Below are 461373 nucleotides of genomic sequence, written 5' to 3' on the forward strand. Positions count from 1 at the left end.
CGATTCTTCCAGCTGCCCGGTATTTTCACCCACATGGACAATGGCAACAATCAGCCGTGGAAAAATGCCTTTATGCTTGGCCATAGCTGCTGACAAATTTCGGCCACGCTCGAGCTGTTCGTGAATATCTTTTAATGCGTTTCGTAAACGCTTGTTCTGCGTTGTATCGCCCAGCCCTTCGATAGCACGAAGCATAGGAATACCCGCCTGAGTCAGCGAATACATTTGCCGACAGAATATAATCAACTCATCGAGAGAGACTTTGGGCTGTAAGCCATCAGCAACCTTCGCCTTTAAAGTATCCCAACCCGGCATCGCAGTGCTCGCAGCGACACCTTCTTCAATTGCCACCGGTGTCAGGCCGCGTTTCAATAATGCGTCTGCCGCACTGCGCTCGTCACCAGCTTCCACGGCGCCAGTCTGTAACTGACCTTGTTTGTCGCGGGCGCGGTAACGAAACTGCATCAGATATTGTCCTCAACACTTTCTGCCAGGAATAAAACTTCTTCGACGGTAGTCACACCCTGACGCGCATACTCTAACGCAACAGACGCCATCGACTGATAGCCCGGGTGTCTTTTTGCTGCATGTGCAAAAGCCCGGGTGTCGTTGTCGCGCAGCGCATCCATCATCTCGCCGTTCATTTCCAGAAGTTCAAACACACCGATACGGCCGTGATACCCGGTATGGTTACAGTTCTGACAGCCAATGCCATGTTTAAACTCAAACTCGCTGCTGCCTTCTAATAAATGCTCCAGCCACTGCTGCTCTGCTTCATCCGGCTGATAGTTTTGGGTGCACTTTTCGCACACCCTGCGAACCAAGCGTTGCGCTAGTATTCCGCGCAGTGCCGCAGCGACCAAATAAGAAGGGGCGCCCATATCAATTAAGCGCATAGCACTGGTTATCGCGTCATTGGTGTGCAGTGTCGACAAAACCAAGTGGCCGGTAATAGAGCCTCTCAGCCCTATTTCTACGGTTTCATGGTCACGCATTTCACCCACCATGATAATGTCAGGATCCTGACGCAAAGTGGTTCGTAGCACTCTGGCAAAATCGAGGCCTATCTTATTATTAACCTGAACCTGGGAAATTCGTGGTAAGCGATACTCAACCGGGTCTTCCACAGTAATAACTTTCTTGGCTTCGGTATTCAATTCACTCAGTGCGCCATAAAGCGTTGTGGTCTTACCTGAGCCCGTTGGACCGGTTACCAACAGCATGCCGTGTGGTCGCTTAATAAGGGAGCGAACCCGCTTCAGAATATTTTCGGGCATACCGGTTTGCTCCAGCGACAACAATCCCGCGGACTGATCCAACAAACGCATGACGCATGACTCACCATATTGAGTCGGCATGGTCGACACACGCACATCAATATTGTGCTTGCGAATTTTCATGTTGAAGCGACCGTCCTGAGGCAAACGACGTTCGGAAATATCCAGTCCCGCCATCAGTTTTAACCGCAGCACCAGCGCATTGGCTATATTTGTTTCATCAAGTACGTTTTCCTGCAGCACACCGTCTATACGCTGGCGGATACGCAATTTGTTTTCATCGGGTTCTATATGAATATCCGATGCGCGAACCTGAACAGCGTCTTCAAAAACCGACTGCAGCAACTTGGCAACGGTGGCTTCATCGCCCTCTTCGTCCAGACTCAGTTGACCGAGTTCAAACTCAGAGGTTTCCTCATACTCGTCCTGAAGCTGGCTAGCGAAGGTTTCTATTTCTTTCGTACGGCGGTAGAGGTTATCGAACGCACTTAACAACTCGCCCTCTGGAACCACCGCCAACTCCACTTGTCGCGGCGCCAGTAGTTGGTTTATTGCATCAATAGAGGACAAATCGGCAGGGTCACTCATGCCGACTAACGCTTCGTTGTCGTCCGCTTCAATGACTAATGCCCGATGACGCCGAGCCTGGACTTCCGGCAACAGTTTAAAAACTTCAGGCGGTATTCGCCGCTCGGAGATACTTAACAGGGGTAGCTTGAGTTGCTGTGATAAGAACTCCAGCAGTTGATGCTCAGTAATATAGCCAAGGTCGATAAGCGTCGCGCCAAGCTTACGCCCGGTTTCTCGTTGTTTCTCTAGCGCTGTGTCCAACTCTTTTTCACTGATGATTTGCTCATGAACCAACAAATCACCCAACCGCATTTTGAGGCGAGGACGTTTCATGGCTTACCTGCTGAGTTTGCTTTTGCTGACAAGGCAGCAATTTTTGCTTCAATAAACTGACGAGTAGGCTCGTGCGTGACTCGCTCCAGCGCCTGTTGATAGCTGGTTAAAGCTGCCGCACTTCCTTGATTTTCCTGAGCGACCGCCTTACCCACAAACCAGCGCCCCTCATGAGGTTGCGCCTGAGTCAGTCGCGTATAAGCGGTTTCCGCCACTTCATAGTTACCAGTGTCCTGCGCTAGCAGCGCCACTTTGTGTGAGTATCCGGGCTTTTCTTCCGCGCTGGGCCAGTTTTTAAGCAACACATTTAACGCCGCACCAGGCCTTGCTTCTCGCTCAAGTATACGCGCACTCAATATCCGAAAGTCGGTGTCCGTCCGGTCTCTCTGAAAGCCCACTTCTAATGTCGCTAACGCATCAGTTACTTTGTTGCGACCATATTGCAAGGCGGCCAACTGCTTGCGCACTTGCTTGTTATCAGGGGTGACAGCCAAGGCCTGTCGCCAGTATTCTTCGGCCTGAGTTAAGCGACCCTGTTGCTGAGCCTTTTCCGCTTTTTCAATATTCTGTTGAGCAATTTCTTCTGGTGTCAGATCAACTGATTTTTTTACGAAGACCGAGTCACTCTCTGTCCTCTTTTCCTCTGCTCTTTTCTCTGTTCTTTCTGGTACTTGCTCTGGCTGCTTTTCTGATTGCGCTTCCGCTAATTGTTCAGTTTGCCTGAATTCTGGTTCTTGAGACTCGCTTGGTTTATTGTCTGTGCCTGCTTCTAATTGTCTGACTGTCGCACGCTTATCGGTACTGGCAATTTCAGGCTCATCAAGATTACCATTGAGCTTGCCATCATTAGGCCTGGCTTCAACCCGCGGACTTTCTGTCTGCACCGGTTTCTGTTGAGCCTTCTCAGGCTGCAGTTGTTTCTCCGCTTCATACACCGTCATCGTTTGACTGTCGCTTGCCGGCCAAAGCACAATACCAGCAGAGATACCAACCACTGCCAGACCCAGCACTATCCAAGGAAGTTTCGTGCGAGGCTCTGAGCGCTCTACGGCACTACCGCCTGCTTCGCGGTCAAAAGGCTCTTGACCACGCTTGTCGAGGTCTTTCAGGACTTTATTAATTAAGCTCATAGTCCACCCTCCGTGATTTGCCAATAGCCCATAGCCACTATTAACAAACACATTGCTGCGATACCAATCGTTAAAGGCAGCCAGCGCCCCGACTCCAGCCGAGTATCTTCGGTATCTTTCACCGCGAACCTAAGGTCACGATTCGTCAATTTATGACGCCCTTCGCCGTAGGCAAGCAACATCATTTTATGGCACAGCATATTCACTAACCGTGGTACGCCGCGACTGCACCGATGAATTTGTTTAATTAATTTCCAGTTAAAAATAGGCGTGCCTTTGTAGCCGGCAACCTGCATGCGATGCGCTATATAGTCAGCCGTCTCTTCTGCGTTCATTGCCGTTAACTTGTGAGAAAAGCTGATGCGTTGGCGTAGCTGCCGAAACGCTTTTTGTGATAGCCGCTCGTCAAGCTCTGGTTGACCAAGCAACACAATATGCACCAACTTGCGGCGTTCCGTCTCTAAATTAGAGAGCAGCCGTAACGCTTCAAGACTTTCTTCAGGCAACGCTTGCGCTTCATCGATAAGAATAACGACCGACTGTTCACTTTTGCTAATGTCTAAAAGCCGCTGCTGAAGGGCTCTGGCCAACTGTTGCTGATTGCCGAGTTTCTCGGTGTCAACATCAAGCTCTTGCGCAATCGCCAGTCTGAGTTCGGCCGGATCCAGGTAGGAGTCTGGCACATAGGCCGCTTTGAAAAAGTCGGGCATTTCATTGAGTAAACGCCGACATAATAAGGTTTTTCCGGTACCCACTTCGCCGGTGATTTTGATAAAACCCTCGCCAGTTTTCAGCGCAGTCAACACCACCTCAAACGCCTCGTGATGGCTTTTAAGATCGTAGTAGAACTGCGTGTTCGGCGTTATCGTAAAGGGCAGTTCGCGTAAGCCGTAGTGGTACAGGTACATACTCGCTATTGCTCAATATCCGGGAACCATTCATTCAACAGTTCACGAGAGCGTTTAAGCTCATCGCGCCAGGTATCAACACCAACAACGGTTGGTTTCAATAGAATCACCAACTCTTTTTTCTCCTGACGATTACGACGGTTTGTAAAAAGCTCGCCTAACAGCGGTATATCACCCAGAAGCGGCACTTTACCCACTTCTTCTGAATTAACGGTTTGCATTAGGCCGCCCAGTACAACAATTTCACCATTGCGCGCTTTAACAATAGTGTCTGATTCGCGGATATTGCTGCGCGCCAGCGGCAATACGAGCTCACCATCGGTTAAGGTAATGACTTTTTGTTGCTCTTCTGTTTCAACAACCGATGGATGCACATGAAGGATGACCTCACCGTCGTCGCTAATTTGCGGGGTAACATCTAACGATATACCCGAGAAGAACGGCGTTAAGTCAACGTTTGAGTTGGATACAGCAGCGCCGCTGCCCCCGGCAAGATTCGTCGTAGAGTCGACGTTCGTTACGTAGTATTCATCTTCGCCAATTTTGATAACGGCTTTTTGGTTATTTGAGGCACTAACACGCGGGTTAGACAAAACCTGCACGGTGCCTTGTGTTTGCAACATTTCTATCATGCCGTTAAAGCCATTCGCTTCATCACTGTAGCTAAGGCCAAACAAACCACCGATAGCTGCGGAGGTCGCATTACTTGGCGTAACGCCGTTAAATTCGACATCAAAGCCCGCACTACCCGACGCCAAATCACTCCAGTTAATCCCCTGCTGATAGCCATCATTCAGGGTCACTTCTATGATCCGGGCTTCCAGTATCACCTGACGTTGTAAGCGGCTCTCAAGAGTGTCAATAAAGTCACCAACCGCTCGTAACTTATCTGGTGAAGCTGTAACACTGACAATACCCGCCTGCGGTGACAAAACGACATTGCCGCCACCAATAATGCCTTCTATCACTTCTTTTAGATCGCCCCACAAGTCTGTTTCAGACTGAGTGTTGATGCTGGAGCCGTTGCCTTGAAGCCGTTGGTTGGTTCGATTGAACTGCCCGCTATCATTACCAGTAAATGGCGTTCCTGTTGAGTTATAAGCGCTAGAGTTATTATTGTTTCCCCCAAAGCGATTATTATCACGCTCTTCGCTCACGCCACCGCCGGATATTTCCGTTTGCGACATGCCAAAGCGTTTTAACGACAAATAATCGAGCGAGAATGTTTTAGTGCGCACACCCGCCGGGTAAACCTGAATGGTTCTCCCCTGACGGCGAATCTCAAAACCATAAATATCCTGAACCGCACTCAAGGTTTCATTGAGTGTCACGTCTTTAAGGCTCAGTGAAATAGAGCCCGAAACGTCTGGATGCACTAGCATGTTATATGGCGTATCAGCGGCCAAACCATAGAAGAATTGTTTCGCATCAATGTCTTCCGCCTGCAGCACAAAACGGTCTTCTTCAAGAAGCTCAATACCCTGTTGTTCCTGCGCACTAACGTCTTGACGTAAGTACTCACTAACAGCCGCTGGCATGCCTTCCTGACGCGCCGGCGCCGATGCGTCAGCTTGACTCTCGGGCGTCATGGCTTCTTTTTGGTTATTTGGAGTATACCCCGGTTGATACGCGCATCCCGCTATGGCGACACCCATTGCCAGCAATAGTATTCTCATTGTTCAGCTCCCGACTTCAACTCCGTTAGCGGCTGAAAAACATTCAACGTAATACGCTCACCACTTCGGTTTAAATTCACTTTATTCGGTAATATTTCTGACACCGTAAAACCGGCAATGGTATTGCCCTCTCGCAAAGACGTACCATTAATAACCGCCAGTTTCTTAACGTCAGAATAGATAATTTGTGTCAGCTGAATATCTGCAACTTCAGCTAATGCTAATGACGGCTCCGCATCCACAGGCGGCCGTGTTGGGTCCTTTGTCTGGGCACTTACGCTTGCAACCGACCCTAACAGTAATATCAGAACAACGCCTAACCATTTAACCACTGATAAACTCCTTGTCGGTACTTAGCAAATGCCACTCCAGAGTTATCTGCCCTTGCGGGTAACGTTTAACCTGATAATCAAAGTGAGCCCAAATGACATTTGGGTGCTGGCTTTGCAGCACTCTCACAAACGCCAAAACATCAAAATAGGTACCAGTAAATACAGCTTCTACCGCATGCTCATAAAGTGCAATACTTCCTGTTTCAAAAACTTTACGCGGCTCTTTAGCCGTTAAACTCTGGATTTCTAAAGCGTCCGACGTATTCAGTACGCTGTTCAGAAATGCTCTGCGCTGTGAAACTTCCTGTAAGGTTGCACTATTTTCAACCGACTGCCGCGCATTACTTGCCGACACCTGCAGCTGCTTTATCTCCTGTCTTAGCGGCTCGTTAATGTCCTCATCGAACTCGCCTTTCAGCTCATCCACCGCCGAATTAACCTGCTCGATTTGCTGATTCAAACGTTCATTTTCAGAGCTAAGAGCAGCAGCACTCTCCAGATCCGGCATTATGACGTAGCTCAGCATTGGCAGCACAATCAACAAAACAGCTGCAGCCGCTATCATGACTCGCTGTCGTGCCGGGAGCACGCCAAAGTTTTCTTCTAAATGCTGCCAACGGTTCATTCTTTTGCTGGCTCCTCACGTCTTTCGGTACGCAGTTGAAAAGACTGATAGCCCTCTTCGCTGCGTGACAGTTCAACGACCGCAAAGCGTTTACTGGCTAATAATTCGGACTGGTCAAACTTGTCCATCCACAACACTAGCTTTTCTGTATCGGTTGCGTAACCCTTTAAATATATCTTTTCACCGTCCAGCCCAAAACGTTCTAACCAAACGCCTTGTGGGGTAATGTCCGACAGCTCACTTAATAGCGAAGCAACCGCCGACGACTCAGACGTTTCAAAGTCACTGATACTTTGTCGAAACGTTCGCGCATCCTGAATGTAAGCTTGCAGTTCGGCTTTCTTAGAGACCAGTTCAGGGCTCTGTTTACGGCTATTTAAGCGGTCACGTAAAGACGTCAATTGAGCGTTTACGGAGTTGAGTCGCTCTGTCAGCTCATTATTTGTGTCTTGTGTCTGACGGTGTTGCCAGCCGGAAAAAATTACTAATGCAAAAACCACGACCGCCAAGGCAACCAGTCCTGTCGCTAATTTAGCTAGTGTGAGTCGCTGTTGAACCGGTACCAAGTCACCCCGATATAAATTAACGCTTTGTTTCATACCCGCAACTCCTCGAATACAGCGAGGCCGGGCAAGTCTGTAAAATCACCCTCTATTAACTCTTGCGACCACTGCGGATAACGGTAAACATCGCACTCGACCGCCAGCATTTGCGATACGTTTTTTACAACAACTCCCGGCTTTACATGTTCAATGGCAATATGAATGTGTTTTATGGGTGCTTGCCTTAAATGACTCTCGAAATAGTCGACTGATCGTTGCAGTTCCGTTGCCAGCGGCTCCAATGCTCCCGCCTCTATTTCCTCTTCGGTATAAGCGTCTATGGCAGCAACGCCGCGCAAAAGACGGGTAAACAACAATCCCTTCGATGTGTAAATTTGAGCTAGGTAATGCCCTTCCTGAGTTTGATAAATGACCATTTCCGGATGCGCAGGCGGCTTAATTAGGCTAGGCAAGGTCAGTTCAGAAACAGTAATGGCGACTAATGACAAGTCGCTTTCAGCAAAAAAATCCACCCAAGGTCTCAGCAAGCTCTTGCTAGCAACGACCGCTACAATCTTATCCTGACCGGTTGGTTGTTCTGGAAATTCATAATAATCCGCAACAATATCGCTGGCAGATAATGAGACCAGATCATTTAAGCTGTACTTCAAACTTTCAGCGATTTCTTCCGGATCGACCATCGGTCGATCAACCAGCACAGACTCATAACAGTCAGAACCTAATACCAATGATACCGAGGCGTCTTTTAACGAAAGGCGTTTGTACTTCTTCAGGATATGAACTGCTTTTTCAATAAGGTTGCCGGGACTCGCATCTTCTTGATCGTTCACAATGAGCTCGCACTTCCCTGCGTGACTTTTTGCGACTAATAAACGCACACTTTTTTGCGTGATTTGGAAGCAAACGTGATGAGCATTTTGTTTCTGTTGCGTAAATCCAAACACCCGGCAACACCTTTTAATTATTTTTACAACATCTTATCAGAATCGTTGTAAAGCACATTATAAAATGCACTGCACCTACACAAATATAACTAATGTCATAACCCGTTTTTCTAGGGTCTGCCGCTACTAACGCTCTACTTTCCAATTCAACGTTTCGCCGGCCCAATACGGCACCATAGGTCCATTTGCGGTATCCACCGTTGCCGGCACCTGCCATTGGTCTTTCACTAAAGTCAGTTCACCGGTATTTCTGGGCATACGGTAAAAGTCTGCACCAAAGCCACTCGCGAAATCGGCCAGCTTATCCAGCGCGCCATGCGCATCGAAAAACTCAGCATAGAGTTCAATAGCGGCCGGCGCCGAGTAACAGCCAGCGCATCCACAAGCCGTTTCTTTTTTATCCTGAGTATGTGGTGCAGAGTCGGTTCCCAAAAAGAATTTAGGGTTCCCCGATAAGGCGGCTCGTTGCAGCTCCATTTGGTGAGAACGGCGCTTTAAAATAGGCAGGCAATAATTATGTGGACGAACACCGCCCACCAACAAGTCATTGCGGTTCATCAGCAAATGCTGCGGCGTCATCGTTGCAGCAACATAATCAGAGGACTCTTCAACAAAGGCGACAGCGTCTGCGGTGGTAATATGTTCCAGTACCAAACGCAATTGGGGAAACTTTTCAGTAATAGGCCGTAAATGGCGGTCAATAAAGACTTTTTCACGATCGAAAATATCCACGTCAGCGTCTGTTACTTCGCCGTGTACCAACAGCGGCACCTCATGTTGCTGCATGGCTTCTAACACTGGTGCCAGCGCTTCAACCGACTTAACTCCGGCCGCCGAATTGGTTGTTGCCCCGGACGGATACAGTTTAAAGCCAATGATATGCTCGTTTGCCGCCGCTTCGGCAACCAGTTCGGGTGTGGTTTCAGCGGTAAGGTAAAGCGCCATCATAGGCTGAAACGTTTGCCCTTCCGGCAGCTGCTTTAGTATGCGCTCACGATAAGCCATCGCTGCTTCAACGGTTGTTACCGGCGGAACCAGGTTGGGCATAATAACGGCGCGGTTAAACACCACCGCGGAAGCCGGTACGGTGGTTGCTAACATCGCCTCGTCACGCAGGTGCAAGTGCCAGTCATCGGGAGTTGGAATTGTGAAAGTTTGCATAGTCATACGCCACTGAAAAATGATGCCCTATTGTAGCGTATTATTCTGTCGCTTGTTAGCGCAGCTGCATGGCCTCTTTCCAGTGCTTTCGGCAACAAGACACATAGCGATCATTACCGCCTATGGCTATTTGCTGCCCCATGCGCACGGCATTACCCTGCTCGTCAACTCGTAGCGACATCGTGGCTTTTCGCCCGCAATGACAAATGGTCTTCATCTCCACCAGCTTGTCAGCAACCGCCAATAACACCGCACTGCCCGGAAATGCGCTACCAAAAGCGTCGGTCCGGATGCCATAACACATGACTGGAATGTCGTCGGTATCAGTCAGGGTCGTCAATTGCCAAACTTGTTGCTCGGTTAAAAACTGCGCCTCGTCAATCAAGACGCAGTCAATAGCTTTACGTTTGTGTTCCTGCCGAACAAGCTCGGTTAAGTCGCACTTATGCGTAAAAGACAACGCTTTGCGATCGATACCTAAACGCGAGGCTATTTTTCCGTGCCCTGCGCGGTCATCGACCGCCGGCGTCATCAACAGTACATGTTGACCGCGCTCTTCATAATTATGCGCGACTTGCAGTAACGACGTGCTTTTGCCCGCATTCATGGCGGAGTAGGTGAAATAAAGTGAAGCCATTTCTGTTCTTGTTATTTTTAATACGCTGTCGGAATTGATGCAGAGATTAGCACGATTTTATGCCAAAATGTGACAAAGCAACGTAATTCAGGAGCTCTTCCCATGCACTACTCCCCCGAATTTATTAAAGCCATTCCCAAGGCCGACTTGCACCTGCACTTAGACGGTAGCTTACGTGCCAGCAGCCTTGTCGATATGGCAAAGCGCTCGGGTATTGAACTTCCCAGCTATACTGAAGAAGGCTTGTTCGAAAAGGTATTTAAGTCGCACTACAACAATTTGGGTGAATATCTCAACGGCTTTCAGTACACCTGCGCGGTGCTGCGTGACCTTGAAAACTTAGAGCAAGCCTCTTATGAATTGGCGGTTGATAATCAGGAAGAAGGCGTTAATTACATAGAGGTTCGGTTTGCACCGCAGCTACTGATGGATCCGAGTAAGGGCGTTACCTTCGATACCATTATGCACGTGGTTAATGACGGCTTATCGCGGGCCAAGAAAGAGTACAACAATCGCTCGGACGTCAAAAACGGCGATAAGCCTCCGTTTGACTACGGCATTATCAACTGCGCCATGCGCATGTTCGGCAAAAAGGGATTTTCACCCTATTACACGCAAATATTTCAGTTAATGCGCGACTTTGAACCGATGCAAGTAATTAAGACGGCGGCGATGGATTTAGTGCGCGCCAGCGTTCGCATGCGCGACGAAGAAGGTATGCCCATTGTCGGATTAGATATTGCGGGTCAGGAAATTGGTTACCCCGCCGGAGAATTTAAAGACGTGTACGAATACGCGCACGAAAACTTTTTACTGAAAACCGTGCATGCGGGTGAAGCCTATGGCGCGGAGAGTATTTTTGAAGCTTTAACCAAATGCCATGCAGACCGATTGGGCCACGGGTACTCACTGTTCTCGCCTGAAATGACCGAAGATCCGTCCATCGAGGATCCAAAAGCCTACGGCGAGAGTCTGGCCTCTTACATTGCTGATCGTCGCATTGCAGTGGAGGTGTGTTTAACCAGTAACTTACAAACAAATCCAGCTATTGGTGACATTAAAAATCATAACTTTAAGCACATGCTGGATAATCGTTTAGCCACTATTATTTGTACCGACAACCGTTTGGTGTCTCGCACAACGGTTAGTAACGAATACCAGCTGGCACTGGATAACTTTGATATTTCATTGAAGCGCTTAAAGGACATTGTCGCTTACGGCTTTAAAAAGAACTTTTTCCCAGGCCGTTATGTTGAAAAGCGTGAATACGCCAAGCAGAACTTAGCGTACTTTGACAAAGTGGTTAAAAAGTTCGGCTTAAGTGACTAAGGCTTTAGGAGTTTCTTGAGGTTTTCAGCTTAAGCCCCTGGTGCTTATCGAGCATTTTAAACCCTTCGTTAAGCACCTGTTCTTCAATTTCTTTTGTCGGTATTTCACTAATACAAACCCAGCGATTGCGCCCTTGTGATTTACCGTAATACATCGCTGTATCGGCCAACTGCACTAAGGTTCGCCAGTGTGGTACCTGGTTAATGTCAGCTAAGTACGGACACATAACACCGCCAACGGTACACGTCACTGGAAGCTCTAAGCCGTTCGGCATGATGAATGGGTGCTGCGTCACTGCCAAGTGTATTCGCTGTGCAATGTTATAGAAGTCCTCTTCGTCATCGACTTTTGCAACCACTAGAAATTCTTCACCGCCCCAGCGCACAAGCATGTCCTGCTCTCTGAGCGCGCGCGTCACACGGTTCGCAAACTCTTTTAACACCTCATCGCCAACGTCATGACCATAGGAGTCATTCAACTTCTTGAAATAATCGATGTCAAACAGATAAACCGCCATGCTTTTATTATCTTCTTCGCGGTTTGCCAAATTCACCGCATCAAGCGCTCTTTGAATGCGACGCTCAAAGTACATTCGGTTGTGCAATCCGGTCAGCGAGTCTCTTTGGCTTAACGCTTTAAAACGCTTCGCTTGACGCAACTTCTGACGTATTTGCAGCAAACCAAATACCACAACCAAGATGAAAATAGCGATAATGGCATACATGAGGTTCGACTGGGTCTCGCGTCGTTCGCGCTCGGCTTCCTTTAGAAGCTCTTCTTTTTCAAGTAATTCTTTTTGTAAAGTTGATTCCAGTTGCAAACGGCTCAGCTCCGCATTCGATGCCACCGCGCTACTGCTTTGTTTTAATTGGTCTTGCAGGGTGCTTTTATACAGTTCATAGAAATACGCTTGTCCTTTAGCACGCAGGTCTCCCTGTTCCAGTTCGGACATACGTTTATAAACATCCAGTTTTACTTCTAACTGAGTATCGGGGTGCAGGTTATCACAAGCCGGTATATCGTTTTGATGCTCTAACTGAAGATTCACCAACTGCTGATAACAAGCAAGATAACGTTCTACAACCGGATCCGAACCTTTTAACTGAGACGACTGGTCAAGGTAATTCTCCGCAAGTTCGAATTTTCCTAACTCAACAGCCGCCAAAGCTGAAAAAACAAGAGTGGATTTAGCCTGTTCCGCCTGCTGTAGATTTACTTTTCCAAACCAGTCGAGAGCGGTTTCATAGTCTCGCTCATGTAATGTATTAGCAACACCTAAGTTAAAGTGAGTTAAGTCAATGGCGTACTGTGCCTGCTCTGGCGGTAGCTGGTTGTCATCTCTTAGTTCTTTTGTGCGTTTTAAAACCTCTTTATGTAGCTTCAGGCCTTTTTGTCGATACTCTGCATCACCATACATAATGTAAAGCGTTGCCGTGTTTTGCATCACCATGTTTAAAACAGGCCAGTTAACTCGTTGGTCTTCCCCCAACTCTAACGCCCTTTCAAAGGTCTGGAATGCTTGTCTAATATTACCTTTACTCGATTGAAGCCAGCCCAACTCGGAGAGTGTTTCAACCGCAAACTGAACAGCCCCCTGCTCCATCGCGTTCTCATGTAAATTTAAATAGGCTTCAACTCGTTGCTCGTAATTCAAGTCTTCCGTAGATACGCACAAGTGCCGATAATAAAGGTCGAACCCCTGAGGTGTATGCGACTGACAAATTGCATTAGTTAACTTAGGCTCACCATTGAAATAGTACTGATAGGCGAGCTCTCGTTGCAGTCGGTACTCCTCTGCCGCATTAATATCTTCATTAAGTCGCTCGTTAAGCCAGTTGACTCTTTCAAGGTAGCTGAGAGTGTCGAACTTTGGAGGAAGTGGCGGCAGTTTTTCCAGTTCTTCTATAGAAATGGCATCATCTTCAGCAATGACGATAGTCGTCAATGCGAGTGATATAACGAAGGTAAACAGAAGTTGTATTATCAGTTTCATACTGACAAATTTAGAGTGAAAACAACGCGCTGACAAGTAAAGTCTAACGTCTTAATAACACAAAAGGCCCCTTCAGGAGCCTTTTTAACGAAACGTCTAAGATGACTCTAGAAGGGAATATCGTCGTCAAAATCCGTATCCGGTGAAAACGGTGCTGGTTCAGCAGGCTTCTGCTGAGGCTGTTGGTTCTGTTGAGACGGTTGTGGTGCCGGGCGTTGTTGCTGACCGCCGTACCCGCCTTGTTGTCCGCCACCATAACTTTGGCCTTGCGGAGGCCCGCCCTGTGGGCCACCTTGAGGGCCACCACGAGAATCGAGCATTTGCATTTCATTAATCACAATTTCGGTGGTATAGCGCTCTACATTGTCCTGCCCCGTCCATTTGCGCGTTTGCAAACGTCCTTCGACATACACTTTAGAGCCTTTTTTCAGGTATTCACCCGCAATTTCCGCCAGACGACGATACGCCACACAACGGTGCCACTCGGTTTGCTCTCTTGGCTCACCGGTCTGCTTGTCTTTCCAGGTTTCACTGGTCGCAATAGATAGGTTGGCTATCGCTGTGCTGTTCTGGGTATAACGCACTTCCGGGTCCGCACCCAGGTTACCAATTAGAATTACTTTATTCACACCGCGGCTGGCCATTTTACTCTCCTGTTCTTAATGCGTTCAGCAGTTCATTAACTGCCTTTTCGTCGTACGCTTTTTTATCCACTTTTAAATACGTTGCCTGGTCGTCTTCGACCCAGCGCGCCTCTTTTACACCAGCAACGGTTAGTAACTGCTCACTTAGGCTTACGGCTTTGTCTTTCGTAAGGTTTGGCGTTGATACTGACAAGCTGGTGACACTGTCTGGGTTCTTCATTATGAAGCTGATAACCAACCAACATAGTAGCAAGATCAAACAGAATATCACAATGCCCGATGTCTGATAGTTTTGTAAGACCCAACCACCGGCACTACCGCCAATAAACGCGCCTAAAAACTGACTGGTTGAATAAATACCACTCGCACTGCCTTTACTGCCGGCAGGCGCTATACGTGTTAGTAGCGACGGCAAGCTGGCTTCAATAAAATTAAAGCCAGTGAAGAAAACCACCAACGCCGCGACCAACCAAACGGCTGATTCACCAGCATAAAACACCGCAGCCAATGACAAAATTAAAATAGCGATAGACGCACGCAACCATTGGACTGAACTGTTATTGCGCGAACTTCGAATAATCATTGGCACCATCAATACAACTGACGCCGCCAGTGTTGGCAAATAAAACCAAGCGTGTGTTTGACTCTCAAACCCCGCACTTTGCAGTTGAGTGGGAATAGTCACAAACCAGGCAGTTAAAATGGCATGAAGTACAAAAATACCGATATTCAGGCACCAAAGTTGTTTATGCTTCAGTAGTTTTTTCAATTCCGAAGCGACCGGCAAAGATTCTCGCCGAGCGGATGTTGTGACCACATCAGGCACGCTCATAACAAGCACCAATATACCTAATACGCCGGTAGCAGCGGTAAACCAGAACAATCCCGACAAACCAATTACACCGCCTAATAAAGGTCCAACAACTAACGAAACAGCAAATGCCAAGCCAATGCACATACCAATAATCGCCATAACTTTCGGACGCTGCTCGTCACGCGAGAGGTCGGCTGCTAATGCCAGTATTGCGGCGGCTATCGCACCAACCCCCTGAAGTGCGCGACCGACGCTCACCATTACCAGGCTATCTGCTAATGCTGCGACAATACTCCCCAGCACGAACACAACTAAACCACCAATAATAATAGGTTTTCGGCCAACACGGTCAGACGCCATACCTAACGGAATTTGCAAAATTGCCTGAGTGAGTCCGTAAGCCCCTAACGCGACACCGACCAAAAGCGGTGAATAGTCAGGATAGGCTTGTGCGTAAACCGCCAATACCGGCATGATCAAAAACAGCCCTAACATCCGTATACCAAATACAGACGCCAGTGAGAAAGCGGCTTTTCGTTCAGTCTTATTGAGCGAGTGTTGCGTCATGTTACTGCGTTCGCGCTAGTATCAAAATGAATCATGTGGATATTGTACCAGAAGGCACACACTGTGCGATAATGGCGTTTTGTTGTCGACTTCCTATAAGTTGAATATCAACTGCAAAACAGACGGGAATTATGGAAAACATTGAAGTACGCGGTGCGCGCACGCACAACCTGAAAAATTTCAATCTGACGATACCCCGTGACAAACTCATTGTCATTACCGGCTTATCCGGTTCAGGCAAGTCATCGTTAGCTTTTGATACGCTCTATGCTGAGGGGCAGCGTCGGTACGTTGAGTCATTATCGGCCTACGCTCGCCAGTTCTTGTCACTGATGGAAAAGCCCGACGTTGACAGCATAGAAGGTCTGTCTCCCGCAATTTCAATTGAGCAAAAGTCGACGTCTCACAACCCTCGTTCCACGGTCGGTACCATTACCGAAATTTATGACTACCTGCGCCTAATGTACGCACGTGTTGGTGAGCCCCGCTGCCCAACACATGATGTTGCTTTGGCTGCACAAACCGTATCGCAAATGGTCGACAAAGTGCTTGATGCGCCAGAAGGCGAGAAGCGCATGTTATTGGCACCCATTATTCAAAACCGCAAGGGCGAGCATTTAAAGGTTTTAGAAAAATTAGCGCTGCAGGGATTTATTCGTGCACGTATTGACGGTGAAATTTGTGACTTAAGTGATCCTCCGCCATTAGAACTGCAGAAAAAGCACACCATTGAAGTGGTTGTTGACCGTTTTAAGGTTCGCGAAGGTTTAGAGCAACGCTTAGCCGAGTCTTTTGAAACCGCTTTAGAGTTAAGTGGAGGTACTGCGCTGGTTGCTCCTATGGAAGGCGACGGAGACACCTTAGTGTTCTCAGCAAACTTCGCCTGTCCGCATTGTGGATACAGCATGCAGGAGTTGGAACCCCGCCTGTTCTCATTCAATAACCCAGCGGGGGCATGTACCACTTGCGACGGTTTAGGTGTTGAGCAGTTTTTTGACCCCAAAAAGGTGGTTGTTAACGACGAGATTTCCTTAACCGGTGGTGCTATTCGTGGCTGGGACAAACGTAACTTTTATTACTACCAAATGCTGCAGTCACTGGCTAAGCATTATGGATTTAAGCTGTCTGAGCCATTTAAAGACTTACCGGAAGATATTCGGAATATCATTCTGTTCGGCAGCGGAAAGGAAGAAATAAAATTTACTTATATGAATGACCGCGGCGATAAAGTCGTTCGCGAACATGCTTTCGAAGGTATTATTCCAAACATGCAGCGCCGCTATCGCGAAACCGAATCTCAAGCGGTTCGTGAAGAGCTGTCAAAGTACGTGGCCACGCAACCTTGTAAAAGTTGTCACGGTACTCGCCTGCGCACCGAAGCACGCCACGTATTCATTAACAATGTCACCTTACCGGAAGTTGTCGAACAGTCTATTGGCGACGCCATGGCTTTCTTCCAGCAATTAGACTTGGAAGGTCAGCGTGCTCAGATAGCCGAAAAAATACTGAAAGAAATTAACGACCGCCTGCGCTTTTTGGTGAACGTAGGCCTTAATTACCTGAGCTTGTCACGCAGTGCGGAAACCTTGTCCGGCGGCGAAGCTCAGCGGATTCGCCTGGCCAGCCAAATTGGTGCCGGCTTAGTTGGTGTTATGTACGTTCTCGATGAGCCAAGCATTGGTTTGCACCAGCGTGACAACGAACGGCTATTAAATACCCTCACCCACTTACGTGATCTGGGCAATACCGTTATTGTGGTGGAACACGACGAGGACGCAATCCGTCAGTCCGATCATGTCATTGATATAGGTCCAGGCGCCGGTGTTCATGGTGGTGAGATTATCGCTCAGGGCAACGTCGACGATATTATAGCAAGTAAAGACTCACTAACCGGTGACTACCTGTCAGGACGTAAGTTGATTGATGTGCCTGCTGAGCGACATAAGCCAGATGACCGTCAGTTGGTGATAAAAGGTGCTAGTGGTAATAACCTAAAAGACGTCACCATGACGTTGCCGCTGGGCGTTATGACGTGTGTGACTGGGGTCTCGGGCTCAGGTAAGTCAACACTGGTCAATGACACCTTATTTAAAATTGCGCACCGGGAACTAAATGGTGCGACAGCCGATGTGCCGTCGCCTTATCAAAGCGTCGACGGTTTCCAGTATTTGGATAAGGTTGTTGATATCGACCAAAGCCCGATAGGCCGAACGCCGCGGTCAAACCCGGCAACCTATACCGGTATATTCACCCCCATTCGGGAACTTTTCGCCGGTGTTCCCGAAGCACGAGCGCGTGGCTATAAACCTGGCCGCTTTAGCTTTAACGTGCGCGGTGGCCGCTGTGAAGCATGTCAGGGTGATGGCGTTATTAAAGTTGAAATGCACTTCCTGCCAGATGTCTATGTACCTTGCGATATTTGTAAGGGCAAACGTTACAACCGTGAGACGCTGGAAATTCAGTACAAAGGCAAAAACATCCATGAAGTGCTGGAAATGACGATTGAAGACGCACGTGAGTTCTTCGACCCAATTCCAGCCATTGCACGTAAGCTGCAAACGCTGATGGATGTCGGGTTATCCTACGTTCGCTTAGGCCAATCAGCAACCACGCTCTCAGGCGGCGAGGCACAACGTGTTAAGCTGTCCCGCGAGCTGTCCAAGCGCGACACCGGTAAGACACTGTATATTTTGGACGAGCCAACGACTGGTCTGCATTTCCACGATATAAAACAATTACTGGCCGTGATTCATCGCCTGCGCGATCATGGCAATACCGTTGTTGTTATTGAGCATAACTTAGATGTTATTAAGACAGCCGATTGGATTATTGACCTTGGTCCTGAAGGCGGTTCCGGCGGCGGCGAGATACTCTGCGAGGGTACACCGGAAGCCATTTGTGAGAACAAACAATCGCATACGGCCCGTTTCTTGAAGCCGATGCTAAAATAAAAGGAAGCAGTATGTTATCGGAAGACTTTAAAGTTCGATTTTATGAAACCGACGCGCTAGGTCACGTAAACAACACGGTCATACCCGGATGGATTGAGACTGGCCGACTGCCTATATTCGAATTTTTCGGTGAAATGTCGCCGGAAACTCAAAGCCTAATTGTGGCGCGACTGGAAGTGGATTATTTGTTTCCCATTTACTTTGGCAGCCCAGTTACGGTAAATACTTACGTCACCAGAATGGGTGGTAGCTCATTTGATATTACCACCGAAGTTTGGCAAAAAGACAAACTGTGCGCTAAAGGTAAGTCAGTGTTAGTTTATTTCGATTATCAGAAGGAGTGTTCAGTGAAGCTACCTCAGGATATACGAGAAAGACTCGCAACGATAACGCATCCGGAGCATCCTCTTGACGCGTGATATTGTCAGTGGCGGGCAGCATATACATGCTCCTGACGACTTAACCCGCCTGTTACAGGATATTTACGAGCAGGCGATGACAATAAAAACCGGCAAGGTTGCGGATTATATTCCCGCCCTTGCTGCGGTTGACCCTGAGCAGTGCGCACTGACGTTGGCAACACTTGACGGTGAGACCTTCACCGTTGGCGACACGCAAACCCAATTTTCCATTCAGTCAGTTTCAAAAATTTTCGGTCTTATGCTAGCCATGGAGCGTCTCGGAGACGAATTATGGGACCGTGTCAAAATGGAGCCTTCGGGTCAGGCTTTTAATTCAATTGTTCAGCTTGAATGGGAAAAAGGCATACCTCGTAACCCGATGATTAACGCTGGTGCTATTTTGATCAGCGATGTCCTTGTTAGTCATTACTCGGCAAGTAAAAATGCGGTTCTAAGCTTGGTACGCAGTCTTTGTGGCAATGAAACCGTGTACGCTGACCATGAAGTTCATGAATCAGAGAAAGATCACGGACACCGCAACGCGGCATTAGCCCACTTAATGAAAAGCTTCGGCAACATCGATTCTGACGTTGAAGAGTTGCTCGATCACTACTTCTGGCAGTGCGCGCTTTCTATGTCGTGCGAAAACTTGGCTCGGTCGTTTACGTTTTTGGCAAATGACGGGGTTTGCCCGTTCTCGAAAAAGCAAATTATGTCCAAACGTGATTCACAACGCATTAATGCACTTCTTTCCACCAGTGGTATGTATGACCAAAGCGGCGAGTTCGCGTTTACCGTTGGCGTACCGGCAAAAAGCGGAGTCGGTGGTGGCATTGTTGCTGTAGTACCGGATTTCGGCGTGATTTCTGCCTGGAGCCCTCGTTTAAACGAGTTTGGAAACAGTGCTCGCGGAATGTTTATGGTACGGGAAGTTGCCAATAAACTGGGCTTAAGTGTTTACTAAGTTGCTAGCGAATTGTCGACGGGCGATATAGCTGGAATCGTTCCATATTAAAGCGTCGGAAAAGCCGATCAATTTCGCCCTTACGGCCTAATTCACTCAACATCCGCTGTAAGGTTGATGCTTCAATTTTTTTTGAATGCCCAACCAGTAAGTGAAGTTCGTACTGAAAATCTGTATTCTCGGCCAGCAATAGGTTCTCCACTTTAATTTGCTGAGAACCTTCCAACGCCGCCAATAACTCGTCATTAACCGTGGTTAAGTCAACTCGACCACCTAGAACCATTCGAATATTCGTTATTCTGGAGTCGGCGAGATAAACCGTAAACTCTTGCTTGAGTTCGTCAGATGCTTTCAGTTCTCCGGCAATTAAGTAATGGTAACCTTTAACGCCAGCAAAACGCTTACCTTCATAGCTGTTAAAGAACGATTGTGCTCTACCAGCTTTCTTAGCCGTTACCAACCGCTCTTTTCCACGAACTAATGGAAAGGTTGTTTCAATTTCTACATCGTGATTTCGCCAGCCCCAGCTCGGCGACTCGAAAAATATAACATCACAGCAACCACCAACGCTTAGCGCTTCATAACGCCCTGATGGAGGTATCACCTCGATAATGAATTCATAATTGCTCTGATGCTCATTAAGGCGCCTAACCAGCTCTCGGGTTAAATCCGTTTCCAGAATGTCGGAAAAATAAGGCGGGTAGTCGTAAGCCGCAACATAGATCTTTGTCTGTGCTGCTAAAAAACCACTGTAGAGTAACGCTGCGAAAAGCAGTAAAAAACGACTCAAAAGCCCCACACTTTACTGTTATTGATGAAAATCATGACATTTCATCTTTCACTTTTGAGGCTTGAATGTCAAGAACTGTAAAGACGAGCCGTTCAACAGCCATAAAAAAGCCCGGCATAAAACCGGGCTTTGTATACGATACTTAAACCGTATTAGTCTAGGATCTTAGACACAACGCCTGCACCTACAGTACGACCACCTTCACGGATTGCGAAACGCAAACCTTCGTCCATTGCGATTGGAGCAATCAGCTCTACAACGAATTTCAGGTTGTCACCTGGCATAACCATTTCTACGCCTTCCGGCAATTCTACTGCACCCGTTACGTCAGTCGTACGGAAGTAGAACTGTGGACGATAGCCTTTGAAGAATGGCGTGTGACGGCCACCTTCGTCTTTGCTCAGTACGTAAACTTCCGCTTCGAACTTAGTATGCGGAGTAATTGTACCTGGCTTCGCCAATACCTGACCACGCTCAACTTCGTCACGCTTAGTACCACGCAACAATGCGCCGATGTTCTCACCTGCACGACCTTCGTCAAGCAGCTTACGGAACATTTCAACACCCGTTACGGTCGTCTTTTGCGTGTCTTTCATACCAACGATTTCACACTCGTCGCCTGTGTTGATGATACCGCGCTCTACACGACCGGTAACAACTGTACCACGACCTGAAATCGAGAATACGTCTTCGATTGGCATGATGAATGGCTTATCGATGTCACGCTCTGGCTCTGGGATGTAGTTGTCAAGCGCATCTGCTAGCTCAACAATTTTCTTCGCCCACTCTTCGTCGCCTTCCAGCGCTTTCAGTGCTGAGCCCTGGATAACTGGCAGGTCGTCGCCCGGGAAGTCATACTCTGACAACAACTCACGAACTTCCATTTCTACCAGCTCTAACAGCTCTTCATCGTCAACCATGTCACATTTGTTCATGAATACGACGATGTAAGGAACGCCAACCTGACGTGAAAGCAGGATGTGCTCACGAGTCTGTGGCATTGGACCGTCAGTGGCCGCTACGACCAAAATCGCGCCGTCCATCTGGGCAGCACCGGTGATCATGTTTTTAACATAGTCAGCGTGTCCTGGGCAGTCTACGTGCGCGTAGTGGCGAGTTGGTGTGTCATACTCAACGTGTGACGTTGAAATAGTGATACCACGCTCTTTCTCTTCTGGCGCGTTATCGATGGCTGCGAAGTCTTTCGCCGCACCACCATAAACTTTTGCCAAAACAGTTGTGATAGCAGCAGTTAGTGTAGTTTTACCGTGGTCAACGTGACCAATGGTGCCGACGTTTACGTGCGGCTTCGAACGTTCAAATTTTTCTTTAGACATGATATATCCTCAAATTTAAGTTGAAAGCCCGGTCCTGTGTAAGACCGGACCAGACCTTACTTAACCTTTAGCGTTACGCTCAGCCATCACTTTTTCAGCGATGTTGTTTGGTGCTTCACCATACTTCAGGAACTCCATCGAGTAAGATGCACGACCCTGAGTTTGTGAACGCAAGTCAGTTGCGTAACCGAACATTTCAGACAGTGGAACAACCGCGTTGACAGCTTTCAAGCCACCAGGTGCTTCTTCCATACCTTCGATCAGACCACGGCGACGGTTTAAGTCACCAACCACGTCACCCATAGACTCTTCTGGAGTAATAACTTCCACTTTCATTAGTGGTTCCAAAAGAACTGGGTCCGCCTGCATTGCACCTTTTTTGAAGGCCATGCTACCAGCGATTTTAAACGCCATTTCTGACGAGTCAACGTCGTGGTAAGAGCCATCATACAGAGTTGCTTTAACACCCAATACTGGGTAGCCAGCTAATACACCCTGTTCCATCTGCTCTTGAATACCTTTATCTACAGCTGGGATGTACTCTTTCGGTACCACACCACCAACGATTTCGTTAACGAATTCGTAAGTGATATCTTCACCGTCATCGTCTTCTTCGATGGTCATAGGCTCAAGTTTCAGCCATACGTGACCAAACTGACCACGACCACCCGATTGACGTACGAATTTACCTTCGATTTCAACCGACTTACGAATAGCTTCACGGTATGCAACCTGAGGCTGACCAACGTTACATTCAACTTTGAACTCACGTTTCATACGGTCAACGATGATATCCAAGTGAAGCTCGCCCATACCTGAGATGATGGTTTGGCCAGATTCTTCGTCCGTTTTAACACGGAACGACGGATCTTCTGCTGCCAACTTACCTAAAGCAATACCCATTTTTTCTTGGTCAGCTTTAGTTTTTGGTTCAACAGCAACCGAGATTACCGGCTCTGGGAATTCCATACGCTCAAGAATGATCTTGTTGTTTGGATCACACAGAGTGTCACCAGTAGTCACGTCTTTAAGACCGATAAGTGCAGCAATGTCACCCGCGCGAACTTCTTTAATTTCTTCACGACTGTTTGAGTGCATCTGTACCATACGACCAACACGTTCTTTCTTATTCTTAACAGGGTTGACGACACCGTCACCTTGATTAAGAACACCAGAGTAAACACGAACGAAGGTTAAGGTACCAACGAATGGGTCGGTTGCGATTTTAAACGCCAAAGCTGAGAAAGGTTCATCATCAGATGACTTACGCACACCTTCTGATTCATCATCCAAAATACCAGTGATTGGCTTAACTTCCGTCGGAGACGGTAAGTACTCGATAACCGCGTCAAGTACGGCTTGAACACCTTTGTTTTTGAACGCTGAGCCAGCAGCAACCAAGCAGATTTCGTTCGCCAATGTACGCGCACGAAGACCTTCTTTGATTTCAGCTTCTGTTAACTCACCTTCTTCAAGGTATTTGTTCATCAGCTCTTCGTTAGCTTCAGCCGCAGCTTCAACCAACTCTGCGTGATATTCTTCACACTGATCAACCATGTCAGCAGGGATGTCTTCATAAGTGAAAGACGTACCCATGTCTTCTTCGTTCCAGTTGATGAACTTCATTTTGATCAAGTCAACAACACCACGGAAGTTGTCTTCCGCGCCTACTGGCAATTGCATTGGAACCGCAACTGCGTTCAGGCGTGTTTTCATCTGATCAACAACTGACAAGAAGTCGGCACCTGCACGGTCCATTTTGTTGACGAATACCATACGTGGTACTTCATATTTGTTCGCTTGACGCCAAACAGTTTCTGTTTGAGGCTGAACACCTGAAGACGCACACAATACAACGACAGCACCGTCAAGAACACGCAGAGAACGTTCTACTTCGATTGTGAAGTCAACGTGTCCAGGAGTATCGATGATGTTGACACGATGCTCAGGGAACTGCTTGTCCATGCCCTGCCAGAAACAGGTCGTTGCTGCTGAGGTGATAGTAATACCACGCTCTTGTTCTTGCTCCATCCAGTCCATGGTGGCTGCACCATCGTGCACCTCACCAATTTTGTGAGACAAGCCAGTATAAAACAACACACGCTCAGTTGTGGTTGTCTTACCAGCGTCTACGTGAGCACAGATACCGATATTACGATAGCGCTCAATGGAAGTTTTACGAGCCACAATAAACTCCTTTCTAGGTTAACTGTGAATTTACCAGCGATAGTGAGCAAACGCTTTGTTTGCTTCAGCCATGCGGTGAACGTCTTCACGTTTCTTCACAGCTGACCCTTTGTTTTCTGATGCATCTAGCATTTCAGCTGCCAGACGCTGCGACATTGATTTTTCACCACGGGTGCGCGCTGCATCAACTAACCAGCGCATAGCCAGTGCGTTACGACGTACCGGACGAACTTCAACTGGAACTTGGTAGGTAGAACCACCAACGCGACGAGATTTAACCTCGACGGTAGGACGCACATTTTCTAGTGCATCATCAAAAACTTCCAGATGATCTTTACCTGACTTCTCTGCCAGGATGTCCAGTGCACCGTAGATAATCTTTTCAGCGACTGCTTTTTTGCCGTCAACCATGACGACATTGATAAATTTAGCCAACAACTCTGATCCGAACTTAGGATCCGGCAGGATTTTACGTTGACCTATGACGCGTCTTCTTGGCATCTCAATATTCTCCGATTAATTCAGGGTATTACCCAAAACTTATGAATTACAGTTTGGCCTTACTAACGGAGAACCGTTAAGACTTAGGCCGCTTCGCGCCGTACTTAGAACGGCCTTGTTTACGATCGTTAACACCTGAACAGTCAAGTGCACCACGAACGGTGTGATAACGAACACCAGGTAAGTCTTTTACACGACCGCCACGGATCAGTACGACTGAGTGTTCTTGTAAATTATGTCCCTCACCGCCGATGTACGAAGATACTTCGTAACCGTTGGTTAAACGAACACGGCAAACTTTACGCATTGCAGAGTTCGGTTTCTTAGGGGTTGTGGTGTAAACACGGGTACATACTCCGCGTTTTTGAGGGCACGCTTCAAGAGCCGGAACGTTGCTCTTCACAACGGGCTTTTGACGGCCTTTACGCACCAGCTGATTAACTGTTGCCATTCATTACTCCTAGTTTAGTTGATGTCGCTTTTTAGCGCGCACAATGTGCGTGAAAAATCGCTTTTTTCCGACCATACAAAGCCGGATCCCGAAAATCGGGAGCCGAAATTCTAATGGTCATATTTTCACCTGTCAAGGTTATAAAAAAGAAGCCAGCACTATAATCAGTACTGGCTTCTGTACAAATAGGCTAAAAGCGTATTTGTTTATTCGGCAGAATCGTCTTTTGGCGATTCATTTCCTGCGTTAAGAGCGTCCGCTAACTGTTGTTCAGCTTGCTCTGCAGTCATTGTCGGAGCTTCTTCAACGTCCAATTCTTCTACGCGACGTTGCATACGCTCTTTGTGATACGAGTAACCGGTACCAGCCGGAATTAATCGACCCACAATAACGTTTTCTTTCAAGCCACGCAGGCTGTCTTTGCGTCCACCAACGGCCGCTTCGGTCAGGACACGAGTTGTTTCCTGGAACGATGCAGCAGAGATGAACGATTCTGTCGACAGTGACGCTTTGGTAATACCCAACAGCTGACGTTCGAAGGTTGCCGGCGTTTTGCCTTCCGCTTCCGCTTTTGCGTTCGCTGCCAAGACTTCCGCCATTTCAACCATTTCGCCTTCTAGCAAGTTGGTATCGTTTGCGCGCAGAATTAACGCTTTACGCAGCATCTGACGAACAATCGTTTCAATGTGCTTATCGTTAATTTTAACACCCTGTAAGCGATAAACTTCTTGAACTTCGTTCACGATGTAGTTCGCTACAGCGCTTACGCCACGCAGACGCAGGATATCGTGTGGTGCCTCTGGACCATCAGCAATAACCTCACCTTTCTCAACCTGCTCACCTTCGAACACGTTAAGCTGACGCCATTTCGGAATCATTTCTTCATGCTGATCACCACCGTCGTTAGGTGTGATGATTAAGCGACGCTTACCTTTCGTTTCCTTACCGAACGAGACCGTACCCGTCTTCTCTGCAAGAATCGCAGGTTCTTTCGGGCGACGTGCTTCGAACAAGTCAGCAACACGCGGCAGACCACCGGTAATGTCTCGAGTTTTCGAGCCTTCCTGCGGAATACGCGCCAAGGTATCACCGACTTTTACTTCGGCGTTATCTTCAAGGTTAATGATTGCGTTACCCGGCAAGAAGTATTGCGCAGGGATATCGGTACCGACGATGTTAACATCGTTACCTTTACCATCAACCAGCTTGACCATTGGACGCATATCTTTACCGGCACTGGTACGCTGACCTGTTTCCAGCACAACGATGCTTGAAAGACCGGTTAGCTCGTCGGTTTGACGCGTCATAGTAACGCCGTCAATTAAGTCGACAAACTTGATACGACCTTCCACCTCGGTAATGATTGGGTGCGTATGCGGATCCCAGTTAGCAACGGTTTCGCCGCCTTCAACTGCGTCGCCTTCACCTTTCTTCAAGACCGCACCGTAAGGCACTTTATAACGCTCGCGCTCGCGACCGTATTCGTCAATAAGCGTCAACTCAGTAGAGCGAGAAGTAATTACATGCTCTTTATCGCTGTTTACAACCCATTTAGCGTTGTGCAGTTTGATAGTACCTGAGTTTTTAACCTGTACGCTGTTCTCAGCCGTTGCACGCGACGCCGCACCACCAATGTGGAAGGTACGCATGGTGAGCTGTGTACCCGGCTCACCAATTGACTGTGCTGCGATAACACCAACCGCTTCACCTTGGTTAACCATATGGCCACGAGCCAAGTCACGACCGTAACAGTGCGCACAAACACCAAAGTCCGTGTCACAGGTGATAACCGAGCGAACTTTAACTTCATCGATAGAGTTTTCTTCGAGAATGTCGCAATTCTTCTCGTCAAGCAGCGTATTACGCGGTAACAGCACGTCTTCGCTACCTGGCTTAAGAACGTCGTCACATAGAACACGACCTAAAACACGCTCACGCAATGGCTCTACAACATCACCACCTTCAATCAATGGCTTCATTGTCAGACCGTCGTGTGTACCACAGTCTTCTTCCATGATAACGACGTCCTGAGAAACATCGACCAGACGACGAGTCAGATAACCTGAGTTCGCTGTTTTCAATGCGGTATCGGCAAGACCTTTACGAGCACCGTGCGTCGAGATGAAGTACTGGAGTACGTTCAGACCTTCACGGAAGTTCGCAACGATAGGCGTTTCGATGATTGAGCCATCTGGCTTAGCCATCAGACCACGCATACCGGCCAACTGACGAATCTGCGCGGGGCTACCACGAGCGCCTGAATCAGCCATCATGAAGATAGAGTTAAACGATGCTTGCTCTTCTTCTTTACCGTCTTTATTGGTGACAACTTCTTTCGACAAGTTATCCATCATCGCTTTCGAGACTTTCTCGTTAGCTGTAGACCAAATATCGATAACTTTGTTGTATTTCTCACCAGCGGTTACCAAGCCAGACTCAAACTGTTCCTGAATTTCAGCTACTTCTTCTTCCGCTGCAGCGACAATTTCTTTCTTCGCTTCAGGAATAACCATATCGTTGATACCAACCGATGCGCCTGAAACCATCGCATAATGGAAACCGGTGTACATGATTTGGTCAGCAAAAATAACTGTGTCTTTCAGACCCAGGTTACGATACGCCTGGTTCAGCATACGTGCGATTGGCTTTTTACCCATAGCCTGATCGATAAGCTCAAACGGCAAACCTTCTGGCATAATTAGCGACAACAATGCACGACCTACGGTGGTATCACGCACGGCTGTTTTAGTCGTACGGTTACCATCTTCATCAGCGGTTGTGTCCGTAATACGCACTTTTACGCGTGAATGCAGCTCTACATCACCATTACGGTACGCTTTCTCAGCTTCAGACGGGCTTTTGAAGATCATGCCTTCGCCTTTACCGTTGATCTTCTCTTTGGTCATGTAATAAAGACCCAGTACAACGTCCTGAGAAGGCACGATGATTGGGTCACCACTTGCAGGTGACAGCACGTTGTTGGTTGACATCATCAACGCACGCGCTTCTAGCTGAGCTTCTAAGGTCAGCGGCAAGTGAACAGCCATTTGGTCACCGTCAAAGTCGGCGTTATATGCCGCACAGACCAATGGATGTAACTGAATCGCTTTACCTTCAATCAGTACCGGCTCAAACGCCTGAATACCTAAACGGTGAAGTGTTGGTGCACGGTTAAGCAATACCGGATGCTCCTTGATCACTTCATCCAGAACATCCCAAACTTCAGCGGTTTCGCGCTCAACCATTTTCTTAGCAGCTTTAATGGTTGTAGCTAAACCACGGCGCTCTAATTTACCATAGATAAACGGCTTGAACAGCTCCAGAGCCATCTTCTTAGGAAGACCACACTGGTGTAAGCGAAGTTTAGGACCAACGGTAATAACCGAACGGCCTGAATAGTCAACACGTTTACCCAGCAGGTTCTGACGGAAGCGACCCTGTTTACCTTTGATCATGTCAGCCAAAGACTTCAGAGGGCGTTTGTTGGAGCCAGTAATAGCACGACCACGACGGCCGTTATCTAATAAGGCATCAACCGCTTCCTGAAGCATACGTTTTTCGTTGCGTACAATAATATCCGGAGCAGCCAGGTCTAATAGGCGCTTCAAACGGTTATTACGGTTAATAACGCGGCGGTACAAGTCGTTCAAATCAGACGTAGCAAAACGACCACCATCCAACGGTACTAACGGACGTAAGTCTGGCGGCAGAACAGGCAGTACTTTCAGAATCATCCACTCTGGCTTGTTGCCAGACATTTGGAAGGCTTCTAACAGTTTTAGACGTTTGCTGATTTTCTTACGCTTGGTTTCAGAGTTGGTTTCTGGCAACTCTTCGCGCAAGGTTTGGATTTCAGCGTCAATGTCGACAGCTCGCAGTAAATCAAGTACCGCTTCGGCACCCATTTTCGCATCGAACTCGTCGCCGTGCTCTTCCAATGCGTCCAGGTATTCTTCTTCAGTAAGAATCTGACCTTGTTCTAAAGACGTTAAACCGCCCTCTGTAACAACGTAAGATTCAAAGTAAAGCACCCGCTCAATATCACGCAAGGTCATATCCAGCATTAGGCCAATACGAGATGGCAGTGATTTCAAGAACCAGATATGTGCCACTGGGCTTGCTAGCTCAATGTGACCCATCCGCTCACGACGCACTTTGGTTAAGGTGACTTCAACGCCACACTTCTCACAAATAACACCGCGGTGCTTCAAACGCTTGTACTTACCACACAAACATTCGTAGTCTTTTACTGGACCAAAAATACGAGCACAGAATAACCCGTCACGCTCTGGTTTGAACGTACGATAGTTAATAGTTTCTGGCTTTTTGACTTCACCATACGACCAACTACGGATCATATCTGGCGAAGACAAAGCAATACGAATTCCGTCAAATTCGTCTGCTTGATTCGTCGGCTTTAAAAGCTTCAACAAGTCTTTCACGATTTATCTCCTGTCGGAGTTCAACCTATGGGGAGTGAACATCACTCCCCCAGTAATTCCAGCAACAGACGCTTAGTTCTGTTCCAGCTCGATATTGATGCCTAGAGAGCGAATTTCTTTCAACAATACGTTGAACGACTCTGGCATACCCGCTTCCATTTGCAGGTTGTTGTCGACGATGTTTTTGTACATCTTCGTACGACCGTTTACGTCGTCCGATTTAACCGTCAACATTTCCTGCAAGGTGTATGCAGCACCGTATGCTTCTAATGCCCAGACTTCCATTTCACCGAAGCGCTGACCACCAAACTGTGCTTTACCACCTAATGGCTGCTGAGTTACCAAGCTATAAGAGCCGGTAGAACGAGCGTGCATCTTGTCATCGACTAAGTGGTTCAATTTCAGCATGTACATGTAACCGACGGTTACATCACGCTCAAATTTCTCACCAGTACGACCGTCAAATAGTGGTATCTGACCTGACTCAGGTAAATCCGCCAGTTTCAGAAGCTCTTTAATTTCTTCTTCAACCGCACCGTCGAATACTGGTGTGGCCGTTGGCAGACCGGCTTTCAGGTTACCCGCTAAGCGCATCACTTCGTCATCAGAGAACTCACTGATGTCTACTTTCTGACGGCACTCACCCAGGTCATAAACTTGCTGTAAGAAGTCACGCAGATCTTTCATTGCGCGCTGCTGCTTCAGCATCTTGTCTATCTTGCTACCAATACCGCGAGCCGCCATGCCCAAGTGTGTTTCCAACACCTGACCGATGTTCATCCGCGATGGTACACCCAGAGGGTTCAATACGATATCGACCGGGTTACCTTCATCATCGTGAGGCATATCCTCAACAGGAATGATAGTAGAGATAACACCTTTGTTACCGTGACGACCTGCTAACTTGTCACCCGGCTGAATGCTACGCTTAACCGCCAAGTAAACTTTTACAATCTTCAGTACGCCAGGCGCTAAATCATCACCTTGAGTGATTTTACGGCGCTTGTTTTCGTACTTCGTATCGAAATCATCGCTGATTTGCTGGTATTGCTCTGCGATCTGCTCTAACTGTGCTTGCGCATCTTCAGAACCTAAGTCCTGAGTTAGCCAGTTTTTACGATCAATACTCGCTAGCTTCGCTTCGTCGAAACCATTCGCAAGCAACAAGTTGCGTGCACGGTTATAAATACCTTCTTCAAGAATTTTAAACTCTTCGGTCAGGTCTTTCTTAACCTTCGCCAGTTGCATCTCTTCGATAGCGACTGCGCGTTTATCTTTTTCAACGCCATCGCGAGTAAAGACTTGTACGTCAATAACGGTACCGTTCACACCATTAGGAACGCGTAAAGAACTGTCTTTAACGTCCGACGCCTTCTCACCAAAGATTGCTCTCAAAAGCTTCTCTTCTGGCGTCAGCTGCGTTTCGCCTTTTGGCGTTACTTTACCAACCAGAATGTCGCCGCCTTTAACTTCGGCACCAACGTATACAACACCAGCTTCATCAAGCTTACCAAGCGCTGATTCACCAACGTTTGGAATATCTGAAGTGATTTCTTCAGCACCCAGTTTGGTATCACGAGCAACACAGTTCAGCTCTTGAATGTGGATAGTGGTTAAACGATCTTCTTGCGCAACACGCTCAGAGATAAGGATTGAATCCTCAAAGTTGTAACCATTCCACGGCATGAACGCGACACGTAGGTTTTGACCCAGTGCCAATTCACCTAAGTCTGTCGATGGACCATCTGCCAATACGTCGCCACGGGTTACCGGCTCACCAGGATTAACCGTTGGTTTTTGGTTAATACACGTATTTTGGTTAGAGCGTGTGTACTTAGTTAAGTTGTAAATGTCGATGCCCGCTTCGCCCGGCACCATCTCTTCTTCATTTACTTTAACCACGATACGGCTTGCATCAACATAGTCGACAACACCACCACGTTTAGCGACAACGGTAACGCCCGAGTCAACGGCGATAGTGCGTTCGATACCGGTACCGACTAACGGCTTGTCTGCACGTAACGTTGGTACTGCCTGACGTTGCATGTTTGAACCCATCAATGCACGGTTCGCATCATCGTGTTCAAGGAATGGGATCATGCTTGCTGCAATTGACACGATTTGCTGAGGAGCAACGTCCATATACTGAACTTGCTCTTTGCTCATCAATGTAAATTCGTTTTTGTGACGACAAGGTACTAAGTCTTCGGTTAACTCACCTTTGTCATTAAGCGCTACGTTCGCCTGAGCGATAACATAGTTGCCTTCTTCAATGGCTGACAAGTAGTCAACTTCGTCGGTGACAACACCGTCTTCAATACGACGGTAAGGTGTTTCCAGGAAACCGTACTCGTTCGTTCTGGAGAAACTCGACAGTGAGTTAATCAAACCGATGTTCGGACCTTCAGGGGTTTCGATTGGACACAAACGACCGTAGTGAGTCGGGTGTACGTCTCGAACTTCAAAGCCTGCTCGCTCACGCGTCAAACCACCCGGACCTAACGCAGAAATACGGCGTTTGTGCGTCACTTCTGACAGTGGGTTGTTTTGATCCATGAACTGAGACAACTGACTTGAACCGAAGAACTCTTTCACTGCGGCACTAATAGGCTTCGCATTGATAAGGTCCTGTGGCATGGTATTGTCCAGGTCGCCTAACGACAAACGCTCTTTAACCGCGCGTTCAACACGAACAAGGCCAACACGGAATTGGTTTTCTGCCATCTCGCCAACAGAACGGATACGACGGTTACCCAAGTGGTCAATGTCATCAACTTCATCAAGACCATTTCGGATCTCGATAAGCTTCTTCATAACATCGATAATGTCTTCTTTAGAAAGCGTATTATCTCCACTTAGATCATCTCGACCTAAACGGCGATTAAACTTCATACGACCAACGGTCGACAAGTCATAACGCTCATCGCTAAAGAATAAGTTATCGAATAACGCTTCTGCTGCTTCGCGCGTCGGCGGTTCACCCGGACGCATCATACGATAGATTTCAACCAACGCTTCCAAGCGATTAGTGGTTGAATCCACGCGCAGCGTTTCGCTCATGTATGGACCGTGATCCAGGTCATTCACGAATAACGTTTCAATTTTCTTAATTCCGGCTTCGCTTAATTCCGCAATCAACTCAAGCGTTAATACGTCGTTTGCGTGGCCAATGACTTCGCCTGTTTTCTTATCTGCGTAGTCTTTTGCTAATACTTTTCCGACCATGTATTCAGTCGGCACGTCCATTTCTTTAATGTCGAGTTTTTCTAACTGACGAATATGACGTGCGGTAATACGACGGCCTTTTTCAACCAATACTTCGCCATCGGTACCTTTAATGTCGAACTTGGCAGTTTCACCACGAAGACGCTCCGGCACCAACTCCATCTTGACTTTGGTTTTCAAGATTTCAAAGTAGGTTGTTTCGAAGAACATATCGAGAATTTCTTCAGTGCTGTATTCAAGCGCACGAAGAATAATAGACGCCGGCAACTTACGGCGACGGTCGATACGAACAAACACGTTGTCTTTAGGATCAAACTCAAAGTCTAACCACGAGCCACGGTAAGGGATAACTCGTGCGTTATACAGAACTTTACCTGATGAGTGTGATTTACCTTTATCATGGTCAAAGAAAACACCCGGAGAGCGGTGAAGCTGAGAAACGATTACTCGTTCTGTACCATTGATAACGAAAGTTCCGTTTTCTGTCATTAACGGAATTTCGCCCATGTACACTTCTTGCTCTTTAATGTCTTTAACCGTTCCGGCTGCTGCTTCTTTATCAAACAGTACCAGACGCAGTTTCACACGCAGAGGTGCTGAGTAGGTAATACCACGAATTTGACATTCTTCAACGTCAAATGCCGGCTCACCCATGTGATAACTGACGTACTGCAGTTCCGCATTACCTGAGTAGCTGGCAATAGGAAAAACCGAACGAAAAGCCGCTTCCAAGCCGTTATTGGCGTCTGGATCGACTTCAATAAATTTCTTAAATGAATCAAGCTGCATAGACAGCAAATAAGGCACTTCTAAGACCTGCGGTCGTTTACCAAAGTCCTTACGAATACGTTTTTTCTCAGAGTAGGAGTACGCCATGGGGTTCCTCAGCTAGCTGATTGATGACCCTAACCAACGAGTGGTTCGATGGTTAAGACAGATGAATCTTTTATCTGTCGATCCCGTGTTGTTTTTGCAAAACTTGTATCCCAACCTCGGGCAAAAATGATACAAGCAATACAGCGCAAAAAGGCTGGTGGTTATTTAACCACCAGCCCAAGGCCCTAAAGAGCCATATTTTGTACAAAAGTCGACTTATTTAACTTCAACTTCCGCACCAGCTTCTTCAAGCTGCTTTTTCAGCTCTTCAGCTTCGTCTTTGCTAACACCTTCTTTGACTGCAACTGGTGCAGACTCAACCATAGCTTTAGCTTCTTTCAAGCCAAGGCCAGTTGCGCCGCGAACAGCTTTGATAGCAGCAACTTTGTTGCTACCAGCGCCTTTCAGCATTACGTCAAATTCAGTTTTCTCTTCAGCTGCTGCTTCGCCGCCTGCTGCTGGACCAGCTGCTACTGCAACTGCTGCAGATGCGTCAACGCCGAATTTTTCTTCAGCTGCTTCGATCAGTTCAACCAGTTCCATTACTGGCATTTCAGCGATCGCGTTTAAAATATCGTCTTTAGTCAGAGCCATTACTCTAAACTCCTGGGTTGATAATTACAAAAAATGGTTAAAAAACCAACGTATTATTTAGCGTCTTTAATTGCTGCCAACGTTCTAACGAACTTGCTAGGTACTTCGTTAACTGTTTTAACGAACTTGCTAACAGGTTCTTTGAAGGTGGCGAGCAATTTAGCCAATGCTTCGTCACGAGTCGGAAGTGAAGCAACTGCGTCCAATTTTTCAGGACCCATGATGCCATTACCGATTGACAGAGCCATTACCTGAAGGTTCTTGTTTTCTTTGCCAAAGTCTTTGAACAAGCGAGCTGATGCGCCCGGTGCGTCCATAGAAAAGCCATAAACAAGAGGTCCTTTAAGTACATCGCTCATGTCGTCGAACTGAGTACCTTCAAAAGCGCGTTTTGCAAGAGTATTTCGAACAACTTTCAGAAATACGCCTTGCTCACGTGCTTTTTTACGAAGCTCAGTCATATCGGCAACTTCGATGCCTCGATATTCAGCAACGGTGACGGCTAGCGCATTCGAAGCAACGTCGTTAACTTCCTTAACGATGGCTTTCTTTCCGGCTAAACCAATTGCCACTGATATCACCTCGTTTTCAATTTGGAGCCGAAGCTCCGCGTTACAATTAGGTGGAGTTACCTCCACCGCGTTGTCACGGTGATTCTCTACCCAGAGAGCCTGAGTCGGATATCACCATCTGCGTAGGAAATTAAGTGCCGCTATTCGATATTACTGAAATTCTCGCGGTACACCTACGGTCTTGGACGGGAGCCTTGCTTGTCGCCTTTTGAGCATTACAAACGGCAGCTCCAACCCATAAACCTTAATTAACCAGCGCTGACTGTACCCTGGTCAATACTCACACCAGCGCCCATCGTTGTAGACAAGCTGATGCGCTTAAAGTAAACACCCTTTGCAGAAGAAGGCTTAGCTTTCTTAAGCGCGCCTAATAATGCATCAAGGTTTTCTTTCAATTTCGCGTCATCGAAATCGACACGGCCGATTGTTGCGTGAACAATACCGTTTTTGTCGTTGCGATAACGAACCTGACCCGCTTTAGCATTTTTAACGGCTGTTGCTACGTCAGGAGTTACTGTACCTGTTTTCGGGTTAGGCATCAGGCCACGCGGACCTAAGATTTGACCTAATTGACCAACAACACGCATTGCGTCAGGAGATGCTACGACAACGTCGAAGTTCATCTCGCCTTTCTTAACTTGCTCAGCTAAGTCTTCCATACCAACAATGTCAGCACCTGCTTCTTTCGCTTTGTCTGCATTATCGCCAGAAGTAAATACGGCAACGCGAACGTCACGGCCTGTACCATTTGGTAATACTGTCGCGCCACGAACGTTTTGGTCAGATTTACGAGCATCGATGCCAAGATTTACGGCAACATCAACGCTTTCAGTGAATTTTGCTGTTGCTAATTCTTTCAACAGTGCAATTGCTTCATTCACGTCGTAATCGCGGGCTTCAACTTTCTCTGCGATCATGCGAGCGCGTTTTGTTAATTTAGCCATCGATTAGCCCTCCACGTTCAAGCCCATCGCACGAGCAGAGCCGGCGATAGTGCGTACAGCTGCGTCCATGTCGGCAGCAGTAAGATCGGGTTCTTTAGTTTTTGCAATTTCTTCTAATTGCGCGCGAGTTACAGTACCAACTTTCTTGGTATTCGGCTCGCCAGAACCACTCTTGATACCTGCTGCTTTCTTAAGCAAGAAAGATGCAGGAGGTGTTTTAGTGATGAACGTGAATGAACGATCTTCAAATACTGTAATTTCAACAGGAACAGGCGCGCCTTTTTCCAGGCTGTCTGTTTGCGCGTTGAATGCTTTACAGAATTCCATGATGTTTACACCGTGCTGACCCAATGCTGGACCAACTGGCGGTGACGGGTTAGCTGAACCAGCAGCTACCTGCAATTTGATAATGGCTGATACTTTCTTCGCCATGGTTATTACCTCTGTTGTGGGTTTAACGCCTCGTAACTTTTCAGAGTGAAGTTACTCAATCGGCTCCCCGTTAAAAAAGGACGCGAATTATAAGTTAATTCGCGCCGTTGATCAATGCTAGATTGATGCTTTTTTGATCACGACTTTTCGATTTGGCCGAACTCTAAATCAACCGGTGTCGCGCGACCGAAAATTGAAACCGAAACGGTAACGCGGCTTTTCTCGTAATCGACCTCTTCCACTGTACCGTTAAAGTCAGCAAATGGACCATCGGTAACACGAACCACTTCGCCCGGCTCGAACAATGTTTTGGGTTTCGGTTTGTCTGCTGAGTCTTGTAAACGATCAAGAATAGCATCCGCTTCTTTCTTAGAAATAGGTGTAGGACGGTCGCTCGTACCACCAATAAAGCCAAGTACACGCGGAACGCTCTTAATTAAGTGCCATGAATCTTCGTCCATAACCATTTCAACCAAGACATAGCCTGGAAAAAATTTACGTTCACTTTTACGACGCACGCCGCCACGCATTTCAACGACTTCTTCCTTCGGCACTAAGATTTCGCCGAATTTGTCTTCCATATTATGCAGCTTGATATGTTCTTTCAGAGATTCCGCAACACGAGCTTCGTAACCGGAAAAAGCCTGTACGACGTACCAACGTTTCTTATCGCTCATAGTTTAAATCTCCAGTCCGGTTAAGAAGCCAACGACACGCACAAGTATTCCATCTAAACCCCAGAGGATTAAAGCAACAATTACGGTCGCTACAACCACGATGAGTGTTGTCTGAGTTGCTTCCTGGCGCGAAGGCCAGACGACTTTGCGAACCTCGGTACGACTTTCTTTAGCGAAAGACAAAAACTTTCTACCTTTAATCGTTGTGGAAGCAAAAAAACCTGCTAATGCCACCAATACGACAACACCGATAGCGCGGTAAAGTACTGAGATTTCTTCTGCGTAGTAATGATTTCCGCCGATAGCTACAACTAGCAAGGCGATTGTGATTATCCATTTCAAGCTGTTTAATGAACTGCTCTGCGTCTCGTTATTTGCGCTCATTCTTTAATCCTAATTGCGACCGGTCTTCGCTTTTAACTTAAAATCTGGCAGGGGCGGAGGGATTCGAACCCCCAACCGTCGGTTTTGGAGACCGCTGTTCTGCCAATTGGAACTACGCCCCTAAATAATGTCCTTCACGCTTATCTTACTTGGTGTAGGATTGGACGCGGTATTATACCTAAGACAGCGCTTCGCGCAAGCCATAAAAAAGCCCGGCATAAAGCCGGGCTTTGTATACGATACTTAAACCGTATTAGTCTAGGATCTTAGATACAACGCCTGCACCTACAGTACGACCACCTTCACGGATTGCGAAACGCAAACCTTCGTCCATTGCGATTGGAGCAATCAGCTCTACAACGAATTTCAGGTTGTCGCCTGGCATAACCATTTCTACGCCTTCCGGCAATTCTACTGCACCCGTTACGTCAGTCGTACGGAAGTAGAACTGTGGACGATAGCCTTTGAAGAATGGCGTGTGACGACCACCTTCGTCTTTGCTCAGTACGTAAACTTCCGCTTCGAACTTAGTATGCGGAGTAATTGTACCTGGCTTCGCCAATACCTGACCACGCTCAACTTCGTCACGCTTAGTACCACGCAACAATGCGCCGATGTTCTCACCTGCACGACCTTCGTCAAGCAGCTTACGGAACATTTCAACACCCGTTACGGTTGTCTTTTGCGTGTCTTTCATACCAACGATTTCACACTCGTCGCCTGTGTTGATGATACCGCGCTCTACACGACCGGTAACAACTGTACCACGACCTGAAATCGAGAATACGTCTTCGATCGGCATGATGAATGGCTTATCGATGTCACGCTCTGGCTCTGGGATGTAGTTGTCAAGCGCATCTGCTAGCTCAACAATTTTCTTCGCCCACTCTTCGTCGCCTTCCAGCGCTTTCAGTGCTGAGCCTTGGATAACTGGCAGGTCGTCGCCCGGGAAGTCGTACTCTGACAACAACTCACGAACTTCCATTTCTACCAGCTCTAACAGCTCTTCATCGTCTACCATGTCACATTTGTTCATGAAGACAACGATGTAAGGTACGCCTACCTGACGTGAAAGCAGGATGTGCTCACGTGTTTGCGGCATTGGGCCGTCAGTTGCCGCTACTACCAGAATTGCGCCGTCCATCTGTGCAGCACCGGTGATCATGTTTTTAACATAGTCAGCGTGCCCTGGGCAGTCTACGTGTGCGTAGTGGCGAGTTGGAGTGTCATACTCAACGTGAGAAGTTGAGATAGTGATACCACGCTCTTTCTCTTCTGGCGCGTTATCGATGGCTGCGAAGTCTTTCGCCGCACCACCATAAACTTTTGCCAAAACAGTTGTGATAGCAGCAGTTAGTGTAGTTTTACCGTGGTCAACGTGACCAATGGTGCCGACGTTTACGTGCGGCTTCGAACGTTCAAATTTTTCTTTAGACATTGCAGCCTCTCTAACAAAATTCTTTTGGTGTTTTACCTAAACTTACGTTTGCATACCAAGGTTTCGTTAGAATGGCCTAAAAAGAAATGGTGCTGATAGGCGGATTCGAACCGCCGACCTCACCCTTACCAAGGGTGCGCTCTACCAACTGAGCTATATCAGCACGACTTGAATTTGGAGCGGGTGGCGGGAATCGAACCCGCGTCATCAGCTTGGAAGGCTGAGGTAATAGCCACTATACGACACCCGCAAATTCACAATTTTGTGAGGCCACCTCAAAACCAAGGAAATTGCGTGGTGGAGGGGGCAGGATTCGAACCTGCGAAGGCGGAGCCGTCAGATTTACAGTCTGATCCCTTTGGCCACTCGGGAACCCCTCCCGCATTTTGCAATTTGAATTGGTGCCGGCAGAGAGAGTCGAACTCCCGACCTACTGATTACAAGTCAGTTGCTCTACCAGCTGAGCTATGCCGGCACCCCGGTTAGGTGGAGCGCATTCTATGGTACTAAATTTGATAGTGCAATAGCTTTGCGCAAAAAATTTATAAAAACACAATCAAGTGGTCAGTTTTTAACTCCTTCGAGCAAAAACTGACCGAGAAATTAGGTTATTCGAATGGATGACGCAATACAATCGTTTCGTTACGATCCGGGCCCGTTGAGATGATATCAACGGGCACTCCGGTTAACGCTTCTATTCTTGAGATATACGCTAACGCTTGTGGCGGTAACTGATTATGCTCTGTCAAACCAACCGTACTTTCCTGCCAACCTTCTAACGTCTCATAGACTGGTTCTACGACGTCATAGTCTTCTGCGGCCATTGGCGGATATTCACTGATTGTTCCATCAGCCAGCCTATAACCGGTACAGATTTTCAATTCATCTAAACCATCCAGCACATCCAGTTTGGTTAAACAAAAGCCACTTACTGAGTTAATTTGTACCGCACGGCGCATAGCCACAGCATCTAACCAGCCGGTTCGACGTTTGCGACCGGTTGTTGCTCCAAACTCATGACCTTTAACACCTAAGTGCTGGCCGACTTCGCAGTCGAGCTCGGTTGGAAACGGACCACTGCCAACCCGAGTTGTGTAGGCTTTTACGATACCTAATACATATTCAATATAACGCGGTCCAAAACCTGCTCCGGTTGCAACACCGCCGGCGGTTGTGTTGGATGACGTCACATAAGGGTAAGTACCGTGGTCAATATCAAGCAATGTGCCTTGAGCACCTTCGAACATGACTTTATCGCCATTCTTACGAGCCTGATCCAACATTGCCGGTACATCAGCAACCATTGGTTTCAGTAATTTCGCAAACTCTTTGCACTGTTTTAGTACCTGCTCATAGTCGATAGCATCGGTTTTATAGTATTCAGTTAGCGCAAAGTTGTGATAGTCGACCAACTCTTTCAATTTGCCTTCAAAGCGCTCAGCATTGAACAGATCGCCAACGCGCAGACCACGACGCGCCACTTTGTCTTCATACGCAGGACCAATTCCGCGGCCAGTGGTTCCGATAGCTTCTTTACCACGAGCTTTTTCGCGAGCCTGATCAAGCGCGATATGGAAAGGTAGAATTAACGGGCAAGCTTCGCTCACTCGCAAACGCTCTTTAACAGGAACGCCACGCGCTTCGAGCATATCAATTTCTTCAATCAGTGCTTCTGGTGATAGCACAACACCATTACCAATAACGCACTGAACATTTGAACGCAGAATTCCTGAAGGAATAAGGTGTAAAACCGTTTTCTCGCCGTCAATGACTAATGTATGACCTGCGTTATGACCGCCTTGATAACGAACGACTAAGCTCGCCTTGTCGGTCAACAAATCGACGATTTTACCTTTACCTTCATCACCCCACTGGGTGCCTAAAATAACAACGTTCTGACTCATGATTGCCCCGCGTAAAAAAAAAGCGTGGCGATCTTACCTTGTATCGGGGAGTTTGTACATGAAGGAAAAGTGCCCAATGGAGTCATTGGGCACTGGTTGGACTTTTACTCTTGCTTTTCGCCCATCATATTTTGCAGATAGCGGAAGAAGTCACTGTTTGCATCGAGTACGAGCATGTCGTTACCTTTACCAAACGAGTTGGTGTAGGCTTCCATACTGCGAATGAATGCAAAGAATTCAGCGTCTTTTTCGTATGCTTCAGCATAAATACGAGCGGCTTCTGCATCACCTTCACCACGCAATTCGCGTGATTGGCGTTTAGCATCCGCAAGCATAACGGTCACACGTGCATCAACGTCAGCACGGATAAACTCAGCTTGCTCTTTACCTTCTGAACGATGCTCGGTCGCAACCGCCTGACGCTCAGCGCGCATGCGTTGATAAATAGACTGGCTAACCTCATCAGGCAGGTTAATTTGCATGACGCGAACGTCTAACACTTCAATACCAAGATCTGAAGCACTTTGGGCGCCTTGTAATAAGGCTTCACGCATCAGCTCGTCACGTTCACCAGACACAATATCTGAGATAGTACGGTTACCGAATTCACTACGTAACCCGCTGTTAATACGACGAGTAAGCAAAGCTTCGGCTTGCAAAATATTACCGCCGTTTGTACTTAAGTAGAACGTCGAAAAGTCGTTAATACGCCACATGACGTAGGTATCAACAATTAAGTCTTTTTTCTCACTGGTGACAAAGCGGTCCGGATCACCGTCCAGGGTTTGCAGGCGTGCATCCAGCTTTTTAACTTGCTCAATGAACGGTATTTTAAAGTGCAAGCCTGGTTCAAATACCATTGCTTCGCCGGTTTGAGCGTTTCGTTCAACCTTACCGAATTGAATTAAAATAGCTCGCTCACCCTCTTTCACCACGTAGACGGAGGACAAACCCAGCGCGACCAGGACCACAACAATTATTGCGATTAGGTTTTTCATTAGTTTCGACCTCCGCTACGGTTGCTGTTGCGAGTGTTTTGCGGTTCCGAGTTAAAAGGCATTCCTGCGCCTTGCTCTGGAACTCGCGGAGGCGAGAAGGTTTCAGTATTTCGACCTTGCTTCTCTAATAGCTTTTCAAGCGGCAAGTACATCATGTTATTGCCACCTTCCACATCAACCAAGACTTTTGGTGTCTTCGCATAAATATCCTGAAGCGTGTCTAAATAAATACGCTCACGCGTTACTTCCGGCGCACGTTCATATTGAGGTAGTAACTCGTTAAAGCGAGCGACCTCACCCTGCGCTTCCAGAATGATCTGTTCACGATACGCTTGCGCTTCTTGCAGCATACGGCGAACTTGCCCACGTGCTAACGGTTCAACTTCACGCGCATAGGCTTCAGCTTCGCGAATGTAGCGCTCTTCGTCCTCTTGTGCCGCAATAGCGTCATCAAAAGCATCTTTAACCGCTTCCGGTGGGCGTGCTGGCAACAAGTTAAGGTCGACGATTTGCAAGCCAATAGAATATGGATTCATTGTCGACTCAAGCATATCTAAAGTGTCTGCACGAACTTGCTCACGACCACGAGTCAGCACTTCATCCATTGTCGTGTGACCAACGACGTAACGTAACGCACTGTCAGTCGCTCGCGACAATACACCGTCTGCGTCCTGAACATTGAACAAGTATGCGCGGGGGTCGACAACACGGTACTGAACATCTAATTCGACACGAACAACGTTCTCATCCTGAGTCAGCATGTAACCTTCAGTTTTGTCCGAACGTACATTGTTAACGTCGACATGCTCAACGGTATCGACAAAAACAGGACGCCAATGCAGACCTGACTCAACCATTGTGTGGAACTGACCAAATCGCAGCACAACGCCGCGATCTGCTTCTTTTACGGTGTAAAAGCCTGCAATGAACCAAACAATAATGGCGATAATAGCAATGATGCCAATGCCTTTACTAGGAATGCCTGAACTGCCGCCAGAGCCTCCACCTTTATTGCCGCCAAAGCCGAACTTTGCAAAGAGTTTACGGACTGCTTCATCAAGATCAGGTGGTCCCTGATCTTTGCCGCCCTGATTTTTCCATGGGTCACGGTCGTTGTTGTTACCGCCGTTCCCCGGTTGATTCCAAGCCATGGACTGCTCCAATTTATGGTTTAACTTATATTAATTATGTTTTTGGACAATTAGTTCATCCAAGTTTTTATCAAATCGTTTTTTAAGGCGCTGCCAGTCTACCGATGATAAACGTACATGCAACGCCAGTTGCCCATTTTCGTCAACATCTTCAGAGGTAACACTGTTTAGTTCGTACAATGTACCACGTAATTTGCCCATGGACGGCGGTATTTTTATGGTCGCGTCCATCATTTGAGGCCCCAACAACTGGGTTAATGCCTCTAAAATCAGTTCGACACCAATGCCTTCCTGAGCTGAGACCCAAACCCGTACAGGCTTATCATCTTCATAATCAATACGTGGCTTCGCCCCGTCGACTTGGTCTATTTTATTACAAATAATCAGCTGTGGCACATCTCCGGCGTCAATTTCGTCGAGAACTTCGGTTACCTGATCAATGTTGCTTTGCTGCTGCTCATCAGCGACATCCACAACATGTAACAGCAAATCAGCTTCTTGCGTTTCTTGCAGCGTTGCCTTAAAAGCTGCGACCAAGTCATGCGGTAAATGTCGAATAAAACCGACCGTATCCGCCAGAATCAAGTCGCCAACATCTTCGATAGTGAGCTTACGAAGCGTGGGATCCAACGTCGCAAACAATTGGTCAGCGGCATAAACGCCCGCTTCTGTTAACTGGTTAAACAGTGTTGATTTGCCCGCGTTCGTATAGCCAACCAGTGACACTGTCGGAATTTCCGCCTTTTGTCTCGCGCGGCGTCCTTGCTCGCGTTGCTTCTGAACTTTTTCCAGACGCCGCAAAATATTCTTAATGCGCCCGCGGATTAAGCGTCGGTCAGTTTCTAACTGCGTTTCGCCCGGACCTCGCAAGCCGATACCGCCTTTTTGTCTCTCAAGGTGGGTCCAACCTCGAACCAAGCGCGTTGAAATATGCCGCAACTGCGCCAGCTCAACCTGAAGTTTACCTTCATGAGTGCGTGCACGTTGGGCAAATATATCGAGAATAAGCCCGGTTCTGTCCAGAACGCGGCACTTACAAATTGCTTCAAGGTTACGCTCTTGCGTTGGGGACAACGCATGATTAAAGATGACAATGTTGGCATCGAGCGCTTTCACCTGCTCAGCTATTTCTTCCGCTTTACCACTACCAACAAAGTATTTCGGCGTTGGCGAACCGCGGCTTGTTGTAATGACACCGCGCGTCTCAACACCAGAAGAGTTTGCTAAAAGTTTAAGTTCAGAGAGATCTTCTCGGTTTACTTCAGTGGGAAAGTCCACATGAACCAAAATTGCGTAGTCGCCACCTTCATACCTATCGAACAAGTTGTATCAGACCTCTCTTTTCTTAAAGTTAATCGTCGAACTCAGCCACGCCTTCAGCTGCTTGCTGAGGTAAGTAATTCTGAGGGATTCTGGCCGGGACGACAGTCGAAATAGCGTGCTTATAAACCATTTGGCTAACAGTGTTTTTCAGCAATACGACAAATTGATCAAATGATTCAATTTGACCCTGCAGCTTAATACCATTCACCAAATAAATGGATACCGGAATGCGCTCTCGGCGCAATGCATTTAAAAACGGGTCTTGTAGAGTTTGCCCCTTGGCCATCTTGGATTCCTTTTTTATCGTTATTAATTATCCAATGCGAAACACAAAAAGTGATAACACCGCCAATTTGCTACCACCTGTAAACACACTAGACCAGTAAAGAATTTTTGCAACCAGAAAAACGTTAAAAATTACTCATTTATTCGCTAATCGGATCTGTGGGCGGTTGCGAAAATTTCAATCCTGGCCAGGAAATTTTTGCGCAGGTTGAGCTAAAATGGCCTCGACTTTATCGTTCATATGCGGGTCGTCTGTTTCCAGCCAAGTCACGCCTGGCCAGCCGTTCAGCCACGTTAGCTGACGTTTCGCAAGTTGTCGGGTGGCAATAATGCCGCGCTCTCTCATTTCGTCGTACGTCAACTCACCTTGTAAGTATTGCCACATTTGGCGATAACCGACACTGCGAATTGAGGGCAAGTCTTTATGTAAATCGCCGCGCTCAAACAGCTTTCTGACTTCGTCCTCAAAAGGTTCTGACAGCATTTGATCAAAGCGCTGCTCAATACGCTGATGCAATACGGCACGCTCTTTAGGCGCAATTGCGAACTGGTAAACGGGCTTATCCAATTGACCAAAGCGTTCTTTAGTGAGCTCCGTCAGCGTTTTTCCGCTCACCTCATACACTTCCAGTGCACGCAGGGTTCGCTGAGGATCATTAGGATGAATTCGCTCAGCACTTATCGGATCAATTTCTCTAAGCCTATCGTGCAAAGCAGCAAGCCCGTCGGCTTCCATTCTTTTGGTCAGGGCTTCACGAATGGTAGCGTTGGACTCGGGTAGCTGCGACAAACCTTCGAGCAATGCCTTGAAATACAACATAGTGCCGCCGACCAACAAAGGGACTTTTCCGCGGGCCTGAATATCATCAACTAAACGTAGTGCATCACGCTGAAAGTCTGCGGCTGAGTATGTTTCTGACGGATCGCAGATGTCGATAAGGTGGTGCGGTACTTTAGAACGCTCCTCAGCGGTTGGTTTTGCCGTACCGATATCCATTCCTTGATAAATAAGCGCCGAGTCGACTGAAATAATTTCGCAGTCGAGTTTCTCGCACAGCGCGAGAGACAAAGCTGTCTTTCCTGCGGCTGTTGGTCCGTAAATGGTAATCACCGCATTAGTGGTTTGCATGATATCCCTCTGGTACATCGATAGGCTGGAGGTAGGTAGCAGACGCGTGCAGTTGGTCTTGCCACTGATTTAGCCAATGCTCAGCCTCAGTTGTACTGTATTCATTTTTAGCTACAAAGGCTGTCAGCCACTTTATGACTTGGCCGTCTGAGCTCTCTGACACCTGCTCCAGTAGCTGCTTAAATAACAGTGCAACATTGCCTCTACGGAGCATTTCCGGCATTTGCTCTATGACGATTGTGTCTTTTTGGCGGTAGTACATAACACCCAGTTGGTTCAACTGCTGTTCCGGCCATTGACTTACCGGCGTTTTGAATTCCTTTGCCGATACCGTCACAGGCACTAATAACGGCTGTCCGGACAGCCCTCCCTCAACTTGCTGGGTCAGCCTCGTCTGCGCGCAAACGGAATGTACCTGTTGTATGTTCAGCCAGGCCAATGAGTTGGCGTTTTTTATTAATGCCTGATACCCATTAAACAGTGACAGTAAGCGCCAGCTTTCAGCCGAAGAGCTTGTTTTATGAGGGCTTGCGGAACTCGCTACGAAGGAAGGCGATACAGCCTGACTCGACGCGTTTCCTACCCCACTTTTTACGGCATTAGGCAGCAAGGAACCCATCGCTCTTCGCGGGGCGACAGAATAACGACTGCTTTCGCGCATTGCCGACGTATCGGCCGGCTGGTACTGATGACCGCGCGCACTTTCATAACTGTCGTCGCGAAAAGCAGCTGGTTCTCCCTCGGATGCACTATTCGTTGGCACCTCGGTTAAAGAGCGTAATACACGTTCAACCTGAGTCAGGATGAAATCGTGCACTTGACGTTGGTAATGAAAGCGCACTTCATGTTTAGCCGGATGCACATTCACATCCACTTGTTCGGCTGGCAATTCGAAATAAAGAATATACGTTGGTACCCGTTCAGCAGGCAGGTACTTTTCATAAGCCTGACGTACAGCGTGCGCTAAAAGCTTGTCGCGCATCATACGGCCATTAACGAAGAAGTGCTGCACATCCCCCTGATACCGGCAATGTTCAGGCGCCACCATCCAGCCCTTTAACTTGTAGTCACCTTCCGGACTTTGTAGCTGATACGCCTGCTCAGCAAACTGACCGCCACAAATTTTTGCAACACGCTGCAACTGTTGCTTTTGAGACTCCGCTTTCGGATACCGCCGCAACGTTTTGCCGTTATGAGTCAACTGAAATGCCACATCAAATCGACTTAACGCAATACGTTTTATTACTTCGTCAATGTGGCTAAACTCGGTTTTTTCTGTGCGCAAAAACTTACGCCGGGCGGGGGTGTTAAAAAATAAATCCTGAATATCGACCGTGGTACCATTAGGGTGAGCGGCAGGCTCAACATTAACCTGCATGTCGCGACCTTCTGTCCACGCCTGCCAAGCCTCGCTTTGCTCCGCCGGCTTTGAGGTTAAGCGCAATCGTGATACCGAGCTAATACTGGCCAACGCCTCCCCCCGAAAGCCTAAACTGCCAATGCGCTCTAAGTCTTCTAACGACTGGATCTTGCTGGTCGCATGACGACTCAACGCCAGCGTCAGCTCATCGCGAACAATGCCCCCACCATTATCGCGAATGCGAATACGCTTACTGCCGCCTTTCTCTATGTCTAAAACAAGTTCATCGGCGCCAGCGTCTAACGCATTTTCGACTAATTCTTTCACCACCGATGAAGGACGCTCAACGACCTCACCGGCAGCAATTTGGTTAGCGAGTTCTATGGGTAACTGTTGAATTGGCATTAACGGCTCGGAATTGTCAGTTTTTGCCCAATTTTAAGGACGTTACTTCGTAAGCTATTTTCAGCTTTTATCGCTTTCACTGTCGTGTTGTAGCGCTGAGCCAAAACCGACAACGAATCGCCCGATTTGACCGTGTAAGTAAAGTTGTTTTGATTCGCCAAATAGGTATTGTCTATCGGATTACTGACAAAATACCGACGAATACCGTTGTAAAGCGCGCGCGCCATCTTTTGCTGGTGCGCGTTACTGGTCAGTAGGCGTTCTTCATCCGGGTTAGAAATAAAACCAGTCTCTACCAACAGTGACGGCTTATCCGGTGATTTCAGTACAGCAAGACTCGCAGCCTGAGGTTTGGTTTTATGCATTTCCGTGATGGCTGACATTTCGTCAATAATATGTCGGGCCGCGCTGTAAGCCCCTGCAATAGAGCTGTCCATCGACATATCCAGAAGCGTTTCGGCCAAGTAAGGCTCGTGGCTGTTTTTACTTAAAATGTCTGTCACACCACCGAGTAGCTCGGACTCTTGTTCACGGTTCTCAAGCCAACGACCTATTTCTGAATCAGCCCGGCGCTTAGAAAGCACCCAAACCGATCCACCACGTGGCTGAGGCGTTCTGAAGGCATCCGCATGAATCGATACAAAGAAGTCGGCTTTAGCGTCCCAGGCCTTTTGCGGCCTCTCATTCAAGCCGATATAGTAATCGCCCGTGCGAACCAGGTACGCTTGCATGCCCGGGTCATCATTAATCATTTTTGCCAGCGCCCTTGCTATGCGAATTACCACATTCTTTTCGTAAGTACCTCTAGGACCAATCGAGCCCGGGTCATCACCACCGTGACCGGCATCAATCGCGATAGTCACTTTGCGATCTTTCAGCTCATCAATCGACTTTGCCGGACCACTTCGTTCAACTGACTTACCTGGAAGATCAACGACTAAGCGGTCTTTGTATGAATCGTTCGCAGGAAGCACAAATAGATTAGGTTCTGTTTTCGAATTCAGCTCAATGACTATCCGACTACTGCGGTTACTCTTGGGGCTACTGGTACGCACTTTTCGCACCAATAAAGAATCTTCGCCAAGGTTAGTTAACCCGGCTTTCAACTGGGTATTATTAAAATCTATAACTAACCGATAGGGTTTCTGCTGATTCAGCATGAAATAGGAGTAATCAGGGGTTTCCGATAAATCGAAAACCACACGAGTTTTGTCCGGCGATGGCCACACCCGGACACTTTCAATACTGTTGTCTGCCCACACACTGAACGAGCATAAGGCAACAAGCACAACCCAAAACTTTTTTATCATAATGATGTAACGATATTTTTTCCGGCGTTAGTTAGCGCATTTATAGTTATTTTTCTGCCTTGCTCATAATAGCTTAAGGCAATTTCAATGTCTGCGTCCGGAAGCCAGCCTGCGCCTTTTTCCGGCCATTCAATAAAATTGAGTGTGTCATCGGCAAAGTAGTCACGAATGCCCATATATTCGAGTTCTTCCGGATCGGCCAGCCGGTAAAGGTCGAAATGATGGATGCGCCAACCGCTTAACTGGTATGGCTCTACCAGGGTATAGGTTGGACTCTTTACTGCACCTTCATGACCCATCGCCTGAATAACCCCACGGCAAAATGCTGTTTTACCCGCCCCCAATTCGCCCTCCAGATAAACGACAACGGGCTCTTTTATACTATTTGCAAAGCGTTTCGCCAATGCCAACGTGGCTTCTTCATTCGACAGTGTTTGCTCGAAAACCTCACTCATTTTACGCTATTTTTCCATTCACTAATTGACGTATATAAGGCAACAAGTCCGACGCTAAGGTTCCGCGCTCACCTTCATTACCCGCTAATTCTCCAGCTCTGGCATGCCATACACCGGCGGCAACAACCGCATCCGCTTCAGTCATACCCTGTGCAACCAGGCCGCTTACCAAGCCAGTCAGCAAGTCACCCATACCACCACTGGCCATTGCCGGACTACCAGCATCCAGAATAAACTGCCCGTGGTCATTGGTCACTAACGAGCCCGCACCTTTTAATAAAATTTGCGCTTCGTATGCATCGCGCAAAGTGCTCAATGCTGCAAAGCGGTCAGATTCTACCTTATTTGCATCGGTATTTAATAATCGAGCTGCTTCACCAGGGTGCGGGGTCAGTATGACGCGTTTCCCAAGCTTCATTTTGGATTGCTTAGAGGACAAAATATTCAATCCGTCGGCATCAATAACCAATGTCTTATCGGACTGCTCGCAATAATTCGTCACCCACTCAAACATCTTGTGCGACCATTCACTCTGCCCAAGGCCCGGACCTAAAGCGATGACACTTGCTTGCTCCATTAATGCCTGGAGGTCTTTCTGAGAATTGGCAGCACGTACCATAGCTTCAGGCTGTGCCGAAGCAACAACCGGTTGAACCTCGGAGTGACAAGCAACCGACACTTTGCCTGCACCGCAGCGCAGCGCGGCTTTCATTGCCAGCACAACCGCTCCGGACATACCCGGTTGGCCACCAACAATAAGAGCATGACCGTTATCGCCTTTGTGCTCACAGGGGCGTCGCAGTGGCAGTCGATTCATAACGTGTTCAGCCGCCATTCTGATATAGCCAGCGTTGTTTTGCTTCGCAAACGTCTCCCCAATACTTAGGTCTTCCAGCACCAACTGCCCTACATGATTCTTCGCTTTTCCGGTCAACAGCCCTCGTTTATACGCAACTAAGCACACCGTTTTGTAGGCTCGAACGGCAATTCCGGGCACCGTTCCTGTATCCGCATTCAATCCCGACGGCACATCCACAGCCAGGACTTTTGCAGAAGCGTCATTTAAGTTTTGTACAAGCTCGGCCGCTGTTCCCTCTAAAGCGCGGTTAAGTCCTACACCAAATAGTGCGTCAACAATCAGGTCATAATGCTGGGGGTTGCAGTCATGAACGACTTTTTCCTGGCCACCGTTTTCGCGCCAGGCTAAGCGTGCGCGCTCTGCGTTACTGTTTGTTTTCGAAGAGATACTCTTGTCCGGCGACAGTGCAAACACGTCTACCTGATAGCCGGCTTCACGCGCCAGGCGGGCGATAATATAGCCGTCACCGCCATTATTGCCCTCACCGCAGCATACCGCTATTTTAGCAGGTGCTTTCAGGTCGTTTTGCAGTTGCTTAAACACGGCCGTGCCCGCTGCAGACATCAGCTGCATCATGCTAATTGAGCAGGCTTCAGCGGCCGCCTCTTCGCCTTGTTGCACCTGTTCCACGGTGTACACGCGTTGTGCTAAACTGACGTTATCAATTGCCGTCATAGCTACTCCTGACCATGTCCAATTCCATTAACTACCAGCAACTGGCCAATGATATTAAGCGTTGGGGCGCAGAGCTGGGCTTTCAAAAAGTGGGTATTACTGACTTAGATCTTAGTAAACATGAAGCCACTTTACAGCAGTGGCTGGACAATGGCTATCACGGCGAAATGGACTTTATGGAGCGCCACGGCATGCTGCGGGCGCGTCCGGCAGAGTTACATCCCGGTTCGGTCAGGGCTATTTCTGTGCGTATGAACTACCTACCCGTTGAAGCAGGTTTCGCCAAGACGCTAAAAGACGGCAGCAAAGGGTATATTTCCCGCTATGCATTAGGGCGTGACTACCACAAGCTTATGCGCAAACGCTTAAAACAACTGGGAGACCGAATAAAAGCTGAGTTTTACGGTACCGATTTTCGACCTTTTGTTGACTCTGCGCCTATTATGGAAAGGCCTCTTGCCGAAAAGGCCGGTTTAGGCTGGACGGGAAAACATACCCTCATTTTAGACCGCGACAGCGGTTCCTGGTTTTTCTTAGGCGAGCTGCTTATCAACCTGCCACTGCCCGTTGATGAACCCGTAGAAGAAGGTTGCGGCACCTGTACTGCCTGTATGACCATTTGCCCCACTCAAGCCATTGTCGCGCCTTATGAGTTGGATGCGCGGCGCTGTATTTCTTATTTAACTATTGAGCTACGCGGCGCCATTCCTGAAGAGTTCCGTCCTCTTATTGGTAACCGCATTTATGGCTGTGATGACTGTCAGCTCATTTGTCCCTGGAACCGCTACGCTCAACTCACCGACGAAGACGACTTTAGCCCCAGGCAAGAACTACATTCACCACAGTTACTCGAATTATGGACTTGGACAGAACAGCAGTTTTTGGACAACTTACAAGGCTCGCCTATTCGCCGCATAGGCTATGAGTGTTGGTTGCGAAATTTGGCTGTTGCTTTAGGTAATGCGCCTTCAGACGCTACCATTATAGAAGCACTCGAGAATAAAACCGAAGGCGTTACCGATATGGTGCAAGAGCATATCGACTGGGCGCTGGAGCGCCAGCGAACTGGCGTTGCTGAAGTCACCAAACAGCTGAAACGATTGGTTCGCGCAGTAGAAAAAGGCCTGCCACGAGACGCTTAGTCTGGCTTAAACACGCCAATAACTTGATCAAATTGACGCTCGCTGCCTCCGCCCTGCTCTTTTGGTTCACTAAAGCGATGTTTGCACTGCACACATTCCACTTGCTCTATGTCGTTTTCAATGAACAACATGAGCGTGTCCATGGCCTCGCATTTCGGGCAAACGGCACCAGCGATAAATCGTTTCTTTTGTCTAGCCACGACAACTCCTGTGTTAGAATTGGCTGCAACGTAGTTAATGATAACGCAGAGTGATTTATGATTCGAGCGCAAAGCATCAGCCTCATGCGTGGTGGCGATGTTTTATTTGAAGACAGCGACTTACAAGTATTCCCCGGACACAAAGTTGGCTTAGTCGGTCGCAACGGCTGTGGGAAGTCATCGCTGTTCTCAATGCTGAAAGGCGAACTCCATGCCGATACAGGCGACTTACACGTACCCTCAGAGTGGCGCATCGCCAGCGTGGCACAGGACACACCGGCACTGGAAAAAGCCGCGATTGATTATGTCATGGACGGTGACACCGAATATCGAGCCTTAGAATCACAATTAGCAGACGCAGAAGCCACCAATAACGGCGAGCAAATTGCGCACTGCCACGACAAATTAGCCGCCATTGGCGCTTACGATATACAAGCGCGAACCGCGTCACTGATGGCGGGTCTAGGCTTTACGCAGTCGCAGTTGCAGCAGCCCGTAAAAGCCTTTTCCGGTGGCTGGCGTATGCGACTAAACCTGGCGCAGGCATTGATTGCTCGAGCTGATTTAATGCTGCTTGATGAACCCACTAACCACCTGGACGTTGACGCTATTTTCTGGCTAGAAGGCTGGCTCAAGCAATACGAAGGGACTCTGATTCTTATTTCACACGACCGCGACTTCCTGGATTCTGTGACCACTGACATAGTTCATATTGAGCATAAGAAACTGAACACCTACAAAGGCAATTACTCTCAATTTGAACGTCAGCGTGCCGAGCATCTGGCTCAGCAGCAAAGTGAATTTGAAAAGGCGCAGGTCATGCGCCAACACCTGCAGAAGTACGTTGACCGCTTTCGCTATAAAGCCAGCAAGGCTAAGCAGGCACAAAGCCGCTTGAAAGCCATTGAAAAACTGCCAACGCAAGCTCCGCTGCGTGCGGAAAGTGGCATTGACTTTCACTTTCTGGAGCCGGAAAAGCTGCCGAACCCATTGCTGACACTGCGCGACGCACAAGCGGGTTACGGTGATACCACCATTCTTGAGCACATCAAACTGAACTTGGTGCCGGGTACTCGCCTGGGGCTTCTCGGCCGCAACGGAGCAGGTAAATCGACGTTAATTAAGCTACTAGCTGGTGAGCTTGCGCCGATGTCCGGTGAGCGCATTGCCAACCCCGGCTTGCGGATTGGTTATTTCGCTCAGCATCAGCTGGAAACACTGGATATGTCCGCGTCCGCGCTGTTGCATTTACAGCGCATGGACAGCAACGCCAGCGAGCAAGCACTACGTGACTTTTTAGGTGGCTTTGGATTTTCCGGCGACCATGCTACAAGGCCGGTTGAGCCAATGTCCGGCGGTGAAAAAGCGCGTTTAGCGTTGGCACTCATTATTTATCAGCGACCTAACTTATTGCTGCTTGATGAGCCCACCAACCATTTAGATTTAGGGCTGCGCGACGCTCTGGTTGCGGCCTTGCAAGAGTACGAAGGCGCGTTAATTGTGGTATCGCACGACCGTCACCTATTGCGCACAACAGTCGACGAATTTTGTCTGGTGGCCGATAAAAAAGCGGAAACCTTCGATGGTGATTTAGATGCGTATCATGCCTGGCTACAGGAGCGAGCCGCGAATGACAAACGAGCAGAGCAAACCGCGCCAAGTCGCCAGCGAGATAATCGCAAAGAGCAAAAACGCAAAGAAGCGGAAATGCGCCAAAAGACGAAACCGCTGCGTCAAACTATTGAAAAAGCCGAAAAGCGCATACAGGTTTTAGAAAACGAACTTGCTGAACTGCATGACAAATTGTCTGACAACAGCCTGTATAACGACGATCGAAAAGCAGACTTACAAACATTATTAGACAAGCAAACCGCCGCTCAGAAAGAGCTGAGTGAATTAGAAGAAACCTGGATGGAAGCAGAAGAGTCACTGGCAGAACTGACCGAAGCGCTGCAGTCAGAGAACGACTAAACAGGAGCACTTATGATTATTCCATGGCAAGACGTCGACACAGAAACCTTAAATAACTTGTTGGAGTCGGTGGTACTGCGAGAAGGGACGGATTATGGCTCACAAGAAATGTCGTTTGATACCAAAGTTGAGCAACTCAAAGAGCAGGTGAAAAGCGGTGAAGCCGTTATTGTGTATTCCGAGTTGCATGAAAGTGTCGACGTTGTGCCCAAAGACAGTGTTACCGGAAACGCGGACGACGAGCAATAAACACCTCTTCCCACGGCACACTTTGGTCACCCAATACTAAGAAATTTGGGTTCAGTAAACTGACCGTGCGGTTGTAGGTAATTGGCTCAAAGTTCTCATTCACGATGCGTCCGCCGGCTTCGCCGACAATAACTTGCGAGGCCGCTGTATCCCACTCCCCTGTCGGTCCCAGCCGTAAAAAACAGTCCGCTTTGCCCTCGGCGATAAAGCATGACTTTAAGGAGCAACTGCCCGTTGGCAGTGGCTGAAGGTCACGTTGGGTTTGCATGCGGCTTAACACTGGTTCCCGTGCCTGACGGCGGCTGATGGCAATAATGAGCGGGTCAGACTCTGGATTTTGCAGCTTACGGACTGAAATCTTTTGCCGTTCAACGGCGTCTTCCTTAAACGCCCCCTGACCTTTCTCTGCATAATACAACGCCTCACCGACTGGCCAGAAAATAACGCCCATTTCGGGTTCATTATTCGAAACATAGGCGATATTCACCGCAAAGTCGCCCGATCGCGCAATAAACTCTTGGGTCCCGTCTATGGGGTCGATAAGAAAGTAAGATTGCCACTTGCGGCGTTCATTGTAGTTTTCATGGTCGCTTTCTTCCGACAATACCGGAATGTGCGGGAAGTGCTGCCGCAAGCGATCTTCAATTAATTCACTGGCAACAATGTCAGCCGTAGTAACGGGCGAATCGTCACGCTTTTCAGAAGTTTTGTAGTCGCGGCGTTCGTACATGGTCATGATGACATCGCCGGCCTCTTTGGCAATCGATTTTAATGTTTCAAGCATCGGCAGACTGACCTCGTTTTCTTAGCAACATCAATAATGCCGCGACACTGCGCGCTTCGGTGAAGTCTGGCTGAGTTAACAAATTATCGGCGTCATCCACCGACCAAGTGACCTTTTCCAGAGGCTCAGGCTCATCACCGGGCAAGCTCTCAGGATAGAGATCGGTTGCGACAAAGATATGCATTTTTGCGGAGAAAAACTGTGGTGCCATCGACACTTCTGTTAGAAACTCGAGGTTATGGCTACCGTAGCCAACTTCTTCTTTTAACTCTCTCTGCGCCGCTTCTTCCGGCGTTTCGCCGGGGTCAATCAAGCCTTTCGGGAAACCGAGCTGATAATCGTGTGAGCCCGCCGCATACTCGCGAATAAGCAGCAATGTTTTGTCGTCCAGACAGGGCACAATCATAACGGCGCCGCGACCGCTGCCTTTCATGCGTTCAAACTGACGCTGTTCGCCATTACTGAATTTTAAATCGACCGCTTCAATGCGCAGCAGCCGACTTTGCGCCACCACGCGACGGGATAAAATTTGAGGGACTTGCTTTTTTGTCATACAACCATCCAAGTCATTGTCTCTCTTTACTATAACGACTCTGCGTACAGAAAACAGTCTGAATTTACGGTTTTTAGAATGAGTGCTAGTATTCAAGCCATTGTAGCGAATAAAGAAGTGATCATTATGACAACGCAAAAGCCCGAGACAGAAACCGAATTTGATGTGGTGGTAATTGGTACAGGTCCCGGCGGTGAAGGCGCTGCAATGCAACTTGCCAAAAGTGGTTATAACGTTGCCATTGTTGAACGTCATAAAGCGCTTGGGGGCGGTTGTACGCACTGGGGAACGATTCCATCAAAGGCATTACGGCACTCGGTTAGCCGACTGATTGAATACAACAACAACCCGCTGTTTTCGGGCCCCGGTTGGCAAAGCGGTATGACCTTCAGTCACATTCTGCACTATGCAGAGTCCGTTATTCGCAAGCAGGTAAAACTGCGCAGCTCTTTTTATGACCGCAACGATGTCACTGTCGTACATGGTACGGCGTCATTCTTAGACAAAAACCGTATTCGTGTGACAAAACTCGACGGCTCCGTTGATGACCTGATTACTCAGCACGTCGTGATTGCATCAGGCTCCCGCCCTTACCATCCCGCGGACATTGACTTTGACCACCCGCGCATTTACGACTCCGACAAAGTCTTGTCGCTGTCACACGAGCCAAAAACCATTTTGATTTACGGTGCGGGTGTGATTGGTAGTGAGTACGCCAGTATCTTCCGTGGTATGGGCGTTAAAGTCGACCTGATCAACCAACGCGACCGCTTACTGTCATTTCTGGATGCGGAAATATCGGACGCTCTCAGTTACCACCTACGCAACAGCGGTGTGGTTATTCGCCATAACGAAGAATATGAAAGTATTACCGGCTATGACGACAAAGTGGTACTAAAAACCAAGTCGGGTAAAACCATGGCGGCGGACTGCTTATTATTCGCTAACGGGCGCTCGGGTAATATCGAAGACTTGAGCTGCGACGTTGTCGGGCTGGAGCCAAACTATCGTGGTCAGCTGGAGGTCAATGAAAATTACCAAACCTCAGTCGACAACATTTACGCGGTGGGCGACATTATTGGCTACCCGAGCCTAGCTAGCGCGGCCTATGATCAAGGACGTATTTGCGCTTCATCCATTATTAATGGCGAAAGTGACAAAGCCTTAGTCAGCGATATACCGACCGGCATCTATACCATTCCAGAAATCAGCTCCGTTGGTAAAACGGAAGAAGAATTGACCGAAATGAAGGTGCCTTACGAGGTGGGACGTGCTCAGTTCAAACACTTGGCGCGTGCACAAATTTCCGGCGCAGACGTTGGCTGCTTGAAACTGCTGTTTCACCGTGAAACTCGAGAGCTATTAGGTTTGCACTGCTTTGGCGAGCGGGCATCCGAAATTGTTCACATTGGCCAGGCTATTATGGAGCAGAAAAACGGCGGCAACACCATCGACTATTTTGTGAATACCACATTCAACTACCCAACCATGGCCGAAGCGTATCGAGTCGCCGCCTTGAACGGTATTAATCGTCTTGCTTTGTAGGTTTGGAGACGGCCTGAAGCGGTAGCTCTATTCGCACACACAAGCCGCCTTCCGGGCGGTTTTTTAATGTTATGCAACCGTCGTGACGGTCGACAATACGCTTAATAATTGCCAGTCCCAGCCCGGAGCCTACGCCACCACGAGCTTTATCGCCCTGCATAAAGGGCTGGAACAATTTCGCTTGTTGCTCTTCGGGAATACCGGGACCGTCATCGCTGACGCTGAACCACACACTTTTTTGTTTTTTATCGTAACCGGAGCTGACCAGTACATTTTGCTTACCGTAACGTTCTGCGTTTTCCAGTAAGTTCACAATAACGCGTTTCATGGACAAAGGCCGCAACCAAACTAACGGTAAGTTACCCAACGCCAATTCAAAATGTTTTTCCCAGTTGTCGGGCACGTTGGCAACGGTTTGCTCTATCAGCTCATTGAGTGACTCTCGACTGCTCTTCTCTTGTTGGTCAAGGCGAACATAGTCAATAAACTGATCGATAATGTCATTCATGTCGTCGATGTCTTCAACAATGCCCTGCGCCAGCGTGTCGTCTTCGGGCATCATTTCTGCCGCTAGCCGAATACGCGTCAATGGTGTACGTAAGTCATGTGAAACGCCAGCCATGAGTAAGTTACGGTCGTTTTCCAGCTCGCGAATGCCTTTGGACATGTGGTTAAACGCACGAGTTACCGCCATAACTTCGCTTGCGCCTTTCTCTTCCAACTGCTTAGGAAATTCACCTCGCCCAACTTTTCGCGCTGACTCTTCCAACGCCTTTAACGGACGGTTTAACCAGTTAGCAAACAGCATGCCGCCCAATACACTCGACACGCCAATAAGCAGCAAATACATAATCAGCGGGGAAAATTGTCCTTTTTGCATGCTTTCTAACGGCACCCGTATCCAAAAGTCAGGCGCTTTGGGTGGCTTCACCCAAATAAAAAATTCACTTCCCTGCGACACACGAACAACAGCCTCACCATCTAGCATCGCGCTCATATCGTCAGACAAATAGCCGTAATAAGTAGAGCTAGTCAGGCCATTTTCTCTGGCTTCTGAGTCACTGAATATCTCTATACCTGTTTCTTCCCGGTAGCGCTCGATAAGCTCACGCTCGGTTTCAGGTGAGTGCTGGCGAGGAATAAACATGGTGCGAATATGCTTGGCAATAAGCTCATTAATTTGCTCAATGGAGGGCTTAACCACATAGTTACTCACCATGACGTAAGAAACGACCTGGTTTATCAGCAAAATCAGTGCAAGCAGCGCAACCGTTCTGGCAAACGCTGACTTTGGAAACAGCTTCATTAGCTTTTCAGTTTACCGTCGGGCACAAACACATAGCCGAGTCCCCACACGGTTTGAATATAACGAGGCTTAGTAGGGTCTTCTTCTAACATACGGCGTAAGCGTGACACCTGTACATCGATAGAACGCTCAAGGGCGCTGTAATCACGACCCCGCGCCAAATGCATGAGTTTGTCTCGGGACAATGGCTGGCGGGCATGGGTCACTAAGGCCTTAAGTACCGCAAATTCACCACTGGTTAACGGCATAGGCGTGTCGCCATGGAACATTTCTCGGGTACCAAGATTAAGGCGAAACTCGCCAAATTCTATTTCTTGATCTTCCTGTGACGGAGCGCCAGGCGCCTCTGAGCCTCGACGGCGCAGTACCGCTCTAATACGGGCCAATAGCTCACGCGGGTTAAACGGCTTAGCCAGGTAGTCATCCGCACCAAGCTCCAGACCAATAATACGATCCACTTCGTCGCCTTTGGCGGTCAGCATAATGACGGGAATATTATTACCTTCGTTCCGCAAACGCTTACAAATCGACAGCCCATCTTCACCCGGCAGCATGAGATCAAGCACCATTAAATGGAAGTTTTCACGTGTCAGTAAACGGTCCATCTGCTCAGAGTCCTGCGCCACACGAACCGTAAAGTTTTGCTCCGTTAAATAGCGCTCCAGCAGGCTACGAAGCCTTGCATCGTCATCCACCACCAGAACTTTTAGTGTTTCCTGCATCATAATTTTATTATCTCAAGCTGCCATGCCTGCCCATAAAGATACACCGCTTTACATAACGAGAGAAGCCAGCTTCTGTTAACAAATGTTTCAGTTATCTTTTCGCTATCGATGCCAGTAGCGTTGCATTTCAACGTACAGGAATGATGCTGTCCAGGTAATAAGTACAAGCCCTGTTAAGCTCTCAATACCCGTTAAAAAACGTAACGCTCCTGTTGGCTCAATATCCCCAAAGCCAACCGTACTGAATACCGTAAAAGAAAAATACAGCGAGTCCAAAAAGCTGCCGTCAAAATTGCCGGTTAAATCGCCAAAGCCATCTCGATGATGCATTAGGTAATAAGCGATGGCAAAAATGGCGACTTCAATAGTATGTGCAATAAGCGCCAGGAAGACACCAAACATTATGCGGATTTGCGTGAAAAGTCGTATATGAGTAATTAGCCAACCAATACGGTTTAACGCCTCGTAATGGAACAATACCGCTAAGCCCACAACTATTGAGTTACACAGAAAAGACACCAACATTATGTCGTTTCCTTTGCATTCGTTAAGGAATACAAGGGCTCGGGTCGCGAAAAGTAGTAGCCCTGGAATTGCGAACAGCCAAGCTTTTCAAGTGTTGCTAACTGCTCTTCGGTTTCAATACCTTCGGCAATAACCTCCATCTCAAGGCTTCGCCCCAAGGCTAAAATCGTTTGTACTATAGCCGTGGCGTTGCTGCCTTGTGTGAGCTCCTGCACAAACGACTGATCGATTTTAAGGCGATTCAACGGTAGCTCTTTTAAGTAGCCCAACGATGCATAACCCGTTCCGAAGTCATCCAATGCGAATGTGATGCCAGACTCTTTCAGCTTTTGCATAGTTTTAGCCGTTTGCTCAATATCATCAATAAGTAAACTCTCCGTAATTTCCAACTCAATGGCAGAACCTGAAAGTCCGGCAATTTTCATTTGTTGGTTCATGTCATCAACGAACTTACTGTGCTTAAACTGGCTAGCACTAACGTTAATAGCTACTCGCACCGGTTTTTCAGGGCTCAAGGTTTGCAACGTTGGTGTATCCGCTAGTACTTTTTTTACTACGAGCTTATGCACACTGCGCATTAACCCCTCACTTTCCGCCAGCGGAATAAACTCACCCGGCGATATCCAGCCCAATTCGTCGTCATGCCAGCGCACTAAAGCTTCGTAACCCATGCACGTTATTTGGTTCGAGCCGCTCACGCGTTCGTACTGCGGTTGATAATAGACCTGCAAGGTTTCTTGGGTAATTGCTTTTCTTAACGCAGATAACAATGCCTGCTGGTGAGAAAAACGTCGCTGCAAACCTGCATTAAAGAACTGCAAGTGCGGTCCGTTAGCTTCTTTGGCCTGAGTTAATGCCAAGTCAACGGCTTGTAATATCTCTTTTTCAGAGGCGCCATCTGACAACAACACAACGCCCATACTGACAGACACTTGCTCTTCTTCACCATCCAGCACATAAGGTGCGGACAGCTTATTTAACAAGGTCGTGAGGCGTTCTCTCAGCTCTTCCACCATGACATAACTGCCATTACGAGGCTGCTGTAAAAACACCATAAACTCATCAGAATTCAGGCGGCCCGCGTCATCTTGCTGGCGTAATTCTTGTTCCAAACGCTGACCAAACTGAATCAACAGCTCGTCACCAATTCCATGACCCCGTCTGTCATTCAACTGTTTGAAATGATCGATATCGAGCAGAATTAACGCGCCTTCACTGTGCTCTTTTGCATAACGTTTTAACCCCTGGCGTAGCCTGTCGAGCATAAAGCGTCTGTTGCCAAGCCCCGTAAGCGGATCAAAGTACGCCAAAGAGTCCAGTTCTTCTTTCATTTGCTTGTATTCGGAGACATCAGTGGAAATACCACAAACACCGACCAACTCATCATTGGCGTTGTATAAAGGCACTTTCACCGACCAATAATGGTGTGGCGTTTTATCACCCGGTAGATAATTCACCTCAGCCTGCGCAGAACGCTCACGGGTAGAAAGCACTTTCTTGTCCAATTCGACCAGCTCATCGGCTGTGGTTTTATCAAATAAGTCGTAGTCATCCTTTCCGATAATATCGGCCGCATCCATACCAAACAGATCAACCACTCGCTGGTTTACGTATTCGTAACGTAGTTCAGTGTTTTTAATGAAAATATACGCATCGACGCTACTTAAAATAATATCCAGTCGCTGTTTATTCTCTTTTAACTCAGACGTTTTCTCGCGGACTTTTTTGCGCAATTCGTAATTAAATAACAGACCAATGCATAACCCCAGTGCTAATAACCCGAGTAGCCACCAAACATAGGCCGGAATTTGGATAGGTTGTTGTTGCGAGCTCCAGTTTTTTATAATTTGATAGTATTGAGACTGTTTATCGGCTTTTAGCTGGCGAATATCACGATCAATCGTAGCCAACACCTCGCTTCCGCTACCCTGATGCATAGCAAAGTACAACTTATTAGGCAAAAACATAATGGGCGTCATTTCAATTTTGCGCTTGGCGACTTGTTGATTTCCGAAAAACTGATTTGTCGCTACCGCATCAGCTTCTTGGCTATTAACGGCTTCAAAACCTTCAGTAAAGGAGTTAACCGGCAGTAATTCAGTCGATAACTCAAAACTAGCGATAATATTGCGCAGATGTTCTTGCTGAACAGAGCCTCTCAGCACGGCCACCTTTTTGTTATCCAGGTCGAGAACGTTTGTAATACCCGCTTTTTCACTCGCATAAATTTGTGACCAGCTGAGCAGCGCGTACTCACTATGAAAGGACATCCACTCGTCGCGCGCAGGTGTTTTAGCAACGTCCGGCATGATATCAATATCGCCAGTTTCTAACTGACGCAAGCATTGTTCCCACTCACACTCAACCGGAATAAGCTGCCAACCATGGCGCTCTGCAATGAGCGTTAATAAGTCGCCGTGAATACCGCTCAGCTCGCCATCTTCACCGAACATAATTTTTGGCGGATTGTGGTAGACACCGACTTTCAACGTAGTCTCTTGTGCCATTACCGATGCGCTGACCACCGCAAGCGGTATCAGCAGGTACCGGATATAACGCAAGATGGATAGTCGCAAATAATTAACGGTCACGTTTATGCCCTTTGCTGTCCGCTAAATAGTCATAAAGTCCATAATACAGCAGCGGAACGACCAGAACGGTTAAGAGCGTCGATGCCGCTAGACCAAACATCAACGAAATGGCTAAACCATTGAATATAGGGTCAGACAGAATGAAGTATGCACCTATCATAGCCGATACTGCTGTTAATACTATTGGTTTTAAACGTACAGCGCCGGAAAGTACCACCGCATCTTCCAGTGAGTACCCTTCATCGATAAGTTGGCGAATAAACACCACCAGCAAAATTGAGTTGCGCACAATAATACCGGCCAGAGCAATCATGCCTATCATAGAAGTGGCAGTGAATTCTTTCCCAAGCAACCAATGACCCGGCAATATGCCCACCAGGGTTAAGGGTATTGGTGACATAATAATTAACGGCATCAAATACGAACGGAATTGAGCAACCAGCAATACGAATATCATGAAAATACCCACGCTGTACGCAATTCCCATATCTCGGAAGGTTTCGTAGGTAATTTGCCACTCACCATCCCACTTAATAGCAACAGGTCCGCTTGCGGAAGGTTGATTGATAAAAAACTGCTCCGGTGGGTTGTCCATTTCATCAATTAAGGAAACCAGCTCAAACATGCCGTATATGGGTGAGTCGGTTTCCCCCGCCATATTTGCCTGCACATAAGTCACCGGCTGCAAATCTTTGTGGTAACGGCTGCCCTGCCACTGTTCCGTCTCCAAAGAGGCAAACGACGATATTGGCACCATAGCCCCGTTTTGTGAGCGAACATTAAGCGACAGTATCTGCTGTTTCTGTGCTTTAGCACCTTCATTTAACTGTACCCGTATGGGAACGGCATACTTCGCTGTATCTTTATGTAAGTAGCCTGCTGGCTGCGCATTAATAAGCAGCGTTAATGACTGAGTCACCTGCTGTTGGGAAATACCCAGTTGTGCCGCTCGTTGACGGTCAACCTTCAGGAACCAGCGGTCAACGTTATCCGTTACCGTTGAATCTTTGTCGACAAGCCCTCTAACGTCAGGCATTTTAGCCAAAATGGTTTCAGCTAATTCAATTTGCTGCTCTGCATTCCCGCCATAAATTTCAGCTACTATCGGTGCTAACACTGGCGGCCCCGGCGGCACTTCAACGACTTTTATTGCCGCTCCAAAAGGTTTAGCTATATCGGTCAAAGACGAGCGTATATCACGAGCAATCTCGTGCGAAGCTCGTTCACGTTCCTCTTTATTTTTCAGGTTGACCTGAATGTCACCCTGATTAGGCTGGCTTCGCAGATAATACTGGCGCACCAAACCATTAAAGTTAATGGGAGATGCCGTACCCGCATACGCTTGCCAGCTTTCCACTTCGTCCACGGTGGTTAAATAATTACCTAACGCAACCTGAAGTCGCTGTGTTTCTTCCATGGCGGCATCATCTGGCATATCGACCACAATTTGCAGCTCTGACTTATTATCAAAGGGCAGCATCTTGAGAATGACACCTTTATACACCGGTAACAGCATCACCAAAATTAATAACGCAAAAACACCGGCACCAAACAGAGCTCGTCTTCCCCGGCGTTTGTTTCCTAACAGCGGCCTTAATAATTTCTCGAAAACCGCTTTGAGTTTATCTGACGTACCCGCTGCCGAGTCACTTTCATCATCACTGTCTTTGCCGCGTTCTTTGTTTAATAACCGCAGCGCCAGCCAGGGCGCAACAATAAAGGCCATTAACTGAGAAAACACCATGCCGGCAGATGCATTAATAGGAATTGGGCTCATATAGGGACCCATTAACCCACTGACAAAGGCCATAGGAATTAACGCCGCCATAATGGTCAGCGTTGCCATAATCGTTGGCGACCCCACCTCATCAACGGCTTTGGGAATGGTTTCAGTCAACGCTTTTTTGGAGTTGCGCACTCGCCGGTGAATGTTCTCAGTAATAACAATGCCGTCATCGACTAAAATGCCAATTGAAAAAATGAGCGCGAACAATGAAACCCGGTTTAACGTAAAGCCCCATGCCCAGCTAAATACCAGAGTGAACAGTAAGGTCACCATGACCGCAATGCCGACAATAACCGCCTGGCGCCAGCCCATGCTCAGCAACACCAGCAATATAACTGAAACCGTCGCAGAAATAAGATCAGACACTAACTGGTTAAACTTATCGGTCGCTGTTTTACCGTAGTCGCGCGTGACTGACACTTCGATATCGATAGGAAGCAGCTCGTTCTCTAATTCAGCCAGCCGCTGCCGAACCGCATTGGTTATATCAATGGCATTCTTGCCCGGCTTTTTAGACACCGCCAACGTCACCGCCGGATAGACCTGACGCTCTCCGTCTAAACCGCCCATTAAAACAGACTGTACCGGTTGGCTGCCGCTGTCTTTAACTAAAGCAACATCGGTAAGATAAATGGGACGCCCTTTTGCGGTACCTACCACTAAAGACTTCATATCGTCGACTGACTGCAGGAAGCCACCCGCCTGAAACGGCACCGCTAACCCATTTTGCGTTACCCGCGTTTCCGGAGCCGCAGTATTGGACGCATCTATGGCTTGCTTTATGTCTAACACGGTTAGGCCGTAACCCGAAAGCTTACTGCTATCCACTTCCACATTGATATGCTGACGCGCAGCACCATGCGTTTTAATGTCACGCGTGCCGGGAATCTGTTTTAACGCGATTTCCAACCGATGAGCGAGTGCCGTTAACTGTTCGGCGCTTTTTACCTGATCTTTATCGTAAAGCGTGAGCGTCATTATCGGCACATCGTCGATGCTGCGAGGCTTCACCACTGGCTGCATAACACCCAGGCCAGGAGGAAACCAGTCAACGTTCGATTGCGTCTTGTTGTAAAGCGTAACCAGAGCTTCTTGCCTGGGCACGCCCACCTCAAACTGCACTGTCAGTACCGCCTGGCCGGCGCGCGACACCGAATAAACGTGTTCTACTTTCGGCATTTCGCTGAGAATTTGCTCGCCCGGTATGGCGATAAGCTGCTCAACCTCCTGCATAGAAGCGCCGGGAAAGCCCACCATAATGTCAGCCATGGTGACATCAATTTGAGGCTCTTCTTCTTTCGGGGTAATGAGCACAGCCACAATACCCATAACAATGCCAAGCAGGCATATCAGTGGTGTGAGTTCAGAACGCTGGAAAATATCGGCGATAACGCCGGACGGTCCCAGCTTTTTATCGCTGTTACTCATCGAGCATAGCCTCCGCAGACGCGAGAACTTGCTCGCCTTCGGCTAAGCCGGCCAGTATTTCCACTTGACCGTTTGTGCGTTCACCAACGCGCACCTGCCGCAGCTGAGGCGTATCGCTTTCCCCCAAAACATACACTCCCCGAAATTCGCCTTCTATCAATAAAGCGTTTTTGGGTACAAGCAAGGCATTACGTTCACCAACCGCCACTTTCACTTTTACCAACATACCAGGGAATAAGGCGCCTTCGGGATCGTGTAAGTTCAAACGCAGTCGGAATGTGTGTGACTGCTCACTTGCGTAAGGGTAAAAAGTCATAGAGGCAATCGACAATTCTCGACCGTTATTAGTCACAACGTCAGCGTCACGATTGTTGCGTACATAAGTCGCGTACTGCTGAGGTAATTCAGTGACGACTCTTAGCTGCTCCAGTGAGAGTCCCGACATAAGCGGCTGACCCGGTTGAACTGACTCGCCTAATTCAACAAAGCGTTCAGTAACAATACCGGCGTATGGTGCTCGAACCTCTGTGTAGCTTAACTGCTTTTGAGCTTCTTCCACCGCTGCTTTTGCGTCAGAGACGCCAGCTTTTCTAGTTTCTAGCTGCGTTTCTGCCTCGTCTTTTTCGGCTTCTGAAGCGACATTCTGTTCATACAGCTCGCTAATGCGCTTAAAACGTTTTTGCGCATCGTTCAATGTCGCCTGAGCGCTTTCTAAATTCGCTTCCGCTCTATTAAGTCGCGCTTTTTGTTCTGTGTCATCCAGCCTCACAATGAGCTGGTTAGCAGATACCGCGTCGTCAACATCCACCGGGAGCTCAACAACAGTTCCTGAGGTTTGGGCAGACACAGTACTTTGATTGATAGCTTCAACCACGCCTTCCAGACTTAACGCTTCATTGATTGTCTGTTTTTTTACGGTGAAGGACTCTTGGGCCACAGTCGGAGCCACTAATAGGCCTGCCATTAAAAGCGTCGATAGTGCCGACTTAAAAATTTCCGTTTTCATGACGTTCACCGCAATGTGTAGTTGAGTTTCTACGATAGTAACACTACTTGCATCAAGTGTAATAGAGGCTTCAAATAGGTCAAATTTGTTGATGGAACAGGAAGTTAGGCGAGTTACCAGAAGGCTCAAATTTCGCGGGTACGTTTGTAGTGCAAACGGTACAAAGCTGCCAGCATCAGGCATATAAGACCCGGCACAAGCAGGGCCTGAAACTGTAATTGGGTAAACAAATAGGCGCTCGAAGTTATAGCCACAACTTCTTACCATCAATCCAGCGAATAGAAACGGCATACCAGTAGGCAGAGCCCCAAAATACTAAAAAGATTAGTAGGAAAGGATGGAAATACACACCCACCAAGCCTAAGAAACCGATAATAAAACAGGCTAGCTCCCACCTTAAAACCGCGCTTCGTTTACGAATACCCCACACGCCCATACGAACCCATAGTGGTGCTTCTTTCCAGGATTCTGCATCTTTATCAATCACGTCAATCTCCTCAGTTAACTTTGTAATATCAGTTTCAAACACCGAAGAGAGTGAGTTGATGGTTTCCATGCTCGCCGCATGACCAGCTTCAACACGTTGAATAGTTCTAAGACTTAAGCCAGACAGTGTCGCCAAGTGGTCCTGAGACCATCCTCTTTTTTTACGAAGTGTTTTTATAATCATTATTCTACTCCTCGGTGAGGGGCTAACCTACCGAAATTACGGCACTGTCGGTAACGACAGCAGTGCGTCATAATGACGCCACCACCCTGTTCCGCCCGTCACGCTTGCCTTCATACAGTCTGTTGTCGGCGCGGGTAATGAGTGCATCGAGGTCGTCTTCCGGAGTGGCAACAGCAACGCCTATGGTCACGCTCAGTTGCAGGTCTTTAAATTCATTGTCTAAAGAGAGTGCTTCGACATTGTGCTTTAAGCGCTCGGCCACGACAGTGGCATCAGCAGGGCTTGTATGGGGCAAACCGACAACAAATTCCTCACCACCAAAGCGGCCAATAATGTCGGTTGGGCGAAGTGACTGCTGACATACTGCGGCTATTTTGGTCAGAATGACGTCGCCACGAGTGTGACCCCAAGTGTCATTAATTTTCTTGAAATGATCGACGTCTATCATGAACAAACAAAACGACGCACCTTCCAACCGAGACCGTTGCAGCAGAGCTTCCGCCCGCTTCATAAAGTGACTTCGGCTGTCCACACCGGTTAGCGTGTCACGTTCTGCCACCATACGAAGCTGAGCCTCCAGCGACTTGCGGTGCTTAATTTCCTGATGCAAGTCCCGGTTTTGATCGCGCTCTTCATTCAGTAACGCATATTGCTTTCGCTGCAACCGCTCTAAACGCCGAAGTGACGAGTAGCCGACGATATTGGCCATTGCAATTAACAGACCTATCCGAACAGCGCCTTCTGCACTCACCCCGGCATACATCATCGCGGCTGCCAAAAAGGTAATACTCACAAACGCGCTCGCCAGCGCCGCTACCGTCAATAAATTAGGAATCAGCAAATAGAACGCGATTAAAGCAACTACAATGGCAGTAACCTGAGTGCCAATGCTCTCCGGACGCAGTGGCACAATAAGAATAATACCTATAGCAAAAATCCAAAGCGGCACTGCGTGTAGCCAGGCTTTTTTAGCATAACCACCGGCTTTACCAATAATAAACGCTATTGCTAAACACGAGCTCACCACCGTAATGCGCATGGCCAGCAGCAAGTAATACTCTTGGGTAAGCCCGAGAAGGTTGTAGTCGGTAATGCCGAACATGGCAAAAATAGCAGACGCCAGAATTAACGCCAACCGCGCGTCAGAGCGAACGTTGGGAGCAATAAAATATCGGTAATTTAGCTCTTTTTGCCTATCGCAAAACTGACCCGTTAGCCAATGTATGTCATTTTGTTCTTGTTGTTGTGACAAATGCTTTCCCTGCTAAAGCAGTTTCAATTGAACGAGTAATGGCTAATTTTGACCTTTTTTTCGTCGCTTTGCAGTATTTTTTAACGTTTTACAAACAAAAACATTACCCTTTCAACGCATGAACCGTCTTTTTCGTATCGCTAATATTCTTAGTCAGTTCATCAAGCAACGTTTGGTATTCCGCAGACTGTTGGCCCAACTGGGTGTTTTTTACGGCAGTTTCCAGCGCTTCATCTTCCTGCAAGCACTTATCTAAAATCGCGTTTTTCGCATCGACCGAGAACAACTTTGTCAGTTCACCTTGAATAACCTGCATCAACGTTTTGTCGGGGTCCGGTTTGGCCGGCAACTCACCCAGCTCTTTTACAACATTCTCAAACGGTTTAATAAAAGACGCTCGTTCGTCAGCGATGGCTTCCAATTTATTCGCCAACTCACCGTCTTCCAGCACACTCGCTATTTCGCGGTAGTAGTCCTTGGTCTCAACAATCAGCTTTAGAATTTCGATGCTATCGGCCTGATCATCTGTGCGTAAAATCGGCATATTATTCCTTGCTCTTCGTTGAATTTGGCATATCGCCCACAATAACCTCTATTGCTTTCGGTATCACCTCAAATTCAGCGGGCGTATCGGTTTTGTGTTCACCATCGGCATGAATCTGCTTAGGTTTTGACGTCTTAACACTCATTTTTTTGACTTTCTTACACACCACACGCTCGGCCACCCGCAAGTTACCATTTCTCAAATTAAAACCCAGTAACAGCAACTGCCACCAGCGCTGAGGCTTCAAACAAAATAAGTTCAGTTGTCCGTCTAACAGCGTCGAGTCTTCGTCCACAATATTGCCGCCACCGTAAAAGCGACCATTACCCACCGCCAAGTGAATTGCTCTTAAGCGCTCTTCGTCGCCGTCGGCGGTTATAGTGACCCTGAAGCTTTTATTACGCTTAATAACTCGAATAAAGGCGCCGAGATACGCGAACACTCCAAGGTACTTTTTCATGTCCGAGGTAAGCTTATGCGTGACCTCTACACCCAGCCCAATATGCGCCACATTCACAAAATAGTGGCTGTTCACCTTCGCAAGGTTAATGCGCTCACGCTTGCCGTTCGCAATAACCCGGGCTGCTTGCACAACATCCTGCGGGACGCCTAACGAACGCGCTAAATCATTCGCCGTGCCCATCGGCAAAATCGCCAGGGTCTGATTGTATTTATGGGCTGGCTCTAACGCTGCACTAATGGTCCCGTCGCCACCGGCGACTATAATGACACCGTTTTCCTTGTCATAATTTTCAATGCAGGACACCATATCCGAAGGACTTTCCGTAACACACACGTCTACTTCAACGCCAGCGCTTCTAAATAAGGCAATAGCGTCGTCAAGCTCGTCAGCGTGACCATCACGACTTTTCGGGTTCACCACTAACAGCGCATGCTGCATTGTTCAGTCCGTTTTTAGTAAGTGTTGATTTCACTATAAGGGCTTTGCAGAGGAGCTTCAAAGCACTGACGGAATTTTTACGCTATTGAGGGTGCTGAGGCCGGCTCAATCTAGTGATAAAATAGGTGCTCTGCAGCATAAACGACTGTTAGCGTCGTACTAATAACAAGTACATTGATACTTGCGCGAACACCCCACGGAAAGGAGCCGTAAGAGACTGATAGCGCCTTTGAAGCAATAACCAACAGACCCATTAGGCCGAACCAGGGAGTAAAGAATACAACAAGTTTCCATTTCACAAGAGAAACGGCGACATCATGTACAAAACCACTCACAAGAAAGGTTATAAAAACAGCCAGCCAACCCGGCGCGAATGAGCCCATTGGTCTCATCACATGACGCGATAAATAATAGCCCCATATTGGGTTCCAGTAATGCCAAAAAACAGGAAACGAGCTAGCGCCCAAAGAGCGATGCAGCATATTCCGCATAGAGCCTTTTGCGCCTAACGACACCCCATTCCTTTTCCTAACATAACGCGATAATGACATGGCATTTTGCATAATCCGCTTCCTAAATATCAGCTGCCGAACGAGAAAAAGACACCGACAGCCAGCTCAGCCCAAACATAAATCAAGCCCATTAAGACAACAATGGCTGCAAGCTGGAATTGTTTTTTGGACAGCTTTCGAGCGAGAAGTATTAGTGAAGAGCCAACCACTAACAATAACGCACCCATTATCACGAAATCGGAGAGAGCCCAGTGAACATCATTGCTAAACTGCATGGCAACCAGCGGGATAAATAGAAGACAGCAGGTCGTCAGTAAGACCCAGGCAAAGGCGTTTTTTTGTTGTAATATTTCTCTCATGGCTTTATTCCTTTAGTCGTGGTCCTTACCCAGGTAACGCCTCATAACTCGGCACATTACTCAAATCAACTGACCAGGCGGCGCAGTCAGCAACAAAGATCTTAGCCGTAGGCTTAACTGATATCGGCGTATCAAGGCTACCGGCCGGCACCACAACACAATTAATCGATTCTGCGAATGTAGGAAGCGCAGAGCCGCAAGACTGACAAAAGCTCTTAATATGTAGCGAGCCTGTGTGTTGGTAATGCGTTACGTTCGTTTCGCCTTTAAGCCAAACCAACCGCCCTGCTTTAGCAAACAAATTAGCCGCATGAGCGGAGCCGGTACCTTTTTGGCAGCGGCTACAATGGCATAAATAAAATGCGCCGAAGTCACCACTCACCTCGTAGCCGACACGACCGCAAAGACACGATCCGTAATATTTTTGAGTCATAACATCACCTTAATAAGAGGTTTTCGCGTCATTTTCAGGAATACACGGCGGAAAAATGGATTTACACGACTGCTCGCTGAGGACACATAGTGCGTAATCCCCCTCCGGAAATCGGAATAGATTATTAGTAATGATACCGACACGAAATAATCGTAATTGCACTATCGTCTGCCGCATAAACCAGCCTATTAGTGTCATCAATTCGCCGAGACCAGAATCCTGAAAGGTTCTCTTTTAACGGTTCAGGCTTACCAATACCATCAAATGGCGACCGCTTAGTATCGGCAACTAATCGGTTAATACGTTTAAGGGTCTTTTTATCCTGAGTTTGCCAAAATAAGTAGTCTTTCCAGGCTGCATCCGTCCATGACAGCAACCGATTACTCATCTAACAACTCTCGCTGCTTAGCTTTACCTTCTTTGTATTGAGCAATTGATTTATTCAAGTGCTCAGCATTTGCTGGCGAACGAAGCAAGTGGACGGTTTCCATTAAGCTATTGTAGTAATCCAAAGACATCACCACGGCATCTTCCGAGTCGCGACGGGTAATAACCGTAGTGTCAGCGTCATTAATTACACTGTCTAATACAGCTTTTAAGCCGTTTCTGGCTTCAGTAAAAGAGACGATTCTCATGTGCCACCTCAACATGTTCAACTTATTGAACAAGTATAGATGAAGTTTGCTAGATGTACAATATTCTGTGCAGGTAAGTATTGAGAGATAAGATAAATGGGTCTGGTACTCTGCTACTATTTGTTAGCTGAACCTTTCCATAACAAAGTTACGAAGCTTCTGCCCACGAATTTCTACCGTCTGCTCTTTTGCGACTTTAAAGCCCAATTTCTCATAAAACGGACGCGCTGTAATGCTCACCTCAGAGTAAAACCGGGTAATTCCTTGTAACTCCCCCACTCTTAGCACGTGCTCCATTAAGTGACGCCCGATACCTTGACCCTGATGCTTATGGTGACAAAAGAAATGGTCAATTAATCCATCTTCCTGAAGGTCGGCATAACCAACAGTTTCCCCGTTAATTTCAGCAACAAAAGGAGAGTTAGCATTCATTTTTCGCTGCCATGCTTCAGGAGAGACGTCATCCGGCGCCCATGCTTTGACTTGCGCTTGTGTGTAGTCACGTGAGTTCACATTACGGATGGTGCGATAAAAAATAGCCCATAAATCACGCGCATCTGCTTCGTTATATTTTCTGATTTTTATCATGTTGGTGTTTGCCGTCATTCAACCGATGCAACTTCAAAGCGTTCGCCCCGATAAAAACTCGTATTGGCTAGGTTTAGCATAGGGTAATCCTCTTCAGAATCTCCATACGCAAAAATTTCACTATAAAGGGATAAATCGATGCGCTCTTTTACGCGCTCGATCTTTCTCTCGTTACTGCAATCGCCATTCAGGTAAGCGCCGGTAAATCGACCATTACGCACTTCAAGTTCACTGCAAATTAAATCTACCTCGTGGCGTTTACACCAGATTTTTAAATAAGGAGAGATAGATGCAGACACAATCACCACATGATCACCGTTCTCTTTATGCTCAGCTATTTTCTGCAGCATATCGCTCCGAATCACAGAGGGTAAATATTCGGAAACAAAGCGTTCAGCACTAGCATCAAGTTGTTTTTCGGAAACACCCGTGAAAGCAACTCGTGATATCAAAGGTCGGATTTTAGGAGCTGAAAGAAGCCGCGCTTTGTATAAGGTGATTGCAGGAAAAAGAAGTAAGGCGCCAATAACCAGCCGCACGAATTTGGTCGAGGAAAAGACAAACTTCGTATATGTATCTCGTGTTGTGATTGTTCCGTCAAAATCGAAGAGAGCAAGGTTCATCTTTACCTCAAGGCTTTTAACATTTAAGCTAAGCGGAGCTGTGTCCGAGGGAACGCAAAGCGCGGAGCGAGCTTGAGCGACTTGGTAGCTGTATCACATAAGGTCTGATAAAAACCATTCTCTGTGAAATTTATTCAAATCCTCTATCTGCTTACTTGTGACACCAAGCCAGCCGCCAGACCATTTGCCAAATGCCGGTGTACCATCTAACTCCAGAACGTTCTCAGGCAGAGTACGCAGTGTATACATCGGATTCTGAACCCCATACTCTGTCCCAAGCTTCTTAAAGAAGTCTCCCTCCAGAATGAATTTTGCCGTACCTCTATGCGACAGCAGTACATGATCAAAAGACCGTCTCTCAAGAACCTTTGAAGCCTGCAGTAGATTCCGGGTCACATCAGCGGGACTGTTATTTTCAGAAACGCTTCGCAAATCGAATACAATAACGTTCGGGTTGACGAACCACTGATAGTGAACGCTTACTTCCACCCCTTCGTTTCTAGGATCCTCCGATAGCGATTCGGTGACTGGTCGATATAGGCTAGCGTAGTTCGACAAGGCGATAGCTCCTAGAACGAAACATATTGTTCCAAAACCAATGATTAGTCTGCGACCCATGGCTCCTCCATATTTACAGCTAACTATAAGCTTTGGGGCGGCTGGAGTGTTGCGTAAGCCGTCCCTGCCGCGACAACAACGACTCGTTATGTTTTCTATGCATCGAATTCTTCCCACTCAGTGAATGCTACTAATTCAACCGAGGGTCACTTAATTGATGCTTGACAGTATCCATCATTAATTTTAAATTAGCAGCACATCTTTGCTGATCATTTCTTAAGCATCTTGATCGATATATCCGAGCATACTCTAGCAGTGTCTCAATACCCTCTTTACTATTCATTCCTCTAGGGTGAGAAACTTCTTTATTGGCTCTCGCATATACTACCTCAATAGCTCCCTCTCCATCAGGAATATCAGAGGGGTCTGGATCTGTACTGTAAATTACACTAACTGTGGTAGTTATAAAAAGAACCGAGAAAATATATCCTAAAGCTTTAGGTATTAGTGCTCCAAAACCCAAAAGTAATATTAAACTCGTAAATAGCCAATTAATTTCCCAATACCCCATCAGCCCGTAATAAGCTCCGAAAAATATATTTATTATGGGCAAGAAAACGCTAACTAGAGATGGTACCCAGTTATCCAAATACCCCGGGAAACCTATATAAGATAAAGCTGCATGGCAAAATAAGACTACTGCAACAACGTGTACCAAGAGTCCAACTGGATTAAGATTATCATTGCTATCCCTATTATTTTTATTCACTTTTTTATCCTTTTTTATTTCTCTAATTGATTTAACTGTAAAGAAAATGAACTTTTATAACAACAAAAAAATATAACATATAACTAAAACCTGAAATTCTTACAATAAAACCTTTTGCTCCCGTCCCCATTTCCCTCAACTCCATTTCCTTCGAACAGATAACCCAGTAAAATTCCCTAATCATTCAACGCAGGCACAACGAATCAGCGTATGAAAACCAACTTAATTACTAGACCAGGCTATGAAATGCTGCAGAAGGAACTTGAACACCTTTGGCGTGTTGAACGTCGCGAAACGGTGGAGAAAGTGTCCTGGGCGGCGAGTCTCGGCGACCGGTCTGAGAACGCAGACTATAAATACAATAAACAGAAACTGCGCAAAATTGACGGACGCATTCGCTACTTAACCAAGCGTCTGGAGCAGGTGAAGGTGGTGGACTATTCGCCGCAGCAGGACGGCAAAGTGTTTTTTGGTGCCTGGGTGGAAATTGAGGACAACGACGAGAACGTTCGGGCCTTTCAAATTGTTGGGCCAGATGAAATTTATGATCGCAAAGACGCGGTGTCTATCGACTCGCCCATGGCGCGTGCGTTGCTGAAGAAAGAGGTGGACGACGAGGCCGAGGTTCGTACGCCGCAGGGCACCAAGACCTGGTTTATTAATAAGATAAGTTACCAACAGCCCGCGTAGTCAATTCGTGATAGTATTCGTCCCCATTATTTGTCGTAACGTTTTAAAACCAAGAGATGCACTATGAGCCAGATACCGCAATTACTTGCTAATGAACTGAAGGTCGACGAGCGTCAGATTGCCGCTGTTATCCAGTTGCTGGACGAAGGCTCGACGGTGCCTTTTATTGCCCGTTACCGTAAAGAGGTGACCGGCGGTTTAGACGACACGCAGTTACGCCAGCTGCACCAGCGCCTGAACTACCTGCGCGAGCTGGACGACCGCCGTCAGGTGATACTGAAGTCGATTGACGAGCAAGGCAAGCTGACCGAGGAACTGGCTCAAAGCATTAAAACCGCTGACTCGAAAACCGAGCTGGAAGATTTATACCTGCCTTATAAACCGAAGCGCCGCACTAAAGGCCAAATTGCCATTGAAGCAGGCATTGAGCCACTGGCGGACTTATTGTGGAAAGACCCAACACAAAACCCGGAACAAGCGGCCGCTGACTACGTTGACGCTAACAAAGGCTTTGCGGACGCCAAAGCGGTACTAGACGGCGCCCGCGCTATTTTAATGGAGCGCTTTGCTGAGCAAGCTGAGCTTCTGAAGCACTTGCGATCACACTTGTGGCAGAACGCGCACCTAACCAGCACGGTTGCACCGGGCAAAGAAAAAGAAGGCGCTAAATTCCGCGACTATTTTGAGTTTTCTGAACTGTTTAAGACCATTCCCTCGCACCGCACGTTGGCGTTGCTGCGTGGCCGTAACGAAGGCTTTTTGCAGCTTTCCATGGACGCTGACCCAGGTAGTGAAGACAAAGCCACTGGCTCGCATTGCGAAGTGATGATCGCCGACTTCCTGAACTTCGAGCACCAGGGCCGCGCTGCGGACGACTGGTTGCGTCAGGTCATTCAGTGGACCTGGCGGGTGAAGCTGTCACTGCACATGGAAACCGAACTTATGGCTCGTGTGCGTGAGCGCGCTGAAGAAGCCGCCATTCAGGTATTTGCCAGCAATTTAAAAGACTTACTGATGGCAGCCCCTGCGGGTGCGAAAACCACTATGGGCTTAGATCCGGGTGTTCGTACCGGTGTTAAAGTGGCCGTGGTCGATGAAACCGGTAAAGCCGGTGCGACCAACACGGTGTTCCCGTTCCAGCCGCAAAACCAAATGGACAAAGCCATGCGCACGCTGGCGACCCTGTGCAAGCAGTATAAGGTTGAGCTTATTAGTATTGGTAACGGCACTCACTCGCGCGAGACCGACAAAATGGTCGGTGACATGCTGAAGCAGCACAGCGAAATTAAAGCCACCAAGGTTATCGTGAACGAAGCGGGTGCATCGGTTTACTCGGCGTCGGAATTGGCGGCACAAGAGTTTCCAGATATGGATGTGTCGCTACGTGGCGCGGTGTCTATCGCTCGCCGCTTGCAGGACCCGTTAGCCGAGCTGGTAAAAATAGAGCCGAAGTCTATTGGTGTGGGTCAATATCAGCACGACGTTAGCCAGTCACAACTGGCACAAAGCCTGGATGCCGTGGTTGAGGACTGTGTCAACGCAGTAGGCGTGGATGCCAACATGGCTTCTGCGGCCTTGCTTCAGCGCGTTTCCGGTTTGTCGAAAACGCTAGCGAAAAACATTGTCGATTACCGCGACGCCAACGGTGCCTTTGCTAACCGTAAACAATTACTCGATGTGCCACGCATGGGACCAAAAGCCTTTGAACAGGCAGCGGGCTTCCTACGCATTAGCAACGGCGAACAGCCGCTAGATGCCTCAGCGGTTCACCCGGAAGCTTATTCAGTGGTAGAGCGCATGGCAAAGGCAAATGACTTGCCAGTACAAGAGCTTATTGGCAACCAATCATTAGTTAAAAGCCTGAACGCGGCGGACTATACAGATGAGCGCTTCGGCCTGCCAACGGTAACGGATATTTTGTCAGAGCTTGAAAAGCCAGGCCGTGACCCACGCCCTGAATTCAAAACGGCAGAATTCAAAGAAGGTGTTGAGAAAGTCAGCGATCTGAAACCCGGCATGCAATTAGAAGGTGTGGTGACCAACGTGGCTAACTTTGGTGCCTTTGTGGATGTTGGCGTCCATCAGGACGGTCTGGTTCATATTTCTGCACTGGCAGACAAGTTTGTCAGCGACCCGCGCGAAGTGGTGAAAGCCGGCGATATTGTGAAAGTAAAAGTGCTGGAAGTGGACATAGAGCGTAACCGCATTGGTTTAACCATGCGTTTAAACGATGAAGTCTCTGCAAAACCGGCTGCTAAGTCTAAACCGCAGGGCAGCAGCTCTAATAAAGGCAAGCCTCAGCGTGAGCGTGGTCAGCAAAGCAAGCAGCCGCAAAATGCCGCTATGGGTAATGCCTTAGCCGACGCTTTCGCAAAAGCGAAACAGAAATAAATAGGAGAAAGGATTAAGCAGTAGCGCTGAATGAGTCCACGGATGGACGAACTTTATTGTCGTAGAAAGAAGCCACCATAGCGCCGCGCTCTGGCGCAGATAGGGTTTTCTTGCCTTGCTCAGCCGGTGCTGCAGCATCAGGTGATTCACTTTTCGACGCTTCGCCCTCACCTTCTAAGCTTTTCTTAAAGGGTGCGTTAATGCTGATATCAGGCGCTTGCTCGCCCTCTTCACCTTGCACTTGCTGTTTTGCCAACTCTGCACGAGCTTGCGTGGCTTTATTAGCAGCATCCGCAGCAATGGAGCGGTCGGCAGCAGACGGCTGAGCCGGTGCTAACGCCGCACGACGTACCACCTGCATTTTCTGAATGGTTGCTTGAGGGTCGCCCTGAACAGGGCTGACGTCAATTTGAACCTCACCGCCAACGGCATAAGACTTACCATCGGGACCACGTTCGTATTCGTAAGAAGGTGAACCAGCGTACTGCCCGCCCACAGCCGCATGCGCTTGTTCATGCACACGCACTTCCTGATCACGGCTTTTTAGCTCATCAACTTTTTCGAGCTCTTGCTCGTCCAGTTGTTGACCGTTCGGTTTCTTTTCTTCAGTTGCGTCAGCTTTTTCTTCGCCTTTCGCTTCTTCAGACTCCGCTCCCTTAGCTTCAGCACCTTTAGCTTCACCCTCGGCTGAGTCTTTGCCTTTTTTGGCGACTTTACCGTTAGGAGAATAAGTAGGAGCTGCGCTGTCGGCGCTGTTGTTTTGCTTTTCAGTTGCAGTAGGTTCAGTGACCAGCGCTTTTGCGGCATTGTCCGTCTGCATCGACTCCATAGGAGGAGCCGATGTCACAGGAATAGCCGGTAGCGCTGTGGTGATATTCATGACTAGAACATTCGGCTACTTAAGCACTGGTATCAATAAGAGTGCCCAACATTTCGTCAGCGGTTTCTACTGTACGAGTGTTGGCTTCAAAGTTGGTCTGCCCTTCGTTTAATGAAACCAGCGAGTCAGTTGTACTGGCAGCGTTAACACTTTGCGCAGTTTCAGTCGCGGTTTCGGTAGCTGGCTGACCACCATTTGTATTGGCATTGTCTTGCTGCTGCACGTCGTTACGACCCGCCGCAGAGGCAATTTCCCGGCTTGCTTCAGACACTTGCTGGTTTGCACGTTGCATACCCTGAAGGCCTGAATTCATTGCTGCACCAATTTCCATACCCACCTCACTTGCACAAAAACATAATTGTGCTGACTTCGAAGAATTTACCCTCCAGTATTGATTATATTTTGTTCATTTTCAAGTACTGAAGGGCTAAATTCTATTACGCGTGCTGCTGAATTTGGTTCAATAAGGCTTTCCAGTGACGCTTCTGCTCAGCAAGAGATTCACGCATGTCATCGACCTGCTTTTTCAGCACATCAATGTCATGGTTTAAGTGCTCTTTTATGTCCTGAGCTTTAGAGTCCAGCAGCTTTTTACGTGCTTTGTAGTATTCACGTAATTGCGTACCCAGTTGCTCGTAATGCTCATGCGCTTTTTCGAACAATGACTCTGGTGCGCTCATGGCTTTCTTACGAGCGACTTTTAACTGCATTTGCAGCTTCGCGCGCTCGACCTGATACGGCGAGCTGCGTTTAAGGTTACGCGCTAAACCGAACCAACTACTGGCACGAATAAGCCATTTGGTCGGGTCAAACTGCCACCAGCGAATGCCGTTACGATAGTCACTGGCAAAAATGTGGTGATAGTTATGATAACCCTCGCCGAAGGTCATAAACGCCAGCACGCCATTATCGCGCGCGGTGTTTTTGTCGGTATAAGGCTGCTTGCCCCAAATATGCGCCAGCGAGTTAATAAAGAACGTGGTGTGATGGTTCAGCACCAGGCGCAATACGCCAATAACCAATAAGCCAGCCCAAACATCGCCCAGCATGAAGCCGGCGGCAATTGGCCAACCGAAGTTAACGAACAGCGTCAGCGGCAGGTAATACTTGTGCTGCCACATAACGATAGGATCTTTCTGTAAGTCTTTGACGTTGTCGTAGTCAGAATAACGACTCGCCTGATACTCACGCAGCATCCAGCCAATATGCGAATACCAAAAGCCGCGTTTTGCTGAGTACGGGTCTTTGTCATTGTCATCAACGTGCGTGTGATGCACACGGTGATCAGACGACCAGTGCAAGGCACTGTTTTGCAGCGCTACAGCGCCGCCAATAGCAAATAAAAAGCGCAATACCGGATTGGCGTCGTACGTACGGTGCGCCCACAAACGATGGTAGCCCGCGGTAATGGAAATACCCGCAAAACACGCGGTACCAAACATAACCCACCAAAATTCTGCGCCAATGCCGACGGTGAACGCGTATAAAGGAACACCAATGGCGGCTATAGCGAATGTAATGGAGAACACGAGGGTGTTAAGCCAAATAAGAGGGGGTTTTTCAAAATTCTTTTGCATGTATATAACCTAAAACAATCAAAAAAGTCAGGTGACAAAACAGCGTACACCTGTTCGCTGAATGTACGGGTTTTGCGTTCAAATTACAAGCGGAAAATGTGTAAAGACCTGTGTTACTATTCATTCAGTAACAGCGAAGGATGGCAACAAATATGGCTGGGGTTCGAGCAAAACAGAAAGAAAAGACGCGCCGCGCACTAATAAATGCGGCGATGAATCAGCTCAGTGCTGAGGCGGGCTTTTCCAGCTTAAGCTTGCGTGAAGTGGCGCGTGAGGCAGGCATTGCGCCAACCTCTTTTTACCGGCACTTCCGCGACATGGATGAGTTAGGACTTACTTTGGTTGATGAGTGTGGTTTAGCGCTGCGTCAATTATTGCGCCAGGCACGTCAACGCATAGAAACTGGCGGCTCTATTATCCGGGTATCGGTAGAAACCTTTATGCAGTTTGTAGCGGAAAACACCGCTATATTCAGGCTGCTACTGCAAGAACGCTCAGGTCGTTCGCGCAGCTTTCGGTTAGCGGTTGTGCGTGAAATTGAGCATTTTAAAGCCGAGCTGGAAGAGTATTTAGTGAATGAGCAGTCGTTTACCCGTGAGTTAGCCGAATTACAGTCGGACACCATTGCCAAAATTGTATTCAGTGCCGGTGCTGACTGTTTCGACGTAAACGAAGAAGAGCGCGAACGCATTACAGAAACAACGATAGCGCAAGTGCGTTTAGTCGCGCGTGGCGCCGAAGCAACAAAACGGTTTATGAAATAAAATAAATAGTAGAACAACAACGGAGACAACTATGCTTTTACGTGTAGCAGGGGGTATTGCGTTAGCGGCTTGGGCGGTCGATGCCGACGCCCGCGAAATGACGCTAATGGATACCGTAACAACAGAAGCAGTGCGCATGGCGGACTTGTCGCCAACGGGCGAATTCACGGCAGTTATCCGCTCCATTCCACGTGCGCCTTATGAAGACGATGACGGCTCAGACTACAGTGAGTTAGTACTTATTAACTCAGCGGGCGAGGAAACTTCTTACCTCAGTAAAACTGAAAAGTTCGGCCGAGTCAGTTTTGGTCCACAAGGTGAGTACTTGTACTTCACTGCGAAAGAAGACGGCGACGACTACCAGGAGCTGTACCGCATGCCAGTTAAAGGCGGTGGTGTGCAGTCGGTGTTTGAGTTCGATGGCAATATTGGCAGCTACGACTTAAGCGAAGACGGGACACAGTTAGTGTTCTTGTCATCTGGCCCGAAAGACAGCGACAAAGAGAAGCTGTCGAAAAAGGGCTTTAAAGCCGAAGTGTATGAAGAAGATTTAACCTACACCCAAGTTTATCACGTCGTTTTAGGTCAGGAAGACGCTGAAGCGAAAGCCGTAACGCCGGATGATCAGCAAGTTTATTCTGTGGCATTCCACCCGAACAACGAACAGCTTTTAGTTCGCACGGCACCGACCCCGCTTATTGACGACAACTATATGAGCAGCCAATACCAACTGATTGGGTTAGATGGCGAAGTGGCTTCAACCTTTGAGGCTGAAGGCAAGCTGGGTCGTGCTGAGTTCTCACCGGATGGTCGTTACTTAGCCATGATTCGTGCGGCAGACTATAACGATCCGTCGGCGGGTTCTTTGTTTGTTTACGACACTCGCGAACAAGAGCATCGCAACGTATTACCGAACTACAAAGGCTCGGTAAAAGACTTTACCTGGCGTACCAGTGAAGAGTTGGTTTGGCTTGGACACCAAGGCACAGAGTCAGAAGTTCAGGCGTTAACGCTGAAATTCCTGGAAAGCCGCATTTTGGTTGAGCCTGGTGAAGCCATTGTGACCAGCATTGACGGCGAAGCGGGCAAATCTGAGTTTGTATTAACCGCACACCGCCCTTCTCACCCAAGCGAAGCTTTTAAATACGCCAACGGTGGGTTGGAACGCTTAACAAACTCAAACCCTTGGTTGTCAGAGATTGATATGCCACGTCAGGAAACCATTGCCTATGAAGCGCGCGATGGTTTAGAGCTGGAAGGTATTTTGGTTTACCCACTGGGATACGAAGAAGGTAAAAGCTACCCAACCGTTATGGTCATTCATGGTGGTCCGGAGTCGCATTACAGCAATGGCTGGTTAGATCGCTATGCGTCGCCGGTTAAGCATGCCGCATCTAAAGGCTATGCACTGTTCTTCCCGAACTACCGTGGCAGCACAGGCCGTGGCGTTGAATTCTCGAAGCTTGGTCAAAACGACTACGCGGGTAAAGAGTTCGACGACATTGTTGATGCCAAAGAGCACTTAGTGGCCATGGGCATTGCTGATGAATCTCGCGTGGGTATTACCGGCGGTTCTTACGGTGGTTACGCTTCGGCCTGGGGCGCAACGGCGCAGACTGAGCACTTTGCCGCCAGTGTAATGTTTGTCGGTATTAGCAATAACTTATCAAAATTCGGTACTACCGATATCCCTAAAGAAATGCACGCCGTTCACGCACGTAGCTACCCGTGGGACAAGTGGCAATGGTACTTAGAACGCAGCCCTATTTTCCATGCAGAGAAAGCACGTACGCCAATTCTGATTATGCACGGTAAAGAAGACACGCGCGTGCATCCGTCACAGTCGATGGAGCTGTACCGTTACCTGAAGACTCACGGTAACGTGCCAGTACGCTTGGTGTTCTACCCGGGCGAAGGCCATGGTAACCGTAAAGTGGCTGCACAGTTAGACTACAGCATGCGTTTCATGCGTTGGATGGATACCTTCTTAATGGAGAAATCAGAAGAGAAGCCTCCGTTTGAACTACCACACGCAGAGCAACTGAAGTAAAAAGTTAGGCCTGAGCTTCCTCAGGCCTCTCCCTCCCCAAAAGATTCGCTTCTCTATCATTCTTTTAATTATACTGAAAAGTTACTAAATGTTGACTTTTTAGAAGCTTTGTATAAATTTTAATCGAATTTTAACATTTAAGACTGCAAGATTAATTAAACTAATATTTGTTTCGGAGGGAAAGTGAAAACACTACTTCTATCAACGATCTTTTTAATTTCCGCTCTTTTATCATTTGATGCTTTCCCCGGTAACGATAAAGAAGGGCTTACCGCTGTCGAAGTATCATTTGATATTAATATTAAAGGAGATGAATTCAGTGATTTAAAAGCAATTCCTGTATTGGGTCATCCAATGACATTATACATGACCCATCCCAATAGCATGGAAGATTATAAAATAGAGATTCTAGTCAGTGAACTGACACATCAAGGAAAGCAGATTCCCAAGCTATATCTGAAAGCTTATAAAAAAGAGAAGGATAGTTGGGATAACATCGATTCCATTGAAACGATGCAGGGTTATAACTCAAGCTCTAGCTTTTCAATTGGAAGTGATAGTGATGATGTGCTATCAGGTAAAACGACTATTTCTACTTACGACAAGGAAATTAAGGCGAATAGCATAGAAGAATGCTCATCAACGAATATGCTATCAGCACAATCATGTTGCAGTATTCCCTGTCAGGACGGGAGTCCGAATAAATTGAAATGCTGTGGAGGAGTTGGTTGTTGCGGCTGTGGCATTTGCTGCCAAATTCCCTAAGATAATGGTCTTTATTCTTTAAAAACTTCACATCGTCGTTCTAAATTGAGAGGGTCTGGAACCTTGATAAGGTACCCAGACCTTATTCTCTAACCTTTTATGGCCTGCCAAATTTCCTTCCAGCCCGGTTCTTTCCCGTAATACTGAATACCCATGGCAAATAGCCGCCCAGCAACACTACGCATCCAGTAAACAAAGGCGCCCAGTAGCGCTAAACTCAGCAACCACTCCCATACTGCAACATCTGTTTGCAGTAAACGAGCAGGCATCATTGCGAATGAACTGACCGGAATAATGCTCATCACCGTTGCGATAGTGGAGTCTGGCTCGCCAATTACACTGAAGCTTAAAAACACCGGTAACAGCGGAACTAGCATTACGGTACTGCGGGAGGAGTGATTCGGGTCATCAATGGTTGCCGAAAAGCCAGCCAGCATCGCATTGATTAACACTGTTCCCAGCACCACAAATATAATACTGAGCAGAGTCGCTCCCACGCCCCAGTCCAGACCCGAACCACCGTCTTCTGAAAAAGCGGCAATCACCATACTCACGCCAAGAATCATAAGCCCAATAAAGGTCATTGATTTAATACTGTGCAGCGTAATACCTATAATTTTTCCATCCATCCACTGGGTGGGCGTCACTATCGTCAGTAATTGTTCCGTCACACGTTGCTGCTTTTCGGCAGTAATCGACATCATCATCAATCCAAAGCCGGTGAAAACGCCCACCATGATGACCATCAGTAACATAGTAGCGGAAGCGTCGCTGGCATCGTCTATCGACGCGTCTTCGCTTTCTTCAATAGCGAAGGTTATGTCCGGTTTCTCATCAATAACTGTGCGCTCTTCCGGCGTCAGTTTCAGTTGCTGAATACGAAGAGCCTGCAACTGCTCTTGCAGCTCCCTGCGTAAATCCTGCTGCCAGCTTTGTGACTTTTTCACCCACACCTTAGCGGTTAACTCGGGTGTAATCACAATCAAGGTATCTAAGTCTTCTGGTAGCTGCGTTTGCCACTTTTCCATTTCCATGGTGCCGGCTCTTCGAAGGATTAAGTCTTTTGGTGCTTTGAATTCCCACGCCTGAGGCTTGCCCTCCTGATAGAAAATAGCGCCCTGATATTGGTCGGAAAAAACTTGGGTAATAGCGCCCCAACCAGCACTCACGGCAAAAATCAGCACTAAAAGCGCAACTGAGAACAGCTCCTGCTTCCACTTAAAAAAGCGTTTAAACTCCCACCAGGCAATGGCTTTCAGCTGTTGTAAGTAACTAACTTTCATCACTGCACCTCCCCAGTTTGCTTACGTATTGTGTTCAGGTACAAGTCATGTAACCCTGGCTGGATAGGCGCAAAAGCCTTTATCGACACCTGCTGTGCTAGCTCTGGCCATAACTGCTCAATATCGGTATCCTTATTAAACGTCAGTTCAACCTGCTCGTCGTTTACTTTACGAACCGACTCTACTTGCTCAACTGCTTCCCAGCTTTCCATTGCAAGTTGAGCGTTGGTGGTCACCCGGTAAACCGGCTCGGGTAGCAAGGTATCACGAATTTCCTGAAGGCTTCCCTGCGCAACAGCCCGGCCTTTATTCATTAACAGCATGGTATCGGCTAAACGTTCTACCAATGCCATCTGGTGCGCACTCAGCACTACGGTTTTGCCGCGCTCGCGCAGCTCAGTCAGTACCGTCAGCACATGTTCCTGATTCACCGGATCCAGGCCTGAAAATGGCTCGTCCAGAATCACCAGCTGTGGGTCATGCAGTAAAGTGGCTATAAGCTGCACTTTTTGCTGATTGCCTTTGGACATCTGACGCAACGGCTCGTCTTTACGATCGGTCAGTTCAAACCGTGCTAGCCAGCTGTCAATGTCGCCACGTATGTCGCTCAGCTTCAGTCCGCGCAGACCGGCAATGTAATTAAGGTTATCGAGAATGGAGCGGTCCTGATACAAACCACGGTCTTCGGGTAAGTAAGCAAAGTCGTGGTAAGTCAAATCTATGGTTTGGCCGTTGTTCTCAACCACTATTTCCCCTTCGTCGGGATGTGTCAGGCCAACCAGCATACGAACTAAAGAGGATTTACCAGCACCGTTGGGGCCAAGCAGAGCCTGAATTTTGCCGGGTTGGATATCGAGAGAGATGGAGTCTACCGCCGTTACGGTACGGTAACGCTTAGTGACATTATTAACTGAAAGGCGCATGTTGTTTTTCTGTTAATTTTAAGGATCACCTATCTTAGAAACACAAAGGGCCCGTAACAAGTGTTACGAGCCCTTTAATTTGTTTCAAACTGTGACTTACAGCTTAGGACCAGCTGCCACTAAGGCTTTACCGTTCTCGGTGTCGGTAAACTTCTCGAAGTTAGCGACAAAACGCTCGGCTAAGTCTTTAGCACGAACGTCCCACTCGCCGTCGTCTTCATACGTTTTACGCGGGTCTAAAATGCTGCTGTCTTCAACACCAGCTAACTGAGTTGGCATAGCCAGGTTAAAGTAAGGCAGTTCAACAAACTCAGCGTCTTCAATAGAGCCGTCTAAGATAGAGTCGATGATAGCGCGCGTTGCTTTAATAGAAATACGCTTGCCAGTACCGCTCCAACCCGTGTTAACCAAATAAGCTTCTGCGCCAGCCGCTTCCATACGTTTCACCAGTACTTCCGCATACTGAGTTGGGTGCAGGCTTAAGAATGCTGCGCCAAAACAGCTTGAGAAGGTCGGCGTTGGTTCAGTCACACCGCGTTCAGTACCCGCCAGTTTCGCGGTAAAGCCAGACAGGAAGTGGTACTGCGCCTGCTCTTTGGTCAGCTTAGACACCGGCGGTAATACGCCAAACGCGTCTGCCGTCAGGAAGATTACTTTCTTCGCGTGACCCGCTTTAGACACCGGCTTAACAATGTTATCGATGTGGTAAATAGGGTAAGAAACACGAGTGTTCTCGGTTTTCGAGTTGTCATCAAAGTCGACAACGCCATTTTCATCAACCGCAACGTTTTCTAATAACGCGTCACGACGAATCGCGTTGTAAATATCCGGTTCCGCTTCTTTCGACAGGTTGATGGTTTTCGCATAACAACCGCCTTCAAAGTTGAAGACACCGTCGTCGTCCCAACCGTGCTCGTCGTCACCAATCAGTGCCCGTTTCGGGTCAGTCGACAACGTGGTTTTGCCGGTACCTGACAAGCCAAAGAAAATAGCAACGTCGCCTTCTTTACCTACGTTTGCTGAACAGTGCATTGACGCAATGCCTTTAAGCGGCAGGAAGTAGTTCATCATTGAGAACATACCTTTTTTCATTTCGCCGCCGTACCAGGTACCGCCAATTAACTGGATTTTCTCCGTTAAGTTAAACGCCACAAAGTTTTCAGAGTTCAGCTCTTGTTCTTGCCACTTAGGATTAATGCACTTCGCACCGTTCATGACCACGAAGTCTGGCTCGAACGTTTCCAGCTCTTCTTCGCTTGGGCGAATGAACATGTTTTTCACGAAATGTGCCTGCCATGCCACTTCAGTAATGAAGCGAACCGCTAAGCGTGTATCTTCGTTAGCACCGCAATAGGTGTCGACCACAAACAAGCGTTTGTTCGACAGCTGCTCAGTAACTAAGCCTTTCAGTTCTTTCCAGGTTTCGGTCGACAATGGTTTGTTGTCGTTCTTACCCTGGTCAGCCCACCACACGGTGTCACGCGTCGTGTCGTCGCGAACAATGTATTTGTCTTTTGGTGAACGGCCGGTGAATATTCCGGTATCGACAGCAACCGCTCCTAAATCCGTTACCGTGCCTTTTTCGTAACCCTGCAGGTCATCGCGAGTTTCTTCTTCAAACAGCAGGTCGTAGGACGGGTTGTGGACGATTTCTTCGACATCGGTGATGCCGTAGCGGCTCAGATCCAGATTTGGCATGACGTAAGGCTCCTGAGATTACGGTCTTGTACGTTAACGTTTAGGTCAGCTGCGCTTACTCGAAACGTCCTGTTCAGTAATTGGGCAACTGGCTGAAATTCAGGGCGCGAATAGTAACCCGATTGACTAAAAAAAGATAGGGCAAAATTTTCTCAGTTCGTTAGAATGCCCGCCTGACTTAAGTAGGGGCAGTAAGCTTTTTGGACATTTATGCGTGATTCATTTCATAGCCGCATTGGCTTTATTTTAGCGGCCGCGGGTTCCGCCGTCGGACTCGGCAACATTTGGGGCTTTCCGACGCAAGTCGCCAACCATGGTGGTGGCGCTTTTTTACTCGTGTACCTGTGCGTCATTTTTATTCTGGCTATTCCTGCCCTTTATAGCGAACTGCTCATAGGTCACAGTGCACAAGCTAACCCGGTTAAGTCACTGACTCAGCTTTCCGGAGGAAAGGCTCGTCCTGTCGGCAAGCTAATGGGCTATTTGAACGTACTGGGCTCGTGCTTAATGCTGAGCTTCTATCACGTCGTCGCCGGTTGGATGGTGGTTCACGCACTCGGCTTCTTAGCTAAAGGCGTTGGCTTAGCATCCGTGTCCGAATTCTTACTGAACAGCTCCATGCCGCGCGACTTAATCTTCACGGGACTGTTTTTAACCGCCACTGCGTTAGTCGTCTTCCAGGGCGTGGAAAAAGGCATTGAGCGTTGGTCCAAGCGTTTAATGCCAACATTAGTGATTCTGCTCGTCGGCCTGATTATTTACATGATGACTCTGCCCGGTGCCAGCGTCGGCTTAGAGCGTTATTTAGTGCCAGACTTCACGCAAATAACCAACACCAGCATTCTGGTTGCGGCTATGGGGCAGGCGTTCTTCTCGCTGTCGATTGGTCTGGGCGGCATGATGATTTACGGCTCGTACTTAAAGCCCGGCGCGAACTTGGGCCGTTTGAGCCTGTCAGTTGCGGCACTCGATACGTTCATCGCGTTTTTAGCTGGCTTACTGATTATTCCGGCACTTTACGCAGGTATTCATTTAGGCGTTTCCGTTGGTGAAGGGACCGAGTTGGTCGGCGAAGGACAACTCATATTTGCAGTACTACCAGAGCTTTTCAACAGCATGGGCGTTGCCGGTCCCTTTGTCGCTTTTGCCTTCTTTAGTCTGCTGAGTATTGCCGCACTAACATCGACCATTGCTCAGGCAGAAGTCCCGGTGTCTTACTGCATTGAGGAGCGCAAGTTAAGCCGTCCGGTTGCTACTGCGGCATCGCTGGTTCTGATTGGTGTGTTCTCACTCTTATTAATTTTATTCTTCGAGCCACTGTTTGGTTGGGTTGTCACCGCCGTCACACAGTTCCAGTTACCACTGTCAGGCTTATTCTACTTACTGGTAGTGGGTTGGTTATGGCGCCGCAGCAATCACCTAAAAGCCATTGCTGCGGGCAGTTTCGGGCTGACATTATTGCGCTGGCACATTCGTTACTTATGCCCGGTGCTCATGAGTATCGTATTTTACCACGTCGCGTTAAGTTAGTTATTTCGGGTCAGGTATTACTGACCCGGACGTTTCCCCGCAAACTTTTGCTCTAAGGCCGACGCTACTCGTGCGTCGGTAAAGCCAGATACATCTCCGCCGTGCAGCGCCACTTCCTTCACCAGCGACGACGAAATGAACGAGTTTTCTTCGGCTGGCGTTAGAAAGACGCTTTCTAAATTCGGATCCAGGCGGCGGTTCATGTTGGCCAGCTGGAATTCATACTCAAAGTCGGACACCGCACGCAGCCCTCGAATAAGCACCGTTGCATCGTATTCGTGAGCAAAGTCCACCAACAGACCCGAAAAGCCGACTACGGTGACGTTATCGAGTTTTTCAGTCACCTGCTGAGCCAGTAACACCCGCTCTTCTAAGGTGAATAATGGCTTTTTACTGGGGCTTTCTGCTATACCAACAACCACTTCGTTGAACAGCGCCGCAGCACGTTCAATAAGGTCTGCGTGCCCATTGGTAATAGGGTCAAACGTGCCTGGGTAAATCGCTCGGCGATGCATAAACTCTCCTAAACCGACAAATTCTCGCTCAAATTTCCCTAAAGAGTACACGCAATTGGACACCAAACAAAAGTCTGAAATTGAAATTAAGGATGCGAGTTGGGACTAACATCAGTAAACTAGAGGGTAACGAATTTTTCAAAACATGGAGTCGAACATGAGTTCAGCTTTTTACCAGCAACTTGCCGATCAACTGGCTGAAACCAAAGCCGAAGGGCTATACAAAAAAGAGCGTATCATTACCTCTGATCAAAGTTCTGAAATTACTGTTAATGACCACCGTGTGCTTAACTTCTGCGCCAATAACTACTTAGGTTTGGCGAACCACCCTGACCTTATTGCCGCAGCCAAAAAAGGTCTGGACGAGCATGGTTTTGGTACGGCTTCAGTCCGTTTTATTTGCGGTACTCAGGACATTCACAAAACGCTGGAACAAAAGCTGAGTGACTTTTTAGGCACCGAAGACACCATTTTATATTCGTCGTGCTTTGATGCGAACGGCGGCTTGTTCGAAACGCTAATGGGCCCGGAAGACGCCATTATCAGTGACGAGCTGAACCACGCGAGCATCATTGACGGCATCCGTTTAAGCAAAGCAAAACGCTACCGTTACAAAAACAACAACCTTGAAGACTTAGAAGCACAGCTTAAGCAGGCTGACGCTGACGGCGCCCGTCATAAGCTGATTGCGACCGACGGCGTGTTCTCTATGGACGGTGTTATTGCAGATTTAAAAGGCATTTGTGACCTGGCTGACAAGTACAATGCACTGGTTATGATGGACGACTGCCACGCCACTGGCTTCTTAGGCGAGAATGGTAAAGGTACACACGAATACTGTGACGTACTGGGTCGTGTTGATATTATCACGGGCACCTTAGGCAAAGCATTAGGTGGTGCGTCAGGCGGTTACACCTCTGGTAAAAAAGAAGTCATTGATTGGCTACGTCAGCGTTCACGCCCGTACCTGTTCTCTAACTCGGTAGCACCAGCCATTGTTCAGGCGTCTATTCGCGTGCTGGAAATGCTGGAAAATGGTCATGAACTGCGCGCTCAGCTGTGGGAAAACGCTCAGTATTTCCGCGAGAAGATGACCGCGGCCGGCTTTACCCTGAGCGGTGCTGATCACGCCATTATTCCTGTGATGGTTGGCGACGCACGCTTAGCATCGGAAATGGCAGACAAACTACTGGAAGAAGATATCTACGTGATCGGATTCTCCTTCCCTGTCGTTCCTAAAGGCAAAGCTCGTATCCGCACGCAAATGTCGGCGGCTCATACACGCGAACAATTGGATCGCACCATTGAAGCCTTTACCCGCATTGGTAAAGAGCTGGGTGTGATTTAAGGAGTATTGAAATGAAAGCTTTGGCGAAACTGCATTCCAAACCCGGCATTTGGATGACCGATGTCGAGAAACCGGAATGCGGCTATAACGATATTCTGATTAAGATTAAGAAAACGGCAATTTGCGGTACCGACGTACACATTTACAAATGGGACGACTGGTCACAAAAAACCATTCCAGTACCTATGGTGGTCGGTCACGAATACGTGGGCGAAGTCGCTGCTATGGGCGACGGTGTTCGTGGTTTTGATATTGGTGACCGCGTTTCTGGCGAAGGCCATATTACTTGCGGCCACTGCCGTAACTGCCGTGCCGGTCGTCGTCATTTATGTCGCAACACCTATGGCGTTGGCGTTAACCGCCCGGGTGCGTTTGCTGAGTATTTAGCGTTGCCAGCTGAGAACGCGTTTAAACTGCCGGACGACGTAACCGATGAAATGGCGTCTATTTTTGACCCATTCGGTAATGCCGTACACACAGCACTGGCATTCGACTTAGTCGGTGAAGACGTTTTAATTACTGGCGCCGGCCCTATTGGCATTATGGCGGCAGCGGTTGCTCGTCACGTTGGCGCGCGCCATGTGGTTATTACTGACGTAAACGAATACCGCCTGGACTTGGCTCGTAAAATGGGTGTCACCCGTGCAGTCGATGTCAGCAAAGAAAAACTGTCTGACGTCATGACAGAGTTGGGCATGAAAGAAGGTTTTGACGTTGGTCTGGAAATGTCGGGCGTCCCTTCTGCATTTTCGCAAATGCTGGCGACGATGAACCACGGCGGCAAAATTGCCATGTTAGGCATTCCACCGGAGAATGTCGCCATTGACTGGAACGAGGTTATTTTCAAAGGCTTGGTCATTAAAGGCATTTACGGCCGTGAAATGTTCGAAACCTGGTACAAAATGGCCAGCTTGTTACAGTCGGGTTTAGACATTTCGCCTATCCTGACTCATGAAATGTCAGTCGACGACTTCGAAGAGGGCTTTGAAACTATGATTTCAGGTCAGTCGGGTAAAGTCATTCTGAACTGGGACTAAACGTCTATGAGTTCAAACGAACGCACCTACGAATTGATGGAGCTAAACACCGCGGCAGATCACTGGCAAGCCGGTGACGCGGTGTTTGCCGACATTCGCGACCCACAGTCTTTTGCTATGGGTCACATTCCGGGTGCACAACGCATCGACAACAGTAATTTGGCCGTGTTTTTGGAATCTGTCGACAAAGACGCACCCATCATCGTGGTTTGCTATCACGGCATTAGTAGTCAGGGCGCCGCAGAATATATTGCGGCCCAAGGCTTTAATAATGTCAGTAGTATGAACGGCGGCTTCACCGCCTGGTCCATGTCTTACCCCGAGCACGTTAACAAGGAATAAACCATGCGCCGATTGCTGAGCAGTAAAGACCCGGAATGGATGCGAAAGCTTTACCAATATCTGCGTCAGCACGGCATACCGGTGAGTGTCACGGAAAAAGGCGAGCAGCTGGAACTATGGCTGCACCAAAGCAGCTACGAGGCGCTCGCCAAGGACTTAGTTCAACAATGTAAGGCAAACCCGGAGTTACTGGACCAGGCCCCAACCCAACAGCCGTCATCGGCACAAAGCACCTCTCGCTTTTCTCGTCGCTCCGCGCCTATTTCTTTGTCGTTACTGGCACAAAGCGGCTGGCTAACCCGCATTGTTGCTGCGCTGTCGGTGTTGATTTTCATTGTTTTAAATATGTGGCCGGAAGCAACGCTCGAAACTTTAAAAATTAGCCGGTTCTTTAACGCTCTGCCCTTTGACCAGCCCTGGCGCTTTGTCACCCCGGTCTTTATGCATTTCACACTGCTTCACATTGTGTTCAATATTTTTTGGTGGTGGTACCTGGGCGGTCGTATTGAAAAGACGCTCGGCACGTCTTGGCTGCTGGCACTGTTCTTATTCTCCGGTATTACCGCGAATGTGATTCAGTACCTCATGAATGGTCCAAACTTTGGCGGTATGTCGGGTGTGGTTTATGGTTTGCTTGGCTTCTGTTGGGTGTATAGCTTCCGCCGGGCGACACCGCTGTATCTGCCGCCGGGGCTCATTGTCTTTATGCTGCTTTGGCTGGCACTGGGTTATACCGGTGTGCTTTGGGTCAATGTGGCTAACGAAGCGCATTTAGCCGGACTGCTGTCAGGTTGTTTAGCGGGTTTTGTGGTGCGGGCGCTGAATCCCACACCTAAAATTCGTTACTGATAAATATACTTAGTGAAAATGACTTCTTTAATGACCGGGTTACCGGTTTCCTGAGTCATCAGTTCTTTGGCGCGCTCAAGGCATTTGAGTCGCAGTTGGTCGCGCCCGGTCATGGTGCGCACCTGCCGTTCTGTTGCTGTGCTCAAAATACTGATAAATTCGTTTCTTAACAGCGGCGCATGATGCTCCACCACACTCACATAACTTGGGTCAGGAACCATGACTTCCACAGCCACCCGCACAAAGCCAAGCCGGTAATCATTACCTTCTTTTAAATAATTGGTTGTTATGTCAGGTTCAAAGCCGTAGTACGCAACGTCACTTTGAGCATTTGCGCCGGTACTCAGCAAGCACATTGTTAAAATTAAACCTAACGTCCGAATCAGTTTCATATAGCCACCCAGCTTTCGCTGTTCAATTGTTTCCTCTTTGCTATCATAGCGATAGAGCTTGATAACGCCAATACAAATGACAACAGAGTTATACCCAGCACCAACATTTCCTGTCAGTGAACCGCTTAAATGGCAGGCTCCTGACAAGGTCGAACTCACCCCGACACAGCATGACTGGCTGTGCTTCGAGGGCTCTTTAACTCAGCGTCTGAAAAGTAATTGCAGACATTTTGAGGTTCGTTTATTAGGGCAACAGGAAATGCTACCTCATGACGAAGAGTGCCATCGCTTAAAGCAGAGTCAGCCCGCAGTGGTGCGCGAGGTGCTGCTATACTGTGACAATAAACCCTGGGTATTTGCCCGCAGTATTTTCGCGAAAAGCGCTGAAAACAACGAGCAGTTGCAACTTTCGGAACTGGGTAACCGTTCACTGGGCGACTCGTTATTTCAACGAGACGACTTAACCTCAGGACCGATTGAAATAGCGACTGTGACGGAATCCCATGTTATCGGCAAACTAAACCAGCAGTGGTTTAACCATTCGAAACCCTTATTAGGTCGCCGCCGAATATTTTCGACCGCAGGGGAGCAACTGTTAGTCAGCGAGATATTTTTAACGTCGTCACCCATTTATGAAGGGTCGCTAGAGGTAACAAAGTGATAGCACAAAAACTTCAGGCATTTTGGCAGTTAATGCGGGCTGACCGCCCTATCGGAACTTATTTGTTGGCGTGGCCAACAATATGGGCTTTGCTTATTGCCGGAACCGGTAATCCGCCATTGAAAATTGTGGTGGTATTTCTGCTGGGTACCTTTGTTATGCGTTCCGCCGGCTGCGTAATCAATGACTTTGCTGATCGTAACTTCGACGGTCATGTCAGACGAACTAAACAGCGCCCCATTCCAGCAGGGAAAATATCCGCAACGGAAGCGATTATTGGCTTCTTTATTTTGCTCGCTATCGCTTTTGGGTTAGTGCTTCAGCTCAATACCAATACCGTTATGCTGAGTTTCCTCGCGGCCGGCGTTGCAGCGTTATACCCGTTCTGCAAACGCTGGACGCATTTGCCGCAGGTGGTGTTAGGCGTTGCTTTTAGTTTCGGCATACTCATGGCATTTACGGCGCTTGAATCGAACGAATGGTTTATCGCCGCACTGCTGTTTATTGCCAATATCATCTGGACCGTCGCTTACGACACCGAATACGCTATGGCCGACCGGGAAGACGACTTGAAAATTGGTCTGCAAAGTACGGCTATTTTATTTGGCCGCTTCGACAAGTTGATTATTGCCTTACTGCAGTTGGTGGTCATCGGTTTATTGGCATGGGTGCTTTATATACTTACCGCTGACTGGATAGCCTGGGCAGCGCTTGGCGTAAGTGTCCTATTGTTTATGTATCAGCAGTGGATGATACGCCACCGCGAACCAATGAAATGCTTCCAGGCCTTTTTGCACAACCACTACGTCGGTATGGTTTTCGCTATAGGCCTGGCATTACATTACTGGTACTAAGTTTAAACGAAACGCTATTCACTCGGCTGATTGACGAACTGCTGCACCGATTGCCTGATGGTTTGCAGAACAGGTCCGTCAATCAGCTCGTCGACTTGGTCGCTTAGCGCGCCAACGGGCTCTGCAGCAATTTGTTGACCATCGTCGTCGATCTCAACAAGCCCCTGCTGCTTCAAGCTGGCAATGAGTGTCGCCATGACTTTCTTATCATAAAATTCCGGCGCGTCGATGCCATGAATGGCGCTCAATCGCTCTGCCAGAGTAATGGACTGTTTTTCAAGCTCTGCTCGCATTATTGGTTGTGCCTGTTGTAAAAGTTCTAGCACAATACAGTAACGCTGCAGAGTTTCACTGGCACTGTTCGCCAGCAGACGCAGGCGGTACCATTCGGCGCTTTCGCGCTTTGCAATGACGCAGTCGCTGCCGTCACGGGTGATTAACTGCTGACGAGCCAGCTCTTCACATAGCGCTTCCACCCATAACGGAATATCATCCTTTGAATGGCTCAGGTAAAGCTCTGCTTTCAACATAGGGTAAATAGCTTGCGTTCGCTCAACGATTTCACCAACGGACACACGCTTTTTCGCCATAATAATAGAGGCAACCATGCCTGGCATCACCATCATGTGCAGTATGTTGTTACGATAGTACGTCATGGCTATAGCCGACATACGTTCAAGCGAAATAACTTCGCCCATAGTGTCCGATTCAACTTTAAATTTGTCGGTGCGCAAGGCCTGTTGCCATAACTCTTCCGACGTCTCTTTAGGCACACTGATGTCTTTACTGTACGGCACTTCTTTCAACACGCCCAAATACACATCCAACTGCGCTAAAAGCTCTTCTTTGGTCAAGGCATGGTGTTCGGAGCTGAGTAATGCCAAAGCGGTTAGGTTCACGCTGTTTGCCGCTGCCGAATCATTAATACCCTGCATCACACGTTCGGCCAACCCATTGACCACCGGCGTTAACCAGTTCGGTCTTAATGGCTCCTCGGCGCCCCGGGTCACTGACTTATGCCAGTCCGGCGCGTTGCAATCGAGCGTGTGCTTCAAGTCGATAGGCTGGCCAAAGGTGACAAAGCCCTGACCGAAATTACGTAGCTTGGTAATCGTTTTCAAAATTTGGAAAACCGATTCCTTTTCTTTGTCCTTACCTTTGAGCTCTTTCAGGTAAGTAGCGACTTCCATAATGTGTTCATAGCCCAGGTAAACTGGGACTAGCGATACCGGACGTTGCTGGTCGCGCAGCATTCCTTGCACAGTCATCGCCAGCATGCCAGTTTTCGGTGGCAGTAAGCGGCCTGTTCGTGAGCGTCCACCTTCGCTAAAGTATTCGACGGGGTAACCTTTTTGGAATAGCCAGCACAAGTACTCACGGAATACGGCAGAATAAAGCTTGTTGCCGCGGAAGCTGCGGCGTATAAAGAATGCGCCACCACGGCGGAAGATACCGCCAACCGGGAAGAAATTCAGATTAACACCGGCGGCGATGTGCGGTGGTACCAGGCCTTCTTTATAAATGACATAACTCAGTAGTAAGTAGTCCATGTGACTACGGTGGCACGGCACATAAATAATTTCGTGCCCTTGTTGGGCCAAACGACGTATGCGCTCCCCGCCTTTTACATGGATCCCGTTATAAATGCGATTCCACATCCAGGTCATAAAGCGGTCCAGCAGGCGTACCAGCGTTGAGCTGTAATTTGCGGCAATTTCATCGATGTAAGAAAGTGCTTTCTTGCGAGCCTCTTCTTCACAGATTTTCTTACCTTTCGCTTCGTCTGCCACGGCCTTTTTAAGCGCTGGTGTGTTAATTAACTGCGCCATGAGCTCTTTGCGATGACTCAACTTCGGTCCGGCAACCGCATGGCGCATACGAACAAAGTGAACGCGGGCAACACGCGCCAATTTATGGGCTATGCGCATATCAGCGCCGTAGTCATGCGCCATTTTTCCAAGACTCACACTACGTGATAAACGCAGTAACACATGACGACCTGAGAAGAGTACCAACCAGAATTTACGAAGCGCCCCCGGATTGTCGAGGTCGCCTGTCATGGCTTTACCGGCTGTCGCTTCCTGACCCGCCTGACGTCCCCAGAACACACCGGCAGGTATCAGCTGCAAATCGAGCTTAGTATCGTCTTTATGCAGCTTTAATAATTGATGAAATTCCTTCACGGCCTCTTCAGAAGTTTCATTGGCAAACTCTTCCAGGTACATGACCCGACTGTATTCCTTGCCATTCACTTCAAGTGGCTCGAGCGGATCAGGCAGGCCGCGCTTTTTCGCCGCACGCTGCAATATGGAAAGATCCGCTGAAGATGTCGAGCGCATAACGTAAGCCACCGGCTTTTGTACCGTGCTGTTGTGATCGGTTTCATCGCCGTCCCAAATTTCTTCGAACCGTGTTAGCCAGCGTAATGGATACTTCAACACCGCATAAAAAGGGCTTTTTTTGCTCATACATCGACCTCTGTTTTAAACAGAGCTATAGGATACCAACTTAAAAAATAAAAGTCGTTGATGAAATGACTTGCGAAATGAAAATACCTGTATATACTCACAGTATCACTGTACATAAACACAGGTTCGAATATGCGCCCTTTAACACCGAGACAGTCTGAAATATTAGAGCTGATTAAAGACAACCTGCACGCGACTGGTATGCCACCAACGCGCGCGGAAATCGCGTCGAAGCTTGGCTTTCGTTCTGCCAACGCAGCAGAAGAGCATTTAAAGGCATTGGCGCGTAAAGGTGTTATCGAAATTATGCCGGGCATGTCGCGTGGTATTCGGTTAGTTGGTGACGACTTTGATATCGCTGAAGGGCTGCCACTGATTGGTCAGGTCGCTGCCGGTGAGCCATTGCTGGCTGAAGAGCATGTTGAAGGGCATTACAAAGTCGACGAATCATTATTCCAGCCTGCCGCCAGCTTTTTACTAAAAGTAAACGGCATGAGCATGAGAGACATCGGCATTCTCGACGGCGATCTACTCGCTGTGCATAAAACGGAGCAAGCGAGAAACGGCCAAGTCATTGTTGCTCGGGTAGAAGACGAAGTGACGGTAAAGCGCTTTGAGCGCAAAGGACGCACTGTCTTATTACATCCGGAAAACCCAGATTTCTCCACCATCACCGTAGACTTAGCGTCACAAGTATTCGCTATTGAAGGTCTGGCGGTTGGTGTTATCAGAAACGGAGCTGCATTATGAAGACTCAACAAAACACGAAATTACACCACCCTGGTTTGTGGAAAGCTGCACCTACGGATATTAAATTTGAGCCGGAAGCTCATACGGAATCGACAGAATCGGACGCATTATCACCCGCTGTTCAAAATGCTTTACAACAAAAGCCAAGTGAGTGGGTCACTGTTATCGGTGGGGACAAAAATGTCATTGCTGAACTTATTGAATCAGGCGTTGCGGAGCACCAAATTCGTTGGTTACGCAGCCATTCTGCGGAGCGTTGCGAATGGGCATTAGAGCAAGCATTGCTGGCCGGAAACAGCAGCGTGGTTATTGCCTACCTTGACTCTGTGTCAAGCCGCACCTGGCAGCGCGCCAAAATGGCCAGTAAGTTAAGTCGCACTCAATACTTCCTGTTTGATAAAAACACACTAACATCCCACCTCCACTAAATCCTCGTTAGTGTGTTTCTTCCTTGATAGGCTGCTTCGGCAGCCTTTTTTAACAGATCCGCTCATTTATTAACCATTTGTTTGATTTGATCTGGATCTTTCTTTGTAAATTAGTTAATAAATGTACTACCCGACTATAAAAATATTATAACAACGATAATTATAACAAAGAGTCTGTGGAGAAAGTGATTTCTGGGGAGATGCTGTTCCTTTTTCTGCTTACCTCTTTGTTCTTCGAATTTTGATCGGAATTAGTCTTTCGGTCTCATTGAAGAATAAGAGGAGAAGTCACGTGAAAATGAAGCCTCTGTGGGCACTGTTGGCTATGTTGAGCTTACCTGCGAGCGCGGAAAGCCAACTCAACCTAACCAAAGGTGTTACCGAAGTCAGTAACCGGGTATATGACCTGCACATGACGATATTTTATATCTGTTGTGCCATTGGCGTGGTCGTATTCGGTTTAATGTTCATTTCGATGATTCGCCATCGCAAATCGAAAAACCCTAAACCAGCGAATTTCCATGAGAACGTAAAAGTTGAAATTGCCTGGACCATTATTCCACTCCTCATTCTTGTGGGTATGGCCATTCCGGCAACAACAACACTGATTGCTATGGAAGACACCTCAGAAGCCGATGTCACCATCCAGGTAACAGGTTCTCAGTGGAAGTGGCACTACAAGTATTTCGAGAATGACGTTGAGTTCTTCAGCCGCTTAGCGACACAGCAAGAGCAGATCAATAATAAGTTCACTAAAAGCGAAAACTACCTTCTGGAAGTTGATCGTCCATTGGTTATTCCTACCGACAGAAAAGTTCGTTTCCTAGTGACTTCGGACGACGTTATTCATAGTTGGTGGGTGCCTGACTTTGCCGTTAAAAAAGACGCTAACCCTGGCTTTATTAACGAGACTTGGACCAAAGTCGATGAACCCGGGATTTATCGCGGCCAATGCGCTGAGCTTTGTGGTAAAGATCACGGTTTCATGCCGGTTGTAGTTATTGCAAAAGAACCCGCCGAATACGAAAAATGGATAACCGACATTGAAGCGAAACAAGAAGCCGCTCGCCAGCGAGAACAAGAGCTGCTCTCTATGGAAATGTCGAAAGAAGAGCTCATGGATTTGGGTGAAAAAGTATATAACAGTACCTGTGCAGCTTGTCACCAACCTAACGGTCAAGGTGTCAACGGTGTATTCCCTGCACTCGCGGGAAGTGGCGTTGCCGTTGACCCTGAGGCGAAATCAAAACACATCGACATTGTTGTTAACGGTGTATCCGGAACGGCCATGCAGGCATTCGGACAACAGTTAAGCATGCAAGAGCTCGCTGCGGTTATCACCTACGAGCGTAATGCCTGGGGTAACGAAACCGGCGACCTTATTCAGGCAGCCGACATCAACAAAGTCATGAATCAATAAGGAGACGGTGATGAGCACAGCAGTCGAAGCAACACATCACGACGCACACCACGATCATAAGCCGTCTGGTATTGGTCGCTGGCTATTTACAACCAACCATAAAGACATTGGCTCAATGTACTTACTGTTCAGTTTGACAATGTTCTTTGTGGGCGGCGCAATGGCAATGGTGATTCGCGCCGAATTATTTCAACCGGGTCTGCAACTCGTTGATCCACATTTCTTTAACCAAATGACCACAGTGCATGGATTGGTCATGATTTTTGGCGCCGTTATGCCAGCCTTTACTGGTTTGGCCAACTGGATGGTACCAATGATGATTGGGGCGCCGGATATGGCATTGCCGCGTATGAATAACTGGAGCTTCTGGATACTTCCATTCGCTTTCATGATTCTACTCGGTTCATTGTTCATGGAGGGCGGCGGCCCTGCGTTTGGCTGGACCGCTTATGCACCGTTGTCAACCAGTTATAGTTCAGACTCAACGGCACTTTTCGTTTTCTCAGTACATATTATGGGTATTTCATCCATAATGGGAGCGATTAACGTCATTGTGACTATCATGAACATGCGCGCACCGGGTATGAATTATATGAAAATGCCCCTGTTCGTATGGACTTGGTTTATAACAGCATTTCTACTGATAGCCGTCATGCCGGTATTAGCCGGGGCTGTTACCATGATGCTCACCGATAAGTACTTCGGCACCAGCTTCTTCGACGCGGCAGGTGGTGGCGACCCGGTCATGTATCAGCATATATTCTGGTTTTTCGGGCATCCGGAAGTTTACATCATGATTCTGCCGTCTTTCGGTATTATCTCAGCCATTATTCCGGCATTTACCCGAAAAAGACTATTCGGTTATTCCTCCATGGTCTACGCAACTGCAGCCATTGCCTTACTGTCATTCCTGGTCTGGGCGCACCACATGTTCACCACAGGGATGCCGGTCTTCGCTGAGCTGTTCTTTATGTACTGCACCATGCTCATAGCGGTACCAACCGGGGTTAAAGTCTTTAACTGGGTTGCGACCATGTGGAAAGGCTCGATGACGTTCGAAACGCCTATGCTGTTCGCGTTGGCGTTCGTCATCTTGTTCACTATTGGTGGCTTTTCCGGACTGATGCTGGCTATCACACCGGTCGACTTCCAGTATCACGATACCTACTTTGTGGTCGCTCATTTCCATTATGTACTGGTAACTGGAGCGATCTTCTCCGTGATGGCTGCTGCCTATTACTGGTTACCAAAGTGGACAGGTCATATGTACGACTCAACATTGGCGAAAACCCACTTCTGGACATCGGTCATTTCAGTCAACGTACTGTTCTTCCCTATGCACTTTGCGGGTTTGGCTGGTATGCCTCGCCGTATTCCTGACTACGCAACTCAGTTTGCGGACGTGAACCAAATTACCAGTATCGGTGGTTTTGCGTTCGGTCTGTCACAGCTGATTTTCTTGTGGGTTGTTATCAAATGTGTGAAAGGCGGCGAAAAAGCAGACGCTAAGCCCTGGGAAGGCGCGGAAGGTCTGGAATGGACAGTTCCATCGCCGGCTCCGTATCACACCTTTGAAAAACCACCGAAAGTGGATTAAGGCCTATGTCTGAAGAACGTCCGAATAACAGCATTCTGGTTAAGCGACTGTTACTGACAGTCGCAGGAATGTTTGCGTTTGGGTTTGCCCTGGTGCCGTTGTACGACGTATTCTGTGAAGTAACGGGGTTCAACGGCCGCACCAGTAATGAAGCCGCAACGTACGAAATGGTTGAGGTGGACGAGTCACGAACCATTCGAGTTCAGTTTTTGACGCGCAACGCCAAAGGCATTCCCTGGAAATTTGAGCCTTCAATAAAAGAAGTTCGAATTCACCCGGGAGAAACAAAAGTCGTCAACTTTTTAGCCGCAAACCCAACCGACGCCGATATGATTGCACAGGCGATTCCGTCAGTGGCTCCGGCCGAAGCGTCGCTTTACTTAAATAAAGTCGAATGCTTTTGCTTTAACCAACAACCACTAGCGGCTAACTCCGACACGGAAATGCCCATGCAGTTTTATGTCGACCCGGACATTCCAGACCACATTACAACCTTTACCCTGTCATACACGCTGTACGATATGACAGCCAATACGTCCGCTGAGCAACTGTCTCAGTTATTAAAAACAGAATAAGGAAAGACGTTATGGCAGAACAACAAAGTTATTATGTTCCTGCTTCCAGCCCCTGGCCTATCGTTGGCGCGGTTGGCCTGGGACTTATTGCGTGGGGCGCTGGCCACACCGTTATTGATATGTCAAAAGAACAAGACGGCTACGGCAGCACAGTGCTTATTGCCGGGCTTATTGTTATGGCGGTTATGCTATTTGGCTGGTTCCGCGATCAAATTAACGAATCCATGAAAGGTTTGTACAGCGACCAGTTAGGCGTTTCTTACAAACAAGGCATGAGCTGGTTTATTTTCTCAGAAGTCATGTTCTTCGCCGCCTTCTTTGGCGCATTGTTCTATGCCCGCGTCATTGCAGTTCAATGGTTAGGCGGTGACAGTAATAACGCCATGACCAATGAAGTGCTCTGGCCCGAGTTTGTGGCACATTGGCCATTAGTCAATACGCCGGGCGGCACAGAAACACAGGCAATGGGTTGGTACGGCTTGCCGGCTATCAACACCATTATCCTGTTAGTGAGTTCAGTTACCTGTCACTTTGCCCACACGGGTCTTGAGCAAGGCAAGCGCAAGCAGCTAACCGCAATGCTCGGCGTAACCATTATCCTTGGTATGATATTCCTGTATTTGCAAGGTGCGGAATACATACATGCCTACGAAGAGTTGGGTTTAACACTGGACTCAGGCATTTACGGTAATACCTTCTACATGCTTACCGGCTTCCACGGTTTGCACGTGACGTTAGGTACCGTCATGCTCATTATTATGTTCCTGCGAGTACTGAAGGGGCACTTTACGCCAGACAATCACTTCGCATTCCAGGCCACCAGCTGGTACTGGCATTTTGTTGACGTGGTTTGGTTATGCTTATTTGTAGTGGTTTACGTACTGTAAGAAAAGCGCCCCGTTTAATAGGGGCGTGGATTTAACGGCAAAAAGCCGCCGTAAGCGGCCGCTATTAGGGCAATTAAAATAATAGCGGCTATTCCCACTCGTTTCCCCAGATAATAAGACATTGGTGGCTTGTTGGGATCGTTACGTAGCATCGAAAATAATGCGCGAAACAAATTCACCACCATATACACGAGCAGTAGAACAATAATGACCTTAAAAACGACCAACATACAAATTCCCCTTGTTGCAACAATCATTACTTTGCTGGCAATTGGGGTGTTGGTCAAGCTTGGCTTTTGGCAGCTAGATAGAGCCGAGGAAAAGCAGCAGCTGTTTGACGACTACGAGTCGCAACAAACCAGTGAAGCGAAGCCCTTAAGCTCGATAAAGGACTTAAACGAAGATCAGCACCGGTTTACTTATGTGTCAGTCAGCGGCCAGTTTCAGCCAACACCGGTGTTATTGCTCGACAATAAAATCCTGGACAGCACAGTTGGCTACAATGTGTTGGGCTTTTTTCAACCAGATTCGCCCGAGCTGCCAGTACAGCTGGTTAATTTGGGGTGGTTACCAGCTCCCACGTTTCGCAGCGATATTCCCGAGGTCGAATTGCCTAAAGGCAAGTTAACACTCACCGCCTATGTGTATTTCCCCAGTCAGAACGAGCTCACCCGAAACGCCTTCGAATATGCCACAGATAATGATTCCGTTCGTATTCAGGAGGCGGCGCCTAAAGCGCTTGCTCGGGAGTTCGGTACGACAATCAGTTCTCATTTACTACTGCTTGAAACACCAAAAGATATCGGCTGGCAACGAGATTGGGAACCACAAGTCATGAAACCAGAAAAACATTATGGATATGCGACACAATGGTTCTCTCTTGCGGTCGCATGCTTGGTGATTTTCGTAATTGCTGTTATAAAACTTAACAAACAATCAAAAAAAGAAGAGGAGACCCAATGAGCTCCCCAAATCGCTCAAAAAAGGCCATATTAACTGTATTTCTACTGTTCCTGTTACCGGTCTTAGCCGCCTGGCTTATTTTGTCACAGAACTGGTATGAAGCAGGCACCAACAAAGGCACGTTATTACAGCCGCCGATTACGTTAAGCTCCGAAGTCGATACGCTACCTGAGGGCTGGAAGCTGGGCTATATCCCTCCGGAAAGCTGCGAACAGACCTGTAAAAATGCCCTTTACGTGATGAACCAGGTAGACGTAGCCATTGGCAAAGATACCGACCGTTTAACGCCAGTGACCTTTCACGATAACAACGACCAACTCTCAGATTATGAGCGTGACGCTCCGCAAATAACACCGGTAACGGCGCCAGCAATTATTCGTGAGCTTCAGGACTTACCCGCCAATACACTGTTTATCATCGACCCTATGCACAACGTTATGCTGTATTACCCGACACACAACGACAAAGAGGCGATGATCAAAGAGGGCAAAAACGTGTTAGCCGACCTCAGAAAATTGCTGAAGCTGAGCCGAATTGGATAAGGAACGTTACTGATGAGAACTCTTGTTAAAATTAGCGTTTTTTTTGCCTTTGTGGTTATTGTTCTTGGCGCCTTTACCCGGTTGACCGAAGCGGGGCTTGGCTGCCCCGACTGGCCAGGTTGCTATGGTTTTTTAAAAGTGCCGTCGCAGGAAGAGCATATTATACAGGCCGAACTTCGCTTTCCAGACGCCCCCGTTGAGCAGGATAAAGCCTGGAATGAGATGATCCACCGGTACTTCGCTGGCACACTCGGCCTTCTTATTCTGGTGATTGCGGTTGCTTCCTGGATACGAAGCCGCAAACCAAGTCACTACCCACCACCGGTTAAGTTACCCACGCTGCTGTTGGGGCTGGTTATATTCCAGGCCGCACTCGGCATGTGGACTGTGACTATGAACCTACAGCCGTTGATCGTCATGGGGCATTTACTAGGAGGGTTCTCGGTCATATCGCTGCTTTACCTGCTGTCACTTAGGCTGTCCGACTTCAGGCTGGTGGGAGGCGATCCTGAGCTAAGGCGTTACCGAGGCTTAGCCTTTTTTGCGATGTTAGTCGTTATTGGCCAAATCGCGCTGGGCGGTTGGGTCGCAGCGAACTACGCCGCCGTTGCCTGCACCGAGTTACCGTTTTGCGAAGGCGACTGGGTATCCAACTTAGACTTTGCTGGTGCCTATAGCATTCCGGAAGCCGACACCTACCAGTTTGGTGCTCACGACTATGATGACCGCATGACCATGCATGTTGTTCATCGTATTGGCGCTGTTGTGACCTTCTTAGTTCTGTGTACCTTACTGTTCAAATGCTGGCGTAAGGCCAAATCACAGTTTTTCCGAAATAAGCTATCTGTTATAGGCTTGTTATTAGTTTTGCAAATTGCTCTGGGTATTAGTAACGTAGTCTTTCAATTGCCGCTTTGGAATGCGGTCGCTCACAATGCCGTCGGGGCATTATTGCTGCTGTCTTTGGTCGGGTTGAATTACAACCTGTCCAGAAAAGCGTAAGGAGTCGTAGTTATGCAATCCGTTGCCACAAAACAAATAACAAAAGCGCGCAACGCACATTGGCGAGACTACCTTGAGTTAACCAAACCTCGTGTCGTCGCGTTATTATTGCTCACTGCCGTTGTTGGCATGTGCCTGGCCACTGAGCAGCTTGTTTCGCTGTCGGTATTAGTGCCTGCTTTAACCGGTATTGGTTTGATGTCTGCCGCTGCCGCTGCGGTTAACCACTTAGTCGATCGCCACATAGACGCCAAAATGGCGCGAACGCTTCGCCGTCCACTGCCTCAGGGGAATTTATCGCCCGCTAAAGTCGTTACTTTTGCGACCACTATCGGTGTTATCGGTTTTGTCACCTTGTACGCTTGGGTGAATCCGTTAACCGCCTGGCTGACGTTTGCGTCTATGGTCGGTTACGCCTTTATTTACACCATGTTTCTGAAGCGAGCGACCCCGCAAAACATTGTTATTGGCGGCTTAGCCGGCGCAGCACCACCGCTACTCGGCTGGACCTCGGTTACCAATGAAATATCAGCGTTTCCTATTTTATTGGTCATGATTATTTTCACCTGGACGCCGCCGCACTTCTGGGCACTGGCGGTACATCGCGCAAAAGACTACGCACGTGCCAAAATACCCATGTTACCGGTAACCCATGGTATCGAGTTCACTAAAACCTGTATTTTCCTTTATACCATTTTGCTGGGCGTAGTTTGCCTTATGCCATTCCTTATTGGCATGACCGGTATGATTTATCTGGTGGGTGTTACAGCGCTGAACGCTATATTCCTGGCTTATGCGTGGAAGTTGAAATACGCGCCCAATAAGAAAACAGCCTTTAACATGTTTGCCTTCTCTATTTGGCACCTCATGTTGCTGTTCGTCATATTGCTGGTTGATCACTACGTATAGGGTCCTTTATGAGTCGTTTCATTACCGTTATTGTTGCTGTCATTGCGTTAATTGCCGGCTGGCTGGTGTATAGCAACTTACCGCAGGCGAAACCTGAAGCCCTTATTTACGAACCGCCTCGCGCACTGAAGGCTTTTACCTTAACCAGCACTCATGACGGTGAGGTTTCAAACGACGCATTAAAAGGTCAGTGGACGTTATTATTCACTGGCTACACGTTCTGTCCGGATATTTGCCCCACAACCATGTCGGACTTAAAGCAAGCCCTTCCTGAGCTGCAAAAAGCCACAGAAGCGCCTGTCAAGGTATGGATGATTTCAGTCGATCCTCAGCGTGACAATATAAAGCGGCTGCAAGAATACGTTGGCTATTTTGGCGAAGACTTTGTCGGTGTGCGCGCTGAGCATAAGTCGCTGTTTCCCTTCGTACGTGACTTAGGGCTTATGTACTCCATACCGGAGGAAGGTGAAGAAAATTACCTGGTAAATCACAGCGCCGCCATTATTTTGGTGAATCCCAACGGACACCGAAAGGCCATTTTTAATGCCGACCACAAGCGCGGAGAAATACCGGTGGTCGACATGGAACAGTTAAAGCGCGACTTTGCTATTATTGCTGACTAACGTTTAGATCCTGTTAGTCTGGCCAGCTACCTTGTGCATCAGGGCGAATAAGCGCTATTGAATACCAATAATAACGTGACTCGGATGCACTCGGCGCCGTGCAGTTAACCCGCGAACGGCCTATTGGTAAGTTGGTGGTTATTTCTACGGTAAATCGCGTGTCACTGTGCCACTCCGGCTCTAACACCTGGCCTCCTGAGAAGCAACGTAACTGGTTGGTACGCACATCCTTTAACGCTTCGCCACCCGTTAAAGTCACTTCCAAGGTTGGTTGAAGGTTTTCATAATCCAACAGTGGCTCTTCTGGTTTGTAACTGACCACCGGCATCGCCTTGGAGCGTAATTTCGTTTTTAGGGTGTCTAAGTTGGCGTAAATACCCGATGCCGGGAAGCGAGTAATCGCCGTTTCTTCGCTCCACTTTGACCATGGCCCAGAGTGCTGAGCAAATGCCAGAAAGCCCCAGTCATCGAGCAACGTTCTGAGCTCGTTGTCGTATTCTCCGTATGGGTACGCAAAATACTTTTGCTGCTCTCCTAAATTTTCGTCGATAGCCTCTTGTGCGCTGACGACATCATAATGCATGCGCTCCACCCATTGCTCTTTGGTTTCATCGGGCTCACGGCGAATTAAATGAGCATGGGTCTGACCGTGGTTGGCAATACGAGCTCCTCGAGTTTCAATGTCTTTCAGCTCTTCCCAGCCCATATAGTGACCTTGGTGCTTAGCCATTAAGTCCGGGTTTACAAAGACGGTATACGGCATTTCATATTGCTCTAGCAAGTCAGCCGCGTTTTCATACACATTTTGGTAGCCGTCATCAAACGTAATAACGACCGCTTTTTCAGGTAACTCACCGTTACCCTCAATCGCTTCTTGCGCCTGCTTAATATCAATGACGTTAAAGTTATTGTCTTTTAAGTAGTTCAGGTGCTCTTTAAAGGTGTCAGGATCAATAGAGGTAACCGCCGGCGTACTGTCACTCACGTGGTGGTACTGCAAAACAACCACACTGTCGTTTGCGGCGAGGCTGTCAGAGGAGCAGCCCAGACTTAACACAGCGCAACTGCCCGCCAGTAATTTGTTCAACACCTTCATAGTCACTCCTGATACAGTATAAGTATTTGAATTAATACTTTAAAAAGTCACGAAAAGTTTATGCGAACGTTTTTGGGGTTTCCAACCGTTGATCACAGGCATGTATTTGCCATCGCCCTACCAATGATTGTGTCCAATATCGCCGCGCCGCTTCTCGGCTTGGTTGATACGGCCATCATAGGTCATTTACCCGATGCTATCTACTTATCGGCGGTTGCCGTCGGTGCCATGGTCGTCAGCTTTATTTATTTGCTGGCGGTGTTCCTGCGTATGGCGACCACGGGGTATATCGCGCAGTCTTTCGGAGCTGAAGACTTAAGTGCACAGCGCCAGCACTTTAACAACGGGGTCATTATTGCGGTCATCTTGGGCTTGGCCATTGCCTTTGCCAGCCCCTGGATTAACGACGCTGCGATGTGGGTTGTCGCGCCCTCGGCTGAATTAGAGCCCTACGCACGCGAGTACATTCGTATTCGCTTATGGTCAGCCCCTGCCGCTCTTATGACGTTGGTGGCTTTGGGTGTGCTACTGGGCCGCCAAAATAGCCGCAAAGCCATGTTGCTGGTTATTATCACCAACGCCGTTAACGTGGTGATGGACGTAGTGCTGATTATCGGTCTCGACTTGAATGTAAGAGGTGCGGCCTGGGCATCGCTGATTGCTGAATGGGTCACCGCCATTGTCGGCTTTTACTGGACCGCTCGTGCACTGCAATGGTCACTGCCCCACTTTGCAATAAGCGGGCAGGCGTTACGGCGCTTCCTTGGTGTTAACGGTAATATCTTTGTTCGGAGTTTGGTTTTACAGCTTTGTATGGCCACCATGACTGGCTACGCCACCCGCTATGGCAGCACTCTGGTTGCCGTTAATGCGGTTCTTATGCAGTTTTTAATGCTGATATCTTTGGGATTGGACGGCATTGCCTATGCGGTCGAGGCGCTAGCGGGTGCCGCTAAAGGGCAAAAAAAGCCCGATAAAATCCGCTATTGGTGCAAAATAACCCTGCTTTGGTCATCATTATTTGCCGTAAGCTACACCTTAGTGTTTGCCATTGCCGGTGAGCAAATTGTTCGTCTCATTACAGACATTCCTGAAGTGGTGAATACCGCCATGAACTATCTTCCATGGATAATTCTTATGCCGGTTATCGCTCACTGGAGCTATTGGTTTGACGGGGTGTTTATTGGCTTGTCTATGAGCAAAGGGATGCGCAATACCATGCTGCTGTCCGCTTTAATTGGGTTTCTACCACTGTGGTGGTTAGGATTGCCGCTGGAGAACCACGGTTTGTGGTTGGCTCTCAGCGGCTTTCTGTTAATGCGTGGTATTACCCAGGCTATTTGGTTATGGCGAATTAATTTGCCAGGTCGTCCATAAGTAATAGCTGAGGAGGTAAACCACCACCATCGGCGTCAACTGCCGCTGCAGTGTACAAGCCACCCGCTTCCAGTGTTAATACACCGGTTTGAATAGCAATGTCTGTAGTGCCTGTTGCCGTCACGGTTACAACATAGTCACCTGGCGGTAACGACACATTCCCCGTGCTGACTAAGGCTTCAGCGTCAAACGGAATATCACTGAACTGTGGCTCTGCACCACTGATATCGGTCGTTGGTGTCACGTAGATATCGACGTTGCCCGCATTTGGTGCGGCATGAATCAGCTGCACTTGTGCTTCAGTCGCAACACGACGACGGTTTTCTGCAATCACTTGCAAACCGATAGTCGACAGTTCGCCAACCGCATACACCGAATAGCTCATAGCGTTTTCCACGGCTAAAGCTGCATCATTAATGACAACAGGGTCACCACCAGCAGCCGCAACATCCACAGAATATTCATCGGCTGGCAGATTTAAATAACCCGTTGCGGATAAAAATGGCAAGTCAGCAATTTGAGGTTCTGCCGCGTCATTTAGCGTCACATCAACGTTCGGTGCGTCAGCCACGGCATGTACAACACGTACATCTGCACCAGTATCGGCGTCATAAACAACCAAGGTATCAGTACCGTCAGTGACTTGAAGCGCAACCGGTGAGTCTTCGGTGTTGGCACTGGTATTATTGGTAGCAGCGATGACATAATCACCACCGTCGGCTAACGCTAACGTACCTGAGTCATAAACCGCGGTGCTTTCACCGGCCGCCGTTAAACGAACACGGTAGTCGCCCGCCGGTACATCCAGCTGACCACTGTCTTCACCAAAAGCGAGTGTTAAATCCGCCTCTTCGTCCGCTAATGCTGCATCAGGAGCGGTAAGATAAACATCAACTGTCGGTGCGCCATAAGCGGCATGAACGACATGAATCCGGCTTTCGCCAGCGGCAATTTCAGATACCATTGTTTCAACCACTAGAGGCTCAAGTGACTCATCGCCTAGCTGACCAATAGCGAATACTTCATAACGCATGTCAGCTGCTAACGTCAGCGATGTTGGCGCAATAGCTTCTACGGTTTCACCGTCAGCTAAAATACCTTCAACAGACACATCGTAGTCGCCGGCATCAACTTCCAATACTGCAGAAGAGTCTTGGTACGCCAAGCCTTCAATGAGTGCTGAGCCACCTGCCAAAACATTGACATCCGGGGCATCGGCAGAGGTATGGTGAACTCGCACGTAACTGGATTCAGCTGCGGGCGGAGGTGTGGTAGTATTGTCATCGTTGTCACTGTCAAACCAGTCACAACCGGTGAGAAATAACAGAGGGATTGAGATAATCCCCAACGTTTTGATCCCTTGCATGGTTAATTTCCTCGTTTTGATTAGGGCAAATATCACTACGAGGGACAGACCTGCAAGGAATCACATTTATTTAACACGACATTGTAAAGACACCGAAAAGTTGTCTAACGCTATACCCCTAGTAGTAGGAGTGTTCACCGTGCTCATGTTCGGTAACATCGCGAACACCGGTTATTTCATCCGGGAAGCGTTCTAACAATTCCTTTTCAATGCCGTTCTTCAGTGTGACATCTATCATGCTGCAGCCATTACAACCGCCGCCAAACTGAAGCACCGCAACACCGCTGTCGGTAATTTCTGTCACCATGACCTGACCACCGTGATTGGCCAACTGTGGGTTGATTTCCACCTGAATCACATATTCAACACGGTCAATCAGTGGTGCGTCGTCAGCCACTTTACGTGCTTTCGCGTTAGGCGCTTTCAACGTCAACTGAGAGCCCAATTCCTGTTCTTCAAAGTCAATGGCCGCATCTTCCAGAAATGGCGCACTGCCAGAATCAACGACAGCATCGAAACCATTAAACGGCAAGCGCTCGTCGTCTGGCTCTACTGAGTCAGGCGGGCAATAAGAAACTCCACACTCTGCGTTTGGCATACCCGGGTTCACCACAAATACACGAATATTTGTGCCTTCGGGTTGGTCGGCCAATAGCTTTTGAAAATGTGACTGCGCGGCTTCTGAAATACGTATCATAAACTGATTACCTCACGGCTTATACCTGAGTAAATTACTAGGGTATAGTGTACCTGACATCCCACTCAGTTTCTAGTCACCTTGATTATAAGCAATGGCCCAACCGTCGACGTGTTCAGCGCCTTTTCTGTAAAGCGCATCAGCCGCTGCCATCATGGTCGCCCCGGTTGTTATGACATCATCGATGACCGCAATCGATTGCCCCTTAACGTTAGCGAGCGCCAACTGACTTTTATAACTATTATGCCAACGATCTCGCTGGCTGGTTAAATGTTGCAATGGCTTCGCTCTTACGATCCTCAAGCCATTGGATAAATAAGGAATACTTAGCAAGCTAGCCACCTCCCGGGCAACTAACGCCGTTTGATGAAAACCGCGTTTATGCCAAGACTTTTCCGTCATCGGCATAGCAATAATGCCGTCGGGCAGGGGTTTATTTTGATAGCACAACACAATATGTGCGGCCAGCAACCTTGCAAATACCGAGGCTAACTCCGCTCGATGCTGAAACTTGTAACACTGCATCAGTTGCCGGGTTTGGGGTTCCCAACGTAGACTTGCGAACCAGTATCGACAAGGCCGATCGGTTAACGCGTGACGCAAATCCGCTAAATGCTGACAGCAAGCCGGATACCAACGCGGCAACGCCCATTCGCAATAATTACAGAAGTCGCTGCCACTGGCTCTATTGGTACCACAACTCCAACACTTGCCACCACCAAACTGGTTGGCGATATCTCGTAAAAACGCTAGCATAAGTGCCGTTAACCATTTGCTATTCAAATAGAGGAAGTATAGTGAGCCTATCTATTCAGTGCCACGGGGCAGGAACGCCTTTAGTTGTAATCCATGGCTGGGGAATGAACTCGAATATATGGCAACCTATTATTCCTTCCTTAAGTGAAAAGTACACGGTGTACTGTGTTGATTTGCCCGGTTTTGGTGACTCATCCTGGTCGTTCGAAGCATCGGTGAGTTTAGACGACTTGGTCGACGCATTGGCACCTGCATTACCCGAAAGATTTCATGTTATGGGTTGGTCCTTGGGTGGGCTAGTCGCGACACAGTTTACCCTAAAACATCCAGATAGAGTTCTATCGCTCACCACGGTGGCGTCTTCACCACACTTTGTCGAGTCTGACAGCTGGCCGGGTATAAAGCCTCGTGTGCTTGAGCAATTTCAACAGCAGCTCGACTCCGATTTCCGGAAAACCATAGAGCGTTTTTTAGCAATACAAGCTATGGGAAGCAGCGATGCTAAAGCACAAATAAAATTAGTCAGAGAGCTTATTTTTAGTAAGCCAACCCCCGACCAGAAAGTGCTTAAAGAAACACTGAAGCTGTTACAAGAATGCGACCTTCGCGAGCAATTAGTTAATGTGGAAGTCCCTTTTCTACGGCTTTATGGTCGCCTCGACAGCTTGGTGCCTGAACGCGCGATTACAAAAATTGACGAGCTGGCACCGCAGTCAAAATCAGTGACTTTTAATAAAAGCTCGCATGCGCCATTTTTATCAGAGCCTGACGATTTTTGCCGCGTGCTTTCGGAGTTTTCGCAGAATTAGCGTTGGCAGGTCGTGCAATACACGGTGCTGCGCTGACCCAACCGAATTTCTTTCAGTCGACTACTGCACACCATACACAATTTACCCCCACGACCGTACACCTGAAGCTTTTGCGCAAAGTAGCCCGGCGCGCCGTCTACTTGGGTGAAGTCACGAAGGGTCGTACCGCCCTGCTCTATTGCCTGAGCTAAGGTTTCTTTAATAATAGGAACCAGCTTCTCATAGCGCTGTTTACTGATTTTGCCGGCGGCGCGTTTGGGATTAATGCCGGCTTTGAACAAGGCTTCGTTCGCGTAGATATTACCAACGCCAACCACCACTCGGTTATCCATAATAAAGGTTTTAACCGGCTGTGTGCGTTTACGGGACTGTTCGAACAAATAATCTGCGTGGAACGCATCTGTCAGAGGCTCAGGGCCTAAGTGCTTTAGTAAATCATGAATCTCGGGTTGCTCTTTGGTAAAAAGTAACGCACCAAAACGGCGCGGATCGTTCAAACGCAAACTTTGGCCGTCATCGAATTCAATACTGATGTGATCGTGCTTGTAAAACGGCGTTTCTACTGGCACCACTCGCAACTTGCCCGACATACCTAAATGTAAGATTAACGTACCGGCATGGGTCTCTAACAACAGGTACTTGGCACGCCGCTTAACGCTTAACAACGCTTGTCCTTCAACCTCTTTCACTGTCTCGGGTACCGGCCAGCGCAAACGGCTGTCACGGACATTAACGTGATGTATTTGGTGACCTTCTATGTGTGGCGATATGCCTAACCGACTGACTTCAACTTCTGGTAATTCAGGCATGTATTAACGTCCTAATAACTGACTTACGTGTAAATTCTCAATTTTAAAGTTTTGCTGCTGGTTCGGTAACCTTAAAATAAGATACGGTGACGCATAAAGTTCTACTCGAGCCGTATTGCCGTCATTGAACGACAGTAAAACATCGGTAATTTTATCGGTGGCTTGTTCTTGAACTGGTGTCATTTTTATCGATAACCAGTTAGTGACGACTCCGCTAATTTGCTGGTTAGTTAGCCTGCATTCGTTCGCACATTGCCATTTGCCGTTGTCTCGTTTCAACATCAAATCCGGCATTTCTATGGCTGCCAGAGTACCGTCGTCAGGGATCAGGCCAATTTCGCTGGTAGGCTCCGACACTGTCTCATCGGTTTTTTTCATGGGTGGCGCAACGTACCAAAACACAAACATAATAATAAGAATGACGTAGACCAGAACGTTATTCCAGGAGCGTTTACGCATTGTTACGCCAAACAGTTTGCGTTTTTCGTTAACCTTCATAAAAGAGCACCTAAGTGTGTTATTTTTTGCTTGTTGCTATGTTAAGAATACCCTATATTTCGCGCGACAAAAAATGAATATGGTCATACTACTATGCTGCTACCTACTATCATCGACTCCGTTGCCGACACCGGATACTGCATTGTCGATAATTTCCTGCCACAGCAGCAGTCACAAGCCTTGTATGACTATTCGCAGCAACTGTCCGCACAATATTGGAATATGGCCGGCATAGGTCGCCAGCAGTCACAAACCATTAACACTATGGTTCGTAACGACCGTATTTACTGGTTAACCCCAGAGCAACCTGAACACGCTGATTATTTGGCGATAATGGAAGAGCTGCGTGTTGAGTTTAACCGGTCGCTGTTTATGGGCTTGTTCGATTACGAATGCCACTTGGCACACTACCCTAATGGGGCGTTTTATAAAAAGCATTTAGACGCGTTTAAAGGGCGTAGTAACCGAGTGCTAACCACCGTATTTTATTTAAACCCGCAGTGGCAGGAAGACGATGGCGGACAGCTGGTGATATACGGCGCAAAAGGGGAGGTTCTGGAAACCGTTTTACCCCAACAAGGCCGATTAGTGGTGTTTTTAAGTGATCGCTTTGTACATGAAGTACTGCCATCAAAACGTGACCGATTTAGTGTTACCGGTTGGTTCCGCATTAACGCGAGTGTTTCAGGTATTATTGACCCACCGCGTTAAATAGCACGTAAAAACCAGGCAATAAAAAACCCAGCCGAAGCTGGGTTTTTTGTAAGCGATAAAACCAATTACTTGATTTTAGCTTCTTTGAAAATCACGTGTTTACGAACCACTGGGTCGTACTTTTTGATTTCCATTTTTTCTGGCATGGTGCGTTTATTTTTGTCTGTCGTGTAGAAGTAACCAGTACCCGCAGACGACACCAAACGAATCTTATCGCGCATAATATCTTTTCCTTACACCTTGATACCACGGCCGCGGAGATCCGCTAATACCGAGTCGATACCGTTTTTATCGATGATACGCATACCTTTAGTAGAAATGCGCAGCTTAACCCAACGCTTCTCGCTTTCTACCCAAAAGCGGTGCGATTGAAGGTTCGGCAAAAAGCGACGTTTCGTCGCATTGCGTGCGTGCGAGCGGTTGTTACCGACTACCGGACGCTTACCTGTAACTTGGCATACTTGTGACATGTCTTTACTCCAAAATTGCTGCAAGCTCGCCTGTCGCCCAACGTGACCTTGCCTATAAATCCGAGGGCGCATTTTATACAGCAAACTGCCCTTCTAATCAAGCTAATACGACGGAAATATGATCCTTAACGATCGTTCGGGCGGATTTTACGTGATTTTTCACCAAACTGCCAGTATAAAACTACAACAATCCACGCTCGGCGAATGAAATGGGTGCGCCAGCACCAATAACAAAATGATCGAGTAAAGAAACATCAATTAAGCTCAGGGCTTTTTTCACTCGTTCAGTCACGCGCTGATCCGCTTGGCTTGGCTCTGCCACGCCCGACGGGTGATTGTGCGCTAAGATAACCGCGGCTGCATTGTATTTCATCACCAGTTTAATCACTTCACGCGGGTACACTGGCGCCGCATTGATGGTGCCCTGAAACAGTTCTTCGTAGTGCAACAGCCGGTGCTGGCTGTCAAGCAAGAGCAAGACAAACAACTCCCGACTTTGGTGCCTAAGCTTCGAAATGAGATAGTCCTTAACCATACTTGGCTCAGTAAAGCCGTCCGTGCGTTCCAGTTGCCACTTTAAATACCGCCGCGACAACTCCATAACAACCTGCAATTGATTCACCCGGGCTGGCCCAATACCATCACATTCAAGCAGTTGCTCACGGCTAGCGACTAACAGCGGTCCAATACCATTAAAATGGTGCAGTAACTTGCGGGAAAAGGTCACCACATCCTGCCCTTGTCGGCCACTGCCCAATAATACCGCTAATAACTCCGCATCACTGAGAAACTGCGCCCCCTGTAACTGCAACTTTTCACGCGGACGCTCTGCAACCGGCCACTCCTTGACACTCATTATACTCTCCTTCGTTTGAACTGCGGATAAGTATAACGAGCATCTACCGTGTTTCCGGGTCTCGTGTTATCTTTACACGAGTTAACATTGAGGGGTTCGCATGACACAACTGCAGAACAAAAACATTCTTTTGGGTATTACCGGCGGCATCGCAGCCTATAAAACACCTGACCTGGTGCGCCGGTTGCGTGAACAAGGTGCAGTGGTGCGCTGTGTCATGACCGAAAGTGCCAAAGCCTTTGTAACCCCACTTAGCTTACAGGCTGTGTCTGGTTTTACGGTCAGCGATGACTTGCTTGATCCCACAGCAGAAGCCGCTATGGGCCATATCGAGCTAGCACGATGGGCCGATCTGATTCTTATTGCTCCGGCCACAGCAAATACCCTGGCACGCATTACTCACGGTTTTGCCGATGACTTACTCAGTACGCTGGTTTTAGCCAGCAAAGCGCCTGTTTGCGTTGCGCCGGCAATGAATCAGCAAATGTGGGCGGCCACTGCAGTACAAACGAATGTGTCTACTCTGCGAGAGCGCGGCATTACCTTTATTGGTCCGGAAAGCGGCGAACAAGCCTGTGGCGATATTGGCTATGGCCGCATGACCGACCCCACCGATATTGTTAAGGCATTGCTAGACGATAAGTTGCCGGACAGCGGTTCTACAGCTTCCGGCACCTGGCAGGGTAAAACTTTTGTCATTACAGCGGGTCCGACGCGCGAAGCTATCGATCCCGTGCGGTATATCAGTAACCACAGTTCAGGCAAGATGGGTTATGCGTTAGCTCAGGCAGCGGCTAATGCCGGAGCAAAGGTTGTATTGGTGTCAGGACCCACCCAGCTTGCCACACCGAAAGGCGTACAACGTATTGATGTTGAAACCGCTGAGCAAATGCTGACAGCAGTACAACAACAGCTTACAGACTGTGATGTTTTTATCGGTTGCGCTGCGGTCTCCGACTATCGCGTAGAGCATGTCGCCGAGCACAAAATTAAGAAAGAGCAAAACAGTGAACCGCCCAAACTGTCATTGGTGCAAAACCCTGACATTTTGAAAACGGTGGCACAGTCTGCCAACGGTCCTTTTACCGTGGGCTTTGCCGCGGAAACCCAGAATTTAAAAGAAAATGCCTTAAGCAAATTACAGCGTAAGCAACTGCAAATGATCATCGCCAATGACGTCAGTGAGTCTCATCAGGGGTTCAATAGTGACCAGAACAGTGCGTTGATATTAAGCAAGGAAAGTGAGCAGTCACTTCCGACCATGAGCAAGCATGATATGGCTGTTGCCATTATCGATGCTATTGCAAAGCGCTATTTTGATACATCCAACAGGAGCTAAGTGAACAACTCATGACGCAAGTGGACGTTAAAATTCTCGACGAACGTATCGGTCAGTCTATCCCTCTTCCTAAATATGAAACCAGCGGCTCTGCCGGCATGGATTTGCGTGCTTGTTTAGACGAACCCTTGACCATAGAGCCGGGCGAAACCCAACTCATTGGCACCGGTATCGCCATGTATATTGGTGACCCGGGCTATGCCGCCACCATTCTGCCGCGCTCAGGCCTCGGCCATAAACACGGTTTAGTTTTAGGCAATTTAGTGGGTCTTATCGACTCAGATTATCAAGGCGAACTAAAAGTATCATGCTGGAACCGCAGCAATAAGGCATACACCATTGAGCCGGGCGACCGCATTGCCCAGTTGGTGATTTTGCCAGTGATACAAGCCAGCATGAACATTGTCGACGAATTTGAAGAATCAGACCGTGGCGAAGGTGGTTTCGGTCACTCTGGTCGTTCTTAACTGTCCATACATAAGGAAATAACCACTCATGGCAGAACAAAAACGTAACCGTCGTGAAGAAATACTCCAGGCGTTGGCCGCAATGCTGGAAACCAGCCCGGGTCAGCGCATTACAACCGCAAAGTTAGCCGCCAACCTTGGTGTCTCTGAAGCAGCATTGTACCGCCACTTCCCTTCTAAGGCACGAATGTTTGAAGGCCTTATCGAATTTGTAGAGGACACCCTGCTGACGCGTATTAACCTCATTATGAATGAAGAAAAAAATACGCTGTCTCGTTGCTACATGATTTTGCAGCTATTGCTGACATTTGCTGAGCGTAACCCAGGCATAACCCGCGTTATGACAGGCGACGCACTCATGGGTGAACATGACCGCCTGCGCAGTCGCATGGAAGACTTGTTTAACCGTATTGAAAGCTCAATTAAGCAGGTTCTGCGTGAAAAAGCGATGCGGGAACAACAGAAGTTTATTGTCGATGAGGCCGTTCTGGCAAATATGCTACTAAGCTATGCCGACGGTAAAATCAGTCAGTTTGTTCGCTCTAACTTTAAGCGCTTACCCACGGAACATCTGGCAGCCCAGTGGCAGGTAATGGAACAGCAATTAGCAGGTGCCTAAGCGAACCTTGCTAATGAAGCCTGAAGCGTAGAACGGTTATTCCGTTTTACGCTCCCGGCTCAACAAATCGATAGCGGCTTGTTGCGGCTCTTTACCTTCATAAAGGACCGCGTAAATTTGCTCAGCAATGGGCATTTCCACACCGTTTCGAGACGCCAGTGCGACCACCTCTTTGGTGTTACGATACCCTTCTACGGACTGACCAATGTCTTTTAACGCCTGGTCGACCGATTTGCCTTCACCTAGCGCTAGACCAAAGCGTCGGTTTCGCGACTGGTTGTCGGTACAGGTTAAGATAAGGTCACCCAGCCCTGCCATACCGGTGAAAGTATCGCTTTTAGCTCCTAGCTTCAGACCCAGTCGAGTTAACTCAGCTAAGCCACGAGTAATCAGTGCGGTACGTGCATTCGCGCCAAAGCCTATGCCGTCGGCCATACCTGCGCCAATGGCAATCACGTTTTTCACCACCCCACCTAATTGAACACCAATAAAGTCATTGTTGGTGTAAACACGGAAGGAACGGTCGCAATGCAGCATGTCAGACAGTTCGTCGACAAAAGTTTGGTCGGTCGATGACATGGAAATAGCGGTAGGCAGACCTTTTGCCATTTCAATAGCGAAAGTTGGCCCTGACAACACCGCCAACGGATGCTTGTCGGCCAAAATTTCTTCAGCGACTTCATACAGAAGTCGGCCAGTATCAGGTTCCAGACCCTTGGTTGCCCAGGCAACTCGGGCATTCTCTTTCAGCAACGGCTTCGCTTGCTTTAACATGCTGGAAAATGAATGACTTGGCACGACCACAACCACGTTGTCGACGTCTTTTAGCGCCAACTCTAAGTCATCAGTCACTTGCAGAGATTCAGGAAATGGACAGCCGGGTAAGTAGGCAGCGTTTTCTCTGGCTGACCTCATTAGCGCGACTTTCTCAGAGTCCCTGCCCCACAACATTGTCGGGATGCCTTTTCGCGCAAAACAAATAGCAAGGGCGGTCCCATAAGAGCCCGCCCCTAATATCGTCACCTGTGGTGTTTGCATTATCGCGTTCGCTTAAGCGTCAGCAGTCTGTTGACCCTGAGCTTGCTCCGCTTGCTGCTGCATGTGACGCGCAAAGATAGCGTCAAAGTTAACTGGTGCTAAGTTCAACTGAGGGAAGGTTGCACGATTAACCAAGCTCGCTACACACTCACGTGCGTATGGGAACAAGATGTTCGGACAGAAAGAACCCAGCATATGTGCCAGTTGACCTTCCTGAACTTCTTCACCAATTGAGAAAATACCGGCTTGATGCACTTCACAAAGGAAAGCAACGTCGTCTTCAACTTTATTGGTCGCTGTCAGCGTCAGTACCACTTCGTAAACGCCGTCTTCGATTTTCTCGTGCTTAACGTTTAAATCCAGTTTCAGATCTGGCTTCCACTCTTTGCGGAATACATTTGGAGAATTTGGCGTTTCAAAAGAAATATCTTTTGCATAGATACGCTGGATAGCAAATTGTGCTTGTTGCTGTTGGTTTTCGGCTGCTGCGCCGTTTGCTTGCTGTTCTTCAGCCATGATTTTACTTCCTATTCACTATGAGTTTTCAATTCGTTGTTATTATTTCTGCGAAACCGGCAGTTTGTCATTACGCCAGGCGTTCATGCCACCTTGTAATACCGCCACTTGCTTAAAGCCCTCAGCGGTTAACTGAGATGCGGCTGCTTTTGCCGTCATTCCTGTTGCACAGACTAACACAATGGGGGCGTCTTTGAATTTTTCAATAGACGTTAAGCTTTTTTGCTTAATTTTGTCCATGCTTAAGTGCTTTGAACCGTGAATGTGGCCTTTTTTGAATTCATCCTGGTTACGAATGTCAACAAAAATGCCATCGCCACGGTTAACCCAAACCGTCGCTTCTTGTGGCTGTAGGCTCTTAATGGGTGACATGGCAGAGCGCACATAAGTAATAATTAGCGCAACCAATAACACCACCCACAGGCCACTCATCATGGGGTTTCGGCTAATGAAATCTAACAGTTCTTGCATATAAGCTACCACTACCAGAGGGTTGTCAGAAAAATCTCGCGGGCAAAGAGTATACCTGTACAAATTTCAGTTGCCAGTAAAATCTTGAATGGATGCGGATGCGCCAGAAATAAAGTAGAATAATTCTCAACAATGCATTGCAAAAGCTAAACGAAGAGGCCCTTTATGAGTCGTACGATTAAACCTTTGGTTCTATTGATTCTTGACGGTTGGGGATACCGCGAAGACGCACCGGACAATGCCATTTCAAATGCTCAAACACCCGTGATGGATCGTCTTTGGGAGCAATATCCACATTGCTTAGTCGATGGCTCTGGGGGCGCAGTAGGACTTCCTGACGGACAAATGGGCAATTCAGAAGTCGGTCACGTCAACTTAGGCGCCGGGCGCATTGTTTATCAGGATTTTACGCGCATTAGCCAGGCAATTTCTGATCGCAGTTTCTTTAAAAACCCGGTGCTTTGCGATGCATTGGCAAAAGCGAAAGATGCATCCGGCGCTGTGCATATTATGGGGCTGCTGTCACCAGGTGGCGTACACAGTCACGAAGATCATTTGATTGCAATGGTTGAAATGGCAGTCGAACAAGGTGCTAGCGACGTTTATGTGCATGCATTTTTAGACGGTCGCGACACGCCACCGAAGTCAGCCAAAACAACAATTGAGCGATTTGAGGCCCTATTCGCCCGTTTAGGGAAAGGCCGTTTCGCTACGCTCAGCGGCCGCTTTTACGCAATGGACAGAGACAACCGCTGGGATCGCATAGAAACAGCTTACAAGGCTATTTACCACGGGGTTTCCGGTACAACCAGTCCCAATGCGTTAGATGCGCTGGAAGACGCTTACGAACGCGGCGAAACTGACGAATTCGTAAAGCCTACGGTTATTGCGCAGCCCGCAGCGGTCAAAGACGGCGACGCTATTTTCTTTATGAACTTCCGCGCTGATCGCGCACGCGAAATGACACAAGCCTTTATTAATGAAGATTTTGACGGCTTTGAACGCGGACCGCGTGCAAACACCTCTGACTTCGTCATGCTGACCGAATACGCAGATACTCTGAAGACTTCCTGTGCGTTTCCACCGGAGCAACTCAATAACGTACTCGGCGAATGGTTGGAAAAACATGGCAAAACCCAGCTGCGGATTTCTGAAACCGAGAAATACGCTCACGTGACTTTCTTCTTTAGCGGTGGACGCGAAGAGGAGTTTGAAGGTGAAAAGCGTGTATTAATTCCATCACCGAAGGTTAAAACCTACGACTTGCAGCCGGAGATGAGCTCTGAGCAACTGACCGATGAACTCGTCAATGCCATTGAATCACAAGCCTTTGATGTCATCATTTGTAACTATCCGAATGGTGACATGGTCGGTCACACCGGTAATTTTGATGCCGCAGTTAAAGCCTGTGAGGCCGTTGATCACAGTGTTGGCCGCGTTGTTTCCGCACTAGAGGCGGTTGGTGGTGAATGCTTAATTACCGCTGACCACGGTAATGCAGAGCAAATGAGCGACAATGAGACCGGACAGGCACATACAGCGCACACCAACGAGTTGGTTCCCTTCATTTACGTTGGTCGAAGCGCGCAGGCTCGCGACGGTCGCTTATCAGACGTAGCACCCACCATTTTACATTTAATGGGTATGGAGCAGCCGGAAGAAATGACCGGAAAAACCTTAATGACGCTGAAAAAGTCATGATAAAAGCCTTTGCTTTAATGCTGTCAATCGCCTGGCTGATACTTAACGGTCAGGCGTTTGCGCAGTCTTACAGTGAAGAAGACAAAGCGGCCACTCAGGCTGAAATTGAAGCGCTAAACGCAGAATTAAATAAGCATCTGCAAGCCATTGAGAGTCGTGACGAAGAGCTGTCTGATATTGAAAGTAAGCTGCGACGCTTAGAACTAAAAACCGCCGAAATCGCCAGTGCTATTCAAAAAACCTCAACAGAGCTGCGCCGCATTAATACGGAAATTGACAAGGCACAACAAGAGTTAGAGCGCTTACAGGCGGAACAGAAACAGCAACTTTCTCTGCTTGAAGAACAAATTACTTCAGCCTACATCAATGGTGATCACGATTTTCTTAAGATGCTGCTTAACCAAGGTTCTCCCGCGGAGCTTGAACGGTTACTCACTTACTATCAGTACATGAATGATGCTCGTATTGAAGAAATCGAGCAAATAAAACAGACTCAAAACGATATAGAGCAGCTGAAAGAAGAGCTGACGAGCAAAAAAGCCGATGTCGTTGCACTTCGTGAACGCCAAGCTGAGCAAAAGAAACAGTTAGAAAACCAGCAACGAGCTCAAGAAGAAACTCTCGCAAAACTGCAAGCCGAACAGCGCAGCGATAAAGCTAAAATTAAGCAGTTAGAACAAAGCCGTGAGCAATTAGAGCAAGTATTAACAGCCATCGAAGCCGCATTAGAGCGGCAGGCCGATGTTCGTCTGGTTGGCTTAAAACCCATTAAATCACAATTAAGGTGGCCCAGTGACGGCAACGTTCGTCGTGTATTTGGCCAACGCCGCGAAGGCCCGGTTGACTGGAAAGGCGTGCTTATAGAGGGCAGTAACGGACAAGAGGTTCGCTCTATTGCCGATGGTCGTATTGTTTATGCGGACTGGTTACGCGGCTTTGGGTTAGTTATTGTGGTTGACCACGGCGAAAATTACATGAGCCTGTATGGGCATAATCAAGCATTGCTTAGAACCGTTGGCGAGAAAGTGAAGAAAGACGAAGAAATAGCGCTTATGGGGCAATCGGGCTCTCGCGACAAAGCGTCTCTGTACTTTGAAATTCGTCACCAGGGAAAACCGCAGAACCCGAGTCACTGGATACGCTAATGAGATACCTCCAGGTGATAATAGCTTTGGCGTTTTTTGTCGTCAGTAGCACTCAGGCCGCAAAAATTGCCATTGTGATTGACGACATCGGTAACCACAAAAGTCATCTAGACGCTGCTCTATTGCCCGGTAAGCTCTCTTTCGCGGTGCTACCTTATACACCTTATGCTCGCTCGTTTGCGTTACGGGCACATCACCAAAAGAAGCAAATTTTGCTGCACATGCCGATGGAAGCCGTCGATAATATCTGGTCTGGCCCCGGCGAAATCACGTCGGTTATGAGTGCACAGCAAATAAAACTGCAACTTACTGATGCGCTAGAGTCCATCCCCTACGTCGAAGGTATGAATAACCATATGGGGAGCAAACTAACGCAGTTGCCTATTCCTATGCACGCCGTCATGGAAACTCTGTCCTCTCGACAGCTATTCTTTCTGGATAGCCGAACGACAGAGTTTAGTGTCGCGGAAGATACCGCTAAATCATTGGGCGTTAAGTCCAGTCGCCGACACGTATTTTTAGATAACGAAACAGACGACGCTTACCTAACCCAACAATTCACAACGCTCCTAAAACACGCAAGGAAGCATGGTTCGGCTATCGGCATTGGACACCCTTACCCTGAAACGCTGGCGTTTTTGAAAGAGCATTTACCGGAGCTGGAAGAACAAGGTATCGAGTTGGTTTTTGCGTCTGAGCTCACTGCTGCGTCGAGTCGTTCGATGTCGCCTCTTCCAGTGACGTCAGCAAAATAAGCGCTTCATCGCGGGTGTCTTTGCAAATATCGTAGTCCGCCGTAAAAGCTTCACACACAGCAGGACGCTCTGGCTTACCAAATAGCCGGCACAAGTTATTTTCATCGAGTTGAACACAACGAACCCCGGCCGGTTTACCATTTGGCATGCCGGGGATAGGTGAACTAATGGATGGAGCTATGCAGCAGGCGCCGCAACCAACGCGGCACTGCATTTAGCTCATAGCAACGCGAAGCTTCTTCATAGCGTTCTGCTCAAGTTGGCGAACGCGCTCGGCAGACACTTCATACTTCGCGGCCAGATCGTGTAATGTGGTTTTGTCTTCTGACAACCAGCGTGACTGCACAATGTCCTGGCTGCGTTCGTCAAGCTCACTCATCGCTGTCAGCAGCTTCTGTTGGTTATGAGACTCGTAGTCTTCTGCTTCAATTTCAGCGGCTAAATCTGAGCGCTTATCTTCCAAATACATTGCCGGAGAATAAGTGCTACCTTCCTTAGAGTCATCGTCATCTGAACTTAACTCAAAAGCTTGGTCATGGGCACTCATTCGTGATTCCATTTCCAGTACTTCTTTGGTGCTAACGCCAAGTTCTTCAGCAACCGTTTCAACCTCTTTCTGGCTGAACCAACCCAAACGCTTTTTCATTTTGCGCAGGTTGAAGAATAATTTGCGTTGCGCTTTGGTGGTCGCTACTTTCACGACGCGCCAGTTACGCAAAACGTATTCATGAATTTCTGCTTTGATCCAGTGAACGGCAAAAGAAACCAAACGGACACCAACAGACGGATTGAAGCGCTTAACAGCTTTCATCAAGCCAATGTTGCCTTCCTGAATCAAGTCGGCTTGCGGCAAACCGTACCCAGAATAACTACGGGCAACATGCACAACGAAACGTAAATGAGACATGATGAGCTCACGCGCTGCATCTAAGTCGCCTTCTTCATAAAGTCGAGTTGCTAAGTCTTTCTCTTTTTCAGCGCTTAGCATAGGTATACGGTTGACTGACTGAATATAACCGTCCAGTCCTCCCCCTTGGGGAACCGATAATGCCATGGTGCTTAATTCAGTACTCATTTAACAACCTCTAATAAAAAAACCGACAAAATACCGCTTAATCGTCAGTGTCTAAGACCCTATTCCGCCCTAAAAGTTCCGTTGAGATCATTGGCGATCAGAAGAATTAGTATAACTAAGACTATGGCTTTCGCAACTCTAATTTATTCAGGTTCGATGCTTTGTATGTGACGTCTTACAGCAAGGTACGAGCCTGCCAGCCCAAGGCCAATTGCGATAACCCAGATAGCGATTAATTCACCAAATGTCAGACCATCTAACTGAAACTGACTGTCGTATAAATTTGTGACATTTAATACGGCACTTTCAATCCACCAGATCAATAAAATGGTCACTAGCCAGGCGAAAATTCCACCAATAAACCCGTACCAGGCACCTGTATACAAAAATGGGCGTTGAATGAAGGCATTCGTCGCACCCACCAATTTCATAATGACAATTTCATCGCGTTTCGAGAGTATATTAAGGCGAATGGTATTACCGACAATCAACACCACCGACAAACACAACACTAACGCTAATGCACCTAAGGTGTCTTCAATTAAGTCCAGTATTGCCTGCAAACGGTTTAACCATTCAATATCCAGCTTGGCATGCGCCACTTCACGCTTATTCTGGAACTCAAGCAACAGCGCTTCCGCCTGCTCTACCGTGCGATAATTCTCTGCAGGTATCACCACGAGAACATCGGGTAACGGGTTTTTCGTCAAATAATCAAGCGTTTCGCCAAACCCCGACTGTTCCTTAAACTGTTGCAGTCCTTCATCCTTGGGCACCCAGCGCACAGACTCGACTTTATCCGACAAGCCAGTCTGAGTTTTGAACGTTTCAATTTCTGAAGTTTGCAGGTCCTTTTTCAAAAAAAGTGTAATTTCCGACGCCTGCTGCCAGCTATCTGTAATACTGCTGGTATTTTTCACTAGTACATACAACGACGACGGCAATGTTAAACTTAAGCCCAGCACGGCCATGGTCATTAATGATGCGAACGGGTTGCGCCATAGCTCGCCGAGGCTGGCTACCGCTTGCTGAATATGATGCACCGGCACCATAATGGCACGCCGCCACCAGGGTAAACGCCCGCGACTACTGGCTCCCTTTTCGACGCTTCGATTACGGAACAACAAACTCATAGCTCGTTATCCTCCAAACCGTCGTTGATCATACGGCCATCTTTCAACGTCAGCGTTCTATAACGTAGTCGCGCAATGAGTCCCAGATCGTGTGTGGCAATAAGCACGGCCACGCCAACCTTATTAAATTCCTCAAACAGACGGATAATTTCCATCGACAACTTAGGGTCAAGGTTACCGGTAGGCTCATCGGCAAGTAGTAAGGGGGGTTTCGTGACAATGGCGCGGGCAATTCCCACTCGCTGTTGTTCACCGCCAGACAGCATTTGCGGGTAATGCTTAACCTTGTCCCCCAGACCAACTTTATCCAAGGCCGCCTGCACTCGTTTGCGCGCTTCCTGGACGCTATAGCCTTCAATAATGAGCGGTAAAGCCACATTATCGAACACCGTTTTGTCCATGAGCAACCGGTGATCCTGAAAAATCATGCCTATGTCGCGGCGCACATAAGGCACTTGTGACGGCTTAATGTTTCTTAGGTCATGGCCGTTAATCAGCACGCGTCCCGCAGTCGGGCGCTCCATCAAACTAATGAGCTTCAGCAAGGTACTTTTCCCCGCCCCGGAGTGACCGGTTAAGAACGCCATTTCACCCGGTTTTACGTGGAAATCAACATGGCTTAACGCCTGATGACCTCCCCTGTAGGTTTTACTGACTTGCTCAAAGCGGATCATATTAATTCGCCGTTGTGGTTTCTGATGCCTCTACATTACGGTCAAATAGCGCCGCAATAAAGTCCTTCGCTACAAAGGGGCGCAAATCTTCCAGGCTTTCGCCAACACCAATATAGCGAATTGGAATGGCAAACTGGTCTGCAACCGCAAATATAACACCACCTTTGGCGGTACCATCCAGCTTTGTCATAACAATGCCCGAAACGCCCACTGCTTCAGTAAATAACTTAGCCTGGCTAATAGCATTTTGTCCCGTGCCAGCGTCTAGCGTCAGCATTACTTCGTGTGGCGCGTCCGGATCAAGCTTTTTCATGACTCGAACTAACTTTTTCAACTCTTCCATTAAGTTCGCTTTATTCTGCAAACGGCCTGCCGTATCGGCAATAAGGACGTCCGTGCCACGTGCTTTCGCGGCTTCTAAAGCGTCATATAAAACGGAGGCACTGTCAGCACCGGTATGCTGAGCAATCACCGGTATGTCATTGCGCTCGCCCCAGACTTGCAATTGTTCTACCGCAGCAGCTCTGAACGTATCGCCGGCAGCCAGCATGACGGACTTACCTTCGGCTTTGAATTGTTTTGCTAACTTACCAATAGTAGTGGTTTTACCCACGCCGTTTACACCCGTCATGAGAATGACGTATGGCGAGTCAGATTTAGGAATTTCTAATGGTTTGTCGACGGGTTTTAAAATGTCCGCTAGCTGTTCTTGCAACAACTCGTAAAGTGCTTCAGCGTCTTTTAGTTGCTTACGGTCCGCTTGCTGTGTCAGGTTGTCGATAATTTTCGTTGTGGTTGCGACGCCTAAGTCAGCCATAAGCAACTGGGTTTCGAGCTCTTCGAACAGATCATCATCAATTTTCTTACCGCGGAATACGCCGATAAGACCAGAGCCAATAGAGCCGGATGTTTTACGCAGCCCTTGCGTTAAGCGAGCCCAAAAACCTTTCTTTTGACCTTTTTCCTGAGTTTTTGTTTCGACGGGCTCTGCTTTCGGAGTCTCGGCTTTCTTCGGCTCTTCTGTTGCCGATTCTTCTGGCACGGGTTGTTGAGCATGAGACTCAGCCGTCACTTGTGCGCAATCCTCTGCGGCGCTTGGTAACTCTTCAGGCGCTTTTTCGGGCTCTTTTGCTGGTTCCTTCTCGCACGCTTCCGGCTCGGCCTGCCGTTCACCATCAGGCTGATCCTCAACAACCGTTTCTTCTTCTGGCTTTTCGACTTCAGACTCTTTTTTATCACGCTTCTTTTTAAACAGCGAAAACATCGACATATAGGTTTCCTTGGAACTGACACGCAGGAATCGTTAAACTTATGGCTTTAGTTTACCATGCTGTTTATAAACTGACGACGGTCTGAATAAAGGAACTCATTGTGGCCAGAAAACGTGCGGGAAAGACCCGACCCATTCCAGCAACCGGCGACTACCGCATCATCGGTGGACAATGGCGCGGCAGGCGCTTGCCGATAGCCGACAGCCCCGGGTTACGTCCTACAACTGACCGAGTGCGTGAAACTCTATTTAACTGGCTACAGTGGGACATTGTCGATGCCAACGTGCTGGATTTATTTGCGGGCAGCGGCAGTTTAGGCTTTGAAGCAAGCTCGCGTGGTGCAACCAAGGTCACGCTTGTTGAGTCTGAGAATAAAGTCAGCAAACAACTGAATGACAATGTATCACTGTTAAAAGCTTCCGGTATGGAGGTTGTTACCGCTAGTGCACTCAGCTGGTTAAAGACGCCAACTGGCAGCCGCTATGACATTGTGTTTATTGATCCCCCATTTCGTCAGGGGCTCGCTACGTCAGCTATAGCTTTGCTCGATGAGCATTCATGGTTGGCGCCGGACAGCCAGGTGTATTTGGAAACTGAAAAGGAATACGAACTTAAGCTCCCCCAAGGTTGGCAGCTTTTAAAAGAGAAGGCACACGGCCAAGTGTGTTTTCGTTTACTGACAAAGGATATCAAATGAACGTTATTATTATTGCCGGAAAAATCGTGTTTGCACTTATCTGGCTGGGCCTATTTGCGATTTTAGGTGGTGCAACCGGTGAGTTGAGTAGTCAGTCGATAGGGCTTTTAAGTGTCTTGTTGACGGTTTTGGTCATTATGCACCTGCTGCTTCTGGGCGTATTCGTTGCCACCATGAAGCAGCATTTACCGTGGAAAAAAGGCGACAGTTGGCAAATTCTCGCGTTTGGTATTTTCGCCTGGTTGTCTATTCTTCAGCGTCCAAAGCAAGACCAAGGTTAGACACACCCTCGTCGCTGAGCATCATTTTCAGCTGCTTCACTAACGCGCCGTTTACCACAGGCTGTTGCTCAAGAAAGTTGAGCATGGCCTGCTGAATGGCAATTTCATACTCCATCAGCTCATGGTTATCGACGTGCTCTTTTAAGTTTTCAGTGCCCACGTCCTCAGCGTCATTTAACTCAATAAATTTCGCCACGCTGGCTTGCGATATTTTTGCAACGTCCAGTAAATTGGCGGAGTTATCGTCCAGCAAGCCCTGTAGTAATGTACTTATTGCCGTGCAAGCATCCATAGCGGGGTATACGCCCAACATGTCATGTCCGTGCTCGCTCGGTGTTTGTTCGTCGACCTTTTCCTGCCAACGGGCAAAATTCACTTTGGTTTTTTTAGGATTCACCACCCAGTCCCAGCACGCATTGAGAGAGCCGTGCAGCGATTTGCTGTCACCAAAACCAGTAAGGTGGTGGAAAAAGTCGTAGTTAGGCACCATGCGCTCGCACAAGTAAAGCGCCAGAACAATTTGCTGTTCGCGAGGCAGCTCGCGAATACGTTGAAACGTATTAAGTTGACTCACGTTGAAACTCCGAAAATGCGGTCGCTGAAGCGTTTAGGTTGCGAAGATTTGGCTGTCGTCGTTAAAGGTTTTGAATTCCAACGCATTACCGCAGTAATCGTAGAAGAACATCGTACCCTGCTCGCCAGGTTTGCCTTTAAAGCGAATGTAAGGCTCGATAACGAATTCGATACCCGCCGCTTTAACGCGCTCTGCCAATGCTTCCCAGTCGTCGCGCAATAGTACCACGCCAAAGTGAGGAACGGGAACAGAATGACCGTCAACGCCGCTGTGGTTTTTTAAGCCTGCAACGTCGGGTGCTACGTGAGTGACAAATTGGTGACCGAAGAAGTTCCAGTCTATCCAGTCGTCGCTGCTGCGACCCTGAGAAAGCCCAAGTACATCACCGTAAAACGCTCGGGCATTGTCCAACGAACTAACAGGAATGGCTAAATGAAAAGGTCGTACGTTGGTGGTGTCTGACATACTGCTAACTTGCCTTACCGGTTAGTGACTGAGTTTTGCCGCGCTAAGCTTTTCCGCGTCAGTATCGGGAGATCGGCGCCACATTCTGACACCAATCGACAATACCAGTAGCGCCCAATTTAATGGTGGAATGAAACCGGCAGTAAGCACGGCTAGTAAATTCCACAAAGGCTTCTTCTGGTGTTGGCCCACTAATACGTAAAACAACAATGCGGCTACGAGTCCCTGGAGTACCATTAGGCTCAATAGCATAAGTCTTTCCTTCTCGTTATGTGTGTAACGCTTTTTGCGTTTTTTTCTTTTTATTGCCGACATTTTTTCGGCTGAGATAACTCTACTGAATTATGACGAAAGTGTAAAATTTTGTATAAATTGTTGAATTAAAAGCAAAAAACCGGCTCAGTAGCCGGTTTTATTTATTGGGAATTATATTTTTAATCGTTTATGGCGATTAAAATGCGTTTAGCGCCTTGTCTAAATCGGCTTTCAGATCATCCAGATCTTCAATACCCACCGATACACGTACGAAGTTATCCAGAATGCCTAACTTCTCGCGGTTTTCTTTCGGTACTGACGCATGCGTCATAATAGCCGGGTGCTCAATTAACGATTCGACACCGCCTAAGCTTTCCGCTAATGCGAACACTTCTACCGACTCCAGGAATTTGCGTGCTGCTTCTAAATCACCTTTCAGCAAAATAGAAATCATGCCGCCAAAGCCCTGCATTTGCTTTTTAGCCAACTGGTGCTGAGGGTGGCTTTCAAGCCCCGGGTAAATGACTTTTTCTACTTTCGGGTGCTGTTCAAGCCACTTAGCTAATTCCATTGCCGCTTCGTTGTGGTGACGCATACGCAAAGCCAGCGTTTTCACGCCGCGCAACGCTAGGTAAGAGTCAAACGGACCAGCAACCGCGCCTACTGAGTTTTGCAAAAACAGCATGCGTTCAACTAAGTCGTCATTGTCACCAACCACTGCGATACCACCAACCATATCAGAATGCCCGTTAAGGTATTTGGTGGCCGAGTGCATGACCATATCTGCGCCCATTTCCAGCGGACGCTGGTTAAACGGCGTAGCAAAGGTGTTATCCACCACCACAATAATATCCGGGTTCTTTTTCTTCGCCAGCTTCACAATCGCTTCAATGTCGACCAGTTTCAGCATCGGGTTGCTTGGTGTTTCCACCCAGATCATGCGGGTGTTGTCCTGTATGCTGGCTTCGACTTCACTTAAGTCTGCTAAGTCGACATAAGAGAATTTCAGACCAGCAGAGCGTCCACGGACTTTATCAAATAAGCGGAAGCTACCGCCGTATAGGTCATCCATTGCAACAACATGGTCGCCACTGTCCAGCAGCTCTAAAATAGTTGACGTTGCCGCCATGCCTGACGCGAAAGCCAGACCCTGCTTACCACCTTCTAGTGAGGCAACGGAACGCTCCCAGGCAAAACGCGTTGGGTTGTGTGAACGCGAATATTCAAAACCTTTGTGCTGACCCGGGCTTTCCTGCGCGTAAGTTGAGCTGGTGAAAATTGGCGGCATAACCGCGCCTGTTACCGGCTCAGGAGACTGCCCACCGTGAATGGCGCGCGTCGCGAATTTCATTGTTTTTTCATTTGCCATGATTCAAGTTCCTTAATCTACAACAAGCATTACAGCAGGTTCTGAGAACGCATCCAGTCGTCGTTGAACAGCTTCGACAAGTAACGGTTACCCGTATCACAAGCTAAAGTCACAACGCGCTTTGGTTCGGTTTGTTGTTGGCAATAGCGCAGCGCTGCAGCAATTAAGTAGCCACTTGAAGAGCCCACCATAACGCCTTCTTTTTCCAGTAATTTACGAGCCGTTGTCAGACCTTCTTTGTCCGATATAGCAAATGCGGAATTCGCCAATTTGATGTCACAAATTTTCGGCACAAAGTCCTCACCGATACCTTCTGCCAGCCAGCTGCCTGCTTCCACTTCTTCGTTGCGGTTCACCAGTGGCTCCAGAATAGAGCCTTCCGGATCAGCCAGTACCAGATCGACGTCACTGTTCTGCTCACGCAAATAACGACCAATGCCTGTCAACGTACCACCCGAACCAACACCACAGACAAAGGCATCTAACTTGCCATCCATTTGCTGCCAAATTTCAGGTCCGGTGGTTTTGTAATGCGCATCGACGTTTGCCGGGTTCTCAAACTGGTTCACATAGTAGTAACCGTTTTCTTCCGCCATGCGCGCTGCCATGTCCTGATAATATTCAGGGTGACCTTTTTGCACGTCGGAACGAGTCTGTACAACTTCGGCACCCATCGCCCGTAAGTTATTTACTTTTTCCTGACTCATTTTATCCGGCATAACAATTTTCAGCGGATAACCTTTGCTTGACGCAACTAGCGCTAAGCCTAACCCAGTGTTACCTGCGGTTGCTTCAATAATGGTATCGCCCGGCTTTAACTTGCCTTGTTTTTCCGCTTGCTCAATCATTTCCACAGCAATACGGTCTTTAATAGAGCCGCCCGGATTCTGCAGCTCTAATTTCAAATACAGCTCGCACGGGCCGGTGTCCATATTGGTTACTTTCACCATTGGCGTATTGCCGACCATTTCCAGTACAGTATTAAAAACTTTCATATTGGGTCGCTTTGTTGTCGTGTGTTTGGTTCAATAATGGGGCATTATCCCTTGACTGAGCTCGCTAAACAACCATGAGCTTAGAACCGGATGATAGTTGTTATAACCAATACCCAGATGAGGCTGTTATGCTGGACTTACGCAGTGATACCGTTACCCTTCCAAGCGCCGCTATGCGTGCCACTATAGCCGGCGCAAATGTTGGCGATGATGTTTATGGCGAAGACCCTTCCATTAATGCGCTGGAAAAGCGTGTTGCCGAATTACTGGGTAAAGAAGATGCCCTGCTGTGCAGTTCTGGTACGCAAAGCAACTTGCTGGGTATCATGAGTCATTGCCGAAATGGCGAAGAATACATAGTTGGTCAGGAATATCACACTTATCGTTATGAAGCTGGCGGTGCAGCGGTGTTAGGCAGTGTGGTACCACAAACCATTGAGGTCGAGGTTGATGGTACATTGTCGTTGGAGACCATTAAGCAGCGCATAAAACCAGACGACCCGCACTTTCCTATTACACGCTTGCTGGCATTTGAAAACACCCACGCCGGTCAGCTCATTGATCAGGCTTACTTCGATAAAGCTCGAATTTTGGCGGACCATAACGGTTTGTCGATGCATTTAGACGGGGCGCGTTTACCCAACGCCGCTATTGCCAGCGGTCGCAGTATGACTGAACTTGCTGCATCTTTCGACAGTGTGTCTCTGTGTTGCTCAAAAGGGTTAGGCGCTCCTGTCGGTTCGTTGCTGGCCGGTTCAGAAGAGCTGATTGCGCGTGCCCGTCGTTGGCGCAAAATGGTCGGCGGCGGTATGCGCCAGGCAGGGTTTGTTGCTGTGGCTATTGATTACGCATTAACGCATCAGTTTGAGCGCATTCAGGACGACCATGACAATGCAGAGTGGCTGTTCGAGCAGCTTTCTGAGTTGCTGGCAAACACCGAGGCTAAAGTTCGCTATTCCGGTACAAACATGACCTTTGTTGATTTGTCTGAGTCGATGAATGCAGACGGCTTACGAGAGCTTATGGCGCAACATGACATAAAGCTGCCCGGCGGCCAGAAACTCCGCCTTGTCTGCCACTTAGATGTTAGCCGTAAACAGTTGGAGCGCTTCATTGAATTGTTTAAACAGTGGCTGAACGACGGACGCTGAGGGCTCCTACGGCGCTACAAACTCTGTACTTGGTCTATGAGTCTGTCGAGAGCTCGGTAATTGAGGGCTTCGGCTAAATGCTGCTGTTCTATAGTGTCGCTTTCCGCTAAGTCGGCGATGGTTCGGGCTAGGCGAAGGGTTCGGTGATAGGCCCGGTGTGACAGTTTCATTTTTTCAGCAGCCTTGGCTAAAAAAGTTTCGCTTTGTTCAGACAAAGAGCACGCCTGCTTCAAAGCTTTAGATTTGAGCTCACTGTTTAAACAACCCTGTCGTTTTAATTGGCGCTGCCGGGCTTTCTCGACTAAGGCTTTTGCTTGAACTGTCGTCATTTGGTTACTGCGCTTAACGTCACCATTCAAACGCATGGATTCCGTCTCTCGCGGCACCATGACCTGAATGTCGATACGGTCCAAAAGTGGACCCGACAGCTTATTCAAGTACTTAAGAATTTGGTCGGGTGTCGAGCGGCAATTGGCTAACGAGCCGTCGAACTGACCACAGGGAGAAGGGTTCAATGCACAAACAAGCTGGAAGTTGGCTGGAAACTTGACGCTATGCCCCGCTCGGCTAATAGTAACCTCACCACTTTCAAGTGGCTCGCGCAGACAGTCCAACACGTGCCGACTAAACTCGGGAAGCTCATCTAGGAATACTAAGCCATTATTTCCTAATGATATTTCTCCCGGACGTATTGAATGACCTGATCCAGATCCGCTACCACCTCCAACTAGAGCCGCCGCAGTGCATGTATGATGAGGCGATCTAACTTCACGCTGCGTCAATGCCTCCGTACCATGATAGTCAAAACACACCGATTTCACCGCGGCTATTTCCATCGCCTCCTTCTCAGTCAATGATGGCAATAGCCCACTCAAGCGTTGCGCCAGCATAGTTTTACCCGTACCCGGCGGCCCAACGAACAATAAATGATGCTTGCCCGCAGCGGATAATAACAAAGCGCGTTTTGCCTGCTCTTGCCCGACCACATCAGCTAAATCACCCGCACTAACCGAGTCCTGCTGCCCCCAGTCTATTGGCTTGGATTCTCGAAGCACCTGATGTTCATGTAAATGCTCGTACACACTGACCAAGTCAGCAGCTAACCAACTTTTTTGCTCACGAACTAATCCCGCTTCCTGCTGATTAGCAATTGGCACAAACGCCTGACGCTTTTTCTCACGACAGGCTAACAGTGCTGGAATGAGTCCGTTCACAGCACGCAGTTCACCGGTTAAGGCCAATTCCCCGTAAAATTCCGCCTGCTCTAAAATCGTGTCGGGTATTTGCCCTGATGCAGCCAATATACCCACCGCTATGGCTAGGTCATACCGAGCACCGGTTTTGGGTATATCGGCCGGTGCTAAATTCACCGTAATACGTGTTGCCGGCGGATATTCAAAGCCCGCGTTCATTAAGGCAGTTTTGACCCGATCTCGCGCTTCCTTAACCGTGGTAGCCGGCATACCCACCATAGTAAATCCTGGCATTCCCCTTGCCAGATCAACCTCAACCCGAATTTCCGGTGCATGAATGCCTATCAAGGCCCGGGTATAAACTCGCGCTAATGCCATCTGTCTCTCCGTGACTGAACAACGGCATAACTATATATTGAAAGTAGGTTTCGGTCTGTAAGTTAAACTCATTAATCAGTGAACGATATTTCCGATATTAAATCAGTCACGCTCCTCTTCACATTAAGGAGAAACCTCCAGTCACATGGGCGCATTGACCAAGTAAAATATGCGTGCTAGCCTACATTTAATTAACAATTAGTTGGTAATTATCTATGCGAATTGTATACGCAGGGCTACTTTTTTTATTCTTACAAAGTAGTTTTGCTCATGCCGCCCAACAAGAGTATTTAGAGTGCAATGACTGTGTTACTTCTGGGTATGAAACAAAGGTTACTCAATGGGGAACACAGAATATAGAGCCATTTGAGTCTGGACAGCAGTTTCAAGTCACTGTCATTGATTTGACGAATACTCGAGCGAAATCGTTTATGGTCAGTAAACAGGCTATGAACAGCCCTTCAAAACCAACTCGCTATATTGTGTCAATTTCAGAAACTGCAGTGCCACTAGCTGTTAATAACGGACTATCTTCACTAAAAGCTTCATTGCAAGTTCTAAAAAGTAATGCCGCCGCCACGACGATACCAACTAATGTAATAAAAAATGCTTGGGAGTTTACAAATTGTGCATATTGTAAGAACGTAACACAACAATACTTGCGAAATACCTTAAACAGCTCCTTAACAAGTGCAGTCACGTCAGTATCCGAGCTAGCCCAAGCATTCGACCTTGTAAATACAAATATATTAAATCGTTATCGAGTTAACTTTGAGAATGGTGGCTACGTGCTAATTGAGTTAACTATGAATTCAAACCCTCATGAGGTTTTAATCCATATAGTAGAAGTGGTAGATAAAGACTTAAATACCGTTCCTCTTGATAAGTCAAAATTAGAAGACTTATCCGTTCGTGTGACTGAGCTATCACACGCAGATACTATCAACTCTTTTATCAGCAAGTTTCAACTGCATATTTCCAGGAGAACGGGTGTTGTTAGAATAAGACCTTGTGCAGACTGTGATGAAAAACCAGACGATGACGAATAATCAGGTTTCATTCTTTTCATCACAAAGCAGTTAACGGAAGTTGCAGAGCATAGGCTACTAATTTGAAAAGTCTCCGCAAACTAGGCGATTGATTTACATATCTATCATGCCGTGCTTTAGATGATGTGTTGAAACATCGGTTTTATTGTGACACGGCAATTTGACAAAATAGCCTCTAAAAGGACTGAACGAATGGGTATAAGTGTCTGGCAGCTTTTAATTCTAGCTGTGCTGTTTAGTTTGGTTTTTCTCCCTTTTCTTTTAACCTTATTCTCAAAGAAAGTCAGAGGTGAGATGAAGTTAGGGTGGGCTCTGCTCGTTTTATTTACTTCATGGCTTGGGTATGCAGCATTTTTACTATTGGCTCCATCAGTAAAAGAAGCTCATAATCGTCACATAGAACATTAGAGAATCAAAGGATCACCAAAAACCATGTTCCACCAACTGAACCAACAGTGTCGAAAAGGTCGGTATATAGCACCACTGCTATTACTGGTTTTTATGCTGTGTTGGGGGCAAAACTTTGGTTGGCTGGAAGGCTGCCCTAAGCATCAGAGCGCGCCAGCGGCTGAGCAGCTCGCAGGAAGCCATACGGATTTAGATGCAAAACACGAAAGCGTCAAAGCCGATTGCGACAAAACAGCGCATTTATTGCAGCAGTTCCAGTCCGACATAACTTACGCGGCACTGTCTTTCTTTGTACTTCTAACTTTGGCGCTGAAGGCCGCTGTTAACAAGCAATTAGCGCCCCCGCTATTTTTCTTTTCCTGTAAAAGGCGACCCCACGCCGTATTTTGTTGCTTTCTGGAGTAAGACTTCCAACCGATTTTCATCGTTGGAATACTAACTTCAGGAGTAATGTATGAATAAAATTTTACCGTTATGGCTCGTATCGCTTATTGCTACGCTGCTGCTTTATAGCGCACAAAGCTTAGCGGAAACACCGTCTACTGGCTGGCTCAGTCATGAAGACCATCCGCCGGTATCGGTGAAGCTAGAACTTACCGGCCACTATGAGGCTGAGCGGAATCTACTACCTGCCCTGCTGCATGTTGAGCTGGACGGGGACTGGAAAACCTACTGGCGCTCACCGGGTGAAGGTGGCATACCGCCAACCTTTGACTGGTCTCAGTCAGATAACATTGACCATATTGAATGGCACTGGCCAGTTCCGTCACGCTACAGCATTCAGGGTATTGATACCGTTGGGTATCAGGGGGCGTTGATCTTTCCGTTAATGATACAACTGAGCCCGGATGCCAGGCAGGCGCACATTAGCGGTACGCTGACTATGTCGTCCTGTACCACCGTTTGTGTGTTAACGGACTACCCAATTGACTTGCAAGTTAACCTGGACACCCTGACCGTCGACAGTGATCGTGCCTTTGCCTTTAATCAGGCCATGGGCAAAGTGCCCAGAGAATACGACAGCAATAATGTGAAGCAGGCTATTTGGTCCGACGCCAACCAGCGCGTTCAACTGACCATAGAGCGTGACAACGGCTGGCAAGATCCTCAACTGTTTATGCACAGCAACGACGACGCTCTGGCTGATGCAGAGTTTTCATCACCGGATATTCAGGTGGAAGGAAATACGCTAACGGCAGATATTGAGGTCAGTCACTGGCTTGAGTTGCCGGACTTGAGCGATTCAGAACTTACCGCGACGGTCAGTGACGAGAATTTCGCCGCCGAATATAAGGTCCAGCTAACCGCAGGCACCATTGCTAATAACACACCGCCGCTGTGGGCCATTTTACTTATGGCGTTAGCGGGTGGGCTTATTTTGAACATTATGCCCTGTGTGTTGCCGGTATTAGGCCTGAAAGTTCAAAGCCTGATGCTTTCAGGAGCACAACAACCCCGCGTGGTGCGTCAGCATTTTTTCGCCTCGTCACTGGGCATTATCAGCTCGTTTCTGGTCATTGCTTTAGGGCTTATGGTGCTTCGCTGGTCGGGTAGTTCTGTCGGCTGGGGTATTCAATTTCAGAACCCTTACTTCATTGCTGCATTAGTAGCTACTACCTGGGTATTCGCACTGAACTTAATGGGCGCCTTTGAGTTTAAATTGCCGCCCTCTTTAAGCACCAGTGCTGCAGCTACCGGCGATAACAGCTACAAAGGGCACTTCCTGCAAGGCATGCTGGCCACCTTACTGGCAACACCTTGTACAGCACCTTTCTTGGGGACCGCGGTGGCCTTTGCATTAGCTGCTGAGTCATCGGTTATTCTGCTGATTTTTGCCGCTCTTGGAGTTGGTATGGCGCTGCCCTGGTTACTTATAGCCGTGTTCCCGAAAACCGCCAAGTTACTGCCCAAACCCGGTCGCTGGATGCAATGGGTGAAACCCATTTTCGCCATTATGATGCTGGCAACCTCTGTCTGGCTGACAACCTTGCTGAAAAACTTTATCAGCAACGAGTTATTCCTGGCGCTAACGGTCGGTTTGTCGATTCTGACATTGATTATTATCGGTAAAGTGCATGGCCGCAAGGTGCTGTTTTTATCTATTGGTGGCTTTTTAGTATTAGCTGCCGTTGTCGGTATCACGTTAATTCTTACCGCTGAACGATGGGTCAACAAACTGCCGCAGGATCACCAATGGCAACCGTTAACGCAAGAGCGTGTTAATGAAGCCGTCGCCAATGGAAAAACCGTATTTGTCGATGTGACCGCGGACTGGTGTATCACCTGCCAGGCCAATAAAGTGGGCGTATTACTGCAAGACCCGGTATTCACTGCCTTGGGTCAGGAGCATGTCACCCGCCTACGTGGCGACTGGACCAAAGCCAACGAGAGCATTACCCAATACCTGAAAGCCAACAACACCTTTGGTGTGCCCTTTAACAAAGTTTATGGACCCGGCGCTCCGGACGGCATAAGCCTGCCCGTAGTGCTCAGTAAAGACAAAGTCATGGACGCGCTGGAGGATGCCCGTGAGTAAGAGCAAAGCCAGAACCTCATGGGCAAAACGGCTACGAACCGCAGCGCTTTATATTGTGCTGTTCTCGGCAGTGGCGTTCGTGGTCGATGCCTTTCGCAATAGTGACGTGCCGGAATCTGTTCCGGCCGAGCTTTCGTCATTAACAGACATAAACGGCGAACAATATAACTTACGCGAAATGAGTAAGGACGGCCCGGTCGTTTTGTATTTCTGGGCGACCTGGTGCCCGGTCTGTCCGGCGGTATCGCCTACGGTTGATTACGTTGGCAACCACTACCCGACAATCAGCGTGGCATTACGCTCTGGCGACAATGACAAGCTGACGCGCTATGCGCAGGCTAAAGGGTATGAGTTTCCTATTGTTAACGACAACCTCAACCGCGTCTCAAATGGCTGGCAGGTATCTGCCACGCCAACCATCATCATTATTAAAAACGGTGACATTGTTTCGGCGACAACGGGGGTCACAACGCCTCCCGGTTTGTTTATTCGCCTTTGGTTTCACCAGTTTTTTTGAAGTAACTAATTTTTTAAGTAGGAAAGTTGTATGAATTTTATCTATAAAACATTTTTCATCGTTGCTTTTATCTTTAGCAGCAACGTATTTGCGCAAGATTTAAACCCTCAACAAGAAGAAGATTTGGAAAAAGTCGAACAGTTATTGCGTGACAATCCGGAGCTTATTCCAAACATTCACCGAGGCTTACAGCGCTTTTTAGAACAGCAAAGTGACCAGAAAAACGCCTTTGCTAACCATCAGGAGTGGCTGTATCAGTCTGCTGCACATCCAATTTTAGGTGACAAAGATTCGCCGCATAAAATCATTGTGTTTACCGACTACAACTGTCCGTTTTGCAAAAAGTTAGAGCCCGGCCTGCATAAGCTGGTTGAGGAATACCCGTCTATTCAGATCGTGAACATTTTTGTGCCTTTACGCCAACAGCAGGTTGATGGGCTCAAAACCAACTCAGCACTCTATGGACTGAACCTGTGGCGCAATGACCCGAAGGCGTTCTTTGAAGCTCATAACCTAATGATGAAAAAGTCGGGCATGCATACCGCTGACTCACTGCAAAGTGTAGCGCAAGTCACGGATACAGAGGTCTTTTTATCACCATCCGGCGAAAGCGAGGCGATTATTCGCAAAAATATGTCGGCATTTCGCGACTTAGGCTTTCGCGGCACACCGACCCTTATTATTGGTCAGCAGGTAACACCGGGTTACATCCCTTATGACACGCTGGAAGAAATAGCCGAAACGCAGTTTGACTTAGATTAACCGCTCGTTACCAGTAATTTTCGGACGTCACGTTACCCGGTTTACGCCGGGTATTTTTGGCAAGCCCCAGCTCCGCCAACGCAGCGCGTGACTCTTTTATCATGTCAGGATTACCACAAAGCATCACTTGCGCGCTGGTATCTAAAGGCGTTTCAAGTGCTTCGCTTAGCTGCCCGGAGCTGATCAGTTCAGGAATACGTGCAGATAGAGCCCCGGGAATATTTTCACGGGTAATCACCGGCTGATAGCCCAACTGCCCGGGGTACTCTTGTTGCCACTGCTCTATTTGCCCCTGATAAACCAGGTCTTCTGCAACACGAACGCCATGCACGAGATTAATACGTTTGAATCGTTCCCAAGGCTTTTCGGTTTTCAGCATGGAAATGAACGGACCAATGCCAGTGCCGGTGGAAAGCATCCACAAGCTGTCGCCATCGGGTACTTCGTCCAGTGTGAAAAAACCGCCAGCAGGCTGGGTAATGTCCACGCTGTCTCCCGGCTGCAGCCTAGCGAGCTTGGTGCTGACCTCACCGTCTTCGACTTCGGCTATGACAAAATCCAGTATGGCTTCGCCCGGCGCGCTGGCTAAGGAGTATGCACGCAATAGCTGTTCGCCAGCCACATTCAGGCCTAAACGAACAAACTGCCCGGCTTTGAAATCAAACGGCTCGGCCACAACTCTCAAACTGAAAACGCCAGAACTCCAACGGTAATTCTCGACAACTTTTCCACTAATCCATTGGATCATACGACTAACTTAGTCCTTGTTTTGGTTCTTGGTCGCTTCCAGTTCTTTTTCTAATAGTTCAACGCGCTCGCGCAGGCGTAACAGCATTTGCTGCTGCACGTCTAGCTCTTCGCGGGTGACTAAGTCGAGCTTAGACAGCTGTGACTGCAGGGTTTGTTTGACCCGCTGTTCCATATTTCCTGCCAGTTCTTTAACGCCGGCTGGCATGCTGTCGTTAATTTGGCGAGCAATATTCTCTATTGTTTTGTTGTCCATAAGTCTCTCTTTGTGTAAATCGTTGCTTATTCGTTTAGCTTAGCAGGAGATTCAGGTAAAATCCGAGCTTCTTATCGGCTTTTTCACGAATCAGGAACTCCACAGCGCCCATGCTGAACGATCGCCAGAATCAGGCTGTACATTATACTCAGGGACCTCTATTGGTGCTGGCCGGTGCCGGTAGCGGTAAAACCCGGGTGATCACCGAGAAAATTGCCTACCTTATTCGTCAGCAAATTTACACGGCACGCCAAATTGGTGCGGTGACTTTCACCAATAAAGCCGCCAAAGAGATGAAAGAGCGTATTGCGCAAACCTTGCCAAAAGCGCAGTTGCGCGGTCTAACCGTGTGCACTTTTCATACTCTGGGACTGAATATTATCCGGCGCGAACTCAGCACACTGGGCTTCAAACCCGGTTTTTCGTTGTTTGATGATCAGGACACTTACGCTCTGCTAAACGCCCTTACTGAAGATGTATTTGAGGGCGACAAAGCCCTGATTCAAGCCTGTCAGCATCAAATAGGTCACTGGAAAAACGCCATGCTGTCACCGGAGCAGGCGTTGCAAAAAGCGAATAATGATCAGGAAAACGCTTTTGCGCAAGTGTACCAGCAGTACCAAAATAATCTCAGTGCCTGTAATGCGGTCGACTTTGACGACCTGATTCGTCTACCGACCTTATTGCTGGCAACTAACGAAAACGCCCGCGCGCGTTGGCAGAAAAAGTTTCAGTATTTATTGGTGGATGAATATCAAGACACCAACACCAGCCAGTATCAACTGGTCAAGTTGCTGGTGGGCGAGCGAGCCCGTTTTACCGTAGTGGGCGACGATGATCAGTCCATTTACTCCTGGCGCGGTGCGCAGCCGAAGAACCTCGCATTGTTAAAACAGGACTTTCCGCAACTGGAAGTGGTGAAACTGGAGCAGAATTACCGGTCCCACGGCCGTATTCTGAAAGCAGCCAACATACTCATTGAAAATAACCCACACGTCTTTGAGAAAAAGCTGTTTTCTGAGATGGAATACGGCGAACCGCTGAGTGTTATCTTTGGCCGGAATGAAGAACATGAAGCCGAACGTGTGGTGGCAGAAATAGTAAAGCACCGCTTTTTGCGCAAAACCCCTTACCACCATTTTGCCATTTTATACCGAGGAAACCATCAGTCGCGCTTGTTTGAGAAGGCCCTGATGAACAACCGCATTCCCTACAAAATCACCGGTGGCCAGTCGTTCTTTGCCCGCGCAGAAGTAAAAGATATTATGGCTTACCTGCGCTTACTGGTGAACCCGACAGACGACACCGCGTTCCTGCGTATTATTAACACGCCGCGCCGTGGCATTGGTCCGCAAACTGTGGAGCGCATTGGTCGTTTGTCGCAGGAATTAGGTTGCAGCTTATTTGAAGCCTGCCAGTCACCCTATTTAAAAACGCAGCTCAACACCGGTGTTTTTCAGCATGTGGACGTGTTCCGCAACATGATAGATACCCTGGCCCGTCAGGCTGATCATCAGGAAGATGCCAGCGATGCAGTGCGACAGTTACTCAGCGAAATTGGCTACGAGGACTGGTTGTTTGAACAAAGCCCCAGTGCAAAAGCGGCCGAAATGCGCATTAAGAATGTGTACGAACTGCATCGCTGGGTGTCCGATATGCTAAAAGGTGACGCTGAGCATGAGCCGATGTCACTCGACCAGGTGGTCAGCCGCTTGTCATTGCGCGATATGATGTCCCGTAATGAAGAGGATGAGCAATTCGAGCAAGTACAGTTAATGACCCTGCACGCCTCCAAGGGTCTGGAGTTTCCCCACGTGTTTTTGGTGGGGATGGAAGAGGGATTGCTACCGCACCAAAGCAGTATCGATGAAAACAACATTGAAGAAGAGCGTCGGCTAGCTTATGTGGGCATAACCCGGGCACAGCATAAGTTAGTCTTCACTATGGCGAAAGAGCGCCGACAGTTCGGTGAAAAGCTTGAGCCGCAGCCCAGCCGTTTTCTGCTGGAATTACCGCAGGACGATTTAGAATGGGAACACCGCAAGCAAAAGTCGGATGAAGAGCGGGAAGAGCAACGAAGTCAGGGGCTGGCCATGCTAAAAAATGCGTTGAAGAAATCTTAGGCACAGACAAAGTGACTGCCATCGTCCTTTTTCAGTTCCACTTCATAGTGGGTATCGATAAAACGGCCTTGTCCTACTGCAACCCCCTGAGCTTCAACGTCCTGCTTTTGACCTTCGGTTTCCAGGCCATCCGCATATACTTGAATATCCAGCTCGTTGCACAACGTCACAATATGCTTAAGCATGGCCTGCGCGCGCGAATTGCTGCCCAGACGGGCAATGTAATGATGGTCGAGCTTCAAAATACTGAACGGGAAGTTATACAGGAACTGAAGCGGTCCTGAACCACTACCAAAATTATCTATCGCTAACGTGAAGCCAAATTCAGATAAACGTCTCAGGCTGGCGAGCACTCGGCGACCGTCCTGCACTAATGAGGTTTCATCAAATTCTAAAACCACTTGCTCCGGTTTAACACCATTATCCAGTACGATATTAACCAGCTCGTTCAAATGACTTGTTTTAAGCAAATGGCGCACCGATAAATTCACATGCAACATCACGTTTTTGGGAAGACTTTTCTTTGTTACCCACTGACAGGCAGTTTTTAGCGCATAACGATCAAGTTTCACAATAAGCCCGGTGCGCTCCGCAAGCGGCAACAACTCACTACTGTCGAATGAATAACGCGGGTCTTGCCATTCTATGCGCGCCTCAATGCCTGTTATCTCTCCACTATCAAGCTGCACAATAGGCTGGTAAGTGACACCGAAATCTTTCTCAACTTTTGCGTGCCGCAACGCTGTTTCTTTACGAACGCTGTCTACCAATGATTCGTGCATGCTGTCGTCAAACAAGACGTAACGGCCACGTCCCATGCCCTTCGCCTGATACATGGCGGCATCGGCGTCACGCAGCAGACGTTCAGCTGAGTCGGTTTTTTCAAGACACTCAGCGATACCAATACTGGCGCCGGAATAATGCTCTTGGCCATTTAATTGGAAAGGCTCATTCATTTGTTGAATGATACGTTTGGCCACGTCCTTTGCGTCCTCAATAGAGGTAATAGTATCCAGCAAAATGACAAACTCATCGCCACCTAAGCGAGCAACCATATCGTTATCTCTGACACAGGCGCCAATGCGTTTACTGACCTCTAATAAAAACTCATCGCCGGCAGAGTGACCCAGGGTATCATTAATATTTTTAAAGCGGTCTAAGTCAACAAACAACACCGCAAAGTGATGTTCCGGGTGGCGGCGTTTATGAGCTACGGCTTGCTTTAATCGCTCATTAAATAAGATTCGGTTCGGCAATCCGGTCAAATTGTCATGATGCGCCGCGTGGAACAGGTTCGACTCTGTTTTCTTACGACGTTCAATTTCTGAAACCAGCTCCTCAGTGCGTTCCGCCACTTTCTTTTCAAGAAACTGGTTAACACGCTGTATCTCTTCTGCGGAACGTTTTCGATCAATCGCCACCGCAACGTGCTGAGATACGAAGTTAAGAAGCTCTAAGTCATCACTTTTGTAAAGAAACTCACCGTCATACGTTTGCACGGCGATAACGCCAAACACTTGCCCGTTCATCATCAGCGGACTACCCAGCCACTGCTTCGCGAGCTTCATACCGCCATAGCCAAGCTCAATTTCATTTTTTTTGAGTAACTGTTGCCGTTTACTCGAGTCAATAAAAGCAGGCTCGCGTTTTTTAATAACGTACTCAGTTAAACCTTTACCGATCCGTCTTTTCTCGGCTTTGTTACCGGTTTCGTCGACATGGTAAGGAAAATGAAGAAACTTTTTATCGTCAGACAGTAGCGCAACATAGAAGTTATCGGCGTGAATGAGCTTGCCAATTTGTCGGTGTAGTTGCCGGTAAAACGCGCCCATATCATCTGACGTATTCGTTAATTCAGAGATAGCGAATAATACTGATGTCTGCTGCTCTGCACGCTCTCGAATCGTAATTTCACTCATTAAGCTTTCGTTAACGTGTCGCAGCTCTGCCGTTTGATGCTCAATTTCACTTTGCATCAGGTCGCGCTGCTTCAAACGCTCCAACGCGTTGACAACGTGCTGAGAAACGAACATCAATAAGTCTTCGTCCGCACTGTCGTACCGAACATCTTCGTTATAGCTTTGGACCACCATTATCCCAATAGTCGCATTGCCATGCTTTAAAGGGACACCCAGCCAATCTTGTTGCTCAGCTCCTAGCCCTTCAATTTCGCCTTGTTCTATTAGACGCCGATAGACTTCTGGCGGGCAACGCAGTGGCTGTCCTTTTCGCAAAACGTAGCCAGTAAGGCCTTTACTTAACTGATCGATAGGAACTTGCTCAAAAATTGTGTCTTGGTCTATTTCATCGACAAAATAAACAAAGTCGACAATCTCTTGTTTCGCGTCATATAGGCAAATATAGAAGTTGCGAGCGTACATCAGCTCGCCAATAATTCCATGCAAGGAGCGGTAGAAATTATCCATTTCACGCGCGGAAGCCGCCAGCTCCGAAATACGGAACAGCGCCTTTTGGACCACTTCAGCGGAACGGTACTTTTGGGTCAGCCCCTTGAGTCTATCAACAACCTTTTTCAGGCGTTCATTTTCACTCTCTAGTTGCCGAACTTCCGTCTTGTTTACCTTTCCTTCTGTCATTTTTGCTTACCTGTAAGCACGACACTCCTTGCCAAGCACACTTAATCAACAGATGTTAATTTTTTTAACAGAGAGGTAGTATAGACAGTGGTCAGACGTTTGGAAAGATTTTGCGAAAAAATTTGAATATTCAGAGAAAAAATAATAGGAGATCACGTCAATTGACGTTAAAAAAGGTCGCAACAAGCGACCTTTTATGACATTTACAATAGAATTTTTGACTTAGATATCTTTCGTCATGTAGTCAATTGCGGCCTGAATTTCTTCTTCAGAGCAGTCACTGCAAGTGCCTTTGGGCGGCATCGCATTAAAACCTTCAACTGCATGCTTCAATACAGTATCCATACCCTGAGCCAGACGCTCTTCCCAGTCTGCCGCATTATTAATTTTCGGAGCACCCATAACGCCACTGGTATGGCATGCAGTACAGAACTTATCATAGACCTGCTGACCTGAACGTGGACCGCTGCTTTCTTCCGCCGCGCTGCTCTCACCAGCCACATAATGTTTACCGATAGGTTTAATACGCTCAGCAATCGCTTCGCGAGACATGTCGTCTTGTACTGACGCAGCGCTTACAGACAGCGCAAACAATAAAGACAAAGTACCTAAAACACTTTTTACAAAGAATGAATTCATAACTCTCACTGGTTTCTCCTAAAATGGCTGGTGTTCTTGCACGCCCAGTTAGTGGATGCGATTATAACCACAAATGCGCAAAGGATAAACACTTGGCTGAAATTGCCCGAAAAATTGCTCTTCTGGATCTGGATGCTTTCTTCGCATCGGCGGAAGAATTGCGTAACCCAGCGCTTAAACACCGCCCGTTTGCGGTCGGTGGCGGCGGCGAGCGGGGTGTGGTTGCCACAGCGAATTACCTGGCACGTCAATACGGCGTTCGCAGTGCCATGCCCGGCAGTCAGGCACGAAAACTGTGTCCTCAACTGACCTTCGTCAAACCCGATGGTGCGTATTACCGGGAATTGTCCAATCAAGTGCTCGATGTTCTTTATGAAGTAACACACCGGGTAGAGCCAGCCTCTATTGACGAATTCTATTTAGACCTTACTCACAACGAACTGTACCGGGGCAGTGCAACATTAACCATGAGTGCAGTAAGAGAGCGGATACAGTCATTAGGAATAACCGGATCAGCTGGCATTTCCAACCAGAAAATGGTTGCCAAAATTGCCAGCGAAGAGCGCAAACCCGATGGTCAGTTTGTGGTGCCTCCTGATAAGGTATTCGACTACATAGCCAAACTGAACCTGAAGCAAATACCCGGCGTCGGCCCTAAGAGTCAGCAAGTACTTACTAACTATGGGCTCATGACGGGAAGAGATATTCAGAATATAGAACTGCAACAACTTCAGGAAATACTGGGCGAAAAAGCTGGTTATGTATTGTTTGAGCGCTGCCATGGTCGCGACAAGCGGGAAGTCGTTACTGAGCGTATTCGAAAAAGTGTTGGCGTGGAGCAAACATTAACGTCAGACATGAAATTAGAGTCAACGGCACAAACTTACGTGCAGGAAAATTTACTGCCAAAACTTCGTGAACGCATGAAAGTAAAACACTGGCGTGAACAGCCCATACGAAGCCAAACACTTAAACTGAAATTCTCAGACTTTACTCAAACCACGGTTTCCAGAAGCACTCAGTTTGTGTCGCCCAGTTTGTTCTATGAGTTGCTGAGCGAAGCCTGGCAACGAGGCAAAGGGAAAGGGGTAAGGCTGTTAGGGATCAGTGCTGCATTACCTGATCCCAGTGAACAGCTGCAACTTGAGCTTGAGCTCGATTAGTCGCCTTTTACCGTAATGGTGATTTTCTTAGATACAACCGCTGGGTCGTGTGGTACGTGATTTTTGTCACCCAGGATAAGCTGCAAAGTGTGTTCGCCCGGCTCCAAAGTCACCATGGTTTCTGTTTGACCGCCACCAAAGTGAATCACGTCACCACCCATCGGTTTATTCATCGCCGGCAGTTCGTCTTTATCGATTAATAAGTGGTGATGCCCAGTATGTTTCACATCGACACCCGCTGGCGCAACCCCCATACCGTTCAAGCCAAATTTCACTTTGAAGGTTTTGCCAACCACTTCACCGTCTTGAGGTGAAATAATGTAAGCCTGTGCGTCGGCTGACGCTTCCGTTCTGTCCATTTGAGCGGCTTCAGCCGTTGCCAATACCGGCGTCCCTATCAGCGCAAGTGCGCCAATCATCCAAGCCTTATTCATAACCATAACTCCTTTATTTGATGTCTATCAATTCAGTTTAAACTGTGTCACCAATTCTTCCAAGCGCTCAAAGGCGCGGCTTAATTCTCCACACGCTCGCTGCGTATTGTTCAGGTTGGTGACGCTTTGCTCGTTCATACTACTGATATCCATAATGTCTTTGTCCAGAGTTTGGATCACTGACGTTTGTTGTTCTGTTGCTGATGCAACCGAGTGGTTCACCTCGTCAATTTGCGAAATAATAGCGTCGATTTCGCTCATATGCTCAGCCGACTCCTCCGCGCTCTGGACACAAGCGTCACTAATTTCACGGCTCTCTTCAATCACACTGACTGCTGACTTGGTGCCCTGTCGAACTTTCTCAATCATGTTTTCAACTTCGGCCGCCGAATCAGAGGTGCGCTGGGCTAAGTTACGAACTTCATCGGCGACAACAGCGAAGCCACGACCGGCTTCACCGGCTCGCGCAGCTTCAATCGCCGCGTTAAGCGCCAGCAGGTTTGTCTGCTCGGTAATGCCTTTTATCACTTCAATAATTTGGCCAATGTTTTGCGTGTCTTCGTCTAGCTTGCCTATTGCTTGTCCCGACGCGTCCATTCGTTCAGATAAGTGTTGAATTTGCTGACGGTTATGTTGCAAGGCCTGCTGTGCCGCTGTTGTTTTTTCACTACCCGCGCTCGCTTGTGCCGATGCTTTCGCAGCACTGTCTGCAATTTCAGTCGCACTAGCGCCAAGCTCATTAATTGCCGTTGCCACGGAGTTCGCCTTATTCGCCTGCTCATGACCAATATGCATTGAGTCGTCACTGGCTTTCGTCATACTACTGATATTTTGTTCGACTTGTTTTGCTGCGCTCGTCACTTCTTGTAGTGCATTCTGAATTCGCTCGATAAACTCATTCATACGCTGCGACACAACACCGAACTCATCGTCTGACTCTACCGGCAGCCGCTGCGTTAAATCGCCCTCACCTCGGGCAATATCCGTTACCGCCTCATTCAGACGGCGTAGCGGTTTGAGTAATAACCTCAGCAACCAGCTCATCGACACAACAACAGCGACAATGCCCAGTACTAAGTAAACAACCGCGGTCCAGCCAAACGTCGACACATCGGCATAAGCTTTTGTTCGATCAATGACGACCCCCAAATACCAGTCAACGCCTTGAATGCCTTTAATTTTATGAAAAGAGACCAAGCTATCCTGGCCATCCACTTGGTATTCTTTAAAGCTCGACGAGAACGACACAGAGCTGTCTATGTAGTCATTTAAAGAGGTCTCAATTCGTTTTTCATTCGGATGAACCAAAATATTTCGGCTATCACTGACCAAAAAGGCCTGTCCCATGCCCATGAAATCGATGTCGTTAATAATGGCGGAAATATCATCCAGCATCATGTCGCCACCAGCCACTCCCACCAAGCGACCATTCCGTTCCATAGGCACAACGGCGGTAATCGTCAGCTCATCTGTGGTTACGTCAATATAAGGCGTCGTGTAGGTTGGCTGCCCTTCATCAACCGCCAGCTGATACCAGGGACGGCTGCGGGCGTCATAGTCGTCAGGTAAGTCAATACTGGTATCGTCGAGTAAAAAGGTGCCGTCAATGAGTCCGTAATACACGTTTTTAAAATTACCTGCCGCTTTCGACTGCTGCACGCGTTCCAGCGCGCGCTCGGTTGAGTCAGACGGCTCATAGACGTTGGCAGTCGCCTGCACAATGCTCATACGGTCATTAAACCACTGTGAGATATTGTTCGACACCGAGTCCGACAATGCCTGCATTTGCTGCTGAAGATCACTCCTGGTTTGCGTCGACATTTGCAAAAAATTAGTCAACGTAAAAATACCCAAGACCAACACCAGTATCGCCGATGCAGCGACAATGACTTTTTGAGTGAACTTCAGTTTCTTCAGCATGATTTTTAATCGCTTTTTATTATAAGTTTTGCTTAGCCAACCTGAATATCGGTTTCAGGGAAACGTATGTGTCGCTTACGTGGCGTGGCTAAAAAGTACGCTAGAGTTAATGGCCCGACACGACCGGCAAACATTAAAAACACCAGTATCACCTGGCTTGCTGCCGTTATCTCAGCAGTAATACCTCTTGAGAGCCCGACCGTCGCAGACGCCGATAAAACTTCAAAGGTTATATCTATAAACGGCAGCGGATTCAAAATCATTAGGAGAAATATCCCCAGAAACATCAAAGTCAGAGTGACTAATGTCACCGCCAAAGCCTTCATAACAATTTCTTGTGGTACCGTTCTGTTCAGTAAAGTGACGTATTCGCGACGTCTTAGAAAAGCATACGTAGCCACTAACAGCACAATAAAAGTGCCGAGTTTAATACCACCGGCAGTACTCATCGAGCCGCCACCAATGAGCATCAGCAACAAGGTGAAAACCGCCGTCGCTTCGGTCATCGCACCGGTATCAACGGTATTAAAACCCGCTGAACGAGGCGTTGTTGCCTGGAACCAGGCCGCCATTGCCTGATCCCCAATACTCAAATTGGCAAAGGTGGCCGGGTTATTCATTTCTAACAACCAAATAATAGCCACAGAGAGCACATTAATAATTACCGTCGCGATTAAAATGGCACGGGTATACACCGAAAAGTCATGCCATCGCCGCTTCTCTGCAATATTAGTAATAACTGAAAAGCCCAGACCACCAATGACAAATAAAATGCTGACAATAAGGTTCACTGGAATACTGCTGGCGTAATCGACTAAACCATTGGGCGAGAGCACGAAGCCGGCACTGTTAAAGGCAGAGATGGCGTAAAATATCGCTTCCGATAAGGCGTCCATAAAGCCTTTGTCGCTCCACCACGTTAGCGTTAAACCCACCACGGCAACGGCCTCAACTGTCAATGCCAAAGACACCACTGCTTTAGCCGTACGGCCAATATTGGCAAGACTGGTCTGGTGCATGGCTTCTTTAGCCATCAGCTGATGCTGAAGGCCGACATGTCCCCCAATCGACATAGCGGCCAATACCGCAAAAGTCATGAAGCCCAAACCACCTGCCTGTATCAGCACCGCTAGTACGGTAAGCCCAAACACGCTGTAGGTAGCACCAGTATCAACCACGACCAACCCAGTTACAGTGACTGCCGAGGTCGCGGTAAACAAGCTTTCTAACCAAGTTATCGGCTGTTCGGTGGCGCCGGGAATTTTCAGTAATAACGTGCCCAGCAAGATCAAACAGGCAAAGCCTCCTGATAGAATGACCGGAGGGCTTGCCTTAAACGCCTTACGCTTACGTCTCCCTGGTCTACGATACAGCCAAGCTAAAGAAGGTAGCCACTGTTTCATGAACGTTCTTTCAGTTTTGGTGCTATAGATTTAAGCGCTTTTAAACTGCCAGCCATGACTAACGTTTCGTTACCTTCTAACTCCATTCCCATTGGTGGGTTAGTTGTTACTTCGTCACGCTTTTTCAGCAGAAGAATATGAAAGAATTCAGAGTCCTCGGATGAAATGTCGCTCAAGGTTTTCCCTTTTAAATACTCACCAATATGAATTTCCACACAAAACCAGTTATGCCCAAGCGACATGTATTCATTCACCATGGGGTAATTCAGTGACTGCGCTACACGAATGCCCATTTCCTCTTCCGGATGAATAATGCGGCTCACCCCCAGTTTGGAGAGAATCTGATGGTGTGACTTAGACGTGGCTTTGGCCCAAATTTCTTTTACACCAATGCTTTTCAGGTGCAAAACACACAGCAAACTGGCTTGAAGATCCTCGCCAATGGCCACTAAGACGACTTCACAATTGGCGAGGTCGAGCTCTTGCAGCGCTTTTTCATCGGTCACATCGGCTATGGCTGAATGCGTCAGCACTTCTGCCATGGCTTCAACGGCTTTTTCGTCTGAATCGACACCAATCACGTGATGTCCAAGGTCTAAAAGCTCCATTGAGGTTCGGGCGCCGAAACGCCCCAAACCGATAACACCAAATTCAGCCATGTTTTACTCCTCCTAAGCTATTGTCACGCTCTTATTGCGCTTTCGCTGGTGCCAGGAACAGCGCATTCATTAGCAAGGTGTTCAAGCCATCCATGTAAGCCCGGTAGGTTGGCTCTTGAGTAAAGCTAATCACCATACCTTTTCCGCTGGGTTGCCATATTAGCAACGGCTTATAAGGCAGCTGCTTAGCAATATCATCCCATAAGAAACCGCTTGCCAGCATCGTATCTGCGTCGGCAAACCACGCAATGTTGCGACCATGGTTAATGTCGATAGGGGTCAGCACGTCGTTGCCATTATAAATGCTGACGACCTGCGGTTTTACACCCGCACTTAACCAATGGTCAGTATCGACTTGCGCATTTAACAACGCACCCGGCACCCAGTCTGGATCAGCGCCATGCGGTTTTATTTCCGTTAAAAATTGTTCCCGGCTTTCAATCACTTTGCCGTCAATTTTCAGCTCTTCCACTGGCTTTTCCACACCGTCTTCCGGTACTTTGCGCTCGAGCTTCGTACTAAGAAGACCCGCATCGACAGCCCAAGCTGACGCACCACCTAAGGTCAATAAGACCCCTCCATCTGAAACCCACTGCTTTATTTTCTCGATGGTTCCGTCAGTGAATACGCTGTCATACCCGCCTTCCGGCAAAATCAGTACATCTAAGCCGTCCAAGTCATCCTGAATCAGCTGCATGGTGCGAATAGCGGTCACTGGGTAGCCCATTTGACGTTCAATCACGAAGCGAGTGTGGCCAGCGTTATAGGCACTGACTGGCTCATCCCAGGCAATGGCAATGTTCGGGGCTTCTAACTGACTGACATTGTGCGAACCAAAGTTCGGACCTTCAGTTATCCAGCTGGTATCGACACCTTCCACTGTCGCGCCGGACTCTTCCGCCAATTTTTGCAGAGTTTGTGACAGCTCACTACCGTTATCCGCAACCGTCAGAATAAGAGAACCACTTGGAAACTCGCCCGCTGTTTCATGAATAAAGGCTAACTCGCTTTGGCGTACACTTAAGCCTTCACGTAAGGCAGAAGTTAAAAAGCGCCCCGCGTTCATGTCGCCCCAGCGCACTAAATAAGCTACTTCTGCATCAGGATTAATTACTTTACCCGGGGCAATACGACCTTCTTCAACCATTGCGGTTCGCACGTCAGGCAGGTCGTCGCAACTGTGGCTGTCCACATTAAACATCAGTGGCAACGACCAGCCGGTTACGTCATATATTTGGTCTGGCAGGTTATTCTTGCGACGCTTTTCCTGCTCTTTCAGGAAATCATCTGCCATGTCGACCTGTTCGTCCATTAATGTGCGAATGAGGCGGTGCGAGGGTTGCGCCATATCAACGATATAAGCGCCCGATTGGTAGTCAACGTCGCACACTTCAAAAGCCTGCTCTGCCTGCTGCACTTCGATACCTTGCTCAACCAGTAGCGACGCCAGCTTGCGTGCGCCAGCAGGGTCATCTGTTGCCGGTAAAATCAACGAACGAACGTCGCCGTCTTCACCCGCTTCAACGGCGGACTGACGATAATCCCAGAATTTCTGTAATAACGCTTCACGACGTTCCGACACCGTTTGAATGGTCGAAATAGACGCAATAAAGTGCTGTTGAACGCCGTCTGCATAGGTCAGTACGTCACCGTCTTTGCGGTTAAACAAATGACCGCGGGCGGACGCCATTTCGTACGTCATTGCCACCGAGCCGTAATAAAGCGGCCAACTGGCACCGTAGCCCGGATAAAACGCATCGAAAATTTCGCGAGTGAAATAGTCGAACCCTTTTTTGTCGAACCACTGGCCGTTATTTTTGCCTATCCAGTTCAAGCTTTCGCGCTGAGACTCTGTAATTAACGGGTTATAAGGACGCGCTTCCGGCGTAAAGTAGTAAGTTGAGTCGCCGCCCATTTCATGCAGGTCAACAAACACCAGCGGGTAATACTTCAGCAAAGCCTCAATTTGGCCGCTAATTTCTGGTTGCGTGAGTGCAATCCAGTCACGGTTCATATCGAATAAATAATGGTTTGTGCGCCCGTTTGGCCAGGGCTCATTATGTTCAGCACTACGGCGATCACCCGAATGTTCCAGGCCAACACTCATATAGTAGCGGTCAACAAAACGTGCTCGCCCGTCTGGGTTTTGCAGTGGGTCAATAAAGACCATGGTGTTGTCTAACCAGCGCTGTGTTTGTTCGCGCTGATCATGCAACAAGTGATACGCCGTCATCATCGAGGCTTCCGGCGAGGAAATTTCGTTGCCGTGAACCCCGTAAGACAACCAGATACTACCTGGTAGCTCGTTAATCAGTTTTTCTGCTTGACTGCGACTGGTCTTACGCGGATCCGCCAGTGATTGCATGCCTTGCATAAAGTTGTCAAAGTCGGCAATGTTCTCTTCGCTGGAGATAACCGCATAATACAATTTACGACCTTCCCAACTCTCGCCGTACTCCAACAGCTTCACCTGCTTAGGATAAGCCGCTTTCAGCGCCTCAAAATAGCGACTCATGTCTGCCGGGCTGGTTATCTTGGTACCTATTGGATAACCAAGCACCTGCTCGACCGTTACTTCCGAATCGGCATAGTTGGCTTCAGGTAGCAGTGAGCTTTCTCCAGCCAGTTGCTGGGCATGTGAGGGAAAAACAAACCAAGAAGCGGCGACAAGCGCCGCAATTTTGAGACTGCGCATGGTCATTCCTGTTGCTTTTGCGCGCCGCCGAAACAGCGCTAGGTTTCTTATTATGTCCCCCTAATGTAAAAGCTTGAGCACGGGAAGTGAAGCGCAATTTAGAAATGTATGACCTAATCCACAGTTACTGACACGACCCACAACAAAAGTCTTTACCGTGCTCTGGCGTTGCTGCCTGCTTTTCAACGAAAAGTACGTTGTTTTCCAGATGAATGTGCTCGCGCAAATCGTCCTGTAGCTCTTTTAAGCCCTTGTACAGAGCTGTCCAGGTGCCGCAGGCGCCTTCTGGCAGGGTCAAATTGTTGGTTAGCTCATCAATTTTCGCCAATTCTGTTTCGTGCTGCACGTGCTCTTCTTCCATTACTGAAATAGGGCCACTTGGGTACACACCACGCGACAACATTGGGAAAAGAATTTGCTCTTCTTTCATCATATGGCTCTCCAATTCCTGTAACATAGCGTCCAGGTGCTCGGCTAAGCCGTGTGGTGCGAGTTCATGGTCACCATGTACGTCTTCTACTTTCATTGCCAGCTGCTTAAGCTCTGGTAATTGCTCGCGATGGCGTTGATGAAAACGTAAATAGACGTGCTCGACCAATTCCTGAGCCGTAGCTTGCTGCCATTTTGCTTCGCTGTCCGTCAAACGTTGTTGTAAATCACTCATGCTAAACTCCTTAACTAAATCCGTAACTCCAGGAACCATTCCCGGAAAAAACATGAATTACTGATTAGAATTGCAACAAGTGCGCCAACTTCTACCCCATTGTGATTATTGACTCTCAGAGCACCAACGGTACTATCAACCCTAGCCATTAGGGTAGTTTTTACCGAGACAGTGAATTTAACCATGCTACAAGAAAGTGTTTTAGCCGACTTACTAACAGAGCAGCCAGCGGCTGTACGACTACAAAACCTGGTCAGTACGTTGCGACGCCATTTTAACTGTGGTGCAGTTGCATTGCTGAAGCTGGATAACGAAGTGCTGCAACCCATTGCCGTGCAAGGGCTTGTCCGCGAAGCTTTGGGCCGTCGCTTTGTGTTAGCGCAGCATCCGCGTTTAGCGACACTGCTGTCGTCACGTTCAGCCGTACGCTTCGAACACGACTCTGCCCTACCTGACCCTTACGACGGTTTACTGGCCGACCAACCGGGCGACGCATTACCCGTACATGACTGCATGGGCATTAGTTTGTATTTGGAGAGCAAATGCTGGGGCGTACTGACACTCGACGCATTAGAGCCCGGAACATTCACTGACGACTCCATTATTGAATTACAAAAATTCAGCTTATTTGTAGAAACCGCCATTCGCATTGGCCAGTTAGAGCAGAACGTTCGCGCACTGCGACAAGGGCAAAAACACTCGGTTGAACACAGCAGTACAACCGACGCCAATGAGTCAGAAATTATTGGTGAAAGCAAAGCCATTCATGCGGTATTAAAGGAGCTTCGGGTTGTCGCCGGTGCCGATTTGCCCGTATTGCTATTGGGCGAAACCGGGGTCGGTAAAGAGCTTTTCGCGCGGGAATTGCACCGCTTGTCACAACGCAGCGACAAGCCGCTGATATACGTAAACTGCGCCGCACTTCCTGAGTCGTTGGCGGAAAGTGAATTGTTCGGCCACGTAAAAGGGGCGTTTTCCGGCGCAACCAGTGACCGCTCCGGCCGCTTCGATGCAGCCAATGGCGGTACCCTGTTTTTAGATGAGGTGGGTGAATTACCGCTATCTATACAGGCGAAACTGCTGCGTGTGCTGCAAAACGGTGAAATTCAACGCCTCGGCTCCGACAAATACCGCAAAGTCGATGTACGTATTATTGCTGCGACCAACCGGAACCTGAAGCAGCAAGTCAGTAACGAAACCTTCCGCGCCGACTTGTACCATCGTTTGTCCGTTTACCCTCTGCCAATACCACCTTTGCGTGAACGTGACGACGATGTCTCGATTCTGGCCGGACACTTTTTAGAACTGAACCGAGCGCGTTTAGGCTTACGCGCCATTCGTTTGTCGCCGGAAGCTGAGCTGGCTATTCAACAATACCAGTGGCCGGGTAACGTTCGAGAACTTGAGCATGTCATTAGTCGGGCCGCCATTAAGCTTCTGAGCCATGGCATCGACAAAAACGACATAGCCAGTATTGAGCCCGAAATGCTCGACTTAGATGTACAATTGCCGTCTATGGCTGACTCGGGGACTCAAAGCAATGATGCGAACTTGCCAACGCAAAATTTGTCGATGAAAGAAGCCGTAAACTATACGCAACGCAAAATGATAGAAGCCGCACTTGCGCGTAACGATGACAGCTGGAGTAAAGCCGCCAAAGAGCTGAAGCTGGATTCCAGTAACTTACATAAAATGGCTGCCCGGTTAGGAATGAAGTAATGACCCGAGAGCTTTTAATGAAAATACTGTGGCGATCGCTGGCCGCTTTCTTTGTTTTGCTGGGGCTTATTGGCATTGCGCTACCAGTTATGCCCACCGTACCGTTTCTTATTGCGGCGTTATGGGCCGCGAGTAAAGGCTGGCCAAGGCTGGAAACCTGGCTGGTCAATCATCCAAAGTACGGACCTGATATTCGGGCCTGGCGCGACAACCGAGTGGTAAAGCGCCGTTCTAAAGTCATTGCACTGGTGATGATGGCCGGTGGTTACGTCATTTTATGGCTGTTCGTACCACAAGTGCCCGTTTGGCTGAAAGTAACCGTCGGCGTGGTATTGGTCACCGTGGGTACCTGGTTAGCCAGCCGTCCTGAGTCTGTGCCTTTACCGCCAGAGGAGTCATTATGAATAAGACCCTGTCCACTGAGCAGATGATGCGCTACAACCGTCATATTGCGCTGCCGGCAATGGATATAGATGGTCAGGAAAGTTTACTAAACAGCCATATTCTGATTATTGGCATGGGCGGCCTTGGCTGTGCTGTGGCACCCTATTTGACGGCCGCCGGTATTGGCGAACTGACATTGGTAGATGATGATACTATTGACCGCCACAACCTTCAGCGACAAGTGTTATTTTCAGAGCGCAGTGTCGGTGAACCAAAAGTCGAAGCAGCTAAGCGTCGGCTAGCCGAGCTTAACAACGAAACCGTCATTCATACGGTAAACGCCAAAGTAGATGAGTCTGCGTTGAGTCCGTTGGTAAAAGGCGCGACCCTAGTGGTCGATTGCTGCGACAACCTAGCAACACGCAACGCTGTGAATAAAACCTGTCTGCAACACAAAACGCCTTTAGTATCCGGCTCAGCCATTCGCTTTGAAGGGCAAGTGGCAAGCTTCACTATGCAGAATGACAGCGCGTGTTATGGGTGCTTAAGTCAGTTTTTTGGCGAGCAGCAACTTAGCTGCACCGAAGCCGGGGTGTTGTCGCCGTTGGTAGGTGTCATTGGCACAATGCAAGCCGTAGAAGCCATAAAAATAGCGGCCAACATCGGTCAGCCGCTTTATTCTTCATTATTACTGTTTGACGCATTGCACAGCGACTGGCAGCGGATGAATTTACAAAAGCACCCTAACTGCCCCCACTGCTCTAAAGCTTAGCCCGGGTTACCGTCTGCTCGCGGCGTAGTCAGTACTTTGAAGTAAACGACCACGTAAATGCCGTACGCAATAGCCCAGGCTAACGTGCTCAGCATTAACCACTGACTGGTCAACTCTGGTATAAACCAGATAAGAAAAACACGCGTTACTGCCGCAATAGCCACCAATAGGAATGCACCCCACATTATCGGTTTAGGCTGAAGCGGACGCCCACTATGGCCTAACGATACGCGAGCTATCATGCTTAGAATCATGTTACCCATAGCGCCAGCGGTCAGTGCGTGCATGGCCAGGCTTTGCGTAATTTCAATACCCGCATAGCGCAGCGCAAACAGCGCTAAACCGATTGGAATGAACCAGTACGCAATGTGCAGCGACCACAACAGCGGCACTCGCCAGGTTATCCAAATTTTCCAGCGCGCAACGCGGACAGCTGTTGTGATGGCACAAAAGGCGAACAACACAACCATTACCTGACTCGGCAACAGCGTATGTAGGTTGAAAAAGTGCACCGCAAATATCAGCCATAAGCTGCCCAGCGCCATTTTATCCAGCCAGGGCAATGCCTGAGCTTTCTTTGTCATGGTGCCGTTGGCTGTAAACATTGGCAAAACACGCCCGCCGATAATGGCCATTAGAAGTGTCACCAAAAAAACAGCGTTGTAAGCGCCGAGCACCTGAATATTGTAGTGCCCAAAATGCAAGCCATAGTGCATCAGCAAGTTGCACACTGTTAGTAACAAAAGAATAGGCACAAAAAACAGGTTTCTGGTTTGGTTAACTTTCAGCACCATTTTGCCAAATAAAAATGCAGCAACAGGTAGAACACTGACGTCCACGGCCGCCACAAGCCACCATGGCAGGTTTTCACCAAACAACAATAATAGCCGTGCCGCACTCCATAGCACCGTCAGTACCAGTAACGTATTACCATGCGGTGCACGAAGCCCCGTCCAGTTCTGCACTGCGGTAAGTAAAAAGCCAAGCACGATGGCCACTACAAAACCGAAAATCATCTCATGGCTGTGCCAGAACATAATATTCCCATACACCGGCAAGCTCACTTTCCCCGCCAGCGCAAGTCCCCAAAGCAGAATTGCCAAAGCACTGAATAACGCACCCAATAAGAACAGAGGACGAAATGCTTGTCTGAGTATCGGTGTTATTTGATCTTCTTTTTCTCGGTTTGTGATCTGCATCATAGCCACCCGTACATTTTAAAGATACATTTATAATATATGTTTTAAACTTAAAAAAATAGCGTTTCCCCGCCGAAAATAAGTTAGTACCCCTTAGTTGATTTAGCCGTTTGCTGTATTTAGAAAACTACCCTAAAAGGGGTAATTAACGGCTGATAAACAGCCTTTGTGCCTTGATTTCTTTATGCCCACTTTGGGGTATCTTTAACTGACGCATGTTGTTTGTAGATAATTGATACTAAAGCATTTTATCGAACTTCACAGTAAAGTTTAGGTATCTGACTTAAACGGATCTAACTGGAGGTCTTCGATGAACCAACCCCTGTCAGCAACAGGTGGTCAACGCAACTATGCGCTGGTGTTATCCACACTCGCGTTTACTCTTTGTTTTGCGGTTTGGACCATCTTTTCAATTATCGGTATTCAGATTAAGGAAGACTTTAATCTAACCGATACTCAACTCGGTTTGCTCATGGCAACCCCGGTACTGACCGGCTCTATCAGCCGTATGTTCCTGGGTATATGGACTGACCGTTTAGGCGGTAAGAAAGTCTTTGCCATTTTAATGCTGTTAACCTCAGCATGTGTTTATTTGCTGACCTTTGCGAACAGCTACATTATGTTGCTGATTGCCGCGCTTGGTGTCGGTTTAGCCGGTGGCTCGTTTATCGTAGGTGTCACATACACTGCCGCTTGGTTTAACGACGCCAAAGAGAAGCAAGGTACCGCACTGGGCATTTTCGGCGCCGGTAACGTAGGCTCTGCCGTCACTAACTTTGGCGCACCGTTTTTATTGATTGCACTAGGCTGGCAAGGCACCGCACAAATCTACGCAACCGTACTGGCTATTGCTGGTGTTGCTTTCTTTGTACTCGCCAAAGAAGATCCTCTAAAAAATGATCGCGCAGCTAAGCAACAACAAGGCTTCTGGGAACAGTTATCGCCGTTAAGTGACCTCCGTGTTTGGCGCTTCTCGCTTTACTACTTCTTCGTATTCGGTGCCTTCGTCGCATTGGCTCTTTGGCTACCGCACTATCTTATCGGGGTGTATGAGTTGGACGTAAAAACTGCCGGTATGATTGCCGCGCTTTATACGATTCCAGCCTCTTTGTTCCGTATTTTGGGCGGTTGGATGTCTGACAAGTACGGGGCACGTCGTGTCATGTACTGGACCTTTATTGCCTCTATTATCTGTACTTTTCTGCTGAGCTACCCCAGCACTGAGTACGCAGTTAAAGGTATCGACCAGACTTACAATTTCCAGTTTGAAGTCACTTTAGTCGGTTTTGTGTTCTTAACTTTCGTACTTGGTTTCTTTATGTCACTGGGTAAAGCGGCGGTCTTTAAACACATTCCGGTCTACTATCCGAAAAGTGTCGGCGCTGTTGGTGGTGTGGTTGGTATGATTGGTGGCCTTGGCGGCTTCCTACTGCCATTGACATTCGGTATGCTCAACGACGTTATTGGCGTATGGCAAAGCAGCTTTATGTTGCTGTTCGTTATTGCGACCGTCTCGCTGCTATGGATGAATGCTGCCATTGTTAAGGCGGAACGCGTCGAGTACAAAGAAGACCGTGAAGAAGGCGATCTGCCAGAGCTTTCCACGCCAAATTCGATGGTGCTGGACGACTGGCGTCCGGAAGATGAAAGCTTCTGGAAAGAAAAGGGTAAACGCATTGCCACCCGTAACCTGTGGATCTCTATACCGAATCTATTCTTAGCATTTGCGGTATGGACCATTTGGAGTATTTTGGTGGTTAAAATGCCGGCCTTGGGCTTCCCATACAGTCAAAACGAACTGTTCTGGTTAGCCGCCCTGCCCGCACTTTCCGGTGCGACTCTGCGGATATTCTATAGCTTCATGGTGCCGATATTCGGCGGGCGACGCTGGACAGCGATATCCACAGCGTCCTTACTACTGCCCTGTATCTGGATTGGCTTCGCCGTTCAAGACACCGATACCCCGTACATGATTATGCTGATTTTGGCATTGTTGTGTGGCTTTGGTGGCGGTAACTTCTCGTCCAGTATGTCGAACATCAGCTTTTTCTATCCACAAAAAGAAAAAGGCGGTGCATTAGGCATGAACGCCGGCTTGGGTAACCTGGGTGTATCCGGTATGCAGTTACTGGCGCCATTAGTTATTGCTGCGAGCGTATTCGGTGGTATTGAAGGCGACCCGCTGGTCATTCAGGAGGGCGCCAATGCTGGCCAGGAAATCTGGCTGCAAAACGCAGCTTTCTTATGGGTGCCTTTGATCATTATCGGTTCTGTTGCGGCCTGGTTCGGCATGAACGACATTTCGTCTGCGAAAGCCTCGTTCAGCGATCAAGCGGTTATCTTCAAACGCTTCCACAACTGGATTATGTGTATCTTGTACCTGGGGACTTTCGGTAGCTTTATCGGCTTTGCCGCTGGCTTCCCACTGCTATCCGGTATGCTGTTCCCGCAAGTTGACCCAACCGCTTATGCCTTCTTAGGGCCATTGGTTGGTGCATTAGCCCGACCAGTCGGAGGCATTATTGCCGACAAGCTGGGCGGTGCTCGCGTTACTTTCTGGAACTTCCTACTGATGATTATCGGTGTCGTCGGGGTGATGTACTTCCTGCCAATTGCCGGTACGGAAGGTAATTTCTGGGGCTTCTTCGCCGCCTTTATGGTGTTATTCATTGCCACAGGTATTGGTAACGGCTCAACTTTCCGAATGGTACCGGTTATCTTCCTGAACCAGCGCAAACGTGAGTTAGGTGATACTGACGAGGCCATTAAACAGGGTAATAAAGAGTCCGCAGCCGTTATTGGGTTCATATCTGCATTTGCGGCCTACGGCGGCTTCTTTATTCCGAAGTCCTACGGTACGTCTATTAGCTTAACCGGTGGGGTTTCTGCCGCTTTAGTGAGCTTTATCATCTTTTACGCGGTCTGTGGTGTGATAACGTGGTGGTTCTACTCTCGTAAGAATGCACCTGACCCTTGCTAATTTAAGCAAGGCTCAGGCGGAGACGTTATGAGCCTACTCGATAAAGCAAAAAACCTGTCACCAGCCTACTTTGGGCTGGTGATGGCCACAGGAATCATTGCCATTGCTGCACACCAGCAGCAATGGCCTTTTATTGCAAAAGTCCTATTCATTATTTCCACACTTGGCTGGATTGTTCTAACGTTTCTTTACAGTTATCGAGCCATACGCTTCAGCCAGAACTTTTTCTCAGATTTAGTCAGTCACAACAAAGGGCCGGCGTTTTTCACCGCAGTTGCAGGAACCACCTTGATCGGCAGTCAGTTACTCATTCTTTATGACAATTACTGGCTAGCTTTTAGTGCCTGGATAATCGCATTACTGCTTTGGATTATTCTAACCTATACGGTTTTTACCGCATTGACGATTCGCCGTGATAAACCCTCATTAGATAAAGGTATTAGCGGCGCTTGGTTATTGGCTGTTGTTGCAACGCAGGCGGTGGCGGTACTCAGCGCTTATTTAGCCACACAAACGTCCCAGCCCTGGAAGCTCGAGCTTAACTTTTTGGCGCTATCGATGTGGCTATGGGGTGGGATGCTGTACATCTGGATGATGTCGCTCATTTTTTACCGCTATACATTTTTCCAGTTTGCGCCAAGCGATCTCGCACCGCCGTACTGGATCAACATGGGTGCCATGGCAATTTCTACGTTGGCAGGCTCGCTACTGATAATTAACTCTCCTAAAGCCCCCTTTTTAGAAAGCCTGACCCCCTTCATTAAGGGCTTTACTATTTTCTATTGGGCTACGGGTAGCTGGTGGATACCCATGCTGGTTATTTTGGGTGTGTGGCGACATGTTGTTCGGCGTTTTCCTTTTGCCTATGATCCGCTTTACTGGGGAGCAGTGTTCCCGTTAGGCATGTACTCTGCGTGCACTTACGTGATGTTAGACGCTATGCAGTTTTCATTTTTAGACACTCTGCCAACAGCCTTCTTCTATATTGCTTTATGTGCTTGGACTATTACTTTTATTGGCTTATGCCGAAGCCTGTTACGGCTCCGGCAGAAACAGTAGCTACTTGCTTTTAGGACGGAAAGGTTTAATAACCGCTTCATCACACTCCAAATAAGGGCCTTCCATAAGGTCAATGCAATAAGGCACTGCCGGGAATACCGCGTCTAAGCACTGACGAATAGCTTTCGGCTTACCCGGTAAATTAATAATAAGTGAAGAGCCTCTTAAGCCCGCCGTTTGGCGTGAGAGAATGGCAGTTGGTACATATTTTAAAGACTCTTGTCGCATGAGCTCGCCAAAACCTGGCATCATCCGGTCACAAACCGCTTCAGTGGCTTCTGGCGTCACGTCCCGCTTCGCCGGACCAGTGCCGCCGGTAGTCACCACCAAACAACAGTCTTCTTTGTCGACTAGGTCTTTTATGGTCTGCTCTATAAGCGCTTGCTCGTCTTCAATAACCCGATACACTGGCTGCCACGAAGACGTTAAATAATCATTTAATGTCGCTTCAATAGCCGGACCGGAGATATCCTCATATTGCCCCCGACTGGCGCGGTCGCTGACCGTCACAATTCCAATACGTGCGATGTCGTCTGACATAATTACCCTTTTGTCTCTTAATTCCGTGTATTTATGCGGTCGCTAACCCGGCAAGCTGTAACCAATAGCCATTACTTTCTTTGCTGCCAAGTTTTACCGGCTGTTCACCATCGACATTGTTACGGAAACGCTGAAGCCAGTCAAAAGTGCCTTCTGGTTGTGGGCTAATACGGACAATATCCACTAACCCCTGCATCCTCGGCAGTTGGTTTATCAAGTTATAACGGGTACCCGATTGCGTTTGAATGCCGTTAAGCACAAACACTTGCTGCCCTTCCTGGCTTTTCACTTCACGCCCTTCGGGGTACTTAATGCAGCATAGCTCACACTGATCTTTTGGACGGTTTTCAGAGCGCGCAGTAAAACAGCGACCCGACCAGGCAAGCGGCATATGCCCGAACGAGAACACCTCAACATCAAAGCAGTCACGCACGCTTTCAATGACCTTCTGCTGCAAAATATCCTGCAACCAGTCACGCGACAGCTCAAAAGGTGCCACCCAACGGTTCATGCCCATATCAATTAAACGACGCAGGCTTTGATGATTGTAGATGTTAATGGCTGGCCCGGCAGTGAAGTTCAAGCCTTGCTCCTGTAACAGACCAATAGCGCTGACATCGTTGGCTTCGACCTCAAATTCGCCGTTGTCACAATATTTACCCAGCTCCCGCAACTCAGCCGGGGCTTCCAGCAACGTCATGGTTGACAGGGTTACTTTCTTACCGGCTTCTCGGAGCATGTGTGCAATTTCAAGGTAGTCATCAAGCTTAAGCTCGCGGCGTTTACTACACACGGTTTCACCTAAGTACACATGCTCGACGTCAGAGTCAGCGGCTTCGCGGTAAAAATCCATAACTTGTTTTTTTGGCCAAAAGTAAAGAATCGGCCCTAAAGAAAATTTCATATCATTACTTCCATTTCCGATGATACGCACCGAGCGTGGTTTGGCTGCCCTCTGAAAGCGAGGCAAGAACCGAGTTCCAGTTGTCAGCAACCTCAAAGCCATCGGGGTCGGCCATGACTGCATCAATAGCCTGGCGCCAAACTCGGGTAATTTGTGAGACATAGGCTGGGCTGCGTTGACGACCCTCTATTTTAAGTGAGGCAATGCCCTCTTTGTGCAGCTGCGGTAGTAAGCTTAAAGTGTTCAAACTCGTGGGCTCTTCCAGAACATTGTAGACCTCATCGTCAACGGAGAAGCGTCCTTTACAGAGCGTCGGATAGCCCGCTTTTTCATTTTCATCAAAACGGTCTATCAGCACGCCATTTAACCGCGACTCCAGTTTGTTGTCTTGCTCGTCCCACTCAACAAAGGCAGCTGGCGAGCAGGCACCCGCGGTATTGGGCGACTCGCCGGTCAGATATGAGCTTAGGTAGCAGCGCCCCTCCGCCATAATGCACAGGCTGCCAAAGGCAAAAACTTCCAGCTCAACGTCCGTTGTTCGGGCGAGCGCACGGACTTGCTGCATAGACAGTACACGCGGCAGAACCACTCGTTTCACACCGTATTGCTGATAAAAGCGAATTGCCCCGGCATTGGTCGCCGACGCCTGCACCGATAAGTGCGTTTCTACTTTCGGGTAACGCTCAGCGGCATAAGCCAACACCGCCAGATCGGCAATAATCAGTACGTCCGCGCCCGCCAGAACCGCATCATCGACCGCCTGGCGCCACTTCTCCCAGCTATTGGCATGCGCAAAAGTGTTAATAGCAACATGCAGCTTTTTGCCATGCCGGTGCACATAATCAGCCGCTTCTGACAGCTTCATTTGGTCCAGATTAAGACCCGCAAAGTGTCTTGCGTTCGTCTCATCTTTCAAGCCAACGTAAACCGCATCGGCACCATTTTCGATAGCCGCTTTTAATGCCGGAATACTTCCGGCCGGACAAAGCAATTCCATTTAAACCTCTATTTAATTGTTTTGTGGCGCGCAATTTGTTTATTTATTATAGTGCTGACAATATTTATTTTGTTATTTCATGCGGAGCGAATAATGAATACCAACAAATGGGTAGACGCTATACCTAAAATAATCCAACCAATTAAAAATTTAATTCCTGAGCCTATTATTAATTTCAGCTCAGAAAGAATTTTGAACCAGTTATTTAAAGACGAAATAATAAACGGTGATCTTAGTTTTATCGCTGAAAGAATTATCGAAATTTATGTTAAGGATATTGATTTATCTCTATTTTTAACCCTTGAAAAAGGAAAACTAAAATCGCTTAGAAGCCCTCAATCTCCCGACGTAACACTATCCGCAACCGGCGATGCGCTTATTTTATTGATCTACAGCAAAGTTGATCCTGACACGCTATTCTTCAACCGAAAGTTAATGGTGAAAGGAAATACCGAATTAGGGTTACATTTAAAAAATTTTTTAGACACTATTGAGGTAAATCAAAAGCTTCCAAAGGCCATTTATTTAATGGGAGACCGATTTAGTGATTTTATTTATAAAGAAAAAAGTGAAACAATACCTCTTAATTAATTAAGTTGTTTTGACGAACGTCAAGAGGTAGTTATGAGCACGGTCACTTGGGATAAAGAATTAATCGAAAAATACAATATTAATGGCCCCAGATACACATCGTATCCAACGGCATTAATGTTGTCTGAGCAGTTTTCTCAAGATCGCATCGCCAATGCACTGAAAACGGCCGGAGATGAACTGTGCTTATACCTGCACTTACCCTTTTGCCATAAACTCTGCTATTACTGCGGCTGCAACAAGGTTATTACCCGCCACCAGCATAAAGCGGACAAGTATCTAGACTACCTCGCACAAGAGATGGCGATGTATCAGCCATTAGTTAAAGACAAGAAAATTCGTCAAATTCACTTGGGTGGCGGAACGCCCACCTTTTTGACCGAAGAACAGCTGACACGACTGATGGACTTGGTTCATCAGCACTTTACCTTTGCCGAAAACCCAGAGGTGAGTATTGAGATAGACCCGCGCAGCTGCAGTGATGAGAAACTTCGCCATTTGCGTGAGTTAGGCTTTAACCGTGTTAGTTATGGCGTACAAGATTTTGATAAAAAAGTACAAATTGCCATTAACCGCGTGCAGGATGTCGACCTCATTGCACATCAACTTAAGCTGAGTAAAGAGCTGGGCTTTGACTCTATTAATCTCGACCTAATCTATGGTCTGCCTTATCAGCGTCCGGAAACCTTTAAGAAGTCGATAGAACAAGTCATTGAAATGGATCCCGATCGCATTTCTGTATTCAGCTACGCGCATTTACCACAGCGCTTTGCCGGGCAGAAGAAAATACCGGAAGAGTCCATTCCACAACCGTCAGTCAAGTTGAGCTTGTTGGAGCAAGCCATCACTCAGCTCAACGACGCTGGCTATCAGTTCATTGGCATGGACCACTTTGCGAAAAAAGACGACGGCTTGGCCATTGCCCAACGCGAAGGCCGCTTACAACGTAACTTCCAGGGTTACACCACAGACGGTCAAGACGCATTACTAGGTTTAGGCGTGTCTTCTATTAGCCAGGTTAACGGTGTGCTATGGCAGCATGAAAAAGAGCTGCCGGCTTACTACAATATGATAGATAGCGGACATAAGCCGATTGTCAAAGGCATGGCATTAACCGACGAAGACAAAGTGCGTGCAGCACTTATTTCACAAGTCATCTGCCACTTTGAGCTTGATATAGAAGCCTTTAAAGCCGAGTGGAATATCGATGACTTCTGGGCGCACTTTGCTGAAGCCATACCACTACTGAAGCCATTCATAGAAGACGGCTTAGTTGACGTGTCCGACAAAAAGCTCCGCGTCACAGAATTAGGCCGCCTCTGGGTGCGCAGCATTTGCGCCTGTTTCGACGAATACCTGGACCACGGTCAGAATCGCTACTCTAAAGTGGTTTAGCGGAAAGAGGTAAACCGGTCTTCATACGCTTGGGGAGAGCGTAAGAAAGACGCCGTGAACCCATCCATGGGGGCTTGGGTGGCGCCATCCTTGGCGCCACACACTTTCTTACGCTCTCCCCGGCGCATACTGCGACCGGTTTACCTCTTTTATCCTCGTATGGATGCTTATGAACTAGGAGGTTGTATGAAAGATTGTCGTTGGGAGCCTTCCGAACAGCAGGATCAAATTGCGTCACTTGATGAGCTTAGGCAAAAGTGTCCTGTTGCCCAAAGCGAAATGCTTGGCCATGCGGTATTAACGCATAGCGATGTCTGCTCGGTCATCGAAGATCACGAAACCTTCAGCAATGCAGCTGGCTCCCACTTGTCTGTTCCAAACGGGATGGATCCGCCTGAGCATGGTATTTTCCGAGAGGTAATTGAGCCGTATTTTAGCGCTGACAGCTTACGGGAATTCGAGCCTACTTGTCAGCAAATTGCGCGGGATATTATTGGCAACATCACACCGAATACTTCATTTGATGTTGTTCGTCACGTAGCAAAACCCTTTGCTTTGCACATTCAGTGTGCGTTCCTCGGCTGGCCAAAATCGCTCACAGATACGTTAGGCGAATGGCTTGAAGCAAATCAGCAGGCCATTGTGAATAACGATAGAGCAACGTTAAAGCAAAAGGCAGATGAGTTTGAAGCGCTGATCCATGAACAGCTCTACGTTCGCAGAAAGTCAGACGCAACCAAAGATGACAACACGCTTCGTTTAATACGCGAAGAAGTGACCGTTAATGACGAAACGCGCCGCCTTCACGAAGAGGAAATTGTCAGCATTTTACGCAACTGGACCGCTGGCGAAGTTGGGACCATTGCAGCCGCTATTGGCAGTATTTTCTACTTCTTCGCACAGAACCCCGACATTGCCGACAAACTTCGTAATAACCAGTTAAATGTTGACGACGCCATAGACGAAATACTGCGCATTGATCCACCGCTTATTTCAAACCGCCGCCGCACAGTCAAAGACACCGAAATTAACGGTTGCCCTATAAAACAAGGCGAAAAAGTGACAGTACTTTGGGCCTCGGCCAATCGCGATAAGTCCGTATTTGGCGATCCTGATGCCTTTAACCCCGACCAAAATAAAGCGAACAACCTGCTTTACGGACGAGGCATACACGTATGTCCCGGCGCACCACTGGCCAGAATGGAACTTCGTATATTTGTTCAGGAGCTGCTAGAGCATTTTACTCAGTTTGAATTGATCGATATCCCTATCAGAGCCAACTACCCTTCTGGCGGGTTCAAGAACCTAATAGTTAAAACCTCCTAAGGTTATCTGCGAATTGGTATAGAAGAACACGCTGAAGTATATGGCTCTATCAAAGAGCGGGAAAGGACGTTCACGTGGTTAGAGCTTCCAGCTCAGAGAGTGTGTGGCGCCAAGGATGGCGCCACACAAGCCCCCAGAGATGGGTTTACGGCGTCTCTCTGAGAACAGAAGCTCTGCCCTGAGAGAGCCTTTCCCTTCCCCGCTAGCTAAGGAAGGTGGCTTTGTTTAGCCAGAGGTGTAGCAGGATGCTGGCTGCGTAGCCTATTGCTATTACCGGTGTCCATTTCAAATGAGACATAAAGGTGTAGTAGCCTCTGGCTTGTCCCATCAGGGCAACGCCAGAAGCGGAACCCATCGACAGCAAGCTGCCGCCGGTGCAGCAGGCGAGCGTTATCAGTAGCCAATGCCCGGTGGACATTTCAGGGTCCATTGAAAGCACTGCAAACATAACCGGGATATTATCGATAATAGCAGAGATAACTCCGAGAATGCTGTTGGCGATAGTTGGGTCTAAATTACCATAGAGGGACTGAGACAATAGACCTAAGTAGCCCATGAAGCCTAAGCCACCGACGCACAGCACGATTCCGTAAAAGAACAGCAACGTATCCCATTCTGCGCGCGAAACTCGGCTGAAAACATCAAACGGTACAACACTACCCAATTGTTCGAGACGCTTTTGATCGCCCTCGCGTTCGGCCATGGCTCTTTTCCGTGCGAGTGACCCCGGCAGAGTCATCCGCAGGAAATAACCGAAAAATTGCAAATACCCTAGACCCATCATCATGCCTAGTACCGGCGGCAGGTGCAGCCAAATATGGCAGAACACAGCTGTCGCTACGGTCAACAAAAACAGGAAAGTAATACGCAACGCACCGCGCTTAAGTTCGACCTCGCTGTGCAGTGTTGCTGGGCTTCTGTTCTCAATAAAAAAGCTCATAATAACGGCAGGAATGAGGTAATTCACCAACGCCGGTATGAACAGTCGCAGAAATTCGGTAAATTCAACCTTCCCGGACTGCCACACCATCAGTGTGGTAATGTCACCGAATGGGCTAAACGAGCCGGCAGCATTAACCGCAATAACAATGCTGGAACAGCAGAGCGCAATAAACTTTTTATTACCTTCAGCGACTTTCATCACCACGGCCGACATCAATAGAGCGGTGGTCAAGTTGTCCGCAATAGGCGAGATAAAAAACGCTAAAAGCCCGGTTATCCAAAATAATTTCCGATAAGTGAACCCTTTTTTAAGTAACCAGGAGCTAAGCCCATCGAATAGACGTCGTTCTTCCAGAGCGTTGATGTAGGTCATTGCCACCAGCAGGAACAACATCAGTTCCGCGAACTTCAGCAAATTTTCCCGAAACGCCTCTTCTGCGAGCACTGCATTATCGCCGCTATAAACAAATCCTATCAAGATCCAGATAACGCCCGCCGCAACCAATACCGGTTTTGATTTACGCATGTGGAGCTTTTCTTCTCCCATGACCAGGATATAAGCAAGAATGAAAATGACGATAGCGGCATAACCAACTGTCGAGGAAGTCAAATCGATGCGGTCAGCAAAAGGCTCTGCAGCCATTACTGATACCGAAAACAGCAGCGAAATGACAGTAAACAGTATTCTTTTCATAGCGTTTTTTCAGCGCAGTCCACCTTTAATAAATAAACTGCACCAATTCTCCTTGTTGGCTGGTGTTCGTAGGGGCAGGTGCTTGATTCTTCGGCCAAGAATTTTCGCGCGGAGAATACCACGAAAATTGAATTCGGAGAGCTACTCAAATAGAGAAATAAGAAGCCACTCTGTAAGCATTTTTTGCCACTTCTCGTGACCTCATAGAAGAAGTGGTGAGTAAGGGGAAAACGTTCACTTGGTTAGAGCTTCCAACTCAGAGAGTGTGTGGCGCCAAGGATGGCGCCTCTCAAGCCTTACAGGGAAGTACTTGCAGGCGTCTCTCTGAGTCGGAAGCTTTCACCGCAAAAAAGTCCCTTACCTTCCCCAGCCTATCTATATATGGAAGGTTGCTTCGTTCAGCCACAGGTGCAGCAGTATGCTGGCGATGTAGCCTAGTGCAATGACGGGTGTCCATTTTAGGTGTGAGGCAAAGGTGTAGTAGCCGCGAGCCTGTCCCATTAAGGCAACACCAGCGGCTGAACCAATGGAGAGTAAGCTACCACCGGTACCAGCTGTGAGGGTAATGAGCAGCCACTGGCCGTGTGACATGTCGGGTTCCATCGAAAGCACAGCGAACATCACCGGAATATTATCGATAACCGCTGACACGATACCTAAAATACTGTTTGCCAGGGTGGCGCTCATTCCGCCGTACAATGACTCCGACAACAGGCTCAAATAGCCCATAAAGCCTAAACCACCTACGCACAGCACGATACCGTAGAAGAACAGCAAGGTATCCCACTCGGCTCGGGAGACCCGGCTAAACACGTCAAAAGGCACAACGGATCCCAGCTGCTCTAAACGTTTCTGATCACCGGCGCGCTCAGCCATGGCGCGTTTACGCGCTAACGAGCCTGGTAAGGTCATACGCAGGAAGTAACCGAAAAACTGTAAGTAACCCAGACCCATCATCATGCCCAATACCGGCGGCAGATGCAGCCAAATATGACAAGTAACAGCGGTCGCGACGGTGAGCAAGAATAATGAGGTAATACGCAACGCGCCGCGTTTCAATTCCACTTCTGTATGCAGCGTGCTGGGTTTCTTGTTTTCAATAAAGAAACTCATGACAAGTGCGGGTATTAAGTAGTTTGCGACGGACGGTAAGAACAACCGCAAAAATTCAGTAAACGTCACTTGCCCAGCTTGCCAAACCATCAGTGTGGTAATGTCACCAAAGGGGCTAAAAGCGCCACCGGCGTTGGCTGCAATAACAATACTGACACAGCACAAGGCAACAAATTTTTTGTCGTCTTGCGCCACTTTCATAACGACAGCACACATCAATAAAGCGGTAGTTAAGTTGTCGGCAACGGGTGAAATAAAGAAGGCCAGAATACCCGTTATCCAGAACAACTTGCGGTAACTGAAGCCCTTCTTTAAAAGCCAGGCGCGCAATGCGTCGAACAACCGTCGTTCTTCCATCGCATTGATATAAGTCATTGCCACCAGCAAGAAGAGCATCAATTCAGCAAACTCTAACAAGTTATGTCGAAATGCTGACTCCGCTAAAGCCGCGTGCTCCCCGGTATAGACAACGCCAATGAGAATCCAGATAACACCGGCGGCAACCAGCACTGGTTTGGATTTTCTCATATGGAGCTTTTCTTCACCCATCACCAAAATGTAGGCAAGAGCGAAAATAATCAGGGCAGCGTAGCCAACGGTGGAAGAGGTCAAATCGATACGGTCAGCAGAGGGCTCTGCTGCCAGTACTGATACCGAAAATAACAGGGAAATGACGGTAAGCAGTAATTTTGTCATGGCGCTTATTGAGCGCAAGCTATGCCAAGCTACATAACTTGCACCAACTCTCCTTGTCGGTTAATAGTTAAAAAGTGTTTGATCATGCCAGCTTGGATTTGCTGGACCATCATTTCTAAGGGCTGTGAGGCTTCGTCACTGGAAATAGGATGTCCGCCACGACCATCCATTGCGCTGACAAAAGCAATATCCCAGTCAATATCGGTACGTTTGGATTCTTCCACAAGCACATCGAAGCTCTCAACTTCTTCGGGCAATTTGTCGACACACAATACAGGCTCCAAGTTGCCACCGGCCTGTTGTTCAAACTGTTGTTGCTGAATTTGAGTGGGTTGCTCAGGTAGCTGAGCTTTGGCCAAAACAAACAGTAGCCTTTGTGGCTCAGGTTGTTGTTTTGCCATATTGATAAAGTCTTGATAACTGGTAATTTCCATGGTGTCACCGCGTATTCGTGAAGTGCGAGCGGAGAATACCACAAAACCACTTTTTGAATGCATCAAAAAAGAGGGAGCTTAACTCCCTCTTTGTGGGTAGATGTGTCAACTTAGCTTGCCTTACGCAGCCCTATATTGGCCTGAGCCGCACCGTTAGTGGCCTGGCTCGCTTCGTCGCGATGATAGTGACGCGCAGCGTGCTCTTTACGACGCCCCGCACTGAATGCAGAAACCCGCTTCAGGTAGCCAATAACTCGAGTACCGTAGTCAATATTCTCTGAATGACAGCTGGAGCATTCACTTAACGTGCGCTTGTCGATGTGCTCACACTCGTTGCAAATAGTGATTTTGACGTTAATACAGAAATAATTACAGCCAGTTTTTGCGGCTATGTTCAGCAATGACAAGTAGCCGGTTGCATTCAGCTTTTCATCCATATTCAGGTGCAATGCCGAGCCACCGTCCAAATATTCCACCAACTCCTTACCGTGCATCACAAACTTATCCAAAGCATTAGTTTCGTCGTCCTCAACGACGTAGAAGTACGAATTGTAGCAGTCACGCGATACTTTATAACCGTCCGCTTTGTCCCACTTTGCATTCTTAACCCCTAAGTTTTCCGCCGGCACAAACTCAGTGTTAAACATGTAGCCGTATTCCGCCTTGGCGGCTTTATTGGCGTCATAAATAACTTTCAGGTGACGCTCTACAAAGCTTTTGTACTCAGGATTATTGCTCGCTCTAATGCCTTGCGACTCAGCAGCTTCGACCATGCCGTTAATACCAATGGTCAAGAATTGTTTGTCCAAGCTGATAAAGCCTGCGTCATACACTGTCAGCATACCTGCGTCTTTGTATTCTTCCATCAGCTTACGGTAAGCCACCTGATACTTGTGAATTTTGCTAATTTCTTCTTCCAAGTTCCGGCCGTCTTGCACTAAGCGGTTCATATTAATGGTAATGACATTAATCGATCCGGTCGCAACACCGCCGGCACCCAAGGTGTAAGAGAATGTATTGTCGCTAATTTCTGAGCGCAAACGGCAGCAGGACGCTAGTGAGTCGGCATTGTCTGACAAATACACAAAGAATGAGTTACCGTTGGCTAATTCCGCCGCCATTTTCTTTGCGAAGACCTGATCTTTACAGGCGCCCTCTTCCGTTAACATCGCAACGGTCACAACCGGAAAGGTCAAAATAGATTTTTCACGCTCTTTATTAAACCAGTCTAAAAAGAAGTCCTGTAAAGCGCTCACTGTCTCCCATTTTGGTTTACTGAAGTCTTTTGGGAAGACGAAGTCACCAAACATGCTGTCAAAGTAGTGCTTGTCATACACAGAAATATTCCAGAACACACTTTGGTACCCACGTGCCGCTGCCGGTTGGTTAATCGCATACACAACGTGCTGTAAATGATTTTCGATTTGCTTACGGTGCGTATTTAGGTAGTCATCCCCATAGTCCTTACGTGCGAAATAGTCGAAGTAGGTTAAGAATTCGACGGTAGCTACTGCGCCAGCGTATTGTGAGCTTACGGCAAAAACAAAGTTGACGAATGAGCCACAAAAAGACTCTAAGTGTTTAGGCGCCAGCGACTCGCCACCCAGCTTCGTCAAACCGTCGGTTAAAAACGGGTACATCGTCACTGACACGCAATATGGCTTCAAGCTGGTTTCGTCGTGCACGTAAATTTCATGATCTTCTATTTGACGAACGTATTCTTTCGCTAAGCTGTCGTCGAACAACTCTGCAATTTTGTTACTGACCTGCTTGCGGTTCACTTGCACAAAAAAGTCTTTCATTAACTCAGCCTCTAAGGTCGCAATGTTCTTCTGCGTAACATTTGCGTTGGCATCCATTTTCGAACCGTCTGCGGCATTTTGTGCGTTCAGATAGTCCGCAATGAAGTCTACTTTTTCTGAAACCTGGTCGTCGTTTAAGCGCAACATAATTATTCTCCTGTCAGAAATTTGCAGTTCAGTAGCTGCTTTGTTCTTAAGTCATAAAATTTTTGATTGGTGTGGGGGTTCTCTAAACCACCCTTTTCGGCTATCCATGGCCCGGTTTTTAAGTACGTCAACTGTTCCCTAATACGCAGAGAGACATCCTCGTAGCCTGTATAAAGACAGGTTTCCAACCCTTCTGCGCGAACTCGTTTTAAGTGTTTTATCAGCGCTTCCGGTTGCCATTCGCCACCCAGAAACAACACGCACGTAATGAGGCCTTTGTACATAGCCAGGCGCTCTTGCAAGTAGTCTTCGGTTAACGCTAAACCGCTGCCGACAGGCCAACTGTCCACGCTATGACAACCTTTACACCCGACAGGGCAACCGGTAATGGTGTAAGCTAACGCCACTTCATCCGGCACTTCCTGCCAGACAACCTGTTCAGAGCTGTAATGTAGCTGTTGTGGGTAGCTCGTCATGAAACACCATATATCGGATTAATTTACGCACAAAACACTATATCTTGTGTTTTCTTAGCATAGGTAACATAAAATACTGTGCATTGATCAACCTCAAGAAACACGTTGAATACCTCTAACGGGGTAGAAAATACCTTTTAGGTTATTTTTACCCTAACAGTAAAAAAAACCCTTTCCAGTTAAGTCATAAGAACCCTAAAAATAAAAAAGACCATAAAAATCAAAACATTAAAACTTGGCATTGAAGTTGCTCTAGGCATGGGGACAGTGAGATCAACATCACTATTCATTCTTTTTTGAGGGAGTAACAACCCATGATGTGGTTCAGAGGTATCAAGGAGGTCAACAATGGCCGGGTATCGTAAGCTTTGGTGGACACTAATCGGTGTTCTTGCAATTACTTTTGGTGTTTTAGGGTATTTTGGAACGGAAGTTTACCGGGAGGCACCGCCTATTCCGGACAAGTTCGTGAGTACCAACGGTAACGTCATTGCAACCGAAGAGTCGGTTCTTGACGGACAAACGGCATGGCAGTCTGTGGGCGGCATGCAGTTAGGCTCTATTTGGGGCCATGGTGCGTACCAGGCACCTGACTGGACAGCGGACTGGCTGCACCGTGAGCTGCTGGCCTGGTTAGACATTCGTGCACAAGAAGTGTTCGGTAAGCCGTATGACAAGCTGACCGGTGTTCAACAAAACCAGCTTGAGTATGAACTGAAAGAAGAGTATCGCACCAATACATACGACAAAGGCTCAAACGAAGTTATTTTGAGCGAGCGTCGTATTCAGGCCATTGAGCAAACCGGTGAGTACTACTCCAAACTGTTCAGTGACGACCCTGAGTTGCGTCCTACTCGCGTCAGCTATGCGATGAAAGAAAACACATTACCTTCGGCAGAGCGTCGTGCGCAAATGAATGATTTCTTTTTCTGGACCGCATGGGCGGCTGCTACTGAACGCCCGGGTGCCGATATCACTTATACCAACAACTGGCCACACGAGACACTGATAGACAACGTGCCTAGCGCGGAAAACATCATTTGGTCTATTGTCAGTGTCATTCTTTTAATTGCCGGTATTGGCTTCCTGATTTGGGCGTGGGCATTTTTACGCGACCAAGAAGAAGAGGAACTGATTGCGCCGGAGCACGATCCTATTTCTAAGGTCAAGCTAACTCCTTCGCAAAAAGCACTGGGTAAATATTTGTTCATTGTCGTTGCGTTGTTTAGCTTACAGGTTTTATTGGGTGGCTTAACCGCTCACTATACTGTTGAAGGGCAAGAGTTCTACGGCATCAATATCTCTGAGTGGTTCCCCTACTCACTGACACGTACCTGGCATATTCAGGCCGCTATGTTCTGGATTGCGACCGGGTTCTTAGCCGCAGGTTTATTCCTGGCGCCAATTATTAACGGCGGTAAAGATCCTAAATACCAAAAACTCGGCGTGGACGTGTTGTTCTGGGCGCTGGTTCTGGTTGTTGCGGGTACCTTTATCGGTAACTGGCTGGCGATTGCGCAAATCATGCCAGAACACCTGAACTTCTGGTTAGGCCATCAGGGTTATGAGTACGTCGACTTAGGTCGCCTATGGCAAATTGGTAAGTTCCTGGGCATCGTATTCTGGTTAGTCCTCATGATGCGTTGTGTTGTTGGTGCGTTTAAAGAAAAAGGCGACAAGAACTTACTGGCACTATTCACTGCCTCGGTCGTCGCTATTGGCCTATTCTATGGAGCCGGCTTCTTCTACGGTGAGCGCACTCACATTTCTATCATGGAATACTGGCGCTGGTGGATTGTTCACCTGTGGGTAGAAGGCTTCTTCGAAGTATTTGCCACTGCCTCACTGGCCTTTATTTTCCACAGCATGGGCTTAGTCTCCCGCCGCATGGCAACCGTTGCTGCGCTGGCATCAGCGTCGCTGTTCATGCTTGGTGGTGTACCAGGTACCTTCCACCACTTGTACTTCGCGGGCACAACCACACCGGTTATGGCCGTGGGCGCAACTTTCTCTGCGTTAGAAGTGGTACCGCTGATTGTACTGGGCTATGAAGCGTGGGAAAACTACAGCCTGCAAAAACGTGCTGACTGGATGCAACGCATTAAGTGGCCACTGCTGTGCTTCGTTGCCGTTGCGTTCTGGAACATGTTAGGCGCCGGCGTATTAGGCTTCATGATCAACCCGCCTATTTCGCTGTACTACGTGCAAGGTCTGAACACCACGCCTACTCACGCACACGCGGCTCTATTCGGCGTGTACGGATTCCTGGCACTAGGCTTTGTATTGCTGATACTGCGCTACATTCGTCCTAACCTGCAGTTCGACGAAAAACTGATGAAAATGGCCTTCTGGACCATGAACATTGGCTTAGTACTAATGCTCTTCACCAGCTTGCTGCCAGTCGGTTTCATCCAGTTCTACGCGGCTGCGACTGAAGGTTTATGGTACGCACGCAGTGAAGCCTTCATGCAACAGCCTCTGCTACAGAACCTGCGTTGGTTCCGTACCCTTGGCGACATGGTCTTCATTGTCGGTGCCCTGGGCGTCAGCTGGCAAGTGATAAAAGGCTTAAAGCATAAATCTGCTTAACCCTTAATAAACCAAGCTTCTGCAAACTTGTGGAAGCTTGGTTTTTGTTTTTGGAGGTTCCATGCAGTTAATCGAAAAATTAGGGTATGTCCGCAGTCATCAATGTTCATCGACTCAGTCTCAGTTGCGTCAGCGTATCGCACAACTTGAAGCAGAAAACACCTCGCTGTCAGGACAATTAGAATCGGCTCAGCAAGTCGTTTCGCAACAGCAAACCGAACTCAACGACTATCGTCAACGCCTGACTTTTATTGAGAATTTCACCGAGTCACTAGCGGGTTACCAAAACACCTTTTCACAGCTCAGCGATTTACTACAGAGTGAACGGGAAACCATTCTTACCATTGACCAAAACAACCAGTCGGGTGAGTCCACAATGTCTGCTGTGGTCGGCAACTTGTCGTCCATTGTTAATGATATAGAGTCGACTTCAGAAAGTATCGCCGCGTTAAAGGGGCACACTCAGGAAATTGAGCAAACCAGCGGCGATGTCCGTGGTGTTGCGGAGACCACTAATCTACTGAGTTTGAATGCCAATATCGAAGCTGCGCGAGCCGGTGAACATGGTCGAGGCTTTACCGTGGTCGCTAATGAAGTCAGGGCCCTTTCTCAACGTACAACGGAACTGACCGACCGAATTAACGATAAAGTCGGACAAATTGTACAGGGCGTTGACTCAAGTCATGCTCTGAGTGTTGAAGCCATGCAGACCACGCGTGAAAATATTGAGTCGACAAAGCATTATTTATCGTCTCTCGCCGAAGAAAATACGCACATCAAGCAACTGGGCGGCAGTATCTCTAACAGTGCGTTGTTGGCACAAATTGAGCTGGCCAATATTGAAGAAATGCAACTGCGGATGGACGTCTATCGTGTGTATTTAGGCACCTTAGCCGCTGACAAATGCAATGTTGTTGACTCTGACGAGTGTGGCATTGGTCGCTGGTATTATTCGGAGCTGTTCCGAGAGAGGTTTAAGGCACATAAAAGCTATCAGGCTATTGAAGCGCCTCATGACCGTGTCCATGAATCGGCGCAAGCCGTTGTCGATGCCGTGAAAGCAGAAAATACTCTACTGGCCCGCGAGCAGCTCGAGAAAATGGAACAATACAACCGCGACGTGAGCCATCACATTCGCATTATGTCGGAGAGTTTACTGGAGGATGTATGAGCCGCAAACCCGATACTAAAACCGCGATGTACCAGCTGTTGAACGTCATTCGCGAACACATTCCTTTTGGCTTAAAAGAAGCGGATATGTGTCAGGGTATTTGTCGCGGCTGCTCGAAAAAGATGATGGAAATGTTGGATGCGGAAGTTAGCCAGTGGCAGGCCGACTTAGACAATGACCTTGCTGACCCGACTCTGGCAGACTTAGTTTTCATGGAAAAGCTGGCACGCCGCACTGAGAAGATATTACGACGTAACAGCTTAATGTAACTGGCTTTTAAGTGAGTTGATAAACTTGCTCTGTCACCGGGTTATCTTCGGGCTTCTCGCCATTCAAGATGCCTTCATCAGACTCGAGTTGCTCAATGCTAAAACGCTGACCAAACCCTGATTCCACTTCGCCTTCACTGACCGAAAAAGGAGGGCCTTCGCGGAACCCCGCGGGGTACTGTAAAGTTATTAATAAGCCCTGAGCACGTTCAGGCAATTGCTCGCTTAACTGCTTCACGTAGTGTCTACGCATTTCCGGCGGTAACGCCACCATGGCAGCGCGATCATACCAGGCGTCAACATCGGCTAAATCTTTGCCGGTCAACTCAAAGAAGTCCCCCACCCAAATGACCAGCTCACCCAGTGCGTATTCTTTGAACTTACCCTTTTGCGTCACCGTCGGCGTTAAGTCGTTGTCACTGAAAAACTGCTTTACTGCAAGGTCGCTCAGCTCAATACCAAACACCCGGTAGCAGTTATCTAATAGCCACAGCATGTCGTTTGATTTACCGCACAGCGGCACAAATACTGTCGCACCCGGCTTGGCAACTTTCTTAAAATAGCGCCGCAGCATCTCGTGAGCTTCCGGACGGTGAAAGCCAATTTGCTGATTTTCCCATCGTTCATGCCAAAAGCTGGCTTCCATGGTGACTCCTTACCTTAAAAACGGTTACTACCAATAAAAAAGCACCCACGAAGGGTGCCTTTAAATACGTTAAAAATCCAGCATTACTGGGCCTTACTGTAACAGCGGTGACCCGGTACTGACAAAATCAAAACCTTTAATATCCGCTTCATTTGCCAATGCCTGAATATATTGTGACACCGCTTTACGATGCACTTTTTCTTCCAGATACTCAGCAATTTTGTCGCGAACAGCGTCATAAGGTAACGGTTTGCCGTCGATTTTATGATCCACGCTGACAACGTGAAAGCCATAACGGCTTTCAACCGGATATTTCATCACGCCCAGTTCGGCAGTAAATAACTGGCGCTCAAACTCAGGAACGGTTTGCCCGCGACTCAGTTGCCCTAGGTTACCATCGGTTTCTTTAGACGGGCACGAAGAGTACTGACGCGCTAACTGAGCAAAGTCGTGGCCTTGCTTGAGCTCTTCAATTAACTGCTCTGCCATACGCTTGGCATTAACACGCTCTAAGTCGTCGTCCGGTGCGGCTGCCAACAGGATATGTCGAGCTTCAACAATGGGTGACGTTTTAAAGCGCTCCGGGTTTTGCTCAAAATACTGACGACAGGCTTGTTCGTCGGCTTCGGGACGAGCAACCTCACGATCAATCAGTTTCTCGATAAAATCGTCACTGCCACCGTCAGCTGTGTCATCCAGCACTTCTATACCTAAGTCATTAGCACGCTGTTTAAACAGTTCACCAATGACCAGCGCTTCCGCTGCTTTCGCCATGGCTTCTTCACGCGTTTCTGCCGGATGATACTGCATTTCTTCCAGAATCATTTTTTCCGGAATTTCCGTTTGATTAACTTGAATCATTATTACTTCCTCGAGGGGGCGTTGCCCCCTCTCGTTCAATCACTTAATACGTCGGTTTAGCAAACTTCTTGCGTACAACCTGGTGCTGGCGAGTAATGTACTGTACCGGCACACTGAACATATGCACCAGACGTGTGAATGGGAAGATTAAGAAGATGGTCATTCCCAAGAACACATGCAGCTTAAATACCCACTCTATTTGAGGGTTAGAAATAGCCGCCACCGACTCAACAGGATCTAGCGTAACGATGTTTTGAGCCCAACTCATAAGCATCAGCATAACGCCTGCTTTTTCACCCTCTGCGCCATGAACAACGTGCATCGTAGAATAGTAAATTGAGATAAGCCCCAGTGCTAATTGAGCAAAGAGAATCCAAAGCAATAAAATGTCCATTTTCGAGCTATTGATTCTTACACGCTCAATATTCATGCGTCGGTTAATTAAAATAACTAACCCATACAAGCAAATGAGTCCAAATATGCCGCCCATAACAATAGCAACCCATTGCTTGAACTCATTACTAACACCCAACATATGCCAGACAGGCTTCGGCGTTAATAACCCAACTAAGTGACCGAAGAAAATACCAATAATACCAATGTGGAACGGCAAGCTACCTTTGCGCAGTTGCTTGCTCTCCAGCATTTGGCTGGAACTGGTCTTCCAGGTGTACTGTTCGCGGTCGTAACGAATCCACGTTCCGATAAAAAATACAGCCAGGGCAATATAAGGATATACGCCGAAGGCCAACATATTTATGTAATCCATGATGCTCTCCTTAAATGCCTGAAACTTTTCTTGGCTGTGTCTGAACCGGTTGCGATTGACCTGACTGCATTAAGTCATCCGTGTTAAACGGCACGTACTGATCGCGACGCTGACCTTCCGACGGGCGGCTTTGCGCGCTTGGGCAGCCATTGGTTTGGTCATTGCCAGTGAAAGTCACCGCTTCCTCTTCCCACACTTTGTCCAATTCTCTCGCCGTGTCGTCACGTTTTTCATCGGCGATTTGACGACGCACATCGTCAAGGTCGATATCAATACCCGACACGTGCAGTAGCACTTCAAACAACAGTGAGTAATTACTGCCGCGCTGTTCAAGGCGAGCCGTCAGAAGCGCCAGAATATGCGCCACTTCTTCTAAGCCTAAGCGCGCATTTTCGTCACCCTGGGTCGATAAAAACTCCAAATACAAAGGAATGTAATCGGGCAACTCTTTAACGCCCAGTTCCAAACCGGCTTGCTTGTACTGGTTGTTCAGATCGACCATGGCCTGACCGCGGTCACGCGACTCGCCATGCACGTGTTCGAACAGCAGCAATGACAAGGCTCGACCACGCTCAAACAAGCTGTCGTACTCCGACTGCCAGTCCATTAAGCTCATGTCGCAGCGCGTTTGCAGAAACTCCATTAACGCCGCTTTATCGCCCGCTGCTAATGGTGATTGCTGGACCATGGCTTCCAAGTCTGCCCGAGCTTCAATAAGCTCGGGTTTTGGGTAGTCCAATAATAAAGAAATAACCTGTAAAACTTGCATCTGATTACTCCTTCATGGTCACAGGAATGACCTGGCGAACACTTTGTTTCTTCGCGCCGAACAGGTTCACACCGTTGTTACCATCGCTACAGCCGTTGCCGAAGCTAAAGCCGCAGCCGCCTTTAACGTCATACGCGTTTTCAGCATACGCACGGTGGCTGGTCGGAATCACAAAGCGATCTTCAAAGTCAGCCAGCGCCATGTAGCGATACATTTCTTCAACTTGGTTTTTACTCAAGCCTACTTGCTTCAGTACATTTAAGTCTTCAACACCGTCCACATGCTGCGAGCGCATGTAAGAGCGCATCGCAATCATTCGCTCTAACGCCCGAATAATTGGCTTCTCGTCGCCCGCAGTTAGCAAGTTCGCCAGATAACGCAGCGGAATACGCAGCGACTTCAAGTCCGGAATTTCACCGTCCATGCCGACATGGCCTGCTTCAACTGCACTTTGAATTGGCGACAGCGGTGGTACATACCAAACCATAGGCAGTGTGCGGTACTCGGGGTGCAGTGGCAGTGCCACTTTCCATTGCATCGCCATCATGTAAACCGGTGAGCGCTGTGCGGCTTTAATCCAGTTTTCAGCGATGCCTTCCTTACGCGCCGCTTCCTGAACTTCAGGGTCATGCGGGTCTAAGAAAATACCCAACTGCTCTTCGTACAGGTCTTGCTCGTTTGGCGTGTTTGCAGCTTCTTCAATGCGGTCCGCATCGTAAAGCAGTACACCTAAGTAACGGATACGACCGACGCAGGTTTCTGAACATGTGGTTGGCTGACCCGCTTCAATACGCGGGTAGCAGAACGTACATTTTTCAGATTTGCCGGTCTTCCAGTTGTAGTAAATTTTCTTGTACGGGCAACCCGATACACACATGCGCCAGCCGCGACATTTGTCCTGGTCAATCAGAACAATACCGTCTTCTTCACGCTTATAGATAGCGCCCGAAGGGCACGCCGCCACACACGCCGGGTTCAGACAGTGCTCGCACAAACGTGGTAAATACATCATGAAGGTCTTTTCAAACTGACCGTACATGTCTTTTTGAACCACGTCGTCAAAGTTTTTGTCTTTCTTACGCTTTTCGAATTCCGTACCCAGAATTTCTTCCCAGTTCGGACCCCATTCAACTTTCTGCATCCGCTTACCGGTGATCAGTGAGCGCGGCCGTGCAGTCGGTTGGTGCTTGCTCGGCTTCGCCGTGTGCAAGTGTTGGTAATCGAATTCAAACGGCTCATAGTAATCGTCAATTTCAGGTAAGTCCGGGTTACCAAAAATATTCGCCAAAACGCGGCGTTTACTACCAATTTTTAGCTCCAGATTGCCTTTTTTATTGCGCGACCATCCGCCGTTCCATTTGTCCTGGTTTTCCCATTCTTTCGGGAAACCAATGCCGGGCTTGGTTTCTACGTTGTTAAACCAGGCATATTCGACCCCTTCGCGAGAGGTCCATACGTTTTTGCAGGTGATGGAGCAAGTATGACAGCCGATACACTTGTCCAAATTCAGCACCATGCCAATTTGAGCTCTTACTTTCATCGTGTTGTCCTCACTCCGAATTATTCAGTATCCAGGAAGTCGACTTTGTCCATCTTGCGGACCACCACGAATTCATCGCGGTTACAGCCTACTGTCCCGTAGTAGTTAAAGCCGTACGCCTGTTGTGCATAACCACCAATCATATGGGTTGGCTTCATGACCACACGCGTTACTGAGTTGTGGATACCACCGCGGGTACCGGTCAGCTCAGAGCCCGGCATATTCAAAATACGCTCCTGGGCGTGATACATCATGCTCATACCCTCTGGTACGCGCTGCGAAACCACCGCACGAGCACAGATTGAACCGTTAACGTTAAAGATTTCCATCCAATCGTTATCTTCAATACCGGCCGCTTTCGCGTCGATTTCACTTATCCAGACGATCGGGCCACCGCGTGACAAGGTCTGCATAATCAGGTTGTCGGAGTAAGTACTGTGGATACCCCACTTCTGGTGCGGTGTAATCCAGTTCAGTACAATTTCTTTATTGCCGTTCTGGCGCTTGTTCAGCACCGGGGCAACCGTTTTCAGGTTAATCGGTGGCTTATACGCACAAAGGCTCTCACCAAAGTCCAGCATCCATTCATGGTCCTGATAGAACTGCTGACGACCGGTAATGGTGCGCCATGGAATCAGCTCATGAACGTTGGTGTAACCAGCGTTGTAAGACACGTGCTCATCTTCCAGACCTGACCAGGTCGGTGACGAAATGATCTTGCGTGGCTGTGCAACGATATCGCGGAAGCGGATTTTCTCTTCTTCCTTCGGCTTCGCCAGGTGTGTGTGATCACGCCCTGTCAGCTCACCCAGTGCCGCCCAGGCTTTAACAGCAACATGACCATTAGTTTCAGGCGCCAGCGACAAAATCGTTTCGCAGGCATCTATCGCCGATTCAATCTTCGGACGACCTTGGTTGGCACCTTCTTCCACATGTCTGCGGTTCAACTTGCCAAGGAATTCCACTTCTTCTTTGGTGTCCCAGCTAATGCCTTTACCACCGTTGCCCAGTTTCTCCATCAATGGACCGAGCGAGGTAAAGCGGTGATAGGTGTTCGGATAATCACGCTCAACCACCGTAATGTTCGGCATGGTTTTACCCGGAATGGCTTCACATTCGCCTTTCCACCACGCTTTACCACCGTATGGCTGTGCTAATTCACCCGGCGAGTCGTGCTGTAACGGTACCGTTACCACATCTTGTTCAACGCCCAGATGACCTTGACTCATTTTCGAGAAGTTCTTCGCGATGCCTTTAAAGATGTCCCAGTCAGACTGAGCTTCCCAAACCGGGTCGACCGCGGCTGTTAATGGGTGAATAAACGGATGCATATCCGAGGTATTCATGTCGTCTTTTTCGTACCAGGTCGCTGTTGGCAGAACAATGTCTGAATACAGACAGGTAGTCGACATACGGAAATCGAGTGTGGTTAACAGGTCGATTTTACCTTCCGGCGCTTCGTCTACCCATTCCACGTCTTCCGGTTTCTTACCACCGAACTCGCCTAAGTCTTTACCTAATAGACCATGCTTGGTGCCGAGTAAGTGCTTGAGCATGTACTCATGACCTTTACCGGACGAACCCAACAGGTTTGAACGCCAGATAAATAAGTTACGCGGGAAGTTTTTCGGATCATCCGGTTGCTGACAGGCAAACTTCAGGTCGCCTTTTTTCAGTTGATCAACCACATAATCTTTTACATCCATACCAGCTTCTTCCGCCGCTTTAACCAAGCCCAGCGGGTTAGTACTGAGTTGTGGCGCAGACGGCAACCAACCCATACGCTCAGCGCGGGTGTTGTAGTCCAGAATCGTGCTGTTCCACTTGTCTTTGTTGGCAAGCGGCGACACCACTTCGCTCATGTCGAGCTTCTCATAACGCCATTGGCTCGAGTGGTTGTAGAAGAACGAAGTACCGTTCATGTGGCGAGGTGGACGCTGCCAGTCCAGACCAAATGCCAGCGGTTGCCAGCCGGTTTGTGGACGCAGTTTTTCCTGACCCACGTAATGAGCCCAGCCGCCGCCAGACTGACCGATACAGCCACACATCATCAGCATGTTGATCATGCCGCGATAGCTCATGTCCATGTGGTACCAGTGGTTGATACCGGCACCCACGATAACCATGGAGCGACCTTTCGTTTTGTCCGCATTGCGACCAAACTCGGTTGCCACGCGAATAACGTCTTCAGGTTTAACGCCAGTAATTTGCTCTTGCCATGCCGGCGTGTAAGGCACATCGTCGCTGTAGTCTTTGGCACGATTTTCGTCACCAATGCCATTGTCGACACCGTACTGCGCCAGCATTAAGTCGAAGACGGTCGCAACGTAAGCGGTCTCACCGTTCGCCAGCTCAACCTTTTTGGCCGGAATTTTGCGAACCTGAACTTCGTCGTGGTTGGTATGTTGGAAATATTCATACTCGTGCGGTGCATTACCGAAGTATGGGAAGCCCACTTCCACAATGTCATCGTGGTTGTCTTTTAATGACAATTGCAGGCCAACGTCGCCTTTCTTATCTTTCTGCTCCAGGTTCCACTTGCCTTTTTCACCCCAGCGATAACCGATAGCACCGTTCGGGCTGGTTAAACGCTGATCGTCACTGTTAATAGCAATGGTTTTCCAGTCTGGGTTATTGTCTTCGCCCAGATTGTCGACCAAGTCAGCAGCGCGCAGGAAACGGCCCTGATTCAAGACTTTTTCGCCCGGCTCCAACATAACCAGCATTGGCATGTCGGTGTAGCGCGTCACATAGTCGTGGAAATACTGGCTTTGCTTGTTCACGTAGAATTCTTTCAGAATGACGTGCCCAAAGGCCATGGCCAGTGCTGAGTCGGTACCCTGACGAGGGGCTAACCAGGTATCACCAAACTTTGAAGCTTCGGAATAGTCCGACGTAATAACACAGGTTTTCGTACCTTTGTAACGCACTTCGGTAAAGAAGTGAGCGTCCGGTGTACGCGTTTGCGGTACGTTAGAACCCCAGGCAATAATGTAGTTGGAGTTGTACCAGTCCGCTGACTCCGGCACGTCGGTTTGCTCGCCCCACACTTGAGGTGAAGACGGCGGTAAGTCACAGTACCAGTCGTAGAAACTTAAGCAGTTACCACCAATAAGAGACAGATAACGTGCGCCGGCAGCGTATGACACCATCGACATAGCAGGAATTGGCGAAAAGCCAGTTATGCGGTCAGGACCGTATTCTTTTGCCGTGTACACGTTAGATGCAGCGATAATTTCGTTCACTTCCTGCCAGCTGGCACGAATAAAGCCGCCCATACCACGTGCTTGCTTGTAGCTTTTCGCTTTGGCCGGATCAGTAACGATTGACTCCCAGGCTTTGACCGGGTCTTTATGCTTTTCTTTCGCTTCGCGCCATAACGACATCAACTGCTGCCGCACTTTTGGATACTTTAAGCGGTTGGCGCTGTAGATGTACCACGAATAGCTCGCACCACGAGGACAGCCGCGAGGCTCATGGTTTGGTAGGTCAGGACGTGTACGCGGATAGTCGGTTTGCTGGGTTTCCCAGGTAACCAAACCGTCTTTGACATAAATTTTCCAGCTGCACGAACCGGTACAGTTTACCCCGTGGGTAGAACGTACCACTTTGTCATGCTGCCAACGTTGCCGATAACCTTGCTCCCAAGCGCGGTCTTCGTCGGTGGTGACACCGTGACCGTCGGCAAATGGTTCTTTGTGCGTTTTAAAAAAACGCAGTTTTTCGAGTAGACGACTCATAATTCAGACTCCCAGTCCACGCCTAACATTAATAATCACGTAGGCTGAAGTTTGCGCCATCTTTCCTTGACTTGCCACCCACCGAACCGAGCTAACCTATTGATTAAAAACAAAAACTACCACTAAGGTGGTATATGCATTTAAACTGCACCTATTGATTTACAAGACTTTTTTTAAATCTACTTGAGAATGGTTATCACCTACCCTACAAAGTGGTAAAAAAGAGGTAGCCCAAAGTTACCAATCGTTGTTTCTCTACCCACTGTTGCTATATCATTGTCCTGTATTTTTAAAAACGGAACGCTGGTTATTTATGCTGCGTAATGCCTCAATCATTAATGTCTTTCGAATATCCCTCGCGATTATTGTGATTGTCGCCAGCGCATCCTCTTTATCAGCTTTCTGGTTGTTGGAAAAATCCGAGCAGGACGCCGAGCTTATTAACGTTGCAGGCTCCATGCGCATGCACGCCTACAAGTTCGCGACCGAACTTTCTAATGATCAACCGGCACAAGCCCAGGCTACTGTCGAAAAAATTGAAGGCCTGTGGGAAAAGCCACTTCTGAATCGCCATTTCGCTAAAGCCAGCACAGACCTCGAAAATTACGCCCTGCAGGTAAAACAGGAATGGCAAGGTATTGCTCGAGACGCGCAAGAGCGAGGCTATTCACAACTTTCTGACAGTGATTCACAGCGAATTAGTATTTATGTCGACCAGCTTGATGAACTCGTGGGTATGTTGCAGGAGCATTCCGAACACAGAATGGAAAGTGTCCGCAGTGCATTGGCGCTGGCCTCCTTTATTATTGTGGCAGTGTTTTTCTTCTTGCTGACCGTATTAAAACGCAAAATCGACGAACCGCTAACGCACTTATTGTCAGTGTCTAAGCGCTTAGGTCGCGGTGACTTTACCGCCAAGTCCAAGCTTAATAACAACGACGAAATTGGCCAGCTGGCACGCACACTGAATAAAATGTCAGAAACCGTCAGCTACTTTTACGGCGGACTGGAGCGCCGCGTCGAGCAGCAAACCGAAGAGCTGTCGCGTAAAAACAAAGTGCTGTCGTTCTTGTACGACACTGCGCGCTCTATTATTGAACACAGTTACGACTACAACAATTACCAGGAAGTTATCGAGAAACTTTACGAAGTGGGCGAAGTTGAGGACATTGAGCTGTGCCTGCTGACCGAAGAAGGTAATCGCCCGTTCCTGCAGTTGCAGCCACGCCCAAATTCTCATGAGCCCTGTGAAGCCGGCGACTGCGCTACCTGCATAAAAGCCGGCCCGGGTGCGTCGGTTATTGAAGACAAAATGGTCTATCGCTTTGTGTTAAAACGCGAAGACCAAAACTACGGCGTATTAATAGTACGCTGTGACCCAACAGAACCACTAGCGACCTGGCAGCAACAGCTTATGAGCTCAACCGCCGACCAACTGGCCTTGTCGCAAAGTCTTAAGTCTGAAGAAGAGCAAGTGCGCCGCCTGGCACTGATGCACGAACGTACGGTTATTGCGCGTGAGCTCCATGACTCGCTAGCGCAGGCATTGTCGTACTTAAAAATTCAGGTAACACGGCTGCATAAAGCCGTCGATAAGGACGACCGTGACACCATTGACGATGTGAGCAATGAACTGCGCGAAGGCCTGAATGCCGCCTACCGCCAGTTGCGCGAACTGCTGACCACCTTCCGCCTGAAAGTCGATGGCTCTGGATTGTACAACGCGCTGCAAACCACAGTGAAACAGTTCTCAGAACAAAGCGACATGGCCATTAATTTGGACTATCGCCTGAACAATATTCCACTAGCGCCGCACGAAGAAATTCATCTACTACAGATTATTCGCGAAGCCAGTCAAAACGCCATCAACCATAGCGAAGGCACCGAAGTCAGCATTACGCTGTCACAGCCAAGCGGACAAGATGTTGAGCTGCACATTCGTGACAACGGCATTGGCCTGCCTGAAAACGCCGAAAAAATTAACCACTACGGTCTGGCAATTATGCAAGAGCGCAGCCGTAACCTCGGCGGCGACATTCGTCTGCAACGACTCGAAAGCGGTGGCACCGAAGTCTTCTTTACCTTTACTCCGGATTATTTGTTGCAGTAGGATGCGCCCACAATAAACCCAAGGCTTTCGTAACCCAAGAATGCGTCCTAGACTGATGGTACAAGTCATTAGTTTAAGACGCATTTATGGGACAAGTTTCAGGCATCCGTTTTGCGCTGACAGGCGCCACTCTTATTGCCATAAGCTTTGGGCTGGCGCGTTTCGCCTTTGGTTTGTTTGTCCCGCAAATACGTGCTGACCTAGAAATTAGCGCTAACACAATTGGTGTTATCGCCGCACTCCCCCTTATCAGTTTTGTTGTTATCAGTTTAGTGGCTCCGTTAGTCACCAAGTATTTTGGTGCACGTAATACGACCGTGTTATCTGCTTTATGCGGTGTTTTTGGTCTGGCGTTAGTGAGTCAGGCAACCGGTTCCATAAGTCTCGGTTTAGGCGTATTCGCTTGTGGTATATGCACGGGCTTAATGATGCCGGCGTTAACTTCCGCTATGCAGGCATTGGTCGACCGCTCTATTCATGGCCGTGTCAGCTCCGTAATGAATGCGGGTACAAGCGTTGGTGTCGCGCTCTCTGTTCCGGCTGTCTTGTTTTTAGTGGGGGCATGGCGCTACGCCTATTTGTCCTTCACGGTAGTCGCAATTATTGGTGTTCTGCTTGCTTGGTTTTTAATTCCGTCGGTTTCCAGACTTACTCCCTCTAATGCCGCACCACCACCTAAGATTAAAGCTCGACAATGGTGGCGCTTATTAAAGTTGTCCCTATTTGCCTTCGCCATGGGTTTTATTGCATCTGCTTATTGGACGTTTGGGCCGGATTTAGTCACCAATTTGGGCTCACTGTCGTCCCAACAAAGCGGTTGGTTATGGTTAGCCTTAGGTATTGCGGGCTTAGGCGGCGCTGTTATCAGTGACCTGGCAGACAGAAATAACCCACCGATAACCCACGCGCTCATGCTGATGATGCTCACAACCAGCTTAACCCTGCTGGCCGCCAGCCCAAGCCAGATCTATCTTGCCGTGTTTTCAGCATTGATTTTCGGTTTGGCCTACATGAGCCTAACCGGGTTGTATCTGATGACAGGCATTCGTTTATTGCCAGGCCGCCTTTCAATGGGGCCCGTTTTACCCTTTGTAGCTTGCGCCCTAGGCCAGGCTGCAGGATCGCCTATTATTGGTTTACTCGTTGGTGAATTTGGCTATGCCGAAAGCTTTTCTATTTTTGCCGCAGTGGGCGTTTTTATTGCACTCATATCGCCATTCTATCCCGGCCATACTGAACATGAGGGTGAAGTGCCTGAAGAAGAAACTGGTCTCCAGGCAGCGTATGATAATCAGCTGCAGGATGAAGAAGGCGAGCCTTTAGAAAGTTCGAGTATCGAACATTGAAGAATAAATACGCTAGTACACACAAAACATCACTTATTAAGTAATGTTTTGTGTACCTGTAAGAGTTGCTGCTCATATTTACGTGACCTCTAGCTTACGTTCTGAAAATGAGAGAATTACCATTGGAGTAAGCTCCTATAAACTAAATTTCTCGCAGTATTTATGCACAATAAGCGAATTATCGCTCGACACAATAAGCGAATAATGGTACAACACAATAAGCGAATAAAAGACACGCACGATAAGCGAGTAGAACACCATGGCAACACCTTCTGATAAACTGGCTGATGCCTTAGAAGCACTTCATGATCTTCAGATGAATGGCTCAGTTGCCATACGCTCTGCTGATCTCTCGCGCACTCACCGAGAACGTCTCGTTCAAAATGGCTTCCTTGAAGAAGTCATCAAGGGCTGGTATGTGCCAGCACGCCCAGATGAAACACGCGGGGAGAGTACGGCGTGGTATGCCTCCTTTTGGCAATTTTGTGCAGCCTACCTTAACCACTTAAAGGGCGACGAATGGTGCTTATCACCTGAGCAATCTATCGCGCTTCATACTGAAAATATGACTGTGCCCAAACAGTTACTGGTTCGAGCGACCAAAGCACGGAACAATGTAACAGAATTGCCTCACGGCACATCACTATTAGATATTCGCGCTGCGCTTCCCGAACCCACTCAGGTGACGAGCAAAAACGGTCTGCGCATATATAGCCTTCCGGCTGCTTTGATTGCCTGTAGCAGACAGAGCTTTACTCAAAACCCAACAGATATGCGCGCGGGACTATCTATGATTAGTGATGCATCTGAAGTTTTGGAGCAATTGCTAGAAGGTGGCCATAGCTCTATTGCTGGCCGTTTAGCAGGTGCATTCAGAAATATTGGCCGCACCCAAATTGCTGACGATATTATGGGCACAATGCGCGCGGCTGGGTATAATTTGCGCGAAACAGACCCGTTTGAACAACAATCCAGCCTAAGCTTCTCACAGCGTGAGCAATCTCCATACGTAAATCGTATACGGCTTATGTGGCAGCATATGCGGGAAACTGTGATAGCGCACTTTCCCGCTTCCCCGACGCAAACAGTCGATAAAAACGCCTACATGCAGCATGTTGAAGATGTGTATGTAACGGACGCCTATCATTCGCTTTCTATTGAGGGCTATCGCGTCACGCCTGAGTTGATCACCCGCGTTCGTACGGGAGATTGGAATCCAGAACAAAACGCCGATGATAAAGAGCGGCTAAATACTTTGGCCGCCAGAGGTTATTGGCAGGCATACCAAGCCGTGCGCAATAGTATAGCTCGAATACTCGATGGGCATAATGCAGGAGAAGTCGTCGATAACGATCATCGCATATGGTATCGCGAAATGTTTGCGCCGGGAGTGACGGCTGGTCTTCATAAACCTGCCGATCTTGCTGGTTATCGGAATGCGCCCGTTTTTATCCGTCGTTCAATGCACACGCCGCCAAGCCGAGAGGCTGTGCGTGATGCTATGCCAGCGTTTTTTGAGTTGCTGAAAGCCGAGGAAAATGCCGCTGTGCGTGTTGTGCTAGGGCATTTTATATTTGTCTATATTCATCCTTATATGGATGGTAACGGCCGCACAGGTCGTTTTTTGATGAATGCCATGCTTGCCAGTGGCGGCTACCCTTGGACGATTGTGCCACTGAAACAACGCAATGATTATATGTTTGCACTTGAAGAGGCGAGCACAAACCAAAACATAGAGCCTTTCACGAAATTCTTGGGGGCACTTGTTCAAGCCTCACTGGATGGTAAAGCAGAGCCTTCAATTCCGAATGATTAACGAATAATCAAGATATACCGCGTCTGATATTAGTAGATACGTAGCTGCCGCACGCGAGTTGACGTTCCGATGGCAGCTATTGGCACTAAGCCGACATAATCAAGCTCCCCTACGGATTATAAAACTGCGCATGTTTACGCAGGTACATCCAGCCATTGAGTATGACGCCTGCTAAGTAGAAGACAACAAAGTCGACAAACACCATGTCGAGTGACTGCGACTCTAGCGCTATGGTGAAGCGAAACGGCAGGTAAACGGCACCGAGCATGGCAACGGTTCCGGCCCAGGTGAGTACTTTATGGGTGTAGGCTCTGGGGAAGACTTTGGTCATAGTCACAACCACCGAGCCATTGCCTAATGCGCTGGTGAATACCAAGCCCATCATGCTAATAAAAAAGGGTTCGAAATAGAGTTCGGCGGTGTCGTTTTGCGCTAAGTAAAGATACCACCCGGCCACAGCTCCGAAGACTATCATGAGCAACAAGCTAATTTGTGTCACTACCGCACCACCGAATATACCGGCCAACCAACGGCCAAAAGGCCTTGCTAACAAAGCAATAAACGGTGCCATCCAAACCAAAATAAGTGTGCTATAACCAAAAACTAGCTCCAACACGAGAGGCAACACCATGGCAAAACCGATGAAACTGCCAAAGGTCATGTTGTACAAAATACTGCAATACCACACATGGGCATTACGCAATAATTGACTGTCCGACTGGGTTTTCTCAGATGGAGCACTTTTGGGTGAAAGCCAGGCAACACCAATGCTTAGCAACGCCATAGTTGCAAACACAAACATCCATACCGCACTGACAGTACTCAACATAATGGGTTGACCGGCATCGACCCGCGAGAAAAAGTGCCCACTGCTGCGCTCTAAAATCAGCCCGGATTGCATAAACTCGGCCTGCCAGGTCGATAAGAAAGGAATAATTAACTGAGCGGTAAACATGGCAAATATCATCATGCCAATAACCAAACTCATAGACATGGGCAGGCGTTCAGTTTCTTTGTCCCGCCGGGTTAAGTCGAACGCCGGAGCAAACATCATGCAGCCAACGCCCGACAAAGCCGCTAGCCCCATTAAGTTGACGTAACTCACGTCAAATAAAGAAAAAGCCTGCCAACTGAGCAGTGACAACCCCAATAACAATACATTAGTAGCCGCTGGTTTCCATGAGCCGAGTAACCGTCCAAGAAATATCCCGACAAACCGAAACGCGGCGCCGCTAACACCTGCCAAACCTACCAGCAACATGAGCTGTGACGGATCCAGTGACAAATTAGACTTTGCCAATAGCACCACGATAACGCTCCAACTAGCCCAGTGTGTCACACCGAGCAAAAGCGTTGTTAATGTGGTCCAGCGAGTAGCCGATGTACTTTGCATATACAGGTCGCTATTGGCTAATGTAGGGTTTTGAATCATAGTGAAACTTTGACCTGTGCCCGACAAATGCGCAACTTGCATCATTAGTTAGTTGGCGGGTTATTGTGAGGTAGGCAACTACCCTTTTTTAGGTAGTTTTTGGTTCAAAATGGGCAAGTCGGAGTGTTAGCAATGAATTTACACACGACCTATGTCAAACTATCAACAGTTTGTTATTTAGGGAGAAAGTCATGACAACCGAAGCAGCGAGTATCATGTTGGTGGACGACCACCCATTGTTACGAAAGGGGCTTAAACAACTGATTGCCATGGAAGACGACATGCAAGTTGTTGCCGAAGCTAGTAGTGGCGCTGACGCTTTAAAACTCGCGGAAGAGCACGACCCTGACTTAATTGTTCTGGACTTGAACATGCAGGGTATGGACGGTATCGAAACGCTAAAAAAACTGCGCGACAACGGCGTTACCTCTCGTATCATTATGCTGACGGTCAGCGACGCAGATGACGACGTGGTTGCAGCGATAACGAATGGCGCCGACGGTTACCTGTTAAAAGACATGGAGCCAGAGCTGCTGTTGGAGCAAATTCATCGCGCAGTCACTGGGAAAATGGTGCTAAGCGAAGCCATTACTGAAATTCTGGCGACGGCACTGCGCCAACCGACCAAATCGCCAAGCTCGCAGTTGAGCTCATTGACCAATCGCGAGTATGAAATTCTAAGCCTGATTGCGAAAGGCATGAGCAATAAGGTGATTGCGCGCGAACTGGACATTTCTGACGGTACGGTAAAAGTACACGTTAAACACTTATTGAAGAAACTGGGACTGCGCTCGCGTGTTGAAGCGGCAGTCTGGATGGTTAACCAACAAGGTGAGCAGGAATGAGTCAACCACTCAAACCCGTTACAGAAGCGCTGGCAGAGATGCTGGCTGCAGTTGAAATAACCAAAGAAAAAGAAGTAATAGAGCTTAATGATGCGCATGGTCGCATTCTTAGCCGACCTGTAAATTCAACGCTGGACGTGCCCGGTTATGACAATTCTGCCATGGACGGTTATGCCGTTCGCTGCAAGGAAGCTCAGAGCGGCACGCGTTTAACCATAGCTGGTGTTGCATCGGCTGGTCATCCGTTTAATGACAAAGTGGAAGCTGGGCAGTGTGTGCGCATTATGACTGGCGCACCGGTGCCAGAAGGCTTTGACGCGGTGGTTATTCAGGAAAACACTGAGGCAGCAGACAACAGCAGCGTTGTCATTAGTAAAGCCCCCTCGGAAGGCGAAAACATTCGCTTGCGCGGCAGTGACATGTCCGTGGGTGAGGAAGTCATTGCCGAGGGTACAAAACTCAGTTCTATTGATATTGGTTTATTGGCGTCATTAGGTGTGGCGGAAGTCTCGGTCTTTAAAAAGCCCAAAGTTGCCGTATTCTCTACCGGAGATGAACTGGTCGCTCCCGGGGGCAAGCTGGCCGAAGGACAAATTTACGACAGTAATCGCTATTTGTTGAAAGCCATGCTCAGCAACTTGCCGGTTGATATTGTCGATCTCGGGTGTTTGAAAGACGACTTGGACGCCCTGCAAAAAGCACTTTCCGAGGCGGCGAAGAATTGCGACGCTATTATTACCAGTGGTGGCGTATCTGTTGGCGATGCTGACTTTACCAAAGATGCGTTAGAGCAACTCGGCGAGGTTAACTTCTGGAAAGTGGCCATGAAGCCCGGCAAGCCATTCGCTTTCGGGAAACTCGGTAACGCCTGGTTCTTTGGGCTGCCGGGAAATCCAGTTGCCGCAACGGTGACCATGGATCAGCTCGCACAGCCGGTGCTTAGACACCTAAGTGGTGAAAAGCACTTTAAGCCACTGGAACTTAACGCAGTTGCGTCAGCGGCACTGAAAAAACGCCCGGGGCGCGCCGACTACCAGCGCGGCTTTTATAAGCAGAATGCACAAGGCGAATTGACCGTCAGCAGTGCCGGCTCACAAAGTTCAGCGGTATTAAGTACGGTGAAAAAAGCCAACTGCTTAATATTGTTAGAGCAGGAGCAAGGTGCGGTGGAACCAGGTGATACGGTTAAGGTTCTGCCTTTTTCACGCCTGTTTGATTAAAGTTTGATCAGTATCAATTCAGCCGGCTGAAAAAAATGGACACTGTCCTGCTCAAGGAGGTGTCCATGCAATTTACCGATGTATTACTCAATCAACTCAATAAGCTAGGCATTAAAGAGCTTTTTGGTATTCCCGGCGACTTCATTCTGCCGCTGTTAAGCGATATTCAAAAGCGCAGTGACATACCCTTTCATTATTTGAGCCACGAGCCCGCCATTACCTTTTGTGCAGACGCTGCAGCGCGTATTACCAACCGCCCCGCGGCTGTGTTTTTAACCTATGGTGCCGGTGCTTTAAATGCCGTTAATGCGGTAGCTCAAGCTTATGAAGAGCATGTTCCTCTTATTGTGATCGCCGGTTTCCCGGCACAGAAAGAAATTGATCGCGGGTTGCATATACACCATCAGGCGAAACATACCGACTCACAGTCGCGGGTATTCGAGCAAGTCACCTGCTACCAAACGCGCATTGATTCGCCAGAAACCGCGACCGCTCGTTTGCAAAATGCCTTGTCGGAATGCCAGCGACAGTCACGCCCTATTCTCATCGAAGTGGCGCGCGATGCCTTTTCCTATGAGGTTCCGGCTCCAGAAGACTGGCCAAAGCCTGAAATGCCTTCACTTGAACTGACCAGTCTGAACGCGCAAATTAAGGAGCGCCTGCAAAAGGCCAAAAATCCAGTAATTCTTGCGGGTGTTGATGTGCGTCGTTTTTATGCATCAGCGGCTTTAGAAAGTTTTAGCGAAAAAACCGGCATACCTATTCTCACCACGTTTTTAGGACGTTCGGTCATTAACGTGAAACACTCCAACTACGCCGGCGTGTTTTTAGACGACAGCGACTCAACCGCTTACCAGCTGCTGACAGAAGCAGACTTGATACTGTCGGTTGGCATTATTCGCACCGACAGTAACTTTGCGGCACACAACCATTTACTCCACGAAGAGAAGCTGCTCGACTTACAGCAAAACCGCTGCCGAGTTGGTAAAAGTCAGTATCATCAGGTGAATTTAAAAACCGTACTGGAAAGCCTCAGTCAAGCCTCGTTGCCGTGGTTCGGTCGTTCTGTATCTAAAGTGAGCGAGCCAACAGTAGCCGAAGGGAAGTTCACAGCCGATCATGCTATTCGAGTCATTCACAAAACACTCGAGTCCTCAGAAGACACCGTGCCCTTTGTGACCGACGTTGGCGATTGTTTGTTTGCCTCGTTATTGGCACAGCCAAGCCTATGCCTGGCGCCAGCGTATTATGCGTCAATGGGCTACGCCGTTCCGGCGGCCTATGGCATTCAAGCTGCCACCGGTATGCGACCGATGGTCTTGGTGGGCGACGGCGCGTTTTTAATGAGTGGGTTAGAACTTGGGCACTTTCAGCGGCACAACTACGCACCCATTGTAGTGCTGTTTAACAACAAACGTTGGGACATGATTCAGGCGTTCGCACCAGACTTAGGTTGTACTGACTTAACCGGTTGGGATTATCAAAAGCTCAGCGAAAGTATGGGCTGTGAGTATCATTCAGCAAACAACGAAGAACAATTAGAAACAGCGGTGGAAAATGCACTCAAACAAACGCAAAAAGTCTCGTTTATTGAGGTAGCACTTGCTGCTGACGCGCGCACTGAGCGTTTAGATCGATTTGCGTACCGTTTTCTTAATGCATAGCGGCGGCTTTGAACGACGCATAAACCCACTGCTCGGGCTGCAAATCTAACCGCTCGGCAGAGGCTTTGGTTATTAGCGCCCGAAGCTTCTGCCCGGCGACTTCAAGCAGCACAATAACCTCGGCGCTGTGCTCAGCGCTTTCAAACCCCTGAACTTGAGCCTTAACCTGATTCGTCAATGAGGTCGACTCAATAAAATGAGTAGCAATGCTGACGTCCCGCGCCCACACCAGCAAACGACGGGTACTCTCTATCGTTTCGCCAACTTGAGGTAGCGTGAGGGTTTGATCGCCCAGCATCCAGGTCGACATTCCCTCAGTTCGGTTATTGTTAACTAAAGACTCTGAGACATTCAATACCGACAACGGGCCTGCAGAGTGACCGGACAGTTCAGCAATTTGTTCCTGTAAAGTACCGCTGGAGACGATTCTCCCCTGCTCCATCAGCACGAGGTTGTCAGCCAGGTGAACCACCTCATCAACATGATGTGTCACCACAATAATCGGTAAATTAAAGCGCTGCTGAATTTGCTTTAAGTAGCGCATAATGTTGCGTTTGGCTTTGTTATCCAGCCCATTCATGGGTTCGTCGAGTAATAATAACTCAGGCTGTGACAACAGCGCTCGGCCTAAGGCGACACGCTGTTGCTGACCACCCGACAACTGACTCGGCATGCGATTTAACAAGTCCTGCAGCGACAATATGGCAACAACGTCCTGCTCTGAAATAGCCGCTGCCCGGTTTTTGGGAAGGCCATACAGCAAGTTCTGCTGCACGGTTTGTGTCTCGAATAAGTGTGCCTTTTGAAACACCAAAGCCAACCGCCGATACTCCGGCTTTCGCATTTTTGAATCATTCAGCCAAGGCTGCTCGCGCCAGGTGATGTGCCCTTCTGCCTTGCTGATGACGCCCGCTATGGTTTTCAGCAGAGTGCTTTTACCGCAGCCCGACGGTCCAAAAATGGCGGTCACACCGGCACCGGAAAATTGCTGCTCAACCGTAAGCTGGAAATTCCCCAAAGACACCTTCACAGAAACGTCTAGCATAGTCGCGTCTCGCTTTTAGTTGAACGCTTTTGCCAACCGTAAACCAACACCAGAACCGCAAAGGAAAATACCAACAACCCTAAAGACAGCTGGTGCGCAGCGTCATAATTCATGGCTTCTGCATGGTCGTATATCAGCACTGACAGCACTTGCGTTTCGCCGGGTATGCTACCGCCCAGCATTAAAATGACGCCGAATTCACCCAACGTATGTGCAAAACTGAGCGTTGCCGAGACTAAAAATCCTCCTCGACAATATGGCACCACAATGGTCCAAAAGCGTCGCCAAGCGCCCGCCCCCAGAGTCGCCGCGACCTGTAACTGCTCGTCGTCGATGCGACGAAACGACTCAACTAATGGCTGTACCGCAAAGGGCAATGAGTAGATGATAGATCCAACCAAAATACCCTCGAAACTGAAGGCTAAATGATTCAGCCCGAGAGATTCCAGCGTTTCACCAATAAAGCCGGTGGGACCAAGCCAAATGAGTAAATAAAAACCCAACACCGTTGGCGGCAGGACTAATGGCAAAGCAACTGCAGCTTGCACGGAAGCAGCCAACCAGCCACTGCGCCGCACTAACCACCAGGCCAAAGGCGTCGCGACGAGCAACAAAATGGCGGTGCTGGCAACTCCCAATTTTAAGGTGAGCCAAACGGCTTGCCAGTCAGCCTCTGCCATTGCCGCGCGCTCCATTTTTAACTTCAGCGTTTTCGGGCTCTATGCCGTAACGACGTTTTAACTGAGTTATTTCCGGTTGCTGTGTAAAGTGGCTGAAACGAGCAGCTAGCTTTGTATTTTTAGTGCCATCAATGACCGCATGCTGCTGCTTAAGGAGGTGCTTGTCTTTTAAAGGCAGAATCTTCATCCGCTGCGCTGCATCGGTGCCTTGCTCAATGAGCGACAACGCCACAAATCCATAGTCGGCGGCACCTGATCGAACCATGTGCATAACCTGCGCAACATTTTCCGCATACACCAACGACGGGCTGACCTGCTCGTAGAGTCCCGCTGATTTTAAGTAGCTGACAGCGGCCTGTCCGAAAGGCGCGTGTTTAGGCTGAGCAATAGCCACCACTTTGCCCTTCATCAGAGTCTCTAACGGCCTAACAAAAGGCTCTTGCGAATTAGCAGACGCCAGCAGCACCAGTTGCCCATAACCGTCAGTAATCACCCTACCGGTAAGCTCGCCCGCCTGCTCTAGTCGAGCCATATAAGCTGAGTTCGCCGAGAAATACAGATCATAAGGCGCACCGTGCTGAATTTGCGTGGCCAACTTGCCAGACGAACCATAAATAACGCTCACATCAACTTGCTCGGCTTGCTCAAATCGCTGCACGATATCGTCGAGTAACAAACGATAATTAGACGCCGCCGCGATGGTTAAATCCGTAGCGCTCGCAAGCAAAGGGAATGACATTAAAAGACAAAGCAACCCGCGCATTCAACCCTACTCCTGTGAACTCGTGTCACTGTTACGCCAATGATCAGCTGCTTGTTGGTCTGAGCTCTTTGCCTCAACCCATTGCTCGCCCGCCTGCGTGTATTCTTTTTTCCAGAACGGCGCCTGAGTTTTCAGATAATCCATAACAAAGCTGGCGGCATCAAAGGCTTGCTGACGGTGTCCACTGGCAACGCCAACAAACACAATTTGCTCGTTCAGCGGCAAGTAACCGACCCGGTGAATCACCGTCACACCGTGCAGCGGCCAACGCTGACTTGCCTCTTTCACAATCGCGCCCAGCGCCTTTTCGGTCATGCCTGGATAGTGCTCAAGCTCAAGGCCTTTTAACTGGCCGTCTGGCGTGTTGCGTACCAAGCCGGAAAAAGTCACTACCGCACCGCTGGCGCTATTTGCTGACAGCCGTTCATATTCTTTAGCGACAGAGAAATCATCTTCCTGCACCTCAATACGGGTGAGCATAGTCATTATCCCCCGGTTACCGGCGGAAACAGCGCCACTTCGTCACCCGCTTTGACACTGGTCGACAATGGCAACATATCCTGATTCACCGCACACAGCAGTTGATACCGTTCCAGCTCCTTTTGATGCTTGTCAGACTGCTTTTTTAACGCCGCAATAATATCTTCTACGGTATTGATACCGGTTGGCTCCAACGCCATTTCAGAGGTGCCTAAGCGCTCGCGTAACACCGCAAAAAACTTCACTTTAATCATAATGGCTTACCTCCCCGTTGCCAGTGCCCGCGTTTACCGCCCTCTTTTTCCAGTAAGCAAGTGTCGGTGATGACCATGGCCGGATCGACGGCTTTACACATGTCATATACCGTCAGGGCAGCTACAGATGCTGCCGTTAACGCTTCCATTTCTACACCGGTTGTACCGGTGACTTTGCATAAACTTTGGATGCGTACTTCGCCTTTGTCGCGATCGAGTTCGAACTCAATGCTCACTTTGGTCAGCGCCAGCGGATGACACAAGGGTATTAAATCGCTGCATTTTTTCGCCGCCATAATGCCGGCAATGCGCGCAGTGGCTATGACATCGCCCTTTTTCGCTGCCGCGGCCTCTAACAATTCAACGACATCGCTGCGGGTTTTTACCTTACTTTGCGCAATGGCGATACGCGTTGTGGTGGCCTTATCGGCAACATCCACCATGTGGGCTGCGCCCTGTTCGTTCACATGGGTTAATTCACTCATTGCAACCTCACACTAAATGTCCGACAAAATTACAGGGGCCCTGGCGCGCATCAATTTGCGGAGCCAGCAATTTTTCCCAAGCCAGTCGTGCCGCACCGCCTGAGCCAGGAACCGCAGCTACCAGCGTTTTATTCGCCAGGCCGGCAAACGCGCGCGACTGCATGCTCGACGTACCAATATCCTCAAAAGACAGCTGTCGAAACAGCTCACCAAAACCATCAATATGGTTGGCTAACAAAGGTTCAATCGCGTCCTGAGTCACATTATCCGCAGCAAATCCCGTTCCGCCATTTGTGATAATGACATGAATATTGTCATCGGCAATCCACTGACTAATAACCGCTCTTATCTGGTAAAAGTCATGCGATGAAATGCGGCGCTCAACCACCGAATGCCCAGCTTCTGTCGCCAGCTCATCCAGCAAGTCGCCGGTGGTGTCATCACTGACAGTACGTTTATCGGACAATGTTAAAACAGCGATATTTAAAGGCTTAAACGACTTATTTGCCTTCATGGTAAGTCTCCTCACTGCGCCAGAACGTCGACCATTGCTCTGGCGTGTTGGTGTTATACAGGGTTCTCTCGTCTACGCGCGGCAATGCTGTGGCGCGAGTGTATTTAAGTAAAGCGTAGACTGACAGCCGGCCATTGTCAGAACGAAGTTGGTGCTCAATGTAGTCTTTCAGATCGGTCGTTCGTTTCAGAGCACAGGGCAAGGCACAGTCTTCGAAATACGCTGATCCCGATGCACTGGCTAGCATGCGCATGGCCTCGACGGTTAAGCCAGGCATATCGACAGGAACCACTAAAACCCGGGAATGCTGACATTCTGGTAAGCCGGCGTGCAGACCTGACAACGGTCCTTTGTCAGTAACTATGTCTTGCGTGTAGCCACTTTCATTGCGGCTAACAACGACATCGTCACAACCGGCTCGGTACATTTTATCGACCATAATATCGAGCAGTGGCGTTTCGCCCACCGGCAGTAGGGCTTTATCGGTGCCCATGCGACGAGAACGTCCACCAGCCAAAAGCAGTCCGCTAAACGGAATTTCCCCCGACATGTTAACCGCCTATCATCGCTAAATGGCGAGTTGCTCCACTGTTGCCTTCATGCAAACCGTGCGTGGCTTTTTTCAGCATGACGTTATTGCGAAGGGCATTAATTAACGGTTGCGGATCATCGTCCTGCAAATACTGGCGAATGTCCTGATGCTGCTCGGTAAACAAACACAAGAACAACTGCCCTAAACTGGAGACGCGTAAGCGGTTGCAGTCGTCACAGAAGTCTTTGCTGTAGGGCATTATCAAACCCATTTTGCCCTCGTAGTCCGGATGTGCGAACTCTTGTGCCGGCCCCGCGTTGTCTGCTCTTGACGTCAGCGACCAACCTTCGTTCAGCAAGCGTTCCTTAATATCCTGACCGCTTACGTGCTGGCGCTGATAGTAGTCGGCGTTATCGGTGGTGCGCATAAGCTCGATAAAGCGTAGTGCCACATTACGGTCTTTGATAAATTTGAGAAACTCAGGCAGCTCGCCACCATTGTACTGTTTCAACAACACAGTGTTGACTTTAACGGTTGCAAAATCCATATCCACCGCCTGATCAATACCTTCAATAATCTCCGGCAGCTTATTCTGACCGGTGACCAAGTGGAACGTACCCGGATCCAGGCTATCGACACTGACATTAATGGCGTCGAGACCGGCTTCTTTCCAGTCCTGTAAGTCGCGCTTCATGCGGTAACCATTCGTCGTAATGGCCACTTTCTCAATACCCGGCACCGACTTACAGGTCGCGATAATTTCGCTTAAGTCTTTACGCAGGCAAGGTTCACCGCCGGTTAAACGAATTTTGGTGGTGCCCAGCTTGGCAAATGCGGTCACCAACCGGCGAACTTCCGGCAGGGTAATTTCGTATTTACGAGAGCTACAGTCAGGACCGTCAGGAAGGCAGTAATCGCAGCGAAAGTTACAGCTTTCAGTCAGCGACAGCCGCAAATAGGTGAAGCGACGCGAGAAGCGATCTTGTAATGGTTGCATATTCACACCTTTCCAAATGTCGGGAGGTACCTTCGTTTCCAAATGCACCCTGGTGGCAGAATTACCACGGCATACTGTTCGTACCCTTGCGCTTGTCTTGCGAAAAAGGGGTTAGAGCCAGCAGCTCGGCGTAGTGAGGAAAGCTTAGTAGAAAGGTGTTGCCACCGAAATTCCCAGGAAGAGAGGGGCAGAATACCACCTAAGGGGTAGACCTTGGTCATGGAGCTTGATTTACATCAAATTGAGCGCCCGTGAAATTTGCTAATCTTTGCCGCCACTTTGGTCATACAGGTGTTTTATGTCTGCATCAGCCGCTAATTTCCGCCCTGAACTGCTTTGCCCCGCCGGTAGCCCGGAAGCGATGCGCATGGCTTTTGCTTATGGTGCGGATGCCGTTTATGCCGGCGAACCACGTTACAGTCTACGTGTACGAAATAACTCTTTCACGCTGGACAACTTAGGTGATTGCATTGAAGAAGCCCACGAACGCGGTAAGCGTTTCTACGTGGTCGTCAACATCGCACCGCACAATACGAAATTAACGCGCTTTGTCGAGCACATGCGTACTATTGTGGACATGCAGCCCGATGCGTTAATTGTCTCTGACCCCGGCGTAGTGATGTTGTTGCAGGAGCATTTTCCAAGTCAGCCTCTGCACTTGTCGGTTCAGGCCAATACCATTAACTGGGCGGCGCTGAAGTTCTGGCAGAAACAAGGCATTGAACGGGTCATTCTATCGCGCGAACTGGGTTTAAAAGAAATTGCCGAAATGCGCCAGCAGGTGCCGGACATTGAAGTCGAAGTGTTCGTACATGGCGCTCTTTGTATGGCGTATTCCGGGCGCTGTCTGCTGTCGGGTTACATGAATAAGCGCGATCCGAATCAAGGCGCCTGTACCAATGCCTGCCGCTGGGGCTATGAAGTGCATGAAGCCAAAGAAAATGCCGTTGGTCAGTACGATCCGGTGCTACTTGGTGACCCGAAGCGTCCGCAAGACTTAATGTTGCTGGACGAAGACCAGCACGGCTCTTACATCATGAACTCAAAGGACTTGCGCGCCGTTGAATACGTTAATGATTTGGTGGAAATGGGCGTTCATTCGCTGAAAATCGAAGGTCGTACCAAATCCGACTATTACATTGCGCGTACCGCCCAGGTATACCGTCAGGCCATTGATGATGCGGCTGCCGGTAAGCCCTTTAACTCAGCATTGTTAAATGACTTAGATGGTATGGCAAACCGCGGGTTCACGGCGGGATTTTTGCAACGCCACACACCGCAAGACTTACAAAACTACGAACGCTCACATAGCGAAGGGCAACACTTATTAGTTGGCCAGCTTTGTGATGCGCATGGCGACGGTCGTTACCAAGTGTCCGTAAAAAATGGTTTTGCCATTGGCGATGAGCTTCTGCTAATGACACCGAACGGTAATCATCGCTTTCAGCTGGCGGATATGACTTCAACACGAGACGAAGCCATGATTCGCGCGCCTGGCTCTGGCTACACAGTGGTGCTAAACACACCGGTCACCATTGATGAAAAAGACATCCCCTACTGTTTCCTGGTCAAAGAAAACATTGCGAGGAAGGCGGCATGATTAAAATAAACGACGGTTGCATTAACTGCGATATGTGTGAGCCCGAATGCCCTACAGAAGCCATTGCGATGGGCGACGACATTTACGAAATAAATCAGGACAAGTGTGTTGAATGCGAGGGGTATTACGACACGCCTAACTGTTATGCGGTTTGCCCGGTAGAGGCAGTCGATATTTTATAAGCAAAGGGGTATGTCCCCCCTCTCTTTAGAGGTACATAAATCAATTGGAGGGTTTTGTATAGTGAGCCAGGTCAATAATACAGTCGATGAGATGACTATGCGTACTCCAATTCAATGTAATCAATGCAGCATGCAATCTATTTGTGTACCTGCGGGGCTTATTCCAAGCGACGTCGAAATTCTCGATAAAAGCAGCCGCGAGCCGCACTTATACAATAAGCGCAGTGTGGTGTTTAGCGAAGGCGAAGCGTTGAACTCCGTTTTTGCGATAAAAAGTGGCTCGGTTAAATGCTACACCATTGACAGCAATGGTAAGCAGCAAATTACCAGTTTTCATATGGTCGGCGATATTGTTGGGTTGGAGTCTCTTGCAACCGGGAACGCCAGTACCTATTGCGAAACGTTGGAAACCTCCATGCTTTGTGAAATTAAACTGGGCAAACTGTTTGCACAGGAGCTTCCCAAAGTAGAAGGTAACTTAATGCGGCTGATGAGCCGTCGTCTGGGCAACAACAGCAAGCATTACTTAAACATTGTGAACACCAGCGCTGAGCAGAAAGTGGTGTCTTTTTTACTTTCAATAAGTACGCACATGCAGCAACATGGGCTGTCCCGCAGTGAGTTCCGGCTGCCAATGACTCGCACTGATATCGCCAATTATCTGGGTTTGGCGGTTGAAACGGTCAGCCGTATATTTACTGCATTGAAAGAGCAAGAGCTCATTCAAACCAAACAGTCCATTTTAACAATTAATGATTTAAGCGCATTGGAGCGACGCGTCGCTTAAGCGCTAAGCAGGAGGTTACATGTCATCCGCTGGGTTTAACTGGTCCGATCCACTCAACTGGCAAAACGCGCTCACTGATGAAGAAAAAATGATTCAGGAAAGTGCGCATCAGTACGCACAAGAAAAATTGATGCCACGAGTACTGGAAGCCAACCGCAACGAGAATTTTGATCGTGCCATAATGAGTGAACTGGGTGAGATGGGCCTGTTGGGCTCGACATTACCGGAAGAATACGGCGGCAGCGGTGTCAACCACGTTAGCTACGGCCTTATTGCCCGCGAAATTGAGCGCGTTGACAGCGGCTACCGCAGTGCCATGAGTGTGCAGTCATCATTAGTCATGCACCCTATTTATACCTTTGGTACCGAAGCACAGCGTAAAAAGTATTTGCCGAAGCTAGCCAGCGGCGAATGGGTCGGCTGCTTTGGTTTAACCGAGCCCGACTCGGGCTCGGATCCTGCCAGCATGCGCACGGTCGCTAAACGCACCGACAACGGTTATGTTCTGTCCGGCGCAAAAATGTGGATAACCAACTCGCCTATCGCGGATGTATTTGTCGTATGGGCGAAACTCGACGGCGAGATTCGCGGTTTTGTGCTGGAAAAAGGCATGAAAGGTCTAAGCGCCCCGAAAATTGACGGAAAATTCTCATTACGTGCATCGATCACCGGCGAAATTGTCATGGACGGCGTTGAGGTACCAGAAGAAAACATCTTCCCGGAAGTGAAAGGCTTAAAAGGTCCCTTTAGTTGCTTAAACAAGGCGCGTTACGGCATTGCCTGGGGTTCACTGGGCGCTGCCGAGTTTTGCTGGCACGCTGCACGCCAATACACACTGGAACGCAGTCAGTTTGGCAAACCGCTGGCGGCAAACCAGCTTATTCAGAAAAAGCTGGCGGACATGCAAACCGAAATTAGTTTAGGTCTATTGGGCTGTCTGCAAGCCGGTCGTGAGCTCGATAACGGCACCTTAAACCCCACTGCTATTTCACTGATTAAGCGCAACAGCTGTGGTAAAGCACTGGATATTGCTCGCCAGTCTCGCGACATGCACGGCGGTAACGGTATTGCCGACGAATATCATGTTATTCGTCATGTCATGAACTTAGAGGCAGTGAATACCTACGAAGGTACCCACGACATTCACGCATTAATTCTCGGTCGGGCTCAAACCGACATTCCTGCATTTTAAGAGGTTATTATGCGCAGCGAACCCGATGGTTGGCAGCAGGACTTTATTGAACGAGTGGCGCAAGGCGATTTGCCTGCGCCGTTATCCATCGACACACTCACTGTAGATACTCGCACTGCCGACAGCGAGTTAAGCAACGAGCAACTGTTCTCGCTGTTTCACAGTCAAGCCACCAGTCGCTTCGCTGACCTGGAATCAAGACGCTTACAACGTCAGGGTAAGAGTTTTTACACCATTGGTAGTGCCGGCCATGAAGCCAATGCAGCCGTTGCTGCTGCAACAAAGCTCACTGACCCTGCATTTTTGCACTATCGAAGCGGCGCTTTCTTCCTACAAAGAGCAAAGCAACTGGAAGGCAGCCACCCACTTTACGATTTAATGCTGTCGTTTTGCGCTTCCAGTGAAGACCCTATTTCCGGCGGTCGTCATAAAGTATTAGGCAGCCTAAGCCTAAATATTCCTCCGCAGACCTCAACTATCGCCTCGCATTTGCCCAAAGCCATGGGTACGGCGTATGCCATTGGTCTCAGTCGCCGCACCAAACACCAAGGCACCTGGCCTGACGACTCAATAGTGGTGTGCAACTTTGGTGATGCCTCCGCCAACCATTCCACGGCCGTTGGCGCCATGAACGCCACCGGCTGGGCAAGCTATCAGGGCATGCCAATGCCCATTTTGTATGTGTGCGAAGACAATGGTATCGGCATCTCCACACGAACACCTTACGGATGGACGCAGAAACAATTACAAAGTTACACAGGCATTCGCTATTACTTTGCTAATGGCGGCGATGCTATTGAAGCCTTTCAGGTGGCACGACAAGCGGCTGAGTTTATTCGTCGAACCGGCAAGCCAGCTGTGCTGCATTTAAAAACTCAGCGTTTCTTTGGTCATGCCGGCGCCGATGCCGAAATTGCCTACCGCACCAAAGGCGATATAGAGCGGGCGTTTGAAACTGACGTGTTACTGCAAACCGCGTCGCAAGTTCTTGCTCGGGGTATTTGTTCAGCGACCGAACTCAGTAAGCGCTTAAGCCGCTGGCAACAACAAATAACCCGTGTTGCGGTCGATGCGTCCTCGCGACCAAAACTCACCTGTGCTGACGATGTTATGGCTTCCATACAGCCCTCATCAGGCTGCCATACGCCATTGCCTGGTGCGCCAAAGCCCACTAAGAGTGTACTGGCATTCGACAAGCGCAATCTGGGTAAGCCACAGCCACTGGGCAAGATGATCAACTGGGCATTGCATGAAGCCATGTCGCGTTGTAAAAACGCACTGGTGTTTGGTGAGGATGTCGGCAAGAAAGGCGGCGTTTACCACGTGACCAATCAGCTGTTTGATCAGTTTGGACCAAACCGGGTGATTAATACATTGCTCGACGAGCAAAGCATACTGGGACTGGCCATTGGTCTTGCGCAACAAGGCTTTTTGCCAATACCGGAAATCCAGTTTTTGGCGTACGTGCACAATGCCGAAGACCAAATTCGTGGCGAAGCTGCGACCTTGCCGTTTTTCTCGAACGGCCAATACCATAACGGCATGGTCATTCGGATTGCCGGCTTAGCTTATCAAAAGGGCTTTGGCGGACACTTCCACAACGACAACTCCTTTGCTGTTTTCAGAGACATTCCCGGGGTTGTTGTGATGTGCCCCTCTAACGGATACGACGCCGTGTTAATGATGCGTCAAGCGGTAGAACTTGCCCACGTGCAAAAACGCGTGGTCATATTTTTAGAACCCATTGCGCTTTATATGACACGGGACTTACTCGAAAAAGGCGACAATGGCTGGCTCAATGAGTTTCCGCCTGAAAGTACGCCACTCCCGGCATTCGGCGAACCCGGCAGCTACGGCGCTGGCGACGAGCTCACCATTATTACTTATGGCAATGGCTACTACCTGTCACGCCAGGCGTGTGCAGAGCTATCGTTAGAGCAGCGTATTCGTATTCTCGATTTACGCTATTTAGTGCCACTGGATGTCAATAAGGTCATTGAGGCTTTAGGCGATAGCAAACAACTACTGGTTGTCGACGAATGCCGCCAACGCGGCTCGTTGAGCGAAGAACTCGTCACCGCGTTACACGAAAGCGTGGATGGGCTACATATTGACCGCATTACTGCGAAGGACTGCTTTATTCCGTTGGGTGGCGCCGCGAATACGGTGTTACCGCAAAAAGCAGACATTATCGAATATTTGAAGGAACAACTGTCGTTATGAAACAAACCGCTGTTGTCGTTTGCCCCGGACGTGGCGGCTATAACAAGCCGGAGTTAGGCTCCATTAGCAGCCGTCATTTACCTTCACAAGCCAGGCTAATAGACACCTTTGACCGTGTGCGTAAAAAGCTGGGCTACCCGACGGTACGAGAGCTCGACAGCGAAGCTACTTTCAAGCACAAAGTTCACTACGCCCCGGAAAACTCCGCCGCGCTCATTTATGGCGCCGGTTATGCCGATTTCTGCGCCATTGATACCGACCAATACGACATTGTCGCCATTACCGGCAACTCGATGGGTTGGTACACCGCATTGACGTGCGCCGGGGTTTGGCAGCCCGACACCGCGATGGAAATTGTTACCGACATGGCCATGCGTACCGCCAGAGCCGACGGCGCACAGTTGATTTACCCAGTAATGAACGAGCAGTGGCAACCTGACGCTGACAAACAAAGCGCTATTGACGCACTCATTCATGAACATCCGGGCGAGCTGTTCTTATCCATTCGTTACGGCGGATACGCGTTGTTAGCCGGTACTACCGAGGCAATTCGCGCGGCAAGTAACACCTTAGAGCCAATTGATGATCGTTTTCCAATGATTCTGCCGGGTCATGCCGCGTTCCATTCACCGCTGATGTCTGGCGCGTCAGAAGGCGCTCTGAAGCATTGGTCGGTGGATACATTTTCTCAGCCCAAGGTACCGTTAGTGGACGGCCGTGGCGTTATTTGGGAGCCCGGTTCGGCCAATAAAAACGCATTAAAACACTACACCTTCGGGCATCAGGTCACTGAGTGTTATGACTACAGCCGCGCTATTCGTGTGGCATTACGGGAGTTTGCTCCGGACAAGCTGTTGTTGTTAGGACCGGGAAACAGCCTGGGCGGCGCCACCGGCCAGGCGCTGGTTGCCATGGACTGGCGTGGTATTAACAGCAAAGACGCCTTTAGCAAGGCACAGGAAAGTGATAACGCCCCAGTGATTAGCCTGGGGCTGTAAGTTCTCGCTCGGCTTAGTGAATGCCCTTGCCATTTAGGTGGTTCTTGTACGCCATATCGCTTTTCATAATATGGTTCATTAGCCACGCTTTCACAAAGTCCAATAGCTCATCAATTACATCTTCGTGATTATCCACTCGATGTTTGAAACGCATTACATCCTGCACTAAGTCTTTGTGTTTCACTTTGTGGTTCTCTAAGTCCGGGTAGCCGTTTCTTTCCATTAGCAGCTCTTCGTAATTAAAGTGCGTAGCCGTGTAGTTAATTAACGAGTCTACCAAGCGTTGCAGCGCATGCTGGTCGCCGTCACGAAGTTTCAATCGGTAAAGCTCGTTAGCAATATAAATTAAGCGTTGATGCTGACGGTTAATCTCTTCAATACCGACGTCCAGCTTCGACGACCACTCAATAAGCACATCCTGCTCTTGTAAGCGTTTTTCAATAACGGCATTTTCAATGTAGTAACGATCACCCAGCGACTTGATTTCACCACCCAGAGTGGTTAGCTGAGCGGAGCTTTCCAAAGCCTCCTGAGAACGCTCATCAATAACTTTCGCGCTTTCTGACAGCGAGTTGACGTTTTCCTGAATGTTCATGGTCACTGCTGACTGCTCTTCTGCCGCAGAGGCAATTTGCGTATTCAGGTCGTTAATCACACCCACGTTTTCGACAATGTCGGTCAGAGACATTGACGCCTTATTGGCGTGTTCAACGTTCTCACCGGCCAACGCTTTGTTCCGCTCCATGGTATGAACGGCGTTTTCCGTATTACTTTCCAAGCGCCCAATAACGCTCTGGATTTCACCAGTCGACGCTTGTACACGTTGCGCCAGCTGGCGAACTTCATCGGCAACCACCGCAAAGCCTCTGCCCGACTCGCCTGCGCGCGCCGCTTCGATAGCCGCATTCAGCGCCAGCAAGTTGGTCTGATCCGCAATATCATTAATGGTTAACAGGATTTTAGAAATAGCCTGGCTGTCTTCCGATAAGGTTTTGATGACTTGTTGAGACTCAGACACCTCCTGCTCAAGCCGCTGAATAGCCTCGACCATGGTATTGACCACCTGCTGACCGTTTTGCGCAGAGGCCATAGTGTTATCGGCTTCCGTGGCCGCTTTTTGGGTCGATTCAGATACTTCGCTGATAGCCGCAGTCATTTGTTCTACCGCTGCCGCCGCGCTTTGCATTTGTGCCGCCTGCTCTTTGGCACGCTCGGCTAACTCTTTTATGGCCTGATAGTTACCGTCGCCCAAGCGGTCCATACCGTCGCTGGACTTACGAATCGCGTCAACCGAATAGCTGGTTTCTATGGCCACCGAATTGAGGTAGTCGGTAATTTTAGACAACTCGTCTTTACCTTCTGCAACACCTAAGCTGTTCAAGTCACCGTTCGCCAACTGCTTAGCCATATTGATATTCGCCGTTACCGCTCGATAAATGCCTAAATACAGGCTGGTGAATAGCAACAGTTGTAATAGCAATACCAGCGCCAGCAGCACAATGTTTTTCCAGATAACGCCATCCAGTTTATCCAGGCGTTCGGCCAAGCGCTGTTGATACACCGGAATAATGGCATCATAGAAACCAAGTAACGTACCAATAGCCGCAGAGCCTTCACGGAAGAAGTCATCGGCAGACATAGTCCGACTCGCTAAATGCTGCGCCGCAGAACTACTAAACATAGACAGTTGCTGTTCTGCAGCTTTAGCGTGGCTCATTAAGGTTTCATCGTTACTATTGTCGGTAAGCGCTTCAACCGCCTGAACGAATTGTTCAACTTCACTTTCAAGGACGTAGCTTAAGGTCATGACCTGCTGCTGCGAGGCAGTACTAGAAGTGTTCAACCACTGGGCGCCCAGGCCACGCAACTGCCCGCTTAGCTCAACCAGCTGCGGTAATGACTCTGTGCTTAAACGCGCAAGTTGCAGGCTGACCAAGTCATCTTCCAATAACAGTTTGGCGTCGGTGCTGAGTTGTTTTAAGGCTTGGTGCAGCTGAGCAATAAACTGTGAGTGCTGCTCGAATTTTCCAGTAGAACCTTTTAACGGCTGCCAGCTGCGTTTAAACGCACTAACTCGGTTTTCAGATAAGCTTTCATAGCGGCTGGCTAAGTCCGCTAACGCATTTAAATGTTTATCAACTTGCTGTGCTGAACGCTGTATTTCTGTCGAAAAAGCACGGCGCTGCTCTGCCGTTCCAGTCATACCCCGGTGCTTGGCGACATGTTCGAACAAGCCTTTAAACTCAGGCCAGTACATAGCCACCTGCTGCTTTTGTTCCAGCGCATCGCTTTTATTAAGGGAGTCACTTACGGTCAGCGCGCTTAGCACGATAACCGGCAAAAATAGCAAAAATCCAATCAGGCTGAACTTTCGGCGAAAACTCAGCACATTAAACAACTTTTGAATCGGTCGCGTCAGCCTATCCAACCACTTCATAACCACTCCACTTCAAGCGAATACATTTAGCGACAAACTCGCTATTGTGCCTATACATCGGCATTAGTCACATGAAATATAGGGTTATTACTTAATAGGTAGCTCTTTATTGATCTTGGTCAATAAATTCATTCAGCTTAGTAAATGACTGTGCTTTCTAAGACCATTTCGGTCATATCCTTAAACGCTGTTTGGCGCTCCAAAGCCGACAGTCCTCGCCCGGTTTGCAACTCATCAGATACCGTCATAACAGCCAACGCCTGGCGTTTGTGCACTGCCGCGGCGGCATAAAGCGCGGCAGCTTCCATATCCAGAGCCAATGCGCCCATAGCCTCGGCTTTCTGGTTCAACTTTTTATCTGGATGATAGAAACTATCAGTAGAAAACACATTACCGACGGCAATACGCTGATGACTCAAGTCGCAATGATTGACGAAACGGCTCAGCAAGTTGTAGTCAGCAATAGGTGCAAAATCGTAGTCACCAAACATGTGTCGGTTCATTGCAGAGTCCGTGCAGGCTCCCTGAGCTACCACAATATCTCCGAGCGTCAAATGAGGAGCGACGGAGCCGCAACTGCCTACGCGAATCAGCTGTTGCACACCGTAATGCTGAAACAACTCCTGCGCGTACAACATACAAGAGGGCATGCCCATACCGGAGCCCATCACCGAAACCGGAACACCGCGATAACTACCGGTAAACGCAAGCATATTGCGGGTATCACTAACAAGCACCGCATCACTGAAGTGTGTTTCGGCAATATGCTTGGCGCGCAACGGGTCGCCGGGAAAGAGACATAATTCAGCAAAAGCACCTGGCTGTGCGGCAATATGAGGTGTGGTCATAGCAATTACTCTGATAGTTTTTTAACCAAAATAGATGACAAAATAAAAAAGATCGACTATATTTCGTATTTATCTAAATTAGAAAATACGGAATTAATATGATCGATGTCATTATGAAATTGGCGACAGGGTACCGCAGAAGCGTGTTTTGGTTATTGACCCTGATCACGCTTGGTGTTGCTGCCTTCATCCCCTCAATTACCATCGATACCGATCCAGAGAACATGCTGCCGGACAACAATCCGCAGCGTGTTTTTCATAACGAAGTAAAAGAAACCTTCGCTATGCACGACATGATTGTCGTTGGCGTAGTGAATGAAAAAACGGTTTATAACCAACAGACATTAACCAATCTGCATACCGTGTCGAATTATGCGGAGTCGCTGGACGGCGTTATTGCTGACGACCTGATGTCACTGGCTAATGTCGATAACATTACTCAGGAAGGCCCCGGCACCATTCGCTTTGAGTGGATGATGAAGCAGCCGCCGGAAAATGACGCTGAAGCGCAGTACATTCAAAAGCAAGTTGAAGACCTGCCACTGCTTTATAACACCATTGTTTCCGGTGACGGCAAAGCGGCTGCTATTTATGTGCCTATTGAGAGCAAGGACGAGAGCTACGCACTGGCAGAGCAACTACGGGGCAAAACCAGCACATTGGATGGCAATGACGACTGGCATATCACCGGTTTACCGGTAGCTGAAGACCAATTTGGCTATGAAATGTTTGTACAAATGGGCATTTCCGCACCGTTAGCAGCAGCGGTTATTTTCGCGCTGCTGTGGGTGTTTTTCCGCAATGTCCGCTTCATTAGCGCCGCTATGATAGTCGCCATGTCGACCGTACTCATTACCATGGGTGCGCTCATTGCGTTGGGCTTCACCGTACACATTATGTCGTCAATGATCGCCATTTTCCTGATGCCGATTGCGGTGGTCGACTCGGTACATATTATGTCGGAGTTTTCCGACCGATACCGTGAAAAAGGCAATGCCAAGGACACCATAAAAGACGTACTAGGGCACCTATTTACCCCCATGCTGTTTACCTCGGTTACATCGGCCATTGGCTTTTACTCGTTAATGCTAACGCCGATTCCGCCGGTACAAATATTCGGCGCTTTCGTTGGTTCCGGTATTCTTTTAGCGTTCTTAATTACCGTGTTTTTCGTGCCTGCCTATGTGTGTGCACTGAAGCCGTCAACCCTGGAAGGCTTTGCCCAGACCACTCATCAAGAACACAAGGATGGCTGGCTGCAAAAGATGGGCGCTGTTGCAGCCCGTCATGCGAAGCTGTGGATAGCTTTTTTCCTGGCTGTTCTGGCATTTGCCTGGTTTGGTATCCAGCAAATTAATATTAACGACAACCCCGTACGCTGGTTTAAATCAGACCATGAGGTGCGCATTGCCGATGAAGTATTAAATGACCACTTTGCCGGTACTTATAACGCCTACATGGTTTTCGAAAACACTTTAGATGCCACTGAAAAAGCGCGTTCAGCAGTTCGTGATGCATTAAATAACGACACACTCTCAGAAGCGTCTCGTGACGCATTAAGTACCTTGCTTGAGCAAGAAGAAGTGCGCTTTAACGAGTGGATTATCGCGATTGATGACCTGCTCTTTAGCGTTGCTTCTGACCAATTACAGCCTTTAGAAGCCTTAATGACCGAGCTCGAGCAACTCAACAGCGCCAGCAAAGCTTTCCAAAATCCTGAGCTACTGTCCTACATGAGCGAGATGCAAGCTTACCTACAAACGACAGGCTTGGTGGGCAAGTCAAACAGTCTGCCCGACGTGGTCAAAACGGTAAACCGCGAATTACGTTCAGGCGAAGCAAAAGACTACAAGCTGCCGGACAATGCCAACGGCGTTGCGCAAACCCTATTGCAGTATCAATCATCGCACCGTCCGCAAGATCTCTGGCACTTTGTAACGCCAGACTACAAACGCAGCTTAATATGGCTGCAGCTGACCAGCGGTGACAACCAGCACGTAACCCAGGTCGTCAATGCTGTCGATAATTACATTCAAGACAACCCGCTGCCTGCTAACATTGAAATGGACTGGGCCGGTAAAGCTTACCTGAACGTTGTGTGGCAGGAAGCTATGGTCGAAGGCATGCTCGACAGCTTAATCAGCGCCTTTGTGGTGGTGTTCATTATGATGGTGCTATTGTTCCGCTCCGTGGTCTTCGGCGTGCTGGCAATGCTGCCGCTGAGTCTGACCATTGCCTTTATTTACGGACTTATCGGCTGGGTCGGCAAAGACTACGATATGCCTATTGCCGTACTGTCTTCGCTGACGCTTGGGCTGTCGGTGGACTTTGCTATTCACTTCATTGAACGCACACGCGCAACCTTCAAACAAACCGGTAACTGGCAAGACACGCTGACGGTTATGTTTGACGAGCCCGCGCGAGCCATTTCCCGCAATGCCATTGTCATTGCTATTGGCTTTACGCCACTGCTGTTCGCACCGTTAGTGCCCTACATTACCGTAGGCGTATTCTTAGCCAGCATTATGGCGATATCGGCCATAGTGACACTTATTATGCTCCCGGCGGTAATGACTGCCTTTAGCCGCCTTATATTCCGTGGAGGTCAATCATGAAAGCTTTATTTTTAACTGCTGTATCGGCTGCTTTGCTGTTCATTAGTGGGCAGGCTATTAGCGCTGAAAAAAGCGCTCGTGAAATTGTCGAGCAAGCTGAGTTAAACGCCTATTACTCCGGCGATGACGGTCGCAGCGCAGCACGTATGATTATTACCGATAATCAGGGGCGCCAACAAATGCGCCAATTCACCATTTTGCGTAAAGACCAGCAGGACGGCGGCGTACAAGACATGATGATATTTTTCTCGCGCCCCGCTGATGTGCGCGACACGGTGTTCCGTGTCGTTAAACAAGTTAACGATGACGATGATCGTTGGTTGTATTTGCCCGATCTCGATTTGGTGAAACGCATATCAGCCGGTGACAAGCGTACGTCTTTTGTAGGTTCTCACTTTTTCTATGAAGATGTGTCAGGCCGCAACACTGAGCTCGATAACTATGAGCTGATTTCTGAAAGCGAAGATAATTACGTACTAAAAGGCACCCCGAAAAACCCCAGTAACGTCGAATTTAGCTACTACGAGGTGGTTATAGATAAAGAACACATGCTGCCCGTCGAAAGCACTTTCTACAACGACAGCGGCGAAGCTTACCGAAAAATGGAAGTACTTAAAGTAGAGACCGTTCAGGGCTACCCAACCGTGACTCATTCACGCATGTCTGACTTAACCAATGGCGGACAAACTGAAATGCAGTTTCGCTTTATGAAATACAACATCGGTTTGCCGGACAGCATTTTCAGCGAGCGTAGCCTGCGTAACCCGCCAACAGAATGGCTGCAACTGAGAGACGAGTCATGACATATCGTGCTTTTTTCCTCTTTACCGTTCTTTTCACTTTGGCTCAGACCGCGTCGGCACAGGACTCCTGGGGCGATGAACAATGGGAATCGGGCTGGGGTGTGGAACAAGATCAGAGTATTAATGTCTATGGTTTCGTTGAGGCGGCAATAGGCGGACGATTTGAATCCTCCCCCTATCACAAGCGTTTGTCTATTGCCGAACCTCGACTTCAGCTCGGCTTTGACGAACGTTGGCAGGACATTACATGGACAGCAAAAGCCGACGGCTGGTACGACGGCTTCGATGAAACCTGGCATGGCCAAGTTCGCGAACTGAATGCCCAGTTCACGGTTTTCGATAACACTGATATAAAAGTAGGCCGTCAGATACTCACCTGGGGGACGGGCGATTATTTATTCCTCAATGATTTATTCCCAAAAGACTGGCAGTCCTTCTTTGTCGGGCGTGACCAGGAGTACTTAAAAGCGCCTTCTGACGCATTGCGGGTTACTAGCTATTTCGACTGGTTTAATGTCGACTTTGTCTGGACACCGGAGTTTGATCACGATAACTACATTCGTGGTGAGCGTATCTCCTACTTTAATCCTTTAACCGGCCAGTTGACTGGCGACGATTCTTCTATTCAGTTTATAGAGCCCTCTCGCGACGAATTCGCTTTGCGTGTGTTTCGTAATATTGATGGTGTGGAATACGCCCTTTATGGCTACGACGGCTTCACTAAAAGCCCCGAAGCCGTCACTGCTAACTTTCAACCTACTTTTGGTCGTTTAACTGTGGCTGGAGCGTCAGTGCGGATGACCTTTGGCCCGGGGCTGGTTAACGCTGAGGCGGCCAATTACAACCGCCACGACGCAGCAGACCACTGGCGCGCACTGATTGGCTATGAGCAAGAGCTTTGGACACGCTTTACTGGGGGCTTCCAGGCCTACATTGAGAAAGGCGACGTCCAAACACGCACAGTACTTACCACCCGCTTAACCTGGCGCGACGAGCGCGATGACCTGAGCCTGTCACTGTTTGCATTTGTGTCGCCGAATCAAAACGACGGCTACCTGCGCCCGACCTTTGACTACCGCATTGACGACCATTGGTCGTTCAGCGGTGGCTTTAACCTGTTCTTCCGCGAGACTCCGAATACCTTTTTCGGTCAGTTCACGGAGAATAACAACGCGTATCTGCGCATGCGATACGCCTTTTAATGCGAGAAACTGAAGGAGTTTTACGATGAGCGTAGAAAGAGCTTTAACCGCATTTGCCGGCTTTATGGTATTGTTGTCTGTAGCCTTAACTTACTGGGTTCACCCAAACTGGATGTGGCTAACAGTGTTTGTTGGTGCTAACTTATTCCAGCAATCGTTTACCGGCTTTTGCCCAGCCAGTATGGTTATGAAAAAGGCCTTTGGACTTAAAACCGAACGCGAGTTAGAAAAAGCAGGAAAATAAAGACACCATGAGTGCAACTGAATCACAAGAGATGCTTCAGGAAGAAGCGCAGAACGCGGCAAGCTTTCTGCGCTCGCTGGGCAACCCCCATCGTTTACAAATCTTATGCCGCCTGGCATTAGGAGAACAAAGTGTGGGTGAATTACACCAACATTTTGATTTAAGTGCGTCTGCTTTTTCACAGCACTTAGCGGTACTTCGGGAACAAGAATTAGTGACCATTCGCAAAGAATCTCAAACGGTTTTCTATTCAATTAAAGATCCGGATACCGAAGCCTTCATGAAGTTGCTGAAAACCAAATTCTGTCCGTCTCTTTAGTGATATTCCTTTGGGGATGCTACCTTTTGTCGCATCCCGCTTTGCCTTAAATTTCATGATAATAGCGACATTATCTTGCTAGAGATTGTGTCGTATGAAGTCATTTACTCCGTTAGTTTTAGCATTAGCAATACCGTCCGCCGGTTTGGCTCAGGAAACCACTATCGATGAGCGCATTGTCATTATTGGCGAATCGATGCTGGCCCCCAGCGAGTGGGTGGTGGACGCGAAAAAGCCGCGCCAGCCATTACCCGCACATGACGCCGGTGACTTTTTGAAAAGCCTGGCAGGGTTCAGTTCAACCCGTAAGGGCGGGGCATCCTCAGACCCTTTGTTTAGAGGCATGGGGGCTGGTCGCCTGGCTATTGTGACCGATGACCAAATGCTGTTAGGGGGCTGTAGTAACCGCATGGATCCTCCTACGGCTTATATTACGCCTCAGAGTTATGACAGCGTCACCGTGATTAAAGGCCCACAGACCGCTCTGTTTGCCGGGTCCGCAGCATCTATTCACTTCGAAAGAGACATCACTCGGTTTGATAACGACGAGTTCTCGGGTTTTCTGAACGCTACCACCGCCAGTTTCGGGCGTGTTAACGGCGCGGCCGACATGATGTGGGGCTCTTCGGCGGGATTTTTGCGTTTAAACGCAACCGCAGCGACTGCCGATGATTACCAGGATGGCTCTGACCGTGAAGTTAACAGCCAGTATGAACGTTGGAGTGGTGACGTGGATCTTGCCTGGACGCCGTCAGATAACCAGCGACTTATGCTGAAATTAGGTGCCAGTGACGGCGAGGCTGCTTACGCGGATCGCAGCATGGACGGCGTTTTATTCAAGCGCGAAAGTGTAGCGTTGGATTACAACTGGCAACCTCAGAGTCAGTTTTTGCAAGAGCTGTCATTAAACGCTTACTTGAACTCTATCGACCACGTTATGGATAACTACTCATTACGTGACTTCACTCCGTCCATAATGATGCCCAACCCCACCGCCCGTAATCCCGATCGTCATTCACGTGGTGCAAAAATAACGTCTCAATGGTCACTAACGGCCGGTAGTGGGTTAAAAGCCGGCGTTGAACATCATGAATCGGAGCATCGCGATCGTATTAGCCGTGATCAGCTGAATATGTCTTATCAAAATCTGCCTCGCATCGACGATGCCGAGTTCAGCCAGGATGCCTTTTATGCAGAGTACGATTACGCCATTGACGCTGTTTGGAAGGTAGTGACAGGTTACCGGCTTGATCATTGGTCAATAACTGACAAGCGAGCCTTGTTAATGGTCATGGGTTCCCCGGCACAACCTAACCCAACCGCCAATGAAACGCGCAGCGACAACTTACACAGCGGCTTTGTGCGTGTTGAAAGAAAATTCGACAACGGTTACTGGTATGCTGGTTGGGGACAAGCCGAGCGCTTCCCGGATTACTGGGAAGTGATAGGCAACAACCGTCGCTCACCAAGCTCTATGTCGGCGTTTAATACTAACGCTGAGACCAACCGCCAGTGGGATATTGGGCTGAATTGGAAGAGTAATAGACTCACCCTGGAAAGCTCGCTATTTTTCAGCGAAGTGGATGATTTTATCCTGCTGGAGAAGGGCATGATGATGCAACCTGAAATGGTGCGCAATATCGACGCCCGCAGCTGGGGTGGTGAGTTGACCTCGCGTTACCAACTAACCGATCCCTGGTCGATCTCCGCCGCCGTTGCCATCGTTCGCGGTACCAATACAACAGACGATAGCTACCTGCCCCAACAACCGGCGGATGAATTGCGGCTAGCCAGTGATTACCGTCTTGGGGAATTCACCTACTCTGTGCTGTGGCGTTTAGTTAAAGAGCAAGACCGTATTGCGCCCAACCAAGGGAATGTTATTGGTTACGACTTAGAAAAAAGCGCGGGATTTGGTGTGGTATCTGCAAATATCGACTGGGAAGTTGATTCACAATGGCAGATCAGCCTTGGGGTCGATAATATACTGGATAAAACATACGCTGAACATTTGAGCCGCGCCGCATCCAGCGTTTCTGGCTATGAGCAAATTGATAAGGTGAACGAGCCGGGTCGCACATTCTGGTTACAGACCAATTATAACTTTTGAGGTAAATAATGATTACCCTACTGACCTATAAATTCATCTCAAAACAGCATTGGGCCGTTTTTATAGCGCTGGTCATTGATATAGCTCTGGGAAATGTATGGGTAGCCTACAATGGCGGCATTAGTAACTCATTCACCTCGCTGCTACTGATATTTATTGTCATAGCGTTCTTATTACTGCCGACAGCACTGGCGGTTGCGACGCTCTGTATAAGTATTCTGGGACAGGTGTCCCAGCTTGAGCTGCCATCACTATTGCAAGCAAAAACCGTGGAGTTTCCACACGCCATGCATCCCGAAATGCTGCAACACGCACAAGGTATGCTCATCGGTTTTGTGATTGCGGCGATGATTATTGCTTTGTCGATGTACTACCTGAAACGGCAGTGGCTACAGTCTGAAAAGGCCTTTCAAGCAATGCGGGAAAGGCAACTTAGAGACGAGCAACTCCTGACTATTGGCGCGGCCGCAGCGCAGCTCACTCACGACGTCGCCACACCGGTACAGTCCCTGAGACTACTAAATGAAGAACTCCAGGAAACTGGTGTGGATATTGCTCTTAAGCGTGACTTTAGCGAGTATCTGCGACAGGTTGAGCTCAGCTTAACCCAGTGGCGCGAAGCTGCCGATGATGTTCGTAGCAAGCGTCAGCACCTATACACAGCAGGAGAAATGTCAGTACAACTGCAACAGCTTCTGCGAGTGGTTAAGCCCGACGCTCAATTACACTGGGAGTTACCGGAGTCGTTACGATACTGCGCAATTAAAGCCGACCGAACACTTATCCCGGCTATCGCTAATTTAATTATGAACGCCATTGAAGCCGGTATCCGTAATGGTGAACAAGAAACCGTTGTTACATTCGGCGACTATACATCGGACGGTCAACAGCAATTAGTGATTCAAATTCTCGACAAAGGTTCGGGTATTCATGTTTCCGGGGAGGAAAAGCTTGGCATGTCGTTGAGTAAAAGTGATACTGGCATGGGTGTGGCTGCGGTCATTAGCCACGCCACCATCGAGCGCCTTAACGGCAAAGTTAGCTGGCAATCCAATGCCAACGGCACCATGACTCAGATACGACTACCCATAGTGGACAATGACTGAAATAAAGCTCCTGATTATTGACGACGACGAAGGCTTTTGTCGTATTTTAAAACGCCGACTGGAACAGCATGATATTGATGTCGCTGTTGCTCATTCAGCGTCTCAGGCGCTTTCCGCTAGCGGCGAGTTCGATGTCGTATTGCTCGACATGATGCTTGGAGATGATAACGGGCTGTCACTGATTGAGCCCATTACCCGGCACATTCAGCCCAAACACCTCATTGTACTTACCGGGTACGCAAGCATAGCGACCACCGTCGAGGCGATGAAGCGAGGCGCGACCGATTATTTAACCAAGCCGATCGGCACATCGGAATTGTTAAGCCGAATACGGGGTGAAGAAGTCGAAACCGACGTGCAGGAAACACAACGACTGAGCCCATCGCAAATTGAGTGGGAACATATTCAGCGAGCACTGCACGACAATGACGGGAATATTTCAAAAACGGCGAGAGATTTAGGCATGCATCGGCGAACGCTGCAACGCAAGTTAGCAAAGCGTTCGCCGCATTAAGTGTTACTTTAGAAGTTGTAGCGCACACCTGCCATAGCAACATAAGGGTCGATATCAACGTCGACGCTTTGAATGGCACTGCCATTCACACGCACGTCACCAGTGGTATCGATATCCATTTTGCTGACCATAAAGTGCAGACCCCAGTCCTTGTTTATTGCCACGTTGACACCGGCTTGCAACGCATAGCCCCAGCTGTTTTTAAGCGCTAGCTCAACCGAGTCACTGTCACTCACAACACCCAAAGCTCCTAAGGTTGAACGTAACTGAGGGTCAACCTGTTCGTCGAAAAACGCCGTGTAGTTCACGCCAATACCGACAAATGGTTTGAAGGTGTCACTGTTTAAGTCGAAGTGATACTGTGCCAGCAGTGTTGGCGGTAAATGTTTGGTTTTACCCACTTTTAACCCGGCTAAGGCACCTGTGGCGGTAATATCGTGACTGAATGGTGTTGCTGCAACCAGTTCCACTGTCCAGTTATTATCGACCGCATAGTCAAGAGTCAGACCTAGCTGGGTATTAGTATTGACACCAACGCCGGTACTGTTAGCGGGCAACCCTGCAACGCCTTCAACGACATTCAGGCTTGAGCTGCTGTCGTCCGGCATGACCGAGATGGCACCAACATTGAGGGAAAAGTCATTTGCTAAAGCCGGCACGCTTAGCAAGCTCAACAATACACCATAAGACAACGCTTTAAGCTTCATGGGTAACTCCTTGTTATTGAATACCCATAAAGCTTATAAGGTTTAATGATAGCGCGTATTGATCTCTATCAATCTACTGTTCGGCGTTGTGATAAATGTTTTGAACGTCATCTAAGTCGTTTAGCATATCCATTAAACGCTCAAACATAGGTTGGTCTTCTTCCGAAATTGTCGTAGTGACATGCGGCAGAAATTGAATTTCATCTGCGTCGAAATCGATATTTTCAAATGCCGAAGTGAGTGCCTGACGAGCCGCGGCATATTCAGTATGCGGAGCAAACACGGTGACCTGGCCGTCCTCGAACTCAACGTCAGTGACATCAACGTCGGCTTCCATTAACGCTTCTAACACGTCGTCTTCACTGTCGTGTTTAAAGGCGAAAATCGCACAATGTTCGAACGAGTGCATGACACTGCCCTGCTCGCCAATTTTTGATTTGCTCTTAGTGAAGGCATTACGAACGTCGCCGAATGTACGGTTCGGATTGTCGGTTAAACACTCGACAATCACCATGCAGTTGCTTGGTCCGTAACCTTCATAACGAGCGGGGGAAAAATCTTCACCAGCGCCACCTTGTGCTTTGTCTATGGCTTTCTCGATAACGTGAGCCGGCACCTGGTCTTTCTTAGCACGGTCAATAAGCGAGCGAAGAGACAAGTTTGCGTCAGGGTCTGCCCCGCCTTGCTTTGCACACACATAAATTTCACGACCATAGCGGCTATAGACTTTACTCTTCGCATTGGCAGTTTTGGCTATCGACTCTTTACGGTTTTGGTAGGCGCGACCCATCGTCTTACTCTCTTTTAAAAAACAGAAGTCGGTAATTCTACACAGCCGATGCAATATAGCCAATATATCTACCATAGAACGTTTTGATTCTTCAGTGCCGCTCCACCTGGGCGTAGAATCCAGATCAAATTTTAAAGCAATTCGCTTTATTGAGGAGTGTTATGTCGTCTTCAGTTCCGGTTTTGTCACTTGTTGACTATCAAAGCACTGATAATGAAACCAGACTGTCGTTTATACGACAACTGGGTGCTGCCGCAAGGGATGTGGGCTTTTTCTATTTGGAAGGTCACGACTTAAGCCAAGCTGAGCAAGACGACATTATTTCACTGTCGAAGTCATTTTTTGCTTTGAATGCAAAAGAAAAAAGACAGGTGAAAATGGCAAATTCACCGCATTTTCGTGGCTACAATCAAACGCATACCGAGGTTACAGCTGGTGCTTTAGACTTTCGTGAGCAGTTCGACATCATGGATGAACTGCCAGCAGTACATTCCCAGCTCGTCACTCAGGAGTGGCAAAAGCTCATTGGACCTAACCAGTGGCCTGACGCAATGCCTCGCATGCGCTCAACATTACTCACATGGCAGGATCGTTTAACCAAGGTTGGACTGACATTATTGTCCGCTCTTTGTGAGGCTCTGGAGCAACCAGCCGATGCCTTGCAACCCACCGTGCAAAACGGCCCTTATCGACATACCAAGTTAATTAAGTACCCCGGCAGCGAATCCGCCGGTAATCAAGGTGTGGGCGCACATAAAGATCCCGGCTATCTAACCTTTGTTCTGCAAGACGAACACAGCGGTTTAGAAGTGGAAATTGACAATGAATGGCACTCGGTAAGCCCGCGTAAAGGGGCCTTGGTGGTAAATATTGGAGAGCTGCTTGAGTTAGCATCAGACGGCTATTTAAAAGCAACGAACCACAGAGTTGTCAGTCCCCCCGCCGGAGTCACCCGTTATTCATCGGCTTTTTTCATGGCCGCGCAACTTGATGCCGATATTCCCGTTCTGCCACTGCCTGATCATCTGAAACGCCTGGCTCACGGGCCCAGTAGTGATCCTAATAACCCTCTGCTTCGCAAGGTTGGGGAAAACGTGTTAAAGGGACGAAAACGGTCACACCCTGATGTCACAGAGAAATTCTACAAAGAAGCACTTCAGCAGTTGTCAGCGTAGACTTTAACTTCGGGTTCACTGGTCGATGTCGCACCGATGTAATTGACATAGCAACTCATCAGGCTGTCTTCATCTGCGGCAAGACCAATAACATTGCCAATACCCACTTCCGACACAGCCCAGTCGTCTAATTGAATCACTTGACTCAGCGCACTTTCTTTAGGCGCGGGGTAGCCATAAAAGAGTAATATTCCGCCATCCGGACAACTGATATTGACGTCATCAAACTTGCCACCCAAGCAGGTCGCACTTTGCTTTTCTATTCCCTGAATAGCGGCTTTACCGTACGTCATGTCCAACGCTGATTTAAGGGAAGCCTCCAAACCGTGAAGCCGACTTGTTTTAGCATCATTGGAGAAGTTGATAAATTGAGGGGCGGCTGTCGCCGAGAGTACACCAAGCACAACAATGACGATAATAAGCTCGACTAGTGTAAATCCTTTACTGCGTCGCATAACCAAGCACCAAAAATAAAATAGGGACCGTAATGGCCCCTATTATAATACTAGTTAAATTGTTAATTCAATGTTAACTAAAAACTAACTGTGACCGAGTCACAGGCCTCTGTACCTGCTTCACACAGTTGGTAAACAACATCGCTACCATCTGAATCAAAGCGATCACGAACGCGACCTGTATTTGACAGTGTCTCAACAAACTCACCGTTGCGATACAAGTCTACGTCACCTGCAGCGCCTGACCAGCGAAGGTCGACTAAAGCAGTGCCACTACGCAATAAGCGAGAACGATAAACATCCAACTCGATGTCCGTCAGGCTAACGGTTACCGACTGCGTGACTGTGTCTGACAATTCAGTAGCGTCAGTCACTGTTAAAGTCACATCGTAAGTACCTTCTTGAGAGTATGCATAAACAGGGTTTGCTTCGGTTGAAGTGCTGCCATCACCAAACTCCCAGAAGTAGCTTTCGATGTCGCCATCATTATCACTTGAGGTATTGGTAAAGCTGACAGTCAAATCTTCAACGCTCGCCTCAAAACCTGCTACTGGCGCATCTGGTAAACCATCGTCTTCTTCAACGGCGGTCAGAGTTAATGACCAGTTGTTAAGAGTACCCGTATCAGCACCCGCATTATCCGACACATTCAGAGTCCAATCACCAGTCATGTCTTCGCCATTAAAGGTATCGACAGTCCAAGTGGCAACCAGATCATCTTCACTGCTACCAGCGCGGTCGTGCAAGGTTTGGGTCGTACCTTCAGGTGAAGTCAATGTAACAATCAAATCACCTCGCCATGTATGAGTAATATCAACGCTCACTTCAGCACCGAAAACAATACCGGTTTCAGGCACATTGATAACACGGCTGATACCGTTGCTGTCATCATCCGGGATATCTGCATTTGGTACATCTTCATAGTAAAAGTCAGAAAGACCTTGCGGAAGTACGTAAACCGTAGCACTTACGTCACGAGTCATTTCGCCCGTTTCTACATCGGTACCGCTAACCGTAATAACGTATTCGCCCCAAGCGGTTTCTTCTGTTGTTGTCACTTGTACGTCAACCGTTTCGCCGTTTTGCGCTTGGTTGGAAGACAGCGAAACATCTAGCTGAGGTTCAGCGGAAACACTTAAGTCAACCGCACCTGACCAGTCCGCAATGCTGCCAACATCCAGCGTTAGAGTTGTGCTGTCACCCGCAACAATTTCCTGGTTTGATGGGCTCAACTCTAAACGGTAAGCCGGATCCGGGTCAGCTGCAATCAGCGCATTTAAGGCGTTCAAGCGATTACCCGACGCTGTTTTACCAGCTAATGCAGGAATACTCTCACCAGAGTCCATCAAAATTTGCTTCACTTCTGTAACACTCAGGTGCGGCGCAATCGACCAGATAAGGCCAGCCACACCAGCAACATGCGGACTTGCCATAGACGTACCCGAAGCTGTTGCATAGCCTCCATTTAAGTACGTAGAAAGGATTTCGGTACCAGGCGCACCTAAGTCAACAGACACCTCACCATAAGTTGACGACGCAGCGAGTGAGTCAGTGCGTGTTGTATTAGCCACATTCACAATACCGTCCAGGTCATAACCACCTGGATAGCTAGCCGTAACGTCCGCATCAATTCCGTCGTTACCGGCAGCAGAAACAAACATAATGCCCTGATCAATACTGTCAGCTATCGCGGTTCTCAGCGACTCAGAGTAGGCACCACCGCCCCACGAGTTGTTTGTTGCTACTAGGTTAACCCCATGATTGACTTTCAAGTTCGTCATGTAATCAATACATTCGATAGCAGCCGCTGTACTGCCTCGGCCATCAGCGCCCAGGAATTGACAACCGACAATTTCGACATCCCAGTTAACACCGGTTACACCCTGACCATTATTGGCGCTCGCGCCAATAGTACCAGCAACGTGTGTACCATGACCGTTACCATCCATTGGGTCACCGTTACCATTAACTGCTGAGTAACCATAACAGTCATCGACTACACCGTTACCATCATCGTCTTCACCGTTACCGCAAACTTCACCAGGGTTAACCCACATGTTGTCAGCAAGATCCGGATGCGTGTAATCAACACCAGAATCAATAACACCGATAACGACGCTGGAGTCGCCGGTGGTTATATCCCAGGCTGGGCGCGCATCAATATCAACACCTGGCGTTCCGCCGCTTTGACCCGTGTTCTCTAATGCCCACATGTCACCGAATGCAGGATCATCCGGAGTTGCTAAAATATTAAAGTTAGAGCTTTTCGTGTCATTAATTGAAATGATGTAGTTAGGCTCAGCGACCTCGATAAAGGGGTGATTAGAGAGGCGTTTAATAAGGGCATCGCGTTGTTTTGCATTGCGAACATTGACCTGTGCAATACGACCATCCGCAATATTACGCATCGCAATATCGCGCCCGCGGCTATCCAGAGCTCGTAATGTTCCGCCAGCTCGGTTAATTAAATCTTGACGCTGCTCTTTCGTCACCGAGTGCTTAAATACCACCAGCAATGAATCATCGTCCGCCTGTTTACCATTCGCCGCAGCAGCACCTGTTGCGAGCGCCATGGATACGCCGACGACTAATTTTTTCAAATTCGTCATTCTTCCTTCCTCATTATTGTTGTAGGAATTTCATTCAAATGTGCGTACTGCTCATCTCGTCACTAAAAAAATAAGTAGCATATTTTCCACAGCAATTTACGCCAAAAGTTAGAGATTTACGTTTTTTAACGCTAAATACGACAAAGGGACTAGGACATCTAGGTGGGTTCGCAACCCCAAAACACATAACACACTGTATTAACTAAAAATTTACGTTCAAAAACAATTTTTAAAATACACCGTTCATACGATTGTTGAGTAAAAACCAGCCGTTATTCTTGTTAGCGGAATTATTAACAAAAGGTGTTCCGCTTTGACTTTTTTAAAACAACTTTTAGCAGCAACAGTGGTTATGTTGGTCTCTCTTCCGGGAGTAGCCAACGACATTCCTGTTGCTTTAGCAGGGTTACTGGAGCGGCAGTCCCTTGCGAACCATGCGGAAATTGCTCAGCTAGGCTCTTATAACCTCACTTCACTCGCCCAGGTAGGCGAGCAAAATTACGCATACCTCGCTCAGTATGGGCTGGAAAACACCCTGACGATCGAGCAGCAAGGGTTCAATAATTCTGTCACTGCAGAGCAGTCTGGACGCAGTAATTCAGCGACCATTCTTCAAGTTGGTGCGAACAACGTTATTCAGCTTCAACAACTTGGTGATGGCAACTCAATAAGCATTCAGCAGACTGGTGCTGCCGCTGAAATGTCCATCACGCAGTTCAAATAAGAACAATCAATGGAGAACAATCATGTCTAATACAATTCTAAAAAAAAGTGCAGTTGCTTTAGCGTTAACCTTAGCGTTTTCAGGTTATGCGGCGGCAGAAGCACACATCGCTGTTGTAAACCAAGATTCATCAGAAGCGGTTGAATCAGGCAACAACATGTATATCGAGCAAGGTGGTTTCTTAAACTGGGCTTACGCTGACCAATACGGTGAAGGAAACGACACTTTCTTGTTACAGCTAGACAGCCTTCAAGAAGCATACGCTTATGTCACTGGTGACTTTAACTTAGTGGAAGGCGAACAGTATGGCTTCTGGAACACCTTAGATTCAGATATTCAAGGTGACGAGAACGCACTGTCAAGCTTCCAGGAAGGTGATTACAACATCGCTGAAGTTTTCTTAGTAGGTAATGCAAATACTGCAATTGTCGAACAGTCAGGTAGCGCTAATACGGCTGGTATCGATTTAGCAGGCGATTACAACAGCGCTTCTATTGCTCAATCTGGTGACCTTAACTGGGCAAACTTCCAGATCGAAGGCAGTGATAACTACTTTGAAGCGAACCAGGCAGGCTCATCTAACGAAGCCGGTTACTTCACTGCAACTGGCGATATGAACACATTCATTGCTGACCAGGAAGGCGACGGAAACGTTGGTGGTGTTGTTGGTGCTAACGGCGATATGAATGAAGTCTATGTCCAGCAATTTGGTTCAGCTAACATCTTCATCGCACAAAGTCTTTCAGGTAATGAAAACTTCGTCGATGTTTATCAAGACGGTTCCAGCAATGAATTTCTAATTCAACCAATTCAAGGCGATGTGAACGAAATCGTGGTTCAACAAGAAGGTAATACTAACGTTGTTGAAGCCGCTACAGGCATGGTAGGAAACTATAACACCATTGATGCGAGCCAAGACGGTGATAATAACTACGCCGTATTCGCTACCGAAGGTGATGATCACATCATCGAAATGGATCAGCGCGGCGATAACAACATTGCGGTTGCAGAGTCTTATGGCTCATACAACGATATCCGCATCTCTAGCCGCGGTGATGAAAACTTTAACGGTGTTGCTCTGATTGGCTCTGGTAACGAAGCTGATAGCCGACAAATTGGTGATGTAAATACCGCAGAAATTGTTATCGCTGGTGACGATAATGATGTGTACTCTCGCCAACACGGTGACAGCAACACACTCCTTGCCTACTCTTACGACGCTGGAACAACTTCTGGTAACGAGCTGCAGTCAGAGCAAACGGGTGACATTAACTTAATCGATACTATTATCGGTGGTAATGACAACCTTATTGCTTTCGTTCAGGAAGGTAACAGCAACGTTATTGCTGGTGATGAAGGCTCATTCATTGTTGGTGGTAATGGCGGTAGTGTTGATATTCAACAAGTTGGTAATAACAACGTTGTCACCGGTGGTCAGTTTAGCGATAGCAACACAATGAGTGTTTATCAGCAAGGCGACTACAACGTAGCAACTGTCGTTCAATACTAATTGATGATTCGCTCTAGATTAAAGCGGCTGCTACCTAGCGGCCGCTTTTTAGGCTCTTATGATTAAGAAACTCTTATTGATAATAATTTTAATAACACCATTTAGCCACGCTGACGAAATTGAGCTGGGCGGTATGGTTTTAGACCGAACGATCTCGCGTTTTGGTAAAGACTTTTTCTTCTATTACACAAGTTACTGGCGGGACATTCCTTCAACAAACGGTATTACCGTCGTCGTCAACGAACGCGTCTATCCGCAGGCTGGAACCTATTTGTGGGTGGAGATGGAACAAAAGAAAGTGTTCGAGACCTATTTTGGGCGACGCCAGAACGACGTTAAAAAATTAGCCGAACAGGCCATCCTTATTAGTATTAACGAAGTCGCTCGTATTAAAGCTGACTCCGTTTTCGACTCGCCAGACAATAATGCATTTTAATAAGGCGTTAATTATGAAAAAACTCTCAACTGTTACTTTGGCTCTACTACTCACTTCGGCATCAGTGAGCGCAACGGAGATAGTCTATCAGCCAATAAACCCAAGCTTCGGAGGAAATCCCTTAAATGGTAATTTCCTTTTGCAAAAAGCTCAGAGCCAGAATGCTCATACCGCTCCAGATGAAGGTCGCTCTTTCGTTGATAGATTCCGCGATGCACTGGAGCGCAATATTATCAACTCTCTCACCCGTCGTATTGCAGATGGTGAAATTGTCGAAGGTTTGTATGACACCGGTGAGTACACCGTAGAAGTTATTGGGCAACCTGACGGTAGCGTGCTTGTTTACATCACGCACAACGAAACAGGCGAACAAACCGTCATTACCATGCCGGCAATATAAAAGAGAGTAACTATGACTATACGAACGATAACTTTAATGGCTGTTTCATTACTCATGTCGGGTTGTGCAATGATGCCCAAACCTACTGACTTGAACATTACGCCAGCAGAGATAGATGCGCCAAGTTCAATGATGATGACGCTACAAAAACAGCCAGTGCCAAAAAGCCGTATCCCAGTTTCAGTGTACGCTTTCCGTGATCAAACAGGGCAGTATAAGCCGCAAGCCAATGTTTCAAGCTTTTCAACGGCGGTGACTCAAGGAGCCACTTCCATGCTGACGCAGATGCTGCTTGAGTCTGGTTGGTTTCTACCAATGGAGCGGGAAAACCTTCAAAACCTGTTGACTGAGCGAAAAATTCACAATTCCAGTAAAGACTCTGACTTACCGCCGTTAAGAGAAGCCAGACTGCTGCTTGAAGGTGGCATTATTAGCTATGACACTAACGTTAGTACCGGTGGTATCGGCGCTGAATACTTCGGCATTGGGGCATCAGAACTCTACCGTGAAGATCAGGTTTCGGTGTACTTGCGCGCCGTCGACGTATACACGGGCCAAGTCCTGCTTTCCGTATCTGCCAACAAGAAGGTCTTCTCACAAGAATTAAGAGCAGGTCTGTTCCGGTACGTTTCTTTAAATCGTTTAGCGGAGTTTGAAGGGGGTTATTCAACTAATGAACCTGTCCAACTTTCAGTGAAACAGGCGATGGAAAAAGCGTTAGTGGAACTGATAGAAAAAGGTCAGGAACGAGGCTTTTGGCGGGCAGATAGCTAGTACCAGCTCGTTAATTGGTTGACGCGTAACTCGCCCACTTCAAAAGTTCGACTCGGTTACGCGCACCTGTCTTTCGGAAAATCGAAGATAGGTGCGTTTTCACAGTATGTGCGCTGATATTCAATTGCTCACCAATTTCTTTATTTCTGGCGCCGGTACCGACCAATTCGATGATTTTTAACTCTTGCGGTGTTAAAGAGCTAATCTGTGAAAAAGACGTAGCCGTATCGTCATCAGCATGACGGCGCAACATCATTTCTTCTATTTTGTCTGACAGTAATGATCGCGGGTAATAAAGTTCGCCCTGGCTAATCACCTTCAATGCGGTTAGCACCCGGTCTAAATGTTCATTTTCATAGATAATGCCGCGCGCACCTAAATTCAGAGCCTGCGAAGGCTTAACAGAATCCGGCTTCACATTCACCAAAAACAGGGCGTAGCTCTTTGCAAGCGCAGCGACTTCATTCGCTGTGCTCGTCCGTGATAATTGCTCAGAACTTAACGAGTACGCAACCATAATCTCTTTATCTGGAATCTGGTTAAGTAACTCATGTAGGCTTGGATGAATTACTTCGATTTCCAGTGACTCCGCAAGTAAAGCGAGGTTCTGCGTCCGTTTTTGGTGTTCAATTAGAGCAAGTTGAGAAAAGCGCGTCATAACACCCCTTAAAACCGACTACAAAGACTTTCAAGTTTTTATTTACATTTTTTAAACGAAAGTCATGACCCTTTATAATAGCAAAAAAGCATCATTTAGAAGATAGCGCAGGAAACCAATATGTAACAATTTGTTACAACCCTTAAAAATTAAAGAGTTAGCAATGCAGATTGTACGATTCATTTGTTATTCAAAGGCTACATGACTTATCAAAAAAGCCAAATCCTACCAGCTCTCAAAGCCCCAACCTAAGGCGACAAAGTATACAAACAAACGTATAATGCGCGCAGCCTAAAACAAGGGCTCGGATAAAGTTGAGTGTTTTAGTCAGGTATTTTATAATGCTCAGTATTCGCATATAAGTAAGGTGGTAAACATGAGCGAACAAATTGATCAGGCTCTTCAACGTAAATACGATGCAGGGTTTGTTTCTGAAATAGAATCGGAAACCTTTGCGCCCGGCTTAAACGAAGATGTCATTCGTCGTTTATCGGCGATAAAAGGTGAGCCCGAGTGGATGACTGAGTGGCGCTTGCAGGCCTACCGCAAGTGGCTAAAAATGGATGAGCCTGAGTGGGCGCACGTCGACTATCCGAAGGTCGATTATCAGTCCATTTCTTATTACTCAGCGCCGAAGAGCATGAAAGACAAGCCTAAATCATTGGACGAAGTTGACCCTGAACTTTTACGCACATACGAAAAGTTAGGCATCCCATTACACGAGCAAGAAATGCTGGCGGGTGTTGCGGTTGATGCCGTATTCGACTCGGTTTCCGTGGTGACCACCTTCCGCGAGAAGCTTGAAGAAGCCGGCGTTATTTTCTGCCCAATTTCTGAAGCGATTCATAAGTACCCTGACTTAGTAAAAAAATACTTGGGCACCGTTGTTCCTAAAGGGGATAACTATTTCGCAGCCCTGAACAGCGCGGTATTTACCGATGGCTCCTTCGTCTACATTCCTAAAGGCACTCGATGCCCAATGGAACTGTCGACGTATTTCCGTATAAACGAGCAAAACACGGGACAATTCGAGCGCACACTCATTGTTGCCGAAGAAGGCAGCTACGTTAGCTACCTTGAAGGTTGTACGGCACCGCAGCGTGACGAAAACCAGTTACACGCCGCCGTCGTAGAACTTGTCGCTCTAGACGATGCTGAAATTAAATACTCAACAGTGCAAAACTGGTACCCGGGCGATGAAGACGGTAAAGGTGGTATTTATAACTTTGTAACCAAGCGCGGATTGTGCGAGAAAAATGCGAAAATTTCCTGGACTCAGGTTGAAACAGGATCCGCGGTTACCTGGAAATACCCAAGTTGCATTCTCAAAGGCGACAACAGTGTCGGTGAGTTTTACTCAGTTGCTCTAACTCGCGGCAAGCAACAAGCCGATACCGGCACTAAGATGATCCACTTAGGTAAAAACACCAAGTCGACCATCATCTCCAAAGGTATTTCCGCCGGACGCAGCAATAATGCGTACCGTGGTCTGGTTCGTATGGGCCCTGGCGCTGAAGGCGCGCGTAACTTTACCGAATGTGACTCGCTGCTCATTGGCGACCAATGTGGCGCGCACACATTCCCGTATATCGAAAGCAGCAATCCAACGGCGATTGTTGAACACGAAGCCACCACCTCTAAGGTGAGTGACGACCAGCTCTTTTTATGTCAGCAACGAGGCCTCGACCCTGAAAAAGCAGTCTCAATGATTGTGAATGGCTTCTGTAAGGAAGTGTTTCGCGAACTGCCAATGGAGTTCGCCGTGGAAGCCGGTAAGTTGCTTGAAATCAGTCTTGAAGGTTCAGTGGGGTAAGACATGCTATCAATTAAAGATTTACACGCACGCGTGGAAGAAACGACCATTCTTAAAGGCCTTGATTTAGATATTAAGCCGGGTGAAGTGCATGCCATTATGGGCCCCAACGGCGCCGGTAAAAGTACCTTGGGCTACGTACTCTCTGGCCGTGAAGGTTATGAAGTAGAAAGCGGCAGCGTTAGCCTTGAAGGCAAAGACTTACTGGATATGGAAGTGGAAGAGCGTGCGCAAGCGGGTTTATTCCTGGCATTCCAGTACCCGGTCGAAATTCCGGGTGTCAGCAACATGGAATTTATGAAAGAGTCAGTCAATGCCATGCGCGAAGCTCGCGGTGAAGACGCACTAAGCTCTGCTGAATTCCTGAAAAAGGCAAAGGAAGCCTGCAAGCAGGTTGAGCTGCCTCTGGACTTCTTAAAGCGTGGCGTTAACGAAGGTTTCTCAGGCGGCGAGAAGAAGCGTAACGAAATCATGCAAATGATTATGCTGGAACCAAAGCTGGCTATTCTTGATGAATCAGACTCAGGCTTAGACGTAGACGCTCTGCAGGTAGTTGCCAAAGGTGTAAACAGCCAGCGCGACGGCAATCGTAGCTTTATCGTTGTGACTCATTATCAGCGCTTGCTGGACTACATTGAACCGGACTATGTTCACATTCTTTCAAACGGCAAAATCGTGAAAAGTGGCGGCCCTGAGTTGGCTAAAGAAGTTGAGAAGTCAGGCTACGCTTGGCTTAAGGAAGGAGAAGTCGCATGAGTCAATGGCTAGCACAAGTGATTGAGCGTGCCGGCAATGTTGATGACTGGTTAGCATCTGCACGCTCGAAAGCGTTAGCAGAGCTAAAACAAAAAGAGTGGCCAGGACGTCGCACAGAAGCTTGGCGTTACACGTCACTGCACAAAGTTGCCGACTTAAACCTTGCAACGACAAGCAACGCGACAACCACTGAAGCGCCCCAAGTAGAAGGCTTAAACAGCATTGATTTGGTGTTTGTTGACGGTCGCCTGACGAGTGACATGACCAACTTGGTATTACCTGATGGCGTCACCATTGCCTCTTTGGACACGAAAAACGACGCGGCAGAAAATCTGTTCGGACAAGTTAAGCCACAGCATCACTTGTTCGGCTTGGTCAATGACGTACTTGCTCAGCAAGGCGTCGTCATTGATATTGCGCCAAACGCAAACGTGGAGCAGCCAATACGCATTGTTAACTTCGCCAGCGATGGTGTGGAGTCGCACCAGCGGTCATTGGTTCGTGTCGGTGAAGGTGCTAAAGCCGTTATTATTGAGCACGGCGTAGGTAATGGCCACAGTCTGAATACCGCGTTCGCAGAGTACGACATTGCAGACAAAGCCGCTCTGGAGCATTATCGCTTAGCCTTACACGAAGGCGAAGCCATTCACGTTGGTGGTAGCCATTTCCGCTTACACAATGAGTCGAAGCTTAACAGCACACTCGTAGGATACGGCTCTCAGCTGACGCGTCTGGACGTCGATATTGAGCACGCAGGCGAGCACGCCTTTGCGAAGTTCAACAACATTTATTTATTAGCTCCCAAAGAGCACTTTGATCTGCACAGCACAATTGAACATGCGCAGCCTAACGGTACCACCGAAGAAAATGCGCGCGGCATTATTGGCGACAAGGCAAAAGCGGTTTTTAACGGTCGTATTCACATACACCGCCATGCGCAGAAAACTCTGGCTGAGCTGAACAACCGTAACTTGTTACTAACTCGTGGCGCACAAATTTACACCAAGCCAGAGCTGGAAATTTATGCGGACGACGTTCAGTGTGCTCACGGTGCAACCGTTGCTGAAATTGACGAAGAAGCACTTTACTACATGCTGACGCGCGGTATCGATAAGCAACAGGCCTTGGTTATGCTGAACTTCGGTTTTGTACAGGAACTGCTTTTCCAAATGCCAAATCGCGCATTAGCCGATTGGTTGCAACCAATATTGAAGCAACGCTTTGAGCGTATGATGGAGCAGCAATGAGCCTAAATGTTGCAGACATTCGCCAGCAGTTTCCGATTCTGTCCCGGGAAGTGAATGGTCGTCCGCTGGTTTATTTGGATAACGCAGCGACGACACAAAAGCCGCAGGCAGTTATCAATGCCTTGGTGGACTATTACACGCAATGCAACTCTAACGTTCATCGCGGGGCGCATTACCTGTCAGATGAAGCAACGCGCCGTTACGAAGCTGCTCGTCAAACAGTTGCAACCTATATTAATGCAGCCCGAAGCGAAGAAGTGATTTGGACCAGCGGTACCACTGAAGGCATTAATTTGGTGGCGAATGGCGTTTCACAGCGTTTGAAAGTGGGCGATGAAGTCTTGGTGACTGAACTGGAGCACCACGCTGACTTGGTCACTTGGCAACAAGCTTGTAAACGCTCTGGTGCTACCTTAAAAGTGGTGCCCATTCATGACAATGGCGAACTTAATGTTGATGCCTTTCATGAGCTTTTAAACAACAACACAGCTTTTGTTGCCATGCCGCATGTATCCAATGCGCTGGGTACTGTGAACCCAATAAAGGAGCTTACTGCGGCAGCTAAAAGTAAAGGTGCTTTGGTATTAATTGACGGTGCCCAAGGTGTTGCGCACGGCGCCATCAACGTTCAGGACATTGGTTGCGACTTTTACGCATTTTCAGGCCACAAAGTGTTCGGGCCTACAGGTATTGGCGTGCTTTGGGGTCGCTTCGATGTGCTGAATGAGTGGCCGGTATGGTTAGTCGGCGGTGAGATGATAGCCACCGTCAGCTATCAGGATGCCACCTGGGGTGAGCTTCCTAACCGCTTAGAAGCGGGTACGCCTAACATAGCAGGCGTTATTGGCCTAGCTGCCGCACTTGACTGGATTCAGCAATACGACGCTGCAGAAATACGTGCGCACGAACAGGCGTTACTGGCACGAGCGACCGAGTTAGCGAAGCAAACTGAAGGCTTGAGAATTATTGGTGATGCCCCGAATAAAATTGGCGTACTCAGTTTTGTTCTGGAGGGTGCACACCCGGCTGATATCGGTTTCTTGTTAGATAAGCAAGGTATTGCGATTCGCACCGGCGACCACTGTGCACAACCATTGATGAAGCGCCTGAATGTGCCGGGTACCGCACGTGCGTCATTTACCATCTACAATACATTAGACGAGGTTGATCAGCTCTTTGCGGGCATCAACAAAGCTCGTATGATGCTAGCCTAACGGCAGGAGGACACAATGTCTGTAGAAACGTTTAGTCCATCGTCATCACTTATTTCCATGACGGACAGTGCCATTAAGTATTTTGAGTCACGGCTGAAAAGTGAATCGGGCAATTTGATTCGCTTATCGACCAAACAGAGCGGCTGCACAGGTTATGCGTACGTTCTTGACTCCGTTGACGCCATTCAAGACGGTGATGAAGTGGTAGAAATTAACGACAACATTAAGGTTGCTATTGCACCCAACGCGCTGGAACTGGTGCGTAATACAGAAATCGATTACGTTAAAGAAGGCATTAACGGCATTGTTAAGTTTAACAACCCTAATGTTGTTAACGAATGTGGTTGTGGCGAAAGCTTCAGCGTTAGCTAAACGGGAAAAATAACGACATCATGCAACAGAAAATGGTGAATACCTTACGCGAAGTCAAAGCGCGTAAGGTGCCATCCGGCGAACCTAAAATCATTCCCAAAGGGGAGTTTGTGAATATTACCCAAGATTTGGGCGGTAATTACACCGTCACTTGGCAGGGTAATATGCTGCGCATTGACGGTACCGATGGCGATGCCATTGGTCGCAAGCCGGAAAAGCTCGACTTTCCTGCACCTGGGGACGGCCAAATATCCGAACAACAAGTTTGGGATGCACTGGAAACCATCTACGACCCTGAAATTCCCATTAACTTAGTGTCACTTGGACTTATTTATAAAGTCGATATAGACCAAGACAGTTCGCGGGTTACTATTGATATGACGCTCACCGCACCGGGCTGCGGTATGGGCCCTGTACTGGTCGGTGACGTTGAGTACCGTGTCTCACTCGTTCCGAATGTTGACAGGGTTAATGTAAACTTAGTGTTCGATCCACCTTGGTCTCGCGACATGATGAGCGAAGAAGCGCAGCTTGAAGCTGGTGTGTTTTTCTAAACGGGAATACCGAATTAACCATGAACTTACCAACAACTGACGAAATTCTTGATGACTTAGAGTTCCTGGACGACTGGGAACAGCGCTATCAGTACATTATCGATTTAGGCAAAGCGCTACCGGGTTTGCCGGAAGCGCAGCATAAAGAAGAGTATCTGGTACGCGGCTGTCAGAGTAATGTTTGGCTGATTAGTGAAGAGAAAGACGGCAAGCTGTTATTTCACGTCGACAGTGATGCCGTCATTGTGCAAGGGCTATTAACGTTGGTTATGGCGGCTTACCATGACAAAACGCCCGCACAAATCCTCGCGTTCGATATTGACCAATATTTTAATCAACTCGACCTGGAAAACCACATTACCCCAACTCGCGGGAATGGATTAAGAGCTATTGTTGGGAAAATCCAGCAGTTGGCCAAGAACACCAACGCTTAAATGGTATTAAACAGTTCTTGAACGTTATTCGATACAGAGCGGTAGGTTGACAACAGACGCGGTTGAATTGTTTCCAGCCGCTGCTTCATTTGAATCAGGCGCTCAAGTTTCAACGCAATACTCAAGCACTGTCCCATAGGCCCTTTCAAGTTATTCACTGCAGCTTGTGTTTCAGGTGACAGAGGCAACTTTTCAAAAAACGCCTTTTTATCCACGCCCAGCATTATATCAATACCAGATAGAAGACCAACAAAGTAACACTGGTCAGGATCTAAACCCTGATTCTTTTGGCCCTTGGCTAACTCGTAGCACATTTGTGCTCTTACCAACACCATACGTGATGCTTCCTGGCTACTGGCAGCAACGGAGCCTATAAGCGCTATCCAGCGCCGCAATTTCTCAATACCCAATCGCATGATCACATCTTTGACCCGAGTAATTGGGCTCGCCGTTGGATACAGAGGGCTATTCACTATTTTCAGAAGGCTGACTGATAGCTTAGGGTCTTCAGATATCACCTTCGATAACTCAGTTAAGTCTGGCTCCTTTTCAAAGCATAAGGACAGCACTTTTGCTAACTGTAACGAAGAGGGCTCTAACCGGGTGCCGTAAATAACTTCGGGCTTGGCAAAGTAGTACCCCTGGAACAGCTCAAAACCCAACGCTTCATAGGCCTTTTTAGTGGCTTCATCTTCAACGCGCTCGGCCAGCCACTTACCGTTAAAGCTAGTTAAGTCTTTTTTAAACGCCCGAACTTGCTCAACGGTCACCGTAGAGACATCTACTTTTATATACGATGCATACTTTAGCAATGGCTCCCACGCTGGGTCGAACTCAAAATCATCGAGCGCGAAACGGAAACCCTTGTCATGCCAGCGTGCTACCGCATTCACAACGGCTCGCGTTGGCTTTATGGTTTCTAAAAGCTCAATAACGACCTTATCAGGTTCAATAGGCAGGAAACTTTGAGACAGCAGGAAGTCGCTGGAAACATTAATAAAAGCCGTTGCGTCGTACTGAGTGGTCTGTTCGGTGATTCCCGCGCAAAGGTTAAACACCACCTCACTGGTAGCGGCAGTATCGCCCACGGTTTCAGCTGATAAATGAATAGCGCTTCGGTACAACAGTTCTACCGCGTAAAAACGATTTTTTCTGTCGTATATTGGCTGAGCCGCCAATAAAGGGGAAGATTCCAAATCTGTCTACTTTTTAAACACTGATTATTAGCTGGATTCTACGGTAGTTTTTAATAAAAGAAAAGATGAACGATTGTTATAAATTTAAGGTTTACGGCGTCCTGTAATCATGGGCTTTATAAGCTCAATGCGACCCCACCAACCTGTCAAAAACACGGCTGCAACATGAATAATGGCCCCTATAAATAAGCTATGGGCAATGTATTCATGAATGTTCTCGACCAGCGTGCTACCAAAAAATGCGTCTGTTTCTTCGAGCAGAAAACCGGTGGTGCCCTGTGCTAAAAACAAGAACCAAAACAGCAATATCAGCATACCGCCAACAGCGTTATGCCCGGATTCATTAGGAATCTCGCGACTTTTTAGTTCACGTAAATGTTGAGCTATACGAGTAGGGGTAGGAAAAAAATCAATAACTCGTGCGCGTTTAGGGCCAATAAAACCCCAAATAATACGAGCAAACACTAAAATCCAGACACAATAGCCAACCCACTGATGAATCGTCTCGCCAGGCTCTAGTACAAAATAATTTAGCGTAAATCCAATAACAATAAGCCAGTGGTAAATGCGAATATACTTATCCCAAATAACCACTGGCTTACTCATCAGCTTACTCTTTTTCTTCTTTTACAACGCTGCCATCAACAGGATTAAAGTAGATTTCTACTTTCTCCCCTGCCTGGTTTTTGCCGTAAATCTCATAGCAGTTACCGGGAGTGACTTTAAACTCATTAATGTCATACCCCTGCTCTTTTAAACCAGCCTGGAACTGCTCTTGATCCATCCATTCTGATTGCGGAGCTGTCGTACAACGAGTTTCCGTTTCTTCGGCACTGCAAGCGGCTAACAATGCAGCTGCACCTGCCATCGCGGTTAGTTTTAATGCGTTCATATCAAACTCCTATTTTTCGTTAGGAAGTGACTCGAAGCCCATGTGATAGAGCGTAAAGCCGAAAATATCCGAATACTGCTCAATTGTTTTTGATACTGGCGTCCCCGCACCATGACCCGCATTGGTTTCAATACGAATCAACTGAGGGTTATTGCCACCCGCTTTGTCCTGCAATTCCGCAGCAAACTTAAAGGAATGTGCAGGTACGACACGGTCATCATGATCACCTGTAGTAATTAGTGTTGCCGGGTACTCAACACCCTCTTTTACGTTATGCACTGGTGAGTAGTTCAGCAAGTATTCAAACATTTCTTTACTGTCTTCTGCTGTACCATAGTCATACGCCCATCCAGCACCCGCAGTGAAGGTGTGATAGCGAAGCATATCCAATACACCAACTGCCGGTAGAGCAACCGCAAACAGCTCAGGACGCTGAGTCATTACCGCACCAACCAGCAAGCCGCCGTTTGAGCCTCCACGAACCGCCAGGCGCTCAGACGAAGTATAGTCAGCTTCTATCAGATATTCCGCTGCCGCAATAAAGTCATCGAACACGTTTTGCTTCTGCATTTTAGTGCCGGCTTTATGCCACTCTTTACCGTACTCGCCACCACCACGTAAGTTGGCAACCGCGTAAACACCGCCCATTTCCAGCCAGGCGGCGTTAGCAATGCTGAAACTTGGTGTCAGGCTGATGTTAAAGCCACCGTAACCATAAAGAATCGTTGGGTTCGTACCATCCAGTTCAAGACCCTTTTTATGGGTGATGATCATCGGAACCTCAGTACCATCTTTAGAACTATAGAAGACTTGTTTACTAACATACTTGCTCGAATCGAAGTCCGCGCCCGATGCTTCATAAACGACCGACTCTCCGGTTTCAGGGTTCATTTCGTAAATGGTGCTTGGCGTGCTGTAGTTCGTGAAGCTGTAATACACTTTTTCAGCGTCCTGCTTCTCACTAAAGCCACTCGCGCTGCCAACGCCCGGCAAAGCGATGTCACGTACCTTATTGCCGTCGTAGTCGTACTGCTCAACTTTTGAGACCGCATCGACCATATACTCTGCAAAGATATAGCCCGCACCGGTTGACGGGTTCAATACGTGCTCGCTGTGCGCAATAAAGTCCTGCCAATTGTCGGGCTTAGGGTTACTGGCATTCACGGTCACAACACGACCGTTTGGCGCATCCATATTCGTTTCTAAATACAGCGTGTCACCACGAGTCGTCAGAACCGACGTATCATAGGCCACATCACCATCAACCAACACTAACTCTGAGTCGGGCTTCGTTAAGTCTTTAATGTACAACTTGTTACCAGACGTCGAATTCGCGGCCGAAACCACCAGAAAACGATCGTCTTCAGTTACGTAACCACCCACGTAGCGATGTTTCTCAGCTTCCGTACCACCGAAAATTAGGTCGTCTTCAGACTGAGGCGTACCAATCTCATGGTAATACAGTTTGTGCTGGTCGGTCTTCGCTGATAATTCACTACCTTCAGGTTTGTCATAGCTCGAGTAGTAAAAACCTTCGTTGCCCTTCCACGAAATACCGCTGAACTTAACGTCTACGAGCGGCTCTTCATGTTGATCACCTGTTTCTGCGTCAATGACAATAATTTTACGCCAGTCACTGCCGCCTTCAGAAATCGAATACGCCGCAATAGAACCGTCTTCACTGAACGTTAACTGCGCCAAAGACGTTGTGCCATCTTCACTAAACTTATTTGGGTCTAAAAAGACTTCGGCTTCAGCGTCTTCACTTTTCTTACGGTAAACAACGTATTGGTTTTGCAAACCGTCGTTCTTGTAGAAATAGATGTAGTCACCCTCAAAACGAGGCGCGCTGACTTTTTCATAATTCCACAATTCCGTTAAGCGTTCTTCAATTTTTTCGCGGAACGGAATTTTCTCCAAATGGCTAAATGTTACTTCATTTTGCGCTTTTACCCAGGCTTCCGTTTCTTCGCTACGGTCGTCTTCTAGCCAGCGATACGGGTCCGCTACTTCAGTGCCAAAGTAGGTGTCGACCACATCGCCTTTACGCGTCTCTGGATACTGCATTTGATTATTCACTTCTTCGTCATTGTCAGGTGACTGTGAGCAGGCTGTCAGCAAACTCACAGCAACCACTCCTAGTAAGTATTTCATTGTTGTTATCCTTATTTGAACTTAACGACTTCACCTTTTAGCGCTACACCCGCCATTAGAAAGCCTGCGCCACATTGAAACTCTTCAGCACTCGCAAACTCATTATGGTTATAGTTCGACTTGATATTAATCACCGCGTCATAACCATTCTCACGAGCATTTTCCTGTAAAACTTTTAGTGCTGACAACAAAACCCACTCACAAGCTTCTCGGTCAGATTTACCAAAGGCATTGGTTTTACGACTTGTGCTAATCACACCCATCGATTGAGCCACTTCAGGATGCGACTGCCCTGCAAAGTAAAAAGGCACATCGTGTAGCGCCGCTTTTGCCTTGGCCGTCTCAACCGCTGGCTTAATTTCAAGAGTAACGACATCATCTCTCGCTTCAGCTGAGAATGACAGTAACGCAGAAACAGTAAGTGCACTAGCAACGAGTAAGTTTTTCATGAGTATTTCCTTATTTATTAGAGTTATTCCAACGTTTAAAAATCAGTGATGTATTAATACCACCAAAAGCAAAATTGTTTGTCATGACATAGTCAGTATCAAGCTCGCGTCCTTCACCTGTAATGTAATCCAGCTTTCCGCACTCGTCATCGACGTCATTTAAATTGATCGTCGGTGCGAACCACTTGTCCTTCATCATTTCTATGGATGCCCAGGCTTCGATAGTGCCGCACGCACCGAGGGTATGTCCTAAGTAACTCTTTAACGAGCTAATGGGCACGGCACGACTAAAAACAGACGCGGTCGCATTCGACTCAGCAACGTCGCCACGATCAGTCGCTGTTCCGTGCGCATTCACATACCCAATAGCATCAGGACTCAGTTGCGCTTGTTCCAGCGCTAGCTTCATAGCGACAGCCATTGTCTCAGCCGTCGGCTGAGTCACGTGAGCGCCGTCTGAGTTGGTACCAAAACCGACTAACTCAGCGTAAATAGGGGCGCCTCGTTCAAGCGCATGGTCTAATTCTTCCAGTATGAAGGTACCCGCGCCTTCGCCTATTACCAGACCATCGCGGTTTTTATCGAACGGTCGCGGCGTACTCTCTGGCTCATCATTACGCGTGCTGGTCGCGTACAAGGTATCAAAGACCACGCCCTCTGATGGACATAACGCTTCGGCACCACCGGCAATCATCACTTTCTGATGACCATAGCGAATGGCTTCATAAGCATAGCCAAGACCTTGCGACGCCGACGTACAGGCTGAGCTAGTGGTATGCACCCGACCTTTTACGCCATAAAAAACACCCAAGTTCACCGCCGTAGTATGGCCCATGCTTTTTATGTAAGTCGTCGCATTCAAGCCGGTCATGTCACCTGTGGACAACATGTTGCCAAAAATTTTCATCTGTTCGGTATCGCCCGTAGACGAGCCATAAGCGACGCCGCAACGCCCATCGGTAATGCAGTCATCATTCAGTAGCCCGGCGTCTTCTAGCGCCACTTCTGTGGCTCGGGTTGCCATCAAACTGACGGTACTCATTGAGCGCACCGCTTTACGCGAATAATGCTTCGGCTTTTTAAAAGGTGGTTGAATGGGTGCAGCTAAGCGCGTATTTAAGCCTTCAAAGCGCTCCCACTCCGGCATAGTGACGACCGCATTTTTACCCGCCTCTAACTGTTGACGAAAATCCTGCCAGTTATCACCAAAGGCAGTGACGCAGCCCATCCCTGTTACGACAACCCGTTTCATTACACTAACCCACCATTCACTGAGAAGACTTGGCGCGTGATATACGCCGCCGAAGGCTGGAACAAGTAACCGACTAAACCGGCAACTTCTTCTGGCTTGCCCGCTCGACGTAGCGGAATCATCGACATGATTTGTTTTTCGTGCTCAAGCTCTTCTGTCATATCCGTTTCAATGAGTCCTGGCGCGACACAATTCACGGTGATTTTGCGCTTTGCCACTTCCAATGCCAGCGCCTTCGTTGCTGCAATAACACCGCCTTTCGAGGCACTGTAATTCACTTGCCCCCGGTTGCCGGCAATGCCTGATACAGAGGCGATAGTTACGATGCGGCCGCCTTGACGCTTTTGAATCATTGGCATAATAAGCGGGTGCAACACGTTATAGAAACCACCTAAGTTCGTTTCCAGAACGCTGTCCCAGTCGTCATCGGTCAGCGACGGGAAAGCACCGTCACGAGTAACCCCAGCGTTGCACACCGCACCATAATAGGCACCGTGTTGTTCAATATCGTTTTCAATAGTCTCTCTGGCGGCTGCTCGGTCACTAACATCAAAGACTAAAAGTGACGCTTGCTGCCCCAACGCTTCAATTTCAGCCACCACCTTCTCGGCAGATGCGCGATCAGAACGGCAATGCACCGCAACATCATAACCGTCCCCGGCAAGCTGCAATGCAATAGCGCGCCCAATCCCTTTACCAGAGCCTGTTACTAAAACGCGATGACTGTTATCGCTAGCTTCTTTTGTCGCCATCTTAGTCGCCATAATTTTCCTCTATAAATGCTTTTTCATCGGGAGGCTGATACACATTGAGCCTCGCTTTGGCTACGACAGCCTCTTGCTGAGAAATAAAGCACTCAAACACACTCAAACCAGATTCTTCAACGTGAATTTCTTCAACGTCAACATCATAGCTTTGCCCCAGTTCGAAATGCTCAACGTCACAGGTGTACTTCCGAGTTCCAAGTAAAAAACCTAACTTAATATCGTCACCCTGGCTTTTGTGGCGGTTACCGGCAACGGCGGCAATGCTCTGTGCCATGAGTTCAATGCCGACATGGGCGGGTAGACCTTTTAAGGCGTCATTATAAAACAGATTATCTTCGGTAACTGTCAATCGACAACGTCCTTTTATGTCCTCCACCGATACCAATTCGTCAATGAGCTTCATTGGCGGTTGGTGCTTAATTAATTCATTAAGTGTATATGTCACTGTTCACCCTTACTAAATACAAGCGAAACATTATTTCCGCCAAACGCAAACGAGTTGCTTAAACAGTGTTTAACCGGTTTAGCAAGCGATTCACCTTGATACAGATTGAGCGGCTGAATGTCAGAGTCCGTCTGTCTGTCCCAGGCATGCTTAGGCAACCCGCTTTGTTTTGACAGCGCTAGCCAACACATCACGGCTTCTATTGCGCCAGCCGCTCCCAACGTGTGCCCCGTTAATGCCTTGGTTGAACTGGCCGGTATATGCTGCAAGCCGAGTTCGGTGACCGCATGCGCCTCCATCTTGTCGTTCAGCGGCGTCGCAGTACCGTGCAGGTTGATATAGCTCAACTCACTGACATCAACGCCAGCCTCTGTCAGCGCACCTTGCATAGCAGCAATGGCGCCTCGTCCTTCCGGATGCGGCGCTGACATATGGTGCGCATCGGAGGTCGACCTCGCGCCGGTAAGACACACCGGCTCATCCTGCAAGTTGTCTTCGGCACGCGTAGCAATAAATAGTCCAGCAGCTTCACCAATCGTAATGCCGTTACGATTGACGCTAAACGGATTACAAGGCTCTGAAGACATCGACTCCAATGCTTTAAACCCATTCAGAGTCAGCTTGCATAAGGAGTCAACACCGCCCACAACGACAGCGTCAGCAACCCCAGACGCCAGTAAAGAGCGTGCGCTCATAAAGGCTCTTGCGCTCGATGAGCAAGCTGTCGAGATACCGTAAGCGGGTCCCTCGATGCCCATGAGCATAGCCAGACACTCCGCTGGCGCGACCATTTCCTGCATTTTGTAGTGGAAACTCTCTGGCAACTCACCCTGTTTTTCGTGGTGAGCCAGCGCCTCTTCTCCTGACGCAATACCAGATGTACTGGTACCTAACACCACGGCAACACGGTGTGCACCGACTTGATTGATCAACGTCTTAAGTGGTGCCTCAATTTGCTTTAAAGCGCCAAGCAGCAGTTGGTTGTTGCGGGTTTGCATAGCAACCGGAAGTTCACTCAACGCCGGCAATTTATCATCAGTAATTTTGCCGTGGTAATAGTCACTACCGTCGTTAAGCGTGTCATTCGCCAATGACAAACCGGTATTATCTCCCGCAAGCGCAGCAGACCAAATGTCATCGCATGTCATTCCCGCAGCGCAGACCGCGCCTGGCTTACTGAGGCTAATTTTCATCGTTGTTTAACACTTCGTACTGTAGGGTGTTGACGGTCAGCTCATAGTCCCGTTGGTTATTCTGTATTTTGCCGTTTGTATTCATTTGCACACCAGAAGACCAAATCAACTCGCCATTATCGGTTATCGTTCTGCGACTACTCGTTTGCTTTAATGTCAGCGAAGACAAGTGAGCGTTCACTGTTTCTAGCGGCCATAGAGAGAGTTGCATATCCGCCCAGACTTGCAGCGCAACTCTGGGTTCCTCAAGAAATTCCGAGCCTTTAAACCTATGTCCGGAGGCAGTGAGTTCAGACCGAAACAGCTCATTCCCCAGTGGCGACAATGCCACAAGTAACAAGCGTTCATTTTCTAGCAAAACAGAAACAACAAACTCTCGATTTTTCGCCTGTTGCGCTTTTGGTGACCACCGAATGTCTTGCCATATCTGTACCGGCTCACCCGGCCACTGCCACTGTAAACTGTAATACCCTGTGCCCACCGGTACCTGCAAACGGTCTTTCCCCTCCAAAGTCGCACAACCCGCAACAGCTAAAAGCATTAAGGCTAGCGTTACGCATCGAAAAACACTGGTCACGCGCAAAGCTCCGCTAATACGTTTAAGCGGCGCTCGCTCTCTGCAACATAAGGATTTTTTGTATCCCAGGCATAGCCGGCTAAAATAGAACTGATCATTTCTTTCACTTGTTGCTGCTGTTCCGGATAAAAAATCACTTTCTGAAAACGCGTATCATACCATCCTTCCACAAAGGTTCTGAACGTCGAAATACCAACGCGTAACGGCTTGCTGAAGTCGTTTTCCCAGTCTTGCTTTTGTCCGTCCAGCTCTTTTAATACCAGTGGTACCGCCAGCGATGACGACTTCATTGCGATTGTTACGCCGGACGAAAACACCGGATCCAGAAACTCACCGGCGTTGCCCAACAGTGCGAAACGGTCGCCATAAAGACGGTTTACGTTTGCGGAATAGCCGGTAATACACTGCTCGGCCCGGATGACTTGGTGATTGCCCAGTACCTCAAGTAAATACGGCTCTTCCTTAACCATATTCCATAATTTATCAGCAGGCGTTTCGTACTGTACAAATAACTTTTCTTCACCGACTACGCCAATACTCGCGGTGCCATCGGCGAAGGGAATCAGCCAGTACCAAATTCCGGGATTGGTCGGGTGGACCGTAATAAGTATTTGGTTACGGTCGAAGTTACCACCCGCCAAATCTGATTTCACGTGACAGAATGCCGCCTGCCGAACCGGAAAGTCTGACGGCGACTCCAGCGACAACAATCTCGGTAATACCCGACCAAAGCCGCTTGCATCCAGTACAAAACGCGTTTTTATCTCAACAGTTTCAGTGTCTGTCGCTGCTTCCAATACGACCTGCTCAGAAGACGAAAAGTCGATACCCGTTAATGTCACACCGTGCTCAACCTGAGCGCCTTTATCCTCTGCCCCCTGAATCAACAGCTGGTCAAATCGCTCTCTTTTCACCTGAAACGTCGTGCCGGGCCCCTCACTGAACTTTTGCCTAAAGTCGAAGTTGACGTGTTGCCCCTGATGATAAAAAGCCGCACCATTTTTAAACTGAAAGCCTGAGTCATCAGCATTGCTCGCCACCAGACTCTCTAATCCTGCCTCCTGTAAGTACGTCATGCACTGCGGTAGTAGGCTTTCGCCAATGGAAAAACGAGGAAACTGCTGGCGCTCAATAACCAGCACTTTTTTTCCGGCGTCCGCCAGCATTGCTGCGGCGGTCGCACCCGATGGGCCTGCACCGACAATAGCAACATCATAAATTTGGTCCTTCATTGTACTTCTTCCTTTTTACTCTCTTTGGTTGCTGCACCGGTTATCAACGGGCAAAACAGCACACTCACTAATACACCTATCATGACAACCTTGCCAAATGCAGCAATGGCCGGTGTTGAGCTAAACGTCAACGCACCAAAAGCAACAAGTGTGGTTAAAGCCGACAAGTAAATGGCCTGCAATGCATGCGCACGTTGCAGACGACCAGCGCAGAACACCCCGTAATCAATGCTCAGCACCAGCACAAACATGGCACCTATCCAGTGAAATAGGTTCAGGGGCTGACTTAACTGAGCAATAAGCAACGCCGTCGACACCGACAATAAAATAACGCTGAACACCTGCCATGACGCTTTTGCCCGCACTTTAAATGGCGCTTTACGGTTCAGAAACAGCATCAATATGAAAAAGCTTAAAAGCAACAAAGCCCCTAACCAAAGCTGCATGGATTGCCGATATTCCCCCAACGCATTCGAGGCGTGCTCTATTGGATTAAATGGTTCTGCCCAAGGCTTATTCTCAAGGTTGGGTGCGTTATGTTCCTGCTTTAACCGCACCACACTTAACCACCCTTCATTGAATGGATAGAGGAACTGACTTTCCAATGGATGAACGTGTTCTGTAGGGTTCAGCGTTGGCGCCGATATACCCAACCACTGCAAGTACGCAGCGCCCTCATCAGACCGAAACAGTCGTTGCTCCTGCTTAATTAAATCCTTTTGCTGTGACGCCGGTTGGTAATAGTCCGTAATACCAATAGCATGAAAGCTATTAGCAACGTCCGTTGTACGCTCCAGTGCCTGCTGGCGAGTATCGCCATACACTAAAATAACCTCTGGGCTGAAGTAAAATGCGGTATGTTCACGTAAATAATTTTCTTCTTCCAACAGCGCTTTTGGCGAGCTGGCAAGTAGGCGCACATTGTCATTAGACACATAAGCCGCAATCAACACGATAACGGTGACCACAGGCAATACGGTTAGCCAGCGTTTAGGCAACCGCTGTCGTGCCTGGTGATACGCCTTCTCTGCTTTTGCGCAAAACCGCTGCCACTTAACTTGCGGCTGCTTCGGCTCTGGCAACCAAGGTAAAGTAATAGACACCAACAGAACCGCACTCAATAATGCCGTCGCCATAAATACGCCAAGCTGCTGTAACAAGGGCAAGGGTACCGCGAGCAATAAAACATAACCGGTAATGGTCGTTAAACCACCCAGCCAAAGTGCCGGCATGAGTGTCTTCCAGGCTTTTTCCCCGTGACTTCTCGCGATAAACCCATGAATGACGTAGTCAATGCAAAGTCCAATAAAGCTGGTTGCAAATACCAACATCAGCACGTGTGGCGACGTCGACCAAAATAGAGTGGCCAGTAGCCCAAATGCAGACGCAACAGCCAATAACACCAACGTATAAAGCAGTTGAAAAGCGGATCGAAATACCCAAATCAACACACTGAGCACCAGCAATAAAGACAGCCCACCAAACCAGGTCATTTCCTGTTTGGCTTGTTTTGCGCCCGCGTCGGCGTGAAATATCAAACCACTCCGATAGCTTGTTATGCCACTCTCAGCTTGCTTAACTGACGCGATAAGTCCGTTGAGCTGAGCAACCACTTCTTGTGTTTCATTAATACTGAGAGCATCGCCAGCTATCTGCAGAGGCACTAGCACTTGCACGATATCTCCCTGCGTGCGGCTGTACAATCCACGATAACTTTTATATCCGGGCATTAGATCGGGTAGGTGCTTAATATAATTTTGAGTAAGCAACAATGGATCGCGGGTGATTGGAACAAGAATCGGCTCAGGACTTTGCAGCAGACTTTGCGCGTCTTTAATGAGCTCACTGTACTGTTTTTTATGCAAGCGACGGGTGTCGCTGACCGTCGCCAACAGGCCTGCGTGTTCTTTATAAAACGCTAAAAGCGTTTTAGTATCCGTAAGCTCCGCACGCTTTAATGCCGGCTGAGTGGTTAACAGTGAATCGACTTCATTCTCAACCTTGGTCAGCAAGTCACTGGTGCTATCTGTGCGCTGCTCAAACGCAATCAGGAGTTGCTGCGTGTTGGGTTGCTGGCTCTCAAGATAGGCACGCTGGGTTTCTGACACTTGATTGGGTAAGGCATCGGCCAGACTACTTTGCCAACTTGTTTTGGGTAGCTGGTGACTTATGCCAGCCACCAATAGGCCCAAAAATATCAACAGTAAGACAACCCGGAATACCCGTATCACTGCGCCGCCTCAGCAAAATCGATTTCGGTTTTATTACCGTTGGCTTCATGCAGCTCGACACGTTCAACCCGGCCCTCACCACAACTCAAAATACGTTGCATGACGTTAACCAGCACCTCGGAGTTCGGCGTCATTTCTACGCAGTTTCCGTCCAGACTTAAGCTAAACTGCTGGCTCAGCACCGCTTGGTCCTGCTGAAGAATCGCCAACAACAACTCAGCAATGGTTTCACTGCCCGTTGCCGAGGTTTGCTCGGAGCCTTTAAAAATCCCCTGTTCCGTTATTTTTAACGTTTGCGTTTGTGGCTTTTGGGTCTGCCAAAGAATTTCATCTTCCTTAATGGTGATTTTGCCGGAACTCACCAGTGCTCGCGGCAAGCCTGCCAGATACTTTCGTTGCTCGAAGGTGACCGTCAGCGGTAACGGTTGAGCCTGCTTCGAAAGCATTGTCAGTGCCTGTTGCGACGTTTCCTGTGCGGCCCCAACCCATGCTGAGACAACCAAAGCCAACAATAAACTGAGCAAACGGATCATGAGCGCGTGACCCCCAGCTTTTCAAACACAATGTCCGGCGACTCGAACAGCATTTCTTTGGTGTTTTTACAGACAGCCACTTGCACACTGGTCGCCTTAGTCAGTAATTCACCGGTGTCAACACAGCGAATTTCGTAATTCATCTTCAGCCGGTGCTCCCACTCGGCGAGTGTTGCCGTCACGCGAATATCCTGACCGTAAGTCGCCGACGCAACATACTTCAGGCGTAAGTCGACTATCGGCCACAGGTGCCCGTTCGCTTCCATCGTCGGATAATCGTAGTCGAAAGTTCTCAGCAACTCGCTACGCGCCATTTCAATGTATTTAATGTAATGACCGTGCCAAACTACTTGCATAGCATCGACGTCAAAAAATGGCACGTTAATGGTTAAGCTGGCTTGTTTCATGCGGACTCCCCATACAGGTTCCATGGTTTGCTGCGAACTTTTTCCAGCCAGGATCTAAGCTCGTGCTCCAGCGGCCTATCTTCCACGAGTAATTCAAAGTCAGCAGCTAACGACTCTCGCATTGCCGCTAACTCGGGCCCGGTTTCACGCAATTTCCCTGCCATACGTTCACGTAAAACACTGCCCTGATAAGCCGCCAGCAAGGTCGCCACGGTCACTTGTTCCGTTAACTCCAGTACCCGTATACAGTCACGCGCAGCTATCGTACCCATACTAACTTTGTCCTGATTATGACACTCAGTCGAGCGTGAGAATACGCTCGCCGGCATGGTCAACTTCAATGCTTCCGCCGCCCAGGCAGAACAACCAATTTGCACGGCCTTAAAGCCATGGTTAATTGCTTTTCTGTTGCCTTCTGCAGCCGACAAATTCGATGGCAGGTCATGATTCATTTTCGTATCAAGTAACAACGCCATTTGACGGTCGTGCAAATCGGCTAAGTTCGCTACCGCCGCTTTCATCGAATCCATGACCATCGCAATGTGACCGCCGTAAAAATGACCTCCATGCAAAACATGCTCGCCAATGCCGTCAATAATCGGGTTATCGTTAGCGCTGTTCAGCTCGTTTTCAATGGTTTCTTTGAACCACGGCAAGGCGTCTTTCAACACACCAATAATATGCGGCGCACAGCGAATGGAGTAGCGATCCTGCAATCTGGATGAATTACGCGGATGCTCATGATGATTCAAGTCGTCACGTATCCACTTGGCGACTTGTTGCTGGCCTTTATGCGGCTTAACGGCAAACAGCAGTTCGTCAAAATGGTTTGAGTTACCATCTAACGCAATGCTGGCTAACGCCGTAATACGACTGGACAGGCGGGTTAAATAGTCGGCACGATCCCAGGCCAAACATGCCAATGCCGTCATCACCGCCGTGCCGTTCATAATCGCCAGGCCCTCTTTAGGACGCAGCGTATGCAGTTCAACACCGAGTGCTTCAAAGGCTTCGGTACTTGGCATAACCGCTCCTTTAAAACGCACATCCCTCTCGCCAATTAAAGCGCCGGCAATATAAGACAGCGGCGTTAAATCGCCACTGGCTCCCACACTACCCTCTTTTGGAATAAGCGGCAGCATGTTCTCATTCAGCATCAAGACCAGACGCTCTAACAGCGGCCAGCTGACGCCTGAGTAACCCTGAGTCAAAGACGCAAGGCGCACAGCTAAAATAGCGCGGGTTTCCTGCTCGTTGAAATAATCACCCAAGCCGCAACCATGGAAGCGCGTTAAATGAATAGGCAGTTCGGACACCAAACTTTCAGGCACGGACACCGTGCAGCTGTCACCATAACCGGTCGTCACACCATAAATGACGCCATCTTGCTCTAACAGGTCATCGAGGAAACGAACACCGGCGTCAATTCGGGCAACAAACTCCGGTGCCTGACTCAGAGTCGCTATCGCCTCTTTATTAGCAAGCGCTACAATGTCTTTTATGGTGACTGGCTGCTCGCCAAAAGAAACCGTTGATGTCGTCATACTACTGACTGTCCTTATGCCAAAAATCAAAAAAATTAAACCACTGGTATGGGTAGCGAATAGCGAGTTGCTCTAATTGCTCGGCGTATTGCTTCAGCACCGGTTGCAGGGCCTCTTGCCGACTTTTTCTCGGAAGCTTTAACTGCCCACAAGCGAAATTTAAATACAGATCGTAGTTGCCGTCTTCCGGATTCTTCAAACAGAATAAAAAGTACACGGGGCATTCTAACACGCTCGCTAATATCCACGGCCCCAAAGCAAAGGGCGCTGACAGCCCCAAAAAGTCATGGCTCACTGACTGCTGAGGCGCCGTTACCGAGGTTCTGTCACCAACAATAACGACATACTCGCCGTTATCGATACGCTCCTTAAGCATAATGGCCAGCCCCATATCAATGTCAGTGACCTGAATCAGGTCAACATCCGCCTTCGGGTTAACGGCTTTTAATGCTTTGTTGAACGACTGAGCATGCTGGGTGAACACCAGCACATTCAAGCGTCGACTGTATTTTTTACCAGCCATTGCCCGAGCAATCTCTAAGTTGCCTAAATGGCTACCTATCAGTAGTCCACCTTCCGGTCTTTTTTCCAGATCTGCGAACTGCGTATCGCCACAATTTCGTACGGTATACTTTGGTGACTTACCGACCCAGGCATCGATTTTTTCTAAGGCGTGCAAGCCAAACTGCCAAAAATGATACCAGCTTTGCCGCCAACCCGGCGGCTTGGTAAACGGGCTCTCGGCGCCCGCAAATTCATGGACTCGCTTTAAAAACTGGCACGACGCTCGCCGCGATGCTTTACCCGTTAAAAAGAAATAGGTAATGACCGGTGCCAACACCAAACGCATCAGCCAATGTCCGCCATACTGATAAGCTCTCAGGACAAACAAAATGCCCCAATAACTGCCTCGTTCTTCTGTTTTTGCCCAGTGCTTATCAGTCATGACTTAACTCTTAAACCGTCGCGCCAACAACATTGGTATGCGGGGCAGCATGCCGAAAAACAGCCGCGTATGCAGCCAGGATATTTTCACATTGTCTTGAAACGCCCTGAAATGTGACTGACCCTGCTCGGGGTAAATAACCTTAGTCGGAATAAACAACACCGGCACCCCACGCCAATAAAGCCTGACCATAATCTCAATGTCAAAATCCATGCGCGTACCGATGTTGACCTTATCCATAAGTTCAGTGGTAGCCGCTAACGGATAGACTCGAAATCCGCACATGGTGTCTTTGACTGACATAGAAAGCGTTTCAATATGCACCCAAAAATGGGTGATCTTTCGTCCAATCCGGCGCGCCGTAGGCATGGAGTCATCATACTGAGGATGTCCGCTAATGAGCGCGTCAGGCTGTTGCTTAGCAAGCTCTAAAAACTGGGGAATATCAGTGCTGTCATGTTGCCCGTCGGCATCAATTTGAAGAGCGTGAGTGTAGCCTTGCTCTGAGGCAACCCTGAACCCCGCTAAACAGGCTCCGCCTTTACCGCTATTTGATGGCAATGTATGCAGCAACACCGCTGATGCAAAACGCTCAGCGAGTTGGGACAGCACTTTTTTTGTCGCTTCGTTAGAACCATCGTCAACAATAATAATAGGCAGTGCATAGTTCAACAGCTTCTCCACCGTTGCTTCGATAGTACGGTGGTGGTTATAAATAGGAATAAGAAAACAAAATCTTGGATCAGGCATAGCGGTCACCTAAAACACCAAGCGGCCAGACGATAGCGCCTGGTCACCCTTCTTATAGCTAAACGTAATGCAGTCCTCACGCTTACGTTGTATCACCAAATCTACCTCCGCACCGGGTAAAATCATATCGTTGAACTTTAACACCTCGACGCGTTGAATACTGACCGGCGTAGACCAATACTGCGATGCCAGCTGTACCACCCAATCAAGCTGCGTTACACCTGGCAAAATAGGCGCCGACGGAAAATGTCCCTGTAAATAGATGCAGTCCTCACTTAACCGAAATTGACCGACTATTTCAGGCTTATCAGCATCGTTCGCTCGTTCATTTAGTGATAAAAATTCCGGTAGCTGCGTTTTCATTTCAGTCATTCCTTCCTGTGTCGCTTCCTGTATCGGTAAAGAGGTTTTGCAGTGCAGCCTGGGTTACTTTACCCGTCTCGTTAATTGGAAACGCGGCAACATACCGAAACCGTTTGGGGACGACAACTTTTTCAAACCGTTGTTGTAGATGGTGTCTTAATGCCTGTCGAACGGAGAAGCGACCTTCACTATCGAGTGCTTCTTTGCCTACATCGCTTAGTACTATAACCAAGCCAATTTCATGTCGTTTACCTTCAAGCAAACAGGCTTTCACCTGGCTTACCCAGTCATGCTGAACCGCAAAAACTTCAACTTCATTTAATGACACTCGTTTCTCAGCAACTTTCACGACGGTGTCTTTTCTGCCCAGTAACTGGAAATGCCCGTTCGGCTCAAGTTTAACCCTATCCTCGGAAATAAACTCATCCTCAGGGAACCTTAAATGGGGCGACTTCACAGCTAATACGCCAGCTTCCGTTACTCTGACTTTCACCCCTAACAGCGGCCTAAAAGTGTCTCCTTCGTCATCGCGCTGACGCCAGGCGATCCCTCCGGTTTCTGTACTGCCATACACTTCAATAGGCACCGCTAAATGGTGCTTCTTAAAGTCGACAGGAACCTGGCTTGGCAGCGGCCCACCTGAGGAAAACACGGCGATTAGCTTTTTCTTATGTGTGCTAAGTTCATCCAGGTTATCCAGTCTCTGCAAATGCGCAGGACTGCCGACCAATACATGGCGCCGACCGTCGCCCGCTAGCACCTCGGCAAGCTGCTCTGGGTATTCAACGAGCTGCGTATTAACGACCCGACCACTCGCCAACGGCCAAAGCGCGGTAAACAGCAAGCCATAAATATGTTGATGTGTCACAGTAGAAAGTATTCGGCTATCCGCTATCCATTCACCGAAGGTCGCTTCCAGAGTCTCAACTTCATTGAACAACTGGCGAACTGTTTTAATAACAGGCTTAGGCTTACCGCTGCTGCCTGAGGTGAAAAATGTCAATTGACTGTCTAACGTGCCACTAAGCACCAGCGCTTCTGGGTACTTATCAAGGCCAGGCAAAGCTGATGGTGGCAGCACATCATAACTCTCGCTCAGTTCAGCTAAAGTGGCTGGTTTATCATTGGAAGGCAGTACAATATCGCGCCCCAGGCTCAACAGTGCGAAAAGCCAAACGCTGAACTCATATAAGTCACGGCGGTACAAAAGTACTCTGCCGGCATGACTCTCAAGCCACTTTACTGCGCCATACACTTCCGCAAGCCATTGTTCAGCGTCCACTTCACCCTGCGACGTTTGCATACAAGCTGTCGTCGGCGCCCGAAAGGACAGTTTCCAGCGGTCAGTGTCTGTCTTTAACAACACGACGCACACTCCATTCAATAGCAAACAATAAGCCCATCAGAACGTAGGCGATAAACCCGTTATAAAGGCTCCAGATATCCATATCGCCATAGAGCACAGTGGCAAGCGAAACCGCACCATTTATGAGGAAAAAACCTATCCATACCAAGGTCACCTTTTCAGTATAAGCAACGGCTTTTTCCGATAGTTCCCCCTCCATTAAGCGAGCCAGACGTGTGATAACGGCGGGTTTAAACCACAAAGACAGCGAGAACACAGTCAACATTGCGACATTCATCCAAACAGGATAGAGCAAAACGCTGGTCAACTGATCGGTCAGCAAAAAAGTGATAGTAACAACAATAAGAACCGCTACTGAGAGCCAGCTTTTGGGAGCCTTTACTCCCTGCACAACCACTTGTAACAGCAGTACCGCGAGGAGTAAAAACAGCAGGCCGTCAGTCAATCCTTGCTGCGCTAACCACCAGACTAATAGTGGGTAGGCAATCAGCATTAAACTGATTAAAGCGCGCAGCAAGGGTTTCATTATTCGCCGTGAACAAGCTTATAAACTTCGTTAACAACATCTTCAACCGTGCGCACGGCTTTGAAGGCATCCGGGCTAATTTTCTTACCCGTTATTTCGCGTAGCTTAACGACCAGATCCACTGCATCGATCGAGTCGAGGTCTAAATCTTCGTATAAGTTGGCGTCTAATGAAATGTCATCCGACTCTATCTCGAAATCCTCTTCAAGAATTTGGCTGAGCCTGGCGTATACTTCGTCTTTCGTTTTCATCTTTCCCTCGTTAATCAACCACGGTTTTCTGCAACAAAGTCAGCCAGCGTATCCACGCTGTAGAAGTGCTTTTTCGTTTCCGCAGAATTCGCATCCAGCTTCACATCGAACTTTTTCTTAATGGCTAGCCCCAACTCTAATGCATCTATCGAGTCGAGGTTTAAGCCGTCATCGTCGTCGCCAAATAGCGCTGCCGAGTCGTTAATATCGGATACTTCTACGTCTTCAAGATCCAGCGACTCGATAATCAAGTGCTTGATCTCTGTCTTCAGACTGTCTGTCATCTTCTAACACCTTTTCATAGTAATTCTGCAAGTCACGCGTTAAGTGGCGCGCGGCAATACTCAGTTTTTCTTCATTGCGATAAGACTGGGTATCGATTTCTTTCAAGTAATGAACAGAAAGTGTCGGCTTGTCTTTCGGTGCCTGATACCACATCTCATCTTTAATGAGTGTCACGGGCGAGCAGTCAACCCAAAGCGCGGTGACTTTCGCTTTTGTTCGCAAGGCTAAATGCGCTGCCCCACGCTGAAAACGTATTCCTGCGCCTGGCGTTGTGCGTGTGCCTTCCGGGAAAATGATCAGGTTACAGCCCTGCTCAAGAGACTCCTGACAGTCATTCACCAGCTCATCCGGGTCTTCATTACTTAAATAACCGGTCGATTTAATAACCCCTTTCATAAAGGGATTCTTCCACAAATGTGACTTCACTACGCAGTCAGGGTTTGGCACAAAGGAAATGAGCGCCACCACGTCAATAAGACAAGGGTGGTTCGCAATAATCACCTGCCCTTTCACCTGTTTAAGTTGCTCTGCCGCTTTGAAATCGAAGTTGAACACGCCCGTCCATTTCATGACACCAATAAACCAGCGAAACGTGAGCTGAACCAAGCGTCTTGCTCGCGCTTGACGCAATTCTTCGTTGCCTCCCGACACCAGCTTTAGCGCAGGCAATGCCGTGACCGATAAAATCACGCCACCAATACCAAAAATGGCAAAACACAGCCCTGTCGCTAAACGACGCCAGGTTCGGTTAATAAACTTCCAGAGTCTAATCAACATGCCAACTCCACGCTTTGCTGCCATAGTTGACGACTAAACTTTGCTGGCCTTGCTCCAGACAATGTTGAAGCTTTTCGACGACCTCGTAAGCGTCATCGTTTTTAGCCGATTCTCCGGATTGATCCAAAATCACTTCGCGACCGTTATTCCTATCGAGTAAAACCGCCTGAGCGAATGCATGAATCGGCGAATTTTGCTGCTTTTTATATACTTCAGGCGGCGTTTCATCAGCCACTACCAGCAAGACTTGGTCAAACTCATTCGATACTTGTGCAATGGCTTCCAGCCATCCTAACGGATAAGTCTCTTCGCCACCGGACACCGTGGTCATAGCCTGCTGGTTACCAACCGCCATACTGTACTGACCCAATACCGCATTATTTACCGACAACCCGAATTGAGTCGGTGATAACACCTCACCCTGAACCAATGTTCTTAACAGCTTTTCGGTACGGTGCAAGTCGCCATGACGTGTGGCCAAAACGACAGGAATGTTATGTATACCTTCTTCCCTTTCTGCAAGCTCTATTATGGCTGTTACAATTAATTTGGAATACGAGCTCAAACGACGTCGCATTGACGCTGGGACACGCTTTAAACGGTCACGACATTCACTGGTAACTAAGGTACTATCAGCGACGAAGACCCTCGCTTGAGAAACTCTCATAATGTATTTGTTCAGGTACTCAAAAAAGATGCGGAATAGTACAGAATTTAGCGTCAACTTTCAAAAATATAACATTGTGTATGGTTATCGGATATAGGCTACTCCCTTGCGGCTTAAGCCGCAAAGAAACGTCCTCAGAGGCAAGAAAACTATTAAAACAATTAGTTGCGCAAGAAGCTGGCGTGACCGAAACTGATATTTCCGTTAAAAAGGATGACAATGGTGCACCTCAATTGTCCATTGCCGATACTAACGCCTATTGTTCTATTAGCCATAAAAACAACTGTGTCGTTGCCGGATACTCCGCCGCGTACCCCATAGGCGTTGATGTCGAGAACTTAGAATCAAATAAAGATTACCGTCGTATACGAGAGCATTATGCGCACGCTTTTTTGAAGGGAGTAACGACAAAAGAAGCGTTCTTTTACCGCTGGACGCTTGCGGAAGCCTACGCAAAAGCGTCGGGACAGCCGTTACTAGAGATTTTAGCGCAACCGTTCGAGCCTACCGATAACCTACATTACATAACGATAAGCAACTTTTTAGTTTGCACGTACGTAGAAGCTAACAGGGATAAATTTCAACGACCTAAAATCATTCGGTTGTAGAGTGGTCGTTATTTTTCTTTACTCTACACTTAAATAAAACACAAAAAAAGACTCGCTCATTATGAACACAGCCAAAAATAAGCTTATTTACACACTCGGATTTTTAGGACTTGTTCCATTTATTGTCAGCTCGCTTGCGGAGCTTATGCAGGTTGGTTCTATATTTGGCTTTCGGCCACTCAACTTGCTCATTACCTACGGTGCAATTATTTTGACGTTTCTTGGTGGTGTCCTGTGGGGACGCGCGCTGCACCGTGCGGAAAGTGAGCCAACGAATGCGCTGCTTATTCTGAGTAATGTCTTTGCCTTGCTTGCCTGGCTGACTCTATTACTCGACTCATCTGCTTGGTCGCTCGGCCTGCAAATGGCGGGATTTGCCATATTGCTTTTCTTTGAACAGAAGCTGGCAAGAAGCTCCGCCATGACGTCTTACATGGGGTATTACCGCATCCGCTTAATATTGACGTCAGCGGTAATCGTTTGCGAACTGTTAGTATTCGGAAACCATATTCTCTAATTCTTATGCTCATGATAACGAGCCAGGGTTTCCGCATAAATGTGACGGACATCCTGGCTAAAGCGTTCAACAGAGTATGCCTTGGCAAAATTTTCGGCGTTACCGGACAACTGTCCAAGTAGCTCTTCGTCGTTAAGAAGGCGTTCCACTCGCTCTAGCCAAACCGCTTGTCTCGCGGGCGTTTTGTAGCCGTTGAAGCCATCTTCTACAACGTCGTCAATGCCACTGGAGCGCACCGCAACAACCGGCAAACCAGCCGCCATCGCTTCAAGAATAACCATACCCTGAGTTTCTGACTGAGACGCGAACAAGAAGGCGTCGCCTAGCTGATACCAGTTGGCCATTTTTTCCGGCGCCACGGAGCCGACTAACTGAATGGTTTGCTTTAAACCGAGCTCATCAATTTTCGTTTGTAACCGCTGTTTCTGGTGCCCGTCACCGACGATTAGCAGCCTGAACGGCTTATCAGTGTTTTTTTTCAGCTCTGCCAGCGCATCTATCATAAAGTCGATGTTCTTCTCATTCGACAGCCGAGACACACTTACAAAAACCGTTTCGTCTTTTATGTTCAGTCGCTTTTTCAGCTTTTCCACCTCAGTTGGTTCAACATGCTGGAAACGCTCATATTCAATACCTGTCGGCTGCACATAGGTCGATGCCGTCACGCCTATCATACGCAAGTACTCTTCGGTTGAGTCGGTTGGCACAATGACAGCGTCGCATTTGTTCGCAAAACGACGCACCAAAAAATGCGCAATAATATTGCGGAACAGCGAGCCGGGTAAAAATACAAAGTGCGAGTAGTGCTCCAGTCGCGTGTGGTAAGTATAAACGGCCGGTATTTTCAAGCGGCGCGCCATATAGACGCCGAGCGAACCGATCCAAAACGGGTGGTGCACGTGAATAATATCCGGTTTAAACGCTTTTACTTTTTTGCGCACCGCGGACGAGAAGATATTCGCAAAACGAAACTCACTCTTTTCACCGAAAGAAAAAATAGATGGCATGCGTATCACGTTCTTTTCTTTTTCTTGTTTTTTCTTGTAACGAGGCGCGACAATAAGCACCGTGTCTTTTAACTTTTCCAGACCGCAGCGCAAACGCTCAATTGAAATGGGCACACCACCAATGAACGGTAGGTAATTGTTGGTAAACATCGCCACTTTTAATTGGCGGCCTAGCCACGGGTCAGGGTCAATGTCGTAATCCGGGTAGTAGTCTTTTCCTACAAACACCGCATTGTAGAGTTTGGTACTAATAACCAGGAATACTGCGAGCAATAGAATGAAATTTAAGTAGCCCACATAAAACAGAGAATGAATGAAAAACCAGAAGCTCTCTAATTGCTTCAGTATTGGATGCTGACCAATTTCCAGCTCTTTTACGGAATGCTCAACACTGCCGTCGGCGTTCACGGTCACTTTGACGTAGTGATAAAAACTCTCATCCTGATTAAGAACCAACCCCCCTGCACCACCGGTGGTAATATAGGGTATGCCATTATGTTCACTCTCAGAGTACATAGAGATGTTGGAAGAGAACACTCTATCGACGCCGTAATTACTGAGTGTTTGCTGCAGTGCGGAGCGAAACTCTGCGGGCTGCAGGTAGTCTTCCTCTTCGGCGAGAATAAATTCATCCTCAGGCTCCACTGGAGGGTGCCCAATAAAAACGAAGCGGTGCTTTGAGGAATCCGCCTTTAAAATATCGTTAAGCCAGCGTAGCTGCCATTGCCATGGTGTTTTACCAGTACTGTCCAAAAAGATTAAACGACTGTTTCCCGCGGTGAAACTGAAGAAATGCGGTCCATAGTGATCATAAAAACGAAAACTTCCAAACTCTTCGTATTCATTAGCGCCGAACGTCAGCAAATAGGGCATGTCCAAATGAGACAATGTACCTCTCAAGGCACGGTATTTATCTTCCCCACCACCGCTCACCGCGTTACCAGCAGAAATAACAAAGTCGATATTGTCTTTGTTCAGCATAGGAATAATGCGGCGCTCGAATATCCCTACCGAGTTATTAATATTGCCGACAACTGCGAAACTATAACTGTCTTGACCTTCAAGACGTGCGCTAATGGCAGCCAGCTGGTCTGTGTGTTCCGCCTTGAACTCTGAGGTGACCAAATTCAGGTAAATTTTATAACCAATAAGGCCAACGATAATGGCGATATTTAAGTAAAACAGGATTTTTAAAAGCTTCGTTTTTGTCATGATACATCCTGCTTTTGAACAGATTTAACGAGATACCTTTGCAGAACAACTAAGCCGACCAGCATTCCGAGATAAATCGTTAAAAATCGCCAACTGAACGTGACTAGCAATAAATGATTATTCGCCAAAATTTCATTAAAGAAACTGCCAAAAACACCTTCTGATATACCAGATGCGCCAGGGGTTGGGGCGAAATACATAATGAAGGTGGTAACGACCAACAAGCCTAAGCTGACAAGGTAATTGACATCATAACCCAGCCCCCACATTAGCAGTGCCGGGAAACTGAAAAGACTGATTAAAAATACAGCCGTAAAGACTACCGACATTGCAATAGCTGACTTAGAGCCTCTTAAGTATTCAGAGAAACTTCGGCTAAAACGCAGCATTTCCCGACGCGCTTTGTACTGCCATCGTTGATGCCGTGACTCGCTGATTAAGTTCAGCTTATGCAGGCTTAAAAACAGCTTACTGAGTGGGCCAATCAGCCAGTGTGCTCTTAGCAGAACAATAGTGAAAAACGCCAAGTAGAGAACAATAAAGACTGCCAATGCGCCGCCAATATCGCTGATAAACGCCTCATGCTGCAAAGGGGCCAGAGTCAACAAAAACACCGGCGTTAGCGAAAATATAAAGAATATCGCCAATACGGTTCTAATGGTTGTCGCTGCGGTTGCTCTGCCTATAGGCACACCATGTCGGTGCAAAAACCACACTTGCGCAAAGCCGCCCCCCGTAGCCATAGGGGTAATGTTTGAGAAGAAAATATTAATGAACACCAGCTTGGTCATTGCGCTTTTGGGTATACGGTAGCCCAGCGCTCTTAAGGTGTAATAAAGTCGTAATCCATCGGCAGCAAAGTACACTATTAACAACAAAATAGTCAGGCTGATAACTTCAGGGGCAAACAGTCGAAAGTCGAAGGTAAGCTCGCGGTTAGAAAAGTGATCATAAATGGCGTAGAACCCAGCGGCTGTCAGTACGATAAATAAAGCACTAAACAGCATTAAGCGTTTCCAGGACGCTTTGTAATGTTTTCCTTCTTCCCTTGAAGCTACCATCTGATATTTGCCACCGGCTCCCCGCCACAAAGCTTAGAAGTATGGAGCTGCAAGAAAGCGATGTCAAAACATACCGCCAATTCAAATTGATACGTTAATGACGCTCTGCGTAACTTAACCTAATCGTTAAGCTACGCATAATTTTTCTCTGTAATAACGACGTTAAATCAGCCGATTTTAATAAGTTTTGAAGAAGTCCGTCGTTTGAACAAGGTAAACACCAGAATCACGTATACCAACTGCGCCCCTAGACTCTCCCAACTCGCAGAAACGCCAAGCCAGTCAAAGCTTACATCTACCGGAAAGGCTGTATGACTAAGCCAGGCTGCTTCCTGCAGGGCGCTAATCCCTTTACCTAACAGAATAAAGACCAGCGCCAGGATGATGTAAGTCGTAATCTTAAAAAAGGTACTCATTGGCAGCTTGATTGAATATTTTATGACAGCCCAGGCAACAACAGCCAGAATAACTACGCCGAAAATAAACCCGTACGCAACGCTGTGGGTATTATCCTGAGCCTGTAGTAGCAAAGACTGATAGAACAATACGGTTTCGAACACTTCGCGATATACCGCTAAAAACGCAAGACCCGCAAGCCCCCAAAAGGCGCCCTGATTTAGCTGAGTCTGCACTCTTTCCTGAATAAACCGCTGCCACTGCTGTGACTGAGTTTTGCTGTGCATCCAGTAACCCACATAGAAGAGTATGATAGCAGCCAGCAGTGCTGCGGCACCTTCAATGATCTCCCGGCTGGCACCGCTAATACCAATAACGTATTCCGCCAGAAGCCAAGTACCGAATCCGGCGATTAGCGCCGTGATCCACCCCGCATGCACATAGCGCAGACCATCTTTTCGTCCTGAGCGCGCCAATACGGTGCCCATTGCCAAAACAATTAGTAAGGCTTCAAGTCCTTCGCGCAATAAAATAACGGCACTTGCAGTGAATAAGGCCGATCCGGAAAGCTGGTCTTCCAACAGCTTATTTGCTGCGAGGTTCAGCTGATTTTGCAACTGGTCGGCAATTTCCGTTACCTGTTGCCGTTTACCGGGCTGACCTGCCATCCCGCGCAGCGCCATCATATCGCGCTCTATCGTTCGCATTAATTCAGGCGCTTTGGCACTGAGCGCACTCTCTGCTAACTCAAAACCGTCCAGATACGCAGAAATAGCCAACCGTTTAGCTTCACTATAATTGCTTGCCTGATATGCCGTTAAAGCTCGATCAATAGTGATACGGGCAATTGCGATAGGGTTGTTTTCTGAGCTTTCAGAAAAGTAAGAGTGGGTGTGAGTGCGCGAATAATCAATCGCGCCAGATGAGAAGCCCCGTTGCAATAAATTGTTTGGGCTATAATTGATAAGTTCATTTAACGGAACTTTTTGTTCAGAGTCAGCGTTGTCATTAAACGCCAGACTCCCCACATAAAACGTTAGCGCCCAACGTTCTTCTTCACTCAAGTGACTAAAAGAAGCCATTGCCGTACCGTCGATACCATCGGACACGGCATCAAACAGACCAAGTAAAGAGCGGTTATTAGCTCGTTCACGATCAGTAAAGTCAGTCGGCGCAGGTTCCAGGCCGGCGGTACCGGGCCCATCACCCTGACCTGCAGCACCATGACAAAGAGCGCAATTTTGCTGAAATAACCGCTTAGTCTGTTTTTCACTGACCAGCGTCGAAGGCAGGCTTAACTTTGGCAGCGCTGACAACAACGTGGCTCTTAGCTCACTGGTTAACTCAACTACCGCTTCAGCGTTAGCTTTTTTAATTATTAACTGCTTAAGCTCATTCACCAGCTGGTGCATTTCGGGGCGCACGGCCTGAGGGGCTTTTTCGACCTTTTCGCCAATCAGGCCCGCGAATTCCTTCATTTCGGTGTACTCGCCCGAATTAATGACCCTTCCGTTGGCTACCGCGGCGGAATAGTCTACCCCAACGTATTCTGCCAGCTGCAATAACTGGCGCATGTCAGAACGTTGAGTATCCGCTGAAGAACTGGCCGAAACTTGGCCAGAAAATAGTAAAGCGCTTATTAACGCAAGAAGGAAAAAGAATCGGGAAAACACGAGAACTCCTCAAGGCTCATGTCATAATCAGACTTTGGATTATACAGAAACCTTGAGGAGATTAAATGATAACAATTGTCGTTTGCCTTTAATCTTCCCTAATTTGAGCTAAATCAATACGCCGGCATTAAGAATACTTCGCGCACACAGTTACGCGGGTTTGCGTTTATTGCGTAAAGTACCGCATCGGCAACATCATCCGGATCCAGCTTATCCGGCTTAGGCTCATCAAAGAACGGCGTGTTGACCATGCCCGGCGCAATGGTAGTACAGCGACCATTCCACTCTTTCATTTCTTCGGCTAAGTTCTGCGCGAAACCGTGCACAAACCATTTGGTGGCTCCATAAACGGAACCTTTCAACGTAATACGCCCAGCGGCAGAACCTGTCATTAAAAAGTGACCCGTCGTTTTGCGTAAATGCGGTAACGTCAGTTTAGCCGTATAGAGAAGCCCGTTAATGTTCACATCCACCATTTGCTTCCACTCGTCCGGATCGCCTTCCTCCGTTCCGGGCGTTGAAACACCTGTTCCCGCATTAGCAAACACCGCGTCTAGCTGACCAAACTTATCAACGCCTTGTTTAACCGCTTGCTCAAGCTCGTCATAGTTACCCGCATCGGCAGCAACACCAATAGCGTTTTCAGAGCCAAACTCTTCAACCAGTGCCTCCAGCTTTTCTTTCCGCCGCGCCGTTAGTATCAGCTTTAACCCTTCTTTCGCCGCTTTGCGCGCCGTGGCTTCACCGATGCCACTTGAGGCACCGGTAATCAGTAGTACTTTCGACATGCTTCCTCCTTAAGCTAAATCAAACCGGTCAGCATTCATGACCTTAGTCCAAGCTTTTACAAAGTCTTTCACAAACTTCTCCTGGTTGTCATCCTGAGCGTATAGCTCTGAGTACGAACGCAAAATAGAGTTTGAACCGAAGACTAAATCAATGCGGTTGGCGGTCCACTTTAGTTCGTCGGTTTTGCGGTCACGAACTTCGTAGTGGTCGCCTGCCTTTTTCCAGACGTTGTTCATATCCGTCAGGTTGACGAAGAAGTCATTCGTTAAGACGCCGACACGATCGGTAAATACACCGTGCTTAGACTCGCCGTAGTTCGCACCTAAGACGCGCATACCGCCAACAAGAACCGTCATTTCTGGCGCTGTTAAGCCCATTAATTGAGTTCTGTCGAGCATTAACTCTTCTGCCGGTACGTTGTAATCTTTTTTCAAGTAATTGCGATAACCATCATGCAACGGCTCTAACGCATCAAAGCTTTCAGCGTCAGTTTGCTCGTCTGTTGCGTCACCACGCCCCGGAGCAAACGGCACAGTAATGTTGTAGCCTGCCTCTTTCGCCGCTTTTTCAACCGCTGCGGTACCGCCCAGAACAATCAAGTCAGCAAGGCTTACTTTTTTGTCCAGCGATGACTGGACGTCTTCCAGTTTTGCCAGTACTTTTTGTAGTTTTTCCGGCTCATTGCCATGCCAGTCTTTCTGCGGTGCTAAACGGATACGCGCGCCATTTGCGCCGCCGCGGAAGTCAGAGCCACGGAATGTACGCGCGCTGTCCCACGCGGTCGAAATCAGCTCGTAAGACGTTAAGCCGCTGTTTAGCAATTTGTCTTTCAGGTCGGCAATTTCCGTTTCACTCAGCGTATAATCCACTTTTGGAATCGGATCCTGCCAAATCAGGTCTTCCTCCGGCACGTCTGGCCCCAAATAACGGTCTTTTGGACCTAAATCGCGGTGCGTCAGTTTGAACCAAGCGCGAGCGAATACTTCTGCAAAATAATCTGGATCGTTGTAAAACTTCTCAGCGATTTTGCGGTAGTCAGGGTCCATCTTCATCGCCATATCAGCGTCGGTCATAATCGGGTTACGACGGATAGACGGGTCTTCCACATCGACCGGTTTGTCTTCCTCTTTAATGTCTATCGGCTCCCATTGCCATGCGCCAGCAGGGCTCTTCTTAAGCTCCCACTCGTAGTTGAACAGCAAGTAGAAATAGCCGTTGTCCCACTTGGTTGGCTCTGTGGTCCAAGCACCTTCAATGCCACTGGTTACCGTGTCGCGACCCATACCTTTGCCGCCGCTGTTGCGCCAGCCAAAACCTTGTTCTTCAACGTCTGCCGCTTCTGGCTCAGGACCTAAATTTTCTTCTTTGCCATTACCGTGGCACTTACCGACCGTATGACCACCCGCGGTTAACGCACAGGTTTCTTCGTCGTTCATCGCCATGCGTTTAAAAGTTTCGCGCACGTCTTTAGCGGTACGCAATGGATCAGGGTTGCCGTCAACGCCTTCCGGATTCACGTAAATTAAGCCCATTTGCACAGCAGCTAATGGGTTTTCCAGAGAGTCACGTTCTTGGTCCGAGTCGTAACGGTTTTTGGTCGCATCTAACCACTCTTTCTCACTGCCCCAGTAAATATCTTCTTCAGGGTGCCAGATGTCTTCGCGGCCGCCTGCAAAACCAAAGGTTTTAAGACCCATCGACTCATAAGCCATGTTGCCGGCCAGAATGAATAAGTCCGCCCACGACAGTTTGTTGCCGTATTTCTTCTTAATCGGCCATAACAGACGGCGAGCTTTGTCCAGGCTGACGTTATCTGGCCAACTGTTTAACGGGGCGAAGCGTTGGTTACCCGTTCCGCCGCCACCACGACCATCCGCTAAGCGGTAAGAGCCGGCCGAATGCCAGGCCATACGAATCATTAGACCGCCATAATGACCCCAGTCAGCTGGCCACCAGTCCTGGCTGTCGGTCATTAGGTCTTTTAAGTCTTGCTTTAATTCTTCTAAATTAATTTTTTTGAATTCTTCTGCGTAGTTGAAGTCTTCGTCCATTGGATTGGCTTTGGTGTCATGCTGACGCAGAATTTCCAGCTTCAGTGAATTAGGCCACCAATGCGTATTGGTTTTCTTAGCAGACGTCATGCTGCCGTGCATAATTGGGCATTTACCACCACCGTTTGAGCTACTCATTACGTCTTCCTTCTTTCTAGTGAACTATTAACTTTGTTGTAATAGTTATAGCAACGGTTTGCTAATGCCTCCAAGGCAACATACCGTTTGCTTTAATAGGTTTTATAGATACAGCTCAAAGAAAGGAAAAGATCGAATGAGTCGCGTCGCCTTTTGACAAAACTTCAAACTGACATACCATACGCCCATGAACTGCACCTTATGCCATGCACCAGCTACTTTCTTTTGTGAAGACAAAAAGCGCCCGTACTTTCGCTGTACTGAGTGTGACTTAGTCTTTGCCGCCCCAAACAGTCACCTTAGCGACAATGACGAAAAAGCGATTTATGACTTTCACGAGAACGATCCTAATGACAATCGTTATCGTCAATTTCTAAACCAGCTTGCAACGCCACTTATAGATAAACTTTCGGCTGGTATGGAAGGTTTGGATTTTGGCTGTGGGCCTGGTCCAGTTCTTAACCTGATGATGGAAGAACATGATATGAGTATGTCGGTATACGACATTTACTATGCCCCAGACAAGAACAAGGTAACTCGTCAATACGACTTTGTTACCAGTACGGAAGTTGTCGAGCACTTCTATAAACCCAGTGAAGCCTGGCCCCAACTGGTTGGCTTAGTCAAACGGGGCGGTTGGCTAGGTATTATGACATCCATGTTTACCAGAGAGTTGCCCCAACTCTTTAAGCAGTGGCAATATAAAAACGATCCTACACATGTCAGTTTCTATTCCCCCAAAACTATGCATTGGATAGCAAAGCAATTTGAGCTAGACATTGAAATATTCAGCAACCGGGTTGTTTTATTCCAACGGCGCTAGTTATTAGCGCCACAAACCGAATAATATTTTATCCGAACTATTCGCTACCATTAAAAACGCCAGAACAATCCAGGTTCCCAGCACCCACCAAAACGCAGTCCAGGACATCCAGGCAAGCTCCAGAAACAACAAGTCGAATACACCCACAACCAGCATCGACAGTAAAATTGAGGGCAAAAGCACGAGAAAGATGACACCCAGTGCCAAAGAAATAGCGCTAAGTGTTTTTAACCAATTAATGAGGCGTTGCATATGAACTTACTGTTAATTAAAAGTGTCCGCAAACGTACCTCGCATGCGCTGATATATCAACTTAAAACGCAGCGTTTGCCAGTTCGACAAGCTTTTTAAGCACGACTACACTTTTGAGTAAATACGTAAGGAGTGCAACGGCTTGAGGTAACCCATCCGAACGCATAAAAGTTTACGTAAGATTCGCGCCAAAGCTCCAAACAGCGGTACCTTTTTAGTGTTCTCCGCGGCTATCTGCTGGGGGCTTTCAGGAGGTATCGCCGGTCTTCTTATTGAGGACGGTTGGAGCCCTTTTCTAATATCGTTCTACCGCGCGGCTATAGGACTGATAGCCTTTTCAAGTTGGTTGGTTTTAGCGCCGGCAAAGAGCGGGCTACATAAAAAAAAGCTATGGTTATGGTCTCTTTTGGCGGGGCTCGGGGTTGCCGGAAACTTCTCGTTTTATTTTCTCAGTATTTCTGAGAGCGGTGTCTCTATAGCGGCAACCTTAATGTATTGCGCCCCCATATTCGTCTATTTACTCTCATTTCTTTTAAAACTTGAGAAACCAACGTTCCTAAAATTTATTGGTATAGTTTTCGTTGTCGTAGGCGTGGCTCTTCTGACGGAAGTCTACAAAGCCGACGGCTCAAATATGAATGTATTGGGGCTTCTTTTTGGGCTGCTCGCAGGGGCATCTCTCGCTTTATTCATTTTTTCCTTTAAGTACGCAACCCGTCACGGTAGTCCGCAATCTATTTTATCGATTTCATTTTTAGTGGTTCTGATAACGTTATTCGTACCTAGTCAGCCATCAAATATTATTGCCGCTTCAGTGTCAGAGCAGCTTCCACTGCTTATTTTGCTTGGTGTGCTAGGTGGTGGTACGTCCTTCATTCTCTATTTGTTCGGACTACGCAAAACCGCCCCGGCAATTGCCTCTGTCGTTGCTTTGGCTGAACCTATTTCAGCATCGTTGTTTGGCGTGGTTGTGTTAGGAGAACAGTTAGCCATAGCGCAGCTGATCGGCATCGTCATTATTTTAGTGACAGTAACGTTATTAAGCGTGGCGTCGTCTCGACGTTAACGTCATCAAAAGAAAGTGGGGATACTGCGCCCCACTCTAGCACCAATAGTTAGTTTTTGAATTCGCTACTTGCCGCTTTAACGGCAGTCGTTAAAGACTGGGTGGCTGATTCAAGACCCTTACTAATATCAGACCAAGCGTTCTCACTCGACTTTTTTAAACCTTCCAGCTTTTCTTCTGCCTGATCTTTTAATGCTTCAAGTTCGCTAATTTTCTCTTCATATTTTATTTGAGTATCAGCCTCTGACTGCTTAGCCTTTGCTTTTAACCGATCAATTTCTGCTTTCATTTCCTCGATCTTAGCTTCGTGCTTTTTCTCAAATGCATCTTTATTACTCATGCATACCTCCAAGCTTTTATTGAATAATAAACAACCTGTCTTTTATGAGTATGGTCAGAGCTTTCAAAACGATCAAGGCAACGTTTATTTCGCTAACTGAAAAAGAGCCTTCCAACTAAGTAATCCAAACACAGCTGAATTCGTAGACATAAGAACAGTTTAAAAACGGAGAATGTTATGTCTGAAGTAGCAGGAAAAGTAGTCGTTATTACCGGCGCAAGTAGTGGCTTAGGTGAAGCCACCGCAAAAATGCTGGCAGAGAAAGGAGCTAAGCTAGTGCTGGGCGCACGACGCGAGAAACGGTTACAACAGCTGGTTAATGACATTACAAGCGATGGCGGTGAAGCCATTTATAAGACCGTTGACGTCACTAAGCGCGGCGAGGTAGAAGCCTTGGCCGATGCAGCGCTTGATAAATTTGGGCGCATTGATGTGCTCGTCAACAACGCAGGTCTAATGCCACTGGCTCCACTGGATGAGCTCAAAGTTGATGAATGGGATCAGATGATTGATGTGAACATAAAGGGTGTCATGTATGGTGTTGGCGCTGTGTTACCCACCATGCGCAAACAGGAAAGTGGTCATATTATCAATTTATCATCAGTCGCTGGCCACGTCGTATTCCCCGGCGCCACGGTTTACTGTGCAACCAAATTCGCTGTTAAAGCGATTAGCGAAGGTATTCGTCAGGAATCTAATGGCCAAATTCGCTCAACCAACATTTCGCCGGGGGCAGTAGCCACCGAGTTGACGGATCATATTTCGCATAAAGATTCGAAAGAAATGGCAGATGATTTATACAATGACGCCATTGATTCGGACTCAATAGCCAGAGCAATTACTTTTGCTATTGAGCAGCCCGGCGAGGTTGATGTGAATGAAATGGTTATTCGTCCTACTAAGCAAGAGCTATAAATAAACGATAGGGGCGGTTAAACACCGCCCTTCTTTTTTAGCAAAAAAATTATTTGCCAGTCGACTCAAACAAACTTTTATCAGCTACAACAACTTGGTTTCGACCATTTGTTTTACCTTTGTACAACGCCCTATCCGCAATTTGCAGTAAATGTTCTTGGCTTGAAATTTGCTCTTGCTCTGAAACAGTCACTAAGCCAAAGGTGGCACTAATTGCAATGTCTTGATTTTCATAGTTAATGCTCAGACTCGCAATAAGCGTTCTTATTTTTTCGGCAACTTGAAATGCTTCTTCTTTATCGGTTTCAGGAAGTAGTACGGCAAATTCCTCACCACCAACCCGGGCAAAAACATCTTCCTTACGAAGCTCGACTTTTATAGCTGCCGTCACCTCTGATAAGACTTTGTCTCCGGCTGCATGACCATAGTTATCATTTACTCGTTTAAAGTGGTCAAGATCAAAACTAATCAGCGAGAGTGGCTTTTTATGACGAGAATAACGACTAAACTCTCTATCCATCGCTTTATTAAATGCTCGACGATTCCCAATTTGGGTTAGGGGGTCAATAACAGCCTGTTGCTGTAATTTTAACTCTAGATTTTTTTGTTCAGTAATATCTCGAACTGTACCAATTAGCGTAATACCGTCGCTCTGTAGCTCTGCAAGTTCATGCACCCAGATCAGGCTGCCATCACGAGTTGTCATTCGGTGTTGAACGTCGTGAACCCCTGTCTTCTGAGCTCTCTCTTCGCTACGAGCAACGGATGTCATGTCTTCATCGGGAACTAAATTTCTAAAGAGCTCGACAGACGGTTCAAGTTCGCCTCGTTCATAGCCCAGAATTTCATAAACCATATCCGACCAATAAAGCTCACCCGACTCCATATTGGCTTCCCAGTGACCCGTCCTTGCGATTCTCTGGGCCAACTTTAAGTTAGCTTGGCTTTTTTCGAGCTCTAACTCGAGTTTCTTACGGTCAGTAATATCGATGATCATGCCATACCAAAGCGTTGATTCATCAATACCTGATTGCGGCCTAGCGTGCCCGAAAACCCATCGAGTCTTACCGGAGTGAATAACTCGATACTCACAAATCCAGTCCACACCTCTCTCAGCAGACTCGGTAATTGTCTTTGCTACGCGAGGCAAGTCATCTGGGTGGATGACTTTAAACACCGGTGACGCATCATGTTTAACGGCATCAGGTGAAACGCCATATATATGCTTCATACCCTGGCTGGCAAATGGAAAGCATGAGCTGCCGTCAGGATGCTGCTCATACTGATAGACCACACCAGGTAAGAGATCGGCAAACGCTTCAAAACGCTGGCTAAGTTCTTTTAGTCCACTAATATCGATATGGGTGCCAACCACCCACTCAGGTTTACCATCTGCGGTTCGGGAAACAAGTTTTCCATAGTCCCGAACCCAAACCCAATGCCCATCTTTGTGACGCATCCGAGCTTCACATTCGTAAAAGCTGCGTTTGCCATCAAAGTGTTCGTTCAGAATTTTATCGGAGACTTGTCCATCTTCAGCGTGGACGTACTCTATCCACGTCTCGATAGAATGAGGTTTTAGCTCGTCTAACGTATATCCAATAATTTCAGCCCAGCGCTCGTTAAAGTAGCACTCTCCGGTTTGCACATTCCATTCCCATGTTCCTGCTTGAGTCGCTTCAAGCATCATCATGAGACGATCGGTCAATGGAAGGTTTTGATATTTTCCGTAGGGCATCTGGAACCTTGTTTAAAACATAGCCTAATAAGTATCTCAGTTTTTTTTATAAACTTCACCCATACTTGCAGGCAGGAATCATGGTAGATTTGAATTTTAAATACGCTTGAGCTTCTTACAATGCAGTGCCAGCTTAAAATTTGTTAAGGATAAGGTAATAAATGTTTCTTGATCAGCTAAAACAGGATTACGCCGTCACGCTGAATAGTGTGGCTCAGTCAACCCGTCAACAGATCGCGAGAAACGTCTGTCAGATTAAAGCGGAGCTAGCCGAATCTTTTTATGAGGTGATGCTTTCTCATAAAGAAGCTTCTCAGTATTTAGACAACCAAGTCGTACAGACTCGCCTTAAAAGCTCACTCCAAACTTGGCTCACAAAGCTCTTCGATCCAAATTTGGGAGAGGAAGACCTGGATAATACCATTCAGACCCAACTTCACATCGGCGAAGTACACGGTCGAATTAATATCCCCGTACATTTGGTTTCAAGAGGCGGCAGAGTGTTGAAGCAGGAATATTTAAATCGACACGCTCCATCAATTGAAGATTTTAACTTCTTTTCACAGCTTATCGATACAGCCTTAGAGATCATGTCAATTGCGTATCATAAAAACAGTGAGCGAAATAGCCGAGAAGAAGAGGCATACCGACTGTTCTCAATTACCCAAAATATCGGTCGCGAGAAAGAGTTTCAGCGTGCAGCATTGCTGGATTGGGAAAATGAATTGCTTTATTCGTATGCTGAAGCGGATGGTAAAAATAAAGTCATGCGCATTACACAGTCCGAATTTGGACTCTGGTTCCGTCACAAAGGCCTGCATGCCTTTGAGGGAGCGCCTGAATGTAACCAGGTGCTGGAGCAAATGGAGAATATCGATAACAACCTTCTTCCGACGTTAGAGGGTGATGCACGCCCGACCATCAAACATATACGCGAATTACGGGCGGCGTTGAAAAACGTGCTTTATTGCGTTGATAGCTTGTTTCAAAGAAGTGAAGAACTGGAGGCAGGAAAAGACGTTCTTACCCGGTTACTTAACCGTAAGTTTCTGCCGGCCGTTATGTCCAAGCAACTTGAGATGGCCAGACGGCGCGGAGAAAAATACGCCGCGCTCATTATAGATGTTGACCACTTCAAAAAAATTAATGATACCTATGGTCATGACAACGGCGATCGTGTTTTACAGCAACTGGCTGTTTTACTGACGAATACCACCCGAAGCGGGGATTACACGTTTCGGCTCGGTGGTGAAGAATTCATGGTCTTGCTCGTCGATGTTGATGAGAAAAGAGCGCAAATGTTAGCGGAAAAAATACGAGCGGCCGTTTTCAAAGAAAGCTTTCAATTATTAGACGGACAAACGATAGACGTTACCGTCAGTATCGGTATCTCCGTTTACTCTGGTCATCCGGACTACCAGTATGATTTGACTCGCGCAGACGAAGCGCTTTTCAAAGCGAAGCAAAGCGGTCGAAATAGAGCGGTTTTGGCGACCGGGTAATGAACCGACTGCTACCTAACTTAATTAAAAAACAACAATCACAAAGAGAAATTCCAATGCATAGACGACAAGCACTTTATATTGCCTTTTTGGGTGCGGCTTTCCTCCAGGCATGCTCACCGGCGAGCCAAAGCTCTCGCTCTGACAGTGTGCAAGCCCCTGTCGCAGAAAAAATACCGTACGAAATGACCATTCATGGTCATACTCGCATCGATAACTATTATTGGATGCGAGACGACGAACGCAAAGATCCTAAAGTTCTCAGTTATCTCGAAGCTGAAAACGAATATGCAGCACAGAAACTGGCTCACACAGAACAGCTACAGCAAACGCTATTTGAAGAAATGAAAAGCCGGATAGCGAAGGATGATAATTCAGTACCCACACGCGACGGCGAATATTTTTACTCGACTGAAATGCGTGGCGACAACGAATACCCAATTTACGTTAGAAGCACCGACTTCGAAGGTACTGACAAGCAAGTTCTGCTCGACGTCAACAAACTTGCTGAAGGTGAAGACTATTACTCGCTAGGTACACTCGCTATAAGCCCAGACGACAAAGTGATGGCCTACAGCGAAGATACTGTCAGTCGCCGTATGTATCAGATCAAACTTAAAGATATGGAAACAGGTGAACTGCTTCCTGACCAGATTAAAAACACGTCAGGCAGTATTGTCTGGGGCAACGATGGTCAGCACTTCTATTACATTAAAAAGGATCCTCAAACCTTATTAGGCTACCAAGTTTACCGCCATACACTCGGTACCAAGCAACAAGAAGACGAACTCGTCTACGAAGAGAAGGATACGACCTTCTATACTGGCATAACCAAGAGCAAAGACGATTCGAAAGTTTATATTATTCACGATGCCACAGAGTCATCTGGGGTTTCGCTCATTGACGCAAACGATCCAAACGCCAAGCCTGTTGAGTTTGTGCCAAGAGAAGATGGACTGGAATACAGCATTGCCAAACACGGCAGCGACTATTATGTATTAACCAATCTGGACGCCGTGAACTTTCGTCTAATGCGCGTAAGGGCAAGCCAGATCGGCGACAAAAAGAACTGGGAAGAAGTCATTCCTCACAAAGCCGATACTCGCCTGGAAGATATTGAATTGTTCGACGAGCATTTGGTTTACAAACAACGCCAGCGCGGTCAAACTCAGGTGTTTGTTCGCAACCTGGATACCAATAACGACCAGCAACTAAACTTCCGCGACCAAGCTTACACGCTTTACCTATACGGTAATAATGAGCTCGACAACGACTCGTTGCGCCTTTACTACACCAGCATGACAACACCCGGTAGTCATTATGATGTCAGCCTTAACAGCTTAGATAAAACGCTTTTAAAACAGCAACCTGTACTGGGTGACTTTAATGCTGACAATTACGCGTCTGAGCGTTTATTTGTGACTGCACGTGATGGCGCCGAAGTGCCGGTGACGCTGGTTTACCGCAAAGATAAATTCAACAAAGATGGTACCAACCCGCTGTATCAGTATGGTTATGGGTCTTATGGCTCTACCTCTGATCCGAGCTTTAGCAGTAACCGTCTGAGTTTATTAGATCGCGGCTTCGTTTTTGCTATTGCACATATTCGTGGTTCACAAATGCTTGGCCGCCCATGGTACGAAGACGGCAAAAAGCTAAACAAGAAAAACACCTTTAACGATTTTGTCGATGTCACTAAAGCTCTCGTTGAGAAAGGCTATGGAGCAAAAGATAAAGTATTTGCTATGGGCGGAAGTGCCGGCGGCTTACTCATGGGTGCTGTAATTAACCAAGCTCCCGAGTTATATCGGGGTGTTGCTGCACATGTTCCTTTTGTCGATGTTGTCACCACCATGCTGGACGAAAGTATCCCGCTAACGACTAACGAATTTGATGAATGGGGCAACCCAAAAGAGAAACTGTACTATGACTACATGCTTTCTTATTCGCCTTATGACCAAATCAAAAAGCAAGATTACCCTAACTTGTTAGTCACCACTGGTTTGCATGACTCTCAAGTACAATACTTTGAACCAGCCAAATGGGTCGCTAAGCTGCGCGACTACAAAACCGATGACAACTTATTACTGTTCAAAACAGAAATGGAAGCTGGTCACGGTGGTGTTTCGGGCCGTTTTGCGCGGTTAAAAAACACGGCGCTGGAGTACGCTTTTTTCTTAGATTTATTAGAAAAAGAAAAGCGTTAGCAGGGTCTTTAATTAGACAGGGGATGGCCGCTTATGAAGTGCGGCCTACCCATTGCTGAAGCTGCGACGCAGACATAACACCCGCCTGGCGTGCCACCTCCTGTCCATTCTTAATCAACAATGTTGTCGGAATACTTCGTACAGCATATTGTTGTGCTAAATGGGGCTCTTGCTCCGTACTTATCTTTAAAAATTGAACGTCATACCGCATATTCATAGCCGCCTGTTCGAAGTGAGGGGCATATTGTTTGCAAGGGCCACACCAACTCGCCCAGAAGTCGACAACTAACGGCATATCGGCACTCTGATGCGCTCTAAATTCATCGCTATTTACGACAATAACTTCTCCGCTAAAAAGCGATGAATTACACTGACCGCAGACGGCGTTCTCGTTTCTCTTATCGACCGCAATGCGGTTTTTCTTGTGGCATGAAGGGCACGCGACAATCATTTTTTCAGTCATTGAGTTTGCTTCCTGTTGTCTTTCACTCAACATAAACTATAACGGTGTTTATTTACGTAAGTGTAATATGGTTTTTAATCGATGTAAGCTACTCAAAATAACTATGGTCCTATGTACTTAACCATATTCCTTACAGCATTTCTCGCCGCTACGATTTTACCCGCTCAGTCAGAGTTTGTTGTCGCGGGTGCTCAACAGATGGGTTACAACATTTGGGCGATATGGTGGCTGGCCTCAATTGGCAATACGTTAGGGTCTGTGGTGAATTACATTCTGGGCCGATTCCTGGTGCAGTATCAGGATCGTCGCTGGTTCCCGTTCAAACCTAAATCTCTGGAGCGTGGTCATCGCTGGTTTGAGCGCTTCGGTAAGTGGTCTCTCCTTATGGCCTGGGCCCCATTTATTGGCGATCCCCTTACCTTTATTGCCGGTATGCTTCGACTCACCTTCTGGCAGTTCCTGACTCTGGTTTTCGTCAGTAAATCGGGTCGTTACGCTATTTTGCTGGGCATTACGCAGCTGTTTTAGTACGCGTTAAGCTTAACTTTTTCATAACACTCGACTAAACTCTTATAAAAATTAAGAGTTGGAAGCTTTCAATGCGTTACATCACGACCCTGTGCTCGAGTTTTATCTACCTTATCAGTTTTGCAACGCTCGCTATGCAAAGCAAAACCGGTCTGCCTCAACCAGCCGAGCAAGCTACGTTATTATCAAACTCCATAACCAACCAAACCGTTTATATTGATAACATTGAGGACTCCGGGGTCTTTACGGGATACGTCGAAGCAACCTCGGGCGTCCAGTACCCTATTGATGTCTATTTAAACGGCACAATAACCCTGTGCCTAAAGCAACCACCCTATACTGAGTTTCGCGTTTGCCTGTCCCATACTCTGCTAGAGCAAATTGAGGGGGATGAAAAGTACATGGATCCTGTAAACTTAACGGAGAGGCAGGTTTTACACGTATTTACCTCTGGCAAAGCAAGAGTCGTCGCTTCTACGCTGCACTACTATGAATATGAAGACTTGTTAGAGTTTAAAGTCGCGGGTGAACTCTCCAAGTCTCAGCAAACACTAGCCAAACGAGTGGTGAAAAGCAGCGTAGAAAAAGCAGAAAAGGCGTTTGGTTCATACGGTCAACTTGATCACCCTCAAGTACCTGCTGATCTTATCCATATTACGTTGGTGGAGGAAATCGGCCCTTATCAGTTCACGGCGTTATTAAAGTCGAAAGATTTTCCGGCAAAGCTGACAACCGTACATGCGAGACGTGTTGATAATAATGATACGTTTAAGGTGACCTTTATTGATAAAGAGGGGCTTTCTAATCTCTATGGGTACTCTTACCAATACCGACCTAAATTTTACGGTAAGCCCTTTTCCGGAAAGCCGATATACGAAATATGTCGCTTCGACAAGGACGACAACATACAAGATTGTGGTGAGTACTGGCTGAATTTATCTAAGTATTTTCAAGACGAAGCAGAACGCGACATATTTAATTACATGCAGGGCTAAGAATGGACGAGGAGCATATCGATGATTACATAAGCGGTATCGTGCAAAGCTGCCAGTTTTATTTGCTCGAAGGAAACATTAACGCTGCATTAGCCCATATTATTTCCAACTTGAGTGCCCTGGAAGAAACCTGCGATCATCCACTGAAACATCAGATTGTTCAGCAAACACAAGCGGGGCAACTCGAAACGGTTGAACAGGTTGAGCGCTTCTTACGGCATTATCTTTAACCTCTCGAACGCTACGCCCCAATGTACTTAAGTATATTTCTAACGGGGTTTCTGGCCGCCATTCATTGATGACCCTATCACCTTTATTGCCGGCGTTTGATCTAATCACAAAAACTTTGCGTCTTTCTGTTTTAGAACCAGAATTAATAGTTACTAACACTTACCAGAGTGAGCTAAACATGAAAAAGTTTACAGCCTTACTGTTGGCGGCTTGCATAAGCGGATTGACCGCGCAAACGGCAATGGCACAAGATGAAAAAACAACAATGGTACCCTTACCCTCACAAGACGACTTTTCTAAAGGGGAAGATGGCTGGAGCTTTGGTCTGGGATTAACGGTTGAATACGAAACCGCCTACGAAGGCTCCGACGAATTTGAATTTGAGCCTCAGCCTGCGGGAGCCGTGCAATGGCGTAGCGGTGACAACATTTTCTACTTTGCGGGTGAAGCGCTCGGCTGGCGAGGTTTGCGCGCCGAGCACTGGCTTTTAGAGGCGGCCATTGGCTTCGATGAAGGCCGTAAAGAGAGTGATTCCGAGGACGGCTATTTGGATGGGCTTGGTGACCAGGACGAAGGTGCTGAACTGGTGCTGCAGGCACGCCGCGCACTCGATGACGATTGGCGTTATTGGTTAGTCAGCCGTGTTGTAGCAAGTGATGAAGGAAACCTCGCGCTGTTTGGTGTCGGCCGTCGCTTTGGTGAGAAAATGGATGGCACTGGCTCAGAAATTAATGTCGTGGCAACGTTTCATGACAGCGAGTACGCCAACAAAGGCTTCGGAATAGACGCGGCTCAAGCCGCAGCGTCCGGCTTACCGCAAACGTCAATGAGTGGCGGATTACGCTCAGTTGGCATTGACTACAACTATCGCCATTACCTCAATGATAACTGGCAGCTCTACGGCGAAGCCTTGTTTGAATATTACAGTAGCGAAGTTCGTGATAGCCCAATCGCTCGTAGCAATTACGAGGCCGAAGTAGGCTTTGGATTTATATACATATTCTAAAGCGAGTGTCATCGACACTCTATCGCTTTTCGTTGTTGCTCTAACGACTCTGCATGAATATATAAACCAAATAGATTAAGTTGCCTGTATTACCTTAGAAACAATACTAACTAAAACAGGCAACTTACTATGAAACGTTTGGTCACAAGCCTACTTGTGTCTGCGGCATTTAGCGCATCTGCGTCTAATGGTAGCTCAGAACGACCTTTGATTATGCAACCCGAGATTAGTCCTGATGGGACGCAAATCGCCTTCAGTTACCAGGGCGACATTTGGACAATGTCGACATCGGGAACCAATCCAAACCGTTTAACCATTCATGAGGGCTATGAAAGCTCACCGAAATGGTCAAAAGACGGCAGCACTATTGCATTTAGCAGTGACCGCTTTGGTAATGATGACGTGTTTGTCATGCCAAGCAAGGGCGGCCGACCCGACCGACTGACTTATCACAGTGCCTCAGACCGCGTATTAGGTTTTAACAACGAAAATCAAGTGCTCTTTAACACTCGCCGTTTGTACGCCGAGGTAGAACGTGAATGGGAAGTGTACAGCGTTGCAACAACGGGTGATGCAACCGAGTTCCGTTTTATGGACGCTTTAGGCTTTGACGCGGTGGTATCACCCGATGGAAAAAAAGTTGCCTTAGTGCGCAGTACCGCCAGAGTATCGCGTGAGGACTATCGAGGTCCAGCCAACCGTAATATTTGGGTTTACGACACCGAAACCGGTGAATATAACCAATTAACCGGCTTTGATGGCAATGACTTTATGCCAAAATGGTCCAGCAATAATGAGCTGTACTTTATCTCTGCTCGTGCGGGTAAATACAACGTGTTTAAGCAAAAGCTCGGCACCAGCAAGGCAACACAAGTCACTAATGAGAGCGAGTTTGGTGTTGAGCACTTTAGTATTGATAAGCAAGCAAACCATCTTGTTTATCAGGCAGCTGATAAGGTTAAAATGATCACGGAAGGTCAAAGCACATCGCTCGACCTCTCGATTCCTACGGACTTTCGCTTTGACCCTGTCACACAAAAATCAACGACTAACTCACTGGATGAATACAGCGTGTCGCCTGACGGCAAACTGATTTCTTATGCCGTGCGTGGTGATTTATTTGTGAAGCGCAACGACAAAGACGACAAGCTCTCGGTCAGGCTAACAACCGGTGCAGCGCGAGACAGAGATGTCACTTGGCTTGACGATAATACGCTGTTGTTTGTGTCTGACCGTGAAGGCCAAAACGATATTTTTGCTGTGAAATCAGCGGACGCTGAAGAGCAGAACTTGTTTAAATCGCTGAAGCATTCCGTAATGCCGGTCACACGCACCGACGCACAAGAACGCCAGCCTCTGGTTTCTCCTGATGGCGAAAAAGTGGCCTATCGTGAAGGGCGCGGTAAATTAATTGTTGCTGACGTTGCCGAAGACAAATCCTTCACAAACCAGACGGTATTGTTAGACGGGTGGGCGACCCCCAATGATGTAAGCTGGTCACCAGACAGCAACTGGCTCGCTTATGCTATTTCTGACTTATCGTTTAACAGTGAGATCTTTATTCATCCTGCTGACAACTCGCAAGAGCCCGTCAATGTCAGCATGCACCCCCGGGGAGATTACAGCCCAGTTTGGTCGCCCGATGGCAGCAAGCTGGGTTTTACGTCAATGCGAAACAATGGCGACTACGATATCTGGTTTGCCTGGTTAAAAGAGAGTGATTGGCAACGCTCGCAAGAAGAATGGAAACGTGATGAATTTGCAGAAGAACCCGCTGATACCAAAAAAGACGAAGATGATTCAGAAACTGCGGATAAAGTCGTCGAACCGATGCAAATTGACTTAGATGGCATCTATGAACGACTGGTTCAGGTCACTCGTTTTGCCGGTAACGAGACAGGCTTAGCCTTTGACAGCGAAGGCGAGCATGTCTATTACACCATTGGCGGAGCAGGCCGTCAGAATTTTGAAATGGACAGGGATCTGTTCAAAATTAAGTGGAATGGAGAGGATAAAAAGCTTGTCATTAAGGGCGATAAACGGCCTCGTGACTTGTCGTTGAGCGATGACGGAAAGCATCTGTTCGCGCTGACGAACTCCGACACACTGGTCAAAATTGATACGAAAAAAGACGAGTCCGAAACGTTAACGACCGTGTCGCAGCAAAACATTGAACACATGGCCGAGCGCGCACAAATCTTTGATGAGGCATGGCAAGCACTCGATGCCGGGTTTTATGATCCGGAGTTTCACGGTAATGACTGGCAGGAGCTGAAGGAAAAGTATCGTCCTTTAGCATTGAAGGCATCAACGAAAGAAGACTTTCAGTACGTTTTCAATTTAATGCTTGGTCAGGTCAACGCCAGTCATATGGGCTTGTACCGCGGTGAAAACCAAAAGCAGACGCAAAAGACACGGACGGGCTTAGTCGGCGTCGAGCTCTTACCGACCAACGAAGGACTCTCGGTTGCGTCCGTGCTGAATAATAGTCCAGCGGCACGCGATGACAGCCGCCTGCAAGTGAATGACGTGATTACTCACGTGAATCAGAAGCCGGTCAGCGACATCAACTTTTATGCGGCATTAAATGGCTACGCCAACCAACGCGTTTTGCTGAACGTGCAACGCAACGGTCAAGATACTGAAGTCGTACTCTGGCCAACAACCAGCCTTAGTAACGAGAAGTACGACAACTGGGTCGACACACGCCGTGCCATGACAGAGAAATACTCTGATGGCCGTTTGGGCTACTTGCATATTCGCGGTATGAACTGGACAAGCTTTGAACGTTTCGAACGGGAACTCATGGCTGCTGGTTACGGTAAAGAAGGAATTGTCATTGACGTTCGCTACAACGGCGGTGGCTGGACAACCGACTACCTGATGGCGGTATTAAACGTTGAACAGCATGCTTACACAATTCCGCGAGGCGCCACGGACAACCTTGACGAAAATAAGAAAAAGTTCAGAGACAAATACCCCTACTCTGAGCGCTTACCGCTTTCGGCATGGACCAAGCCTTCCATTGCTATGAGTAACGAAAACAGCTACTCAAATGCTGAGATCTTCTCGCATGCCTATAAATCGTTAGGTATTGGCAAGTTGGTTGGTCGCCCCACGTTTGGTGCTGTTATTAGTACAGGGGCTGAACGACTTGTTGATGGCTCGATTATCAGAATGCCGTTTAGAGGATGGTGGGTTAAAGAGTCTGACGCTAACATGGACTTTACCCCGGCACAGCCTGATATCGAGGTGTTTAACCCGCCGGCGTATAAAGCCAAAAACGTGGATCCTCAGTTGAAGCGTGCAGTGGATGAGTTGTTGAAGACACTTTAAACATGTTTACTGTATTGCCAGTAAAAAGAGCCCTTAAGTGGGCTCTTTTTTGTTTGGTTATAATTTAAGCCCAATTAGGTTTCATCAAACCAAAACACCTCAATAAGGCTCTTGTTGAAAACGTTGGCAATACGAAAAGCAGTTTCCAAAGACGGTGAATAGCGACGTTGTTCAATCGCCGCTATCGTTTGGCGCGTCACCCCGACCCGTTCGCCTAGCTCGCCTTGGGTCATATCACCGCTTTCTGCGCGTAATTCCCGCACGCAGTTTCCGATAGGCAGCATGACTAATAACCTCTACGGAAGCTGGCAATTTGTACTGCGTATTCAACGATCTGCGCCACTACTAAGCTCAGCAAGCAGCTATAAAAAAGCAGGTTGCCATCGCTCAAGAAAAGAAAATGGATCAACGAGACGACAACACCAACTGCTAATACACCGCCCGCCACGGCTTGCCCCCGACGAATGAAAACCTTTTCTCTCTCATCGGCCTTTTGCTCAGCCTGCTTACGATTGGCGATTGCCAATACAATTTGGCCGATCACGCTAAGAATAATTAAAGTGACTGTTAGTTTAATAAATACCGGTAGTACGGTTGGCACCTGCTGCAATTCCAAGTAAGTTTGTACGACGGTGTACGTCATATAGAGCCCAACGACTAATGTTGCAAACAACATCAACCATGCCGATTTTTCTTTGAAAGCCATACTTATTCACCCGAGTTAAAAATATTTAACATAGATAATTTATATGTAGAATGTAACAATGTCAAAAATTTTTAACTTCGACCACCTTTCAAGCCAATTTAATATGATAGCGCTACCATCATCACCGACGACTGTGGTGCCTGGTTAGTAGGTTAGAGTGTTATCCCAGCGTATATCCAGGTTGTTGACCCCGGAGCTGAAATTTCAGTTTGATACTTCAGGAGATAACTTGCTATTGGGCTTCCGGCTAGATGACAGGTGCAATGGTGCTCACTCGTTGGGCAACATGTGGGTGTAGTGAAGTCTAGCTCCGTTATCTGTTTTTTTAAGAGTGTGCGAGCTTTTTAAACTCCGCATTTCTAACATGTACTTTAGTCTGCACTTCTTACTGGTTACAACTTAAATCGCGCATAAAGAGGGTTATGATCAGACACCGTACTGGTATCGATGGCTAATGTTTCCTGCAGCGCAAGATCGCGATAAAAGATGAAATCAAGAGGGTGCTGTCGGTAGGTTTTAACATGATGGGGATCGACCATAATGGCTTGGCGAAGACCTACACTTCGACAAAACTGCAGCAAGCTTAAACGGCGTTGACGGCTCCAAACGTTAAAGTCACCAGCCACAATGAGCGGTCCTTTATGTCCTAATATCTCTTGTTTGATGAGCTCTATTTCTTGGGAAAATTTGCGCGCACGCACAAAGTTAATCGCATGGACATTGACCACTAATAATGACCCACCCTCAGCTAGTGAGTGATAAGAGAGCATGTAGCTTTTATGTGTTGCGAACATGCCTTCGCGCTTTCTACTAAGCCTTGCCTGAGCTTCTTTAAACCCATACCGACTTGCCGTGAGGACACCATAAACAGAACGACGTGTTTCCATATTCGGCGCAACAGCATAAGACCAGTGCGGAAGAAACCAATTAGTTTTCGCACTCAACTTCACCTCTTGCAGCAACAAAAACAAACAGGGAGATTCTGCTAAAACTTGCTCTAGGGTGCGCTGAAAACCTTTTCTCTCAGTAAGTTTTTGCGTATTCCAACACAGCACTCCAAACTCTTCCCCATGATGAATAGGACGTTCGTGAATAAACTGCTGAGGAAACAAAACTTTGGGTTTTAACACTCTTTCGCCTTTTTAATTTTGTCGTACGTTATTAACGCGCAGTGGCAAGCTGAGTTTAGCTGATGAAACGTTAGTCCGAAAATATTCGGCCACAATTTGGACACATGAAGCTTTTAGTAAGCGGTTACTATCAAGGAAAGTGTTGCTGAAATGGCGCACCCTATAGGAGTCGAACCTATGACCTTTGCCTCCGGAGGGCAACGCTCTATCCAGCTGAGCTAAGGGTGCGCATACTTTGGGAAAAGCGAGGGCATTATAGGGACTGGCCCCCACTATGTCCAGAGTTCACATGGTTACTGCTTCTCGAGTTTCAGGTTGTGAAAGTCAAAACTGAAATCAGTGAAGTCTGCCACTGCTTCCATGGTTGCCGTCTTTATTTCGTTGTTTCTGTTCACATCAAAATCAATAAAGGCATCGGCTTCCAACAAGGGTTCATCCCAGCGCACAATAAAGGTATTGCCGTTGTAATGCTCCAGTGAACCTTTCAGCATATCGGTGTGCTTAAAGTCTATACGCAGCGCCTCATCATGCTCTGAAATAACCACGTCGCCGTACCATGCATCGGTATAGGTTCCCGCATATTTTGACAGTGCCAGCGATGGCTGCGGATCATCAACGGCTTCTACTTTAAATTCTGATTTTTTCTGAATAAACTCATGATACTTCTTACTTTCATTAGCAACCCAGTCCTTGTCCGGCACATCCAGAACTTCTTCCAACGACTCTTGCACTATTGCGGTTAACGCACCAAACGCCTGCTGGTTACTCAGAACGGTAATAGCAAACTCTTTTTCAGGAATAACCGTTGTGAAAGACAGCATGCCCAGAATACCGCCGCTGTGCGACACGTGTTTCACGCCATAATAATCCTTCACAAACCAGCCCAAACCATAACCACGGAAGTAGGTACCCTGCTCTGCAGCTTTAGCTGATACCGGCAGTGGCGTAGTCAGTTGCCACATGTCATGCAGCGACTCTTCCTTAAACAAACGTTCGCCGCTAGGCGTCTCTCCCTCATTTAAAAGGGTCAGTAGCCAACGGCTCATATCATCAACATTCGCTGCGGTTGCGCCGGCGGCAGAAAAGTCTTCCAGAAAGTCGAGCGGAAAACGATGCAACTTACCGTCCATTTCAATAGTGCCGACGGCTACATTGTCATAGCTGCCATCAATACGGGAAAAACCAATGGTACTTTCATCCATTTGCATCGGTTCAAACAGTGTTTGTTCGACGTACTGATGATACGGCATGCCTGACACTTCACTAATCACTTCGCCTGCGGTCACAAACATTAAGTTATTGTAGTCAAAGCGTTCGCGAAAACCGTGTTTAATAGGCACATTCGCCAACCCGGCAATCACTTCATCTGTGGTTTTATCGGTGTTCGGCCAAATCATTAAGTCGCCAGCGCCCAAACCAAGACCAGAACGATGACTCAGTAAGTCCCGAATGGTCAGTTCGCGAGTAATGTACGGGTCTGCCAGTTTAAAACTTGGTAAGTGTTCAATGACTTTGTCATTCCAGTCTAACTTGCCCTGCTCAACCAGAGTCGCCATTGCGGCGGAGGTAAATGCTTTTGTATGAGAAGCAATGCCAAACAATGTTGTTGCCGTAACCGGTTGCTGCGACTCAATATCGCGCACGCCAAAACCCTCGGCTAAAATTACTTCACCGTCTTTTACAGCAACAACCGCCAGGCCCGGAATGTTAAAAGCATCCAACGACTGCTCTGCGGTCTGGCGAATTTTTTGCTCGAGTGAAGTACCTTTTTCTTGCTCAACCTTTGCGCTGTCAGAGCAAGCCAATAACGCGCCAGCAACGGCACTAACACATAAAACTTTGGATAGCGTTTTCATGATGATCCAACCTTTTTCTTGTTTTCTAACAGACTACCACAACCGACTTAATTTTTACCGATATCAACTATAGCTGAAAGAAAGTTAAGTTTTTATTGACACTAGAATGCGAATCGTTATCATTGCCGCAAATTATTTAAATGATAAGGATTCTCATGATTAAGAAGTCAATAACCCTTGCAATCCTCGCTGCTATTTCAACATCCGTTTTCGCAGAACAAACCAAAGTCGATGAAACAATAGAAATAACAGCAACCCGTACCAGCACTCCGCAAAGTGCTATTCCGGCTACGGTCTCGGTTATTGAAGGTGAAGAATTACGCCAGCAGTTAAGCGTAGCTGAATCTTTATCAGACATCCTTGGCAACCTGATTCCAGCTTATTCACCGTCTCGTCAAAAGCTGACAAGCTCGGGCGAAACGCTACGTGGTCGCGACCCTTTATACCTTATTGACGGTGTACCTCAGTCAAACCCTTTGCGTAATGGCTCTCGTGCAGCCTACACCATCGACCCTTTCATGATTGAGCGCGTTGAGGTTATTCACGGCGCCAGTGCGATTCAAGGCATGGGGGCCAGCGGCGGTATCATTAACATCGTCACTAAGAAAGCCGAAGACGGAACGAGCCACGAAGTTAACGCCGGCTTTACCGCACCAGATTCTGAAGTTTCAGAAGGAGTGAGCTATCAAGCTGGATACCTACTGCGCCACGGTAGTGGCCAATGGGATGTAATTTTTGGCGCCCAATACCGTGACACCGGCATGTATGTGGACGGAAAAGGTCAATTGATTGGTGTTGATACCACTCAAGGCGACACCATGGATTCCAAAAGTTACGACTTGTTCACGAAAATCGGCTACGACATAGATAGCAAACAGCGTCTTGAGTTTATGCTCAACCGCTTTGATATGTCGGGCAACGGTGACTACTACTCTATTGACGGAAACCGCGCTGAAGGCATTCCCGCGTTATCTGTTAAAGGTGAGTATCCGGGAGATGCGCCAGAAAACGAAGTTACCACGTCAAGCCTAACCTACAGCAACAGTGACTTTTTAATGGCCGACTTAAACTGGCAGCTGTTCTTCCAGGACTTTTCCGCTTTGTATGGCGGCGGCACTTACGGGACGTTTCAGGATCCTGCATACGGCGACGAAATTTTTGACCAGTCGCGCAACGACTCTCGTAAGTACGGTTCGCGCTTAACACTTAACTGGAACAACATTCAGCAATCGCCAATCTCGGTTAGTGCCGGGCTGGACTTTTTATCTGACGAAACCTTTCAGGAACTGGCTCAAACAGGCCGTAAATGGGTACCTGAAACTGAGTTTGAAAACTGGGCACCTTATGCACAACTGCGCTATCAGGCGAACGGCCTGACCTTAAGTGGCGGTTTACGCTATGAATACGGTAAATTAAAAGCCGATGACTTCACTACCCTGGCGTCTTACGGTTCTGTATTTGTTGAAGGCGGCGAACCGAGCTTTAACGAGTTACTGGGTAACCTGGGTGCCGTTTATGCTCTAAACGACGAATGGCGCGTTTTCGCCAGTTACTCTGAAGGCTTTAGCATGCCGGATGTCGGTCGCGTATTGCGCGGCATTTCAACGCCAGATTTAAGCGTTAGCAGCTTCCTCGATCTTCAGCCGGTTATCGCTGATAACGAAGAAGTTGGGATTGAGTATCGTGGCAACGCATGGAACGCCTCACTGAGTTACTTCCGCTCAAGTTCTGACTTAGGCGCTCGTTTACAGGCCGATGCGGATGGTTTCTATAGTGTACAGCGTGAAAAGACGGAAATTGATGGTATTGAGCTCAGCGCGGAGTATGCCCTATCGAACGACACCGCTTTCGGACTAAACTACGCTGACACCAATGGCGAATATGACAGCAATGATGATGGCTTAGTCGACACCAAGCTAGGCGGCCGCAATATGGCACCTAAACGCGCTAACCTGTTCTGGTCTCAACAATGGACGGGTATGGTAAGCAGCCGAGTGCAATGGAATAAGCTGTTCGACCGAGACATTTACACAGGCGAAGACGCTATCAACAACTTCGACGGTTACAATACCGTTGATGCAACCATGCTGCTAGAAACTCGTGATATGGGCCAGTTTTCACTGGGGATTGAGAACGTATTCGATAAGTACTACTTCACCTATTACGCACAAACCGTTGGCGGTGATAACCGCAACTTTACCGGTCGCGGCCGCACAATTAGTGTTACCTGGAATTACCAATGGTAAAATATGTCGCTTAAGCGCAAGCTGCCGACATTAACCCAATGGCACCGATGGCTGGGCTTAACGCTCAGCCTTTGGCTTTTATTGATGGCAATAAGTGGTTCGTTACTGCTTTACAAAAACGAGCTGCTGCAGCTTTTTTATCCACAGCTTAATTTAGCGCAGCCCGTTGAAACGACAGACGCTGCCGCCGTTTTAGACCAGTTCGACAACGGATACGCCCTCATGCCCACCGCTGACCGCCCTTGGCTTGAAGTGGTTAATGCGGACAAAACACACTTTTACTATGACGCCAGCGGCAATCTGTTGCTTGAGCGAGAATATCTAGGAGATCTCACTAGCTGGCTTGTTGAGCTGCACCACCATTTAGCACTCAACGAACTGGGTAAGGACATTCTGGGAATTCTCGGCCTGTTAAGCTTGGTTCTTATCGGCACAGGCTTAATCCGCTGGTGGCCACGTCGAGGCAGCTTCCGGCGCGCTTTGTCTGTAAGGTTTTTTAATCCGTTCACTAAGCGCGGTAGCCAAACCTTATGGCAATTGCACCGGTTCATCGGTGCGGTACTTTTCGTTCCTGTCGCTATCGTGCTAATCACCGGTACCGCCATCATGTACGCCGCTCCGGTAAAATCTGCACTAATTTTCCTACTCCCGTTCACTCAGTCAATTGAAACGCCGGTACCGCCTTCTCTGGCTGCCGATAACTGGCAACAACGGCTAGAGCTGGCAAAGCAAGCTCTGCCAACGGCTCAGGCGCGATTGCTTTATCTGGAAGAACCACGAATCAGAGCCAAGCACACAAACGAATGGCATCCTAACGGCCGTAACTATATTGCGTTCTCTGAAACAGGAGAGATCAGTCAGGTTATTGATGAGCGCGCAACACCTTTGGGCAATCAGGTTTCCAATATGATTTATCCGACTCATGTTGCCGCTATAGGCGGAACGTTTTATTTGTTCATCGTGCTTTTATCGGGTTTAGCCTTAATCGCTTTGCCTGTCAGTGGGTTATGGTTTTATATTAAACGCAGACAACTTAAGAAAACCTAACTCAAGGAAAACATTATGTCGTTAAAACAGGTCATGAGTGCTCTGGCTGTTTCTTCGGTTTTGTCGCTGCCTGCGTTGGCAAGTGACTACCTGGACACGTCCACAAGCTTTTCTGATGAAAACAAAAACACCAAAACTCGCGTTATTTTCGTACCAGAAGGTACGACAGTTGAGCTACCAGAATGGTCAGGCTCTGATGTAAATGCCGTTAGCCGCGCTGCAGAAATTGAAGAATTTAAAGGCGAAGCGTCACAGTTAACCACAGTGATTGCCCCGGAAGGCACCAAGGCCAATCACCTGCTTCTGGCGGGCGTCGGTAACCCGGCTGAACTTTCCCGTTTTGAAGCCGAGAAGTTAGGCGCATCTATTGCGGCCGTTTTAAAGCCTGAATTAGAAAGCGTTGTTTTCGATACACGCCTGATCAGCAACCCAGGCATTGCTGCTGAGCTGAGTGCACACATTGCTCATGGCATCGACTTGCGCAACTATCGCTTTGACCGTTATCAGTCCGAGCCAAAAGAGCGTCCACAAACGGCTTACCATTGGTTAGTGAAAAGCCCTGACATGGCAGAGAAAAAATATCTGGCCTCGCGCGCCATTGCTGAAGGCGTGTTTGTTGCCCGCGATATTACCGCTTTGCCCGGCAGCGACGGCTACCCTGAAGCTATTGTGAAATTAGCTCAGGAAGCCATGAAAGACTTAAACATTGAGCTGACTATTGTCACGCCTGAGCAAGTTAAAGAAATGGGCATGGGCCTGCTTCACAGCGTTAGTCAGGGAAGCCAGCACGGTTCTTACCTGCTGGCTGCACACTATAAAGGTAGTAACGCCGACCCAATCGCATTGGTCGGTAAAGGCAATACCTTTGACACCGGTGGCTATAACTTAAAAACCAGTTCTTCGTCTATTTTGCGCATGCAAACCGACAAAGCTGGCGCTGGAGCCGTTATCGGCGCGGTTATGGCGCTGGCAGCACAAGAAGCACCGGTCAATGTGGTTGCTGTAGCACCGCTGTCGCACAACCTTATTTCTGGTTCAGCAACGTTACCGGGAGACGTGGTTAAAGCCGGTGACGGTACTTTGGTAGAAATTGCCAACACCGACGCCGAAGGCCGTCTGATTCTTGGCGACGGTAACTGGTATGCCAACGACAAATTCAAACCTCGCGCCATTGCCAATATTGCGACCTTAACCGGTTCGAAGGTTGGTGCATTGGGTACCGGCTACGCTGCTTTATTTGCGTCCCAGGAGGACTTACGCTCAGCCATTATCGAGGCTGGCAATATCACTGGTGAGAAAGTCTGGGAGCTGCCATTAGAAGGCTACGACGGTATTATCGACAGCCCGTTGGCTGATATTCGTAACATTGGTTCTCCGGGTACTCAGGCAGGTGCAGCATTTCTTAAGCACTTTGCCGGCAACACGCCGTGGATCCATATCGATATGGCCGCTGACGCAATGGTCAGCTCAGATACCGGTATTCATCCGGCAGGACCAACCGGCTTTGGAGTGCGCTTATTAACTGAGTGGGTTCATCAGTTAGAAAACTAAGCAACATTAGATCTCAAATAAAAAGGCACCCCGCAATGGGTGCCTTCCTGTTTTTACAGTAACGCCCAGCGGATAAGGCCGCCGACTAACGTGACAGCCAGCACACCCAAACACCATAGTCCGACAAACCACAGCCACTTTTTAAGTACCGGTTTCATCAGTCGTGATACCCGCTGTTCGGGTCTACCTTACCTCTGAACACCCAATAGGTATAACCCGTGTAGGCAAAGATAATCGGCAAGAGCACGACAGCGCCAATAAGTAAAAACTTCAGGCTGTTGTCCGGCGCGGCGGCCTGCCACAAGGTAATGCTGCGCGGTACCAGGTAAGGGAAAATGCTGACCGCAAACCCGGCAAAGGACAGTAAAAACAGACCAAGCCCCCAGAGGTAAGGCCGTCCTTCCTGCCGTTTTTGTAACGATCGCAGTAAGCCCAGAGTAATAACCACCAACAATATCGGTAACACCCACAAGCCAACCGATGCTGGGTAAGTAAACCAACGCTCAGCAATGTAGCTGTCAACGTAAGGCAAATAAAGACTGACAAAGGCAATGCAGGCCACCAGTAAAATGGCGCTATACCAGCCCGCGCGATAACTTTGACGCTGCAGGTCACCTTTGGTTTTCATGACTAACCAGGTCGCCCCCAGCATCATATAGCCAATAACCACTGCCACACCGCAAAAGAAACTAAATGGGGTAAGCCAATCAAACCAGCCGCCGGAATACGCCCTGTCAGTAACCTCTATGCCCTGTAGCATCGCACCTAACATAATGCCCTGACTCAAAGCCGCTATCAGCGAACCAACAATAAAAGATAAGTCCCAGATACCTTTTGCCCGTCTGGTTTTAAAGCGATACTCAAAAGCCACACCGCGAAAAATAAGCCCCAGCAGCATCGCAATAACCGGCATATACAGAGCCGGCATGAGCACCGAATAAGCCAGCGGAAACACCGCCAGCAAGCCACCACCGCCAAGCACTAGCCAGGTTTCATTACCATCCCAGACTGGCGCCACGGTGTTCATCATGACGTCGCGGTCTTCTTCCTTTTTAAACCAGGGGAAAAGCAACGCAATACCCAAGTCAAATCCGTCCAGTGCCACATAAGCAAATACGGCGACCGAAATTAGTATTGCCCAAATGAGTGCGTAATCCATAGCTTAGGCCTCCTCATCGTAAATGCGTTCAGCCGCCATTGTCGGCTTATGCTTAGCATAATCAGGAATGGTCACTTTCTCAGGATCCCCGGCCATTTTGCGCAGAATATAGAACGTACCGGCACCAAAAACGAGGAAGTAGACCACAATAAAGGCTATCAAACTGCCTGCAACACCTGCTTTATCAATAGGCGATGCTGCATCGGCAGTGCGTAAAAGCCCCTGAATAACCCAAGGCTGACGCCCAACTTCGGTGACTATCCAACCAGCAATAACAGCAACAAAACCCATTGGCCCCATAAACACACTGAAGCGCAACAGCAGACTATTATCGTAAAGCTTACCGCGTAACCGTTGCAGACCAGACCATAACCCTGCAAGCACCATTAACACACCAATACCAACCATAATTCTGAATGCCCAGAACACGATTGCCACTGGCGGCCAGTCCTCACGCGGAAATTGGTCAAGGCCAGTGACTTCGGCGTTAATATCGTGCTTAAGAATAATGCTGGCAAGGCCGGGAACTTTTACTGCGTAGTCCACTTTCGCCGTTTCTTCGTTGGGCAAGCCGAACAGATATAAAGGCGCTTGAGCTTCCGTATGGAAGTGTCCTTCCATTGCTGCAACTTTGGCCGGCTGATGCTCCTGCGTATTCAGTCCATGAAAATCGCCAACAAGAACCTGCAACGGTGCCACAATAAGCGCCATCCACATGGCCATGGAAAACATTTTACGTGCCGCCGCATTGGTTTTGTCTTTCAGCAAATGCAGAGCACCGACTGCCCCCACCACAAAAGCGACGGTCAGATAAGCCGCCAGCAGCATATGCGCCAGCCGATACGGAAAAGAAGGGTTAAACACCACGTCAAACCAATCGGTAACGATAAACTGACCAACATCGTTCATGGCGTAGCCTGCCGGAGTTTGCATCCAGCTGTTTACCGACAGTATCCAAAACGCTGAAAGGGCTGTGCCAAATGCCACCATCAAGGTAGCGAAGAAATGCAGCTTTTCGCCGACTTTATTCATGCCAAACAGCATGACGCCTAAGAAGCCCGCCTCAAGGAAAAAAGCTGTCAGCACTTCGTAGCCCATTAGTGGCCCGATAACCGGCCCTGCCTTGTCTGAGAATACCGACCAGTTCGTACCAAACTGGTAACTCATCACAATGCCGGACACCACGCCCATACCAAAAGCAACGGCGAAAATCTTGACCCAGTATCGGAATAATTTCTGGTAAACCGGATTTCTGGTTTTTAGATATAGCCCTTCTAGAACGGCTAAATAACTAGCCACCCCAATCGTGAAGGCAGGGAAAATAATGTGAAACGCAACAGTAAAAGCGAACTGAAAGCGCGCCAGAAATAGCGCGTCAAAACTCTCAAACATGGCAAGCACCGGTTGTTTAGGATTGCCTTAAGTATACGCCCTTATTGATAAAGATCAGGTGCGCTTGCAGGACAAATACTAATAATTGCCATACTTTTTGTATGGCTAATAGCGTAATAAGCCTCTACACCTTAACTCTCGGCACTCTCACGCTAACCCCCGTGAGCAAATGCCAGGAAATAGTACCAGCACATGCGGCAATTTGACGCACGTCGATATTCGGACCCCAGAGTTCAACATCATCGCCAATTTGTACATCAGCAACATCCGTCACATCTATGGTCAGCATATCCATTGACACACGACCAGCTAAACCAACGGTCTGCCCACGAACCATAGCAGGCGTTCCGTTTTCAGCCTGGCGAGGATACCCGTCCGCATAGCCCATTGCCACGGTTGCTATAAGACTTGGTCGTTGAGCTGTCCACGCACTACCGTAGCCAACCGACTCTCCTCTCTCTAGCTCATGCAACGCAATGACGGGAGCAACTAAGCGCATGGCTGGCTTTAAACACGCCTGCACTTCTGTGACCGTTGACGGATTAACCCCGTACAACAACAATCCGGCCCTGACCCAGTCATTCTCTTGCAGCACCCACTGGGTTTCCGGATTCAATAAGCCAGCTGAATTATGAAAACTGCGAGCTTGGTAGCCTTTGGTGCTTTCTGACAGCTGGCAGAACAGTCGCTTCTGCTCGGCGTTCAGCTCATGGTCTGCATCCGCATTCGCTAAATGCGACATAAGAGTGACGCCCGTGACATTCTCGCTTGCGTTTAGCCGTACCATGGCCTGCTGAGTCTGCTCTTCAGACCAACCCAACCGGTGCATGCCGGTATCGACTTTTAGCCATACCCACAGCGGTTTGTTTAACGTACTCTGTTCAATAGCTTTTAGCTGCTGCTCACAGTGAACTACCGGGCTTAGGTTATGCTCTGCGCACACGGAAAGTTCGGACTCTGAAAAGCAGCCCTCTAAAATGACTAAGGGCCCGGTGTAACCTGCCTCTCGAACCGCTAAGGCTTCTTCCATAAAACCCGCCGCCATACCATCCACATGAGGCGTCAACGCCTGAGCAGCAGGCGCAACACCATGTCCATACCCATCCGCTTTTACTACGCCCAATAGCTTTCCGTCATTCATTGTCTTACGTACCCACTGAGCGTTATGCGCAATTGCTGCAGTCGATATTTCGGCGCGAGTTTGGCGGTAGTGCATGGGATTTCCTTTTTCCTGTTTTTGAGGCAGAGCGTCAGTTTACCGTATTTTCTGCGAACTTGAACGGAACTCTTTGCATCGCTTCGTCAGCTTGAGTAACGTAAAGCCATAACCGAAAGGAGAACAACAATGTGGTTAAAGCAATCCGTTATCGCAGGTAGCATAGCGCTACTTTTCACTTCCGTGCCAGCTTTGGCTCAAGACGCCGCCAAGACAACATTCCAGGCGGAAGATATTTTCCAGCTTGAATACGCCAATCAAGTCAGTATTTCGCCAGACGGCAAATACATTGCCTACATACGCAACAGTTTCGACGATATGGAAGACAATACGCGTCGCTCATTATGGCTGATTGATACTGAAACCGGTCAACATTTACCGATTTTTGACGATCAATTCAGCTACGGCAGTCTGGCCTGGTCGAATGATGGTACTCGTATTGCCTTTGCGTCTAACCGCTCTGATAAAAACCAAATTCATGTTCATTGGATTAAAGAGCAGCGTACCGCAAAAGTCACGCACGTGAGCAATAGCCCCGGTAGTATCAGCTGGTCAAACGACGACTCTCAATTAGCCTTCACCATGTCGGTGAATGCAGAGCCTACGCCATTCGCTAAAAGCGTGAAAAAGCCGAAAAAACCCAAGGGCGCTAAATGGTCTGAATCGCCGATTATTGTGGAAGAAGCTTATTATCAGCGCGATGGTCGCGGCGTTCTGGAGCCGGCACATACCCAACTCTTCGTGGTTCCCGCTGAGGGTGGCACCGCTCGCCAACTAACCGACGGCCCCTACCGACATGGCGGACCACTGGCCTGGACAGAAGACGATGGTCAAATCGTGTTTTCCGGCAACCGCTCGGAGGATTGGGCGTATCAGGTGAATGAAAGCGACCTTTACAGCGTCAGCCTGAGCTCAAAAGAAGTAACACAAGTTACGAACAAGCCTGGCCGCGAGTCATCACCACAATTTTCTCCTGACGGCGAGCGTCTGGCTTACTTACACAGCTCGAACGAGCCGGTGCCTTACCATAAATCACAACTATGGATCATGGACTGGAGCGAACACTCAGAGACTGAACTCCAGGCTGACTTCGATCGTTCTTTCAGCTCGCCACAGTGGACAGGCAATGAATCACTGGCGGTTTCATACGCCGACCAGGGCAAAACCGTGGTTGCTGATGTCACCTTGAGCAACGAGCTGACGAATCGGGTGGATGATGTGTCCGGTGTTTACGTCAGCCGCCCTTACACCATGGGCTCGTTTACAGCGTCAAAAACCGGCGCTATTGCCTACACCAAAGGCTCCGAATACCGCCCGGCTGATGTCGGCTATCAGCCACAAGATGGTGAAGCGGTCCAGTTCACTCAGCTAAATGAAGACCTGCTTGGCCACCGTGAACTGGGCAAAGTTCACGAAATTCGCTATGAGTCACGCTATGACGGTCAGGAGATTCATGGCTGGTATATTACTCCGCCGAATTACGATGAGAACAAAGAGTATCCTCTGCTGTTAGAAATTCATGGCGGTCCTCACCTGTCTTACGGCCCGCATTTTGCGGCTGAACACCAGCGCTATGCAGCTGAAGGTTATGTGGTGCTTTATGTAAACCATCGCGGCAGTACTTCATACGGTAAAGACTTCGCCATGCTGCTGGACGGCAACTACTCGTCCCCTTATGACTTTGCCGACCACATGAGCGGCATTGATTTACTCATTGATAAAGGCATTGCCGACTCAGACAACCTCTTTATTGCCGGCGGTTCTGCAGGTGGCATTGCAACTGCTTACGCAGTAGGTCTCACCAATCGTTTTAACGCTGCAGCAGCCACGAATCCAGTCATTAACTGGGTGAGTAAAGTACTGACAGCTGACAGCTCAATTGGCCAAATCACCAACCAGTTCCCTGGTATGCCATGGGAAGAGCTAGAGCACTACTGGCAGCGTTCGCCGCTGTCTATGGTCGGTGATGTTGAAACGCCCGTGTTACTATTTACAGGTGAGAAAGATCGTCGTACGCCAATATCTGAAACCGAGCAGTTTTATCAGGCGTTGAAGTTGCAAAAAGTAGATACGGCTATGGTTCGTGTTCCAGATGCGTTTCATGGGGTGACGGCTCGTCCTTCCAACATGATTGCTAAAATTGAGCATGCACTGGCTTGGTTTGAGCAATATAAGAAATGAAGCTCGCCACGTTAGGCCCTGCCGGCACCTTTTCCGAGGTTGCCGCGGGGCTTTATCAGCCTGAAAAAGACCATGACATTCATTTACAGGATAACCTGGTCAGCTGCCTGGAATCGGTAGGTAAGGAATGCGACGCGGCTATTGTTCCCATCGAGAATTTAACCGAAGGATTCGTCTCTCCGGTCGTTGACTATTTAGTGCAGAAACCATTACGCATTCAGGCGGAAATCCGTATTCCTGTTGGCTTTCAATGTCTCAGTAACAACGCTCACCCCACAAAAGTGTGGGCACAGTTTGTCGCAGCCGGGCAATGTAATTCTTACTTACACAAGCTTGGGCTGCCCGTTATTCATACCGCAAGTAACGCCGCGTCGCTTCAAGCTCTACTGACGGCTGAAGAGGCGTCTGCAGCCATCGTTCCCCAACACATTAGTTGCCCGGAGACGTTTCAGGTATTGAATAACAATATCGCTGACAACCCACGCAACGAAACACGCTTCGTGGTATTATCCGCAACATCTGAAGAGCCTGAGTTCATTAAGAACAAGCGTTGGAAAAGCAGTTTGCTGCTCATTGATGGCAACGACCACCCGGGTTTGTTGGTTGACAGTTTGCAGGTGTTTGCAAAACAGCAAATCAACTTAACCTCTATAGTGTCGCGGCCGGCGGGTAGTCAGTTTGGTGACTATCATTTCTTTATCGACTTTGATGGCCACCGCAGCGAACCAGGTGTCGCTTCGGCTCTTGAAGAATTGGCCGCTATGAATAACATTCACTGGCTGGGTTCTTACCCTGCCGCAGAAATAGGAAAGCAGTAATGTCTCTGGAAGTCATAAAACACGAGCCGGCAGGCAAAGCCGATGCCGCTATCATTTGGTTACATGGCCTGGGAGCCTCGGGCAATGACTTTGTGCCTATGACCGAACACCTGAAATTTGCCAACGCGCAGGTTCGCTTTTTGTTTCCTCACGCACCACAAATGCCGGTTACCATAAACCAGGGTATGGTCATGCCTGCCTGGTACGACATTACCGACATGAGCATCGATCGCCAGATAGACAGCGAACAATTGCGCGAGTCAGCGTCCAAAGTACACACCATGATCGACGAGCAAGTTGCTCAGGGCATCGACAGCAAACGCATTATTATTGCCGGGTTCTCACAAGGCGGCGCCGTGGGTTATGAAGCTGCTTTGACCTACCCAAAACCGTTGGCGGGGTTAATGGCGCACTCTACCTACTTTGCCACAGCCGACGATATTCAGATCAGTGAAGCCAATGCACAACTGCCCATTTTGGTGCAACACGGGACTCAAGACCCTGTGGTTCCGGAAGTTCTTGGTCAGAAAGCCTGTGCAACGTTGAAAGACAAAGGGTTTTCAGTGACGTATCAAACTTACCCAATGCCACACTCGCTTTGCTTAGAGCAGGTTCAGGATATGCAGAAATGGCTGGATGAGCGGTTTTAACCGCTCATCGCGACGGGCGCTAACTCGCTAACAGTTGCAGTTTATCCGCCCACGTAGACGCTAAATTCTCACCACGCTCAAACGAGTCGATCATTATATTCACGTGACCCACTTTACGACCGGGCCGCGCATCCTTGCCATACCAGTGGCATTCAGCAGCAGCGGCTTCCCATAACGCTTCAGGAATACCGGCCACGCCAATCACATTCAGCATTAACGTTGGTGCAATAAGCAATTCTGGTAGTGGTAAACCGGTAATAGCGCGAATATGCAGGTTGAACTGGTCACAATTGGCGCCACTCATAGTCCAGTGCCCAGAGTTGTGAACCCGCGGAGCCACTTCGTTCACCAGTAAATATTGGTTATCGCCTTCACCAACGACAAAGAACTCAATAGCTAATACACCCACGTAATCCAGCGCGTCGGTCAGCTTCTTATGATGCTCTTTAGCCAACGCTTCAAGCTCTTTAGAAAAGTGCTCTGCGCCCGCCAAACTATAGGACAGTATACCTTTCGTATGGACATTCAAAGTCAACGGAAAACAACGTTGTTCACCTTTGTGTGATCGGGCGCCAACAACCGAAACTTCGTCGGTAAAGTTAATCATGTCTTCAACAATACCCGGGCGCTGTCCTGCCTCTTCAGCGACAGCAGCAATGTCCTCGCCCGGCTTCCAGCGCCACTGACCCTTGCCGTCGTAGCCGCCTTTCGCCGACTTAATGACAACCGCATGGTCACAGCTTTCTAAAATAGCCGTCAGCTCAGCCACATTCTCATAGGCCTTCCAGGCCGAAGTCGGAATATCCAGCTCATCACAAAGCGCTTTTTGCGTGCGGCGATCAACCAATTCGTTAAAGCGCTCGGCTTTCAATAAAAATTTATCGGCCGTTTTGGCAACCAGTTCTTCGCCTAAGTGCTCGTGCTCCCAGGTGGTCACGTCGGCCCACTCATTGGCCTCGGCTAACGTCATTGCAAGCGGTTGCTGGCTACCTAGAGCCATCACCTTATCCAGACGGTCACTGTATAAAACGCATTCATGTCCCTGCTGAATAACCGCTTTACCCAGCATTTGACCTAACTGCCCGTTGCCAAGGATCAAGATTTTCATTTTGGCAGCTCCAAATCTGAATTCGCCATCACTTTCTCTTTTTGCGCTTTGCGGAATTCATGGACGCGTTTGCGTACTTCGCTGTCAAAGCTACCAATAACCTGAGCTGCCAGCAAACCTGCGTTCGCCGCCCCGGCATCACCAATAGCCAGGGTTCCCACGGCAACACCTTTAGGCATCTGCACAATCGATAACAAGCTATCCAAACCTTTCAGCTGTTTGCTTGGAACCGGCACACCAAACACCGGAATAGCAGTATAAGCCGCCAGCATACCCGGCAAGTGAGCAGCGCCACCCGCACCGGCAATAACCACAGGCACTCCGTCTTGCTCGGCTTGTTCCATGGTCGATTTAAGTAAGTCCGGCGTACGATGAGCAGAAACGACCTTCGCCTGCCATTTCACGTTCAACGATTCCAGCATCTCTGCTGCTTTTTGCATTACCGGCCAATCGGACTGGGAACCCATTAGAATCAATACCGGAGCCATGGTGTCACCTTTTATTTACTGTTTGGATGTGCGTCTGTATTCGGAAAGGCGGGAATTGTAGCTATTGGCGGGCACGACTGCAAATTTACTGCGCTTTTTTTAAACAATGTACGACTTTTTGCTAATCGCCTTGTTAATCCGCTAAGGTAGAATGCAATGAAACAACGCTAATGAGGTATTTTATGTTGCTCTCAGCCCAAGACTCGCTGCTTCTTATTGTCGATGCTCAGGAACGGCTGTTACCGGCTATTCACCAGCGGGATGTTGTCACCTCTCGTATGCGCTGGCTGGGCGAAATTGCTATGCAGCTAGACGTGCCCATATTAATTACCGAGCAATACCCCAAAGGCCTGGGCTACACCGTTAGTGCCTTGCAGGACATTATTGAAGCCGGTCGAGTGGTCGAGAAAACCCACTTCAGTGCATTGAAAGAGCAAACCTTCCGCGATGTACTGAGTGAATACAATAAAAAACACATTGTTATTATGGGCATGGAAACGCACGTTTGTGTCATGCAAACAGCTATAGATATGCAAAATACCGGTTACCAAGTATTCCTTCCTGCTGACACGGTTGGCTCACGACGCCCCACAGACAAAGAATGTGCAATAGAGCGCATGAGAAATTCTGGCGTTGAGATCATTACTTCTGAAATGGCGGCGTTTGAGTGGCTGGAGAAGTCCGGTACCGATACTTTCCGCCACATTAGTCGTAACTGGTTAAAATAAAACAAGGTCTTGTTGACTCAGGCTGTATTAAGCGTATACTCGAAGCCGCTGAGAAAATTTCGGCTATTGATTTGAGATTATTTACGAAGTCCTTTTTTGCTGTACCTCGTTTTGTAAGTCCAAGTAATACCAAGTTTTTTGAGCATTTTTGTTTTTAACATGCACTACGAGGAAATATCAGCATGTCTACTACTACTGGTAAAGTAAAATTCTTTAACGAAGCAAAAGGCTTCGGTTTCATCGAGCAAGAAAACGGCGCAGACGTATTCGTACATTTCAGCGCTATCCAAGCAGACGGTTTCAAAACTTTGGCTGAAGGCCAGCAAGTTTCTTTCACCGTTGCTCAAGGTCCTAAAGGTCCTCAAGCTGAAAACGTAGTTCCTATGTAAGGAACTCTTAGTGCACATAGTGCATTAAGCGTTTTAAAGAATTTCGAAACGCCGCTTTTTTAAGCGGCGTTTTTTTATGCTTCCAGTTACTTTATTTGCGTTATTCCTAAACTTTCCCTTCAAAAATACGATAACCTTACTAACATTGATGTTAATCAAACTTTTTCAAAAAGGCTGTTATGAAAAACATTGGTCCGGTCACCGGCAAGGAAAACCGCTTTCCCGATCACTATCGACTCATTTCGTCGACAGATCTCAAGGGTATTATCACCCACTGCAACGAAGATTTCGTCAATGTCAGTGGCTATACTCGCGCAGAATTAATTGGCTCTCCCCACAATATTCTTCGTCACCCCGATATGCCGGCTGGCGTTTTCGAGCAAATGTGGAAAACCATTAAGCGCGGCAAGCCCTGGATGGGTTTGGTCAAAAACCGTTGTAAAAATGGCGACCACTACTGGGTCAGTGCGTATGTCACGCCTATTATGGAAGACGGAAAACCTAAAGGCTTTGAGTCCGTTCGCGTTGCCGCATCCGAGCAGCGTAAAAAACGCGCTCAAGCTATTTACGATCGCTTAAATGCCGACAAACATGCCCTACCTCTAACACAGCGTTTATGGCTTGGCTGCAAAGACCTCATGCCGGTTGTGATTCCGGGCATTGCGGCCAGTGCGGTCATCGCACTAATGGGTCAGCCCGTGCCCGCGCTTATCACGCTGGCGGCTACCGCACTAACCACCTTTGCCTATGGCGCTTATATTGGTCGTATGCTGCAAGGGTTACTCAACCTGCGTCCCGAAGCCTTCGACTCTGAGCTGGTTGGAATGACCTATTTCGATATGCAGGGCCGAGAAGCAAAATTGGCAATGCAGTTATTGAGTGAAGGGGCACGAAACAGAACCGCCCTTAGCCGCATGAAAGACGCAGTTTCAGGGCTTTTAGCGATAGCTGATGACACTCACCAACAAGCAGCCGACAGTAAGGCGCAAATAGACAGGCAAACAGCATCGACCGAACAAACCGCAACAGCTATGAATGAAATGTCGTCAGCGATCCAAGAAGTGGCTGATACGGTAGAGCGTAACGCTCAGCAAGCGGAATCGGCCCGGGCTAATGTTGAAAATAGTGTTCAGCTCGCGCGCCAAGCGAGTGATGTTATAGTCAGCTTGCACGATGCGGTTAAGGAAATTGCTCAAACGGTTCATGAACTCGATCAGTCGACCGGAGCCATAGGCGAAGCAGCCGATTTAATTTCATCGATTGCCGACCAAACCAATCTACTGGCTCTTAACGCAGCCATAGAGGCAGCGCGCGCCGGTGAACACGGTCGCGGGTTCTCAGTAGTGGCAGACGAAGTACGTAACCTGGCGCAACGCACAACTCAGTCAACAGACAGCATTCACCAGGTCATTCAACAACTGCGTGATAAGGCGGGTAACGCGGTTTCTGTATCGAACAAAGGTGAAGAGGCTGCGGCAGAGGGTGTTAATAAGGTCAGAGAAGCCGATACAGCATTAGGCGAAATATCGACGGCTATCGAAGAAATTTCGGATATGTCCACACAAATGGCGTCGGCCGTTGAAGAGCAAAGCGGCGTTGCAGAGCATATTAGCGAGCAAATCACCTCTATTGCTGACACCGCTCGTTCAACTCAGGCAACGTCAGAGCAGACTCAAAGTTCGAGTACAGAGCTGCAATCGACCATTAAGCAGTTGTACTCTCTTATTGAGCGCTTTGACCTGAAGTCTTAAGAGTTATCCGGCTCTTTGTGATGAGTGCGTCGCTCAGCGGCGCGCTCAGTTTCCTCTAAAAAGTCCACGTCATCGACGTCAACTTCCGGAATTTCGCCACACACATCACCACCAAGCTTATTCACTGCCTGGCATAAATCCGATACTTTATTGTCTAATACTTGGACGTGGTCCAACATACGGCCTATCGCTGTCGCGACAGGATCAGGGTTATCCGCCGAAATCGCATACGCATCAAAACCATACTCTCGCGCCATTTTTTCGCGACGTTCACTGGTTTCTTTATCGATACCCGACTTCGCCACACGTGCGGGAATACCGACAACCGTTGTTAATTCAGGTACATCCCGAACAACAACCGCGTTCGAGCCAATTCTAGCCTGATGCCCAACCGTTAAAGGCCCTAAAACTTTTGCTCCGGCACCAATAACAACGCCGTCTTTCAACGTTGGATGTCTTTTGCCTTTATGCCAGCTGGTGCCGCCTAACGTGACGCCGTGATACAAAGTAACGTCGTCACCTATTTCCGCTGTTTCACCAATCACAACGCCCATGCCGTGGTCGATGAAAAAGCGACGCCCTATTTTAGCGCCAGGATGTATCTCAACACCGGTCAGCCAACGCGCAACGTTTGAAAGAAAACGAGCTAGCCAATATAGCTTCCATGTCCACAGTTTGTGGCTTATACGATGAAACCAAATGGCGTGCAGCCCAGGATAATGGAACAGTACTTCCATGGTATTGCGAGCAGCCGGGTCACGGTCGAATACACTGGCGATATCTTCTTTCATTCCTTTAAAAAACGCCATGCGGCCTCCTCAGGCGGCGGGAAAATTCTTCAATAGCTTATCGACGTCGGCAAGGATAATGTCGCGCATACTCTTCTCGTATCCTTCGCGCTCATCATCCAGCTCACGAATCTTTTTCTTAGGAAACTTTTTGCGGTTTTCATGCGTCGGCATGTGTTTAATTTTGTCGTACATGTCATGCATAGCCGGATAGTCCTGCGAGTAGTCATATTTGACCGCCTCAGGCCGATGATCGAGCAGCACAACGATTCGTAAACACCCTTCAGACAAAGGACACTGCTCTTGTTGCATTGCCTTAGCTATCGTAATAATACTCTCGTCAATTCTATCAACACGCTTTTGGACGGCCGCTTTACGTATATTATTCTGACCACGTAGTCGTAACATTAGCGTTGCCGCATACCATCCAAGCCCGATAATAATCACGAGCCCAACTATGGCTATTACCCAAAGTAGTTCACTGGACATTAGTACTCCTCATCATCCCAGTCGTCATCAAGCTCGTAACCCAGCTTGCTGATAAGTGTTTCGTAACGCTCTGACTTTTCATCCAAATAGCGCTGGTCTTCCGCACTCAAGGTTTCCCCTTCTTCAAAGCGTTCAGCCAAAGTTTGTAGACGCTCATCGTTTTGCAGCTGCTGCAACTCCTGCTCAGGCGTCATCACAAGTTCTATTTTACGGCGGCTACCAACACGAGGATCTTTCTCATCCGTACTTTTGCTTTGAGTCACTGCTGCTTTTTGACTCTCAAGATGGCGCTGGCCCGGTCGCAGACCTTTCCCTTTCTTTTTACCTTTAGTGCTTGTTTCACTTGGGCGCTTGTCTTTTGGCTGCTTCGAGGGCGCCAAAGGACCTGTTTTACGTGTTTTCTTTCGGCGAGTCATTGTCGCTCCTGGTTAGGAAAACTTTAAAGTAAAGATATAGGGGTATTGTAACGCAAGAATGCGTAAAACGTCATTGTTGGAATAATAATGAGGGCAGAAAAGAAAAAAGGCGATGTTTCCATCGCCTGCTTTCTCATAAGATGGGCAGCGCACTGCTACTATGAGAATGGTTGTCACTGCTTCCGAGTTGTTATTGCGGTCTTCCGTAACCTGCTTTTTATTGTTGTTATTATTAAATGGAGCAACCGCAAGCCTCTCGGCTATTTACTCCCTGGATTATCGATAAATGAGATGACTGTTTATAAAACGGAAATCTAACTTTTCGATAATCGCCTCGACCTCTTGTTATTTTTTTGTATCGAGTTAGCTGTATTTTTACAGTCTTTTTATTATTTTCTCAAGGGCTACAAGCCAATTATTTTTGTTTTTGTCAGGCTAGACCGTCCTCGAGCGTTGTTAACAATACTTGAACCAAATATTAATTCAACAACTTTCTTGATCTAAAAAACAACTTTTTTATTACTTTTTGATAACAAAACAAAAAAATCACTGACTTTTTATGCGCTTAGTTATAAAAAAAGCGGCATCAAGCCGCTTTCTTTCAAATTGACTCTATTTTGGCTAACGATTAGTACAAACCGCTCAAAAACTTCGACATGAGTTCAATTTCTTCGTCTGTCATTTTCTCAGCAACGCCTCGCATCATGCCATTTGGATCATTTGCACGCTCACCGCTGCGGAACATTTTCAACTGAGACTCCGTGTAGGCTGCATGCTGACCTGAAATGTCAGGAAATGCCGCTAAGCCCATGCCATTACCACGCGGACCATGACAAGCTGCACATGATGGAATATTGGTTTCGGGATTACCGCGGCGGAAGAAATCTTCGCCCTTTGCAATTAATTCTTTAGGTGTTTCGCCTTTTGGCTCGTCTTGCGATGCATAGAATGCAGCCAGATCCGCCATGTCTTGTTCAGATAAGCTTGCTACTTGTCCCATCATAATCGGGTTGTTCCGGCCTTCTTCACCGCCTGTTTCAGAGGCGCGCTTAAAGTCCATCAACTGCTTATACAAATACTTTTCGTGTTGACCGGCTAAGTGCGGGTACATATCGGTTGGAGATTCACCATTGGGCCCATGACAAGCCGCACATACCTGTGATTTCTCTTTACCAGCTTCGGCATCGCCACTTTGCGCTAATGCGATACCCGTGGTACCGAAGAAAAGTCCCAATAAGATTGCGAATTTTTTCATGTTTGCTTCTCTTCTGTTCTGGATGGCGCCACGCGCCCCAACAAATCACCTTAAACAGGTTGCTATTTTACACAAAACTTGTGTGGATTAAATGATTAATAGCTAATCTATCTGGAATTCGTCGTTGGCTGACGTGCTGAGATCATTCATAATGGGGTCTGTTTTAGATTTTTTTAACCAATAAGCGACCCTATCTGTGTCAATGAAACCTCTGAACTATGCAAGCGCTAGCTTTGTCACCAGCGCACCAGACATTACTAAATTGCCGCCTGATACGGGAATTGAAATTGCTTTCGCCGGGCGCTCTAACGCCGGTAAATCAAGTGCGCTAAACACGTTAACACGGCAAAAAGCTTTGGCCAGAACCAGTAAGACCCCCGGCCGTACACAGTTAATTAACGTATTTGAACTCGACAGCGGCGAGCGACTCATCGACTTACCCGGTTATGGTTTCGCGAAAGTGCCTATGGCAGTTAAAGAAAAGTGGCAAAAGGCGTTGGCTGAATACTTGCAAAAACGCGACAGCTTAAAAGGCATTGTGGTACTTATGGATATTCGCCATCCGTTCCGCGAAACGGACCAAGAGCTTATCTACTGGGCAGCCGACTGCGGTATTCCTGTGCTTGCTTTGCTGACCAAAGCAGACAAGCTAAAGCAAGGTGCGCGCAAATCGACGGTTTTACAGGCCAGGCAGGCAGCCATTGCATTTAATGGTGATGTTCAAGTTGAAGCCTTTTCCTCTTTAAAACGCATTGGCGTAGAGCAACTTGAAAACAAACTCAACGAGTGGTTTGGCAGCCAAGATGACGGATAATCAACACCCACTCAGCGCTTGGTTGTTATTGGGGTTACTTTCCCTTATTTGGGGGAGCTCATTTCTGTTGATTAAAAAGGGCCTTATCGCATTTGGTCCCATGGAAGTGGGCGCTTTAAGAATTAGCTCTGCAGGTATTGTATTAGCGCCCTTTATAGCAAAACGTCTGAATAAAATTACTCGTAAACACTGGTTGAAGCTAGCCAGTGTTGGATTGGTCGGCAGCTTCATACCGGCTTTCATGTTTGCCATTGCACAAACGCAGCTCGCCAGTGGTGTCACCGGCGTGTTGAATGCATTAACACCCATCACCACACTGGTTATCGGCGCGCTATTTTTCCATCAGTCGGCCAAAGTCGCTCAGGTTATCGGTATTATCATTGGTTTAGGCGGTACACTGTTACTAATAACGGCCTCAGCGAATGGTGGTTGGGATTTTAATCTCTACGCACTGCTAGTCATGGCCGCAACCGTTTGTTACGGACTTAACCTCAACCTGATAAAACACAAAATAACCGATTTGGCGCCGCTGACAATTACCGGCATTTCCTTATTAATGGCGGCGGTACCAGCTACCATCTACCTGTTTGTGGGTACCGAGTTTGTGACACAAGTTCAACAACCGGGTGCCATGCTGTCATTGGTGTCGGTATTGGTATTAGGCATTATTGGTACAGCCGGAGCCTTAGTTATTTTTAACCACGTCGTTCGCCTAACCAATACGGTATTTACCAGTTCAGTCACTTACCTTATTCCAGTTGTTGCCGTGTTGCTGGGTGTACTCGACGGCGAACCGTTCTGGTTTCAGCATGGTATCGGCATGGCAGCCATTTTAGTTGGTGTCTGGTTTGCTAACCGAAAAGGTCGTTCAGGGCTTGCTGGCATGCCTGCGCGGGATAAAAGCAAAAACACCGCAACTCAGAAAGAAACATAAAAAACCCGGCTCAAGAGAGCCGGGTAAAAAGTAATCCAGGGAGAACAATTTGTTGAGGGTGGATTATTTCCCTCAATTAATCTGACTAGGGTGCTCAAAAAAAGTTCAGCTTTTTTTGAATCTAGTGTGCTTCATCCCAGTTTTTTCCTTTGCCCGCTTCTGCAATCAAAGGCACATCAAGGCGTGCAGCATTTTCCATAACCGCAGTTAACTTCTTAATGTAGTCGTCCAGTTTTGCTTCTTTTATTTCAAAAACAAGCTCATCGTGCACCTGCATCAGCATACGAACATCGTCCTGGCAGTTATTTTTGGTAATCCAGTCGGCCACCTGCAGCATCGCTTTTTTAATAATATCTGCCGCAGTGCCCTGCATTGGCGCATTAATTGCCGCTCGTTCAGCACCTTTTCGTCGCGCTCCATTACTGGCTTTTATGTCCGGCAACGGCAAACGACGACCAAATAAGGTCTTAACGTACCCTTGATCTTTCGCTTGCTTGCGGGTGTCTTCCATGTATCTCAAGACTCCGGGAAAGCGCTCAAAGTATTTGTCCATGTAATGCTGAGCGTCGTTACGAGCAATGCCCAGCTGACGTGCCAAACCGAACGCAGACATACCGTAAATAAGCCCAAAGTTTACGGCCTTTGCTTGTCGACGCTGCTCGTCCGTGACTTCTTCAGTCTTGCATCCAAAAACTTCTGCCGCTGTTGCCCGGTGAATATCCAGGCCTTCGGCAAAGGCGTTCAGCAGTGATTTGTCTTGCGACAAGTGAGCCATAATCCGAAGCTCTATTTGACTGTAATCGATAGCCACTATTTTATAGCCATCTTCCGGAACAAAGGCCTGACGAACACGTCGCCCTTCTGCGGTTCGAATCGGGATATTCTGCAGATTTGGATCCGTCGATGACAGTCGTCCAGTTGCTGCAACTGCTTGCTGATACGACGTATGCACTCGCCCCGTTTCGGGGTTTATCATTTTAGGCAACTTGTCAGTGTAGGTTGATTTCAGCTTAGACAAGCTTCGATGCTGCAATATCACATCCGGCAGCGGGTAATCATGCGCTAGCTCGTGCAACACTTCTTCTGCCGTTGACGGGGCACCTTTAGGGGTTTTCTTAATGACCGGAAGCTCCAGCTTTTCAAAGAAAATGCGCTGTAGCTGCTTAGTCGAACCCAAATTAAACTCTTCTCCGGCAATATCGAACGCTTTTTTCTCAAGCTCAGCCAGCTTTTCGGTAATTTCCTGGCTTTGCTTGCCCAGCAAATTAGCGTCAATACGCACACCGTACTGCTCCATATCGCACAGCACAGAAATAAGCGGCACCTCAATATCGGTTAAAACACTTTGTAGCTCGCTGCCCGTTTCCTCCACTTTTTTCCAAAGCACCTCATGCAGACGCAACGTAATATCCGCGTCTTCAGCGGCATAAGGGGCGGCTTTCTCAAGCTCAATTTGATTGAAGGTCAGCTGCTTCGCACCTTTACCGGCAATGTCTTCGAAGCTAATGGTTTTATGGTTTAAATAATGCAGGCTTAGAGTGTCCATGTCGTGGCGCGTACCCACGCTATTAAACACATAAGACGCCAGCATGGTGTCATTTAAAATGCCACCCAACCGAATGCCGTAGCGACGCAAAATATGCGCATCGTATTTTAAGTTCTGACCCACTTTTTTCGGGCTGTCGCCCTCTAAAATCGGTTTTAGCTTTTTCAGCAACCAGTCGCGGCCCACCTGTTCAGGTGCGTCCATATAATCATGCCCCACCGGAATGTAAACCGCTTCACCTGGCTCGGTTGCTAATGACACGCCAACTAACTCAGCCTGCATATAATTCAAGCTAGTGGTTTCGGTATCAAATGCCACAAAATCCGCGTCAGAAAGCCCATTGAGATAGTCATCTACCTCTTTTTCGGTTTGTAGCGTTCGGTAGCCCTTTGAGGAAATATCGCTACTGACCTTATCAGAGCTTTCTTCACCCAGCGCTTGATCAGTCGCAGCGCCCTGCTCCATAAGCTCTCCCAGCCAACGGCGGAATTCACACTGACCATAAAGCTCTGCTAATTTTTCCGCATCTGCTGGTTGAATATGGAGATCATCCGGGTGCATCGGCAACTCAACATCGAGTTTGATAGTGGCCAATTCACGCGACATCAGCAACTGGTCTTTGTACTCACTAAGCTTGTCCGGCATCGACTTAGCACCGCGGAATGATAGGGACGTTACCGCGTCGATATTGTCGTAAATTTCATCAATACTGGGTATGCCCTGAAGCATGGCCTGAGCCGTCTTCTCACCGACCTTGGGCAGGCCAGGAATATTATCTGAGCTGTCGCCCATGAGTGCCAGGTAATCAATAATTTGCTCAGGTTTAACACCAAACTTCTTCTCAACACCCTCAGTATCCATGAGTGTATCGGTCATGGTGTTTATCAGCATAACGTGATCATTCACCAGCTGCGCCATGTCTTTATCGCCCGTACTGATGAGCGTAAAACGGCCCTGATCGCCGGCTTGCTGCGCTAATGTGCCAATAACGTCGTCGGCCTCGACACCGTCAATGCACAATAGCGGCAGACCCATTGCTTTAACAATACTGTGGAGTGTCTCAATTTGGCTTCGAAGATCATCCGGCATTGGCGGTCTGTGCGCTTTGTATTCCTCATAGATATCACTTCGGAAGGTTTTACCTTTCGCATCAAACACAACGGCCATGTGCGAGGGCTGGTATTTTTTTAACAGGCTGCGAAGCATATTTACCACACCATATATCGCGCCGGTTGGTTCACCATTGGAGTTAGTTAAGTGTGGCGGCGCATGAAACGCACGGAATAAATACGATGAGCCATCAACAAGAATAAAAGGGTTCTCAGGAACGGTTGCCGACATAGGTTTTGTGTCCGATTAAACATTTCCTAATAGGATGCCACATCTGGCGGTTTCACACCACTGAACAGACTGTGCATAAGCTGTTGATATGTTTGTTGACAACGATCTATTCCACAGTCAGAAAACAAAGTTTCCCCGTGTCTTTAAATATAGCTAACTTATTGATATTGATGGGTTTAAAACGGCAGGTACCCTAGCTTACCTTATTATTTTTATTGCTAAAGCTTCACTGTGGAAACTTATTGATTTGGTCTTCAGTAAGACTGAAAAAACTTTTCCCAAACCGGTCAAACAGACTACCACAAAATTCGGGATGATCTACTACCAAAATCCATTTTTTTATATTCTTTTGTTCGGTAATTTTTCGGATTTATAAAACTTTTTATAAATCACTTAGAAATCAGTGGGTTCAGCCTCGTATTTTGGACATAACAAAGGTGGTATTCGGCCGCTCTCCACCCATCCATAATTGGTAAGAGGAAGCCGCCTGCTCAATCAACATTCCCAATCCATCGGCACGGTTTTTAACGCCAGCCTTTTCCAGTTGCTTCAGAAAATGAGTGGGGGTATCGCTGTACATTAAATCATAGCCCCAGGCGTCGTAAGTAAAACGTCCCGGCAACGGAATATCCATATTGTGAAGACTGCTGCTGGTGGCATTTACGACTGCACCAATCTGTTCGTTAATACTGTTGGCATTTGATACAACCTGAATATTCTCGGCATCGAGAACACTCAAGTCGACAAGCAACTGCTTAAGAACTTGGGCTTTCTCCAGCGTTCGGTTAACCAAATACACTTTCGCCGGACTCAAACTCAGTAACGCAGGTAACACGCCGCGAGCTGAGCCACCTGCACCTAACAAAACAAGTGAGCGCCCACTTACACGAAAGCCTTTGCTATTTAAATCTTTAACTAAGCCTTCACCGTCGGTGTTGTCTCCAACAACAAAGCCTGAGCCAACTCTCATTAACGTGTTTACTGCGCCAGCAACCCGGGCTCTATCCGTTAAGATGTTTGCCAGTTGTGCTGCTTGCTCTTTAAATGGCAAGGTAACATTCGCACCCAATCCGCCATTTCGAAAAAACTCCGCTACTGCTTTTGGAAAAAGAGCCGGCGTTGCTAGCATTCGCTCATACAAAATACGCTCATCGCGAAGCTCTGCAAATAAACTATGAATGGTTGGTGACAAACTGTGAGCCACCGGGTTCCCGAAAACCCCCAAACGCACTGGACTCGTCATTGCTCTGCCAACCAATCTCGTGGTTGCAAATAATAAGACGTTAGCAGCTCTTCGGGGGAACCAGGCTCTGGCGTCCAGTTATACTCCCAGCGCACAAGCGGAGGCATCGACATTAAAATGGACTCGGTACGGCCACCTGTTTGCAGACCAAACAGGGTTCCTCTGTCCCACACCAGGTTAAACTCAACATAACGCCCACGTCGATACAGCTGAAAGTCTCGGTGCTGCTCGGTGTAAGGGGTCTCTTTACGGCGTTCGACTATCGGCAAATAAGCCCGGGTAAAGGCATCGCCCACCGCCTTTATCACCGAAAAGCATTCTTCGAATGGCCGGTCATTCAAATCATCAAAAAAAACGCCACCCACACCGCGCGCTTCGTTGCGGTGTTTTAAAAAAAAGTAGTCGTCGCACCATTGCTTGTATTCCGGATAAAACGCTTCATCAACGCTGTCTAACGCCTGCTTCGCTGTTTTATGCCAGCCAACGACGTCTTCTTCAAACGCATAAAACGGCGTTAAATCAAAGCCACCTCCGAACCACCAAACTGGCTCTTCCCCTTCCTTTTGGGCAATAAAAAAGCGCACATTCATGTGAACGGTTGGTACGAATGGGTTTTTAGGGTGCAACACCAACGACACGCCGCAGGCATTAAAGTCACGACCTTCCAGTTCCGGTCGGTGCGCGGTTGCAGAGGCAGGCATTTTTTCACCATACACATGCGAGAAACCGACGCCGCCTTGCTCAAAAACCGCACCATTTTTTAAAATACGAGAGCGCCCGCCGCCCCCGCCTGGTCGGTCCCAGCTGTCTTCCTGAAACCTTTCTGCACCGTCTGCCTCTTCTAACTGCTGGCAAATACTGTCCTGCAGTGCCATTAAGTAGTCTTTTACTTGCGTTAAATAGCTACTATGCATCGTCTCGAAGCACCTTATTGCTAAATGGGTCGATAATACGAGTCGGGTTCTTAGCGCCGCCGGTTGGAGCATCCATTACCCAGCTGACTTTGTCACCAAACTGCTGCGTAACTTCTTCAGCGGTACGTGCCGGCTCTTCGCCGGTTAGGTTGGCACTGGTGGACACCAGCGCATGACCCAGCTCACGGCATAACTCCCGCACTGCTTCGTGGGCGGAAACACGCACAGCAATGGTATCTCGTCCGCCAGTCAGCAGTCGCGACGTTGTTTTCCTTGCCGGCAGAATAAGCGTCACAGGACCCGGCCAGTGCGAAAGCACAGAAAACCGTTTATCCTGCGGTATGGCCGTGTCATCAACATACGGCAGCAATTGGCTGTAGTCAGCGGCAATTAAAATAACGCCTTTTTCTGCAGGGCGCTGCTTCAAGCTGAGTAGTCGTTGAATAGCAACTTCATTGGACGGGTCACAGCCAAGCCCAAAAACGGCTTCTGTTGGGTACGCTATCACCCCGGTTTTTACCGCTTCTTTCGCGGCTTCCCAGTCGTGAGACATAAGACACTCTCTCGTTAAATCGTTGCGGGGTATTATAGCGTGTCAGATTTATAGTCGCATTGCTTTTGTATACAGACTTTTCGCATACCGGAGGCTGTTTTGCGCTTCACTAACAATGCAAAACCACACTTGGGACAAGATTCATCCACCGGCGGCTGATTCACCGTAAATTGGCAGGTGGGGTACTGGTCACAGGCATAGAACACGGTGCCTCGGCGGGACGTTTTTTGTCGCAATTGACCTTTTTTACACTCGGGGCATTGAATGGTGTCGTCATTATCCGCATCAGGCTCAGTAACGAATTCACAGTCGGGGAAGTTGCTGCACCCGACAAATAAGCCATAGCGACCGCTTTTCAATTGCAGTTCTTCGCCACACTCAGGACAGGGAACGCCTAAGTTTTCAGGCTCTATTTCAAACTGTTCTCTTAAGCCACGCTTGTAATCGCAGTCTGGGTAGCCGGTACAACCTAAAAAGCTGTTATGGCCAACGTGTTTTATAACTAACGGCCGCTGACAACGCGGGCAGCGTTCATCAGCGGACATTAATGTAAGGGTCCGTCTGCTTCTTCGAACAGAAGCCCTTCCATTTGGTCGTAAGCAGCTTCTTGCCCGGGCACATTAAACAACACCATCAAAACAACCCATTTCAGGTCGTCTAATGTAAAGCGGGTTGTTTCCAGCTCCATGACACGGTCAATAACCACCTCTCGCGTGGCAAAGTCCAACACGCCTAAATTTTCCAGATACATGATAAAACCACGACACTGGCTGTCCAGGCGAGTCATTTCATCGGCTGTATAAATGCGAGTCGCTTGGGTAGCGGACGCATCAATATAAGATTTGGTTTCTAATTCCTGTAAGTCGGCCAAGCGCTCTAACCACGCTAACGCCTTTTGAATTTCCTGTTCACGGAAACCAGCGCGCGTTAATTCATTGGTCAGCTCGTCGTGATCGACCACCACTTCCATTTCAGAATGGATATAGTTTTCAAATAAATACATGAGGATATCAAACATGATTTAGCGCCTCCCCACTTTGATATAACCGCCTGGTACGGCTGCCACAAGTCCATCTAATTCGTATAACACTATCTTCTCCATGACTTCAGCAACCTCGAGTCCGGACAATTGTACCATGTCATCAATTGTTCGTGGCTCTGAATTCAGACTAGCGAACAAACGGCAGTTTGCCAAGCTTTCATTCTCGCCGTTCAGTCGGTTGTCATCGACAGAGCCAGCCGCACTGACATCAAACCAATCGAGGATGTCCTGAGGCGTGTTAATCAACTTAGCGCCTTGCTGCAATAGCCAGTGACACCCCTGATGCTCCGGCATTAAAACGGAGCCCGGCACCGCACCCACTTCTCGACCTTCGTTCAGACCATGAATGGCGGTCGACAACGAGCCACTTTTTCGGGCTGCCTCTACCACCACAACGGCCTGACTAATACCACTAATAATACGGTTACGACGGGGGAAGTGATCAATTCTGGCTGTCTGCCCTGGCGGAAACTCAGAAATCAGCAGCCCCTGATGAGCAATGAAATCTTGCAGCGTTTTATTTCTGCGCGGGTAATACTGATCAATACCCGTTCCCAATACGGCAATGGTTTTACCTTTATCGGCGGCTGTTTTATGCGCCTGCGCGTCGATACCCATCGCCAAACCGCTCACCACGACGATACCTGCAGCAACCAAATCTTTGGCTATCCAATCCGTTATTTGCAAACCACTATGCGATGCTTTTCGACTGCCAACAACAGCCACACTCACACCTCCCAGTAGTTCTTTGCGGCCCCGGTAATACAACAACCACGGAGGATTTTGAATGGACTTTAAAGCTTCCGGATAGTCATCACAAAAATAAGAAATAACTCCCTGCCGCTCTGTTTGTGCCCATGTTTTGGCTGCGTTTATCCATTTAGGGTTGACCGGTTTAAACGATTGCCCCCATCGTTCCGATAACTCCGTAATGGAAGTGCTCTCTCTCGCGGCTTTCTGTACCTTGTTTGGCGCCTTTGACGCCCCCATTAATAAACATAAGTGCTCAGCATCCATGCCCTGTCCTTCACCGGTCAATTTAAGGTAAACTATAGGGTAGGTGAAGTTTTGGAGGTTTCTATGGCAAAAATGACAGTTCTTAAATATCCCGACGAACGTTTACGTAAAGTCGCACAAGTAATTCCGAAAGTAGACGATACTATTCGTGCGGTTATCGATGATATGTTCGAAACCATGTACGACGAACAAGGTGTCGGACTGGCCGCAACGCAGGTGGATGTGCATCAGCGTTTATTCGTCGCCGATTGCAGCGAAGATCAAAATGAGCCGTTAGTGTTCATTAATCCGGAAATCACCAAGGCCGAAGGTCATTTTAAAAATGACGAAGGCTGCCTGTCGTTCCCGGGGGTTTACGCCAAAGTTGAACGAGCCGAAACCATTACCGTCAAAGCGTTAGATAAAAACGGTGAAGAGTTCTCACTGAATGCAGAAGGCTTACTGGCTATTTGTATTCAACACGAAATAGACCATTTAAACGGCAAATTGTTTGTCGATTATCTGTCCCCGCTAAAACGTGAGCGCATTCGCAAAAAACTGGAAAAAGAGCAGCGTTTAGCTGAAAAATTTGCGTCGGAAGCCCAATAATGCGCATCGTTTTTGCCGGAACCCCTGATTTTGCGGCACAGCACTTGTCGCATCTTTTAGACGCCGACTTTAACGTAGTCGGTGTCTACACACAGCCTGACCGCCCTGCCGGACGTGGAAAAAAACTACAACCCAGTGCCGTAAAGCAATTGGCTGAAGCTAACCAGTTAGCCGTGTTTCAGCCTGAGTCGCTGAAAACAGAAGCAGCGCAAGAAGAACTAAAGGCATTAAAACCAGACGTCATGGTTGTGGTGGCTTACGGTTTATTATTGCCTCAGTCTGTGCTCGATATTCCAACCCGGGGCTGTGTGAACGTGCACGGCTCACTGCTGCCAAGGTGGCGTGGCGCAGCGCCTATTCAGCGAGCGATATGGGCGGGCGACACTGAGTCCGGCGTTGCAGTGATGCAAATGGAAGCGGGGTTAGATACCGGTCCCGTACTGCTGGAAAAACGCTGCGCAATTGACCCTGATGAGACCTCAGCGTCGTTGTATAAAAAGCTTGAAGCACTGGGTCCGCAAGCTTTAATTCAGACACTGAAAAACTTAGACGCATACCACGCCAAAGCCCAGGTTCAGAATGACCAACAAGCCACGTATGCCAAAAAACTCACTAAGGCGGAAGCAAAAATCGACTGGAATGAGTCTGCGGCCTTTATTGAGCGTTGTACCCGGGCATTTACCCCCTGGCCGGTGAGCTGGTGCGAGTCCGGCCAATTGGGTGAACAAAAAACCATAAAAGTTATTGAAGCGGAAATTGCACAGGGTGCAAGCCAAGCAGCGCCGGGGACTATTGTACAAACCTCTAGCGACGGTATCGATGTTGCCACGGGTGATGGTGTTTTACGAATCACGAAAGCACAAATGCCAGGAAAAAAGCCTCAGCCAGCCGCAACACTCATTAACGGTTATGCCAAGGTTTTTACTGAAGGCTTACAGCTATTATGAGTGAGTCAAACAAAAGTGAGAGCAAAGGATCAGGTGCAACGAGCCGAGCTGCTGCAGCGACTGCGCTTTTCCAGGTATTAGAAAAAGGCGAGTCGTTATCCACTGCGCTGCCCAACGCCACCGCAAAGCTTTCCCCGCAGGACAAACGTTTAGCGAGTGCAATTAGCTACGGCGTGTTGCGCGTTCTTCCTACGTTAAACAAGCTTGTTGGCGCCAAGCTGCAACAGCCACTTAAAGGCAAACTGAAAGTTCTGCACTACCTGCTATTGGTTGGTGCGTACCAGCTCTATTGTCAGCGTATCAAAGACCACGCTGCAGTGAGCGCAACGGTTGAAGCTGCCGTTGTGTTGAAAAAGCGCAGTAACAAAGCGCTTATAAACGGAGTTTTGCGCCAGCTATTACGCGAAGCGCCAGACGCCGATGAGAACTTTGAGCGCCACTTACCTGAGGACAACGCTCACAACCACCCTCGTTGGTTAGTACAACAGTTTGAAACTGACCACGGCGATAAAGCGGCATCAATTCTCAGGGAAAATAACCAGCACCCTCCGATGTGGCTTCGCGTTAACGAGCGCCAGTTCTCCCGCGATGACTATATGGCGCAACTGAAAAGCGAAGGTATTGACGCGGTGCCAGACACGGAAGCACGTAACGCGATTAAATTGCTAACGCCATGCCCTGTCGATAAATTACCTCATTTTCATGACGGCGCTGTGTCTGTGCAAGATCGCTCGGCACAACTGGCCGCTGACTATCTTAATGTGGATAACAGCCACCGGGTACTCGACTGCTGTGCCGCGCCGGGCGGAAAACTTTTACACTTATTGGAAAGGCACTCTTTTGACTGCCCGGTTCACGCTGTCGAACTTGACGCAAACCGAATAGAACGCATCAACGAGAACTTAGCACGCCAGCAGCTTTCGGCAGAGGTTCACTGTGCGGATGCGGCCGACCCGTCAAAGTGGTGGGACGGCAAGCCTTTTGACCGCATATTATTAGATGCACCCTGTTCTGCGACTGGCGTAATTCGTAGGCACCCGGACATCAAATGGCTGCGTAGACAAAGTGATATCACCGAGCTTGCCGAACTTCAGGGCCACATACTGAACGCATTATGGGAGACGCTTACTCCCGGGGGCGAACTCCTTTACGCAACTTGTTCAGTGATGCGGGTAGAGAATCAGTCTCAGATAGAGACTTTCCTAAAGCAGCACAGCGATGCTACTCTCATACCCATAGAGCCGGATCAGACCATGGTTCAAATTTTGCCAGGTGATGCTGACGGCGACGGCTTCTTTTACGCGAGACTTAAAAAAGCACAATGAAAATAATCATATTGGGTGTTGGTCAGGTTGGCGGTACGCTGGCAGAAAACTTAGTCGGCGAAAAAAACGATATTACGATTGTCGACACAAACGCCGACCTATTGGACGACTTACAGGACAAATACGATTTACGTGTCGTGGCCGGTAACGGCGCACATCCTGACGTTTTGCGACGCGCAGGTGCAGACGATGCTGACTTACTCATTGCGGTGACCAGTAGCGATGAAACCAATATGATTGCCTGCCAGGTCGCCTACTCTATTTTTAATACGCCAAAGAAAATTGCCCGTATTCGCTCAGAGGAATACATTCGTTACAAAGACCAGTTATTTCATAATCAGGATGCGCCGGTCGATAACATCATTTCACCTGAGCAGCTTGTTACCAATTATATTAAACGTTTAATTGACTACCCCGGCGCCCTGCAGGTTATGGAGTTTGCCGGCGGTCGAGCATCTCTTGTCGCCGTCAAAGCATACTATGGTGGTAAACTTGTGGGTCATGCTATTTCAACTCTGCGTGAGCATATTCCCAATATCGACACTCGTGTTGCCGCTATTTACCGTCAGGGCAAACCCATTCGCCCAACTGGCACAACAGTGATTGAAGCGGACGATGAAATTTTCTTTATTGCCGATACTCGACACATTAGCACGGTAATGCAAGAGCTTCAGAAGCTTGAGGACAAGTATCGCCGGATTATGATTGTTGGCGGCGGTAATATTGGTGCCGGCTTAGCAAAACAGCTTGAAGATGACCACCGGGTGAAGCTGATTGAGCGTTCTGAGACACGAGCCGAAGAGTTGTCTCAGCGTTTAGAGCATACTCTTATATTCCGGGGCGATGCGTCTGATCAGAAGCTTTTAGAAGAAGAGCACGTTGAAGATATAGATGTATTTATTGCTGTCACCAACGACGACGAAGCGAATATTATGTCGGCCATGCTGGCTAAGCGTATGGGTGCTCGCAAAACCATGGTGCTTATTCAGCGCAGTGCCTATGTCGACTTAGTTCAGGGCGGTGAAATCGATATTGCTATTTCTCCGCAACGCGCAACGGTATCAGCGCTACTGACTCACGTCCGTCGTGGCGATATTGTGAACGTTTACTCACTACGAAAAGGAGCCGCTGAGGCGATTGAAGCTATTGCGCACGGCGACGAAGACACCTCAAAAGTAGTAGGTAAAGCCATAAAAGACATCAAACTACCACCAGGTACCACCATCGGCGCAATTGTGCGTGGTAATGAAGTATTAATGGCGCACAGCGAAACCATCATTCACTCAGACGACCACGTTATTCTGTTCTTGCTCGATAAAAAATACATCGATCAGGTAGAAAGAGTCTTCCAGCCCAGTGCCATGTTCTTCTAGTCGATGGGTTCATACGGGCGCAATTGTACTCGCCCTTGTGTGGCGGCCTGTAGCTTTTCTTGCAATTCATTCACTTTCGAAGGCTCTAGCCGTACTTCCTGAGCAATAATGTCACTGTATTCTGCTTCCCGAACTTCTGCATCATAGCGTTCAAAAAGCTGCTCAACGGCACCTTGATCGGTATAGTCAAAGCGGATTGAGAACGACTGTTTATACACGAGCGTTTCCGCTTTTATATTGGGCAGCGCTTCATACACGGCGTCTTTATAAGCTCTCTGAAGGCCTCCGGTGCCTAGCTTTGTCCCTCCGAAATACCGGACAACTACAGCCGTTACCTGTCCTATACCAACGTCACACAGTGCCATCAACATAGGCCTGCCAGCCGTTCCTGACGGCTCGCCGTCATCGCTGTAGGCATAACCGTGACTGTCCTCGGGGTGACCAAACACTGACGCGGTACAATAGTGACTGGCTTTAGGGTAGCGCTTTTTAATCGTCTCTTTAAAGTCCAACGCTTCTTCCGATGTTTTTGTCGGACTTAAGCAGGCAATAAATCGACTACCTTTCACCTCAATTTCGGCTTCAGCGCCTTCTATGGCTATTAAATAATTCTCACCCGACAACGTCAGTTCACCTTCAATTTAAAGTCTTTCAGCTCGGTTCGGCGCGTTAAGTTATCATTTTTCTCTCGGTAAACAACAATGTTGTCCTCAATACGAACACCGCCGTAAGGACGAAATTCGTCCACGCGTTTCCAGTTTATCAGGTGCTTTTTATTGGAAGACGCCAACTTATTAAGCATCGGCTCAATAAAGTAAATACCAGGCTCTATGGTATAAACCTGCCTCGCTTCAACCGTACGAGTTGTCCGCAGCGTTAGCTGTCCTTTTGGTGAAGGGATTGGCGTGCCGCGTTCGTCGGCTTGGGCGGCACCGACATCATGGACTTGTAAGCCAAGCGGGTGCCCTAGCCCATGCGGGAAAAACACTGTAGTGATGCCATCTTCAACCATTTGATCAGGGCTGCAACGGACAAATCCGAAGGCAAATAATAGGTTCGCGATTTGCTCATGAGCAAGTGTATGCAAGTCCGGAAAGCTAACGCCCGGTTTTAGCTTATCTATCAGCGCTAAGGTAATTTGATCAATCGCCGCAATAAGCTCTTCGTATTCGTTGTGCTCATACGACCAGGTGCGGGATATGTCCGCCGCGTAGCCACAGACTTCTGCCCCTGCATCCACAAGCATTGACCGCAACGGGATTCTGTTAGCGGTAGCTAGCTGCCAGTGATGCAGGACGCTAGCGTTTTCATTCTGCCCAATAATATGGCCGTAAGGTACTTCATTCTGCCCCTGCCGGGTTTCTGACATATAGCTTAACAGGCACTCAAACTCCGAGGCGCCTTCAGCGAAACTCTCTGCTGCCGCAATATGTCCTCTTGCCGCTAGCGCGTTTGCTTCTTCCAGACACGCCAACTCATAGTCTGTTTTAAATAATCGATGATAATGAAAAAAATGCAAAACTGGGTCGGGGTTTATATTGTCAAAACCAAGCGCTTTAGCCACCTCTATATGTTCACCGATATAAGCGGCGTGCTTTTTGTCATAAGGTAAAAGGGTTTCAATAGCCTCTGGCGTTTTCAGGTGTTCCACGTGGAACGCCCGTGTCCAATCTTCAGACTCCACCGACTTGACCGTGTGCCAAAAGTCATCCGCTGCCAACAGAACCAATGTCGGCTTCGTCTTAGGCTGAACAATTACCCAAGCATTGGGCAATTGTGTTTCTGGGCACCAGGCTTTGAAATGAGGGTTAGCTCTGAAGGGATAATTCATGTCATCCAGAAACCAGCGCTTCTGCTGCCCCGAATGAATGGCCAATAACTCTAAGTTTTCGCGCTCTAACAAACGCTCTGCGCGTTTTTGCAAATCATCAATGTGGCTTTGAAACAACCGCCATAAACCGGCCGATGCGATCATATAGTCGTCCTATTCTGAACCAACAATTTTCATGTCTATCACGTCTTCAAATAAGTTATCTTCTTTACCACCCAGCATTCGATAAATTTGTTGATAACTTAATACCGCTTTGACGTAATCTCTGGTTTCATAATAGGGTATTGTTTCAATCCATGCATCTGCTTCCATCGGTTCTTCGGGCAACCACTCCCTAACACGGTAATAGCCCGCATTATAGCTTGCAGTGGCCAACAGCCAGTTATTCTCGAAGCGATGTTTTAAACGGCCTAAATAATACGTACCCAAGCGCACATTGACCGACGGGTTATTAAGACGACGCCAATTCGAATTACCATCAAGTTTTTTGGCGGTGCTCGGCAATATTTGCATGAGCCCGCGGGCGCCGGCACTTGAGTAAGCGTCATGCCGAAACGCACTTTCTCGGCGCGTAATAGCCAGAGCCCATTCTTCATCGATTCCTGCCGCTTGAGACGCCCGACTTAAAATTCCCTGATACGCAAGCGGGAAGCGAATACCCACGGCGTCAAAGTGCCCAATTTGCGCGAGTGTCCAAATGGCCTGATCGTGCCATCCCCACTCACTTGCTAAGTACGCAGCAACTTTTTGCTCTTCACCGTCAAGCTGTGTCAGTAAATGATTCCATTCGCGGCGTGCGTCCACCCATCGCTCTAATTGAATAAATTCATAGGCTCGCTGGACACTGGGATGACTTCGCACCTGCTCAAGCTGAACCACGCTGACTTCCAGCTTTTCCTGCTCTAAGCTGATTGGCTTTTGTAAACGAGCGGCGGAGAGAAAGCCATAGTAATGTCGTTCATCAGACAAGTCTTCATAAAGCTGTTGCGCCGCTAAGTCATTCCCCAGCTTTTCTTCGCTCCTGGCTAACCAGTAGCGCCACTGATTCCCCTGCTTTATGGCCATCGGCAACGCGTTGATAACCGCTTTTAAACCTTGAAAATCGTTGTCCTTTATATGAACGGCCAGTCGCCACTGCAATACTCGTTCGTTAAGGGCTTCCGGTGGAACCCGCGAATGCCATATTCGCGCTTCTGGGTGGTCGTCCAAGCTAAGAGCCACCGCAAACTCTTCGGCAATCTCTGCCAACTGCTCTTCGCTAAATGGGAGGCTGTCTTTCAGCTTGTCGTACGCTCTAAGAGCGATGTTTTCGTCCCGCCAAATCAACTTTTTTAAACCAAAGGTAGCGATTTCAGCTTCACGCGATGGATAACGACCTTTGAACCAACCTGAATCTTCTAATGCCGCGGGCGAATAGCGCACTTTATGATAAAACTCACCTAAATATTGCTGGAGTTCTGGTAACAGTCCCGTTAAGTAAGGAATTAGTGTTGCGTTGCCACTGGTGGCGGCCAACCGCAACCGTTCCCAAACCATCTCGTCCGTTCGCCCACCCAGCTCTGTCCACTCTTTTAAGATGGGATCACAAGCCTGAGGCAAAGAGAACCCATGCTGCCAAATCGCGTCGACTTGTCGCTTAAACGGGCCATCTTCAAGCCCTTCTTCACGGCGAGCATGAATAAACTGGCAACGATGCGTCAGCGTGCCTGGATGCCTGAAATCACGAATAAAGCGCTTGTTTTCACCTTCACTTGCCAAATAACTGAGCCAGGGCTGGCGTAACTGCCAGTCCAAAGGGGTGCCTTCGTAGGTTTTTAAAAACTGAAGCACTCTGTCTTCATTCGCCAAATAACCCACCTGCTCGAGCCGAGTTAGCTCTAGGTAAGGTTTTAACGGATAACCGTCTAATTCCTGAAGTAACTGCCGATATTCATTTAAGCGCCCTCTTTTGGCGGCATATTCCGCTTTTTTGAATAACTCGCGCTGCTGCTCTCGTTGTTCTGAGCCCATGATTTCTGTTACCGCAGGCTCTGCATGCGAGATCCCGCCTGCAGCAATTGCACAAGCGAGAATAAAAGGCCGACTGTAACGAATGATAAACGATTGCTTCTTCATTAATTCAAACGCATGTTTAAATAACCGTTGAAAAATTAGCGTATTCGCGCCAAACTCTCTCTACCTTAACCCAAAGCTATAACAGAATCAGTTTCTTTACAGCAACAAATTAATGGAAGTCGTGGGAGACCCAAGATGATCTATCAAGGTGAAAGCATTCGGGTCGATTTTATCGAACCAGGTTTCGCAGAATTACAATTTGATGCGAAAGGCTCGGTTAATAAATTCGACCAGGCAACATTAGAAGAATTCAGCGAAGCGCTGACAAAACTTAAAAATGCAGATGACCTGCGTGGCGTTATTGTCACCAGTAGCAAATCGACTTTTATTGTCGGTGCAGACATTACAGAGTTCTTGACACTGTTCTCTGATCAAGAAAAGACCCGCAGCTGGGTAGCAAAAGCATCACGCGTATTTGACCAATTGGAAGATTTGCCGGTACCTACCGTGGGTGCGGTGAAAGGTTTCGCATTAGGCGGCGGCTGTGAAGCCCTATTAGCCTGTGACTACCGTGTAGCGGACACGACAGCCACTATCGGCTTGCCAGAAGTCAAACTAGGCTTAATTCCTGGCTTCGGCGGCACAATGCGTCTACCGCGAGTGATTGGTCCAGACAACGCACTCGAATGGATTACCACCGGTAAAAACAACAAAGCAGAAGACGCGCTGAAAGTGGGTGCTGTCGATGCGGTTGTTGAACCAGAAAACCTGACAAAAGCGGCGTTGAATTTAGCGAAAGCTGCCGCTGCCGGTGAGCAAGACTGGAAAGCAAAACGTCAGCCTAAATTAGACCCATTAAAAGCGAACGACACCGAATTAATGATGACGTTGGTTACCGCGAAAGGTCTAATTGCGGCCAAAGCGGGTAAACACTACCCGGCGCCGCACAAGGCATTAGAAGCCATTGAAAATGGTGCTCGTGAACATCGCGAAGGCGCATTAAAAGCGGAAAATAACGCGTTCTTTGACTTAACCCAAACTGACGCTTGTCAGGCACAGGTTGGTATCTTCCTGGCAGATCAAGCCGTAAAAGGTAAGTCGAAGAAATACGCTAAAGCCGCAACGAAAGAAATTAAAACTGCCGGTGTATTAGGTGCAGGCATTATGGGCGGCGGAATCGCTTACCAGTCAGCGCTTAAAGGTGTTCCTGCTGTCATGAAAGACATTAAGCAAGACGCACTGGATCTGGGCATGAAAGAAGCGGGTAAGATCCTGAAAAAAGGCGTTGAGCGCGGCAAAGTAAATAACGAGAAGATGATTAAAGTCTTGTCGTCAATTACTCCGACCCTGCTGAATGAAGCAGTCAAAGACGTCGACATCGTTGTTGAAGCCGTTGTCGAGAATCCGAAAGTGAAAGGGTCGGTGCTGGCTGAAATTGAAGGTGTCATTGGTGACGACGCTATCTTAACGTCAAACACCTCAACCATTTCGATTACTGAACTGGCTAAAAACCTGAAACGCCCTGAAAAGTTCTGCGGTATGCACTTCTTCAACCCGGTACATAAAATGCCATTGGTTGAGATTATTCGTGGCGAAAAAACCTCAGACGAAACCGTTAATGCGGTAGTTGCCTACGCTTTGAAGTTGGGCAAAACACCTATCGTTGTTAACGACTGCCCAGGCTTCCTGGTAAACCGCGTACTCTTCCCTTACCTGGCAGGCTTTGCCGGTATGGTTGATGACGGCGTTGATTTTGTCGGTATCGACAAAGTGATGGAGAAACAGTTCGGTTGGCCTATGGGTCCTGCGTACTTAAGTGACGTTGTCGGTATTGATACCGCAGACCACTGCACCGTCGTTATGGAAGAAGGCTTCCCAACCCGTATGAAACGCGATACTTCAAGCGCCATTGCTAAGCTGGCGGCCGCTGAACGTTACGGTCAGAAAAACGGTAAAGGCTTCTACGTATACGGTACCGACAAAAAAGGTAAGCCAACCAAAGAAGCGGATCCGGCGACTTACGAATTACTTGGCTGTGAGCAAGGCAAAAAGCTGGACGCAGACGAAGTCATTGCTCGCTGCATGATCCCCATGGTGAACGAAGTCGTTCGCTGTCTGGAAGAAGACATTGTCGGCTCTGCTGCCGAAGCAGACATGGCATTACTTTACGGCTTAGGCTTCCCTCCATTCCGAGGCGGTCCATTCCGTTATCTGGAAACAGTGGGTATCGACAACTTTATTCAACTGGCTGACAAATACGCACACTTAGGCGAAATTTACCAAGTGACTGACGGCATGCGCGAAATGGCTAAAGCCGGTAAATCTTACTTTGACACAACCAGCGCGAAGTAAGGCTTGAGGAGGTTATTAAAATGAAAGACATCGTCATTGTAGATTGTATTCGTACGCCAATGGGGCGTTCAAAAAATGGTGTTTTCCGCCATACTCGCGCCGAAGACCTCTCAGCTGCGCTGATGAAGGGCTTACTTGAGCGTAACCCTGAGGTTGACGTTGAAGAGTTGGAAGACATTTACTGGGGTTGTGTGCAACAAACCTTAGAACAAGGTTTCAACATTGCGCGTAACTCAGCACTGATTGCAGGTATTCCGCATAAAGTAGCCGGCGTTACGGTTAACCGTCTGTGTGGCTCTTCAATGCAAGCACTGCACGACGCTGCACGCGCTATTATGAATGGCGACGGCGAAATCTTTATGGCCGGTGGTGTTGAGCACATGGGTCACGTGCCCATGACTCACGGCATCGACTTTCACCCGGGCATGAATAAGTCTGTAGCAAAAGCGTCAGGCAGCATGGGTATGACCGCTGAATTGTTGTCTCGCAAGTTCGGTATTACCCGTGAACAACAAGACAAATTCGGCGCGCGCTCTCATAAGAAAGCGCACGAAGCGACCGTGGAAGGCCGTTTTGCGAAAGAGATTTATCCAATTAACGGACACAACGCCGACGGTGAACTGGTACGTGTTACTGAAGATGAAGTGATTCGTCCGGAAACCACCGCAGAAGGCCTGTCACAGCTTCGCCCAGTGTTTGACCCTGCCAACGGTACGGTAACCGCTGGTACCTCGTCAGCCTTGTCTGACGGCGCTGCGGCCATGTTGGTTATGTCTGCTGACAAAGCCAAAGAACTGGGTCTCAAACCACGCGTTAAAATCCGTTCAATGGCTGTTGCAGGCTGCGATCCTTCCATCATGGGTTACGGACCAGTACCGGCAACCGAGAAAGCACTTAAACGTGCTGGTGTGTCTATTGACGACATTGACGTTGTTGAGTTGAACGAAGCCTTTGCCGCACAGTCATTGCCTGTTCTCAAAGGCTTGAAGCTGTTCGACAAAATGGAAGAAAAAGTGAACCTGAACGGCGGTGCTATCGCATTGGGTCACCCGTTAGGCTGTTCCGGCGCACGTATCTCAACGACGCTGATCAACCTGATGGAAGAGAAAGACGCGAAACTTGGCTTAGCAACCATGTGTATTGGTTTAGGTCAGGGTATTGCTACTGTCTTCGAACGCGTTTAAAAGAAACAGCAAAGTTAGGGCGGCTTAATACGACGCTCTCAGTAGAGGAGCCATTTGGTGGCTCCTCCGCTGTTAATTGACGTAGGGTACTCAGAAACTGTCTGCAGCCATGGATGGCTGCAGTCAAGCCCCCAGGGATGGGTTCACGGCGTGTTTCTGAGTACCCTGCGTTAAATAAAAGGAGGAGCTGCCAAATGGCTCCTCTCCCCCTCACCTCTTAAGCGCGAAAGTGTTAAACTCTCTGTTAATTCCACTTAATTTATTAAAGCTAATGACTCAAATTACCTGCGACAAAGAACTCGATACCCTTGGTCTTAAATGCCCGGAGCCCGTCATGCTGGTAAGAGCGGCTGTTCGTAAAATGAAAGTTGGTGAGGTGTTACTGATTATAGCGGACGACCCCGCAACAACCCGGGACATTCCGGGCTTTTGCGAGTTTATGGAGCATGAATTAGTGGGCTCTGAAACCGAAGATATGCCTTACCGCTACTGGGTTAGGAAGTCCCACTAAGAGCCTGACGTTTGGGTGTCAGGTTTTGTCTTTATTTAAATACATTTCCCAGAACTCAGCCTGACCAACATCGCCGAGCTCGTAAGGTTCAAAGCCGAAATTTTTGTACGCTTGCTTGGCTCGGTCGTTATTTTCCAGTACTTCCAGGGTCAGCTTCACGCAGCCACGAAATTCTGCCAACGTTTTCACTTCGTCCAGCAGTTTACGTGCAACTCCTTTACCCCTGTATTCCGGTATAACAGCTATGTCGTGAATGTTCATCAGCGGCTTAGCAGCGAACGTAGAGAAACCTTCCACACAGTTAGCAACGCCAACCGGAGTGTCACCGTCGTACGCCAGCAATGAAAAAACATGATCTCTTTTTGCCATCTCATCAATCAGGTTTTCTTTCACTTCTTCAGAAATACCTTCTCCGCCACCCATGGGATCTTTAGCATAGGCGTCAAGCATTGCGATAACCGCGCTGCGATGTTTGGGATTGCTGTAATCCGCTAATGTTATTTCAATCATTCTTCCTTCGCTCTTTTAACAACGTTTTACAACGTAAATTGCTTCATTTGCTGTACGACAGGTTCGTAACAATGACAGCTAACAACGTGGTCGTTAACCATACCAACTGCTTCCATAAAAGCATAGCAAATGGTGGGGCCAACGAACTTGAATCCTGCCTTTTTCAACGCTTTGGCCATTGCTCTGGAGGCTTCATTTTCGGTGGGAATTTGCGCTTGTGTCTTATAACTGTTGATAACGGGTTTTCCACCAACAAAAGACCACAGCCACCGACCAAAGTCTTCGCCTTGTTTTTCAAGCGTTAAATACGCTTCGGCGTTGGTAAATATCGCGTCAATTTTTTTCTTACTGCGAATAATATCACGATTGGTATAAAGCGCTTCCCGATGCTCGTCACTCATTGCCACAATAGCCTGTGGGTTAAAGTTTAAAAAGGCTTTTTCAAAACCCGCTTGTTTGCGCAAAATGGTTATCCAGCTAAGACCCGCTTGTTGGCCGTCCAGACACAACTTCGCAAAAAGTTCTTGCGCGTCTCGTACCGGCCTCCCCCAGACATTGTCATGATAAGCCCGATAGTCATCGGCCGATTCACACCACGAACACCGCTCTGGCTGATTATTTGTCATGCCATCCCCTATAACCAAGGCGCTTCAGAGGGTATAATCTACGCATATTTTTCGACCATCGGTCAACCACAAATAACAAAGCAGAGAACGCGTATGTCGAAATACGATGTAAAAACCTTTCAGGGGCTTATTCTAGCCTTACAAGATTACTGGGCTCAGCAAGGCTGTGCCGTGGTTCAACCTCTGGATATGGAGGTGGGCGCCGGTACATTTCATCCAATGACCTTTCTGCGTTCAATAGGGCCGGAGCCGGCTAGCTTCGCTTATGTACAGCCTTGTCGCCGCCCCACTGACGGACGCTACGGCGAGAACCCGAACCGTCTTCAGCATTACTATCAGTTTCAGGTCATTATGAAGCCTTCGCCAAAAGACATTCAGGCGCTTTATTTGGGCTCCTTAGAAATGCTCGGTTTTGACACTTTGACGCATGACATACGCTTTGTGGAAGACAACTGGGAGTCGCCAACGCTCGGTGCCTGGGGCTTAGGTTGGGAAGTTTGGTTGAACGGTATGGAAGTCACCCAATTTACTTACTTCCAGCAGGTTGGTGGGCTAGAGTGTCGTCCGGTTGCCGGTGAAATCACCTACGGTCTTGAGCGTTTAGCAATGTATATTCAGGGCGTGGACAGCATTTACGACTTAGTCTGGACAGACGGACCACGTGGCAAGATCTTATATCGCGATGTTTTTCATCAAAACGAAGTTGAGCAATCCACTTATAACTTCGAGTACGCTGATGTCGATGTGCTGTTTCAGCGTTTTGAAGACTGCGAAAAAGAATGCGAATTGCTGATAGAAAAAGCCCTGCCTCTACCCGCTTATGAGCAGGTAATGCGCGCATCACATGCGTTCAACTTGTTAGACGCCCGACACGCCATATCCGTAACCGAAAGGCAGCGTTATATATTGCGAGTGCGAACCATGGCTAAGGCAGTTGCTGAAACTTATTATCAGGCACGGGAAGCGTTAGGCTTCCCTATGGCCGACAAGAAAGCCGAAGACTAAGGAGAGCATAGCTGTGAATAAAGACAACCTACTGATTGAATTAGGCACGGAAGAGCTTCCTCCAAAGGCTTTGAAAGCATTACGTGACAGTTTTAAGTCGGGCATACAAGCAAGTTTGGAATCGGCTGAACTCTCTTTCGAAAGCATTGAAGCTTATGCAACACCACGTCGTTTAGCGGTGCTAGTAGAGCAAGTTGAGACAGAACAACAAGACAAAGTTGTTGAAAAACGAGGTCCCGCTGTAAACGTTGCTTTTGACGATGCAGGAAAGCCAACCAAGGCAGCAGAAGGATGGGCCCGCTCTAATGGTATTACGGTTGAGCAAGCGGATCGTTTAACAACGGACAAAGGCGAATGGTTGCTGCATAAGGCGACGGTTAAAGGCCAGTCTTTAATGCAGTTAACGCAAGGGTTCATAGAGTCTGCAATTAAGACACTACCTATTCCTAAACCCATGCGCTGGGGAGACAGTACAGCTCAATTTATTCGTCCGGTACATACATTGACCGTCATGCTTGGCAGCGAGCTAATCGATGCCGAAGTACTGGAGACAAAAAGCGCTCGATTTATTCAAGGGCACCGTTTCCATTCACCGGAAGGTTTCGAGCTCGATCACGTCGACAACTACTTAAATAAGCTGCGTGAAGCGAAAGTGATCGCTAACTTCGAAGAGCGTATTGATATTATCCAGTCCGAAGTCACACGCTTAGCAAACGAGCTTGGTGGTCGCGTCATTCAAGACGATGATTTAGTCGAAGAAGTTGCTGCATTAGTCGAGTGGCCAGTTGCTTTAACCGCGAGTTTTGATAAAGGCTTTTTGGACGTACCTAAAGAGCCGCTTATTGTCACCATGAAAGACGACCAACGTTACTTCCCGGTCGAGGACAATAACGGCGAGTTACGTCCTCAATTCATATTCATTACCAATATAGAAAGCCGCGATCCGCAGCAAATCATTCATGGTAATGAGAAAGTTATTCGCCCTCGCCTGGCAGACGCTCAGTTCTTCTTTGAGTCCGACAAGAAGCAAACGCTTGAATCACGAATTGCCAAACTCGATTCTGTCCTTTTCCAGAAGCAACTTGGCAGTATTGGCGACAAAGCTCGTCGCATTGCTGAATTGGCAGAAAAAATTGCGTCGCTTCTTAAAGCTGACGCTCAAGCAACTAAGCGCGCCGGTCTGCTGTGTAAGGCTGACTTAGTTTCCGACATGGTCTCAGAATTCCCTGAAACACAAGGCGTTATGGGAAAACATTACGCGCTTAATGATGGCGAAACAGCCAGTGTTGCAGAGGCTATAGAGCAACACTATTGGCCTCGTTTCTCAGGGGACCATTTACCTCAAAGCAAAGAAGCATGCGCTGTTGCGCTTGCGGATAAGCTAGATACTCTGGTCGGTATTTTCGGTATTGGCCAAGTGCCTAAAGGTGACCGCGACCCATTCGCTCTGCGCCGAGCTGCGCTTGGGCTATTACGCACATTGGTCGAGCGTGACTTACCACTCGACTTAAATGAGCTTTTAGCGGCCTCTGCCGAAGGTTTTGGAGATAAGCTATCTAACCAAGCGGTTAAAGGGGATGTCTTCGACTTCCTACTCGGACGTTTCCGCCCATGGTATCAAGAGCAAGGCATTTCCGTTGACGTCATTCAGGCGGTGCTTGCTCGCTCACCGTCAAAACCGGTTGATTTCGACAAGCGCGTTAAAGCCGTTGAAGCATTTAAATCGCTGGATTCAGCAGAGAGTTTAGCTGCCGCAAATAAGCGCGTAGGTAACATACTGGCGAAATCCAAGGAATCAATAGACGGTCAGGTTCAACCAAGCCTGTTACAAGAAGCGCCTGAAAAAGCCTTGTATCAGTTGTTAGACGAAACAGAGAAAACTGTTAAGCCGCTCATTCAGGACGGTAACTACACCGATGCCCTGACGCAACTGTCTAACCTGAAAGAGCCTGTAGATGAATTCTTTGAGCACGTTATGGTGAACGCTGAAAAGGATGATATTAGGCTTAACCGCCTGAACTTACTGTACCGTTTACGACAACTGTTCTTAGAAATAGCGGATATTTCATTACTGCAATAACCGTTTAGAAGATAGAGAAAAAGGCGGCTCCGGAAACGGTAGCCGCCTTTTTTATATCAAAAGTAACAGACTAAACGTCTAAGTTTGCTACTTTCAGTGCATTAGATTCAATAAATGCTCGGCGTGGCTCAACTTCATCACCCATAAGGGTCGTAAACAACTGATCCGCTCCTATCGCATCTTCAATCGTTACCTGAAGCATACGACGCGTTTCTGGATCCATGGTGGTTTCCCAAAGTTGGTCTGGGTTCATCTCTCCCAAACCTTTATAACGCTGTACGTACAAACCACGTTTAGACTCGCTAATTAACCACTCAACCGCATCTACAAAGTGATCGATTGGTTGCTTCTTATCGCCACGAAGTACATAGCCGCCCTCTTCAACCAGCGAGTCAATTTCTTCGCCGAGCGTTACGATTTGCTCGTAATCTTTCGACATTAAAAACTCGTAGTTTAGTGGGTAGTCGGTATCGACACCGTGCTGACGAATCGTGGTTGTTGGCAGCCACATTTGACGCTCTTCGTCTTCATGCAATGACATCTTGTAGCTGGCTGAATCCACTTCACGAGCAGTTAAATCATCATTAAGTGTCTTAACCCAACCTTCCATATAGCTTTTGTCTTTTAAGCGCTCGTCAGTCAAACGAGGCGCATAGAATAGACGCTGAAGGAACTTCTCAGGCATACGACGGCTTAAACGCTTAATATTTTCTTGCGCCATCTGATAACCATTTACTAGGTTTTCCAAACGCTCGCCCGATATGCCTGGTGCTGTCTCATTGACGTGCAAGGAAGCATTATCCAGCGCTAGACTAGTTAAGTAACGAATAAGTGCTGGGTCATCTTTTATGTAGACTTCCTGTTTACCCTTTTTCACTTTATAAAGCGGAGGCTGCGCAATATAAATATAGCCACGCTCGATAATCTCAGGCATTTGACGATAGAAGAACGTCAACAGCAGCGTACGAATGTGAGAACCATCGACGTCGGCATCGGTCATGATAATGATGCGATGGTAACGCGTTTTATCCGGATCGTACTCGTCGCGACCAATACCACAGCCCATTGCTGTTATTAGCGTCCCAACTTCTGCAGAAGATAGCATCTTGTCGAACCGCGCTTTTTCAACGTTCAGGATTTTACCTTTAAGCGGCAGTATTGCCTGATTCTTACGGTTACGCCCCTGCTTCGCAGAACCACCTGCCGAGTCACCCTCCACAATATAAAGTTCAGAAAGTGCCGGGTCTTTTTCCTGACAGTCAGCTAATTTCCCGGGCAAGCCAGCGATATCTAACGCGCCTTTACGACGTGTCATTTCGCGGGCTTTTCGTGCCGCTTCACGTGCTCTGGCCGCATCAATAATTTTATTAATAATGAGTTTTGATTCAGTTGGATTTTCTAACAGGTAGTCTGCCAACTGTTCATTCATTGCTTGCTCAACCGCTGATTTCACCTCAGAAGACACGAGTTTGTCTTTCGTTTGTGATGAAAACTTAGGGTCTGGTACTTTCACAGAAATAATAGCTGTCAAACCCTCGCGAGCATCATCGCCAGTCGCCGATGTCTTTGTCTTCTTGGTGAAGCCTTCCTTTTCCATGTAAGCATTCAACGTACGCGTCAATGCTGCACGGAAACCCGCTAAGTGAGTACCACCGTCTCGCTGAGGAATGTTATTCGTAAAGCAGTAAATATTTTCCTGGAATGAATCATTCCATTGCATGCTTACTTCTACCGATATGCCATCTTCTCTTTCTGCAGCAAAATGGAAGGCCTTTTCATGGATAGGCGTTTTATTCTGATTCAGATAATTAACAAACGCAGCAATACCACCTTCGTATTTAAAGAGGTCTTCTCGGTCATCACGCTCATCACGCAAACGGATACCTACCCCAGAGTTTAGGAAGGAAAGTTCACGTAAGCGCTTAGCTAAAATGTCGTAATGAAAAACAGTATCACTAAAGGTTTCACCGCTCGGCCAGAAACGTAGCTCTGTACCAGTCGAGTCAGTTTCACCGACAGGGGTAACATCACTTTCCGGCTCACCCATGTGGTAAGTTTGCTCATACACTTTGCCTTGGCGACGTATTGTTAGTTGTAGCTTTTCCGACAAAGCGTTAACAACAGAAACACCAACGCCGTGCAAACCACCGGATACTTTATAAGAGTTATCGTCAAATTTACCGCCGGCGTGTAACACCGTCATAATAACCTGAGCCGCCGACACACCCTCTTCTTCGTGAATGTCGACAGGAATTCCACGGCCATCATCTTTTACTGACACGGAACCGTCAGAATGAATGGTGACGAGAATTTCTGAGCAGTGACCAGCCAAAGCCTCATCAATAGAGTTATCGACAACCTCAAAAACCATGTGATGCAGACCCGTACCGTCGTCCGTATCGCCGATATACATCCCTGGACGTTTACGAACTGCATCCAATCCTTTAAGGACCTTAATACTCGATGAACCGTAGTTATTTTCTTCCATAGTTATTATCTCGATATCATTCGTTTATTGCCCCATGTTCCACGTGGAACATTTTGGGCGATTTTTGAAATTTATCCGACAACTGCTTACCAGTAATCGCTGTGACAAATACTTGCGCATCTAGTTGTTCAAGCTGTTGGCAAAACAATCGTTGATTATCTGCATCCAGCTCGGATGTCAGATCATCAACCAAATAGACACAGGACTCATTTTTCATCGACTGAAAGTGTTTTCCCTGCGCTAATTTCAATGCTGAAACCAGCACCTTTAACTGGCCGCGCGACAAACGATGTTTTACATCAACTCCATCGGCCAAAATTTTAATATCCGCTTTATGCGGACCTACCGATGTAAAGCCGTATTTCTTATCTTTGTCTGTATGGCTTTCTAAGGCCGAAAAAAGTGACTGGGTACTATCCCACCCTTTTTTAAGTCGAACCTCGATTGTAACATTTGAGAGGAAAGATTTCGCTAATTCTTGTATATAATCCGCCAGTTCTTTCAAATAATTTTCACGGCTAACCGTAATAAGTTCGCCATAATGCGAGAGCTGCTCAACCCAATATCTATCCTGATTTGCAGAGGCCGAGTATTGCTTTAATAAACTGTTTCTTTGTTTCAGTATCTGAGTGTACGACACCCAATTTCGATAAAACGAATGTTCCACGTGGAACACTCCCCAATCTAAAAATTGTCGCCGTAAACTTGGTCCTTCTAAAAGAATGTCTACAGACTCAGGCGTCAACAGTTGAACGGGGACTAAGCGAGCCACCTCTGACATTTTTGTTGCGTTTGTATTATCCAGTCGCAGCGTTTGCTCACCCGCGGTTGTCCTTCTAACGCCAATGGAGTGATTTTCTGTACGACAGAAAATCGTAAATTGCTCAGCGCTTTCATTAATAAGCTGCCGAAATCCACCAGGTCGAAAAGACCGCCCAAAACCCAATAAGTAAATTGCTTCTAAAAGACTCGTTTTACCAGACCCATTACTGCCGGTAATTAAATTGATATGTCTATCAGGAGAGATGGCCACTTCCTGGAAGTTTCGGAAGTGGCTTAAATTGAGCGAGTTTATAAACATCTAGGCAGATATTACAAACGCATTGGCATGATAACGTAACAGCAAGATTCGTCATGTTGAGGCTCTATTAACGCACTGCTATTAGAGTCCGATAGTGTGAAAGACACCTGCTCTTCATCAATATTATTCATCACATCAAGCAAATAGCTGACGTTGAAACCTATCTCCAAGTCCTCACCTTGGTAGTCGACTTCAATAATCTCTTCAGCTTGCTCTTGCTCTGGGTTGGTTGCTGTGATGCAAAGCTCGCCCGAGCTCAGGTTCAAACGAACCCCTCTAAATTTCTCGTTAGACAAGATTGAAGCACGACTGAATGCCTGCTTAAGTGTGTCTCTATCAGCAATAACAACTTTGTCGCCGCCGCTCGGAAGCACACGCCGATAATCAGGGAAGCGCCCATCAACCAATTTACTGGTAAACATGAGCTCAGGTGTTTCTACACGAATATGATTATTGCCAATAGATACCGTTACTTCGTGTTCATCTTCACCCAATAAACGAAGCAATTCCACCACCCCTTTCCTCGGCACAATCACCTGGCGCTGAGTTAAGCCCGGTTGGTCAATAGCGCAGGTGCTCATGGCCAAACGGTGTCCATCAGTAGCGACTGAGCGAAGCATGCCGCTGTCGGTCTCAAACAACATACCATTTAAGTAATAGCGAACATCTTGGTTTGCCATGGAGAAATGCGTTTTCTCCATTAAGTCTTTCAAAATGCCCTGCTCTGTTACGAGCTGAATATCGCTTTTCCAATCATCAATATTAGGAAAGTCATCCGCAGAAAGTGTACTCAGCTTAAATTTGCTTCGACCGGATTTTACAGTGGCGCTGTCACCCTCAGCGGTAAACTCAATCACTGAACCATCGGGCAAACTACGGACAATATCGACTAATTTCTTTGCCGGCACGGTTACCGATGCGTCCATATCAGCCGATTCCAATCCGACTGACGACACTAGCTCAACTTCTAAATCCGTGCCAGTCAGCTTCAACTGACCGTTTTCAACCTGCAACAATAAATTGGCAAGAATTGGTAACGTGTGACGTCTTTCTACTGCGCCACTCACTACCTGAAGCGGCTTTAAAAACGCATCGCGATTAATAGAAAATTTCATGACTCATTCCCCTGTAATGACGACATGCTTAAGACGACAACGTCCGTATTAAATTACGATAATCTTCTTTTATGTCGTTCTGAGCATCTTTTAATTCTTGTATTTTTCGACACGCATGGAGCACCGTTGTGTGATCCCGACCACCGAACGCGTCCCCTATTTCCGGTAAACTATGATTGGTCAATTCTTTAGCTAAGGCCATTGCCAATTGCCGTGGTCTTGCCACCGAGCGGCTACGACGCTTTGACAAAATATCAGCCAATTTGATGTTGTAATACTCGGCTACCGTCTTCTGAATATTATCAATAGTAACGAGTTTTTCCTGCGCCGCTATCAAATCGCGTAGGGCTTCGCGTACAAAGTCGATGGTTATTGGACGGCCAGTAAGTTGGACGTTAGCAACCACCCGGTTCAATGCACCTTCAAGTTCCCGAACGTTTGAACGCAACCGTTTAGCAATAAAAAACGCCACTTCGTGCGGCATATTCAAACCACGCTCTTCAGCTTTACGCATCAGAATTGCGACTCGCGTCTCCAATTCCGGTGGTTCAATAGCAATGGTCAAGCCCCAACCAAAACGCGACTTTAAGCGATCTTCTACCCCTTCTATTTCCTTCGGGTAATGGTCGCTGGTCATGATGATTTGCTGATTACCTTCCAACAAAGCGTTAAAGGTGTGGAAAAACTCCTCCTGCGACCCTTTCTTATTCGCAAAAAACTGAATGTCATCAATTAGCAAAGCATCGACCGACCGATAATAACGCTTAAATTCGTTCGTTGAACTGTTTCTAATGGAGTTAACCATGTCCTGAACAAAACGCTCTGCTCTAATATAGAACACTTTGGCGCCCTTTTTGTGCGCCATAATGCCATTACCAACAGCATGTAATAAGTGCGTCTTACCAAGACCCGTACCACCATAAACAAATAACGGGTTATAAACACCACCAGGGTTTTCAGCCACCTGTATTGCCGCTGCTCGCGCTAACTGGTTCGACTTACCTTCAACGAAATTATCAAAGGTGTATTCTGGATGGATATTGCTTTCGAATTCCTCTGATGACTCGTTACTGCTACCGGAAAATCCAGTTGCCTTTTTGCGAACAGCCGCGGCACGCTTTTGCACCGACGCTACGGAAGAGGAGCGGCCATTGGAAACTTCACCTACTTTCAAAACAACATTCGGTGCTGTTTCACCATTGCACAGGTTTGAAAGGTAGTCATTAATGGTTTTTAAGTACTTGTCGCGCACCCAGTCAACCGAATAGATGTTCGGAGCAAATAAGGTTAGCGTGTCACCGTTTTGTTCGGCTTGAAGTGGTCTGATCCACGTGTTGAACTGCTGTAACGGAAGTTCCGATTGCAGTCGCTCTGCACATTGTTGCCAAAGCGAATTATTCACACTCTTCTCCTGGATCGTTTATTTATTATAGTATCCAACGATTGTACTTCAGTCATTCTTTTTCCGCCAGTCAAAAACACGCGAAAACAGCATAAATAAAGGACTTTTTTATTTTACAGCAAGGCATAAATTTGGCTCATATTTTGCTTTGAAAGCATCTATTCTAAAAATAGTAAAAATATAAAAAGTGTATAAGTTAAAAATTATCCACATACTGTAAAAAAATACAGATAGAATTGTGGATGACGCCAACTTTCAAAAATCACTAAAAAGCCAACGAAAAAGACCAATAAATACACGCATAGTCGTTGACTAGTCGAGAAAAGATCGGTAAGATCCGCGCTCTAAAAAATTCCCGTCACGTTTGGTTTCAACTTATTCGGCCAGCGTGGGAACTAGCAAACTGACCGATGGAAGATTAGTTATGAAAAGAACATTTCAACCAAGCGTACTAAAGCGCAAGCGCTCTCACGGTTTCCGTGCTCGCATGGCAACTAAAAACGGCCGTAAAGTATTGGCTCGCCGCCGTGCTCGTGGTCGTAAAGTATTGAGTGCTTAATAGTACCTCATACGGACGGGAGTTACGTCTGCTAACTCCCTCTGACTTTCAGACTGTTTTCTCAAATCCCCCTGTAAAAGCTGTTACCTCTCACATTACTATGTTGGCAACGCCCAACACGAAAGGCCATCCACGCATCGGCGTCACTATTAGTAAGAAACGCGCCAAACGCGCTGTTGATCGTAATCGTATCAAACGCCAAATGCGCGAGACTTTTCGCTTAAGCCAACATAAACTACCGGGTTTCGACATTGTTATTATTGCCAAGCCAGGTATCGTTGAGCAAGATAACGCAGCTTTAAGGGATACGTTGAATTATTTATGGCGAAAATTAGCAAAGCGTTGCGTGCAATACCAATCGCGCTAATCAAAATTTACCAATGGGTCATAAGTCCGTTACTTGGACCGCGTTGTCGATTTTATCCGTCATGTTCACATTACGCCTGTGAGGCAATTGAAAAACACGGTACAATCCGTGGAGTTTTTCTTGCCACCAAGCGAATCGGTAAATGCCACCCCGGTCACCCGGGCGGTTACGACCCCGTCCCTCCTTGCGAGCAAGAACAAAAAGCTAACGCTGAAAATAACAGTCAATCATTAACGAAACAGCCAACAGAGACGAAATCACTATGAATTCGCCACGTTCGATATTATTTATTGCCTTTTTAGTGGTGTCATTTTTCCTTTACCAAAATTGGGTTGTGGAATCGGCACCAGGTACAACGGCTCCAACAAATTCTGAATCTACGCAGCAGCAACCCGCTGACAGCGCAGGATCAACCGACGTTCCAAGTGGTTCAGTTGCTGCATCCAGTGATGTTCCTGAAACCGAAAGTGTTTCGAAGACTTTGAGCGCGACCACTATTCACGTGGAAACCGATGTACTTGATGTACAAATCGATACGCGTGGCGGCGATATTGTTTCTGCAAAACTGCTGGAGTTTGCAAAGGAACTCGACTCTGACGAGCGTTTTCAGCTACTGCAAAACAAGTCAAATGCCGTTTATGTGGCTCAGTCTGGCTTAATTGGTGCTGACGGCATTGATAACAAAAACGGCCGAGCTGTTTATAGCTACGAAAAGACGGAGTATTCCTCTACTTCAGAGAAAGTTGAAGTGCCTCTCACTTATACCAGTGAGACCGGCGTGGTATACCGTAAAATATTCACGTTTACACCCGGTCACTACGACGTTGATGTTCGCTTCGAAATTGAAAACAACACTGCGGAAACTTTAAGCACTCAGTTTTATGGTCAGTTAAAACGCTCAATGGGCACCGGCGAAAGTGGCAGCATGATAATGCCCACTTATTTCGGTGCGGCGTATTCTCATGATGACGACAAGTTTGAGAAATATGACTTCGAAGATATGCAAGATAAGCGCTTGGATGTCACTTCTCAAACGGGTTGGGTCGGTATGCTGGAACATTACTTTGTTTCTGCCTGGATACCCACGCAACAACAAACCAATCGTTTATTTTCGCGAGTAGCGAATGGTTCCCAAGCGATTATCGGTGTGGTTTACCCAGCCACTCAGGTGAATCCGAACAGCACAGAAACCATTGAATCAAAGGTCTATTTAGGCCCGAAAGACCAAGACTCAATGGCCCAGTTAGTCGAACACCTGGATTTGACCGTCGACTACGGTTTCCTATGGTGGCTAGCACAGCCTATTTTCAAATTACTTCAGTTCTTACAAAGCATTGTCATTAACTGGGGTCTGGCTATTATCTTAACGACCGTTATCGTCAAAGCGCTGTTATTCCCGCTGACCAAGGCACAATACGTGTCTATGGCTAAAATGCGTATGTTGCAGCCGAAAATGACTGAACTTCGGGAACGTTACAGCGGTGACCGCCAGAAACTGTCTCAGGAAATGATGAAGCTGTACAAAACAGAAAAGGTGAACCCACTCGGTGGTTGTTTGCCAATGCTGTTACAGTTACCTATCTTCCTGGCGCTTTACTGGGTACTTCTGGAAAGCGTCGAATTGCGCCATTCAGAATTTATTTTCTGGATCCAGGACTTGTCGACTAAAGACCCCTACTACATATTGCCTATACTGATGGGTGCAAGTATGTTCCTGATGCAACGTCTGCAGCCAACGCCGGCCACAGACCCTATGCAACAGAAACTGTTCCAGTATATGCCGGTTATCTTTACCGTGTTCTTCCTGTGGTTCCCATCAGGCCTAGTACTATACTGGTTAGTCAGTAACTTAATTACCATTGCACAAATGCTGATTATCTACCGTGGGCTAGAGAAAAAAGGCATGATGGTAAGAGGTAATAAGAAGAAATAAGCATGATAGACAGCAACATGGACGATACCTTTAGCGATGACACCATAGTCGCTCAAGCGACACCACCCGGTCGCGGTGGTGTTGGTATTGTCCGTGTTAGCGGTTCGGCTGCCACCCAGGTCGCCGAACAGCTATTAGGCCACTGCCCAAAACCTCGTAAAGCAGAATACCTTCCCTTTTATGACAGTAACAACGAGTTACTGGACGAGGGTATAGCGCTGTTTTTCAAAGGTCCTAACTCCTTTACCGGTGAAGATGTATTAGAACTTCAGGGACACGGCGGCCCAGTATTAATCGACATGATCATAAAAGCCATACTGGAAATGCCGGGTATACGTCCTGCACGCCCAGGCGAATTCAGCGAACGCGCTTTTATGAACGACAAACTCGATTTAACGCAGGCAGAAGCCATCGCCGACCTTATCGATACCAACTCGGAACAAGCCGCAAAAGCTGCATTACAAAGTTTAAAAGGCGAATTCTCTCACCGGGTTGATCAACTCGTTGATGCCGTTATTCATCTACGCATGTACGTTGAAGCGGCTATCGACTTTCCCGACGAAGAAATTGACTTTTTAAGTGACGGTAAAGTCGCAACCGATTTGGCGGACATTATCGACCAACTGTTCCATATAGAACAGGAAGCTAAGCAAGGCACACTCATGCGTGAGGGTATGCGTATTGTGATTGCGGGTCGCCCCAATGCCGGTAAATCGAGCTTACTTAACGCACTCGCCGGACGAGAGTCGGCCATTGTCACAGAAATTGCAGGCACCACTCGCGACGTATTACGTGAACACATTCAAATAGACGGCATGCCGTTACACATTATTGATACCGCGGGTTTACGCGAAAGCCCGGATCAAGTTGAGCAGATAGGCATTGAGCGAGCCTGGGACGAAATTCGCCAGGCTGACCGGGTACTCTTTATGGTCGATAGTCAGGAAACCTCGGCGATACACCCAGACGATATTTGGTCGGAATTTTTCGCTCAACTACCCGATGACATGCCTTACACCGTTATTCGTAACAAAGTTGACTTGTCAGAAGAGCCAACGGGAATCGATGAACATAACGGCATTCCTGTCGTTCATTTGTCTGCGAAAACAGGCCACGGTATAGAGTTATTGCGTGAACACCTGAAGCATTGTGTTGGCTATAATGCGACCTCAGAAGGCAGCTTTATGGCCCGCCGTCGCCACTTAGATGCGCTTGCCAAAGCGAAAACGCATTTGCTACAAGGTCAGGAGCAACTTGAAGCCAATATGGCCGGTGAAATACTCGCAGAAGAGCTACGTTTAACACAGCAACACCTGAACGAAATAACCGGTGAATTCACTTCTGATGACCTATTGGGCCAAATTTTCGGATCGTTCTGCATCGGCAAATAAACACACCGACAATTAAGGACTCTGTTTGAAAGACAAGTTAGCGCAATGGGGGTTTGACTACGTCCGTTTACGGTTTGGCTTTCGAACCGGCGTTGCAGCCTGTCTGTCTCTTCTTTTTGCCTGGACGTTAGGCCTGGAGCACCCTCAGTGGTCCGCTATGACGGTTTGGGCAGTATCGCAACCTACTCGTGGTCTTCTTGTAGAAAAAGCCGCATACCGAGCGCTAGGCACTTTGCTTGGCACATTATTTGGAATGGTGCTGGTGGTGACTTCCGGCGGCGATATTTTTTGGTTAGTCACTGGCCTTACACTTTGGGTCACTTTGTGTGTCTACACTGGCAACCTTCTGCACGGATTAGTTTCTTACGGCACTATTTTAGCGGGCTACTCGGCCTCTATGGTAGTTTTGCTGACTCAAAGTCCAGATGCGCTTATTCCCCTAGGAATTGACCGACTACTCACCGTTTTTGTCGGAATTATCTGTTCATTGATTATTGGTTTTCTATTCACTTATAAACGTGCAGAACAGACCATAATTAATGAATTACGTCGATATACTGCAGCCAATCTCTATGAGTTGAGCCAAGCTTTCTCATCGCCGGAAAAGACCCAAATTCAATTGGATAAAAAGCTGTCAGAACTTGCTCACCTGGAGTCGCAACTGCTTGATCACGGCACTGGCTCCGTCAGTGCTCACGATTCAGCCAAAACCATTCGTCAGGTTATCAATGCCCAACTTGGTTTTATTGCCGAGCTGCAGATACAAGGCTTTGAAGAAAACACAGAAGTAAGTACACACTTACATGAAGCGTCAAATAGAATAAAAGCATCCGTACATCGAAAAGATATTTTAAGCGCATTAAATAATGCCTTAAAAGCCATGACCAACGGTGCTGTTAAACGCCGCTTTAAAGAGTTTATCGACGCAACCGAAGAACGTTTATCATTCAAAGACACCGGAAAAACGGCAAATTCGACACTGCTTTCTACAACTCTGTTGCACAGAGATTGGCGCGGCGCGCGTCACTCTGCGATTAGAACTTTCATTATACTCGCCATAATTGGTACGTTGTGGTGGTACACCCACTGGTTTCAAATGGCTTATTTAATGCTGGGCGCGTCGGTTATGTTGACCCTGTTTTCAACCGCCGATAACCCTGCACTCACCATGAAATACGTATTTTTCGGGCAAAGTGTCGGCGCACTAACTGCCATACTGATTCAAGCGGGTATTTGGCAGTTCAGTCATTCTGTTTTTTGGATGCTAATAGCGATTATGCCGATTATTCTAATGGGTGGTTTCCCCATGTCCCATCAAAAAACGGCCAATGGCAGCATGGATTTTAACTTAGTTTTTTTACTGCTCATGCAACCGACCGTGCCCTATATATTCAATTTGAGCCACTCAATAACCATTGCATTAGCAGTAATATCAGCGCCTCTTTTAGCAATGTTCGCTTATCGAATTATTTATCCAACCAGCTTGAAAAAGCGCTATAACCAACTGTTTGACTTACTGGAAAAGGAAATAGAAGAACTAAACCAAACATCACTTACTTTAAGCCAATACAAACGCCGCAAAGCGCGCTTTTACCATCGTATATTTAAGCTCACTCAATTGGCTGACAAACTCGCGATGAAAGACAAAACCCCTATTATCCAACAATTACTGGAAGGGCAAAGCCGCCTAAACGCCACTGGCTAGTTCGACTTTTTCAGTTCGTTTCATCCGTTTTATTGCCGCTTCTCTTTGGCAGGCAGATGAACGTGATTCATGTGGCTCGGACCAAAATAAACGAACCGGTCGACGGCTTTTCGTGTATTTAGCGCCTTTTTTGTCATCACCATTATGTTCCTCAACACGTCGTTTTAGATCCTTTGTAACGCCAGTGTAGTATGTATTGTCAGAGCACTTAAGAATGTAAACAAACCAAGACATGACTTGAACTCTTTGGTAATCAACCTCAGATAACAGTGTACCAAGAGAGGCATATGAGACCCAGAAGGATTCCATTATGAGCAGACATTTCGATGAAGCAAAAGGTTTATCTGAAAACCATGACCCGGCGACACATGATTTTGTGTTCAACCAAACCATGTTTCGGATTAAAGACCCGGAGCGCACGTTAAAATTCTACAGCGATGTACTGGGCATGACATTAGTAAAACGCCTGGACTTCCCGGAAATGAAGTTTACGCTGTATTTCATGGCGTCTATGTCGCCGGAGGAACGCAGTGACTGGTCAACAGACCACGATAAGCGCATTGAGCAAACCTTTGGTCGCCCGGCCATGTTGGAATTGACTCACAACTGGGGCGATGAAAACGACGATTCTGTCTCTTACCACAGCGGTAACGAAGAGCCTAAAGGTTTTGGCCATATTGGCTTCGCCGTACCAGATATTGACGCCGCCTGTGAACGTTTTGAAGAAATGGGTGTGGAATTTCAGAAGCGTCCAAATGACGGTAATATGAAAGGTATCGCCTTTATTAAAGATCCTGATGGTTACTGGATTGAAATTTTTACACCAAAGCGTCAGCCTGAATTACTCAAAGAACATCTTTAATATAAAAAGCCAGTTCAGAACGCTCTCACGTTTTTGAACTGGCTCTTTTAATACATTCGTCACCTATTCAGATAACATACCTTTCACTTTAGCTTCTAAAGACGTCATGCCATGCGCTTTACCAATCGCAATTGCATCATCAACAGACATCCCGTCTAACCAACCTGCACGTAATGCCATCAGTGCACCGACCCGGTTGCTTGATGCACAATGAACCAATACGTTCTTGTCACTGTTTTTCAGCAATATACGGTCAACCATACGAGCATTTGCCAGCGTCACACCGTCAGCACCGTTGACCGGAACATGGTAATACGCCATCCCGTTTTTAGTCACAACAGCCGCTTCATTACTGTCTTTCATTTCTCTTTGAGACAGCAAATTAATAACCACTTCACCGCCATTTTGAGAAAATTCAGACAATTGCTGATCTGACGGCGTACCCATCACCCAAAGGTGATCTGACACTTGTTTAGGCGATTCAATACCCGCATAAGCATTCATTGAAACTAAAACGGTGCTGACAAGTACTAATACTGTAGCAAAACCTTTTACCATAATTGTTCTCCTGTATGATTCGTATTTTTCTAATATAGCAAAGGTAACTCGAAATATGGCTGTTTTACACATATTGGTAGGCACAACCTCCGGTAATACCGAATTTTTAGCGGACACCATAAGCGATGAACTCACAGAAAAAGGGTTCGAAACCGAGCTTCATTACGAACCGGAATTAGAAGCCTTACCAACCTCAGAACCCTGGTTAGTACTTCTATCAAGTCATGGCGCTGGTGACTACGCTGATTCAATGCTCGATTTTTACGATGAAATAACCGCTCCGCAAACGCCGGACTTAAGCGATCTTAATTACGCCGTTATTGCTATTGGTGAATCGTCTTATGACACTTTTTGTCAGGCAGGTCGTCATTGTGACGAACGTTTGCAGGAACTTGGGGGGACACGAATGTTAGAGCGATTGGAAATCGACATGCTTCAGGACGATCCAGAACAAAAAGCGTCGCAGTGGATCCCGTCAATGGCTGATGCATTAAAGGCTCTGTGATCATACCCACAGGCTTTTACACAGCTTTATTCAGCTGTGATTAAGATAGGAATAAGATCACCTGAGCACTGTCTACGGAATGGGTATAACTGTGGGGACAATTCGATCTGTGTATAACTACCCTAGTTATCCACGATCTATGATCCGGGTTATTATTCGGTTATCTACACTTTATGATCACGCTATAAGCTATGATAATAAAAGCGTTCAGCGATCTATTCACAGAAAAACGCTGACTAGTAGTAATAATAATAAAAGATCTAAATAAGATCCTTTATTGATCTTTTTTTAGATCAAACCCAGTGAACGAAATTTAACCGTTTCGATCTGAGTCAAAGCACGTTAAAATACTCGGCTATTTTCTTCTCTTTAACGAAAGGTCATTTAAATGTCACAACAGAGCCAACAACACTTTGATGTTATTGTTGTCGGTGGAGGACACGCCGGAACAGAAGCTGCACTTGCAGCCGCTCGTTCAGGTGTTAATACCCTATTGCTTACGCACAATATTGATACCTTAGGACAAATGTCCTGTAACCCTGCTATTGGAGGCATAGGCAAAGGTCATTTAGTTAAAGAGATTGATGCTTTAGGCGGCATAATGGCTAAAGCAGCTGACAAAGCAGGTATTCAATTCAGAACACTGAATTCGTCAAAAGGCCCTGCTGTACGTGCAACACGTGCTCAAGCAGACAGACAGCTTTATAAACAAGCCATACGTTATGCGTTAGAAACGCAGCCCAATTTATCGATTTTCCAGCAAGGGTGTGATGATTTGATCGTAGAAAACGATCGAGTCACCGGTGTTGTTACCCAAATGGGGCTTAAATTTACAGCTAAAACCGTTGTATTAACGGTAGGTACGTTCCTGGGTGGCCAAATTCATATTGGTTTGGATAATTACCAAGGTGGTCGTGCAGGTGATCCTCCTGCGAATGCACTAGCGAAACGCTTGCGTTCACTGCCTTTGCGAGTAGAACGACTGAAAACCGGCACACCGCCACGTATTGCCAGCCATAGCATTGATTTTTCAGTGATGCAGGAACAACCGGGTGATAACCCAACGCCAGTATTTTCTTACATGGGGTCGCAGGCCGATCATCCTGAGCAAATTCCGTGCTACATCACTCATACCAATGAAAATACGCACGATATTATTCGTTCAGGCTTGGATCGTTCACCCATGTACTCGGGCGTTATTGAAGGCGTAGGACCACGGTATTGTCCATCAATAGAAGACAAAATTATGCGATTTTCTGATAAGGGGTCGCATCAGATCTTTGTTGAACCTGAAGGACTAAATACCTTTGAAGTATACCCCAATGGTATTTCAACCAGCTTGCCATTTGACGTACAACAGCAATTGGTGCGCTCAATTAAAGGTTTCGAGAACGCGCATATTACGCGTCCGGGTTACGCCATTGAGTATGATTATTTTGATCCAAGAGATCTGAAACAGTCGTTGGAAACCAAAGTCATTAATGGTTTGTTCTTTGCCGGACAAATTAACGGTACAACAGGCTATGAAGAAGCCGGAGCACAGGGACTTATAGCGGGCTTAAATGCAGCATTACAGGCACAGGGTAAAGAATCCTGGTCACCACGTCGCGATCAAGCCTACATGGGCGTATTGATCGATGACTTATCGACTCTGGGAACTCAAGAACCCTATCGAATGTTCACCTCTCGGGCGGAATACCGATTGTTATTGCGTGAAGATAATGCCGATATCCGCTTAACCGAGATTGGTCGTAATCTTGGCTTGGTCGATGACGAACGTTGGGCAGCATTTAATGAAAAAATGGACGCTGTTGAGCAGGAAAAACAGCGTTTGAAAGCGACCTGGGTTCATAAAGATCACTCAGCCGTTGATCAAATCAATGCGTTGGTGAAAAGCCCGGTCACCAAAGAAGTCAATGGTGAAGAGTTATTACGTCGCCCGGAAATTCATTACAAAGATTTGGCTAAAACAGAATTTTTCTCGCCAGGGCTGGCTGACCCTGCTGCTGCAGAGCAGGTTGAAATTCAAATCAAATACGCGGGTTATATTTCGCGTCAGCAGGACGAAATTGCAAAACAACAACGTCATGAAAATACATTACTGCCGTCGCCGTTTGATTACGCTAAAATTAAAGGCTTATCGAATGAGGTGATTGCCAAGTTGAATGATCACCAGCCAGAAACCGTGGGCAAAGCAGCACGTATTTCCGGAATTACTCCGGCGGCGATTTCTATGTTACTGGTGCATCTGAAAAAACAAGGGTTATTGCGCAAAAGTGCTTAAGGATTGAGTGTGGAAGATCAGTTAAAGCAGTATTTAGAGAAAGCTGACATAACCCTGACAGACCAACAAGTTCAACAACAAATCGCGCTTGTTGGTTTATTAGACAAGTGGAACAAAGCGTACAACTTGACCAGTGTGCGTAATCCGAACGATATGCTCACTCGGCATATTATGGACAGTGTAACCGTACGACCTTATTTACAGGGGCAGCGTTTCATTGATGTAGGAACGGGTCCTGGTTTGCCAGGGCTGCCGCTGGCTATAGCTGAACCGGACAAAGAATTTGTATTACTGGACAGTTTGGGTAAACGAATTCGTTTTATTCGCCAAGTTTGTCACGAACTAAAATTGGATAATGTCACCGCTGTTCAGGCCCGCGTTGAAGAATATCAGGATGAGGCTCAGTTTGATGGTGTTATCAGTAGAGCCTTTGCCTCGCTTAATGATATGCTGAGTTGGTGTCAGCATTTACCGAAAAAGAACGGTAAATTTTATGCATTGAAAGGTTTATACCCTCAAGATGAATTAGACGAATTAACTGAGGGATTTGAAGTCGATGATATTCAGCAAATTAACGTTCCGGGCATTGACGCGAGCCGACATATCGTCATTATAAGCAAACGGTCGTAAAACCGAGCGTCGAGTCGACGACAACAACAAGAGGTTACCAAACCCGTGGCTACAACCATTGCTATTGCAAACCAAAAAGGTGGCGTTGGAAAAACAACAACGGCGGTGAATTTAGCGGCCTCTATGGCTGCTACTCGCCGTAAAGTGCTGCTTATTGATTTAGATCCACAGGGTAATGCCACTATGGGCAGCGGCGTCGATAAGTACGACGTTGAAAACACCATTTACGAACTGCTGATAGAAGAAAAACCGGTCAAAGACGTTGCTATCACAGACACTAATGGAAAATACCATCTTATTGCCGCTAACGCAGACGCTACTGCTGCTGAAATAAAATTAATGGAAGTGTTTGCCCGAGAACTGCGGTTGCGTAATGCATTGAAGTCGGTTCAGGACAGTTACGATTTTATCTTTATTGACTGTCCTCCATCACTGAATATGTTGACCGTGAATGGTATGGCGGCGGCTGACTCTATTTTAGTACCAATGCAGTGCGAATATTATGCCTTGGAAGGTTTAACGGCATTAATGGAAACGATTCGTCAGCTTGCTGATGTTGTGAACCCGGGGCTTGAGATTGAAGGCATACTACGAACCATGTATGACCCTCGCAATCGCCTGGCAAATGACGTTTCCGAACAGTTAAAAAATCACTTTGGTGATAAGGTCTATCGTACAGTCATACCCCGTAACGTTCGCTTAGCCGAGGCGCCTTCGTTTGGTGCGCCGGCAATGTACTACGATAAATCGTCAACCGGTTCGAAAGCCTACTTGTCATTGGCCGGTGAGCTGATTCGACGAGCAGAAAGCAAAAATAACAGCGTTGTAGAAGAATCTTAACAAGGGAATTTATTCAGCATGTCGGCAAAAAAACGAGGACTGGGTCGCGGTTTAGATGCGCTTTTAACGAGTAACCAGCAAAACTCTGAGCGTCAATCTTCGGAGCAAGCTTCTGAAGAAGCGAAAGGTGAACTGCAGAAGTTACCTATTGAGCAGTTAAAGCCGGGTCGTTACCAACCTCGTAAAGACATGTCGCCTGAAGCGCTGGAAGATTTAGCGGCTTCCGTTAAAGCGCAAGGCATTATCCAGCCGATTGTGGTACGCCCTACCGGTGAAGATGAATACGAAATTATTGCGGGCGAACGACGTTGGCGTGCTGCACAGCTGGCGAAGCTTGATATGGTGCCTTGTTTAGTTAAAAACGTACCGGATGAAGCTGCGGTTGCAATTGCGCTCATTGAAAATATTCAGCGTGAAGACTTAAACGCCATGGAAGAAGCCACAGCGTTACAACGTCTGCTTGATGAATTTCAAATGACTCATCAGGACGTGGCTCAAGCCGTGGGAAAATCACGTACCACTGTGACGAATTTATTGCGCCTTAATAACCTTGAGGAAGGCGTTAAAGTACTTTTAGAGCGCGGTGATATCGAACTTGGCCATGCAAAATTACTTCTAGCTTTGCAAGGTGAGCAACAAGCTGATGTTGCTCAGCAAATCGTCGCAAAAGATATGACCGTACGTGACGCTGAAAAACTTGTTCGCCGTACCATTGACCCCCCTAAACAACCTGAAAAACCAGAGCCTGACGCCAACATTGAACATTTGGAAACTAAGTTGTCAGAAACACTTGGTGCAAAAGTGCAAATCAATCACGGTCGAAAAGGCAAAGGTAAACTGGTTATCAACTATACAAGTCTTGATGAACTGGACGGAATACTGACCCATATCAAGTAAAAATCTGCATCTTACTGAAACGTGTAGAACTTTTGTTAAATGGCATAGAAAACAACGCCTACAGCCAAATTTGTTTGCAATTTCGGGGTAGATCTTTATACTAGCGCCAGTTTCATTACAGCTGTTTAAAAGCTGTGCAACAAGAGCCGCCAGTTAAAAGGTTTTACATCGTGACACAGGCATTGAATGCGGTAGGCAAACAACTGGCAGGAAAAATAGTTGCAACACAATTTGCAGTGTTGCTGGTTGCATCATTAGTCACGATCACAATTTTTAGCTTGCAGTCAGGCCTTGGTGTTTTATCCGGCGGACTGTCAGCGGTAATACCCAACGCTCTATTTGCGGTTATTGCGTTTCGACATGCAGGCGCAAGAGCGAATAAAAAAGTCGTCCAGAGTTTTTTCGTGGGCGAAGGCGTAAAGTTAATTTTAACGGCAGTGCTACTCGTATTAGTGTTGCTGGTAACAGATTTTAATCCTGTGTGGTTGTTAACGGGCTTTGTCATTACCGTCATCATGCAGTGGATTGCACCAATTTTGTTTTTAAAATCAACGTAACTGGGAAACAACATGATAAGTGGAGAGCAAACTCCGACTCAGTATATTCAACACCACCTTCAAAACTGGACGGTCGGTGAAGGATTCTGGGCGGTTAATGTCGATACTATCTTTTGGTCCGTGTTACTGGGTACGCTGTTTCTGTGGAGCTTCCGCAGAGTGGCGAAAAAATCCTCCGCGGGGGTACCTGGTAAGTGGCAATGCTTTGTCGAGATGATCGTCGAATTCGTCGATAATAGCGTCAAAGAGTCCTTTCACGGCAAAGATAAACTCATTGCACCTTTAGCGTTAACTATTTTCGTCTGGATATTCCTGATGAACTTAATGGACCTTGTACCGGTTGACTGGCTGCCAACAGCAGCTATGTATATTGGTTATGGTCTTGGTTTCGTGGATGATCCGCACGACGTTTATTTCAAAGTGGTGCCAACCACAGACTTAAACACCACCTTTGCATTGAGTCTGAGTGTTTTTGCTCTAATTATTATCTACTCAATCAAGTACAAAGGCATCAAAGGTTTTACCAAAGAAATGACCATGAACCCGTTCAATCACTGGGCGCTTATTCCGGTCAACTTTGTGCTTGAAAGCATTACCTTACTGGCAAAACCTGCGTCACTGGCGCTGCGTTTGTTCGGTAACCTTTATGCGGGTGAGTTAATCTTCATTCTTATTGCTATGATTGGTTTTTGGCAGTTACCGGCGCACTTTGCGTGGGCGGTATTCCACATTCTGGTCATTACATTGCAAGCGTTTATTTTCATGATGCTAACCATTGTTTACTTAAGCATGGCGTCATCTGAACACTAAGTTTTAATACGTTTTAACTGAAAAGTTTTTGTTTTACTTTTTAACTTTAATCTACTGAAAAACTGGAGAAATCAATGGAAACTGTAGTTGCTTTTACTGCTATCGCTGTATCAATCATGATCGGTCTTGCTGCACTAGGTACAGCACTTGGCTTCGGTATGCTGGGTGGTAAATTCCTGGAAGCTGCTGCTCGTCAACCTGAATTAGCGCCTCAGCTGCAAGTTAAAATGTTCATCGTAGCGGGTCTTATCGATGCTATCGCGATGATCGGTGTTGCGGTTGCATTGCTATTCACTTTCGCAAACCCGTTCTTAACTCAGTTAGGCTAAGCGCGATTCGACGGTCACCAGATAAAGGAGGTCCGTTGTGGATATCAACGCAACTCTAATTGGACAAACGATCGCGTTCATCGTGTTCGTGTGGTTCTGCATGAAGTTCGTGTGGCCACCGATCATCAATGCTATCGAAGAGCGTCAGAAGAAAATTGCTGACGGTCTAAATGCGGGCGAACGCGCTCAAAAAGATTTAGAAAAAGCCCAGGAAGAAATTGCTGAGCAGCTAAAAGAAGCGAAACAGCAGGCGGCTGAAATCGTTGAACAGGCGAAAAAACGTGGCGCTAAAATCGTTGAGGAAGAAACTCAACGTGGTCACGAAGAACGTGAAAAAATCGTTGCGTCGGGTCACGAAGAAGTCACTGCTGAGCGTAACCGCGCTCGCGAAGAGCTGCGCAAGCAAGTTGCTGTTCTTGCAGTAACAGGGGCTCAGAAAATCATCGAGCGTGAAATTGATAAAGACGCTCACAGCGACATTGTTGAAAAACTGGTCGCTGAACTTTAATAAAGGGGTTTAGAGCTTATGTCAGAATTGACTACGGTCGCTCGCCCCTACGCTAAAGCAGCTTTTGATTTTGCTTTGGAACAAGGAGCGCTTGATAAATGGGACGAAATGCTCTCTTTTGCTGCTTCGGTAGCACAGGATGAAGCAATAGCGTCTTTCTTGAGCAGCTCTGCGACTGTTGGAAAAACCACGGAAGTATTTCTTGGTGTTTGCGGCGATGATATCGACGACAACATGAAGAACTTCCTTAAGGTTATGGCGGAAAACGAACGTTTACCGGCTTTACCAGCAGTAAGTGAGCTTTATCAGGCGTTTCGTGCAGAATATGACAAAGAAGTTACTGTCGATGTCAAATCAGCCACTCGGTTACTGAAAGCACAGCAAACTGAGTTAAGCAAAGCACTGGAAAAACGTCTGCAACGCAAAATTAAGCTGAACTGCAGTGTTGATAAGTCCATCATCGGTGGACTGGTCATAGAAGCAGGTGACACCGTTATCGATGGCACCTTGCGTGGCAAGCTCGATAGACTTGCCACCGCACTGCAATCCTAATTGGGGACTTGAGCATGCAATTGAATTCAAATGAAATCGCAGAACTTATCAAACAGCGAATTGAGAAGTTCGAAGTCACCAGCGAAGCTCGTAACGAAGGTACCATCATGTCTGTTCAGGACGGTATCATTCGTGTTCACGGACTTGCAGACTGTCTGCAAGGTGAAATGATTGAGCTTCCTGGTAATCGCTACGCTATCGCATTGAACCTTGAACGTGACTCGGTCGGTGCGGTTGTTATGGGCCCTTATGCAGATTTGCAGGAAGGCACCAAAGTAAAATCTACCGGTCGTATCTTAGAAGTTCCGGTTGGTGAAAAGCTGTTAGGCCGTGTGGTTAACACGCTGGGTCAACCTATCGACGGTAAAGGCCCTATTGAAGCTGACGGCTATGAGCCAGTTGAAAAAATCGCCCCGGGCGTTATCGAACGTCAATCAGTTGATCAGCCAGTACAAACGGGCTACAAATCAATTGACTCGATGATTCCAGTGGGCCGTGGTCAGCGTGAACTTATCATCGGTGACCGCCAAACTGGTAAAACTGCCCTAGCTGTTGACGCCATCATTAACCAGAAAAATTCTGGTATTAAGTGTGTTTACGTAGCCATCGGTCAGAAAAACTCAACCATCTCTGCTGTTGTACGTAAGCTGGAAGAGCACGGTGCATTGGAAAATACCATTGTGGTTGCTGCTTCTGCTTCAGAGTCTGCAGCACTGCAATACCTGGCAGCTTACTCTGGCTGTACTATGGGTGAATACTTCCGTGACCGCGGTGAAGACGCTCTGATTGTATACGATGACCTGTCTAAGCAGGCTGTTGCATACCGTCAAATTTCACTGTTGTTGCGTCGTCCGCCAGGTCGTGAAGCATTCCCTGGTGACGTTTTCTACCTTCACTCTCGCTTACTTGAGCGTGCAGCGCGTGTTAACGCTGACTACGTAGAAAAATTCACCGACGGTAAAGTAAAAGGCCAGACAGGTTCTTTAACTGCCTTACCTATCATTGAAACTCAGGCAGGTGACGTATCGGCGTTCGTACCGACTAACGTTATCTCAATCACCGATGGTCAGATCTTCTTAGAAACTGACTTGTTTAACTCAGGTATTCGTCCTGCGGTTAACGCCGGTGTATCGGTTTCTCGTGTTGGTGGTTCAGCACAAACGAAAATCATCAAGAAACTGGGTGGCGGTATCCGTCTTGCCCTGGCTCAGTATCGTGAATTGGCGGCGTTCGCTCAGTTTGCATCTGACCTTGATGAATCGACTCGTTCACAGTTGGAGCACGGTCAGCGTGTAACCGAACTGATGAAACAGAAACAGTACAAGCCTATGAGCGTGTCTCAAATGGCTGTATCAATTTATGCCGTTGAAAAAGGCTTCTTGAAAGACGTAGAAATCGACAAAATCATGGATTTTGAAGAATCGCTGCAATCTTTCATGGCGAGCGAATACGCCGAGCTAATGGCTGAGATTGATAAAACTGGCAACTATAACGACGACATCGATGCGCAATTGAAAGCAGCGCTTGAGAAATTCAAGCAAACGCAATCATGGTAATCGCACCTGGCCGCAGTAGCGGCCATTTGTCGTTGAGTTAACAGGAGAATCGTCATGGCCAGCGGTAAAGAGATAAAAACTCAGATCTCGAGTATCGGTAATACTCAGAAGATCACCAGTGCTATGGAAATGGTCGCTGCGTCGAAAATGAAAAAGGCGCAGGAACGTATGGAGGCTAGTCGCCCCTATGCGGATACCATTCGCAAGGTGATTGGTCATGTGGCACGCGGTAACCTTGAGTATCGTCATCCATTTATGGAAGAACGTCAGGTTAAGCGTGTGGGTTACATCATTGTTTCTACCGACCGTGGTTTGTGTGGCGGCTTGAACGGTAATGAGTTCAAGAAAGTCGTTAAGCACGCTAACGAATGGAAAGAGCAAGATGTTGAAGCGGATTTTGCCGCAATAGGCAGCAAAGCAACCGGTTTCTTCAAGCGTTTTGGTAAGTTGAAAGCGCAAGTTTCAGGTATGGGCGATAAGCCAGAACTGAAAGAAATCACCGGTTCTATCCAGGTTATGCTGGATGCCTTTGAAGAAGGTAAAATCGATCGCTTGTACGTCGTATTCAACAAATTTGTGAATACGATGACCCAGGAGCCGACCATTCATCAATTGTTGCCATTGCCGCAAGCAGGATCGGAAGAAGAAGTGCAGACAGGTAGCTGGGATTACCTGTATGAGCCGAATCCAGAAAGTATTCTAGATACGCTAATCCGTCGCTTTGTAGAAATGCAGGTGTATCAGGGTGTCGTAGATAACTTTGCTAGTGAGCAAGCCGCTCGGATGATTGCGATGAAAGCTGCGACTGACAACGCCGAAGATATTATCGACCAGCTGCAATTGCAGTATAACAAGGCGCGTCAGGCAGCAATTACGCAAGAAATTTCGGAAATAGTGTCCGGCGCCGAAGCGGTATAACGCGGCAACGGTTAACAGAATTGAAGAGTTAGAGGAAACGTCATGAGTCAAGGTAAGGTCGTACAAATTATCGGCGCCGTTGTGGATTTAGAATTTCCACAAGACGCTGTACCAAAAGTATACGACGCACTGAAAGTGACCGAAGGTGGTTTAGAAGGTTTGGTTCTTGAAGTTCAGCAACAGCTGGGCGGCGGAATCGTACGTGCCATCGCAATGGGTACAACTGACGGTCTGCGTCGTGGTATCACCGCTAAAAATACCGGTGAGTCAATCATGGTTCCAGTGGGTAAGAAGACCCTGGGCCGTATTATGGATGTATTGGGTAACCCAATTGATGAAGCGGGTCCTATCGGTGAAGACGAGAAAATGTCGATTCACCGTGCAGCACCAAGCTACGAAGAACAGTCAAACACTAACGAACTGTTAGAAACTGGTATCAAAGTCATCGACTTGATTTGCCCGTTTGCTAAAGGTGGTAAAGTCGGTCTGTTCGGTGGTGCTGGTGTTGGTAAAACCGTTAACATGATGGAGCTTATTCGTAACATCGCAATCGAGCACAGCGGTTACTCAGTATTCGCTGGTGTTGGTGAGCGTACTCGTGAAGGTAATGACTTCTATCACGAGATGAACGATTCAAACGTTCTGGATAAAGTATCACTGGTTTATGGTCAGATGAACGAGCCACCGGGCAACCGTTTACGTGTTGCTTTAACCGGTTTGACTATCGCTGAGAAATTCCGTGACGAAGGTCGCGATGTACTTTTCTTCGTTGATAACATCTACCGTTACACTCTGGCCGGTACTGAGGTATCAGCACTGTTAGGTCGTATGCCTTCAGCGGTTGGTTATCAGCCTACCCTGGCCGAAGAAATGGGTGTTCTTCAGGAACGTATCACTTCGACTAAGACAGGCTCAATCACGTCTGTTCAGGCCGTTTACGTACCTGCGGATGACTTAACGGATCCATCACCTGCAACAACCTTCGCTCACTTGGATGCGACTGTTGTATTGAACCGAGACATCGCGTCATTGGGTATCTACCCTGCGGTTGACCCATTGGATTCAACGTCACGTCAATTAGACCCACAGGTTATCGGTGATGAGCACTACGACACAGCAATGGGTGTTCAGGAAGTACTGCAGCGTTATAAAGAGCTGAAAGACATCATTGCGATTCTGGGCATGGACGAGTTGTCTGAAGAAGACAAACTGTCTGTATCTCGTGCTCGTAAAATTCAGCGCTTCTTGTCGCAGCCTTTCTTCGTAGCCGAAGTATTTACTGGTGCGCCAGGTAAATACGTATCGTTGAAAGACACTATTGCCGGCTTTAAAGGCATTTTAGATGGCGAATACGACGATATGCCAGAGCAGGCCTTCTACATGGTTGGTACCATCGAAGAAGCGGTAGAAAAAGCCAAAAACCTGTAACCAACCGGGAGGTTTGAATGGCAACACAAACATTAAATCTGGACGTTGTTAGCGCTGAAGAGAAACTGTTCTCAGGCGTAGTACAAACGGTTCAGGTTTCTGGTAGCGAAGGTGAGCTGGGTATTTACCCAGGTCACGCACCTCTACTGACAAAAATTAAGCCAGGTATGGTGCGTTATGTCAGTGAAGCGGGTGATGAAGAGCTTATGTATGTCGCCGGCGGTGTTTTAGAAGTTCAGCCGGGTCATGTCATTGTACTTGCTGATGTTGCAGTACGTGGCGATGACCTAGATGAGCAAGCCGCAGAAGCTGCGAAAAAACGTGCTGAAGAAGCTATTGCTGACTCGGGTGCTGATGTCACTTATGCGGAAGCTATTGCCGAATTATCACGTGCGTTGGCTCAGCTTGAGGTTATTCGTAAGCTTAAGCGCTAAAAGTTTGTATATAACCTGTAAAAGGCCTTGTTGTGAGTACAACAAGGCCTTTTTTGTCGTTACAATGCCGATTATGAATGTTTTATTAAGGACTCGATAATTATGAAGTTACGCGTTGTGATTCTGGCGGCTGGTAAAGGAACCAGAATGCGCTCGGACTTACCCAAAGTGCTGCATAAGGTGGCGAATAAACCAATGGTTGAGCACGTGATTGATACGGCGCGCTCGTTAAAGCCTGAGGCAATAAACCTGATATACGGCCATGGCGGCGAGCACTTACAGCAAAGTATTCAGGGCGACGATTTAACCTGGGTAGAGCAACGCGAACAACTCGGTACCGGACATGCGGTTCAACAAGTTATTCCTTACTTAAAAGACGATGAAAAAGTCGTTATTTTGTACGGTGATGTGCCGCTATTAACCGAGTCGACCTTAATTAAACTTTTAACTGCCACCCAGACGACAGAGTTGGGTCTTCTAACCATGACTCTCGACGACCCTAACGGTTACGGTCGTATCGTCAGAAATTCAGATAAACAAGTGACCGGCATTGTCGAACAAAAAGACGCAAATGCCGAGCAACTCGCTATTCAGGAAGTGAACACCGGCATTATGATTGCCGATGGCGCTAAACTTAAAGCGTGGCTAGAGAGCTTAAGTAACGACAATGCCCAGAAAGAGTATTATTTGACGGATATTGTGGCGATGGCCGCCGAACAGGGCGTGACAATTGCCACCGCACAACCCGACGCAACCTATGAGGTGGAAGGTGCTAATAATCGCCAGCAATTAGCGCAGCTAGAACGAGCTTTTCAGCGCCGCAAAGCCGACGAATTAATGACTCAGGGCGTCACTTTAATTGATCCTGCCCGTTTCGATTGTCGCGGTAAGTTAACCGTAGGCAACGATGTCACTTTCGATATTAACGTGGTTATTGAAGGTGATGTCACTATTGGTAATAACGTCACTATTGAGCCTAACTGTGTCATTAAAGACGCAAAAATCGGCGACAACACGGTGATTCGTGCGAATTCACACATTGAGGGTGCGACAGTAGCGCGAAATTGCAAAGTGGGTCCATTTGCTCGCTTGCGCCCCGGTGCGGAACTTGCTGATGAAGCACAGGTCGGAAACTTTGTTGAAATGAAGAAAAGCCGCTTAGGTAAAGGCTCGAAAGCAAGTCACTTAACCTATTTGGGCGACGCTCAGGTTGGTGATTACGCGAACATTGGTGCGGGAACCATTACCTGTAACTACGACGGCGTGAATAAGTTCCTGACCGAAATTGGTAATGGTGCATTTATTGGCTCTAACAGCTCGTTGGTTGCACCAGTAAAAATAGGTAACAATGCAACCGTTGGAGCCGGCTCGGTAGTGACCCGGGAAGTGGCTGACGAAGAACTTGCGGTAGCGCGTGGTAAACAGCGTAATATCAGTGGCTGGCAACGCCCTCAGAAAAAAGGAAGTTAAGTTATGTGCGGTATAGTAGGTGCAACATCAGAACGCCGTGTTGCCGGTATTTTGTTGGAAGGTTTAAAACGTCTTGAATACAGAGGGTATGACTCGGCAGGCGTTGCTGTTATTGATGCTAACAACGAATTAAAAAGCGTCAGACGAACCGGTAAAGTACAGGAATTGAAAGACGCGATAGATCAGAACCCGTTAGACGGGACTATCGGCATTGCGCACACTCGATGGGCGACACACGGTGGTGTGACCGAAGCGAATGCTCACCCTCACCGCTCTGAAGATGAGATTGCGGTTGTGCATAACGGCATTATTGAAAACCATGAACGTCTACGCGAAGAGTTAAAAGCCGAAGGCTATGTGTTTAATTCACAAACAGACACCGAAGTCATCGCTCACTTAATTCATCATGAGCGCAAAACCAAGGGCGATTTGTTAGAAGCTGTTCAATCTGCTGTTCGTCAGTTGGAAGGCGCTTATGGCACCGTTGTTATGGATACTAAGCATCCTGAACGTCTGGTCGTTGCTCGCTCTGGCAGCCCATTGGTTATCGGTGTTGGAATTGGCGAGAACTTTGTCGCCTCTGATCAGTTGGCACTGTTACCGGTTACCCGCCAGTTTATTTATCTGGAAGAAGGTGATGTCGCCGATATTAACCGCACAGATATTGCCATTTATGACACTGAAGGTCATTCAGTAGAACGTGAGGTGGTCGAGTCTGATGTCAGCTATGACGCTGGCGGTAAAGGTCAGTACCGTCATTTCATGTTGAAAGAAATTTATGAACAGCCAATAGCGGTTCGTAATACACTGGAAGGTCGTTTGTCGGAAACTACCGTGTTGGATAACGCCTTTGGTGAGAACGCAGCGGAAATTCTGAAGGATATTGAGCATGTCCAAATTGTCGCCTGTGGCACCAGTTATCATGCCGGTATGGTTGCCCGCTACTGGCTGGAATCTATGGCCAATGTGTCATGCAATATCGAAATTGCCTCAGAGTTCCGTTATCGCAAGTCCTATGTTCATCCGAACAGCTTATTAGTCACTATTTCCCAAAGTGGTGAAACGGCGGATACGTTGGCGGCACTGCGCTTGTCAAAAGAATTGGGTTATAAAGGCAGCCTGACCATTTGTAATGTGGGCTCGTCGTCTATGGTGCGCGAGTCGGATCTGGCCTTTTTAACTCGCGCTGGCGCGGAAATTGGCGTGGCGTCGACCAAAGCTTTCACAACACAGCTTACCGGTCTATTAATGCTGACCTTAGGCATTGGTAAATACCGCGGTATGCCAGAGCAGCAGCAAGAGGCCGTTGTTCATGCACTGCAAGCCTTACCAACCAAGCTGGAAGAAGCGGTGGCATTAGCCGATGAAATTGAAGAGCTGGCTCAGGATTTTGCTAACAAAGACCACAGCCTGTTCCTTGGACGTGGTAACCAATACCCTATTGCTATGGAAGGCGCTTTAAAACTGAAAGAAATTTCTTACATTCATGCAGAAGCCTATGCTGCTGGTGAGTTAAAGCACGGCCCACTGGCACTGATTGATGAAGAAATGCCGGTTATTGTCGTGGCACCGAACAACGACTTACTGGAAAAGCTGAAGTCGAACGTGGAAGAAGTACGAGCCCGTGGCGGGTTGATGTACGTTTTTGCTGATAAAAACGCCCATTTCAAGAGTGATGATACAATGAACGTGTTGAACGTTTGTCACTGTGACGAAGTGATAGCGCCTATTGTTTACACCGTTCCGTTGCAGCTGCTGTCTTACTATGTAGCTTTGATAAAAGGTACGGATGTAGACCAGCCCAGAAATTTGGCTAAGTCAGTTACTGTGGAATAAGGAAGGGCCGAAAGGCCCTTTTTTGTGGCGTAGTAATAAAGTTTATTACCTAGTAATAAAGAACCAAAGTTAGCTTATCTTGATAAAGATAGAAACTCGGTTATGCTGAAATAAAGCATATCGAGTTGATGAAATGGCAAAATAAAAAATACTCGCTGAGCAAGGTGCAGATTGCGAAAAGAATATAAGGAAGGACATGGAGCGATGAAGTTACATCTCTCGGTCGATCTAGGCAAATATACTCTCACCTCACCAACAATGTTGCCGAGATAGTCATGTTATTGGACTTTTTAGTGAACTTAGCTGACAAGTTTGTGGTAACTGAGATGATTTCTATTGATTAATAATTACTTACGGTAGGTTACTTATATGTGGTTTCCAGCAAAAATTTTTCTAAAGGGCTTTCTGCGCTGGTTAGTCATAAGTGCTGCTATTATATTCACTATTTTCGCTATTAAACTTGGACTAAACGAAGAGTTGACTGTGCAACATTTTAGTCTAGTTTCATGGCAGGCAACTAAATTTATCTTTTTGTTTTCCTCTCTCAGTGGAGCGGTGGATGTTTTTCTTTATTGGTTAAAAGCTAGGGAAAATAAAGAAAGAGCTTAGTTGGATAATTGTCATAACGTGCTTTGTTGGTTGCCGTCTCTTCTCACAGTAAATACCCGAAAAGCGATCAAACTCTTAAAAAATACGTAGCTATAATAGAAGAGCGTAACGATAAGGAGCCATTATGGATAATTTCATATCGCTATGGGGCGAATCGGCGTATACCAGCCTCGGTTTTTTCTGGATGGCGTTATGGGCGTTTGTATTAGGTTATTTGATCAGTAGCTTAATTCAAGTGCTTATTACTAAGCGGCGAATGCGCAAGGCAATGGGCGGCAATGACCTTAAGTCAGTGTCGCTGGGTACCTTTTTTGGTTTTATCTCCAGCTCTTGCAGTTTCGCCGCTCTTTCAACGACCCGGGCTTTATTTAACAAAGGCGCAGCGTTTAGCGCCTCTATGGCTTTCATGCTGGCCTCTACAAACCTGGTTATTGAACTGGGTTTTGTTATTTCAATATTTCTAGGCTGGCAATTTGTCGTTGGTGAGTATGTCGGCGGATTGTTGCTTATTCTCTTCGTCTGGTTATTCATCACCCTAACCAACCCTCAAAACCTCATTAAAAGTGCCCGTAAAGAGGAAGATGAAGACGACGAACATCATCATGAAAGCACGCTTTCCGATTTGCTCAGTGTCGATACGTGGCAAAAAGTTGGTCAGAAGTACGTGATGGAATGGCAGATGGTCTGGCAGGATGTCCTTATTGGCTTTACTGTCGCCGGTGTGATCTCGGCCTTCGTGCCCAGTGCTTTCTTCGAGTGGCTGTTTATTGGAGTGGGTACTCAGGGTGAGCCTGGCTTCTGGTCATTATTACAGCAAGCGGTTGTTGGTCCTATCGCTGCATTTTTCACATTCATAGGTTCCATGGGGAACATCCCATTGGCGGCGGTGCTTTTTGGTGAAGGTGTCGCTTTTGCGGGTGTTATGGCATTCATTTTCTCTGATTTAATTGTCTTGCCGGTATTAAAGATTAATGCGCGCTATTACGGCTGGAAAATGGCCTTGTACATCGCTTTAATGTTGTTCGTTTGTCTGGTCGCGGCGTCGCTGTCTATGCATTATGGCCTGTTAGCTTTTGACGCACTACCCGACGCCTCTCAATGGTCATCACCGGCTGAACAAAAGCATTTCAAACTGAACTATGGTTTTGTCCTCAACATTGTCTTCTTGTTGCTCAGTGTGGTTATGATTGTACTTTGGCGTAAGAAACAAAAAGAGCATGAGCATCATCACCACCATGATCACGGCGGGTCGTCGTCTGTTGGCGAAAAAGTTATGAACACTTTATGCGTCGTGAGCGTCCTTTGGTTAATGGGTGGGCTAATTGCCTATATTCTGTAAAAAGAACTTAACGATAAAGCTTGGTTATGCCATGTTTAGTCTATGAAAGTTCTAATATGTGATGACTCTAAAGTCGCCCGAAAAAGCATTGAGCTTGCCTTGCCTAAGGACTGGGACATTGAGGTGAGCTTCGCTGAAAATGGGCAAGAAGCATTAGAACTTATAAAACAAGGTCTTGTAGAGCTGCTGTTCCTTGACTTAACCATGCCAGTAATGGATGGTTTTGAGGTTTTAAAAAATATTAGGGAACAGCAGTTAGACTGCCTGACAATAGTCATCTCCGGTGATATTCAGGAAGAGTCACAACGCCGGGTAGAAAAACTCGGTGCTTTGGGTTTTATAAAGAAACCTATTGTTTCTGAAGAATTGCATGATGTACTCGAGCGCTATGGTCTTATAAGAGAGTTATTGTCTGGTAACCACCAGCGCCGGAAAGCAAAAACTGAGCCTATTGAGCCTACCGATATTTTAAAGGAGGTCAGCAATATAGCGCTTGGCGATGCGGCAAAACTGCTTGGTGATATGTTGAGTTCCTTTATTCAACTACCTGTCCCAGAGGTGGCCAAGCGCCCTTACAATGCGCTGATCCATGAACTTCACGATGACAATGTACGTGTAAACATGGTGTCTGAGGGTTTTGTTGGTAACGCAATAGCCGGAGAAGCCATTCTTTGCGTTGATAACCGAACCCTAAACGACTTACCGTCTAAGTTGTCGGACTATCACGGTTATGAATTTAAGGATGACAGCCGAAGTGTATTGCTAGATGTTGCCTCAACGCTGATAGCCGCTTTTTTAAAGCGGTTCTCCTCACAACTGGATTTAGAATTAAACATCAGTCAGCCAGCCTTTCTGGGAATGAGCGAAACCGTCAATAATGTGTTCAAAGAAGATGTGAAAGACAAAGAAGTTTTAGTCATTACCATCGACTATGAGATCCCTGACTATCATTTGAATTGCGATCTCTATGTTATTTTTACTGAAGCTTCAATTGCAGCACTTGAAGAACGAGCCGGGTACTTTATCGATGAATAAAGATGAGTTAGACATTACTAACCTGCATTGGGTTTTACAAATTCTTCAGAATATTGAAGTTGGACTGGTAGTTTTTGACCGCAATTACGAGGTTAAAGTGTGGAACGGTTTTATGGAAAACCACAGTGGTATCAGTAGTGTTGCGGCTAGAGATGAAAACTTGTTCACTCTGTTGCCAACCTTACCTAGAAGCTGGTTCCAATACAAAACCGAATCCGTTTTAAAGTTGGGGATTCAGGCCCACTGTAACTGGCAGCAAGAGCCTCACATTCTGAACTTTGAAAATACCCGGCCGTTTACAGCAGAGTCTGAATTAATGTTTCAGAACGTGACGTTATTTCCATTATTCTCTACTGACAAACAAATCCATCATATTTGTGCGCTGGTTTATGATGTCAGTGAGGAAGCGACTAACTTATTAAAGTTAAAAGCCATCAGCCAGACGGATGCCTTAACCCAACTCGTTAATCGCGGACATTGGCAAACGCTTTTTGAGCAGGAATTTCTTCGTTGTAAACGCTACGAAGACACCGCATCTGTCATCATGATGGATATTGACCACTTTAAGCAGGTTAACGACACGTATGGGCATCAAATAGGTGATCGGGCTATTCAACTGATTGCAGATATCATTTTAGAAAGTCAGCGAGAAACGGATGTTTGTGGCCGCTACGGCGGAGAAGAGTTTGTCATTCTCTTACCTAAAACGTCGTTAAAAGACGGTGTGCTAGTTGCCGAGCGGTTAAGAAAGCGGATAGAAGAAACGCCTATGCCTTTAGGCAAAGAATACAATGATGAGCAGCTAAAATTAACCGTAAGTGCAGGCGTTGCTGAGTTTTCTGATCAATTTTCAATCGCGGATAATTGGCTGGAAAAAGCGGATGCAGCCTTGTATGAATCTAAAGAGAATGGCCGAAACCAGGTTTCAACGTAAAACCTCCGGTAAATAACCGGAGGTTTTCGTGTCATGGCTTAGAACGTCGCGATAACTTTCAAATCGCCGGATACTTTGCTTTTGTCTGAGACATACCCAATACCTTGCGGGTTGCTCTTCAAAAACTCAATGACCGCATCGTCGTTGTTTAACGTTTCAAGTGGTGTCGCCCGGCCAGTAAACTTTAACTTAGCCCAGTGACGCTTTAATTGGTTGCCGGTTTGGCCTACTAACGCTTCTTCAAAAGCGGTACGAGTGGCTGAGTCTTCAGGCAGGTTAACGCCGGTTAAAACACGCGACTGCCCCAAATAAATTCGGGCGATGGACTCTTCGTTAATCTCAGTCTGAGACACGACAACGCCGTTGTTTGCCGACGCTGAGAAGCTCAGCATACCGGCGAACAACACGATGAGAAATACGGCTAACTTTTTCATCATACTTCCTTAAAATACAAATTGAACGGCAGCTGATGCCAAAACATCAGATTCGTCGGTTAACTTGTTGTCAGCGTGAGTAACGTCAAATTTCAAAACCGCACTTGGCGCAATGTTGAAGTTAACGCCGATAGAGCTGTAAGCCGTTTCGGTAACCACGATATTGGCTGCTTGATTCACGACGGCTTGTAATTGCGGGTCGGGTACAGCAAAGCGCTCAGGGTTCATGACTTTGTCGTCAGTTTTGCCGTAAGTCGCATGCAGTGCCCAGGAGTCGAAACGTTTTCCGGCGGTAATGTAAGCTGAACGCTGTTTTGGAACGTAGCTATTTTCTAACTCTAATTCCGTATATTCAGCGCCAACAAACCAATCGAAATTGTCGTACATAACGCCGACACCAGCGAAGGTGCCTTTGTCTTCCGACGCATCAAGTTCAGCGATGATTTGATCAGCTCCAACTTGTTCTAATAGCGTAAGTAATGCGTCTACATCACCGTCAATACCGCGTAACTGAATATTTGCGTCATTGGTTTGGTAGTACGCGACTCGCATCGTCAGGTTGCTGTACATAGCACTGGTATTAAAGCCGATAAGGTTGTTCAATTCCGCTTCGGCCGTTTCACCCCCAATTACACTAATGTCGTCCTGCATATTGCCGGCAACAACTTGCGTGTTAAAAGTGAAGTCACCAACGAACGCATTATGCTGAAAGCTAACGCCGGTGTAGTTATCGAAAGGCACGCGATAAACGCTCTGAGGGGTGCGCAGCCAATGGTAGCTGTAACCGACATCCAGATAGTCCGAATACATATAAAAAGGTAAGCGCAGTTTACCGACGTTCACGCTGGCGGAGTCAGTCAGCTGATACTGTAGGTATGCCCACTCAACGCCAAGGTCAAAGTCTTCAGAGCCGCGCGACATAATTTGCGTGGTGACACTGAGTTTGTCAGACAAGTTAGCTTTTGCTTGCAGAGCAAATAGACTGCCTGGGTTAAAGTCCAAATCGTTATCGTAGCCGAACAGCTGGTCATTGCTGCCGGTTGTCATGCCAGCGGCTATACTGCCAAAGCCACTCCATTCAATTTGATCCTGGGCAAGCGCAGAAGAGCTCATAACCAGTGCGGTTGCACTGATAGAAGCTAATAAAGAGTACTTCATGAAAAACTCCTAAAGGAAGGTTACAACACTATAATTTAGCGATATCTAAAGTTGGCGAAATTTTGGACTGTTCGACGTGTGTAAGCAATACTTCATTTGCGTTATAAATGAGTGTTACATTAACAAGAATTACGTTTTTTAAACGGCTTTTCAGTCGTTAAAACAAACCTTTATTAACATTAGGGATAATATGCACCACCACCATCATCATGACACAGCGTCTGAGCGCATTGGCTGGGCGTTTTTCTTGAATCTGTGTTTTACCGTTATTGAGTTTATCGGTGGAATACTGACAAACAGTACGGCAATACTCGCAGATGCGGTACACGATTTGGGCGACAGCATATCCATTGGTATGGCTTGGTTGCTTGATAAATTCAGCAAAAAAGACGCGACCAACACCTTCACTTATGGTTACCGGCGCCTCTCGTTAGTCGGTGCCTTTATTAATGCTGTTATTCTTACAGCAGGTTCCATTTGGATTCTATTTGAAGCTATCCCGAGGCTGTGGAATCCGGTTATGCCAATGGCGGAGGGAATGGCATTACTGGCCGTGTTTGGCGTTATTGTGAATGGTTACGCGGCATTTAAACTCTCTAAAGGTCAGTCACTGAATGAACGAGTATTGAATTGGCATTTGCTGGAAGACGTTCTGGGCTGGGTTGCCGTACTGATCGTTTCTGTTGTTTTACTGTTTGTCGACTGGCCTATTCTTGACCCTCTGCTTTCTATTGCTTTTACGCTATTTATTCTTGTGAATGTGATACGTCACCTTGGCGCAACGATTAAATTATTTGTTCAAGCTTCCCCTGACCCGGAAGTCTATCAGCAAATTCATAAAAAGTTGGTGGTGCTGGACTTAGTCGATAACGCCCACCATCTGCACTTTTGGTCGCTCGATGGCGAACGCCATGTATTAACCGCTCATATTGTGGTATCAAAGGAATTAACCAGCACGGAGAGAGCGGTGCTGAAAGAAAAAATATCAGAACAACTGGCCGAGTTTGAATTAGCTCATACAACCATAGAGCTGGAGTATCCCGACGAAGCCTGTCGTGATCATTAACGGAGGTTTACCATGGAATTGTTTGGCAGTTACACGTCACCTTATGTAAGACATTGCCGTATTGCACTGTTAGAGACAGATACTAAGTTTTCATTAACAGAAACAGACTACGATACGAGTGCAAAGCTTAGTCCGGCGAAAAAAGTGCCGTTTTTGCACCATAACGATTTAAGACTGCACGACTCCACCAGTATTTTGAAGTATGTGCGGGAAAAAGCGGGTGAACGGTTTTTTGCTGATACGAAGGACTTTGACCAATATTGTCTGGTTAACACCGCAATGGACGCTGCCGTTAATATTTTTCTATTGGAAAAAGACGGCGTAAAAAGTACGCAAGCACCTTATTTAGAGCGCCAGCAAGAGCGCATTAACGATATACTTCAATTGATGGAAGAAAAAGACCACGCGGTCGCCTATGAAGGCCCCCATCCGTTTAGTGACGGTGAATTAAGGCTAGGATGCTTCTTGAGTTGGGGGTTGTTCCGAAAACGGTTTAATTTGGATAAGTACCCACGATTAGAGGCGTTCGTTGATAAGCTCAACGACTACCCCTACTTCGCGGATACGGATCCATCTAAGGTTTAGTAAGCTTTTATTGCCCGGCTGCGTTCAGGAATTTCCTCGTTCAGCAGCCGGTCGTTTTGTGAATAGTCCATGGGTACATCAATCAGATGCACACCCGGCTTGTTCAGGCACTCTTTCATCATTGGTATCAGGTTATCGATACTGTCCACGCGATAGCCTTTGGCACCATAAGACTCAGCGTATTTCACAAAGTCTGGGTTATTGAAGTCCAAACCATAGTCACTTAAGCCCATGTGCTGCTGCTTCCATTTTATCATGCCATAGCCACTGTCATTTAGAATGACAATGACAATGTCCAGGTTCATTCGAACTGCGGTTTCAAGCTCTTGTGAGTTCATCATGAACCCACCGTCTCCGCATATTGCCATGACTTTTTTCTCTGGATTAACCAGCTTCGCGGCCATTGCTGATGGTAAACCAGCGCCCATCGATGCTAATGCGTTATCCAGTAATACGGTATTGGGTTCGCGAGCGGGATAATTGCGGGCAAACCAAATTTTATAAATGCCGTTATCCAGTGCAATAACGCCATCGTCCGGCATGACTTCCCGCACGTCTTCGACTAAGCGTTGAGGTAAAATAGGGAAACGACTGTCGTCGGCGCCTTCATCGGTATGATCCCGCATGTGGTCGCGAACCTTCAGCATAAAGTCAAAGTCCCAGTGCTCTTGCGGTTCAATGCCTTCTTTTAGCTGCCAAATACTATTACCAATGTCACCAATCATACTGGCGTGTGGGAAGTAGACCGAGTCTACCTGGGCGCCCTGGAAGTTGATATGAACTACTTTTCTTTCGTCGTTGACGCCGGTTTTCATCATAAACGGAGGCTTCTCAACAACATCATGGCCAACGTTCAGAATTAAGTCCGCTTTTTCTATTGCTCGGTGCGGGTAGTCACCGTCAGATACCGCAGCATTACCTAACCAGCGAGGGTGATCTTCATTAATAACCCCTTTACCCATTTGCGTTGTAATAAATGGAATGCCGGTTTTGTCGACAAAAGCTCTGAGCATTTTCGCGGTAATTTTGCGGTTTGCCGCAGCACCAATGAGCAGCACAGGGTGTTTCGCGTCTTTTAACAGCTGCAGAACATGACGAACCGCTTTATGCTCAGTAATGGGACGGCGCGAGAAGCTTGGCGTTATTGGGTTAGCGTTAACTTCTTCGCGCGCAATGTCGTCAGACAACTCTAGGTGAGACGCACCTGGCCGCTCGTCTTCTGCACGACGAAACGCTTCCCGAACGTGGGACGGAATACTGCTGGCGCTGATAATAGGCTGTGTGTATTTGGTAATGGGCGTCATCATATCGACAACGTCGATAATCTGAAACTGACCCTGATGACGTTCTTTAATCGGTTTTTGGCCGGTAATAACCACCATTGGCATAGCGCCCAGTTGCGCATAGGCTACTGGCGTCACCAGGTTGGTTGCACCAGGCCCTAACGTCGATAAACAAACGCCCGGTTTACCTGTTAAACGGCCATAAGTGGCAGCCATAAAGCCGGCACCTTGTTCGTGGCGTGTTAGAATAAGCTCAATATTAGATTTTGAAAGAGACTCTAATAGGTCCAGATTTTCTTCGCCCGGAATACCGAAAACGTATTCAACACCTTCGTTCTCCAGAGCTTTTACGAATAAATCGGATGCTTTCACGTCGCTGTCTCCTTGCGTTTAATTCTTTTTAGTTTAATGAGTTACGTAAAGCATAGGAGATATGATCAAAAAAATCCGCAATCAGACCAAACTGATTGCGGATTTTGTAACAGCTTTACATTAAAGCGAATTAAGAGTCAGACGTTAACTCTTCTAAGCGAGCGCGTAATTCTTCATCATTCTGTGCTTGTTGAATGATCATGTTGTACTGCTGAGGCGTCAGACCCGCATCTTCAACCGCTGCAATCATTTCTTGCTGAGCAGACTGTTGAATATTACGAGCTTCTTCCTGGTTTTCTGCATTTTGGAATTTTGCACGGTATTTTTCAGTAACGCCCTGTACTTCTTCCATTGCTGAAACAAATTTAACCAGCATACCTTCGGTAATTTCCTGGGTTTGCTGTTGTTGTGCCATGGTGTCTTGCGCTTGTTGCTGCTGTGCCATAGCGGCAGTGCTACCCAGTGCGAATACCGTAGCTAATGCGATGATTGTCTTTTGCATGATAATCTCCTTGTTGATTCTGTCAGATTGACTAACGCACTATTTAAAGCGAAGACTGTGCCAACTCTATAAGATACTGTTATTAATGTGCTTTTTGTTTGATAAGTAATCTTTAAGGCAGACGCTTTGGAAAATGTGTATCCTGAGTACACAGCCAAAGGAGGAGAGTGTGACAAAAGTATACAGATGGCCGCTTTCTAGTTTGCAACGCCGCTTACTTGCTTACGTCGTTTTCCCCATGCTGCTTATTTCGGGCATAGCTATCAGTGTGGGCTTACAGGTTGCTTCAGAGGAAGCTAATGATCGTTTAAAAAGCGACTTAGAGCTTTTGGGGCGCGCTATCAGCTTACCGATTAGTGATGCGTTGGTTAATAATGACTTAGATACAGTACAAGCTAACCTCGACTCTGTTTTTAGTATCGGCCGTGTTTACGGCGCATCGGTTTACAACGTTTACGGCGAGCAAGTTGCTGAGGCGGGGGTAACGGAAACCGATTTAAGTAATAGTCAGTTAGCGTTACAAACGGTGCAAACCGGAATAAAACAGGATGATTACCGACGGGTAGAAGGACGTGATGTTTTCTCACAGTTCCTTCCTATAGTGGACAGAGGCGGCAGAATTATCGGGTTATTGCAAATTAACCGCCGAGCCAGTGACTTTGATGAGTCTTTCGAAGAACTTAGCCAATATGCCTGGTTAACCTGGGGCGCCTTTGCCGTTATTACTATCGCCGTATTAGTATTCGGTCATTATCGAGGTGTGGGGCGACACGTTGTCAAACTGAAAGACGCGATGCTGCAAGTGGCGGAAGGTAACCGCAACGCGCGTGTAGAACCTGAAGGTCCTTCCGAATTGCAGGAAGTTGCTCAGGGGCTGAATCGAATGCTAGACAGTATTGAAAATGCCGAAAAGGAGCTAGAGCAGCGACGTCAGCACGAAACCTCACTTCAGCAGGCATTGCGCGAACAGGAAAAAATGGCGGCTATCGGTAGTGTCGCTAGTGGAGTAGCACACGAACTTGGGGCGCCACTCACCGTAATAGATGGTCGCGCCAGTCGCCTTTTAAGAACCCACAAAGATGGAGAAAGTCAGCGTCAGCTGCAAGCGGTGCGTGGTCAAGTGCAACGCCTAACCGGGTTGGTGAATCAGCTTCTCGCATTCTCCAGAACACCGGTTCAGCAGAGAGAAACCTTATCGCTTCAGTCTTTGGTTGAAACGGCAGTAACCAGTATTCAGTTTGAGCAAGATAAAGGCTCAGCTAAAGTCGAGCTGGGTGAGTTACCGGATGTCACGTTAAAAGTGGATAGTAAGCGGCTTGAACTGGCGTTGGTGAATGTCATGCGCAATGCGTTACAGGCAGCAAAACATATAGTGCACTTGCACGCCGAACTCGATAACCGCAATACCTTGAATATTATTATCGACGATGACGGTGAGGGCTTGCCAGAAAATATGAAAGAAAAAGCTCTGCACCCGTTTGAAACTAATAAACCACAAGGTAAAGGAACCGGTTTGGGTCTGACCATAGTGAAACATGTATTGAGTGATCATCAGGGTGAACTGACGTTAACGAATAATGACAAGGGTGGCTGTCGAGCTATTTTAAGCTTACCGTCGTCGAGCCTGGCTGATAGGTCAGTGATAGGAGAACAATAATGGCTGTACTTAAAGCTGTCATTGGTGTGGTTGAAGATGACCCAGCTTTGCAGGAGCTTTTGGTCGAAGAGCTTGAAGCGGAAGGCTACCAGGTGAGCGCCTGGGGAAGCTTAGAAGAGTTTCAATGCAGCAAGGCAAGTCCCGATTTAATTGTCAGCGACATACGACTGCCGGGAAAGTCAGGGCTCACTTTGCTGGAAAGCTTAAAACAGCAGGATAACCCACCGGCACTGCTGCTGATAACAGCATTTGGTACAGTTGACCAGGCGGTGGATGCGCTGAAAAAAGGTGCCGATGACTTTCTGACTAAACCGCTGGATATCGAGCACCTACTGTTGAGCGTTGATCGGATATTAGAGCATCGTTCATTGCAGCGGGAGCTGAAACGTTACAAACAGCAGCAGAAAGGTCCCGGTGGCCTGGTAGGACAAAGCCCCGCCATGCGTAAGCTTTATGACCAAATAGAGCACATTGCGCCAACGGGTGGCAGTGTCCTTATTACCGGTGAAAGTGGCACTGGTAAGGAGCTAGTCGCTAAAGCCCTGCATGAACTGAGCGACAGAGCTGACAAACCGTTTCAGGCCGTTAACTGTGCGGGCATTCCTGCTGACTTAATGGAAAGTGAGTTCTTTGGCCATGCTGCAGGCGCTTTTACCGGCGCACAGAATAAACGTCAGGGTCTTTTAAAACAAGCTGATGGCGGCACCTTATTGCTTGATGAAATTGGCGAAATGCCGATGGCGCTCCAGGCCAAATTATTGCGTGTATTACAAGAAGGTACTATAAGAGCTGTTGGTAGCGATAAAGAAGAGCAAGTGAACGTTCGCATTCTTGCTGCGACGCACCAGGACTTAGAGCGTTTGGTTGAAGAGGGTAAGTTCCGGCAGGATTTATTTTATCGTCTGGAAACGTTCAGCTTGCGCGTTCCTCCTTTGCGTGAGCGAGGTGAAGATATTGAGCGGCTGGCGAACTTTTTTCTTCAGCAACAACAAGAGAGTAGCGATAAAACGGTACGCGGAATTTCGGCGGAGGCTCTCGATTTATTGTATCGGTATCCGTTTCCGGGCAATGTTCGGGAACTTCAAAACGCCATAGAGCGGGCATTTGCGTTTTCCAGTGACGACACCTTGTCAGTTGATGACTTTCCGCAGCGTATCGTTGAAAAAAGTGATACCAGTCAGCCAGCGGCAACCTCTGCCTGGCCAACGTTGGATGAATACCAAAGCCAATATATTAGAAAAGTGTTAGAGCATACCGATGGCAATAAGTCGCAGGCGGCACAGATATTAGGGGTGACTCGGCGCACGTTATATCGATGGCTTGATAACGCCTCGGAATGATCAAAAAGGAGCCCTTATTCGTAAAAGGGCGGTAAGTTGATAGAAAATTTCAGACGAAATTAAGGAGTACCCAGTGAAAGTATTAATGGTTTTAACCTCTCACGACAAGCTTGGCGATACCGATCATAAGACCGGCTTTTGGGTCGAGGAATTTGCTGCACCTTACTACGTGTTTGTGGATGCGGGGGTCGAGGTCACACTGGCGTCTCCAAAAGGTGGTAAGCCGCCAATGGATCCGAACAGTACAGCGCCTGATGCGCAAACAGAAGCTACGGAGCGGTTGGAAAATGACGCTAAGGCGCAACATAAGCTCGAAACAACCTGCACATTGGACGATGTTGATCCCGACGACTTTGACGCTATTTTTTATCCGGGGGGTCACGGACCGTTGTGGGATTTAACGAATAACGAAAAGTCGATTAAATTGATTGAGCAATTCTGGAGTAAAGGAAAGCCGGTATCTGCGGTGTGCCATGCGCCAGCGGTACTGCTGAATGCGAAAACTCCTAGCGGAGACCCCATTGTTCAGGGCCGTACGGTAACGGGCTTTAGTAATAGTGAAGAAGCAGCCGTTGAATTGACGGACGTTGTGCCTTTCTTGTTGGAAGACGAACTGACCGCCAAAGGCGGCCATTATCGTAAAGTTGATGACTGGCAAGCTTATGCTGTTCAAGACGGCATGCTGATTACTGGTCAGAACCCGGCATCATCAGAGCAGACGGCTCAGCGCCTGCTTGATGTGCTAAGAGCGATGGTCTAAAACCACTCAGAAGCGTCGGCGCCAGCTAATGCCGACGCTTGTCTGTCGTCCTATTCCGGGTTCAAACGAGCGCCCGCTTCCCTGATTCACAACCACGGCACTGACGTAATTTTTGTCGGTAATATTGTCGACCCGAACCCATACGTCTAATTCGCTGTTCTCCCATTGCCACTCTCGGCTCGCCGCAAAATTCCAAGTGGTGTAAGACGGTGCGAAGGTGTCATTTGCATCATTAACCGGGGTTTCGTCACGGTATTGACCCGAAACTTGAACCAGCCATTGTTCGGTTGGCTGCCAGTTTAAACGCAAGTATCCCTGACTTTCGGCCACACCAGGCAGTTGGTTACCCTGTAATGGGCCTTCGCCAAATACTGCATCAATATAACTGTAGGAAACCAACAAGTTTAATTGCTGTGTCAACGCACCGTTAATGGTTAGCTCTGCACCTTCACGCGAGGTTTCGGAGGCATTACGATACGTCGTTCTGCCATCGTTCGACTGATCAACCAATATCTCGTTGTCGCTTTCAATACCGAAGAAGGCTAGATGCAAACGCCAGTCTCTTGGCAGTTGGTGCTTGATCCCCCACTCCCACTGGTCGTTAGTCGAAGGACCTAGCTCGCGGTTTAAACCGGAACCTTGGTTTCGGTAAGCAAGCTCAGTGAGCGTCGGTGTTTCGAAGCCTTGACCAACACTTAAATAAGTGGCGGATGTGGGTAAAAACTGCCAAGTCAGAGAGGCTGCTGCGGTGGTTTCCTGAAGCTCGCTACTGCCACTGTCATCGGCACCATCAAGCTCAGTAAAGTAGTCTTTAACGTCGTAGCTGACATCGCTGTACCGCACGCCCCCGGTCGCTGACCATTCTGCACTTAGTTGCCACTGAAAGCGCAGGTAAGCGGATGCGTTTTCGATCCAGTTGAATTCGTCACGGCGCAACTCACCCTTTACACCATTGTCATTTGCATAGCCAAAGCGATGGTCTTGCTGTCGCTCAAGCTGTGCTCCCAATGTTGCTGACCAATTGCTACCGCGTTGACGCCAGCGAGCATGAGCGCCTTCAAATTGACGAGACACATCAATGACCGCACCAGAGCTGGTGTAAATACCGTCTTCATTAACGCTATCGCCAGCGAAAGGCAGGAACTGCTCAATATCGCGGTCGCCCTGCCATATTGACAGTAACCCTTCGCCATTGTCGCGTTCATGAAACCAGCTCAAAGAGCCCTGTCGATGATGGATGTCTTTGCGAGTGTTAAAGTCGATAGCACGCTGCACGGTCTGTGTCGGATCGTCACGCCAAGCTTCAGGCGTCAAAGCACTGGGGTCTTGCAGCAGCGGCGCGTCATTATTGTCATAACGCAGAACAAACCGGTTTTGGTTGTCCCATTGATGATACCAGCGTACCGCTTGTTGTTGGCGCTCTGCAGAATTATGGCGACGTGGACCATCGGTTTGAAAGTCGGTTGCCATAAGTTGCAACTGCTTGGTGTCTGTCGCCCACTGTGCGTTGACGCTGTAGCGCTGCGTGTCGTTTTCACTGAACTGACCGCCCCACTCTAATGCTGTTTCGGTGGGTTGGCGGCTAAACCACTCAACCACCCCACCGCCGGAGTTACCATACAGCGTGGCCAATGGCCCACGGAGCACTTCTAACGAGTCAACATTGTCGAGAATGAAACTCGATGTTTGCGCCTGTCCATCGGGCATGGACAGAGGAATGCCATCGACATTCAATTGCAAGCCACGCACACCAAAGGCGGCTCTGGAACCGAAACCACGAACCACTAACCGAGCGTCTTGCGCATAGTTGTAACGGTTATCGGCCTGAATCCCTGCGACCCCCGCTAACGCGTCGCCAGCATCAATGTTCATTGAGGGCAGCGTATTCTCGATGTTCACCCGGTCGATACTTGCTGCCGTTGTCAGCCAGGGCGTTTCACTCTCCGTTGCCGTAACGACAACGGTTTCGTCCACTTCGGCTGGCTGCACAACGAAAGAGGCCGCCAGTAAAGGCAGCCCCGTGTAAGTTAATTTTCTCAATACCGCTGAATACAACATCGTTAATCTGCCGGTTTAATTTGAATGATTGAGCCATTGGACTCGTCGGTTAGCAAATAAAGGTAGCCGTCAGGTCCTTGGTTAATGTCACGAATACGCGCATCGACAGCGTCCTCGAACAAGCGTTCTTCGTGCATCATTCGGCCTTCGTATAAGTCCAGTCGAGCCACTAACGAGCTTTTCAGAGCGGCCACGAAGAAGTCACCTTTCCAATCAGGGAAAGCGTCGCCGGTATAAAAAGTCGCGCCAGCGGTAGCAATTGATGGAACCCAGTAATAAAACGGCTGTTCCATACCTTCTTTCACCGCGTCTTCGCTAATAATGGCACCGCCGTAGTCAACACCGTAAGTGATTTCAGGCCAGCCATAATTCTTTCCGGCTTTAGGAATGTTAACTTCGTCGCCACCTTGTGGACCATGCTCCACCGTCCAGAGCTCACCGGTGTCAGGGTGAATGTCAGCACCTTGCACATTGCGGTGGCCATAAGACCAAATCTCGTTTAACGCGTTATCCTGGCCAACAAAGGGGTTATCTTCAGGAATACTGCCGTCGGGCCAAATGCGTACCACTTTACCGTGGTGGTTATCGAGTGTTTGAGCATCATCCATACGTGAATAGCGGTCACCCAAAGTAACGAACAGGTGTCCTTCAGGCGAGAACACCAAGCGCGAACCAAAGTGTGCGTTGCTTTCATACTTAGGCGCCTGGCGGAAAATAACCTCTTTATTGGTAAAAGCTTTATCAACCAGTTTTGCTCTCATAACGGCTGTGCTGTTACCTTTGCCACCGTCTTGTGCCGGCTCCGAGTAGCTAATATATACCCACTGATTATTCTCAAAGTCAGGATCAACAGTTACGTCCAATAAACCGCCTTGGCTTTTGGCGACAACCTCAGGTGTACCACTTATCTTCTCCCGATATTGACCGTTTTCAGACACCCAATAAAGATCCCCGGAGCGTTCGGTGACTAACACGCTGTTGTCTGGTAAAAATGTCATGCCCCATGGGTGAGTAAAACCGTCAGCGAAAGTGGATACGGTGACTTTATGGCGTTCTGTTTCAACCGTGTCCGCTACGGCAGTCATGCTTGAAGCGGCTGCTAGTAAAGCGGTGAATACGAGTTTTCGGTTAAACATAAGGGTCTCCTTTGTTTGTCATTATTTTCAGTATACGCCATTCGTTGAAATTTTGATGACTCTTCGCTTGATCTGTTTATGGCTTTAGCCGTTAATAGACGTATTAACTCTTAAAAAAGTGCGAATGGGATGAGCGAGAAGCTTTTTGGTACGGACTCTCTTCTGGTATTAGCACAATGGCTAGCGGCTATTTTTGTGCTTCTTTTTATTACCCTGATTGTGTCTGTCGGCGTGATGTACGTGGTGGATAAAACCCAGAATAAACACACGATTCGACGTAATTACCCGGTTGTGGGACGTTTTCGCTATATTTTCGAGCGAATGGGTGAGTTCATGCGCCAATATTTCTTTGCCATGGACCGCGAAGAAATGCCGTTTAACCGAGCCCAACGCAGTTGGGTGTACCGGGCGGCTAAAAACGCTGACCGAAACGTCGCGTTTGGTTCGACACGAGACTTAACCCGTACCGGCACCATTATTTTCAGTAACGCGCCCTATCCGCCTCTTGCCGAACAAGCGGCGGCGCCCGAGCCTGTGCTTATTGGTCCTTACTGTAAAACACCGTATTCCCCAATTTCGTATTTCCACATTTCAGGAATGAGTTACGGCGCTTTGTCGCCAGTGGCGGTTAAATCCTTATCGCAAGGCGCAGCGAAGGCAGGATGCTGGATGAATACCGGCGAAGGTGGTTTGTCTCCTTATCATCTTGTGGGTCATTGCGACATTGTGTTCCAAATGGGAACCGCGAAGTTCGGTGTTCGCGATAAGAAAGGTCGTCTGGATGAAAATCGCTTGGCTGAGCTTGGTCGTCACGACAATGTGAAAATGTTCGAAATTAAGCTCAGTCAGGGGGCAAAGCCTGGTAAAGGCGGTATTTTGCCTGGCATAAAAGTAAATGAAGAAATTGCGCAAATTCGCGGCTTAGAAGTTGGTAAAGATGCGATTAGTCCGAATCGTCACCCGGAAATCAGCAACAACGAGGAGCTGCTCGACTTTATTGACAAGGTTCGAACGATTACCGGTAAGCCAACGGGTTTTAAGTTTGTTATGGGTGACCCAAGCTGGATCGATGAACTTATTGACTCGATTCTAACGCGAGGCGTTGAATCCGCGCCTGACTTCATTACGCTCGACAGCGCAGACGGTGGTACCGGTGCTGCACCACAACCCCTGATGGACTACGTCGGGCTAAAAGTATCTGAAAGCCTGCCGGTTTTGGTTGATAAGCTCACGGAAGCGGGTTTACATGGGCGGGTTCGAGTGGTTGTCTCCGGTAAAATGATAACGCCGGCTGATGTGGCCTGGGCGATTGCGATGGGGGCTGACTTTGTAACCTCTGCTCGTGGTTTTATGTTCTCGTTAGGTTGTATTCAAGCCATGCAATGCAATAAAAACACTTGCCCCACCGGTGTGACAACAGACGACCCTAAACTGATGAAAGGACTCGATCCAACGGACAAGTGCGTTCGAGTCGCAAACTATCATAAATACATGGAATACGGGGTGAACATCATTGCGCATTCTTGTGGCGTGACCGATCCGCGCCAACTCAATCGACGTCATGCCCGGGTGATTAAACCGGACGGCGAGAGTATCAGTCTGGCTGAACGATACCCTCTGCCGCCGGCAAGAAGACGTTAATTGGCTGTCGTTAGCGCAAGGTATTAATTGGCAGTAGTTGAGCGATTTCTTCCGCAACTTTGCGGAATGTCTGACGGCGGCTCGTCGTTGGTCGGTAGACTAAGCCAATATCACGCGATGCTTCCTGGCCAGTCGGCTTTAACGGCACTAAGTCGGTATTGCTGAGGATGCCCCGGTCTATCGCCATTTGCGGAATAAAGGTTGCCCCTAAACGAGCGTCTGCCATTTGCACCAGACTGTGCAGGCTGGTGGCGGTAAATGGATTCATTTTTATCGAATCGGTTAACTGACACGCCGCTACCGCGTGACCGGTCATGCAATGCTCTTTTTCCAGCAGGAATATGCTTCTGTCCGGAAGCTTGTCGTAATCGACTGGCTCACCAAGGCTGTCCGCCAAGTCTTTGTGAACAACCAGTTTAAAAGGGTCGCGACCGAGTACCCATTTTTGATTGCCCTGGATATCCATGGGGAGAGCCAGTAGTAAAATATCGAGTTCACCGTTTTTCAGTCGCAGCAATAAGTTCTGAGTCGTGTCTTCGGAAATTTGCAATAGCAACTTAGGGTATAAGTCCTGCAACTGCTTGCTTAACTGGCCAATGATAAAGGGTGCGATAGTGGGTATAACGCCCAGACGCAACGGGCCTTCCATCACATTGCCCTGGCCTTGGGCGTAATGGCTCAGTTCTTCGGCAGCACTTAAAATTTGCCGTGCACGTTCAACCACTTCTTCACCTAATGCCGTAAACAAAAACGACTTATGGTCACGCTCAATGAGCTGACAGCCCAATTGCTCTTCTAAGTTTTGAATACCGCTACTTAACGTCGACTGGCTGACATTACATTCAGCTGCCGCGCGATTGAAATTTTGCTCTTGATGCAACGCCAGCAAATAACTGAGGTTTTTTAAACTGGGTAATTTGCTCATGGTTTTCCCTTTGCAATGAACTTAATTGGTATTTCCGATTATCATAATCCGTTTTATTCGTTTTATCCAATGTGCCCCCATCCGTACACTAGCTCTCGACTCGTTAAGGAACGAATAAATTTAAATCCCAATTTAAGGAGACACCTTATGTTAACAGTAGGCGATAAGTTACCAGAATTCAGCGTTGTTGCAGCAAAACCTAAGTTCAACATGCCTGAAGAAAACGGCGAGAGCGCGTTCGAAACCATTGATAACAGCAGCTTTGCCGGTAAATGGAAAATTATTTTCTTCTACCCAAAAGACTTCACGTTCGTTTGCCCAACTGAGATTGTTGAGTTCGCAAAACTGAACGAAGACTTCGCAGACCGTGACGCGGTCGTTATGGGCGGCAGCACAGACAACGAATTTGTGAAGTTAGCATGGCGCCGTGAGCATCCTGATCTTGACCGTTTGAACCAGTACTCTTTCGCAGACAACGGTTCTTTAGTCGACGGTCTGGGCGTACGTGACAAAGAAGAGAACGTTGCTTTGCGTGCAACTTTTGTTGTTGACCCACACAACGTGATTCAACACGTATCGGTAAACAACCTGAACGTAGGCCGTAATCCAGCAGAAATTCTGCGTATTTTAGACGGCTTACAAACAGACGAGCTGTGCCCATGTAACCGTGCCGTTGGTGGTGACACGCTTTAATAAGGAGTTAATCCATGTCAATTGCCGATTATAAACAACTACTCGGTGATCACAGCAAAGACACCAAGCTGAACTTGTCGAGCCTGTTCTCTAACGTAGACGCATCAGGTTTAACAACAGACCAGTTTTACGGTACAGCACTGTCTTTGGTGTACAGCTTGGCAGATAACGAGCTTATCGAAGCTGTGGAAGAGGAAGCCGAAGGTAAAATTGAAGACAACGTGAAGACAGCGGCAAAAACCGCCGCATCTTTAATGGCCATGAACAATGTGTACTATCGGTTCTTACACTTATCCAGCGATAAGCAGTTTGGCAAAATGCCAGCCGGTCTGCGCATGAACGCAATGGCTAACCCGGGTGTCGATAAAGCCGACTTTGAGCTTTTCTCACTGGCGGTGTCAGCACTGAACGGGTGTGGAATGTGCATTGACTCGCACGTGCAAACGTTACTGAAACACGACGTGACAGCCCAAGCGATTCAGTCGTCCATTAAGTTGGCGGCGGTACTTAATGCAGCCTTAACTGCACGCAAACTGTCGTAAACCCTCTAGGGGCTCCCCTTTGCCCCATGCAACGCTTGCCCGCACTGTTATGGTGCGGGCTTTTTTGTATCCGTTTGGTTGCTCTGCTGGTTTTGTCCTAAGCTTAAAACAAAGGCGAAGGAGGAACTATGCAAGGCATTAATGCTGACCGCTTAAAAAAATCCGTTCTGGAATTATCCAATATCGGCTATAACGAAAACGACCATGGTGTGTACCGGTGGGGCTTCACTGACGCCGACATGGAGGCTCGACAATGGATGATGGAACAAGCCAAAGCTGAAGGTTTTGATACTTTTATGGATGGCGCCGGTAATGTCTTTTTCGGTATTGGTGATTTTACTAAAAAACCCGCAGTGCTAACCGGCTCTCACCTAGATACGGTTCCGGCTGGTGGTATTTTCGATGGTGCTTTAGGTGTGCTGGCCGGCTTCGAAGTTTTGCGCTCGATCAAAGAAAACGATATTAAATTGAAGCATCCTGTATGGGTCGTTGGTACCGCCGAAGAAGAAGGCCGATTCGGTGGTATGATGGGCTCACAGGCAATCGCTGGTGTTATCAATCCAGACTGGCTAATGTCAGCACACGACGCCGATAACGTGTATTTAAAAGACGCGATGGCGGCGCATGATATGAATGTCATGGATGTATTGGATGCCGCCTGGCCGCCTGAGCGACTGAAAGCGTTTTATGAGCTGCATATTGAACAGGGGCCAGTGTTGTTTCAAAAAGAAATAACCATTGGTGCCGTGGAAGGTATTTCTGGTGTGTTTAAATGGATAGTGCACTTGAAAGGCAAAGCGGATCATGCCGGTACGGCGCCTATGAATATGCGCAGTGATGCGTTTATGGGGCTGGCGGATTTTGCCCATGAAATTGACCGGATTATTGCCGAGGATGGCACCGATAAAACCCGAATTACCGTGGGTAAAGTCGACTTAAAACCCGGCAGCCCTCATACCGTGCCGGGTGAAGCCATTTTTACCATTGTCGGGCGTGATATGAGTAATGATGTGATGAAAGAGCTGGCTGACTCGTGTAATAAAGCTCTGTCAGCCATTGCGCGAAAACACCGGCTGAAGTTTGAGTATGAAGAAGTCAGTTGGCTTGATCCTAAAGATTGTTCAAAGGCATTGACTCAGAAAATTATGGATAAGGCGAAAGCACGTAAATATTCGTGTTTGAAAATGCCCAGCGGCGCCGGCCACGACACACAATTTTTGGCGGAGTTAACCGATGCCGGGCTTATTTTTATACCGTCTGTTAATGGTGTCAGTCATGCGCCGGACGAGTGGTCTCACTGGCATGATGTGGAAGCAGGTTGTAACATACTTTTTGATTGTATAATTGATTCAGCTCAGTGAGCTGCGCTTCTTAGTATGATCCGTTATACTAGGCGCACCTCGCCGTGACACTAAGTGGTATTGTTCATGGAACAAAAGCAAAAGATAACGGTTCAGTCTGCGGACAAAGTTAAAATACAGCGCCCCGACGGACAAAAGCACAACAATAATTATTCCCCCCGTAGCCGCATATATGTGCGCAGTGTGAAAGGTGCTCTCGAGTACTTTAGGCGCAGCTTTGGCTTTATTCTTCTAGGCGTATTTGCGCTGCTGCCCTGGCTTACTTATCAGGGCGAGCAAGCCATTTTGCTCGACATTATGGAGCAACGTTTCCGTATTTACGGTCTGACGCTGTGGCCGCAGGACTTCACCGTTGTTGCCTGGTTTGCCATTGTCGCGGCCGTTGCGTTGTTTTTTGTGACCACAATATTTGGTCGAGTTTGGTGCGGTTTTATGTGCCCCCAAACCACCTGGACCTTTATTTTTATGTGGTTCGAAAAGAAATTTGAAGGACCGCGAAATAAGCGTATAAAGCTTGATGAACGAAAAATGGACTTTGACAAGCTGTGGCGCAAAACCGGTAAGCAAGTAAGCTGGGTGTTGGTGGCGTTGCTGACATCCATGACGTTTGTTGGCTACTTTACGGATATTCGGGAGCTGTTCGTTAACTTCTTCACATTAGACGCCGGCTTCTGGGCAACCTTCAGTGTGCTTTTCTTCACCTTTTGCACCTACGGAAACGCCGGTTACATGCGCGAGATTATGTGTACGCACATGTGCCCGTATGCGCGCTTCCAGTCCGCCATGTTCGACAAAGACACCTACACAGTCTCCTATGATGCAGAGCGTGGCGAACCGCGCGGACCTCGTTCTCGTAAAGCAGACCCGGAGGAGAAAGGGTTAGGTCACTGTATAGACTGTTATATGTGTGTGCAGGTTTGCCCTACCGGTATCGATATCCGCAACGGTCTGCAATACGAGTGCATTGACTGCGGAGCCTGTATTGATGCCTGTAATGATGTGATGGATAAAATGAACTATCCGCGCGGGCTTATTCGCTTTACCACCGAACGCAACTTGGCGGCAAAAGAGAAAAAGCAAAAAACCAACCCGTGGCGCATGAAAAGTATTGGTTACTTCATTATGTTGCTGGCGGTAAGTGCCGTTTTAATCTGGGATGTCGCGACGCGTATTCCTTTGGAAGTTGATGTACTGCGTGACAGAAATCAGTTGTACCGTGAGAACATCGAAGGCCAGATTGAGAACGTATTCACGCTGAAATTGGTGAATAAATCGCAGCAGGATCAAACCTATCGCATAGAAGTAAAAGGTTTTGAAGAGTTTGAGCTCATCGGTGAAACCACGAAAGACGTTTCTGCCGGTGAGGTAGGTACAATGCCGGTGACATTGGCGGTACCTCCGACTTTACTTGATGGTCAGGTGACAGAGTTTTACTTTGTGGTGACAGCCGTTGATAATGCGGACATCACAACTGAGCATCAAAGCCGTTTCTTATATGAGTAATTTGCTGGATCATTCGTCAGACTTTGCATTCCAGGGTCTGACGCCAGATATTGTTGTTAATGCGCTGGAATCTGTCGGACTGTATCCTGCTTCGGGATTGCTGGCGCTTAACAGCTATGAAAACCGTGTGTATCAATTCACGGACGACGAACGCAAACGTTATGTCGCGAAATTCTATCGCCCAAGTCGCTGGACCACGGAGCAAATACAAGAAGAGCTAAACTTTGCTGAAGAACTGGCGCAGGCGGAAGTACCTGCTGTCTCGGCTTTGGCGCTGCAAGGTCAGCGCCTGCATGAGTTCGATGGGTATCGCTTTTGTGTTTACCTAAGTGTTGGTGGACGCGCTTTTGAGCCTAATGATTTAGACGAGTTAGAGCGCCTGGGTCGCCAAATTGGTCGTATGCATGCGGTCGCAAAAGCCGGCCGTTTTGAAAGCCGTGAGACAATGACTTATGACGGCTTCGTTGCGCAGTCAGTGCTTGAACTGAAGCAATCTGAATTGTTACCGGCGGAGCTTAAAGAGGCCTTCTTTGCCATTCTAGACCCGTTAGCGGAGCGCCTGAAAGACACGCCTTTGGGTCAATTTGAGTTTCAACGCTTGCACGGAGACTGCCATATCGGCAATATTCTTCAATACGACGATAAACTGACTTTTGTCGACTTCGATGATTGTCGCTCTGGCCCAGCGGTGCAGGATCTCTGGATGATGCTGAGCGGACCTAAAGAAGAGCAGACGTTGCAACTCGATGCGTTAGTCTGTGGCTATGAAGATTTTTGCGATTTTGACACCGAACAAGTGGTTTTAATTGAACCTTTGCGCAGTTTCAGAATCATTCAATATATGGCATGGTTGTCGCGGCGTTGGCAAGACAGTGCATTTCAGCGGGCATTTCCGTGGTTTGCGGAAAGTCGTTATTGGGAACAGCAAATTCTTGCGCTCAAAGAACAACTGGCGGGGCTTGACGATGCGCCGCTGAGCCTTGGTTTTAACGGGTAGTTGGTTTTAACGGATAGTTTTAATAGATAACAGGAAGACGTAATGAAAAATTGGTTAGTCAGTATTATTGGCTCTTTATTGTTAGTCGTTGGGGTGGCTCAGGCTCAGGACTTCGAAGAAGGTGTTCACTATGAAGTGGTTAGCGACGAAGCGACCAGCAAACCTGAAATTACAGAGTTCTTTTCATTTTATTGTGTGCATTGCTACCGTTTTGAACCTATTGCTAAAGAGATGAAGTCAGAATATCCGAATGCGTTCCAAAAAGCCCACGTGTCTTTTATTAGCCCGCGCGGTAATGTCGGAGAGGAAATGACTCAGGCGTTTGTGGTAGCGGAAAAACTGGGTAAAAGCGACGAATTATCAGCGGCGATTTTTGATTACAACTTCGTAAAAAATAACATGCTGACCAGCAAAGAAGACATTCGTAACGTCTTTATTGTAAACGGTATTTCTGGTGATGAGTTTGATAAAGCAATGAAAAGCTTCACGGTAAGAACGGCTGCCGCGAGAATGGATCGTCGTGCGACTAATTTGGGTGTTAATGCGACGCCAACCTTTATCGTCAACGGTAAGTACAAAATGCTGCCGCAGGGCTTCCGCGACAGCGATGACTTTGCTTCTGACTTTACTGATTTAGCGGGTTACTTACTTAAGAAGTAATACGTCCAACGTTAGTTTTCAGGTTTATAGTTGCAATAAGCGCCTTCTTCATTTTTGGAGAAGGCGTTTTGGTTATTAAGATACTGATAATTTCTTAAGCCAAATTCAGGTAACACACTGTATAAATGCTCAATGATAGAGCTTTGAATCGCTTCGTATTTTGTCCAGGCCGTTTCTTTTGAAAACGCGTAAATTTCTAAGGGAATCCCTGCGGCTGTAGGCTGCATTAGCCTTGCCATGCAAGTTAAGTCTTCGCGCACTTTCGGGTGGTTTTTCAAGTAACCATCGGCAAAGATTCGAAACGCTGTCAGGTTACTGATCGGCTTTTCTAAGTCATTCTCTTTGAGCCACTCATCGACTGATTTTCCGAAATACGTATCAGTAATGTTGTCGAGTTCATCATCGGAAAGAAGCTTAGAGCTGTCTAAATCAATCATCAATGATCGTTTCATACGGCGACCGCCGGTTTCAATCATGCCCTGCCAATTTTTAAACGACTGATGAATTAATACATAGGTTGGCAGGTAAACAATGGTTTTATCCCAGTTTTCTACTTTCAGGGTGATAAGGCCAACTTCTTGTATGGTGCCATCCACGTTGTGATCAGGCAGTTCTATCCAGTCTCCAATAGCGACCATGCGGTTCGTAGCCAGCTGTACACCAGCGACAAAGCCCATCAGTGTGTCTCTGAACACCACCATGAGAATGGCGGTCATGGCGCCGAAACCGCTGAGTAAGTACATGGGGGACTTATTCATGATAATAGCCACGGTAATAATAATGGCCATTAGCACCAGAACCAATTTAACAACCTGGATAACGCCTGTTATTGGCACGTCTCGTGTTTTTGGCGTGTAGTCGTAAGCTATCGACACAAAGTTAGCAATAGAGGTCAGAATACTAGTGATAACCCAGGTAAGATAAATACCAACAGCGGTTTGGAGCGGAGACTGCCAGCTTTCGAAGTCACCCGTGAACAGAACCGGAATAAAGCTGTTAATAATAACGACCGGTGCTAAGTTAGCACAACGCTTAAAGAATCCGCTATCGACTAGTGCGCGATACCAGCGTTCCGGCGCTTTTCGTAAGGCGCGTTCAATTGCATGATCAAACACCCAGCGAGCAATCGTGTAAGTAATATAGCTTGCGACCAGGATAATAGTGACACCGATGACCAGGCTGAGTCCCTGTAAATTGTTCTCGATGCCCATACTTTCCAGCCATTGCTTTATAAACTTAAAGTCCATTGCAACGTTCCTTATCGGTTTTCCGTGATGGTTTTACGGATAGCACTAATGGTTTGATCTTTCTCGTGCCAACGCAAGTTAAGCCAGTTTTGAAAGTGCTCTTTAAACTCTGGGTCATTAGCGTAGTCGCCAATTAAGTCTGCTGTAACCGGCAGCGTTTTGATATCCACATAAACGTTTTTGAGTCGCCCGGTGAGTAAATGCCAAACAACGGGACGCGAGTCGTTACCCGGGTAAACAATAGTGACGTCTAAAATGGCCTCAAACTGTTCGCCCATGATTTGCATAGAAAAGGCGGTGCCGCCCGCTTTTGGAGGAAGTAGATTTTTAAACGGGCTGTTCTTTTTCTTATGTTTCTCTGGTGTGAAACGAGTACCTTCGCAGAAATTAACGACGGTTGTCGGAATATGTCGGAATTTAGCGCACGAGCGTGTCGTGGTTGCGATATCTTTGCCTTTAAGATGAGGTTTTTTCTTTATCAGTTCCTTTGAGTAGCGCTTCATAAAAGGCATGTCTAGAACCCAGCAGCCCCAACCGATAACCGGTATCCACATAAGCTGAGATTTCAGGAAGAAGCGGGGTGTTGGCATATGGCGGCGAGTGAGGTGCATCAGCACAAGCACATCCACCCAGCTGCGGTGGTTTGCCATGACCATGTACCAGCCGTTTTCGTGAAGATCTAAGTCGCCTTTTATATGCCATTCCATGCGTTGAGTCAGTTGGAACATCATTGACATACAGTAAGCCCAGATGCGGAATAGACCGTTAGCAGCGGCTGAACACAAACGCTGAGTTACAGGAAAAGGCAAAAGAATTTTGAAAACACCAACACCGATAATCGAAACGCCAATAATAGCGGTTGTGATAACTCCCCACAGCAAGTGAGCGACGACTCTGAAGGGAATAAGTAACGATGTCAGCATATTTACTGGTGCCTTCCTAAAAGTGAATAGTTTCAGAAATAATAACTTAAGCCGTGCTTTATGTCTGTTGCGAAAGGGTAAAAAATAATGATACTGTATATATGTACAGTATTGAGGGGTTAGTATGCAGCCAAATCTACAGCGACTCATAGAACAAGGGGTTGTTTGGCAAGGGCAGACAAAAGCAGAGCAAACGACCGGCTATGTAAAAACAGGTTTTTCAAAGCTTGATGAACTGTTAGGTGGCGGCTGGCAAACTCCCGGTTTGCATGAGTGGCAATTGAATGACCCATTTTCTGAACAGCGGTTGTTGTTGCCGTTGGTGCAACAAGCTATTGAACAGGGGCTCGCTGTATTCTGGGTGAACCCACCAGCGCAGTTGTCCGCGGCTGGCCTTCATTATCATGACTTAGGTGATGCGATGCATATCGTGGTTGAAGCCAAACAGAGTGATGCGTGCTGGGCACTTGAGCAGATATTGCGAACCAAAAACACCATGGCTTTTGCCTGGCTTTCGCAAAAAGAAACGACAGCTTCAAACGTTCGACGTTGGTATAAAGCGGCGGAGTCCGGGCAGACGGGCATAGTAATTACTGAATTTAGCGATCATCTTGAGGCTCGCCCCTATAGTAACCGATTAGCAGTACGCTTAACGGAAGGTGGCCTGGCTCTGGACATTCTAAAGCGCAAGTCGGGTTGGCCGGTTGAGAATATAGAGTTGAAGTAATGTGGTTATATTGTCATTTCCCCCAATTACAGCTGGATAACTTACTGATATCTCAGCCTGAATTTGCAAAACAGGCGGTAGCGCTTTACCGGGTGAAAAATGGACAATCTCTTATTGAACAAACTAATTTGGTTGCGCAAGAGGCCGGTGTCAGTCGCGGCATTTCCAGTGTTATGGCAATAGCACTTTATGAGGCGTTGTTACTGAAAGAGTATGAAGCAGAAAAAGAAGAAAAGCTCCTTTCAGCGGTCGCCGATCACCTTTATCAATGGGCGGCGAAATTGATTTTGGATCCGCCACAAGGAATATACCTAGAGCTGAAGAGCATCGAAAAGCTGTATGGAGGTTTGTCGAATACGGTCAGAACACTGAACTTGGCCGTTCAACAGTTGGGTTTCCTGTGCCAGCGAGCCGTTGCGAAGAATACACTAGCAGCCAGAGTTTTGGCTCAGGCAAACACACCACTGGTTATTAATAAAGCGCAAGCCGAGCGTCAGTTAAAAGATTTGTCCATAAAAAATAGCGGGTTGCCGAATAAAATAATTCGGAACTGTTTATCGGTGGGTATTTTTTCCATTGGTGATTTATTGACTATTCCCACTAGTGATATTGGCCGTCAGTTCGGAAAAGACACATTGGTGTATGTGCAAGCGTTAAGAGATGACCTGAACATTCAGCGGGCGAATCACTTTTATGAGCCATCAGAGCACTTCTTTCAACAAATCGATTTAGTCTCAGAGGTCTCTAATTGGCAAGGCTTGCGTTTCCCTATGAAACGCTTGCTTAATGACTTGGAGAGCTTTTTATACCAACGCCAAAAGGCGGTTCAACATATCACGTTTCAACTTTTCCAACGGGATAACCACTGTACAGAGTTGAGTGTATCAACAGCTACGGCCAGTTGGCGCGCTCATAGCTTTTGGTCATTGTTGCAACTGAAAATGGAGCGTTCGCCTTTAGCCGCTCCTGTTTTGGAGCTTTCTTTAAAGGCATCCGAGTTCTCGCAACTGAGTGCAAAAAGTCAGCACTTTTTTCATGAGGCTCAGGATACCCAGAGCTTATTTCCGCTTATTGGCAAGTTACAGGTGAAACTGGGCGAGCGTGCGGTTTATACCCCGGCCATTAGCGATGATCCCAGACCCGGTTTTAATGAATGTCGACAACCACCCTGCCGTTCCCAAGCGCCCTCTATAACGCCAATTAAGAGACCTCTTTGGTTACAACGAGAGCCGCAGCCAGTCAATTTGAATGAATGGCGTTTACAGGCAGGACCAGAAAGAAAACATTGTGGTTGGTGGGACTCTCAGGCTATACAGCGGGATTACTGGTTAGCGATGGATACACAGCATCGCAAAGGTTGGCTTTTCTATGAGTCAGGCCATTGGTATTTGCAGGGCTGGTTTAGCTGAGCTGCCGGTGAAACGTGAGGCTGAATTATGGCGTTCGCAGAGTTACATGCACTGAGTCATTACAGTTTTCTGCGCTCTTCCGCTGCGCCGGAAGCTTTAGTGCGCCGGGCGGATGAATTGGAGTACACCGCTATAGCCATTACCGATGAGTGCTCTGTTGCTGGGGTGGTAAAAGCTTACGAAGAAGCCCAGCAGCGAGACATTAAACTGATTATAGGCAGCGAGTTTCGTATTGCTGATTACGGCACTTTTGTTGTTATTGCGCCAACCCGGGACGCCTATGCTGAGTTGAGTCAGAAAATTACCGAGTTTCGGGGGCGCTCAAAGAAGGGTCACTATCAGGCAAGCATAGATGATTTCTTCTCTGGTTTTGGTGAGTGCCTATTATTATGGCTTCCTGACCTTCGCCAACCGCAATTAGTGGCAACTGGGAAAAAGCTTAGCAGCGTCTGGTCGTCACGGTTTTGGCTATTGTATGAACGTCACTATCAGGCCGATGACAGTGAAACATTCAGCGCACTAGTGGAACTTAAGAAGTCGCTGCATGCAAAAGTGGTCTGTGCAACCGGTGTGGTGATGGCCGCAGAACGCGAACAGCCACTGCTGGATACTATGCGAGCCATAGGTAGTGGCCAAAACCTATACGAAAATAGCGGGGTCGCAAGTGCCAATGCAGAGCGTCACCTGCGGAGCCTGCAAGAGTTAAAACAATGCTACCCCGCCGCATGGATGAAAGAGTCTGTGGATATTGCAGAGCAATGCCGCTTTTGTTTGTCCGAACTTCGTTATGAATACCCTGCGGAGCTTACCCCAAGAGGCATGTCCGCGACCCATTACCTACGACAGCTAACCGAAGCAGGGGCTCGACGACGTTACCCGAAAGGTATTCCTGAAAGCGTTCAAGCACAGTATGAGAAAGAGCTGGCACTGATACGGGAAATGCAATACGAAGCATTTTTTCTAACCATCTACGACCTGGTTCAGTTTGCCAGTAAGCAAGGCATTTTATATCAGGGGCGAGGCTCAGCGGCTAACTCAGTGGTTTGTTTTTGTTTAGGCATTACTGCAGTTAACCCATCGCAAATTGAGGTGCTGTTCGAGCGGTTTATTTCTAAGGAGCGTAACGAACCGCCGGACATTGATGTCGACTTTGAACACGAGCGTCGGGAAGAAGTCATTCAGTATATTTACCAGAAATACACTCGAAAGCGAGCTGCATTGGCGGCAACAGTGATTACTTATCGGTTTAAAAGCGCCTTCCGTGATGTAGGTAAAGCATTGGGCTTTTCTGAGCAACAATTGCAGTTTTACAGCCAAAATCTAGACACCAGAGATAAAGAAGACAGCTGGCAGAAACAGTTAATACAACAACACCCAGGTGTGTTCCGATCTAAAAAAGGCACACTACTGTTGTCATTGGTTGAGCAGCTAAAAGGGGCGCCACGACATTTGTCTCAGCATGTTGGTGGCTTTGTTATAGCCTCTGACGATGTTGCTCGGTTAGTGCCAGTGGAAAATGCATCTATGCCTGAGCGCACCGTTATTCAGTGGGATAAAACCGACCTAGAAACACTCGGTCTTTTAAAGGTCGACGTGCTGGCGCTGGGTATGCTCACTGCTTTACGAAAGATGCTGGCACTAGTGAATGAAAAAGGCTTAATCGATAGTGAGCCGCTAACACTTGCTCGTATTCCGCAAGAAGATCAATGTGTTTATCAGCAGCTTCACCAAGCCGATTCTATGGGCATTTTCCAAATTGAGTCGCGGGCTCAAATGACGATGCTGCCAAGGCTGAAACCCAAAACGTTTTACGACTTGGTGATTCAAATCGCTATCGTCAGGCCGGGCCCTATTCAGGGCGATATGGTGCATCCTTACTTGCGACGTAGAGATGGCCTTGAGCAAGTCGATTACCCGAGCAACGAAGTGAAGTCGGTATTAAAACGCACGTTAGGTGTTCCTATTTTTCAGGAGCAAGTGATTAAACTGGCTATGGTTGCAGCGGGCTTTACTGGTGGAGAGGCTGATCAGCTGCGCCGGGCTATGGCCTCTTGGGGGAAGCGGGGGCAACTGACGCATTTCGAACATAAGCTTATAAAAGGTATGTTGGAGCGCGGATATACACAAGACTTCGCAGAGCGCCTGTTCAGACAGATTTGTGGTTTTGGACAATACGGGTTTCCCGAGTCGCATTCGGCTAGTTTTGCAAACCTGGCGTATGCGTCAGCCTGGTTCAAGACTCATTACCCTGCCGCTTTTTATGTGGGTTTATTAAATAGCTTGCCGATGGGCTTTTATTCGGCATCGCAGTTGGTACAGGACGGACAGCGACACCGCGTAACATTCTTACCTGCCGATATAAATCATAGCCAGTGGGACTACGAGTGGCTTAGCGATAACCCTAGTGTTGTCAGAATTGGACTGCGACAAATAAAGAGTCTGTCGGGGTCTCGCCTGAAAGAGGCGTTAAAGAGCCGGCCCGAATCAGGCTTTAAAGGACTAAAAAGCTTAGAAGATGCTGGCTTGAATAAGTTCGATATTCAGGCTCTGGCTAAAGCGGATGCGTTACGAAGTGTTTTAGGTCATCGGTATCAGGCTCACTGGGACAGTCTCAGCGAACGAGATGATCAAATGCCGTTATTTGCTCACGTACAAGATGCCTCTAGCCGTGAAGTGCAAGCACCACAAGAAGTCGAAGATATAAAGGCCGATTATGAAACACAGGGACTCAGCTTAAGACGACACCCCATTACCTTATTAAGGGCGCACTCAAAAGAATTAAGTCGATGCGTTGTTGCTGAACAGTTAGCTAGCTGTCGCTCTGGTCAGGTGTTATCCGTAGCTGGCTTAGTGACTTGTCGGCAGCGGCCGGGTACAAGTAGTGGTGTGACATTTTTTACCTTAGAAGATGAAACGGGAAATATAAATGTGGTGGTCTGGGCGCATACAGCTAGACAATTCAGGCAAACTTACTTAACCAGTAAGCTGTTATGGGTAAAAGGTGTTGTCGAAATTAAGTCGGGCGTTGTTCATGTCATTGCTGGGAGGTTAAAAGACTTAACCCCCCTACTCAACATAGAACGCATTGATAACCGACGGTTTCACTGAATTAGGAAACCGGACTTACTTGCAGTAAGTAATCATCTTTTAAGTCGACGTAGTTTTGTGCGGACTGACTGAGAAACGCAGCCTCGCCTTTATTGAGTTTGCGCTTCTTTTCGACCGGGCTTCCGACATATAAGTACCCACTTTCAAGACGCTTACCTGGCGGTACAAGACTCCCGGCACCGATGATGACATCATCCTCAACAACCACATCATCCATAATGACAGCAGACATACCAACGAGTATGCGGTTGCCCAGTTGACAGCCATGAAGCATGCAATGATGCCCTACGGTAACTTCGTCACCGATAATTAGAGGGTGGCCATCTGGATTTGATGGTGACTTACGGGTCACGTGTAATACCGTTCCGTCCTGAATATTGGTTCTTTTGCCAATGCTTATTGAGTTCACATCACCCCGGGCAGCAACCATGGGCCAGATACTGCTGTCGTCCCCCAGCGTTACATTGCCTACGATAACCGCACTTGGATCTAAATAGACGCGTTCGCCAATTATAGGCTCATGCTCCTGATAACTGCGTAAGTCTGCCATATTGGGCTCCAACGTTAATAAAGCGTTATTCATTTTATAGCAGATGATGCGAGTAAGATCATGCATCGCCTTATTCTGCACATAAAAACAGCGTGTTGCCGAAACTTTACGCAGTCAGTAAAAAAACAGTTAAAAAGGCATAAAAAGCGCTTGACGGTGAGAGTTAAATCTCTAAAATGCGCTCCACGTTCGAGGCAGGCAACGAAGCCGCCGAAAACCTAAGTTTTCTAAAAAATCTTTTTTCAAAAAAGTATTGACGGAAAACACACGGTGTGTAGAATACGCACCTCTCGCAGCCAAGGCTGCTGAGAAACGCTCTTTAAAAATTATATCAAGCCAAGCAAACTGTGTGGGCACTTGCAGAAGTTACGCAAAACAGAAATATGTATTGCAACTTTTGAATGAGTGTTCAGCTACATTAAGTAGCAAAACGCGTAATTCATTGAGTTGATTGAACTACTTTTAATTGAAGAGTTTGATCATGGCTCAGATTGAACGCTGGCGGCAGGCCTAACACATGCAAGTCGAGCGGTAACAGAGAGAAGCTTGCTTCTCTGCTGACGAGCGGCGGACGGGTGAGTAATACTTGGGAATTTGCCTTTAGGCGGGGGACAACCACTGGAAACGGTGGCTAATACCGCATAATGTCTACGGACCAAAGTGGGGGACCTTCGGGCCTCACACCTAAAGATGAGCCCAAGCGGGATTAGCTAGTTGGTGAGGTAAAGGCTCACCAAGGCGACGATCCCTAGCTGTTCTGAGAGGATGATCAGCCACACTGGGACTGAGACACGGCCCAGACTCCTACGGGAGGCAGCAGTGGGGAATATTGCACAATGGGGGCAACCCTGATGCAGCCATGCCGCGTGTGTGAAGAAGGCCTTCGGGTTGTAAAGCACTTTCAGTGGTGAGGAAAGGGTAATCGTTAATAGCGATTACAGTTGACGTTAGCCACAGAAGAAGCACCGGCTAACTCCGTGCCAGCAGCCGCGGTAATACGGAGGGTGCAAGCGTTAATCGGAATTACTGGGCGTAAAGCGTACGTAGGCGGTGTGTTAAGCTAGATGTGAAAGCCCCGGGCTCAACCTGGGAATAGCATTTAGAACTGGCACGCTAGAGTCCTGAAGAGGGTGGTAGAATTTCCAGTGTAGCGGTGAAATGCGTAGATATTGGAAGGAATACCGGTGGCGAAGGCGGCCACCTGGTCAGAGACTGACGCTGAGGTACGAAAGCGTGGGGAGCAAACAGGATTAGATACCCTGGTAGTCCACGCCGTAAACGATGTCAACTAGTTGTTCGTGTCATTAAGACGTGAGTAACGCAGCTAACGCACTAAGTTGACCGCCTGGGGAGTACGGCCGCAAGGTTAAAACTCAAATGAATTGACGGGGGCCCGCACAAGCGGTGGAGCATGTGGTTTAATTCGATGCAACGCGAAGAACCTTACCATCCCTTGACATCCAGTGAATTTTCCAGAGATGGATTAGTGCCTTCGGGAACACTGAGACAGGTGCTGCATGGCTGTCGTCAGCTCGTGTTGTGAGATGTTGGGTTAAGTCCCGCAACGAGCGCAACCCTTATCCTTAGTTGCCAGCGGTTCGGCCGGGAACTCTGGGGAGACTGCCGGTGATAAACCGGAGGAAGGTGGGGACGACGTCAAGTCATCATGGCCCTTACGGGATGGGCTACACACGTGCTACAATGGCGCGTACAAAGGGCAGCGAACCTGCGAGGGTAAGCGAATCTCATAAAGCGCGTCGTAGTCCGGATTGGAGTCTGCAACTCGACTCCATGAAGTCGGAATCGCTAGTAATCGTGGATCAGAATGCCACGGTGAATACGTTCCCGGGCCTTGTACACACCGCCCGTCACACCATGGGAGTGGGCTGCACCAGAAGTGGTTAGTTTAACCTTCGGGAGAACGATCACCACGGTGTGGTTCATGACTGGGGTGAAGTCGTAACAAGGTAGCCGTAGGGGAACCTGCGGCTGGATCACCTCCTTACATTATTGCGAACGGACGTGAGTGCTCACACAGTTTGCAGGCTTGATATTAAAAGAGAAGAAACTGGGTCTGTAGCTCAGCTGGTTAGAGCGCACCCCTGATAAGGGTGAGGTCGGCAGTTCAAGTCTGCCCAGACCCACCAAATTTGAACGATGGCTGCGTTGTTCGGGTATTCGCATACTGATGTATGCTTCACACCCTCTCGCCTTGCCCTCCTTCAAATTCCCTTGTCAGGGTTGCCGCGATGCTGAAAAGAGGGTTTCCCCGATGTCAGCACGCGCAGCATGAAGCTTCGAGAGCAAGGCGCACGTTGAGTGATTGAGGGAGCATACCTCGATGGTATGTGACTGATTGAACGAATCGCGCAACGCAGCTATCGAAACTTCAGGCAAGCATTCGGGGGCCATAGCTCAGCTGGGAGAGCGCCTGCCTTGCACGCAGGAGGTCAGCGGTTCGATCCCGCTTGGCTCCACCACTTCTTCTCTAAAGTAACCGTTAGCGTTAAGTGCTCTTGATTAAGAGTATTTACCGGTAACTTAGTGTTACACGCTCTTTAACAACATGGAAAGCTGATTGTAAATAAAGTAAGAAATGCCACTCTACTTGAACAAACCGTAAGGTAGAGGCGTATCGAACTTGTGTACAGCGAGAACAAACAATCTTGGTCATTGTATTCCAGACACCTTCGGGTTGTATGGTTAAGTGACTAAGCGTACACGGTGGATGCCTAGGCAGTTGGAGGCGATGAAGGACGTACTAACTTGCGATAAGCCATGACGAGGCAGTAAGAGCCACTTGAGTCATGGATTTCCGAATGGGGCAACCCACTGAGCTTGCTCAGTATCCGGCACTGAATAAAATAGGTGCCAGGAGGCGAACCCGGAGAACTGAAACATCTAAGTACCCGGAGGAAAAGAAATCAACCGAGATTTCCCTAGTAGCGGCGAGCGAACGGGAAGCAGCCCTTAAGCTTTACATGTGCTAACAGAATCTGTTGGGAAGCAGAGCCATAGACGGTGATAGCCCGGTATGTGAAGGTGCATGAAAAGTGAAAACGAGTAGGTCGGGACACGTGTTATCTTGACTGAATATGGGGGGACCATCCTCCAAGGCTAAATACTCCCAACTGACCGATAGTGAACCAGTACCGTGAGGGAAAGGCGAAAAGAACCCCGGCGAGGGGAGTGAAATAGAACCTGAAACCGTGTACGTACAAGCAGTAGGAGCGGACTTGTTCCGTGACTGCGTACCTTTTGTATAATGGGTCAGCGACTTATATTTTGTAGCAAGGTTAACCGCATAGGGTAGCCGTAGGGAAACCGAGTCTTAACTGGGCGTTGAGTTGCAAGGTATAGACCCGAAACCGGGCGATCTAACCATGAGCAGGTTGAAGATTGAGTAACATCAATTGGAGGACCGAACCCACTAATGTTGAAAAATTAGGGGATGACTTGTGGCTAGGAGTGAAAGGCTAATCAAGCCCGGAGATAGCTGGTTCTCCCCGAAATCTATTTAGGTAGAGCCTCGGACGAATACCATTGGGGGTAGAGCACTGTTTGGGCTAGGGGGTCATCCCGACTTACCAACCCCATGCAAACTCCGAATACCAATGAGTACTATCCGGGAGACACACGGCGGGTGCTAACGTCCGTCGTGGAGAGGGAAACAACCCAGACCGCCAGCTAAGGTCCCAAAGTTATGGCTCAGTGGGAAACGATGTGGGAAGGCACAGACAGCTAGGAGGTTGGCTTAGAAGCAGCCACCCTTTAAAGAAAGCGTAATAGCTCACTAGTCGAGTCGGCCTGCGCGGAAGATGTAACGGGGCTAAGCCATACACCGAAGCTGCGGCAGTAGTTTACTACTGGGTAGGGGAGCGTTCTGTAAGCGGATGAAGGTGAATCGAGAGGTTTGCTGGACGTATCAGAAGTGCGAATGCTGACATGAGTAACGATAATGCGGGTGAAAAACCCGCACGCCGGAAGACCAAGGTTTCCTATCCCATGCTAATCAGGGTAGGGTAAGTCGGCCCCTAAGGCGAGGCGGAAACGCGTAGTCGATGGGAAACAGGTTAATATTCCTGTACCGATGTTCATTGCGATGGGGGGACGGAGAAGGCTAGGCAAGCGCGGCGTTGGTTGTCCGCGTGAAAGTGCGTAGGCTGGTGACTTAGGCAAATCCGGGTCGCTAAGGCTGAGACACGAGACGAGCACCTACGGGTGTGAAGTTGCTGGTGCCCTGCTTCCGGGAAAAGCCTCTAAGCTTCAGATGAACATCGACCGTACCCGAAACCGACACAGGTGGTCAGGTAGAGAATACTAAGGCGCTTGAGAGAACTCGGGTGAAGGAACTAGGCAAAATAGTACCGTAACTTCGGGAGAAGGTACGCCGCTGGTGGTGATTGACTTCGCGTCATAAGCTACTGGCGGTCGCAGTGACCAGGTGGCTGGGACTGTTTATTAAAAACACAGCACTCTGCTAACTCGAAAGAGGACGTATAGGGTGTGACACCTGCCCGGTGCCGGAAGGTTAATTGATGGGGTTAGCTTAGGCGAAGCTCTTGATCGAAGCCCCGGTAAACGGCGGCCGTAACTATAACGGTCCTAAGGTAGCGAAATTCCTTGTCGGGTAAGTTCCGACCTGCACGAATGGTGTAACCATGGCCACGCTGTCTCCACCCGAGACTCAGTGAAATTGAAATCGCAGTGAAGATGCTGTGTACCCGCGGCTAGACGGAAAGACCCCGTGAACCTTTACTACAGCTTGGCACTGAACATTGAACCTACATGTGTAGGATAGGTGGGAGGCTTAGAAGCACTGGCGCTAGTTGGTGTGGAGCCATCCTTGAAATACCACCCTTGTATGTTTGATGTTCTAACATAGGCCCCTAATCGGGGTTGTGGACAGTGCCTGGTGGGTAGTTTGACTGGGGCGGTCTCCTCCCAAAGAGTAACGGAGGAGCACGAAGGTTGGCTAAGTACGGTCGGACATCGTACGGTTAGTGCAATGGCAGAAGCCAGCTTAACTGCGAGACAGACACGTCGAGCAGATACGAAAGTAGGTCATAGTGATCCGGTGGTTCTGAATGGAAGGGCCATCGCTCAACGGATAAAAGGTACTCCGGGGATAACAGGCTGATACCGCCCAAGAGTTCATATCGACGGCGGTGTTTGGCACCTCGATGTCGGCTCATCACATCCTGGGGCTGAAGTCGGTCCCAAGGGTATGGCTGTTCGCCATTTAAAGTGGTACGCGAGCTGGGTTTAGAACGTCGTGAGACAGTTCGGTCCCTATCTGCCGTGGGCGTTTGAGAGTTGAGAGGAGCTGCTCCTAGTACGAGAGGACCGGAGTGGACGAACCTCTGGTGTTCGGGTTGTCACGCCAGTGGCACTGCCCGGTAGCTATGTTCGGAATCGATAACCGCTGAAAGCATCTAAGCGGGAAGCGAGCCTCGAGATAAGCTCTCACTAGCACTTAGAGTGCTCTGAAGGGTCGTTGAAGACTACGACGTTGATAGGCGGGGTGTGGAAGCGTAGTAATGCGTTGAGCTAACCCGTACTAATTGCCCGTGAGACTTAACCATACAACACCGAAGATGTTTGAGACGTTACGCACAAGCGAGCGACTCTGCTAAGCGGTAGCCTGACGTTATGACGTCAGGTGAGATATTAAATTCAAAGAGAGTGGCGTTACTTAAAGCCAATCAGTTTTTTATGTTGTGACAGTTTATGTCTGGCGGCCATAGCGGTGTGGCACCACCTGAATCCATCCCGAACTCAGAAGTGAAACACACCAGCGCCGATGGTAGTGTGGGGTCTCCCCATGTGAGAGTAGGTCACCGCCAGACTTCAAATAAATAACCCCAGCCAAACCGGCTGGGGTTTTTTTATGCCTGCTATCCGGCGCCTCGCTGCCCCAATAATGAGTCCCTACCGGATGCAATTGCATCCGGCTGCTACATTCTATTAAATCGAAGATCCCATCCCATTTATAATTAATTTCTAAAGTGAAATATTGAACTAAACTGTATGCATATCGATAAGGAAGGTTCTAATGCTTCAAAACTCGCAACAACGATATGGATTAGTAAGTGTCATTATACACTGGCTATCCGCTGTCATAGTGTTTGGTTTGTTTGCCCTGGGTTGGTGGATGCTCACGTTAACCTACTACGATCAATGGTATCGATTAGGTCCGTGGTGGCATAAGTCATTTGGCATTTGTTTACTGATTATTACCATTTTCCGAGTGTTATGGGTAATAACCAATACAAAGCCAACACCACAAGGAACAAAGCTTGAAGTCGTCGGCGCAAAAATTGGGCACGGACTACTCTATTTCTTGTTGTTCACCGTGATGATAAGTGGTTATTTGATATCAACGGCTGACGGTAGCTCTATATCGGTTTTTGATCTGTTTTCAGTCCCGGCAACGTTAAGTGATATACCCGGTCAAGAAGACATTGCAGGCGAAGTGCATTGGTATTCGGCATTAGCACTGGTGATTTTAGCTGGTGGTCACGGTTTGGCCGCATTAAAGCACCACTTTATAAATCGAGATACGACTCTGATTCGTATGTTTGGAAAATCAAAGAGGAAATAATTATGAAAAAGACATTACTAGCAGCGGCTATCGCGAGCACCGCTATGTTCAGTACATCCACATTAGCTGAAGACTATAAAATCGATATTGAAGGGCAGCATGCTTTTATTGAGTTTAAGATTAGTCACCTTGGCTATAGCTGGTTATATGGTCGCTTCAACGACTTTGAAGGGAACTTTAGCTATGATGAAAACGCTCCTGAAAATGCGTCAGTGAACGTGACTATAGATACCGCCAGCGTTGATACAAACCACGCTGAGCGTGATAAGCACTTACGTAGCGAAGACTTTTTAAATGTGTCTGAATTCCCTCAGGCAACCTTTAAGAGCACCAAGTACGTGCCTGATGAGAATGATAAAGGCGAAGGTACACTTTATGGTGACTTTACTTTAAATGGCGTTACCAAAGAAATTGCTATTGAAGTTGAGCACGTTGGCGCTGGTGAAGATCCTTGGGGTGGCTTTCGCCGCGGTTTCCACGGCGAAGTTGACTTAACCTTGGCTGACTACAATATCGACTACAACCTTGGCCCAGCCGCTAAAGAAGTCGAACTGGAGCTTTCAATTGAAGGCGTTCGTCAATAAAACACGCCTGTTAAACTTAGTCTGCTAACGCTTGTTTATAAGCGTTAGCAGCTAATTGGCTATCCCCTAGCGCATAGTATGCGTCACCAAGTAAGCGATAAGTCTTAGCACTAGGCTCTACATCTACCAGTTTTTTCAGAGCTCTTTGGGCTAACGAATAGTCTTGATTATCCATTGCGATTAAAGCAAAAGCATATAAATAATCTTTATCATCCGGATTCTGCTTCAGCTTTTCTTGAACGAATTCAACCAGTTTTGCGTACTTGCCGTTAAATAGCTTCAGTGTATTAACACCTGACGGATGGATGTCTTCCCTTTTAAGACCCTTCAATATCACTTTCGCAGACAGCTCCTGCTCACCTAAATGCTTTAACGCAGCCGCGTAGGCCAGACGAGTCGTTGCGTCTCCGCGTTGTTTGCTTGAAAGGCTTTGCCACGCGTCTTTTAGTGCATCGTTGCCATTCCGGCCAATCGATACGAAGTAATCTAAATAAACGTCATACTCCAGTCGTTCAAACTCCGCGGGGCTCAACTCGGAGTGCTGTTTTAGTTTAGGAAGCAGGTCTTTAAGGGCTTTATAATTACCCGATGCTTTATAGGTTGTTTTTGCCAGGAAGGCGACATGCGCAGAATTCGGATGTTTATCCAGTAGCTCTTGAACCGCTGTATCGGCACCGTGGGGATCGTTATTCACTTGTTGAGAGACTTTTAAAATGCTCACTAACGTGTCCGAGCCTTTGGTAAAGCGCCCTGCCTCCTCATGCCAGTACTGCGCCTTTCCAGTGTCTTTCGCTAAACAGGATGCCAAGGCTGCCATTGCCGCTGTTTCTTGTGTCGGTCGCTTTTTATAGGACGATGCAAAGCGTAATGAGGCCTCTTCTGCAGAATCATCTAGCAATAACCGAATACCCTCATCGTAAAGCTGTTTGGCCTTTCTGTCTGAACGGTTCGAAAACCATGCGGCGCCCTTTTGAGTTTTACTGAGCAGCCTGCGCAAAATGGATATGACAACGGTCGCTATTAAAGCAACAGCAACAACGACAACAATAAGCCCGACAACGGTCGCTTCAATAGACCAACCAGCGAACTGAATGAGGACATAACCAGCGTTTCCAGACGCAGTAGGGCCTAATATAGCTCCAATAATCAATAAAACAACGAGCGCAATTAACCACTTCATAGCGCATCCCCTTGTTCAATTGCCCGGCTGATAAAGTCCAGCGACTCCAGGCTCTCGACGGTCGACTGTGTCTTGGGCGTCTTCTCAAGGCTTTCAAGTCGAGTGATCACATCACTGGTTGCCGCACTGTCGCCTTTTACCAGGCTAATGAGTGTTGGTAATTGGCTGATATATCGTTTAAAGAGCTCATCATTACCCTTTAGAGCCGCGTCTTGTGCCAGTGTGAATGTCAGCGAAATACGAGCATTAATTGCGGCTCTGTGTGCTTTGTTTAACAGCGGTTCCGGGTCGGATTCGAAAGGCTGAATACGGATAAAGTTATCCAGAAACTCGTTCCAGTTCGACTCTAAATTGGCTTGCCAATTGTCGCCGGTAGCGGTGTTTTCATTATTATCCGCTTCAATACGGTATTCGTTGTTAATCGTGTCGGGCAAACTGTCCACGCGATCTTGCAAGCCGATTAAGGTCATGACCAGGTCGGTGTTATTGGTTGAAGACAGTGCAGCCACTTTTTCGATGTCCTTGGCCAGTAACTCACGAGTACGAAGTGCTTCGCGGCTGTCCATGCCCGACAGTTGGTCGTCAGCTAAGCGAAGCAGCTTATTGGCCAATGCATAATCTTCCTGTACCCACAGCAGACGAGCTGCCGTTGCAAGCATTTGTTTTATTTCAAGTAAACGCCAATGAGCAGCGCGGTCGGCCGGGCTCTGACGCACCTCATCACGCAGATTGTCTAAACCAGAGCGGAGCTCTAAGTAGTCTTCGCGCAATTGCTGTGCTGAATGAGATAGTTTATTCAGATCTTGAGAATTAGGCGTCTCCTGTAACTGACGTTCAAAGTTAGCGAGAGATTGCTCCAACTGTTGAAGTCGATTCTCCAGTGGATCCATTTCTTTTGGGGGTTGTTCAGCAAGCTGCTGCTCTGATGAGGCAACTTGATGACTATCGTCCGCCGAGAAAAGACTCGGGAAACGCGTATACCCATAATAGGCTGCAGCGACTATCGCAATCAAAATAATAAGCCATAGCAATCGCTTGAAAAAACGCCGGCTGCTTTTCTTGGCCGTCACGGTTTCGTCTTTCTCTGTCTCTACTGGTGACTCTACATGCTCTTCGTTTGTCGTATCTTCGCTGTTCATGTGTGCGTTTCCGTTTGCTACAAGCGCATCTAAAATAATAGCATCTGATGCACTTTCTGTGACTTCGATACTGGCTGATTGTTTAATGGGAATCAAACTTTTCAGGCGTTCACTGGGGACCACCCAGTGGCAGCTTTCCAGCCATTGGCTTGCCGATTCCGGTAGCTCTGACAAAAAATAATCCAGTTGCTCGGCGCTAGTGACCACAATGGTGTCGACCGATGACATCCATTTATCCACAACTGAAGCATCCGAGAGCGGAATCGGTCGTCGCTCATAAACTTCCCAGTAACTGACATCAGCGCCGTGCATTTTCAGGTGCTCTGAAAGTACCTCACGCCCGCCAATGCCTCTTATAATTAACCACTTCTGACCACTAACATCGTTGAGTTCAGGTAGTGCCAGCAACCCCTCTGATCGATGCGCAAAGGCCGGACTCGTAACGGGTACCTTAAGTTTATCCGCTGCGTACCTTGCGGTGCTGGATCCCACCGCAAAGTATCGGCTTTGTTTAACGTTAAAGCCACTTTCCAACGCATAATCAACGGCCGTTTTGCTGACTAGAATAATACCGTCCCAGGCGGTTCTATTAACGCGCTGAACGTCACTTTTATCCACTGCAACGGGTGCTACCCGAATAAAACTGTGAATAAAATGGCGGATGCCTGCCTGGGTTAGCCCGTCAGAGATATGCTGTGAGCGTTCTTCAGGGCGTAGTAGTAAAACCGCTTTTTTATTGTTCAGCATCGCTGTCATATACCGCCGACAAAATATCCCCTGCGCCTTTCGCCAGTAAGCGCTCGGCCAACTCTTTACCCAGAGCTTCCGCTTCTGCTGCCGGACCTTCTATTTCGTCTCGTAAAACTTGTTTTCCATCCGGGTCGCCGACTAGCCCTCTCAAATAGATGTGATCGTCGCTGAGTTCAGCGTAAGCGCCAATAGGAACCTGGCAGCCGCCCTCAAGACGACGGTTCATAGCTCGTTCAGCCAGCACTCGTATACGGGTTTCCTCACATTGGAGAGGCTGAAGAAGTTGCTTCATGGCTTCATCGTCGCTGCGACATTCAATACCTAGTGCGCCCTGCCCATTCGCTGGCAATGACTGCTCGACGGGAATGAACGATGTAATACGGTCACCGAGGTCCAGACGAATAAGCCCTGATGCAGCTAAAATAATGGCATCAAACTCACCGTCATCAAGTTTGCGCAAACGCGTTTGTACGTTACCGCGTAAATCTTTAATCGCTAAGTGCGGAAACTGTTCCATGACCTGACAACGACGACGTAAACTACACGTACCAACAACGGCGCCTTCCGGCAGCTCGTTTAGGTTTTTATATTTATTGGAAACAAAGGCGTCGCGCGGATCTTCACGTTCGCAAATAGTATGCAGCTCTAAACCGTCAGGAAACTCAACGGGTAAGTCTTTCATGCTGTGTACCGCAATATCGGCTCGACCCTCAAGCATGGCAACTTCCAGCTCTTTGACAAACAAGCCCTTGCCGCCAATTTTGGCTAATGGCGTATCGAGAATTACGTCGCCTTTTGTGGACATTGGTAACAGCTCTACCGTGAGCCCCGGGTGTAGCTCCTCAAGACGCTGCTGAATGTGCTCAGCCTGCCATAACGCCAGCTTACTTTTACGTGTTGCAATTCTTACAGTTTGAGTCATGGTTTTCCTTACAACGCTTAATGACTTTTTCGGGCTCGGGTGCGATGATAGACACTATAGAACCCTTAAGAGAATAGTCATAGTTTAGCGATGTTTAGTCGAATTGTAATCAAGACGCTGGTATTAACCACGGTTTTTATGATTGTGGTCGGTTGTGGTCAAAAAGGGCCGCTTGAGCCAGCGCCAATGCCTGAAAAAAATGATATGGAAACGGCACCAACGGATACTGACAAATGAGTGAGTCCATTTCTTATAAAAATAATCAACTTCATGTTGAGGATATCAGTTGTCAACGTTTGGTGGAGCGGTTTGGTTCGCCACTGTATGTGTATTCAAAAGCTCAGTTGGTATCGAACTGGCAACAGTTTCAGCAGCACTGGCCGAATCCACACAAGCTATGCTACGCCGTAAAAGCCAATAGCAACCTCGCGGTTTTGCAGGTGCTGGCTCATCAGGGCGCGGGTTTTGATATCGTTTCCGGCGGTGAGTTACTGCGTGTGCTTGCGGCTGGCGGCAAGCCAGAAAGCATTGTTTTCTCCGGCGTTGCCAAGTCAAAAGATGAAATTATTTTAGCGCTGGAAACCGGTATCGGCTGTTTTAATGTGGAATCGGAAGCCGAGCTTGAGCGTATTCAGGATATTGCCGCGGCAATGAGTAAGCAGGCGCCGGTGTCGCTCAGAGTGAACCCGGATGTTGACGCAAAAACACATCCGTACATTTCAACCGGAATGAAAGCCAATAAATTCGGTATCGGTATGAAACAGTCCCGAGCCGTATTTAAGAAGGCCGCGGAGTTACCTAATATTCGGCTGATTGGAGCTGATTGTCATATTGGCTCACAAATTATGACGCCCGAACCGTTTTTAGATGCCGCCAAGCTAATGTTTGAGTTAGTGCTGGATCTGAAAAAAGAGGGCATTGAGCTAACCCACCTTGATTTAGGCGGTGGTTTTGGTGTGTCGTACCAAAACGAAGCACCTTTGGATAAATCGCGCTACCTGAACCAACTGGTTGAGATGGCAAAGGATTTTCCGGATGTGACGATGATGCTTGAGCCTGGCCGGGCGATAGCCGCAAACGCGGGTGTATTACTGACGTCGGTGGAATACATTAAAGCATCAGAGGAAAAGCGGTTTGTGTTAGTCGATGCGGGCATGAACGATATGTTGAGACCCTCGTTGTACCAAGCTTGGCATGACATCGTTCCCGTTAAAGAGAAAAACGATGAAGCACCGCAAATTAGCGATATTGTCGGGCCTGTTTGCGAAACCGGTGACTTTCTTGGGCATGCGCGGCATTTGAATGTCGTTCAGGATGATATTCTTGCGGTAAAACACGCCGGCGCTTATGGTTTCACAATGGCGTCAAACTATAATTCGCGCGGGCGACCGGCAGAAGTCATGGTTTCCGGAAGTGATGCACGTTTGGTCAGAGAACGTGAAAACTTTGACGATCTTATTCGTGGCGAGCATTTGCTAGATAAGGATTACATCTAATTATGTTATTGCACTTTTCTAAAATGCACGGACTCGGCAATGACTTTATGGTCGTCGATAATGTCACACAGAACTTATATGTGAACCCTGATCAAATCCGTCAGTGGGCCAATCGGCATACCGGTATCGGTTTTGATCAACTGCTGTTAGTCGAGCCTCCTTATGACCCTGACTTAGACTTTCATTACCGCATATTTAATGCCGATGGTAGCGAGGTTTCCCAGTGTGGAAACGGTGCTCGTTGTTTTGCAAAGTTTGTTAAAGCCAAAGGTCTGAGCAACAAAAATCATCTGAAAGTCAGTACTAAAGCGGGCAAAATGGTTCTGCATTTGGAAAAAGATGGCCAGGTCACGGTAGATATGGGAGAGCCCTTGTTTGAGCCCGCCCAAGTGCCCTTCAAAGCTCAAAAAGCGGAGCAAACTTATGTTCTGCGAGTGAATGATGAAACGGTGATGTGTGGTGTTGTTGGCTTGGGTAATCCACACTGTGTTATCGCCGTTGATAGCGTTGATACAGCACCGGTGGATACGTTAGGCGCAGCTGTGGCTGCGCATGAGCGCTTCCCTGAAAGTGTGAACGTTGGTTTTATGCAGCAGCTTTCCGCCGATGAAATCAAGCTTCGTGTCTTTGAACGTGGTGTTGGGGAAACTCAGGCTTGTGGCAGTGGTGCTTGTGCCGCAGCAGTTGCAGGCATACAGCAAGGCTTATTAAACGAACGGGTAAAAGTGTCTTTACCCGGCGGTGACTTACTGATTCGCTGGCAACAAGGACAGCCTGTTAAAATGACGGGTCCGGCAGAGCTGATTTACGATGGACAGATGGTGTTATGAGTAACGAATTAAACTCGATGTTAAACGAGAAAATTGATGACAGCCTGATACGCGAGTATTTGCAGGAAAACCCTGATTTTTTCACGCGTAATGAAGACCTGTTGGCACAACTGCAATTCCGCCATAGTGAAAAAGGTGCAGTGTCGTTAATTGAAAGGCAACAGCAAAAACTCAGGCAACGAGTTCAGCAGCTGGAAGAAGAAATTACCGAGTTGATGATTAACGCTCGTCGTAACGAAGCCATTTTTAACGCCTACAGTAACCTTTATGTTCAGCTTTTGCGTTGTGACAGCTTGAGCGACGTGCTCTCGCAATTGAAAAACACGTTTGAAAATGAACTCGATATGCCGGTGTTGACGCTTAAATTCTTTGAAAGTCCGGTTGAGCTCGATGAGCAATATACCTTTGCGTCCGATACCCACAAGAAACTATTAAGTAAGCGTTTTAGTGACGAGTCCATCTACCTTGGGCGGCTAACGGAGCAAGAGCATAAGCTTTTGTTTAACGATGAGAGTATTCAGTCTGTGGCTCTGTTGTTGCTCGGTGAAAACGGTGAACTCGGTATGTTAGCTGTGGGCAGCAGCAGCGCAGGACACTTTGAGCCTGCAATGGACAAACTGCTGATTAAGCAGCTGCAGGCATTGTTGGGCGCTGTTTTGCCGGAGCTTATTAAACGCCATGACGCTGCTTGAGTGGCAACAAAAGTGGTTACAACAGTTACGCGGCGAGCGTGGCCTCGCCGAATTAACGCTTAAAAATTACGACAGGCTCATCACCGCCGATCTTAGCGAGCTTGAGCAGCAGACAATTACTGATCCGAAGCAACTGAGAGTGCCTGTCATCGAGCGCTTACTGGTTGGCTGGAGGCGCTCAGGACTTGGTGAGCGCAGTATCGCGTTAAAGCTGTCTGCGTGGCGAACTTTCTGTCAGTTTTTAGTTGAGTCGGATGCGTTAGATGATAATCCCGCGACATCAGTTTCTGCGCCTAAAATTCCTAAACGGCTACCTAAAAACCTCGATGTTGACAGTATCTCCCATTTGCTCGATTTGCCTCATGACGACGAAATCGCGATTCGTGATGCGGCTATGATGGAGTTGCTATACGCCAGCGGCATTCGGTTGGCTGAGTTGGTGAGTCTGAACCGGGATGATATTGACCATCGCATGATGCAGTTAAGGGTGACCGGTAAAGGCAGTAAAACTCGTATAGTACCATTTGGCCGGTGCGCCGAAAAAGCGTTAAAGCAGTGGTTAAAAGTAAGGCAGGCATGGCTTGTGGATAAACCGGAGTTAGCGCTATTTATCAGTAAGCGGTTACAACGCATTAGCCCAAGAACGGTTCAACAGCGGTTGAATCACTGGGGTCAACAGCAAGGTATCGTCGGTGACTTACACCCGCATAAATTAAGACATTCGTTTGCATCGCACATGCTGGAAGCAAGCGGTGATTTACGCGCTGTGCAGGAAATGCTTGGACACGCCAACTTATCCACAACGCAGGTTTATACGCACTTAGACTTTCAGAGATTGGCCAGCGTATATGACAATGCTCATCCCAGAGCTCGCAAAAAATAAAGGCATCGGGAGTTTTTATGCAGTTTTTTCGTCGGTGGCAGCCGCCTAAAGTCATTAGTTTCGACCTTGATGACACGCTGTACGACAATGTGCCGGTGATGCAAACTGCTGAGCGTTCTGTTCAGCAGTACATTGTCGACAAATTTCCGGAAACCTCGCAATGGGACGTGAGTCACTGGCGGCAATTAAGAGACAAAGTCAGTCAGAGTGATCCGGCGCTTGCCAGTGATATGACAGAATTGCGTATTCGGACATTACAGCAGGGGTTAGAGCAATTTGGTATTGTGAATGCGACGGCGCATGCGCACGATATTATGGATCATTTTTTACTGCACAGAAGTAACTTCGAGCCGCCAAAAGAAAGCCTTGAGCTACTGCAGCAATTAGCTGAAAAATATGAGCTTATTGCGTTGAGTAATGGCAATGTTGATACCGGTAAAATAGGTTTGTCGGACTACTTCGGCCTAATAGTTCAGCCGGGGAACGGCGTTCGTGGTAAACCATTGCCAGACATGTTTTTAAAGGCACAGCAACACTTCCCGGCGATTAAGCCAGAGGAGTTTCTCCATGTGGGTGATCACCCATACTCCGATGTGCTGGGCGCACAACGACATGGCTGGCAGTCAGTGTGGCTGACCTCCGGTTTGGGGCAATCAAAGCATCTATCGATATTACCAACCGTCAAAGTTGATCACTTGGCTCAACTCAAGTCGTTGTTACTTTCGTAAAAAGCCCTCACGCGACACTACTGGTTGCTTATACAGTGATTCATTATTACACTGGCGGCAGATCTTTGAATTGAATACATCAGGTAAACGTTAATGAGTACACACCCTCTTCTGGCAGAATTGAATGAAAGGCAGCAGCAAGCAGTATCGGCACCCGACGGACATATGTTGGTGCTGGCTGGCGCCGGAAGTGGTAAAACAAGGGTGTTAGTGCACCGTATTGCCTGGCTCATTCAACAGCAAAACTATTCTCCGTTCAGCATTCTGGCGGTCACTTTTACCAACAAAGCGGCGGCGGAAATGCGTGGCCGTGTTGAGCAACTAGTCGGCAGTTCTGTGCGAGGCATGTGGATTGGTACCTTCCATGGATTAGCGCATAGGTTGTTACGAGCGCATTATATGGATGTCGGGCTGCCACAGAATTTTCAAATACTCGACAGTGATGACCAGCAGCGACTGATTAAACGTCTGATAAAAAGCCTCAACTTAGACGACAAGCGCTGGCCGGCAAAACAAGCTCAGTGGTACATCAACGGCAAAAAAGACGAAGGGTTACGGGCCGAGCATATAGAAACTTACGACCCAACCGAGCAGACACTGAAAGAAATTTACCAGCTGTACCAGGAAAGCTGTGATCGCGCTGGTTTGGTCGATTTTGCCGAACTGTTGCTAAGGGCGCATGAGCTGCTGAGAAATAACCGAATCGTTCGGGAGCATTATCAAAACCGCTTTCGTCATATTTTGGTGGACGAGTTTCAGGACACCAACTCCATCCAGTATGCCTGGGTGAGGTTGTTAGCTGGGGCGCAGAACAGCGTGACCATTGTCGGTGATGACGACCAATCTATTTATGGCTGGCGTGGCGCCAAAGTTGAGAACATTCATCAGTTCTTAGAAGACTTTGCCGGCGCACAAACCATTCGTCTGGAACAGAACTACCGTTCAACCAGTACTATTTTGAAAGCGGCAAACTCCGTCATTTCTAATAACTCCGGCCGTTTGGGTAAAGACTTATGGACTGAGGGGAATGAAGGCGAGCCCATCAGCCTGTATGCAGGCTTTAATGAAATGGATGAGGCGCGTTACATCGTTTCACAAATTGAAGGCTGGCGAGATAAAGGTAATTCGCTGCAAGATGTCGCCATTTTGTACCGAAGTAATGCACAGTCGCGTATTTTAGAAGAGGCGCTACTGCATGCCCGGTTGCCGTATCGCATTTACGGGGGCTTACGCTTCTTCGAACGTCAGGAAATTAAGGACGCACTGGCCTACTTGAGAATTTTAGGTAATCGGGATGACGACGCTGCGCTTGAACGTGTCATTAATACCCCTGCCCGCGGCATTGGCGGGCGTACCATGGATATTATTCGTCAGGCGTCGCGGGAGCGTGCTGAATCACTGTGGAATGCGGCGAAATACATGGTGAACGAAAAGCAGTTAGCCGGGCGCGCGCGAAATGCGGTAGGCAGCTTCCTCGACTTTATTGAAGAGCTGGATGATGAAACCGAAGAGTTCAGCTTAGGCCGCTTAAGTGATGAAGTCATCAAGAAAAGCGGCTTAATGGCCATGTATGAAGCAGAAAAAGGCGAAAAAGCGGAGACCCGGGTCGAAAACTTAAAAGAACTGGTTACTGCCTGTGAGAACTTTGTACTGGATGACGCCGAAGAGGATATGACGCCACTTAATGCATTTCTGGCGCATGCAGCCTTAGAAGCGGGTGAAGAACAAGCGGACGAATATCAGGATGCTGTTCAGCTAATGACCTTACACAGCGCAAAAGGCTTGGAATTTCCCTTGGTGTTTATGACGGGCGTGGAAGAAGGTATGTTTCCGTCGCAGCAGTCGATGGATGAGCCCGGCAGGCTCGAAGAAGAGCGTCGTCTTTGTTACGTGGGTATGACTCGGGCAATGGAAAAGTTAGTGCTTACTTATGCGGAGCAGCGTCGCATTTATGGTCAGGAGCTATTCCACCGAATCAGTCGGTTTATTGCGGAAATCCCACCCGATACTCTGCATGAAGTCCGTGCGCAAACCAGCGTAGAAAAGCCGTCGAGCTACAGCCGTTTTAATAACGCCGCCAGTCATGAAGCCTTTGATCAAACCGGTTACACGCTGGGTCAGCGGGTTCGCCACCCGAAGTTTGGGGAAGGTACTGTGCTTAATTACGAAGGCACGGGCCCGCAGTCTCGTGTTCAAATTAACTTTGATAACGTGGGGAGCAAATGGCTGGTGGTTGCTTACGCTCGACTGGATCCGGTTTTCTAAGTGTAAAGTCGTGATCAAAAAGTGCATTTTTCAACTATGTTTATAGTACACACATAAAAGTTGGAGGTGCTTTATGAAACGCACAGCAAATGCACATTGGAAAGGCAGTATTAAAGAAGGCTCAGGTGTTGTTTCGACGCAAAGTGGTATTTTGGATAAAACTCAGTATTCATTTAAAAGCCGCTTTGAAGAAGGCAAAGGCACCAACCCCGAAGAGCTCATTGGTGCCGCTCACGCTGGCTGCTACGCCATGGCGTTTTCATTAATGCTGGGTGAAGCCGGTTATGAAGCCGATAATATTGATGCGAAAGCCGAAGTGTCGCTGGTCGAGCAGGACGATGGTTTTGCTATCGATAAAATTCATCTGACGGTAAAAGCCAGCATCCCCGATATTAGCGACGACAAGTTTCAGGAACTGGCGAACAACGCCAAAGAAGGTTGCCCAGTCAGCAAAGTGCTAAACGCTGACATCTCAATGGATGCCAGCCTCAGCTGAAGCTAACTTCTTCGCTTTTCTATCTCGCTGGCGCTGTATAATTGAATCGAAACTGTACAGTGCCAGCGCACTCCAGATAATAACGAAAGTCACTAGCTTACTTTCCTCAAGAGGCTCGCCATAAATAGCGACTGCTAATGCGAACATCAGCGTCGGGGCGATGTACTGGAAAAAGCCTAAGGTTGCATAGCGCAGTCGTTGTGCGGCAGCGGTAAAGCACAGCAGCGGAATAGTCGTGACAAGTCCGGCTGCCACCAGCAATAAGTTGAGTGTCCATGGGTTGGTCGTTAAGTCACTCGTTGCTGAGCTTGCAAACCCGAACAGATAAATCAGCATAACTGGCAGCAGTATCGCGGTTTCCAGCCACAACCCACTAATGGAGTCGACAGGCAAACGCTTACGAATCGCTCCATAGGTAGCGAAGCTGGAGGCCAGTGCCAAAGCCACCCACGGTACTGAACCAAAGGTAATGACCTGAATAGCCACACCAACTACGGCTAAACCGATAGCGACCAGTTGCAGGCGGCGCATACGTTCAGAGAAAAAAATCATGCCAATGGCGACATTCAGCAAGGGGTTAATGTAATAACCAAGGCTGGCATCCAGCATGTGGTTGCTATTAACTGCCCAGATGAACAAAAACCAGTTGCCACCAAGCAAACAAGTGGCCAGTGTGAGTCGAATGACTAACTTACGGCTTTTTAGAATGGGGCGAATTCGGTCCAGCCGCTTCATCGCAACAATTAACACAAAGACCATTAAAAACGCCCAAATAATACGGTGAGCGAGTATTTCAAAAGCCGGAACTTGCTTTACGAGTTTGAAATAAACAGGCGCAACGCCCCAGAATGTGTAGGCGGCAAGTGCGAAGAAAACGCCTTGCCGGGCCCGAACAGCGTCATCGGACATACTGGCTTTCCTTAATCAGAGCTTAACCGACGAGGTAGGTGCCGGTTCCAAAAGCGATGTGTGTGCCTTCTTCGTTATGCAGTTCCATTCGGGCAACCGCCACTTTATTGCCCGAGCGAATAATCGTGGCGCTGGCGATAAAAGTTTTACCCCGGCCTGGGCGAAGAAAATCAACACGAAGGTCAATTGTACCACAACGACTCAGGCGCTCCATTAGGTAACTTTCACTGGGGTCTTCTAAACGGTCAATCATACCCGCTATAGCCACCAAACCACCTGCCGTATCTAACGCGGTTGCGGTGACACCACCGTGCAAAATGCGTTGTGGGACATTGCCTAATAACTCGTCTTTCCATTGGAACTTTAGCTCACCACGTGCCGGGTTAAATTCCGTAATTTCAAAGCCAAGTAACTGTTGAAACGGTACCCGCGTGTTCATAAAGTCGGAAACTTTTGTCAGTATTGTTTGTGTATCCATTTTGGGCATGGTTATTAATGAACAGGACGCTTACAATAAGAGGATGTTACTTCATAAGTCAATAAACGATGCCGACCATGAGTAGTACCGCAGTCAGCACTGCAGAACAACTGGCGCAGGATCCGCTTCAGTCGAAGCTTGAATCTGTCTTTGGTTACCATGAGTTTCGTGAGGGTCAACGGGACATTATGGACGCGGCTCTGAACGGGCGCGATTCGCTGGTGCTCATGCCGACGGGCGGTGGTAAGTCATTATGTTACCAGCTGCCGGCAATATGCAGCGACGGTGTGGCCGTGGTTATTTCGCCGCTGTTGTCGCTCATGCAAGATCAAGTGGAAGCACTGAATGCGCTTGATATAAACGCCGCGACCTTGCACTCAGGTGTATCAGCAGAACAGTCAATGAACACGTTGCAGGCATTACAGCGCGGCGACATTAAACTGCTGTACGTTAGCCCTGAGCGTATTTTGCAGCCGAGTTTTATTGAACGCTTACAAACGCTGAATCTGTCGTTTATCGCTGTTGATGAAGCGCATTGTATTAGCCAGTGGGGGCATGACTTCAGACCAGAGTATGGTCAGCTGGGTGTGTTGCGCAGCTATTTGCCGAACACACCTTTTATGGCCTTAACGGCCACCGCGGACTCAGCCACCCAGCATGACATTATTGAACGGCTGCATTTGAGTGCGCCATTAGTGCACCGCAGCTCATTTGACCGCCCCAATATTCGTTACGTGGTTCAGGAAAAGTATAAACCGCTAAAGCAGGTTAAAGACTACGTCAAAAAACAAAAAGGCGTGGCCGGTATCATTTATTGTGGTAGCCGCAAGAAAACCGAAGAACTGGCGGAAAGTTTGCAGCAGTCGGGCGTTCGGGCGGCGCCTTATCATGCGGGGCTGGAGCATACGCTCAAGGAAACGACCCTGCGGCAGTTTCTGCGTGACGATATTGATGTTGTGGTGGCCACGGTGGCGTTTGGTATGGGTATCAACAAGCCGAACATTCGTTTTGTTGTGCATTTTGATATTCCGCGTAGCGTCGAGTCGTACTATCAGGAAACCGGGCGAGCCGGACGGGACGGTCTGCCAGCGGAAGCGATGATGCTTTACGATCCGCGAGATGCGCAGTGGATACGCCGGATGATAGACGAGCACGATAATGAGCAGCGTCGGGCCGTGGAAGCGCAGAAGTTCTCAGCCATGCAGGCCATGGCCGAAGCTCAGACCTGTCGCCGCCTTGTCGTATTGAACTACTTTAATGAGTATTCCGATAAAGAGTGCGGAAACTGTGATTTGTGTTTGGATCCGCCTACTCGTTACGACGCTCTGGAAGACGCCCAAAAAGCGCTTAGTTGTGTTTACCGTGTGGGGCAACAGTTTGGTATTAACCATGTGGTTGAAGTATTGCGAGGCTCCAAAGCTCAGCGAGTCCTTGAGCTTGGTCATGACACATTGACCACCTACGGGCTCGGTAAGGCAAAACCACAGGAGCATTGGTTTTCGGTATTGCGCCAACTGATTCACCGGGGGCTGATTATTCAGGATATTCGTCGGTTTGCGGCCTTACAGCTGACCGAGGCGGCGCGCCCGGTGTTAAAAGGTGAAGTGCCGTTAGAGTTAGCCAAACCAAGGCTCGAGCTTACTGCAACTAAAACCCGAATTACCGACCGTGGCGACTATAATAAAATACTCTTCCGGCGTTTGCGGAAACTTCGTAAAGACATTGCGGACAAAGAACAAGTGGCACCTTTTGTGGTGTTCAGTGACGCTGCATTGGTGGAAATGTGTGTTCATTATCCGACAACCGCCGCCGACATGTTGGATATCAATGGTGTTGGTGAAGTGAAACTGGCTCGTTATGGTCAGGAATTTATGAGCGCTATTGAAGAGTTTTTAGCCGGAACAAGTGAGCGGCAGTTATTTAATGGTTGAATCTCAAGAGAACTCAGTTGTTACCTTGAAAAACACACCGGCCGAGCACGAGCTTGACAGCTGGGTGGCGACCTTATGCGATGTGATTAACGCTGACATTCGGGAAAAAGAGGTGGCGGCTGATCAGTTTTGCTGGCGCCTGACTATTAATAACCAGCATTGGCTATTATTCTATTCAGAAATCTGTGACGCAGTCTGGTTACAAGCACTAGAAGGTATGAGTGACGAGGTTATAAAGAACTTACGACATGCAGACTATCTTTAAACACGCACTATGGTTGTTACTGTTGCTTCCGCTGCTGGCGGGTGCAGAAGTTCGCACGCCCGTTTCCGTGTCTGCGCAAACCTCGAAAGTCACTCTGAATCAGCACTTTAAATACCGCGTCGTCGATGCGTCAGTGTCGGTTGATAGGCTTGCCGTTAATGAACCGTCGCGCTGGTTAAGCTCAGAAGGGCTCAGCCAGCATAATTACGCCGGTACAAAACCGAACATCTGGAGTAGCGTACCGCTTTACAACCGAAGTAACCGCTCACAAACTTTCTATGTGAAGTTCAGCGATCCGTTTTTACAGTCGGTCAGCGTTTTTGTGCTCGATACCAACGGCACAATGCTGAGTCAGCGGTCCAACAGTTTTTCAACCCCTCTCATGCAGCGTCCTCATTTATCTCATGAGCAGGTGCTGCCGGTGACTTTACCGGCGAACAAAACTGTTTGGCTAGTGACTGCGGTTCAGCAGTGGCCGGAGCAAATGCCGACCATCAGTTTGTGGCAGTCGACCGAACTAGAGCTTCGTCAACAGCAACAACAAACCGCCTTGGGTGTAAACGCCGGTATTCTTATTTTATTGGCACTGGCTGCTTTTGTCTCTGCGCAGCTTTTCAAGAGTCGGTTATTGTTGACGTTTGGCTGTGTGAGTGCTGCATTTACTTTGTCTTTGTTACTGCACAGTGGAGTTTGGATTACTTATTTCTCACCTTACTCCCCTGATATCGCAGCATCCTTAAAAACTTATGTGAGTCAGCTGCTTATATTAACCATGGCCTGGTTCATTTGGGAGTGGGGGCGGTTTCGCTTCCGGTTGTCCCGGTTCAATCGAATTGGGTATGTGGTTTTGGCAGCCGTATTAGGTTTTACCATTGGGTTGCCCTGGCTGGATGACCGTTGGCAGAGTGCACTGGTTATCGCTCAAGTTAACGGCTTACTAATATGGACTGCCGTGGTCGTATTGAGAAGTATCCAGAAGCAGCCGATTTCTGGCTTTCGCTGGCAAACGTTTTTACTGGCGATAACCGTTATTGTCGCTTGGCTGCTGATATCGCCCCGATATAATCCTATCTGGGAAGGGATATCTGGCCTGTTACTTTACAGCACAATGACAGTAACCGTCATGATGTTCCTGTTGGCTCTGGAAAGGCATCGTCTTAACCGGTTGATGCGCCGTATTGCCGGGCTCAAAAAAAATAGAAAAACTTTAAGGCGGCGACTGTGGCAGTTATTACAGCGTACCGGGGAGGGTTGGTTCCGTCTGAACGATGACGGCTCTTTTAAACAGGTTAACCAGCAAATGCTAAACATTCTCGCCGCTCATTCGCTTGACCAAATTAAAGCGCACTGGCCTAAGGGGTTTGTTATTGAAGGAAAACGGCAGCTAACTTCTGTGGATCGGCTCGATGGGCGTAAAATCTGGTTAGATGTCGAGTATTTCGGTGACAACACGGGTCGTATTGCCGACGTTACCAAACGCATGGAGGCGGAAATTCACCTGGACTTTTTGGCGCGCCATGACGCCGTCACAGGCTTGTTAAATGTGCGTGAATTCAGGCGTTTGCTACAGTCTCGGCTTGACGCCAATAAAGCCGTTTGTATAACAATTATAAAGTTATCGGGCTTGGATATTATTGCGGATCAAGCGGGCACCGATGCACGAGACCAGGCTATTTTGCAGTTGGCGATAAACTTGAAGCGAAAAGCTCCGAAATATTCGCGTATCGCAAGAATCAGTGAGCATGAAATTGCACTGTTGAATACCGAAGACGAACAGTCCGTTTTCGCTCAGGCGCATCGCTTAGTGCAATATTGTAAAGAGTTCCGGTTCAATAGTGATAAACGTATTTATCAGCTCACTGCCCATGCCGGTATTGCCTATTCGGACTCATCGGAAGTGTCTGCCAGTACTTTACTAAGACAAGGCCGTGAGGCTTTAAAACTCGCTATGCAGCAAGGTGACTACCGAGTGCACTCATACAGTGAGGCTGATCAAAAGCGTCTATTAGGCGAGGCGGAATTAGAGTGGGAGCAAAAACTCAAAAAGGCGTTGCGTGAAGAAAACTGGGCATTGTTTGCTCAGCCAATAATAAGCGCTGCCCGTAATGCCGACAAACATTGTATTGAACTTCTGCTGCGCTTGCCCGACTCAACGACAGATGAACCCGTTGCGCCCCAACAGTTTTTACGAGCAGCGCTGAGAGCCGGTGTTATGGGTAAAGCTGACCGATGGTTAGTGCGAGAGGCCGTTGAGCATTTCAATGAGAATCCATTTGAAGCGACCCGAACCTGGCGTTGCCATATTAATTTGTCGACGCAAAGTCTCGAAGATGAAAGCTTTATTCAATTCATTGAAGCGGCTTTGAAAAACTCGGTTATTCAGCCTAATCAGTTAGTATTTGAAGTGTCTGAACCCGATGCCTTCAAGCACTTCGACCAAACGTATCAGCTGTTTAAAAATTTAACAGAGTTGGGTATTGGAACGGCGGTGGATCAGTTTGGCAGCAGCTATAATTCATTTCAGTTATTACGACAGCTGCCGCTGACGCAAATAAAGGTGAATCGTTTCTGGGTTCAGAATATGCTTATTGACCCTGTTGACGCCGAGCTTGTCGCCAGTTGTGTTCGTTTAGCCAAAGCGGCGAACGTGGAAGTGTGTGCTGTTGGCGTAGAAAGTGACGAGATTCGTATTAAACTCACTCAGCTGGGCGTAGACTATATCCAGGGGTTTGTCTGTGGGCACCCAGTCGAGTGGCAACGTTAAAAAGAGGCGGTTATTCACCGCCCCTCATCCAGTGCATGAATTTACGCAGCACCTTCTTGGCTTTTAGAACGGTTCTCAAGCAACTCTTTTGTTGAGCTACCAATGCTAATACGTTTTGGCTTCATGGCTTCAGGAATGTTTTTCACTAAGCCAATAGTCAGCAGACCGTTTTTCAAAGCCGCGCCGGTGACTTCAATGTGTTCAGCTAAGCTGAACTTACGTTCGAAGGCACGGTTGGCAATGCCACGGTGTAGAAATTCACGTTTTTCGTTTTCTTCGGCTTTTTTACCGGTTACACGAAGAACACCATTTTCTACTTCAATTTCTAAGTCGTTATCCTCGAAACCTGCAACCGCCAGCGTAATGGCGTATTGGTTTTCGGCCACCAATTCAATGTTGTAGGGAGGATACCCAGTTGCACCAGTATCTGAGCGTAGTGCCGAGTCCAGCAAAGACGCCATGCGGTCGAAACCTACACTGCTACGATATAGAGGGCTTAAGTCGATAGTTGCCATAGTCATTCTCCTTAGAAGCAATAACTGTTAAATGGTTAATAAATTGACACAGCGTGTGTCGTTTAAGGCGGCTCTCTTTGAGACACCGGCCTTAACTCCTATATGTGTACTGCTCAAATAGCTTTCAAGAGATCTTTTTAATATTTTTTCATTGGACTCATTTGAAAGGCGCTCTATTATCGACGGATAGGAAGTTATTTTCTGGCGAACAGAACAGGGAAAAAGCGATGGCAGAAGCGCCCAAAAAAGCCTGGCAGTGGGTAACGGTTAATGAGTTTGAACGGCCTGCGGTGCCAACCGTTATTACGGTAAAAAAATGGTGGCAAAACTTTACTCACTGGCTGTCTCCAGAGCATGAAAGTGACGAGCAAAACGAGCATGACAATGCGTATGAATTAAAGCTGGATACGGCGATAAAAGAACTGGATAGTGCTTTTTCAAGCTGGCTTAAGGACAAAGACGACAACAGTTTGCGTTGGGTTATTGCGCCGCCTCATTCGGGCGTTTCGGAAGCTGCGCAACAATGGGCGAAGCAAAATGGTATGTCGACAATGAAGCTGCCGGATCGAGACACCCTCTGCCAGTCGAATGACCTACCTTCCCCGAAATTCACCAAAACCAAAGTGTGGCTCATGCCGCAATTGGCGCACACTTTTTTAAGACAAACTAATGGTTTGCGCTGGACTCGGGAATTTCTTGCAAAAGCCTTGTCCGGCGATGCGGGCAAGGGACTTATTGTGTGTGACAGCTGGGCATGGGCGTTTTTAGAAAAAGTTTGGCCAGTTCCGGTTTCCGAATTATGGACTCTACAAGGGCTCGATGATCAGGCGCTGGAACAAATCGGGCTGGCCCGTGGTGAAGGCCGACTAAGGGCATTAGCAGCGCTTAGTCGCGGCAACCCGGGTATCGCTGCGGCTTACTCCGATCGTTATCACAGTAACAGCGATAAAGCTTTTGAAACGCCGCAGCTTCCTCATGAAGCGAGTGACGCAACAGCCTTTGTCTGTTATGCCCTGTTAGTTCATAAAGGGCTTACAACGGAGCAGCTTGCCCAGACTTTGCCAATTGTTTCTGTGAGTCAGCTTCAGATTCAGCTGCAACTTTTGCAACAGCAATCGCTTATAACAAAGCATGACGATAAAGCGCTTGGCCAAAGCTGGTATGTCACTGCCAGAGGCTACCCGGTTGTCCGTGACTTTTTAGCGTCTCGCGGCTTTTGGCTCGATAAATTTTAAGGGGCTCAGTAATGGAAACGGAATCTCTGAAAGACGTTGCCGGTATATTTAAGTCACTCGACGCGTTTGCCATCTTTGAAATCGCCGTCATTATTGCTTTTGCGGTTGCTTTCGTCTGGCTTACACAAAAAGTACTGCCATGGGTAGCCTCACAGCTGCACGGCAAACGCCGACTGTATACGCTGGCGCTGGTACCCATGCTACGCATTGTCATTTTAGTGCTGGCGCTGGTGATGATAGTGCCGCGTATTATCGAGCCCACACTGCAGAACATGGTTGCAACCCTGGGCGCGGCTGGTTTAGCCATAGGCTTTGCGCTGAAAGACTATGTGAGTAGCTTAATTGCAGGCGTCGTGGCTATTCATGAAATGCCCTATCGGCCGGGAGACTGGATAGAAGTCGACGGGACGTACGGTGAAGTGACTCATATCGGCATGCGCACGGTCGAACTGGTGACCAATGACGACACGGTTATCTGGGTGCCACACCTTAAACTGTGGGATAACCTAATACATAATGCGAATAATGGTGGCCCCAGCTTAATGTGTATTGCCGAGTTTTATACCCAGCCGGAAGCGGATGCCTTTCAAATTCGCGATGCGCTGGAAGAAGTTGCCTTGACCAGCCCATACCTGCAGCTTGGTAAGCCCATAACTGTAACCGCAGCCGAGCAACCGTGGGGCACTAAATATCGCTTAAAAGCCTATCCAATTGACCCCCGGCAGCAGTTCCAGTTTATTACCGATATGACCGCAAGAGGAAAGCGCCGTTTACTTGAGCTTGGCGTTAAGTTTGCGAAAGTAGAATCAGACGAAGCGTTAGAGCTCTCCTCTTAGTAAGAGCAGCGCTACTGACCCAGGTAGCGCTGTAACTCACTTCGCCATTGTGCTGACTGTACGGTGTCTAATAGTGCCCTATTTAACGGCTCCCGTAGCTCGCTCCCTTGCGGTAAGGCGAAACCATAATCCTGGGGCAGGACACGTTCAGGCAAGAGTCTGATATTGTTAAGCGCATTGGTACGCATTGAATAACGTAAAATGGGTTCGTCATAGACAACGGCATCAAGCTGCCCGGCATTGAGCTTTTTAAGCGCCGCATTCAAATCGGTAAAACTTTCATAGCCAATATTCTGTTGTTCTAACCACGCCGCCGTTGCTGAATTGCCTAATGTCGCCACACGAGCATTGGGGAGATCGTTTGCACTGCTAACTTTCGATTGAAACTGTGACACCGTGAGCGATGAAGCAATCGATGCGGTAAAGCTTGAAATGATGATGACGCAGGTAAACATCCAAATAAGACTGACCACTCGCCCGCCAAGACTACGTGGAGATTTATCGCCATAACCAACGGTGGTCATTGTCACCGCCGCCCACCAAAAGCCCGAGCCTAAGCCATTTATCGGCTGCTCGGAAAATTCTTCAGGGTTTTCCTTGCGCTCAAAGAACCAAACTAAAGCACCGGCTACAAAAAGGACGCCACTTAAAACCAAGATGACTTTTAAAAACTCGAAGGATACGAAACGCTTAGTGACCGCCCACCAGGTTGATGTGTTATTGCTTGGCACGGCAACGGCGAGGCCGGCATTGTGAAAGGGCTGGCTAAAATCGATGACGGACTCTCGTTGTGACGTGATGGTCAAAGCGCCAATACCAAGATCGTACTTCCCGGCTTCAACTCCGGTAAGTAGATTATTCAAAGAAACGGGGTGTAATTCGTATGGTCGCTCGAGTTGAGTAGCTATGTCTTTCCACAAGGTTACGGCTAGCCCTTGGTAGTCGCCATTTTTTTCAATAACAAATGGCGGATTAACCCTGACCGCCACCTTTAACGGCTCTTCAGGTTGTGCATTTGCATTAAACGTAAAAGTTGACGATAACGTCATTAACAGAAGAGCTAGGACAAAACGGAGCGACATGCGTATCCCTATTGTGGATTGATGAGTATCAAAGGAATACTATCAGGTAACGAACGAATTGTTGACTAACCTTTGCTCATGCAAGAGAATGAGAATTATTGTTATTTTAGGAGGTTTTATGAAGCTATTTTACACCATCGTAGCGGCTTTCGTTTTAGCCACGTCAATGCCAGGTTTTGCCCAAGAAGAACAGCAGTACCAGCATTTTAAGCCAGAGCCATCTGACAATTTGCATCAGGCCATTATGAACCTGAACAAATATAATGCAGAATTGCAGAAAATCATCGAAGGCGATATGCCACCGAAAGATATGGCGAAAGTGCATGAACTGACCTACACACTAGAGGTGGCACTTGCCCGTTTGAGCAAGGAGTTGGATGTTGCTGCTAACTCGCTGGAAGAGGTACACCTGGGCTCGGAGGCAATGAATAAACAACGTGTTGAAGGCTTCGGTAAAAGCTACCTTGAAACGTTGAATCATGTGCTGGGTAAACATAATCAACATCATAATGGAAACCATAAAGAGCACATGAAGCACAATGAGCACAGTGGTCATAGTAACCACTAAGCGTCACAGTGTCTCTAAAAATGCTTTAAAGTGTCGTAGCCAGAAGCTTTGTGGCTGCGACATTGCATTCCTTCCAATGGGTATCTCGCAAATCGATTCGCCATTTATCTCCGCTCTGGGCAGAGGCAGAATCGTCACGCCACTATTGCTGACGTACGCAGCGATTTTTTCACTCAAGGTCTCTGGGTTCATCGCGAAGTGCAGGTGAAACATGGCTGTTTGTGGTTTTTGTGGGTTAACCCGAATTCCATCCAGTTCATTCAGCGCATCGCCTAACGCTTTGGAATAATTCACAGCGTCTTCCATAAGTGGCAGGTTCTCACGCAAACTCCGGCGAGCTGAAATCACTTGTGGGTATTGGGTAATGACATTACCACCGGCTCGACGAGTCCAGACTTTGGCTTGCTCAATAAACGCCTCTGAACCAGCCAGGATAGCACCGGAAATAGCGCCTAAGTCTTTGTAAAAACTGACGTAAACCGAATCAAAAAGCTCACAGACTTCGGCGAGCGAACAACCATAAGCTGCCGGTACCTGCCAAAGTCTTGCACCGTCTAAATGCATAGCGATATCGTTGGCTCTCGCCCATTCAGATTGAGAAACCAAATCATCCCAGTGTGGCAGTCGACCGCCTATTTCCCGCATTGGTAGCTCCAGCAAAATACTACTGAGATCGCTGGTCTGCACACCTTTTAAATCGTCCAGGGCTATTGGCTTATCAGCGGTACCTGTGGTTGTGCCGTTCAGCCCCCACAGCGCTTCAAACCCCATTTGCTCGTGCAGCATTAAATGCGAGGTCGGGTGTAAAGCAACGCCATTGCGCTGGCGTTGGTCAGCGTGAATACGTAACGCCAGTGGCTGAGCTAAGGTTCCAGTTGGCAAAAATAGCGCCGCAGGTTTGCCGAGCAGCTTCGCCACCTCATCTTCAAAATCATTAATAAGCGCGCCACTGCCGTAGACATCGCGTTTTTCGTTTTGCTTGACCTCATCGGCTAATAAGTGCAGCCCCTCCGCCATACTCCGCTGTGGCTGACGCAGCAGAGAAGAGTTTGCCTGCTCGGCCGCTCGAGAATACGCCTGTTTGGTTTTTTCCGGAATAGAGAGTGTCATAGTTACCTACTTTGAGTGCACCTTGCCGCCAATAATCTTATAGGCGGGCGTACCGCGAATCATTGTCTCGCGCGCAAATTCCTGCCCACAACCGGGGCAATGGCACGGTTTGGTGGTGTGATCTTCAACAATGCGCTCAATAAAACACTTTACCAGCGCGCCTTTACCACCCTTTCTGTATTTAAATATGGGCGTTTTGCACTGCAGACAAGAAATCTGCACGGTGCGAACCGGCCCCTTCTTGTTCGGTTTCGCCATAAAACAGTCGGTTACAATTTAAGCATTTCCTTTAGTGTAACAAGCGCGCTATAGTTTTTCTTCCTAATCAAAAAGAAGAATTAAAGGACACCCCTATGCGTTATTCCATCGTCGCCCTGGCTGTTTTGGGCTTATTAACGGCCTGCGGACAACCGCAAGAAAGCAATTCTGGCCAAAGTTCTCAAATGGCTGCTGAACAACAAAAGCAGACGGAGCAAACATCACAATCTGAAACGGAACGCCTGAATCAGTGGTTTGAAAACAAATACGAAGAGCAACTGCAGCAAAGTCCCATTCAAATGACTTTCCTGGGTCGCAAAGACCGCTACGGTGACATAGATGACATGACCGTGGCCGCTGAAAAGAAGCAGCTGCAGTGGCTTGAAAATAGCGTTGAAGAGTTAAAAGCCAATTTCGACTACGACAAGCTAGGACAGGAAGCGCAAACGTCGTACGATGTCTGGGTTTATCAATACGAGCAAGCCAAGCGTAACGCTGAGTTCCGTGGCATGGGTTATGTATTTGACCAAATGCGTGGTGCACATACTTTCCTTCCTCAGTTTTTAATTAACTTCCACCGGGTTGATGGTGCAGAAGATATGGAAGCTTATATTTCTCGCATTAACGGTGGTGCAACAGCCATCGAACAGTTATTACAGCGTGCGAAGCAGCAGGTTGAAAACGGCGTTCGTGCGCCGCGTTTTGCTTACGAACAAGTCATAAAAGAAGCGAAGGGGCTTATTTCAGGCGCGCCGTTCGATGAAGAAGGTGACTCGAGTTTACTGAATGATGCTAAGAATAAACTGAGCGCTCTTCAGGAAAATGACGAGATCTCCGCCGAACAAGCCGACAAATACGAGAAAGAAGTACGCAAAGCGCTATTAGAACGCTTTCGCCCAAGTTATGAAGCGCTCATCAGCTTTCTTGAAAGCGACATCGAAAATACCGACGAAGTCGCCACTGGCGTACATCGCCTGGAAAACGGTAAAGCCTACTACAACGCCTTACTGAAAAATTATACGACTACCGACCTGACCGCAGACGAGATTCACCAAATTGGTTTAAATGAAGTGGAGCGGCTGACTCAGGAAATGATAGCGATTAAAGATAAAGTGGGCTTTGAAGGTGATCTGCAGGAGTTTTTCACCTTTATTCGCACTGACGAGCAATTTTTCTATCCGAACAACGACGAAGGCGCTGAAATGTATCTGGAAGATTCTCGGGAATATCTGGCGTATATAAATGAAAAGTTGCCAGAGTATTTCGGGATTTTGCCAAAAGCAGACTTGATCGTGAAACGCGTTGAGCCTTTCCGAGAGCAGGACGGCGCAGCTCAGCATTACTATCCAGGCTCGCCGGACGGTGAGCGCCCGGGCATTTACTATGCGCATTTATCGGACATGAGCTCTATGCCGAAAAATGAGATGGAAGCTATTGCTTATCATGAAGGTAACCCGGGTCACCATATGCAAATTTCCATTGCACAGGAGCTGGAGTCCGTACCGGAGTTTCGTACTCAGGCTGGTTTTACGGTCTACAGTGAAGGCTGGGGCTTGTACGCAGAGCAGCTGGCCAAAGAGATGGGCGCTTATGAAAATCCTTACTCGGACTTTGGCCGCTTAACCACGGAAATTTGGCGGGCGGTGCGTTTAGTTGTGGATACTGGCATGCACGCGAAAGGCTGGACAGAAGAGGAAGCGGTGAAGTACTTCCAGGAGCATACCCCAATCGCAGAAGGGGCGGTGCGCTCAGAAGTGCGTCGCTATCTCGTGATGCCGGGTCAGGCAACCGCGTACAAAATTGGCATGATCCGCATTCTGGAACTGCGTGAAGAAGCCAAAGAAGCGTTAGGCGATAAGTTTGATATTCGCGGCTTCCACGACACCATTTTGGGTGGTGGTGCTTTACCACTGCACATTCTGGAGCGTCGTGTTGACCAGTGGGTTGAGAAGCAGAAACAAGCCTAGTTTACAGTAAGCCAATATCAATGGCTTTAAGCACAGCTCGGGTGCGGTCACGCACCCCGAGCTTTGCCATTAGTGAGGACACTTGATTCTTGACTGTCCCGGTTGATTTAAACAAGCTTTCCGCAATTTCGTGATTACTTAGCCCCGCTGCAATCAGTCTCAACACGGCAACTTCTTTATCTGTCAGGGGTTCTACAAGCGTTTTGTCGTCAATGCTCTCTGTGCTCTTGTTATTTTTTAAGCCAGTTAGAATGCGCTCCGTAATGGCCGGTTGAAGCCATGTTTTTCCCTGAGATAGCGCGGCAATTGCGTCAACCAGCATCTCCAGAGAGACATCTTTTAATAAGTACCCTTCTGCACCCGCTTGAATGGCTCTCATAATAGACTCGTGGTCATCAAACGTCGTGAGCATTAACACGGGAGTCTGGCAGCCGTTACTTCTTAATGTTTCTACCGCCTCTATACCATCCATGTCGGGCATTCGAATATCCATCAGGATAACGTCAATGGAGTGTTGGGCATTTTTCTCAAGAGCCTCCTTGCCAGAGCTTGCTTGCGCAACAACGGTCACATTGTCCGATAGTGATAAAAGTGAGCTAAGACCTTCCCGAACTAATGTTTGGTCGTCAACTAACAGAACGTTAATGCTCATACATTATCCTCAAACGTTAGTTGAAGATTAAAGCCTCTGCCTTTTGCTTCTACGATGAGTTCTGCGCCAACGTCATTGGCACGCTCTTGCATACCCGTCAGTCCATTTCCTTCCTTAAAATGTTGAACAGACCCGTTATCTTCAATAAAAAGACAAAGCGTATTACCTTGACGAGATAACGAAATACTTTGTCGGTTGCCATTGGAGTGTTTCAGGAAGTTTGTCACGGCCTCTTGCGATATCCTCAAAACTGCCTCGGCAATATCAATGGCTTGAATGCCGAGGTTTTTCTGACACGTCACCTCAACTTGTTTATCTGTCGAGCGGTAAGCCAGCGACTGTAATGCTTTTTCTATATCCAGAACGGCCGAGTCACGTAAGTCGGAAACCGCTTCACGAACATCTGAAAGCAATAATTTGGTAATACTCTGGCTCTTTTCTAACGTCGGCTTTAAATCATCGCCCGCTTTTCGGGAAGCCACCTGTAAGTTAATGGAAAGAGCCGTTAGGTGGTGGCCTATTAAATCGTGAATATTGCGAGCTATTCTTGTCCGTTCGTTCTGTTTACTGGCTTCTTCCAGCAGCATTTGTGTTGCCCGAAGCTCCCGGTTTATTGCCAGCTCGCGCTCGAGTGCTTCTGTCTCTCTCAGACGGGTGCCCATGGTCACTATAGCGAACAAATTAAATGCCCAGAACAGAATGGCGGATATCCAGGCATAGCTGTCGCCCCAGCCAAACTGGTAAATCAACCATAATGGCACCGATAGCGGAATAGAGATAAGCACAGAGTTTCGAATACTGGTGTAATAAGGCAGCTGCGCCACGCAAATCGTCATCAATATGGCGACAACACTATAGGGTATTAAGTAATACAAACTGAAAATAGCGACCAATTGAACAAAGACAAGACTGAGACGTAACCAGGGCTCGTTTTTGTAGGGCTGTTCTCGGGTCGCTATTGTGAAACAAACCATGAAAACCACAAAGAATACTGCGGAAAGGATCCAGTGCGAGCTAAAAAACGGTGTTTGCTCTCTTTGACCTAGTAAGTAAAGACAAAACGAGGACAACAGCGCCCAGGACAGCACCGCAACCCACTGCTCTTGATCGATGTATTTGGATGTAACTGATTTTATATTCATGCGTTAAGTATGCCTGCAGCCCAGCATTTGACAATAGGCCAAAAGTCACGTTTGAGAAAGTGACTTCTTGCACTCACTGACACCAAGTAATAGCCCTAATCTGTAAAAAACAGGAGGGGTTATTATGTTGACACTACACAGCGTTTTACTTTATTTGCACATCGTTTTTGGGGCCATAGCCATGGCGCTATTTTGGATACCGGTGATAACCAAAAAAGGTGCCTTGAATCATCGCCGGTTTGGTAAGGCGTATGTCTGGACCATGAATACGGTAGCGATTTCAGCCATCGTCATGTCAGTCATGGTATTAGTGGCGCCGGGTTATTTTAAAGCGGATATCATTGCCAATAGCCAAAGACCTGAGGTCGTTATCGAGGGTATTCGGTTCTTTTGGACCTTGCTGTTGTTCCTTTCCGTGTTTACTTTTGCGTCGGTTCGGAACGCAACCGTTGTTTTGCGGTCGAAACGAAGTCGCGATAACTTGCGTACATTCAGCTATCTATCGATGATTGGGTGTCTGGCGGTGATGTCTCTGGTACTGCTATGGCAAAGCATGAATACGCCTGCTATTCAGTTTGTCAGCCCTTGGTTACACATTATTTTTGGCATTTTAGGGTTAGTAAACGTGTATCAAATGTTGCGTTTTGCATTTTCGCCCTCAGTTAAGAAGAATGCCTGGTTGATAGAGCATTTAAGTTCAATGTGTGGTTCAGGTATAGCCGTTTATACAGCGTTTTTCGCTTTTGGCGCGCGGCATGTGCTGGCTCATTTAGGGCATTGGCAATTGTTATTCTGGGTAGTGCCGGGTGTTGTAGGTACGGTGCTTATATTTTTATGGTCACAAAAATACGAACAAGGAGAACTCTCGTGAGGTGGCTTTTATTCTTACTTACAACATTAATTTTTGCGCCCGGTGTTTATGCCGAGGTGGAAACGAAACAGGTCATTCAACAGCAGTTGGCTGATGGCTCACTTGATAGCGCTGAAGACAGCGTTGAAGAATGGGTGAAAAAAGAGCCGGAAAACGCGGAAGCCTGGCATACCCGTGGGGTGGTGATGGCGCAACAGGCACAAAATGCCTTTTTCAGTGCGATGAGTTACGCCGGCAAGTCAGTGGACTCCTTTGAGAAAGCCGTTGAGCTGGCGCCTGACAGTATTAAATACCGTCGAGCCCTGATGCAGTTTTATTTAATGGCGCCTTCTATTGCCGGCGGTGATGACGAAAAAGCGCTGGCGCAAATTGAGAAAATGATGGCGTTAGACCCGGCACAAGGGGCGCTCGCTAAAGTTGGGTATTTTCGTAAGCATGAAAAAATGATGGAAGCTGAGTCTTTGCTGGAAGAAACCATAGCAGCACACCCAAATAATGCGGATGTTTTGCTTTATGCCGGTCTACAGAAACAGCGTGCGGAAGAATTTGACGCCGCCTTCAAGTTGTTTGAAAAAGCTAAAGCAGGTGTGTCTGATGACGGTTCGGCAGTCAGTATGGCGTTGTACCAGATTGGAAAAACCGCCGTTTTAGCAGAGAGTCATATTGATGCAGGCATTGCCGCGCTCAATAATTACCTGGAGAAGGCGTCGTTAGAGAATCTACCTGAGCCACACTGGGCTCAGTACAGAAAAGCACAGTTACTCGCGTTAAAAGGCGATACAGAGACGTCAGAGCAACTGCTGGCAGAACTTAAAGGTGTTGACGATAAAGAACTGCAAAAACAGTTGGCGCAATAAGGTTAGTCATCTAAATACCCTCGATTTCGGCCATCCGACTTGGCGCGATACAGCGCCGAGTCTGCTTTGGCTATCATTTTCTCGGCAAGCGCATCGATGTCTTCGTCAGTTTCTGGGCTATGAATATAGCCTCCGACGCTAACGGTCAAATAGGGGGCTATACCTGAGGTCTCGTGAGATAGTTGTAGCGCTCTAACGGACTCAAGCAAATGGTTAACGCTGTCTTCGGTCTTCTTCCTGTCCGTCGCTGAAATTACAGCAACAAACTCTTCCCCACCGTAACGCGCCACAAAGTCAGTATTACGCTGAAATAAATCAAAGAGGGCATTGGCGACCCCTTTAAGAGCCTGATCTCCCTGTAAGTGTCCGTAATGGTCGTTATAGTGTTTAAAATGGTCAATATCAATAATCAGTAGAGACAGCGCTGACTGCTCTCGCATCGCACGCTGAATTTCATTGTGGATACGCTCGTCAAAAGCACGGCGGTTGGCAATGCCGGTTAAACCATCCTGAGAGACTTGGGCATGAAGAAGCCGGTTGGCTTTTTCCAGTTCACGCTGAGTATGAATAAGCTCTGCGTAGGTTCGTTGTCGCTCTAGCGTATTGGCAATAATATTGGCGACCAATTTTAAACAGCGAACTTCTTCTGGTGTCCACCGATGCTTTTTCTGGACCCTGTCACAGCCGACAAAACCCAGTAATTGGTGCTTGGCTACTATACCCACACAGATAACGGACTTAATGTGTTCGCGCCGGAATTCTTGCTTTTCGGCATCAGCTTCGGGGGGAAGTAATTCCACATCGTTAACAATGAAGAGTTGATGTGTCTTTATTTCATTGAAAAACCAAGGGAGATCATCGATGCCGACAGACTGCAAATCGTCAATGTGTGCTTCAAACCCATCCCGCACCCATTCGTGCGTGTTGGTCATATTGGCAACAGCATCATCAAACTCGAATACATAACACCGATCAGCACCGGCATAGCTGCCAAATGCCTCTATAACTTCCTCAATGCACTCGTAGGTTTCTGCTGGCTCGCTGTTAATTAAACGAGACGAAAGCTCAGATATTAATTGGTTAAAAGTAACTTGAGTATTTATGGCGTCCATGAATCCTTCCGACCGTTTACACTGTCAGTTAAGCACAGACACAACACAAGGTAAATGTTATTTTTGTGTTATTTTAAGAGTTGTTCAGTCTGTGTAAAACGTCCAAATATCAAATACGACCGGTAACACGGAAAAGACTAACAGGAGAGCCATTGAAACATTGAAAATGCGCTGTGCCGTATGGTTGGTCAGTAATTGACGCAAGCCAGCACCGGCAACAAGCCAAACACCAACACAAGGAAAGGCCACCGCTAAAAACGCTGCGGTTATTTCCATGACTTCAGACCAGAGTGTACCCGCTACGGTGGTAAATGCGGCGACTGCGCCGGTCGCCATGACCCAGGCTTTACCATTCACCCACTGAAAGAGAACCGCCTGCCAAAACGTCAGTGGTTTACGGTCACCCTTCTCTATGGCTTTGGGTGTTTGCGAACCAATCACCCAGGCGAGCCACAGCAAATAGAGCGTGCCGGCAATTTTTATCATTTGGTGCAGCAACGGGAATTGTTCCAACACCGAGCCAAAGCCCATACCGACCACCAACACCATCGCCGGAAACCCCAAACAGATACCGAGGAAATGCGGCAAACTGGATTTTACCCCGTAGTTCACACCAGAAGACATGATCATTATATTGTTGGGACCCGGCGTAATGGTGGTCGAAAACGCAAAGAAAAATACCGCGATAAAAATTTCCATAGCCTTCCTTATTACGACATAAAGTGACGCATTGAGTCTTATACTGGTGTCTTTAAAAATATACGATACCATGGCATTTCATGGAACCGGTTTTAAGGAGAGCAGCGAGTGAGTGAATTAACCCCCGGCTTTATTGTCGCGCACGGACACCGTTTGGAAGACTTAACGGATGTGGCCGTCAAATTCACTCAAAATTATCCGCTGGCGCCGCTGGAGCAAGAAACGGTACTGGTTCAAAGTAACGGTATTGCGCAGTGGCTTAAAATTAACTTAGCGCAAGCCAGCGGCATTGCTGCCATGGTCGATGTGACCTTGCCCGCGCGCTTTCAGTGGCAAGCCTATCGAGCCGTGTTGGGCGACGATATCCCGAAAACCTCGCCATTCGATAAAGACCGTCTGACCTGGCGGTTAATGCGTTTATTACCCGAGCTTATTGCCGAAAACCCACACTTTGCGCCGCTGAAGCACTACACTTCGGACGATAATGACGGGCGCAAGCTCTATCAGCTCAGTGGGCGTTTAGCCGATTTGTTTGACCAATACGCGGTGTATCGCGCTGACTGGCTCGACAACTGGGTTAAAGGTCATGACGTTTTGGAAAACAATGAGCCGCTTGAAGCCGAGCAATTGTGGCAGCCGGAACTCTGGCGCGCTGTCAGTAACGACATTGGCATTGATGACTACTGGAACAACCGGGCTGAGCTGCACCAGCGTTTTATTGATACGGCAAAGGCATTGCAGAGCCGCCCTGCAGGCTTGCCGCCCAGAGTTGTTGTGTTCGGTATATCGTCACTGCCGCAGCAAATGTTGCAAGTGCTGGATGCCATAAAAGGCTACACGCAGATTTTGTTATGTGTGCACAACCCGTCGCAATTTCACTGGGCCGACATTGTTGACGGCAAAGAAGCGCTGCGAGAGGCGGTTAAAGCTTCTTCTCGACTTAAACATAAGCCTGATCTGCCTGAGCAGCCAGACGATGATGAGTTGCATCAGCTGGCGCACCCGCTGCTGGCGTCCTGGGGCAAGCAAGGTCGAGATTATATTCGTCTGCTCGATTTATACGACGAAACGCTCGCCAAGCAGGAAGCCTTTAATACCGTAAAGCTGGAATTATTCGAGCCTCACGACACTCATCACCTGTTAGGTCAGTTACAAGACGATATCTTAAATCTGCGACCAGTTCAGGAAACGCGGGAGCACTGGTCGACACCGGCTAAAACGGACAAGTCGTTGCAGTTTCATGTCTGCCATAGCCCACAGCGAGAGCTCGAAGTACTGCATGACCAGCTACTGGATGCATTTGCGAACGACCCGGATTTAAAGCCCCGTGACGTTATGGTGATGCTGCCTGATGTGAACACCTACGCGCCTTACATTGACGCGGTATTTGGACGCTATCATCAACGCCCGGGCGAACGTGATCCGCGCGCCATTCCTTATACCATTGCCGATCAGGGGGAGCGCCATCAGCGACCATTAATGATAGCGCTGGAATTGTTGTTGCAGGCAGACCAGCTGCGCTTTACCCAAACGGATTTGTTCAATTTATTGTCGGTGCCCGCTGTACAGCAGCGCTTCGACATTCATGACGACGACCTGCCGCAGTTGAAACGCTGGGTCAGAGAGGCCGGTGCGCGATGGGGCCTGAACAGTCAGCAGCGTGAACAGTTTTATATGCCTCCGGCAGAGGAAAGAAACAGCTGGTGGTTTGCGCTTAAACGCATGATTGCAGGCTATGCCATTGGCGAGCTTGAAGCAGACCATTCATCCCCCTGGGCTGAGGTTGAGCCTTATCCCGAAGTATCGGGCCTGAGCGCTGCTCTCGTTGGCTGCCTGGCGGATGTTGTGCGCGCGCTCGAGTCATGGTGGCAGCGCACGCAATCTGCACAGCCATTAACGGACTGGGTGTTGCATGGCGAGTGGCTGCTGGAGCAGTTTTTCAAGAGCGACGACGACAATGACCGCTTACTGTTAGCCAAGCTCAGCGATGAGCTGTATCAGTTGCGGGATATTGGCGTCGAAGCTGACAATGACTCGCTACTGCGTTTACCGATATTCAAAGACGCTTGGCTGGAGCGTGTTGATCAGCAAAACCTGAATCAACGGTTTTTAGCCGGCGCAGTGAATTTCGCCACGCTCATGCCCATGCGTGCCATTCCTTTTAAATACGTCTGTGTGTTGGGAATGAACGAAAGTGACTACCCGCGCTCGGTGCCGCGCGTGGACTTTGATTTGATGACGGATCGTTATCGCCCCGGGGACCGTTCTCGGCGTGACGATGATCGCTATTTGTTTTTGGAAGCGATGCTGTCAGCGCGAGACTGTTTTTACGTCAGCTGGGTGGGGTACAGCGCCAAAGATAACAGTGAGCGCACACCGTCGGTATTAGTCGCGCAGTTGCGTGACCATCTTGAGCAAGGCTGGGGTATCGACGTTAAAGACCTGACTGTAGAACATAAGATGCAACCTTTTAACGCCTCCTATTTTATTCAGGAGCGGCCTGAGTATTTCACTTACGCCAGCGAGTGGGCGTTGGCGCATGGTGGCGCTAAGAACAACCACTCAACAACGTCTCAGGATAAGCCGGAAAGCGTCGAACGCACTCTCAGCATTAACGACATTAAACGTTTTATTGAGGAGCCTGCGCGACTTTACTTTAACTGGCACCTCGATACCTATTTTGGCAGCGAAAATGAAGACCTGGATGACAGTGAAGCCTTCGCTGTGGATAAGCTGCAAAGCTGGACGCTTATTACTCGCTTGGTTGAATGTGGTAAGCGCGCCCTGCTGCAAGGCGGTGGCACAGAAGCGGCGCTGCTAAAAGAGCTTAACCGAATCAATCGCGAGGGGGCGTTAGGTATAGGCGCTATTGCCGAGCAAAATGGCCTGGCACTGCTTGATCAAGCCGACAAAATACTGGGCTCTTATCAGCAGGGTATTGCCGGTTACAGCCAGTTTAATGAGTTCCCCATTGAGGTAGGCTTCGAGCATAACGGTCTGATTATCGACGACACCATTACCGGCTTACACACCAATGAACAGAGTGAGCGGCTGTGGGTGGTGACTTCAGCGAGTGAAATTGCAAAGAAGACGAAGAAAGGTGGTATTGAGCCCGATCGTTGGAAGCATGCGTGTGCCCCTTATTTGGGATTGCTACTACTAAACTTACAGCAGCCCACCCGCTTGTTAATTGTGTCCAAAGGCGGCTGTCAGCTGCGCGTTGCGCCGGTACCGGCACAGAAAGCGCTGCAACAGCTCGAGCAACTGCTTGAACTGGTAGCGTTGTCGGTGCAGCAACCACAACCCATGCATTTAGATATTGCCTTAACCTGGCTGAACGCCCTGGATAAAAAAGACAGCGACGAAGCCTTGGCGCAGGAGGCGGCTCGGCAGAAATACGAAGAAGATCAGTATAAAAAACCGGCCATAATGACAAAAAGCGATTACTGCGGCCGAGTTGCAGACACTTACGAGACGATTATGACGTCGCCTCATTTCCGCCGATTTTTAAATGAACTCTACGACCCACTGCGTTTAACCATGGTGCCGGAGGAGAAGTCATGAGCCAATCGTCAACGCATATTTTGGAGAACCCGCTCGACTTTCCGCTGAACAGCAGTCGCCTGATTGAAGCGAGCGCCGGTACCGGTAAAACTTACACCATTGCAGCGCTGTATGTGCGTTTGGTCATTGGTCACGGCGCGCCGCAAACAGCCTTTGAGCGCGAGCTTGTACCCAAGAACATTCTGGTCATGACCTTTACCAAAGCCGCGACAGAAGAGCTGAGTGACCGTATTCGCGCGCGCTTAGCCGAAGCCGCGGCTTATTTTCGTGACCCAGATTCTGTCGACAGTGACCCTTTCTTAGCCAGTTTGCGAGAAGACTGCGTAGCGAAAGAACAGAACTTAAAACACTTAGCACGATTATTGGATTTAGCGTCACAGTCGATGGACGAAGCCGCTGTAAAAACCATTCACGGCTGGTGTCAGTCCATGCTGAAAGAGCATGCCTTTGCCAGCGGCAGTTTATTCAGTCAGGACGTCGAAACCGACAATGAAGAGCTGCGCTTGCAGGCAGCCGAGGACTACTTCCGTCGGTTTATTTACCCAGCGGATGCGAAGCTGAGCGCTAAGTTATTAGAGGATCTTGAATCGCCTAAAAAGCTTTTAGGTTTGACATACAGTTTAAGCAAAAGCGGTCAGGCACCGGTTGAGGGAGACCTGCAAACTCTATTAATTGAGGCGGAAAATGGTCATAAGCAACGAATTGCGGCGATAAAGCAAGAGGTTGCGCCTATTTTGCGAGATTTAATAGAAAAGGCATCGAAAGTCAAAGGCACTGTGCCCAAACTTAAGCAATTTCAGAAATTCGCGGATTGGTGCGCTGATTCCGAATTAGTGGAACCAGAAGTTACCGACGCCAACTGGAAAAATATACGCACCGGCGAATTAAAGTTGTTTGCGAATGGTAAGCTAGGTGGAATGTCGGAAAGCTGGGCTATGCTAGGGCAGCTGCAAGAACGCATTAAGCAAAGCAAAGTCCAGCAAACGCAAGAACTGGCTAAAGTAAAACAACATGCCGCGTTTTGGGTGAACAAACGTTTTGCTGAATTGCAAAATCAGCGTGCAGAGATGGGGCATGACGACATGCTCACGCGCTTACGCGATGCGTTAAAAGGCCCTAGCGGCGAGGCGCTGGCGGCCGCTATTCGCAAGCAGTACCCCATCGCCATGGTTGATGAGTTTCAGGACACCGATCCCGTTCAGTATGAGATATTCAACCGTATCTACAACCTGGCAGAACCGTATCCCGGCACTGGTATTTTCCTGATTGGTGACCCGAAGCAGGCGATATACAGTTTCCGTAATGCGGATATTTTCACCTATTTAAAAGCTCGGCGAGACACCGCAGGGCGGCACTATAACTTAGCGAAAAACTTCCGCTCGTCACAGGCGATGGTGGATAGCGTAAATGCGCTGTTTGAGCGCGCAGAGGAGCTACCCCGCGGCGCCTTTTTGTTCAAAACCGAAGACGACAACCAACTGCCCTTTAACCGTGTGGCTGCCAACGGACTTAAGCGTACGTTCAAGCACTGCTTGTTATCGAGTCATTTAAGAACCGCACCGGCGTTACTTTGGTCGGTATCAAACGAAGAAAAACGCAATAAAGCCATCTTATTTAAAGCGGCAGCGAACCATCATGCCAACCTAATAGCGTCGCTGCTGAATGACCCGCAAGCCGGTTATTACAATGCAGACGATGTGCTAGAGCAGCGTGTTAAAACCAGCGACATTGCGGTACTGGTGAATAACTTCAACGAAGCGAATGCCATTAAAAAGGCACTGAGTGACCGCGGTCTTAAAAGCGTTTATTTGTCGGATCGCGAGTCGGTATTTGCACAACGCGTGGCTAAAGACTTACTGGCACTGGTCAGCGCCTGTGCCGAGCCGCGTGATCCTTCACTTATTCGCAGCGCTCTGGCAACGCGTTTGTTGGGTTTGCCGTTTGCTGAACTTGAGCATATTCACAGTAATGAACAAGCTTGGGAAGCGCGTGTTGAGCAATTTTTAAGTTATCACGACCAGTGGCTGCGCCAGGGCGTGTTAGCTATGTTGCACAATGTGTTGCACGACCATCAGGTCCCCGCGACGTTGCTGGAAGACCGTATTCATGGTGAACGACAGCTGTCAGACGTGTTGCATATAGCTGAATTACTGCAACAGCAGAGCCTGGTGTTGGATGGCATTCCGGCGTTGGTGAATCATTTTGCCGAGCAGGTGAATGAACGCCACGGCTTTGACAGTGATAGTCGCACGCAAGTAGAAGAGCAACAGCTGCGCCTGGAAAGTGACGCTGATCTGATAAAAATTATCACCATTCATAAGTCCAAAGGGTTGCAGTACCCGCTCGTATTTATGCCCTTTGTGGCTTATACCAAGTCGGAGCCCTACCGTATAAAGCCACCTACGGTATATCACGATGAAAATGGCGAGCTGCAAGTACTCTGGTCCAAAGACGACGACAATAAACAGCGATTAAGCGACGAAATTCTCGCAGAAGATTTACGTAAAATGTACGTCGCCGTGACCCGTGCACAGTACGCCACCTTCATTGCGCTGGAGGCCATGAGCGAGCATCGTAATAATCCGTTGTTTTACTTATTAAACGGCGGTGAGGCGTTGTCTGACGAGCTTTACAACGTTGTTAATGAGCACTGGCAGCAAAGCGCGCATACGCAGGTGACACGCCTGGAAGAGGACGAACCTCTCGTGAGAGCGCTTGAGCAGGAGCAAAAAACACCTAAGTTGACGCCTAAAACGATGCCGGCTGGCCGAAAACTCGAACGTTGGTGGGTGGCTAGCTACAGCGCGCTGAAGTATGAAGGCGCGGTGACGAAAAGCACACAGGCACCGCAGTCGCCCGATGAAATGAACCTGCTGGATGAGCGAGAAGACAAGGACGAGCAAGTCGCCAGTGTCGCAGAGCCGAGTGCGGACAGCATTCACCACTTACCTAAAGGCGCCGGACCGGGCTCCTTTTTGCATAACTTATTGGAAGAGTCGGCGAATCGGGGTTTTGAGGTAATCGCTCACGATGCCTCCGAGCGCACTGAGCTGGTACAGCGTTTTTGTGTCAGCCCTTTGTGGCAGGAGCATGAGCAGAGCATTGCACAATGGCTGAATGCGTACCTACAAACCGAATTTACGCTGAACGCTAACGGCGACAAAATTAGCCTCAGCCAGTTGCAGCAGTACAAAGCCGAACCCGAGTTTTGGTTTGGTGCCAGTGGCGTTAACGCACAAACACTGGATAACCTGGTGCAACAACACACATTACCCGGTTACGAGCGCCCTGCACTGGAGCCTAACTTGCTGAATGGCATGTTAAAAGGCTTTATCGACTTGGTCTTTGAACATAACGGAAAGTATTACGTGGCAGACTACAAGTCCAATTGGCTGGGTGAAGACGACCATGCCTACAGCGAGGATGCTATGCGCGAAAAAATACTTCACAGCCGTTATGACCTGCAATACGTGATTTATACGCTGGCATTGCACCGTCTGCTAAAAGCTCGGCTGGGCGATGAATACGATTACGACACCCAGGTTGGCGGCGCAGTTTATCTCTTTTTACGCGGGCACAGAGCCGAAACTGGCGGCGCATTTTGTGACAGGCCACCGAAAGAGCTGATAGAGCAGCTGGACAGCCTATTCGCCGGAGAAAGCGTCAAAGACAAGGAGTCAGTATGAGCAATGTAACTACCCACACCCTGTTCGAAGCTCTGAGTCAGTGGCGGGATGCCGGCTGGATACGCTCTATTGATTTAGCCTTTGTCGAGTTTCTGCAGCAAGCGGGCGAGCGCAGCGATGCGGTGTTACTCGCCGCCTGCTGTGTGTCGCATCAAGCCGGGCGTGGGCATACGCAAGTTGATCTAAAGGCTTTGATGGATGCCCCGGAAACGCTGCTGAACCTGCCACCGGAGAACCGTCATGCCGCGGACTGCGCCTTACCAAGTGAGCTTTTTAAGCAATACGGATTAGACCTGACCGACGCACTGGCAGCCAGTCAATGCGTCGATGTGAATGGCCACGGAACCGAGCCGTTGGTGCTCAGCGAACACACCTTGTATTTACGCCGCTATTGGCAGTACGAAACCTTTATAGAGCAAAGTGTTCAGGCGCGCATGCAAGATCGGCCGGTTATTAATGATGAGCTACTAAAGAGTACGCTGGCTAAGCTGTTTGCGCCGACTGAAAACGACGATATTAACTGGCAGCGAGTGGCCTGTGCGAATACTGTGCGGTATCGGTTTAGTGTCATTACTGGCGGACCAGGTACCGGTAAAACCTATACCGTGGTGCGCTTGTTGACGGCATTGCAGCATCAGGCGTTGACGCTCGGTTTGCCACCGCTGCGAGTGTCACTGGCGGCGCCGACCGGCAAAGCTGCAGCGCGCCTGACTGAGTCCATTGAAAATGAGCTGGAGCAATTGGTGCAGAATGAAAAACTATCCAGTCTGAAGGACGCATTACTTTCGATTCAGCCCGAAGGGAAAACGCTGCATCGACTATTGGGTGTGAAACCCAATTCCCGCGCCTTTAAACACAATGCAGAAAACCCGTTGCGAACGGATGTGGTGATTGTCGATGAAGCCTCAATGATAGACATAGAAATGATGACTGCATTGCTAAAAGCAACACCGAAACACGCGCGGCTGGTACTCATTGGCGACAAAGACCAGCTAGCATCGGTCGAAGCTGGCGCCGTGCTCGGTAACTTATGCGCCGGCGCCGATGAAGGGCAATATCACAGCAACACCGCTAAGTGGCTGCAGGACATTGCTGACACACCAACATTTCCGTCAGAGCTTATCAATGACAAGGGCGAGCAGCGCCTGCAACACGTGGTTAAATTCCGCAAAAGCTACCGCTTTAAAGGCCCTATTGCCGACCTGGCAAACGCTATTAACCGTCAGGATGATGCCGCCACACAACAGGAAATTGAAAAAGCCAAAGCCGCTGAAGGTGATCACCCAGTCAGTGTTTACGAAGTCGACAGTTTAGACGACTCAAGCTTTGAAGCCTTAATTCGCAGTAACCTGACAACATCGGGTAGCCTGACGTTACACGTCAGGAGCAATGCAGCCGTCAACGACAATGCTACTACAAACATCGACGCTGGTTCCGCCGACAAACTCGCCCTGGAAGCGCTGCAAAACCTAAGCAACTTTCAAATTCTCACCGCCCTGCGCGAAGGCCCCTGGGGCATGAAAGCCGTAAACCAAAAAGTCGGCGACATACTCGGCGTAAACGCCAACAGCTGGTACGAAGGCCGCCCCGTTATGGTCACCAAAAACGACTACGGATTAAAGCTCAACAACGGCGATATTGGCATCGCCCTAAAAGACCCGGAACACGGCCACCTGCGCGTCGCTTTTCCCGATCAAGAGCACGGCGTACGCTGGATACTCCCGAGCCGGCTCACCCACATAGAAACCGTCTACGCCATGACCGTACACAAATCCCAAGGCTCCGAGTTCAAACACACCGTCATGGTACTACCCGACCACGACAGCCCAGTGATGAGCAAAGAATTGTTGTACACCGGTATTACGCGGGCTAAAGAGCGGTTGAGTTTGGTGGGTAAGGGTTTAGCTAACCTTTAACATCTAGAGCAGATCAGAAAGCGCCATAAACTTAAAATTATGATGCTTGTGATCAAAGTCAGTCAGCGGCCGCGCCAACCGCTGTGGTTGGCTGACTTTGAATAGCCAATATTTTTCATCACGCTTTTTCTTAGCGGTGCCAGTAATTTCTTCGGTCAACGCTTGCCCCGCAACCTCTTCAATAGACTCTACTTGCCAGACATAGTTGGCTATTAGCTTGTTGCCTTGCTTTTTGTCTGGAGCGGCAATGATGATAAATTTGGCTTCTCTCATTTTGTTATCGATAATGTACTTTTGGGTAGAAGCCCTTTTCTTCATGTGAAAAACAGAGGCTGAGCCATGTAAAAATGCTTCGTAATAGCCCGAGTTTCGTTGATCAATGGCAGTCGAAGTGACAAGCGCTAAATCAGCGTGGCGAATACTGGTTAACCCAGTCTGATTTATCCGTGCAGATTCCTGGAAAAAGTACTTATCAATATCTCTAGTACTCTCATCGTCCAGTAGGCTCGCTAATTGATCGGTGAGAAATGATTTTAACCAGGCTTTTCCAGTATCGTTTGCGGTGCTGGGTAGTAGAGGAAACGCCCCAACGCCAACTTCGTTAATTGCATCCCAGTATGGGTTAATTTTGATATTTTCAGGGTCTTGGTTATAAAAACCAGGGTACAAGGCAAAAGCCCCAAAAACGGGTCGAGTCTTGTTCTTGCCTAAGCTATCAAATTTTTGATAAATGAGTGCATCACGATACCGGTGCATTTGGTTAAGGGCATCAACAGGCACACAATCTTTATCAGTTCTATCACGGTCGATACGATATTTCGCATCAAACACCCAAACCAGACGTTCTTGGTCACCAATGGATACTTCAAGAAAAATGTCGGGTTTCTGCATCGAGGTCCATGCTTTGTAGGGGTTACTGCTTATAGAAATTTGCGGCTCATGGACAACCCGTATTTGCACATCGCCTTTTTTGAACAACTGTGACGCACCTAGTCCATCAACAAACTCAACCCGAAGCCCCTCGCGCTTAAGTTTCGGGTGCGCTGTTTGATTGACCTTTTCGAAACCTAGTTCCTCAACAATCTGCGTGACCTGCAGATAACACCAAACTTCGTATAAGTCAGCGATAGATCGCACTGCTACTGAAGCATCGTCTCCGAATAAATCCAGGTACAATTTAAGCTCTTGCCAGGCGCGGTATACTTTTGCGTATCCAGATTTCTGCTGCAGTACTAACGAATCCGTTTTTAAGCTTCGAAAATCTATTGAGCAACAATTACGGTGGGCGTAATACCACATTAAAAAGCGAAGAACCAACATACTTCTGATTCTTCCCTGTTAATATCCCTAATAGCTCACTTTCATTCAAGATTAAGCACACAGATTTACAGGGACTTGCTCGGCAGGCATACTTATACCTTATAAATAGACAGTACGGGGAATAAGATGCCTTCTCATATGGGAGTTCAGCGTTTTGCCACTTCAAGAAATGCTCAAACGGAAACTTTTGTCGAGTTTATTCTTGAGCTTTTCTGTGAATCTTTGCGTCAGAAAAATCGAGTGCAAAACTTCCAAGTTGAAAGTCAAAAACATTTTGTATCAGATATCGCTTCCGACGTATGGGATCATTTTGTAAGTTATTTTGATAATTACTTAAATAAAGAAATTGAGATTTGGTGCCAGACCACGTGCTATAAAGGTAACGCCAATGGAAAGCCTGAGCCCAACAAAACATATGAAGTCAGGGAGACTTTAGTCGAGGCCATCTCATTAAGAGAGCATATTTTAAGAAGTGAAAAGCTGGCTCGAACCGTCCATTTTACCGTTGGTTCAAGAAAATATACATACAATTGGTTCTCTCCCGTAAAAGAAAAAACATTCGATAAATCAATATATTTAGAGTTAACCGATACAGATATATTTGAAGAGATCGCTTCTTGTTTTGAAGGCGCCTGTACCGAGCTTCAAGTTAAAGAGAATATAAAAAAGCATATCGAAAATGAAACGGAATTGGGACTTTTAATTAAAGATACGTGCTTGAAATTGATGAGTTGGGCTACCACAGAAAAGTACTCAGCCCAAGGCAACGCTGACTCTCAATATGCGCTGGTTAGCAGTAATTTAGCCAAATACGAAGCCAAACTAGAAAGCACGGTTCTTAAATCAAAAAATGCAGGCGTAGATATAAAGAAGACGTGCAATGATGTAGTTTATGGGAAAGAGTCAGCGGATCCTATAATTAATAAAACAGTTGACCTGTTACTTGAAAAAAAGCCATTTATTAAGACGGCTAAATCATTTCTTTCTAATTGGCACCGATTCTCTGATTTGATTTATCAGTACGAGAAGTCGTCACGGGATTTAAATGATTTTGTCACATCCTTATGGACTGCTGAGAAAAAAGTTCGGCTGATAGCAAGACGGCTTTTGATGCGAGTCGGCGCAAGAGAGTCTATCAATTATGTGCAAGACGTCGATATAGAGGGCATTACTGAGCATAACTTATACAGCGGAAATCATGATGGCTATAAACTAACAGCGATAATAACACATGTTGTTAGCGAGCTCCCATATACATCTACCAAAACTTTAGCTAGTGCTTTGACCTCTAGAGAAGCAAAGAAACTCATTCAATCCGCTGTGTGGTTTGAAGCAAGGAATGGTACGAGCTTAAAACCTAGCTTTGACTATATATCCTTAGCGTTGGAATCCCAAAATTTTATAATACAACCTGCTAACGTTCTAACTGATAAGCCATTAGGGTATCACGCTCAGTTAGCGGAACAGGGAGAAGTTGTAAAGCCTTATTCAAATCTTAAAGTCCTACTAAATTCAAACGGAAATCTACTCGCATTTTTAAAAGGTAAATATTTTAACCCGCCAGAGTTTCCTAGAAGATGTAAAGAGGAGGCCTATGTGTCACTCACATTATCCCATGATTATATCGATGACGTTTTCAACCGAAGCGTCGATGTTCCTATAATAATGTTCATCGACATGCCTACCAAATTTTCCCCGCCAGAATACGCCTTGAAAAGGTTGATGGCATTCGGATGGCGTATTGCATTTAACGTAGATGACATATTGGAAATTATAAGTGAAAAGTGAAGTTCAAAACGCTGCGATAAGAGAGTTCACGGAATTTAAACGTTTCTTGGACATTGATACAGCTTTAACGCAGTCAGTATGGCAGTCAAAACTGTCTACAGGGAAAACTCTCGAATTTATTAGTTTACTCGGAGTTATGCGGGAGCTAATGGACGGAAATTTAGACCTTTGTACTTCCGAATATCTTTCTAGAGCTCCCGAACTTATGTATTTAAGGAACGAAATTCCCCATCAACACAGCGCACAGGCTGGACACGATGCTTCGGTATCCTCGGATATTTCGTTAAAAGACAGGTTTCATGCCGCACTGCTTCCGAAAGCCGAGTTTACTTTAAATAATAATAATTTTATGGTGTTTAGAGAAGGTAATCCTTTACACCTTATTGACGCCGTAACGTCCGGGCGACCTATGTACAAAGAGAGACCAGATTTGGTTATTGTTGAAGGGAAGATCACGATCAACTCTGATAATAGCTCAGTTCAGATTATTCATAGGGATAATAAAGGAGAATTACTTCAAGCCGATTTATCTGTAAAGAATACTAATCTTATCCCTTTGAAAAGTTTTTCTAAAACTGAAAACTATATGGTAACCACCCGAGCAATTTTCGAGTGCAGTGTATCGAAATCTCAGTCTCACGTAGACACGCAATTATCGCATTATATCTCTATATTTGAGACAGACTCCTTTTGCCCCTTTTCATTATTCATACATGGGGGTAAAAAGACATCGTTAACTCGCTCGACAGTTCTAATTGATATGAAAAATATAGTAAATAGTTTCTCTTCACATGAAGTTAGATCAGGTTTGAGAAAGTTTATCAAAAGCGCAATTTTATAAGTAATCGAAGATTCTTTTAAATAGTTTATATGCAAATAATGGGGGCACTGCGTTCCCAATTTGTTTACTTTGAGAGTATCTCGTTCCCTCAAAAGACACCCAATCTGGAAACGTTTGCAATCTCGCTTGCTCTCTAATTGTAAGCTTTCGAGTACCCTGAAGAAGGTTTTTCTTAGCTTCTATGCAACGCCTACTTTCAACATTGTCAACCCACGAAGGTGGGCGATGCCTAAAATACTCCTGAATTTCATGATTTATAGGTAAATATGAGGTACTTTCATCTGGCGCCGGTCCGGGGATAAATGCCGATACCGCTGGCTCGAAGCACAGTGCAAACTCGTCCCCTCGAACTCTCAGCGTATAAGCTGGCTCAGTGTGCGCACACCTATTCCTTGGGCCTCTCATCTGAGCATTTGCGCGATGTGAGAAGTAGTTCCCTATCGGTAAGTTTAGATCGTTGATTGCATCGTTCACACTAATGTAGTCAGGCAAATTAGGATTAATTAAAGCTTCTTTTTTGGAGTCTCTTTTCTTGAACTCTTTGTCAGGCCATTGGAATGACACACCACAATTGTTTCCAACGAATATAGCTCTCTTACGTAGCTGTGGTACACCATGCTCAGCCATATTAACAATTTTATAATCTATTTTATAACCAAGGGCGCTAAAATCTTCTAGAATCTGCCTTAAAATTAAGCCGTTACCAATATTGGTTATACCTTGTACATTCTCCATTACAAACCACTTTGGTTGGTAGTGCGAGACGGCTCGGACGAAATCTTTGTAAAGATGGTTTCTAGGATCATCTACAAACCTTAGCCCTCGAGCTAGAGAAAAACCTTGACACGGCGGGCCACCAATTATGACGTCAACATTTTTAAATTTATTACCAGGTTTCCATGTTTCTATATCTCCTAAATAGACATCTGGAGCGGTTGGAAATATTTTTTTATATGTGGCGATTGAATCTCTATCGATATCAACCGCTCCGGCGGGCATACCGCCAGCCATGAGAAAACCAATACTCATTCCCCCTGCGCCGCAGAATAAGTCGATACATTTTGGTTTCTTTGCCTCACTGTAGTTTATATCTATCATTTATTTGCTTTCATTATATAGTTTATCAACAAGTCTATTTAGCTCATGTTCTTTCGACAACGACATACCGTTGTTAACGATACTAATTACAATTTTATTAATATCCGAGACGATATCTGAGCCTTCCACTATAGCTTTAGGTATCAACATTTCTTCAATATGGTGCTTTTTAAAACGAAGCCTGCCTTTATTAGTCGCATTGCCGATACTTGAGTAATTATTTAGATAGAAATTCCAAGCAATTTTGCTATTCAGAAGACCAAGCAATGCTAAGTTAGACGTATCTATTACAAAGGTTCCATCTAAGTTGATGGAGTACCTTGTTTCCAAAGAAAACCTACTAGTTGCGCTTATATCAGGAAAAACGATCCGACTCTTTCGAAATACTGGGTAATAGGAACAAGATCGGAGTGAATACCATTCACCACGTCTTTCCCTGTTGACCGATGTCAGGTGGACTCTATGCTCTTCAAGAAGTGACATGATTTCTTCAGGTATACTTACGGTGCCTTTTGGAATAAAAAGTAAAAACTTACCACTTTCTTTTGATTGCCAAGAGGACAAATCCCTTCCCTCCATGCAGGGAATAAACCATTTTGACTTAAGATCAGCGCTTAAATGTTGTATATCTTCAGCTTTATATACATAGGCTTTTTTATAAGCAGGCCGAATACCAGAGTATATTTTAAAGCCCGCTTCCTTTAAAGTCACAAGGTTGTCATGCTGCGAGAAATCGTAATCGGACTCCTTCCGGCTAAAAGTCCATTTTTTTTCTGAAGTACCACCTGCTATTTTAGTTTCCCATTTAACTTCACTTTGCTTCAAACTAATTAAATCATCTGATTTTTTTAAATGGCTATATTTGAAACTAGAACCGTCATTGATCAATGTGCTTTTATTTAACCAATAAATAGTAGTATGGATATCGGCATTTTCGAATATCTGCAACTCATCTAAGTCTATTAATTTCCGTAATCGTGCAGAATGATATATTTTTTCCCTTAATTTATCGGCTGATTTTGTTCTAAAAAAGCCAGCGGGCGAAATGAAATTCAAAACTCCATTGTCTTTGAGAGCTTCAAGCGCATTAGAAATAAAATAGAAATACAAATCGGCGGTTCCCGTGTAGACGTCTGGATACTTGTCTTTTAAAAAAATTTTTTTATTTTTACCAATTCTTGTAGATCTGACATATGGCGGATTACCAATAACTACATCAAACCTTTCTGGATCTAAATCAAGTAGAGTTTTTCTCTCAGTGTAAATGCTTAATGCGTCTCCACAGAAAATGGAAAACCGCCCACTCTCAATATACTTTTTAAAACTAATGCCATAATTTTTTAGCAGTTTTTTAACGACTAGAAGTGAAAGAAATACGCCAACAGGAGACAGCTCACGGGCTCTTAACTTTGGAAGCGAATCTACCGATATTTCTCGATTGTTATCCAAATATTTCTTTATGATCGCCTCAAGAAAAATTCCAGATCCACAACAAGGGTCGTACCAACTTACATCCTTTTGGCTAGCACCGATAAGCCCAAACGATTCAGCTACCATATACTCCGCTACAAAATATGGTGTACAAACAATACCATTAGATAATCTGAGTTTCTTTTCGCTAGACCATCTAACGTACATATTATGAATTTCATGGATAGTGTAAGGATCGACATCAGTCTCTAACGCCAGCTCGTATAGCTGACGATCATTCATCGAATGCAACGCAACGTCAATTGAAAGTACATCTCTCACCATCATTTTTTTAACCTAAAAGCCTTACTATTAGTTAGCCATAAAGTTTAGCTGAGTTCTTTTCTCTTCTGCTTATATGAAACTTACTACCATTGAAGCAATCGCTATGTGGTTTTAAGATTCTCTCGAAAGCCTGTAAATTTTTTTGAACCATACGCGTGCACTCCACTAATGCACTGTTTATTTATCCAGTGGTTTGCTATGCTCATACTACCTACTTGAAGCCGAAAGGCAAGAGTGCGTAGCATAAATTTGTGGCGAATATGGCGCAAGATACCTACAATATTGATGCTGCCGTGAATCACGGCTTTACCGTTCATTTAGCCCGCTGACGGGGCGCCTTAATTCTCAGGCAATAGCTAATAACGTCAGGGATCATTTTGGTTAGCATCTATCTTCGGGTGCAAGCATCAAATCGAAATGCGATTTGGCACCAGGGCTGATATAGTGGGAGCGAGAGCTGACCATCGACTAAACCGAAAGTTGTGGCTTTAGACTCCGTGCAAAATACCATTTAAGCTTTTTGATAAGAACTATCATGAGGCTTCAGACGCTTAACGTTTTTAGCCTCTTGTTCATACGCTTTGTGTCGAACATCCCATAGTTCAACGGCGTGCTGAATGTTTAACCAAAACTCGGGTGTATTACCGAACGCGGCTGCTAGTTTAATTGCCATCGGAGCTGTCAGAAATCCTTTGTCATGGGCTATTCGGCTAAGCGTGTTACGGTGAACGCCCATTGCTTCTGCTAGTTCGCGAATACTAACGTTCATAGGCTCGAGGAACTCTGTGACGAGCATCTGCCCAACCGTTATTGGGCGGCGTTGTGTCGTTCTCATTGGTACTGACTCCTTTTAGCTTAAAGCCAATATAGCATTTTTGCACAATCATGTTGTGCGAAAGCTAAGATAAAACTAAATTGTACATAATTATGTATATTATTCTGTTTGTAATTAAGTGCATTTTATGGCTATAATTTAATCAGTCTAGTAAATGTGGCGAGGAAAACCATGAACACACAAACAATATTGGCTGAAAAAACAGTATCTGCCAGCGATGTACGCAAGCATCCCTGCCAGTATTTTGAAGCTGAACCTGTGGCGGTACTCTCCCACAATAAAACCGCTGGCTATATGGTGGGTGCCGAATTATTTGAAGCTATGGTGCGCCAGTTGGAAGCCTGTAACCCTAAAGTAGAATCCCTTTTTAGGCCGACAGCAGCGCGCCTAAAGGCTATTAGCGCCGACGCAGAGAGGCTTTTAGCTGAAGCGAAAAAGTCTGACCTGGATGACTTTGAAGAGTGATTAGGGTTTTTAAGAGCAAACAGATTCGTCAGCAATTAACAGATACGGAACTGGATGCATTAGTTAGAGACTTTAAACGTTATAAAAGTGGTGAAGGCGTGCCCGACTTTTTCGGGCGCGATGAACGTTACGATCACCCCGACACTTTTCCCGTTCTTCGTGACAATGAAGTAATGCACTTGCATCTGGAAAACCCCGATGAGCCATGGCCTTTGCATTGCATTCAATTTTCTAAGAAAAGTAATACCCACTTGGTTTATTGCCCTGCTGCTATGACTTCTAACTGTTACTTACTCATGGTGATTTTAGACCCGTCAGCACACAATAAAGCCTGGAGTAGTTCGGTTATGCTGCCTTTAGGAACAATGGCAGAGAACTTCAGAAATAAGTACTAAACCCGCCGCAGCACATCCAATATCCCCTGGTCTCGGGCTTTTTGATCGGCCGGTACGTTAAAGTATTCGTTAGCTTTTACCCGCTCTTCCCAAAATTTTACAAAGTCCATGGGCTCGCTGGGGTCCACTTGTTGTGACTCGGGGGTATGGGTTTTATAGAAGTGTGTTTTCACGAACTGAAAGCTCATGCGGCTGCGCTGTTCCCATGATATTACGCCTGCTTCGTGGAGGTCTTTTGCCAACAAACTCATGTCATCGGGGGAGATAGCCCGTGGGTCATATTTATTGGCGATTTCCGTGGGAATGCCATTGCTGGTAACGGAGGGCTGACTCGAATTACCTTCCTCAGCCTGACGGCGCATGGCTTCCTCAAACAATTGATCACGGGCTTTAATAAGGCTTTCAAGCTTGTCTTTTTCGTCTTTTGTCAGGCTAGACTTACTTTCCAGCTCTTCAATTTTCTGCTCTATTTCTTCAAGTTGTTCGGTATCCACACCCATGCGGTTAAGCACCAAGCTGCGGTAGGCTTTATCGATAAAGGTTTCATCATTGCCTGGTGTCGCTTGTTTCGCCTCGGGTGCTGGCGGCTGCTCCGCCGGACGGCTCTGTTGTGACGAGCTAGTCTGATTTGCGGCCGAATTCATTAAGCTGCTGACGTTCATATCCCCTCCTAGCCCTTTAGCGGCAAAAAACGGCAATGACTTGCCGAGATTCTCGGGCATTGGGTAAATATCTGTTAACAGAGCAAGGGATGTGCCAGTTTGTAGTGCAATAGACGCGTATATCTATGTAAGCGAATGACAGCGTCGGGCCTGATACCTTCTTTTATCCCTCATAATAAGCGTTATATACGATTTAAGTTGTCATTTGACAACTATGTTCTATTGGTTTATTTTTTTATTCGCGTGGGGGGAGCAGTGAGTAGGCCGAGACACCCTAAAAAGGAAATTGAAATAGCGCTACGTTATGCAGAGAAGAACGGGTGGCGAGTTGAGCACAGAGGAAAAGGGCACTGTTGGGGTCAAATGATGTGTAAACAAAATAGCTCAATGTGTCGGTGTGGTGAGTTCTGTATTACATCAATCAACAGCACACCGAGAAATGAACAGACTCATGCTAAACAGCTAAAACGAGTCGTGAACAACTGCATTTATTCAGGAGGTAGCGACAATGAATGATTATGATTTCACCTTAAAATTTGTCGTGCCTGTTACTATCTCTTCTGACGAAATTGCCGATAGTCTATATGGTGGCGATTGCGACGATGCGATTATAGGAGTGGGTGTACCAGGACGACTGGCGCTCAACTTCATGCGAGAAGCGGCTTCCGCTAAAGATGCTATAAAAAGTGCAATTTCCGATGTGCAAAAGTCACTTCCCCAAGCGGTTTTGGTTGAGATAGGGCCGGATTTAGTTGGACTGTCTGATGCCGGCGAGCAACTTAAGATGAGTCGCCAGTATCTGCGCAAAGTTCGCGACAAAGAATTAGCCAAATTTCCCCTGCCAATGCATGAGGGTAACCCGTCTTTGTGGCATTTGTATCATTTGTTGGAGTATTTTAAGCAGGAAAAACGCAAGGCTATTTCGGAAAACGACATGGAAGTGGCAAAAGCGGCTATGTTATTAAACTACGAGCACCAAAAGCAGCGGGTTTACTAATCTTTCACTGGGCAAACGGCTGAAAATTTCTCTTGCTGTGGGTTAGTTACTAGCAACTGACTGCAAATATGAATAAAACCACGCGTCAACGCCTGTAAAGTAGCCGCTTTCAAGTAAGTTAGCGTACATTTATAAATTTTTTTGAAAAAAGTTTTGCATCCGCAGTGTGGCTGCGGATACGTCATTATCCTGTGTGGTGTTCAACCAAATTACCGCAATGGAGATATGACATGGCTTTAACTACCTCTCAGAAAAAAGTACTTCTTAATGCCTATTACAGCAGTTTCAATCAGGATATCCGCGATAAGATACTGTCAGGTACTCAGAGCAATGATCGTCTTGCGGCGTGCCTAGTTCACTTAAAAGGTGAGTGTGAAGTTAACCGCCATACGCGTCTTACTATGTTCGATCTCTTCAGTTCAGAAACTGTGCTATTCGGTTTTAGTCTTAGAAATATCATTATACCGGATATGAGTCGCGCTACTTCTAAACTAAAGGAATTAGGAGAAAACGCGGCAATAAAATATGAGGGGTACGACTTTTTCGATTATCTTGCTGACGTTAAGAGTTTTTACAAAAAAACAACGGCAGAGGGAGAGTTAAAGCTTTCGAAGATTGCTGACTATTTCGCTGATCGAAATTTAAAGCAACAGCCGCAAAATGAGTTTGACCAGGATACATTCTGGAATGATGATTTTGGAGAGGGAACGGTCACTGATGCGGCGAACGACCTATTCGACTTTTCTGAAGAGCTACTAGAGTCGCCAACTAAACAAATTAATAGACTCAGCTATTTGAACATCGCTGAGCTTGTTAAGTCCGGTGATTCTGAAGTGCAAGAGTTATTAAATAATCTATGTTGGATGTATCAAGCTAAACAGCAAATGGACGAAGACTCGTCTGATAAAAATGTTGCTTTCATCGATATCGATCTGTTTATGGCCGCGGCATCAGGCTGTATCGGCTTGATAAGCGATTTAGCCGTTGCTTTTAAAAAACAGCCCTTTTTGGTTGAGTTTCCGAAAGAGTCTACAAAACTTAGAGAGCGGCTTCTTGACGTGGTGGATGAAAGAACGACAGAAACCGTTACAAACTCCGTTCGTGGTGCGAGTAAGCATTGGTTCGCTATTGCTGAGAATAAGCACAAAGCAAAGCTTGGCCTGGATTGGGAGGTCGATGACTTATTGAGAAACCTGCTGACAAAAAGCAATGATGGAACAATTAGCTTCTGCGTGGGCGATATCGAACAGCTGCTGTGTTCATGTGCTGAGTTGCGAGCGCGTTTTTCTCTTCCTGAGAATAAAGGCTTGCTGATACGGTTTATCGAAAACAACCTCTTGCAAAACTCAACTCCTGTTTTACAGCAGGCCAAAGCCGCCAAGCAGACACTATATAAGAGGGTAATTGGACAAACGCAGGCCGTTGAAAGCGTATCTTCAGCTTTGTCTTCATTGATGGTAAGTGGTGGAAATCAACATCTGGGAGTATCAACGTTTTTGGGCGAAAGCGGCTCGGGAAAAACTCACCTTGCGGAGTGTTTTGCTAATGTTTTTACCGAGGAGCTGTCACTTGATTATCAGTTTCTTGTAATGAATATGGAGCAATATTCAGACAAGCGAGATGTATCAAAGCTGTTCGGATCTGGCTCTCAGTATGTTGATTCGGCTTTGGGAGACATCACACTACCGGTCGTGAAGAAACCTCGTACCATTATCGTTTTCGATGAGATTGAAAAGGCTCATAAAGAAGTCATTCAGTCGCTATTAACGCTTATTGATAAGGGCGTTGCTGAAGATAGAACAACTGGCCGTAAAGTCGATTTCTCTCTTTGCTACTTTGTATTTACTACCAACATAGGTAGCGACGATATCAGTAAGTTTTCATCACAAAATGAAATGGATGTGATAGAGCTTCTTACGCGGAAAAAGTCGAATTCGGACAGAGTGCTTTCTCCTGAGATGGCCAATCGGCTAGCTGCTGGTAACGTCACGATATTCAGACCGTTGACTGCGGGGAGTTTGATAAAGTTAGCAAAGGCTGAGGCAGCGAAGGTTAGAACTGAGAGCAATGTGCGCTGGCCTGAAAGCGCAGAAGAAATTATCTTAGCGACTTTAGGTGGAGCGGCAACACCGCGAGCAATAAAGGGGCAGTTACAAAAACTCAAGGGTGAGTTTATTAGTGAGCAACTGGATAAGCTGGATAGTAATCGAGTGAGCTTGCTTAATAATATACGATTCTCTTCCAACCGTATTATCGAGGCGGTTCCTGTACTGGTAAGTTTCATAACAAAAAATGAGCGACTCCAGTCATATCAGAGCAAAGAGTGTGAAATCTGTAACGATACAAGCTTGTATTCTGTTCGCAAACAACTGGAAAGCGACTCAGACGTCGTTGTAATCGATGAGTCTACTCTCGATGCAGAGGTTTCGGATGTTGTTAAGCTACTAAATAAATATCGGGAGAAAACGATTCTGACATTAGGCGCCGAGGGAGTTACGCCATTGCTGAGCAAGCCTTGCGCTGGCGCATTAGTCTTCGAGCATTACATCGCTTCTGGGCGCTCTGTAAACGGAACGACTCAAACAATAGTGATGCGTGCGCAGCATATCGCCCGTCTGCTCAAATACGTTCAAACGGCTTTAAAACGCAATGAAAAAGTGGATTATGCTTTTCGATCTAAAGTGACTGAAGAAGGTATTGAAGCAACTATTAACCTGCTGGACAGAAAACAGGTGGTAAGAGCCGAAGATGCTGATCTTCCGTTTATCAGCTTTGCGGGTAAGCCAAAGGGAGCGCTTTCAGAGGTTATTGGGCAGGAAAATACCAAGAAGCGACTGAAGCTCATAGTCGAGATGCTGAACGGGTCGAGCCGTAGAGGTTCTAGCAATATACCAATACCAAAAGGGTACCTTTTCGCAGGGCCTCCAGGCACCGGAAAAACACACATGGCGCGCAGCCTGGCCGCAGAGAGTGACATGTTTTTCTTTAATGTTAACGCCTCAGATTTATTGATAGGCAATGCTGTTGATAATGTAAATAAGTTGTTCGATGTGGCTGTACGCTATGCGCCGTCAATGATTTTCATTGATGAAATTGACTCAATCGCAATGAGTCGAAAAAATGCCACTCAAGGGGCGACTGTTGTGGTTAATTCGTTGCTTACTGCGCTTGACGGCTTTCAACAAAAAGACGGTAAAGTGTTTGTAATGGCTGCGACCAATAACCCACAACAGTTGGACCCGGCGTTAACCAGGGCCGGGCGCTTTGACCGCACCATTTTCTTCGACGCTCCGTGTAAAAAGGCGCGTGAAAAATGTATTCGAGCTTGGTTCGAGAGTAATCATTACAGGTTGGATGATACTCTTCTGAATGAGTTGGTAACTATGCTTGAAGGCGCCACCATCGGTCGAATCAGGGAAGTTTTTAATAACTCTGTTCTGACCTCTATGAGCGAGGATATAGAATGGCAGCCCTCAGTGCTGATTGAAGAAATTCGCTCTGTAAAATTGGGGGCTGTGAGTCATACAATGGTCCAGAGTAAGCAGCAAATCCAAAATACCGCCTATCATGAGTCTGGGCATTTGGTTGCACACAAACTTCTATTACCCGATGTGCCGGTCGAGTTCGCATCTGTACAACCCCGGGGGGCTGCTCTTGGAATGGTGGTTCCGGGTGCATCTGACAACGAACCGGTATTATCAAAGCAGAGAGTCAAAGCTTACCTACAGATCTTTTTAGCGGGTATTGCTGCAGAACATATGTTGGGCTTGACCGGAGACTCTCAAACAATAGGTGGAGCTGATGACCGCAGGAAAGCCACCCAGCTCGCTAAAAACGCTATCCTGAACTGGGGAATGTCTGATAACTTTGGTTTTGCTATCCCGTCTGAGCTATCTGTTGATGAGTCGACAGTGAATAATGAAGTCAATAACTGGCTCCAGGATGCCTTTGAAACAGTATCGGCGCTTTTATCTGAGAATAAGTCGTTGCTTGATGCGATTAGTGCGGAACTCGCAGAAAAAGAGCAGTTAGATAAGCACGATATAGAGCGCCTTTTTGGGAGTAAGCCAAGCCCGCACATTGCGCTCTAATCCATTAACTTACAAAAAACAGCCTTTTTATTGAAGTTAGTGTGGCTATTAGTATAGGTTGAGGAGAACTATTGGTAACCGTTAAGTAGACTCATATGCCTGTGCTGCACAAGCGATATAGACTAACTCTATTAAGTTGTTTTTCTCTAATTAACTCAACCTCAATGGCAATCAATAATGTCCTACTACAACGATAACGCTCAGGATTTTTTTAATGGGACGATAAGTGTCGACATGTCGCCCTTATACAGGGAGTTCTTACCGTTGTTACCAGAGAAGTCGAGAATTCTGGATGTTGGGTGCGGCTCGGGACGTGACAGTAAAGCATTTAAAGATACTGGATATGATGTTTATGCTATAGAACCGAGTTCAAACCTTGCCCAACTTGCCGAGAGAGTTATCGGAGATACCGTCGAGGTGACGACGATTCAAAAGTTCCACCCCGGCTTTAATTTTGACGCTATTTGGGCCTGCGCCTCATTACTTCATATTCCAATGGCAGAGTTAAGAGGAACGTTTTGTCATTTAAGTGAAATACTTAAAAAAAGAGGAATTATATATTGTTCTTTTAAGTATGGTGATAAAGAAACTCTGCGCGGTAAAAGAAAATTTACGGATTTGAATGAGGCTCTACTGGTAGAGATTTTGCCCCCACCTCTCAGTATTTATAAAACTTGGGTAACCTTTGATATAAGGCCAGACAGAAAAGAGCAATGGCTCAATGCACTTTTAATTAAGGATTGATATGGAATTTACAAATGAAGATTTGTTCAAAGGGATTGTTTTATTCGGTTTAAACGCAGCGACTTATAAAATGTGCCTGGCACAGACTTTATTAGACGCTGCTAAACGCCAGTCAAATACTATTAGTTGGAATGACTTAGCATCTGATTATTTTGATATTTACCAGAAAAGACTTGCCACTGACTCGATGCCACAGCAGGGTAACCCGACACGGCTTACTAAGATGGAGCGTATTGAATCGCCACTGATTTGCTAGACACCTCATAGCCATAGATTGGAGTGGACCGAGAATAAGAGGCATACTTACTTGATTGCTTTATTGGTTTCATCGCCCTCATAATAAAAACCTTTATCGAAGCCACCATTTTTTAGTCTCTTGTCTTCCGCAATCTTCAATAGTTGTTCTTTGCTAAAGCCTTTGCACTTGGCTAATGAAAAGATTACCTCAACCATATCTGCCAATTCAGATACGGACTTAGCCTTATCTGTTTCTGCAATATACTCCCCATGCTCTTCGACTAATTTTTCCTTCAACGCATGCATGAGGCTTTTCCCTTGCAACTCCTTAATAATAGGAGTACGACCTTCATTTTTGATGATTTTAGGGATTTTGTCTCTGACTAACTTTTTCGTTCGCCTAAAATCAGTTTCATCACTGGCTCTTTTAGCCCGGTTGCACTTGAAACAAAGGGCTTGTAGATTTTCTTCAGAATGAACATCAATCCAGTTACCGTCTTTTTTAACCTTGCCGTTTTTGTTTTGAGTGGACTGTGGAACAATATGATCAATGTCAATTGGCCTTAATGAGGAGTCAATGCCACATAGCTCACACTTCCCATGCGAGCGCTTTAAAATTTTGTATCTGAGTGACTCATTGGCCTGAGGTGTTTTTTCTCGGTTCCTTTTTTTGTCAATCCACTCTTCAATTTTTTGCTCACAAATACCAACTTCATGTTCCACATTACCTGAATCAACAAGTTCGGCACCCAAACGAAAGACTTCACCCTCTCTTTCATAGGTTATGATGCCATGTTTAGATAGTATTTTTTTTGGCCAGCGCATGACTATCTTTTTGTAGTAATCGAGAACAGATAAGTCGTATCTTGCTAGTGCAACTGCCAAGTCTGTTTTTGAACATTTACCATTTTTTAGTAGCAATTCTTTAATTATCACCGGTTGATAAACTTCTGTCATAGACATCTTTTGGCTTAAAAATGCACTGAGCTTAGAACTCATTTTGATTCCTCGTAAGGTAAGTAACTAAGACCACCCTCGCCTAATAGGTGAGGGTTCGTGAGCGTCATTATTGACGCGATTGTTAGACTTTGATGGTTGAATTAATGAAGTATCTAATATAGTTCTAAATATATCAGGAGAGCAACCGCCCATGATTTTAGCTTTGAATCGATAGTGAATAATGAAGTCAATAACTGGCGTCTAAGATGCTTGTGAGAGAGTATCAGCGCTTTTTGGGGAGTGCACATTGCGCTCTAATTGATTAAGTTATAAAAAGAATCGCCTTTTTATTGAAGTTAGTGTGGCTATTAGTATAGGTTGATGAAAACTATTGGTAACCGTTAAGTAGACTAATATGGCTATGCTACACAAGCGAGATAGACTCATTCTTGATTTATTGCGAGAAGAGCCGCGATCATATTCTGAGTTAGAACTTTTACTGAAAGAACAAGGGCTTATTTACTCTAAACGGAGTATTGAGCGCAGACTGCCTAAGTTGAAGTTACAAGGTCACCCAATTGTTAAGCGTGAAAAGGGCGAAGGTAAAAAGCAGCATATTTGGAAATGGCAGGAGAGACCTTCCGGTGTAGCCGTCGCAACTGACAAACAGCAAATAACAGAAGACTACCAGGCGCTAGCGATAGCACTGGCAGAGAGATATTGGTCGATTACAGCCTTGCCAGAGCGTGAGAAATCTTTATCGAAACTTTTCGAAGAGGCTCGTGAACAATTAGAAGATAGTGAATCGCGTGAAGCTCGTTGGTACAAAAAAGCACGGGCTGTGGAGCCAT

425 protein-coding genes, 8 tRNA genes, 3 rRNA genes, 3 pseudogenes and 1 riboswitch (2 of these 440 running past the window's edge) are annotated in these 461373 nt (G+C 47.7%); of the genes and pseudogenes, 204 read left to right on the forward strand and 235 right to left on the reverse strand.

Translation table 11 applies throughout. The features are described 5' to 3' along the window. The 11 genes from CWC33_RS03845 to CWC33_RS03895 form a co-directional block, all read right to left on the reverse strand. A protein-coding gene (locus CWC33_RS03845; protein WP_100690855.1) for a type II secretion system F family protein crosses the window boundary here: on the reverse strand, positions 1-465 show its 5' portion. The gene continues 777 nt to the left of window position 1, outside the view; only the first 465 of its 1242 coding nucleotides appear in the window; it begins with the start codon at positions 463-465; its stop codon lies beyond the left edge, outside the window. Further along, the gene (locus CWC33_RS03850; RefSeq protein ID WP_100690856.1) at positions 465-2180 is read right to left on the reverse strand and encodes a GspE/PulE family protein; all 1716 of its coding nucleotides are present in this window, start codon (positions 2178-2180) and stop codon (positions 465-467) included. The genes CWC33_RS03845 and CWC33_RS03850 overlap by 1 nt, the downstream gene beginning before the upstream one ends. After that, the gene (locus CWC33_RS03855) at positions 2177-3310 is read right to left on the reverse strand and encodes a tetratricopeptide repeat protein (protein WP_100690857.1); all 1134 of its coding nucleotides are present in this window, start codon (positions 3308-3310) and stop codon (positions 2177-2179) included. The genes CWC33_RS03850 and CWC33_RS03855 overlap by 4 nt, the downstream gene beginning before the upstream one ends. Next, complete coding sequence (locus tag CWC33_RS03860; RefSeq protein ID WP_100690858.1) at positions 3307-4218, reverse strand: ExeA family protein; 912 nt, start codon at positions 4216-4218, stop codon at positions 3307-3309. The genes CWC33_RS03855 and CWC33_RS03860 overlap by 4 nt, the downstream gene beginning before the upstream one ends. Before the next feature lie 5 nt (positions 4219-4223). Continuing rightward, entirely contained in the window at positions 4224-5894 is a 1671-nt protein-coding gene (gene mshL / locus CWC33_RS03865) for a pilus (MSHA type) biogenesis protein MshL (RefSeq protein WP_100690859.1), read from the reverse strand. After that, positions 5891-6226, reverse strand: coding sequence for a general secretion pathway protein GspB (locus CWC33_RS03870; protein WP_100690860.1), 336 nt, complete (start codon positions 6224-6226; stop codon positions 5891-5893). The genes mshL and CWC33_RS03870 overlap by 4 nt, the downstream gene beginning before the upstream one ends. Beyond that, on the reverse strand, positions 6219-6851 hold the full coding sequence (locus CWC33_RS03875) for a Type II secretory pathway component (RefSeq protein WP_100690861.1): 633 nt from the start codon (positions 6849-6851) through the stop codon (positions 6219-6221). The genes CWC33_RS03870 and CWC33_RS03875 overlap by 8 nt, the downstream gene beginning before the upstream one ends. Continuing rightward, positions 6848-7450 (reverse strand): PilN domain-containing protein, encoded by a 603-nt coding sequence (locus CWC33_RS03880; RefSeq protein ID WP_100690862.1) that lies wholly within the window; start codon positions 7448-7450, stop codon positions 6848-6850. Before CWC33_RS03880 ends, CWC33_RS03875 begins: the two co-directional genes overlap by 4 nt. Further along, a complete protein-coding gene (locus tag CWC33_RS03885) occupies positions 7447-8244 on the reverse strand; it encodes a Type II secretory pathway component (protein ID WP_232709837.1) in 798 nt (265 codons plus the stop codon). The genes CWC33_RS03880 and CWC33_RS03885 overlap by 4 nt, the downstream gene beginning before the upstream one ends. A gap of 240 nt (positions 8245-8484) precedes the next feature. After that, positions 8485-9519, reverse strand: coding sequence for a dihydroorotase (pyrC, locus tag CWC33_RS03890; RefSeq protein ID WP_100690864.1), 1035 nt, complete (start codon positions 9517-9519; stop codon positions 8485-8487). Positions 9520-9574: 55 nt separating this feature from the next. Further along, positions 9575-10156: a thymidine kinase gene (locus CWC33_RS03895; RefSeq protein WP_100690865.1), complete on the reverse strand. Its 582-nt coding sequence runs from the start codon at positions 10154-10156 to the stop codon at positions 9575-9577. 102 nt (positions 10157-10258) lie between these two features. On the opposite strand from CWC33_RS03895, the gene CWC33_RS03900 reads away from it, so the two are divergent. Then, on the forward strand, positions 10259-11485 hold the full coding sequence (locus CWC33_RS03900) for an adenosine deaminase family protein (protein ID WP_100690866.1): 1227 nt from the start codon (positions 10259-10261) through the stop codon (positions 11483-11485). A gap of 4 nt (positions 11486-11489) precedes the next feature. Here the strand turns inward: CWC33_RS03900 and CWC33_RS03905 are convergent, their stop codons facing one another. The 3 genes from CWC33_RS03905 to CWC33_RS03915 all read right to left on the reverse strand — a co-directional run bounded on the left by CWC33_RS03905 (position 11490) and on the right by CWC33_RS03915 (position 15503). Continuing rightward, the gene (locus tag CWC33_RS03905) at positions 11490-13478 is read right to left on the reverse strand and encodes a GGDEF domain-containing protein (protein ID WP_157803475.1); all 1989 of its coding nucleotides are present in this window, start codon (positions 13476-13478) and stop codon (positions 11490-11492) included. A gap of 107 nt (positions 13479-13585) precedes the next feature. Further along, positions 13586-14122, reverse strand: coding sequence for a single-stranded DNA-binding protein (gene ssb / locus CWC33_RS03910; RefSeq protein ID WP_100690868.1), 537 nt, complete (start codon positions 14120-14122; stop codon positions 13586-13588). A gap of 1 nt (position 14123) precedes the next feature. Beyond that, the gene (locus tag CWC33_RS03915; RefSeq protein WP_100690869.1) at positions 14124-15503 is read right to left on the reverse strand and encodes an MFS transporter; all 1380 of its coding nucleotides are present in this window, start codon (positions 15501-15503) and stop codon (positions 14124-14126) included. A 131-nt stretch (positions 15504-15634) separates the two neighbouring features. On the opposite strand from CWC33_RS03915, the gene uvrA reads away from it, so the two are divergent. From uvrA to glsA, 3 genes are read left to right on the forward strand one after another with little or no spacing between them, the layout of a single operon-like run. Next, on the forward strand, positions 15635-18454 hold the full coding sequence (uvrA, locus tag CWC33_RS03920; RefSeq protein ID WP_100690870.1) for an excinuclease ABC subunit UvrA: 2820 nt from the start codon (positions 15635-15637) through the stop codon (positions 18452-18454). Between the two features lie 11 nt (positions 18455-18465). Continuing rightward, complete coding sequence (locus tag CWC33_RS03925) at positions 18466-18873, forward strand: acyl-CoA thioesterase (protein WP_088768998.1); 408 nt, start codon at positions 18466-18468, stop codon at positions 18871-18873. Then, on the forward strand, positions 18863-19819 hold the full coding sequence (glsA, locus tag CWC33_RS03930; RefSeq protein ID WP_100690871.1) for a glutaminase A: 957 nt from the start codon (positions 18863-18865) through the stop codon (positions 19817-19819). The genes CWC33_RS03925 and glsA overlap by 11 nt, the downstream gene beginning before the upstream one ends. 4 nt (positions 19820-19823) lie before the next feature. On the opposite strand, the gene CWC33_RS03935 is transcribed toward glsA, so the two are convergent. The 29 genes from CWC33_RS03935 to CWC33_RS04075 form a co-directional block, all read right to left on the reverse strand. Next, the gene (locus CWC33_RS03935) at positions 19824-20609 is read right to left on the reverse strand and encodes an amino acid ABC transporter substrate-binding protein (protein WP_100690872.1); all 786 of its coding nucleotides are present in this window, start codon (positions 20607-20609) and stop codon (positions 19824-19826) included. 152 nt (positions 20610-20761) lie between these two features. After that, on the reverse strand, positions 20762-21946 hold the full coding sequence (tuf, locus tag CWC33_RS03940; RefSeq protein ID WP_100690873.1) for an elongation factor Tu: 1185 nt from the start codon (positions 21944-21946) through the stop codon (positions 20762-20764). Between the two features lie 60 nt (positions 21947-22006). Beyond that, on the reverse strand, positions 22007-24133 hold the full coding sequence (fusA, locus tag CWC33_RS03945) for an elongation factor G (RefSeq protein WP_100690874.1): 2127 nt from the start codon (positions 24131-24133) through the stop codon (positions 22007-22009). Between the two features lie 30 nt (positions 24134-24163). Then, positions 24164-24634 carry a 30S ribosomal protein S7 gene (gene rpsG / locus CWC33_RS03950; RefSeq protein WP_100690875.1) on the reverse strand — a complete coding sequence of 157 codons (471 nt, stop codon included), beginning with the start codon at positions 24632-24634 and terminating at the stop codon, positions 24164-24166. A 76-nt stretch (positions 24635-24710) separates the two neighbouring features. After that, complete coding sequence (gene rpsL, locus CWC33_RS03955) at positions 24711-25085, reverse strand: 30S ribosomal protein S12 (RefSeq protein WP_006956845.1); 375 nt, start codon at positions 25083-25085, stop codon at positions 24711-24713. Between the two features lie 206 nt (positions 25086-25291). Next, the gene (rpoC, locus tag CWC33_RS03960) at positions 25292-29527 is read right to left on the reverse strand and encodes a DNA-directed RNA polymerase subunit beta' (protein WP_100690876.1); all 4236 of its coding nucleotides are present in this window, start codon (positions 29525-29527) and stop codon (positions 25292-25294) included. 72 nt (positions 29528-29599) lie between these two features. Further along, positions 29600-33628, reverse strand: coding sequence for a DNA-directed RNA polymerase subunit beta (gene rpoB, locus CWC33_RS03965; RefSeq protein WP_100690877.1), 4029 nt, complete (start codon positions 33626-33628; stop codon positions 29600-29602). Between the two features lie 216 nt (positions 33629-33844). Next, positions 33845-34222, reverse strand: coding sequence for a 50S ribosomal protein L7/L12 (gene rplL, locus CWC33_RS03970; RefSeq protein WP_053953118.1), 378 nt, complete (start codon positions 34220-34222; stop codon positions 33845-33847). A gap of 53 nt (positions 34223-34275) precedes the next feature. Then, entirely contained in the window at positions 34276-34794 is a 519-nt protein-coding gene (rplJ, locus tag CWC33_RS03975) for a 50S ribosomal protein L10 (RefSeq protein WP_088769013.1), read from the reverse strand. Between the two features lie 248 nt (positions 34795-35042). Continuing rightward, positions 35043-35738, reverse strand: a complete 696-nt coding sequence (rplA, locus tag CWC33_RS03980; RefSeq protein WP_053953120.1) for a 50S ribosomal protein L1 — start codon at positions 35736-35738, stop codon at positions 35043-35045. 3 nt (positions 35739-35741) lie between these two features. After that, on the reverse strand, positions 35742-36170 hold the full coding sequence (rplK, locus tag CWC33_RS03985; protein ID WP_011233603.1) for a 50S ribosomal protein L11: 429 nt from the start codon (positions 36168-36170) through the stop codon (positions 35742-35744). Positions 36171-36307: 137 nt separating this feature from the next. Beyond that, on the reverse strand, positions 36308-36847 hold the full coding sequence (nusG, locus tag CWC33_RS03990) for a transcription termination/antitermination protein NusG (RefSeq protein WP_088769014.1): 540 nt from the start codon (positions 36845-36847) through the stop codon (positions 36308-36310). A gap of 3 nt (positions 36848-36850) precedes the next feature. Further along, a complete protein-coding gene (gene secE / locus CWC33_RS03995) occupies positions 36851-37231 on the reverse strand; it encodes a preprotein translocase subunit SecE (protein WP_088769016.1) in 381 nt (126 codons plus the stop codon). A 45-nt stretch (positions 37232-37276) separates the two neighbouring features. Continuing rightward, positions 37277-37353 (reverse strand) — tRNA-Trp (locus CWC33_RS04000). Positions 37354-37484: 131 nt separating this feature from the next. Beyond that, positions 37485-38669 (reverse strand): elongation factor Tu, encoded by a 1185-nt coding sequence (gene tuf, locus CWC33_RS04005; protein WP_100690873.1) that lies wholly within the window; start codon positions 38667-38669, stop codon positions 37485-37487. An 87-nt stretch (positions 38670-38756) separates the two neighbouring features. Continuing rightward, positions 38757-38832, reverse strand: a tRNA-Thr gene (locus tag CWC33_RS04010). Positions 38833-38844: 12 nt separating this feature from the next. After that, positions 38845-38919: transfer RNA gene (locus tag CWC33_RS04015), tRNA-Gly, on the reverse strand. A gap of 45 nt (positions 38920-38964) precedes the next feature. Further along, positions 38965-39049, reverse strand: a tRNA-Tyr gene (locus tag CWC33_RS04020). 19 nt (positions 39050-39068) lie between these two features. After that, positions 39069-39144, reverse strand: a tRNA-Thr gene (locus tag CWC33_RS04025). Between the two features lie 133 nt (positions 39145-39277). Further along, positions 39278-40573 (reverse strand): adenylosuccinate synthase, encoded by a 1296-nt coding sequence (locus tag CWC33_RS04030; RefSeq protein WP_100690878.1) that lies wholly within the window; start codon positions 40571-40573, stop codon positions 39278-39280. A gap of 104 nt (positions 40574-40677) precedes the next feature. Further along, positions 40678-41571, reverse strand: a complete 894-nt coding sequence (hflC, locus tag CWC33_RS04035; RefSeq protein WP_100690879.1) for a protease modulator HflC — start codon at positions 41569-41571, stop codon at positions 40678-40680. Beyond that, a complete protein-coding gene (gene hflK, locus CWC33_RS04040) occupies positions 41571-42722 on the reverse strand; it encodes an FtsH protease activity modulator HflK (RefSeq protein ID WP_100690880.1) in 1152 nt (383 codons plus the stop codon). Before hflK ends, hflC begins: the two co-directional genes overlap by 1 nt. Before the next feature lie 30 nt (positions 42723-42752). Beyond that, positions 42753-44045: a ribosome rescue GTPase HflX gene (gene hflX / locus CWC33_RS04045; RefSeq protein WP_088769023.1), complete on the reverse strand. Its 1293-nt coding sequence runs from the start codon at positions 44043-44045 to the stop codon at positions 42753-42755. A gap of 28 nt (positions 44046-44073) precedes the next feature. After that, a complete protein-coding gene (gene hfq / locus CWC33_RS04050; RefSeq protein WP_053953128.1) occupies positions 44074-44331 on the reverse strand; it encodes an RNA chaperone Hfq in 258 nt (85 codons plus the stop codon). A 177-nt stretch (positions 44332-44508) separates the two neighbouring features. Continuing rightward, positions 44509-45459 (reverse strand): tRNA (adenosine(37)-N6)-dimethylallyltransferase MiaA, encoded by a 951-nt coding sequence (gene miaA, locus CWC33_RS04055; protein ID WP_100690881.1) that lies wholly within the window; start codon positions 45457-45459, stop codon positions 44509-44511. Further along, the gene (gene mutL, locus CWC33_RS04060; RefSeq protein WP_100690882.1) at positions 45446-47224 is read right to left on the reverse strand and encodes a DNA mismatch repair endonuclease MutL; all 1779 of its coding nucleotides are present in this window, start codon (positions 47222-47224) and stop codon (positions 45446-45448) included. Before mutL ends, miaA begins: the two co-directional genes overlap by 14 nt. Next, positions 47224-48534 (reverse strand): N-acetylmuramoyl-L-alanine amidase, encoded by a 1311-nt coding sequence (locus CWC33_RS04065; protein WP_100690883.1) that lies wholly within the window; start codon positions 48532-48534, stop codon positions 47224-47226. The genes mutL and CWC33_RS04065 overlap by 1 nt, the downstream gene beginning before the upstream one ends. Continuing rightward, a complete protein-coding gene (gene tsaE / locus CWC33_RS04070; RefSeq protein WP_088769031.1) occupies positions 48531-48989 on the reverse strand; it encodes a tRNA (adenosine(37)-N6)-threonylcarbamoyltransferase complex ATPase subunit type 1 TsaE in 459 nt (152 codons plus the stop codon). The genes CWC33_RS04065 and tsaE overlap by 4 nt, the downstream gene beginning before the upstream one ends. Position 48990: 1 nt before the next feature. Continuing rightward, the gene (locus tag CWC33_RS04075; protein WP_100690884.1) at positions 48991-50523 is read right to left on the reverse strand and encodes an NAD(P)H-hydrate dehydratase; all 1533 of its coding nucleotides are present in this window, start codon (positions 50521-50523) and stop codon (positions 48991-48993) included. Positions 50524-50537: 14 nt separating this feature from the next. On the opposite strand from CWC33_RS04075, the gene queG reads away from it, so the two are divergent. After that, the gene (gene queG, locus CWC33_RS04080; RefSeq protein WP_100690885.1) at positions 50538-51665 is read left to right on the forward strand and encodes a tRNA epoxyqueuosine(34) reductase QueG; all 1128 of its coding nucleotides are present in this window, start codon (positions 50538-50540) and stop codon (positions 51663-51665) included. On the opposite strand, the gene CWC33_RS04085 is transcribed toward queG, so the two are convergent. Continuing rightward, positions 51662-51865 (reverse strand): YheV family putative zinc ribbon protein, encoded by a 204-nt coding sequence (locus CWC33_RS04085; RefSeq protein ID WP_053953135.1) that lies wholly within the window; start codon positions 51863-51865, stop codon positions 51662-51664. The two genes, queG and CWC33_RS04085, sit on opposite strands and share 4 nt — an antisense overlap. A gap of 57 nt (positions 51866-51922) precedes the next feature. On the opposite strand from CWC33_RS04085, the gene CWC33_RS04090 reads away from it, so the two are divergent. Then, a complete protein-coding gene (locus CWC33_RS04090) occupies positions 51923-53836 on the forward strand; it encodes an ATP-binding cassette domain-containing protein (protein ID WP_100690886.1) in 1914 nt (637 codons plus the stop codon). A 12-nt stretch (positions 53837-53848) separates the two neighbouring features. Continuing rightward, a complete protein-coding gene (locus CWC33_RS04095; RefSeq protein ID WP_100690887.1) occupies positions 53849-54085 on the forward strand; it encodes a YheU family protein in 237 nt (78 codons plus the stop codon). On the opposite strand, the gene cysQ is transcribed toward CWC33_RS04095, so the two are convergent. Both cysQ and nudE read right to left on the reverse strand, forming a co-directional pair. Next, the gene (cysQ, locus tag CWC33_RS04100) at positions 54057-54869 is read right to left on the reverse strand and encodes a 3'(2'),5'-bisphosphate nucleotidase CysQ (protein ID WP_088769041.1); all 813 of its coding nucleotides are present in this window, start codon (positions 54867-54869) and stop codon (positions 54057-54059) included. The two genes, CWC33_RS04095 and cysQ, sit on opposite strands and share 29 nt — an antisense overlap. Then, positions 54862-55422, reverse strand: coding sequence for an ADP compounds hydrolase NudE (nudE, locus tag CWC33_RS04105; protein WP_100690888.1), 561 nt, complete (start codon positions 55420-55422; stop codon positions 54862-54864). The genes cysQ and nudE overlap by 8 nt, the downstream gene beginning before the upstream one ends. A 126-nt stretch (positions 55423-55548) precedes the next feature. Between nudE and sthA the strand changes: the two genes are divergently transcribed. After that, complete coding sequence (gene sthA / locus CWC33_RS04110) at positions 55549-56967, forward strand: Si-specific NAD(P)(+) transhydrogenase (RefSeq protein WP_100692267.1); 1419 nt, start codon at positions 55549-55551, stop codon at positions 56965-56967. On the opposite strand, the gene envZ is transcribed toward sthA, so the two are convergent. From envZ to CWC33_RS04205, 19 genes are all read right to left on the reverse strand, one after another. After that, the gene (gene envZ / locus CWC33_RS04115) at positions 56948-58273 is read right to left on the reverse strand and encodes a two-component system sensor histidine kinase EnvZ (protein ID WP_100690889.1); all 1326 of its coding nucleotides are present in this window, start codon (positions 58271-58273) and stop codon (positions 56948-56950) included. The two genes, sthA and envZ, sit on opposite strands and share 20 nt — an antisense overlap. Next, positions 58273-58998, reverse strand: a complete 726-nt coding sequence (gene ompR / locus CWC33_RS04120) for an osmolarity response regulator transcription factor OmpR (RefSeq protein ID WP_157776086.1) — start codon at positions 58996-58998, stop codon at positions 58273-58275. The genes envZ and ompR overlap by 1 nt, the downstream gene beginning before the upstream one ends. Before the next feature lie 102 nt (positions 58999-59100). Continuing rightward, on the reverse strand, positions 59101-59523 hold the full coding sequence (locus tag CWC33_RS04125; RefSeq protein ID WP_100690890.1) for a potassium channel family protein: 423 nt from the start codon (positions 59521-59523) through the stop codon (positions 59101-59103). Beyond that, positions 59523-62114 carry an EAL domain-containing protein gene (locus tag CWC33_RS04130; RefSeq protein WP_232709838.1) on the reverse strand — a complete coding sequence of 864 codons (2592 nt, stop codon included), beginning with the start codon at positions 62112-62114 and terminating at the stop codon, positions 59523-59525. The genes CWC33_RS04125 and CWC33_RS04130 overlap by 1 nt, the downstream gene beginning before the upstream one ends. Then, positions 62104-65328: an efflux RND transporter permease subunit gene (locus CWC33_RS04135; RefSeq protein ID WP_100690891.1), complete on the reverse strand. Its 3225-nt coding sequence runs from the start codon at positions 65326-65328 to the stop codon at positions 62104-62106. The genes CWC33_RS04130 and CWC33_RS04135 overlap by 11 nt, the downstream gene beginning before the upstream one ends. Continuing rightward, on the reverse strand, positions 65321-66334 hold the full coding sequence (locus CWC33_RS04140; RefSeq protein ID WP_157803476.1) for an efflux RND transporter periplasmic adaptor subunit: 1014 nt from the start codon (positions 66332-66334) through the stop codon (positions 65321-65323). The genes CWC33_RS04135 and CWC33_RS04140 overlap by 8 nt, the downstream gene beginning before the upstream one ends. A gap of 244 nt (positions 66335-66578) precedes the next feature. Next, the gene (locus CWC33_RS04145; RefSeq protein WP_100690893.1) at positions 66579-67004 is read right to left on the reverse strand and encodes a helix-turn-helix domain-containing protein; all 426 of its coding nucleotides are present in this window, start codon (positions 67002-67004) and stop codon (positions 66579-66581) included. 67 nt (positions 67005-67071) lie between these two features. Then, the gene (locus CWC33_RS04150) at positions 67072-68256 is read right to left on the reverse strand and encodes a GGDEF domain-containing protein (protein ID WP_100690894.1); all 1185 of its coding nucleotides are present in this window, start codon (positions 68254-68256) and stop codon (positions 67072-67074) included. Positions 68257-68359: 103 nt separating this feature from the next. After that, positions 68360-68800, reverse strand: a complete 441-nt coding sequence (locus tag CWC33_RS04155; RefSeq protein ID WP_100690895.1) for a DUF2383 domain-containing protein — start codon at positions 68798-68800, stop codon at positions 68360-68362. Position 68801: 1 nt separating this feature from the next. Then, positions 68802-69701, reverse strand: coding sequence for a lipid kinase (locus CWC33_RS04160; protein ID WP_100690896.1), 900 nt, complete (start codon positions 69699-69701; stop codon positions 68802-68804). 110 nt (positions 69702-69811) lie between these two features. Beyond that, entirely contained in the window at positions 69812-70264 is a 453-nt protein-coding gene (locus CWC33_RS04165; RefSeq protein WP_100690897.1) for an MBOAT family O-acyltransferase, read from the reverse strand. 17 nt (positions 70265-70281) lie between these two features. After that, positions 70282-70572, reverse strand: a complete 291-nt coding sequence (locus CWC33_RS04170; protein WP_100690898.1) for a hypothetical protein — start codon at positions 70570-70572, stop codon at positions 70282-70284. Between the two features lie 25 nt (positions 70573-70597). Next, on the reverse strand, positions 70598-71005 hold the full coding sequence (locus CWC33_RS04175) for a GFA family protein (RefSeq protein ID WP_100690899.1): 408 nt from the start codon (positions 71003-71005) through the stop codon (positions 70598-70600). A 124-nt stretch (positions 71006-71129) separates the two neighbouring features. Beyond that, positions 71130-71393, reverse strand: coding sequence for a Txe/YoeB family addiction module toxin (locus tag CWC33_RS04180; RefSeq protein ID WP_100690900.1), 264 nt, complete (start codon positions 71391-71393; stop codon positions 71130-71132). Beyond that, positions 71386-71640, reverse strand: coding sequence for a type II toxin-antitoxin system Phd/YefM family antitoxin (locus CWC33_RS04185; protein WP_100690901.1), 255 nt, complete (start codon positions 71638-71640; stop codon positions 71386-71388). The genes CWC33_RS04180 and CWC33_RS04185 overlap by 8 nt, the downstream gene beginning before the upstream one ends. A 123-nt stretch (positions 71641-71763) precedes the next feature. Then, the gene (locus CWC33_RS04190) at positions 71764-72228 is read right to left on the reverse strand and encodes a GNAT family N-acetyltransferase (protein ID WP_100692269.1); all 465 of its coding nucleotides are present in this window, start codon (positions 72226-72228) and stop codon (positions 71764-71766) included. Between the two features lie 14 nt (positions 72229-72242). Further along, on the reverse strand, positions 72243-72851 hold the full coding sequence (locus CWC33_RS04195) for an HAD family hydrolase (protein WP_100690902.1): 609 nt from the start codon (positions 72849-72851) through the stop codon (positions 72243-72245). A 93-nt stretch (positions 72852-72944) separates the two neighbouring features. Beyond that, positions 72945-73409, reverse strand: a complete 465-nt coding sequence (locus CWC33_RS04200) for a hypothetical protein (RefSeq protein WP_157803477.1) — start codon at positions 73407-73409, stop codon at positions 72945-72947. Between the two features lie 190 nt (positions 73410-73599). Continuing rightward, the gene (locus CWC33_RS04205; protein WP_100690904.1) at positions 73600-74178 is read right to left on the reverse strand and encodes a hypothetical protein; all 579 of its coding nucleotides are present in this window, start codon (positions 74176-74178) and stop codon (positions 73600-73602) included. Between the two features lie 210 nt (positions 74179-74388). Between CWC33_RS04205 and greB the strand changes: the two genes are divergently transcribed. Together greB and CWC33_RS04215 are read left to right on the forward strand one after the other, a co-directional pair. After that, complete coding sequence (gene greB, locus CWC33_RS04210) at positions 74389-74868, forward strand: transcription elongation factor GreB (RefSeq protein WP_100690905.1); 480 nt, start codon at positions 74389-74391, stop codon at positions 74866-74868. A 63-nt stretch (positions 74869-74931) separates the two neighbouring features. Continuing rightward, a complete protein-coding gene (locus tag CWC33_RS04215; RefSeq protein ID WP_100690906.1) occupies positions 74932-77259 on the forward strand; it encodes a Tex family protein in 2328 nt (775 codons plus the stop codon). A gap of 13 nt (positions 77260-77272) precedes the next feature. Here the strand turns inward: CWC33_RS04215 and CWC33_RS04220 are convergent, their stop codons facing one another. The 3 genes from CWC33_RS04220 to CWC33_RS04230 form a co-directional block, all read right to left on the reverse strand. Next, a complete protein-coding gene (locus tag CWC33_RS04220; RefSeq protein ID WP_232709839.1) occupies positions 77273-78139 on the reverse strand; it encodes a putative metalloprotease CJM1_0395 family protein in 867 nt (288 codons plus the stop codon). A 19-nt stretch (positions 78140-78158) separates the two neighbouring features. After that, entirely contained in the window at positions 78159-78470 is a 312-nt protein-coding gene (locus CWC33_RS04225) for a flagellar basal body rod C-terminal domain-containing protein (protein ID WP_100690908.1), read from the reverse strand. Positions 78471-78576: 106 nt separating this feature from the next. Next, the gene (locus tag CWC33_RS04230; protein WP_100690909.1) at positions 78577-79716 is read right to left on the reverse strand and encodes a fatty acid desaturase; all 1140 of its coding nucleotides are present in this window, start codon (positions 79714-79716) and stop codon (positions 78577-78579) included. A gap of 152 nt (positions 79717-79868) precedes the next feature. Between CWC33_RS04230 and fabR the strand changes: the two genes are divergently transcribed. The 3 genes from fabR to CWC33_RS04245 all read left to right on the forward strand — a co-directional run bounded on the left by fabR (position 79869) and on the right by CWC33_RS04245 (position 83295). Further along, entirely contained in the window at positions 79869-80480 is a 612-nt protein-coding gene (gene fabR, locus CWC33_RS04235; protein WP_088769082.1) for an HTH-type transcriptional repressor FabR, read from the forward strand. 31 nt (positions 80481-80511) lie between these two features. Continuing rightward, on the forward strand, positions 80512-82530 hold the full coding sequence (locus tag CWC33_RS04240; protein ID WP_100690910.1) for a S9 family peptidase: 2019 nt from the start codon (positions 80512-80514) through the stop codon (positions 82528-82530). A gap of 183 nt (positions 82531-82713) precedes the next feature. Continuing rightward, positions 82714-83295: a hypothetical protein gene (locus tag CWC33_RS04245; protein WP_100690911.1), complete on the forward strand. Its 582-nt coding sequence runs from the start codon at positions 82714-82716 to the stop codon at positions 83293-83295. Between the two features lie 89 nt (positions 83296-83384). Here CWC33_RS04245 and CWC33_RS04250 read toward each other — a convergent pair whose 3' ends face one another. The 3 genes from CWC33_RS04250 to pckA form a co-directional block, all read right to left on the reverse strand. Next, positions 83385-84578 (reverse strand): ABC transporter permease, encoded by a 1194-nt coding sequence (locus CWC33_RS04250; protein WP_100690912.1) that lies wholly within the window; start codon positions 84576-84578, stop codon positions 83385-83387. Beyond that, positions 84578-85501 carry an ABC transporter ATP-binding protein gene (locus CWC33_RS04255; RefSeq protein ID WP_100690913.1) on the reverse strand — a complete coding sequence of 308 codons (924 nt, stop codon included), beginning with the start codon at positions 85499-85501 and terminating at the stop codon, positions 84578-84580. The genes CWC33_RS04250 and CWC33_RS04255 overlap by 1 nt, the downstream gene beginning before the upstream one ends. Before the next feature lie 96 nt (positions 85502-85597). Continuing rightward, positions 85598-87199 (reverse strand): phosphoenolpyruvate carboxykinase (ATP), encoded by a 1602-nt coding sequence (gene pckA / locus CWC33_RS04260; protein WP_100690914.1) that lies wholly within the window; start codon positions 87197-87199, stop codon positions 85598-85600. Between the two features lie 210 nt (positions 87200-87409). Between pckA and CWC33_RS04265 the strand changes: the two genes are divergently transcribed. Beyond that, the gene (locus CWC33_RS04265) at positions 87410-88729 is read left to right on the forward strand and encodes a sodium-dependent transporter (RefSeq protein ID WP_100690915.1); all 1320 of its coding nucleotides are present in this window, start codon (positions 87410-87412) and stop codon (positions 88727-88729) included. Between the two features lie 17 nt (positions 88730-88746). Here the strand turns inward: CWC33_RS04265 and coaD are convergent, their stop codons facing one another. Beyond that, the gene (coaD, locus tag CWC33_RS04270) at positions 88747-89244 is read right to left on the reverse strand and encodes a pantetheine-phosphate adenylyltransferase (protein ID WP_088769089.1); all 498 of its coding nucleotides are present in this window, start codon (positions 89242-89244) and stop codon (positions 88747-88749) included. A gap of 157 nt (positions 89245-89401) precedes the next feature. Between coaD and CWC33_RS04275 the strand changes: the two genes are divergently transcribed. From CWC33_RS04275 to CWC33_RS04290, 4 genes are read left to right on the forward strand one after another with little or no spacing between them, the layout of a single operon-like run. After that, the gene (locus CWC33_RS04275; protein WP_058576628.1) at positions 89402-90592 is read left to right on the forward strand and encodes a glycine C-acetyltransferase; all 1191 of its coding nucleotides are present in this window, start codon (positions 89402-89404) and stop codon (positions 90590-90592) included. A gap of 11 nt (positions 90593-90603) precedes the next feature. Continuing rightward, positions 90604-91629 carry an L-threonine 3-dehydrogenase gene (gene tdh, locus CWC33_RS04280; protein ID WP_100690916.1) on the forward strand — a complete coding sequence of 342 codons (1026 nt, stop codon included), beginning with the start codon at positions 90604-90606 and terminating at the stop codon, positions 91627-91629. Positions 91630-91665: 36 nt separating this feature from the next. Further along, positions 91666-91971, forward strand: a complete 306-nt coding sequence (gene glpE, locus CWC33_RS04285; protein ID WP_100692270.1) for a thiosulfate sulfurtransferase GlpE — start codon at positions 91666-91668, stop codon at positions 91969-91971. 3 nt (positions 91972-91974) lie between these two features. Then, complete coding sequence (locus CWC33_RS04290) at positions 91975-92820, forward strand: rhomboid family intramembrane serine protease (RefSeq protein ID WP_100690917.1); 846 nt, start codon at positions 91975-91977, stop codon at positions 92818-92820. Here CWC33_RS04290 and CWC33_RS04295 read toward each other — a convergent pair. After that, the gene (locus CWC33_RS04295; RefSeq protein WP_088769095.1) at positions 92814-93212 is read right to left on the reverse strand and encodes a flagellar basal body-associated protein FliL; all 399 of its coding nucleotides are present in this window, start codon (positions 93210-93212) and stop codon (positions 92814-92816) included. The genes CWC33_RS04290 and CWC33_RS04295 overlap by 7 nt on opposite strands. A gap of 76 nt (positions 93213-93288) precedes the next feature. Here CWC33_RS04295 and CWC33_RS04300 point away from each other — a divergent pair, with 76 nt between their 5' ends. Continuing rightward, positions 93289-93873: a chorismate--pyruvate lyase family protein gene (locus CWC33_RS04300; RefSeq protein WP_100690918.1), complete on the forward strand. Its 585-nt coding sequence runs from the start codon at positions 93289-93291 to the stop codon at positions 93871-93873. 32 nt (positions 93874-93905) lie between these two features. After that, complete coding sequence (gene ubiA / locus CWC33_RS04305; RefSeq protein ID WP_232709865.1) at positions 93906-94727, forward strand: 4-hydroxybenzoate octaprenyltransferase; 822 nt, start codon at positions 93906-93908, stop codon at positions 94725-94727. A gap of 14 nt (positions 94728-94741) precedes the next feature. Here the strand turns inward: ubiA and plsB are convergent, their stop codons facing one another. After that, a complete protein-coding gene (plsB, locus tag CWC33_RS04310) occupies positions 94742-97195 on the reverse strand; it encodes a glycerol-3-phosphate 1-O-acyltransferase PlsB (RefSeq protein ID WP_100690920.1) in 2454 nt (817 codons plus the stop codon). Between the two features lie 132 nt (positions 97196-97327). Between plsB and lexA the strand changes: the two genes are divergently transcribed. From lexA to CWC33_RS04340, 6 genes are all read left to right on the forward strand, one after another. Then, positions 97328-97945: a transcriptional repressor LexA gene (gene lexA / locus CWC33_RS04315; RefSeq protein WP_100690921.1), complete on the forward strand. Its 618-nt coding sequence runs from the start codon at positions 97328-97330 to the stop codon at positions 97943-97945. Next, on the forward strand, positions 97942-98373 hold the full coding sequence (locus CWC33_RS04320; protein WP_100690922.1) for an SOS-response cell division inhibitor: 432 nt from the start codon (positions 97942-97944) through the stop codon (positions 98371-98373). The genes lexA and CWC33_RS04320 overlap by 4 nt, the downstream gene beginning before the upstream one ends. Before the next feature lie 298 nt (positions 98374-98671). After that, positions 98672-99793 carry a cytochrome c oxidase subunit II gene (gene coxB / locus CWC33_RS04325; RefSeq protein ID WP_100690923.1) on the forward strand — a complete coding sequence of 374 codons (1122 nt, stop codon included), beginning with the start codon at positions 98672-98674 and terminating at the stop codon, positions 99791-99793. 10 nt (positions 99794-99803) lie between these two features. Beyond that, on the forward strand, positions 99804-101390 hold the full coding sequence (gene ctaD, locus CWC33_RS04330; RefSeq protein ID WP_100690924.1) for a cytochrome c oxidase subunit I: 1587 nt from the start codon (positions 99804-99806) through the stop codon (positions 101388-101390). Positions 101391-101395: 5 nt separating this feature from the next. Continuing rightward, entirely contained in the window at positions 101396-101965 is a 570-nt protein-coding gene (locus tag CWC33_RS04335; RefSeq protein WP_100690925.1) for a cytochrome c oxidase assembly protein, read from the forward strand. 11 nt (positions 101966-101976) lie between these two features. Next, positions 101977-102852, forward strand: coding sequence for a cytochrome c oxidase subunit 3 (locus CWC33_RS04340; RefSeq protein ID WP_053953185.1), 876 nt, complete (start codon positions 101977-101979; stop codon positions 102850-102852). Between the two features lie 14 nt (positions 102853-102866). Here the strand turns inward: CWC33_RS04340 and CWC33_RS04345 are convergent, their stop codons facing one another. Then, entirely contained in the window at positions 102867-103082 is a 216-nt protein-coding gene (locus tag CWC33_RS04345) for a DUF2909 domain-containing protein (RefSeq protein ID WP_074668897.1), read from the reverse strand. Between CWC33_RS04345 and CWC33_RS04350 the strand changes: the two genes are divergently transcribed. The 5 genes from CWC33_RS04350 to CWC33_RS04370 are packed head-to-tail and all read left to right on the forward strand — an operon-like array spanning position 103060 to position 106891. Then, complete coding sequence (locus CWC33_RS04350) at positions 103060-103815, forward strand: SURF1 family protein (RefSeq protein WP_100690926.1); 756 nt, start codon at positions 103060-103062, stop codon at positions 103813-103815. The two genes, CWC33_RS04345 and CWC33_RS04350, sit on opposite strands and share 23 nt — an antisense overlap. After that, entirely contained in the window at positions 103812-104357 is a 546-nt protein-coding gene (locus CWC33_RS04355) for a hypothetical protein (RefSeq protein WP_100690927.1), read from the forward strand. The genes CWC33_RS04350 and CWC33_RS04355 overlap by 4 nt, the downstream gene beginning before the upstream one ends. A gap of 12 nt (positions 104358-104369) precedes the next feature. Next, positions 104370-105359 (forward strand): COX15/CtaA family protein, encoded by a 990-nt coding sequence (locus CWC33_RS04360; protein ID WP_100690928.1) that lies wholly within the window; start codon positions 104370-104372, stop codon positions 105357-105359. 12 nt (positions 105360-105371) lie between these two features. After that, on the forward strand, positions 105372-106268 hold the full coding sequence (gene cyoE / locus CWC33_RS04365; RefSeq protein WP_100690929.1) for a heme o synthase: 897 nt from the start codon (positions 105372-105374) through the stop codon (positions 106266-106268). Positions 106269-106276: 8 nt separating this feature from the next. Continuing rightward, entirely contained in the window at positions 106277-106891 is a 615-nt protein-coding gene (locus CWC33_RS04370) for an SCO family protein (RefSeq protein WP_100690930.1), read from the forward strand. A 13-nt stretch (positions 106892-106904) separates the two neighbouring features. On the opposite strand, the gene CWC33_RS04375 is transcribed toward CWC33_RS04370, so the two are convergent. Continuing rightward, positions 106905-107987: a polysaccharide deacetylase family protein gene (locus tag CWC33_RS04375; protein WP_100690931.1), complete on the reverse strand. Its 1083-nt coding sequence runs from the start codon at positions 107985-107987 to the stop codon at positions 106905-106907. Between the two features lie 60 nt (positions 107988-108047). Here CWC33_RS04375 and CWC33_RS04380 point away from each other — a divergent pair, with 60 nt between their 5' ends. Then, positions 108048-109364, forward strand: coding sequence for an MATE family efflux transporter (locus CWC33_RS04380; protein WP_100690932.1), 1317 nt, complete (start codon positions 108048-108050; stop codon positions 109362-109364). Here the strand turns inward: CWC33_RS04380 and CWC33_RS04385 are convergent. The 3 genes from CWC33_RS04385 to CWC33_RS04395 all read right to left on the reverse strand — a co-directional run bounded on the left by CWC33_RS04385 (position 109342) and on the right by CWC33_RS04395 (position 112183). Next, complete coding sequence (locus tag CWC33_RS04385) at positions 109342-110730, reverse strand: DUF4397 domain-containing protein (RefSeq protein WP_100690933.1); 1389 nt, start codon at positions 110728-110730, stop codon at positions 109342-109344. The two genes, CWC33_RS04380 and CWC33_RS04385, sit on opposite strands and share 23 nt — an antisense overlap. A 118-nt stretch (positions 110731-110848) precedes the next feature. Continuing rightward, positions 110849-111427 (reverse strand): Fe-S biogenesis protein NfuA, encoded by a 579-nt coding sequence (gene nfuA / locus CWC33_RS04390; RefSeq protein WP_088769126.1) that lies wholly within the window; start codon positions 111425-111427, stop codon positions 110849-110851. A 72-nt stretch (positions 111428-111499) separates the two neighbouring features. Then, on the reverse strand, positions 111500-112183 hold the full coding sequence (locus CWC33_RS04395; protein WP_100690934.1) for a ComF family protein: 684 nt from the start codon (positions 112181-112183) through the stop codon (positions 111500-111502). A 104-nt stretch (positions 112184-112287) separates the two neighbouring features. On the opposite strand from CWC33_RS04395, the gene bioH reads away from it, so the two are divergent. Next, on the forward strand, positions 112288-112992 hold the full coding sequence (gene bioH / locus CWC33_RS04400) for a pimeloyl-ACP methyl ester esterase BioH (RefSeq protein WP_232709840.1): 705 nt from the start codon (positions 112288-112290) through the stop codon (positions 112990-112992). On the opposite strand, the gene mutM is transcribed toward bioH, so the two are convergent. Together mutM and CWC33_RS04410 are read right to left on the reverse strand one after the other, a co-directional pair. Further along, positions 112989-113801, reverse strand: coding sequence for a bifunctional DNA-formamidopyrimidine glycosylase/DNA-(apurinic or apyrimidinic site) lyase (gene mutM / locus CWC33_RS04405; protein WP_100690936.1), 813 nt, complete (start codon positions 113799-113801; stop codon positions 112989-112991). The two genes, bioH and mutM, sit on opposite strands and share 4 nt — an antisense overlap. A 3-nt stretch (positions 113802-113804) precedes the next feature. Then, on the reverse strand, positions 113805-114299 hold the full coding sequence (locus CWC33_RS04410; RefSeq protein ID WP_100690937.1) for a hypothetical protein: 495 nt from the start codon (positions 114297-114299) through the stop codon (positions 113805-113807). Between the two features lie 93 nt (positions 114300-114392). Here CWC33_RS04410 and CWC33_RS04415 point away from each other — a divergent pair, with 93 nt between their 5' ends. Beyond that, complete coding sequence (locus CWC33_RS04415; protein WP_100690938.1) at positions 114393-115010, forward strand: 2OG-Fe(II) oxygenase; 618 nt, start codon at positions 114393-114395, stop codon at positions 115008-115010. Positions 115011-115078: 68 nt separating this feature from the next. Here the strand turns inward: CWC33_RS04415 and rpmG are convergent, their stop codons facing one another. The 3 genes from rpmG to radC form a co-directional block, all read right to left on the reverse strand. Then, a complete protein-coding gene (rpmG, locus tag CWC33_RS04420; RefSeq protein ID WP_008489399.1) occupies positions 115079-115234 on the reverse strand; it encodes a 50S ribosomal protein L33 in 156 nt (51 codons plus the stop codon). A gap of 12 nt (positions 115235-115246) precedes the next feature. Then, a complete protein-coding gene (rpmB, locus tag CWC33_RS04425; protein WP_053953199.1) occupies positions 115247-115483 on the reverse strand; it encodes a 50S ribosomal protein L28 in 237 nt (78 codons plus the stop codon). A 181-nt stretch (positions 115484-115664) separates the two neighbouring features. Then, a complete protein-coding gene (radC, locus tag CWC33_RS04430) occupies positions 115665-116339 on the reverse strand; it encodes a RadC family protein (protein ID WP_100690939.1) in 675 nt (224 codons plus the stop codon). A gap of 100 nt (positions 116340-116439) precedes the next feature. On the opposite strand from radC, the gene coaBC reads away from it, so the two are divergent. Genes coaBC through slmA form a run of 3 tightly spaced genes read left to right on the forward strand, consistent with a single transcriptional unit; the run spans position 116440 to position 118764 of the window. After that, a complete protein-coding gene (gene coaBC, locus CWC33_RS04435) occupies positions 116440-117678 on the forward strand; it encodes a bifunctional phosphopantothenoylcysteine decarboxylase/phosphopantothenate--cysteine ligase CoaBC (RefSeq protein WP_100690940.1) in 1239 nt (412 codons plus the stop codon). 11 nt (positions 117679-117689) lie between these two features. Further along, on the forward strand, positions 117690-118145 hold the full coding sequence (gene dut, locus CWC33_RS04440; RefSeq protein WP_100690941.1) for a dUTP diphosphatase: 456 nt from the start codon (positions 117690-117692) through the stop codon (positions 118143-118145). A 28-nt stretch (positions 118146-118173) separates the two neighbouring features. Further along, complete coding sequence (gene slmA, locus CWC33_RS04445; protein ID WP_053953203.1) at positions 118174-118764, forward strand: nucleoid occlusion factor SlmA; 591 nt, start codon at positions 118174-118176, stop codon at positions 118762-118764. 36 nt (positions 118765-118800) lie between these two features. Here the strand turns inward: slmA and gpsA are convergent, their stop codons facing one another. Genes gpsA through CWC33_RS04460 form a run of 3 tightly spaced genes read right to left on the reverse strand, consistent with a single transcriptional unit; the run spans position 118801 to position 120789 of the window. Then, complete coding sequence (gene gpsA / locus CWC33_RS04450) at positions 118801-119802, reverse strand: NAD(P)H-dependent glycerol-3-phosphate dehydrogenase (protein WP_100690942.1); 1002 nt, start codon at positions 119800-119802, stop codon at positions 118801-118803. Positions 119803-119814: 12 nt separating this feature from the next. Further along, positions 119815-120318 carry a protein-export chaperone SecB gene (gene secB, locus CWC33_RS04455; RefSeq protein WP_088769143.1) on the reverse strand — a complete coding sequence of 168 codons (504 nt, stop codon included), beginning with the start codon at positions 120316-120318 and terminating at the stop codon, positions 119815-119817. Positions 120319-120360: 42 nt separating this feature from the next. Further along, on the reverse strand, positions 120361-120789 hold the full coding sequence (locus tag CWC33_RS04460) for a rhodanese-like domain-containing protein (RefSeq protein ID WP_100690943.1): 429 nt from the start codon (positions 120787-120789) through the stop codon (positions 120361-120363). A gap of 165 nt (positions 120790-120954) precedes the next feature. Between CWC33_RS04460 and gpmI the strand changes: the two genes are divergently transcribed. Genes gpmI through CWC33_RS04475 form a run of 3 tightly spaced genes read left to right on the forward strand, consistent with a single transcriptional unit; the run spans position 120955 to position 124390 of the window. After that, a complete protein-coding gene (gene gpmI, locus CWC33_RS04465; protein WP_100690944.1) occupies positions 120955-122490 on the forward strand; it encodes a 2,3-bisphosphoglycerate-independent phosphoglycerate mutase in 1536 nt (511 codons plus the stop codon). Next, positions 122487-123635: a murein hydrolase activator EnvC family protein gene (locus CWC33_RS04470; RefSeq protein ID WP_100690945.1), complete on the forward strand. Its 1149-nt coding sequence runs from the start codon at positions 122487-122489 to the stop codon at positions 123633-123635. The genes gpmI and CWC33_RS04470 overlap by 4 nt, the downstream gene beginning before the upstream one ends. A gap of 26 nt (positions 123636-123661) precedes the next feature. After that, positions 123662-124390, forward strand: coding sequence for a divergent polysaccharide deacetylase family protein (locus CWC33_RS04475; protein ID WP_232709841.1), 729 nt, complete (start codon positions 123662-123664; stop codon positions 124388-124390). Here the strand turns inward: CWC33_RS04475 and CWC33_RS04480 are convergent. The 5 genes from CWC33_RS04480 to ftsY all read right to left on the reverse strand — a co-directional run bounded on the left by CWC33_RS04480 (position 124335) and on the right by ftsY (position 128542). Beyond that, complete coding sequence (locus tag CWC33_RS04480) at positions 124335-124604, reverse strand: YkgJ family cysteine cluster protein (protein WP_100690947.1); 270 nt, start codon at positions 124602-124604, stop codon at positions 124335-124337. The genes CWC33_RS04475 and CWC33_RS04480 overlap by 56 nt on opposite strands. Beyond that, the gene (rpoH, locus tag CWC33_RS04485; protein ID WP_088769153.1) at positions 124605-125465 is read right to left on the reverse strand and encodes an RNA polymerase sigma factor RpoH; all 861 of its coding nucleotides are present in this window, start codon (positions 125463-125465) and stop codon (positions 124605-124607) included. A 143-nt stretch (positions 125466-125608) separates the two neighbouring features. Further along, positions 125609-126598, reverse strand: coding sequence for a permease-like cell division protein FtsX (gene ftsX / locus CWC33_RS04490; protein ID WP_100690948.1), 990 nt, complete (start codon positions 126596-126598; stop codon positions 125609-125611). Continuing rightward, positions 126595-127272, reverse strand: coding sequence for a cell division ATP-binding protein FtsE (ftsE, locus tag CWC33_RS04495; RefSeq protein ID WP_088769157.1), 678 nt, complete (start codon positions 127270-127272; stop codon positions 126595-126597). The genes ftsX and ftsE overlap by 4 nt, the downstream gene beginning before the upstream one ends. A gap of 1 nt (position 127273) precedes the next feature. Then, positions 127274-128542, reverse strand: a complete 1269-nt coding sequence (gene ftsY / locus CWC33_RS04500; protein WP_100690949.1) for a signal recognition particle-docking protein FtsY — start codon at positions 128540-128542, stop codon at positions 127274-127276. 101 nt (positions 128543-128643) lie between these two features. Between ftsY and rsmD the strand changes: the two genes are divergently transcribed. Both rsmD and CWC33_RS04510 read left to right on the forward strand, forming a co-directional pair. Continuing rightward, positions 128644-129240, forward strand: coding sequence for a 16S rRNA (guanine(966)-N(2))-methyltransferase RsmD (rsmD, locus tag CWC33_RS04505; protein WP_232709842.1), 597 nt, complete (start codon positions 128644-128646; stop codon positions 129238-129240). Next, a complete protein-coding gene (locus CWC33_RS04510; RefSeq protein WP_100690951.1) occupies positions 129237-129521 on the forward strand; it encodes a DUF1145 domain-containing protein in 285 nt (94 codons plus the stop codon). Before rsmD ends, CWC33_RS04510 begins: the two co-directional genes overlap by 4 nt. Here CWC33_RS04510 and CWC33_RS04515 read toward each other — a convergent pair. The 5 genes from CWC33_RS04515 to CWC33_RS04535 all read right to left on the reverse strand — a co-directional run bounded on the left by CWC33_RS04515 (position 129487) and on the right by CWC33_RS04535 (position 133179). Continuing rightward, a complete protein-coding gene (locus CWC33_RS04515; RefSeq protein ID WP_100690952.1) occupies positions 129487-130095 on the reverse strand; it encodes a YjaG family protein in 609 nt (202 codons plus the stop codon). The two genes, CWC33_RS04510 and CWC33_RS04515, sit on opposite strands and share 35 nt — an antisense overlap. Before the next feature lie 33 nt (positions 130096-130128). Beyond that, on the reverse strand, positions 130129-130560 hold the full coding sequence (locus CWC33_RS04520; protein WP_100690953.1) for a VOC family protein: 432 nt from the start codon (positions 130558-130560) through the stop codon (positions 130129-130131). 21 nt (positions 130561-130581) lie between these two features. Continuing rightward, positions 130582-130812 (reverse strand): hypothetical protein, encoded by a 231-nt coding sequence (locus tag CWC33_RS04525; protein ID WP_100690954.1) that lies wholly within the window; start codon positions 130810-130812, stop codon positions 130582-130584. A gap of 199 nt (positions 130813-131011) precedes the next feature. Beyond that, complete coding sequence (locus tag CWC33_RS04530; protein WP_100690955.1) at positions 131012-132184, reverse strand: cystathionine gamma-synthase; 1173 nt, start codon at positions 132182-132184, stop codon at positions 131012-131014. Between the two features lie 29 nt (positions 132185-132213). After that, complete coding sequence (locus CWC33_RS04535; protein WP_100690956.1) at positions 132214-133179, reverse strand: PLP-dependent cysteine synthase family protein; 966 nt, start codon at positions 133177-133179, stop codon at positions 132214-132216. 128 nt (positions 133180-133307) lie between these two features. Between CWC33_RS04535 and ltaE the strand changes: the two genes are divergently transcribed. Beyond that, positions 133308-134330: a low-specificity L-threonine aldolase gene (gene ltaE, locus CWC33_RS04540; protein WP_100692271.1), complete on the forward strand. Its 1023-nt coding sequence runs from the start codon at positions 133308-133310 to the stop codon at positions 134328-134330. A gap of 14 nt (positions 134331-134344) precedes the next feature. Here the strand turns inward: ltaE and CWC33_RS04545 are convergent, their stop codons facing one another. Then, a complete protein-coding gene (locus CWC33_RS04545) occupies positions 134345-135901 on the reverse strand; it encodes a YifB family Mg chelatase-like AAA ATPase (protein ID WP_100690957.1) in 1557 nt (518 codons plus the stop codon). A 215-nt stretch (positions 135902-136116) separates the two neighbouring features. On the opposite strand from CWC33_RS04545, the gene CWC33_RS04550 reads away from it, so the two are divergent. The 4 genes from CWC33_RS04550 to CWC33_RS04575 all read left to right on the forward strand — a co-directional run bounded on the left by CWC33_RS04550 (position 136117) and on the right by CWC33_RS04575 (position 141173). Beyond that, the gene (locus CWC33_RS04550; RefSeq protein ID WP_100690958.1) at positions 136117-136950 is read left to right on the forward strand and encodes a hypothetical protein; all 834 of its coding nucleotides are present in this window, start codon (positions 136117-136119) and stop codon (positions 136948-136950) included. Positions 136951-137812: 862 nt separating this feature from the next. Further along, positions 137813-139894 carry a protein-disulfide reductase DsbD family protein gene (locus CWC33_RS04565; protein WP_100690961.1) on the forward strand — a complete coding sequence of 694 codons (2082 nt, stop codon included), beginning with the start codon at positions 137813-137815 and terminating at the stop codon, positions 139892-139894. Then, positions 139881-140411 carry a protein disulfide oxidoreductase gene (locus CWC33_RS04570; protein WP_232709843.1) on the forward strand — a complete coding sequence of 177 codons (531 nt, stop codon included), beginning with the start codon at positions 139881-139883 and terminating at the stop codon, positions 140409-140411. Before CWC33_RS04565 ends, CWC33_RS04570 begins: the two co-directional genes overlap by 14 nt. Positions 140412-140441: 30 nt before the next feature. Next, complete coding sequence (locus CWC33_RS04575; protein WP_100690963.1) at positions 140442-141173, forward strand: DsbA family protein; 732 nt, start codon at positions 140442-140444, stop codon at positions 141171-141173. Positions 141174-141180: 7 nt separating this feature from the next. Here the strand turns inward: CWC33_RS04575 and CWC33_RS04580 are convergent, their stop codons facing one another. Both CWC33_RS04580 and CWC33_RS04585 read right to left on the reverse strand, forming a co-directional pair. Then, positions 141181-141921: a ferredoxin--NADP reductase gene (locus CWC33_RS04580; protein ID WP_100690964.1), complete on the reverse strand. Its 741-nt coding sequence runs from the start codon at positions 141919-141921 to the stop codon at positions 141181-141183. Between the two features lie 9 nt (positions 141922-141930). Continuing rightward, entirely contained in the window at positions 141931-142176 is a 246-nt protein-coding gene (locus CWC33_RS04585) for an accessory factor UbiK family protein (protein ID WP_011233471.1), read from the reverse strand. 110 nt (positions 142177-142286) lie between these two features. Between CWC33_RS04585 and rep the strand changes: the two genes are divergently transcribed. Next, positions 142287-144299: a DNA helicase Rep gene (gene rep, locus CWC33_RS04590; protein ID WP_100690965.1), complete on the forward strand. Its 2013-nt coding sequence runs from the start codon at positions 142287-142289 to the stop codon at positions 144297-144299. On the opposite strand, the gene CWC33_RS04595 is transcribed toward rep, so the two are convergent. Further along, positions 144296-146896 (reverse strand): sensor domain-containing phosphodiesterase, encoded by a 2601-nt coding sequence (locus tag CWC33_RS04595; protein WP_100690966.1) that lies wholly within the window; start codon positions 146894-146896, stop codon positions 144296-144298. The genes rep and CWC33_RS04595 overlap by 4 nt on opposite strands. 222 nt (positions 146897-147118) lie before the next feature. Continuing rightward, positions 147119-147544, reverse strand: a complete 426-nt coding sequence (locus tag CWC33_RS04600) for a c-type cytochrome (protein WP_058576586.1) — start codon at positions 147542-147544, stop codon at positions 147119-147121. Positions 147545-147627: 83 nt separating this feature from the next. Between CWC33_RS04600 and dinB the strand changes: the two genes are divergently transcribed. Beyond that, entirely contained in the window at positions 147628-148698 is a 1071-nt protein-coding gene (gene dinB / locus CWC33_RS04605) for a DNA polymerase IV (protein WP_100690967.1), read from the forward strand. Here dinB and CWC33_RS04610 read toward each other — a convergent pair. The 6 genes from CWC33_RS04610 to CWC33_RS04635 all read right to left on the reverse strand — a co-directional run bounded on the left by CWC33_RS04610 (position 148695) and on the right by CWC33_RS04635 (position 156473). Next, positions 148695-149132: a DUF4399 domain-containing protein gene (locus tag CWC33_RS04610; RefSeq protein ID WP_100690968.1), complete on the reverse strand. Its 438-nt coding sequence runs from the start codon at positions 149130-149132 to the stop codon at positions 148695-148697. The genes dinB and CWC33_RS04610 overlap by 4 nt on opposite strands. Positions 149133-149159: 27 nt before the next feature. Next, positions 149160-151052: a methyl-accepting chemotaxis protein gene (locus CWC33_RS04615; protein ID WP_100690969.1), complete on the reverse strand. Its 1893-nt coding sequence runs from the start codon at positions 151050-151052 to the stop codon at positions 149160-149162. Between the two features lie 32 nt (positions 151053-151084). Next, positions 151085-152455, reverse strand: a complete 1371-nt coding sequence (locus tag CWC33_RS04620) for a TrkH family potassium uptake protein (protein ID WP_100690970.1) — start codon at positions 152453-152455, stop codon at positions 151085-151087. Continuing rightward, entirely contained in the window at positions 152452-153114 is a 663-nt protein-coding gene (locus CWC33_RS04625; RefSeq protein ID WP_100690971.1) for a potassium channel family protein, read from the reverse strand. Before CWC33_RS04625 ends, CWC33_RS04620 begins: the two co-directional genes overlap by 4 nt. A 31-nt stretch (positions 153115-153145) precedes the next feature. After that, the gene (locus tag CWC33_RS04630; protein WP_100690972.1) at positions 153146-155809 is read right to left on the reverse strand and encodes a M14 family zinc carboxypeptidase; all 2664 of its coding nucleotides are present in this window, start codon (positions 155807-155809) and stop codon (positions 153146-153148) included. Positions 155810-155933: 124 nt separating this feature from the next. Continuing rightward, complete coding sequence (locus tag CWC33_RS04635; protein WP_100690973.1) at positions 155934-156473, reverse strand: hemerythrin domain-containing protein; 540 nt, start codon at positions 156471-156473, stop codon at positions 155934-155936. Between the two features lie 183 nt (positions 156474-156656). Between CWC33_RS04635 and norR the strand changes: the two genes are divergently transcribed. From norR to moeB, 3 genes are read left to right on the forward strand one after another with little or no spacing between them, the layout of a single operon-like run. Further along, positions 156657-158192: a nitric oxide reductase transcriptional regulator NorR gene (gene norR / locus CWC33_RS04640; protein ID WP_100690974.1), complete on the forward strand. Its 1536-nt coding sequence runs from the start codon at positions 156657-156659 to the stop codon at positions 158190-158192. Next, positions 158192-158596: a YbaN family protein gene (locus CWC33_RS04645; RefSeq protein ID WP_100690975.1), complete on the forward strand. Its 405-nt coding sequence runs from the start codon at positions 158192-158194 to the stop codon at positions 158594-158596. The genes norR and CWC33_RS04645 overlap by 1 nt, the downstream gene beginning before the upstream one ends. Beyond that, complete coding sequence (moeB, locus tag CWC33_RS04650) at positions 158593-159348, forward strand: molybdopterin-synthase adenylyltransferase MoeB (RefSeq protein ID WP_100690976.1); 756 nt, start codon at positions 158593-158595, stop codon at positions 159346-159348. Before CWC33_RS04645 ends, moeB begins: the two co-directional genes overlap by 4 nt. On the opposite strand, the gene CWC33_RS04655 is transcribed toward moeB, so the two are convergent. Beyond that, a complete protein-coding gene (locus CWC33_RS04655) occupies positions 159345-160547 on the reverse strand; it encodes an NnrS family protein (protein WP_100690977.1) in 1203 nt (400 codons plus the stop codon). The two genes, moeB and CWC33_RS04655, sit on opposite strands and share 4 nt — an antisense overlap. A 310-nt stretch (positions 160548-160857) precedes the next feature. Between CWC33_RS04655 and CWC33_RS04660 the strand changes: the two genes are divergently transcribed. Together CWC33_RS04660 and CWC33_RS04665 are read left to right on the forward strand one after the other, a co-directional pair. Continuing rightward, complete coding sequence (locus CWC33_RS04660) at positions 160858-163527, forward strand: nitrate/nitrite transporter (RefSeq protein WP_100690978.1); 2670 nt, start codon at positions 160858-160860, stop codon at positions 163525-163527. A 27-nt stretch (positions 163528-163554) separates the two neighbouring features. Beyond that, positions 163555-164586, forward strand: a complete 1032-nt coding sequence (locus tag CWC33_RS04665) for a tellurite resistance/C4-dicarboxylate transporter family protein (protein WP_100690979.1) — start codon at positions 163555-163557, stop codon at positions 164584-164586. Here the strand turns inward: CWC33_RS04665 and mog are convergent, their stop codons facing one another. Genes mog through ubiU form a run of 3 tightly spaced genes read right to left on the reverse strand, consistent with a single transcriptional unit; the run spans position 164587 to position 167027 of the window. Further along, a complete protein-coding gene (gene mog, locus CWC33_RS04670; protein ID WP_100690980.1) occupies positions 164587-165126 on the reverse strand; it encodes a molybdopterin adenylyltransferase in 540 nt (179 codons plus the stop codon). 31 nt (positions 165127-165157) lie between these two features. Continuing rightward, a complete protein-coding gene (locus tag CWC33_RS04675; RefSeq protein ID WP_100690981.1) occupies positions 165158-166030 on the reverse strand; it encodes a U32 family peptidase in 873 nt (290 codons plus the stop codon). Between the two features lie 4 nt (positions 166031-166034). Continuing rightward, on the reverse strand, positions 166035-167027 hold the full coding sequence (ubiU, locus tag CWC33_RS04680; protein ID WP_100690982.1) for a ubiquinone anaerobic biosynthesis protein UbiU: 993 nt from the start codon (positions 167025-167027) through the stop codon (positions 166035-166037). A 93-nt stretch (positions 167028-167120) separates the two neighbouring features. On the opposite strand from ubiU, the gene ubiT reads away from it, so the two are divergent. The 3 genes from ubiT (at position 167121) to CWC33_RS04695 (ending at position 170339) form a co-directional block, all read left to right on the forward strand. Beyond that, positions 167121-167618: a ubiquinone anaerobic biosynthesis accessory factor UbiT gene (gene ubiT / locus CWC33_RS04685; RefSeq protein WP_100690983.1), complete on the forward strand. Its 498-nt coding sequence runs from the start codon at positions 167121-167123 to the stop codon at positions 167616-167618. A 33-nt stretch (positions 167619-167651) separates the two neighbouring features. Beyond that, entirely contained in the window at positions 167652-169013 is a 1362-nt protein-coding gene (gene hemN / locus CWC33_RS04690; RefSeq protein WP_100690984.1) for an oxygen-independent coproporphyrinogen III oxidase, read from the forward strand. 186 nt (positions 169014-169199) lie between these two features. After that, positions 169200-170339, forward strand: coding sequence for a cytochrome P450 (locus CWC33_RS04695; RefSeq protein WP_100690985.1), 1140 nt, complete (start codon positions 169200-169202; stop codon positions 170337-170339). Positions 170340-170417: 78 nt separating this feature from the next. On the opposite strand, the gene CWC33_RS12795 is transcribed toward CWC33_RS04695, so the two are convergent. From CWC33_RS12795 to nrdG, 6 genes are all read right to left on the reverse strand, one after another. Beyond that, entirely contained in the window at positions 170418-170507 is a 90-nt protein-coding gene (locus tag CWC33_RS12795) for a putative cross-wall-targeting lipoprotein signal domain-containing proteiin (protein ID WP_157803498.1), read from the reverse strand. A gap of 34 nt (positions 170508-170541) precedes the next feature. After that, the gene (gene nhaD, locus CWC33_RS04700) at positions 170542-171975 is read right to left on the reverse strand and encodes a sodium:proton antiporter NhaD (protein ID WP_100690986.1); all 1434 of its coding nucleotides are present in this window, start codon (positions 171973-171975) and stop codon (positions 170542-170544) included. A 375-nt stretch (positions 171976-172350) separates the two neighbouring features. After that, positions 172351-173784: a sodium:proton antiporter NhaD gene (gene nhaD, locus CWC33_RS04705; RefSeq protein ID WP_100692272.1), complete on the reverse strand. Its 1434-nt coding sequence runs from the start codon at positions 173782-173784 to the stop codon at positions 172351-172353. A 29-nt stretch (positions 173785-173813) separates the two neighbouring features. Beyond that, positions 173814-174218, reverse strand: a complete 405-nt coding sequence (locus tag CWC33_RS04710; RefSeq protein WP_100692273.1) for a ribonucleotide reductase subunit alpha — start codon at positions 174216-174218, stop codon at positions 173814-173816. A gap of 110 nt (positions 174219-174328) precedes the next feature. Further along, positions 174329-176167: an anaerobic ribonucleoside-triphosphate reductase gene (gene nrdD, locus CWC33_RS04715; protein ID WP_100690987.1), complete on the reverse strand. Its 1839-nt coding sequence runs from the start codon at positions 176165-176167 to the stop codon at positions 174329-174331. 2 nt (positions 176168-176169) lie between these two features. Beyond that, positions 176170-176643, reverse strand: a complete 474-nt coding sequence (gene nrdG / locus CWC33_RS04720; protein ID WP_100690988.1) for an anaerobic ribonucleoside-triphosphate reductase activating protein — start codon at positions 176641-176643, stop codon at positions 176170-176172. Between the two features lie 348 nt (positions 176644-176991). Here nrdG and CWC33_RS04725 point away from each other — a divergent pair, with 348 nt between their 5' ends. From CWC33_RS04725 to CWC33_RS04735, 3 genes are all read left to right on the forward strand, one after another. Beyond that, positions 176992-179232 carry a nitric-oxide reductase large subunit gene (locus CWC33_RS04725; RefSeq protein WP_100690989.1) on the forward strand — a complete coding sequence of 747 codons (2241 nt, stop codon included), beginning with the start codon at positions 176992-176994 and terminating at the stop codon, positions 179230-179232. A gap of 61 nt (positions 179233-179293) precedes the next feature. After that, complete coding sequence (locus CWC33_RS04730) at positions 179294-180403, forward strand: methyl-accepting chemotaxis protein (RefSeq protein ID WP_100690990.1); 1110 nt, start codon at positions 179294-179296, stop codon at positions 180401-180403. Next, positions 180400-180672 carry a hypothetical protein gene (locus CWC33_RS04735; protein ID WP_100690991.1) on the forward strand — a complete coding sequence of 91 codons (273 nt, stop codon included), beginning with the start codon at positions 180400-180402 and terminating at the stop codon, positions 180670-180672. Before CWC33_RS04730 ends, CWC33_RS04735 begins: the two co-directional genes overlap by 4 nt. Before the next feature lie 7 nt (positions 180673-180679). Here the strand turns inward: CWC33_RS04735 and tmpT are convergent, their stop codons facing one another. The 6 genes from tmpT to CWC33_RS04765 all read right to left on the reverse strand — a co-directional run bounded on the left by tmpT (position 180680) and on the right by CWC33_RS04765 (position 188997). Beyond that, positions 180680-181318, reverse strand: coding sequence for a thiopurine S-methyltransferase (tmpT, locus tag CWC33_RS04740; RefSeq protein ID WP_100690992.1), 639 nt, complete (start codon positions 181316-181318; stop codon positions 180680-180682). Between the two features lie 93 nt (positions 181319-181411). Continuing rightward, complete coding sequence (locus CWC33_RS04745) at positions 181412-182179, reverse strand: peptidylprolyl isomerase (RefSeq protein WP_100690993.1); 768 nt, start codon at positions 182177-182179, stop codon at positions 181412-181414. Between the two features lie 43 nt (positions 182180-182222). Next, positions 182223-182948, reverse strand: coding sequence for a respiratory nitrate reductase subunit gamma (narI, locus tag CWC33_RS04750; RefSeq protein WP_100690994.1), 726 nt, complete (start codon positions 182946-182948; stop codon positions 182223-182225). Positions 182949-182958: 10 nt separating this feature from the next. Beyond that, entirely contained in the window at positions 182959-183717 is a 759-nt protein-coding gene (gene narJ / locus CWC33_RS04755) for a nitrate reductase molybdenum cofactor assembly chaperone (RefSeq protein WP_100690995.1), read from the reverse strand. Between the two features lie 4 nt (positions 183718-183721). Beyond that, a complete protein-coding gene (gene narH / locus CWC33_RS04760) occupies positions 183722-185257 on the reverse strand; it encodes a nitrate reductase subunit beta (RefSeq protein WP_100690996.1) in 1536 nt (511 codons plus the stop codon). Positions 185258-185277: 20 nt separating this feature from the next. Continuing rightward, on the reverse strand, positions 185278-188997 hold the full coding sequence (locus CWC33_RS04765) for a nitrate reductase subunit alpha (protein ID WP_100690997.1): 3720 nt from the start codon (positions 188995-188997) through the stop codon (positions 185278-185280). 313 nt (positions 188998-189310) lie between these two features. Between CWC33_RS04765 and CWC33_RS04770 the strand changes: the two genes are divergently transcribed. The 3 genes from CWC33_RS04770 (at position 189311) to CWC33_RS04780 (ending at position 194269) form a co-directional block, all read left to right on the forward strand. After that, positions 189311-191107: an ATP-binding protein gene (locus tag CWC33_RS04770; protein ID WP_100690998.1), complete on the forward strand. Its 1797-nt coding sequence runs from the start codon at positions 189311-189313 to the stop codon at positions 191105-191107. Between the two features lie 86 nt (positions 191108-191193). After that, a complete protein-coding gene (locus tag CWC33_RS04775) occupies positions 191194-192453 on the forward strand; it encodes an MFS transporter (RefSeq protein WP_100690999.1) in 1260 nt (419 codons plus the stop codon). Positions 192454-192712: 259 nt separating this feature from the next. Further along, entirely contained in the window at positions 192713-194269 is a 1557-nt protein-coding gene (locus CWC33_RS04780) for a Fic family protein (RefSeq protein ID WP_100691000.1), read from the forward strand. A 109-nt stretch (positions 194270-194378) separates the two neighbouring features. Here CWC33_RS04780 and CWC33_RS04785 read toward each other — a convergent pair whose 3' ends face one another. Then, the gene (locus CWC33_RS04785; protein ID WP_100692274.1) at positions 194379-195701 is read right to left on the reverse strand and encodes an MFS transporter; all 1323 of its coding nucleotides are present in this window, start codon (positions 195699-195701) and stop codon (positions 194379-194381) included. A gap of 191 nt (positions 195702-195892) precedes the next feature. Between CWC33_RS04785 and narL the strand changes: the two genes are divergently transcribed. The 3 genes from narL (at position 195893) to CWC33_RS04800 (ending at position 199430) form a co-directional block, all read left to right on the forward strand. Beyond that, positions 195893-196546, forward strand: a complete 654-nt coding sequence (gene narL / locus CWC33_RS04790) for a two-component system response regulator NarL (protein ID WP_100691001.1) — start codon at positions 195893-195895, stop codon at positions 196544-196546. Continuing rightward, positions 196543-197766, forward strand: coding sequence for a molybdopterin molybdotransferase MoeA (gene moeA, locus CWC33_RS04795; protein ID WP_100691002.1), 1224 nt, complete (start codon positions 196543-196545; stop codon positions 197764-197766). The genes narL and moeA overlap by 4 nt, the downstream gene beginning before the upstream one ends. A 65-nt stretch (positions 197767-197831) precedes the next feature. After that, a complete protein-coding gene (locus CWC33_RS04800; RefSeq protein ID WP_100691003.1) occupies positions 197832-199430 on the forward strand; it encodes a thiamine pyrophosphate-binding protein in 1599 nt (532 codons plus the stop codon). Here the strand turns inward: CWC33_RS04800 and modC are convergent. From modC to moaA, 9 genes are all read right to left on the reverse strand, one after another. Beyond that, positions 199420-200475 (reverse strand): molybdenum ABC transporter ATP-binding protein, encoded by a 1056-nt coding sequence (gene modC / locus CWC33_RS04805; RefSeq protein ID WP_100691004.1) that lies wholly within the window; start codon positions 200473-200475, stop codon positions 199420-199422. The genes CWC33_RS04800 and modC overlap by 11 nt on opposite strands. Further along, on the reverse strand, positions 200469-201155 hold the full coding sequence (modB, locus tag CWC33_RS04810; RefSeq protein ID WP_100691005.1) for a molybdate ABC transporter permease subunit: 687 nt from the start codon (positions 201153-201155) through the stop codon (positions 200469-200471). The genes modC and modB overlap by 7 nt, the downstream gene beginning before the upstream one ends. Then, positions 201142-201918: a molybdate ABC transporter substrate-binding protein gene (modA, locus tag CWC33_RS04815; RefSeq protein ID WP_100691006.1), complete on the reverse strand. Its 777-nt coding sequence runs from the start codon at positions 201916-201918 to the stop codon at positions 201142-201144. The genes modB and modA overlap by 14 nt, the downstream gene beginning before the upstream one ends. 6 nt (positions 201919-201924) lie before the next feature. Then, complete coding sequence (gene moaE, locus CWC33_RS04820) at positions 201925-202404, reverse strand: molybdopterin synthase catalytic subunit MoaE (protein ID WP_198511830.1); 480 nt, start codon at positions 202402-202404, stop codon at positions 201925-201927. After that, positions 202404-202652: a molybdopterin converting factor subunit 1 gene (moaD, locus tag CWC33_RS04825; protein ID WP_100691007.1), complete on the reverse strand. Its 249-nt coding sequence runs from the start codon at positions 202650-202652 to the stop codon at positions 202404-202406. The genes moaE and moaD overlap by 1 nt, the downstream gene beginning before the upstream one ends. Then, positions 202649-203137: a cyclic pyranopterin monophosphate synthase MoaC gene (gene moaC, locus CWC33_RS04830; protein ID WP_100691008.1), complete on the reverse strand. Its 489-nt coding sequence runs from the start codon at positions 203135-203137 to the stop codon at positions 202649-202651. The genes moaD and moaC overlap by 4 nt, the downstream gene beginning before the upstream one ends. A 7-nt stretch (positions 203138-203144) precedes the next feature. Further along, entirely contained in the window at positions 203145-203651 is a 507-nt protein-coding gene (moaB, locus tag CWC33_RS04835) for a molybdenum cofactor biosynthesis protein B (RefSeq protein ID WP_100691009.1), read from the reverse strand. Further along, positions 203638-204201 (reverse strand): molybdenum cofactor guanylyltransferase, encoded by a 564-nt coding sequence (gene mobA / locus CWC33_RS04840; RefSeq protein WP_100691010.1) that lies wholly within the window; start codon positions 204199-204201, stop codon positions 203638-203640. The genes moaB and mobA overlap by 14 nt, the downstream gene beginning before the upstream one ends. 1 nt (position 204202) lies before the next feature. Further along, positions 204203-205180: a GTP 3',8-cyclase MoaA gene (gene moaA, locus CWC33_RS04845; RefSeq protein WP_100691011.1), complete on the reverse strand. Its 978-nt coding sequence runs from the start codon at positions 205178-205180 to the stop codon at positions 204203-204205. Next, a riboswitch (molybdenum cofactor riboswitch) is annotated at positions 205170-205323 on the reverse strand. It overlaps the preceding gene by 11 nt. 155 nt (positions 205324-205478) lie before the next feature. Here moaA and CWC33_RS04850 point away from each other — a divergent pair. The 6 genes and pseudogenes from CWC33_RS04850 (at position 205479) to CWC33_RS04875 (ending at position 212162) form a co-directional block, all read left to right on the forward strand. Continuing rightward, complete coding sequence (locus CWC33_RS04850) at positions 205479-206780, forward strand: peptidase U32 family protein (RefSeq protein WP_100691012.1); 1302 nt, start codon at positions 205479-205481, stop codon at positions 206778-206780. After that, positions 206777-206953: pseudogene (locus CWC33_RS04855) on the forward strand (4Fe-4S dicluster domain-containing protein); the annotation flags it as partial. The gene CWC33_RS04850 and the pseudogene CWC33_RS04855, both read left to right, overlap by 4 nt. A 106-nt stretch (positions 206954-207059) precedes the next feature. Continuing rightward, positions 207060-207749 carry a helix-turn-helix domain-containing protein gene (locus CWC33_RS04860; protein WP_232506975.1) on the forward strand — a complete coding sequence of 230 codons (690 nt, stop codon included), beginning with the start codon at positions 207060-207062 and terminating at the stop codon, positions 207747-207749. Between the two features lie 19 nt (positions 207750-207768). Beyond that, positions 207769-208941, forward strand: coding sequence for an acyl-CoA dehydrogenase (locus CWC33_RS04865; RefSeq protein ID WP_100691013.1), 1173 nt, complete (start codon positions 207769-207771; stop codon positions 208939-208941). 9 nt (positions 208942-208950) lie between these two features. Further along, the gene (locus CWC33_RS04870) at positions 208951-211164 is read left to right on the forward strand and encodes a thiamine pyrophosphate-dependent enzyme (protein ID WP_100691014.1); all 2214 of its coding nucleotides are present in this window, start codon (positions 208951-208953) and stop codon (positions 211162-211164) included. Then, complete coding sequence (locus CWC33_RS04875; RefSeq protein WP_100691015.1) at positions 211161-212162, forward strand: malonyl CoA-ACP transacylase; 1002 nt, start codon at positions 211161-211163, stop codon at positions 212160-212162. The genes CWC33_RS04870 and CWC33_RS04875 overlap by 4 nt, the downstream gene beginning before the upstream one ends. Before the next feature lie 13 nt (positions 212163-212175). Here the strand turns inward: CWC33_RS04875 and CWC33_RS04880 are convergent, their stop codons facing one another. Continuing rightward, positions 212176-214605, reverse strand: a complete 2430-nt coding sequence (locus CWC33_RS04880) for a bacteriohemerythrin (protein ID WP_232709844.1) — start codon at positions 214603-214605, stop codon at positions 212176-212178. A 131-nt stretch (positions 214606-214736) separates the two neighbouring features. Further along, on the reverse strand, positions 214737-215447 hold the full coding sequence (deoD, locus tag CWC33_RS04885) for a purine-nucleoside phosphorylase (RefSeq protein WP_100691017.1): 711 nt from the start codon (positions 215445-215447) through the stop codon (positions 214737-214739). A gap of 98 nt (positions 215448-215545) precedes the next feature. Here deoD and CWC33_RS04890 point away from each other — a divergent pair, with 98 nt between their 5' ends. The 8 genes from CWC33_RS04890 to CWC33_RS04925 all read left to right on the forward strand — a co-directional run bounded on the left by CWC33_RS04890 (position 215546) and on the right by CWC33_RS04925 (position 224360). Further along, positions 215546-218062, forward strand: coding sequence for an efflux RND transporter permease subunit (locus tag CWC33_RS04890; protein ID WP_100691018.1), 2517 nt, complete (start codon positions 215546-215548; stop codon positions 218060-218062). Beyond that, complete coding sequence (locus tag CWC33_RS04895; protein WP_100691019.1) at positions 218059-218865, forward strand: outer membrane lipoprotein-sorting protein; 807 nt, start codon at positions 218059-218061, stop codon at positions 218863-218865. The genes CWC33_RS04890 and CWC33_RS04895 overlap by 4 nt, the downstream gene beginning before the upstream one ends. Then, entirely contained in the window at positions 218862-220067 is a 1206-nt protein-coding gene (locus tag CWC33_RS04900; RefSeq protein WP_100691020.1) for a hypothetical protein, read from the forward strand. The genes CWC33_RS04895 and CWC33_RS04900 overlap by 4 nt, the downstream gene beginning before the upstream one ends. A 25-nt stretch (positions 220068-220092) precedes the next feature. After that, positions 220093-220311, forward strand: coding sequence for a YgaP family membrane protein (locus CWC33_RS04905; RefSeq protein ID WP_088769207.1), 219 nt, complete (start codon positions 220093-220095; stop codon positions 220309-220311). Positions 220312-220318: 7 nt separating this feature from the next. Continuing rightward, complete coding sequence (locus CWC33_RS04910; protein ID WP_053954280.1) at positions 220319-220630, forward strand: ArsR/SmtB family transcription factor; 312 nt, start codon at positions 220319-220321, stop codon at positions 220628-220630. A gap of 94 nt (positions 220631-220724) precedes the next feature. After that, the gene (locus CWC33_RS04915; protein WP_100691021.1) at positions 220725-222740 is read left to right on the forward strand and encodes a TonB-dependent copper receptor; all 2016 of its coding nucleotides are present in this window, start codon (positions 220725-220727) and stop codon (positions 222738-222740) included. A gap of 8 nt (positions 222741-222748) precedes the next feature. After that, the gene (locus tag CWC33_RS04920) at positions 222749-223846 is read left to right on the forward strand and encodes a sensor histidine kinase (protein ID WP_100691022.1); all 1098 of its coding nucleotides are present in this window, start codon (positions 222749-222751) and stop codon (positions 223844-223846) included. Position 223847: 1 nt separating this feature from the next. Continuing rightward, positions 223848-224360 (forward strand): response regulator transcription factor, encoded by a 513-nt coding sequence (locus CWC33_RS04925; RefSeq protein ID WP_198511843.1) that lies wholly within the window; start codon positions 223848-223850, stop codon positions 224358-224360. Between the two features lie 8 nt (positions 224361-224368). Here the strand turns inward: CWC33_RS04925 and CWC33_RS04930 are convergent, their stop codons facing one another. Beyond that, entirely contained in the window at positions 224369-225067 is a 699-nt protein-coding gene (locus tag CWC33_RS04930; RefSeq protein WP_100691024.1) for an OmpW/AlkL family protein, read from the reverse strand. Between the two features lie 73 nt (positions 225068-225140). Next, positions 225141-225857 carry a YebC/PmpR family DNA-binding transcriptional regulator gene (locus CWC33_RS04935; RefSeq protein ID WP_100691025.1) on the reverse strand — a complete coding sequence of 239 codons (717 nt, stop codon included), beginning with the start codon at positions 225855-225857 and terminating at the stop codon, positions 225141-225143. Between the two features lie 161 nt (positions 225858-226018). Between CWC33_RS04935 and CWC33_RS04940 the strand changes: the two genes are divergently transcribed. Then, entirely contained in the window at positions 226019-227032 is a 1014-nt protein-coding gene (locus CWC33_RS04940; protein WP_100691026.1) for an isopenicillin N synthase family dioxygenase, read from the forward strand. Here CWC33_RS04940 and CWC33_RS04945 read toward each other — a convergent pair. Both CWC33_RS04945 and CWC33_RS04950 read right to left on the reverse strand, forming a co-directional pair. Further along, complete coding sequence (locus CWC33_RS04945) at positions 227014-227487, reverse strand: type II secretion system protein (protein WP_100691027.1); 474 nt, start codon at positions 227485-227487, stop codon at positions 227014-227016. The genes CWC33_RS04940 and CWC33_RS04945 overlap by 19 nt on opposite strands. A 77-nt stretch (positions 227488-227564) precedes the next feature. Continuing rightward, entirely contained in the window at positions 227565-230096 is a 2532-nt protein-coding gene (locus tag CWC33_RS04950) for a S8 family serine peptidase (RefSeq protein WP_100691028.1), read from the reverse strand. A 313-nt stretch (positions 230097-230409) separates the two neighbouring features. On the opposite strand from CWC33_RS04950, the gene CWC33_RS04955 reads away from it, so the two are divergent. From CWC33_RS04955 to CWC33_RS04975, 5 genes are all read left to right on the forward strand, one after another. Next, a complete protein-coding gene (locus CWC33_RS04955; protein ID WP_100691029.1) occupies positions 230410-230820 on the forward strand; it encodes a curlin subunit CsgB in 411 nt (136 codons plus the stop codon). Positions 230821-230842: 22 nt separating this feature from the next. Then, positions 230843-232330, forward strand: a complete 1488-nt coding sequence (locus CWC33_RS04960) for a hypothetical protein (protein WP_100691030.1) — start codon at positions 230843-230845, stop codon at positions 232328-232330. Positions 232331-232406: 76 nt separating this feature from the next. Next, the gene (locus CWC33_RS04965) at positions 232407-232766 is read left to right on the forward strand and encodes a curli production assembly/transport protein CsgE (RefSeq protein ID WP_232709845.1); all 360 of its coding nucleotides are present in this window, start codon (positions 232407-232409) and stop codon (positions 232764-232766) included. Between the two features lie 13 nt (positions 232767-232779). Continuing rightward, positions 232780-233166 carry a curli assembly protein CsgF gene (locus CWC33_RS04970; RefSeq protein WP_100691032.1) on the forward strand — a complete coding sequence of 129 codons (387 nt, stop codon included), beginning with the start codon at positions 232780-232782 and terminating at the stop codon, positions 233164-233166. A gap of 12 nt (positions 233167-233178) precedes the next feature. Then, on the forward strand, positions 233179-233940 hold the full coding sequence (locus CWC33_RS04975) for a CsgG/HfaB family protein (protein WP_164976530.1): 762 nt from the start codon (positions 233179-233181) through the stop codon (positions 233938-233940). Between the two features lie 10 nt (positions 233941-233950). Here CWC33_RS04975 and CWC33_RS04980 read toward each other — a convergent pair whose 3' ends face one another. After that, positions 233951-234598 carry a helix-turn-helix transcriptional regulator gene (locus CWC33_RS04980; protein ID WP_088769217.1) on the reverse strand — a complete coding sequence of 216 codons (648 nt, stop codon included), beginning with the start codon at positions 234596-234598 and terminating at the stop codon, positions 233951-233953. Between the two features lie 376 nt (positions 234599-234974). Between CWC33_RS04980 and sufB the strand changes: the two genes are divergently transcribed. The 7 genes and pseudogenes from sufB to CWC33_RS05015 all read left to right on the forward strand — a co-directional run bounded on the left by sufB (position 234975) and on the right by CWC33_RS05015 (position 240988). Beyond that, a complete protein-coding gene (gene sufB / locus CWC33_RS04985; protein WP_088769218.1) occupies positions 234975-236411 on the forward strand; it encodes a Fe-S cluster assembly protein SufB in 1437 nt (478 codons plus the stop codon). 66 nt (positions 236412-236477) lie between these two features. Continuing rightward, a pseudogene (gene sufC, locus CWC33_RS04990) lies at positions 236478-237167 on the forward strand (Fe-S cluster assembly ATPase SufC); the annotation flags it as partial. Further along, a complete protein-coding gene (gene sufD, locus CWC33_RS04995) occupies positions 237164-238414 on the forward strand; it encodes a Fe-S cluster assembly protein SufD (RefSeq protein WP_100691034.1) in 1251 nt (416 codons plus the stop codon). The pseudogene sufC and the gene sufD, both read left to right, overlap by 4 nt. Continuing rightward, on the forward strand, positions 238411-239628 hold the full coding sequence (locus tag CWC33_RS05000; protein ID WP_100691035.1) for an aminotransferase class V-fold PLP-dependent enzyme: 1218 nt from the start codon (positions 238411-238413) through the stop codon (positions 239626-239628). The genes sufD and CWC33_RS05000 overlap by 4 nt, the downstream gene beginning before the upstream one ends. A 15-nt stretch (positions 239629-239643) precedes the next feature. Beyond that, positions 239644-240000, forward strand: a complete 357-nt coding sequence (locus CWC33_RS05005; RefSeq protein ID WP_100691036.1) for a HesB/IscA family protein — start codon at positions 239644-239646, stop codon at positions 239998-240000. 20 nt (positions 240001-240020) lie between these two features. Continuing rightward, on the forward strand, positions 240021-240554 hold the full coding sequence (gene sufT, locus CWC33_RS05010) for a putative Fe-S cluster assembly protein SufT (protein ID WP_100691037.1): 534 nt from the start codon (positions 240021-240023) through the stop codon (positions 240552-240554). A gap of 20 nt (positions 240555-240574) precedes the next feature. Then, the gene (locus CWC33_RS05015; protein WP_100691038.1) at positions 240575-240988 is read left to right on the forward strand and encodes a SufE family protein; all 414 of its coding nucleotides are present in this window, start codon (positions 240575-240577) and stop codon (positions 240986-240988) included. Here the strand turns inward: CWC33_RS05015 and CWC33_RS05020 are convergent. The 24 genes from CWC33_RS05020 to CWC33_RS05135 form a co-directional block, all read right to left on the reverse strand. After that, complete coding sequence (locus CWC33_RS05020) at positions 240985-242184, reverse strand: EAL and HDOD domain-containing protein (RefSeq protein ID WP_100691039.1); 1200 nt, start codon at positions 242182-242184, stop codon at positions 240985-240987. The genes CWC33_RS05015 and CWC33_RS05020 overlap by 4 nt on opposite strands. Positions 242185-242268: 84 nt before the next feature. Then, positions 242269-242790, reverse strand: a complete 522-nt coding sequence (locus CWC33_RS05025; RefSeq protein WP_232709846.1) for a cytochrome b/b6 domain-containing protein — start codon at positions 242788-242790, stop codon at positions 242269-242271. A 4-nt stretch (positions 242791-242794) separates the two neighbouring features. Next, entirely contained in the window at positions 242795-243076 is a 282-nt protein-coding gene (locus tag CWC33_RS05030; protein WP_100691040.1) for a PepSY domain-containing protein, read from the reverse strand. 9 nt (positions 243077-243085) lie between these two features. Continuing rightward, a complete protein-coding gene (locus CWC33_RS05035) occupies positions 243086-245230 on the reverse strand; it encodes a prolyl oligopeptidase family serine peptidase (protein WP_100691041.1) in 2145 nt (714 codons plus the stop codon). Between the two features lie 11 nt (positions 245231-245241). Further along, positions 245242-245679 carry an excinuclease ABC subunit A gene (locus tag CWC33_RS05040; RefSeq protein ID WP_100691042.1) on the reverse strand — a complete coding sequence of 146 codons (438 nt, stop codon included), beginning with the start codon at positions 245677-245679 and terminating at the stop codon, positions 245242-245244. A 10-nt stretch (positions 245680-245689) separates the two neighbouring features. Then, positions 245690-246931 carry a beta-ketoacyl-ACP synthase gene (locus tag CWC33_RS05045; RefSeq protein WP_100691043.1) on the reverse strand — a complete coding sequence of 414 codons (1242 nt, stop codon included), beginning with the start codon at positions 246929-246931 and terminating at the stop codon, positions 245690-245692. Next, complete coding sequence (fabG, locus tag CWC33_RS05050) at positions 246931-247695, reverse strand: 3-oxoacyl-ACP reductase FabG (protein WP_232709847.1); 765 nt, start codon at positions 247693-247695, stop codon at positions 246931-246933. The genes CWC33_RS05045 and fabG overlap by 1 nt, the downstream gene beginning before the upstream one ends. Then, a complete protein-coding gene (locus tag CWC33_RS05055) occupies positions 247685-248143 on the reverse strand; it encodes a hotdog family protein (RefSeq protein WP_100691045.1) in 459 nt (152 codons plus the stop codon). Before CWC33_RS05055 ends, fabG begins: the two co-directional genes overlap by 11 nt. Beyond that, positions 248140-249336: a beta-ketoacyl-ACP synthase gene (locus tag CWC33_RS05060; protein WP_100691046.1), complete on the reverse strand. Its 1197-nt coding sequence runs from the start codon at positions 249334-249336 to the stop codon at positions 248140-248142. Before CWC33_RS05060 ends, CWC33_RS05055 begins: the two co-directional genes overlap by 4 nt. Continuing rightward, positions 249326-249913 (reverse strand): DUF3261 domain-containing protein, encoded by a 588-nt coding sequence (locus CWC33_RS05065; RefSeq protein ID WP_232709848.1) that lies wholly within the window; start codon positions 249911-249913, stop codon positions 249326-249328. Before CWC33_RS05065 ends, CWC33_RS05060 begins: the two co-directional genes overlap by 11 nt. Then, complete coding sequence (locus tag CWC33_RS05070; protein WP_100691047.1) at positions 249910-251145, reverse strand: NAD(P)/FAD-dependent oxidoreductase; 1236 nt, start codon at positions 251143-251145, stop codon at positions 249910-249912. Before CWC33_RS05070 ends, CWC33_RS05065 begins: the two co-directional genes overlap by 4 nt. Continuing rightward, positions 251142-253376 (reverse strand): MMPL family transporter, encoded by a 2235-nt coding sequence (locus CWC33_RS05075; RefSeq protein WP_100691048.1) that lies wholly within the window; start codon positions 253374-253376, stop codon positions 251142-251144. The genes CWC33_RS05070 and CWC33_RS05075 overlap by 4 nt, the downstream gene beginning before the upstream one ends. Next, positions 253373-253909: a LolA family protein gene (locus tag CWC33_RS05080; RefSeq protein ID WP_100691049.1), complete on the reverse strand. Its 537-nt coding sequence runs from the start codon at positions 253907-253909 to the stop codon at positions 253373-253375. The genes CWC33_RS05075 and CWC33_RS05080 overlap by 4 nt, the downstream gene beginning before the upstream one ends. Continuing rightward, positions 253906-254316: an acyl-CoA thioesterase gene (locus CWC33_RS05085; RefSeq protein ID WP_100691050.1), complete on the reverse strand. Its 411-nt coding sequence runs from the start codon at positions 254314-254316 to the stop codon at positions 253906-253908. Before CWC33_RS05085 ends, CWC33_RS05080 begins: the two co-directional genes overlap by 4 nt. Continuing rightward, positions 254313-255860, reverse strand: a complete 1548-nt coding sequence (locus CWC33_RS05090; RefSeq protein ID WP_100691051.1) for an HAL/PAL/TAL family ammonia-lyase — start codon at positions 255858-255860, stop codon at positions 254313-254315. The genes CWC33_RS05085 and CWC33_RS05090 overlap by 4 nt, the downstream gene beginning before the upstream one ends. Position 255861: 1 nt before the next feature. Next, positions 255862-256806: an LpxL/LpxP family acyltransferase gene (locus CWC33_RS12665; RefSeq protein ID WP_100691052.1), complete on the reverse strand. Its 945-nt coding sequence runs from the start codon at positions 256804-256806 to the stop codon at positions 255862-255864. A gap of 3 nt (positions 256807-256809) precedes the next feature. After that, entirely contained in the window at positions 256810-257556 is a 747-nt protein-coding gene (locus tag CWC33_RS12670) for a glycosyltransferase family 2 protein (RefSeq protein ID WP_100691053.1), read from the reverse strand. A gap of 9 nt (positions 257557-257565) precedes the next feature. Continuing rightward, the gene (locus tag CWC33_RS05105) at positions 257566-257919 is read right to left on the reverse strand and encodes an ApeI family dehydratase (protein WP_100691054.1); all 354 of its coding nucleotides are present in this window, start codon (positions 257917-257919) and stop codon (positions 257566-257568) included. 1 nt (position 257920) lies between these two features. Next, positions 257921-259222 (reverse strand): AMP-binding protein, encoded by a 1302-nt coding sequence (locus CWC33_RS05110; protein ID WP_232709849.1) that lies wholly within the window; start codon positions 259220-259222, stop codon positions 257921-257923. A 40-nt stretch (positions 259223-259262) separates the two neighbouring features. Further along, a complete protein-coding gene (locus CWC33_RS05115) occupies positions 259263-259811 on the reverse strand; it encodes a hypothetical protein (protein ID WP_100691056.1) in 549 nt (182 codons plus the stop codon). Continuing rightward, complete coding sequence (locus tag CWC33_RS05120; protein ID WP_100691057.1) at positions 259811-260062, reverse strand: acyl carrier protein; 252 nt, start codon at positions 260060-260062, stop codon at positions 259811-259813. Before CWC33_RS05120 ends, CWC33_RS05115 begins: the two co-directional genes overlap by 1 nt. Positions 260063-260076: 14 nt before the next feature. Next, positions 260077-260346, reverse strand: a complete 270-nt coding sequence (locus CWC33_RS05125) for a phosphopantetheine-binding protein (protein WP_100691058.1) — start codon at positions 260344-260346, stop codon at positions 260077-260079. Beyond that, positions 260288-261124 (reverse strand): lysophospholipid acyltransferase family protein, encoded by an 837-nt coding sequence (locus CWC33_RS05130; RefSeq protein WP_100691059.1) that lies wholly within the window; start codon positions 261122-261124, stop codon positions 260288-260290. Before CWC33_RS05130 ends, CWC33_RS05125 begins: the two co-directional genes overlap by 59 nt. Further along, positions 261114-261791, reverse strand: coding sequence for a beta-ketoacyl synthase chain length factor (locus CWC33_RS05135; RefSeq protein ID WP_100691060.1), 678 nt, complete (start codon positions 261789-261791; stop codon positions 261114-261116). Before CWC33_RS05135 ends, CWC33_RS05130 begins: the two co-directional genes overlap by 11 nt. Positions 261792-261973: 182 nt before the next feature. On the opposite strand from CWC33_RS05135, the gene CWC33_RS05140 reads away from it, so the two are divergent. Then, positions 261974-262399 (forward strand): 4'-phosphopantetheinyl transferase family protein, encoded by a 426-nt coding sequence (locus CWC33_RS05140; protein WP_129496914.1) that lies wholly within the window; start codon positions 261974-261976, stop codon positions 262397-262399. Between the two features lie 61 nt (positions 262400-262460). Next, positions 262461-262916, forward strand: a complete 456-nt coding sequence (locus CWC33_RS05145) for a DUF3429 domain-containing protein (RefSeq protein ID WP_100691062.1) — start codon at positions 262461-262463, stop codon at positions 262914-262916. Here CWC33_RS05145 and CWC33_RS05150 read toward each other — a convergent pair. From CWC33_RS05150 to katG, 5 genes are all read right to left on the reverse strand, one after another. Then, complete coding sequence (locus tag CWC33_RS05150) at positions 262913-265135, reverse strand: glycosyltransferase (RefSeq protein WP_100691063.1); 2223 nt, start codon at positions 265133-265135, stop codon at positions 262913-262915. The two genes, CWC33_RS05145 and CWC33_RS05150, sit on opposite strands and share 4 nt — an antisense overlap. Then, positions 265132-266196, reverse strand: a complete 1065-nt coding sequence (locus CWC33_RS05155; protein ID WP_100691064.1) for a lysylphosphatidylglycerol synthase transmembrane domain-containing protein — start codon at positions 266194-266196, stop codon at positions 265132-265134. The genes CWC33_RS05150 and CWC33_RS05155 overlap by 4 nt, the downstream gene beginning before the upstream one ends. A 167-nt stretch (positions 266197-266363) precedes the next feature. Continuing rightward, a complete protein-coding gene (locus tag CWC33_RS05160) occupies positions 266364-268166 on the reverse strand; it encodes a cytochrome c/FTR1 family iron permease (protein WP_232709850.1) in 1803 nt (600 codons plus the stop codon). Positions 268167-268378: 212 nt separating this feature from the next. After that, positions 268379-269053 (reverse strand): SDR family oxidoreductase, encoded by a 675-nt coding sequence (locus CWC33_RS05165; RefSeq protein WP_100691066.1) that lies wholly within the window; start codon positions 269051-269053, stop codon positions 268379-268381. Positions 269054-269062: 9 nt separating this feature from the next. After that, positions 269063-271243, reverse strand: coding sequence for a catalase/peroxidase HPI (katG, locus tag CWC33_RS05170; RefSeq protein WP_100691067.1), 2181 nt, complete (start codon positions 271241-271243; stop codon positions 269063-269065). A gap of 187 nt (positions 271244-271430) precedes the next feature. On the opposite strand from katG, the gene CWC33_RS05175 reads away from it, so the two are divergent. Then, a complete protein-coding gene (locus CWC33_RS05175; protein ID WP_100691068.1) occupies positions 271431-272066 on the forward strand; it encodes a class I SAM-dependent methyltransferase in 636 nt (211 codons plus the stop codon). A gap of 3 nt (positions 272067-272069) precedes the next feature. On the opposite strand, the gene CWC33_RS05180 is transcribed toward CWC33_RS05175, so the two are convergent. After that, entirely contained in the window at positions 272070-272318 is a 249-nt protein-coding gene (locus CWC33_RS05180) for a hypothetical protein (RefSeq protein ID WP_100691069.1), read from the reverse strand. Between the two features lie 217 nt (positions 272319-272535). Between CWC33_RS05180 and CWC33_RS12715 the strand changes: the two are divergent. Both CWC33_RS12715 and CWC33_RS12720 read left to right on the forward strand, forming a co-directional pair. Continuing rightward, positions 272536-272865: pseudogene (locus CWC33_RS12715) on the forward strand (EamA family transporter); the annotation flags it as partial. Between the two features lie 45 nt (positions 272866-272910). After that, positions 272911-273384, forward strand: coding sequence for a DMT family transporter (locus CWC33_RS12720; RefSeq protein WP_232709867.1), 474 nt, complete (start codon positions 272911-272913; stop codon positions 273382-273384). A 49-nt stretch (positions 273385-273433) separates the two neighbouring features. Here the strand turns inward: CWC33_RS12720 and CWC33_RS05190 are convergent, their stop codons facing one another. Then, entirely contained in the window at positions 273434-273724 is a 291-nt protein-coding gene (locus CWC33_RS05190; RefSeq protein ID WP_088769247.1) for a coiled coil domain-containing protein, read from the reverse strand. Positions 273725-273901: 177 nt separating this feature from the next. Here CWC33_RS05190 and CWC33_RS05195 point away from each other — a divergent pair, with 177 nt between their 5' ends. After that, positions 273902-274639 (forward strand): SDR family oxidoreductase, encoded by a 738-nt coding sequence (locus tag CWC33_RS05195; protein ID WP_100691071.1) that lies wholly within the window; start codon positions 273902-273904, stop codon positions 274637-274639. Between the two features lie 49 nt (positions 274640-274688). On the opposite strand, the gene CWC33_RS05200 is transcribed toward CWC33_RS05195, so the two are convergent. Further along, the gene (locus CWC33_RS05200) at positions 274689-276377 is read right to left on the reverse strand and encodes a GGDEF domain-containing protein (protein WP_100691072.1); all 1689 of its coding nucleotides are present in this window, start codon (positions 276375-276377) and stop codon (positions 274689-274691) included. 161 nt (positions 276378-276538) lie between these two features. Here CWC33_RS05200 and CWC33_RS05205 point away from each other — a divergent pair, with 161 nt between their 5' ends. After that, positions 276539-277879 carry a GGDEF domain-containing protein gene (locus CWC33_RS05205; RefSeq protein WP_100691073.1) on the forward strand — a complete coding sequence of 447 codons (1341 nt, stop codon included), beginning with the start codon at positions 276539-276541 and terminating at the stop codon, positions 277877-277879. 56 nt (positions 277880-277935) lie between these two features. Further along, on the forward strand, positions 277936-280086 hold the full coding sequence (locus CWC33_RS05210; RefSeq protein ID WP_100692279.1) for a S9 family peptidase: 2151 nt from the start codon (positions 277936-277938) through the stop codon (positions 280084-280086). Between the two features lie 31 nt (positions 280087-280117). Here CWC33_RS05210 and trxC read toward each other — a convergent pair whose 3' ends face one another. Then, entirely contained in the window at positions 280118-280549 is a 432-nt protein-coding gene (gene trxC / locus CWC33_RS05215) for a thioredoxin TrxC (protein WP_100691074.1), read from the reverse strand. Between the two features lie 198 nt (positions 280550-280747). Between trxC and CWC33_RS05220 the strand changes: the two genes are divergently transcribed. The 5 genes from CWC33_RS05220 to CWC33_RS05240 all read left to right on the forward strand — a co-directional run bounded on the left by CWC33_RS05220 (position 280748) and on the right by CWC33_RS05240 (position 286645). Continuing rightward, complete coding sequence (locus tag CWC33_RS05220; protein ID WP_232709851.1) at positions 280748-281077, forward strand: YqaA family protein; 330 nt, start codon at positions 280748-280750, stop codon at positions 281075-281077. A gap of 71 nt (positions 281078-281148) precedes the next feature. After that, positions 281149-282072, forward strand: a complete 924-nt coding sequence (locus CWC33_RS05225) for a hypothetical protein (protein WP_100691076.1) — start codon at positions 281149-281151, stop codon at positions 282070-282072. 2 nt (positions 282073-282074) lie between these two features. After that, positions 282075-282302, forward strand: a complete 228-nt coding sequence (locus tag CWC33_RS05230; RefSeq protein ID WP_100691077.1) for a hypothetical protein — start codon at positions 282075-282077, stop codon at positions 282300-282302. Positions 282303-282481: 179 nt separating this feature from the next. Beyond that, positions 282482-283309, forward strand: coding sequence for a MipA/OmpV family protein (locus CWC33_RS05235; RefSeq protein WP_100692280.1), 828 nt, complete (start codon positions 282482-282484; stop codon positions 283307-283309). A gap of 129 nt (positions 283310-283438) precedes the next feature. Next, entirely contained in the window at positions 283439-286645 is a 3207-nt protein-coding gene (locus tag CWC33_RS05240; RefSeq protein WP_100691078.1) for a S41 family peptidase, read from the forward strand. 74 nt (positions 286646-286719) lie between these two features. Here the strand turns inward: CWC33_RS05240 and CWC33_RS05245 are convergent, their stop codons facing one another. From CWC33_RS05245 to CWC33_RS05265, 5 genes are all read right to left on the reverse strand, one after another. Beyond that, complete coding sequence (locus CWC33_RS05245) at positions 286720-286929, reverse strand: helix-turn-helix transcriptional regulator (protein WP_100691079.1); 210 nt, start codon at positions 286927-286929, stop codon at positions 286720-286722. Between the two features lie 2 nt (positions 286930-286931). Continuing rightward, positions 286932-287351 (reverse strand): hypothetical protein, encoded by a 420-nt coding sequence (locus tag CWC33_RS05250; RefSeq protein ID WP_100691080.1) that lies wholly within the window; start codon positions 287349-287351, stop codon positions 286932-286934. A gap of 392 nt (positions 287352-287743) precedes the next feature. After that, positions 287744-288481, reverse strand: a complete 738-nt coding sequence (locus tag CWC33_RS05255; RefSeq protein ID WP_100691081.1) for an endonuclease/exonuclease/phosphatase family protein — start codon at positions 288479-288481, stop codon at positions 287744-287746. A 151-nt stretch (positions 288482-288632) separates the two neighbouring features. Further along, positions 288633-288709, reverse strand: a tRNA-Arg gene (locus CWC33_RS05260). A 65-nt stretch (positions 288710-288774) separates the two neighbouring features. Then, on the reverse strand, positions 288775-290337 hold the full coding sequence (locus CWC33_RS05265) for a serine hydrolase (protein ID WP_100691082.1): 1563 nt from the start codon (positions 290335-290337) through the stop codon (positions 288775-288777). A gap of 155 nt (positions 290338-290492) precedes the next feature. Between CWC33_RS05265 and CWC33_RS05270 the strand changes: the two genes are divergently transcribed. From CWC33_RS05270 to CWC33_RS05280, 3 genes are read left to right on the forward strand one after another with little or no spacing between them, the layout of a single operon-like run. Further along, entirely contained in the window at positions 290493-292583 is a 2091-nt protein-coding gene (locus CWC33_RS05270; RefSeq protein WP_100691083.1) for a TonB-dependent receptor, read from the forward strand. Positions 292584-292586: 3 nt separating this feature from the next. Then, positions 292587-293630 carry a PepSY-associated TM helix domain-containing protein gene (locus CWC33_RS05275; protein ID WP_100691084.1) on the forward strand — a complete coding sequence of 348 codons (1044 nt, stop codon included), beginning with the start codon at positions 292587-292589 and terminating at the stop codon, positions 293628-293630. Between the two features lie 15 nt (positions 293631-293645). Beyond that, positions 293646-295181, forward strand: a complete 1536-nt coding sequence (locus CWC33_RS05280) for a leucyl aminopeptidase family protein (RefSeq protein ID WP_100691085.1) — start codon at positions 293646-293648, stop codon at positions 295179-295181. Between the two features lie 157 nt (positions 295182-295338). Here the strand turns inward: CWC33_RS05280 and cydB are convergent, their stop codons facing one another. The 3 genes from cydB to alr form a co-directional block, all read right to left on the reverse strand. Further along, on the reverse strand, positions 295339-296340 hold the full coding sequence (gene cydB, locus CWC33_RS05285) for a cytochrome d ubiquinol oxidase subunit II (RefSeq protein ID WP_100691086.1): 1002 nt from the start codon (positions 296338-296340) through the stop codon (positions 295339-295341). Between the two features lie 3 nt (positions 296341-296343). Further along, positions 296344-297732 (reverse strand): cytochrome ubiquinol oxidase subunit I, encoded by a 1389-nt coding sequence (locus tag CWC33_RS05290; RefSeq protein ID WP_100691087.1) that lies wholly within the window; start codon positions 297730-297732, stop codon positions 296344-296346. A gap of 124 nt (positions 297733-297856) precedes the next feature. Continuing rightward, positions 297857-298948: an alanine racemase gene (alr, locus tag CWC33_RS05295; RefSeq protein WP_100691088.1), complete on the reverse strand. Its 1092-nt coding sequence runs from the start codon at positions 298946-298948 to the stop codon at positions 297857-297859. A 129-nt stretch (positions 298949-299077) separates the two neighbouring features. Between alr and CWC33_RS05300 the strand changes: the two genes are divergently transcribed. Genes CWC33_RS05300 through CWC33_RS05310 form a run of 3 tightly spaced genes read left to right on the forward strand, consistent with a single transcriptional unit; the run spans position 299078 to position 302597 of the window. Further along, entirely contained in the window at positions 299078-301129 is a 2052-nt protein-coding gene (locus tag CWC33_RS05300) for a S9 family peptidase (protein ID WP_100691089.1), read from the forward strand. Further along, positions 301126-301947 carry a prephenate dehydratase gene (locus CWC33_RS05305; RefSeq protein WP_100691090.1) on the forward strand — a complete coding sequence of 274 codons (822 nt, stop codon included), beginning with the start codon at positions 301126-301128 and terminating at the stop codon, positions 301945-301947. Before CWC33_RS05300 ends, CWC33_RS05305 begins: the two co-directional genes overlap by 4 nt. Then, the gene (locus tag CWC33_RS05310) at positions 301947-302597 is read left to right on the forward strand and encodes an alpha/beta hydrolase (RefSeq protein ID WP_100691091.1); all 651 of its coding nucleotides are present in this window, start codon (positions 301947-301949) and stop codon (positions 302595-302597) included. The genes CWC33_RS05305 and CWC33_RS05310 overlap by 1 nt, the downstream gene beginning before the upstream one ends. A gap of 19 nt (positions 302598-302616) precedes the next feature. On the opposite strand, the gene CWC33_RS05315 is transcribed toward CWC33_RS05310, so the two are convergent. Both CWC33_RS05315 and purE read right to left on the reverse strand, forming a co-directional pair. Continuing rightward, a complete protein-coding gene (locus tag CWC33_RS05315; protein ID WP_100691092.1) occupies positions 302617-303705 on the reverse strand; it encodes an ATP-grasp domain-containing protein in 1089 nt (362 codons plus the stop codon). Continuing rightward, entirely contained in the window at positions 303702-304193 is a 492-nt protein-coding gene (gene purE / locus CWC33_RS05320; RefSeq protein WP_053954128.1) for a 5-(carboxyamino)imidazole ribonucleotide mutase, read from the reverse strand. The genes CWC33_RS05315 and purE overlap by 4 nt, the downstream gene beginning before the upstream one ends. Positions 304194-304375: 182 nt before the next feature. Between purE and CWC33_RS05325 the strand changes: the two genes are divergently transcribed. The 3 genes from CWC33_RS05325 to CWC33_RS05335 all read left to right on the forward strand — a co-directional run bounded on the left by CWC33_RS05325 (position 304376) and on the right by CWC33_RS05335 (position 307061). Then, on the forward strand, positions 304376-304921 hold the full coding sequence (locus CWC33_RS05325; RefSeq protein ID WP_100691093.1) for a hydrolase: 546 nt from the start codon (positions 304376-304378) through the stop codon (positions 304919-304921). Positions 304922-305103: 182 nt separating this feature from the next. Next, a complete protein-coding gene (locus tag CWC33_RS05330; protein WP_006954095.1) occupies positions 305104-305310 on the forward strand; it encodes a cold-shock protein in 207 nt (68 codons plus the stop codon). Positions 305311-305489: 179 nt separating this feature from the next. After that, positions 305490-307061, forward strand: a complete 1572-nt coding sequence (locus tag CWC33_RS05335; RefSeq protein ID WP_100691094.1) for a methyl-accepting chemotaxis protein — start codon at positions 305490-305492, stop codon at positions 307059-307061. Here CWC33_RS05335 and cysE read toward each other — a convergent pair. The 4 genes from cysE to CWC33_RS05360 all read right to left on the reverse strand — a co-directional run bounded on the left by cysE (position 307058) and on the right by CWC33_RS05360 (position 310009). Beyond that, positions 307058-307870 carry a serine O-acetyltransferase gene (cysE, locus tag CWC33_RS05340; protein ID WP_100691095.1) on the reverse strand — a complete coding sequence of 271 codons (813 nt, stop codon included), beginning with the start codon at positions 307868-307870 and terminating at the stop codon, positions 307058-307060. The genes CWC33_RS05335 and cysE overlap by 4 nt on opposite strands. A gap of 9 nt (positions 307871-307879) precedes the next feature. Further along, on the reverse strand, positions 307880-308338 hold the full coding sequence (locus CWC33_RS05345; protein WP_100691096.1) for a DUF2489 domain-containing protein: 459 nt from the start codon (positions 308336-308338) through the stop codon (positions 307880-307882). Further along, positions 308338-308754, reverse strand: coding sequence for a Der GTPase-activating protein YihI (gene yihI, locus CWC33_RS05350; RefSeq protein ID WP_100691097.1), 417 nt, complete (start codon positions 308752-308754; stop codon positions 308338-308340). Before yihI ends, CWC33_RS05345 begins: the two co-directional genes overlap by 1 nt. 628 nt (positions 308755-309382) lie before the next feature. Continuing rightward, positions 309383-310009, reverse strand: coding sequence for a c-type cytochrome (locus CWC33_RS05360; protein WP_088769290.1), 627 nt, complete (start codon positions 310007-310009; stop codon positions 309383-309385). Positions 310010-310211: 202 nt separating this feature from the next. Between CWC33_RS05360 and yihA the strand changes: the two genes are divergently transcribed. Both yihA and CWC33_RS05370 read left to right on the forward strand, forming a co-directional pair. Then, positions 310212-310823, forward strand: coding sequence for a ribosome biogenesis GTP-binding protein YihA/YsxC (yihA, locus tag CWC33_RS05365; protein WP_442906208.1), 612 nt, complete (start codon positions 310212-310214; stop codon positions 310821-310823). Then, on the forward strand, positions 310813-311757 hold the full coding sequence (locus CWC33_RS05370) for a DMT family transporter (RefSeq protein ID WP_100691100.1): 945 nt from the start codon (positions 310813-310815) through the stop codon (positions 311755-311757). Before yihA ends, CWC33_RS05370 begins: the two co-directional genes overlap by 11 nt. A 121-nt stretch (positions 311758-311878) precedes the next feature. Here the strand turns inward: CWC33_RS05370 and polA are convergent, their stop codons facing one another. The 7 genes from polA to dprA all read right to left on the reverse strand — a co-directional run bounded on the left by polA (position 311879) and on the right by dprA (position 319413). Then, entirely contained in the window at positions 311879-314644 is a 2766-nt protein-coding gene (polA, locus tag CWC33_RS05375; protein WP_100691101.1) for a DNA polymerase I, read from the reverse strand. Between the two features lie 409 nt (positions 314645-315053). Continuing rightward, positions 315054-315887, reverse strand: a complete 834-nt coding sequence (gene aroE / locus CWC33_RS05380; protein ID WP_100691102.1) for a shikimate dehydrogenase — start codon at positions 315885-315887, stop codon at positions 315054-315056. Next, positions 315884-316801 carry an oxygen-dependent coproporphyrinogen oxidase gene (hemF, locus tag CWC33_RS05385; protein WP_100691103.1) on the reverse strand — a complete coding sequence of 306 codons (918 nt, stop codon included), beginning with the start codon at positions 316799-316801 and terminating at the stop codon, positions 315884-315886. The genes aroE and hemF overlap by 4 nt, the downstream gene beginning before the upstream one ends. Beyond that, positions 316794-317354, reverse strand: coding sequence for an L-threonylcarbamoyladenylate synthase (locus CWC33_RS05390; RefSeq protein WP_100691104.1), 561 nt, complete (start codon positions 317352-317354; stop codon positions 316794-316796). Before CWC33_RS05390 ends, hemF begins: the two co-directional genes overlap by 8 nt. A gap of 32 nt (positions 317355-317386) precedes the next feature. Then, positions 317387-317899 (reverse strand): DNA topoisomerase family protein, encoded by a 513-nt coding sequence (locus CWC33_RS05395; RefSeq protein WP_100691105.1) that lies wholly within the window; start codon positions 317897-317899, stop codon positions 317387-317389. Next, positions 317899-318372, reverse strand: a complete 474-nt coding sequence (locus tag CWC33_RS05400) for a DUF494 family protein (RefSeq protein ID WP_058576479.1) — start codon at positions 318370-318372, stop codon at positions 317899-317901. Before CWC33_RS05400 ends, CWC33_RS05395 begins: the two co-directional genes overlap by 1 nt. A 3-nt stretch (positions 318373-318375) precedes the next feature. Continuing rightward, positions 318376-319413 carry a DNA-processing protein DprA gene (dprA, locus tag CWC33_RS05405; protein ID WP_232709852.1) on the reverse strand — a complete coding sequence of 346 codons (1038 nt, stop codon included), beginning with the start codon at positions 319411-319413 and terminating at the stop codon, positions 318376-318378. 63 nt (positions 319414-319476) lie between these two features. Between dprA and def the strand changes: the two genes are divergently transcribed. Genes def through trkA form a run of 4 tightly spaced genes read left to right on the forward strand, consistent with a single transcriptional unit; the run spans position 319477 to position 323646 of the window. Further along, positions 319477-320001 carry a peptide deformylase gene (gene def / locus CWC33_RS05410; protein WP_100691106.1) on the forward strand — a complete coding sequence of 175 codons (525 nt, stop codon included), beginning with the start codon at positions 319477-319479 and terminating at the stop codon, positions 319999-320001. Next, positions 320001-320948: a methionyl-tRNA formyltransferase gene (fmt, locus tag CWC33_RS05415; RefSeq protein ID WP_100691107.1), complete on the forward strand. Its 948-nt coding sequence runs from the start codon at positions 320001-320003 to the stop codon at positions 320946-320948. The genes def and fmt overlap by 1 nt, the downstream gene beginning before the upstream one ends. Then, positions 320945-322273, forward strand: a complete 1329-nt coding sequence (gene rsmB, locus CWC33_RS05420; RefSeq protein ID WP_100691108.1) for a 16S rRNA (cytosine(967)-C(5))-methyltransferase RsmB — start codon at positions 320945-320947, stop codon at positions 322271-322273. Before fmt ends, rsmB begins: the two co-directional genes overlap by 4 nt. Continuing rightward, entirely contained in the window at positions 322270-323646 is a 1377-nt protein-coding gene (gene trkA, locus CWC33_RS05425) for a Trk system potassium transporter TrkA (protein ID WP_100691109.1), read from the forward strand. The genes rsmB and trkA overlap by 4 nt, the downstream gene beginning before the upstream one ends. Here the strand turns inward: trkA and CWC33_RS05430 are convergent. The 3 genes from CWC33_RS05430 to CWC33_RS05440 are packed head-to-tail and all read right to left on the reverse strand — an operon-like array spanning position 323643 to position 327592. Beyond that, positions 323643-324269, reverse strand: a complete 627-nt coding sequence (locus tag CWC33_RS05430; protein ID WP_100691110.1) for a YigZ family protein — start codon at positions 324267-324269, stop codon at positions 323643-323645. The genes trkA and CWC33_RS05430 overlap by 4 nt on opposite strands. 2 nt (positions 324270-324271) lie before the next feature. Continuing rightward, positions 324272-325621 carry a Xaa-Pro dipeptidase gene (gene pepQ / locus CWC33_RS05435; protein ID WP_100691111.1) on the reverse strand — a complete coding sequence of 450 codons (1350 nt, stop codon included), beginning with the start codon at positions 325619-325621 and terminating at the stop codon, positions 324272-324274. 9 nt (positions 325622-325630) lie between these two features. Next, the gene (locus tag CWC33_RS05440) at positions 325631-327592 is read right to left on the reverse strand and encodes a transglycosylase SLT domain-containing protein (protein WP_100691112.1); all 1962 of its coding nucleotides are present in this window, start codon (positions 327590-327592) and stop codon (positions 325631-325633) included. 135 nt (positions 327593-327727) lie between these two features. Here CWC33_RS05440 and fadB point away from each other — a divergent pair, with 135 nt between their 5' ends. From fadB to tusA, 3 genes are all read left to right on the forward strand, one after another. Further along, complete coding sequence (fadB, locus tag CWC33_RS05445; RefSeq protein WP_100691113.1) at positions 327728-329884, forward strand: fatty acid oxidation complex subunit alpha FadB; 2157 nt, start codon at positions 327728-327730, stop codon at positions 329882-329884. Between the two features lie 20 nt (positions 329885-329904). Beyond that, the gene (gene fadA / locus CWC33_RS05450) at positions 329905-331068 is read left to right on the forward strand and encodes an acetyl-CoA C-acyltransferase FadA (RefSeq protein ID WP_100691114.1); all 1164 of its coding nucleotides are present in this window, start codon (positions 329905-329907) and stop codon (positions 331066-331068) included. A 271-nt stretch (positions 331069-331339) separates the two neighbouring features. Then, on the forward strand, positions 331340-331579 hold the full coding sequence (gene tusA, locus CWC33_RS05455) for a sulfurtransferase TusA (RefSeq protein ID WP_100692282.1): 240 nt from the start codon (positions 331340-331342) through the stop codon (positions 331577-331579). Positions 331580-331597: 18 nt separating this feature from the next. On the opposite strand, the gene CWC33_RS05460 is transcribed toward tusA, so the two are convergent. Both CWC33_RS05460 and CWC33_RS05465 read right to left on the reverse strand, forming a co-directional pair. Then, on the reverse strand, positions 331598-332089 hold the full coding sequence (locus CWC33_RS05460; protein ID WP_100691115.1) for a GNAT family N-acetyltransferase: 492 nt from the start codon (positions 332087-332089) through the stop codon (positions 331598-331600). A gap of 26 nt (positions 332090-332115) precedes the next feature. Then, the gene (locus CWC33_RS05465) at positions 332116-332715 is read right to left on the reverse strand and encodes a DNA-3-methyladenine glycosylase I (RefSeq protein WP_100691116.1); all 600 of its coding nucleotides are present in this window, start codon (positions 332713-332715) and stop codon (positions 332116-332118) included. Between the two features lie 93 nt (positions 332716-332808). Between CWC33_RS05465 and glyQ the strand changes: the two genes are divergently transcribed. Then, positions 332809-333720 (forward strand): glycine--tRNA ligase subunit alpha, encoded by a 912-nt coding sequence (glyQ, locus tag CWC33_RS05470; RefSeq protein ID WP_100691117.1) that lies wholly within the window; start codon positions 332809-332811, stop codon positions 333718-333720. Positions 333721-333733: 13 nt separating this feature from the next. Further along, complete coding sequence (gene glyS / locus CWC33_RS05475) at positions 333734-335800, forward strand: glycine--tRNA ligase subunit beta (protein WP_100691118.1); 2067 nt, start codon at positions 333734-333736, stop codon at positions 335798-335800. Between the two features lie 70 nt (positions 335801-335870). On the opposite strand, the gene gyrB is transcribed toward glyS, so the two are convergent. Genes gyrB through dnaA form a run of 4 tightly spaced genes read right to left on the reverse strand, consistent with a single transcriptional unit; the run spans position 335871 to position 341886 of the window. Continuing rightward, on the reverse strand, positions 335871-338288 hold the full coding sequence (gene gyrB, locus CWC33_RS05480) for a DNA topoisomerase (ATP-hydrolyzing) subunit B (RefSeq protein ID WP_100691119.1): 2418 nt from the start codon (positions 338286-338288) through the stop codon (positions 335871-335873). A 16-nt stretch (positions 338289-338304) separates the two neighbouring features. Further along, positions 338305-339321 (reverse strand): DNA replication/repair protein RecF, encoded by a 1017-nt coding sequence (recF, locus tag CWC33_RS05485; RefSeq protein ID WP_232709853.1) that lies wholly within the window; start codon positions 339319-339321, stop codon positions 338305-338307. 59 nt (positions 339322-339380) lie between these two features. Continuing rightward, positions 339381-340484: a DNA polymerase III subunit beta gene (gene dnaN, locus CWC33_RS05490; RefSeq protein ID WP_100691121.1), complete on the reverse strand. Its 1104-nt coding sequence runs from the start codon at positions 340482-340484 to the stop codon at positions 339381-339383. A gap of 28 nt (positions 340485-340512) precedes the next feature. Continuing rightward, complete coding sequence (gene dnaA, locus CWC33_RS05495; RefSeq protein WP_088767102.1) at positions 340513-341886, reverse strand: chromosomal replication initiator protein DnaA; 1374 nt, start codon at positions 341884-341886, stop codon at positions 340513-340515. 424 nt (positions 341887-342310) lie between these two features. On the opposite strand from dnaA, the gene rpmH reads away from it, so the two are divergent. The 6 genes from rpmH to CWC33_RS05525 are packed head-to-tail and all read left to right on the forward strand — an operon-like array spanning position 342311 to position 347841. Further along, positions 342311-342445 (forward strand): 50S ribosomal protein L34, encoded by a 135-nt coding sequence (rpmH, locus tag CWC33_RS05500; protein ID WP_011235863.1) that lies wholly within the window; start codon positions 342311-342313, stop codon positions 342443-342445. Then, positions 342438-342812 carry a ribonuclease P protein component gene (rnpA, locus tag CWC33_RS05505; RefSeq protein WP_088767103.1) on the forward strand — a complete coding sequence of 125 codons (375 nt, stop codon included), beginning with the start codon at positions 342438-342440 and terminating at the stop codon, positions 342810-342812. Before rpmH ends, rnpA begins: the two co-directional genes overlap by 8 nt. Continuing rightward, the gene (gene yidD, locus CWC33_RS05510; RefSeq protein ID WP_100691122.1) at positions 342767-343078 is read left to right on the forward strand and encodes a membrane protein insertion efficiency factor YidD; all 312 of its coding nucleotides are present in this window, start codon (positions 342767-342769) and stop codon (positions 343076-343078) included. The genes rnpA and yidD overlap by 46 nt, the downstream gene beginning before the upstream one ends. Further along, complete coding sequence (gene yidC, locus CWC33_RS05515) at positions 343075-344745, forward strand: membrane protein insertase YidC (protein ID WP_100691123.1); 1671 nt, start codon at positions 343075-343077, stop codon at positions 344743-344745. The genes yidD and yidC overlap by 4 nt, the downstream gene beginning before the upstream one ends. A gap of 17 nt (positions 344746-344762) precedes the next feature. Further along, positions 344763-346136 carry a tRNA uridine-5-carboxymethylaminomethyl(34) synthesis GTPase MnmE gene (gene mnmE, locus CWC33_RS05520; protein ID WP_100692283.1) on the forward strand — a complete coding sequence of 458 codons (1374 nt, stop codon included), beginning with the start codon at positions 344763-344765 and terminating at the stop codon, positions 346134-346136. A gap of 25 nt (positions 346137-346161) precedes the next feature. Further along, the gene (locus CWC33_RS05525; protein ID WP_100691124.1) at positions 346162-347841 is read left to right on the forward strand and encodes an FUSC family protein; all 1680 of its coding nucleotides are present in this window, start codon (positions 346162-346164) and stop codon (positions 347839-347841) included. On the opposite strand, the gene CWC33_RS05530 is transcribed toward CWC33_RS05525, so the two are convergent. Next, on the reverse strand, positions 347824-348075 hold the full coding sequence (locus tag CWC33_RS05530) for a GIY-YIG nuclease family protein (protein WP_100691125.1): 252 nt from the start codon (positions 348073-348075) through the stop codon (positions 347824-347826). The genes CWC33_RS05525 and CWC33_RS05530 overlap by 18 nt on opposite strands. 76 nt (positions 348076-348151) lie before the next feature. Here CWC33_RS05530 and gloA point away from each other — a divergent pair, with 76 nt between their 5' ends. Then, complete coding sequence (gene gloA / locus CWC33_RS05535; protein ID WP_100691126.1) at positions 348152-348703, forward strand: lactoylglutathione lyase; 552 nt, start codon at positions 348152-348154, stop codon at positions 348701-348703. A 63-nt stretch (positions 348704-348766) separates the two neighbouring features. On the opposite strand, the gene CWC33_RS05540 is transcribed toward gloA, so the two are convergent. Then, positions 348767-349261, reverse strand: coding sequence for a beta-lactamase hydrolase domain-containing protein (locus CWC33_RS05540; protein WP_100691127.1), 495 nt, complete (start codon positions 349259-349261; stop codon positions 348767-348769). 55 nt (positions 349262-349316) lie between these two features. Here CWC33_RS05540 and CWC33_RS05545 point away from each other — a divergent pair, with 55 nt between their 5' ends. From CWC33_RS05545 to CWC33_RS05640, 20 genes are all read left to right on the forward strand, one after another. Further along, a complete protein-coding gene (locus CWC33_RS05545; RefSeq protein WP_100691128.1) occupies positions 349317-349766 on the forward strand; it encodes a flavodoxin domain-containing protein in 450 nt (149 codons plus the stop codon). Positions 349767-350154: 388 nt separating this feature from the next. After that, positions 350155-352050 (forward strand): tRNA uridine-5-carboxymethylaminomethyl(34) synthesis enzyme MnmG, encoded by a 1896-nt coding sequence (gene mnmG / locus CWC33_RS05550; protein WP_100691129.1) that lies wholly within the window; start codon positions 350155-350157, stop codon positions 352048-352050. Positions 352051-352059: 9 nt separating this feature from the next. After that, entirely contained in the window at positions 352060-352680 is a 621-nt protein-coding gene (rsmG, locus tag CWC33_RS05555; RefSeq protein WP_100691130.1) for a 16S rRNA (guanine(527)-N(7))-methyltransferase RsmG, read from the forward strand. Between the two features lie 45 nt (positions 352681-352725). Beyond that, the gene (locus CWC33_RS05560; protein WP_088767112.1) at positions 352726-353520 is read left to right on the forward strand and encodes a ParA family protein; all 795 of its coding nucleotides are present in this window, start codon (positions 352726-352728) and stop codon (positions 353518-353520) included. 18 nt (positions 353521-353538) lie between these two features. Next, positions 353539-354417 (forward strand): ParB/RepB/Spo0J family partition protein, encoded by an 879-nt coding sequence (locus CWC33_RS05565; protein ID WP_100691131.1) that lies wholly within the window; start codon positions 353539-353541, stop codon positions 354415-354417. Between the two features lie 170 nt (positions 354418-354587). Further along, a complete protein-coding gene (locus CWC33_RS05570) occupies positions 354588-354974 on the forward strand; it encodes an ATP synthase subunit I (RefSeq protein ID WP_100691132.1) in 387 nt (128 codons plus the stop codon). A gap of 12 nt (positions 354975-354986) precedes the next feature. After that, positions 354987-355784, forward strand: coding sequence for a F0F1 ATP synthase subunit A (gene atpB, locus CWC33_RS05575; protein ID WP_100691133.1), 798 nt, complete (start codon positions 354987-354989; stop codon positions 355782-355784). Between the two features lie 74 nt (positions 355785-355858). After that, positions 355859-356113 (forward strand): F0F1 ATP synthase subunit C, encoded by a 255-nt coding sequence (atpE, locus tag CWC33_RS05580; RefSeq protein WP_053954488.1) that lies wholly within the window; start codon positions 355859-355861, stop codon positions 356111-356113. A gap of 37 nt (positions 356114-356150) precedes the next feature. Beyond that, positions 356151-356621, forward strand: coding sequence for a F0F1 ATP synthase subunit B (gene atpF / locus CWC33_RS05585; protein WP_053954489.1), 471 nt, complete (start codon positions 356151-356153; stop codon positions 356619-356621). 18 nt (positions 356622-356639) lie between these two features. Beyond that, a complete protein-coding gene (gene atpH / locus CWC33_RS05590) occupies positions 356640-357173 on the forward strand; it encodes a F0F1 ATP synthase subunit delta (RefSeq protein WP_100691134.1) in 534 nt (177 codons plus the stop codon). A gap of 14 nt (positions 357174-357187) precedes the next feature. Continuing rightward, complete coding sequence (gene atpA, locus CWC33_RS05595; RefSeq protein WP_100691135.1) at positions 357188-358729, forward strand: F0F1 ATP synthase subunit alpha; 1542 nt, start codon at positions 357188-357190, stop codon at positions 358727-358729. Between the two features lie 54 nt (positions 358730-358783). Next, positions 358784-359647, forward strand: a complete 864-nt coding sequence (atpG, locus tag CWC33_RS05600) for a F0F1 ATP synthase subunit gamma (protein ID WP_054488982.1) — start codon at positions 358784-358786, stop codon at positions 359645-359647. A 42-nt stretch (positions 359648-359689) separates the two neighbouring features. Beyond that, entirely contained in the window at positions 359690-361075 is a 1386-nt protein-coding gene (gene atpD / locus CWC33_RS05605) for a F0F1 ATP synthase subunit beta (protein ID WP_088767118.1), read from the forward strand. 17 nt (positions 361076-361092) lie between these two features. Further along, positions 361093-361509, forward strand: coding sequence for a F0F1 ATP synthase subunit epsilon (locus tag CWC33_RS05610; RefSeq protein WP_100691136.1), 417 nt, complete (start codon positions 361093-361095; stop codon positions 361507-361509). Positions 361510-361611: 102 nt separating this feature from the next. Next, positions 361612-362979 carry a bifunctional UDP-N-acetylglucosamine diphosphorylase/glucosamine-1-phosphate N-acetyltransferase GlmU gene (gene glmU, locus CWC33_RS05615; RefSeq protein WP_100691137.1) on the forward strand — a complete coding sequence of 456 codons (1368 nt, stop codon included), beginning with the start codon at positions 361612-361614 and terminating at the stop codon, positions 362977-362979. A gap of 3 nt (positions 362980-362982) precedes the next feature. Next, a complete protein-coding gene (gene glmS, locus CWC33_RS05620) occupies positions 362983-364815 on the forward strand; it encodes a glutamine--fructose-6-phosphate transaminase (isomerizing) (RefSeq protein WP_100691138.1) in 1833 nt (610 codons plus the stop codon). A 369-nt stretch (positions 364816-365184) separates the two neighbouring features. Beyond that, entirely contained in the window at positions 365185-365424 is a 240-nt protein-coding gene (locus CWC33_RS05625) for a hypothetical protein (protein ID WP_100691139.1), read from the forward strand. Positions 365425-365548: 124 nt separating this feature from the next. Next, the gene (locus CWC33_RS05630; RefSeq protein WP_100691140.1) at positions 365549-366763 is read left to right on the forward strand and encodes a permease; all 1215 of its coding nucleotides are present in this window, start codon (positions 365549-365551) and stop codon (positions 366761-366763) included. 42 nt (positions 366764-366805) lie between these two features. After that, the gene (locus CWC33_RS05635; protein WP_100691141.1) at positions 366806-367798 is read left to right on the forward strand and encodes a response regulator; all 993 of its coding nucleotides are present in this window, start codon (positions 366806-366808) and stop codon (positions 367796-367798) included. Continuing rightward, positions 367731-368732 (forward strand): GGDEF domain-containing protein, encoded by a 1002-nt coding sequence (locus CWC33_RS05640; RefSeq protein ID WP_232709854.1) that lies wholly within the window; start codon positions 367731-367733, stop codon positions 368730-368732. Before CWC33_RS05635 ends, CWC33_RS05640 begins: the two co-directional genes overlap by 68 nt. Before the next feature lie 38 nt (positions 368733-368770). Here the strand turns inward: CWC33_RS05640 and CWC33_RS05645 are convergent, their stop codons facing one another. Further along, entirely contained in the window at positions 368771-369169 is a 399-nt protein-coding gene (locus CWC33_RS05645) for a phosphate ABC transporter substrate-binding protein (RefSeq protein WP_157803478.1), read from the reverse strand. A gap of 6 nt (positions 369170-369175) precedes the next feature. Continuing rightward, complete coding sequence (locus CWC33_RS05650; RefSeq protein WP_100691143.1) at positions 369176-370324, reverse strand: hypothetical protein; 1149 nt, start codon at positions 370322-370324, stop codon at positions 369176-369178. A 190-nt stretch (positions 370325-370514) separates the two neighbouring features. Between CWC33_RS05650 and CWC33_RS05655 the strand changes: the two genes are divergently transcribed. Both CWC33_RS05655 and CWC33_RS05660 read left to right on the forward strand, forming a co-directional pair. Further along, positions 370515-371390 carry a cation diffusion facilitator family transporter gene (locus tag CWC33_RS05655; protein WP_088767127.1) on the forward strand — a complete coding sequence of 292 codons (876 nt, stop codon included), beginning with the start codon at positions 370515-370517 and terminating at the stop codon, positions 371388-371390. Positions 371391-371402: 12 nt separating this feature from the next. Continuing rightward, positions 371403-371975 (forward strand): glutathione S-transferase family protein, encoded by a 573-nt coding sequence (locus CWC33_RS05660; protein WP_100691144.1) that lies wholly within the window; start codon positions 371403-371405, stop codon positions 371973-371975. On the opposite strand, the gene CWC33_RS05665 is transcribed toward CWC33_RS05660, so the two are convergent. Continuing rightward, positions 371972-373630: an acetolactate synthase large subunit gene (locus CWC33_RS05665; RefSeq protein ID WP_100691145.1), complete on the reverse strand. Its 1659-nt coding sequence runs from the start codon at positions 373628-373630 to the stop codon at positions 371972-371974. The two genes, CWC33_RS05660 and CWC33_RS05665, sit on opposite strands and share 4 nt — an antisense overlap. A 130-nt stretch (positions 373631-373760) precedes the next feature. Beyond that, positions 373761-374132: a DUF4168 domain-containing protein gene (locus CWC33_RS05670; protein ID WP_100691146.1), complete on the reverse strand. Its 372-nt coding sequence runs from the start codon at positions 374130-374132 to the stop codon at positions 373761-373763. A gap of 169 nt (positions 374133-374301) precedes the next feature. Between CWC33_RS05670 and CWC33_RS05675 the strand changes: the two genes are divergently transcribed. The 3 genes from CWC33_RS05675 to CWC33_RS05685 all read left to right on the forward strand — a co-directional run bounded on the left by CWC33_RS05675 (position 374302) and on the right by CWC33_RS05685 (position 377889). After that, entirely contained in the window at positions 374302-375789 is a 1488-nt protein-coding gene (locus tag CWC33_RS05675; protein ID WP_232709855.1) for a sensor histidine kinase, read from the forward strand. Then, the gene (locus tag CWC33_RS05680; RefSeq protein WP_100691147.1) at positions 375789-377129 is read left to right on the forward strand and encodes a sigma-54-dependent transcriptional regulator; all 1341 of its coding nucleotides are present in this window, start codon (positions 375789-375791) and stop codon (positions 377127-377129) included. The genes CWC33_RS05675 and CWC33_RS05680 overlap by 1 nt, the downstream gene beginning before the upstream one ends. 73 nt (positions 377130-377202) lie before the next feature. Beyond that, positions 377203-377889: a type 1 glutamine amidotransferase domain-containing protein gene (locus CWC33_RS05685; protein WP_088767133.1), complete on the forward strand. Its 687-nt coding sequence runs from the start codon at positions 377203-377205 to the stop codon at positions 377887-377889. Between the two features lie 6 nt (positions 377890-377895). On the opposite strand, the gene CWC33_RS05690 is transcribed toward CWC33_RS05685, so the two are convergent. Together CWC33_RS05690 and CWC33_RS05695 are read right to left on the reverse strand one after the other, a co-directional pair. Next, complete coding sequence (locus CWC33_RS05690) at positions 377896-379947, reverse strand: TonB-dependent receptor family protein (RefSeq protein WP_100691148.1); 2052 nt, start codon at positions 379945-379947, stop codon at positions 377896-377898. A 2-nt stretch (positions 379948-379949) separates the two neighbouring features. Next, positions 379950-381083 (reverse strand): PQQ-dependent sugar dehydrogenase, encoded by a 1134-nt coding sequence (locus tag CWC33_RS05695; RefSeq protein ID WP_100691149.1) that lies wholly within the window; start codon positions 381081-381083, stop codon positions 379950-379952. Positions 381084-381212: 129 nt separating this feature from the next. Here CWC33_RS05695 and CWC33_RS05700 point away from each other — a divergent pair, with 129 nt between their 5' ends. Then, entirely contained in the window at positions 381213-382724 is a 1512-nt protein-coding gene (locus tag CWC33_RS05700; RefSeq protein WP_100691150.1) for an FMN-binding glutamate synthase family protein, read from the forward strand. A gap of 10 nt (positions 382725-382734) precedes the next feature. Here CWC33_RS05700 and CWC33_RS05705 read toward each other — a convergent pair whose 3' ends face one another. After that, positions 382735-383649, reverse strand: a complete 915-nt coding sequence (locus CWC33_RS05705; protein ID WP_100691151.1) for a hydrogen peroxide-inducible genes activator — start codon at positions 383647-383649, stop codon at positions 382735-382737. Between the two features lie 147 nt (positions 383650-383796). Between CWC33_RS05705 and CWC33_RS05710 the strand changes: the two genes are divergently transcribed. From CWC33_RS05710 to CWC33_RS05735, 6 genes are all read left to right on the forward strand, one after another. Further along, positions 383797-384342 carry a peroxiredoxin gene (locus CWC33_RS05710; RefSeq protein ID WP_053954553.1) on the forward strand — a complete coding sequence of 182 codons (546 nt, stop codon included), beginning with the start codon at positions 383797-383799 and terminating at the stop codon, positions 384340-384342. A gap of 14 nt (positions 384343-384356) precedes the next feature. Continuing rightward, positions 384357-384884 (forward strand): carboxymuconolactone decarboxylase family protein, encoded by a 528-nt coding sequence (locus CWC33_RS05715; protein ID WP_100691152.1) that lies wholly within the window; start codon positions 384357-384359, stop codon positions 384882-384884. A 128-nt stretch (positions 384885-385012) separates the two neighbouring features. Then, positions 385013-386245, forward strand: coding sequence for a Zn-dependent hydrolase (locus CWC33_RS05720; protein ID WP_100691153.1), 1233 nt, complete (start codon positions 385013-385015; stop codon positions 386243-386245). 66 nt (positions 386246-386311) lie between these two features. Next, positions 386312-387748 carry a cytochrome c oxidase accessory protein CcoG gene (ccoG, locus tag CWC33_RS05725; protein ID WP_100691154.1) on the forward strand — a complete coding sequence of 479 codons (1437 nt, stop codon included), beginning with the start codon at positions 386312-386314 and terminating at the stop codon, positions 387746-387748. Continuing rightward, the gene (locus CWC33_RS05730; RefSeq protein ID WP_100691155.1) at positions 387741-388745 is read left to right on the forward strand and encodes a serine/threonine protein kinase; all 1005 of its coding nucleotides are present in this window, start codon (positions 387741-387743) and stop codon (positions 388743-388745) included. Before ccoG ends, CWC33_RS05730 begins: the two co-directional genes overlap by 8 nt. Before the next feature lie 42 nt (positions 388746-388787). After that, the gene (locus CWC33_RS05735) at positions 388788-389405 is read left to right on the forward strand and encodes a thiol:disulfide interchange protein DsbA/DsbL (RefSeq protein WP_100691156.1); all 618 of its coding nucleotides are present in this window, start codon (positions 388788-388790) and stop codon (positions 389403-389405) included. Positions 389406-389416: 11 nt separating this feature from the next. Here the strand turns inward: CWC33_RS05735 and CWC33_RS05740 are convergent, their stop codons facing one another. Both CWC33_RS05740 and CWC33_RS05745 read right to left on the reverse strand, forming a co-directional pair. Then, the gene (locus CWC33_RS05740; protein WP_100691157.1) at positions 389417-390652 is read right to left on the reverse strand and encodes a mechanosensitive ion channel family protein; all 1236 of its coding nucleotides are present in this window, start codon (positions 390650-390652) and stop codon (positions 389417-389419) included. An 11-nt stretch (positions 390653-390663) separates the two neighbouring features. Then, a complete protein-coding gene (locus CWC33_RS05745) occupies positions 390664-391575 on the reverse strand; it encodes an acyltransferase (RefSeq protein WP_088767144.1) in 912 nt (303 codons plus the stop codon). 124 nt (positions 391576-391699) lie between these two features. On the opposite strand from CWC33_RS05745, the gene CWC33_RS05750 reads away from it, so the two are divergent. From CWC33_RS05750 to CWC33_RS05760, 3 genes are read left to right on the forward strand one after another with little or no spacing between them, the layout of a single operon-like run. Further along, a complete protein-coding gene (locus CWC33_RS05750; RefSeq protein ID WP_100691158.1) occupies positions 391700-392302 on the forward strand; it encodes an ImuA family protein in 603 nt (200 codons plus the stop codon). Next, positions 392302-393711, forward strand: coding sequence for a Y-family DNA polymerase (locus tag CWC33_RS05755; RefSeq protein ID WP_100691159.1), 1410 nt, complete (start codon positions 392302-392304; stop codon positions 393709-393711). The genes CWC33_RS05750 and CWC33_RS05755 overlap by 1 nt, the downstream gene beginning before the upstream one ends. A gap of 27 nt (positions 393712-393738) precedes the next feature. Beyond that, positions 393739-396819: an error-prone DNA polymerase gene (locus CWC33_RS05760; RefSeq protein ID WP_100691160.1), complete on the forward strand. Its 3081-nt coding sequence runs from the start codon at positions 393739-393741 to the stop codon at positions 396817-396819. 1 nt (position 396820) lies between these two features. Here CWC33_RS05760 and CWC33_RS05765 read toward each other — a convergent pair whose 3' ends face one another. After that, a complete protein-coding gene (locus CWC33_RS05765; RefSeq protein WP_100692285.1) occupies positions 396821-397369 on the reverse strand; it encodes a gamma carbonic anhydrase family protein in 549 nt (182 codons plus the stop codon). 463 nt (positions 397370-397832) lie between these two features. Here CWC33_RS05765 and CWC33_RS05770 point away from each other — a divergent pair. The 7 genes from CWC33_RS05770 (at position 397833) to CWC33_RS05800 (ending at position 404557) form a co-directional block, all read left to right on the forward strand. After that, a 16S ribosomal RNA gene (locus tag CWC33_RS05770) occupies positions 397833-399374 on the forward strand. Between the two features lie 65 nt (positions 399375-399439). Then, a tRNA-Ile gene (locus tag CWC33_RS05775) sits at positions 399440-399516 on the forward strand. A 257-nt stretch (positions 399517-399773) separates the two neighbouring features. After that, positions 399774-399849, forward strand: a tRNA-Ala gene (locus tag CWC33_RS05780). Between the two features lie 221 nt (positions 399850-400070). After that, positions 400071-402954: ribosomal RNA gene (locus CWC33_RS05785) — 23S ribosomal RNA — on the forward strand. A 148-nt stretch (positions 402955-403102) separates the two neighbouring features. Next, positions 403103-403218, forward strand: a 5S ribosomal RNA gene (rrf, locus tag CWC33_RS05790). The 16S, 23S and 5S rRNA genes sit together here with 2 tRNA genes alongside, the layout of an rRNA operon. Positions 403219-403424: 206 nt before the next feature. Continuing rightward, on the forward strand, positions 403425-403973 hold the full coding sequence (locus tag CWC33_RS05795) for a cytochrome b (RefSeq protein WP_100691161.1): 549 nt from the start codon (positions 403425-403427) through the stop codon (positions 403971-403973). 2 nt (positions 403974-403975) lie between these two features. Further along, positions 403976-404557 (forward strand): YceI family protein, encoded by a 582-nt coding sequence (locus tag CWC33_RS05800; protein WP_100691162.1) that lies wholly within the window; start codon positions 403976-403978, stop codon positions 404555-404557. Between the two features lie 16 nt (positions 404558-404573). Here the strand turns inward: CWC33_RS05800 and CWC33_RS05805 are convergent, their stop codons facing one another. The 3 genes from CWC33_RS05805 to hemC are packed head-to-tail and all read right to left on the reverse strand — an operon-like array spanning position 404574 to position 408548. After that, positions 404574-405737, reverse strand: a complete 1164-nt coding sequence (locus CWC33_RS05805) for a heme biosynthesis HemY N-terminal domain-containing protein (RefSeq protein ID WP_100691163.1) — start codon at positions 405735-405737, stop codon at positions 404574-404576. Beyond that, entirely contained in the window at positions 405734-407632 is a 1899-nt protein-coding gene (locus CWC33_RS05810; RefSeq protein WP_157803479.1) for a uroporphyrinogen-III C-methyltransferase, read from the reverse strand. The genes CWC33_RS05805 and CWC33_RS05810 overlap by 4 nt, the downstream gene beginning before the upstream one ends. Continuing rightward, the gene (gene hemC, locus CWC33_RS05815) at positions 407610-408548 is read right to left on the reverse strand and encodes a hydroxymethylbilane synthase (protein ID WP_100691165.1); all 939 of its coding nucleotides are present in this window, start codon (positions 408546-408548) and stop codon (positions 407610-407612) included. The genes CWC33_RS05810 and hemC overlap by 23 nt, the downstream gene beginning before the upstream one ends. Before the next feature lie 90 nt (positions 408549-408638). Here hemC and lptM point away from each other — a divergent pair, with 90 nt between their 5' ends. The 8 genes from lptM to CWC33_RS05850 all read left to right on the forward strand — a co-directional run bounded on the left by lptM (position 408639) and on the right by CWC33_RS05850 (position 415938). Then, on the forward strand, positions 408639-408785 hold the full coding sequence (lptM, locus tag CWC33_RS12725) for an LPS translocon maturation chaperone LptM (RefSeq protein ID WP_442906202.1): 147 nt from the start codon (positions 408639-408641) through the stop codon (positions 408783-408785). Continuing rightward, entirely contained in the window at positions 408782-410044 is a 1263-nt protein-coding gene (gene lysA / locus CWC33_RS05820) for a diaminopimelate decarboxylase (RefSeq protein ID WP_100691166.1), read from the forward strand. The genes lptM and lysA overlap by 4 nt, the downstream gene beginning before the upstream one ends. A gap of 2 nt (positions 410045-410046) precedes the next feature. Then, entirely contained in the window at positions 410047-410874 is an 828-nt protein-coding gene (gene dapF / locus CWC33_RS05825; protein ID WP_100691167.1) for a diaminopimelate epimerase, read from the forward strand. Further along, a complete protein-coding gene (locus CWC33_RS05830) occupies positions 410871-411566 on the forward strand; it encodes a DUF484 family protein (RefSeq protein WP_100691168.1) in 696 nt (231 codons plus the stop codon). Before dapF ends, CWC33_RS05830 begins: the two co-directional genes overlap by 4 nt. Continuing rightward, positions 411553-412449, forward strand: coding sequence for a tyrosine recombinase XerC (locus CWC33_RS05835; RefSeq protein ID WP_100691169.1), 897 nt, complete (start codon positions 411553-411555; stop codon positions 412447-412449). The genes CWC33_RS05830 and CWC33_RS05835 overlap by 14 nt, the downstream gene beginning before the upstream one ends. A gap of 17 nt (positions 412450-412466) precedes the next feature. Continuing rightward, the gene (locus CWC33_RS05840) at positions 412467-413177 is read left to right on the forward strand and encodes an HAD-IA family hydrolase (RefSeq protein ID WP_100691170.1); all 711 of its coding nucleotides are present in this window, start codon (positions 412467-412469) and stop codon (positions 413175-413177) included. Between the two features lie 93 nt (positions 413178-413270). Then, positions 413271-415442, forward strand: coding sequence for a DNA helicase II (gene uvrD, locus CWC33_RS05845; RefSeq protein ID WP_100691171.1), 2172 nt, complete (start codon positions 413271-413273; stop codon positions 415440-415442). A gap of 73 nt (positions 415443-415515) precedes the next feature. Beyond that, positions 415516-415938 (forward strand): OsmC family protein, encoded by a 423-nt coding sequence (locus tag CWC33_RS05850; protein WP_100691172.1) that lies wholly within the window; start codon positions 415516-415518, stop codon positions 415936-415938. On the opposite strand, the gene rarD is transcribed toward CWC33_RS05850, so the two are convergent. Together rarD and CWC33_RS05860 are read right to left on the reverse strand one after the other, a co-directional pair. After that, a complete protein-coding gene (gene rarD, locus CWC33_RS05855) occupies positions 415915-416847 on the reverse strand; it encodes an EamA family transporter RarD (RefSeq protein ID WP_100691173.1) in 933 nt (310 codons plus the stop codon). The two genes, CWC33_RS05850 and rarD, sit on opposite strands and share 24 nt — an antisense overlap. Before the next feature lie 22 nt (positions 416848-416869). Further along, the gene (locus CWC33_RS05860) at positions 416870-417334 is read right to left on the reverse strand and encodes a thioesterase family protein (protein ID WP_100691174.1); all 465 of its coding nucleotides are present in this window, start codon (positions 417332-417334) and stop codon (positions 416870-416872) included. A 68-nt stretch (positions 417335-417402) separates the two neighbouring features. Here CWC33_RS05860 and recQ point away from each other — a divergent pair, with 68 nt between their 5' ends. Genes recQ through CWC33_RS05875 form a run of 3 tightly spaced genes read left to right on the forward strand, consistent with a single transcriptional unit; the run spans position 417403 to position 422285 of the window. Then, positions 417403-419256, forward strand: coding sequence for a DNA helicase RecQ (gene recQ / locus CWC33_RS05865; protein WP_100692286.1), 1854 nt, complete (start codon positions 417403-417405; stop codon positions 419254-419256). After that, positions 419249-419521, forward strand: a complete 273-nt coding sequence (locus CWC33_RS05870; protein ID WP_100691175.1) for a DUF3630 family protein — start codon at positions 419249-419251, stop codon at positions 419519-419521. Before recQ ends, CWC33_RS05870 begins: the two co-directional genes overlap by 8 nt. Next, complete coding sequence (locus CWC33_RS05875) at positions 419505-422285, forward strand: EAL domain-containing protein (protein ID WP_100691176.1); 2781 nt, start codon at positions 419505-419507, stop codon at positions 422283-422285. Before CWC33_RS05870 ends, CWC33_RS05875 begins: the two co-directional genes overlap by 17 nt. Positions 422286-422326: 41 nt before the next feature. Here CWC33_RS05875 and CWC33_RS05880 read toward each other — a convergent pair whose 3' ends face one another. Next, complete coding sequence (locus CWC33_RS05880) at positions 422327-422800, reverse strand: Hsp20 family protein (protein WP_088767163.1); 474 nt, start codon at positions 422798-422800, stop codon at positions 422327-422329. 227 nt (positions 422801-423027) lie between these two features. Here CWC33_RS05880 and CWC33_RS05885 point away from each other — a divergent pair, with 227 nt between their 5' ends. Both CWC33_RS05885 and CWC33_RS05890 read left to right on the forward strand, forming a co-directional pair. Beyond that, positions 423028-424035 carry a hypothetical protein gene (locus CWC33_RS05885; protein ID WP_100691177.1) on the forward strand — a complete coding sequence of 336 codons (1008 nt, stop codon included), beginning with the start codon at positions 423028-423030 and terminating at the stop codon, positions 424033-424035. 11 nt (positions 424036-424046) lie between these two features. Then, on the forward strand, positions 424047-424871 hold the full coding sequence (locus CWC33_RS05890) for a mechanosensitive ion channel family protein (RefSeq protein WP_100691178.1): 825 nt from the start codon (positions 424047-424049) through the stop codon (positions 424869-424871). Between the two features lie 11 nt (positions 424872-424882). Here CWC33_RS05890 and CWC33_RS05895 read toward each other — a convergent pair whose 3' ends face one another. Beyond that, a complete protein-coding gene (locus CWC33_RS05895; RefSeq protein ID WP_100691179.1) occupies positions 424883-425953 on the reverse strand; it encodes a transporter substrate-binding domain-containing protein in 1071 nt (356 codons plus the stop codon). 118 nt (positions 425954-426071) lie between these two features. Between CWC33_RS05895 and CWC33_RS05900 the strand changes: the two genes are divergently transcribed. After that, positions 426072-426521, forward strand: a complete 450-nt coding sequence (locus CWC33_RS05900) for a DUF6746 family protein (RefSeq protein WP_232709856.1) — start codon at positions 426072-426074, stop codon at positions 426519-426521. 3 nt (positions 426522-426524) lie between these two features. Here the strand turns inward: CWC33_RS05900 and CWC33_RS05905 are convergent, their stop codons facing one another. Both CWC33_RS05905 and CWC33_RS05910 read right to left on the reverse strand, forming a co-directional pair. Next, positions 426525-427631 carry a threonine aldolase family protein gene (locus CWC33_RS05905; protein ID WP_100691180.1) on the reverse strand — a complete coding sequence of 369 codons (1107 nt, stop codon included), beginning with the start codon at positions 427629-427631 and terminating at the stop codon, positions 426525-426527. 6 nt (positions 427632-427637) lie between these two features. Continuing rightward, positions 427638-427889: a hypothetical protein gene (locus CWC33_RS05910; protein ID WP_053953456.1), complete on the reverse strand. Its 252-nt coding sequence runs from the start codon at positions 427887-427889 to the stop codon at positions 427638-427640. Positions 427890-427984: 95 nt separating this feature from the next. On the opposite strand from CWC33_RS05910, the gene CWC33_RS05915 reads away from it, so the two are divergent. Then, positions 427985-429856, forward strand: a complete 1872-nt coding sequence (locus tag CWC33_RS05915; protein ID WP_100691181.1) for a DUF885 domain-containing protein — start codon at positions 427985-427987, stop codon at positions 429854-429856. Between the two features lies 1 nt (position 429857). Here CWC33_RS05915 and CWC33_RS05920 read toward each other — a convergent pair whose 3' ends face one another. Both CWC33_RS05920 and CWC33_RS05925 read right to left on the reverse strand, forming a co-directional pair. Next, positions 429858-430508 (reverse strand): response regulator, encoded by a 651-nt coding sequence (locus tag CWC33_RS05920; RefSeq protein WP_100691182.1) that lies wholly within the window; start codon positions 430506-430508, stop codon positions 429858-429860. Next, the gene (locus CWC33_RS05925) at positions 430505-431650 is read right to left on the reverse strand and encodes a sensor histidine kinase (protein WP_100691183.1); all 1146 of its coding nucleotides are present in this window, start codon (positions 431648-431650) and stop codon (positions 430505-430507) included. The genes CWC33_RS05920 and CWC33_RS05925 overlap by 4 nt, the downstream gene beginning before the upstream one ends. A 124-nt stretch (positions 431651-431774) precedes the next feature. Here CWC33_RS05925 and CWC33_RS05930 point away from each other — a divergent pair, with 124 nt between their 5' ends. Together CWC33_RS05930 and CWC33_RS05935 are read left to right on the forward strand one after the other, a co-directional pair. Continuing rightward, the gene (locus tag CWC33_RS05930) at positions 431775-432521 is read left to right on the forward strand and encodes a hypothetical protein (protein ID WP_100691184.1); all 747 of its coding nucleotides are present in this window, start codon (positions 431775-431777) and stop codon (positions 432519-432521) included. Continuing rightward, the gene (locus CWC33_RS05935) at positions 432518-433378 is read left to right on the forward strand and encodes a hypothetical protein (protein WP_100691185.1); all 861 of its coding nucleotides are present in this window, start codon (positions 432518-432520) and stop codon (positions 433376-433378) included. Before CWC33_RS05930 ends, CWC33_RS05935 begins: the two co-directional genes overlap by 4 nt. Before the next feature lie 2 nt (positions 433379-433380). On the opposite strand, the gene CWC33_RS05940 is transcribed toward CWC33_RS05935, so the two are convergent. Together CWC33_RS05940 and CWC33_RS05945 are read right to left on the reverse strand one after the other, a co-directional pair. Continuing rightward, positions 433381-434490, reverse strand: coding sequence for a sensor domain-containing diguanylate cyclase (locus tag CWC33_RS05940; RefSeq protein WP_100691186.1), 1110 nt, complete (start codon positions 434488-434490; stop codon positions 433381-433383). 84 nt (positions 434491-434574) lie between these two features. Continuing rightward, positions 434575-435189 (reverse strand): LysE family translocator, encoded by a 615-nt coding sequence (locus tag CWC33_RS05945; protein WP_100691187.1) that lies wholly within the window; start codon positions 435187-435189, stop codon positions 434575-434577. Between the two features lie 108 nt (positions 435190-435297). Here CWC33_RS05945 and recC point away from each other — a divergent pair, with 108 nt between their 5' ends. Genes recC through recD form a run of 3 tightly spaced genes read left to right on the forward strand, consistent with a single transcriptional unit; the run spans position 435298 to position 444355 of the window. Then, a complete protein-coding gene (recC, locus tag CWC33_RS05950; protein ID WP_100691188.1) occupies positions 435298-438753 on the forward strand; it encodes an exodeoxyribonuclease V subunit gamma in 3456 nt (1151 codons plus the stop codon). Then, complete coding sequence (gene recB / locus CWC33_RS05955; protein ID WP_100691189.1) at positions 438750-442439, forward strand: exodeoxyribonuclease V subunit beta; 3690 nt, start codon at positions 438750-438752, stop codon at positions 442437-442439. Before recC ends, recB begins: the two co-directional genes overlap by 4 nt. After that, a complete protein-coding gene (gene recD / locus CWC33_RS05960; RefSeq protein ID WP_100691190.1) occupies positions 442436-444355 on the forward strand; it encodes an exodeoxyribonuclease V subunit alpha in 1920 nt (639 codons plus the stop codon). Before recB ends, recD begins: the two co-directional genes overlap by 4 nt. 3 nt (positions 444356-444358) lie before the next feature. Here recD and CWC33_RS05965 read toward each other — a convergent pair whose 3' ends face one another. Then, positions 444359-445675: a nuclease domain-containing protein gene (locus tag CWC33_RS05965; protein WP_100691191.1), complete on the reverse strand. Its 1317-nt coding sequence runs from the start codon at positions 445673-445675 to the stop codon at positions 444359-444361. Between the two features lie 126 nt (positions 445676-445801). Here CWC33_RS05965 and CWC33_RS05970 point away from each other — a divergent pair, with 126 nt between their 5' ends. Together CWC33_RS05970 and CWC33_RS05975 are read left to right on the forward strand one after the other, a co-directional pair. Next, positions 445802-447463 (forward strand): hypothetical protein, encoded by a 1662-nt coding sequence (locus CWC33_RS05970; RefSeq protein WP_100691192.1) that lies wholly within the window; start codon positions 445802-445804, stop codon positions 447461-447463. Next, positions 447453-448304 (forward strand): hypothetical protein, encoded by an 852-nt coding sequence (locus tag CWC33_RS05975; RefSeq protein WP_100691193.1) that lies wholly within the window; start codon positions 447453-447455, stop codon positions 448302-448304. The genes CWC33_RS05970 and CWC33_RS05975 overlap by 11 nt, the downstream gene beginning before the upstream one ends. On the opposite strand, the gene CWC33_RS05980 is transcribed toward CWC33_RS05975, so the two are convergent. The 3 genes from CWC33_RS05980 to CWC33_RS05995 all read right to left on the reverse strand — a co-directional run bounded on the left by CWC33_RS05980 (position 448299) and on the right by CWC33_RS05995 (position 451992). Next, a complete protein-coding gene (locus CWC33_RS05980; RefSeq protein ID WP_100691194.1) occupies positions 448299-449402 on the reverse strand; it encodes a DNA cytosine methyltransferase in 1104 nt (367 codons plus the stop codon). The genes CWC33_RS05975 and CWC33_RS05980 overlap by 6 nt on opposite strands. Beyond that, positions 449403-451160, reverse strand: coding sequence for an Eco57I restriction-modification methylase domain-containing protein (locus CWC33_RS05985; RefSeq protein ID WP_100691195.1), 1758 nt, complete (start codon positions 451158-451160; stop codon positions 449403-449405). Between the two features lie 508 nt (positions 451161-451668). Next, positions 451669-451992 (reverse strand): HigA family addiction module antitoxin, encoded by a 324-nt coding sequence (locus tag CWC33_RS05995; RefSeq protein ID WP_100691197.1) that lies wholly within the window; start codon positions 451990-451992, stop codon positions 451669-451671. A 171-nt stretch (positions 451993-452163) separates the two neighbouring features. Here CWC33_RS05995 and yafN point away from each other — a divergent pair, with 171 nt between their 5' ends. Next, entirely contained in the window at positions 452164-452457 is a 294-nt protein-coding gene (yafN, locus tag CWC33_RS06000; protein ID WP_100691198.1) for a type I toxin-antitoxin system antitoxin YafN, read from the forward strand. Further along, complete coding sequence (locus CWC33_RS06005; RefSeq protein WP_100691199.1) at positions 452454-452852, forward strand: type II toxin-antitoxin system YafO family toxin; 399 nt, start codon at positions 452454-452456, stop codon at positions 452850-452852. Before yafN ends, CWC33_RS06005 begins: the two co-directional genes overlap by 4 nt. Here CWC33_RS06005 and CWC33_RS06010 read toward each other — a convergent pair. Further along, positions 452849-453574, reverse strand: coding sequence for a hypothetical protein (locus CWC33_RS06010; protein ID WP_232709857.1), 726 nt, complete (start codon positions 453572-453574; stop codon positions 452849-452851). The genes CWC33_RS06005 and CWC33_RS06010 overlap by 4 nt on opposite strands. Positions 453575-454022: 448 nt before the next feature. Between CWC33_RS06010 and CWC33_RS06020 the strand changes: the two genes are divergently transcribed. From CWC33_RS06020 to CWC33_RS06040, 4 genes are all read left to right on the forward strand, one after another. Next, positions 454023-454511 carry a hypothetical protein gene (locus CWC33_RS06020; RefSeq protein WP_053953442.1) on the forward strand — a complete coding sequence of 163 codons (489 nt, stop codon included), beginning with the start codon at positions 454023-454025 and terminating at the stop codon, positions 454509-454511. A gap of 230 nt (positions 454512-454741) precedes the next feature. Then, positions 454742-458602, forward strand: coding sequence for an AAA family ATPase (locus CWC33_RS06030; RefSeq protein WP_100691202.1), 3861 nt, complete (start codon positions 454742-454744; stop codon positions 458600-458602). Between the two features lie 177 nt (positions 458603-458779). Further along, positions 458780-459346, forward strand: coding sequence for a class I SAM-dependent methyltransferase (locus CWC33_RS06035; protein WP_100691203.1), 567 nt, complete (start codon positions 458780-458782; stop codon positions 459344-459346). A 1-nt stretch (position 459347) separates the two neighbouring features. Further along, the gene (locus CWC33_RS06040; RefSeq protein ID WP_100691204.1) at positions 459348-459602 is read left to right on the forward strand and encodes a hypothetical protein; all 255 of its coding nucleotides are present in this window, start codon (positions 459348-459350) and stop codon (positions 459600-459602) included. A 47-nt stretch (positions 459603-459649) separates the two neighbouring features. Here CWC33_RS06040 and CWC33_RS06045 read toward each other — a convergent pair whose 3' ends face one another. Next, positions 459650-460582 carry an HNH endonuclease gene (locus tag CWC33_RS06045; protein WP_100691205.1) on the reverse strand — a complete coding sequence of 311 codons (933 nt, stop codon included), beginning with the start codon at positions 460580-460582 and terminating at the stop codon, positions 459650-459652. Positions 460583-460937: 355 nt separating this feature from the next. Here CWC33_RS06045 and CWC33_RS06050 point away from each other — a divergent pair, with 355 nt between their 5' ends. Beyond that, positions 460938-461373: the 5' portion of a helix-turn-helix transcriptional regulator gene (locus CWC33_RS06050; RefSeq protein WP_100691206.1), read on the forward strand. It continues 623 nt past the right edge of the window; only the first 436 of its 1059 coding nucleotides appear in the window; it begins with the start codon at positions 460938-460940; its stop codon lies off the right edge, out of view.

The sequence above is a fragment of the Idiomarina sp. X4 genome, assembly GCF_002808045.1.
Classification (GTDB): Bacteria; Pseudomonadota; Gammaproteobacteria; order Enterobacterales; family Alteromonadaceae; genus Idiomarina.

Coding starts and splice junctions, on each gene's coding strand:
- CWC33_RS05890 (WP_100691178.1), top strand. CDS start 424,047: ATGGAAACGGAATCTCTGAAAGACGTTGCCGGTATATTTAAGTCACTC.
- rplK (WP_011233603.1), bottom strand. CDS start 36,170: ATGGCGAAGAAAGTATCAGCCATTATCAAATTGCAGGTAGCTGCTGGT.
- CWC33_RS04665 (WP_100690979.1), top strand. CDS start 163,555: ATGAGCCTACTCGATAAAGCAAAAAACCTGTCACCAGCCTACTTTGGG.
- mnmG (WP_100691129.1), top strand. CDS start 350,155: ATGTCACAACAGAGCCAACAACACTTTGATGTTATTGTTGTCGGTGGA.
- CWC33_RS04550 (WP_100690958.1), top strand. CDS start 136,117: ATGCGAATTGTATACGCAGGGCTACTTTTTTTATTCTTACAAAGTAGT.
- CWC33_RS04970 (WP_100691032.1), top strand. CDS start 232,780: ATGAAAAAACTCTCAACTGTTACTTTGGCTCTACTACTCACTTCGGCA.
- CWC33_RS05680 (WP_100691147.1), top strand. CDS start 375,789: ATGGCTGTACTTAAAGCTGTCATTGGTGTGGTTGAAGATGACCCAGCT.
- ftsY (WP_100690949.1), bottom strand. CDS start 128,542: ATGTCGATGTTTTCGCTGTTTAAAAAGAAGCGTGATAAAAAAGAGTCT.
- ftsE (WP_088769157.1), bottom strand. CDS start 127,272: ATGATCCGCTTTGAGCAAGTCAGTAAAACCTACAGGGGAGGTCATCAG.
- CWC33_RS05800 (WP_100691162.1), top strand. CDS start 403,976: ATGAAAAAGACATTACTAGCAGCGGCTATCGCGAGCACCGCTATGTTC.
- CWC33_RS04765 (WP_100690997.1), bottom strand. CDS start 188,997: ATGAGTCGTCTACTCGAAAAACTGCGTTTTTTTAAAACGCACAAAGAA.
- CWC33_RS05840 (WP_100691170.1), top strand. CDS start 412,467: ATGCAGTTTTTTCGTCGGTGGCAGCCGCCTAAAGTCATTAGTTTCGAC.
- CWC33_RS05205 (WP_100691073.1), top strand. CDS start 276,539: ATGTTTCTTGATCAGCTAAAACAGGATTACGCCGTCACGCTGAATAGT.
- glmU (WP_100691137.1), top strand. CDS start 361,612: ATGAAGTTACGCGTTGTGATTCTGGCGGCTGGTAAAGGAACCAGAATG.
- CWC33_RS06045 (WP_100691205.1), bottom strand. CDS start 460,582: ATGAGTTCTAAGCTCAGTGCATTTTTAAGCCAAAAGATGTCTATGACA.
- CWC33_RS05760 (WP_100691160.1), top strand. CDS start 393,739: ATGGCGTTCGCAGAGTTACATGCACTGAGTCATTACAGTTTTCTGCGC.
- CWC33_RS05735 (WP_100691156.1), top strand. CDS start 388,788: ATGAAAAATTGGTTAGTCAGTATTATTGGCTCTTTATTGTTAGTCGTT.
- CWC33_RS04395 (WP_100690934.1), bottom strand. CDS start 112,183: ATGCTAGCGTTTTTACGAGATATCGCCAACCAGTTTGGTGGTGGCAAG.
- CWC33_RS04350 (WP_100690926.1), top strand. CDS start 103,060: ATGACCTTAAAAACGACCAACATACAAATTCCCCTTGTTGCAACAATC.
- CWC33_RS05545 (WP_100691128.1), top strand. CDS start 349,317: ATGGCTGTTTTACACATATTGGTAGGCACAACCTCCGGTAATACCGAA.
- CWC33_RS05655 (WP_088767127.1), top strand. CDS start 370,515: ATGCACCACCACCATCATCATGACACAGCGTCTGAGCGCATTGGCTGG.
- miaA (WP_100690881.1), bottom strand. CDS start 45,459: ATGCAAACCACTAATGCGGTGATTACCATTTACGGACCAACAGCCGCA.
- cysQ (WP_088769041.1), bottom strand. CDS start 54,869: ATGCTTGAAACATTAAAATCGATTGCCAAAGAGGCCGGCGATGTCATC.
- envZ (WP_100690889.1), bottom strand. CDS start 58,273: ATGAAGCTGTTTCCAAAGTCAGCGTTTGCCAGAACGGTTGCGCTGCTT.
- radC (WP_100690939.1), bottom strand. CDS start 116,339: ATGAGTGTCAAGGAGTGGCCGGTTGCAGAGCGTCCGCGTGAAAAGTTG.
- CWC33_RS05395 (WP_100691105.1), bottom strand. CDS start 317,899: ATGTCCGCTGATGAACGCTGCCCGCGTTGTCAGCGGCCGTTAGTTATA.
- CWC33_RS05115 (WP_100691056.1), bottom strand. CDS start 259,811: ATGAAACCCTTGCTGCGCGCTTTAATCAGTTTAATGCTGATTGCCTAC.
- CWC33_RS04940 (WP_100691026.1), top strand. CDS start 226,019: ATGTCGTCTTCAGTTCCGGTTTTGTCACTTGTTGACTATCAAAGCACT.
- CWC33_RS05930 (WP_100691184.1), top strand. CDS start 431,775: ATGTTGACACTACACAGCGTTTTACTTTATTTGCACATCGTTTTTGGG.
- narI (WP_100690994.1), bottom strand. CDS start 182,948: ATGGATTACATAAATATGTTGGCCTTCGGCGTATATCCTTATATTGCC.
- CWC33_RS05015 (WP_100691038.1), top strand. CDS start 240,575: ATGAACTTACCAACAACTGACGAAATTCTTGATGACTTAGAGTTCCTG.
- CWC33_RS05045 (WP_100691043.1), bottom strand. CDS start 246,931: ATGAAACGGGTTGTCGTAACAGGGATGGGCTGCGTCACTGCCTTTGGT.
- CWC33_RS04575 (WP_100690963.1), top strand. CDS start 140,442: ATGAATTTTATCTATAAAACATTTTTCATCGTTGCTTTTATCTTTAGC.
- CWC33_RS04945 (WP_100691027.1), bottom strand. CDS start 227,487: ATGCGACGCAGTAAAGGATTTACACTAGTCGAGCTTATTATCGTCATT.
- CWC33_RS05325 (WP_100691093.1), top strand. CDS start 304,376: ATGTTGCTCTCAGCCCAAGACTCGCTGCTTCTTATTGTCGATGCTCAG.
- CWC33_RS05695 (WP_100691149.1), bottom strand. CDS start 381,083: ATGTTTAACCGAAAACTCGTATTCACCGCTTTACTAGCAGCCGCTTCA.
- yihA (WP_442906208.1), top strand. CDS start 310,212: ATGAAACCTCTGAACTATGCAAGCGCTAGCTTTGTCACCAGCGCACCA.
- CWC33_RS03850 (WP_100690856.1), bottom strand. CDS start 2,180: ATGAAACGTCCTCGCCTCAAAATGCGGTTGGGTGATTTGTTGGTTCAT.
- CWC33_RS04095 (WP_100690887.1), top strand. CDS start 53,849: ATGATTATTCCATGGCAAGACGTCGACACAGAAACCTTAAATAACTTG.
- nrdG (WP_100690988.1), bottom strand. CDS start 176,643: ATGACGAGCTACCCACAACAGCTACATTACAGCTCTGAACAGGTTGTC.
- hemF (WP_100691103.1), bottom strand. CDS start 316,801: ATGCATAGTAGCTATTTAACGCAAGTAAAAGACTACTTAATGGCACTG.
- CWC33_RS04170 (WP_100690898.1), bottom strand. CDS start 70,572: ATGAGAGAAATATTACAACAAAAAAACGCCTTTGCCTGGGTCTTACTG.
- CWC33_RS04145 (WP_100690893.1), bottom strand. CDS start 67,004: ATGATTATAAAAACACTTCGTAAAAAAAGAGGATGGTCTCAGGACCAC.
- CWC33_RS04920 (WP_100691022.1), top strand. CDS start 222,749: ATGATTACCCTACTGACCTATAAATTCATCTCAAAACAGCATTGGGCC.
- CWC33_RS05830 (WP_100691168.1), top strand. CDS start 410,871: ATGAGTAACGAATTAAACTCGATGTTAAACGAGAAAATTGATGACAGC.
- CWC33_RS05275 (WP_100691084.1), top strand. CDS start 292,587: ATGTCGCTTAAGCGCAAGCTGCCGACATTAACCCAATGGCACCGATGG.
- CWC33_RS04635 (WP_100690973.1), bottom strand. CDS start 156,473: ATGAGTGATTTACAACAACGTTTGACGGACAGCGAAGCAAAATGGCAG.
- CWC33_RS04545 (WP_100690957.1), bottom strand. CDS start 135,901: ATGGCATTAGCGCGAGTTTATACCCGGGCCTTGATAGGCATTCATGCA.
- CWC33_RS04875 (WP_100691015.1), top strand. CDS start 211,161: ATGAAACAAACCGCTGTTGTCGTTTGCCCCGGACGTGGCGGCTATAAC.
- CWC33_RS05875 (WP_100691176.1), top strand. CDS start 419,505: ATGCAGACTATCTTTAAACACGCACTATGGTTGTTACTGTTGCTTCCG.
- CWC33_RS03880 (WP_100690862.1), bottom strand. CDS start 7,450: ATGAAACAAAGCGTTAATTTATATCGGGGTGACTTGGTACCGGTTCAA.
- CWC33_RS04735 (WP_100690991.1), top strand. CDS start 180,400: ATGAGCCGCAAACCCGATACTAAAACCGCGATGTACCAGCTGTTGAAC.
- CWC33_RS04225 (WP_100690908.1), bottom strand. CDS start 78,470: ATGGAAATTGGTGCAGCAATGAATTCAGGCCTTCAGGGTATGCAACGT.
- rpmH (WP_011235863.1), top strand. CDS start 342,311: ATGAAAAGAACATTTCAACCAAGCGTACTAAAGCGCAAGCGCTCTCAC.
- coxB (WP_100690923.1), top strand. CDS start 98,672: ATGAAGCCTCTGTGGGCACTGTTGGCTATGTTGAGCTTACCTGCGAGC.
- narL (WP_100691001.1), top strand. CDS start 195,893: ATGACAACCGAAGCAGCGAGTATCATGTTGGTGGACGACCACCCATTG.
- trkA (WP_100691109.1), top strand. CDS start 322,270: ATGAAAATAATCATATTGGGTGTTGGTCAGGTTGGCGGTACGCTGGCA.
- nhaD (WP_100690986.1), bottom strand. CDS start 171,975: ATGAAAAGAATACTGTTTACTGTCATTTCGCTGCTGTTTTCGGTATCA.
- CWC33_RS05220 (WP_232709851.1), top strand. CDS start 280,748: ATGGGTTACAACATTTGGGCGATATGGTGGCTGGCCTCAATTGGCAAT.
- CWC33_RS05315 (WP_100691092.1), bottom strand. CDS start 303,705: ATGAAAATCTTGATCCTTGGCAACGGGCAGTTAGGTCAAATGCTGGGT.
- tuf (WP_100690873.1), bottom strand. CDS start 38,669: ATGTCTAAAGAAAAATTTGAACGTTCGAAGCCGCACGTAAACGTCGGC.
- mshL (WP_100690859.1), bottom strand. CDS start 5,894: ATGAGAATACTATTGCTGGCAATGGGTGTCGCCATAGCGGGATGCGCG.
- CWC33_RS05920 (WP_100691182.1), bottom strand. CDS start 430,508: ATGAGCATTAACGTTCTGTTAGTTGACGACCAAACATTAGTTCGGGAA.
- greB (WP_100690905.1), top strand. CDS start 74,389: ATGAAAACCAACTTAATTACTAGACCAGGCTATGAAATGCTGCAGAAG.
- ftsX (WP_100690948.1), bottom strand. CDS start 126,598: ATGAGTTTGTTGTTCCGTAATCGAAGCGTCGAAAAGGGAGCCAGTAGT.
- CWC33_RS05660 (WP_100691144.1), top strand. CDS start 371,403: ATGGAATTGTTTGGCAGTTACACGTCACCTTATGTAAGACATTGCCGT.
- yidC (WP_100691123.1), top strand. CDS start 343,075: ATGAATTCGCCACGTTCGATATTATTTATTGCCTTTTTAGTGGTGTCA.
- slmA (WP_053953203.1), top strand. CDS start 118,174: ATGGCAGAACAAAAACGTAACCGTCGTGAAGAAATACTCCAGGCGTTG.
- CWC33_RS04240 (WP_100690910.1), top strand. CDS start 80,512: ATGCTTTTACGTGTAGCAGGGGGTATTGCGTTAGCGGCTTGGGCGGTC.
- queG (WP_100690885.1), top strand. CDS start 50,538: ATGTCCAATTCCATTAACTACCAGCAACTGGCCAATGATATTAAGCGT.
- CWC33_RS04530 (WP_100690955.1), bottom strand. CDS start 132,184: ATGGCAAATGAAAAAACAATGAAATTCGCGACGCGCGCCATTCACGGT.
- CWC33_RS05730 (WP_100691155.1), top strand. CDS start 387,741: ATGAGTAATTTGCTGGATCATTCGTCAGACTTTGCATTCCAGGGTCTG.
- atpG (WP_054488982.1), top strand. CDS start 358,784: ATGGCCAGCGGTAAAGAGATAAAAACTCAGATCTCGAGTATCGGTAAT.
- CWC33_RS04910 (WP_053954280.1), top strand. CDS start 220,319: ATGAGTGCAACTGAATCACAAGAGATGCTTCAGGAAGAAGCGCAGAAC.
- fadB (WP_100691113.1), top strand. CDS start 327,728: ATGATCTATCAAGGTGAAAGCATTCGGGTCGATTTTATCGAACCAGGT.
- CWC33_RS04770 (WP_100690998.1), top strand. CDS start 189,311: ATGCTGCGTAATGCCTCAATCATTAATGTCTTTCGAATATCCCTCGCG.
- hflC (WP_100690879.1), bottom strand. CDS start 41,571: ATGAAAAACCTAATCGCAATAATTGTTGTGGTCCTGGTCGCGCTGGGT.
- CWC33_RS04265 (WP_100690915.1), top strand. CDS start 87,410: ATGCGTGATTCATTTCATAGCCGCATTGGCTTTATTTTAGCGGCCGCG.
- moeB (WP_100690976.1), top strand. CDS start 158,593: ATGAATAAGACCCTGTCCACTGAGCAGATGATGCGCTACAACCGTCAT.
- moaC (WP_100691008.1), bottom strand. CDS start 203,137: ATGAGTGAATTAACCCATGTGAACGAACAGGGCGCAGCCCACATGGTG.
- CWC33_RS04745 (WP_100690993.1), bottom strand. CDS start 182,179: ATGATTCAAGTTAATCAAACGGAAATTCCGGAAAAAATGATTCTGGAA.
- CWC33_RS05005 (WP_100691036.1), top strand. CDS start 239,644: ATGTCTGTAGAAACGTTTAGTCCATCGTCATCACTTATTTCCATGACG.
- uvrA (WP_100690870.1), top strand. CDS start 15,635: ATGGAAAACATTGAAGTACGCGGTGCGCGCACGCACAACCTGAAAAAT.
- fabR (WP_088769082.1), top strand. CDS start 79,869: ATGGCTGGGGTTCGAGCAAAACAGAAAGAAAAGACGCGCCGCGCACTA.
- CWC33_RS05110 (WP_232709849.1), bottom strand. CDS start 259,222: ATGCAAACGTCGCAGGGTGAAGTGGACGCTGAACAATGGCTTGCGGAA.
- CWC33_RS05835 (WP_100691169.1), top strand. CDS start 411,553: ATGACGCTGCTTGAGTGGCAACAAAAGTGGTTACAACAGTTACGCGGC.
- CWC33_RS04930 (WP_100691024.1), bottom strand. CDS start 225,067: ATGAAGCTTAAAGCGTTGTCTTATGGTGTATTGTTGAGCTTGCTAAGC.
- rpoB (WP_100690877.1), bottom strand. CDS start 33,628: ATGGCGTACTCCTACTCTGAGAAAAAACGTATTCGTAAGGACTTTGGT.
- deoD (WP_100691017.1), bottom strand. CDS start 215,447: ATGACCACACCTCATATTGCCGCACAGCCAGGTGCTTTTGCTGAATTA.
- atpH (WP_100691134.1), top strand. CDS start 356,640: ATGTCAGAATTGACTACGGTCGCTCGCCCCTACGCTAAAGCAGCTTTT.
- glpE (WP_100692270.1), top strand. CDS start 91,666: ATGGAGCTAAACACCGCGGCAGATCACTGGCAAGCCGGTGACGCGGTG.
- CWC33_RS05290 (WP_100691087.1), bottom strand. CDS start 297,732: ATGTTTGAGAGTTTTGACGCGCTATTTCTGGCGCGCTTTCAGTTCGCT.
- CWC33_RS04415 (WP_100690938.1), top strand. CDS start 114,393: ATGCTGCTACCTACTATCATCGACTCCGTTGCCGACACCGGATACTGC.
- CWC33_RS04595 (WP_100690966.1), bottom strand. CDS start 146,896: ATGACAGAAGGAAAGGTAAACAAGACGGAAGTTCGGCAACTAGAGAGT.
- CWC33_RS05985 (WP_100691195.1), bottom strand. CDS start 451,160: ATGATGGTGAGAGATGTACTTTCAATTGACGTTGCGTTGCATTCGATG.
- CWC33_RS04220 (WP_232709839.1), bottom strand. CDS start 78,139: ATGAATATCACCACAGCGCTACCGGCTATTCCTGTGACATCGGCTCCT.
- CWC33_RS05940 (WP_100691186.1), bottom strand. CDS start 434,490: ATGGACGCCATAAATACTCAAGTTACTTTTAACCAATTAATATCTGAG.
- CWC33_RS03905 (WP_157803475.1), bottom strand. CDS start 13,478: ATGAAACTGATAATACAACTTCTGTTTACCTTCGTTATATCACTCGCA.
- CWC33_RS05565 (WP_100691131.1), top strand. CDS start 353,539: ATGTCGGCAAAAAAACGAGGACTGGGTCGCGGTTTAGATGCGCTTTTA.
- ubiA (WP_232709865.1), top strand. CDS start 93,906: ATGCGGGCTGACCGCCCTATCGGAACTTATTTGTTGGCGTGGCCAACA.
- CWC33_RS05970 (WP_100691192.1), top strand. CDS start 445,802: ATGCCTTCTCATATGGGAGTTCAGCGTTTTGCCACTTCAAGAAATGCT.
- CWC33_RS06030 (WP_100691202.1), top strand. CDS start 454,742: ATGGCTTTAACTACCTCTCAGAAAAAAGTACTTCTTAATGCCTATTAC.
- CWC33_RS04585 (WP_011233471.1), bottom strand. CDS start 142,176: ATGGACAACAAAACAATAGAGAATATTGCTCGCCAAATTAACGACAGC.
- CWC33_RS05135 (WP_100691060.1), bottom strand. CDS start 261,791: ATGAGAGTTTCTCAAGCGAGGGTCTTCGTCGCTGATAGTACCTTAGTT.
- CWC33_RS05360 (WP_088769290.1), bottom strand. CDS start 310,009: ATGAAAAAATTCGCAATCTTATTGGGACTTTTCTTCGGTACCACGGGT.
- CWC33_RS05305 (WP_100691090.1), top strand. CDS start 301,126: ATGAAGCTCGCCACGTTAGGCCCTGCCGGCACCTTTTCCGAGGTTGCC.
- CWC33_RS05060 (WP_100691046.1), bottom strand. CDS start 249,336: ATGAAAATTAGCCTCAGTAAGCCAGGCGCGGTCTGCGCTGCGGGAATG.
- CWC33_RS05085 (WP_100691050.1), bottom strand. CDS start 254,316: ATGAAACAAGCCAGCTTAACCATTAACGTGCCATTTTTTGACGTCGAT.
- rsmB (WP_100691108.1), top strand. CDS start 320,945: ATGAGTGAGTCAAACAAAAGTGAGAGCAAAGGATCAGGTGCAACGAGC.
- CWC33_RS05030 (WP_100691040.1), bottom strand. CDS start 243,076: ATGAACGCATTAAAACTAACCGCGATGGCAGGTGCAGCTGCATTGTTA.
- rarD (WP_100691173.1), bottom strand. CDS start 416,847: ATGTCCGATGACGCTGTTCGGGCCCGGCAAGGCGTTTTCTTCGCACTT.
- CWC33_RS03900 (WP_100690866.1), top strand. CDS start 10,259: ATGCACTACTCCCCCGAATTTATTAAAGCCATTCCCAAGGCCGACTTG.
- CWC33_RS05080 (WP_100691049.1), bottom strand. CDS start 253,909: ATGATCCGTTTGCTCAGTTTATTGTTGGCTTTGGTTGTCTCAGCATGG.
- lexA (WP_100690921.1), top strand. CDS start 97,328: ATGCGCCCTTTAACACCGAGACAGTCTGAAATATTAGAGCTGATTAAA.
- CWC33_RS05860 (WP_100691174.1), bottom strand. CDS start 417,334: ATGCCCAAAATGGATACACAAACAATACTGACAAAAGTTTCCGACTTT.
- CWC33_RS05195 (WP_100691071.1), top strand. CDS start 273,902: ATGTCTGAAGTAGCAGGAAAAGTAGTCGTTATTACCGGCGCAAGTAGT.
- moeA (WP_100691002.1), top strand. CDS start 196,543: ATGAGTCAACCACTCAAACCCGTTACAGAAGCGCTGGCAGAGATGCTG.
- CWC33_RS05885 (WP_100691177.1), top strand. CDS start 423,028: ATGGCAGAAGCGCCCAAAAAAGCCTGGCAGTGGGTAACGGTTAATGAG.
- CWC33_RS04525 (WP_100690954.1), bottom strand. CDS start 130,812: ATGCTATTGAGCCTAATGGTACTCCAGGGACTCGTAGCCGCATTGTTG.
- CWC33_RS05155 (WP_100691064.1), bottom strand. CDS start 266,196: ATGGTAGCTTCAAGGGAAGAAGGAAAACATTACAAAGCGTCCTGGAAA.
- CWC33_RS04895 (WP_100691019.1), top strand. CDS start 218,059: ATGAAAGCTTTATTTTTAACTGCTGTATCGGCTGCTTTGCTGTTCATT.
- CWC33_RS05120 (WP_100691057.1), bottom strand. CDS start 260,062: ATGAAAACGAAAGACGAAGTATACGCCAGGCTCAGCCAAATTCTTGAA.
- CWC33_RS05880 (WP_088767163.1), bottom strand. CDS start 422,800: ATGGCAACTATCGACTTAAGCCCTCTATATCGTAGCAGTGTAGGTTTC.
- CWC33_RS04655 (WP_100690977.1), bottom strand. CDS start 160,547: ATGCAGATCACAAACCGAGAAAAAGAAGATCAAATAACACCGATACTC.
- CWC33_RS04730 (WP_100690990.1), top strand. CDS start 179,294: ATGCAGTTAATCGAAAAATTAGGGTATGTCCGCAGTCATCAATGTTCA.
- CWC33_RS03875 (WP_100690861.1), bottom strand. CDS start 6,851: ATGAACCGTTGGCAGCATTTAGAAGAAAACTTTGGCGTGCTCCCGGCA.
- CWC33_RS05980 (WP_100691194.1), bottom strand. CDS start 449,402: ATGATAGATATAAACTACAGTGAGGCAAAGAAACCAAAATGTATCGAC.
- CWC33_RS05235 (WP_100692280.1), top strand. CDS start 282,482: ATGAAAAAGTTTACAGCCTTACTGTTGGCGGCTTGCATAAGCGGATTG.
- sufB (WP_088769218.1), top strand. CDS start 234,975: ATGAGCGAACAAATTGATCAGGCTCTTCAACGTAAATACGATGCAGGG.
- CWC33_RS05670 (WP_100691146.1), bottom strand. CDS start 374,132: ATGCAAAAGACAATCATCGCATTAGCTACGGTATTCGCACTGGGTAGC.
- CWC33_RS04470 (WP_100690945.1), top strand. CDS start 122,487: ATGATAAAAGCCTTTGCTTTAATGCTGTCAATCGCCTGGCTGATACTT.
- nudE (WP_100690888.1), bottom strand. CDS start 55,422: ATGACAAAAAAGCAAGTCCCTCAAATTTTATCCCGTCGCGTGGTGGCG.
- CWC33_RS04300 (WP_100690918.1), top strand. CDS start 93,289: ATGACAACAGAGTTATACCCAGCACCAACATTTCCTGTCAGTGAACCG.
- CWC33_RS05160 (WP_232709850.1), bottom strand. CDS start 268,166: ATGCGCCAGTTATTGCAGCTGGCAGAATACGTTGGGGTAGACTATTCC.
- CWC33_RS05850 (WP_100691172.1), top strand. CDS start 415,516: ATGAAACGCACAGCAAATGCACATTGGAAAGGCAGTATTAAAGAAGGC.
- CWC33_RS05650 (WP_100691143.1), bottom strand. CDS start 370,324: ATGAAGTACTCTTTATTAGCTTCTATCAGTGCAACCGCACTGGTTATG.
- CWC33_RS04345 (WP_074668897.1), bottom strand. CDS start 103,082: ATGTTGGTCGTTTTTAAGGTCATTATTGTTCTACTGCTCGTGTATATG.
- atpE (WP_053954488.1), top strand. CDS start 355,859: ATGGAAACTGTAGTTGCTTTTACTGCTATCGCTGTATCAATCATGATC.
- rpmG (WP_008489399.1), bottom strand. CDS start 115,234: ATGCGCGATAAGATTCGTTTGGTGTCGTCTGCGGGTACTGGTTACTTC.
- CWC33_RS05370 (WP_100691100.1), top strand. CDS start 310,813: ATGACGGATAATCAACACCCACTCAGCGCTTGGTTGTTATTGGGGTTA.
- CWC33_RS04960 (WP_100691030.1), top strand. CDS start 230,843: ATGTCTAATACAATTCTAAAAAAAAGTGCAGTTGCTTTAGCGTTAACC.
- tmpT (WP_100690992.1), bottom strand. CDS start 181,318: ATGGAAGCCAGCTTTTGGCATGAACGATGGGAAAATCAGCAAATTGGC.
- CWC33_RS04850 (WP_100691012.1), top strand. CDS start 205,479: ATGTCTGCATCAGCCGCTAATTTCCGCCCTGAACTGCTTTGCCCCGCC.
- CWC33_RS05915 (WP_100691181.1), top strand. CDS start 427,985: ATGCGTTATTCCATCGTCGCCCTGGCTGTTTTGGGCTTATTAACGGCC.
- CWC33_RS04980 (WP_088769217.1), bottom strand. CDS start 234,598: ATGACGCGCTTTTCTCAACTTGCTCTAATTGAACACCAAAAACGGACG.
- atpA (WP_100691135.1), top strand. CDS start 357,188: ATGCAATTGAATTCAAATGAAATCGCAGAACTTATCAAACAGCGAATT.
- CWC33_RS05090 (WP_100691051.1), bottom strand. CDS start 255,860: ATGACGACATCAACGGTTTCTTTTGGCGAGCAGCCAGTCACCATAAAA.
- CWC33_RS04275 (WP_058576628.1), top strand. CDS start 89,402: ATGAGTTCAGCTTTTTACCAGCAACTTGCCGATCAACTGGCTGAAACC.
- CWC33_RS05995 (WP_100691197.1), bottom strand. CDS start 451,992: ATGAGAACGACACAACGCCGCCCAATAACGGTTGGGCAGATGCTCGTC.
- CWC33_RS04125 (WP_100690890.1), bottom strand. CDS start 59,523: ATGTTGGTGTCTTTTCTGTGTAACTCAATAGTTGTGGGCTTAGCGGTA.
- CWC33_RS05200 (WP_100691072.1), bottom strand. CDS start 276,377: ATGCCCTACGGAAAATATCAAAACCTTCCATTGACCGATCGTCTCATG.
- CWC33_RS05700 (WP_100691150.1), top strand. CDS start 381,213: ATGAGCGAGAAGCTTTTTGGTACGGACTCTCTTCTGGTATTAGCACAA.
- modC (WP_100691004.1), bottom strand. CDS start 200,475: ATGCTAGACGTTTCTGTGAAGGTGTCTTTGGGGAATTTCCAGCTTACG.
- CWC33_RS04775 (WP_100690999.1), top strand. CDS start 191,194: ATGGGACAAGTTTCAGGCATCCGTTTTGCGCTGACAGGCGCCACTCTT.
- CWC33_RS04950 (WP_100691028.1), bottom strand. CDS start 230,096: ATGACGAATTTGAAAAAATTAGTCGTCGGCGTATCCATGGCGCTCGCA.
- CWC33_RS05795 (WP_100691161.1), top strand. CDS start 403,425: ATGCTTCAAAACTCGCAACAACGATATGGATTAGTAAGTGTCATTATA.
- ctaD (WP_100690924.1), top strand. CDS start 99,804: ATGAGCACAGCAGTCGAAGCAACACATCACGACGCACACCACGATCAT.
- CWC33_RS04355 (WP_100690927.1), top strand. CDS start 103,812: ATGAGCTCCCCAAATCGCTCAAAAAAGGCCATATTAACTGTATTTCTA.
- narH (WP_100690996.1), bottom strand. CDS start 185,257: ATGAAAGTAAGAGCTCAAATTGGCATGGTGCTGAATTTGGACAAGTGT.
- CWC33_RS05740 (WP_100691157.1), bottom strand. CDS start 390,652: ATGGACTTTAAGTTTATAAAGCAATGGCTGGAAAGTATGGGCATCGAG.
- CWC33_RS05300 (WP_100691089.1), top strand. CDS start 299,078: ATGTGGTTAAAGCAATCCGTTATCGCAGGTAGCATAGCGCTACTTTTC.
- polA (WP_100691101.1), bottom strand. CDS start 314,644: ATGTCGGCAACCGTTCCTGAGAACCCTTTTATTCTTGTTGATGGCTCA.
- CWC33_RS05540 (WP_100691127.1), bottom strand. CDS start 349,261: ATGGTAAAAGGTTTTGCTACAGTATTAGTACTTGTCAGCACCGTTTTA.
- mutM (WP_100690936.1), bottom strand. CDS start 113,801: ATGCCTGAATTACCAGAAGTTGAAGTCAGTCGGTTAGGCATATCGCCA.
- CWC33_RS05280 (WP_100691085.1), top strand. CDS start 293,646: ATGTCGTTAAAACAGGTCATGAGTGCTCTGGCTGTTTCTTCGGTTTTG.
- CWC33_RS05240 (WP_100691078.1), top strand. CDS start 283,439: ATGAAACGTTTGGTCACAAGCCTACTTGTGTCTGCGGCATTTAGCGCA.
- CWC33_RS05345 (WP_100691096.1), bottom strand. CDS start 308,338: ATGTCCAGTGAACTACTTTGGGTAATAGCCATAGTTGGGCTCGTGATT.
- CWC33_RS04090 (WP_100690886.1), top strand. CDS start 51,923: ATGATTCGAGCGCAAAGCATCAGCCTCATGCGTGGTGGCGATGTTTTA.
- CWC33_RS05150 (WP_100691063.1), bottom strand. CDS start 265,135: ATGACAAAAACGAAGCTTTTAAAAATCCTGTTTTACTTAAATATCGCC.
- CWC33_RS05245 (WP_100691079.1), bottom strand. CDS start 286,929: ATGCTGCCTATCGGAAACTGCGTGCGGGAATTACGCGCAGAAAGCGGT.
- CWC33_RS04890 (WP_100691018.1), top strand. CDS start 215,546: ATGATCGATGTCATTATGAAATTGGCGACAGGGTACCGCAGAAGCGTG.
- CWC33_RS05690 (WP_100691148.1), bottom strand. CDS start 379,947: ATGTTGTATTCAGCGGTATTGAGAAAATTAACTTACACGGGGCTGCCT.
- CWC33_RS05025 (WP_232709846.1), bottom strand. CDS start 242,790: ATGAGTAAGCCAGTGGTTATTTGGGATAAGTATATTCGCATTTACCAC.
- CWC33_RS05000 (WP_100691035.1), top strand. CDS start 238,411: ATGAGCCTAAATGTTGCAGACATTCGCCAGCAGTTTCCGATTCTGTCC.
- lysA (WP_100691166.1), top strand. CDS start 408,782: ATGAGTGAGTCCATTTCTTATAAAAATAATCAACTTCATGTTGAGGAT.
- atpD (WP_088767118.1), top strand. CDS start 359,690: ATGAGTCAAGGTAAGGTCGTACAAATTATCGGCGCCGTTGTGGATTTA.
- CWC33_RS04030 (WP_100690878.1), bottom strand. CDS start 40,573: ATGAGTCAGAACGTTGTTATTTTAGGCACCCAGTGGGGTGATGAAGGT.
- CWC33_RS04975 (WP_164976530.1), top strand. CDS start 233,179: ATGACTATACGAACGATAACTTTAATGGCTGTTTCATTACTCATGTCG.
- tusA (WP_100692282.1), top strand. CDS start 331,340: ATGACTCAAATTACCTGCGACAAAGAACTCGATACCCTTGGTCTTAAA.
- dapF (WP_100691167.1), top strand. CDS start 410,047: ATGTTATTGCACTTTTCTAAAATGCACGGACTCGGCAATGACTTTATG.
- CWC33_RS04870 (WP_100691014.1), top strand. CDS start 208,951: ATGCGCAGCGAACCCGATGGTTGGCAGCAGGACTTTATTGAACGAGTG.
- CWC33_RS04695 (WP_100690985.1), top strand. CDS start 169,200: ATGAAAGATTGTCGTTGGGAGCCTTCCGAACAGCAGGATCAAATTGCG.
- CWC33_RS05810 (WP_157803479.1), bottom strand. CDS start 407,632: ATGACAGCGATGCTGAACAATAAAAAAGCGGTTTTACTACTACGCCCT.
- norR (WP_100690974.1), top strand. CDS start 156,657: ATGCTACAAGAAAGTGTTTTAGCCGACTTACTAACAGAGCAGCCAGCG.
- CWC33_RS04570 (WP_232709843.1), top strand. CDS start 139,881: ATGCCCGTGAGTAAGAGCAAAGCCAGAACCTCATGGGCAAAACGGCTA.
- moaB (WP_100691009.1), bottom strand. CDS start 203,651: ATGAAGGCAAATAAGTCGTTTAAGCCTTTAAATATCGCTGTTTTAACA.
- CWC33_RS05610 (WP_100691136.1), top strand. CDS start 361,093: ATGGCAACACAAACATTAAATCTGGACGTTGTTAGCGCTGAAGAGAAA.
- CWC33_RS05635 (WP_100691141.1), top strand. CDS start 366,806: ATGAAAGTTCTAATATGTGATGACTCTAAAGTCGCCCGAAAAAGCATT.
- pepQ (WP_100691111.1), bottom strand. CDS start 325,621: ATGATCGCATCGGCCGGTTTATGGCGGTTGTTTCAAAGCCACATTGAT.
- tdh (WP_100690916.1), top strand. CDS start 90,604: ATGAAAGCTTTGGCGAAACTGCATTCCAAACCCGGCATTTGGATGACC.
- CWC33_RS06035 (WP_100691203.1), top strand. CDS start 458,780: ATGTCCTACTACAACGATAACGCTCAGGATTTTTTTAATGGGACGATA.
- mobA (WP_100691010.1), bottom strand. CDS start 204,201: ATGTCGGGGGAAATTCCGTTTAGCGGACTGCTTTTGGCTGGTGGACGT.
- CWC33_RS06040 (WP_100691204.1), top strand. CDS start 459,348: ATGGAATTTACAAATGAAGATTTGTTCAAAGGGATTGTTTTATTCGGT.
- CWC33_RS05125 (WP_100691058.1), bottom strand. CDS start 260,346: ATGACAGACAGTCTGAAGACAGAGATCAAGCACTTGATTATCGAGTCG.
- coaBC (WP_100690940.1), top strand. CDS start 116,440: ATGACACAACTGCAGAACAAAAACATTCTTTTGGGTATTACCGGCGGC.
- recD (WP_100691190.1), top strand. CDS start 442,436: ATGAGCAATGTAACTACCCACACCCTGTTCGAAGCTCTGAGTCAGTGG.
- CWC33_RS04155 (WP_100690895.1), bottom strand. CDS start 68,800: ATGCCGATTTTACGCACAGATGATCAGGCCGATAGCATCGAAATTCTA.
- moaD (WP_100691007.1), bottom strand. CDS start 202,652: ATGATTAAAGTGAAGTTTTTTGCGGTGTTACGCGAGCGCTTAGGCACC.
- hflK (WP_100690880.1), bottom strand. CDS start 42,722: ATGGCTTGGAATCAACCGGGGAACGGCGGTAACAACAACGACCGTGAC.
- CWC33_RS04160 (WP_100690896.1), bottom strand. CDS start 69,701: ATGCAGCATGCGCTGTTAGTGGTGAACCCGAAAAGTCGTGATGGTCAC.
- CWC33_RS04580 (WP_100690964.1), bottom strand. CDS start 141,921: ATGATCCAATGGATTAGTGGAAAAGTTGTCGAGAATTACCGTTGGAGT.
- cysE (WP_100691095.1), bottom strand. CDS start 307,870: ATGGCGTTTTTTAAAGGAATGAAAGAAGATATCGCCAGTGTATTCGAC.
- CWC33_RS04065 (WP_100690883.1), bottom strand. CDS start 48,534: ATGATAAAAAAGTTTTGGGTTGTGCTTGTTGCCTTATGCTCGTTCAGT.
- CWC33_RS05175 (WP_100691068.1), top strand. CDS start 271,431: ATGAACTGCACCTTATGCCATGCACCAGCTACTTTCTTTTGTGAAGAC.
- CWC33_RS05130 (WP_100691059.1), bottom strand. CDS start 261,124: ATGTTGATTAGACTCTGGAAGTTTATTAACCGAACCTGGCGTCGTTTA.
- recB (WP_100691189.1), top strand. CDS start 438,750: ATGAGCCAATCGTCAACGCATATTTTGGAGAACCCGCTCGACTTTCCG.
- CWC33_RS05105 (WP_100691054.1), bottom strand. CDS start 257,919: ATGAAAACGCAGCTACCGGAATTTTTATCACTAAATGAACGAGCGAAC.
- CWC33_RS03915 (WP_100690869.1), bottom strand. CDS start 15,503: ATGACGCAACACTCGCTCAATAAGACTGAACGAAAAGCCGCTTTCTCA.
- CWC33_RS03895 (WP_100690865.1), bottom strand. CDS start 10,156: ATGGCTTCACTTTATTTCACCTACTCCGCCATGAATGCGGGCAAAAGC.
- rpoH (WP_088769153.1), bottom strand. CDS start 125,465: ATGAGTACTGAATTAAGCACCATGGCATTATCGGTTCCCCAAGGGGGA.
- modB (WP_100691005.1), bottom strand. CDS start 201,155: ATGGCAGAGGCTGACTGGCAAGCCGTTTGGCTCACCTTAAAATTGGGA.
- CWC33_RS05330 (WP_006954095.1), top strand. CDS start 305,104: ATGTCTACTACTACTGGTAAAGTAAAATTCTTTAACGAAGCAAAAGGC.
- sthA (WP_100692267.1), top strand. CDS start 55,549: ATGACAACGCAAAAGCCCGAGACAGAAACCGAATTTGATGTGGTGGTA.
- CWC33_RS04520 (WP_100690953.1), bottom strand. CDS start 130,560: ATGTCAGACACCACCAACGTACGACCTTTTCATTTAGCCATTCCTGTT.
- CWC33_RS04250 (WP_100690912.1), bottom strand. CDS start 84,578: ATGAAAGTTAGTTACTTACAACAGCTGAAAGCCATTGCCTGGTGGGAG.
- CWC33_RS05805 (WP_100691163.1), bottom strand. CDS start 405,737: ATGAAGTGGTTAATTGCGCTCGTTGTTTTATTGATTATTGGAGCTATA.
- atpB (WP_100691133.1), top strand. CDS start 354,987: ATGATAAGTGGAGAGCAAACTCCGACTCAGTATATTCAACACCACCTT.
- CWC33_RS05165 (WP_100691066.1), bottom strand. CDS start 269,053: ATGTCGAAAGTACTACTGATTACCGGTGCCTCAAGTGGCATCGGTGAA.
- CWC33_RS04860 (WP_232506975.1), top strand. CDS start 207,060: ATGCGTACTCCAATTCAATGTAATCAATGCAGCATGCAATCTATTTGT.
- sufT (WP_100691037.1), top strand. CDS start 240,021: ATGCAACAGAAAATGGTGAATACCTTACGCGAAGTCAAAGCGCGTAAG.
- CWC33_RS04480 (WP_100690947.1), bottom strand. CDS start 124,604: ATGCAGTGCCGCGTTGGTTGCGGCGCCTGCTGCATAGCTCCATCCATT.
- CWC33_RS05630 (WP_100691140.1), top strand. CDS start 365,549: ATGGATAATTTCATATCGCTATGGGGCGAATCGGCGTATACCAGCCTC.
- purE (WP_053954128.1), bottom strand. CDS start 304,193: ATGGCTCCGGTATTGATTCTAATGGGTTCCCAGTCCGATTGGCCGGTA.
- rpsL (WP_006956845.1), bottom strand. CDS start 25,085: ATGGCAACAGTTAATCAGCTGGTGCGTAAAGGCCGTCAAAAGCCCGTT.
- CWC33_RS04725 (WP_100690989.1), top strand. CDS start 176,992: ATGGCCGGGTATCGTAAGCTTTGGTGGACACTAATCGGTGTTCTTGCA.
- yidD (WP_100691122.1), top strand. CDS start 342,767: ATGGCGAAAATTAGCAAAGCGTTGCGTGCAATACCAATCGCGCTAATC.
- CWC33_RS04140 (WP_157803476.1), bottom strand. CDS start 66,334: ATGAAAACGGAAATTTTTAAGTCGGCACTATCGACGCTTTTAATGGCA.
- CWC33_RS05230 (WP_100691077.1), top strand. CDS start 282,075: ATGGACGAGGAGCATATCGATGATTACATAAGCGGTATCGTGCAAAGC.
- ompR (WP_157776086.1), bottom strand. CDS start 58,998: ATGATGCAGGAAACACTAAAAGTTCTGGTGGTGGATGACGATGCAAGG.
- CWC33_RS05190 (WP_088769247.1), bottom strand. CDS start 273,724: ATGAGTAATAAAGATGCATTTGAGAAAAAGCACGAAGCTAAGATCGAG.
- rplL (WP_053953118.1), bottom strand. CDS start 34,222: ATGGCTCTGACTAAAGACGATATTTTAAACGCGATCGCTGAAATGCCA.
- CWC33_RS05335 (WP_100691094.1), top strand. CDS start 305,490: ATGAAAAACATTGGTCCGGTCACCGGCAAGGAAAACCGCTTTCCCGAT.
- CWC33_RS12670 (WP_100691053.1), bottom strand. CDS start 257,556: ATGCCTGATCCAAGATTTTGTTTTCTTATTCCTATTTATAACCACCAC.
- CWC33_RS04230 (WP_100690909.1), bottom strand. CDS start 79,716: ATGCAAAAGAATTTTGAAAAACCCCCTCTTATTTGGCTTAACACCCTC.
- gpsA (WP_100690942.1), bottom strand. CDS start 119,802: ATGCAAACACCACAGGTGACGATATTAGGGGCGGGCTCTTATGGGACC.
- alr (WP_100691088.1), bottom strand. CDS start 298,948: ATGCACTACCGCCAAACTCGCGCCGAAATATCGACTGCAGCAATTGCG.
- rplA (WP_053953120.1), bottom strand. CDS start 35,738: ATGGCTAAATTAACAAAACGCGCTCGCATGATCGCAGAGAAAGTTGAA.
- coaD (WP_088769089.1), bottom strand. CDS start 89,244: ATGCATCGCCGAGCGATTTACCCAGGCACGTTTGACCCTATTACCAAT.
- CWC33_RS04645 (WP_100690975.1), top strand. CDS start 158,192: ATGACCCGAGAGCTTTTAATGAAAATACTGTGGCGATCGCTGGCCGCT.
- CWC33_RS05755 (WP_100691159.1), top strand. CDS start 392,302: ATGTGGTTATATTGTCATTTCCCCCAATTACAGCTGGATAACTTACTG.
- CWC33_RS04535 (WP_100690956.1), bottom strand. CDS start 133,179: ATGAAAGTTTTTAATACTGTACTGGAAATGGTCGGCAATACGCCAATG.
- CWC33_RS04165 (WP_100690897.1), bottom strand. CDS start 70,264: ATGCAAAATGCCATGTCATTATCGCGTTATGTTAGGAAAAGGAATGGG.
- CWC33_RS05905 (WP_100691180.1), bottom strand. CDS start 427,631: ATGACACTCTCTATTCCGGAAAAAACCAAACAGGCGTATTCTCGAGCG.
- CWC33_RS04615 (WP_100690969.1), bottom strand. CDS start 151,052: ATGCTGAAGAAACTGAAGTTCACTCAAAAAGTCATTGTCGCTGCATCG.
- hfq (WP_053953128.1), bottom strand. CDS start 44,331: ATGGCCAAGGGGCAAACTCTACAAGACCCGTTTTTAAATGCATTGCGC.
- CWC33_RS04340 (WP_053953185.1), top strand. CDS start 101,977: ATGGCAGAACAACAAAGTTATTATGTTCCTGCTTCCAGCCCCTGGCCT.
- CWC33_RS05750 (WP_100691158.1), top strand. CDS start 391,700: ATGCAGCCAAATCTACAGCGACTCATAGAACAAGGGGTTGTTTGGCAA.
- CWC33_RS04255 (WP_100690913.1), bottom strand. CDS start 85,501: ATGCGCCTTTCAGTTAATAATGTCACTAAGCGTTACCGTACCGTAACG.
- CWC33_RS05745 (WP_088767144.1), bottom strand. CDS start 391,575: ATGCTGACATCGTTACTTATTCCCTTCAGAGTCGTCGCTCACTTGCTG.
- CWC33_RS04360 (WP_100690928.1), top strand. CDS start 104,370: ATGAGAACTCTTGTTAAAATTAGCGTTTTTTTTGCCTTTGTGGTTATT.
- fmt (WP_100691107.1), top strand. CDS start 320,001: ATGCGCATCGTTTTTGCCGGAACCCCTGATTTTGCGGCACAGCACTTG.
- mutL (WP_100690882.1), bottom strand. CDS start 47,224: ATGCCAATTCAACAGTTACCCATAGAACTCGCTAACCAAATTGCTGCC.
- CWC33_RS05265 (WP_100691082.1), bottom strand. CDS start 290,337: ATGAAAACGCTATCCAAAGTTTTATGTGTTAGTGCCGTTGCTGGCGCG.
- CWC33_RS05440 (WP_100691112.1), bottom strand. CDS start 327,592: ATGAAGAAGCAATCGTTTATCATTCGTTACAGTCGGCCTTTTATTCTC.
- moaA (WP_100691011.1), bottom strand. CDS start 205,180: ATGCAACCATTACAAGATCGCTTCTCGCGTCGCTTCACCTATTTGCGG.
- mnmE (WP_100692283.1), top strand. CDS start 344,763: ATGGACGATACCTTTAGCGATGACACCATAGTCGCTCAAGCGACACCA.
- CWC33_RS04905 (WP_088769207.1), top strand. CDS start 220,093: ATGAGCGTAGAAAGAGCTTTAACCGCATTTGCCGGCTTTATGGTATTG.
- CWC33_RS05710 (WP_053954553.1), top strand. CDS start 383,797: ATGTTAACAGTAGGCGATAAGTTACCAGAATTCAGCGTTGTTGCAGCA.
- def (WP_100691106.1), top strand. CDS start 319,477: ATGGCAAAAATGACAGTTCTTAAATATCCCGACGAACGTTTACGTAAA.
- CWC33_RS05625 (WP_100691139.1), top strand. CDS start 365,185: ATGTGGTTTCCAGCAAAAATTTTTCTAAAGGGCTTTCTGCGCTGGTTA.
- CWC33_RS04195 (WP_100690902.1), bottom strand. CDS start 72,851: ATGAACCTTGCTCTCTTCGATTTTGACGGAACAATCACAACACGAGAT.
- ltaE (WP_100692271.1), top strand. CDS start 133,308: ATGCTGGACTTACGCAGTGATACCGTTACCCTTCCAAGCGCCGCTATG.
- CWC33_RS04180 (WP_100690900.1), bottom strand. CDS start 71,393: ATGAGTAATCGGTTGCTGTCATGGACGGATGCAGCCTGGAAAGACTAC.
- CWC33_RS03855 (WP_100690857.1), bottom strand. CDS start 3,310: ATGAGCTTAATTAATAAAGTCCTGAAAGACCTCGACAAGCGTGGTCAA.
- fadA (WP_100691114.1), top strand. CDS start 329,905: ATGAAAGACATCGTCATTGTAGATTGTATTCGTACGCCAATGGGGCGT.
- fabG (WP_232709847.1), bottom strand. CDS start 247,695: ATGGCGACTAAGATGGCGACAAAAGAAGCTAGCGATAACAGTCATCGC.
- tuf (WP_100690873.1), bottom strand. CDS start 21,946: ATGTCTAAAGAAAAATTTGAACGTTCGAAGCCGCACGTAAACGTCGGC.
- CWC33_RS05250 (WP_100691080.1), bottom strand. CDS start 287,351: ATGGCTTTCAAAGAAAAATCGGCATGGTTGATGTTGTTTGCAACATTA.
- sufD (WP_100691034.1), top strand. CDS start 237,164: ATGAGTCAATGGCTAGCACAAGTGATTGAGCGTGCCGGCAATGTTGAT.
- CWC33_RS05925 (WP_100691183.1), bottom strand. CDS start 431,650: ATGAATATAAAATCAGTTACATCCAAATACATCGATCAAGAGCAGTGG.
- nhaD (WP_100692272.1), bottom strand. CDS start 173,784: ATGACAAAATTACTGCTTACCGTCATTTCCCTGTTATTTTCGGTATCA.
- CWC33_RS04780 (WP_100691000.1), top strand. CDS start 192,713: ATGGCAACACCTTCTGATAAACTGGCTGATGCCTTAGAAGCACTTCAT.
- CWC33_RS04385 (WP_100690933.1), bottom strand. CDS start 110,730: ATGCAAGGGATCAAAACGTTGGGGATTATCTCAATCCCTCTGTTATTT.
- CWC33_RS04370 (WP_100690930.1), top strand. CDS start 106,277: ATGAGTCGTTTCATTACCGTTATTGTTGCTGTCATTGCGTTAATTGCC.
- moaE (WP_198511830.1), bottom strand. CDS start 202,404: ATGACTATGCTCACCCGTATTGAGGTGCAGGAAGATGATTTCTCTGTC.
- cyoE (WP_100690929.1), top strand. CDS start 105,372: ATGCAATCCGTTGCCACAAAACAAATAACAAAAGCGCGCAACGCACAT.
- ubiU (WP_100690982.1), bottom strand. CDS start 167,027: ATGGAATTGCTTTGTCCGGCCGGAAGTATTCCGGCATTAAAAGCGGCT.
- CWC33_RS05945 (WP_100691187.1), bottom strand. CDS start 435,189: ATGGAAATTTTTATCGCGGTATTTTTCTTTGCGTTTTCGACCACCATT.
- CWC33_RS04215 (WP_100690906.1), top strand. CDS start 74,932: ATGAGCCAGATACCGCAATTACTTGCTAATGAACTGAAGGTCGACGAG.
- CWC33_RS05270 (WP_100691083.1), top strand. CDS start 290,493: ATGATTAAGAAGTCAATAACCCTTGCAATCCTCGCTGCTATTTCAACA.
- CWC33_RS05910 (WP_053953456.1), bottom strand. CDS start 427,889: ATGGCGAAACCGAACAAGAAGGGGCCGGTTCGCACCGTGCAGATTTCT.
- CWC33_RS05180 (WP_100691069.1), bottom strand. CDS start 272,318: ATGCAACGCCTCATTAATTGGTTAAAAACACTTAGCGCTATTTCTTTG.
- CWC33_RS05070 (WP_100691047.1), bottom strand. CDS start 251,145: ATGAAGGACCAAATTTATGATGTTGCTATTGTCGGTGCAGGCCCATCG.
- CWC33_RS04290 (WP_100690917.1), top strand. CDS start 91,975: ATGCGCCGATTGCTGAGCAGTAAAGACCCGGAATGGATGCGAAAGCTT.
- hemC (WP_100691165.1), bottom strand. CDS start 408,548: ATGACTCAAACTGTAAGAATTGCAACACGTAAAAGTAAGCTGGCGTTA.
- CWC33_RS04660 (WP_100690978.1), top strand. CDS start 160,858: ATGAACCAACCCCTGTCAGCAACAGGTGGTCAACGCAACTATGCGCTG.
- CWC33_RS04785 (WP_100692274.1), bottom strand. CDS start 195,701: ATGATTCAAAACCCTACATTAGCCAATAGCGACCTGTATATGCAAAGT.
- CWC33_RS05720 (WP_100691153.1), top strand. CDS start 385,013: ATGCAAGGCATTAATGCTGACCGCTTAAAAAAATCCGTTCTGGAATTA.
- CWC33_RS04380 (WP_100690932.1), top strand. CDS start 108,048: ATGCGAACGTTTTTGGGGTTTCCAACCGTTGATCACAGGCATGTATTT.
- gpmI (WP_100690944.1), top strand. CDS start 120,955: ATGAGTCGTACGATTAAACCTTTGGTTCTATTGATTCTTGACGGTTGG.
- plsB (WP_100690920.1), bottom strand. CDS start 97,195: ATGAGCAAAAAAAGCCCTTTTTATGCGGTGTTGAAGTATCCATTACGC.
- CWC33_RS04335 (WP_100690925.1), top strand. CDS start 101,396: ATGTCTGAAGAACGTCCGAATAACAGCATTCTGGTTAAGCGACTGTTA.
- cydB (WP_100691086.1), bottom strand. CDS start 296,340: ATGGATTACGCACTCATTTGGGCAATACTAATTTCGGTCGCCGTATTT.
- CWC33_RS06020 (WP_053953442.1), top strand. CDS start 454,023: ATGAATGATTATGATTTCACCTTAAAATTTGTCGTGCCTGTTACTATC.
- yafN (WP_100691198.1), top strand. CDS start 452,164: ATGAACACACAAACAATATTGGCTGAAAAAACAGTATCTGCCAGCGAT.
- CWC33_RS04800 (WP_100691003.1), top strand. CDS start 197,832: ATGCAATTTACCGATGTATTACTCAATCAACTCAATAAGCTAGGCATT.
- nrdD (WP_100690987.1), bottom strand. CDS start 176,167: ATGTTGCGCTTAAACGACGACCAGGTTTCAGAAAAAGTAGACTTCATT.
- CWC33_RS05460 (WP_100691115.1), bottom strand. CDS start 332,089: ATGATTGAAATAACATTAGCGGATTACAGCAATCCCAAACATCGCAGC.
- dprA (WP_232709852.1), bottom strand. CDS start 319,413: ATGGATGCTGAGCACTTATGTTTATTAATGGGGGCGTCAAAGGCGCCA.
- trxC (WP_100691074.1), bottom strand. CDS start 280,549: ATGACTGAAAAAATGATTGTCGCGTGCCCTTCATGCCACAAGAAAAAC.
- CWC33_RS04900 (WP_100691020.1), top strand. CDS start 218,862: ATGACATATCGTGCTTTTTTCCTCTTTACCGTTCTTTTCACTTTGGCT.
- katG (WP_100691067.1), bottom strand. CDS start 271,243: ATGAGTAGCTCAAACGGTGGTGGTAAATGCCCAATTATGCACGGCAGC.
- pckA (WP_100690914.1), bottom strand. CDS start 87,199: ATGCCAAATCTGGATCTGAGCCGCTACGGCATCACCGATGTCGAAGAA.
- aroE (WP_100691102.1), bottom strand. CDS start 315,887: ATGACGAGTCCAGTGCGTTTGGGGGTTTTCGGGAACCCGGTGGCTCAC.
- CWC33_RS05900 (WP_232709856.1), top strand. CDS start 426,072: ATGAAGCTATTTTACACCATCGTAGCGGCTTTCGTTTTAGCCACGTCA.
- nusG (WP_088769014.1), bottom strand. CDS start 36,847: ATGAGCGATAAGAAACGTTGGTACGTCGTACAGGCTTTTTCCGGTTAC.
- uvrD (WP_100691171.1), top strand. CDS start 413,271: ATGAGTACACACCCTCTTCTGGCAGAATTGAATGAAAGGCAGCAGCAA.
- ssb (WP_100690868.1), bottom strand. CDS start 14,122: ATGGCCAGCCGCGGTGTGAATAAAGTAATTCTAATTGGTAACCTGGGT.
- dut (WP_100690941.1), top strand. CDS start 117,690: ATGACGCAAGTGGACGTTAAAATTCTCGACGAACGTATCGGTCAGTCT.
- recQ (WP_100692286.1), top strand. CDS start 417,403: ATGAGTAGTACCGCAGTCAGCACTGCAGAACAACTGGCGCAGGATCCG.
- CWC33_RS05715 (WP_100691152.1), top strand. CDS start 384,357: ATGTCAATTGCCGATTATAAACAACTACTCGGTGATCACAGCAAAGAC.
- CWC33_RS05765 (WP_100692285.1), bottom strand. CDS start 397,369: ATGGCAGACTTACGCAGTTATCAGGAGCATGAGCCTATAATTGGCGAA.
- CWC33_RS04935 (WP_100691025.1), bottom strand. CDS start 225,857: ATGGGTCGCGCCTACCAAAACCGTAAAGAGTCGATAGCCAAAACTGCC.
- CWC33_RS04510 (WP_100690951.1), top strand. CDS start 129,237: ATGAACGTTATTATTATTGCCGGAAAAATCGTGTTTGCACTTATCTGG.
- CWC33_RS04190 (WP_100692269.1), bottom strand. CDS start 72,228: ATGATAAAAATCAGAAAATATAACGAAGCAGATGCGCGTGATTTATGG.
- CWC33_RS04185 (WP_100690901.1), bottom strand. CDS start 71,640: ATGAGAATCGTCTCTTTTACTGAAGCCAGAAACGGCTTAAAAGCTGTA.
- lptM (WP_442906202.1), top strand. CDS start 408,639: ATGTTTAGTCGAATTGTAATCAAGACGCTGGTATTAACCACGGTTTTT.
- narJ (WP_100690995.1), bottom strand. CDS start 183,717: ATGCAAGTTTTACAGGTTATTTCTTTATTATTGGACTACCCAAAACCC.
- hemN (WP_100690984.1), top strand. CDS start 167,652: ATGAGCACGGTCACTTGGGATAAAGAATTAATCGAAAAATACAATATT.
- CWC33_RS05465 (WP_100691116.1), bottom strand. CDS start 332,715: ATGACAAATAATCAGCCAGAGCGGTGTTCGTGGTGTGAATCGGCCGAT.
- CWC33_RS05225 (WP_100691076.1), top strand. CDS start 281,149: ATGCGTTACATCACGACCCTGTGCTCGAGTTTTATCTACCTTATCAGT.
- CWC33_RS05965 (WP_100691191.1), bottom strand. CDS start 445,675: ATGTTGGTTCTTCGCTTTTTAATGTGGTATTACGCCCACCGTAATTGT.
- CWC33_RS05400 (WP_058576479.1), bottom strand. CDS start 318,372: ATGTTTGATATCCTCATGTATTTATTTGAAAACTATATCCATTCTGAA.
- CWC33_RS05035 (WP_100691041.1), bottom strand. CDS start 245,230: ATGAAATACTTACTAGGAGTGGTTGCTGTGAGTTTGCTGACAGCCTGC.
- CWC33_RS04675 (WP_100690981.1), bottom strand. CDS start 166,030: ATGAAATTTTCTTTAGGGCCGATTCTTTACTTTTGGCCAAAAAAACAA.
- CWC33_RS04625 (WP_100690971.1), bottom strand. CDS start 153,114: ATGGCTGAATTTGGTGTTATCGGTTTGGGGCGTTTCGGCGCCCGAACC.
- CWC33_RS04710 (WP_100692273.1), bottom strand. CDS start 174,218: ATGGAAATTACCAGTTATCAAGACTTTATCAATATGGCAAAACAACAA.
- CWC33_RS04295 (WP_088769095.1), bottom strand. CDS start 93,212: ATGAAACTGATTCGGACGTTAGGTTTAATTTTAACAATGTGCTTGCTG.
- CWC33_RS04565 (WP_100690961.1), top strand. CDS start 137,813: ATGAATAAAATTTTACCGTTATGGCTCGTATCGCTTATTGCTACGCTG.
- secB (WP_088769143.1), bottom strand. CDS start 120,318: ATGGCTGAAGAACAGCAAGCAAACGGCGCAGCAGCCGAAAACCAACAG.
- CWC33_RS04135 (WP_100690891.1), bottom strand. CDS start 65,328: ATGAGTAACAGCGATAAAAAGCTGGGACCGTCCGGCGTTATCGCCGAT.
- CWC33_RS12665 (WP_100691052.1), bottom strand. CDS start 256,806: ATGACTGATAAGCACTGGGCAAAAACAGAAGAACGAGGCAGTTATTGG.
- rpmB (WP_053953199.1), bottom strand. CDS start 115,483: ATGTCACAAGTATGCCAAGTTACAGGTAAGCGTCCGGTAGTCGGTAAC.
- pyrC (WP_100690864.1), bottom strand. CDS start 9,519: ATGCAAACTTTCACAATTCCAACTCCCGATGACTGGCACTTGCACCTG.
- CWC33_RS05390 (WP_100691104.1), bottom strand. CDS start 317,354: ATGTCTCACGACTGGGAAGCCGCGAAAGAAGCGGTAAAAACCGGGGTG.
- gloA (WP_100691126.1), top strand. CDS start 348,152: ATGAGCAGACATTTCGATGAAGCAAAAGGTTTATCTGAAAACCATGAC.
- CWC33_RS03925 (WP_088768998.1), top strand. CDS start 18,466: ATGTTATCGGAAGACTTTAAAGTTCGATTTTATGAAACCGACGCGCTA.
- tsaE (WP_088769031.1), bottom strand. CDS start 48,989: ATGAGTGAGGTTTTCGAGCAAACACTGTCGAATGAAGAAGCCACGTTG.
- secE (WP_088769016.1), bottom strand. CDS start 37,231: ATGAGCGCAAATAACGAGACGCAGAGCAGTTCATTAAACAGCTTGAAA.
- CWC33_RS04915 (WP_100691021.1), top strand. CDS start 220,725: ATGAAGTCATTTACTCCGTTAGTTTTAGCATTAGCAATACCGTCCGCC.
- CWC33_RS04175 (WP_100690899.1), bottom strand. CDS start 71,005: ATGACTCAAAAATATTACGGATCGTGTCTTTGCGGTCGTGTCGGCTAC.
- CWC33_RS04320 (WP_100690922.1), top strand. CDS start 97,942: ATGAAGACTCAACAAAACACGAAATTACACCACCCTGGTTTGTGGAAA.
- CWC33_RS05145 (WP_100691062.1), top strand. CDS start 262,461: ATGAACACAGCCAAAAATAAGCTTATTTACACACTCGGATTTTTAGGA.
- CWC33_RS04460 (WP_100690943.1), bottom strand. CDS start 120,789: ATGCAAGAACTGTTAGATTTCATTAGCCGAAACCCCATGATGAGTGGC.
- CWC33_RS05870 (WP_100691175.1), top strand. CDS start 419,249: ATGGTTGAATCTCAAGAGAACTCAGTTGTTACCTTGAAAAACACACCG.
- CWC33_RS05640 (WP_232709854.1), top strand. CDS start 367,731: ATGTTATTTTTACTGAAGCTTCAATTGCAGCACTTGAAGAACGAGCCG.
- CWC33_RS05895 (WP_100691179.1), bottom strand. CDS start 425,953: ATGTCGCTCCGTTTTGTCCTAGCTCTTCTGTTAATGACGTTATCGTCA.
- bioH (WP_232709840.1), top strand. CDS start 112,288: ATGAACTCGAATATATGGCAACCTATTATTCCTTCCTTAAGTGAAAAG.
- yihI (WP_100691097.1), bottom strand. CDS start 308,754: ATGACTCGCCGAAAGAAAACACGTAAAACAGGTCCTTTGGCGCCCTCG.
- CWC33_RS04620 (WP_100690970.1), bottom strand. CDS start 152,455: ATGAAACAGTGGCTACCTTCTTTAGCTTGGCTGTATCGTAGACCAGGG.
- CWC33_RS05210 (WP_100692279.1), top strand. CDS start 277,936: ATGCATAGACGACAAGCACTTTATATTGCCTTTTTGGGTGCGGCTTTC.
- CWC33_RS04375 (WP_100690931.1), bottom strand. CDS start 107,987: ATGAAGGTGTTGAACAAATTACTGGCGGGCAGTTGCGCTGTGTTAAGT.
- CWC33_RS04865 (WP_100691013.1), top strand. CDS start 207,769: ATGTCATCCGCTGGGTTTAACTGGTCCGATCCACTCAACTGGCAAAAC.
- CWC33_RS04410 (WP_100690937.1), bottom strand. CDS start 114,299: ATGAAGGTTAACGAAAAACGCAAACTGTTTGGCGTAACAATGCGTAAA.
- rep (WP_100690965.1), top strand. CDS start 142,287: ATGCTGAACGATCGCCAGAATCAGGCTGTACATTATACTCAGGGACCT.
- ubiT (WP_100690983.1), top strand. CDS start 167,121: ATGAATACCAACAAATGGGTAGACGCTATACCTAAAATAATCCAACCA.
- dnaN (WP_100691121.1), bottom strand. CDS start 340,484: ATGAAATTTTCTATTAATCGCGATGCGTTTTTAAAGCCGCTTCAGGTA.
- CWC33_RS05530 (WP_100691125.1), bottom strand. CDS start 348,075: ATGTCTTGGTTTGTTTACATTCTTAAGTGCTCTGACAATACATACTAC.
- glmS (WP_100691138.1), top strand. CDS start 362,983: ATGTGCGGTATAGTAGGTGCAACATCAGAACGCCGTGTTGCCGGTATT.
- modA (WP_100691006.1), bottom strand. CDS start 201,918: ATGCGCGGGTTGCTTTGTCTTTTAATGTCATTCCCTTTGCTTGCGAGC.
- CWC33_RS05705 (WP_100691151.1), bottom strand. CDS start 383,649: ATGAGCAAATTACCCAGTTTAAAAAACCTCAGTTATTTGCTGGCGTTG.
- mog (WP_100690980.1), bottom strand. CDS start 165,126: ATGTCAGACGACATCGCACGTATTGGAATTGTGACGGTCAGCGACCGC.
- nfuA (WP_088769126.1), bottom strand. CDS start 111,427: ATGATACGTATTTCAGAAGCCGCGCAGTCACATTTTCAAAAGCTATTG.
- CWC33_RS05040 (WP_100691042.1), bottom strand. CDS start 245,679: ATGAAAAACTTACTCGTTGCTAGTGCACTTACTGTTTCTGCGTTACTG.
- rpsG (WP_100690875.1), bottom strand. CDS start 24,634: ATGCCAAGAAGACGCGTCATAGGTCAACGTAAAATCCTGCCGGATCCT.
- CWC33_RS04610 (WP_100690968.1), bottom strand. CDS start 149,132: ATGAATAAGGCTTGGATGATTGGCGCACTTGCGCTGATAGGGACGCCG.
- CWC33_RS04630 (WP_100690972.1), bottom strand. CDS start 155,809: ATGCGCAGTCTCAAAATTGCGGCGCTTGTCGCCGCTTCTTGGTTTGTT.
- CWC33_RS05645 (WP_157803478.1), bottom strand. CDS start 369,169: ATGATGAAAAAGTTAGCCGTATTTCTCATCGTGTTGTTCGCCGGTATG.
- CWC33_RS06010 (WP_232709857.1), bottom strand. CDS start 453,574: ATGCCCGAGAATCTCGGCAAGTCATTGCCGTTTTTTGCCGCTAAAGGG.
- CWC33_RS05310 (WP_100691091.1), top strand. CDS start 301,947: ATGTCTCTGGAAGTCATAAAACACGAGCCGGCAGGCAAAGCCGATGCC.
- CWC33_RS03860 (WP_100690858.1), bottom strand. CDS start 4,218: ATGTACCTGTACCACTACGGCTTACGCGAACTGCCCTTTACGATAACG.
- glyQ (WP_100691117.1), top strand. CDS start 332,809: ATGTCGAAATACGATGTAAAAACCTTTCAGGGGCTTATTCTAGCCTTA.
- CWC33_RS04075 (WP_100690884.1), bottom strand. CDS start 50,523: ATGACGGCAATTGATAACGTCAGTTTAGCACAACGCGTGTACACCGTG.
- gyrB (WP_100691119.1), bottom strand. CDS start 338,288: ATGGAAGAAAATAACTACGGTTCATCGAGTATTAAGGTCCTTAAAGGA.
- ccoG (WP_100691154.1), top strand. CDS start 386,312: ATGGAACAAAAGCAAAAGATAACGGTTCAGTCTGCGGACAAAGTTAAA.